At 37.7% G+C, this 403,090-nt stretch carries 392 protein-coding genes, 1 tRNA gene, 1 other RNA gene and 1 riboswitch (1 of these 395 only partly in view); of the genes, 167 read left to right on the top strand and 227 right to left on the bottom strand.

Annotated features, from left to right (window positions below):
- Window positions 1-460, bottom strand: a 460-nt coding sequence (locus ACZZZK_RS23450; RefSeq protein WP_463486267.1) for an alanine--tRNA ligase-related protein, incomplete at its 3' end; no start/stop codon positions are given.
- Between the two features lie 115 nt (window positions 461-575).
- Here ACZZZK_RS23450 and ACZZZK_RS23445 point away from each other — a divergent pair.
- The 3 genes from ACZZZK_RS23445 (at window position 576) to ACZZZK_RS23435 (ending at window position 5,442) form a co-directional block, all read left to right on the top strand.
- Window positions 576-911 carry a MerR family transcriptional regulator gene (locus ACZZZK_RS23445; protein ID WP_056848823.1) on the top strand — a complete coding sequence of 112 codons (336 nt, stop codon included), beginning with the start codon at window positions 576-578 and terminating at the stop codon, window positions 909-911.
- Between the two features lie 210 nt (window positions 912-1,121).
- Window positions 1,122-3,986 (top strand): S9 family peptidase, encoded by a 2,865-nt coding sequence (locus ACZZZK_RS23440; protein ID WP_463486266.1) that lies wholly within the window; start codon window positions 1,122-1,124, stop codon window positions 3,984-3,986.
- 184 nt (window positions 3,987-4,170) lie between these two features.
- Window positions 4,171-5,442, top strand: a complete 1,272-nt coding sequence (locus tag ACZZZK_RS23435) for a nucleoside recognition domain-containing protein (protein WP_463486265.1) — start codon at window positions 4,171-4,173, stop codon at window positions 5,440-5,442.
- A gap of 77 nt (window positions 5,443-5,519) precedes the next feature.
- On the opposite strand, the gene ACZZZK_RS23430 is transcribed toward ACZZZK_RS23435, so the two are convergent.
- The 3 genes from ACZZZK_RS23430 to ACZZZK_RS23420 all read right to left on the bottom strand — a co-directional run bounded on the left by ACZZZK_RS23430 (window position 5,520) and on the right by ACZZZK_RS23420 (window position 8,933).
- Entirely contained in the window at window positions 5,520-5,762 is a 243-nt protein-coding gene (locus ACZZZK_RS23430; RefSeq protein ID WP_010602041.1) for a hypothetical protein, read from the bottom strand.
- Between the two features lie 100 nt (window positions 5,763-5,862).
- Window positions 5,863-6,303: a PaaI family thioesterase gene (locus tag ACZZZK_RS23425; RefSeq protein WP_463486264.1), complete on the bottom strand. Its 441-nt coding sequence runs from the start codon at window positions 6,301-6,303 to the stop codon at window positions 5,863-5,865.
- Between the two features lie 176 nt (window positions 6,304-6,479).
- Window positions 6,480-8,933, bottom strand: coding sequence for a TonB-dependent receptor (locus ACZZZK_RS23420; protein ID WP_463486263.1), 2,454 nt, complete (start codon window positions 8,931-8,933; stop codon window positions 6,480-6,482).
- Between the two features lie 169 nt (window positions 8,934-9,102).
- Here ACZZZK_RS23420 and ACZZZK_RS23415 point away from each other — a divergent pair, with 169 nt between their 5' ends.
- From ACZZZK_RS23415 to ACZZZK_RS23350, 14 genes are all read left to right on the top strand, one after another.
- Window positions 9,103-9,498: a MerC domain-containing protein gene (locus ACZZZK_RS23415; protein ID WP_463486262.1), complete on the top strand. Its 396-nt coding sequence runs from the start codon at window positions 9,103-9,105 to the stop codon at window positions 9,496-9,498.
- Between the two features lie 71 nt (window positions 9,499-9,569).
- Window positions 9,570-9,719, top strand: a complete 150-nt coding sequence (locus ACZZZK_RS23410; protein ID WP_463486261.1) for a hypothetical protein — start codon at window positions 9,570-9,572, stop codon at window positions 9,717-9,719.
- Between the two features lie 2 nt (window positions 9,720-9,721).
- The gene (locus ACZZZK_RS23405) at window positions 9,722-10,348 is read left to right on the top strand and encodes an ABC transporter ATP-binding protein (protein ID WP_463486260.1); all 627 of its coding nucleotides are present in this window, start codon (window positions 9,722-9,724) and stop codon (window positions 10,346-10,348) included.
- A complete protein-coding gene (locus tag ACZZZK_RS23400) occupies window positions 10,348-11,550 on the top strand; it encodes an ABC transporter permease (protein ID WP_463486259.1) in 1,203 nt (400 codons plus the stop codon). Before ACZZZK_RS23405 ends, ACZZZK_RS23400 begins: the two co-directional genes overlap by 1 nt.
- Window positions 11,550-11,990, top strand: a complete 441-nt coding sequence (locus ACZZZK_RS23395) for a hypothetical protein (RefSeq protein ID WP_463486258.1) — start codon at window positions 11,550-11,552, stop codon at window positions 11,988-11,990. Before ACZZZK_RS23400 ends, ACZZZK_RS23395 begins: the two co-directional genes overlap by 1 nt.
- Window positions 11,987-12,436, top strand: coding sequence for a hypothetical protein (locus ACZZZK_RS23390; protein WP_463486257.1), 450 nt, complete (start codon window positions 11,987-11,989; stop codon window positions 12,434-12,436). Before ACZZZK_RS23395 ends, ACZZZK_RS23390 begins: the two co-directional genes overlap by 4 nt.
- Before the next feature lie 10 nt (window positions 12,437-12,446).
- On the top strand, window positions 12,447-12,884 hold the full coding sequence (locus ACZZZK_RS23385; protein ID WP_463486256.1) for a Fur family transcriptional regulator: 438 nt from the start codon (window positions 12,447-12,449) through the stop codon (window positions 12,882-12,884).
- Between the two features lie 108 nt (window positions 12,885-12,992).
- Window positions 12,993-13,066, top strand: a tRNA-Arg gene (locus ACZZZK_RS23380).
- Between the two features lie 309 nt (window positions 13,067-13,375).
- On the top strand, window positions 13,376-13,837 hold the full coding sequence (locus tag ACZZZK_RS23375) for a hypothetical protein (protein ID WP_463486255.1): 462 nt from the start codon (window positions 13,376-13,378) through the stop codon (window positions 13,835-13,837).
- Window positions 13,830-15,110, top strand: a complete 1,281-nt coding sequence (locus ACZZZK_RS23370) for a tyrosine-type recombinase/integrase (protein ID WP_463486254.1) — start codon at window positions 13,830-13,832, stop codon at window positions 15,108-15,110. The genes ACZZZK_RS23375 and ACZZZK_RS23370 overlap by 8 nt, the downstream gene beginning before the upstream one ends.
- Before the next feature lie 2 nt (window positions 15,111-15,112).
- Entirely contained in the window at window positions 15,113-15,481 is a 369-nt protein-coding gene (locus ACZZZK_RS23365; protein WP_463486253.1) for a hypothetical protein, read from the top strand.
- Between the two features lie 153 nt (window positions 15,482-15,634).
- A complete protein-coding gene (locus ACZZZK_RS23360; RefSeq protein WP_463486252.1) occupies window positions 15,635-16,048 on the top strand; it encodes a hypothetical protein in 414 nt (137 codons plus the stop codon).
- A complete protein-coding gene (locus ACZZZK_RS23355) occupies window positions 16,045-16,245 on the top strand; it encodes a hypothetical protein (RefSeq protein ID WP_463486251.1) in 201 nt (66 codons plus the stop codon). Before ACZZZK_RS23360 ends, ACZZZK_RS23355 begins: the two co-directional genes overlap by 4 nt.
- 16 nt (window positions 16,246-16,261) lie before the next feature.
- A complete protein-coding gene (locus ACZZZK_RS23350; protein ID WP_463486250.1) occupies window positions 16,262-16,546 on the top strand; it encodes a hypothetical protein in 285 nt (94 codons plus the stop codon).
- 69 nt (window positions 16,547-16,615) lie between these two features.
- On the opposite strand, the gene ACZZZK_RS23345 is transcribed toward ACZZZK_RS23350, so the two are convergent.
- The 25 genes from ACZZZK_RS23345 to ACZZZK_RS23225 all read right to left on the bottom strand — a co-directional run bounded on the left by ACZZZK_RS23345 (window position 16,616) and on the right by ACZZZK_RS23225 (window position 47,868).
- Complete coding sequence (locus ACZZZK_RS23345; RefSeq protein ID WP_463486249.1) at window positions 16,616-17,245, bottom strand: hypothetical protein; 630 nt, start codon at window positions 17,243-17,245, stop codon at window positions 16,616-16,618.
- Between the two features lie 47 nt (window positions 17,246-17,292).
- Window positions 17,293-19,740 carry a glycosyl hydrolase family 28-related protein gene (locus ACZZZK_RS23340; RefSeq protein ID WP_463486248.1) on the bottom strand — a complete coding sequence of 816 codons (2,448 nt, stop codon included), beginning with the start codon at window positions 19,738-19,740 and terminating at the stop codon, window positions 17,293-17,295.
- Between the two features lie 13 nt (window positions 19,741-19,753).
- A complete protein-coding gene (locus tag ACZZZK_RS23335) occupies window positions 19,754-20,224 on the bottom strand; it encodes a hypothetical protein (protein WP_463486247.1) in 471 nt (156 codons plus the stop codon).
- A gap of 2 nt (window positions 20,225-20,226) precedes the next feature.
- Window positions 20,227-20,499 (bottom strand): hypothetical protein, encoded by a 273-nt coding sequence (locus ACZZZK_RS23330; protein WP_463486246.1) that lies wholly within the window; start codon window positions 20,497-20,499, stop codon window positions 20,227-20,229.
- 6 nt (window positions 20,500-20,505) lie between these two features.
- Window positions 20,506-20,976 carry a M15 family metallopeptidase gene (locus ACZZZK_RS23325; RefSeq protein ID WP_463486245.1) on the bottom strand — a complete coding sequence of 157 codons (471 nt, stop codon included), beginning with the start codon at window positions 20,974-20,976 and terminating at the stop codon, window positions 20,506-20,508.
- A gap of 6 nt (window positions 20,977-20,982) precedes the next feature.
- On the bottom strand, window positions 20,983-21,810 hold the full coding sequence (locus ACZZZK_RS23320; RefSeq protein ID WP_463486244.1) for a hypothetical protein: 828 nt from the start codon (window positions 21,808-21,810) through the stop codon (window positions 20,983-20,985).
- Window positions 21,800-22,144: a hypothetical protein gene (locus ACZZZK_RS23315; RefSeq protein WP_463486243.1), complete on the bottom strand. Its 345-nt coding sequence runs from the start codon at window positions 22,142-22,144 to the stop codon at window positions 21,800-21,802. The genes ACZZZK_RS23320 and ACZZZK_RS23315 overlap by 11 nt, the downstream gene beginning before the upstream one ends.
- 83 nt (window positions 22,145-22,227) lie before the next feature.
- The gene (locus ACZZZK_RS23310; RefSeq protein WP_463486242.1) at window positions 22,228-22,746 is read right to left on the bottom strand and encodes a hypothetical protein; all 519 of its coding nucleotides are present in this window, start codon (window positions 22,744-22,746) and stop codon (window positions 22,228-22,230) included.
- Between the two features lie 28 nt (window positions 22,747-22,774).
- Entirely contained in the window at window positions 22,775-22,915 is a 141-nt protein-coding gene (locus tag ACZZZK_RS23305; RefSeq protein ID WP_463486241.1) for a hypothetical protein, read from the bottom strand.
- 30 nt (window positions 22,916-22,945) lie between these two features.
- The gene (locus ACZZZK_RS23300) at window positions 22,946-24,892 is read right to left on the bottom strand and encodes a hypothetical protein (RefSeq protein ID WP_463486240.1); all 1,947 of its coding nucleotides are present in this window, start codon (window positions 24,890-24,892) and stop codon (window positions 22,946-22,948) included.
- 11 nt (window positions 24,893-24,903) lie between these two features.
- Complete coding sequence (locus ACZZZK_RS23295) at window positions 24,904-25,743, bottom strand: hypothetical protein (RefSeq protein ID WP_463486239.1); 840 nt, start codon at window positions 25,741-25,743, stop codon at window positions 24,904-24,906.
- Between the two features lie 11 nt (window positions 25,744-25,754).
- Complete coding sequence (locus ACZZZK_RS23290; RefSeq protein WP_463486238.1) at window positions 25,755-26,237, bottom strand: hypothetical protein; 483 nt, start codon at window positions 26,235-26,237, stop codon at window positions 25,755-25,757.
- A gap of 234 nt (window positions 26,238-26,471) precedes the next feature.
- Window positions 26,472-33,620, bottom strand: a complete 7,149-nt coding sequence (locus tag ACZZZK_RS23285) for a hypothetical protein (RefSeq protein WP_463486237.1) — start codon at window positions 33,618-33,620, stop codon at window positions 26,472-26,474.
- Complete coding sequence (locus tag ACZZZK_RS23280; protein ID WP_463486236.1) at window positions 33,620-35,326, bottom strand: hypothetical protein; 1,707 nt, start codon at window positions 35,324-35,326, stop codon at window positions 33,620-33,622. Before ACZZZK_RS23280 ends, ACZZZK_RS23285 begins: the two co-directional genes overlap by 1 nt.
- A 57-nt stretch (window positions 35,327-35,383) precedes the next feature.
- Window positions 35,384-36,130 (bottom strand): hypothetical protein, encoded by a 747-nt coding sequence (locus ACZZZK_RS23275; protein ID WP_463486235.1) that lies wholly within the window; start codon window positions 36,128-36,130, stop codon window positions 35,384-35,386.
- A gap of 11 nt (window positions 36,131-36,141) precedes the next feature.
- A complete protein-coding gene (locus tag ACZZZK_RS23270) occupies window positions 36,142-37,038 on the bottom strand; it encodes a hypothetical protein (protein WP_463486234.1) in 897 nt (298 codons plus the stop codon).
- Window positions 37,038-37,916 (bottom strand): hypothetical protein, encoded by an 879-nt coding sequence (locus ACZZZK_RS23265; RefSeq protein WP_463486233.1) that lies wholly within the window; start codon window positions 37,914-37,916, stop codon window positions 37,038-37,040. The genes ACZZZK_RS23270 and ACZZZK_RS23265 overlap by 1 nt, the downstream gene beginning before the upstream one ends.
- 6 nt (window positions 37,917-37,922) lie before the next feature.
- Window positions 37,923-41,507, bottom strand: coding sequence for an Ig-like domain-containing protein (locus tag ACZZZK_RS23260; protein ID WP_463486232.1), 3,585 nt, complete (start codon window positions 41,505-41,507; stop codon window positions 37,923-37,925).
- A complete protein-coding gene (locus ACZZZK_RS23255; protein WP_463486231.1) occupies window positions 41,508-42,218 on the bottom strand; it encodes a hypothetical protein in 711 nt (236 codons plus the stop codon).
- Entirely contained in the window at window positions 42,218-42,853 is a 636-nt protein-coding gene (locus tag ACZZZK_RS23250) for a hypothetical protein (protein WP_463486230.1), read from the bottom strand. The genes ACZZZK_RS23255 and ACZZZK_RS23250 overlap by 1 nt, the downstream gene beginning before the upstream one ends.
- Before the next feature lie 6 nt (window positions 42,854-42,859).
- Entirely contained in the window at window positions 42,860-43,228 is a 369-nt protein-coding gene (locus ACZZZK_RS23245) for a hypothetical protein (protein WP_463486229.1), read from the bottom strand.
- A gap of 5 nt (window positions 43,229-43,233) precedes the next feature.
- The gene (locus ACZZZK_RS23240; protein ID WP_463486228.1) at window positions 43,234-43,902 is read right to left on the bottom strand and encodes a hypothetical protein; all 669 of its coding nucleotides are present in this window, start codon (window positions 43,900-43,902) and stop codon (window positions 43,234-43,236) included.
- A gap of 57 nt (window positions 43,903-43,959) precedes the next feature.
- Complete coding sequence (locus tag ACZZZK_RS23235; RefSeq protein ID WP_463486227.1) at window positions 43,960-45,147, bottom strand: hypothetical protein; 1,188 nt, start codon at window positions 45,145-45,147, stop codon at window positions 43,960-43,962.
- Window positions 45,148-45,236: 89 nt separating this feature from the next.
- Window positions 45,237-46,679 carry a hypothetical protein gene (locus ACZZZK_RS23230; RefSeq protein WP_463486226.1) on the bottom strand — a complete coding sequence of 481 codons (1,443 nt, stop codon included), beginning with the start codon at window positions 46,677-46,679 and terminating at the stop codon, window positions 45,237-45,239.
- A gap of 28 nt (window positions 46,680-46,707) precedes the next feature.
- On the bottom strand, window positions 46,708-47,868 hold the full coding sequence (locus ACZZZK_RS23225) for a hypothetical protein (protein WP_463486225.1): 1,161 nt from the start codon (window positions 47,866-47,868) through the stop codon (window positions 46,708-46,710).
- Window positions 47,869-48,001: 133 nt separating this feature from the next.
- Here ACZZZK_RS23225 and ACZZZK_RS23220 point away from each other — a divergent pair, with 133 nt between their 5' ends.
- The 5 genes from ACZZZK_RS23220 (at window position 48,002) to ACZZZK_RS23200 (ending at window position 50,101) form a co-directional block, all read left to right on the top strand.
- Window positions 48,002-48,250 (top strand): helix-turn-helix domain-containing protein, encoded by a 249-nt coding sequence (locus tag ACZZZK_RS23220; RefSeq protein WP_463486224.1) that lies wholly within the window; start codon window positions 48,002-48,004, stop codon window positions 48,248-48,250.
- Between the two features lie 3 nt (window positions 48,251-48,253).
- Entirely contained in the window at window positions 48,254-48,661 is a 408-nt protein-coding gene (locus ACZZZK_RS23215; protein ID WP_463486223.1) for a hypothetical protein, read from the top strand.
- Window positions 48,661-48,954, top strand: coding sequence for a hypothetical protein (locus ACZZZK_RS23210; protein ID WP_463486222.1), 294 nt, complete (start codon window positions 48,661-48,663; stop codon window positions 48,952-48,954). The genes ACZZZK_RS23215 and ACZZZK_RS23210 overlap by 1 nt, the downstream gene beginning before the upstream one ends.
- A gap of 177 nt (window positions 48,955-49,131) precedes the next feature.
- Complete coding sequence (locus ACZZZK_RS23205; RefSeq protein WP_463486221.1) at window positions 49,132-49,533, top strand: hypothetical protein; 402 nt, start codon at window positions 49,132-49,134, stop codon at window positions 49,531-49,533.
- 10 nt (window positions 49,534-49,543) lie between these two features.
- A complete protein-coding gene (locus tag ACZZZK_RS23200; RefSeq protein ID WP_463486220.1) occupies window positions 49,544-50,101 on the top strand; it encodes a hypothetical protein in 558 nt (185 codons plus the stop codon).
- Between the two features lie 39 nt (window positions 50,102-50,140).
- Here the strand turns inward: ACZZZK_RS23200 and ACZZZK_RS23195 are convergent, their stop codons facing one another.
- The 4 genes from ACZZZK_RS23195 to ACZZZK_RS23180 all read right to left on the bottom strand — a co-directional run bounded on the left by ACZZZK_RS23195 (window position 50,141) and on the right by ACZZZK_RS23180 (window position 56,079).
- Complete coding sequence (locus ACZZZK_RS23195) at window positions 50,141-52,537, bottom strand: hypothetical protein (protein WP_463486219.1); 2,397 nt, start codon at window positions 52,535-52,537, stop codon at window positions 50,141-50,143.
- Between the two features lie 6 nt (window positions 52,538-52,543).
- Window positions 52,544-54,643, bottom strand: coding sequence for a type II toxin-antitoxin system RelE/ParE family toxin (locus tag ACZZZK_RS23190; protein WP_463486218.1), 2,100 nt, complete (start codon window positions 54,641-54,643; stop codon window positions 52,544-52,546).
- Window positions 54,636-55,265, bottom strand: a complete 630-nt coding sequence (locus ACZZZK_RS23185) for a hypothetical protein (protein ID WP_463486217.1) — start codon at window positions 55,263-55,265, stop codon at window positions 54,636-54,638. The genes ACZZZK_RS23190 and ACZZZK_RS23185 overlap by 8 nt, the downstream gene beginning before the upstream one ends.
- A gap of 61 nt (window positions 55,266-55,326) precedes the next feature.
- Window positions 55,327-56,079, bottom strand: coding sequence for a hypothetical protein (locus tag ACZZZK_RS23180; protein WP_463486216.1), 753 nt, complete (start codon window positions 56,077-56,079; stop codon window positions 55,327-55,329).
- Window positions 56,080-56,203: 124 nt separating this feature from the next.
- Here ACZZZK_RS23180 and ACZZZK_RS23175 point away from each other — a divergent pair, with 124 nt between their 5' ends.
- The 34 genes from ACZZZK_RS23175 to ACZZZK_RS23010 all read left to right on the top strand — a co-directional run bounded on the left by ACZZZK_RS23175 (window position 56,204) and on the right by ACZZZK_RS23010 (window position 71,855).
- Window positions 56,204-56,464, top strand: coding sequence for a hypothetical protein (locus ACZZZK_RS23175; protein WP_463486215.1), 261 nt, complete (start codon window positions 56,204-56,206; stop codon window positions 56,462-56,464).
- 598 nt (window positions 56,465-57,062) lie between these two features.
- Window positions 57,063-57,497: a dUTP diphosphatase gene (dut, locus tag ACZZZK_RS23170; RefSeq protein ID WP_463486214.1), complete on the top strand. Its 435-nt coding sequence runs from the start codon at window positions 57,063-57,065 to the stop codon at window positions 57,495-57,497.
- Window positions 57,472-58,188 (top strand): NUMOD4 domain-containing protein, encoded by a 717-nt coding sequence (locus ACZZZK_RS23165; protein ID WP_463486213.1) that lies wholly within the window; start codon window positions 57,472-57,474, stop codon window positions 58,186-58,188. Before dut ends, ACZZZK_RS23165 begins: the two co-directional genes overlap by 26 nt.
- Complete coding sequence (locus ACZZZK_RS23160; protein WP_463486212.1) at window positions 58,185-58,361, top strand: hypothetical protein; 177 nt, start codon at window positions 58,185-58,187, stop codon at window positions 58,359-58,361. Before ACZZZK_RS23165 ends, ACZZZK_RS23160 begins: the two co-directional genes overlap by 4 nt.
- Window positions 58,362-58,365: 4 nt before the next feature.
- Entirely contained in the window at window positions 58,366-58,719 is a 354-nt protein-coding gene (locus ACZZZK_RS23155) for a hypothetical protein (protein ID WP_463486211.1), read from the top strand.
- Window positions 58,720-58,971, top strand: a complete 252-nt coding sequence (locus ACZZZK_RS23150) for a hypothetical protein (RefSeq protein ID WP_463486210.1) — start codon at window positions 58,720-58,722, stop codon at window positions 58,969-58,971. It begins immediately after the preceding gene.
- 44 nt (window positions 58,972-59,015) lie between these two features.
- On the top strand, window positions 59,016-59,198 hold the full coding sequence (locus ACZZZK_RS23145) for a histone H1 (protein WP_463486209.1): 183 nt from the start codon (window positions 59,016-59,018) through the stop codon (window positions 59,196-59,198).
- A gap of 139 nt (window positions 59,199-59,337) precedes the next feature.
- Window positions 59,338-59,565, top strand: coding sequence for a hypothetical protein (locus ACZZZK_RS23140; RefSeq protein WP_463486208.1), 228 nt, complete (start codon window positions 59,338-59,340; stop codon window positions 59,563-59,565).
- A gap of 197 nt (window positions 59,566-59,762) precedes the next feature.
- The gene (locus ACZZZK_RS23135) at window positions 59,763-59,954 is read left to right on the top strand and encodes a hypothetical protein (RefSeq protein ID WP_463486207.1); all 192 of its coding nucleotides are present in this window, start codon (window positions 59,763-59,765) and stop codon (window positions 59,952-59,954) included.
- A gap of 2 nt (window positions 59,955-59,956) precedes the next feature.
- Window positions 59,957-60,286, top strand: a complete 330-nt coding sequence (locus ACZZZK_RS23130) for a hypothetical protein (RefSeq protein ID WP_463486206.1) — start codon at window positions 59,957-59,959, stop codon at window positions 60,284-60,286.
- Between the two features lie 61 nt (window positions 60,287-60,347).
- On the top strand, window positions 60,348-60,716 hold the full coding sequence (locus tag ACZZZK_RS23125) for a hypothetical protein (RefSeq protein ID WP_463486205.1): 369 nt from the start codon (window positions 60,348-60,350) through the stop codon (window positions 60,714-60,716).
- Entirely contained in the window at window positions 60,709-61,104 is a 396-nt protein-coding gene (locus ACZZZK_RS23120) for a hypothetical protein (protein WP_463486204.1), read from the top strand. Before ACZZZK_RS23125 ends, ACZZZK_RS23120 begins: the two co-directional genes overlap by 8 nt.
- Before the next feature lie 550 nt (window positions 61,105-61,654).
- Window positions 61,655-62,065 (top strand): hypothetical protein, encoded by a 411-nt coding sequence (locus ACZZZK_RS23115; RefSeq protein WP_463486203.1) that lies wholly within the window; start codon window positions 61,655-61,657, stop codon window positions 62,063-62,065.
- Window positions 62,066-62,941: 876 nt separating this feature from the next.
- The gene (locus ACZZZK_RS23110; RefSeq protein ID WP_463486202.1) at window positions 62,942-63,127 is read left to right on the top strand and encodes a hypothetical protein; all 186 of its coding nucleotides are present in this window, start codon (window positions 62,942-62,944) and stop codon (window positions 63,125-63,127) included.
- Between the two features lie 30 nt (window positions 63,128-63,157).
- Complete coding sequence (locus tag ACZZZK_RS23105; RefSeq protein ID WP_463486201.1) at window positions 63,158-63,388, top strand: hypothetical protein; 231 nt, start codon at window positions 63,158-63,160, stop codon at window positions 63,386-63,388.
- Window positions 63,389-63,538: 150 nt separating this feature from the next.
- Window positions 63,539-64,105, top strand: coding sequence for an antirestriction protein ArdA (locus ACZZZK_RS23100; protein ID WP_463486200.1), 567 nt, complete (start codon window positions 63,539-63,541; stop codon window positions 64,103-64,105).
- A gap of 164 nt (window positions 64,106-64,269) precedes the next feature.
- Window positions 64,270-64,623, top strand: a complete 354-nt coding sequence (locus ACZZZK_RS23095; RefSeq protein WP_463486199.1) for a hypothetical protein — start codon at window positions 64,270-64,272, stop codon at window positions 64,621-64,623.
- A gap of 2 nt (window positions 64,624-64,625) precedes the next feature.
- Window positions 64,626-64,868, top strand: coding sequence for a hypothetical protein (locus ACZZZK_RS23090; RefSeq protein WP_463486198.1), 243 nt, complete (start codon window positions 64,626-64,628; stop codon window positions 64,866-64,868).
- Window positions 64,869-64,870: 2 nt separating this feature from the next.
- Window positions 64,871-65,062, top strand: coding sequence for a hypothetical protein (locus ACZZZK_RS23085; RefSeq protein ID WP_463486197.1), 192 nt, complete (start codon window positions 64,871-64,873; stop codon window positions 65,060-65,062).
- A gap of 166 nt (window positions 65,063-65,228) precedes the next feature.
- Entirely contained in the window at window positions 65,229-65,399 is a 171-nt protein-coding gene (locus ACZZZK_RS23080) for a hypothetical protein (RefSeq protein WP_463486196.1), read from the top strand.
- Window positions 65,400-66,114: 715 nt separating this feature from the next.
- Entirely contained in the window at window positions 66,115-66,351 is a 237-nt protein-coding gene (locus ACZZZK_RS23075) for a hypothetical protein (RefSeq protein ID WP_463486195.1), read from the top strand.
- A 76-nt stretch (window positions 66,352-66,427) separates the two neighbouring features.
- Complete coding sequence (locus ACZZZK_RS23070) at window positions 66,428-66,619, top strand: hypothetical protein (RefSeq protein WP_463486194.1); 192 nt, start codon at window positions 66,428-66,430, stop codon at window positions 66,617-66,619.
- Between the two features lie 327 nt (window positions 66,620-66,946).
- Window positions 66,947-67,144: a hypothetical protein gene (locus tag ACZZZK_RS23065; protein ID WP_463486193.1), complete on the top strand. Its 198-nt coding sequence runs from the start codon at window positions 66,947-66,949 to the stop codon at window positions 67,142-67,144.
- 19 nt (window positions 67,145-67,163) lie between these two features.
- Window positions 67,164-67,487 carry a hypothetical protein gene (locus ACZZZK_RS23060; RefSeq protein WP_463486192.1) on the top strand — a complete coding sequence of 108 codons (324 nt, stop codon included), beginning with the start codon at window positions 67,164-67,166 and terminating at the stop codon, window positions 67,485-67,487.
- On the top strand, window positions 67,487-67,732 hold the full coding sequence (locus ACZZZK_RS23055; protein ID WP_463486191.1) for a hypothetical protein: 246 nt from the start codon (window positions 67,487-67,489) through the stop codon (window positions 67,730-67,732). Before ACZZZK_RS23060 ends, ACZZZK_RS23055 begins: the two co-directional genes overlap by 1 nt.
- Window positions 67,720-68,010, top strand: coding sequence for a hypothetical protein (locus tag ACZZZK_RS23050; protein WP_463486190.1), 291 nt, complete (start codon window positions 67,720-67,722; stop codon window positions 68,008-68,010). Before ACZZZK_RS23055 ends, ACZZZK_RS23050 begins: the two co-directional genes overlap by 13 nt.
- 2 nt (window positions 68,011-68,012) lie before the next feature.
- Window positions 68,013-68,297, top strand: a complete 285-nt coding sequence (locus tag ACZZZK_RS23045; protein WP_463486189.1) for a hypothetical protein — start codon at window positions 68,013-68,015, stop codon at window positions 68,295-68,297.
- A gap of 2 nt (window positions 68,298-68,299) precedes the next feature.
- Window positions 68,300-69,172, top strand: coding sequence for a hypothetical protein (locus tag ACZZZK_RS23040; protein WP_463486188.1), 873 nt, complete (start codon window positions 68,300-68,302; stop codon window positions 69,170-69,172).
- On the top strand, window positions 69,169-69,405 hold the full coding sequence (locus ACZZZK_RS23035) for a hypothetical protein (protein ID WP_463486187.1): 237 nt from the start codon (window positions 69,169-69,171) through the stop codon (window positions 69,403-69,405). The genes ACZZZK_RS23040 and ACZZZK_RS23035 overlap by 4 nt, the downstream gene beginning before the upstream one ends.
- A complete protein-coding gene (locus ACZZZK_RS23030) occupies window positions 69,405-69,740 on the top strand; it encodes a hypothetical protein (protein ID WP_463486186.1) in 336 nt (111 codons plus the stop codon). The genes ACZZZK_RS23035 and ACZZZK_RS23030 overlap by 1 nt, the downstream gene beginning before the upstream one ends.
- A 49-nt stretch (window positions 69,741-69,789) precedes the next feature.
- A complete protein-coding gene (locus tag ACZZZK_RS23025; RefSeq protein ID WP_463486185.1) occupies window positions 69,790-70,245 on the top strand; it encodes a hypothetical protein in 456 nt (151 codons plus the stop codon).
- Window positions 70,246-70,534: 289 nt separating this feature from the next.
- Complete coding sequence (locus ACZZZK_RS23020; RefSeq protein WP_463486184.1) at window positions 70,535-71,155, top strand: hypothetical protein; 621 nt, start codon at window positions 70,535-70,537, stop codon at window positions 71,153-71,155.
- A 2-nt stretch (window positions 71,156-71,157) separates the two neighbouring features.
- The gene (locus tag ACZZZK_RS23015; protein ID WP_463486183.1) at window positions 71,158-71,424 is read left to right on the top strand and encodes a hypothetical protein; all 267 of its coding nucleotides are present in this window, start codon (window positions 71,158-71,160) and stop codon (window positions 71,422-71,424) included.
- A 23-nt stretch (window positions 71,425-71,447) separates the two neighbouring features.
- Window positions 71,448-71,855: a hypothetical protein gene (locus tag ACZZZK_RS23010; RefSeq protein WP_463486182.1), complete on the top strand. Its 408-nt coding sequence runs from the start codon at window positions 71,448-71,450 to the stop codon at window positions 71,853-71,855.
- Window positions 71,856-71,861: 6 nt separating this feature from the next.
- Here ACZZZK_RS23010 and ACZZZK_RS23005 read toward each other — a convergent pair whose 3' ends face one another.
- From ACZZZK_RS23005 to ACZZZK_RS22885, 25 genes are all read right to left on the bottom strand, one after another.
- Window positions 71,862-72,077: a hypothetical protein gene (locus tag ACZZZK_RS23005; RefSeq protein WP_463486181.1), complete on the bottom strand. Its 216-nt coding sequence runs from the start codon at window positions 72,075-72,077 to the stop codon at window positions 71,862-71,864.
- Window positions 72,077-72,466, bottom strand: coding sequence for a hypothetical protein (locus tag ACZZZK_RS23000; protein ID WP_463486180.1), 390 nt, complete (start codon window positions 72,464-72,466; stop codon window positions 72,077-72,079). The genes ACZZZK_RS23005 and ACZZZK_RS23000 overlap by 1 nt, the downstream gene beginning before the upstream one ends.
- Window positions 72,467-72,608: 142 nt before the next feature.
- Complete coding sequence (locus ACZZZK_RS22995; RefSeq protein WP_463486179.1) at window positions 72,609-73,142, bottom strand: hypothetical protein; 534 nt, start codon at window positions 73,140-73,142, stop codon at window positions 72,609-72,611.
- A gap of 216 nt (window positions 73,143-73,358) precedes the next feature.
- Complete coding sequence (locus tag ACZZZK_RS22990) at window positions 73,359-73,763, bottom strand: hypothetical protein (protein WP_463486178.1); 405 nt, start codon at window positions 73,761-73,763, stop codon at window positions 73,359-73,361.
- A gap of 7 nt (window positions 73,764-73,770) precedes the next feature.
- A complete protein-coding gene (locus ACZZZK_RS22985; RefSeq protein ID WP_463486177.1) occupies window positions 73,771-74,073 on the bottom strand; it encodes a hypothetical protein in 303 nt (100 codons plus the stop codon).
- On the bottom strand, window positions 74,073-74,327 hold the full coding sequence (locus ACZZZK_RS22980; RefSeq protein ID WP_463486176.1) for a hypothetical protein: 255 nt from the start codon (window positions 74,325-74,327) through the stop codon (window positions 74,073-74,075). The genes ACZZZK_RS22985 and ACZZZK_RS22980 overlap by 1 nt, the downstream gene beginning before the upstream one ends.
- Window positions 74,317-74,571 (bottom strand): hypothetical protein, encoded by a 255-nt coding sequence (locus ACZZZK_RS22975; protein WP_463486175.1) that lies wholly within the window; start codon window positions 74,569-74,571, stop codon window positions 74,317-74,319. The genes ACZZZK_RS22980 and ACZZZK_RS22975 overlap by 11 nt, the downstream gene beginning before the upstream one ends.
- A gap of 8 nt (window positions 74,572-74,579) precedes the next feature.
- Window positions 74,580-75,008, bottom strand: coding sequence for a hypothetical protein (locus ACZZZK_RS22970; protein ID WP_463486174.1), 429 nt, complete (start codon window positions 75,006-75,008; stop codon window positions 74,580-74,582).
- A gap of 6 nt (window positions 75,009-75,014) precedes the next feature.
- Window positions 75,015-75,329, bottom strand: coding sequence for a helix-turn-helix domain-containing protein (locus tag ACZZZK_RS22965; protein ID WP_463486173.1), 315 nt, complete (start codon window positions 75,327-75,329; stop codon window positions 75,015-75,017).
- Window positions 75,329-76,147, bottom strand: a complete 819-nt coding sequence (locus ACZZZK_RS22960) for a hypothetical protein (RefSeq protein WP_463486172.1) — start codon at window positions 76,145-76,147, stop codon at window positions 75,329-75,331. Before ACZZZK_RS22960 ends, ACZZZK_RS22965 begins: the two co-directional genes overlap by 1 nt.
- A complete protein-coding gene (locus ACZZZK_RS22955) occupies window positions 76,144-76,908 on the bottom strand; it encodes a hypothetical protein (protein ID WP_463486171.1) in 765 nt (254 codons plus the stop codon). Before ACZZZK_RS22955 ends, ACZZZK_RS22960 begins: the two co-directional genes overlap by 4 nt.
- Window positions 76,898-77,386, bottom strand: a complete 489-nt coding sequence (locus tag ACZZZK_RS22950) for a GIY-YIG nuclease family protein (protein ID WP_463486170.1) — start codon at window positions 77,384-77,386, stop codon at window positions 76,898-76,900. Before ACZZZK_RS22950 ends, ACZZZK_RS22955 begins: the two co-directional genes overlap by 11 nt.
- A 149-nt stretch (window positions 77,387-77,535) precedes the next feature.
- A complete protein-coding gene (locus ACZZZK_RS22945) occupies window positions 77,536-77,775 on the bottom strand; it encodes a hypothetical protein (protein WP_463486169.1) in 240 nt (79 codons plus the stop codon).
- A gap of 2 nt (window positions 77,776-77,777) precedes the next feature.
- Window positions 77,778-78,059, bottom strand: a complete 282-nt coding sequence (locus ACZZZK_RS22940) for a KTSC domain-containing protein (RefSeq protein WP_463486168.1) — start codon at window positions 78,057-78,059, stop codon at window positions 77,778-77,780.
- A 2-nt stretch (window positions 78,060-78,061) separates the two neighbouring features.
- Window positions 78,062-78,301, bottom strand: a complete 240-nt coding sequence (locus tag ACZZZK_RS22935; protein ID WP_463486167.1) for a hypothetical protein — start codon at window positions 78,299-78,301, stop codon at window positions 78,062-78,064.
- Between the two features lie 2 nt (window positions 78,302-78,303).
- Window positions 78,304-79,092, bottom strand: a complete 789-nt coding sequence (locus ACZZZK_RS22930) for a hypothetical protein (RefSeq protein ID WP_463486166.1) — start codon at window positions 79,090-79,092, stop codon at window positions 78,304-78,306.
- A gap of 14 nt (window positions 79,093-79,106) precedes the next feature.
- On the bottom strand, window positions 79,107-79,844 hold the full coding sequence (locus tag ACZZZK_RS22925; protein ID WP_463486165.1) for an MBL fold metallo-hydrolase: 738 nt from the start codon (window positions 79,842-79,844) through the stop codon (window positions 79,107-79,109).
- Window position 79,845: 1 nt separating this feature from the next.
- Window positions 79,846-80,181: a hypothetical protein gene (locus ACZZZK_RS22920; protein ID WP_463486164.1), complete on the bottom strand. Its 336-nt coding sequence runs from the start codon at window positions 80,179-80,181 to the stop codon at window positions 79,846-79,848.
- A gap of 42 nt (window positions 80,182-80,223) precedes the next feature.
- Window positions 80,224-81,255 carry a recombinase RecT gene (locus ACZZZK_RS22915; RefSeq protein ID WP_463486163.1) on the bottom strand — a complete coding sequence of 344 codons (1,032 nt, stop codon included), beginning with the start codon at window positions 81,253-81,255 and terminating at the stop codon, window positions 80,224-80,226.
- Window positions 81,256-81,305: 50 nt separating this feature from the next.
- A complete protein-coding gene (locus ACZZZK_RS22910; protein ID WP_463486162.1) occupies window positions 81,306-83,255 on the bottom strand; it encodes a hypothetical protein in 1,950 nt (649 codons plus the stop codon).
- 13 nt (window positions 83,256-83,268) lie between these two features.
- A complete protein-coding gene (locus tag ACZZZK_RS22905; RefSeq protein WP_463486161.1) occupies window positions 83,269-83,625 on the bottom strand; it encodes a YopX family protein in 357 nt (118 codons plus the stop codon).
- Entirely contained in the window at window positions 83,622-83,744 is a 123-nt protein-coding gene (locus ACZZZK_RS22900; protein ID WP_463486160.1) for a hypothetical protein, read from the bottom strand. Before ACZZZK_RS22900 ends, ACZZZK_RS22905 begins: the two co-directional genes overlap by 4 nt.
- Window positions 83,744-84,019 (bottom strand): hypothetical protein, encoded by a 276-nt coding sequence (locus tag ACZZZK_RS22895; RefSeq protein WP_463486159.1) that lies wholly within the window; start codon window positions 84,017-84,019, stop codon window positions 83,744-83,746. Before ACZZZK_RS22895 ends, ACZZZK_RS22900 begins: the two co-directional genes overlap by 1 nt.
- A gap of 2 nt (window positions 84,020-84,021) precedes the next feature.
- Window positions 84,022-84,309: a hypothetical protein gene (locus tag ACZZZK_RS22890; RefSeq protein WP_463486158.1), complete on the bottom strand. Its 288-nt coding sequence runs from the start codon at window positions 84,307-84,309 to the stop codon at window positions 84,022-84,024.
- Window positions 84,310-84,340: 31 nt separating this feature from the next.
- On the bottom strand, window positions 84,341-84,538 hold the full coding sequence (locus ACZZZK_RS22885; RefSeq protein WP_463486157.1) for a hypothetical protein: 198 nt from the start codon (window positions 84,536-84,538) through the stop codon (window positions 84,341-84,343).
- A 138-nt stretch (window positions 84,539-84,676) separates the two neighbouring features.
- On the opposite strand from ACZZZK_RS22885, the gene ACZZZK_RS22880 reads away from it, so the two are divergent.
- The 3 genes from ACZZZK_RS22880 (at window position 84,677) to ACZZZK_RS22870 (ending at window position 87,294) form a co-directional block, all read left to right on the top strand.
- A complete protein-coding gene (locus ACZZZK_RS22880; RefSeq protein ID WP_463486156.1) occupies window positions 84,677-85,477 on the top strand; it encodes a helix-turn-helix domain-containing protein in 801 nt (266 codons plus the stop codon).
- Between the two features lie 93 nt (window positions 85,478-85,570).
- On the top strand, window positions 85,571-85,897 hold the full coding sequence (locus tag ACZZZK_RS22875) for a helix-turn-helix domain-containing protein (protein ID WP_463486155.1): 327 nt from the start codon (window positions 85,571-85,573) through the stop codon (window positions 85,895-85,897).
- A 194-nt stretch (window positions 85,898-86,091) separates the two neighbouring features.
- The gene (locus ACZZZK_RS22870) at window positions 86,092-87,294 is read left to right on the top strand and encodes a DUF763 domain-containing protein (RefSeq protein ID WP_463486154.1); all 1,203 of its coding nucleotides are present in this window, start codon (window positions 86,092-86,094) and stop codon (window positions 87,292-87,294) included.
- Between the two features lie 480 nt (window positions 87,295-87,774).
- Here ACZZZK_RS22870 and ACZZZK_RS22865 read toward each other — a convergent pair whose 3' ends face one another.
- Together ACZZZK_RS22865 and gltB are read right to left on the bottom strand one after the other, a co-directional pair.
- A complete protein-coding gene (locus ACZZZK_RS22865; protein ID WP_463486153.1) occupies window positions 87,775-89,241 on the bottom strand; it encodes a glutamate synthase subunit beta in 1,467 nt (488 codons plus the stop codon).
- A 3-nt stretch (window positions 89,242-89,244) separates the two neighbouring features.
- On the bottom strand, window positions 89,245-93,744 hold the full coding sequence (gltB, locus tag ACZZZK_RS22860; RefSeq protein WP_463486152.1) for a glutamate synthase large subunit: 4,500 nt from the start codon (window positions 93,742-93,744) through the stop codon (window positions 89,245-89,247).
- Window positions 93,745-94,203: 459 nt separating this feature from the next.
- Between gltB and ffs the strand changes: the two genes are divergently transcribed.
- Window positions 94,204-94,303: signal recognition particle sRNA small type (gene ffs, locus ACZZZK_RS22855), an RNA gene on the top strand.
- Between the two features lie 86 nt (window positions 94,304-94,389).
- Window positions 94,390-95,049 (top strand): fructose-6-phosphate aldolase, encoded by a 660-nt coding sequence (gene fsa / locus ACZZZK_RS22850; RefSeq protein ID WP_265801112.1) that lies wholly within the window; start codon window positions 94,390-94,392, stop codon window positions 95,047-95,049.
- Between the two features lie 157 nt (window positions 95,050-95,206).
- Here fsa and ACZZZK_RS22845 read toward each other — a convergent pair whose 3' ends face one another.
- Window positions 95,207-95,722, bottom strand: a complete 516-nt coding sequence (locus tag ACZZZK_RS22845; protein WP_463486151.1) for a D-glycero-alpha-D-manno-heptose-1,7-bisphosphate 7-phosphatase — start codon at window positions 95,720-95,722, stop codon at window positions 95,207-95,209.
- Window positions 95,723-96,053: 331 nt separating this feature from the next.
- Between ACZZZK_RS22845 and ACZZZK_RS22840 the strand changes: the two genes are divergently transcribed.
- Window positions 96,054-97,076 carry a S66 peptidase family protein gene (locus ACZZZK_RS22840; protein ID WP_463486150.1) on the top strand — a complete coding sequence of 341 codons (1,023 nt, stop codon included), beginning with the start codon at window positions 96,054-96,056 and terminating at the stop codon, window positions 97,074-97,076.
- Window positions 97,077-97,125: 49 nt separating this feature from the next.
- Here ACZZZK_RS22840 and ACZZZK_RS22835 read toward each other — a convergent pair whose 3' ends face one another.
- Complete coding sequence (locus tag ACZZZK_RS22835) at window positions 97,126-98,442, bottom strand: hypothetical protein (RefSeq protein ID WP_056848809.1); 1,317 nt, start codon at window positions 98,440-98,442, stop codon at window positions 97,126-97,128.
- Between the two features lie 156 nt (window positions 98,443-98,598).
- Complete coding sequence (locus ACZZZK_RS22830) at window positions 98,599-99,033, bottom strand: Hsp20/alpha crystallin family protein (RefSeq protein WP_463486149.1); 435 nt, start codon at window positions 99,031-99,033, stop codon at window positions 98,599-98,601.
- 67 nt (window positions 99,034-99,100) lie between these two features.
- Between ACZZZK_RS22830 and ACZZZK_RS22825 the strand changes: the two genes are divergently transcribed.
- The 5 genes from ACZZZK_RS22825 to ACZZZK_RS22805 all read left to right on the top strand — a co-directional run bounded on the left by ACZZZK_RS22825 (window position 99,101) and on the right by ACZZZK_RS22805 (window position 103,425).
- A complete protein-coding gene (locus ACZZZK_RS22825) occupies window positions 99,101-99,586 on the top strand; it encodes an acyl-CoA thioesterase (RefSeq protein WP_463486148.1) in 486 nt (161 codons plus the stop codon).
- A 258-nt stretch (window positions 99,587-99,844) separates the two neighbouring features.
- Window positions 99,845-101,632 (top strand): translation elongation factor 4, encoded by a 1,788-nt coding sequence (gene lepA, locus ACZZZK_RS22820; RefSeq protein WP_056848806.1) that lies wholly within the window; start codon window positions 99,845-99,847, stop codon window positions 101,630-101,632.
- Window positions 101,633-101,719: 87 nt separating this feature from the next.
- On the top strand, window positions 101,720-102,601 hold the full coding sequence (locus ACZZZK_RS22815) for a bifunctional 5,10-methylenetetrahydrofolate dehydrogenase/5,10-methenyltetrahydrofolate cyclohydrolase (protein WP_463486147.1): 882 nt from the start codon (window positions 101,720-101,722) through the stop codon (window positions 102,599-102,601).
- 140 nt (window positions 102,602-102,741) lie between these two features.
- On the top strand, window positions 102,742-103,002 hold the full coding sequence (locus ACZZZK_RS22810) for a DUF6364 family protein (RefSeq protein WP_463486146.1): 261 nt from the start codon (window positions 102,742-102,744) through the stop codon (window positions 103,000-103,002).
- A 3-nt stretch (window positions 103,003-103,005) separates the two neighbouring features.
- Window positions 103,006-103,425: a PIN domain-containing protein gene (locus ACZZZK_RS22805; RefSeq protein WP_463486145.1), complete on the top strand. Its 420-nt coding sequence runs from the start codon at window positions 103,006-103,008 to the stop codon at window positions 103,423-103,425.
- A 146-nt stretch (window positions 103,426-103,571) separates the two neighbouring features.
- Here the strand turns inward: ACZZZK_RS22805 and ACZZZK_RS22800 are convergent, their stop codons facing one another.
- Window positions 103,572-103,907 (bottom strand): Rieske (2Fe-2S) protein, encoded by a 336-nt coding sequence (locus tag ACZZZK_RS22800; protein WP_463486144.1) that lies wholly within the window; start codon window positions 103,905-103,907, stop codon window positions 103,572-103,574.
- 106 nt (window positions 103,908-104,013) lie between these two features.
- Between ACZZZK_RS22800 and ACZZZK_RS22795 the strand changes: the two genes are divergently transcribed.
- Together ACZZZK_RS22795 and ACZZZK_RS22790 are read left to right on the top strand one after the other, a co-directional pair.
- Window positions 104,014-104,637 (top strand): 7-carboxy-7-deazaguanine synthase QueE, encoded by a 624-nt coding sequence (locus tag ACZZZK_RS22795; RefSeq protein ID WP_056848802.1) that lies wholly within the window; start codon window positions 104,014-104,016, stop codon window positions 104,635-104,637.
- Between the two features lie 38 nt (window positions 104,638-104,675).
- Window positions 104,676-106,562 carry an OmpA family protein gene (locus ACZZZK_RS22790; RefSeq protein ID WP_463486143.1) on the top strand — a complete coding sequence of 629 codons (1,887 nt, stop codon included), beginning with the start codon at window positions 104,676-104,678 and terminating at the stop codon, window positions 106,560-106,562.
- 289 nt (window positions 106,563-106,851) lie between these two features.
- Here the strand turns inward: ACZZZK_RS22790 and ACZZZK_RS22785 are convergent, their stop codons facing one another.
- From ACZZZK_RS22785 to recQ, 3 genes are all read right to left on the bottom strand, one after another.
- Entirely contained in the window at window positions 106,852-107,568 is a 717-nt protein-coding gene (locus tag ACZZZK_RS22785; RefSeq protein WP_463486142.1) for a YqjF family protein, read from the bottom strand.
- Window positions 107,569-107,570: 2 nt separating this feature from the next.
- Complete coding sequence (gene kdsA / locus ACZZZK_RS22780) at window positions 107,571-108,383, bottom strand: 3-deoxy-8-phosphooctulonate synthase (protein WP_463486141.1); 813 nt, start codon at window positions 108,381-108,383, stop codon at window positions 107,571-107,573.
- A gap of 86 nt (window positions 108,384-108,469) precedes the next feature.
- Window positions 108,470-110,659, bottom strand: a complete 2,190-nt coding sequence (recQ, locus tag ACZZZK_RS22775; protein WP_463486314.1) for a DNA helicase RecQ — start codon at window positions 110,657-110,659, stop codon at window positions 108,470-108,472.
- 91 nt (window positions 110,660-110,750) lie between these two features.
- Here recQ and ACZZZK_RS22770 point away from each other — a divergent pair, with 91 nt between their 5' ends.
- Both ACZZZK_RS22770 and ACZZZK_RS22765 read left to right on the top strand, forming a co-directional pair.
- The gene (locus tag ACZZZK_RS22770) at window positions 110,751-111,719 is read left to right on the top strand and encodes a KpsF/GutQ family sugar-phosphate isomerase (protein WP_265801093.1); all 969 of its coding nucleotides are present in this window, start codon (window positions 110,751-110,753) and stop codon (window positions 111,717-111,719) included.
- A gap of 14 nt (window positions 111,720-111,733) precedes the next feature.
- Complete coding sequence (locus ACZZZK_RS22765) at window positions 111,734-112,825, top strand: mannose-1-phosphate guanylyltransferase (RefSeq protein WP_265801092.1); 1,092 nt, start codon at window positions 111,734-111,736, stop codon at window positions 112,823-112,825.
- Here ACZZZK_RS22765 and ACZZZK_RS22760 read toward each other — a convergent pair.
- Together ACZZZK_RS22760 and rlmB are read right to left on the bottom strand one after the other, a co-directional pair.
- Entirely contained in the window at window positions 112,822-113,571 is a 750-nt protein-coding gene (locus ACZZZK_RS22760; protein WP_463486140.1) for a DUF5995 family protein, read from the bottom strand. The two genes, ACZZZK_RS22765 and ACZZZK_RS22760, sit on opposite strands and share 4 nt — an antisense overlap.
- Window positions 113,572-113,637: 66 nt before the next feature.
- Window positions 113,638-114,405 (bottom strand): 23S rRNA (guanosine(2251)-2'-O)-methyltransferase RlmB, encoded by a 768-nt coding sequence (rlmB, locus tag ACZZZK_RS22755; protein WP_463486139.1) that lies wholly within the window; start codon window positions 114,403-114,405, stop codon window positions 113,638-113,640.
- A 401-nt stretch (window positions 114,406-114,806) separates the two neighbouring features.
- Between rlmB and dnaB the strand changes: the two genes are divergently transcribed.
- Window positions 114,807-116,372 (top strand): replicative DNA helicase, encoded by a 1,566-nt coding sequence (gene dnaB / locus ACZZZK_RS22750; protein WP_265801087.1) that lies wholly within the window; start codon window positions 114,807-114,809, stop codon window positions 116,370-116,372.
- Between the two features lie 46 nt (window positions 116,373-116,418).
- Here the strand turns inward: dnaB and chrA are convergent, their stop codons facing one another.
- Both chrA and ACZZZK_RS22740 read right to left on the bottom strand, forming a co-directional pair.
- On the bottom strand, window positions 116,419-117,636 hold the full coding sequence (gene chrA / locus ACZZZK_RS22745) for a chromate efflux transporter (protein ID WP_463486138.1): 1,218 nt from the start codon (window positions 117,634-117,636) through the stop codon (window positions 116,419-116,421).
- A 50-nt stretch (window positions 117,637-117,686) separates the two neighbouring features.
- Window positions 117,687-118,022: a tetratricopeptide repeat protein gene (locus ACZZZK_RS22740; RefSeq protein ID WP_265801085.1), complete on the bottom strand. Its 336-nt coding sequence runs from the start codon at window positions 118,020-118,022 to the stop codon at window positions 117,687-117,689.
- 128 nt (window positions 118,023-118,150) lie between these two features.
- Between ACZZZK_RS22740 and ACZZZK_RS22735 the strand changes: the two genes are divergently transcribed.
- From ACZZZK_RS22735 to ACZZZK_RS22715, 5 genes are all read left to right on the top strand, one after another.
- On the top strand, window positions 118,151-118,888 hold the full coding sequence (locus ACZZZK_RS22735) for an electron transfer flavoprotein subunit beta/FixA family protein (protein WP_463486137.1): 738 nt from the start codon (window positions 118,151-118,153) through the stop codon (window positions 118,886-118,888).
- A gap of 86 nt (window positions 118,889-118,974) precedes the next feature.
- Entirely contained in the window at window positions 118,975-119,943 is a 969-nt protein-coding gene (locus ACZZZK_RS22730; protein ID WP_463486136.1) for an electron transfer flavoprotein subunit alpha/FixB family protein, read from the top strand.
- Window positions 119,944-119,997: 54 nt separating this feature from the next.
- Window positions 119,998-120,612: a bifunctional nuclease family protein gene (locus ACZZZK_RS22725; RefSeq protein ID WP_463486135.1), complete on the top strand. Its 615-nt coding sequence runs from the start codon at window positions 119,998-120,000 to the stop codon at window positions 120,610-120,612.
- A gap of 157 nt (window positions 120,613-120,769) precedes the next feature.
- Complete coding sequence (locus ACZZZK_RS22720) at window positions 120,770-122,155, top strand: nucleoside permease (RefSeq protein ID WP_463486313.1); 1,386 nt, start codon at window positions 120,770-120,772, stop codon at window positions 122,153-122,155.
- A 17-nt stretch (window positions 122,156-122,172) separates the two neighbouring features.
- On the top strand, window positions 122,173-123,300 hold the full coding sequence (locus ACZZZK_RS22715) for a DUF3667 domain-containing protein (RefSeq protein ID WP_463486134.1): 1,128 nt from the start codon (window positions 122,173-122,175) through the stop codon (window positions 123,298-123,300).
- Window positions 123,301-123,364: 64 nt separating this feature from the next.
- Here ACZZZK_RS22715 and ACZZZK_RS22710 read toward each other — a convergent pair whose 3' ends face one another.
- The 9 genes from ACZZZK_RS22710 to ACZZZK_RS22670 form a co-directional block, all read right to left on the bottom strand.
- On the bottom strand, window positions 123,365-124,654 hold the full coding sequence (locus ACZZZK_RS22710) for a citrate synthase (RefSeq protein ID WP_265801080.1): 1,290 nt from the start codon (window positions 124,652-124,654) through the stop codon (window positions 123,365-123,367).
- Between the two features lie 132 nt (window positions 124,655-124,786).
- The gene (locus ACZZZK_RS22705) at window positions 124,787-125,317 is read right to left on the bottom strand and encodes a DUF3347 domain-containing protein (protein ID WP_463486133.1); all 531 of its coding nucleotides are present in this window, start codon (window positions 125,315-125,317) and stop codon (window positions 124,787-124,789) included.
- Between the two features lie 96 nt (window positions 125,318-125,413).
- Window positions 125,414-125,965, bottom strand: coding sequence for a hypothetical protein (locus ACZZZK_RS22700; RefSeq protein WP_463486132.1), 552 nt, complete (start codon window positions 125,963-125,965; stop codon window positions 125,414-125,416).
- A gap of 156 nt (window positions 125,966-126,121) precedes the next feature.
- Entirely contained in the window at window positions 126,122-126,637 is a 516-nt protein-coding gene (locus ACZZZK_RS22695; RefSeq protein ID WP_463486131.1) for an outer membrane beta-barrel protein, read from the bottom strand.
- A gap of 127 nt (window positions 126,638-126,764) precedes the next feature.
- A complete protein-coding gene (gene miaA, locus ACZZZK_RS22690) occupies window positions 126,765-127,679 on the bottom strand; it encodes a tRNA (adenosine(37)-N6)-dimethylallyltransferase MiaA (RefSeq protein ID WP_463486130.1) in 915 nt (304 codons plus the stop codon).
- Window position 127,680: 1 nt separating this feature from the next.
- On the bottom strand, window positions 127,681-128,472 hold the full coding sequence (locus ACZZZK_RS22685; RefSeq protein ID WP_463486129.1) for a hypothetical protein: 792 nt from the start codon (window positions 128,470-128,472) through the stop codon (window positions 127,681-127,683).
- 45 nt (window positions 128,473-128,517) lie between these two features.
- On the bottom strand, window positions 128,518-128,880 hold the full coding sequence (locus tag ACZZZK_RS22680) for a hypothetical protein (protein WP_463486128.1): 363 nt from the start codon (window positions 128,878-128,880) through the stop codon (window positions 128,518-128,520).
- Between the two features lie 51 nt (window positions 128,881-128,931).
- On the bottom strand, window positions 128,932-130,026 hold the full coding sequence (locus ACZZZK_RS22675) for an MBL fold metallo-hydrolase (protein ID WP_463486127.1): 1,095 nt from the start codon (window positions 130,024-130,026) through the stop codon (window positions 128,932-128,934).
- Window positions 130,027-130,318: 292 nt separating this feature from the next.
- Window positions 130,319-131,671: a Gfo/Idh/MocA family protein gene (locus ACZZZK_RS22670; RefSeq protein ID WP_463486126.1), complete on the bottom strand. Its 1,353-nt coding sequence runs from the start codon at window positions 131,669-131,671 to the stop codon at window positions 130,319-130,321.
- Window positions 131,672-131,824: 153 nt separating this feature from the next.
- On the opposite strand from ACZZZK_RS22670, the gene ACZZZK_RS22665 reads away from it, so the two are divergent.
- Complete coding sequence (locus tag ACZZZK_RS22665) at window positions 131,825-132,841, top strand: LacI family DNA-binding transcriptional regulator (RefSeq protein ID WP_463486125.1); 1,017 nt, start codon at window positions 131,825-131,827, stop codon at window positions 132,839-132,841.
- 25 nt (window positions 132,842-132,866) lie between these two features.
- On the opposite strand, the gene ACZZZK_RS22660 is transcribed toward ACZZZK_RS22665, so the two are convergent.
- On the bottom strand, window positions 132,867-133,799 hold the full coding sequence (locus ACZZZK_RS22660; RefSeq protein WP_463486124.1) for a helix-turn-helix domain-containing protein: 933 nt from the start codon (window positions 133,797-133,799) through the stop codon (window positions 132,867-132,869).
- A 102-nt stretch (window positions 133,800-133,901) separates the two neighbouring features.
- Here ACZZZK_RS22660 and ACZZZK_RS22655 point away from each other — a divergent pair, with 102 nt between their 5' ends.
- Both ACZZZK_RS22655 and ACZZZK_RS22650 read left to right on the top strand, forming a co-directional pair.
- The gene (locus ACZZZK_RS22655) at window positions 133,902-135,980 is read left to right on the top strand and encodes a TonB-dependent receptor plug domain-containing protein (RefSeq protein ID WP_463486123.1); all 2,079 of its coding nucleotides are present in this window, start codon (window positions 133,902-133,904) and stop codon (window positions 135,978-135,980) included.
- A gap of 24 nt (window positions 135,981-136,004) precedes the next feature.
- Window positions 136,005-137,039 carry an HmuY family protein gene (locus tag ACZZZK_RS22650; RefSeq protein WP_463486122.1) on the top strand — a complete coding sequence of 345 codons (1,035 nt, stop codon included), beginning with the start codon at window positions 136,005-136,007 and terminating at the stop codon, window positions 137,037-137,039.
- Window positions 137,040-137,376: 337 nt separating this feature from the next.
- Here ACZZZK_RS22650 and ACZZZK_RS22645 read toward each other — a convergent pair whose 3' ends face one another.
- The 4 genes from ACZZZK_RS22645 to ACZZZK_RS22630 form a co-directional block, all read right to left on the bottom strand.
- Window positions 137,377-137,556, bottom strand: coding sequence for a hypothetical protein (locus ACZZZK_RS22645; RefSeq protein ID WP_010602585.1), 180 nt, complete (start codon window positions 137,554-137,556; stop codon window positions 137,377-137,379).
- 183 nt (window positions 137,557-137,739) lie between these two features.
- Window positions 137,740-138,324, bottom strand: coding sequence for a biliverdin-producing heme oxygenase (locus ACZZZK_RS22640; protein WP_463486121.1), 585 nt, complete (start codon window positions 138,322-138,324; stop codon window positions 137,740-137,742).
- A gap of 83 nt (window positions 138,325-138,407) precedes the next feature.
- On the bottom strand, window positions 138,408-138,824 hold the full coding sequence (locus tag ACZZZK_RS22635; RefSeq protein WP_056849278.1) for a response regulator: 417 nt from the start codon (window positions 138,822-138,824) through the stop codon (window positions 138,408-138,410).
- A gap of 1 nt (window position 138,825) precedes the next feature.
- Window positions 138,826-141,036: an ATP-binding protein gene (locus ACZZZK_RS22630; RefSeq protein ID WP_463486120.1), complete on the bottom strand. Its 2,211-nt coding sequence runs from the start codon at window positions 141,034-141,036 to the stop codon at window positions 138,826-138,828.
- A 146-nt stretch (window positions 141,037-141,182) separates the two neighbouring features.
- Here ACZZZK_RS22630 and ACZZZK_RS22625 point away from each other — a divergent pair, with 146 nt between their 5' ends.
- Window positions 141,183-141,551, top strand: coding sequence for a response regulator transcription factor (locus ACZZZK_RS22625; RefSeq protein ID WP_463486119.1), 369 nt, complete (start codon window positions 141,183-141,185; stop codon window positions 141,549-141,551).
- A 1-nt stretch (window position 141,552) separates the two neighbouring features.
- On the opposite strand, the gene ACZZZK_RS22620 is transcribed toward ACZZZK_RS22625, so the two are convergent.
- The 3 genes from ACZZZK_RS22620 to ACZZZK_RS22610 all read right to left on the bottom strand — a co-directional run bounded on the left by ACZZZK_RS22620 (window position 141,553) and on the right by ACZZZK_RS22610 (window position 143,001).
- Window positions 141,553-142,359 carry a mechanosensitive ion channel family protein gene (locus ACZZZK_RS22620; RefSeq protein WP_463486118.1) on the bottom strand — a complete coding sequence of 269 codons (807 nt, stop codon included), beginning with the start codon at window positions 142,357-142,359 and terminating at the stop codon, window positions 141,553-141,555.
- Between the two features lie 9 nt (window positions 142,360-142,368).
- Window positions 142,369-142,521 (bottom strand): hypothetical protein, encoded by a 153-nt coding sequence (locus ACZZZK_RS22615; RefSeq protein WP_265801052.1) that lies wholly within the window; start codon window positions 142,519-142,521, stop codon window positions 142,369-142,371.
- Between the two features lie 111 nt (window positions 142,522-142,632).
- Window positions 142,633-143,001, bottom strand: a complete 369-nt coding sequence (locus ACZZZK_RS22610) for a SpoIIAA family protein (protein WP_463486117.1) — start codon at window positions 142,999-143,001, stop codon at window positions 142,633-142,635.
- 138 nt (window positions 143,002-143,139) lie between these two features.
- Between ACZZZK_RS22610 and ACZZZK_RS22605 the strand changes: the two genes are divergently transcribed.
- The gene (locus ACZZZK_RS22605) at window positions 143,140-144,258 is read left to right on the top strand and encodes an alpha/beta hydrolase (protein WP_463486116.1); all 1,119 of its coding nucleotides are present in this window, start codon (window positions 143,140-143,142) and stop codon (window positions 144,256-144,258) included.
- 53 nt (window positions 144,259-144,311) lie between these two features.
- On the opposite strand, the gene ku is transcribed toward ACZZZK_RS22605, so the two are convergent.
- Window positions 144,312-145,082, bottom strand: a complete 771-nt coding sequence (gene ku / locus ACZZZK_RS22600) for a non-homologous end joining protein Ku (RefSeq protein ID WP_463486115.1) — start codon at window positions 145,080-145,082, stop codon at window positions 144,312-144,314.
- A gap of 135 nt (window positions 145,083-145,217) precedes the next feature.
- On the opposite strand from ku, the gene ACZZZK_RS22595 reads away from it, so the two are divergent.
- Window positions 145,218-147,491, top strand: a complete 2,274-nt coding sequence (locus ACZZZK_RS22595; protein WP_463486114.1) for a glycosyltransferase family 4 protein — start codon at window positions 145,218-145,220, stop codon at window positions 147,489-147,491.
- Window positions 147,492-147,561: 70 nt separating this feature from the next.
- On the opposite strand, the gene ACZZZK_RS22590 is transcribed toward ACZZZK_RS22595, so the two are convergent.
- A complete protein-coding gene (locus tag ACZZZK_RS22590; protein ID WP_463486113.1) occupies window positions 147,562-149,034 on the bottom strand; it encodes a glycoside hydrolase family 130 protein in 1,473 nt (490 codons plus the stop codon).
- Between the two features lie 168 nt (window positions 149,035-149,202).
- Here ACZZZK_RS22590 and ACZZZK_RS22585 point away from each other — a divergent pair, with 168 nt between their 5' ends.
- Window positions 149,203-150,345, top strand: coding sequence for a sensor histidine kinase (locus tag ACZZZK_RS22585; RefSeq protein ID WP_463486112.1), 1,143 nt, complete (start codon window positions 149,203-149,205; stop codon window positions 150,343-150,345).
- Here ACZZZK_RS22585 and ACZZZK_RS22580 read toward each other — a convergent pair whose 3' ends face one another.
- Window positions 150,346-151,335, bottom strand: coding sequence for a metallophosphoesterase (locus ACZZZK_RS22580; RefSeq protein WP_463486111.1), 990 nt, complete (start codon window positions 151,333-151,335; stop codon window positions 150,346-150,348).
- A gap of 257 nt (window positions 151,336-151,592) precedes the next feature.
- On the opposite strand from ACZZZK_RS22580, the gene ACZZZK_RS22575 reads away from it, so the two are divergent.
- The gene (locus tag ACZZZK_RS22575; RefSeq protein WP_463486110.1) at window positions 151,593-152,765 is read left to right on the top strand and encodes a DUF4185 domain-containing protein; all 1,173 of its coding nucleotides are present in this window, start codon (window positions 151,593-151,595) and stop codon (window positions 152,763-152,765) included.
- Here the strand turns inward: ACZZZK_RS22575 and ACZZZK_RS22570 are convergent, their stop codons facing one another.
- The 5 genes from ACZZZK_RS22570 to ACZZZK_RS22550 all read right to left on the bottom strand — a co-directional run bounded on the left by ACZZZK_RS22570 (window position 152,766) and on the right by ACZZZK_RS22550 (window position 159,328).
- Window positions 152,766-153,002, bottom strand: a complete 237-nt coding sequence (locus ACZZZK_RS22570; RefSeq protein ID WP_463486109.1) for a hypothetical protein — start codon at window positions 153,000-153,002, stop codon at window positions 152,766-152,768. It abuts the gene before it with no gap.
- Window positions 153,003-153,086: 84 nt separating this feature from the next.
- Window positions 153,087-154,256, bottom strand: a complete 1,170-nt coding sequence (gene uxuA / locus ACZZZK_RS22565; RefSeq protein WP_463486108.1) for a mannonate dehydratase — start codon at window positions 154,254-154,256, stop codon at window positions 153,087-153,089.
- A 170-nt stretch (window positions 154,257-154,426) separates the two neighbouring features.
- Window positions 154,427-155,893, bottom strand: coding sequence for a glycoside hydrolase family 30 protein (locus tag ACZZZK_RS22560; RefSeq protein ID WP_463486107.1), 1,467 nt, complete (start codon window positions 155,891-155,893; stop codon window positions 154,427-154,429).
- 170 nt (window positions 155,894-156,063) lie between these two features.
- Entirely contained in the window at window positions 156,064-157,893 is a 1,830-nt protein-coding gene (locus tag ACZZZK_RS22555) for a glycoside hydrolase family 2 protein (protein WP_463486106.1), read from the bottom strand.
- A gap of 205 nt (window positions 157,894-158,098) precedes the next feature.
- A complete protein-coding gene (locus tag ACZZZK_RS22550) occupies window positions 158,099-159,328 on the bottom strand; it encodes an MFS transporter (protein ID WP_463486105.1) in 1,230 nt (409 codons plus the stop codon).
- A 168-nt stretch (window positions 159,329-159,496) separates the two neighbouring features.
- Here ACZZZK_RS22550 and ACZZZK_RS22545 point away from each other — a divergent pair, with 168 nt between their 5' ends.
- The 3 genes from ACZZZK_RS22545 (at window position 159,497) to aqpZ (ending at window position 161,806) form a co-directional block, all read left to right on the top strand.
- Window positions 159,497-159,940: a MarR family winged helix-turn-helix transcriptional regulator gene (locus tag ACZZZK_RS22545; protein WP_463486104.1), complete on the top strand. Its 444-nt coding sequence runs from the start codon at window positions 159,497-159,499 to the stop codon at window positions 159,938-159,940.
- Between the two features lie 45 nt (window positions 159,941-159,985).
- Window positions 159,986-160,825 carry an MBL fold metallo-hydrolase gene (locus ACZZZK_RS22540; RefSeq protein WP_463486103.1) on the top strand — a complete coding sequence of 280 codons (840 nt, stop codon included), beginning with the start codon at window positions 159,986-159,988 and terminating at the stop codon, window positions 160,823-160,825.
- Window positions 160,826-161,098: 273 nt separating this feature from the next.
- On the top strand, window positions 161,099-161,806 hold the full coding sequence (gene aqpZ, locus ACZZZK_RS22535; protein WP_265801031.1) for an aquaporin Z: 708 nt from the start codon (window positions 161,099-161,101) through the stop codon (window positions 161,804-161,806).
- Between the two features lie 79 nt (window positions 161,807-161,885).
- On the opposite strand, the gene ACZZZK_RS22530 is transcribed toward aqpZ, so the two are convergent.
- On the bottom strand, window positions 161,886-162,401 hold the full coding sequence (locus ACZZZK_RS22530; RefSeq protein WP_056850054.1) for a glutathione peroxidase: 516 nt from the start codon (window positions 162,399-162,401) through the stop codon (window positions 161,886-161,888).
- A gap of 137 nt (window positions 162,402-162,538) precedes the next feature.
- Between ACZZZK_RS22530 and ACZZZK_RS22525 the strand changes: the two genes are divergently transcribed.
- The 3 genes from ACZZZK_RS22525 to ACZZZK_RS22515 all read left to right on the top strand — a co-directional run bounded on the left by ACZZZK_RS22525 (window position 162,539) and on the right by ACZZZK_RS22515 (window position 166,883).
- On the top strand, window positions 162,539-163,609 hold the full coding sequence (locus ACZZZK_RS22525) for a serine hydrolase domain-containing protein (RefSeq protein WP_463486102.1): 1,071 nt from the start codon (window positions 162,539-162,541) through the stop codon (window positions 163,607-163,609).
- 133 nt (window positions 163,610-163,742) lie between these two features.
- The gene (topA, locus tag ACZZZK_RS22520; RefSeq protein WP_463486101.1) at window positions 163,743-166,304 is read left to right on the top strand and encodes a type I DNA topoisomerase; all 2,562 of its coding nucleotides are present in this window, start codon (window positions 163,743-163,745) and stop codon (window positions 166,302-166,304) included.
- 174 nt (window positions 166,305-166,478) lie between these two features.
- Window positions 166,479-166,883 carry a hypothetical protein gene (locus ACZZZK_RS22515; protein WP_463486100.1) on the top strand — a complete coding sequence of 135 codons (405 nt, stop codon included), beginning with the start codon at window positions 166,479-166,481 and terminating at the stop codon, window positions 166,881-166,883.
- Window positions 166,884-166,986: 103 nt separating this feature from the next.
- Here ACZZZK_RS22515 and ACZZZK_RS22510 read toward each other — a convergent pair whose 3' ends face one another.
- Window positions 166,987-167,409: a nuclear transport factor 2 family protein gene (locus ACZZZK_RS22510; protein ID WP_463486099.1), complete on the bottom strand. Its 423-nt coding sequence runs from the start codon at window positions 167,407-167,409 to the stop codon at window positions 166,987-166,989.
- A gap of 309 nt (window positions 167,410-167,718) precedes the next feature.
- On the opposite strand from ACZZZK_RS22510, the gene ACZZZK_RS22505 reads away from it, so the two are divergent.
- Both ACZZZK_RS22505 and pbpC read left to right on the top strand, forming a co-directional pair.
- A complete protein-coding gene (locus ACZZZK_RS22505; protein ID WP_463486098.1) occupies window positions 167,719-173,310 on the top strand; it encodes an alpha-2-macroglobulin family protein in 5,592 nt (1,863 codons plus the stop codon).
- A 239-nt stretch (window positions 173,311-173,549) separates the two neighbouring features.
- Window positions 173,550-175,922: a penicillin-binding protein 1C gene (pbpC, locus tag ACZZZK_RS22500; protein WP_463486097.1), complete on the top strand. Its 2,373-nt coding sequence runs from the start codon at window positions 173,550-173,552 to the stop codon at window positions 175,920-175,922.
- A gap of 239 nt (window positions 175,923-176,161) precedes the next feature.
- Here pbpC and ACZZZK_RS22495 read toward each other — a convergent pair whose 3' ends face one another.
- The 9 genes from ACZZZK_RS22495 to ACZZZK_RS22455 form a co-directional block, all read right to left on the bottom strand.
- The gene (locus ACZZZK_RS22495; protein WP_463486096.1) at window positions 176,162-176,854 is read right to left on the bottom strand and encodes a lysoplasmalogenase; all 693 of its coding nucleotides are present in this window, start codon (window positions 176,852-176,854) and stop codon (window positions 176,162-176,164) included.
- Window positions 176,844-178,061 carry a sterol desaturase family protein gene (locus tag ACZZZK_RS22490; protein WP_463486095.1) on the bottom strand — a complete coding sequence of 406 codons (1,218 nt, stop codon included), beginning with the start codon at window positions 178,059-178,061 and terminating at the stop codon, window positions 176,844-176,846. The genes ACZZZK_RS22495 and ACZZZK_RS22490 overlap by 11 nt, the downstream gene beginning before the upstream one ends.
- Window positions 178,062-178,373: 312 nt before the next feature.
- Window positions 178,374-178,565, bottom strand: a complete 192-nt coding sequence (locus tag ACZZZK_RS22485; RefSeq protein WP_463486094.1) for a hypothetical protein — start codon at window positions 178,563-178,565, stop codon at window positions 178,374-178,376.
- A complete protein-coding gene (locus tag ACZZZK_RS22480) occupies window positions 178,562-179,749 on the bottom strand; it encodes a GAF domain-containing sensor histidine kinase (protein WP_463486093.1) in 1,188 nt (395 codons plus the stop codon). The genes ACZZZK_RS22485 and ACZZZK_RS22480 overlap by 4 nt, the downstream gene beginning before the upstream one ends.
- 157 nt (window positions 179,750-179,906) lie before the next feature.
- Window positions 179,907-181,331 (bottom strand): glycoside hydrolase family 125 protein, encoded by a 1,425-nt coding sequence (locus tag ACZZZK_RS22475; RefSeq protein ID WP_463486092.1) that lies wholly within the window; start codon window positions 181,329-181,331, stop codon window positions 179,907-179,909.
- A gap of 12 nt (window positions 181,332-181,343) precedes the next feature.
- Complete coding sequence (locus ACZZZK_RS22470; RefSeq protein ID WP_463486091.1) at window positions 181,344-182,420, bottom strand: glycoside hydrolase family 76 protein; 1,077 nt, start codon at window positions 182,418-182,420, stop codon at window positions 181,344-181,346.
- 419 nt (window positions 182,421-182,839) lie between these two features.
- Window positions 182,840-184,624, bottom strand: coding sequence for a phage tail sheath family protein (locus ACZZZK_RS22465; protein ID WP_463486090.1), 1,785 nt, complete (start codon window positions 184,622-184,624; stop codon window positions 182,840-182,842).
- A gap of 125 nt (window positions 184,625-184,749) precedes the next feature.
- On the bottom strand, window positions 184,750-185,289 hold the full coding sequence (locus ACZZZK_RS22460) for a Pvc16 family protein (RefSeq protein ID WP_463486089.1): 540 nt from the start codon (window positions 185,287-185,289) through the stop codon (window positions 184,750-184,752).
- A 338-nt stretch (window positions 185,290-185,627) separates the two neighbouring features.
- Window positions 185,628-187,913 (bottom strand): GH92 family glycosyl hydrolase, encoded by a 2,286-nt coding sequence (locus tag ACZZZK_RS22455; RefSeq protein ID WP_463486088.1) that lies wholly within the window; start codon window positions 187,911-187,913, stop codon window positions 185,628-185,630.
- A 448-nt stretch (window positions 187,914-188,361) separates the two neighbouring features.
- Here ACZZZK_RS22455 and mnmA point away from each other — a divergent pair, with 448 nt between their 5' ends.
- Entirely contained in the window at window positions 188,362-189,453 is a 1,092-nt protein-coding gene (gene mnmA, locus ACZZZK_RS22450; protein WP_056850069.1) for a tRNA 2-thiouridine(34) synthase MnmA, read from the top strand.
- A gap of 155 nt (window positions 189,454-189,608) precedes the next feature.
- A complete protein-coding gene (locus tag ACZZZK_RS22445; RefSeq protein ID WP_463486087.1) occupies window positions 189,609-191,426 on the top strand; it encodes a glycoside hydrolase family 15 protein in 1,818 nt (605 codons plus the stop codon).
- Window position 191,427: 1 nt separating this feature from the next.
- Here ACZZZK_RS22445 and ACZZZK_RS22440 read toward each other — a convergent pair whose 3' ends face one another.
- Window positions 191,428-192,201, bottom strand: a complete 774-nt coding sequence (locus ACZZZK_RS22440) for an SDR family NAD(P)-dependent oxidoreductase (RefSeq protein ID WP_463486086.1) — start codon at window positions 192,199-192,201, stop codon at window positions 191,428-191,430.
- Between the two features lie 296 nt (window positions 192,202-192,497).
- Between ACZZZK_RS22440 and ACZZZK_RS22435 the strand changes: the two genes are divergently transcribed.
- Together ACZZZK_RS22435 and ACZZZK_RS22430 are read left to right on the top strand one after the other, a co-directional pair.
- The gene (locus tag ACZZZK_RS22435) at window positions 192,498-194,027 is read left to right on the top strand and encodes a GAF domain-containing protein (RefSeq protein WP_463486085.1); all 1,530 of its coding nucleotides are present in this window, start codon (window positions 192,498-192,500) and stop codon (window positions 194,025-194,027) included.
- A 5-nt stretch (window positions 194,028-194,032) separates the two neighbouring features.
- Window positions 194,033-198,859, top strand: coding sequence for a chemotaxis protein CheB (locus ACZZZK_RS22430; protein WP_463486084.1), 4,827 nt, complete (start codon window positions 194,033-194,035; stop codon window positions 198,857-198,859).
- 11 nt (window positions 198,860-198,870) lie between these two features.
- Here ACZZZK_RS22430 and ACZZZK_RS22425 read toward each other — a convergent pair whose 3' ends face one another.
- The 3 genes from ACZZZK_RS22425 to katG all read right to left on the bottom strand — a co-directional run bounded on the left by ACZZZK_RS22425 (window position 198,871) and on the right by katG (window position 202,032).
- Complete coding sequence (locus ACZZZK_RS22425) at window positions 198,871-199,389, bottom strand: DUF421 domain-containing protein (RefSeq protein WP_463486083.1); 519 nt, start codon at window positions 199,387-199,389, stop codon at window positions 198,871-198,873.
- 9 nt (window positions 199,390-199,398) lie between these two features.
- Window positions 199,399-199,614 (bottom strand): hypothetical protein, encoded by a 216-nt coding sequence (locus tag ACZZZK_RS22420; RefSeq protein WP_056850074.1) that lies wholly within the window; start codon window positions 199,612-199,614, stop codon window positions 199,399-199,401.
- Window positions 199,615-199,758: 144 nt separating this feature from the next.
- The gene (gene katG / locus ACZZZK_RS22415; protein WP_463486082.1) at window positions 199,759-202,032 is read right to left on the bottom strand and encodes a catalase/peroxidase HPI; all 2,274 of its coding nucleotides are present in this window, start codon (window positions 202,030-202,032) and stop codon (window positions 199,759-199,761) included.
- Between the two features lie 176 nt (window positions 202,033-202,208).
- On the opposite strand from katG, the gene ACZZZK_RS22410 reads away from it, so the two are divergent.
- Both ACZZZK_RS22410 and ACZZZK_RS22405 read left to right on the top strand, forming a co-directional pair.
- Window positions 202,209-202,460, top strand: a complete 252-nt coding sequence (locus ACZZZK_RS22410; RefSeq protein ID WP_463486081.1) for a hypothetical protein — start codon at window positions 202,209-202,211, stop codon at window positions 202,458-202,460.
- A gap of 157 nt (window positions 202,461-202,617) precedes the next feature.
- Window positions 202,618-204,702, top strand: a complete 2,085-nt coding sequence (locus ACZZZK_RS22405; protein ID WP_463486080.1) for a CehA/McbA family metallohydrolase domain-containing protein — start codon at window positions 202,618-202,620, stop codon at window positions 204,700-204,702.
- Between the two features lie 145 nt (window positions 204,703-204,847).
- On the opposite strand, the gene ACZZZK_RS22400 is transcribed toward ACZZZK_RS22405, so the two are convergent.
- Window positions 204,848-205,036, bottom strand: coding sequence for a hypothetical protein (locus tag ACZZZK_RS22400; RefSeq protein ID WP_463486079.1), 189 nt, complete (start codon window positions 205,034-205,036; stop codon window positions 204,848-204,850).
- 73 nt (window positions 205,037-205,109) lie between these two features.
- Window positions 205,110-205,646 (bottom strand): DUF4142 domain-containing protein, encoded by a 537-nt coding sequence (locus tag ACZZZK_RS22395; protein ID WP_463486078.1) that lies wholly within the window; start codon window positions 205,644-205,646, stop codon window positions 205,110-205,112.
- 111 nt (window positions 205,647-205,757) lie between these two features.
- Between ACZZZK_RS22395 and ACZZZK_RS22390 the strand changes: the two genes are divergently transcribed.
- Window positions 205,758-205,934: a hypothetical protein gene (locus ACZZZK_RS22390; protein WP_463486077.1), complete on the top strand. Its 177-nt coding sequence runs from the start codon at window positions 205,758-205,760 to the stop codon at window positions 205,932-205,934.
- 78 nt (window positions 205,935-206,012) lie between these two features.
- On the opposite strand, the gene ACZZZK_RS22385 is transcribed toward ACZZZK_RS22390, so the two are convergent.
- From ACZZZK_RS22385 to ACZZZK_RS22355, 7 genes are all read right to left on the bottom strand, one after another.
- Window positions 206,013-206,678: a DUF6766 family protein gene (locus ACZZZK_RS22385; RefSeq protein WP_463486076.1), complete on the bottom strand. Its 666-nt coding sequence runs from the start codon at window positions 206,676-206,678 to the stop codon at window positions 206,013-206,015.
- 239 nt (window positions 206,679-206,917) lie between these two features.
- On the bottom strand, window positions 206,918-207,760 hold the full coding sequence (locus ACZZZK_RS22380; RefSeq protein WP_463486075.1) for a cyanophycinase: 843 nt from the start codon (window positions 207,758-207,760) through the stop codon (window positions 206,918-206,920).
- 66 nt (window positions 207,761-207,826) lie between these two features.
- Window positions 207,827-208,069 (bottom strand): hypothetical protein, encoded by a 243-nt coding sequence (locus tag ACZZZK_RS22375; protein WP_463486074.1) that lies wholly within the window; start codon window positions 208,067-208,069, stop codon window positions 207,827-207,829.
- Between the two features lie 437 nt (window positions 208,070-208,506).
- On the bottom strand, window positions 208,507-208,767 hold the full coding sequence (locus ACZZZK_RS22370) for a hypothetical protein (RefSeq protein WP_265800997.1): 261 nt from the start codon (window positions 208,765-208,767) through the stop codon (window positions 208,507-208,509).
- Window positions 208,768-209,134: 367 nt separating this feature from the next.
- Window positions 209,135-210,493, bottom strand: coding sequence for a BNR repeat-containing protein (locus ACZZZK_RS22365; protein WP_463486073.1), 1,359 nt, complete (start codon window positions 210,491-210,493; stop codon window positions 209,135-209,137).
- Between the two features lie 15 nt (window positions 210,494-210,508).
- Window positions 210,509-211,756: a DUF2264 domain-containing protein gene (locus ACZZZK_RS22360; RefSeq protein WP_463486072.1), complete on the bottom strand. Its 1,248-nt coding sequence runs from the start codon at window positions 211,754-211,756 to the stop codon at window positions 210,509-210,511.
- Between the two features lie 7 nt (window positions 211,757-211,763).
- The gene (locus tag ACZZZK_RS22355) at window positions 211,764-212,891 is read right to left on the bottom strand and encodes a glycoside hydrolase family 88/105 protein (protein WP_463486071.1); all 1,128 of its coding nucleotides are present in this window, start codon (window positions 212,889-212,891) and stop codon (window positions 211,764-211,766) included.
- Between the two features lie 448 nt (window positions 212,892-213,339).
- Between ACZZZK_RS22355 and ACZZZK_RS22350 the strand changes: the two genes are divergently transcribed.
- Window positions 213,340-215,292 carry a glycoside hydrolase family 97 protein gene (locus tag ACZZZK_RS22350; RefSeq protein WP_463486070.1) on the top strand — a complete coding sequence of 651 codons (1,953 nt, stop codon included), beginning with the start codon at window positions 213,340-213,342 and terminating at the stop codon, window positions 215,290-215,292.
- 177 nt (window positions 215,293-215,469) lie between these two features.
- On the opposite strand, the gene ACZZZK_RS22345 is transcribed toward ACZZZK_RS22350, so the two are convergent.
- Complete coding sequence (locus ACZZZK_RS22345; protein ID WP_265801408.1) at window positions 215,470-215,745, bottom strand: hypothetical protein; 276 nt, start codon at window positions 215,743-215,745, stop codon at window positions 215,470-215,472.
- A gap of 172 nt (window positions 215,746-215,917) precedes the next feature.
- On the opposite strand from ACZZZK_RS22345, the gene ACZZZK_RS22340 reads away from it, so the two are divergent.
- Window positions 215,918-216,067 carry a hypothetical protein gene (locus ACZZZK_RS22340; RefSeq protein ID WP_463486069.1) on the top strand — a complete coding sequence of 50 codons (150 nt, stop codon included), beginning with the start codon at window positions 215,918-215,920 and terminating at the stop codon, window positions 216,065-216,067.
- A 6-nt stretch (window positions 216,068-216,073) separates the two neighbouring features.
- Window positions 216,074-216,871, top strand: coding sequence for a type 1 glutamine amidotransferase domain-containing protein (locus ACZZZK_RS22335; RefSeq protein ID WP_463486068.1), 798 nt, complete (start codon window positions 216,074-216,076; stop codon window positions 216,869-216,871).
- Between the two features lie 206 nt (window positions 216,872-217,077).
- On the opposite strand, the gene ACZZZK_RS22330 is transcribed toward ACZZZK_RS22335, so the two are convergent.
- The 9 genes from ACZZZK_RS22330 to ACZZZK_RS22290 all read right to left on the bottom strand — a co-directional run bounded on the left by ACZZZK_RS22330 (window position 217,078) and on the right by ACZZZK_RS22290 (window position 230,705).
- Window positions 217,078-217,308, bottom strand: a complete 231-nt coding sequence (locus ACZZZK_RS22330; protein ID WP_056850087.1) for a helix-turn-helix transcriptional regulator — start codon at window positions 217,306-217,308, stop codon at window positions 217,078-217,080.
- Window positions 217,309-217,564: 256 nt separating this feature from the next.
- Window positions 217,565-218,497, bottom strand: a complete 933-nt coding sequence (locus ACZZZK_RS22325; protein WP_463486067.1) for a hypothetical protein — start codon at window positions 218,495-218,497, stop codon at window positions 217,565-217,567.
- Window positions 218,498-218,618: 121 nt separating this feature from the next.
- Window positions 218,619-219,827 carry a DUF4998 domain-containing protein gene (locus ACZZZK_RS22320; protein ID WP_463486066.1) on the bottom strand — a complete coding sequence of 403 codons (1,209 nt, stop codon included), beginning with the start codon at window positions 219,825-219,827 and terminating at the stop codon, window positions 218,619-218,621.
- A gap of 9 nt (window positions 219,828-219,836) precedes the next feature.
- Window positions 219,837-221,105, bottom strand: coding sequence for a DUF5000 domain-containing lipoprotein (locus tag ACZZZK_RS22315; protein WP_463486065.1), 1,269 nt, complete (start codon window positions 221,103-221,105; stop codon window positions 219,837-219,839).
- Between the two features lie 13 nt (window positions 221,106-221,118).
- On the bottom strand, window positions 221,119-223,044 hold the full coding sequence (locus tag ACZZZK_RS22310) for a RagB/SusD family nutrient uptake outer membrane protein (RefSeq protein ID WP_463486064.1): 1,926 nt from the start codon (window positions 223,042-223,044) through the stop codon (window positions 221,119-221,121).
- A gap of 9 nt (window positions 223,045-223,053) precedes the next feature.
- Window positions 223,054-226,296 (bottom strand): SusC/RagA family TonB-linked outer membrane protein, encoded by a 3,243-nt coding sequence (locus ACZZZK_RS22305; RefSeq protein ID WP_463486063.1) that lies wholly within the window; start codon window positions 226,294-226,296, stop codon window positions 223,054-223,056.
- 84 nt (window positions 226,297-226,380) lie between these two features.
- A complete protein-coding gene (locus tag ACZZZK_RS22300) occupies window positions 226,381-228,087 on the bottom strand; it encodes a trypsin-like peptidase domain-containing protein (protein WP_463486062.1) in 1,707 nt (568 codons plus the stop codon).
- 20 nt (window positions 228,088-228,107) lie between these two features.
- The gene (locus ACZZZK_RS22295; protein WP_463486061.1) at window positions 228,108-229,241 is read right to left on the bottom strand and encodes a redoxin domain-containing protein; all 1,134 of its coding nucleotides are present in this window, start codon (window positions 229,239-229,241) and stop codon (window positions 228,108-228,110) included.
- A 54-nt stretch (window positions 229,242-229,295) separates the two neighbouring features.
- The gene (locus tag ACZZZK_RS22290; protein ID WP_463486060.1) at window positions 229,296-230,705 is read right to left on the bottom strand and encodes an alpha-L-fucosidase; all 1,410 of its coding nucleotides are present in this window, start codon (window positions 230,703-230,705) and stop codon (window positions 229,296-229,298) included.
- A 223-nt stretch (window positions 230,706-230,928) separates the two neighbouring features.
- Between ACZZZK_RS22290 and ACZZZK_RS22285 the strand changes: the two genes are divergently transcribed.
- Both ACZZZK_RS22285 and ACZZZK_RS22280 read left to right on the top strand, forming a co-directional pair.
- Window positions 230,929-232,365 carry a sensor histidine kinase gene (locus ACZZZK_RS22285; protein ID WP_463486059.1) on the top strand — a complete coding sequence of 479 codons (1,437 nt, stop codon included), beginning with the start codon at window positions 230,929-230,931 and terminating at the stop codon, window positions 232,363-232,365.
- Window positions 232,366-232,373: 8 nt separating this feature from the next.
- Entirely contained in the window at window positions 232,374-233,078 is a 705-nt protein-coding gene (locus ACZZZK_RS22280; RefSeq protein ID WP_265801422.1) for a response regulator transcription factor, read from the top strand.
- Window positions 233,079-233,116: 38 nt separating this feature from the next.
- Here ACZZZK_RS22280 and ACZZZK_RS22275 read toward each other — a convergent pair whose 3' ends face one another.
- Window positions 233,117-233,650, bottom strand: a complete 534-nt coding sequence (locus ACZZZK_RS22275; RefSeq protein WP_463486058.1) for a hypothetical protein — start codon at window positions 233,648-233,650, stop codon at window positions 233,117-233,119.
- 267 nt (window positions 233,651-233,917) lie between these two features.
- Window positions 233,918-234,020: riboswitch (TPP riboswitch) on the top strand.
- Between the two features lie 87 nt (window positions 234,021-234,107).
- Between ACZZZK_RS22275 and ACZZZK_RS22270 the strand changes: the two genes are divergently transcribed.
- From ACZZZK_RS22270 to ACZZZK_RS22255, 4 genes are read left to right on the top strand one after another with little or no spacing between them, the layout of a single operon-like run.
- Window positions 234,108-234,824 carry a class I SAM-dependent methyltransferase gene (locus ACZZZK_RS22270; protein ID WP_463486057.1) on the top strand — a complete coding sequence of 239 codons (717 nt, stop codon included), beginning with the start codon at window positions 234,108-234,110 and terminating at the stop codon, window positions 234,822-234,824.
- A 6-nt stretch (window positions 234,825-234,830) separates the two neighbouring features.
- Window positions 234,831-235,874: an AIR synthase family protein gene (locus ACZZZK_RS22265; protein ID WP_463486056.1), complete on the top strand. Its 1,044-nt coding sequence runs from the start codon at window positions 234,831-234,833 to the stop codon at window positions 235,872-235,874.
- On the top strand, window positions 235,865-236,521 hold the full coding sequence (locus ACZZZK_RS22260) for a thiamine phosphate synthase (RefSeq protein WP_463486055.1): 657 nt from the start codon (window positions 235,865-235,867) through the stop codon (window positions 236,519-236,521). The genes ACZZZK_RS22265 and ACZZZK_RS22260 overlap by 10 nt, the downstream gene beginning before the upstream one ends.
- Window positions 236,518-236,793, top strand: coding sequence for a Trm112 family protein (locus ACZZZK_RS22255; RefSeq protein WP_463486054.1), 276 nt, complete (start codon window positions 236,518-236,520; stop codon window positions 236,791-236,793). Before ACZZZK_RS22260 ends, ACZZZK_RS22255 begins: the two co-directional genes overlap by 4 nt.
- 139 nt (window positions 236,794-236,932) lie before the next feature.
- On the opposite strand, the gene ACZZZK_RS22250 is transcribed toward ACZZZK_RS22255, so the two are convergent.
- The 7 genes from ACZZZK_RS22250 to ACZZZK_RS22220 all read right to left on the bottom strand — a co-directional run bounded on the left by ACZZZK_RS22250 (window position 236,933) and on the right by ACZZZK_RS22220 (window position 249,400).
- A complete protein-coding gene (locus ACZZZK_RS22250) occupies window positions 236,933-239,233 on the bottom strand; it encodes a GH92 family glycosyl hydrolase (RefSeq protein ID WP_463486053.1) in 2,301 nt (766 codons plus the stop codon).
- Window positions 239,230-241,449, bottom strand: a complete 2,220-nt coding sequence (locus tag ACZZZK_RS22245) for an alpha-N-acetylglucosaminidase (RefSeq protein ID WP_463486052.1) — start codon at window positions 241,447-241,449, stop codon at window positions 239,230-239,232. Before ACZZZK_RS22245 ends, ACZZZK_RS22250 begins: the two co-directional genes overlap by 4 nt.
- 1 nt (window position 241,450) lies before the next feature.
- Window positions 241,451-242,665, bottom strand: a complete 1,215-nt coding sequence (locus tag ACZZZK_RS22240) for an acyltransferase family protein (RefSeq protein ID WP_463486051.1) — start codon at window positions 242,663-242,665, stop codon at window positions 241,451-241,453.
- A 49-nt stretch (window positions 242,666-242,714) separates the two neighbouring features.
- Window positions 242,715-243,695, bottom strand: a complete 981-nt coding sequence (locus tag ACZZZK_RS22235; protein WP_463486050.1) for a purple acid phosphatase family protein — start codon at window positions 243,693-243,695, stop codon at window positions 242,715-242,717.
- 97 nt (window positions 243,696-243,792) lie between these two features.
- The gene (locus tag ACZZZK_RS22230; protein ID WP_463486049.1) at window positions 243,793-245,391 is read right to left on the bottom strand and encodes a RagB/SusD family nutrient uptake outer membrane protein; all 1,599 of its coding nucleotides are present in this window, start codon (window positions 245,389-245,391) and stop codon (window positions 243,793-243,795) included.
- Between the two features lie 11 nt (window positions 245,392-245,402).
- Window positions 245,403-248,444 (bottom strand): SusC/RagA family TonB-linked outer membrane protein, encoded by a 3,042-nt coding sequence (locus tag ACZZZK_RS22225; protein WP_265801436.1) that lies wholly within the window; start codon window positions 248,442-248,444, stop codon window positions 245,403-245,405.
- A 68-nt stretch (window positions 248,445-248,512) separates the two neighbouring features.
- The gene (locus ACZZZK_RS22220) at window positions 248,513-249,400 is read right to left on the bottom strand and encodes an inositol oxygenase family protein (protein ID WP_463486048.1); all 888 of its coding nucleotides are present in this window, start codon (window positions 249,398-249,400) and stop codon (window positions 248,513-248,515) included.
- 482 nt (window positions 249,401-249,882) lie between these two features.
- Here ACZZZK_RS22220 and ACZZZK_RS22215 point away from each other — a divergent pair, with 482 nt between their 5' ends.
- From ACZZZK_RS22215 to ACZZZK_RS22195, 5 genes are all read left to right on the top strand, one after another.
- Window positions 249,883-250,890 (top strand): LacI family DNA-binding transcriptional regulator, encoded by a 1,008-nt coding sequence (locus ACZZZK_RS22215; RefSeq protein ID WP_463486047.1) that lies wholly within the window; start codon window positions 249,883-249,885, stop codon window positions 250,888-250,890.
- 120 nt (window positions 250,891-251,010) lie between these two features.
- A complete protein-coding gene (locus ACZZZK_RS22210) occupies window positions 251,011-252,639 on the top strand; it encodes a sodium/sugar symporter (protein WP_265801441.1) in 1,629 nt (542 codons plus the stop codon).
- Between the two features lie 30 nt (window positions 252,640-252,669).
- Window positions 252,670-254,085 carry a glycoside hydrolase family 28 protein gene (locus ACZZZK_RS22205; RefSeq protein ID WP_463486046.1) on the top strand — a complete coding sequence of 472 codons (1,416 nt, stop codon included), beginning with the start codon at window positions 252,670-252,672 and terminating at the stop codon, window positions 254,083-254,085.
- On the top strand, window positions 254,072-255,049 hold the full coding sequence (locus tag ACZZZK_RS22200; protein ID WP_463486045.1) for a family 43 glycosylhydrolase: 978 nt from the start codon (window positions 254,072-254,074) through the stop codon (window positions 255,047-255,049). The genes ACZZZK_RS22205 and ACZZZK_RS22200 overlap by 14 nt, the downstream gene beginning before the upstream one ends.
- Window positions 255,050-255,234: 185 nt before the next feature.
- Entirely contained in the window at window positions 255,235-255,600 is a 366-nt protein-coding gene (locus ACZZZK_RS22195; RefSeq protein ID WP_265801444.1) for a hypothetical protein, read from the top strand.
- Window positions 255,601-255,738: 138 nt separating this feature from the next.
- Here the strand turns inward: ACZZZK_RS22195 and ACZZZK_RS22190 are convergent, their stop codons facing one another.
- The 17 genes from ACZZZK_RS22190 to ACZZZK_RS22110 all read right to left on the bottom strand — a co-directional run bounded on the left by ACZZZK_RS22190 (window position 255,739) and on the right by ACZZZK_RS22110 (window position 288,475).
- Entirely contained in the window at window positions 255,739-258,075 is a 2,337-nt protein-coding gene (locus ACZZZK_RS22190; protein WP_463486044.1) for a glycoside hydrolase family 31 protein, read from the bottom strand.
- An 89-nt stretch (window positions 258,076-258,164) separates the two neighbouring features.
- On the bottom strand, window positions 258,165-260,738 hold the full coding sequence (locus ACZZZK_RS22185) for a helix-turn-helix domain-containing protein (protein WP_463486043.1): 2,574 nt from the start codon (window positions 260,736-260,738) through the stop codon (window positions 258,165-258,167).
- Window positions 260,739-260,859: 121 nt separating this feature from the next.
- Window positions 260,860-261,201: an L-rhamnose mutarotase gene (locus tag ACZZZK_RS22180; protein ID WP_463486042.1), complete on the bottom strand. Its 342-nt coding sequence runs from the start codon at window positions 261,199-261,201 to the stop codon at window positions 260,860-260,862.
- A 55-nt stretch (window positions 261,202-261,256) separates the two neighbouring features.
- A complete protein-coding gene (locus tag ACZZZK_RS22175; protein WP_463486041.1) occupies window positions 261,257-262,912 on the bottom strand; it encodes an alpha-L-fucosidase in 1,656 nt (551 codons plus the stop codon).
- A gap of 56 nt (window positions 262,913-262,968) precedes the next feature.
- Window positions 262,969-267,039: a hybrid sensor histidine kinase/response regulator transcription factor gene (locus ACZZZK_RS22170; RefSeq protein WP_463486040.1), complete on the bottom strand. Its 4,071-nt coding sequence runs from the start codon at window positions 267,037-267,039 to the stop codon at window positions 262,969-262,971.
- 220 nt (window positions 267,040-267,259) lie between these two features.
- Complete coding sequence (locus tag ACZZZK_RS22165) at window positions 267,260-269,245, bottom strand: glycoside hydrolase family 97 protein (protein WP_463486039.1); 1,986 nt, start codon at window positions 269,243-269,245, stop codon at window positions 267,260-267,262.
- A gap of 59 nt (window positions 269,246-269,304) precedes the next feature.
- Entirely contained in the window at window positions 269,305-271,791 is a 2,487-nt protein-coding gene (locus tag ACZZZK_RS22160; protein ID WP_463486038.1) for a sugar-binding domain-containing protein, read from the bottom strand.
- Between the two features lie 15 nt (window positions 271,792-271,806).
- On the bottom strand, window positions 271,807-273,729 hold the full coding sequence (locus tag ACZZZK_RS22155) for a family 43 glycosylhydrolase (protein ID WP_463486037.1): 1,923 nt from the start codon (window positions 273,727-273,729) through the stop codon (window positions 271,807-271,809).
- Between the two features lie 61 nt (window positions 273,730-273,790).
- Complete coding sequence (locus ACZZZK_RS22150; RefSeq protein WP_463486036.1) at window positions 273,791-274,471, bottom strand: DUF3823 domain-containing protein; 681 nt, start codon at window positions 274,469-274,471, stop codon at window positions 273,791-273,793.
- Between the two features lie 8 nt (window positions 274,472-274,479).
- Window positions 274,480-276,309 carry a RagB/SusD family nutrient uptake outer membrane protein gene (locus tag ACZZZK_RS22145; RefSeq protein ID WP_463486035.1) on the bottom strand — a complete coding sequence of 610 codons (1,830 nt, stop codon included), beginning with the start codon at window positions 276,307-276,309 and terminating at the stop codon, window positions 274,480-274,482.
- A 12-nt stretch (window positions 276,310-276,321) separates the two neighbouring features.
- A complete protein-coding gene (locus ACZZZK_RS22140; protein WP_463486034.1) occupies window positions 276,322-279,456 on the bottom strand; it encodes a SusC/RagA family TonB-linked outer membrane protein in 3,135 nt (1,044 codons plus the stop codon).
- Between the two features lie 672 nt (window positions 279,457-280,128).
- Window positions 280,129-281,205 carry a phytase gene (locus ACZZZK_RS22135; protein ID WP_463486033.1) on the bottom strand — a complete coding sequence of 359 codons (1,077 nt, stop codon included), beginning with the start codon at window positions 281,203-281,205 and terminating at the stop codon, window positions 280,129-280,131.
- A 1-nt stretch (window position 281,206) separates the two neighbouring features.
- Window positions 281,207-282,469, bottom strand: coding sequence for a right-handed parallel beta-helix repeat-containing protein (locus tag ACZZZK_RS22130; protein ID WP_463486032.1), 1,263 nt, complete (start codon window positions 282,467-282,469; stop codon window positions 281,207-281,209).
- A 23-nt stretch (window positions 282,470-282,492) separates the two neighbouring features.
- Window positions 282,493-285,270, bottom strand: coding sequence for a TonB-dependent receptor (locus tag ACZZZK_RS22125; protein ID WP_463486031.1), 2,778 nt, complete (start codon window positions 285,268-285,270; stop codon window positions 282,493-282,495).
- 261 nt (window positions 285,271-285,531) lie between these two features.
- Complete coding sequence (locus ACZZZK_RS22120; protein WP_463486030.1) at window positions 285,532-287,136, bottom strand: tetratricopeptide repeat protein; 1,605 nt, start codon at window positions 287,134-287,136, stop codon at window positions 285,532-285,534.
- Between the two features lie 251 nt (window positions 287,137-287,387).
- Window positions 287,388-287,819, bottom strand: a complete 432-nt coding sequence (locus tag ACZZZK_RS22115; protein WP_463486029.1) for a hypothetical protein — start codon at window positions 287,817-287,819, stop codon at window positions 287,388-287,390.
- A 74-nt stretch (window positions 287,820-287,893) separates the two neighbouring features.
- Entirely contained in the window at window positions 287,894-288,475 is a 582-nt protein-coding gene (locus tag ACZZZK_RS22110) for a hypothetical protein (RefSeq protein WP_463486028.1), read from the bottom strand.
- A gap of 228 nt (window positions 288,476-288,703) precedes the next feature.
- Here ACZZZK_RS22110 and ACZZZK_RS22105 point away from each other — a divergent pair, with 228 nt between their 5' ends.
- Entirely contained in the window at window positions 288,704-289,678 is a 975-nt protein-coding gene (locus tag ACZZZK_RS22105) for a Gfo/Idh/MocA family protein (protein WP_463486027.1), read from the top strand.
- A gap of 133 nt (window positions 289,679-289,811) precedes the next feature.
- A complete protein-coding gene (locus tag ACZZZK_RS22100; protein WP_463486026.1) occupies window positions 289,812-290,162 on the top strand; it encodes a hypothetical protein in 351 nt (116 codons plus the stop codon).
- Here ACZZZK_RS22100 and ACZZZK_RS22095 read toward each other — a convergent pair whose 3' ends face one another.
- Entirely contained in the window at window positions 290,163-290,681 is a 519-nt protein-coding gene (locus ACZZZK_RS22095) for a very short patch repair endonuclease (protein ID WP_463486025.1), read from the bottom strand. It abuts the gene before it with no gap.
- Window positions 290,682-290,757: 76 nt separating this feature from the next.
- Between ACZZZK_RS22095 and ACZZZK_RS22090 the strand changes: the two genes are divergently transcribed.
- Complete coding sequence (locus ACZZZK_RS22090) at window positions 290,758-291,267, top strand: PPC domain-containing DNA-binding protein (protein ID WP_463486024.1); 510 nt, start codon at window positions 290,758-290,760, stop codon at window positions 291,265-291,267.
- Window positions 291,268-291,335: 68 nt separating this feature from the next.
- Complete coding sequence (locus ACZZZK_RS22085) at window positions 291,336-291,983, top strand: phosphatase PAP2 family protein (RefSeq protein ID WP_463486023.1); 648 nt, start codon at window positions 291,336-291,338, stop codon at window positions 291,981-291,983.
- Here the strand turns inward: ACZZZK_RS22085 and ACZZZK_RS22080 are convergent.
- Window positions 291,980-292,588: a Crp/Fnr family transcriptional regulator gene (locus tag ACZZZK_RS22080; protein WP_463486022.1), complete on the bottom strand. Its 609-nt coding sequence runs from the start codon at window positions 292,586-292,588 to the stop codon at window positions 291,980-291,982. The genes ACZZZK_RS22085 and ACZZZK_RS22080 overlap by 4 nt on opposite strands.
- Window positions 292,589-292,794: 206 nt before the next feature.
- On the opposite strand from ACZZZK_RS22080, the gene ACZZZK_RS22075 reads away from it, so the two are divergent.
- Window positions 292,795-293,457 (top strand): HAD family hydrolase, encoded by a 663-nt coding sequence (locus ACZZZK_RS22075; RefSeq protein WP_463486312.1) that lies wholly within the window; start codon window positions 292,795-292,797, stop codon window positions 293,455-293,457.
- 48 nt (window positions 293,458-293,505) lie between these two features.
- Here ACZZZK_RS22075 and ACZZZK_RS22070 read toward each other — a convergent pair whose 3' ends face one another.
- Complete coding sequence (locus ACZZZK_RS22070; RefSeq protein ID WP_463486021.1) at window positions 293,506-294,681, bottom strand: aldose epimerase family protein; 1,176 nt, start codon at window positions 294,679-294,681, stop codon at window positions 293,506-293,508.
- A gap of 223 nt (window positions 294,682-294,904) precedes the next feature.
- On the opposite strand from ACZZZK_RS22070, the gene ACZZZK_RS22065 reads away from it, so the two are divergent.
- Window positions 294,905-295,894: an aldo/keto reductase gene (locus ACZZZK_RS22065; protein ID WP_463486311.1), complete on the top strand. Its 990-nt coding sequence runs from the start codon at window positions 294,905-294,907 to the stop codon at window positions 295,892-295,894.
- A gap of 67 nt (window positions 295,895-295,961) precedes the next feature.
- Here the strand turns inward: ACZZZK_RS22065 and ACZZZK_RS22060 are convergent, their stop codons facing one another.
- From ACZZZK_RS22060 to ACZZZK_RS22035, 6 genes are all read right to left on the bottom strand, one after another.
- Window positions 295,962-296,891 (bottom strand): NADP-dependent oxidoreductase, encoded by a 930-nt coding sequence (locus ACZZZK_RS22060; protein ID WP_463486020.1) that lies wholly within the window; start codon window positions 296,889-296,891, stop codon window positions 295,962-295,964.
- A 178-nt stretch (window positions 296,892-297,069) separates the two neighbouring features.
- Window positions 297,070-298,230 carry a DUF3095 family protein gene (locus ACZZZK_RS22055; protein ID WP_463486019.1) on the bottom strand — a complete coding sequence of 387 codons (1,161 nt, stop codon included), beginning with the start codon at window positions 298,228-298,230 and terminating at the stop codon, window positions 297,070-297,072.
- Window positions 298,231-298,292: 62 nt separating this feature from the next.
- Window positions 298,293-298,487: a hypothetical protein gene (locus ACZZZK_RS22050; RefSeq protein ID WP_056850135.1), complete on the bottom strand. Its 195-nt coding sequence runs from the start codon at window positions 298,485-298,487 to the stop codon at window positions 298,293-298,295.
- A 385-nt stretch (window positions 298,488-298,872) separates the two neighbouring features.
- Entirely contained in the window at window positions 298,873-299,169 is a 297-nt protein-coding gene (locus tag ACZZZK_RS22045) for a Dabb family protein (RefSeq protein ID WP_463486018.1), read from the bottom strand.
- Window positions 299,170-299,220: 51 nt separating this feature from the next.
- Window positions 299,221-301,920, bottom strand: a complete 2,700-nt coding sequence (ligD, locus tag ACZZZK_RS22040; RefSeq protein ID WP_463486017.1) for a DNA ligase D — start codon at window positions 301,918-301,920, stop codon at window positions 299,221-299,223.
- A gap of 10 nt (window positions 301,921-301,930) precedes the next feature.
- Window positions 301,931-302,104 carry a DUF3606 domain-containing protein gene (locus tag ACZZZK_RS22035; protein WP_157255716.1) on the bottom strand — a complete coding sequence of 58 codons (174 nt, stop codon included), beginning with the start codon at window positions 302,102-302,104 and terminating at the stop codon, window positions 301,931-301,933.
- 203 nt (window positions 302,105-302,307) lie between these two features.
- Between ACZZZK_RS22035 and ACZZZK_RS22030 the strand changes: the two genes are divergently transcribed.
- Window positions 302,308-302,529 carry a DUF3606 domain-containing protein gene (locus tag ACZZZK_RS22030; RefSeq protein ID WP_463486016.1) on the top strand — a complete coding sequence of 74 codons (222 nt, stop codon included), beginning with the start codon at window positions 302,308-302,310 and terminating at the stop codon, window positions 302,527-302,529.
- A 9-nt stretch (window positions 302,530-302,538) separates the two neighbouring features.
- Window positions 302,539-302,739, top strand: a complete 201-nt coding sequence (locus ACZZZK_RS22025) for a hypothetical protein (RefSeq protein WP_463486015.1) — start codon at window positions 302,539-302,541, stop codon at window positions 302,737-302,739.
- 34 nt (window positions 302,740-302,773) lie between these two features.
- Here the strand turns inward: ACZZZK_RS22025 and glgX are convergent, their stop codons facing one another.
- From glgX to ACZZZK_RS22000, 5 genes are all read right to left on the bottom strand, one after another.
- Window positions 302,774-304,900, bottom strand: a complete 2,127-nt coding sequence (gene glgX, locus ACZZZK_RS22020) for a glycogen debranching protein GlgX (RefSeq protein WP_463486014.1) — start codon at window positions 304,898-304,900, stop codon at window positions 302,774-302,776.
- Between the two features lie 116 nt (window positions 304,901-305,016).
- Window positions 305,017-306,153 (bottom strand): serine hydrolase domain-containing protein, encoded by a 1,137-nt coding sequence (locus ACZZZK_RS22015; RefSeq protein ID WP_463486013.1) that lies wholly within the window; start codon window positions 306,151-306,153, stop codon window positions 305,017-305,019.
- 30 nt (window positions 306,154-306,183) lie between these two features.
- The gene (locus ACZZZK_RS22010) at window positions 306,184-306,573 is read right to left on the bottom strand and encodes a VOC family protein (RefSeq protein WP_265802072.1); all 390 of its coding nucleotides are present in this window, start codon (window positions 306,571-306,573) and stop codon (window positions 306,184-306,186) included.
- A gap of 104 nt (window positions 306,574-306,677) precedes the next feature.
- Window positions 306,678-307,484, bottom strand: a complete 807-nt coding sequence (locus tag ACZZZK_RS22005) for a competence protein CoiA (RefSeq protein ID WP_463486012.1) — start codon at window positions 307,482-307,484, stop codon at window positions 306,678-306,680.
- Window positions 307,485-307,495: 11 nt separating this feature from the next.
- Window positions 307,496-307,810: a hypothetical protein gene (locus tag ACZZZK_RS22000; RefSeq protein ID WP_265802069.1), complete on the bottom strand. Its 315-nt coding sequence runs from the start codon at window positions 307,808-307,810 to the stop codon at window positions 307,496-307,498.
- A 414-nt stretch (window positions 307,811-308,224) separates the two neighbouring features.
- Here ACZZZK_RS22000 and ACZZZK_RS21995 point away from each other — a divergent pair, with 414 nt between their 5' ends.
- A complete protein-coding gene (locus tag ACZZZK_RS21995; protein ID WP_463486011.1) occupies window positions 308,225-310,342 on the top strand; it encodes an HRDC domain-containing protein in 2,118 nt (705 codons plus the stop codon).
- 9 nt (window positions 310,343-310,351) lie between these two features.
- Here ACZZZK_RS21995 and ACZZZK_RS21990 read toward each other — a convergent pair whose 3' ends face one another.
- Entirely contained in the window at window positions 310,352-310,852 is a 501-nt protein-coding gene (locus tag ACZZZK_RS21990; RefSeq protein ID WP_463486010.1) for a hypothetical protein, read from the bottom strand.
- Between the two features lie 179 nt (window positions 310,853-311,031).
- Here ACZZZK_RS21990 and ACZZZK_RS21985 point away from each other — a divergent pair, with 179 nt between their 5' ends.
- From ACZZZK_RS21985 to ACZZZK_RS21960, 6 genes are all read left to right on the top strand, one after another.
- The gene (locus ACZZZK_RS21985) at window positions 311,032-311,367 is read left to right on the top strand and encodes a hypothetical protein (RefSeq protein WP_463486009.1); all 336 of its coding nucleotides are present in this window, start codon (window positions 311,032-311,034) and stop codon (window positions 311,365-311,367) included.
- Between the two features lie 272 nt (window positions 311,368-311,639).
- Window positions 311,640-311,984 carry a hypothetical protein gene (locus ACZZZK_RS21980; RefSeq protein ID WP_463486008.1) on the top strand — a complete coding sequence of 115 codons (345 nt, stop codon included), beginning with the start codon at window positions 311,640-311,642 and terminating at the stop codon, window positions 311,982-311,984.
- A 114-nt stretch (window positions 311,985-312,098) separates the two neighbouring features.
- A complete protein-coding gene (locus tag ACZZZK_RS21975; RefSeq protein ID WP_463486007.1) occupies window positions 312,099-314,492 on the top strand; it encodes a TonB-dependent receptor in 2,394 nt (797 codons plus the stop codon).
- 33 nt (window positions 314,493-314,525) lie between these two features.
- Window positions 314,526-315,236: a DUF4625 domain-containing protein gene (locus ACZZZK_RS21970; RefSeq protein ID WP_463486006.1), complete on the top strand. Its 711-nt coding sequence runs from the start codon at window positions 314,526-314,528 to the stop codon at window positions 315,234-315,236.
- A gap of 6 nt (window positions 315,237-315,242) precedes the next feature.
- Window positions 315,243-315,731 (top strand): DUF4625 domain-containing protein, encoded by a 489-nt coding sequence (locus ACZZZK_RS21965; RefSeq protein WP_463486005.1) that lies wholly within the window; start codon window positions 315,243-315,245, stop codon window positions 315,729-315,731.
- A 19-nt stretch (window positions 315,732-315,750) separates the two neighbouring features.
- Entirely contained in the window at window positions 315,751-316,986 is a 1,236-nt protein-coding gene (locus ACZZZK_RS21960; protein WP_463486004.1) for a hypothetical protein, read from the top strand.
- Between the two features lie 41 nt (window positions 316,987-317,027).
- Here the strand turns inward: ACZZZK_RS21960 and ACZZZK_RS21955 are convergent, their stop codons facing one another.
- A complete protein-coding gene (locus tag ACZZZK_RS21955) occupies window positions 317,028-317,711 on the bottom strand; it encodes a DUF4142 domain-containing protein (protein ID WP_463486003.1) in 684 nt (227 codons plus the stop codon).
- Window positions 317,712-317,885: 174 nt separating this feature from the next.
- Here ACZZZK_RS21955 and ACZZZK_RS21950 point away from each other — a divergent pair, with 174 nt between their 5' ends.
- On the top strand, window positions 317,886-318,248 hold the full coding sequence (locus ACZZZK_RS21950; RefSeq protein ID WP_463486002.1) for a response regulator transcription factor: 363 nt from the start codon (window positions 317,886-317,888) through the stop codon (window positions 318,246-318,248).
- Here the strand turns inward: ACZZZK_RS21950 and ACZZZK_RS21945 are convergent, their stop codons facing one another.
- Entirely contained in the window at window positions 318,249-319,073 is an 825-nt protein-coding gene (locus ACZZZK_RS21945; protein WP_463486001.1) for an ion transporter, read from the bottom strand.
- 152 nt (window positions 319,074-319,225) lie between these two features.
- Between ACZZZK_RS21945 and ACZZZK_RS21940 the strand changes: the two genes are divergently transcribed.
- The 5 genes from ACZZZK_RS21940 to ACZZZK_RS21920 all read left to right on the top strand — a co-directional run bounded on the left by ACZZZK_RS21940 (window position 319,226) and on the right by ACZZZK_RS21920 (window position 322,021).
- Window positions 319,226-319,945: a DUF481 domain-containing protein gene (locus ACZZZK_RS21940; protein ID WP_463486000.1), complete on the top strand. Its 720-nt coding sequence runs from the start codon at window positions 319,226-319,228 to the stop codon at window positions 319,943-319,945.
- A 177-nt stretch (window positions 319,946-320,122) separates the two neighbouring features.
- The gene (locus tag ACZZZK_RS21935) at window positions 320,123-320,323 is read left to right on the top strand and encodes a hypothetical protein (RefSeq protein ID WP_265800528.1); all 201 of its coding nucleotides are present in this window, start codon (window positions 320,123-320,125) and stop codon (window positions 320,321-320,323) included.
- 73 nt (window positions 320,324-320,396) lie between these two features.
- A complete protein-coding gene (locus ACZZZK_RS21930) occupies window positions 320,397-320,660 on the top strand; it encodes a hypothetical protein (RefSeq protein ID WP_463485999.1) in 264 nt (87 codons plus the stop codon).
- 145 nt (window positions 320,661-320,805) lie between these two features.
- Window positions 320,806-321,210 carry a GlcG/HbpS family heme-binding protein gene (locus ACZZZK_RS21925; RefSeq protein WP_463485998.1) on the top strand — a complete coding sequence of 135 codons (405 nt, stop codon included), beginning with the start codon at window positions 320,806-320,808 and terminating at the stop codon, window positions 321,208-321,210.
- A 115-nt stretch (window positions 321,211-321,325) separates the two neighbouring features.
- A complete protein-coding gene (locus ACZZZK_RS21920; protein ID WP_463485997.1) occupies window positions 321,326-322,021 on the top strand; it encodes a DUF421 domain-containing protein in 696 nt (231 codons plus the stop codon).
- Between the two features lie 8 nt (window positions 322,022-322,029).
- Here the strand turns inward: ACZZZK_RS21920 and ACZZZK_RS21915 are convergent, their stop codons facing one another.
- Window positions 322,030-323,034 (bottom strand): LLM class flavin-dependent oxidoreductase, encoded by a 1,005-nt coding sequence (locus ACZZZK_RS21915; RefSeq protein ID WP_463485996.1) that lies wholly within the window; start codon window positions 323,032-323,034, stop codon window positions 322,030-322,032.
- 415 nt (window positions 323,035-323,449) lie between these two features.
- Here ACZZZK_RS21915 and ACZZZK_RS21910 point away from each other — a divergent pair, with 415 nt between their 5' ends.
- Window positions 323,450-323,974 (top strand): RNA polymerase sigma factor, encoded by a 525-nt coding sequence (locus tag ACZZZK_RS21910; protein ID WP_056850159.1) that lies wholly within the window; start codon window positions 323,450-323,452, stop codon window positions 323,972-323,974.
- Between the two features lie 34 nt (window positions 323,975-324,008).
- On the opposite strand, the gene ACZZZK_RS21905 is transcribed toward ACZZZK_RS21910, so the two are convergent.
- Entirely contained in the window at window positions 324,009-324,209 is a 201-nt protein-coding gene (locus ACZZZK_RS21905; protein ID WP_463485995.1) for a hypothetical protein, read from the bottom strand.
- Window positions 324,210-324,513: 304 nt separating this feature from the next.
- On the opposite strand from ACZZZK_RS21905, the gene ACZZZK_RS21900 reads away from it, so the two are divergent.
- Both ACZZZK_RS21900 and ACZZZK_RS21895 read left to right on the top strand, forming a co-directional pair.
- Window positions 324,514-325,134: a DUF4142 domain-containing protein gene (locus tag ACZZZK_RS21900; protein WP_463485994.1), complete on the top strand. Its 621-nt coding sequence runs from the start codon at window positions 324,514-324,516 to the stop codon at window positions 325,132-325,134.
- Between the two features lie 275 nt (window positions 325,135-325,409).
- Window positions 325,410-325,769, top strand: a complete 360-nt coding sequence (locus ACZZZK_RS21895; protein ID WP_463485993.1) for a hypothetical protein — start codon at window positions 325,410-325,412, stop codon at window positions 325,767-325,769.
- A gap of 177 nt (window positions 325,770-325,946) precedes the next feature.
- Here ACZZZK_RS21895 and ACZZZK_RS21890 read toward each other — a convergent pair whose 3' ends face one another.
- On the bottom strand, window positions 325,947-326,228 hold the full coding sequence (locus tag ACZZZK_RS21890) for a hypothetical protein (protein WP_463485992.1): 282 nt from the start codon (window positions 326,226-326,228) through the stop codon (window positions 325,947-325,949).
- Between the two features lie 198 nt (window positions 326,229-326,426).
- Between ACZZZK_RS21890 and ACZZZK_RS21885 the strand changes: the two genes are divergently transcribed.
- Entirely contained in the window at window positions 326,427-326,792 is a 366-nt protein-coding gene (locus tag ACZZZK_RS21885; protein ID WP_463485991.1) for a response regulator transcription factor, read from the top strand.
- Between the two features lie 108 nt (window positions 326,793-326,900).
- On the opposite strand, the gene ACZZZK_RS21880 is transcribed toward ACZZZK_RS21885, so the two are convergent.
- Together ACZZZK_RS21880 and ACZZZK_RS21875 are read right to left on the bottom strand one after the other, a co-directional pair.
- Window positions 326,901-327,551, bottom strand: coding sequence for a response regulator (locus ACZZZK_RS21880; protein ID WP_056850165.1), 651 nt, complete (start codon window positions 327,549-327,551; stop codon window positions 326,901-326,903).
- A gap of 89 nt (window positions 327,552-327,640) precedes the next feature.
- Entirely contained in the window at window positions 327,641-328,717 is a 1,077-nt protein-coding gene (locus tag ACZZZK_RS21875) for a PAS domain-containing sensor histidine kinase (RefSeq protein ID WP_463485990.1), read from the bottom strand.
- 208 nt (window positions 328,718-328,925) lie between these two features.
- Between ACZZZK_RS21875 and ACZZZK_RS21870 the strand changes: the two genes are divergently transcribed.
- Window positions 328,926-329,144 carry a DUF6965 family protein gene (locus tag ACZZZK_RS21870; protein ID WP_463485989.1) on the top strand — a complete coding sequence of 73 codons (219 nt, stop codon included), beginning with the start codon at window positions 328,926-328,928 and terminating at the stop codon, window positions 329,142-329,144.
- Between the two features lie 56 nt (window positions 329,145-329,200).
- On the opposite strand, the gene ACZZZK_RS21865 is transcribed toward ACZZZK_RS21870, so the two are convergent.
- On the bottom strand, window positions 329,201-329,425 hold the full coding sequence (locus ACZZZK_RS21865; protein ID WP_463485988.1) for an Rdx family protein: 225 nt from the start codon (window positions 329,423-329,425) through the stop codon (window positions 329,201-329,203).
- A gap of 149 nt (window positions 329,426-329,574) precedes the next feature.
- On the opposite strand from ACZZZK_RS21865, the gene pta reads away from it, so the two are divergent.
- Both pta and ACZZZK_RS21855 read left to right on the top strand, forming a co-directional pair.
- The gene (gene pta, locus ACZZZK_RS21860; protein WP_463485987.1) at window positions 329,575-331,662 is read left to right on the top strand and encodes a phosphate acetyltransferase; all 2,088 of its coding nucleotides are present in this window, start codon (window positions 329,575-329,577) and stop codon (window positions 331,660-331,662) included.
- 9 nt (window positions 331,663-331,671) lie between these two features.
- Window positions 331,672-332,868 (top strand): acetate/propionate family kinase, encoded by a 1,197-nt coding sequence (locus ACZZZK_RS21855; protein WP_463485986.1) that lies wholly within the window; start codon window positions 331,672-331,674, stop codon window positions 332,866-332,868.
- 48 nt (window positions 332,869-332,916) lie between these two features.
- Here the strand turns inward: ACZZZK_RS21855 and ACZZZK_RS21850 are convergent, their stop codons facing one another.
- Together ACZZZK_RS21850 and ACZZZK_RS21845 are read right to left on the bottom strand one after the other, a co-directional pair.
- The gene (locus ACZZZK_RS21850; protein ID WP_463485985.1) at window positions 332,917-333,294 is read right to left on the bottom strand and encodes a VOC family protein; all 378 of its coding nucleotides are present in this window, start codon (window positions 333,292-333,294) and stop codon (window positions 332,917-332,919) included.
- 45 nt (window positions 333,295-333,339) lie between these two features.
- A complete protein-coding gene (locus ACZZZK_RS21845; RefSeq protein ID WP_463485984.1) occupies window positions 333,340-333,816 on the bottom strand; it encodes a DinB family protein in 477 nt (158 codons plus the stop codon).
- 77 nt (window positions 333,817-333,893) lie between these two features.
- On the opposite strand from ACZZZK_RS21845, the gene ACZZZK_RS21840 reads away from it, so the two are divergent.
- Window positions 333,894-334,967 (top strand): aminotransferase class V-fold PLP-dependent enzyme, encoded by a 1,074-nt coding sequence (locus tag ACZZZK_RS21840; RefSeq protein WP_463485983.1) that lies wholly within the window; start codon window positions 333,894-333,896, stop codon window positions 334,965-334,967.
- Here ACZZZK_RS21840 and egtD read toward each other — a convergent pair.
- The 7 genes from egtD to ACZZZK_RS21805 are packed head-to-tail and all read right to left on the bottom strand — an operon-like array spanning window position 334,964 to window position 342,007.
- Window positions 334,964-335,938 (bottom strand): L-histidine N(alpha)-methyltransferase, encoded by a 975-nt coding sequence (egtD, locus tag ACZZZK_RS21835; protein ID WP_463485982.1) that lies wholly within the window; start codon window positions 335,936-335,938, stop codon window positions 334,964-334,966. The genes ACZZZK_RS21840 and egtD overlap by 4 nt on opposite strands.
- A 3-nt stretch (window positions 335,939-335,941) precedes the next feature.
- Complete coding sequence (gene egtB, locus ACZZZK_RS21830) at window positions 335,942-337,090, bottom strand: ergothioneine biosynthesis protein EgtB (RefSeq protein WP_463485981.1); 1,149 nt, start codon at window positions 337,088-337,090, stop codon at window positions 335,942-335,944.
- Complete coding sequence (locus ACZZZK_RS21825) at window positions 337,087-338,661, bottom strand: ABC transporter permease/substrate-binding protein (RefSeq protein ID WP_463485980.1); 1,575 nt, start codon at window positions 338,659-338,661, stop codon at window positions 337,087-337,089. Before ACZZZK_RS21825 ends, egtB begins: the two co-directional genes overlap by 4 nt.
- Window positions 338,654-339,607: an ABC transporter ATP-binding protein gene (locus ACZZZK_RS21820; RefSeq protein WP_463485979.1), complete on the bottom strand. Its 954-nt coding sequence runs from the start codon at window positions 339,605-339,607 to the stop codon at window positions 338,654-338,656. The genes ACZZZK_RS21825 and ACZZZK_RS21820 overlap by 8 nt, the downstream gene beginning before the upstream one ends.
- Window positions 339,600-340,982, bottom strand: coding sequence for a mercuric reductase (locus ACZZZK_RS21815; protein WP_463485978.1), 1,383 nt, complete (start codon window positions 340,980-340,982; stop codon window positions 339,600-339,602). The genes ACZZZK_RS21820 and ACZZZK_RS21815 overlap by 8 nt, the downstream gene beginning before the upstream one ends.
- 59 nt (window positions 340,983-341,041) lie before the next feature.
- The gene (locus tag ACZZZK_RS21810) at window positions 341,042-341,458 is read right to left on the bottom strand and encodes a DUF805 domain-containing protein (protein ID WP_463485977.1); all 417 of its coding nucleotides are present in this window, start codon (window positions 341,456-341,458) and stop codon (window positions 341,042-341,044) included.
- Between the two features lie 54 nt (window positions 341,459-341,512).
- Window positions 341,513-342,007, bottom strand: a complete 495-nt coding sequence (locus ACZZZK_RS21805; protein ID WP_463485976.1) for a DoxX family protein — start codon at window positions 342,005-342,007, stop codon at window positions 341,513-341,515.
- Between the two features lie 66 nt (window positions 342,008-342,073).
- Between ACZZZK_RS21805 and ACZZZK_RS21800 the strand changes: the two genes are divergently transcribed.
- Together ACZZZK_RS21800 and ACZZZK_RS21795 are read left to right on the top strand one after the other, a co-directional pair.
- Complete coding sequence (locus ACZZZK_RS21800; protein WP_265800564.1) at window positions 342,074-342,274, top strand: hypothetical protein; 201 nt, start codon at window positions 342,074-342,076, stop codon at window positions 342,272-342,274.
- 243 nt (window positions 342,275-342,517) lie between these two features.
- Complete coding sequence (locus ACZZZK_RS21795) at window positions 342,518-343,036, top strand: RNA polymerase sigma factor (RefSeq protein WP_056850180.1); 519 nt, start codon at window positions 342,518-342,520, stop codon at window positions 343,034-343,036.
- A gap of 34 nt (window positions 343,037-343,070) precedes the next feature.
- On the opposite strand, the gene ACZZZK_RS21790 is transcribed toward ACZZZK_RS21795, so the two are convergent.
- Together ACZZZK_RS21790 and ACZZZK_RS21785 are read right to left on the bottom strand one after the other, a co-directional pair.
- Window positions 343,071-343,439 (bottom strand): response regulator transcription factor, encoded by a 369-nt coding sequence (locus tag ACZZZK_RS21790; protein ID WP_463485975.1) that lies wholly within the window; start codon window positions 343,437-343,439, stop codon window positions 343,071-343,073.
- A gap of 193 nt (window positions 343,440-343,632) precedes the next feature.
- Window positions 343,633-344,355, bottom strand: coding sequence for a LytR/AlgR family response regulator transcription factor (locus tag ACZZZK_RS21785; protein WP_463485974.1), 723 nt, complete (start codon window positions 344,353-344,355; stop codon window positions 343,633-343,635).
- 629 nt (window positions 344,356-344,984) lie between these two features.
- Here ACZZZK_RS21785 and ACZZZK_RS21780 point away from each other — a divergent pair.
- The 3 genes from ACZZZK_RS21780 to ACZZZK_RS21770 all read left to right on the top strand — a co-directional run bounded on the left by ACZZZK_RS21780 (window position 344,985) and on the right by ACZZZK_RS21770 (window position 348,853).
- Window positions 344,985-345,281 carry a hypothetical protein gene (locus ACZZZK_RS21780; RefSeq protein ID WP_463485973.1) on the top strand — a complete coding sequence of 99 codons (297 nt, stop codon included), beginning with the start codon at window positions 344,985-344,987 and terminating at the stop codon, window positions 345,279-345,281.
- A 57-nt stretch (window positions 345,282-345,338) separates the two neighbouring features.
- On the top strand, window positions 345,339-347,117 hold the full coding sequence (locus tag ACZZZK_RS21775) for a tetratricopeptide repeat-containing sensor histidine kinase (protein WP_463485972.1): 1,779 nt from the start codon (window positions 345,339-345,341) through the stop codon (window positions 347,115-347,117).
- 77 nt (window positions 347,118-347,194) lie between these two features.
- Entirely contained in the window at window positions 347,195-348,853 is a 1,659-nt protein-coding gene (locus tag ACZZZK_RS21770) for a carboxylesterase/lipase family protein (RefSeq protein WP_463485971.1), read from the top strand.
- A gap of 76 nt (window positions 348,854-348,929) precedes the next feature.
- Here the strand turns inward: ACZZZK_RS21770 and ACZZZK_RS21765 are convergent, their stop codons facing one another.
- A complete protein-coding gene (locus tag ACZZZK_RS21765) occupies window positions 348,930-349,391 on the bottom strand; it encodes a PA2169 family four-helix-bundle protein (protein ID WP_463485970.1) in 462 nt (153 codons plus the stop codon).
- 215 nt (window positions 349,392-349,606) lie between these two features.
- On the opposite strand from ACZZZK_RS21765, the gene ACZZZK_RS21760 reads away from it, so the two are divergent.
- The 3 genes from ACZZZK_RS21760 (at window position 349,607) to ACZZZK_RS21750 (ending at window position 352,161) form a co-directional block, all read left to right on the top strand.
- Entirely contained in the window at window positions 349,607-350,359 is a 753-nt protein-coding gene (locus ACZZZK_RS21760) for an SDR family NAD(P)-dependent oxidoreductase (protein WP_463485969.1), read from the top strand.
- 157 nt (window positions 350,360-350,516) lie between these two features.
- Window positions 350,517-351,749 (top strand): PQQ-dependent sugar dehydrogenase, encoded by a 1,233-nt coding sequence (locus ACZZZK_RS21755; RefSeq protein ID WP_463485968.1) that lies wholly within the window; start codon window positions 350,517-350,519, stop codon window positions 351,747-351,749.
- Window positions 351,750-351,987: 238 nt separating this feature from the next.
- Window positions 351,988-352,161: a hypothetical protein gene (locus ACZZZK_RS21750; protein ID WP_463485967.1), complete on the top strand. Its 174-nt coding sequence runs from the start codon at window positions 351,988-351,990 to the stop codon at window positions 352,159-352,161.
- 44 nt (window positions 352,162-352,205) lie between these two features.
- Here the strand turns inward: ACZZZK_RS21750 and ACZZZK_RS21745 are convergent, their stop codons facing one another.
- The gene (locus ACZZZK_RS21745) at window positions 352,206-352,391 is read right to left on the bottom strand and encodes a hypothetical protein (protein WP_463485966.1); all 186 of its coding nucleotides are present in this window, start codon (window positions 352,389-352,391) and stop codon (window positions 352,206-352,208) included.
- A gap of 197 nt (window positions 352,392-352,588) precedes the next feature.
- Between ACZZZK_RS21745 and ACZZZK_RS21740 the strand changes: the two genes are divergently transcribed.
- A complete protein-coding gene (locus tag ACZZZK_RS21740) occupies window positions 352,589-352,819 on the top strand; it encodes a hypothetical protein (RefSeq protein WP_463485965.1) in 231 nt (76 codons plus the stop codon).
- Window positions 352,820-352,921: 102 nt separating this feature from the next.
- On the opposite strand, the gene ACZZZK_RS21735 is transcribed toward ACZZZK_RS21740, so the two are convergent.
- The 27 genes from ACZZZK_RS21735 to ACZZZK_RS21605 all read right to left on the bottom strand — a co-directional run bounded on the left by ACZZZK_RS21735 (window position 352,922) and on the right by ACZZZK_RS21605 (window position 376,385).
- Window positions 352,922-353,632 (bottom strand): hypothetical protein, encoded by a 711-nt coding sequence (locus tag ACZZZK_RS21735; protein WP_463485964.1) that lies wholly within the window; start codon window positions 353,630-353,632, stop codon window positions 352,922-352,924.
- 41 nt (window positions 353,633-353,673) lie between these two features.
- A complete protein-coding gene (locus ACZZZK_RS21730) occupies window positions 353,674-354,795 on the bottom strand; it encodes an outer membrane protein assembly factor BamB family protein (RefSeq protein ID WP_463485963.1) in 1,122 nt (373 codons plus the stop codon).
- Window positions 354,789-355,502, bottom strand: coding sequence for a hypothetical protein (locus tag ACZZZK_RS21725; RefSeq protein ID WP_463485962.1), 714 nt, complete (start codon window positions 355,500-355,502; stop codon window positions 354,789-354,791). The genes ACZZZK_RS21730 and ACZZZK_RS21725 overlap by 7 nt, the downstream gene beginning before the upstream one ends.
- Before the next feature lie 160 nt (window positions 355,503-355,662).
- Window positions 355,663-356,415: a hypothetical protein gene (locus ACZZZK_RS21720; RefSeq protein ID WP_463485961.1), complete on the bottom strand. Its 753-nt coding sequence runs from the start codon at window positions 356,413-356,415 to the stop codon at window positions 355,663-355,665.
- A 10-nt stretch (window positions 356,416-356,425) separates the two neighbouring features.
- On the bottom strand, window positions 356,426-356,752 hold the full coding sequence (locus ACZZZK_RS21715; protein ID WP_463485960.1) for a hypothetical protein: 327 nt from the start codon (window positions 356,750-356,752) through the stop codon (window positions 356,426-356,428).
- On the bottom strand, window positions 356,745-357,278 hold the full coding sequence (locus tag ACZZZK_RS21710) for a hypothetical protein (protein WP_463485959.1): 534 nt from the start codon (window positions 357,276-357,278) through the stop codon (window positions 356,745-356,747). The genes ACZZZK_RS21715 and ACZZZK_RS21710 overlap by 8 nt, the downstream gene beginning before the upstream one ends.
- Entirely contained in the window at window positions 357,275-357,757 is a 483-nt protein-coding gene (locus ACZZZK_RS21705) for a hypothetical protein (RefSeq protein ID WP_463485958.1), read from the bottom strand. Before ACZZZK_RS21705 ends, ACZZZK_RS21710 begins: the two co-directional genes overlap by 4 nt.
- 312 nt (window positions 357,758-358,069) lie before the next feature.
- Window positions 358,070-359,725, bottom strand: a complete 1,656-nt coding sequence (locus ACZZZK_RS21700) for a hypothetical protein (RefSeq protein ID WP_463485957.1) — start codon at window positions 359,723-359,725, stop codon at window positions 358,070-358,072.
- 10 nt (window positions 359,726-359,735) lie between these two features.
- Window positions 359,736-360,719: a hypothetical protein gene (locus ACZZZK_RS21695; RefSeq protein WP_463485956.1), complete on the bottom strand. Its 984-nt coding sequence runs from the start codon at window positions 360,717-360,719 to the stop codon at window positions 359,736-359,738.
- Between the two features lie 217 nt (window positions 360,720-360,936).
- Window positions 360,937-361,785 carry a hypothetical protein gene (locus tag ACZZZK_RS21690; protein WP_463485955.1) on the bottom strand — a complete coding sequence of 283 codons (849 nt, stop codon included), beginning with the start codon at window positions 361,783-361,785 and terminating at the stop codon, window positions 360,937-360,939.
- Between the two features lie 63 nt (window positions 361,786-361,848).
- Window positions 361,849-362,991, bottom strand: coding sequence for a VanW family protein (locus ACZZZK_RS21685; RefSeq protein WP_463485954.1), 1,143 nt, complete (start codon window positions 362,989-362,991; stop codon window positions 361,849-361,851).
- An 8-nt stretch (window positions 362,992-362,999) separates the two neighbouring features.
- Window positions 363,000-363,464 (bottom strand): hypothetical protein, encoded by a 465-nt coding sequence (locus tag ACZZZK_RS21680; RefSeq protein ID WP_463485953.1) that lies wholly within the window; start codon window positions 363,462-363,464, stop codon window positions 363,000-363,002.
- A 21-nt stretch (window positions 363,465-363,485) separates the two neighbouring features.
- Window positions 363,486-365,270, bottom strand: a complete 1,785-nt coding sequence (locus tag ACZZZK_RS21675) for a hypothetical protein (protein ID WP_463485952.1) — start codon at window positions 365,268-365,270, stop codon at window positions 363,486-363,488.
- Between the two features lie 382 nt (window positions 365,271-365,652).
- Window positions 365,653-366,261 carry a hypothetical protein gene (locus ACZZZK_RS21670; protein WP_463485951.1) on the bottom strand — a complete coding sequence of 203 codons (609 nt, stop codon included), beginning with the start codon at window positions 366,259-366,261 and terminating at the stop codon, window positions 365,653-365,655.
- A 5-nt stretch (window positions 366,262-366,266) separates the two neighbouring features.
- A complete protein-coding gene (locus tag ACZZZK_RS21665) occupies window positions 366,267-366,857 on the bottom strand; it encodes a hypothetical protein (RefSeq protein ID WP_463485950.1) in 591 nt (196 codons plus the stop codon).
- A gap of 73 nt (window positions 366,858-366,930) precedes the next feature.
- Complete coding sequence (locus ACZZZK_RS21660) at window positions 366,931-367,260, bottom strand: hypothetical protein (protein ID WP_463485949.1); 330 nt, start codon at window positions 367,258-367,260, stop codon at window positions 366,931-366,933.
- Window positions 367,261-367,372: 112 nt separating this feature from the next.
- The gene (locus tag ACZZZK_RS21655; RefSeq protein WP_463485948.1) at window positions 367,373-368,248 is read right to left on the bottom strand and encodes a hypothetical protein; all 876 of its coding nucleotides are present in this window, start codon (window positions 368,246-368,248) and stop codon (window positions 367,373-367,375) included.
- A gap of 376 nt (window positions 368,249-368,624) precedes the next feature.
- The gene (locus ACZZZK_RS21650; protein WP_463485947.1) at window positions 368,625-369,647 is read right to left on the bottom strand and encodes a hypothetical protein; all 1,023 of its coding nucleotides are present in this window, start codon (window positions 369,645-369,647) and stop codon (window positions 368,625-368,627) included.
- Window positions 369,648-369,933: 286 nt separating this feature from the next.
- Window positions 369,934-371,001: a hypothetical protein gene (locus tag ACZZZK_RS21645; RefSeq protein ID WP_463485946.1), complete on the bottom strand. Its 1,068-nt coding sequence runs from the start codon at window positions 370,999-371,001 to the stop codon at window positions 369,934-369,936.
- 234 nt (window positions 371,002-371,235) lie between these two features.
- A complete protein-coding gene (locus tag ACZZZK_RS21640; RefSeq protein WP_463485945.1) occupies window positions 371,236-371,868 on the bottom strand; it encodes a hypothetical protein in 633 nt (210 codons plus the stop codon).
- A gap of 99 nt (window positions 371,869-371,967) precedes the next feature.
- Window positions 371,968-372,720 carry a hypothetical protein gene (locus ACZZZK_RS21635; RefSeq protein ID WP_463485944.1) on the bottom strand — a complete coding sequence of 251 codons (753 nt, stop codon included), beginning with the start codon at window positions 372,718-372,720 and terminating at the stop codon, window positions 371,968-371,970.
- Complete coding sequence (locus ACZZZK_RS21630; protein ID WP_463485943.1) at window positions 372,717-373,046, bottom strand: hypothetical protein; 330 nt, start codon at window positions 373,044-373,046, stop codon at window positions 372,717-372,719. Before ACZZZK_RS21630 ends, ACZZZK_RS21635 begins: the two co-directional genes overlap by 4 nt.
- A 27-nt stretch (window positions 373,047-373,073) precedes the next feature.
- A complete protein-coding gene (locus ACZZZK_RS21625; protein WP_463485942.1) occupies window positions 373,074-373,622 on the bottom strand; it encodes a hypothetical protein in 549 nt (182 codons plus the stop codon).
- A gap of 18 nt (window positions 373,623-373,640) precedes the next feature.
- Window positions 373,641-374,405 carry an energy transducer TonB gene (locus ACZZZK_RS21620; protein WP_463485941.1) on the bottom strand — a complete coding sequence of 255 codons (765 nt, stop codon included), beginning with the start codon at window positions 374,403-374,405 and terminating at the stop codon, window positions 373,641-373,643.
- Between the two features lie 157 nt (window positions 374,406-374,562).
- On the bottom strand, window positions 374,563-375,201 hold the full coding sequence (locus ACZZZK_RS21615) for a hypothetical protein (RefSeq protein ID WP_463485940.1): 639 nt from the start codon (window positions 375,199-375,201) through the stop codon (window positions 374,563-374,565).
- 15 nt (window positions 375,202-375,216) lie between these two features.
- Window positions 375,217-375,738, bottom strand: coding sequence for a hypothetical protein (locus ACZZZK_RS21610; RefSeq protein ID WP_463485939.1), 522 nt, complete (start codon window positions 375,736-375,738; stop codon window positions 375,217-375,219).
- A gap of 35 nt (window positions 375,739-375,773) precedes the next feature.
- Window positions 375,774-376,385: a zinc-ribbon domain-containing protein gene (locus ACZZZK_RS21605; protein WP_463485938.1), complete on the bottom strand. Its 612-nt coding sequence runs from the start codon at window positions 376,383-376,385 to the stop codon at window positions 375,774-375,776.
- A 252-nt stretch (window positions 376,386-376,637) separates the two neighbouring features.
- On the opposite strand from ACZZZK_RS21605, the gene ACZZZK_RS21600 reads away from it, so the two are divergent.
- Window positions 376,638-377,414: a hypothetical protein gene (locus tag ACZZZK_RS21600; protein ID WP_463485937.1), complete on the top strand. Its 777-nt coding sequence runs from the start codon at window positions 376,638-376,640 to the stop codon at window positions 377,412-377,414.
- Between the two features lie 96 nt (window positions 377,415-377,510).
- On the opposite strand, the gene ACZZZK_RS21595 is transcribed toward ACZZZK_RS21600, so the two are convergent.
- The 3 genes from ACZZZK_RS21595 to ACZZZK_RS21585 all read right to left on the bottom strand — a co-directional run bounded on the left by ACZZZK_RS21595 (window position 377,511) and on the right by ACZZZK_RS21585 (window position 381,285).
- Entirely contained in the window at window positions 377,511-379,145 is a 1,635-nt protein-coding gene (locus ACZZZK_RS21595; protein ID WP_463485936.1) for an ABC-F family ATP-binding cassette domain-containing protein, read from the bottom strand.
- Between the two features lie 158 nt (window positions 379,146-379,303).
- Window positions 379,304-381,019 carry an alpha-amylase family protein gene (locus ACZZZK_RS21590; RefSeq protein ID WP_463485935.1) on the bottom strand — a complete coding sequence of 572 codons (1,716 nt, stop codon included), beginning with the start codon at window positions 381,017-381,019 and terminating at the stop codon, window positions 379,304-379,306.
- Window positions 381,020-381,024: 5 nt separating this feature from the next.
- Window positions 381,025-381,285 (bottom strand): hypothetical protein, encoded by a 261-nt coding sequence (locus ACZZZK_RS21585; protein ID WP_463485934.1) that lies wholly within the window; start codon window positions 381,283-381,285, stop codon window positions 381,025-381,027.
- Window positions 381,286-381,502: 217 nt separating this feature from the next.
- Between ACZZZK_RS21585 and ACZZZK_RS21580 the strand changes: the two genes are divergently transcribed.
- On the top strand, window positions 381,503-381,679 hold the full coding sequence (locus tag ACZZZK_RS21580) for a hypothetical protein (protein WP_463485933.1): 177 nt from the start codon (window positions 381,503-381,505) through the stop codon (window positions 381,677-381,679).
- 34 nt (window positions 381,680-381,713) lie between these two features.
- Window positions 381,714-382,208: a CinA family protein gene (locus ACZZZK_RS21575; protein WP_463485932.1), complete on the top strand. Its 495-nt coding sequence runs from the start codon at window positions 381,714-381,716 to the stop codon at window positions 382,206-382,208.
- Here the strand turns inward: ACZZZK_RS21575 and ACZZZK_RS21570 are convergent.
- Both ACZZZK_RS21570 and ACZZZK_RS21565 read right to left on the bottom strand, forming a co-directional pair.
- Entirely contained in the window at window positions 382,198-383,910 is a 1,713-nt protein-coding gene (locus ACZZZK_RS21570) for an ArnT family glycosyltransferase (protein WP_463485931.1), read from the bottom strand. The genes ACZZZK_RS21575 and ACZZZK_RS21570 overlap by 11 nt on opposite strands.
- A gap of 9 nt (window positions 383,911-383,919) precedes the next feature.
- Window positions 383,920-384,255, bottom strand: coding sequence for a hypothetical protein (locus tag ACZZZK_RS21565; RefSeq protein ID WP_463485930.1), 336 nt, complete (start codon window positions 384,253-384,255; stop codon window positions 383,920-383,922).
- Window positions 384,256-384,438: 183 nt separating this feature from the next.
- On the opposite strand from ACZZZK_RS21565, the gene ACZZZK_RS21560 reads away from it, so the two are divergent.
- The 4 genes from ACZZZK_RS21560 to ACZZZK_RS21545 are packed head-to-tail and all read left to right on the top strand — an operon-like array spanning window position 384,439 to window position 389,045.
- On the top strand, window positions 384,439-385,530 hold the full coding sequence (locus ACZZZK_RS21560) for a glycosyltransferase family 4 protein (protein ID WP_463485929.1): 1,092 nt from the start codon (window positions 384,439-384,441) through the stop codon (window positions 385,528-385,530).
- Window positions 385,527-386,672 carry an acyl-CoA dehydrogenase family protein gene (locus tag ACZZZK_RS21555; RefSeq protein ID WP_463485928.1) on the top strand — a complete coding sequence of 382 codons (1,146 nt, stop codon included), beginning with the start codon at window positions 385,527-385,529 and terminating at the stop codon, window positions 386,670-386,672. Before ACZZZK_RS21560 ends, ACZZZK_RS21555 begins: the two co-directional genes overlap by 4 nt.
- A complete protein-coding gene (locus ACZZZK_RS21550) occupies window positions 386,665-387,996 on the top strand; it encodes a PIG-L family deacetylase (protein WP_463485927.1) in 1,332 nt (443 codons plus the stop codon). The genes ACZZZK_RS21555 and ACZZZK_RS21550 overlap by 8 nt, the downstream gene beginning before the upstream one ends.
- Window positions 387,996-389,045, top strand: coding sequence for a glycosyltransferase (locus ACZZZK_RS21545; RefSeq protein WP_463485926.1), 1,050 nt, complete (start codon window positions 387,996-387,998; stop codon window positions 389,043-389,045). The genes ACZZZK_RS21550 and ACZZZK_RS21545 overlap by 1 nt, the downstream gene beginning before the upstream one ends.
- Here the strand turns inward: ACZZZK_RS21545 and ACZZZK_RS21540 are convergent.
- The 3 genes from ACZZZK_RS21540 to ACZZZK_RS21530 form a co-directional block, all read right to left on the bottom strand.
- A complete protein-coding gene (locus tag ACZZZK_RS21540) occupies window positions 389,042-389,857 on the bottom strand; it encodes a glycosyltransferase family 2 protein (RefSeq protein WP_463485925.1) in 816 nt (271 codons plus the stop codon). The two genes, ACZZZK_RS21545 and ACZZZK_RS21540, sit on opposite strands and share 4 nt — an antisense overlap.
- 1 nt (window position 389,858) lies before the next feature.
- A complete protein-coding gene (locus tag ACZZZK_RS21535; RefSeq protein WP_463485924.1) occupies window positions 389,859-391,046 on the bottom strand; it encodes a glycosyltransferase family 2 protein in 1,188 nt (395 codons plus the stop codon).
- A gap of 123 nt (window positions 391,047-391,169) precedes the next feature.
- The gene (locus ACZZZK_RS21530) at window positions 391,170-392,246 is read right to left on the bottom strand and encodes a calcium:cation antiporter (RefSeq protein WP_463485923.1); all 1,077 of its coding nucleotides are present in this window, start codon (window positions 392,244-392,246) and stop codon (window positions 391,170-391,172) included.
- Between the two features lie 283 nt (window positions 392,247-392,529).
- On the opposite strand from ACZZZK_RS21530, the gene ACZZZK_RS21525 reads away from it, so the two are divergent.
- From ACZZZK_RS21525 to ACZZZK_RS21495, 7 genes are all read left to right on the top strand, one after another.
- Window positions 392,530-393,531 (top strand): SDR family oxidoreductase, encoded by a 1,002-nt coding sequence (locus ACZZZK_RS21525; RefSeq protein WP_463485922.1) that lies wholly within the window; start codon window positions 392,530-392,532, stop codon window positions 393,529-393,531.
- 342 nt (window positions 393,532-393,873) lie between these two features.
- Window positions 393,874-394,656, top strand: a complete 783-nt coding sequence (locus tag ACZZZK_RS21520) for a (2Fe-2S)-binding protein (RefSeq protein WP_463485921.1) — start codon at window positions 393,874-393,876, stop codon at window positions 394,654-394,656.
- 12 nt (window positions 394,657-394,668) lie between these two features.
- A complete protein-coding gene (locus tag ACZZZK_RS21515; protein WP_463485920.1) occupies window positions 394,669-395,655 on the top strand; it encodes an FAD binding domain-containing protein in 987 nt (328 codons plus the stop codon).
- 9 nt (window positions 395,656-395,664) lie between these two features.
- Window positions 395,665-397,791 carry a xanthine dehydrogenase family protein molybdopterin-binding subunit gene (locus tag ACZZZK_RS21510; protein WP_463485919.1) on the top strand — a complete coding sequence of 709 codons (2,127 nt, stop codon included), beginning with the start codon at window positions 395,665-395,667 and terminating at the stop codon, window positions 397,789-397,791.
- 151 nt (window positions 397,792-397,942) lie between these two features.
- Complete coding sequence (locus tag ACZZZK_RS21505; protein ID WP_463485918.1) at window positions 397,943-398,458, top strand: (2Fe-2S)-binding protein; 516 nt, start codon at window positions 397,943-397,945, stop codon at window positions 398,456-398,458.
- A complete protein-coding gene (locus ACZZZK_RS21500; protein ID WP_463485917.1) occupies window positions 398,451-399,470 on the top strand; it encodes an FAD binding domain-containing protein in 1,020 nt (339 codons plus the stop codon). Before ACZZZK_RS21505 ends, ACZZZK_RS21500 begins: the two co-directional genes overlap by 8 nt.
- A 16-nt stretch (window positions 399,471-399,486) precedes the next feature.
- Complete coding sequence (locus ACZZZK_RS21495; protein ID WP_463485916.1) at window positions 399,487-401,724, top strand: xanthine dehydrogenase family protein molybdopterin-binding subunit; 2,238 nt, start codon at window positions 399,487-399,489, stop codon at window positions 401,722-401,724.
- 67 nt (window positions 401,725-401,791) lie between these two features.
- Here the strand turns inward: ACZZZK_RS21495 and ACZZZK_RS21490 are convergent, their stop codons facing one another.
- A complete protein-coding gene (locus ACZZZK_RS21490) occupies window positions 401,792-402,211 on the bottom strand; it encodes a DUF3253 domain-containing protein (RefSeq protein ID WP_463485915.1) in 420 nt (139 codons plus the stop codon).
- Window positions 402,212-402,238: 27 nt separating this feature from the next.
- On the opposite strand from ACZZZK_RS21490, the gene ACZZZK_RS21485 reads away from it, so the two are divergent.
- Window positions 402,239-403,090 carry the 5' portion of an SDR family oxidoreductase gene (locus ACZZZK_RS21485; protein WP_463485914.1) on the top strand. It continues 117 nt past the right edge of the window, so 852 of the gene's 969 nt are visible here — the first part of the coding sequence; it begins with the start codon at window positions 402,239-402,241; its stop codon lies off the right edge, out of view.

Raw genomic sequence — 403,090 nt, 5'->3', positions numbered from 1 at the left:
TTTCATCCACATATTGTTTCCAAAGGTCATAAGCTTCTTGATCTTTCTCTAACCCCTCCTTTTCATCACCCTCAAAATAAGTAACGTATAATTTCTCTTTCGGAATTTTGTAAACTTCAGTCAATAATTCCCAGCTCCAGGCAATTGCATCTTTCTTAAAATAGTCGCCGAAACTCCAGTTGCCCAACATTTCGAACATGGTATGGTGATAAGTATCAATACCCACCTCTTCCAAATCGTTGTGTTTTCCAGATACACGCAAACAGCGTTGAGTATCAGCAACTCTCGAATATTTTATAGCAGCCTCACCCAAAAACAAATCTTTAAATTGATTCATTCCGGCATTGGTGAACATCAGAGTTGGGTCGTTTTTCACAACAATTGGTGCCGATGGAACGATATGATGTTGTTTCTGTTCGAAAAAATTTAGGAAGGCTTGTCTAATTTCTTTAGCTGTCATTACTTTATGATTGGAGGAACAAAATTAAAATTTTATTGCGTTAATAAGGAAAAATCGCACTACATTTGAATACTTTAATTAATCGTTGTAATACCCTAATAATCAAGCACAATTTATGCCCTATAAAGAAAGAGAGATTAATAAAATGTATTATACCATGGGTGAAGTGACTGAAATGTTTAATGTGAACGCTTCACAAATCCGTTTTTACGAAAAGGAATTCGACATTCTTCAACCCAAGAAAAACAAAAAAGGCAACCGATTATTTACTCCTGAAGATATTGAAAACCTAAAGATTATTTTCAACCTTGTTGATGAAAAAGGTTTCACTTTAAAGGGAGCAAAAGAGCATTTAAAAAATAATAAGGGCGATGTTAAAGAGAATCAAAGGATTATTGATTCATTAGAAAAACTAAAGGGATTTCTAGTCAACCTAGCACAGGAGTTGTAAAAACAGATCTTGTTCGAAATTCTAGCAAATACGCATCTTCACCATTACCGTTGAAAATTCGCTAAAACCATTTCTCATTGAAGTATTGGCCAAATAGATGCCAAAAACATTTTTACAATGTAATATTTGGCGTACAAGTTTTCAAATGACCTAAAAATTTCCAATTTTAGGAGATTAAATCACCACCAACAAATTAATTCATTTCAAAAAATGCAAAAAAGACTAACTATTATTCTGTTTTTCGTTGTCGGCATTGCCTATGCTCAGAAAAAACCATTAGATCATAGTGTTTATGATAAATGGGAGTCAATAGGTACAAAGCAATTATCAAACAACGGTACTTGGGCAATGTATAGTGTGTTGCAGCAAGAGGGCGATGCGCAACTTTATATTACCAATATCAAAACAAACGCTAAAATAAATGTCCCTCGGGGAATGAATTCACAATTTAGCAATGACTCTAAATTTGCTGTTTTCAATATCCGTCCATTAAATAAAGATTTACGCCAGGCGAAAATAAAGAAAAGAAAACCTGATGAAATGCCCAAGGACTCTTTAGGTATTGTAAACCTGACCACAAATGCAATTACCAAAGTGCCTCGTGTAAAATCGTTTAAATTCCCTGAAGATGGCAATGGCTTTATGGCTTACTTAACTGAAAAACCAGACACAGCTAAAAAAACACCAGCTAAGCCTGTTGAAAAGAAAGATTCGGAAATAGATTTTGCTGATGATGAACCAGCTGGTAAAGGAAAAACAGAAGAAGGAACTGATCTTATTGTTAAAAATTTACTAACCGGAACCGATAAAACCTATAAATATGTGACCGATTATTCTTTTAGTAAAGATGGAAAACAATTGGTTTTTGCTTGCAGCGGATCTAAAAAGGATAAAACAGCTCCTCAAGGAGTGTTTTTATTAAACACCGAAAAAGGAACCCTTAAAACCTTGATCAAGGGAAAAGGCAGTTTTAAAAATTTTGCCTTCGATGATGAAAGTGAGCACTTAGCGTTTGTTGGCGAGCAGGATCCAGAGAAAAAGGAAATTAAAAATTACAATGTTTATTACAACTCTTTAACACTAGATACGGCACAAACCATTGTAGACTATGACATGCCAGGTTTACCTGCAAAATGGTCGGTTAACGGCGATGGCCGGGTGACTTTTAGTAAAGATGGTAAGAAACTATTTTTTGGCATCTCTCCTATTAAAAAGCCAAAAGATACGACTATTGTAGATTTTGAAGTGGCTAAAGTTGACGTATGGAATTACAAGGACGATTACTTGCAGCCAATGCAATTGAAAAATGCAGATCGCGATAGCAAAAAAAGTTATTTATCAGTTATCGACGTTTATAGCAGCGATCCAAAAGCAATCCCGTTAACAGATTTAAGTTTACCTGACGCTAACATGGTTGCAGAAGGCGATGCAAATTTCGTTTTGGCATCTACAGATTTCGGACGTAGAATCGAATCGCAATGGAGTGGCGCAACATCGAAAGATTATTATTTATTGGATACTAAAAATGGCCAACGCAAAAAGATCATCAGCGAATTAAATGGCTATGCCATGGCTTCTCCGGGTGGTAATTACATTTTGTATTTCGATAGAAAAAACGGTAATTGGTACACTTACACTGTAGCAACCGGCAAAATTGTAGCCTTAACAGAAAGCTTAAACGTAAAATTTGTTGATGAGGACAACGATGTTCCAGATCTTCCATCAGCCTACGGAGTTGCCACCTGGACAGAAGGCGACAAAGCAGTTTTACTAAATGATCGATATGATATTTGGTCGTTTTCTCCAGATGGAAAATCGCCTGCTAAAAACATTACTGCTGGTTTCGGTAGAGCAAATAAAATCACCTTCCGTTATGAACGCGTTGAACAAGATAATAATCCCTTCAATCGCATGGTGGATAATAAATTTGTTAAAGCGAACGAATTGGTTTGGTTAGATGGATTTAATAACCTGACTAAAGAAAATGGTTTCTACAGAACGAATGTAGGTTCGGTAAAAGCACCAGAATTGGTGGTTATGGCAAAATATAAATACTCAAATTTAGTCAAAGCCAAAGATGCGGATGTTTATATTTATGACAAAGCAAACTACACAGAATCGCCAAATGTTTATGTTACGAATGATTTTAAAACAGAAACAAAACTAAGCAATACCAATCCTCAACAGCAAAATTACAATTGGGGCACTGCAGAGTTGGTTAAATGGACCACACCAAAAGGATATAAAGCCGAGGGAATTTTGTACAAACCAGAAAACTTTGATCCGAATAAAAAATATCCAATGATTGCTTATTTCTACGAAAAGCTTTCTGATGGATTGTACACTTATCAGGCTCCAGCGCCTACCCCTTCAAGATTAAACATTTCTTTCTTTGTGAGTAATGGGTATTTGGTTTTCGCTCCAGATATTAGTTACGAAACTGGTCATCCAGGTCAATCGGCAGTCGAATTTATCAACTCGGGCGTAGAGAGTTTAAAGAAAAACAGTTGGGTTGATGGAACAAAAATTGGTATTCAAGGACAAAGCTGGGGTGGCTATCAGGTAGCCTATTTAATTACTCAAAATGACATGTATGCTGCAGCTTGGGCAGGAGCGCCAGTTGTAAACATGACCTCGGCTTACGGCGGTATTCGTTGGGAAAGCGGAATGAACCGTCAGTTTCAATATGAAAAAACACAAAGTAGAATTGGTGCAACCCTTTGGGAAAAGCCAGAATTATATACCGAAAACTCCCCTCTATTTATGTTTCCAAAGGTAAATACACCAGTGGTGGTAATGGCCAATGATGCGGATGGAGCGGTGCCTTGGTACCAGGGAATAGAAATGTTTACCGGCTTACGCCGATTGGGCAAACCAGTTTGGATGTTAAACTATAATGGGGAAGCACACAATTTAGTGCAACGCCAAAATCGTAAAGATATTCAAATTCGTGAACAACAGTTTTTCGATTATTATTTAAAAGGTGCAAAAGCGCCTGCCTGGATGACCAGTGGAATCCCGGCAACTGAAAAAGGAAAAACATGGGGTTTCGAGTTAACTGATGACAAACCTTAGCTAGTACAGAGTTTAAAGTCTGAAGTCCATAGTCTTTAGTTTTATACTAGGAACTATGGACTTTTTTGATTTCATAATTTGTAAACTTAAGACTGAATACGTATGACTGCAGACTTTGGACTTGGCCATGGATTTACAAACTAAAACCCCTATTTTACACCAGTTAAAAAACTAAACAACCCTAATGGCATTAAGTAGAATTTGGTCTGGATTTATTGTTATCGCAATTTTAGTAGCGGCGGTAAAGTGCTTCTTTTTCGGACAAACTGAAATTTTTAGTTGGATGGTGATTGGTAAGGCAGATGATCCAACCAACCTCACGAAAGTTAATGGCATCATCGAAACCTGCTGGACATCAGTTGAGTTGTGCCTTAAATTAATTGGAATTCTAGCCTTATTTATGGGCTTTATGAGCATTGCTGAACGTGCTGGCGGAATTCGCTTATTATCAAGAATTGTGGGTCCTTTTTTCTCAAAACTTTTCCCGGAGATCCCAAAAGGTCACCCTTCAATGGGGCACATGATTATGAATTTTTCTGCAAACTTATTGGGATTAGACAATGCTGCAACCCCATTTGGTTTAAAAGCGATGGAAAGTCTGCAAGAATTAAACCCAAGTAAGGACACTGCGTCAAATGCTCAAATTATGTTTTTGTGTTTACACGCTGCAGGTTTGAGTTTAATTCCCGTGAGTGTAATAGCCATACGTGCTTCGCAAAATGCTTCTGATCCTACTGACGTTTTTATCCCATGCTTAATTGTAACTTTTGTTGGAACGATGGCAGCCATGTTAATCGTTTCTTTTAAGCAAAAGATCAACTTGCTCCAGCCTGTAATTGTTGGTTGGGTTTTGAGCATATCTTTAGTAATTGCATTGCTTGTTTTGTATGTAACCTCATTAAATGCTGATGGTATTAAATCATTTTCAGGCTTATTAAGCAACGGATTAATTCTATTTGTTTTCTTAGTAATTGTGCTGGGTGGATTATATAAAAAAATCGATGTTTTTGATGCGTTCATCGATGGCGCAAAAAATGGATTCGAAACTGCAGTAAAAATTATCCCTTATCTCGTTGGCATGTTGGTCGCCATCAGTATGTTGCGTACCAGTGGAACATTTGATGTGGTAATTATGGGTATTAAAAATTTATTTGTAATGCTTGGTGCCGATACCCGTTTTGTAGAGGCGCTGCCAACTGCTTTGATTCGGCCGCTAAGTGGAGGTGCCGCCAGAGGAATGATGGTGGATACGATGACGGCTTATGGTGCCGATTCATTTCCAAGTAAGTTATCTGGTATATTTCAAGGTGCTTCGGACACCACTTTTTATGTCATTGCGGTTTACTTTGGTTCAGTAAGTATCAAAAATACACGCTATGCCGTTGGCGCAATGTTATTGGCCGATTTAGTGGGTGTTTGTACCGCAATTGGCCTGGCTTATTTATTCTTTGGATAGAAAATATCAGACATAAAAATCCCTGCTTTAGAAACTACTTAAGCAGGGATTTTTTTGAGCATTATTCTGATGGATTGTTAAGAGACTTGCGGACGAGGCGATATCCTGTTGATGATTTCATCGATCGCATCTGGATCAATAGCCACATTTTTAGATGCACACCACTTCTCATTTTTATTATCTAACCAGATACAAAAAGAATGGTAGCCATCTAAAACAACGGCATAAGTTTCATGAAAATCATCTTGAATACGCATGCAAAATCCTTTAAAAATCTTGCCTCTAACAATAAATTGCAGGGTGGAATAATTTTCTAACATGGCTCATTATATTTTTGGTTAAGTTACAACAATGTATTAATGAGAATGTTTCGCTAATTTAAAGGAATTAACAAATTATTTTAAAGCTTCAAAGAATGTGTTAACCTATGTTTAACATGTTCGAATATCCTTTGGCTATTAAACGTTTTTTTGCTGGTAAATATATCTCACACTGAAGATTTAGAATTGTTTTCCCTCGCTTCACAATTGATGTTTCGGCAACAACCTCGTCTCCTTCTTTCGCAGGGGCAAAGTAATCGATATAATTATTTACGGTAGTGTAACGATCGTTTAAACCCATAGTGTAAACTGTTGCACCAATTAAATCATCAATAATTCCAGCGGTAACGCCGCCATGCAAAATTTGGTAAGGATTGGTCATCTCATTACGAATAGTATATTGACACACCAAAATACCATTTTCAGCTTTGATTAAAACCGGGGCCAACCAATTCATGAAATTCGATGGTGAATTAGAGATCACCTTGCCAATAGATTGTCTGAGAAAATTTAATCGTTGCTCACTTATTGATGGTTCCATGTTTATGTAGGTTATATTAAACTAAGATGGATGAAGTAAATATAGCGATGGAAACGTGATGTTTGAGATGGAAAGCTTATTTTTTTCTCTATTCACAAATATTTAAAAACCGTCCTTCTTACATGATCAATATTACATTTTCCATTCCCTATTTCCTATTCCTCATTTTCCGCAACTCAAAAAGGCACAATCACTTTAAAGCTCATATTCCTGCCCATATTGTAAATTCCAGAGCGGCCATTGGGCGATGATTCATAATACTCGAAATATTTTAACCGATTTAAATGCGATTGATAGGCGATATTGAAAACATTATCCGCCTGAATAAAAATATCCAATACAGTTTTACCAGACTTAGCTTTGATAGAGGAACCAATGCCAGCATTAATTAAAGTATATCCTCTAGTAAAAGTCTCGGTATCATCAAGCGCATAAAACTTATTTTGATCTGCAAATATTGCGGCATCAATTTTAAAATATGGTTTATCCAAAAAGCCGATACTCTTTTGCGCTGTCAATTTTATTTCAGATCTGATTTGCAATGGTGGAATAAATGGTAAATATTTTGCTGCTTTTCCATGTAAATTCAATAAAGTTTCATTTTTATTTAAGCCCACTACATAAGCAACACTATTGTTAAAGGTAAACCACTTTAATGTTGATGGGTGTAAGTTTATGGCCAATTCAGCGCCATACAAGCGGGCTTTTGATTGCTGATATTGATAAGTTAAATTCCCTGGAACAATAACCACCGGATTTCCATTCTCATCAGTTAAACGCGATTGATAGATGTAGTTTTGAATGTTATTGTTGAATATTTCCATGCTAATATCTACATCTTTTAAATAGGCGATAATGCCAATATCCTGTTGAAGATTAAACTCTGGCTTAAAAGTTCTGTTTCCCAAATAAACGATGTGCGCACCTGGATCTAAACCATTTGAACCGATTTCGGTAATGTTGGGCGCTCTATATCCTCTAGCTAAATTTGCCTTGATTAAAAATTTATCTGATAGATTATAGGTTAATCCTAAACTCCCAGAAAAGCCATAATAGTTCTTATTAAATGATGGGAACTGCAAATCAGCATTAGCATCATTCACATCAGATTTTTGCCCAAAACCAGTTAAAACATTCGTTCCTACATAGAAATCATTCCAATTAATATTTCTCCTATCCATCCTCACGCCTCCTGAAATATCCAATTTCCCAAAAGACTTTTTAGCGAAATAAAATGCTCCGATATCAAACAAGTCATAATCTGGAATAGGGAAATCTGTAGCATCTTTACTGCGATTTGTTTGGTACATCCCATTGATGCCTAAAGTACTTTCAATTCCAGCAAAATCTGAAAGATTGTATTTGACATCATAGTTCAACGTATTCAAAACCACATAAAGTCCAGCCTGATTTGGGATAGTTGGATGGTTATATTCTCTTCTTACACTTTGCTGTCCGCCAACTAATATGTTTAAATCGCTATTTGCAAACTTAACTTGACTGGCATTATAAAAACGGAAATGCTGAATATGCTGATGTAAAGGATTTATAGTGTAGGTCTTTAAATCATTTGAAGGCACTATCGGTCTGTTTTTAATATCGTCTCCATCATCAAAAATTTGTCTCGTAAATCTACGAGTGGTAGAATCTCTGCTCCCATCCGGAATCTCCATGAGGTTGTCGTAGTAAGTGATAGCCGTTTTCGAAAAACCCCAGTCTTTATCTACCCTCGCACTTGCTGAAAGATTATATTCTCTAAATGCAGTTCCATAAACATACCCATCAACTTTGTTATAATAATTATGGGCCGCCTTACCTGTAGCACGCAAAGTATATTTCCAATCATTTTTAATGTAAGCTAAACCCAGTGACGAACCAAACATTCCATTATTGCTTTGAAAGTTAGTGGTAAAATCACCTTTCAATTTGCCATCTTCGAAATTTGGCGTGGAGGGAATCATGTTAATTACCCCTGCCAAAGCATCAGATCCGTAGGTTAAACTCGCCGGTCCTTTCACCACTTCAGCCCTCACTATTCCATACTCATCTACCTCAATTCCATGTTCATCGCCCCATTGCTGTCCTTCCTGACGCAGGCCATCATACAAAGTCAACACCCGGTTATACCCAAGTCCGCGTATAAATGGTTTAGATACATTTGGCCCTGTTGTAACCGCCGTAACTCCAGGAACGCCCTTTACAATCGCTTCGATTAGGTTTGTGTTTACGTTTTGATCCATTGTTTTTTTAGATAAGACCGCAATTGGCACTGGACTTTTTCTTAGCGATGTTGCTCTGTTTACGCCTGTTATCACCACATCGTTAAGGTTGGATTCAGTCTCCGATATTTCTACATTTAAACGCAGTGTATCGTTTTGCACTTGGGCTTTTATCCGCTTGGATTGATAATTGATCCCCGAGAACTGCAGTTCAACTGGACCACTCTGAACATTGCCAATCTGATACAAACCCGCTTGATCGGTTTTTGTGGATTTATTGGTTCCAACAATTTTAACATTAATATTCTCCTGTACTTTTCCTTTTGACGAAACCTTACCTGTAATTACATTTTGGGAGTAGCTATTGGAAAACGTGCAAGCAATTAAAATAAGTAGTATGGCTATTTTCATGGAATGATATTATCTAAATATATTTTTAGACAAATCTAAATTTATTTTTAAATATATCAAATAATAAATTTTGACAAACGAACGTCGAAGCAATTATCATGAAAATGCAATTTAGTTGCAAAGAACAACAAATGCAACTTAATTGCTTTTATATTTGACTGGTAAACTTATGATGATGAAAAATTTTAAAACGATAAATCTTGATAAACTGGGTATAACAGCTTCTACTGCCTGCGCTATTCATTGTGCACTTCTGCCATTTGTATTTACGCTTCTACCCTTGTGGGGATTAGAGTTTTTAGCCACTCCAGCATTAGAAATTTCGATGATTCTTCTTTCCCTATTTATTGGCGTATGGGCTTTAAGCACATCCTATCGAAAAGTTCATCATAACCTCTATCCGATGGTAATTTTAGCACTCGGTTTTGGCGCCATACTTTTGGGGCATTTTTTAGGTATCGAAATATTAGAACCCATTTTAATTCCGCTTGGCGGATTTACAATTGCTGGAGCACATTTCTTCAACCTAAAACTGGCAAAAAGCTGTAAGCACATCCATCAATAAAACAATCAATTATATTTTAACTATCCTATTTAAACAATTTACCTACTAGAAAAGGATTATATATTTGTACCATGCAAAGAAAAATTAAACTACTTTTTGTTGCTGCACTTTCTTTCATTTGCACCCTAAACCCTGCTTGCAAGCACGGCACCGATAATGCACAAGAACTTTATCGCCGCTACGCAATCAAAAACATTCAGGTAATAAAAAAATCAAAATAAATATGATTAGTATTCAATCGCTAACCCATAACTACCATAACGGTCCGACTCTAAAATTTCCAGATTGGGAAATACTTAATGAAGAACAGTGGTTGTTATTAGGTGCATCGGGAAGTGGGAAAAGCACTTTGTTAAATATCATTTCAGGTTTATTGAAACCAGAAAATGGCAAAGTAAAATTAAACGAGACTGATATTTACAGCTTATCTCAAAAAGAAATGGATCGTTTCAGAGGACAAAATATCGGCATTGTATTTCAAAAACCTCACTTAATTAAAAGCTTAAATATATTCGACAATGTGGCCCTGGCTTCCTCTTTGGCGGGAGTAAAAGTTAATAAATCAAGAGTAATGGATCTGCTTTCATCTTTGGGTTTAGCAGATAAAACAAAAAATTATCCTGAAGAATTAAGTCAAGGCCAACTACAAAGAGTTTCCATCGCACGGGCATTGGTAAACAAACCCGCTTTGTTGATTGCTGATGAACCAACATCTAGTTTAGATGATGAAAATGCTGATAATGTACTTAAAATTTTGACTCAACAGGCAGCAGAAAATCACGCTTCGCTGGTTATTGCCACACACGATAAAAGAGTAAAAGATAAACTTAACAAGGAATATTTATTGTAATGAACATATTAAGGCTAAGTACAAAAAACCTATTAAGGAATAAGCTCACCACGTTTCTAAATATTATATTGGTGGCATTTGGTGTAGCCATTTTATCTATCCTTTTTTTGGCATCTACACAAATTGGAAATAAGCTGGAGCAAAATGCCAAAGACATCGATTTAGTCGTCGGCGCTAAAGGAAGTCCGCTTCAGTTAATTTTAAGTAGCATTTACCATATCGATTTCCCAACCGGCAATATTCCGTTAAAAGATGCAACCGAACTGATGCAAAACCCAATGGTTAAACGAGCGGTTCCTTTGGCTTTGGGAGATAACTTTCAAGGACATAGAATTGTGGGTACTGATTCGGGATTTGTTAGTTTATATGGTTTAAAATTGGCTGCAGGGAAGTTTTGGTCGAGAGATTTAGAAGCGACAATCGGTAGCGGTGTGGCGGCAGAAGCGCATTTAAAAGTGGGTGATAAATTCTTCGGCGCACATGGTTTAAGTGATGCAAGCGACGAACACAAACACCATGCATATACTGTGACAGGAATTCTGCAAGCGCAGGGAAATGTTACGGATAACTTAATATTAACCAATATTGGAAGCGTTTATAAAATGCATGAGCCCAATCATGATGAACACGAAGCGCCTGAAAAAGCTGAAATTAACAATAAGGAAATTACCTCCATCCTTATTCAATACAGGTCGCCAATGTCGGTTGTCATTTTTCCCAGAATGGTAAATCAAAGCACCAATATGCAAGCTGCATCTCCTGCGATGGAAAGCGCAAGGTTGTTTTCGTTAATTGGTGTGGGTATAGAAACTTTAAAATGGTTCGCTGTATTGATCATGGCAATATCAGCCTTGAGCGTTTTTATCAGTTTATACAACGCAATGAAAGAGAAAAAATACGACCTCGCTGTTATGCGTTCTTTGGGTGCCTCCAAATCAAAATTATTTTTCTTGGTGATGCTAGAAGGTCTGCTAATTACGGTAAGTGGTGCCCTTTTAGGATTGTTTATCGGACACTTGGCATTACACATGATTGGCCATTATCAAGAATCATCGCAAGCCAGATTAACAGGATTATACTTTGTAACTGACGAACTTTACCTTATTATTGCCGGTTTAATTATTGGCGTCGTTGCTTCTATATTGCCAGCCATCCAAACATATCGAGTTGATATTGCCCGTACACTTTCAAAAGAGAAATAATGAAAAAAATAGTAATCATCACCTTCTTATTAATCTCGATGCTTGAATTAAAAGCACAAGTAAAAGTGCATAAAGATATGCGTACCAAAAATTGGAACTTGATTGGGATGAGGTATGAAAAGCAGGTTGAGCCCTTAAAGTGGGCAAGTATTTTCCCTCCAGAACTGATGGCACTCAACAACAAAATCATAGAATTGCCCGGTTATATCTATCCAACCAAAGTGGGATCTAAGTTTTCAGAATTTCTTTTATCAATTGTTCCGATAGAGTCATGCCCATTTTGTGGAACGGGCGATATTCCATCAATGATAGAAGTTAAAATGGCCACCCCGCTCCCATTTACGGAGAAGCCCATTAAAATACAAGGTAAATTTGTAATCAATAATTCTGGAGATAACCGATCAGAATTCTTTTTGTTGGGTGCAAAACTGCTAAAATGAGAAATGGATTAATCATTCTGATGTTTCTGATAGTTCAAATAGCATCAGCCCAAACTAAAAAACACAACAACAACGATCAGTTAAGATCATTGAATTGGGATGTAATTGGAACGGTGAAATTCGAACTAACGGAGAAAAACGAGTTACTGCCTATTTATGGTGAAAACATCACCAGATTTAAAAACAATACGTTTGATTTGCAAGGATATTTAATTCCCATAAAAAATAGCCAGAAGCATCAAAAATTTTTACTGGCAACTTTACCCATAAATCAATGTTATTTTTGTGGACAGAACGGTGTTCCTATAATGGTGATGATACAAATGGAAAATGCTATTGCATTTACAGACAAACCCATTCGGGTTAAAGGCATTTTAAAATTAACTAATGATAATGCCACTTACCAACCACCGGTTTCTGTTGTAAATGCGAAGTTGATTATTTAAAAATAAGGTTATGAATACTATTGAAGCGCAAGCCTACGAGGATTTATTGTTGAAAAATGGTTTGAAAAGAACTGGCGCTCGATTACAAGTGCTGGATGTGCTTACTCATCGAAATTCGGCCACATCTCAACCCTACCTGGAGAATGTAATTGGAAAGGATATCGATCGGGTTACCTTATACCGGATTTTGAAAACTTTTGAAGAAAAGGGGATTATACATCGGGTATTAGATAAACAGGGAACGGCTAATTATGCCATTTGTTCCAGTTCATGTACAGAAAATCACCATCATGATGAACACGTTCATTTCAATTGCAATAACTGTTTAAGGGTTTATTGCCTTGATGATGTTAAAATCCCATCATTGAAAATAGAGAAAGGGTTCAAAATTGAGGATATGAACCTGATTGTTTCGGGCATTTGTAAAGATTGTAATCAAGCTAATTAATTAGTTTTTAAAGCTTTAAAAGCGACCTAAAAAAATCAACAGAAATAATTAAAATATATTTTTGCTTATTAGATAGAACTTCTATATTTGCAACTCGTTACAAAACGGGCCTCGGTAGCTCAGCTGGATAGAGCGTCGGTTTTCTAAACCGAGGGTCAGGGGTTCGAGTCCCTTCCGGGGTACAAAAAAGAGTTTCTCTTTTATCAATTTAAATCAAAAAGCCTTAAATACAACAATTTAAGGCTTTTTTGTTTCCCGAAAATTCCATTTAGCCTTAACACAATTCAACACACATAAAACACATTGGTGCTTTATGTAGTGCCTACCTTGTTATTTCGCTTAAAAAAGCACCTATTATTTGATATTCTAATATTTATATAAAATATCATATATTTGTTCTGCAAGACAATTATTAATTTTTAACAGATTAGGCTACATAAGCATTCATTTTTCTATTAGCCAATATCTGATTTTCTTATAAATGAAACTCTATGGAAAACACATTAGAAAACAAAACAAAGTTCTTTGCTCAAAACATAGGAGCTGATGTTCACATAACGGACGGAAGTACACAAAAATTGACAGGTGTTTTTAAGGGTAAATATATTGAAGAAAAAGAACCTACTTGGTGGTTTTCTATGAACAATGAGAAAGATTTAAGCCTGTTAATAAAATACGGCTCTTTAAAACTCAAACCCCTTTCATCAATAACAGATGAAGATAAAATAAAAATAAGCCTACTTCATTTAGAGATGGTATCAGCACCATTCGAAAATGTTCTATACTGTTTTAAAAACACCGTTAAGCCTTTATTAGAAAAACCCGACATAATGCAGGCAAGGATTATAGATTACCTCCGATCAAAAGGCTACGCACTTCCTTACATGGGATTGAGTGTTGAAAAGCTAATCGAATATGGTTGGGTTAAATTAAATGTATCAAACGATGAGTAAGCTAAACATTCTATTCTGGGTTCGTGCCTCCGCGGCTAACAAAGAAGGTAAAGCTGCATTAAAAATCAGATTGACTTTACCGAATAAAGATATTGCCGACTTCTCATCTGGCCATACCGTTGATGTAAAACAATGGAATTCCATGCGGAAACAGGTAATGGGTAAATCTGCAGAAGCTACAAGGGTAAACCTTTACATTTCAAGAAGCGAGGCAAAGCTTAATGATATTTTCGATGATCTTCTCAAAGAAGATAAAGATATTTCATCTGAGCTCATTAAAAACATCTTTCTTGGCAAAACACAACAGAAGATAACCATACTCGCGGCGATAAAAAGCCATAATGAAATGTTTCAGCAGCAGATTGATATTGAAAAGAACCTTTCTCAAAGAACTTTGGGCAAGTACGAGCAGATGCAAGAGAAATTGGTTTCGTTCATGGGAGATAAATTCAGCAGGAAAGATATGTTCATTACTGAACTGGATTATTCTTTCATACAGGATTTTAGAACCTGGCTATTGCAGAAAGGGAATTACTTCACTGGCGGACCAATGCATCCCGATAGTGCCACAGGTGTATTAAAGAAACTCCACAAAGTAACCAACTATCTTTTTAAACGAGGGATGATTAAATCAGATCCATTCGTGGATATAAAATTGAATTGGGTTGATCCAACATCTGAAGGTTTAACTGAGGAACAGGTTGAAGCCATGAGAAATCTGAAATTAAATTCACCTCGGTGGCAGATGGTTCTTGATCGGTTTATCGTAGGATGCTTTTCTGGTATGGCCCACAGCGATATCACCGCAGCTACCCGGGATAATATTGGCACCACCCTCTCGGATGGACAGAAGTGGTTAACCATTGAAAGGATTAAAACGGGCACTAAATGTAAAATACCAATCCTACCACCGGTACAGGAAATTATCGATAAGTATTGGGATTATCCACCATGTGTTAAGAATAACACGCTTTTCCCAAATGTTCACCTGAATACTGTTAATGAATATCTGAAAGATTTAGCTGGATTAGCAGGAATAAAAAACATTAAGGTGAGCTCTCATGTCGCCCGCCATTCATTCGCAATGTTAGCCATGGAGAACGGAGTAAGCATTGATGCAATTGCGCAGATTCTCGGTCATACCGATTCCAAAACTACGCGAACAACTTACGCCAAGGCATCGCATCGTTTTGTCGCTAACGAGATTCAAAATTTAACTAACAAGAAATTCCCAGAAATGAAGGTAGTTCGGGAAGATAAACAAGCTGGGTAATAATGGAAGCGAACGAATTAAGAATCGGTAATTTGATCTATTTACAGGATAAGATTGTTAGTGTTGGACTCACTACTCTTGAAAGGTTATTGTTTCCTGAAATGATTAAACACCAAAAATTTAAAGATCAGTATTCAGGCATTCCCCTTTCAGAAGAAATACTTTTGAAGTGTAGGTTCATGAAGGATAACAATTACAGCGGATTCAATAGCAAAATTGGAGCATTGGAAATAAAAATTAGATTTAATTCGAAAATACCTTATTGCGAAATTGGAGGTATTTACTTTGGAGATCGATTTAAGTATTTACACGAATTACAAAATGTTTGGCACTCTATGTCGGGGCAAGAACTTAACACATCGGGATTATGAAAACGTTTACTATAAGTTATTATCCACTTTGGTCACAATTTACAGTTGAAAGTAAAACAGTAAAGGCTAATAATGTTGAACAAGCAGAAGCTAGATTTTGGGGTTCATCATTAAGCGATAATTGTCAATATATAATTAGAATTGATTGGTAATATGAAAGCAAGCGAATTAAGAATAGGTAATTTAATATGGTGGTGCCATGAAGAATCAGAATCTATCAAGGTTACTGATTTAGAGATACTAGATGATTTGATTTATAACGAAAATGAGCCAAGTGATCCAGAAGATAGATTTGCCAGGTTTGGTTGTAATTATGTCCCCATCCCCCTTTCAGAAGAAATACTTTTGAAGTTAGGTTGGATTTGGAATAAAGAATGTAATAGCTATGAAAAATATCCTAACGGAGACAGTAGGTTATTTATTACTAAAAAAAGCGAATTGTCCGGTAAAAGAATAGTATTCAATTATGTTTTATCAGCTAAAATAGCGGAAGTTACTTACCTCCACCAACTCCAAAATCTTTACTTCGCGCTTTGCAGTCAAGAACTTAACACATCGGGATTATGAAAAGCGATATGCCTGACCCATCAACAGAAGATTTGGAAGAAATAAGATTTGTATGTATGGATTGTCAGAAAGAGTGCGATACTTATGAAACTGTTTATACAGGTGACGAAGAGGCATTAAGAGGATGGGAGGTTTGGTGTTACTGTAAAAAATGTGACATAGAAACATTTCATCCAATCAAGCTTAAAACCAAATGATAAAGACATCGGGATTATGAAAATAACATGGGTAAATCGTTATTCTGAAACTTTAGATGATGATAAATTAGGCAGGTGGGGCATAACTGCAAACGTAGGTGATTATTCCAGTATATCTACAATTTTTATTGATGGAAAATTAAGTGTTTTTGAGTTGGGATGGATTAAGAAGTTAGGTGATAAATTTTATTTCCAATCAAATTTTCCATTTCATATAAAGTTAATATTTGAATCTGTTGATGAATGCAAGTTAGCTATAGAAGAGGAATTTAATAGATTTATAAAAATTGTAACCAAATGATAAAGATAGAGTTTAAGCAGTATCGGCTAAAAGCCCGATATTCTCAATTATCGGCTAATATGCCGATATTTACCTTTTAATGTTAGCAGAATACAGTTCTTTGTATCTCTGAGGCGATATTTCGTTACCAGAACGCTTCACTCCAGGAAACCGAAACCCTGTTGTTTTGCTTCCGGCCCATCCATCAACAACGGAAAGTCCGGGCATATAGTTGTTATCGTAATCGAATGAATTTACATCGCCATTGAATAAACTTCCATCTGGCGCTGTCATTTTCATTTGACCGGCTTTAACCTTATTGATGAGTACGTTTCTATAATCAGATATTTCTTTTTGAATTGCAGGAACGTACTCATCGTAATTGTATTTGGCACCGTTGGCGGATTTAAATTCATCAAACAGTTTCCTGCTTAAATTCTGATCACGTTTATCAAGTTCAGGTGATCCGGATAATCCTTTTGAAGCTATATAATCAGTAAACTCATTCCAATAAGCCCTATCATCTGGGTTAAGGGTGATCGACTTTACTGGCGCCGCTGTTGGCATAGATGGTCCTTGCTGAAATGGCGTATTAACCATGGCAGCATTTTGAACATTGATAGAAGGTCCGGAGGATGCTTTGGTCTTTGCAAATTTAACGTTGCTTACAGCCGCATCCTTTGGATTTACTTTTTTAGGCTTTTTAGGATCATCTTGCATATTCATCAATTTATAAAAGGCCCCTCATTTTTTGAGAGGCTTTATTTTTATAGCTTATCCCATGCTGATCCATTGTATCGATACAACCCAGGAGTACTATCGCTTTGTTCAATTACCACACCTGCACTTAACCCGGTTAATGTGTTTCTTTCCGCTAACGTCATTGAGGCGCTTAGCCTATCTACATAAGAAAGTCCACTCGTTGTTTGGAAAGTATTCTTGAAAGCTTTTAACTTATCCTGATTAAGGACTTTCCAAGTATCATTGATAATGGTATTATTATGGAATAGAGAGAAAGTGTTATCTGACTGGGCTACATTAACTGATACAACTCCTGCTGAACCAGCTGTACTACCCGTTAAATCAAATATACAATCTTGTATAATCCAATTATAACCCCAAATAGGGATAACATTATCTCGACAATTCCTACTTCTAAATGTACAGGCATTAGTATTAACCTTTCTCCATTTTTCAACGGTTGCATCAATTGCTCTATCTGTAAACCCCGTTATTGTAACCGCAGTAAGATCAACATAAGCGGCAAAGTCACTTATGCCATCATAAGATAAGGGTTGATATGTAGGGTCAGTAGTCCTTGAACACAGTTTAACCCCCCTAAAGTCATCTGGAGTTGTGGCATGAAAACCTGTTCTTCCAAAGGGGTAGGTATAAGTACCTCCATCTATTTTTAATTGGAATCCATACATTTCTACGAAAGCGATATTACCCACTTTTGCACTTGGGGCAATTCCACCGCTTGTCGTTGAGTAGGGTACAATCTCACATGATCCTCCACTAATTTGGCCACTACTTGTTCCTGTGACCTCTAACGCACTTCGATCGATGGATTTTAGGGTTAGGTTATCTAAAGTAAATTGTGCTGAATCAATAGATACCAAAAAGCCACCATTTCGTTTAGCATACTTAAATGTACAACCCTGGATTTTTAATTGGGCTCCTAACTTATTACCGTTTAATTCAACAGCCATAAAGTTATTTTGGGAATGGCAACCAGTAACGATGTAATTCATGAAATTATAAGGAACGTTACCATCACCACTATAACCTCTACCCCAAAGAAATCGTCCACTGGTATTATCACAATAACAACTTTCAATAATTACCCTAAGAGAACCCTCTAAACTGATCGCATTGCTTTTGGTTGCATCATTATCAGTGAACTGATTCATGTTATTTGGGTCTCCAATATTATTGAAAACACAATGTTTAATTGTTAATCTATCACTAGAGTGACTTTCACCTGCACCCTGAAAGCTAATACAATCAGCCCAAACATCTTGGAAGATAACATTGGTAAAAGTAAAATCCGAAACCTTATTTGGGAATGAGTTGATTTTGAAAATACCGTCAATCTTTTTGGCATTCCCTGTAATCATCATATTAGAGAACCCTATTTTACCCTCTCCGTTTGGGTCGAACAAAGCATTTATACCCACATAGGTTTCATCAAACTTAAGAATTGTTAAACCATTATCTGAACCCCTAAAGTGCATATTTTTAGGTATCCCGACGTTTGACTTTAATAAGAAAGTGCCGGGCGGTAATATGATATCCCTTTTATTGTCTCTCGCATAATAAACCGCATCTTGTATTGTAGGCTGATCATTTGCTACACCATCACCCAGGGCACCGGGAATATCAGTAATAAAGGGCCTTCTCAAATTGGCGTCATATATAGTTTTCTTACCTGTAATGTTCTGAATTCCTGTGGTATTAACATCACCACCGCCAGGTAAGTTTACGCTTCCCATAAAGTTGGCAGCAACCCCATTGATTGTGAATAATTGGTCGGCACTTGTTAATACGTTCTGCTTCAAAACCTGTAAAGCCTGTACAAATGTTTTACTGACTGCTTGATTGGGATTACTTGCATCATTAACAGCTAAAGGAACTGTTGGGATACCTGTGAAAGCAGGAGAATTTGTATTTGCTTTGGTAGCTGTATTCCCATTAAGTTTATTAATTGCTTGTAGAACCGTATCTGTAGCGGATACAGAACCTGCGCCACTTACATAGCCTGTTATTATGTTATTAGCTTTAGCGTTTAAAGCTGTTTGTTGGGCTGTAGATACGGGCTTACTTGTATCAGAAGTATTATCTACATTTGATAAGCCTACTAATGTTTTATTAACTTCGGCTTTCAATGCTACATTATCGGATAGTACAGCATCTGGCAAAGTACCTGTTAATTTTGAGGCATCGGTCGTACCGCCACTACTTACCCTAATAAAAAAATTATCACTTAGCTCGTTGAATAATTGATTAAAGTTTCCACTCCAAGCAGTCTCTACCCCCTCTTTAATTAATGCTGTAACACCAGATATTAGAACTCGATTAGTACCATTGGTAGCATACATTCTAGTACCTGTACCAGAATCTGTTTCTAGACTATACCCAACCAAGTTGTATTTTGGCTTGCCGTTTTTATCGGTAATCTTAACCGTATTTTTGGCTGTAATTTCTATCTTCATGAGTTATGTTTATTTATTTTTTAAACCTTAGGTAAACTAAATATGCTACGACTAAAGCAAAAGCTATCCAGCCATAATTATTTGTTGATATTGATTTGACTTTTATTTTGACAACTTTGGTGATTTCGCGGGTATAACGGATTTTGTAGGTGTAGATAAACGAGGTTTTAATCTCTAAGGTGCGATTTGTCGTTTTGGTAGACTTATCTGTTGACTTCTTATTTGAAGTTGTTGTGGTGCGTTCTTTTACGCTGCCATCGGGATTTAAAACTTCCTTAACTTTGGTTGTGGTTTCAACCTTCTCTTTATCCTTTTGATCAACAATCGATTCAGATGATTTGGTTTCAGATTTTGATTCTACCTTTCCAGATTGGGTTTGTTCAACTTTATCTTTTTCGGTTGTTTTGCTGATATCAGTTTTTGTTTTCCTGGAAGCGCATGCCGAAAGAAAAATTAATAGAAATATTACGATTGCTTGCTTCACGATTACACCTCCTTTACATCCAATCCAAACATTTTGGATAAACCATGAACCAACGCTACCGCTTTGATCGAGTACATAGCAATGATACCTTTAGTTTCAAATGGTATTTCCGGGAATACATCAATGATTAAATTTCCAACTGCAACCGCATATAGGACTACCCGAAAGATTTGAGTAGCAATCTTGGGCGTTGTTTTTGTGATTTGGCCTAAACCAAATTTGACCACAGTATCCTCAACGGGAACTGCCTTATTTTCAATTATAACTTTTTCCATAATGTATTATTTAGCTATTTCGAAGTGCATGAAATCATAGTTTTTTTCTCTACCAAGACTTATGAACCCATGCTTGTAAAAAATATCAATCATAGGCTTGTATTCAGGACGTGCAAACCTTGCTGTTTTTGCTGTTTCATGAAGTAGATTACGATCTGGATCTAAATCCAACGCCGTTGCCCATGAATGGCGAGATAAAGTAGTGGTACTACCACGCATTAATCGGTAGTTGAAACACCCTCCATAAAGATCAATACCTAATTCAACTATTTTCTCATATCCGTAATGAGCCAATAAATCATTGAAAACATTTAAAAATGCCTGAGCTACCAATTTATGGCACTGCATTTTCGTTATGTAAGTTTTTCTATTCCATGCTACACGCATTTTATATGGCAAAGTGATAGTCGTTAAATATCCTTTACCAGTTGCATTTGGGATGCCATACTTTTTATTTAATTCGGATGTAGTTATCATGACTTATTAGTTAAATGGAAATTTGAATAAATCGTATCTTACACCAAAGGCCGGGGTAAATCTGTGTTGCTTCTCCCCGGATATGTTTTGATTGCCCTGAGTAGAGTTAAAATTGAGAACCGCGTTTATTGAAACGTTATTGATTTTAAGCTCTGCGCCTACTCCAACTGATGACCGATTGCTTGTTGGGTTATATGCTCCACGCAACTGAATCATAAGCTGATAAATATTATCGTTCCTTAATTCGTAATCGTAGTATGGTAGATTATTTACTTTGAAAGTGTCTATGCTATTCGTAATGCGTAAATAGTTTCGCTCCGGACTGAAAAGACTTTTAGGGTTACGTTTGGTAGCAAATTCATAGAAGTTGATGAAGGCATCTTTATTTGTTCCCTGCTGTCCAGGTTTAATGTTTTGGACAATGATATTCCTTCTTGCTTCTGTTGCTAATGCTAATTGTGTCGTTGCGTTTAAAAATTTTGAACGAAACATATCAATACTGTCACGCATTGATTTACGCTCAAATTTGAACTGATCTCTCAATTGTTTTTCAAGGGCCAGCTGAACGGTATCCATCTTTTTATCAAGGGCTGAACCGTCAATCGCCGGAACCGGTATCTGCTCCTGCTCTATGTGTTCGGTATCAACCGCTTCCTTTATCTCCTTAATGCCCTGAGCCACTTTAGGAAGTTCCTTTTCAAATATTTTATTGCTTTTGACCACAATGGTATTTAGCTCTTTAAGCCTATCATCCAGTTTATAATTGCAGTACGCAAAATATCCTGCCGTTAGCCATCCGGCTATGCCAAATAATAAAATTGCTTTATTTTTCATCTTTTAGGATTTTTTGTGCCGGCGGAATAAGTCCGGAATTAAGTTTTACTTTTACCATGCTTATCGTATCTCTCGCTGATCTCAAATCACGTTTTAAATCTTCATTCAGTTTATAATCGGCTATCCTGCTTTCCTGAACTCTAAAGGTTCGTTCATTCGCCTCAGCCACTTGCTTTGATAATTCTGATCGTTCTTCTTCTTTAAGTCCACCCTTATTATTTAAGATGAATACGAGAAGGAGAATAATCACCCCAAATTGAACCTTGCTCACTGCCGCCCAGGGAAATTTTTGTATCTGGTCTACTGTTGGGATTTCTGGTAATTGCTCTGACATCGACAAGCATATTCGGTTATGATATAATATTATATTAATCGTTTATATTTTAAGGCGTAAGTTTCCCTACGCCTTAAAGCTTTCTATCCTAGACGATAAATTTTTGCTACTGTAGCAGATGTAAAGTATAAACGGAAGATACCTACAGCGCCGGCAGCAGTTACCAATGAATCTCCACCAGTAATAACCGCAGTTGCAGCGGTAATACCAGTTGCTAAACCTAAAGTTACAGCGTTCGCTCCTGCCGAATTATCTACAGCGAATTCATACCATGTTCCTCGGGCAGCTTTTAATGCCGTAGCTAAAGTTGTTGCAGTTGGTAACGTTGCCGTAACAGCGGCCGAAGATGTACTTGTAATTACACCGGCCTTCAGCTGAGCAACTGTTAAACTACCTGTTGCATTCTGCGTTACCAAACGATGCGTTTTAACTGAAGTCTGGAAAGGCATCAATGCAGATGGTACATCAACTTCATTACCTAAATAAAAGTTGTGTGGTTCTTCCTTCACAAATAATTGCGAGATTGAACTGAATTTTCTTGTACTTGCCAAGAATTTTGCTAACGTGCCATTAAAGGGATTTAGCGTTGGGATAAGCTTCATAGCTGTTTATTTAAGTTAAGAATTATATTTAAATTGTTCTACCAGGAATAATCACGCGATGTCCTGTTCCACCTTCCGCCTGCATACCAAACCAATAGTTGGAGTCCATTGCTACCTGACCGTTCGCTCCTACACCTGTTGAAGCTGTTGGTATACATCCCTCAAACAAAACTTTTTTACCATCTCGTAACCAAAAAACCTAACTAACCTTAAAATTATCATACTCATACCCCCCTCCATTTGGCCCGCCATCCTCGATCACAAAGCCAACGAAAGTATTTAAGCCTTTGTTAATCGAATTGACTTCCAAAACAATATTTCCATCAATGAATACATAGATATAATTTATATCGACCTTGACCTTGATAGACAAATTAGTATTTATAGGAGTTACCCTTGCTGTTGCTCCTAAAACTTGATATTCATCATCAAAGGCATAAACTTGAATAAATTGTGGGTTAAGATATATACCCACAAAATCTCCGTTAAGATCACCTCTTACTATTAACCCTCCGTTGCTGTTCAAGGCTTTTAGGACAACATCACATTCAATCGTGTACCTGACATTTTTAGTGTCAAATAGTAATTTGTTTGTTCTAAGCGATCCATTTAAAACGGAACAGTATAGTTTATTATCCAAAATACCCCATGTACCGCTCAATGGTATCCAAGGTTCATTCGGCAGCACAAGGTTTCCAGCACTTATTGAATTATTTGCTCTATTAAAATCGTCATATATGACGGTGGAGATTGAGGGTTTATAATCGCTATCCCCAATTCTGGAATACCTTATTCCAGGAGAAATAAATGGGGATGCTTTTAAATAATTTAGTTCTGAATTTAAGTAATTTTCAGGACCAACTATATGGTATTTGATGTTTGCGAAACTACCTGTATTGTTATCTAAAATATCGTATTCGTTTTTCATCCACCCAAGAGAGGTATTTTCTGTATCCAATTCACCAATTACTATAAAGGCTTTTCCTTCAAAAACGATGTTATTTACGCACCATTGCGCTAGAATCCTTGACGAAAAGCTAGAGTGAATATTTGATTTAACAACATAACCATTTACACATGTACCAACATAAAGGTTATGATTGTCTGAATGTTCAGAAAGCGATATACCATTAAAGTAATTTGCAACATAAATATTTCTTAAACTTTGATAACCCCAATTACATGTGCTTTTAGTTCTTATTCCCCATCCCTCTGTAGGTTTAATAGATTTAGATGGTGCTGACTCATTGTCACAAACGACATTAGACATATCGATCATCCCAGCATACTCCATATCTATTGCATTCATGTTATTTTTAACATCCAGAACTCCATTTGTAGAGTTTACCCTACACCTAATGTTAACTATACTTATAAATGTGTTATTAATCAAAACTGCTAAACCGTCACAAATACCGCCCAAATCCGTATATGATAACCCTAATAGACATGCGTTTGACTGATTAATAGTAGATTGCAATATTATGCCTTTCTTTGGGTTCGACTGCGATCTAGGTAAGTAATCAGAGTATGGGTTTGGCGGTAACTCCCCTACAAGAGATATACTTCCTAAGTTGTCGATTGCTGAAAAACCACCACTATAAGGGAAATATATTTGTGCATTATTTACTGGATTCCCATAAGGGTCAACGTTTCTTGGTGAAGAAGTAAATAGATAAGGCTTTGTGGAATAAGGCACATAAACAATACCATTATACGTGCCGTCAATTAAACATTCCTCCATTGAGTCCTGAAATGCCTTAGTATTATCAGTTCCGTATAAACCTATCTTATCAGAAACCGTATTGGATGCGTTAATAGATAGAACCACAGACGTTGCAGATACAAAGGATAATATAGTTCCTATCAACCTGCCCCCAGACACACCAGCTTCTCCTACTTCTATATATTTACTCACATCGCCAGATACAAATATTGGAGATGCTACAGTAAGCACTGGAGAGCCTGATGTCATTGAAGCCCCATTGAAGTAAGTTCCGTCACCTATAGCTCCATAAGTCACTACACTAATCTTTCTTCCCCCTAAAATATCGTATAATTGATTAACAGATGGTTTGATTTGATTGAACTCTTCTGCGGTTAGCTGTTCTCCTGTTGCTTTTAGTGGTATTGTTATTTTTGACATAATATTTTATCTTAAGAAAGTGTAAAAGGAAATGTATAAGTAAATTGTTCTGTTGGTGGTGTAATAGGATTGGTAACGGTTATTTCCTGATCTCCACTAGATACGGTCTGATATTTATCAGGTGGCGTATAGGTTGTTACACCAATCTTAAATGGTTCATCTGAGCCTATCTCTATAATGTCTCCATCATCCGTTACTATAGTTATTGAATCACCCGATGGTATGACTTGATTATCTCCATTTGGCAAATAAACGGTAATGTCGTTATCCGTAGTGTTGTGGATTATAATAAATACATCTACGGGTGTTGGCGTATAAAGCTGATAGTTGCCCATTCTAAAGTACTGGCCATCAAAAAATCCTTTTCCTGAATTGAAAGTAATTGTACCTAATCCATCATTCTCATAGTCAATACCAACTTGATACATCACAACACCCTCTTTTTGAATCATTGGATTTAATCCAATTAGGATAGGGTTGTAATAAATCAATCTTTCATCTTCTCCATTATCCTCCATATCAGCCCAAAAAACATCTAGCCAATCTGGTCGATCATCTCCATCAATAATTATCGTAACATCACGACCTGGAATGTTTACATTTGGATCTAATTGGTATGAACCGCCAAAGCCATGAATACCCATCATCAATAACTTATATATCGCCTGAGTGCCATCATCGTTAGAATTTTGGACTATATCATAGGTTAAGGCATTAATCCATCTACGAATACAAATAAGATCGCCGAAAGAACAATGGCGTTCGCCCTTTTTTATTCGGCCACGAAGCTTTTTTAATTCGGAAAGATTATAAAGTTTTGCTCTATTTACACCATCCTGTATGATATCCAAACCAACCATAATTAAACAGCGGTTTTTAGGAAGGTATTTGCAGCATCAATATTTTCTTGAAATTCGATTGAATCACCAATTGGAATAGCATCTTCTGCAGCATCTTTGAATAACTGAGATTTACCGAACGCATCACAATGTTTCATGTGGCAACATCCACCTTGAAGATAAGGCTTAGCTGCTTGCATGTAAATCCTGTAGAATCCCGAGCGAACTAATTTGGTGTAACTTGCCACGCCCGCCAAAATCAAAGTGGCATCAATCCATTGATCTTTCTCTATTGGAAAACGAATAATGTTTTTATCGGATCCAGATGTTGGAAATTGAATAGTGGCAATTACATCTCCGTATGCATCTTTAACAATCAATTGATTTGTGGTGAATTGACTTTCCTGATAACCCTGATCGTTCGTTCCAAAATTGGAAGTGTTTGTGTATATAATGGTTCTACCATCATCACTTTGTTGTACAGAAAGATCGGGAGTAAATACCATTTGAAATACTATAATTATGTATAACACAAAATTATCTTATTTGAGTTGTTATATAGTTTATATGGCATAGCATTATAGTTCGCAGAATACAGCGTAAAAAAACGCCTAGCAATTTAATGTTAGGCGTTCCGTTGGTGCAAGCAATCTAATTTTCAACTGCCTCGAATGAGGCTAGGAAGAACACAAATATAGTTTCAATTAATTTGCGAATAAATAGCATTATACTTCGCTTTTTTATTTAAGAAACTTAGCCCATTTCTTCTGAAAGTCACTTTGCTTTTTCTTTAATTCTTCAAGATTCTTATAACCACCTTCGATGCTTTTCTGATATTCGGATTGTAAACGGTCAAGACTGTTCTGGTAATCAGATGAAGTTAACTTTCCTTCATTATAATTTTCTTGAAGGCGTTGCATCTTTCTTGCGTTTGTGGCTGCAGTATTCTTAATGGTTTCAGCTTGTGAACGCAAGTCATTCGTGATGGAAAACAATTGCTTTTCAGCTGTCTTTTTATAATCACCATCCTTAAAGTCCTGAATCTTAACAGCGAAATTAATCAGCGACTGCGCCATGGTTCGGGTTCTGCCATAAAAATCTTCTCCATACTTAGCGTTCAAGTAAGTATCCTGAATAAGCCCACCATTTGGAATCCATGTCCTCAAAGCGTTTGATGCTTTGTTTTCCATCTTTTTTTGATCAGTAACGCCGCTAGCCCGGTACCTTGTAGCGTCCGGATCCTGAATAGACTTACCTCTAAAATCAGTATCAATCATTATATTGTAGAGCGTACCTAAAATCGGGTCCTGACCAAATGGAACATCGAACTCATTTCCCTTTCCATATCCTTGCATGGTAACTGTTTTAAACGGAGCAAATTTGCTGGCCATCGAACTTAATGCGCCATCTTCTGCATTATCGAAGTAGAAATAAGGCGTAAGATACCTGGCGAGATTAACCTCTCCTATTTTAGTTTTATAAACCAAAGGAATATTCACAAAACCTAAATCCATTTTTGGGATGAAAGGCCTACTCTCACGAAGTTCTTTTTCGTCTTCCGATTCTGAAGCGCCGATTTTAAGCAATTGAGGAAGCATGTAAAGTCCGGCCAAATACAAAGCTGTACTCAATGGTTTTTTTGACACAGCATTACCAGTAATCCTCATTAAATCTGCAGGGAATTTAATGAAAGGATTCCCAAAAATTGGAGTTTTACTTGCAACATCCCATGCCTTACCTACCGTAGCATAATTTTGAAATCCTTCGTAAACTTTTTTCTGAGCTTGCTCATTTGTCAGACCTTCTGCCTTAAATATTTTGTATGCATTAATTTTTGCCCAATCATCGGAACCACCATACAAATCCATTGCGCCTTTATCCAGCTTTTTCCACCATTTGTATGGATTCCAGTTTTTATTTCCAATGGAGTTTTCTTCTTCCGCTTTAGCTTGTTGCAATATAGAATTGGCGTTCTCAGTATTAGGCATCAAATCTGATCGTAAAATATCAGTTCCAATTAAGCCTGTCGCCAATAATTCTTCATAATCACCATCTTTTGCCTTAATACTTTTATAAGCTGCTTTGGCGCCACTAAACCAACGAACAAAATCTATTCCCGCCATCTGAGCGAAAACAATATTAGATGTAAAGTTACCTAACTGTACAAATGGATTAAGTACGGTTAACCCCTTCTTTATGCTTTTTCGAGCCCATGTTCTATCGTACATTTTCAACCCATCATAAAGTAGATTGAGTTGTTTATTAACAAACATGTATCCCTTTAAATCTTCGGCGACAAATGATGCAACATACTTACCATCCAAAGCTCCGTAAGCTTTACTTTCCATCTTAACAAAATTTGCTGGAATATTACCAGTGCCCGTATGAACAAGTTCTTTTGCGTTACGATTGATGTGATTGATATAAGTCATGATGGCACTGTTCGTGTCCAATTCCATCATCCTTTTTGCCACCAGATAAACAGGGTCGCGTAGTATGGCATTTTTACTTTCATCAGAAAGTGCATCAAGCCCTTTTCTGCGCTTGAAGGGATTGAGGTTTAACTTGTCGCCAACTTGTTCCTGATAGCTGTCAAGAGCTTCTTGAACCTCTGAAGGTAATTCAAATGTTTCGTACATACGCGGAACGTAGGTTCCTTTATACTTATCGAAAACATCTTGTGAAATAAAGCCTAAAGCAAAGTTTTTGAAGTGAACATCATCCAGATTTTTCCTTACCTCATCAAATAATTGTTTTTCTTCTGCAGTTAAATCATTGTATGTCAAATTCGGTGGAACGTTTGGCTTATTCATATTGGTCTGTCCTCCTAATCCTTGCTGATAAAATTCAGGATCCAATACAACATGAACTCGTTCTAAGCTTTCGGTATTACCGTCAACGATAGAATAAAGACTTCTCATGATTTTACTCATGTTATGAACAGCCATATTCTTGCCGCCGATTAAACCAAGCTTCATATTGATATCATTCGCATTCCTGGCAATACCGCCTAAAACAGAAGATGCCAATGATGATGCCCATTGTTTAGCAGTGCTTTTGGAGGTTCTCCACGCTTTTAGATTATCTGCGACTGCATTTGTTATCCGAGAAGTAAGCTTCTCGAATATTGCAGTTTCAAGTTTGTTGACACCTTTTTGGATGGCAGAAACTATCTTAAACGGATTTAAAACAGATTGCGCAATAATTTTGGCGTCAGCATCCTCATTAGTATTTGCCAAATCAACTTCTTTGCCATCTATTTCAACTTTTGACGGATTAATAATGGTATTCACTTCCGAAGGAACAACTTTACTTTCTTTAATAACCCGTTCACTTAACGTCATCAAATAATCTGCAAGGTCTTTATCTTGTATGTCGTTTTTCTGCCGGGAAATATCTTTTTCCCCATAAAATTTAGCTTTAAAAAATGACACAATGGTATCATAAAGTCTTTGAAGCAGGTTTTTTTCTTTAAATTTTATGGTTCTTAGTTTATCTGCAAAACGTTTATTAGTAAACACTTCTGATAATAACTCAAATTCATTTAATGTCCCATAATACTCATATGGATTAATCTGTCTACTTTCGATCAACTTTAAAATATCTTTCTCATTATTGGGTAATCCTAAAGTTTCTCTTATAATCTTCAAAACATCTGAAATCTCTTTTTTGAATGAGTTATTATTGGTTAGTTCATACTCAGTTGCAGCATGAGTTAATTCATGTAATAAGGTGTAAAATAATTCGTCAGCATCTTCCAAATTGGAAGAGTTTATTAAAACCTGACCCGTATCAGTAACATACAACCCTGCGAAGTTCTTTGAAATTGAGGCATTAGCATCTATTCTAATGTTTTTGTTGGTAGATAACACTCTTTCTAAAAAATCTAAAGTTCTATTTGCATATTGATCATCTAGGAAGAACTCGCGAGCGCTTTTTATTGCAGATGAAAGGTTTTTTATAGAGCTGATGATATCTTGTGTAATAGGTACACCGCTATATCCAAAAGAGGACGTGAGTGGTCTGACGTTTTTTGTGTTAGTATGTTTTTCTATCTCTTTGTCATATTTTGAATTGATATCATTAAACTGCTTGGTAAAAAAAGACCACATGCTTCTTCCGTTTTGATTTCTATTTAATCCACTTCGCCTAATGAACTCTTCATAGTCATTTTTTTTAATTAAGTCTATTAATGGACCTTTTTTGTTTAAATCATACCAAGGCTTAACAAAAACATTATATAATTCTATTGTTCTTAGTTTTTCTATTTTTTTAACTTCCGCTGTTGAATCAGGTAATTCCATATCAAATTGACCTTCGGCTTCTTGTGCGGCTGAAAGTTCTTCACGAGATTTAGCTAATTCCTTTTGAGCTTCACGTAACTCGTTTGCTTTATCAGTAACGATTTTTTGCTGATCAGCTTTATCATTGAATAATGATTGAGTTTTATTATCACCTAATAAGTTGGATTGGTTTTCCTTTAAATTTTTATTCAATGATTCTTGAAGCTTGCTGGCTTCACGCTGTAATTCAACTACTCGGTTGGTGGCATCGGCAACTGATCGCTCTGCGCTGGCAATTCGTTTTGTTCCTTCGGTATCTCCGGCTGCTGGCTCAGTTGTTGTTCCTCCGACTTCCTCTGGTCCGATCTCTGCAAGATTTCCTGTACTTTCGGGTTCAACGATTTCTTGATCCAGTTGCGTTTCTCCTGGGTTGTCATTTCTTGTTCCTGTTTCATTATTTTCGAAAATTAGTTGTGCTTTTATGTCATTAAATACTTCTTCTCCATAGAGAAATTCCATTTGTTCCTGTAGAAAATCAATATTATTTAAAGTTATGCCTTCTGAATCAATTACACGAGTTAATTCAGTTTCAATATCATCAATTTGTTCATCTGGAGTATTATTGATTGTTTCCAATGATGCATCAACAATTTCCTGAGCTGAACGCTGATTAAGTTTCTTTCCTGTTTGTTCAAAGTAGGCTTCGTTAATTTGGCGTAAACGAGCATTACCACTTGGTTGCCTAACGGTTTGTGGCCCATTTGGATATTTATCTATAAAATCAATGATATCCTGTGGCGTAACAACTTCGTTTCCATCGAACTTAGTATCGTTTATTTCCTGGGCAATCTGATCTGCACTTAATGCATCTTTCTTAAAATAGCTTCTTGCTTTACTTGCAGTAATATTGTTTTTATCACCAATATCGCCATAGCTTTCGCGGTTTATAGAGAAAGGCATATCAGCAATCGCTGATTCAATATTTGTTAAAGAAGGAGCATTTACTTCTTCATTATACATTGTAGCTAATTCATCGGGCGTTTTTCCTGTAAATTCAGTAGCCTCGACTTCTGTATCATTACTGAAATTCTTTGTTGTATAATGAATGTATTTTTCAAGGTAATCCTGGCTACGATAATCATTGTTGCCAATAAGCTTTTCTTTAGTTCTTAATACCTGATCAACTTTATTATCTGGAATGGATTTGTTATTTATTGTACTAAGTATATCGTTTATTCCTTGATTAACGGAAGTTTCATCGTTAAAATCGATGTTTGCTAAAGTTGCCAATGCTGATTCGCCCTGCTCTCTGCTGTTTTCGTTATAATCAAGTTGCCTTAACTGATCGACACTTCCCTTTTCGGATGATTGATTAGTATTGTTAATGTTTTTAAATTCCACACTTTTTTGGCGAAGGAATTCGTACTTCTTTTCACCCTCTAATCCCAATCGTTCTGCTTCCCATACCGCTTGTTGGTAAGCATTTTGTTCAGCCTCAGTATCAAATTGAAGGTTATTAATATTTTGATTTTCCTGATCAGCGATGGTATTAGGCAGAATCGGTTCCACAGGTGGCTTTGGTAAGGTTACAATTTGTTCATCGTAAATACCGTCCTCTACTGTTGCGATGATTGATTGGCCATCTGCCAATTGTTCTTTATAAAACCCTGTTCTTTTTTTACCATCAGCATCAACAAATTCAATGGTGGAACCAACCTCAAAGTTTTGTCCTTCTGGAATTGTAGAGATAACTGATTTGCTTTCTGATTTATCATCTTGTACTAGATCATTTTCAGCAATGCTGGTTAATTCCTGTGAAGATTCAATACCTGTTTTAGAGGCCTTCTCTGCTCTAGCTTTTATTTCTGCTACTTCTGCTGGAGTGGTTGCGTTGGCAAGTTCTTCTGATAAGGATTCAAGTTCTGCTGCAGATGTTTCAATGTTTGAATTTAGCTCAGCCTTATTTTCGGCTGTCGGATTTTCTGCTTCGGAATTGGCTGCTAACAATTCTTGAATTTTAATTTTTTGTTGAACAAGGTATTCTCTGGCCTTTTCACTTAATCCCGGATCTTCTAATTCTTGATTGATGCGCTCATAAGATTCCAGGTTCAACTTTGTTTTTCTGCCAGCCACACCATTAATAATTGATGCGCCAACACCCATTATTCCACCACCAACTCCTTCTTGTGCTCCGGCATAGGCAACACGTTTGAGATTATCAATTATACCATCCCACGATTTAACATCAGATGTATCGAATATAGGCTTGCCAGTTTGCTTATTTAGCAACAATTCAGAACCAATCGTAACTACTTCCTGAGAGGAACCAGTTGCAAATTCAATCAGAAAACCTTCAACTGCTCGTTTACCTACTTTTCCAAACTTTCCTGTTAAATCAACTAAATTGGAATTTATAAATTTTGTAAGTGCATCAGCAGTAACTTTTCCACCTCCAGCCTCAGCCGCTTCGCTAATAGCTCTATTAGTTATTGCTTGGGAAATTTGGGTTGTTCTTGGCCCAAATATTCTATCAAAACCAGCTTTTTCTAAAAGTCCGTTTACGGTACCAACTCCGAGAGCGTAGATACTTTTTGTTAAATCATCAATTTCCCCATTGGTATCATTTGCTTCTACAGATTGAAGTCCAGCATCGTAACCTTGACCGATCATTGCCGCCATTCTAATTGGTGCCGGCGCAAGCATAGCGGGAATCGATTGCGCTACCCCACCAATAGAACTTGTAAGAAACTCATTATCATATCTTGCGGTTAAGCCATCATCAATATCACCACCTATTTTTTCAGAAAGATAATTTCTAACTAATGGTGCAATTTCTTTACGGTAATCTGTAAGTATCTGCTTCTGCGAAGCAATTTCCTCGGCGGTTCTCGGCTTAGGTTGGAAATCTGCATTGTAACTATAACCTTGATCTGGCGAATTAGCCATTACTGTAGCACCTAAATCACCAACAAAATTGACCAATGAACCAATTCCATTCAGTAATTTATTGTAAACGTATGTCGCCCGGTTTCCATCACGATTTTCATCTGCAACACCGGTAGTAATAGAACCGCTATCTGAGGATAAGGCATTTAATCCCTTATCTAATTCCTTTTTATCCCCTTGGTAAGCTGATTGAATTTGTTTAAGTTTCTCAGTTTGTGTTTTTAATGCAGGGCTAATCCTCTCATTGTTCATCAAAAGGTTTGCTTGCTCAGTCATATTATTTGACTGAGGCATTCCTGCATTAAGTGGATTGTTTGTTAACGGCTTACCTATTGTTACAGGAAAAGGATTCTTTTCTCTGTTAATTACTTCTTCCTTAACATCAGAAGGAACAACATCATTTAAAGAAAAACTTGTAAACGGATTTACGGAACCAGGAACTGGTTTATTAATCGGAGCTTGGAAAGTGGGTGATGGCGTACCAGATGTTGCCAATCCATTCGGCGAAGCGACTGGAGAAACTACGGGCGTTTTTTTTTTAGTATCCGTTACATCATCGAAATCTTCCGGAGTGAAAACCCTTTTTGGTTGGGTAGCTACGGCTGCTGGTTTTTTATTAATTACAAACGGATTATCCTCTTGACTTTGGCTGTTTTCCATTACTGAATACTATTTAGGTAGTTTGCTGCTTGCGCTTTTAATTCTGCTTCACTAAAGTTTTGACCTTTATTATATTGACGAATTACTTGTAGTGCTGCTCTTTTCTTGTCAGATTCATCCGGCATTGATTTAATTGCCGTATCCCACATCTTAACTCGATCATAAGCTTTATCGAATTTCTTATCTAAGGCTTGGCCAGTTACAGGAACTATGAGTTTTCTTGAAGTTGCTTTTGATAAAATATAGTTTGGATCTGCCGGCACCTTTTCTTCGCCATACAATAGTTCGTCATATTGGATGTTGCCATTTTTGGGCACCTTTTTACCTTTTATGATAAGCTTTCCTTCTTTCATTAAACGAAGCATCTTATCATCTAGGATGGTTTCGTTACCATTGAATCGTAAAACGGGTTTAATATGAACCTGTCCTCCTGAAATATTAAGAGGAGAAGCATTTTTAGTTTGTTCACCCGTTTCAGGATTAAAAGTTGACAAAGGAAGAAATGGTGTTTTTGAATTACCAACGTTTGAAGCAGCAAAAGAAGTAGATGGCCTCATTTCCTTACCTTGTACTCCTAATTTCGGAACAGAAACATTTGTAATAACATTGGATACTATCGCATCAGGGTTAGCGGCTAACGCTTCATCAGCCCATTTAGATTTATTATGGTTATGACTTTCTATAGCTCTACCTTCGGCGCTTCTAGCACGTTGGTTTTGTTCTGCGGCGAATACCCTCGTGATATCGGTAGTGGCTTTGTTTTCAAGGTTATCTGCATAATCTTTCACGTATCTGCCAGCTGCCTGGTTTTGTTTCTTTGCAAAATCAAAAGCCGATTTGCGGATTGCATCTGTATTACTTACATCATAGCCTTTCTGTTGAAGATAGGCTGGTAAATTTGGATCTGTAGCCAGGGTATTGATAACGGCATCTTCGAAATTTTTTCCTTCAGTGTTAAAATACGTTTTACCATCTTGCGTTCGCGTAGGGAAACCACCAATGTATGCGCCGGTGTCACCTCCAGATTTTTCAATAAGATATTTTGCCGCCGGCGTATTCAAAGAAGAAATAGCTTGGCCAACATTACCGCTGCGATTTACTTTTGTGGTATCGTAGGTTCCATCATTACGTTTGACGTAGGATATTTGACCGTTAGAATCTTTGATTGCATCAGACGTAGAATAAATCCGCTTCAATTCTTGTGGCTTGAACTTACCACTCATGAAATCATCAATAGAAGCATTCTGGTAAGATTGTAAAACTGGAATGCCGTTTTCAAAACGATCAGGTTCCTTCCCTACCATTGCGGCATCACGTTCGTATGCTGTTTGCAAATCTTTGGTGGCAGATGCTTTAGCTAATAATTGGTTTCTTTTTTGGAGAAATTCTCTATCTGTATTTATTGATTTACCGTTCTGGCTTGCTGTTAATGCATAAGTATTTAGAGCATCAAAATCTTTTTGAAGCTCATTTGCCCTTGCGCCCCAATGTGAACCTATTTTTAAATCACCAATTTCTTTTGCGTTGGCATCTGAAATTTCCTGCTGACGTTTTAATAATGCAGCCTGACGTAATCTTTCACGTTCATTCGCATCAGCAATACCAGCTTGATACACACCAATGGCTTGGTTTCTTGGTAAAACATATGCTTGACCAGATCCCTCTTGTCCTCTGTAAACGGAATTTAAGCCTTCAATTAATGCCATTGGAAATGTAAATTATTGTAAATCTAAATAAAATAATAATATTGTTTATATTTTATGTTATTGTACACGCATTTTTTTAGTGTACGGATCCCAAACCATCGCCTTACTCAAGCCTGGATTAACGCCTAAAGAACCGTATTGATCAGTTCTTCCATACCCTAATTCTTGTTTCAATGGTTTGAACCTTGAAATTCCATTTGGATTAGCTGCTGAAACCAACCCACTACTTTCGCCGGATTTAAAACCTCCATTTAAACCTACTGTAGTAGCTAGAGAAGATAAATCATTTACCGCTTGTCCTGTGTTTTGATTACCCGCTCCGATAAGCGCACTTGCTGCAGCTGCTTTCTCTTGATATGGAGCATCTTGGTTATAAGCAAATTCTTTATCGGCATATCTAGCACTATCATCAAGTTCACCTTGAAGTTGTCTTAATTGATTTTGTTTAAAGGATGCTTGTTGAGTAGCAAGATCATTTGTTTGTAAGCCTTCGTTAAATTGAACCTTTGAAATTCCATCGAGAACATCGCCGCCAGAAGATGCTGCTTGAACAATGTTGTCCATAGCATTAGCACTTGATGCTGAAATGTTATTTCTGGCAACCGTTGTGCCTGGCATATTTCCATTGAAGTAATTTTGCTCAGCCAACGCAAGCCCTTGACCTACTTCCGTTGGACGAAAATAAGTTGGCCTTACATTTTTCTGCGCCATCTTCTTTCCTTTATTGGATTGAATAATACCTGATATCCCTTGAAATAATGAAGGGATTGCTGCTGCTCCTGCGGACCATGGATCAAATGCCATAACTATATGATTTAAAAGTTTCTATCCTGCGGAGAACTGTATAAGAATACACCTCTCAGTTTAATTTCCTTTGTTTCTTTCGTTTCCAATTTTGTGATTAAAATCGGACCTTCAATAGTTCTTCCTTCGAATAGAGCTTGCAACTCATCAGTAAAATTTGGATCCAACATATCACGTTTTATGTCAGCCCAATATTGGCCACCATCCAGATCAAAATTATTCTCGTGTAAACGAGTTTTCATTCCTTGAGGATGGGTTTCATTCGGCTCAGTTATCATTTCAGGAGCACTCCATCTACCATTACTATCAATTTTGATTTGAAACCAAAGTTTATTCAGTTCTTTATTTGCATTTGCAACAAACTGAATTTGACTGGTATATTGTACTCCGAAAAAATTATTGAAAATAGGATTAACACCTTGTTCCCAAATTGTTCCGCCACTAAAGGTAAACAAACTATCAATATACTTGGCGTAGAATTCTGGAACATAAGAATGGTAACCACCAAAAAAGTTAACATCTTCATTAAAGACAAGAGTTTTCCCATTTCTCGTTTGGTCAACAGGGAATACGCGTAGTGCTTTTACATTATTTTTTCCGGTGGAATAGAACTTTACGAAAGTGCTCAGATCAACAACATTTAAGTTCACTGAGTATTTACCCTCTGTAGAGATTTCTGGACCTTCGTTTTCCCCTGCTATTACCTTTATAATCCCAGAAGTAACAGGGCCGACCTCAAACTCAAAAGTGTAGATACCAATTTCATCGAAAACAAATAATCTTTTAATTGTTCCTGGGTTACAGCCATCATGATAAGCAATACCATCCGACACAACCCATCCCTGCTCAGAATATGCTTCTCTAAGATCGATATCTATTGACGAGTTTTTGTTTATCGTATAATTCATTAGTTCACAGTTAACCTAAAACCCTGTTTATCAACTCCTGTAAAATTATGAGTGTCTCCTGCAGCGATATTTTGTGTATCAGTAAATGTTCCCCCATTTGGTGTTGTAGTTACAGTTACAACAATGTTTACTCCAGAAGTATTCTGAACTGGTATTGTTTGAGTATTTGAATCATTCTTTACATTGTATGCGCCTTGGCGTGCGCTTCCCGTTGCTGGAACATTTACCTGAGAAGGTGATGCCCCTAACATCGTTAATGAAGTTGTAGTGTCGATGGCGCTTACCTTTATTAATCCATCAGCAATAGCAGTGTTATTGATCAACTCGTAGCCCATAACAGGAACTTTCAAGCTAGCATCATTACTTGAAGTCGTTATCTCAATAGTATATTCGGCCTCAGTAAGTTCAATGGGGTGAACGTTTACATCAGCGGCACTTACACTACCTCCGGTATTTGTGTAGATTATATCCCCGGAAATACCTCCTTCTCTCACATTCATAGTTAAAGAAGCATCATCCGGCCATCTTGTCGATAAATGATAATGAAAGCTATGAACGGTCATCACATCGCCTACAAGAAATTCTAAACCTGAATCTGTAGTTCCAGCAAAAGTAAATAATTCTTCGGCTCCAGAATTTTTCCTTAAACCTAAATTGCCTTCAACATATGGTGAATTATCTCTCGAGATATTAACGTGAACAATTACGGGTGTTGGTGGTAAGGGTAATGGACAAGCGGTAGTATTATCAATTGGCTGAACGTAATCTGAATCGTCAACTGTGTTTGGTTTTTCTTGGCCAGTCAATGTACCATCGCCCACATAATATTCTTCTAATGTGGTCCAACCTTGTTTTCCTGTGTTTATTGTTATAGCCATTTCTTATTAATCAGTTGATTCCTCTTGAATACAGTATGATGACGATTGTTTAACTCTCCATGCAGTAGGTTTTGGTTCTTGTACACAAAAAGCGGTACTCGCTTTTGGTCGCCAGGCCTTCGCTCTATCGGGTACGTCAACAACGGTAAAGCACATTTTTTTTGGCTGGCTCCACTCTCCATTAATATTTACACGATAGGTTAAACTATCTGTTCCCACATAATTGGAGTTACCAGCATATGAAATTAAACCATCTTCCGAAATTGAAGCGGTTCCATTTGTAGGTTGTGTAACAATTTGAAAGTCGGAATCTTCAGCAACCTTTTCATCCAAAATTTGCCAACCTGTTAACCCATCGAAGTATATGTATTTGTTATATCCCTCAACAGTAATCAGTAATAATCCCAACTTCTTATCGAAACCTAAAAATATCTTTGCTTTGTTGTTAACAGCCTCATTGATAATTGATCTTACCTCTTTGTTTAAATTGTAGGTTTCTGATAATGGTTCCTCGCCATTTCCCCCAATTCTAACTACTACACCAGAATTTGGGTATAAAGCATATAGATGTGTTCCATTCACACAAAATGCTTCCGGGTTATTACCAACTCCACCATTTTCCCAGGCTAAGTATTGTATGTTGTTTAGGAATTTTGTAGATGCAGCTCGTAACGAACTTCCACTTTCATCAAGTGTGATGGTTGCGTTAACAGGTACATACGTTGTTCTCAGTTGCTTAAATCCAAAAATATTATTATTTACAAAAAAAGTACGCATGAAAATTCCATACTTGTCATTGTAATCTTCACGATCAAGGTTGTCAAAATCATTTAATCCATTGATTTTGGTATCCTCAATTGAATTATTGCTATACCGGTGGCGATTACCAAAGGTTACTTCTCCAACGCCTGTATCCTCGCTGTTTGGCCTTCCATTATCATTAATCAATGACGGATAGAAATCTGAATAACTCCCATCTTCAATATCTGAAACAATAACCTGGGCACCCGGAACTGTATTGGTGATTGGTAGTTCGCGGTTTCTCACATACGCGGTTCCCTCACTTATTTCAATAATAGCTGGCTGAGTTGCAGACTGACTTTGTTTATCACCTTCATGATAAGCATTATCGGTTCCTGCATTTAGTATATTGAATTTCTTTTGAAACTCAAAGAACTGAGCATTCTCTCCGGATACTTTGGAGGATGGTTTAAAAATCTCAACCAATGGAAGATCAGCAGTGAGCAAATCAATCGGTGCAGCTGGTTTTCTAATCCGTATTGTACCTCTATTATCAACTAAGTCATAATAATTAAACGTCTTCGCATCACTTGTTCCAATAGGCGCATTCAAAGTATAAGTTGTTGCGTTATCAACACCAACAATTTCTCTTTCCGAACCTTCAATTACTATAAACCTCCCTATATTATCTGATTTTGCACTTGCTACAGTTACGTTGGTTGAACCATTGGTTGTAATGCTTGACTTGATTTTTTCAGTTACAACTTCTTGATAGCTTAAAATTTCCGTTTCGAAAAAAGGATAATAAGTTGCATCGTTCAACTTCTTGATCAAACGTAAACGATCACCAGGCTCAAATGAATAAGATAAATTACTATTCGGGTGAACTTTATTATATGTAATCAAGCTGCCGATAATTAAATCTTGATACTCACTTGTGGTTGTAGTTTGAACATCAATCACATTTTGTATAAGCATCTGAATATAATCACTGTAAATCAAGTCACTTGATCTAACGATTTGATAAAACTTAGCCCATTTTGGTGCCGGATGATTTATCTGTAAAGTGATCACAGTCTTTTTTATTCCACCAAGATCATTAATAGATTTGATTGCAATTATTAATGCATCAACGGTATAGGTTAATGATTTTCTGCCATCGAAATCCTCATAAATTATTCCCAGTTTTTTAGAGCTGCCAAGCTTTATAATTTTGATGCTTTCGCCAGTATCTTTCAGGGAATTGTATTGAACAGGAGTTACGCCTCCAGTTGAAAGATAATATCCCGATGACGGGTAATCAATAATTGAAAATTCAAAAGAGATATTGCCGGATCCATCATCCGTATTTGTGTAAATGTTTCTTTCTGGCTGAATTTCTGAATTACTGTTTCCCCTAATTTGACGGATGATATTTCCACCATTACCTCCGGTTTGTGATAGGAGTTGTTGTTTTATCTTGTTTGCAACTGTAATAGCTGTATCTGTTACAACGGCTGTATAGTTTACATAGAATGTTTGTGAGCCATTGGAAATACTTCCTGAAAAAATGTTTCCTGCCTTCACATCGTTACCAATAGTAACCTTATGGGAATTGGCTCTTTTGTTGGCAGTCACGTAATGCGAAGTGCCATCCAAATCCATGTATTCGCCATGGTTTAGATTTCGGTTATATAGGTAAGCGCCAGTATTAGCAATATCCGAAAAAGTGAACAATGGTTCATTAAATTTATTTTCAGTTCCGCTCTCAATGAATAAATCTTCATAACGAACAGTTGCCGAAACATCTATATCAACCACCGGAGCACCTTCCTTACCCCCTGTATAAACCAAAGCATTTTTGGCGATGATTTGGCAACGAGGAACTTTCGGAAGAAAGTTATAAGGCCTAATTACCTTTTCATATGCAGTAACGGGATAAACAACATCATTATAGAATTTGTAAGTGTATGTTGTGTTGTCATTTATCTTTAAACGCTTCTTGTTCAGCGTACCTATAAGCTGCCATTGAAGTATTGATTCATCATTTTTCTCGCCACTTGTACTTTGCATTCCAATCTCAACCTTAACAACGGTTCTATCTCCTGTTTCCACAGTGATATTTAATCCGTTGTTATTGGTTGGTATGAATTTGACACCAGTAAAAGGTTCTTTGTCTGGAGTAGCAACTGCGCTAAAATCGCTCCAATTACTTTTCTCACCATCATCATAAATGAACCTGGTTGCAAATCTTCTTAATGCTCCGTAAATCCTGTTAAACTTTTTTGTGGCATCTGAGAAATAAGAAACTACCGGAGGAAAGTCTGCGGTTCTTTTGTAAGCATTTATAAAGCTTTCGTATATAACCGGTCCATAACCATCAGACGTTTTATCAAACAGTTTGGATATGTTGGTTTTACGGGCGTTATTTAAAGCATCGACCCAATACAATAGAACGCCTCTGGCAATATCAGCGTGGAGTATCAAAAAGTCTTTATTAAACTTTAAAATATCAATACCATTTGTATCGGTAAGATTAATTAAAGCCGGTAACACAGATTTGTTCTGTCCATTAAATTGGTAAATTCCATGGTATCCGTTTTCATTCCAGATAAAAAGAATGAATTTCTGATTTTCAGAATCATCTGCGGTGCCAATACATTTATTTTCTCCCGCTGGCAATAAGAAAGGTATCTGTAAATTACCTTTAACGTTCTTAACAATTCCTTTACCACCAACACCAGATGAATTATTTACAATATTTAATGCATAGATAAAATCTCCTTTAGGTAAATTCTCTAAAGAAACATCTGAGTTTTGTCCTCCAAAAAAGGTGATTTCCTCAATATTGCGTTCGTTTTCCTCAGCCATTTATCTATTTACTACTGCTCTAATCCAATCTTCAATTGTTGTATCCTGGTAGAACTTTCTTAATCTATACTGTTCTTGCTTATAATTTTCTCTTGAACGATCACTTAACCCTTTATCCGTTCTCCTGTAATATTTCCAAAAAACGTACTCATCAATACATGCCTCCGCTTCAATTGGAATATGAGAAACGCCTTTTGAAATGCCTCCATCAATGAAAGTAAATTGAAAGGTATCGCCTGGTAAGGTTTTGAATTTCAAATTGGTTATCCTTCTTTCTTTATCATGAGTAACCGCATTTACTTTATCGTAACCTAATCCGTATCCCGAAAGTGATAATCCATCGTATGAGAACTGAGGTATTGATGTTGAGCTTCCAGAAATGGTATTTTGGATATCCGCTTCAACATCTGTCATATCTCCGCACCCACAATCAGAAGCAGATGAAATTCCACTATCCACAGAAACGTTGCAGATTTTACCGCCTCGTTTCAATCCAATCAATAAAGGCTTAACACAATCACAAGGCCATGGCAAGTTTTTCAAATGATTTGCTTTGATTTCAACAGTAGTTACGCATGGCATAACATAAAGCTGTAAATCAATCAATGCACCTCTAACATGACTTAAAATGGTATCGTAGTTTTTAAAATCCGGTTCGCCTGTTTCTCTACATAACTGGCGTATCTTCTGATCGATTGGAGTTGTTGCCATTATGCAGTAGGTTGAATGTCTTTATTAGTGTTGTAATAATCTTTAGGAAGTTGGCGTTGGCCAAGGAAGAATTGAACCATCAAATCTATAACCTGTATTTCTGCCCCATCTGGTAATGGAACTTCTTCTTCGTTGCCTAAATCAGCAGCGTTTACAATCATTTTTACCATTGCTACGCCGCCATCAGCAAACAATGGATCCAAATTATGATAAGTAATATTCTTGCCTTCCAATTCATAACTGGTTTGACAAGCTTTAAAACCACCGTAATAATCTTGCATGGCTGATCCACCTTGCTCAACAGGAACAAAGTGCTGTCCTAATACAGTACCAACAAAAGAAACCGCCCTGTTCTTTGGTAGAGCCAATGGCCGGTGGGGTAATACGCTTGTGTATTTCTCAATATCAGTTTGATAATTGATGGCAATGTTCTTGTAAGTCTGAATGAATAAAGGCTGAATTATTTTTTCCTCGCCTTCGTCACGCTTCTGAAGAAAGTAATCAGCATTCATAACAAAGTTGATCGCCGGAGCCAATAAAATATCAACATCCTCCCACCATGTAGAGTTATCCGTTGTAGGATATCCACCGGTAAGTTTTAAATAAGCGGCACCTGTTAATTCTGCTTTTGTCATTTCAGATTATTTACTTTCTTCAGTTTTATCAGAATCCTTTTTACCTTTCTTAGCAGCCTTTTTAGCTTCTGCTTTAGCTGTTAAATCAGTTACCATTTCAGAAACATATTCCTGCTGAGCAATAGCATCCATTCCTTTTCCAATACGGTAAATTGAACCGTCTTCGAATACAAGAGTTGCTACATCAAGTCCACTAACCTTGATTACCTTTGAAGTAATCTCTTGGCCCATAGCTAAAGAAAATAACTTCGATGTACCAGATTCAAAATCCTGTTCATGAAATTTCTCTTTGGTAATCTGCTTTCCTGTATATAATTGGAAGTTTTGCGCTTCTCCCTCAGTAAATAATACTGCTTTTGTTTTTGGGGTTGCCATATCGTTTATGTTATAGGTTTAACTTCTTCTTTTGCAATGCCTAACCGAGCATACTCATTTAACAATGTATCGCGTACGGATAAACCCATCTTGTCCATTGTCATGTACAACAAGAGATTGAAAACATTCATTCCCCAGATCATATTTGTTTGTCCGGAAATGATTCTTTTCGATTCACCGTTTACGTCAGTATAGGTGTATGTTACCGAAGCATCGGTTGGGTACTTGGCATAAACCACTTTGAAATTCAATTCCTGAGCTGGCATCACGTTAATTCCTGCACTATCAAAAGTGTATAAAACTCTATTTTTAGCCAGGTCGGCCCGGCGTTGTGGTATCAACTGAATGATGTCAACCTGATTGGTGCCAACGTATTGAGTTTTATATGTCTGCGTGCTGGTCTTTTTATAAGTCAGACGTAGAACATGATTAAAGCTGGTAGGAAAAGGAATAATGCCAGATGAATTTGATGATACCGAGTTGGCTGTTAGTATCAGTGGCGTAATGTAATCTACAACCTTCTGGTTAAATTCATAAATACCAAAAAGATATTCGGCCAACTCTCTTTGAGCCATGTTGATGTAATTGGAAATATCCTTTCCAGTACTGAATCCGCTTTGATTTTTCTTAGCCAGATTCTCTAAGGTTTCAATGAAAATTGCAGTATCTATCATCTTTTACCTATAAAAGCCGACTACTTTCATAGTCGGCTGTTTATTTTTTGGGTTATGTTATGCTACTTCAACGAGTTTTAAAACCGGTGGAGTGGCATCTTCTGGTAGTAAGCCAGCTTCTTTATCTTTATTCCACTGCTCAATGATCTGATCGCCTTTTTCTAACATCGCTTTCTTCGATGCGTAGTGCAAATCAGGGTTGTTTACGTCCTGATCAAAATACTTTCTAAGCTTATCAGCAGCTTCTTTTTCAGCGGCAGTTTCAGACACAACTTTTTTATCGTCCTTATCTAAGGTCGTATGAACATGAGGTTCATCGCTTTTCCTTTTGAATTGGTCGAAATACTTATTGTTCTCTGGTTTCTTCAATACATTAGCACTAACCTTTGCCTGGATGCCGTTTTGAATTAGAGGGAAATAGTGATCTAAATCAGATTCGATTTCCGCACGTAAATAAGGCATGTGAGGATTGCCAACCGGAAGTTGAGCCAATTGTTTATCGCCAAGAATAAATGTTCTTACGTTACCTTGAAGTGATTGAGTGATAATACCTTTATCAATTGCATCCTGAATAATACCTTCAATAGCAATTTCATTTGATTCTAAATCCAAAGTGAACTGAGCTGGATTTTCTTTCAGTTTTGCACGTACCATTTTACGTACTTCAACTTCCTGCAAATCATCAACGCCAAACATCTTGTATCCTTTTGCAACCTGGCGTAATTGCTGTTCGCCTAACCCTTTTAATAAGGTCAATGCTTCAAACAATAATTCCTCTTTATCATCTTCTTCTTTGGCCAGCTTTGCTGTGTCATTGAATTGATAGATGCAGTTAGGGTTTTGCTTACCAAAGTTTAAAGGACTTTGTTTGTTGTAGGTGTGAATGAAAAGAAAGAAAAATTTAGTTTTCTGATCATCCGTTAGCGCCAAGCTTAAACCTTCCATCATTAGATTCAATGGAGTATGTTTCAACCTGGTTAAACCGTTTCGGGTTTCTTGACGAGAATTATCAGCATAGGTAATCTTTACTGATTCACCATTTTTGAGCACCACATTAATTGAGCATGGAATTCCATGACCGCGAGGTACAATTGGTTTTTGATTTTGTGGATCTCTTTTATTGTCGAATCCAAGTCTTTTAAAACTACGGTTCTTCGTTTGAAACGGAACCTCAGTTTTTTTGATATCTAATAGGACGCAAATTTCATCAATGTTAGATGGTTTGTCATCAATATATAACCTCATAATGGTCTTGAAAATTAGTTACACTTGTAGAAACTGAAATAAAGCATCCAGATTAAACCGGATGCTTTAAGTTTTTTATTCGGGAACGATTAACCTACGCTTGTAGATGGACGAACTGCAATCCATTGAGATACTAATCCCCAATCTCCACCCATTTCTGAACGGAAATCCCATGATTTAGCATCCAAATCGGTTGTTGGATTGATCATATCGGCACCGCCTAATTTGATCGATTCCATTTTACGGCTATAACCACCCAACGAACGGTATTCAGCACCGATAGTCGGAGTATCTGCTTTCTTACCTTTGTTGTTCATGGTAGAATAAGGAATGATTAAACCAGATTTGGTATAGTCATAACCAATTGTACCTAACGACTTAGGATCATTGAAATCAGAAAGTTTTTTGAACAAGAACTTACGACCGCGGAAAGCGATACCACTGAAACCAATCCAGGTAAAGAAATCATTTGCATCTTGACCTTCAAGAACCTCTGGTTTAAAACGTGACTTAGCGTATTCAAAAACGCCATGCTGAGTAGCGCCAAACTCCATTAAAGCAGATTCAACCGAGCCTTGCAATTCATATCCCATCAAGAATAAGAACATATCAGCTGCAGTTCTTTCGCTTTCCTGGTAAGCTGCTGCTTCACCAAAATTATCTAAACCGAAATCACCATCAGTGTATGGTAAAACACGACCTTTGTTTTTAGCAGCGGTCCACGCACCTTCAGTACGATACACTTTAGTATCATGACCTAATTCTTCTGAAAATGCTAACTCAGTATCTGATTTGATACCAGTTAAAAGCATGTTCGATAAATCGATGATGTGACGTTTCTCGGTGTCCTGAGTATTACGAGTGATAAAGATGTTTTTACCATCGCTTGAATCAGCTAACGCATACGGCGCTTGCAAAGTCAAACCTGTACCAGTTGAAGAATAACGAGATTTAACAATTTGATACCAGTTATCAAAGTAGTTATCCAAACTTGTAACTGGCTTTGCAGCGCGGCTACCTTCTGGATAAGCATTACCAGTTAATGCATAAGTACCGTTGGCAACAATTTTACCAGCAAGGTTAACTGTTGGATCAATTGGTTTAATACGTAAACGGTGTAATGTTAAACCAGTTGTTAATTTTTCAAGAATAACAACCTTCTCGCCAGTGATTGGAATTTCAATTTCCTGTCTCGATTGAGGATAAGAAATGTTAACTCCATTTTGAGAGAAGTGAGAATTTGCCGCCAACTCAATGATTACCTCAGTGTTTGGACCGGTTGAAGCCTGGATGATTGCGTTAACAGTGAAGTTATCAGTCAACCAATCATCTTCTAAGTGCCAGATTTTAGCTTGGCCTTCTGAACCACGAATTAGACCTAAATTGTCTAACATCATGTAAAAATTATCAGGATAAGAATGACGTGTCATTAATTTCCTTTTATCTGCATTGGTACCGTACTTTTGTACGTACTCTAATGCGGTATAGAGTTCGTTACTCCAACCAACCTGTGCTGCTGATACTTCTGGCATTGTATTTAAGTTTTTTTTGGGTTTTTAATTAAAATGTTTCAGCTATTTTCGAAGCAGTTGCCTGTCTCGAATTTGCTGCTGGTACTGCCGGATTATCTTGACCTCTGTTGATTGTTGATGGATTATGGAATTCTGCACGAATTGATTCATCACGAATGTTGTTCACATGAATGACGTGAGCATCGTACATTGCTATTTTAGCGAGATTTGTTGCGTAGGTTTTTAAGCCTTCTACATTCTCTGGCTTAGTAGTATCTATTTGGTTTTCTAAAGCGAACTGTTTTACTTGGGTTCCGATATGAGTTTGAATCTCTGCTGGAACTGGCAAAGCAATATTTACGGCTTTATCACCTTGTAATCCATTTACATTTACATTGGAAAAGAAACTCGGTAATTCGGTTTCGATCTGCTTGGCAACTGGAGCAACTTGTGCTTCGAACGCTTGTTGTCTTGCCTGGATCTGCTCCGGTGTTTCTGTTACTTCTGGTGCTGGTGCTTGGGTTTCGAATGATGCTTGCAAACCTTTTAGGTATTGCTTTGCTTCATCGCCTTTGATTTTCAATTGGATGTTGGCAGCTTGAACATCTTCTTCGGTATGAATGGTGTCATCCGTTTTGTAAGTTGTTTTAAGCATTACCTCAGCATCGCTTTCTGATAGATTGTGTTGTTCCATCAATTGCCATTTTACGGCATCACGACTTGGCAATGCGTTTACATCACCTAACTGATTGATTCGATTGAAAAGGTTAACCTTATTTGCATCTGCCCCGGAAGCATAAAGCTCATTAAGCTTTTTTATGTAATCGTTGGCGTATGGATTCACACTTTTTAAAGCCTCAACCTCTTGGTTCCTCTGCTGTAATTGACTTTCTAAGTCAGTAGCTTTAGTCGCTTGGGTGAAAATGTTTAAAAAATCTTCTTCACTTTTAACCGAACCATTACTGATCTCAGTAATTTTTTCTGTCCATGGTGTTGAAGGTGTTTCCGGTACGGCCGGTGTTTCTGGGGTTGATGCTGCTGGCGGATTAGCTGCAACTGGAGGAACTACAGGTGGAGTTTCCGGCGTAACCACTGGTGGCACCGCTGGTGGATTGTCATTATTTACAATTGGTGCGATAGGCTTCTCGCCTAATAGATCATCAATTGCCGCTCTGTGATTCTGTTCCGATGTTGTTGCTTGCTCAGACATGCTTTTTATTGTTGGTTCTAACTAGAAATAAATATTCACTTATCTAATATTTTTATTAGATTATATTATATTTCAAATTTAGTTTTATATATTTGATGTAGTTATAGCATTATAGTTCTACCTCAAAGCAAGCATGGTAAACAGGAACACAATAGATATTTATACAGATGATTGCGCTACATCATTTGGGAAGCAAGTCAAAGCGAGAAGGGATGAATTGAACATGTCAGGCAATGAACTTGCTAAACAATGTTTGATATCAAGACGGTGGTTGCAGAAAATTGAGAAAGGGAAAAAGGTTCCTTCTCATTATATAATTTCATCCATCAGTAAAGCACTTGATCATTTCGAATGGGAGTTTTTCACCTTAAAAAGATTTTAAGAAATGGAGAGCTTAATCCACCCTGAAATAAATAACCTTATTGGATTTATCGATACGATAGATGGTGAACTCGAAACATTTGTAAGTTCTGAGGACGGTAACAATATTTCCAATAAAATAGGAAGGCTAGTTGCTTTGGTTTCTACTAGCGCGAATGCGGTAGCATTAGCAGGAATGATCTATAATGAAAGACTTGGAGAGGAACTTGAATTGCTTCCATCAAAAATGTCTGCTACTGATAAGAAATTGGTTCTAACCGGAAAACTTTCCAAAGAAACATTCTATAAAACACAAGTTGAAAGACAAAACGCTGCATTGGTTCATGCTATTGATGGATACAGAAGTATGCTTAGTTTTCTTAAAGAAGATATGAAATTGAATAATCAATACACTCCTAACCCACAACATTAATGGAAAGCAGATCGGTATTCATTAAACCAGATGCTCCAGTGGAAAAAACTGCATCAGGAATATTCTTGCCAGAAAGCATGCAAGAAGCAAACACAGAAAATATTGGTACCGTAATTACTGCGGCGCCAGGTACAGAAGAAGAACCAGTGTGTTACCGAAAAGGTGATCGTGTTAAATACGATAAAAACGCTGGTCGTGATTTTGATTTCGAAGGTGAACATTTAAAAATGCTGGCCGATACCGATATCTACTGTACCATCATAGATATACCTCCCTCGTCAGGTGGTTCATAGGGCGTGACAATTGAACAGTTGTTTGATTGCAACTGTGTAGCTGATTAATACTGATTGCCTTTCAACCCTTTTGATTTAAACGTTAGGCATTTGCACAAATCCGGTCACTTAAAAACATTGGGACATTAATCTTCAAATCGGTCCGGCACTAACCATAAAGTGCCCTTTTAATTTTATATGGGAAGTATCAAAATGAAAATGGGTTATTGCCCTATTTGCGGCAATCATGAGCCTAAGCCTGTCGTTGCTGGTTTGTGTCAGTACCATTATTGGGCGAGTAAGAAAAAACCATTGGAGAGAAAGCCTGTAAAAATCCCAAAAGTAAGCGCAAAGCAATTGGATAACCTAAAGGTTTATCGTAGAGCGAGAGATAAGTATTTTAAAGACCATCCAATATGCGAGCACCCGGAATGTAATTCAACTCAGGTTACTCTCCATCACATGCGTGGTAGAACAGGTTCATTCCTTACTGATAAAAGATATTTTAAATCATTATGCTGGCCACACCATCAATGGTGCGAAGAAAATCCAATTCAAGCAAAAAGGTTGGGATTATCTGCAGATAGAGTTTCACAATAAAATAAATTATATGAAGTACACAAAAAAGCCTGTAGAAATTGAGGCATTTACATTTGAAGAATTTGTTGAGTATGCTAAGGCAAATACTCCAGAACCACATTGGTCAATTGATTTTCGAGGGCATGCTATTACTCATGAAAACGATAGCCTTTACTTAATTCCAACTCTTGAGGGAGTTCACAATTTCACACCAGAGGACATGCTTATTGTAGGAGTAAAAGGAGAAATATATCCTTGCAAAAAGGACATCTTCGCCATGACGTACAATACTTTAAAAAGCGATGGTGGAGAAATAGGTTTAGCGAAGAGACTTTATGATGCTTATTGTGATGCAGTTGGAGGTCTTGCGTTTAATGGTGATCCGCTCCCTAAATCGGATGAGTTCTTTGCTGATGAATCTAAAAAGAAACAATCAAACGCTTGGTTAGCATGCTCAAAAGAAACCTATGATATTATGCTAGAATCTATAAGAAACTTAGGTCACCCAGCATACAACCAAAGTTCTTCGGTTACCGATGCGATTGACAAATTAAGAGAAAAGGGATTTCTATTCCTGGGTATTCAATAATTTTAACAGACCGACATAAATGTCGGTCTGTTGTTTACTTTATTGTTTTACAGTCTTTTTGTACTGATCTGAGGACCAGCCATAAATATTTGAAATTGCTAGTTCCTTTCTCTTATTCTCACCTTTCAATTTTTCCAATTCCATTTCGGCTTGGATTTCCATCATCTTTTGACTTCCGGCAGCCTGAGCTTCAGTTTGAATTTCAGCCTGTTTGTTCTGCGAAGCTTGCTGATTTGATTGCTGCTGAAGCTGAGCATTTTCTTGGTACCGCTTTTCAGCGATCTTCTCATCCTCCGAACTTCTGTATTCCTCGATGTTAGCCAATGTTAATCTCGCCAATTTAATATTGCCAGATTTGATGATTTCAAATACCATTAACTCATCAGATGGTTTAATTCCACCTGTTCCGGTTTGCCTACGTAAGTCTGCTAACTGGAAGACACGTTGTGTCAACATCAATTTTTCATCTTCAGTTACGGATGCCTCCAACTTGATGTTATAGTTATGCCATGCAATTTCTTTTCCGATACGGATGTATTGCATAGAACGATCAGTAGCAAAGTTATCTCTTTTATTATCATCCATGAAACTCGCTTTAACCTTCCATTTGTTAGCAGAAATTTCAAGTCCGCGTTCATAGTGCCTTTCGCGGGCTTTAATGATTGTAAAGATTGAATTCTCAGTTGCGTTGATGGCAATTTTTGAAACGCCTAAACCAGTTTCCGAATTTGGAGTTGAAGCAGAGAACACAGAGTTTAATCCGGTAATTTCCTCGATCATTCTGATATTCCATTCCAGATCATTCCTGCACTCCAATAAACGCTGCGCTACATCGGATGGGATGATATCAATTGGTCTGCTACTTCCATTGTTTTGACCCCATGGATTTTTATCATCAACGATTAAGAAACCTTCATCGCGGAATAAAGCCATCAAATCTTGTGGCTGCTGTAGCTTGTTGTTAATTTTTACGTTTTCGAAAGCAGATGCATTGATTCGGATGTTGTGACCAGTAGTTAAATTTTTAATGATCATTCTTTTCTTGAATAATGCAATGTTTGCATCATCGACAAAACCCATACATCTTTCGGTTAATGAAGGACCGGTAAGTTTGTAGAAGTTGAAAGAAAGAACCGGGCACATCTGGCCTTTATCATTTTTCTTGTAAGGGATATCGTTCTGAATACCGTAATCAAATATTTCATCGGTACCTAAAATCATTTTACATTTGAATACGGTTTGATGAGTGTATTTATTCAACTCCTTACCGCGTTTTCTATCAGCATCCTTTAATTCATAATCATCAGATACTTTATTTAAGGCGATGTTTCCTTCTTTTTGGCGAGTGACTTTTGTTTGGGCAAATGATTTGCACCCTAACCATTCCACATCAGCCACATCGACCTGAATACTATCAAGAACAGCTAAACCTAATCCAGAATCTTTAGATTCCTGAACCGAGTACATGAAATTTGAAAGCTTATGTTGCGAATTGAAATCGGCATCATTATACTTCTTCGCAATTTCGATTATTTTACTTTCTGGAAGATTTGTTTCCCTTCTTAAACGGCCAATTGTATATCGAGTAACGGTACCGGCATAAGTTGCATCATGAAAATCAGCATACTTTGACCATGGTACCATAGCATGTTCCATATCAACGTGATCATAAAGCACATTATCAGAACCAGGTTCAGTGTAGTGACGTTTACCGCATTTTCCAATATGGAGTAAGTCTTCAATTATTAAATCATCGATAATTTCTTGACCACTATCTAAATCGGTTTTATCCAATAGAATTTTAATGGCAATTTCCTGTAGTAATTGAAAACCGCCTGTTGCTGCAAATCCATCGACCTGTTGTTCATTCTGAAACGGAACTGCAGTAGCAGCTTGACCAACTAATTGTCCTTCCGGAGAAACTGCCATACCTCCAGCTGCCTCATTAATTTCAGCATGAAGATTTTTCATCAAATCATTCGTCATTAATTTAGTAGCGGCCTTTACCATATCCTTTTGGAAAACCGCTTGGGGATCAATTGCCGAAGTAATAATATCGTACTTCAACTTTTGCATGTAACCTTTAACATCACCCAATTTCTTAGGAAGGATATCAAGCGTTTGCCAGTTGATGTTGATCGTACTTTTTCGGCGGCAACCGGTAACTGGATCTTTCAATCCAATCAAATAATTTTTGTATCGGTCGGCCCCTTGTTTCCCGTAAGCATATGCTCTTAATTCAGAAATGCTATGTTGACTTTCAAATTTGGTGTACGGTAACTCACAAAGGTTGTTCAAATACCTGGTAACAATAGCTTGGGTAGCTTGCCTAAAATATTTTTCATCATCCTTTACTGATTGAGGTAGATTATCAGATGGGAATGGATAATTCTTTTTCTTATCCCCTTGGTAATCTGAAGCGAATTGTAGTTTCATGGCGTGTTAGTTTGGTACGTATTCAAAATGTGTTAACTCAACCTGAGTTTCGGAGTATCGATCTGAGTAGCTTGGAAGATTTGCGTTAACTGCAAGTAGGCACCATCCAAAGGCTACACCTAAGTCCATTTTCCCGATATTATTTCTATTCATGCTCATTAATTGAAGCACGAGTGTTTTGAATTTCATTGCATTGTGGTAATTGTAGATGTAGGTAGATAAGGCTGAGAAGTATTGGTTAATTGTTACATCGGATGCAGCGATACCCTCCTGTTCCTTATTATTTCCTTTATCAGTTCTGGTCATTGTTTCAACCGGCCTATTCATAATGAATTTGCCGTAATGCCATCTATCGAAGTACCTCATCAATCCCGGTTTCTGAGATTCACAAAGAAGTGGTGCTCCATAGTATATGCTTTGCATAAGCATATCTTCATAGAATAATTCAGGATCGTCTTGGCGGTATAGGTAGATACAAACTGGTTGATTTGTGAGGAAATTTAAACCACCATCAATAGCGATTTTAGTACCACCATTCATTTCGAATTTGATACCATCCTTTAATTCATCGTATCTTTCGAATGTTACGGATGCACCTTTTGATCTCCGTCCATCAGAAGTATCTTTGTGGTCAAATGGATCGACACCGGTACGAAATAAATCAACATTTCCAGGTACATTTTCACCGTACATGTTAATAACGAAGTTATCCTGTAAGCCATCAAGCTTCGAAACTTCCCAACGTCCACCATCTTCATCAATCTGGAATACTACGCGAGAAAAACGAACTCCATTTTCCCATTCAAAATTACCCCGGATAACATCATTCTCTTTACCCTTTTCCGGGAAGGTTAATCTATCAAGGGTTTCCTGTAATCTTTCTTTATGGAATGCGGACTGATCACCAGAAGGCGCCAAAGCATCTTCAATAGTTAAAGGCATTTTACGGCGCTCATCAGCTGCTTCCTTAATTTTCCCTTTTTTCTTTAAATCCTCAATGGTGTTTTGAATATAAATTCTGGTAGCAACTTCATCCACCAAGCCATATTCATCGGGTTCTCCACTTTCTGCTGCGGAAACGAATATTACATATAATCCAGATGTTGTTCTTCCGTTTTTATTTCGTTCAGCAGGATTGCTATCTTTATAAAGTTCAATTACTTCTTTTAGCTGGGCATCACTCAATTCCTCAACTGTACTTTCGAGGTGAAGCATTCCAACTTTTGTTTTCAAACTATTTAAGGAAACACACTGGCGAAGGATGGAAACAACTTTGGTTAAACTCATTCCCTCCAGCTTTCCAAACTCATTAAGAATAACATACATTCCCTTTCCACCATCAAAGTGAGTAGCAACGCATGGCCCGTAAATAATTTTACTTCCTATCTGATCATCCTCGTAAATAGTTTCTTTATCAACTCCGCTTTCGGCGATATCCCTTAATGATTTGCTAGTAATAACTTCGGATGGATATTCGAAAACCAAACCGTCTTTGTTTTTCGTTGAACCAGAATTTACCGGTTTAACGAACCAAATCATTTTGTTGTGGGCATTCAGAATACGGTTATAGTTATTCTTTACAGTATCCTCAGTTTTAGACTGCATGAACATCTGCTTATCAGAATACCTGAACATCTGGAAATAACCCCTATGTATGGTCATTTCGGTCGCTCTCATCCGGCGACCTTTGTACAAAGCTGTTCCTAAGCATTTTGGATCTTTATCCAACATGCCATATAGGTTGTAAAGCTTTTGCTGCGGTTCATAAAAGAACGGCGAACTGCCATCCTCAACTGTCCAATAATTTAAGAAATGATAATAATCGCCAGGAAGGTAGTACGGTTTACCTTTGATGAGCATCCAAATACCATTGTCGAATTTATGGTATTCACCTAAAATGAATTTATCTTCATCTGGCGTTGTTGGTTTACGCTTCGATAAGCCCGGAGGAATTATTGTTTTACGAAACTTTTGTTGCTCAATTGGCAATTCAAAGTTTTCCATTTCCGAGAAATGTGGCATTTTCGGAAGCGGAACAATATATCCACTTATCCTAATATCGCCGCCATAGTCCGACCAATCAACCGTATATAACTCCTTATTCATTCGTTATGTATTCGGTTTTCTTAACTAATTTCTCTGGCCAGTAAATTGCTTTGGCAACTGTGTTTACAACAATCTGCTTAATTTTTGAATCACCATAAACCTGCTTTTCGTAATTAGCAAGCTTGCCCTGCATTTCCAGAAGTTTGTCGGTAATCTTTTGCTTCCGCTCGAATTTTGCTTCAAATTGGTAATCTTCTGGATCGATTTCCATTTGGGCCATGGCGTTGGTTTGCTGAAAACTTGACCATAGCGAATACCAAACGGTATAGGTGTTTTTATCTAGGATGATAAAGTACTTGTAGATTTTTGCATTAATGTTGATTCGGAATTTTTCTTGAATTTCCTTTTCACGATCTAAATCGCCATCAATGTATTTTTTTAATGATGAGTTATTAAGATTTAGATGTTTGAATACCGCTTTGCCGCGTTCTTTAAAATCCCTGTAAGTTTTAAAGAAAGGACTTCCATCATCTACCAAAAGAATAATCCAACGAATTAATTCATCTTCCTCTTTTTTGGCGAACTCCACATAATCAGAAAGCTCAGGATAAAAGTCAATAACTTTACTTCCTGCAGGAACTTTACTTATATCGTATTTAAGATTGCTGTAATCTAATTCCATTAATCTACATCATATATTTTCTCCTTCCTTTGCTGAAAATGTTGCTTGCGGGCATTGTGAATTAATAAAGGACACCTTCGATGGCCTTAATATCTTTACGTTTAATCTTGTATAGCTTTTCCATACCATCCGTTTCATGAAGCGAGTATTCCAATGGTGTTAAAATCCCTTCATTGAAAATTATACGATCACCAGGTTTAATGCCATCGAAATGTTTATCGCTTAACCTGGCAGCCATGTATTCCTGTATTGGTTTCCCAACCTTCACTACCTCAGCATGATACTTAACTGTTAAATCAGCATTATCAGCCATCACCAATCCATTGCCCAAATCTTTCGAACTTTCATAGCGTTTAATCCAAATCCAACCGTTAATCGGAATTGCTTCCCCATTGCGTTCGCGGATGAACAACCTTGAATACTCAATCAGAATACATTCGCCATGATCTTCAAGGGTTAATGTTTTCATTTCGGTATTTGCATTGATGTGGGCCAAATAATCAAACCAAACTTTATCGCCAACAGCAACTTCCAGTTCGGTTTTATATTCCATGCTGCCATTTACCATTGTAGCCAGCTGCTTTGCCTCATCATCATTGAACTTCCCTTGCGTTCTGTTCCGTAATCGCTTAACCTTCTCCCCACGATAAACCAATTTATCAGGAATCGTTATAACCGTACCAGTTATAGCATAGTGTCTTGCCTCAGTAGTTGATGTAGTTCCGATATAAAGGCCATTCTTTAGTTTTTTGTGGTCTGAATCAGGTTTAACCAACACATAGTTGTTTTTTATTTTAATATTTCTTGCATCCATACAGACACAAATATATGTTAAATTGAAACAAATATATTATTTCATTATATTTTTATTTGTTTTTCTAATAATAAGTTTTACCTTAGCTGATGCAAACAATAATTTTCATTTACAGTAAAATCTTATGAACGAGAAATTTCCAGAGACTATGCCTGAGCATATTCCTACTGATACTACAGGAATTGTAATCCGTACTTCTGGATTATGGAAAGGAAGGTTTGCTAAAAAAGGTCACTCTTTTATAATCGTGACACATAAGGACAAAAAAACCGGAGCAAAAGCAACGATGGCACAAGAATATCCTTCTGCTGATATCGATCCAATTAATGAATTGGCTATAAAAGGAGAAGTGGTTAAAGCATTTAGAAAACATTTTAAAATATAAAAGTCATGCGAGCGGGCGATCCGCGTAGTGCATGCAAAACCTTAAAAAAGCGCTTCATTAATACCTGTTTCATTGGTAGAATATGTTTGGTTAGATTCTAGGCTGGATGGCCGCAAAGGTTAGCTTTCCTTTGTTATTCCAAGAGGTGGGAATGTTTCGGATTCGGGTTGCATTAGTGAGCGTTAATAGTGCGACAAACTTAAATCATAAGTGCTCAGTGATTTATTTCAAACGTTTACGCTTGAAACACCACCATGAACTATAGTTGAGCGACAAGACAGCCTCCATGCAGAAACGCATGGGGGCTTTGTAGGTGAGAGCGTTAATTTAGATTGTGGGCGATGCCTGAAAGATTGCATCCCCACTGCTAAAAATTTAAACTTCTGGGTGGCGGAATGTGGTAGACGTTAGATCAGTTAAATAAAGAGCGAAGGCGTGCTCGGCAGAAAAGCGATCAAGCAGTTAACGCCTAAAGCATGAGGGTTCGAATCCCTTTCCAGAAGCACAACTTAAAACCCGGTGTGCCAGCTACAAGAAAAGCGGAAACGAGCTGCATAGAGATATGCGGCTTTTTTAGGTACAAACATTTAAGCAAGCAATGAAAATTAAAATTAAAAAACTAATTCCACAGGCTGTAATACCAAAATACGCACATGTGGGTGATGCAGGAATGGATCTTACTGCCGTTTCTAAATCAATCGATGCTCATGGTAACATCGTTTACGGTACAGGTTTGGCATTTGAAATTCCGCAAGGATTTTTTATGATGCTTTTACCTCGATCAAGCAACTATAAAACCAACTTAATGCTTACTAATCATTGTGGTATTGTAGACAGCGGATACCGCGGCGAAATTTTCTTCAAGTTTGCGCCAATAATGCGTAAGGAATTCAAATTGAATATCGACTACGAGATTGGTGATCGTTTAGGTCAGCTGATTATTCTTCCTCATCCAACAATTGAGTTTGAAGAAGTGGATTCGCTTGGTGATTCAGAAAGAGGTACAGATGGATATGGAAGTACAGGTAAATAAAATACCATACGGACCATTCCTTGAAGAATGGAAAGATATTATTGGATTCGATTACCAATATATGATTAGCAACTACGGAAGATTTTTAGTAGTAAACCCTTACTTGAATAGAGGTAAAAATAATCCAAAAATAGGTAGAAAAAGCAAGGGATACTTAAGAGCTTCTTTAACACTAAATGGGAAACAGAAAACCATTAAAATACATCGTTTAGTAGCAGAATATTTCTTATCTAATTACAACCCAATTCTAACCGTAAATCATATAGATTTTGATAAACACAACAATTTTTATCTAAACCTTGAAATGCTAACGTCATCAGAAAACTCATTGCATTACATCAATTATAAATTGAAGAAAACTACCTCAAGCAAAACAAAGGGAATTGGATATCATATTGGCATAAATAAGTGGACTACTCGGGTCACAATTGGTGGTAAAAGGTTTAGCCTAGGAACATTTGACACAGAACAACAAGCAATAAGAGCCATCAATGATTTTAATAATAATGTTTCTAAAGACATAAAGAAGGGAAAGGGCTCTGGTAATATTGGTAAAACTAAGTATAGTGAACATGATTTAGAAGAAGCTCTAAAACTTTCTGACAAAGTAGGAGCAATTAAAGCTGGGAAAATCACTGGTATGGGAAGTACAAAAATATTTATACTAAGAAAAAAAAGAAAGATTTCATGAAAAACCTCACTCCCACACAAGAAAAATGGTTCCTTACATTGGTTTACGTTATCTGTATTCCGATTATTCTGATCGGAGCATTCATTTTAGGCTGCGGAAAGTTGTTTTCGGCTTTAGGCTGGCTAATGATGTTTGAAAGAAAGCAAGCTGTTAAACAATTTAAACTTCCTTAATCCTATGGCAGATAAAAATCAAGAAGATTGGGGAATAAGCGAAGACCAACAAGCGCTTTTCCATAAAATGACAGGATGCATGATGGCAAACGATATCGCCATGGACTATAATCAATACCTATCGGTGCTATTCAAAGATAATGGCTTCAATTACCTGTCAAATAAATGCCTTGAAATGCAGAAAGCTGGATTGAAATTTATGAAAGCAGTTAAGTATTCATTCGAAAAACAAAATCCGGATTATAAAGAAGTGGTTTTATTCAATAAAAATTTGATTGATGATATCACCACGCTTTCGATAGAAAAACAAAAGCGAGTTATGGCTCTGGTTAATAAACTTAAAAAGGAGGAAAATTAAATGCATGTATTTGTAGTTCAAGATCAACACGCAACATTCAGCATGGCCCTTGCTCACATGAAATTGGGCGGAGTTATTAAAGTTCCTGAGTGGAAAGGCTACTGGTTCATCAAAGGAGGTGAAATTAAGGTGAAACTAGAGAATGGTTCAGAGGTTAACACGCCATGGTACCATCAAAATATACTTCGAGAAGATTGGCAGTTGGGTTCTTTGGAACTTGATAACTCAATTATCGATGCATTAACTAAATAAATCATAAAAACCTTTCGGCGTAAAGGCTAACCGACAACCAAAACATGGAAAATTTCAATAAAATCAAGCAATTACTTTCTGATGCTGAAGGCGATGCTAAAAAATTCTACGACCAAAACAATGCTGCGGCTGGTACAAGATTACGTAAAGCACTTCAAAGCATTAAAACTGCAGCTCAGGATGCTCGTAACGAAATTACAGAACTGAAAGCTGAAAGAACTAAGTAATTTTTGTCCGGTTCTAAGGCCGTAAAAATTTTGAAGACATTGGTTGCTCCCTTAATACATAAGAGGTCGAGTACAAAAGTGAGTAACGTTCCACGAGTAGGAAAGGGAAACGAGCACCAATGTAAAAACCACAGAAATTATGAAGATAATAAGTCTATTAAAAGGTTTTGTTAAAACCATGCATTCCGAAAAAGTAGAATTCGATACAATCGGTATTAAGCTACCAAGCTCCGAATTTAAAAAAGTTCAGCATGAATTAGCAGATTACCAGGATGTATCAGTAGCCTTTAAATCTGATGATAAGTTTGAAGGATTTTACATAAGAGCTTATGGTTTTAGGTTCATAATCGAGGAATTGAAGCCATGAGATATTTTTTCGAAGAATTAAGTGAAGCATTGAGGCAATTTTTTAAAATACTTGCTTTTGAAGCTTATGACTGTTCTGGAAAACGTGATGTTGCATTGAGCCACTTAACATGGGCACAAATTCTTACCATTTTGAGCAACCTAATATTGATAATCACACTGTTATAGGCTGTTCATAATCATAACTACTTAAATTAAATGATTAATTCAAATAGATACACTCACAAAGCCAAATACTACGGAATTCCGGTATGGTATGATCAATATGAAGAAGGTGATGATTGGATTCGTGGAACAAATGAATTTTATCACTTTTTCGTTGTATGGCTTTTGGTAATTGATTTTTTAATGAATAAACCATATGAAGTTTATGATGCCAAAGAATTATGAAAATGACTGACTGGAACGCCGAAGCTGAGCTTTTAAAGGAATACCTCGCATACTGTATTGAATGGAGGTTTAATCAAATGGTTTTTTCAAATATATCACTTGATTTTAAATCCATTCCATACAAAACTCCTGAACAGATGATCGAATTATTCAACCAGCAGGGTTTTATGATTATAGATGATCTTCCTACAGAAAATACCATTCTAACTTTTGAAACATGGAAGTCATGCAGTAAAGGAAATTTTGTCTGGGAAGATGGACCAGATAGTAAAGTGGTTTTCCAACCAGATGAAAACGGCACATGGACCATCGCCACGCCGCCGCAACCTTAACACCAGTATAAAACCGCAAGGTTTTCGAAAAATTTTTTTGAGCAGACAAACCCACATCCCAATGGAAGGAATAGAATTTGAACCAATAGAATCACCAGAATACATTCAGTTCTGTGAGGAAGGTAATCGCGGATATCGTCATGGGATAAGTACCTGTGGTAAATGGATGCGCCAAAAGTGCTTTAATTCAAACGACACCAAAGATAAAAGCTTTCGGTATGTGATAATGAGCACATTCGATCCCTTTTCTTCTCAGCAAATAGCATTAAAACCATATCGAATAAGCTCAGTTGATGGAACTTATAAAAGCGCAAGTGATCAAGTAAAAGATTTTCTCAATAGCATGAAGCATGGTTTAATGATGCCGAATGGAAGTTTTGAAGAAATTAAAGCCCCAATGTTTGGAGTTGAACATAAAAAAGATGAGTAAAGGCCTACACGTAATACAAGGGATAGATTTTGGCATCTTCACCGGTAAAATAGCTTTCGCTTGCGGATATTCAATCAAAGAAATGATTGAGTTCTACAAAAGCCAAGGATGCAACGATTGGGCAGGAGGATTAAGAGGTCAATACATGCCAGAAGGATGCAGAGGGATGGCTATTCAACGTAGATACAAAGGTATTTGGCTATGGTACCTAATAATGAAAGATCCATTCAACTTCACCGATGAAGAATACGTAACACTCGCCCATGAATGCATACACCTCGTTCAGTTTCGTTTGAAAGATGTTTTGGACCGAGATAGAGAATATGAATGTGAAGCTTATCTGCATAGCCATTTAATGAGCCAATGCCTGAAAGCGTTAAGAGGATAATTTTTTTTAAATTTTTTTTCGAACCATGAATCGATTATTTTATCAGCTTAAACAAAGTCAATTCTTTTTAAACGGGGTGGGTATGAGATATTTTTTATTTGTGGGGTTGTTTCAACACACTTACTATAGGCTACTGGGGCCGTACATTTTCGTTCCCCAAACCGATTTGACCGGACCGGGTGGGTGTTATATGGGCAAAATGTGTGCTTGCTCCTGGGCGCGAGATCACCCAACTAATTAGACTAATCGCCAGCAACTAATTTGCTTTATTTGGTCATGGTATTCTCTTAAGGATTCACACCTATTTTTAAAATATACATTACAAGCGTTTACTAAGTCATTAGGGTAACGATTTAAAAACACAGGCACCATAACAGGCACCACTTGCCGGTAAAGCACAGATATATATACATTATAATTATCGTAATCTTATAGCCTTATCATTATCATATATGCAACACGCTCGCCGATGGAATTTAAATACTGATAATTTAATGTACTTTTGATTATGATATCGACAAACAACCAACTCGATAGCTACAGTAAGCGGATGAACGAGACAACAATAATTTCAAATACATGTTTATATACGCTTAATAAGGTTGCACCCTTTTATTCTATCACATTAAAGGACTTCAATATAATGTTGGGGTTTAAAGTTGCTACTATAAATAAGGCTCGTGCAATAGCTATTATACTTTATCACCTAAATCAATACCCTAGATCATATCAAACTAAAATCTTAAATCTATATCAATTAAACTATAGGATTGTTAAGCCTGTGATAAATGATCTATTAGCTAACGGATATTTAAAAGATGGTGTAAAATCTACTAGAGCAAATTTGGCTGCATATGTTCCTGTTAAGGTTTATTCACTTACACTGAAAGGCAAAGAGTTGTTAAATAGAATTGATAGTACATTAGCTTTAAAAATTGCTGGGATAAAAAAGGTTAAGTAATACAGATGTGCTGCTAATCTAGCCAAAACTTCTGTTATCCTGGTTTCTAATGGCAAATGCTTGCGATATTCAAAATTGATCGGGCAATTGTCAAGGCTGTTTAATTGTCAATATAGTTTAAATGGGGTTTTTCCCTTAAAGTTGTTGCGTGGTGCTGGTTGAATTCCAGATGTGGAAACCTATATAATAAAGGTTGACTTATAGTTTAATGTTAGAATGCGCATGTTATTTAAAACCCTGATCTTTATTGGTCGGGGTTTTGTTGTTTTGGGTTTGCCTGGGCTTCGCCCCTGCCGGCCGTTGGCCTGGCTTGGTTCTTCTCTCCTTTCTCTTTGTCTTCTTATATGGGTTTAATAGTTCCTTTAGGTTTTGGAAAGGTTCTTCTTTGCTCTGTGGGTTTGGTCCTGTCCTGCTTTCCGCTTTACTCGCTGCGCTTCGTGCCCGCTTCAATCAGTTTTATATACAAAGGACTGTACAACAACCAAAAAATAAAACTAATACTTTACATTTATTTTGTGCCTTTAATCAGGTTTAAATGTATTATTTAACGTTAATGACAATTTACTGACAAAATAAAAGAAACTAATACTTGACACGTAAATAAATTATGTGTTACTTTGTTGTAAGCAAAAAGGAAATAACCACACTAATACTTTACATCATGAAAAATTTAAACACTTTATTAACTGGCTTTTTTAGCATCACGTCACTATTAACATTAATAGCCTTTACATCTGTTGTACTTGACAACATTAAAAACAGCATCGTTACTACTCAACCTATGATTGTTTGTCAGTTGGTTGTTATGGCGGTGATTGGTTTAGTTTTTTGTTTAATGGTTAGTTTGTTCTTGAATAACGTTAAATCAAAATAATCATGCAAGCATCAACAAAAATTCAAATCCTGGCTAATCATGGTATTAGCACCAAAGAGGTAGATGGTAAACTAATGGCTTTAGCCGGTTCAAATGGTGATGGCTCGGAATGGTGGGAAGATGTGACCAATTTAAACACTAAAAATTCAGTTTACATGTGGTTAGGTTACGATATAGAAACTAATTAATCAATTTATAAATCTTTAAAATCTCAAACAATGAAAAGATCAATTTTAAAAGCTCTGTTATTTATTGCAGCGTTCGCCCTTTTGTTTATTGCATTCGTTCCGATTAATGCACAAACAGCACCAAAAAAAGCCGATAAGGTTTTAAGAGACACTTTAGTTAAAGGTGTTAAAACTCAAATATTTGTCGGCAGTCGTGGAGGTAAATACATTTTAGTTACTCCGGCATCTGGCAAGACTTACAAAAAATACTTAAAAAAATAGTATGGGTTTTTGTTTGATCGATAATATAAACGATCTTATAATTATATCCTGAATCAATATAAATAAAAAAATCCCGGTGTAACTAGCACCGGGATCAAGTTCAAAAAACAAGTAAAAACTCATTCTCAAACATTTAAGCAAAACAAAGTTATGAAAACTTTAACAGATTTAACACAGGCATCTATTTACGTTGGTACGTACGCAAAATATAATAATGGTTCTATAGCTGGCGAATGGCTAAACCTTTCTAATTATTCATCTACTGATGAATTTTGGGAAGCTTGCAAGGAATTACACAAGGACGAAACAGATCCAGAATATATGTTTCAAGATTGGGAAAACATCCCGGATTCATTAATCAGTGAAAGTACATTGTCTGATGACATTTACGAATACATTGAGATTGCAGAAAAGCTTCAGAATTATGATGATTCGGATTGGGTTAGCTTACACAATGAATTTTGCAGCAATACTTCACGTGATAACGATGAAATATATGAGTTTGATGAAGACTTTTTCAATACTTTTTTTGAAGGAAAACCAATGGAGGCAGCCAGAGCAGCGATTTTCGGCGATGTTAGTTGGAATCATGAATATATCACCTTTGACGGCTACGCCAATTTAAAAAGCATTTCTAAATATGCAGTATTGGCCGAAATCGATCAGGATGAAATTATAGCGGACATAATCGAAAACCCTTCTAACTATTCAATCTAATGGTAATTATCATAATACTAATTGTGGCTTTGGGTTTCTTCCTTGGGCTAATCGGTTTCGGGTTGCTGTGCAACTTCGTACAAAAAACATTTGAAGACTTAGATAATTAAAAAGCCATGAGTAACAACGAAATAATTGAAAATAACAAGCTTATAGCTGAATTTATGGACTTCACAAAGTGTATTGTTAGAAGCGAAAAAGGTGTTCCATACGACTACAATATACTTAATGGTTTCGAGCTGATTAAAGAAGTTCAAACAACAATAGAAAGTGAATGGTGTGAAATTTTAGAATATCAAGACTATTGTATGGCAGCAGATTTGAAATTTCAAACCTCATGGGATTGGTTAATTCCTGTTTTAGATAAAATTACCTCTCATGATAAATACTACGATTATACAATATATAACTCCAGTATGATCAGCGATGGCAGAATAGAAATTAACACAAAATTTATATCAAATACTTACGCGGAAGTAGTTGATTTTATCAAATGGTTTAACACTCAATCTAAATAGTTATGAAAATATGCACTTGTAATAACTGCGGTAATATTTACGAAGATATGAACCCAGGAGATGAATCTATAGAATATAAAGATGTTTCTATCCCTCAATTGCCTTTGTTTGAATTCAATGGGCCAGAAGATACTTTTTATGGCTGCAACTTCTGCGAGACAGACGAATATTTAGTTGACAACATCAATATCAACGCCATGAGTGAAGAACAAAAACAATTTGGGTTCACTATAAAAGAAATTTAGCCATGAAAAATACAAAATTAAATAATTGGCATCTATTAAGCTTTAACATTCAAGGCTTAAAAAAATCTTCTGATGTTCCCCACGTAATAACGTCAGTTCCTTTTGATACTATTTCGGAAGCAAAAGAATATTTAACCAGTTATTACAGCAACCTACTTGCAGGGGCTGAAATTATAGACTTAAAATTTAAATAACCATGTCGCACCAGACTGTTATTATAATGGCATCCAACAAGAAGGAAGCTATTAAGCTGTCAAAAGAAGATAGAAGTTTTGAAAGTATGACTTATATAAAACCTTACCGATATGCGAGTAAAGGAAATAATTTCTATGAGTTTTCAGCATTAAAAACAATCTAACCATGCAAAAATACAAATCAACTGCAACCGGCAATATTTACGAGGTGGAGCAATTACCACAAGGGCTTGTAGATGTAACGTTAAGATGTGAGGATCCGGATTTAAACGGCCGTACTATGGTAATGGACAAACACGCTTTAACGTGCTTAAAATTGGAGGAAATTACACCATGATACAAAGATTTTTAAATAGGAAGCTAACAACCTGGATGCTTTTAAAGCTTGGGTTTTATTACACATTGTTTTTGTTAGGCTTGATCTGGCTTTGTTGCCTTGCTTCGTGTAAGGCAGTAGAACCGCAGCGAACAGTCACCAGGCATTTAGTAGCTGATCAAACCGAGTTGATAAAGTTCGGCAATCAAATAACGATTGAAACCGTAAACGATCAAATATTTAACGAATTAAAACAGGCTTTTAAGGTTCGTTATTCGATCACCGGCAAAACTTACCGTATCAGCTTTAAAACAGCAGACACAACCAAATTGAACCAATTTTTTAACCAGTTAGAATATAAGAAAATATGAACATTAATAATATTAAGGAAGTCGCAAAAAATCTTATTGATACGGATAACATAAATACAGAATATAACCGAGGAATATGCGAATTGATAGCAGATTTAGATGGTAAAGAAGATATTAACCACGAAACCAGGACGGACCAAATCGCTATTGAATTAGGCATAATAATATAAAGACACTTTTTGTTTGAGAGCAGAGAACGCCGAACACCTCGACACCTTAAAACGGTTCGGGGTTGTGGCGGTGGGTAGAGATTGAGAACCTTTAACCCCTCATAAAGTGAGAGCGTTTAATTTAAAATAGCTCGGCCCGACATCTGGATAGATTCGGGCTTTGGGCATTAAAAAGCATTTATAAATATTCATCATATGGGAAACAAAAAAACATTTAGCGCACCCGCCAACGCATTTGGATCTGGTTCTGAATTAATCGGTAAAACTTTTAAAGGTCATGCAATCGTAGATGCAAGCCGAAAATATATGCACTTGGATAATGGCGAATCAGTTGAAAGAAAAGGAAATCGAGTAAACTATGAAGGTGAGGCAGCCGAACACAAAACATGTAAACCTCAAAAATATGATTTTAATGGCTATCCAATAGATTAAAGCCATTAAGAACAAACTTAGAAGCGCAACGCCATTTATAAGGCTTGCGCCTTTTTAGGTAAAAGATAAATGTATTATGAAAATCCCTAGAAAATTAAAGAAAGGTTTAAAATCACAATTGATGAAAGACCACCCATCCGCCACCTGGAAGACTAAGGACTATTTTATTAAAGATGTTGCTTCTCCTGTTCGGGTTTTAACTAAAGGCAACAATAGATGCTTTAAAAACAAATGTGTAAAATCTTTTTCATTGGGTTATAACAAATAATTTTCAATGAAAAATTTACTCATCCTTTTAATCGTTGTTGCTTTATTTTCAAGTTGTGCCGGTAGCTATTGCGCTGCATATAGTAACGGTTCAGGCTACAAGGCTAAAGATAGACGATAACCAAAAAACCTTTATTTCTCATTCAAAAACAAAACATTTAAGCAAAATGAAAAAATCAATTCAAACGACTTCAATCCGAACGCAACAACAAATTGTGGATTGGTCCACTGCAAAGCAGAAAAAACACGATGTATCGATGGTAGAAAGTCCTGCCGTTTGGTCATTCGTAAAAGTTAACGGAGTGTTCACCCCTTACGCTGTACTATAATGGAAAACTACACTAACGAACAACTAACTGAAATTGTGCTTCAGCAAGAGCGCAATTTCGAAAGGACTGCAAAGTCTGGCGGGTATGCTGCAAAAGTTGCTAAAGATCATTTAGCAATTATACAGGCTAAACCAATGGCGATACGCCTAGAGGAAGCCCGGGAACAAATGGAGAATTTTTCAATTTCAACTTTCTAAATACAATCCGAACGGAAATATGAAAGATCATTCTGGATGCTCGAAAGGCTTCCATAGAAGCAGTAAAGCAATTTATAAAGACGTTATTGATGGATTACGGATCAGTATCGGTATGTATCATGAAGACGGTTCAACTAGCGGGGAATTTTGTATCCACTGGGTTGACTTTGGGGATAGAATGGTTCCTCGGTTGGATGTTTACGATGATGCATGGAGCGCACTTAATGAGTTTAAGGACTTATTAGAAGTTTTGGCTAAACATGATGGGGAAGACATATCCGAACAAAAGTTATACGATTTACTCATCGAACTAGGGATTAAGGATTTAACAAAATACAAGTAATGCCAAAAGCAATAACAAACATAAACAAAACGACTTTCTCCAGTACGGAGGAAGCGTTTGAAGCGCTAATCTCCCGCCGGGAATGGTATAAGGGGATTTTAATTGACAGCAAGGAGATATCAAATTCAAATGCTGGTCAGATTAAATACAGATTTGGCAAAGGCCGGGTAACAGTTGACCTTATGGAGCAACTTCTATTGGCTGCAGGGTATAAAGTTATTAACGAAAAATCTTGGGGGAAGTAATTATGGATAGCAAAACTTTAAATGAAGGAGTTAGGCTCCAGAAAGAAATAGGTAATTGTTCGATACTCAAAATACAACTTAACGTGTCGGAACCGGCTTTTGTCATGGGAAATATTGAAAAGGACTTTACCTCTGGAAAAATTGTCTATTCGAAAGAAAAGGAGTACTCAATCGATTCTCCTTTAATAAGGCAGTGGATTAAGGAAAAGCAAAAGGAGTTGTACGATATAATAGATGATCACGAGAAACAATTGAAACTAAAATTTAGCGAACTATAATCATGGCAGTAACTAAATACGATAACAAAGCCGGAGGCACCTACGAGTTGCCACGATGCGAATTCTTGCTTCATAGAGTTAAACAGATTGAGGTGAACCTTATACAGTGGTTTAAGGAAAACAAGTACAACCAGGGCGATGATTATTCATGCTGGATTGATGAGTATGGAAATTGGGTTGTGAGCTATTCAAACGATTATCCACTTCAACATGGTAAAGGATCCAAACACACATTTACCGATCAACAATTCAAAGAAGCTCAGAAGTTAAACGCTAAAGTATTTTAATTATGGCAGAAATACGATTACACAGAAATACCATTTTTGCCGACTTCGATGTCCGCGGTGAAAATTTCACATTAAAGGTTCCACATCACTCTAAGTGGATTAAACTAATTAAGTTTTTGACTAAAAGAGGTTTTACCGTAACAGAAAATCCATCCTACAAAGAACACTACAATCGTTTAAGCAAGTACCACAAAATTGCCTATAAAGGAAATGTAGCTTCATTGATGGAGATTCATTGTCAAAGCATAGAGATAAGCTTCGGTAACATTAAGAACCTTTGGACCGGTATAGCGCAAAGTTTTTGGGATGATCCTTCGGATAACAGATTTACTCCGCTTACATACCTTGAAGGTATTGCTGTAAAGCTTGAAATTCATAAGACTATTGAATTATTTAAGTCTTTTGGAATGACTGTTAAGGTGAATAGAGAGGATTTATCGCCTGTTGAAAAAATCATTGAGGAAAACAGGGTTAATAAACACTTCCATAATGGGCCAATTGAGAAATTAGAGGACATTAAATCCTATATGGAAAGACCAGGAAGTGGTTCCTATGCATACCACAACAAAGATAAGAATGGCAAGTACGTTAAGTGCGGAGAAAGGAAATTCTTTTATGACTGGCGCACAAAGAGATTAACTTCTGGCATTGTTTGGCATTCAGCTAATTCCAGTTGGTGGGTAATTGTTCATGATAAAAGATTGGAATGCATTCAGAGCTCAGATTTATTTGATCGATTTGACAATATGCCCAGAAGAAAACCGGCAGATGTACGATCACTAAATTCTTTACTAAGGAATTTCATCGAAAATAAGGAATTCTTCAAATGCCAAATGATTCAATCAAGGTTAAACGAATTAGAAAAAGCATCATGAAAACAATTGAGGACGTTGAAAAATACGTAAACGAAACTTACCCAGAATTATCAATTAAGGGAACTAGAAACCTTTGTATGCAGATTTGGGGTAAAATTTATGCCAACGCTAAACTTGATGAGGCCGCAGACAAGGCAAAGGTTAAAAAATTAAAGCTAACACATAATAACATTGTAAAATACGTGTATGTGGTAGAAAGCGAATCAATCCTTTCACTTAAAGATAGAGTATAATGGAAAATACATTCGAAATATTACCAGCAATTAAACCAAAAAACGTTGGGTGCTTATGTTGTGGAAACAAAGATAAAAGCCATTTATCATTAGATACCGTACTGTATAATGGTTTCGGTGGCTATCATGTTACCAAAGACGGAGAGGTGTTTTATGAAGCCGATTCAAATGCTGATTGGAATGAGTTTCTAACAGCAAGGAATATAGAGGTCTATGCACACCACGATCCAGATCATGACTGGAGAATAATTTGCTTCACCCCTTTACATGGAGAAACATGGCAAAGGCAAGAAGGTAATTGGGTTTTAGTTGAAGAAAATTTAGGATTCGCATAATATGATACAACCATTCGAAACAAGCAAGGGGAAATTCTTAGCTGTCAAAATGCCTGAGCTATTTGTATCCGCAATTTCCAACATGGGATACTTGCTTATTAAAACCTGGAATGAGGCAAACGGTGTAACCGATGAGCAGCTTTCGGATCCTGTTAAACTGGATAAATACCTAGCCAATCACAACCCCGCGAAGGAATATAAGGAACAAGCAATGAAGATACCATTCGAAGAATGTATTGTAATCGGTGTTTCTGATAAGATTACAGAGGAACAGGCGATTGAAATAGTTGATTCAGAGGAACTATTCATCAACGGTAAAAGTCAGGGAGTTCTTTATGAGGACTATTTCGATGATGATGTATGCGAGTGGTATTCTAAAGGTAAAGATTCATTCCATACGCTTATGGCTTTCCATAAAATCTATCAAGACAATCCAATCATTGAAAGATCGGATGAGGATAAAAAACGTGTTGGCACCTGGTTAATCTTAAAGGAGGTAAAGTAATGGCAACAACAACTAAAACATTTGACTGCCCAGAATGCGAACTGAAAAATAATGTAGAGTTCGATTATTTCAATCCTGATGATGGTGATGAATTGGATGAGCTTGTAATCTGTAAATGAGGTTGTGAGTTTACAGCAATTATTGAAGTTAGCGTTGAGCGGTACTACACCTTTTCAAAGATGGATCCAGAGATCGTCACCAGCGGAATAAATAAACCAGAGTTTGATATCAACGATACCACAACCTGGCCACAAGAAAATAATCCTAACCAATTAGAAATATTCAAATAATGGTAGACTACAATAAAATATTATCGCTTTGTGTTTCTAAATACAAAGATTCATGGCTTTCCAGACCATTTATGGTGGGTGGAAAAGTAATGGCAACCAACAGCTATATGGTTGTAATTATTGATGAGCATTTGGCGCCTGATGTAATTGATGAGCCGGAATCAGATGTGATGAAAGTTATTCCATATTCAAGAAATTTGTCTCTCAAACTATCATTAGAAAAAATCAATAAGGCGCTTGATAAAGTTCCCGATGAACCATTAACGAAAACCTGTAAGTATTGTGAGGGTAACGGAACGGTTCAATGGCATGTTGAATTAAAGAACCAAGACTTTTACGATGATTTTGATTGTCCTGTTTGTGATGGTCATGGAGATAAACCTAATGGATTATTCCATAAAGAGGAAGATTATTATTTTAAAATTGGTTTATCACTTTTCTCTGCTAGGTACATTGAAATATTATCAAAAATTGCCAAAGAGGTAAACACATCTGAGGTAACGCTTGTTTCCCAAGATAAAGAATTAGGCGCTTCGCTATTTAAAATTGATGATGTGGAATTACTCATTATGCCTGTAACACCAACCAAAGATCAAAATATTGTATTTTATTCAAACTAACCATGGAACTAACACCAGAACAACAAGAACGCCATGATAAATGGGGATGGGAATATTATTTTGAGCCACACACTAATTCTATGGAATTTAGTCAGGTAAGAACCAACATGATGAAAGATAAGCACTATGTTCCTTACTGCATGACATCTGGATGCCAAAGATATATTAAAACCAATGTGATAGGCACGTTAAAGTGCCATACATGCGGCGATGTAATCACTTATCCAAAAGAATTCATTGATAGGTTCAAAGCAAAGCATAATCTTTAAATGCAAATCGCTATTTTTAAATCATGGATGAAAAAACAATTAACGAACTCGATTATTTATTGAAGTGGAGAGTTACAATGCCAATGTATATTTCTTTCTCTGAAATAACGGCTTACTTAGGCCATCAAAAAGAACTTAACCTTCGATACCTTGTAAACCAACTTTGTGAAGATGGTTTGTTTGAGTTATCTGGAGGGAAGATTTACCTTACTCCATTAGGAGAAATAACTTCCCATTCGCATTATAGAGAATTTCGACAAAAGAAAGATGCTGAGAAAGCTGAAGCAGGAAGAATAAAACAACTCGAAATAAGAAACCTGGAACAATCTGTTAAAAAGGGCTCAGTTGAATACTGGTTTATGATCGCCGGTGGTATAGGTGGTTTTATTTCTTTCGCCATCACAATATGGCAGCTGTTTGAAAAAAAATAAAAGGGATTAATTTCCCTTTTTTATTGCTTTAAATATTGTAACCGAGCACCAGTACACAATCCAAAATACTCCCGCAGCAATGGTGAATAGTATAACCATTCTTAAATCAGCAGATTTTACTTCAACATAATTTTGAATCAACATCAAAGCATAGCTGCCGGCAAAGCCAGATACTACTATTAAGGCGATAAACAGAATAAAGATCAATGCTTTAATCAGCATTAAGGAATTTTAACATTTAAGGTTGTTCCGGTTGGCCCGCCGATATTACCTCCTGACACATTTACAATCGAACCATTGAATTTATATGTGATATCCGCAGCGCCATCACCCTGGGCGTTATTAGCTTTTGTAGAACTATAATGAACTTTTAACGTATTTCCAGAAGTTACTGGATTGGTTTCGTAGGTTTTATTTCCTAATTGCTTAACCACTGTTAAAATTCTATTACCTGATTGATCGTCAACTTCGATAGATAAATCTGTTGTGGAGGTTAATCCAGTAACTACAATTTGTAATGGAGCAGTTATTGATTGCTTTTCAACTTCTTTTTTCTTGCAGCCAGCAAAGATTGAAATTGAAAGTAGTGAGAGTAATAGTAAACGTTTCATCGGGATTAGATTTGTTGCAATCCAAATGTATGAAACTTTGACTTTATTTTAGCTTGTCTGCTGAAAATTTTGTCGTTTTGGGGTAACTATACCAAAAAGATATTTAAAATCGATTTATACTATATTAAAATAATAAAATAAACTATTTTATATTCATACTCATAAAGTGTTTTATAGTTTCGATAGTTTTGGAAGTAATAAGCTGATCTGGAGTAACGGTTATAAGCCTCCATCCTAAACCCTGCATCATGGTTGACTTATCAAAATCCCTTAACAAACCTTTGGCAGATGTATGACCAGAATTACCTTTAGCGTAAATTCCTCCATGAACTTCTATTGCTATCTTAACAACCGTTCCGTCTTCTAATACAGGGATGCAGTAATCGGTACGGTATAACCTTTCGGTATCAAAGTAAAACTCTGGCCATACCAAATCAAAACCGAACTCTTTTTTGATGAGCATCCGGAAAGTATCGTGAATTGTTTCTCGGTTTTTGAGGTTACGACTATCATCAATCCAACCAGTGCGAACAACCTTCGATCTGGATTTCTTCTTTGGCTTATTATTTAGTCCCAAAGCAGCGGCCTCAGCTGGTGTTCGGTAAACGTTGCCATCCAATACCCATCCCCTTTCGGTTATGCTTTTAATGAGCTCCTTTTTTTGTTCTGGTTTCATGTACTTTATTATTTGGTGAATATTAAAGTAAAAAGCACATTGAATAGAACGTACAGGCCGACAAATACTATCAGCATTTTTAATAACACGCTCATATATTATCTATGTATTTTTTTATTGATGTCAACGATTTGAAAAATTCATTAAAAGATTCAGAATACCAATAACCATCGAAGGATAAAACAATTCTGTGTTCTTTGTAATAAACAATATCTTTCATATCAAATTCGATGTGTTAAGTTCTGTTCTCTTGCAGGCGAAATATAAATTCTGTAGATCATGTAAGTAGTCAACATAAAGAATCGTCATTCCTAAACCCCTGAATACAAATCTTCCATTAAGTTGATCTATGTGGAATTGGCCGTTATCTACACCTTCAAAATCAAATCGCTCTGGTCTGAAGTGATTCTTGGTCATACCTAGCTTTAAAAGTATTTCTTCCGAAAGGGTAATTGGAACATAATTACACCCAAACCTGGCAAATCTATCTTCCGGGTCACTAGGTTCATTTTCATTATAAACTAAATCATCTAGTATTTTTAGATCAACAATGTTAACAGATTCCGATTCTTCGTGGCACCACCATATTAAATTACCTATCCTTAATTCGCTTGCTTTCATAATTATCTTAAATATCAAATACAAAATTATTGGGTATTTCACATGAAGCAATCTGCTTCCATGCTCTATCTTTAATATAAATTAATGCAGATGCTGACCATTTTTGCATAATTTTTTTATTGAATTCTATAATAGTATCGCTTTCACCTACTGGATAGTTTTCTATTAGCATAACATAGAAAGGAACAACATCATCCCGGGTAAGATTATCGAGGATAATGTCGTGGCCATTAGCGCACTTCATTGTTTTCCCAATAAATACAAAGCATTTACATACTTCGCACAGTTGAATTTTTGATTTATTTTCCATTATCTTGTTTTTAATTTTCTCATTATAAACTTCATTTCGTATACAGCTAAGTCTTCCTGATTATCAATTATGAAGAAAAAAGGTTTACCATCCATTCTGCCGGTTACTTGATAAGTGTAGCCATCGAAAATCCAAAAGCCATTTTCATTCTTAATCATTTTTTCCAACTTTATTACTCTACATGGCACCCATTCACGAATGGAATCCATGTAAACTTTTATTTTCTGTTGGTTTTCTATGTGTTTAAATAGCATTTAATTGGTTCATTAGTAAATAATTATCTTTTTTAAGCTGCTCAATACCTTCACGAAGGGAAATGATCTCTTTATTCAATTCAGCAACCTTATCATTGAATAGCTTCTTTTCAAAAGCGTTTAAGGTTAAATCCGTTTCCTTACACGTACAATCTGAAATATCATTCGAGTGAACAACCGGCCAGCATCCAGGTATCAATACCTTCGTGTTTGTTTTCTGATCGTATGTGAAGTAGCAGTTCATCAATCTGGTTATTCCTCTCTAAATCCCATTGATGAGATATTGATATCGCCATCTGGATAAGCGTTGTTCCCTAGAATGTGAAGCCTATTAATTAGTTTTTCAACCAATCTCATACCGCTGGTGGTGTACATAAAATCTGCACCCACAACATCATCTGGATTATTAGTGTCGCATTCTCGAACGTAGGGTTCCCTAAGGCTAAGGCAGAATTCCTCTAATATTTCAGATGCATATTCACTATATGTGTCAGCATCATAGATACCTTTTTTTGGCTTGAATACCGTCTCTATTTGTTCTATTTCATAAATGGATGTAATCCCGTAAAAAGCATGTTCTCCTAATTCCAAATCCCGTTTTTGATATTTTGCTAAAGCATCTTCCTTAGACGTTGCAACCATTTTAAATGGCGAATCGATTATTTTAAATAGGTATTCCATAATTTATCAATTCAAAAGAGTAAGCACTTTATTCAATTTATCACTAAGCCTTTTATCAATCCTGGGCAGCTCCCTAACATCACGAAGCTTATCTCTATGATAAATAACCGTTGCATGATTGGTGACACCAAAGATTTCTGCCACCTTTTTAAGATTTAATTTGTGCTCATCCAGGATAAGCCCTATTGCTATACTCCTTGCTTCTGAAACACCATCTTTACGATAAGTGCTTTTAATCCTACTTGCAGGAATATCAAGCGCTTTGCATACGACTGCAATGATCAGCGATATGCTGTGCTTTGGTTTTAATTGGTTTTCCATTATTGAATGTCTTTTGGTTTATGTTGATTAATTAATTCTTGTAGATCAGATTCCTCCATCATTAAAGTCTGGAAGTAAGAATAAAGACCTAATCTTTGCGCCTGGATAACAACTTTTTCATTAAGCGTTTTATTTTCTTCCAGGTTTAGGTTTTCCAATACCCTTCCGATATCCATTCTTTTGAACTTATCTACGGTTGTTGCCTTTTTGTTGTTTAAATGAGAAATTGTCTGCTGCTTCGCTTCTTCCATGAATTCTGTCTGTTCCTCATCCGTATATTGGAAAAGTTTAATTCCGCGAAGAAAGCGGTAAACTGCAGGAGCAACTAAATTGATATCGGTTTTAGCCTGATATGCTAGGTAAGCATCCATGGCATTTTTAGAGGCAACCGTAAATCGTTCTTGAAGTGTTGGCTCTTTAGTTTCCGAAATAGGCGTTGTAAGTTTGATTCGGCTTTCTTCCTTCAGGTAAGCCCTGAACCAATCAACAAAAGTTGGAAAGCTTAAACCTTTGTAATCTCCATACTCTTTTGCAACTCCACGAGTGAATATGATTGGCAATTCTCTTTCACGAATCGCTCCAAAGCTTGATTTAACTTTCTTTAAAGTTTCATCAGCAATTATTGTAAGTTCATCACCAACTGGAGAAGTGTATCTTGAAACGATATAGGATTTAATAATTACAGCTTTCAAAATTTCGAATAACTCAACATTTGGAACATCCTTAACCATTCTACTTTCAAGAGCAACCTGTATTTCATTATCCCTTACCGGGATTACCAGGTTTGTATTTTGCTTGTATATTTCAATGTTGCTCATTCGGCGTAAGGATTATGTGAATTATTATATGATTCTTGGGCTGTTGCTAATTTGTTTTGTGGTGAAGATGCTTTGTGAATTATTTCATCATCCCACGATTTGTTATTGAGATAAGTTGCTGGATCCTTTCGATACTGCTTTTCCGGTTGCGAAACTTTGTATTTAGGAATATGTTCAAGAATTTTATTTTGAATATCAAATGAAAGCGAATACCATTTCTTTTTGATTTTATCTTTATCTCCAACTTTTTTATCGTAAGAATGCCAGAAAAAATCAAAATCAACGCTTTCTTTTTTTATTAAATTATATTCATTTTCATCTTCATATTCACTTTCAGTGTTTGCTTTACTGTTTGCTTTCTTTTTAGCTTTAGCAAATTTTTGTGTTGTTTTTCCACCCTTCTTTCCTACCTGAGAGCGTATTTCGCTAAGATTTGCATCCTTAATCATTCTCTTTTGTACAAGAGAATCTCCATCAATTGATAGAACTTTCGTGTCTAAAAGTTCATTTAATGCACTCGAAATTTCTACCAAATCATAAGGCAAAAACTTAGCAAGTTTCTTAGCAAAATTTAAACTTTGGTTGTCAGTTTGCTTGTCATTTTGCCTAAGCAAAATAGTTCCGTAAACTTCTTGCTTATGGAGAATGCACATGATTTTTATGTACACTCCAGTGGCCGAAGCTGAGCATTCCATTAATTTTTCATCCGTTAAAAAGTCCTGAACATAAAGCGGAAGATATGGTTGATCTCTAAGAGCCATAATTAAACTCCTTTACATATTTAACATCTTCTGCACTCAAATCAAACCACTCTCCCCGCTGTCTTTTATCTTTAAAGTATTTGTGTAAAACAGCTTCATTTGTTTTTTCAGTTATAGGGCTGATAAATACTTTTGAAACATTAGGTGTTTCTGATTGAATAGTCTTCTCTCTGAATGTGGGGTTTATGCTTCTTCCTATTTTATGAAGACCGGTATTATTGCATTTAAACAAATAGATGTGGGTAAACATTCCTGCTGCTTTCTTTGATTTATTATAATCATAGATTACTTTTAATTCTTCCCTATAAACAGATAACTGTTTAACTAAAAAATCAATCTCATATACTGCATCAGTCCACCCAGCATGATGAATGGCTACAATTCTATTTTTCTCGAATGTTATATCTAGTCTTAAACCATAGGTTTTAGTAATATCTTCCCAGATATTTAATGGTGGATAAATTAAATTCTCTGCCATTGTATTTAAATAAAAAACCGTACTTGGCTTCGGGTGTCCACTCCCTAGGCCAAATACGGTTTAAATGTTTTTAATGCTATCATAACTGGACATGGATAACACACCGTAAATATAAGAATATATTATATCAATATAAACTGGTTTATATTTTATTTTGATAAAATTGGATCTTCTGGTTTTACATACCAGTATTCCTTGAAACGCTTTCCTTTGCGTTTAACCCATTCAGATAGGATTGTCATGCCATCTTTTCGGAGTTGGGCAACATAGTGGCGAGTTTCGCTTGTCCTTGCTGCCATCCAAACTGATTTTACAGAGATACGCTCACCAGATTCGAGTAAGGTCTTAACCTTTTGTTTATCGGATTCATGTTCTTGAAATTCTTCCATGATTATTCAGATTTTGAGGTAATTAATAATTTCCTTTGCCTATCCGTTGGGAAACCTTTCAGCCTGGTGTTTACAAAAGCAGAAATATCTTTTGCTTCGTACATATCTGAAATGGTTTGGGCATCCACTCCGAAATAGATGTAGGTGAAACCAGAATTGAATTGGACCATTACCTGCATTGCTTTACTGCTTCCAAAAAAGGAAACGTTTGTGCTGGCAGCTGCTTCGATCTTAAAGCCTTTTAGCTTTTTATCTACGTTGTATTCGATGTTGTTTATTTTCATTGCTACAATATTTTAACTTCATAAAACTTAGACTTCTCACTGGTGCTGGATATATTTTCGAGGATGTAGTTGGCAACGTTATCTTTTCTGCAGATGCTTCCAATGATAAATTCCTCTCCTTGAATTAATACCCTGTCAAACATTGCTATATCCACATTGGAAATGACGTTCAACTTTTTTTCTGTTTCCCATACATGGCTGCGTGGGTATAACTCTTTGTTGGTTAGATCGTGTTTATTCATTGTTAAAATATTTGAAGTGAATCCCAGGCTTTGATGATTTCATTTATTTCATCTTTATGGATGACAATGTTTCCGTCTGGTTTAGGTTTTTTACTTAAATCTATTGTGATAGAATCTGGAGTGACTACTACCGGATAAGTAGATTCTTCGCCGATAACAATTTTAGTTGGCAATTGAGATATCAACCATTTATTGGCTGCTTCTTTAGTCGAGAAATAATGATGTGTGTCCTTGTTAAAAGTGTCATCTTTTGTTATGATAAACTTATCATTTCCGATGTACATACCTTCAATATTGACGGTAACGACCAAATCTCCATCGAATTTTTCAATCCCATCAAACGTAATCACTCTCGCTTTTTTGATCGAATGCTCTTTAGCGAAGTTTTCGAACGATATTATATTGTATTTACTCTCATTAAGGTTCCACTTAAAGTTGTCATTATACTGAACACAAAATGGATAGTTTTCTTGATTTACATTACCTATTGCATAATCTGATTCGTTCCCTCCCGACCATTTCCAGCCTTTTATTTTGTAATACCTCATCAAAGCGGCAAACTCAATATCATTAAATACCTGGATAGCTATTTCTTCACCGACTATTTCAGCCCATTTGCCAGAACCGAATATAAAATAATGAGTTTCAGAATCTTTAACTCCATGTTTATCGGCATAAAATTGACCTGACGTTTCACATATATTCAGTTCTGTTGAACCTAAGTTTTTGAATCTTGTGCCTTTTGGATAGTTATCGTAGGCAAATTTCAGTAGTTCGTGTTTCTTTTTCATTTTTTGCTTAAATGTTAGAATGGTGTTGTGTTAAAATCGATGATTAAGTTTTTCTTAGCCACCGTTACTTTTTTTTGGGTTTGGTCATAGACCTTTTGCTGGAATTCCTCGGCGTTCGAGTTACTTTCAGATAAATGGATAAGAATCACTTGGTAAACCTGGCTTAGATCATTTGCTTTGAGTAATCCCAAAGTAGTATCAATGCTCATGTGGGATTTGTAAAGCCTGTTTGCTCGCCAATCCTGTATTAATCCTAATTGCTGCTTTTCATCCAGTATCTTCGGACAGTAGTTGGCTTCGATGATGATGTTGTTCAATCCTGAGAAGCGCTGCTCCACCATATACGAATCGGTAACAAAAACACACTTTCCACACTCCGGATGATGGATTAAGAATCCAAAGCACTTTACATCATGTTTAACCGCGAAAGGCAGCACTTTAAATGGACCAAAGGTGTAAGCTTTGTTTTCCTCTATTACGTTTAGTCGATGTGATGAAAACGTTAATGCTTCAATAGTTTCTTTAGAGCAATAGGCATCCAATCCAGCTGCACATAAATCCTTCAATCCTTTGATGTGATCGCCATGCTGGTGAGAAATTATTGTACCCACTACATTTTTAAGGTTGAAGTTCAAGGCTTTCTTGATATCCTTGAATAATACACCGGCATCTAAAATCAATGTTTCTCCGTTATCAGCGATAAGGAGGTAACTATTGCCTAATGAGCCACTAGAAATTACGTGCAACGTCATTTTACTCTCCTAATGCTTTTTTAAGAACTTCCTCGATCTTATCTTCTACTTCTTGTGCTGTAGAAGTGTAATCATCGAATTCGCTTCCTTCCGTACAGTCAGGATGAACATTCATTGATAGCTTTAAACTGCAAATAGTATCTTTGGCAACTTGAAGCGCTTCTAATAAATCCGGAGCAGATGAAATAAGTCTTGCGTTAGCATGAGCCACATCCACCCCAACTTTATCGCAGTCTTGTAAATTAAGACCATTGTAATTTGGAGTATCTTGTACGTTTAAATATCCTGCGTAGTCAACTACGTGCCAGGGTCCAGGTGTTCCTTTAAATTCTTGCATAAATTTTTGATTAAGGTGGGCTATCAACCCACCTGTTAATGATTAGAAATTCATTTTTGGTTGTGATGGATCTTCAGCGGGTTTTACATCTGATTTTTCCATAACTACTGTTGCTGATGGAATTTTAGCTTCCGAAGCTTTCGTTTCAGGAGTTTTAGCATCAAAAGTTTCTGAGGGTTTAATTGCAGATTTTCCCTCCGTTACATCTTCCTTTGGTTCATCCTTCACTTCTGTAAAATCAACTGTTTCGGTATTGCCTTTTTCAGCAATTTCCTGGGCCACCTCATCCGCTACATCATCATTATCGATATAGCTTACATCCATTGTTTCAGCATCGTTAACGATAGCTTGATCGGCTAATTGGCCTGTTTGCATTTCGATTGAAAGTGGGGCAAACTTTGAAAGCAATAGCTTCAATACGGTTTTGTTGGCCATACCATCAAAATCAGTTTTCCAAAGTCCGAATGCCTGGCTGAATGTTTTTGAATACTTAGCGCCATGCTTATTCATATCAGCAATTGTCATGTAAAGAGTTTTGCTGAAGCCGTTAAGCAATTCGAAGTGGGCGGCATATCCAATAACGGTATCGCTTTTTTTCTTTTTGAAATCGAATACAAAGCCAGTTAATGGATTTTCATCTACCAGCTGTCCTTCATAAATTGGAGCACTTGAAATGGTTTTGAATTGGCCGCTACGTTGTGCAAGCTGAATGAAACCTTTATAGCCTAACTGGAATTGTGCTACTGTAGTCCAGGTATCTGGCTCATCCTTGTTTTTTTTCTTATTCTTTACGTTGTAAGGAATAATGTAAGCAAAACCAAGATTAGCATTCAATGGCAAATCCAGTGTTGCAGCGATCATTGCACTCTGGATAACGCTGTTAGAATCTGCTTTAGCTAACAAATCGTTTTGGGTAGAGATATGCAAGACAGATGCAATGAATCCCTGTGCTTTTTTACCTAATACCTCAATGAATTTCTGCTTAACGATGTCGTTATTCAACTTTTCTTTTAAAACCTGTTGTTGGGTTTTCTGTGCAACTTGCTGTTGCTGTTGTTGAGCTACTGCTGTCATATCTAATTGTTTATGCTATTTTATGATATAAATATAAGATTGTTTATATTTTAGGATATAGTTAAAGACTTCAATCCCTCTACAACTTTCAAATAGATCATTTGTGATTCCATTTTTATTTCTGAGGTAATGCTTTCTGAGTTGTCCAAAAATATAGGGGTGTAAATGTCATGCTCTTTGCTAAGCGTTTTAATCACATCCAAACCAGCAATGATTTTGTTTGCATAGTTGGTGTCAGAATAAGGAACGCCGCCGATATAAGCTTCACAAACCGGAACCTCTGCCCCATTTACCTGGAAATCGAATAGCTTGAATTTCACCAATGAGAACTTAGCGTTTACCGTTTCTTCAACCGCATTGATTTTCGCTTTATCAAAATCAGTGATATCGTTTTCGGTATGTTCAAGGTCCGCAAGTTCCTGGGCGTATTTTGTTTCTTTATCTTTAAGTTCCTCAATACGTATCGAACTTAGTTCAATGATTTGCTTATTGTTCAACCTCGTTTTTAAAGCATCAATTTTGGTGGAAAATTCCGATTTTTCAGTTTTTAGTTCTGATTGATCAACTGGTTCAACCTTTTCAATATCTCCTTCCGCTGATTGAATCTGTGCTACAATAGCAATGTGATCTGGATGAGAAGAAATAATTTCCTCAATAGTTTGAGTAACCTCTGGAGTTTGCTTGTTTAATTCAAGGAATTCTGCTTTGAAAGTTTCAAGTTGTGCCTCGGCATTTTCCAGGTCATTGTTAAAATCAACCAACTTCTGGTTCATTTCATTAATCTCAGATGTTAAAGAACCACCGACAACATTTATATCAGATAGACGTTTAGCTTTAGTTTCTGAGAAGTTTTTTACCAGCTCAGCACGTTTGCTTTCCGCTTCTTCTTCCTTGATAGGAGTTTTACATGTTGGACAAACGAATTCATCATCATTAATTACTAACTCAGATGCGTTGATTTCTTTAAACTTAACACGCATCTTTTCGATCTCAGCATTCTTCCCTTCAAGGTTTTGAACCGTCAGGCTTGCATTCTTTTTGATAGACAGAATTTCGCGTTCCGTATTATCAATGTTGTTACGGCATTCCTGTTTCTTCACAGCTAGGTCGTTACCTTTTGAGCTTTCGGCTAACTTGATTCTGTTTTCGATGGATTGCTTTTCAAGCTTCAAATCCGAAACCTTTTGTTGCTTAACCCGTATTGCTTCATTAGCGGTATTCTGAGCGGACAGTTGATCATTTATAGTGATATCAATATTTAATAAACGATCACGTAATCGTTCCAACTCAGTTTCTAACTCATCAAAATCTTCGGCATCTGGACGTGCCTTCATTTCCTGATCGATACGAATTGGAATAGCTTTCAACTCATCTTTAAGCTTAGTTTTTTGACCGGCAATCTGAGCTTTGTATTCCTTTAAGGTTTTGTTATTGGTCAATGAGGCAAGTAATGCAGTAAACTTTTCGTTACCAGCAGCTACTTCCGCATCTGATACCTCTGGCGCCAGCTTTAAAATAATTTCACGCTGTTTTGCCCATGGCATTTTATTAAAGAAAGAAACGTTGGTTAATAGCTTGAATAAATCCTCCTGTACCAAAGCATCAATCTTTTTGTTGTATTCGCCTTTTTGAACCGGAACGCCATCATAGTAGTACAAAGTTTCGTGCCCATTGAATTCAGTGGTTTTGCTGCCATGCTTTTTAACGTGCTTCTCTTTGAATATCTTTTTTAATTCGATATCAGATCCATTCACCTCGATAATCGCGGAAACAATATGCTCCTGTTTGTTTTTTTCGATATCGAAAGTACTCTTAATGTTGAAGTCTTTACGGTCCTCAGCATTTTTATCGAAAAGAAGGTATATCCATGCGTTTTGCAATCTGGTTTTACCAACACCATTATCTGCAGATACAGTACTTTCGATACTGTTGAAGGTGTGGGTTTCTAAATTTGAGCCGGCAAAGTTATCCAGCGTTAGTGATTTGAGTATTATTTTCATGCTTGCCTAATTTTTATGAGTTAATTAATTCTGGATTTTGGTGGATGTTGCCGATAATTCTGCAATCTGAAAGTTCGATATCACGTACTTGATCGATGGCGTGGTAATTATTTATCTCACCACTACCGATACCTAAGCAATCGCCCATCCAAACAAGTACACCAATTGAATCATCTGGAAATTTAACAATGTCATCAAAGAAATACATTGATCCTTGATTGTCTTTGATGCCAACTGATTGAACAACCTTATATACATCACCCCCGTCAAATCCATATACTTCAACCAAAGTAGTGTCTTGCCAATCTATGTAAACTGTTTTATCCGCATTGCTTTCTGTGGGATATGCATTGAACTTAAGCTGCATCATGATTTTAAGTGTTTAATGATCAGAAGGATGATTACGATACCGGTAACTATTACCGCTTTCTTTGCCAGGCTATCCTTTGGGCTTTCTGGTTCGAAGTTTATGTGATCGAATACTTCCATTACGTTACTATTTTAGTTTGAATCCAATTTTCAACATCAGCCCTAGTGTATTGAATCTCCCGGCCGGTGGGAATGAATTTTAATTTACCGCTTGCTCTTGCTATCCTTTGATGGTAGGAAGATTGTTTAAATTCCTTTTCTACATCCAATACCGTCATGATTAATGACCTTTCATTAGTACTGGACTTACTTAGGTTGAAATTTTTAATTAAGGAACTTAAATCATCAATCTTACCCTCCAGTCTAAGGAAGTCTGTCATTGATGGTATTTCCATAATTACGTGGTTAATTGATCAACTAAAGAAGGATTTTCGTGCTTGTTACCAAGAACAGTTACATTTTCAACACCCAATAAATACAAAGGGGTATCGATGTTCGGGTTTTTACTTAATCCGATGTACTGGCCATCTTTAAGATCAACTTCAAATGTTTGTTTCTGACCTGGTTCAAAACTTACCTCAATAACATCGCCCATGAATAAAGGCTTGCCTTGATTAAGATTAAATGGTGTAGACGGGATTTTTTCGCCGTTGATAACGGCAATTTCTGGAATGAAATAGCTCATAATTTTTGTGAGTTAGAGTGCTTGCGTTTTTTTACTTTGTTCGGATAACTACAGTTACCCCCTTTTTTGTGCGGACCCGAAAGACCTTGTCTTTTCCAATGTCCTTGTAGAAGTTATTAATGCCCTGTCGCCAACTTTCTTCCAACTCCGATTCTATCGGGAAGAACTGGTTAAGTTCCAATCGCATTAAATTTTCTTTTTTTGTCAAAAAGTCGTTTAATTCTATCATGGTTAAGTTTTTATGTTATATTTGCATTACATTTGAGATATGTAATAGCAACTAATACTTTACAAATATATAACATTTTCAAATAAAAGAAACTAATACTTTACATTTTTTATTAACATCTACCAATTTTTATATAAAATGAGTTCTTATAACAGAAAAATACTTGGACAAATAATTAAATTTCGGCGGGAGGAAATAGGCTTAACGCAGCATCAACTGGCTACAATGGTTGAAATAAGTCGGCAAGGATTTATAAATATTGAATTAGGAAATTCTTCCGCACCACTTGACAGAGTAATTTCTTTAAATAGAGTTCTTGGTGTAAACCTAATCGACAATGATCTATTATTTAAGGAAGGTGATTCGATTACTTATGATGAATACAAGTCATTTTACCAAAGCGCTAAAGCAAGTTCTTTAGGAGAACAGTTAGAGAGCATTGCAAACAGCCAGAACAAAAAAGATCGTTTCATTCAATTGCCAAACGGAAAGATTATGATGGCGGTTGATCTGGTGGAGCCATATGCGGAAGCTGGGTTCTTAAGTCAATACAGAAGTGGTGAGCTCACTATAAGCCCAGAGAAACACTGGATGATTGTAGATAAAGAGCATCAAGGCGAATATCTTGCCTGGAGGGTTAAAGGCCATAGCATGGATGATGGCACCTCTGAAAGCATTCCAGATAAATCATTGGTTGTAGGCAGGAATATCAAACGTGATCTTTGGAAAGATGGCTTACATCTGCATAAATGGAGATACTACATAATTCTTCACAGAGATGGGATAGTAACAAAGGAAATAACCAGCCACGATAGAAATACTGGAATTCTTAATATTCATTCTTTGAATATGGATAAACATGACTATCCGGATTATGAAATAAATATCGAGGATTGCTACGCCATATACAATATAGTTGACAAAACTCTACCAGTATAAGTACATTAAACCTATAATTTATATTATATTTTTATAATATATTTGTATATATTATATAATAAACTGATATTTGTATCATATTCAAGAGATACAATGTTAAATCATAATAAATTTAGAGAAGGAATGGGTTATAGACTGGCCCATTTTAGAAAGTCACAAAACTGGAATCAGTCTACTTTGGCCGAGGTACTTGAAACGTCACAGGCGAGGATTTCACAGACTGAAAACGGTTTTGTAGATGTTGAGCCTCAATGGATGGTTTCGCTGGCTACAAAGTACAAGTTAAACCCAATGTTCATTTTGGGATTAAGCAGGAACCTTTACATCCGCGAGTTAAAGCAAGGCTATGATTCGGGTGCTAAAATTCCATTTATGTCTTCCCCGGTGATGGAGCAGCCGAACATTGGCGATGAAGACTAAATAATTGAAATGGTGCCTAAAATGGTGCGGGCACTTTTGAAATACATAGCATAGGTAAATTTAAGGCCTATATTTTTTAAATTGACGAATCCCTTCCGGGGTACAATTCAAACCTTCAACTTTAAAGAGTTGAAGGTTTTTTTATTTACCAGCCATCTAACTTCAATTCATTTTTTTTACTAATTTTGTTAGCATTGAAAAGATCAGGAAGTGCAGATTTACCTTTACATTACGGCCAGGTACCACCTTGGTTGGCGCAACGCATGGCTAAACTTGGCTTGGCAATAACGGAATCTATTTTGATGGAGTATGGAAAAGCTGAAGTAATTCGAAGACTGAGCAATCCATTTTGGTTTCAAAGTCTGGGTGCGGTGATGGGAATGGATTGGCATTCGTCAGGCATCACCACATCTGTAATGGGCGCTTTAAAGAAAGCAATTAACCCACTCTCCAAAGAATTAGGCATTTACATCTGTGGTGGAAAAGGCAAGTTCAGTCGAGAAACGCCAAATGAACTGCTAAGAATTGCAGATCAAACAGGTCTTAATGGAACGGAGTTGGTTAGAGCCAGTAAATTGAGTGCCAAAGTAGATAATACGGCGATTCAAGATGGCTTTCAATTGTACCTACACAGCTTTATTTTAAGCAACGATGGCGATTGGGCAGTCGTGCAGCAAGGCATGAGTGATGAAAGCTCAACTGCTCGGCGTTATCATTGGCATTCTGAAAACCTCACATCATTTGTTGACGAACCGCACACCGGAATTTGCGGTATCAATCAAGGGCAGATTCTCAACTTAACTTCGAGCCAGGCAAATATTACCAGGCAAACGATGATGGAGATTACTGAAGAATCTCCAGTGAAAATGATTTCAGAGATTCAAAAGTTAGTCATGCCGAAACATCACGATGTAAAAGCAAAAGACATTGATTTAAAAAGATTAGGCAGTATTTTATGGCTGGCACAAGAAAAGCAACCAGCAGATTTTGAAGAATTACTTTTATTGGAAGGAATGGGGCCACGAACCTTGCGATCATTAGCTTTGGTAGGCGAGGTAATTTATGGTACCCCGTCACGTTTTTCCGATCCTGCAAGGTATTCATTTGCTCACGGAGGAAAAGATGGTCATCCCTTCCCTGTTCCCGTAAATGTATATGATGAAACCATCAGCGTACTTCAAAATGCAGTTGAAAAAGCTAAAATCGGAAATGCAGATAAACAACAAGCTATAAAATCTTTACATCAAATCGCTCGAAACGCAGAAGGGGATTTCGTCCCGAATATGGATTTCGATAAAGTAATTGCAAAAGAAAGAGCTGAAAGCTGGAAATATGGAGGAAGAACAATTTTTGGAAAAGAGAAACCACCCAAGAATGACCAGCTAAGGTTGTTTTGACAGATGCTGAAAGAATGCCGGAGTCAATAAACATAATGAGATAGATGCTGAAATGAATTACCATTGACGTTTTTAACTTTCCGTCATTGCCTGCGGCAGGCAGGCGATCCCGATTTTATCGGGAGAAGCAATCTCATTTGTTGTATTATTTTATTAAGGAGATTGCTTCGTGCCTCGCAATGACGACCGTTTTTAACGTCATTTATATTGATTTTTATGAAATAAATCACCTCTCAGCATTACGAAAGTTCGATGTCAATTCCGTGACTTCAGTGTTTCCGTGGCAAAAAACTAGCTTCTGTTAATATTCGATAATCCATAAAAGAAGGTCGCTGCTTTCAACACCACCTAAACTTGATGACAACTTAAGAGATTGCCACAGCCAAAAGAGAAATTGACCTCTCAAAGACGACCCTGTCAACAAAAAAGGTCGTGGCTTGCACCACGACCCTAAAAATATAAAAATTAAAAACCTGTTAACTAAGCATAAGCTACAGCATCTCTCGATGCCAGTTTTGTAGTTCCCATCAAGTATTCGTCTACTTTACGAGCGGCTTCTCTCCCTTCGGAGATTGCCCAAACTACTAAGGATTGTCCCCTGCGAACATCACCAGCTGCGAAGATCTTCGCAATGTTAGTTTGATAAGTATGTTCTGAAGCTTTTACATTCCCTCTATTATCCAATTCGATACCAAGCTTTTCGAGTAAACCTTCTTTTTGTGGATGCAAGAAACCCATGGCCAAGAAAACCAATTCACATGGTAAATCTCTTTCTGTACCAGCCAATTCTTTAAATGAAACGGGACGTCCAACAGCATCAATTTCCCACTCTACATCTACTACCTTTAATGCTTTCAAATTTCCGTTTTCGTCAGCAATAAAATTTTTAGTATTAACCGACCAAGCTCTTTGAGCACCTTCTTCATGAGAAGAAGTGTTTTTCAAAAGCATTGGGTAATTTGGCCAAGGCATATTTTCTGTGCGTGTTTGCGGCGGCATTGGCATAATTTCAAATTGGGTCACCGATTTAGCGCCATGGCGATTCGAGGTTCCGATACAGTCGGAGCCTGTGTCTCCACCACCAATCACAATTACATTTTTACCATTAGCCAAAATATCTTCAGCAATAATTTCTCTGTTTGCAACACGTTTGTTTTGCTGCTTTAAGAAATCCATGGCAAAGTGAACCCCTTTTGCCTCACGACCAGGAATTGTCAGATCACGAGGAATGGTTGAACCTCCAGCCAGCACTACAGCATTGAAATCTCTTAAGAGTGTACTGATTTCTACGTTCACACCTACATTGGCATTTGTTCTAAAGATTATTCCTTCTTCTTTCATCAAATCAATGCGGCGATCCACCACATTTTTCTGTAGTTTAAAATCCGGAATACCATATCTTAATAAACCACCAGGTGCATCATCACGTTCGAAAACCGTAACTTCATGCCCAACCTTATTCAGCTGAGCAGCAGCGGCTAATCCTGCTGGACCTGAACCGATAACGGCAACTTTTTTACCTGTTCTGATTAATGGCGCTTTTGCTTTGATAAAACCTTTGTCAAAAGCAATCTCTATAATATGCTTTTCAATTTCTTCAATAGAAACTGGCGGACGATTGATACCTAACACACATGCAGATTCGCATGGTGCCGGACAAATTCGACCAGTGAATTCAGGGAAATTGTTAGTGCTTAATAAAATTTCCGCTGCCTGCTCCCATTTACCTTGATAAACGGCATCGTTAAATTCTGGAATCACATTACCCAATGGGCAACCTGATTGACAAAACGGAACGCCACAATCCATACAACGGGCAGCTTGATTGTTTAATTCTTGTGCGGGTAATTCATTTAAAAATTCCCCATAATGTTTTACACGAGTTTTAGCCTCTTCTCTTGTGGGCGCAACTCTATCGTATTCTTGAAATCCTGTTACTTTTCCCATGGCTTAGTGTGTTTTTACTTGTTGATTACGTTTTGCTAAAACTGCTTTGTATTCCTTAGGAAATACCTTTACAAAATGATTGGATTGTGTTTTCCAATCGCTTAAGATAAATTCTGCTACTTTACTATCAGTCAAACGGATATGCGTTTTAAGTAAAGCGAGAATTCTTTGTTCATCTTCAGTTTGTAATGGATCGAGATCAACCATTTCTTTATTGCATTTACGAGCAAAAGTTCCTTTGGCATCATACACCCAAGCCACGCCTCCGCTCATTCCTGCTGCAAAATTACTTCCGGTATCACCAAGAATCAGCACTTCACCACCGGTCATGTATTCACAACCGTGATCTCCAACGCCTTCTACTACTGCGGTTGCACCCGAGTTACGAACTGCGAAACGCTCACCAGCTTTACCACGGGCGAATAACTCACCAGAAGTTGCTCCATAAAGCGCTACGTTACCAATGATAATATTTTGCTCTGGAATGAAAGTTGAATTTGAAAAAGGATAAATGGCTAAACGAGCACCAGATAAACCTTTACCCACATAGTCATTTGCTTCACCTTCTAAAGATAACGTAACTCCACGGGTATTAAATGCACCGAAACTTTGTCCTGCCGAACCTACAAACTTGAAGTTGATGGTATCGGGCGGCAGACCTGCACCCAAATGCACTTTAGAAATCTCGTTAGATAACATAGTTCCTAATGAACGATCTGTATTTTTCACGTTAAAGCTCGCAAAAACAGGCTCATTATTGGTAATTGCAGGTTGTGCAGCTGCGATTAATTGATGATCTAAAACGTGTGTCAAGCCATGATCCTGCTCTTCCGTATTAAATAAAGGCAATCCGTTATCTTCCGCTTTAAAAAGAATTGCAGAAAGATCCAGATACTTTAATTTCCAATCTTCTTCTGGTAATTCCCTAACCTTTAAAATATCGGCTTGTCCAATCATTTCATGAATGGTTCTGAAACCAAGTTCAGCCATAATCTCACGTAATTCTTCAGCGAGAAAATGGAAAAGATTCACTACGTGAGCTGCATCACCACTAAATAATTTTCTTAGTTCAGGGTCTTGTGTCGCCACACCAACCGGGCAAGTATTTAAATGGCATTTACGCATCATGATACAACCAGCAGTAACCAAGGCAGCGGTAGCTACTCCCCATTCTTCAGCACCTAACAAAGCTGCAATAGCAATATCTCTACCCGTCTTTAGTTGTCCATCCGTTTGCAGAACGATGCGGTTACGTAATCTGTTTTTAACCAAAGTCTGGTGCGCTTCTGCTAAACCAAGTTCCCAAGGTAAGCCAGCATGTTGAATAGAAGTTAATGGCGATGCACCTGTACCCCCATCAAAACCTGAAACCAGAATAACATCAGCATGTGCTTTAGCTACTCCTGCAGCAATGGTTCCAACTCCAGCCTTAGATACCAATTTTACATTGATTCTGGCAGCACGATTGGCATTTTTCAAATCATAAATCAGCTGTGCTAAATCTTCGATTGAATAAATATCGTGATGCGGAGGCGGAGAAATCAAGCCTACGCCTGGTGTAGAGTGGCGCACTTTTGCAATCCAATCATCCACTTTATGACCAGGTAACTGACCACCTTCACCAGGTTTTGCACCTTGAGCCATCTTAATCTGTAACTCATCAGCATTGGTTAAGTAGTAACTGGTTACGCCAAAACGAGCGGATGCAACCTGCTTAATCGCCGAACGCATGCTATCACCATTTTCCATTTTGGTGTAGCGCATTTCATCCTCACCACCCTCACCAGTATTGCTTTTACCACCAATGCGGTTCATCGCAATAGCTAAAGTAGAGTGTGCCTCGTGGGAAATTGAACCAAATGACATTGCTCCAGTTGCAAATCTTTTTAAGATTGCCTCGGTAGACTCTACTTCATTTAATGGAACCGATGGTCGGGTATAATTAAAATCAAACAACCCACGTATGGTATAAGCTTGTTGAGTTTGCTCATTTACCAACTTTGAATATTGCTTGAAAATGTTGTAATCATTCTTACGTGTCGCGTTTTGCAACAAGTGTATAGTTTGCGGGTTAAACAAATGTGCCTCACCCCTGCGACGGAATTTGTAAGTTCCTCCTGCCGGCAATAAATTCTCCGTTTGTGTTGCTGGTCCGAAACTGCGGTGATGTTTAATCAAAGTTTCCTTTGCTATTTCGTCCAATCCTAAACCACCAATACGAGAAACTGCTCCAGTGAAATAAGTGTTTACTACTTGTTTATTCAGACCTAGAATTTCGAAAATTTGCGCACCTTGGTAAGACTGCAAGGTAGAGATCCCCATTTTAGAGAAAATCTTAAGCAAGCCACTGTTTACCGCGTAGATGTAATTTTTTGTTAATTGCTCTGCTGATAAACCAGATTCTTCTTGAAATCCATTGATTGTTTCCAAGGCCAGATATGGATTTATAGCTGTAACGCCGAAACCTAATAAGGTAGCAAAATGATGAACTTCCCAAATATCTCCACCCTCAATTACAATACCTACAGCGCCACGATAGCCTTTACGAATTAAGTGGTGATGTACAGCCGAAACAGCCAATAATGATGGCATTGCAGCATGTTCCGAATCGATCGCCCTATCCGTTAACACAATCACCTGGAAACCATCTTCTACGGCATCAACAGCATAACGGCATAAGCGATCTAAAGCTTTCGCCATTGCACCTGGTTTCCCGTCGGCCCTAAAATAGGTTTGCAATGTTTTTGCTTGAAAAACCCCGGTATCAATACTTCTTAATTTCTCTAACTCTTGATTAGTTAAAATTGGATGCTTGATGGCCACACAATGTGATTGCAAAGGATTTTCTTCTAACAAGTTACCATTGCTGCCCATGAAGCTAGCTAAACTCATAACCACTTTTTCCCGGATCGGATCGATTGGAGGATTAGTTACTTGTGCAAAAAGTTGCTTAAAGTAGTTTGATAAATGTTGCGGACGTTTTGATAAAATGGCAAGTGGCGTATCTGTTCCCATTGAACCGATTGGCTCCTTAGCCTCAACAGCCATTGGTTTCAACAACAAATCAATGTCTTCTCTGCTGTAACCAAAAACCTGCTGATATTTAAAGATAGATTCTTCAGATAGTCCCGTAAACATTACACGTGGTTCAGGCAACTCTTCTAAACGAATTTGATATTGGTTAATCCAGTCAGCATATGGACTTTTACTACAAACCTGAGTTTTAATTTCTTCATCACTGATAATTCGTCCCTGTTCCATATCAACAACAAACATTTTACCAGGTGTTAAACGACCTTTTTCAATAATTGTGCTCTGGTCGATTGCTAAAGCACCCGCTTCAGAACCCATTATTACACGATCATCAGAAGTGATGGCATAACGCGATGGACGTAAACCATTGCGATCCAACGTAGCGCCAATTAACTTGCCATCGGTAAATGCAATTGCAGCCGGTCCATCCCAAGGCTCCATTAAAGTAGCATGGAATTCGTAAAATGCTCGTTTTACGGGATCCATATCTTCATTGCCATCCCAAGCTTCAGGAACTAACATCATTAATACATGAGGCAAAGTTCTTCCAGCATGAAGCAATAACTCAATAACGTTATCTAAACAACCTGAATCTGAGTTCGTTTCATCGATAACCGGCAACAACATATCTAGTTCTTCTGGTGTAAAATAGGCAGACGCAAAAGATTTTACCCCAGCCCTAAACCAGTTTAAGTTTCCTTGTAACGTATTGATCTCTCCATTGTGCGCTATAAAGCGAAATGGCTGAGCTAATCTCCATGATGGAAACGTATTGGTCGCAAAACGTGAGTGAACTAAGCCTAAGGCAGAAACCACACGTTTGTCGCTTAAATCATTAAAATAGGTACGAACCTGCAAAGAAGTAAGCTGACCTTTATAAATGATCGTTTGCGCAGAAAGGGAAACGATATAAAAATCTTTACCACCATGAACCGTGTTTACGATTAGCTTAATGAGGTAGTTTTTAAAAATGTAAAGCTTGCGCTCAAAATCAGCACCGGGATTAACTGTGTACGGACGACCGATAAAGACCTGTTCAATTTCAGGTTCCACAGAAAGCGCCATGTTACCGATATCAGTAGTATCTACATCAACCTTTCTAAATCCTAAAATCTCCAGACCAAGCTTTTCTGCAGCACGGTAAATAAGTTCACGGCACTCTTCTCTTGATCTGATATCCTTTGGCATAAATAACTGACCCACACCGTAATTATTGGTTTCTGGTAAGCTAAAGCCAGCTTTTAAACATTCATCATAAAAAAATTCGTGGGGAATTTGAATCATTATACCGGCACCATCGCCTGTATTTGGTTCTGCTCCACATGCCCCTCTATGATCTAGATTTTCTAAAATAGTAAGTGCATCGGAGATGATTTGATGCGATTTTCGCCCTTTCACATGTGCAACGAACCCAATACCGCAGGCATCGTGTTCAAATTGCGCATCGTACAATCCACTGTTTGGTTCCATTCTTTGCTCGTTAGTTGTTAGTGTATAGGAAACACTAAGATACAAAAAACGAATTTTAAATTACAGAGTTGTTATGCTTTTTAGGATTATTTTAGTTTAAAAGCAAATATCGACATATTATTTGCAAAATAATTAATTTTAAAAGTAATTATTTACGGATTTCATAATTCGATTTTTTCTCGAAATAATAGCTTTTGTCAGGCCTTATCAAACAAAAACGATTTAGCAAATAAAATCATATATGAAAATAACGTTTATTAATAAATTTCGAGTGTCACTGACCCTTACTAATTAATTATCGTGTTTAAGTGACTTCATCAGCTGCATTTATATAGATGCATTGCGCAACAGTGGTCATCACTTAATTTTATTTTGGTATGAATCAGTTAGATAGCCTAAATGACTAAAAATTTAAAAAAATGCATTTTGCAAAACAACATCTTTTTCTACCTTTGTGGCGGGCAAGTCTTTTACGACCAGCTCCCTTTGAACTCCCCCAGGATGGGAACATAGCAAGGGTAGAAGGTTGTAGCGGTGCGATAGAAGGTGCTTGCCCTTTTTTTTCTTTTCCCTTAATCCCCTGAAGGGGGAATTAAATTCTTCAGGGTTCAATTTTGAAACTCAAATACTTAAGAATTTATAACCATGAAATTTTTTATTGACACAGCAAATCTTGATCAAATCAAGGAAGCACATGATTTAGGCATTTTAGATGGCGTGACCACTAACCCAAGCTTAATGGCGAAGGAAGGTATCACTGGCGAAGAAAATGTAATTAACCACTACAAAGCCATTTGCGATATCGTTGAAGATAATGTAAGTGCAGAAGTGATCTCGACCACCTTTGATGAAATCGTTAAAGAAGGTGAAGCACTTGCTGCTTTAAACCCAAAAATAGTTGTTAAAGTTCCGATGATTAAAGATGGTGTTAAAGCCATCAAATATTTCTCATCAAAAGGGATTAAAACAAATTGTACTTTAATATTCTCTGCCGGACAGGCTTTATTAGCTGCTAAAGCTGGCGCAACTTATGTTTCTCCATTTTTAGGTCGTTTGGATGATATTTCTAGCGATGGATTAGTATTGATTGAAGACATCAGAACAATTTTTGATAACTACGGTTACGAAACTCAAATCTTGGCAGCATCAATCCGCGGACCGTTGCATATTGTTAACTGTGCTAAATTAGGCGCAGACGTAATTACAGCTCCATTGGCTGCGATTGTTGGTTTGCTAAAACACCCATTAACTGATAGCGGTTTAGCTACTTTCTTAGCAGATCACGCTAAGGCAGCAGGTAAATAAGCTTTGAGTCTTCAGTCGAGAGTCTGGAGTCTAAAAAAAGTCCTAAGCATTGAGTTTAACTCTTACTTAGGACTTTTTTATTTTTAAAGATATTAAATGAATAAGGGAAGTATGAGTCTTTTTCGGCTTCAGCGCTTAGCATACGCCGATCTCAAAACTAAAAACTTCCAACTTTAAACTCAAAACTCAAAACTTCCTTCACTTTCTCGTAACTAATCTGCTCGTCGGGCTCAATCAGAATACCTTTCACTCCTGCCCCATTTGCAGCCTCAACATCTCTTGGCTTATCCCCAATCATTACCGATTGAGCAGGATCGATATCATACATCTCAATAGCATCGAGAATCATTCCAGAGGCAGGTTTGCGACATTTACACTCCCCGCCAACAGTTGGATGGTGTGGACAATAGTAAAAACCAGCAATATCAGCGCCTTTTGCTACAAAAGCATTTCTCAACATTTGATGCATAATTGCCAGCTCTTGCTCGCTATACCTTTTTAACGCAATGCCGCCTTGATTTGTAATTACAATAAGCAGAAAACCTTCATCATATAATTTCTTCAGTACGGGAATTTGATACTCCAGGATCTTAAAATCTTCAACTCGACAGATGTAATCATAAATTTCGTGATTTAAAACGCCATCACGGTCTAGAAAAATAGCTTTATTCATTTAAATTCGGGATTGGAGACTCCAGCTTAACTGAATTATCTCTAGTAAAAATTGATTTGCTAAAATATATAAAATATAATAATCAAGTGTATTAGTTATATCGATTGAACTTTAAACCTAATGCCCAAATCGGGTAGCAAAAAATAATTTCATCAAACATCAAACTTTTTATTTTATCAGGGGTTATCTATATAATTCACATTATACTAATCTTTTACAGATTAATTTGTTTGGTTTAAAAAAGGGATTTATGGATATAGATCCCTTTTCTTTTGAGCAAAAATTATTTACTTTATATTAGCTTTTTATATCAATCACTTCCTTAAACCAGATGAACAGAAAAAAATTCCTTTCCTCTTTTATTGCAGGTGCTACCGTAATGCCCATTTTTAAAAGCTTCGGCAATAGTATTGAAAGTGAAACTTCATCATTTAAGATACCACCATATTTAAATCGCGGCGATTGGATTGGAATAACAAGTCCGGCTGGTTTTATCACTACGGAACAAGTGCAGCCTTCAATTTTGCAGATGCAAAGCTGGGGTTTCCAAATAAAAATAGGTGAAACAATTGGAAAACGTGATTTCACTTACGGCGGCACAGATGAGGAAAGATTGAAGGATTTCCAAACGATGTTGGACGACCCTAATATAAAAGCCATCATGTGTGCCCGGGGCGGATATGGCTTCGTCAGAATCATTGATCAACTAGATTTTTCATCATTTAAAAAAAATCCAAAATGGATTATCGGATTTAGTGATATCACTGTTTTACATTGCCACCTAGCCAAAAACTATGGCATTGCTTCTATTCACTCCAAAATGTGTAACAGTTTTCCAGATGATTGGACGAAAGCAGAACCCATTCAGATCGAAACCATCTTATCAATAAAAAATGCCTTAATTGGAGCACCAATGGGATATTCAGCCCCCACAAACATGAATAATAAACCAGGAAGCGTAGAAGGAGTTTTAGTTGGTGGAAATCTTAGTATTATTGAAACACTGTCTGGCAGTGATTCCGATTTGGACACCAAAGATAAAATTCTCTTTATTGAAGATACAGGTGAATACCTTTACAGCATCGATAGGATGTTATGGAACTTGAAACGTAGCGGTAAACTAAAAAACCTGAAAGGTTTGATAATCGGAGGTTTCAAAGTTAAACCAGATGATACTGGCGAAGAGTTTGGCAAAACTATTTATGAGATAGTGTTGGAAAAAGTTAAAAACTACAACTACCCGATCGCATTTGACTTCCCTGTAGGGCATCAACGAAATAATTTTGCACTAAAATGTGGCGCAAACCATAGTTTGAGAGTTACTGAAACAGGAACTACCCTTCAAAGCCTTTAATAATCATTTACGATATCAAAGTAGAGATCCCGGAGATGATAGCGTAAGACTAAACGGTTTTTACTTCATCTTCACTGTAATCTTTAATATCGGTGATGTAACCGTTAACTAAAAGGAAATCAAAAAGTGGCTTTGCCTCAGGCGTAACAGGCATATTCGAAGTTGTAATTACTTCATTTGTTTTTTTATCTAAAAACGGATAGGCAAACAAACGAACATTTGTATTGAACATGTCGTTAACATAACTCAATAACTGACCAGAATAATTTTCACCTTTAAAATTTGTAGAGTTAAAAACGAACTTCAAGTTGTTAATGTTGGTAGCAAGGCCAACACTTTTTGGCTTACAACGAGCCAAATACTTAGCTAACCGATTATGACGAGTGAAATTTGAAACGATCACAATATTTCCAGTATCGCACATTTCTTGCGTACGTTTAGCAACCGATTCTAAATCAATATGGTCTGGAGTTTCTTGTTCATCCGTTAAAACATTGGTCAATAAAACCTCAATCATAACAGCAATATTTCCCTCTTCTACTTTATTGGTTCGTTTAAATTGCTCTGTAGCCTTGTTAAATAGATTGAAATTTGGTAATGATTTCTGACCATATTTGGTTCGCAAAATCATGATGTCCTTTTTGTACAATAAATCTTTAGCTTGGCGTGGGTGAGTATCTGCGTCAAAAATAGCTGCCGCAGAAAAATCTTTCATAATCATGTATAAATTAAGTAAGATATTATCTACCCCAGGAAATGCCGGTCCCTTAACCGAGATTAAATCTATTTCAACCGAACCGATCGTTAAATTATCAGCTAGAGATTCAACCATTAATTTTGGATCTTCATTAAGATAGAAGGCTGCATAAACCAAATTAACGCCAATAATACCAAGCACACGCTGTTGCATATTTACATCGGTATCAAGCAAGCGAACATGGAAAAATATTTCATTTGGAGCACCACCTGGCTCGTTTTGGAATCGAAGTCCTACCCAGCCGTGAGGTTCATTTGTACGTTTATAATTTAGTGTGGTAACTGTATCGGCAAAAGCAAAAAATGTTCTACTCTCATATTTTTCGCCCGATAATCTTTCGTTAAGTAGGCCAAATTCATGATCGAGCATTTGCAAAAGTCTATTCTGGCTCACATAACGACCATTAGTTTCAGCACCATAAATCGCATCGCTAAAAGTCATATCATAGGCCGACATCGTTTTTGCAACGGTTCCGGAAGCTGCACCAGCGTTAAAAAAATTCCTTGAAACTTCTTGCCCTGCACCAATTTCGGCAAAAGTACCGTATATCCTTGGGTCAAGATTAATTTTAAGTGCTTTACGTTTAGTATCCAGAATTTCTCTTTCCATGGCGCAAAAGTACAAAAAAATGACGTTAGGCTAACTTGATGTTTCAACTTAAAATCAATCTAAATATAAAAAATAAGATTAACGTCATCCAACGTTAACCTTATAAAACCTAAACTTAAACTATTATGAAAAACCCTCTTTCGAGAATATTTTGTTCTACGATACTACAATTTCTTTGTGTTGTAATTTAGTATCGTCTTTTTTGCCGATGTTAATTACCAAAATACCATCTTTATATTCTGCGGTAATTTTTTCACCATCTGCAGTTTCTGGTAAATTAAATGATCTGGCAAACGAGCTAAAATCAAATTCTTTACGGGTATAATCTTTGGCAATTTGTGTTTCGTCTTTTTTAACTTCTGCCCAAACAGAAAGCGTATCTTTTTTTAAGTTGATTTGAAAATCTTCTTTCTTCAAACCTGGTGCCGCCAACTCAATTACATATGCAGTCACATTTTCATGAATGTTAACGTTTGGCGATTTATCAACCATTTTGTTTTTACTTACTGCTTCACTAAACAATGAATCAAAAACATTGTTAAAGTAAGGTGCTGTGTTGCGGGTTCTGTTGTTAAAATTTACAAGTGTCATATCTTTAATTTTATTTTTTTAATCTGATATCAGTCGTTATTCAACTTACATACCAAACCAAATTTTTATGATTTTTAAGACATTTTGGCAAAATAAATCGAAATCAAAAGACAAATTGTCAGAAATACGTGATTTTTCCGACAAATTCAACTATAAAACGAACATTCATCTTCGTTTTGTTGATTTTGATTTAATGGGCCATGTGAATAATTCAGTATACTTTACCTACTTGGAAATTGCGAGAACTAAGTATTGGGAAGAAATTGTAAAGTGGGATTGGAATAAAACTGGAATCGTCATTGCTCATGCTGAACTGGATTATATCCTGCCGATTGTGATGAATGATAAAATAGCTGTTCATGTGAAAACATCACGAATTGGCAATACAAGCTTTGACTTGGAGTACCAAATTGTAAAACTAAAGGGAACCGAGGAAGTAATTTGCAGTAAAGGAAAAACAGTCTGCATAGCGGTTGACACTAACACAAAAAGACCAACTATAATACCTGAGGCTGAAAAGCAAAAAATGTTGACTTTTGAGCAGCTAATTTAATATATCGTATGCTTTAGCAATTAAATTCAATGGTAACTAGGCATTTTATATGCTATTAATTGAGATTGCTCCTTCGAAATAACCGAATTTTTTTCGGGAAATAAGATAACGAAACGACTAAACATTTTTGCTCCTGATCGGAAGAAATCATTAATTTTCTAATCAGCAAATACTACCTTGTTTTATAAAAAAATTGGCCGATTTGCATTCCATTTTCGACGGTAAATTTTCCATTTAAAAACATATCTTTGCGCAAAGATGAAGCATATACGTAATTTTTGCATTATTGCACATATCGACCATGGCAAGAGCACTTTGGCTGATAGGTTATTAGAATATACAGCGACAATTTCGCAGCGTGAAGCGCAGGCGCAATTGCTCGATAATATGGATTTGGAGCGTGAGCGAGGCATAACGATTAAAAGTCATGCCATACAAATGAACTATAAGGTTGGAGATATTGAATATAACTTTAACTTGATTGATACCCCTGGACACGTCGATTTCTCTTATGAAGTTTCGCGTTCTATCGCTGCTTGCGAAGGCGCTTTATTAATTGTAGATGCTTCGCAAGGGATTCAGGCACAAACCATTTCGAATTTGTATCTAGCTTTAGAACACGACCTCGAAATTATTCCAATCTTAAACAAAATGGATTTGCCTGGGGCGATGCCTGAGGAAGTCAAAGATCAGATTATTGATTTAATTGGCTGCAAACGCGAAGATATTATTCCTGCATCGGGGAAAACTGGCTTAGGAATTCCCGATATTATTCAAGCCATTGTAGATCGTGTTCCAGCACCTGTTGGCGATCCTGAAGCACCGTTACAAGCCTTAATTTTCGACTCGGTTTTTAACTCTTTTAGAGGAATTATCGCTTATTACAAAGTGGTAAACGGCGAGATTAAAAAAGGCGATAAGGTTAAGTTTATCAATACAGGAAAGGAATATCTTGCTGATGAGGTAGGAATTTTGAAACTAGATATGGCACCACGGAGCGTGGTTAAAACCGGAGATGTGGGTTATATCATTTCAGGGATAAAAGAAGCCAGAGAAGTGAAAGTTGGTGATACTATTACAACGACTGCCAGACCTTCTTTAGATGCAATTCAAGGTTTTGAAGAAGTTAAACCAATGGTTTTCGCCGGGATTTATCCTGTTGATACCGATGAATTCGAAGAACTTCGTGAAGCAATGCACAAGCTGCAGCTGAATGATGCATCTATCGTATTTGAACCTGAAAGTTCGGCAGCCTTAGGCTTCGGTTTCCGTTGTGGATTTTTGGGAATGTTGCACATGGAGATCATTCAAGAGCGTTTAGAGCGTGAATTTGACATGACGGTAATTACAACCGTTCCTAACGTATCCTACATCGCTCATACTACAAAAGGAGATGAGATTTTTGTAAACAATCCATCAGACCTCCCTGATCCGAGCAAACTGGATTCTGTTGAGGAACCATTTATCAAAGCCAATATTATTACTAAAGCCGATTTTGTCGGACCTGTAATGTCACTCTGTATTCAGAAAAGAGGAACGATTGTAAATCAATCCTACTTGACTTCCGATCGGGTTGAACTGGTTTTCGAAATGCCAATGGGCGAGATTGTTTTCGACTTTTATGATAAGTTAAAAACCATTTCAAAGGGCTACGCATCTTTCGATTATCACCAGGTGGGTTACCGCAAATCAGATCTGGTTCGTTTAGATATGTTAATTAATGATGAACCGGTTGATGCCCTTTCTTCACTCATTCACAGAAGTAACGCTTACGATTTCGGAAAGAAAATTTGTGAAAAGCTAAGAGAATTAATTCCTCGTCAACAGTTCGAAATTAAAATTCAAGCCTCTATTGGCGCAAAAGTGATCGCTCGTGAAACACTCAGTGCTTTACGTAAAGATGTTACAGCTAAATGTTACGGTGGTGATATTTCCCGGAAGCGTAAATTATTAGAGAAACAGAAAAAAGGTAAAAAACGCATGCGCCAGGTTGGAAACGTAGAAATTCCACAAAGTGCATTTATGGCGGTTTTGAAATTGGATTAAAAATTAGATATGAGATAATAGGCATGAGACATTAGACCATTTGTTCGATCTCAGATCTTAAATCTCACTTTTCACATCTCTTCAACAATGAAATTATTAGACGGTAAATACGTATCAGAAAAAGTTAAAGTTCAGATTGCTGAAGAAGCTGCAGAATTTTTAAATAGCAATGGACGCAAGCCTCATTTGGTTGCCATTTTAGTGGGCAACGATGGCGGAAGCGAAACCTATGTGGCCAGTAAAATGAAAAACTGCGAGAAGGTGGGTTTCAAATCTTCACTTCACCGTTATGATAATTCGGTTACTGAAGCTGAATTATTGACTAAAATCGAAGAAATTAATCAAGATGCTGATGTTGATGGATTAATTGTCCAGCTCCCTTTACCAAAACATATAGACCCTGAGAAAGTTACGGAAGCTATTGATTACCGTAAAGATGTCGATGGTTTTCATCCTGTAAACTTGGGCAGAATGATGCGTAATCTACCCTGCTTCATCCCTGCTACACCTTATGGAATTTTGTTGATGTTACAGGAATATAACATTAATACCTCTGGGATGCACTGTGTAGTAGTAGGAAGAAGTAATATCGTTGGCAGTCCGATGAGTATTTTAATGGCCCGGAATGCAAACCCAGGCAACTGCACAGTTACGCTTACGCATTCCCGCACAAAGGATTTAAAAGAACAGGTTTTACAAGCCGATATTATTATTGCGGCAATTGGTAAAAAGAATTTCATCACCGCCGACATGGTAAAACCGGGCGCTATAATTATTGATGTGGGCATCAACCGTGAAACATCTACTGAAACAAAATCTGGTTTCAAATTATATGGAGATGTAGATTTCGAAAACGTAGCGCCAATTTCATCTTACATTACACCTGTTCCCGGTGGAGTCGGTTTAATGACGATTGTAGGTTTGTTGAAGAATACATTAGCATCAGCCAGGAAAGAAATTTATTCTTAAAGCTGAAAGCTTAAACGCCAAAGCGAAAAATCCACGGTTCAAAAATAATTAAAAGCAATTCAAATAATGGATTGCTTTTTTACGTGTAAATATTTTTTATTATACGTAAAATAATTATATTTGATTATAAATATAATGTTATGGATTCGAAACTAACTCTAAGCTTTAACCAAGACGTAGTAACAAAGGCTAAGAAATACGCTGCTGATAACAATATTAGCCTATCGCGTTTAATTGAGCATTTGTTAACTCAAGTTACTTCCAGTGATTATAAATCACTAGAAGATTACCCCATTTCTGATTGGGTAAGTATGGTTGCAGAGGGCGAAGTAGAATATAAAAAAACCGTTAAGGCTGGCCGCAAAGCATCAAAAGATGAGTTCTTTTCTTCTAAAAAATAATCGATGAAGATATTTTTAGATGCAAACGTTTTAGTTTCAGTTTTGAATAAAGAATATCCCCTTTTTACTTATTCTTCAAGGATTTTAAGTTTGGCATCTCATCCAAAATTTGAAGTTTATACTTCGCCACTTTGCCTAGCAATTGCTTTTTACTTTGCAGAAAAAAAACATAAATCACTGTTAGCGAAACAGAAAATCGATTTGCTCTGTCAACATATTAAAATTGCTGAAAACTTATCAAAAGGTGTTTCAGATACACTTGCAAACAAGTCTATTCATGATTTTGAAGATGGATTAGAATATTATGCTGCTGAATCTGTTAACTGTAAATGCATCATTACCGAAGATGTTGATGATTTCTATTTTGCTGAGATAGAAGTTTTAAATTGTCAAGAGTTTTTTAAAAGGTATTTACTAAACTGATTTAACCACAGATGGACACAGATAAACACAGATTTGTTAGCAACGAAAACACAGAAGTTAAGCTCGTTTCTATTCATTAAGGTTTCGGTGGCTAATATTTTTGCTTAACTCTATCTGTGTCCATCCTTTTTTATCTGTGGTTAAACTTATTCCCAAAGTTTACTCCACCAACCTTCTTCAAAACCAATATACAAGCCATCTTCTCTCAACTCACTTGGATAAATGTCAATATAATCGCCCTGACCCTCCGCACCTCTTCCGGTTTCCAAACTGTATTCATAGCGATGTATCGGACAGATCAGATGACCATTCTTGCACCAACCACCAGAAAAGTGGCCGCCAGCATGTGGGCAAGAAGATTGGGTTACCACAATTTTTTCTTCATTATTGATTACGCAGAGTTGTTTGCCATTAACCTCAAGGGTCTTTATTGAATTGGCATTCGGGATTTGATTAGTATTTAGCGCTTTGAACCACTTCATCCAGCTAAAATAACTATTTAAATATCAGTCTTATTTCATCTTTACATTAATTTTTAAAAGAGGAACCGCTACACCGTATTTTTTTAAGATATTTGCATCCTCAAAAATGAAACAAGATATACCAGAAGACGGCACATTACTTCCTTTAATGGAAGAGTTCTATACTATACAGGGCGAAGGATTCAACACCGGAAAAGCAGCTTATTTTATCCGCTTAGGTGGTTGTGATGTGGGATGCCACTGGTGCGATGTGAAAGAAAGCTGGGACGCTGAAATGCATCCCTTAACTCCTGCTGATGTAATTGTAGAAAATGCAGATAAGTTCCCAGGCAAAGCTGTGGTAATTACTGGCGGTGAACCACTTATTTACAATCTTGACTACCTCACTCAAAAACTTAGAGATAGAGGTATCTTAACATTTATTGAAACTTCGGGTGCTTATCCTCTTTCAGGCCATTGGGATTGGATCTGTTTATCACCAAAGAAATTTAAAGCACCCAGACCCGATATTACCCCTTTCGCCCACGAGTTGAAAGTTATTGTTTTTAATAAAAGTGATTTTAAATGGGCAGAGGAATATGCGGCAATGGTATCGCCAACCTGTAAGCTTTATCTTCAGCCAGAGTGGTCAAAATCCAAGGAAATTACCCCAATGATTATTGAGTACGTAATGGCTAACCCGAAATGGGAGATCTCTTTGCAAACGCATAAATTTTTAAATATTCCTTAAATAGTCTACATTAGCTTTGATCACCAAATGTTGATGTAATGAAATACTGGTTTCTCTTATTCTTTAGTATATCAGTTGTTTTCTGTTATGCTCAAAGTTCACCTAACAGAAAAGCACAAACTTTTTTCGAAAAGGCAGGACCATACATTGAGAAATTAGATTATGCATCTGCTGAGCAAGTTTTGAAAAGTGCTGTTGAGGCAGATCCCCTATTTCAAAATGCATTCGCCTTACTCGGCGGCGTTTACAAAGCGCAAAAGAAATATCCAGATGCTAAAGTCGCTTACCAAAAAGCATTACTGATCAATAAAAATGTAGCTCCTGAAGTGATGTATGGCTTAGCCGAGATGGAATTTGCCACACAAGAATACGATCAGGCAAAAAAACATTTTAATGAATTCTTATTATTAGATAATTCTTCTGACCGGGGAAAACGAGCAAGGAAATACTTAATGGACTGTGATTTTGCATCCCTTGAAATTAAAAAGCCCGTGAAGTACGCACCAGCTAATCTAGGAGATGGCGTTAATACAAACGACTCAGAGTATTTCCCTGCTTTAACAGCCGATGGAGAAACATTGGTATTTACACGCCTAACGAACGGGAACGAAGACTTTTGGACTTCTCAATTCAAGAATAATTCATGGAATTTAGCTACGCCTTTATCAGCCAACATTAATACGACTAGATATAATGAAGGCGCTCAAACGATATCTCCAGATGGAAAATATTTATTTTTTACGGGATGTAATCGCCCAGATGGGCTGGGTCGATGTGATATTTATGTTTCTCACCGTGAAGGCAAAGATTGGGGCGAACCTTATAATATTGGCAAACCTGTAAATTCTGAATATTGGGAGTCGCAACCTGCAATTAGTCCAGATGGTAGAACTTTATATTTCATCAGCAACCGTCCCGGCGGTTCGGGAGGCTACGATATCTGGAAAAGCACTATTACTGATGATGCCAAATGGGGACCTGCTATAAATCTTGGTCCTGAAATAAATACAATTTACGATGAAAACACCCCCTTCCTACACGCTGATGGAAAGACACTTTACTTTTCCTCAGATGGATGGCCAGGTTTTGGAAACAAAGATATTTACTACAGCAGAATGGATGTTGGAGGAAAGTTTCAAAAACCTGTTAATATTGGCTATCCAATAAATTCATTTGATGATGAGAGCGGTTTAATTGTTAGTGCTGATGGAAACATGGGAATGTTTTCCTCTAACCTAAAAGACGGCTTCGGTGGTCAGGATATTTATAGTTTCGGTTTGCCGGAAATTGCGAAACCAATGAAAGTTTCTTATGTTAAAGGAATTGTGAGAGATAAGGACACCAAGAAAACGATAGAAAGCAATGTTCAGGTTATCGATTTAAAATCAAACAATACACTTTTTGATGACTATACCGACCCCGAAACTGGCCAGTTTCTAGCTGTTATGCCTATCGGAAGTAATTATCTTTTCAATGTTAATGCAGAAGGTTATTTGTTTTATTCTGAAAACTTTGAATTAAAGGCTGGCGATATTAACAAGCCCTACCAAATAGAAGTTTACATCGAAAAAATTAAACAAGGTGGAAATGTAACTTTGAGAAATATTTTCTTCGACACTAATAAGTACAATCTTTTGCCGGCATCAATTAGAGAACTGGATTTATTGATTGAGTTCTTAAATCAAAATCCAACGGTCGATATCGAAATTCAAGGTCATACAGATAATATAGGGGATGCTAAATTGAACGAAAAGTTATCACTTAATCGGGCAAATGCCGTTTATGAGTATTTATTAAAAAACAATATTGAAGCCAAAAGACTCACGTTTAAAGGATTTGGGGCAAATAAACCAATTGCAGATAATAAAACCGAGCTCGGGCGAAAAAGCAATAGAAGAACATCATTTTTGATAACTAAAATTTAATTTTTAATAGAAAACAAAATCTGTCTTGGATTATTAGAAAGGCATGAGCTGTTTGTCAACAGATTTTTCGTTCCACTACCATTGACGTTTTTAACTTTCCGTCATTGCCTGCCTGCGGCAGGCTGGCGAAATCGACTTTTCACCGATTGAACCTACAGCGAAGTGCGTTTGCCACAATCCCATTTGTGGCATTATTTTATCAAGTGAGATTGCCTCGAAACTATTAAAAATAGTTTCTCGCAATGACGACCGGTTTATAGCGAACTAGCCTATGAAAATACTATTACTGCTAAAACTTCTTCCCTTTCAAAACCCTAATTTCTGAGCCTTCTGCGAGCATTACTGAATCTGGTTCAGCATGGTTAAGAAAAGCGAAATCACTTCCGTAATTAATCCCAAAATCAACTTCAATTTTGTATTGTTTAACTGGGTAAGCTTCCCAGCGTGGATGTTCTACGCCATATTCAGAAGTTCTATTCAATCCAATCTTGGTATAACCCCAATAATGTTCGGTAATGAATTCTTCTTCGCTGCCCACAACAATTTCCTCAGCTTTTGATGAAGCGGTAACAGAAAACTTATTCCAGGTTTTGTTCTTCCAAAGATAATCCACTTCAAGCTGATGTTCCTGCTCAATCCAAACATGTTTCATCGGCAAGGTCTGGTAGTTCTCTTTGTAAACTGTATTTGCCACAAAGGTGATGGCTGGCAACGGCACAATTTCTTTTATAAAAACAACGCCCCTCTTCCACTCATCACCGTCTTGGTACTTAACGTAAAAACGAAGATTAACTTCTTCAAAATTGGTATGAAACGGGATATTAAAGCCTCTCAATTTTACATCTACGAACATAAAACCAACTAAGCTCACATAATATTTACCTTGCCAATCATCCAATTCTGTATTGGGCGGTATGTATTTCGAAAGCACAGCCTTATCCACAGCATATTGTGCCAAAGCAAGTTTTCGCCATTCGGCAGTAAGAAATACCTTTGAGTTTATCATTTTTAAAGAATAGCCTGCCTAATCCGGATTAACCTGGTTAAAGTTTCTTCCAATAAATCTAAGTGCAACATATTAGCCCCATCTGATTTTGCATTTGCTGGATCTGGGTGAGTTTCGATAAACAAGCCATCTGCACCAACTGCAATGGCAGCTTTAGCAATGGTTAAAATTAACTCGGGTTTACCTCCAGTTACACCACTCGCCTGATTTGGTTGCTGTAACGAATGCGTACAATCCATCACAACGGGAACACCGAAGCTTTGCATTTCGGGTAAACCCCGATAATCAACAATTAAATCCTGGTAGCCAAAAGTATTTCCCCTATCCGTTAAAATTACTTTTTCGTTCCCAGCTTCCCGCACTTTTTCAACTGCAAATTTCATTGAACCAGCAGAAAGAAATTGACCTTTTTTTACATTAACTACTTTATCAGTTTCGGCAGCAGCAATCAACAAGTCAGTCTGGCGACACAAAAAAGCAGGGATCTGCAAAACGTCTACATATGCAGCAGCCATTGCAGCCTCACCACTTTCGTGAATATCTGTAACGGTAGGCACGCCAAATTCGCGACCAATACGCTCCAAAATCCTTAGGGCTTTTTCATCGCCAATCCCAGTAAAAGAGCTGCCTTTGCTCCTATTTGCTTTGCGATAAGAACCCTTGAAGATGTAAGGGATTTTAAGTTTATCTGTAATCGTTATAATCTTTTCAGCAATGCGCATGGCGATATCTTCACCTTCTATTGCACATGGACCAGCCATCAAAAAGAAATTTCCGGATTCTGTATTTTTTATTTTATCTAAATAGTTTAGCATAATTGAGATTTGAGACTTGAGATTTGAGATTTGAGATTTCAAACGTCAACCGTCTAAAATCTAGTCTCTTTATCTCAAATCTAATTTTAGTTCCCTAGTTCTGACATGAATTTTATTCGCATCAATTGGATTTCTTCGCGTGTATAGTCAGTTTCGCCAAGTTCGTTAAGTGCTTCATCGATCGAATCGCTTTCGGCAGCACGGAAGTAATCAAAAACCTCATCTTGTCTATCATCATCAATGACTTCATCAATAAAATAGTTTAGATTAAGCTTAGTGCCCGAGTTTACAATTGATTCTACCTCCTTTAAAATCTCTTCGTAAGTAATTCCTTTTGAATCCGCAATATCTTCTAAACCAATCTGTCTATCAATATTTTGAATAATAGAAACTTTCATTTGCGATTTATTGGCTTGAGTTTTAATAATCAAATCAATTGGTCGCTCAATGTCGTTATCTTCTACATATTTCTTGATTAATTCAATAAAAGGGCTACCAAATTTCATTGCTTTACCAGAGCCAACACCATGTATTTGTCGAAGTTCTTCCATTGTAATTGGATAATGCGTACACATTTCCTCCAAAGATGGATCTTGAAAAACAACAAAGGGTGGAACACTTTTTTGCTTGGCAATTTTTTTACGTAAATCTTTTAGCAGCTGTAACAAGTGGGTATCTAAGGCTCCAGGACCTTGTTTTACATCATCATCATCATCATCTGCGCCCGTTTCAATCGGCTCATTTAAGATGAATTTCAAGCTGTAAGGATTGATAATAAAGTCTCTTCCTTGTTTAGTTAGCTTTAATAAACCATAATTATCAATATCCTTAAAAAGGTAATTATTTAGAACGGCCTGGCGGATAACTGATTTCCAAAACAGAATTCCTTCTTCTTTACCGATTCCAAATTCCGGAACTTTGCTATGCTCATAAGCAATGGTTTGTGCAGTTTCCAAGCCCAAAAAAACGTTTAGCAAATGCGCATCGTCAAACTTCTCGCCTGTTTTTTCGATGAATTTTAACAAGGTTGATAGCTGGTCTTCCGCATCAAATTGTTTTTTAGGTTTCTTGCAGTTATCGCACATGCAATTGCAACCTGTTTCATTAAAATTTTCTCCAAAATAATGAAGTATCTGCTTACGTCGGCAAACGCCTGATTCAGCATAATCAATAACTTCTTTTAAAATTTGTGTACCGATTTCGCGTTCAGAAACCGGCTTATCTTTCATAAATTTAGCAAGCTTATCTACGTCTTTTTGAGCGTAGAAAGCAATACAAACTCCTTCGCCCCCATCACGGCCGGCTCTACCAGTTTCCTGGTAATAACCCTCCATACTTTTAGGCACATCGTGATGGATAACGAAACGAACGTCAGGTTTATCTATCCCCATACCAAAAGCAATTGTCGCTACAATCACCTCTGCATCTTCCATCAAAAAGCGATCTTGAGTTTCAGCTCTAATTTTCGGTTCTAAACCAGCATGATATGGCAAAGCACTAATTCCATTAAGGTTTAGCGCTTCTGCAACTTCTTCTACTTTTTTCCGACTGAGACAATAAATGATTCCCGACTTCCCTGGATTAGATTTAATATACTTTATGATTTCTTTTGTGATATCCCTTTTTGGGCGGATTTCATAAAATAAGTTGGGCCTATTAAATGACGATTTAAATAGTGTAGCCTCGGTCATGCCAAGGTTTTTCATAATATCTTGCTGAACCTTCGGTGTGGCAGTAGCTGTTAAAGCTATAATAGGAATATTATTGCCCAAGCCTGCAATCACCTGCTTTATTTTACGGTATTCAGGTCTGAAATCATGACCCCATTCCGATATACAATGCGCTTCATCAACCGCGACAAAAGAGATCTTTATTAAATTAAGGAACTCAATATTATCTTGCTTAGCCAGCGATTCTGGCGCAACATATAACAACTTCGTCTGGCCACTTAAAAGATCAGACTTAACTTGTGTAATTTCAGACTTATTTAAAGATGAGTTAAGAAAGTGTGCGATACTATCATTTCCGCCAAATGCTCTTAATTGATCCACCTGGTTTTTCATTAATGCAATTAGAGGAGAAATTACAATCGCCGTTCCTTCGCTCATTAATGCTGGCAATTGATAGCAAATAGACTTTCCTCCGCCGGTTGGCATAATAACGAAAGTATTATTGCCTTCTAATATATTTGTTATGATCGACTCCTGATCACCTTTGAAATTATCAAACCCAAAGAAATTTTGTAGGTTATCAAATAACGACTTTTTCACGTCCATTTTGTGTAATAAAATATGCGATGCTATTTTTCTATCCAAAATAACATAATTTTACAAGAATTTCAAGTATTCACCAACAATTATTTTCTCTTTGAAAAGTAAAAAATACATAATCCAATCAGCCATAAGCACTTTAGAGCTTGAAGCAGCAGCGATACTAAATGTTGCGAAAAACATTAACGATGATTTCGAGCAAGTGGTATCTACCATTTTAAATTGTGATGGAAGAGTTATTGTAACGGGCATAGGCAAAAGCGCTATTATCGCTCAAAAAATTGTTGCTACTTTTAATTCTACTGGCACGCCTGCTATTTTTATGCATGCCGCAGATGCAATTCATGGCGATTTGGGTATGATTCAAAGAAATGATGTCATTATTTGTTTATCAAAAAGCGGAAATACTCCAGAAATAAAAGTGTTGGTTCCATTGCTTAAATCTGCAGGAAATAAACTGATTGGAATGGTTGGGGAATTAGCATCGTTTTTAGCCGAACAGGCAGATCTTGTATTAAATACCTCATTTGAAAAAGAGGCTTGCCCACATAATTTAGCACCAACTACCAGCACAACGGCTCAACTCGCCTTGGGCGATGCATTGGCTATTTGTCTCTTAGAATGTAGAGAATTTAATGAGTCTGATTTTGCGAAATATCACCCCGGAGGATCATTAGGAAAGAAACTTTATTTAAAGGCCAAAGATCTGGCCCTTTCCAATGAAAAACCTTCAATAAATCCCTCGGCCTCCGTTAAGGATGTATTAATAGAAATTAGCAAAAACCGTTTGGGTGCTGTTGCTGTTGTTGATGAGGAAAATAGTGTTATTGGTGTAATTACCGATGGCGATATCAGACGCATGCTTGAGAACAATGATTCGGTTACTGGACTGAAGGCCGAAGATATTATGGGAAAGCAGCCAAAAAGTATACAATACGACGCTCTTGCAGTGGAAGCACTACACATAATTAAGGAAAATAACATTACGCAGTTGTTAGTACTGAAACAAAACACTTACTTTGGAATTATCCATTTGCACGATCTTTTGAATGAAGGAATAGTGTAATTTTAAATCATAAAATGAATAAAGATTATTACGCCCTAATAATGGCTGGCGGAGTCGGAAGTCGCTTCTGGCCGGTGAGCAGAACAGAATACCCTAAGCAGTTTATCGATTTTTTTGGAGTTGGTAAAACACTGATTCAAAGCACTTACGAAAGGTTTCTAAAAATCTGTTTACCAGAAAATATATTTATCGTTACCAATGAGATTTATGCTGATCTTGTAAAAGAACAGTTACCACAACTCTCAGATAATCAAATCTTGGCGGAACCTTTATTAAGAAACACGGCCCCTTGTGTAGCTTATGGAAGTTTAAAAATTCATGAGCTTAATCCCAATGCGACTATCGTTGTAGCACCTTCAGATCATACTATTGCTAACATAGATGGTTTTATCGATTCCATTGAGCAATCGCTTGATGCCGCTTCGAAAAATGATTGTTTGATTACGTTAGGTATCAAGCCTAACAGACCTGATACGGGTTACGGCTACATTCAGCACACCGACCATGTATTAAATACTGATACTGATTTACATCGGGTTAAAACATTTACCGAAAAGCCAAATTTAGAACTAGCCAAATCATTTATCCAAAGTGGTGATTTTTTATGGAACGCCGGAATTTTTATTTGGTCAGCAAAATCAATTTTGAAGGCATTTGAAAGGCATTTACCAGACATGTACGAAATTTTCAATCAGGGCCGTTCAGAAATGAATACCGAAAGAGAAAATGATTTTATAAATAATGCTTATCTGCAATGCACAAATATCTCAATCGATTTTGGTATTATGGAGAAGGCTGATAATGTTTACGTTTTACCTGCTGATTTCGGCTGGTCTGACCTAGGTACCTGGGCATCAATTTATGAAATGGCTGAAAAGGATTACGTTGGTAATGCGGTAATTCCTTCCGAACAGGTGATTATGTTCGATTCGTCTAATTGTATGGTGAATGTACCGAAAGATAAACTGGTCATCCTACAAGGACTACATGATTACATTGTAGTGGAAAACAATAATATGTTAATGATTTGCCCACGTAATGAGGAGCAAAAAGTAAAAGAATTTGTAGCCGAAGTTAAATCCAGATTCGGAAATAGATTCATTTAATCTTTCAAAAATCTTAAAATCTCGCCAACATCTTTTGGTTCGAAAATCCTAACTGTTCTTAAAACTAAGCTTTGAGAAAAGTTAGGATTTATAATATTTTTGGCTACTACATTAATTTTATCATCCAGATTTTTGATGTAGCCCTGATACGTATTCGTTTGCAGAACGGAGAGGCCAACAGCATTTGCCCAAGCGGTGTTTCTTGCCGCTGTAATGCTAAAATTGATTACAGATTCTTTGCTTTTATTATCAACATATTTTAATAATTTCATCGGGGCACAAATCTCTTCCAAATCCTTTTGGATTATATTTATCAAGCTACCAATAATATTGTTGATAAGATTGAAATCTTTTTTAATCAACTGGATGTCAGAACCCTTTGCAGTTTCAGCAGCAGCGATGCCTAGATCCAAATTAATATGTGCATTCATGCCCATTAATAAATGTTGAATGACAGTGTAAGGCTGTAAACTGGCATCGAAAGCAGATTTCCATGAAGAAGTTAGTGGAGTCTGGTTCAAGTTACAGAAATAAGCGTCGATATATCGATTTGCAAAAATCACATCAAGCTTTTCCATTCTCTGTCCGTCCTCAAACAAACCGTCATTTATCCCATTTTGAACAGCGATGGTCATTTTTCGATACAAGCAAGCAAAATATCCAGCTCTGGATTTTTTGGCTATGCTTTGATTGATAATGTCATCTAGATGAGTGATAACTTCGGTAATGTTTTTTGCAGGAAGCATAAATGGAATTTCTAATTAAAAATACATAATTATATTCTTAACTACGAAATTAAAAGGACACCATCCTTAGGTAGTTCTTTGCCTTACAGCCTCATACAAAATAACACCCGCAGAAACCGACACATTTAATGATTCTATTTTGCCAGCCATTGGAATTTTTGCTAAATGATCTGCTACTCTTAAAAGATCGTTGGAAATCCCCTCATCTTCCGACCCCATAACGATTGCTGTTGGCATGGTATAATCTGGCGAGTAAATTAAATCTGTAGTTTTCTCGGTACAGGCTACAATTTGCAAACCGCTTTCTTGCAAAAACAAACAGGTTTTATGAAGGTTAGCATGTCTGCAAATAGGGATATTAAATAGGGCTCCGGCAGAAGTTTTAATAGCATCTGCATTTATTTGTGCAGCATTTTTTAATGGTACCACAATAGCATGCACGCCTACGCAAGCAGCTGTACGAGCAATTGCACCCATGTTACGTACATCAGTAACACTATCTAACACCAATATCAACGGCACTTCGCCTTTTTCAAAAACAGCAGGAACAATATCCTCAATATTTTGATAAGTGATCGGAGAAATAACAGCAATAACACCTTGATGATTTTTTTGAGACATTCTATTCAATTTCTCAATTGGAACAGCGTTCAATGGGATCAAGGTATCTTTAAGTAGTGCTTTTAATTCCAGAAATAATTCTCCTCCCAGACCACGTTGTTGATAAATCGTTTCAATATCTCTACCAGCTTTCACCGCTTCAATTACAGCTCTAATGCCAAATATAAACTCATTATTTTCCTTTGCTCTTTGTGGTCTTCTAAAATTATCCATGATGTAAAATTGTTTGCAAAAGTAGTTGTTTTTCCGGCAAGGCGAGCAAAATTATTTGCTATTGGAAAATATGGACGTAAAACAGAGGATTGATTTTTATTGGCAATCGAATTATAGAGGTAATAGATAATCGGAAATACGAAGTTCATCAGTCGAATTTAAAAAAAGTACTGTTACATTTTCTACTATTGCCAACTACCTCTTCCCTATTTTCAATTCCCTCAGTTATCCATTCCCTATAAACCCATGTTTATCACCCTTCCATTATCAACATTTTGTTGTTCAGAATTTTGAGATCTTTTTAAAATAACGAAAACTTAATCTTATTCTTCTTCAATTTGTTAACAAACAGCTAAGAACTTGTTAAAACATTCGGATCAAAAATTAACTACTTTTGTAAAATGAGTATCGATAACGAACAAGGCGGAAAGAATAGTATATCATCCCGAAAAGCAAGATTAAATACAACAGTGAGTTCAATGGGTAAATTGCCTCCCCAAGCATTAGATTTGGAAGAGGCAGTTTTAGGTGCATTGATGTTGGAAAAAGATGCGCTTTCGGCTGTTATCGACATTTTAAAGCCTGAGGTTTTTTATCATGAAGCCCACCAAAAAATATTTGCAGCCATCCACATGCTGTTTGAAAAATCGAAACCAGTAGATATTTTAACAGTAACATCAGAACTGCGCCAGATGGGTACTTTAGAAATGGTTGGCGGAGCTTATTATATCACTAACCTGACTAACCGGGTAGCTTCTGCCGCAAATATTGAATATCATGCCCGGATTATCTCCCAAAAATATATTCAGCGTGAATTGATTAGAATTTCTACTGATATTATTACGAATGCGTATGAAGATACCACTGATATTTTCGATTTATTAGATCATGCGGAAAAAGGATTGTTTGATATTGCCCAAAATAACTTGCGGAGAGATACGCAGAAAATGGACGATATTATCAAACAATCACTGGCAACCCTAGAAGAACTTCGAACAAAAACAGATGGCTTAACGGGCGTTCCGACCGGATTTACTGGATTAGATCGCATCACCGGAGGTTGGCAAAAACAAGATTTGGTTATTATTGCTGCTCGTCCGGCGATGGGAAAGACGGCCTTCGTACTTACTTGCGCAAGGAATGCGACAGTTGATTTTCAAAAACCAACAGTAGTTTTCTCTTTAGAAATGTCTTCTGTTCAGTTAGTTAACCGTTTAATATCGGGAGAAGCTGAAATAGAGCAAGAAAAAATCAGAAAAGGAAATTTACAAGAGTGGGAATGGCAGCAGCTTCACAGTAAAATCGGTCGCTTAACTGAAGCTCCCCTACTTATCGATGATACGCCAGCGCTAAATATCTTTGAATTTAGAGCAAAATGTAGAAGGCTTAAATCACAATACGATATTCAATTGGTTATTGTGGATTACTTGCAGTTGATGCATGGTAAAGGTGAAGGCGGTAAAGGTGGTGGTAACCGTGAGCAAGAAATCGGTAGTATTTCAAGAGCTTTGAAATCAGTTGCAAAGGAGTTAGATGTTCCTGTTTTAGCCTTATCACAGTTAAGTCGTGCGGTAGAAAGCCGACCTGGTTTGCAGGGAAAGAGGCCAATGTTATCCGATTTGCGTGAATCGGGTTCAATTGAGCAGGATGCTGATATGGTTTTATTCCTTTATCGTCCTGAATATTATGGCATTACCGAAGATGAGCAAGGAAGATCGCAAGCGGGAATTGGCGAAGTAATTATTGCTAAACACCGTAATGGTGAAACCGGAATTGTACCACTTCGATTTATTGGTAAGTTTGTTAAGTTTACAGATTTGGAAGAGGATTTCACAGCACCAACATCATTTGCTTCCGCAGATCCATCTGCAGGAATGTACCCATCACAAGATTTTGAAAAACAAAGCAATGTGATTATTCGACCATCAAAAATGGACGATTATAATGATGATGATCCACCATTTTAATGGGGGTAAATAAAAAAAGGGAAATCGAAAAATTTCCCTTTTTTATTTAGAAAAGATATCCGAATAATATTCCTGCTAAAACAATTAAAGGCGGGCTCACTTTGGTGAAGTTTAAAAGTAGAAATGTGGCTACCATTATCCCTAAAAACAACAAGTTAAAACCCATCGGGATAAGCAACAGAATAAAGGCGGCAATAATGAAACCTACGCTTACCGCATTAATACCAGAAAGACTATAGCGAATCCTTGAGATTTTTTTCAAATCATCCCAAAAAGGAACGATAAATAAAACCAAAATTAATCCTGGTAAATTAATTCCGATTACACCAATTAAGCCGCCCAGCACCTGTCCCCATACGCCGTAGCCAAAGTTCTTCATGCTTAATGCCCCGAGATAACTGGTGAATGAAAATGTTGGGCCGGGAAGCGCTTGCTGTAAAGCAAAACCTGATAAAAAACCTGATGAAGGCAGATAATGCTTCATTTCTACAAACTCCGTAAACATTAACGGAACGAGCACCTGACCACCACCGAAAACCAATATTCCGTTCCGGTAAAAATTTTCTAACAAACGAATTGGCAAGCTGAAAGGCGATGTTCTGTTAATAATGGCACCAACAAGTGCGAATAAAAGTAGTGCACCTAAAAAGTAAATCATCTTCTTAGGATTAATATTCGAAAAAAGTTTAACTCGTAATTCCGTTTCCTCTTTAGGCGTTTCAATTGCGGAAGAAATTATCCCACCAACTAAAATTGCTAGTGGAAATACATAGGCATTACGCAGAACAAAGGTTGCCACAACGGAAGATATGGCTAAGAAAATGGAGACTTGGGAAGACAAAACTTTTTTACCCAACTGCCAGGCTCCGTAAGCCACAATACCCAACGCTATGGGCTGAATATACTCCAGAATATCGCTAAACTTTTGCTTCTGATCAAGCAAGGCATAGCTAATCGCAGCAAATGTCATAATTGCTGCTGTTGGCAAGATCCAAATCAAAAAAGTAAGGATTGCCAGCTTCAGTTTTCCCACTTTCCAGGCTATCCCCACCAGTGTTTGTGTAGATGCTGGCCCCGGTAAAACCTGTGCTAAAGCGTTCAGCTCCAGTAACTCTTCTTCCGAAATAAACTTGGAATTTTTAACGAAATACTTTAACAGCAATGCTAAATGTGCTTGTGCGCCACCGAAAGAAGTGAAAGTGAACAATACGACATTCCTGATAAATAGCCACTGCTTTTTAGCAGCGATGGGTTTAGCTTGCATTTATTCTAGCTGATTAGCAATAAACAAATAATTGAAAACGACTGAGTAAATTATTCATCTTCATAATCTAAACCTGCAGCAGTGTTGTACGCACCTTGTAACTCAGAAAATGCATGCATATCTCGCTTATTACGGGCTACAGCCATTCCTTTTTGATATACCTCAATCGCTTTATCTTTTTGATCATCTTTTTCCAATAACTTACCCAAATGATAATAAGTTCCTACATAATCTGGATGTTTATCCGTTAACTGAAGGTAAAAAGAATAGGCCTTTTCTTTATCATTTTGAGTGTTATACTCTGTGGCTAAGGCATATAGTATAAACGGATCGTTCGGATCACTTTCTAAAAACTCCAATAACTTTGCTAAACGGCTTGATGACATTTTATTTCCTTGCTTTTTTAATTAAATTTGCAGAAAGACCATATATAAATAAGACCAATAGTATGATTAATCAGGAGCCTTACTTTAAGCTTTGATAATTTCATATTCACTAAAACCCAAATTAACATATGAAAATATTAGTTTGTATCAGTAACGTGCCCGACACGACGACAAAAATAACTTTTACCAATGATAATACCGAATTCAATACAGCCGGAGTACAATATATTGTTAATCCTTATGATGAAATTGCATTATCAAGAGCAATCGAGTTAACTGAAGGTGGTAAAGGAACAGTAACTGTAATCAATGTTGGCGAAGCTGCAAACGATCCAACCATCAGGAAAGCGCTTGCAATTGGCGCAGATGACGCCGTAAGAGTAAATGCTGCTCCACGTGATGCCTATTTCGTAGCTAAACAAATTGCAGAATATGCAAAGGATAAAGATTTCAATATCATTTTAACCGGACGGGAGTCTATTGATTATAATGGAAATCAGGTAGCCGCAATGGTCGGAGAATTTTTAGACATACCTTCGATTTCTATCATCAAAAAACTTGACATTGATGGAGATAATGCAACTGTAGAAAGAGAAATTGAAGGCGGAAAAGAAGTAGTTACCGTTACCGGTAAGTTTGTAGCAAGCTGTGCTGAAGGGGTTGCTGAACCAAAAATCCCTAACATGCGTGGTATTATGAGCGCAAGAACAAAACCTTTAGCTGTTGTTGATCCAGTTTCGATTGAGGAAGTTACTAAGGTGACTAAATATGAAACTCCAGCTCCACGCGGTACAGTGAAATTAATTCCTGCAGATCAAACGGAATCGTTGATTGGCTTGCTACATAGTGAAGCGAAAGTGATTTAACGGATCCAGTTAAGTTTGAACTTGAAATAAACAGAGATAATTAATTGAGTAGATAAACATCTCCATCGGAGATTTAAGATAAAAATATGTCAGTATTAGTATATGTAGAACAAGCTGAAGGGAAGTTTAAGAAATCTGTTTTCGAGGCAGTTTCATACGCCAAAGCCATTGCCGATCAACAATCGACAAATTTAATTGCCATTTCTATCGGCGATGTTGCAGAAAGTGAATTAAAAGAGTTGGGTAAATACGGTGCATCGAAGGTTTTAAATGTAAGTGTAGATCAGTTAAAAACGTTTGTAAACCAGGCTTACGCAAGCGTAATTGCTGCAGCTGCTGGACAAGAAAATGCAGACATCGTCGTATTATCAAATTCATTCTCTGGCAAAGGTTTAGCACCTCGTATTGCAGTGAAACTTAAAGCTGGTTTGGCAGATGGAGCTGTCGAGTTGCCTAGTACAGATGGGAAATTTTCGGTTAAAAAAACTGCATTTTCTGGTAAAGCCTTTGCCATTACCGAATTAACGTCGGCAAATAAGGTAATAGCCTTAAACCCGAATGCCTTTGGTGTGAAAGAAAATAACACCGAAGCTGCTATTGAAACCTTCTCTGCTGATGTTAAACAATCAGACTTAGGAACTGTTATCAAAGATATTGTAAGAGCAACTGATAAAATTTCACTTCCGGATGCAGAGTTAGTGGTCTCTGCCGGACGTGGTCTAAAAGGTCCTGAAAACTGGGGAATGATTGAAGAATTAGCAGGTTTATTAGGTGCTGCAACCGCTTGTTCAAAACCAGTTTCTGATGCAGATTGGAGACCGCATTCTGAACACGTAGGTCAAACAGGTATTTCCATCAGCCCGAACTTGTATATTGCAATCGGCATATCTGGTGCAATTCAACATTTGGCTGGTGTAAGTTCATCAAAAGTAATCGTGGTGATCAACAAAGATCCTGAAGCTCCTTTTTTCAAAGTAGCAGATTACGGTATTGTTGGTGATGCTTTTGAAGTTGTACCAAAATTAATAGAAGCTTTAAAAGCACATAAAGGATAATAAATTACTTTAAACCTCGCGTATCTGAAAATATGTGAGGTTTGAAAACGATATATGAAAAAAGTTAAATTAGATATTGTAGGTTTATCTTATAGCCAGACGCAATCTGGTGCTTATGCCCTGGTTTTAGGAGAAGTAAATGGCCGCCGAAGATTGCCCATTATTATAGGCGCATTTGAAGCTCAGGCAATTGCTATTGAAATTGAAAAGATGACTCCGAGCAGGCCATTAACCCACGATTTATTTAAATCAATGGCTGACACCTTTCATATCAACATACAAGAAATCATAATTTACAATTTGGTCGATGGTGTTTTTTATGCAAAACTAATCTGTAGCGATGGAAAAACCACCCACGAAATTGATGCGAGAACCTCAGATGCAATTGCACTTGCGGTTCGGTTTAACGCTTTAATTTATACTTATGAATTTATATTGGCCTCTGCAGGGATTGTAATTGAAGGAAATGATTTTCTATTTTTAGAAAACATGGATTCGATTGCCAAAGAACCTGATGCTGATGTAACGCCAAGTTCATCGCAACAGCAAGGATTTGGTGATTTAACAATTGAAGAACTTCAACAGAAACTCCAGGAAGCAATTGCTGACGAAGCCTATGAAAAAGCTGCCCGATTGAGAGATGAGTTAAACAAAAGAGGAACTTCCTAATAAATTGTTATTGATTCTTACCTAAAATCCTCCTAAAAAATGGAAATTTAAAATGAACCCAAATTGTTTAAAATAATTTGGGTTCATTTTTGAATAATGTTTTAAAATAGTTCTATATTCAGCCTTTACTTTCAAAAAAATCAAACAAACGAATATGATGAATGTTAAGTTCCGCTTAACCGTGATGAGCTTTATGCAATTTTTTGTGTGGGCAGCATGGCTTATTACAATTGCAAACTATTGGTTCGGAACCAAACAATGGGATGGTGCAGATTTTGGAATCATATTTTCTACAATGGGAATTGCCTCTCTATTTATGCCTACCTTAACTGGTATTATGGCAGACAAATGGATTAATGCAGAAAAACTGTATGCAGTTTTACATATTTTGTACGCCTGTGTAATGTTTTACTTACCACAAGTTACAAGTCCTAACAGCTTCTTTTGGGTGATATTATTGGCAATGTGTTTTTATATGCCAACCATCGCATTAAGCAATTCTATTAGCTATACAACGCTTAAAAATAGCGAATTTGATGTTATTAAAAGTTTTCCTCCAATAAGGGTTTGGGGAACCGTAGGATTTATTGTAGCCATGTGGATTACCAATTTAACAGGTAATAAAGCAAGTGCAAATCAATTCTACATAGCTGGAGTAAGTGCTTTTGCATTAGGCATTTATTCATTTACTCTTCCTGCATGTAAACCATTAAAGTTAATCAGCGATAAAAAATCATGGGTGCAAAAATTAGGACTAGAATCGTTCAAATTATTCGCAGATTATAAAATGGCATTATTTTTTATTTTCTCAATGTTTTTAGGCGGAGCATTGCAATTAACAAATGCATATGGAGATGTGTTTCTTGATGAATTTAAAATGTTTCCTCAATATGCTGAACTCTATGTAGTAAAAAGATCCACCTTAATTTTATCAATTTCTCAAATTTCCGAAACATTGTTCATTCTAGCCATCCCCTTTTTCTTAAAAAGGTATGGAATTAAGAATGTAATGGTTATTTCTATGCTGGCTTGGGTATTCAGATTTGGTTTATTTGCCTTTGGAAACCCGGCGGATGGATTGTGGATGATCATTTTAAGTTGCATTGTTTATGGAATGGCGTTTGACTTTTTTAACATTTCAGGATCATTATTCGTTGAAACTTCAACTACTCCAAAAATGCGTTCCTCAGCCCAAGGTATGTTTATGATGATGACAAATGGATTTGGAGCAATATTAGGAAGTTTAACATCTGGCTGGATCATTCAAAAATATTTCACAAGCGCATACACTACTATTCAAGAATTAGCAACATTAGTTTCAGCACAACCTAATAATAAGCTATTAATTAGTTTCCTAGGTTCAAAAGGAATTTCTGTTTTAGATAATGGTCAATTGAGTAGAGCAATACCGGTTATTAACTGGCACAGCGTGTGGCTAACATTCGCCATTTATGCGTTAATCATTACGGTCTTATTTGCATTATTATTTAAGCACAAACACACCAAAGCAGAAGAGAAAGCTATTGATGCCATTACCCACTAAATATTTCGAAATCATTTATGTCAGCTGGTAAGTATAGAAAAGAACACAATTGTTTAAATTGTGGCTCGCATGTAGAAAAACATTATTGTAGCAATTGTGGGCAACCCAATCTAGAATTAAAAGAAAGTTTTTGGGGCTTCATTAGCCATAGCATTGCACATTACTTCCATTTCGATAATAAATTTTTTCAAACACTTGTTCCCCTTTTAACTAAACCTGGTCAGGTTACGTTAGATTATTTAGCAGGAAAAAGAGCCAGGTATATCAATCCGGTAAGCATGTACATTTTTGTGTCTATTGTTTATTTTTTGGTTGCCTACTCGCCTACTCATGTCGAAATAGAAAATGAACACAAGCCTGTAACTGCTGCCGAAACTCAAAAAAGAAAAGCTACACTCGATAGTGTAAACAAAGTATTGAAAAACGCTGGACTGGTAAAAGCAGTACCAGGTATCATGAATGAAACTACGAAGCATATCGCTGAAGATTTAGATCGAGAAGATTTCAAAGCCTTAAGTTTCAAAGATCAAAAAATAGCCTTAGAAAATCTGAAAAAGCTGAATAAAGCCAATCGATCGGATTCGTTAACTAAGGTAATTGGAAAGTTTAGTGAAATTCACGATGATCGAAATGACAGTACTTATGCTGCATATTTAGCGAGACAGAAAACTTTAAATCCGATAGAGCAGGACAATTGGTTAGATAGAATGATTAAGAAACGAGCTATATCGATTGGGGAAAAAGCAGAAGTTATTCAGGAAACCCTTGAACACAACAGACCGAAGCAGTATTTTCTGATGATGCCTTTGCTTGCACTTTTCATCATGTGGAATTTTAGAAGAAATCACATTTATTATCTGGATCACCTGATCTTCACAATACATGGAATGACTGCATTTTTTATAGTCTCCATATTTACCAAACCATTAATAAAATATATTTTCGGAGAAGATTCTACCATGTCAAACCTCATCGGAATAGCTATTTTCGTGTGGATCTGCTGGTATATGTTTAATGCGTTGAAAATATTTTACCAACGGAAAAAAGTAGTTGGGAAGATGATCATGATCATTATACTATACTTCCTATCACTTAAATTAACTGAAATGGTGATGCTCAACTTAATCTATTACGTAGTAACCTGATCAAAATAAAGGGTATAAAAAAAGCTTCAGAATTCTGAAGCTTTTTTTATAGACTAAATAATTATTATTTTCTGCTCTTAATATCAACGAACGCCCTATCAGTTTCACCAACGTAAATTTGACGTGGACGACCAATCGGCTCTTTATTTTCATGCATTTCTTTCCATTGAGCAATCCATCCCGGTAAGCGACCCAGGGCAAATAACACGGTAAACATTTCAGATGGGAACCCTAATGCTCTGTAAATGATGCCTGAATAGAAATCTACGTTAGGATATAACTTTCTATCAATGAAATACTGATCAGTTAATGCTGCCTCTTCTAATTTTTTAGCTATTTCTAAAATCGGATCATCAATACCCAAGTTTTCCAAAATATCATCACAAGCTTTTTTAATGATTTTTGCCCTTGGATCAAAGTTTTTATAAACTCTGTGTCCGAAGCCCATCATACGGAAAGGATCGTTTTTATCTTTCGCTTTGGCAATCCATTTCTCTGTATCTCCGCCATCGTTCTTAATTAGCTCAAGCATATCGATAACAGCTTGGTTTGCACCACCATGTAGTGGCCCCCAAAGTGCCGCGATACCTGCCGCAACTGAAGCATACAAATTACAATCTGATGAGCCCACTATTCGAACAGTAGATGTTGAGCAATTTTGCTCATGATCTGCATGTAAAATCAGTAACTTGTTCATGGCATTCACCACAACCGGGTTCACATCGTAATCCTCAGTACGTTGTCCAAATGTCATCCAAAGGAAATTGGTTACGTAATCATACTTATTTTTTGGATAGATAAGCGGATGACCCAATGCTTTTTTATAGATAAAAGAAACGATTGTAGGTAGCTTAGCCAATAACTTAATAATAGTTAGATTTTGCTCCTCAGCAGTTTGATTAGGCTTTAAGCACTCTGGATAGAATGTTGATAGTGAGAAAATTAAAGAACCCAATTGACCCATTGGATGAGATCTCGATGGATAACCATCGAAAAATTTCTTCATATCCTCATGAATCAAGGTATGCTTACTTATTTCACCCTGGAATGCATCTAATTGCTCTTGAGTTGGCAAATCACCATATACGATCAAATATGATACTTCTAAAAAGCTGGATTTTTCGGCAAGTTCTTCTATAGAATATCCTCTATATTTTAAGATTCCTTTTTCACCATCTAAAAAAGTGATTTTACTTTTTGTAGAACCAGTATTTTTAAAACCAGTATCTAAGGTTACAAAGCCTGTAAGATCTCTTAACTTAGAGATATCAATGGCCTTTTCATCTTCTGTTCCTGTAATTACTGGCAATTCTACTGTCTTACCATCAACTTTAATCTCTGCAATATCTGACATATTATTGTATTGTGTTTATAGCTTTCTAAATTATATAAAATTAATATACATGCATAACAAATCTGTTAAATTAATATGAATAATCAGTCAAAAAGACGTAACAATCATGCTTAATTTTTCCCGACATTCATGCTATTTTGATTTGATCTCTTCTGCAACTCTTCCACACTCAAGCATCTCATTACCATAATAAGGGTTTTTGATTTCCTTTTCTTTCGATAGCCAGTCTCCTCCATCTCCCTTGTTAGCCATTGGGCAATGTTGAACATAAAGTGTTCCTGATTCTATCTCTGTTGATTTGAATAAGGCAATGATATCTGCACTTAAAACAGTAAAATTTTTGCGCTGTATGGCAAGGTCATTAGTGCCTGCAATTTTCGCTGCTATTTCTGCCGTGGGTTCACAACCTGCGTAATTTGCTAAACTTTTCTCTAACGCCTTCGCAGATTTTTGTCCAACTGCAGAATCTGAAGCTACCAACGCATTTTTAAGATCTACATATTGATTTAAAATCTCTGATTTTTTAACATCGTTGATTTTTACCTCATTTGATACCTTCGCTGCGTTGTTCTGGGAAGTGTCTTTATCACCTGTAGCTTTTTTCTCCGCTTGGTTGCAGGCCAGTAATGTAGCTAATATGGCAATGCCGAATATTTTTTTCATTGTATTTGGTTTTCTGCTCAAAATAGCAATTATAATATTAATTAAACAAAAAAAGCCCCGCAAATTGCGAGGCTTCTGAAATATATGATGCTATAATTATAATTTAAAATTATAAGCGATTCTTAAAGCAAACTGACCTGTTTGTCTGAAATAAGTTGTAGAAGCTACATCATTTACATAACCTTCATATCTTGCACCAATATCAAGACCATTATCCCACTCATAACCAAGACCACCTGTATAAATAAAGTTAGTTTTAGCGCCATCTTCAATACCAAAACCTGCACCAGCTTCTGCAGCTAAATACATTCTTTCAATAGCAAAAACTTTAACACCACCTTTGGCAGGAATAAAACCAAAATCTAATGAGTTATTTCTACCTTTTAATTTTGTATAACCTCCAGATGCCGTAATAGCAACATCTTTAGTTAAATCCCATTGAAGTTTTAAATCGGCGCCATAAGCATACTCCATTGGAGAACTTTTCTTGAACAAACCACCATTTAATCCCACCCCTACCTTAAAGGCCATTCCATTGTTGGTAGATCCGGCATCCATAGTCGTCATGGTTTGTGCATTTAGGTTTGATCCTGTAAAAACAGCACCTGCGACAAGTGCAGCTGCAAAAAATTTAGTAATTGTTTTCATGTTAGATAAATTTAAATTATTAATTAAGGGTTTTGGATTATATACGATAAATTGATTCTAACAGATTTTATAATTTTCATTTTATTCAGAAATTTTTAAAATAAAAAAAAGCCCTGACTTCCGTCAAGGCTTTTTTTGAATTATTTTATTGATGGATTACAAGCTAAATCCGTAAGCTAAACGTAAACCGAAATAACCAGTGTTAACACTATTTTGCGATAATCCTTCATATTTTACACCTAAATCCAATCCATTATCCCAAGAATAACCAACTGCTGGTGAATAAACAAATGATGTTCCGCTACCTTCATTAGTACCAAAACCAGCACCTAATTCTGCTAAGCCATACAAGCCAGATCCAGACTGATCAAAGAAATATTTAGCACCAACTTTAACTGGGATATATCCGAAGCTAGGATAATTAAATCCTGTATCGCCAATTTCTTTGCCGCTGAAGTGCGTATAACCCGCTGTAACAGGGATTGATAATTGTTTGTCTACATTAAATTGGTAACGAAGATCTCCGCCAATTGCGAAACTATAAGCATCGCTAGTCGGTACGCCAACATTTAGTCCAATACCGAAGTTACGAGATTGTGCGTTAACATTTGTTGTAAAGAATAGAGCCACTACAGCTGCTGAGGTAGCAATAATTTTAGTAATTGTTTTCATTATAAGTTATTTTTTTGAGTTAAACTATATGCGAAACAAATACAAAATATGTGCCAAAAGAGCTTTTTTGTTTAATGAAGCGGTTAACGTAATAAGAACGTGCTTATTATGATTTTCCGAAAATAAACTAAAATGAAATTTTTGTCAAAATCTGTTTAGTTATTTGGTTAGTAGGCAATGATGCATCAAGCCAATTTATTAGAACACCATCTTTTTCCATTTTTCTAAAAAATGTATTTTGACGTTTCGCATATTGGCAAATAGCAATTCCTAACCTCAATTTAAATTCATCATAATCCATTAGGCCATTTAAGTATTTTACAATAAATTTATACTCCAACCCATAAAAAACTAGCATATCTTTTGAAACTCCGCATGAAATTAAATTCTCAACTTCATCGATCATGCCTGATGATAAACGATCGTCCAATCGTTTTAAAATCTTTGCTCTGGTTACTTCAACCTCGTTTTTAAGTCCGAATACAATAGGATTTATTTTTGGAGCTGTATTTATGGTGATATCGTTGTGCGCTAAAAAAGTAGCAACTTCAATTCCCCTTATCAATCTTTTCTTCGAATTTAAATCAACATAATCTACATCGTTATATTCTTTGAGCTTGGATATTAACTCTTCCTTCGTTTCAAGTTGCAATTTTTCTCTCAAACTTTCATTCACAGGAACAGCTGTATATTCCTGGCTTTGAAGTAGGCTATGGATATACATGCCAGTACCACCACATAAAACAGGAACTCGACCCCTTGCAGTAACATCACCAAATACCCGATAAAAATCCTTTTTAAAGGCATCTACGTGATATCTTTCCCCAGGCTCCAAGATATTTATCAAATGATATGGTATTTTACTATTTTGAATCGTGTATTCATCAAGATCTTTCCCAGTTCCAATGTCCATTCTTTTAAAAACCTGGCGACTATCGGCACTGATTATTTCCCCGTTAATGGCATGTGCAACATGAGCTGCTAATTTTGTTTTACCTGAAGCAGTTGCTCCCAAAATAATAATAAGATTAAAATCTTTCATGTTAAAATTTCAGGATATACTTTAAACTTCCAGTATTAAATACGGCGGCAGATGACAACGAATTCTCTTTAATTATGATCCGATTTAAATTTATATCTAACGAAAAAAACTGCGGATTTAATAGATCGGTTCGGATAAAGTTTAACTTTTGGTAAACCTCTCCCGCCGACCAATCCCGATCAGCATAAGTCATGATATCATCAGGATTATACAACGCTGAAAAGTGCGTGATTAACTTACTTAGCCCCCCAATAACAGAATATCCAGACTTCACCGCAAACCTGATCAATTCTGCTGATTTATAATTTTCTTTATAATTCATTTTGCGAAGTGCAGAAAAAGTACCAACTGCTACCAATTCATCTTTTTCAAACAACCCAAATTTGTGCCTACTACTTACAAAACCCTGTAAATGATTTTTGTTTAGAAACGGTTGTGCAATAGATTTATCGATTTTTTGAACAATGGTTTTTCTTCCGTGTATCCTTTTATTTAAACCTAAGATAGACTCAATTCTTCCCAAAACCTGGTTAGATTTATTAAACCAAACATCTTCCCATAAATGAATAAGCTTGGTTCCCTTAATTAAATATGATTGCTGTAGATCGATGAGTTGGTTTGGTGTAAACGTATTGTCGATATTTACTAAATGGACAATAACGGATTGACTATGAATAGAAAGCAAATTAAACTCACCTTCTAAAAAAAAATGGCACTCCAAATTCAAATCAGCTAATGCCGATTTAAGTTGTGTGTGCCATGAAAATATTATGGGTGGTTGGAGAATGTTCAATTATTCGATTAATTTGCTGATTGGCGCAAAATTAATCAAACAACTTTAAATCCATTCATTTTCTTTGAAGTGAGTGTGAAGAATTTCAACTAACGTTTCTATCTCTTTCAATTTAGCTTCATCTAATTCTGAAATTTTCAATCCCAGTTTATCATCCCCAAAGCTAACAAGGGCTTGGTTTTTAAATGTGAAATCTTTGCTATTCAGCTTAAGTTCTACCTCGCTTCCATTGATGTACAAGCCCACGAAAAACCTTTCAGTAACTTTAATGTCGTCATATTGAATATTTTTTTCGCTGTATAGATCGTAACCTGTTTCAGAATTTTCGTGTACCGTATAACCTCGAGTGGCATATGGTTGTACACTGGCTCTTATGGTTTGAAAAATTTCTACAAGATCGGTTTTCATATCAGTTGATTTTTAGTTTTTAAACAGCAGAACTATATTTTTGTTTAAATTTTATTGATCAAGCCACCATTTGAAAGTTGGCATTTCAGTGTTTAAAATCACGGTTTGGCCTAATTGAGGAGTAACAATTGGCATTTGTTTTTCATGGGCTGCATCGACCACTCTTTTTATTGAATCATTCCAAGGATGCATGGCTAAGCTGAATTTACCCCAGTGCACAGGCATTAGCACTTTTGCATTTAAATCAATCGCCGCCTGTACAGTTTCTTCGGGAAACATATGTATATGAGGCCAATAGGCATTGTATTGCCCACACTCGAGTAAAGCAATATCAAATGAACCGAACCTGGTTCCAATTTCTTTAAAATGATTATCGTATCCAGAATCTCCGCCTAGAAAAAGTTTCCAATTTTTATACTCCAGCACAAACGCCGACCAAAGTGTTTGATTACGTTTGAATTTTCGCCCTGTAAAATGCCTTGCCGGTACCGCTGTAAAGGTAATTCCATTCAACAAACTAGTAGTTTCATTCCAACACAACTCTTTAATCTTGTTTGGAGAAATCCCCCATCTTTCCAAATGTGAGCCCACCCCTATTGATGTAATAATGTTGGCGGTCTGGGGAACCAATTTTATGATGCTTTGATAGTCCAAATGATCATAATGATCATGAGTGATTAAAATCACATCAAGATCTTTAAAATCTTCAGCTTTCACAAAGTCAGTCCCCGCGAAAGCTTTACTCCCAATAAAAGAAAATGGAGACGGTACCTGACTAAAAACTGGATCAACTAAAATCCTTAAACCATCCATTTTAACTAAATAAGAAGAGTGGCCAAACCAAATAATTTCTGGAGCAGCCGTTGCTGGTTTACTATTTAAATCCGGTTGGATATGTTTTAAAGATTTTTGAGGGGTCTTATTTGGATGGTTATCGAACAAGAAAGCTTTCAGTACCTTGAAGAAACTTACGCCTTCGGGCTGCATTGGGGTGATCGATTGATTTTGTAAAGCACCATCACGATAATTGCTCAATTGATGGATTCTCTCAAGTCTGAATCCTCTTGGTAATCTTCCAAAAACAGGAAGGTTGGTGATCACTAAAAATAAGACGACAAATAAGAGTAAAAAATATAGCGCAATCATTAAGAAAAATTTTGGCCAATGTACGGATTAGATTGACCATCACTTCAATACTTAAGTCAGCGGAAAGCAAAATAAAAAGCCCCAGAAATGTGCTGGGGCCTTTGGTAATTTCAATAAAAATTAATTTTGAACGTTTTAAAGTGATAACTTTGATATCGGCTCAACATATAGCTTAGATAACTTATGTAATTCAAGTGAATTCATTTATTTGAAGTGCCATTAAACGGGGAGTGGTTATAACACTTCTCGTTTTACTTCATCACTTGCTTAGTGATTGCAAAATCGCTTCCTATCAATAATCATCATTTTGAGCAAATATTGGCTTTCTGCTCATCCATTTACCTCCTGTAAAATCTGGAAACTCCACTGTTTCGTTTCCTAACTCTATTGATTGTTCACTTAAAGGGGTAATGGCGCTCCAAGTTGCAGCGTCATAAACATCGAGCGGTGTAGGTAGCTTCCTTTTGGCTGATTCGATGAACGCGTTTATCACAAAGAAATCCATACCTCCATGTCCTGCACCCTGGGCATCATTTCCGTATTTTTTCCATAGCGGATGATCATACTTTTCGAGCCACTCTTTAGCATTATCCCAAGCATGTGGCTTGCTTATGCCTTCTACATAAATACTCTTGTTCACATCCATCCATAAACCCTTTGTACCCTGAAAACGGAAACCTAAAGAGTAAGGGCGTGGTAAATTAGTATCATGCTGCAAAATAATCGTTTCGCCATTTGCACAATCAATTGTGGTCGTTACAATATCTCCTAATCTGAAATTCACTTTAGCATTCGGATGGTTTGCACCTCCTTTTTCAACAATATAGTTATGCAAGCCACGAGATTTGGTTGCAAAGGAATTTAACTTCAAAAACCGGTTTCCCCTATTAATATCTATACATTGAGCAATCGGGCCGACACCATGTGTAGGATATAAATCACCATTGCGATGAACAGAATGGTTTGTTCTCCATTTGGCTTCTGAAAATCCTTTGTCACCAAATTCCACTCCGTGTCCATATGGATTAACGCCATCGTTGAATTTAACTTCCCTTAAGTCATGCTGATAACCGCCTTGAAAATGAATCATCTCCCCGAAAACACCCTGTCGAACCATGTTCAAAGCCGCGAGAACATCTCTCCGATAACAAACATTTTCAAGCATCATCACATGTGCATTACCTTTTTCTGCAGCGTGGACCACATCCCAATGATCTTGCAGGTTAATTCCCAACGATACCTCGGATCCTACGTATTTTATGCCGGCATCTATTGCACCGATTATCATTGGTTTATGCAGTTCCCATGGAGTAGAAATCACTACAGCTTTAATACCCTTTATTTCCAGCATTTTTCTCCAGGCATTTTCATCACCTGTAAAAATCTTTGGCATTGGCTTACCACTTTTCGCAACAATGGCTTTACTCATTGTTAACATTCTGTCATCTATATCGCAGATAGCCACCAATTCTACATCATTTCTTTTCAAAAGCAATTCCAAATGATTTTGGCCCCTTAAACCTACTCCGATCATCACCACTTTAATTTTATCATTAACGGGTGATGCAAAAATAGATTGATCTGGAAGGGCTGCGAAAGCAGCGGTGGTTAGTCCTGCGTTTTTAACAAATTGTCTTCTATCCATAAAGCTCAAATATTTTATATTGGTTACCCATTAAAAGATATTCGAATGTATCGATATTTAAATCTTGATTATAGGAAATGGAGTAAAAAAACAACGCAAACGTTTGATTATTTTCGTAATATTACATCACGAAGAAGTAGTTTAGCAGTCAAAATGCAATCCAAACCAACCACTATAAAAGAAATCGCCAGACTTTTGAACATTTCTCCTTCTAGCGTATCTAGAGGCTTACATGATCATCCCAGTATTGGAGCAGTAACAAGAGAAAAAATTAAGCAGTTGGCAAAATCACTTAATTATGAGCCTAATAATGCTGCAATTTTATTTCAAAAGGGCAAAACCTATACTATCGGTGTGATTTTACCTGAACTATCAGAGCTTTTTTTCTCCACAGCTATATCTGCAATTGAAGATGAGGCATTAAAAAAGAATTATACTGTAATTTTTGCCCAATCACATGATGATTATGATCAGGAAGTGAAGTTGGTAGAAAAGATGAAAAATCAACGTGTTGATGGCTTGTTGGTTTCTATCAGTAAAGACACTTCTAAATTTGATCACTTTGAAAAATTAAATTCTTTTAATATTCCTGTCGTATTTTTCGACCGCATTCCTCCCTTTAAAAATGTTCACTATGTAGCTTGCAGCTTAGAAAGCGCAACCGTTAAGGCTATAAATTACCTGCTTAAAAAAGGCCACAGAAGTATTGGGATGATAAACGGGCCGACCACCTTGTTCGCGAGCGAGGAAAGAAAAGATGGTTATATGCAAGCCATTACCTTTAACCGGCTGAAGTTCGATCCGTCTTTAATTGTTAACTGCGATTTAACTGAAAAAGGCACTATAGAAGCTGCCAATCAATTTTTAAATCATAAAAGGAAACCAACTGCAATTGTAGCCTTTAATGATTATGTTGCCTTATTTTTGATCAAATATTTTAAGAAACTCAATGTAATTAATGATTTTGACATTGTTAGTTATGCTAACTTACCCATTATAAGCTATATAGATCATTCACCAGTTGCATCAGTAGAACAGTATCCCTATTTGCAGGGACAGAAAGCCGCAAACATTCTTCTCGATTTAATGAATAGTCCCAATTCAGAAAACCAGGCATTTTATAACACCATAGTAGAATCAGACTTGATTGTAAACGAAGGCAAAGATTAATCAACACAAACGTTTGCGTGGAGTTTTAGATTTTGTTCAAACTTCCTGGTAAAATTTTATAAAGCTTTTTAAAAGCGTATATAAAGTGCTGTGGATTTTTATAACCTACTAAATACGATACCTCACTTACACTTTTTTTATCCTGAGTTAGGAAATGATAAGCCTGTTCCATTCTAATTTTATACAAATAACCAAATACGGTATATCCCGTAATTTCTTTAAAACCACGTTTAAGCTTGTAATCGTTTATACCAACCTTTCTTGCTAACTCGACAAGCGAATGCGGTTTTTGGAGATCAGACTCCACCAGCTTCTTTGCTAATAGAATTTTATCCACATCATCTTTCTTAATAAGAAAGCTCTCTGGCTTATGTTGCTGATCGATATAGTAAATAATCAGTTCAAAAATTTTAGATTCGATAAACAACCGATTTGCTCTACCAGCATATTTTGAATTGATAATGGATTGAAAGAGTAGCTCCATTTCTGGTGTTACCGTTTTTTCTTTTGGAAATGATTCTGCTTCGAATGTTTTATTGGCGATTCTTTGATAGTAGGATGAGGTAAGTTGAATATATAAATATTTAACCCTCCCATTAATATGGAGTACGGTATTGTTTAATTGTCCAAAAGCAATAGACTGTTGATTAGCGTTTATAATGACCGGGTCACTTGCTTCATCGGCCTTATTAATGAAAAGTACTCCTTCAATGCAATACAGAAAGCCAATATTTTCTTGAGCTGAGCTGTATCTAAAATCTTTAGGCTGATTGCTTTCAATGTCTGCAACAGTAACATGGATGCCTTCAAACCATTTCTCGCTGATTTTTATTTGATAATCAGCATTCGCTATTTCGCTACTGTGTTCATCAATATCCTTTGCAACTTCGAAATTATATGGATAGGTATTTGAATAAATAGGTTCTTCTGTAGCATAGTCTGATATTTTAATTCCCATGTTTTTTTAATCCGTATCACGGCATTAATTATCCGTTTGGCGTTATCTGATGTTTCTGATTATCGACAAATTTGCATAATTATTTATAATTAGTCTAAATAAATGAAAATATATTTATCCATCTTTTTAGTGTGTTGTGGATTTTTAACTGTGGCCCAGGAAATTAAAAAAGATACCACCAAGGCAACTGAATTGAAAGATGTTGTGGTTACTGGTCAGTTTGGTCCTCAATCGTTAAAAAATTCAGTTTACAATGTGCGAACGATTAGTGCAGAAAAAATTCGTTTACGTGGAGCTGTTAACTTACAGCAAGTTTTAAATACCGAATTAGGTTTCAGGTTTAGTAATGATTTAACATTAGGAACAACCGATGTAACCATAATGGGCATGACTGGTAGAAATGTAAAGGTCTTACTGGATGGCGTACCGATGATAGATCGATCTGATACAAGGGAAAGTTTAAACCAAATTGATATAAATACCATAGAACGTATTGAAATTGTTGAAGGGCCAATGTCGGTTGTTTACGGGGCTGATGCCTTAGCTGGTGTGATTAATATTATTACCAAACGTGCTGGAAAATCCTTGTTAAATATCACAGCAAGATTGCAGGAGGAAACTGTTGGAAACGAGTATAGAGTATTTTCGGACAAAGGAAATCATGTTCAAAATTTTGGGTTAAGTTGGCAAAACAACGGCTGGAGTGCCTTGTTTGGCGTAACGCACAACGATTTTGCTGGCTGGAACATTAAACCAAGCACTACTTCCAGAGACATTGTTGATCAGGATTTGGCGAGTGGCAACCGTTGGAAACCAAAAGAGCAGTGGCTTGCCAATACAAAGATTGGGTATAGAAACAAAGATTTTAATATTTGGTACAGATTGGATGGGCTGCAGGAAGAAATTATTAGCCGTCTCGGTATGAATACGCTGAATTACATCGCTGAATGGCAGACTTATAAAACCAAGCGTTACACCAATCAATTACAATCTGAATGGAGATTAAGTAATTCATTACAATTAACTGCCATAGCTGGTTATTCTGATTTGAAACGTTTAACCAGAACCATGAATCACAATTTCAGTACAGGTGCAGATGTGCTCAGTACCGAACAAGGAAAGCAGGATACTGCCAAATTTAACTCCACTATTTTCAGGGCCACAGCACAGTATATTTTAAATTCCAAAATTTCCTTTCAACCAGGTTTTGAATTTAACAGAGATGCAGCAAGTGGACAACGAATTAATGGTTCGCCAGTAATAAATGATTATGCGCTTTTTATTTCATCAGAGATTAAACCTATTGAAGGGATAAATATCAGGCCGGGGTTAAGATTTGTCAAAAATTCGGTGTACCCCGCTCCTCCTGTTATTCCATCACTAAACACCAAGTTTGTTTTAAGCAAAAATTTCGATTTGAGATTGGCTTACGCCCGTGGCTTTAGATCGCCAGCACTTAGAGAGTTATACTATGATTTTGTTGATGCCAGTCATAACATTATTGGTAATCCAAATTTAAAAGCTGAAGAGTCAAATAGTTTTAATGGCTCATTAACCTGGGCGGGACTAAAACTTGACAATTTACAAGTCAGATCAACCTTGGCAGGATTCTATAATCTTTTTAAAAACCGAATCTCATTTGCCCAATCGGCACAAGATGCAACGATGACTACGCTATTTAATGTAACAAAATTTAAAACTGCAGGATTTACCTTAGACAATACCATCATCTATAAAAATTTAAACGCAACCATTGGTGCATCCTACATCGGAAGATATAATGAACAATTACAAAATAATCCCGAGTTGACAATACCTGAATTTTCATGGTCGCCAGAAATTACCGCAACGATCTTATACAGCTTTTCAAAAATTAGAGGAAACATCAGTCTATTCTATAAATATTCGGGCGCTGTTCCGAGTTATCAAAGTGTAAATACCAATATTACAGATTACCAATTGGTTGAGATTGGTGGGTTCAGCTTAGCAGATTTGATGTTTAACAAAAGCATTTACAAATACATCACCATCAATGCAGGTGTTAAAAACCTGTTTAATGTAACCCGTTTGAGCAATACTTCAACCGCATCTGGAGGCGCACATAGTACGGGTGGTGGTGCAGTACCCTATAGCTATGGCCGCTCTTATGTACTTGGCTTAACATTTAACTGGAACAAATAATTTTTAAACACAATAAATAAGAACATGAATAAACTTAACTCAATGATTGCGATTGCTGCTTTGGCGATAACTTTTACGGCTTGCAAAAAAGATAGCGAAGAACCTATAATTGTAGTGCCACCTTCTGATGGAAGTACATTAACCCTTAGCGGTAAAACTGCTGAATCAAATTACGCAAATATTGTTTATGCTGATTTGAGCACTGATAAAGCGATAGCTGTTGAAAGGAAAAGTTTCAATTTTGGATTAACTTCAGATAGCAGATTTAGAGTTGTACTAAATGCAGCATACCAAACAACAGCTGTAACTACCTCAAAAAGTGATATCTCTGCTGTGACACTCGCAGATCCGGGTACCTCTGTAAACTTGAATCATGACATCACCGACCCCACAACTGTCTCACTTGTTGATTATTGGGATGGTGACGTTACTAAAACGGCAATCCCTGAAATAAGCGCTGTTGATGCGGAGAATAAAGTGTTCCTAGTCAGTTTTGAAGGAAGCAAAGAAAAAGAAAAGTGGTTTAAAGTTAGGATTACCCGGAATGGAGCTGGCTACAAAATTCAATATGCAAGATTAGGTGAAGCAGCCATTAAAATTTTGGATGTTGCAAAGAATGCTGATTATAACCTGGTCTTCGTTTCACTAGAGAATAATAAAGCTGTAAGTGCTGAACCTAGAAAAACAGAATGGGATTTTGCCTGGAGTTATGGAACATACAATTCTGGCTTAGGTTCACCTTATTGGTTTCAAGATTATATCGCGATTAACAATCTAGCAGGTATTTCAGCAGCGGAAGTTCTAAATACAAGCACATTAACATATGCATCCTTCGCCGAATCAAATCTATCAACTTTAACTTTTTTGACAACTAGAGATGCCATAGGAAGTAAGTGGAGATCAACTACAGGGACAGGTATTAAATCTGACCGTTTCTATGTTATTAAAGATGGTGCTGGTAATAATTATAAACTAAGATTTGTAAGTATGGGTGTTGGAAGCGATGGTGGTGAGCGTGGAAAACCTGTATTTGAATATAAGTTGGTTAAAAAAGGTTAGCCTGAATTATTTGCTCTCAATTAAAAATATGTTTTGTTAGTTGGATAGATGCTCCCCGCGATGGGGAGCTTTATCTTTTATAGGGCTTCGGGTTAATTGTTGGATGCTCAATTGTTGCATTGTCACATGCTAATTCCCAAACTGTCTTTTAAAGTTACAATCTCTAATAAGCAAATTGCCTGTTAGAGCTAGCAACGTTACAAGCTGCAAACTAATAATTAGGATGCCCACTCTTTTGCAGATAGTAAGTTTGGGATAACGATAGCTACTCAAAATGCACTAAACGCAAAAAGGGCTCCGGCATACCGAAACCCTTTTTGTTCTTACTCGCGAAATATTATTTTCCAGAGTTTTTCTTGTCAGTTACTTCTGCACGGATTTCTTGTGCTAAAACTTTAAGATCTTGCATTGCTTTACGCACACGAGTACCAGCAGCTGCATTGCCAGCATTATAAAATTTTTCTACATCTGCTTCAATCGCAGCAACAGCAGCTTTAACTTTTGAGAATTTTTCCATCGCTAATTGATGTTTTTAAGGTTTAAAAAATTTATTTTTTTCAATAATACATATTTACCTTGAATTAACAACAGAAAGCAAATTTTAATTTGAAAGAAGTTTTGCACATTCTAACAATCAAAAAAATGCCTTAGCAGTATTATAGATGTATTTTTTTGATTTTATCAGGCCGAATTTGGAAACCTAATTAAGCTGTTTTGATAACTTGATCAAATTATTAAAGGTTTCATTAGCGCTTCTAACGCATCGCTCGTAATCAGCACTTATAACACTTTCATTCAGTATAGTTACAAAATTTTTCCATTTTGAGCCTAGCTCTTCCCCATAAACACCATAATAGTTTAAACCGCCTTCGTGATTAGAAAAATTAGGGTTAGCCAAAATATGCTTCTTAATTACGTTTCCACCCAGTGTAGCGCCTTCCAGCACATATAATGCGCCTAATACTTCTGCATTGTTTTTTTCAGGCACAAATAATTCGAAGTTAAGCGCTGGCAAAGTCAAACTATCAATTTGCCAATACGCCAGGTCCTTTTCCAGCGCAGCTAATTTTAGTCTGTTCTTCATATCCAATCGATCAGCCAAATCATTATCTAACATATTGGCTAACTTATTTTCTAATTTTTGATGTATAATGTAATTAATGGTTAATAGTTTTTTATAGTTTTCAATGCTTAATGTATTGTTCATAATTTCATTTACAAACATTAAAGATTCTAATGCCGCATGATTTTCAGCGGTTTCCGTTCTCAATAAATTGGCAATCATATTTAGGTGATATCTAAAAGTAAATTGTAAAAAAGAAAAGATTCGGATTGAAGCCCGAATCTTTATTGTTATATCTAAAAAAATTAATTTAAACGTAAATGCTGGTTAAACCAAAAGTCGTGTACGGAGTGTACACATTTCAGTAAGTTATCGTAGCCATCGGGTTTTGTTAAATAAGCATTGGCACCAAACTCTATTGATGCTTTTACATCATCCGGATGATCTGAGGTGGAGAATAAAATCACCGGAACAGATTTTAAGTAAGGAATATCTCTAATAAATTTCAATAAATCTAACCCAGACAAACCTGGTAAGTTTAAATCCAATAAAATTAATTTCGGTTTGGTTTTAGTATCAGCGAAAGCCTGCAATTTTTCCAAAGCCTCTTTTCCGTCTTCTACAATACTCAGATTTAGCGTTTCTTTAACTTCTTGTACGGCGTTCTGCATAAAAAATGCATAATCCGTATCATCTTCTACATAAAATATGTCTGGCGTCATTCTATTTATTTTTAAAAGCCACATAGAAAGTTGAACCTGCATGGAGTTTGCTTTCAAACCAAACCCTACCGTTATGTCTTTCAACTATTCTTTTTACAATGGCTAAACCCACACCTGTTCCCTCAATATCCTTAACATTTTCCATGCGCTTAAAAAGCTCAAAGACTCTGTCGTAATAACGGTTATCAATTCCCATACCATTATCTTTAATCGTATAAATAGTTTCTCCACCATCTATAACAGCACTCACTTCAATTTTAGGGCTTTTAACCATTGACGAGTATTTTACAGCATTGCTGATAAGATTTGTAAAAACTTGAGCGATCATTGTTTTATCACCTTTCAGATCAACCAATTGCCCTAAAATCAATTCGGCATTGTCTGCTTTAAAAGCCGACCAGACTTCAGCGCTAACCTCAGCTAACAACGATTGCATATTTACCGTCTCAAAAACGATTTCAGAACGGCCTACACGAGCTAAATTTAAAATCTCCTTGATTAGAAAATTCATTTTGTTAGCACTGTTAACAATCCTATCCAGCATGCTCTTTCCCTTATCATCCAGCGTTTTGTTTTTCAACATCAGCTCTGCATAGGTTTTTATAGAGGTAAGCGGTGTTCTCAAATCGTGAGAAATGGTATAACTAAAAGTATCCAGTTCCTCATAAGCTGATTGTAGTTTCTCATTTAACAATCTAATCTCGTTGGCTTTCTTATTAATGTGAGCAACGATAATTTCCCGGATGCGCAAAACGGAAGTAATCTCTTCCGGCATCCATTTCTCGGATGTATTATTAACCACTTCAGACCAAGTTTCGAAAGACTTTCTTGGAGATAGACTCGCTAATCCATCCACAAAAGCGGTTACGGGTTTATCAGGATTTCCTGCCCAATTAACGGTAGATATTTGTTCTGGCTTAAACCAGATCATGATTTCAACGGGATCTTTACTTAGCGAACATGCCAAGATTCCAGATGCTATATCTTTATACTTTTTCGCTGGATGAAAAATTTCGGAAAGCCGATGCGTATAGTAAATCGATTCGTCGCTATTATCTTTAAGCCAGGCGACTAACTCCCATATCGACTCATCATCCGGAACTTCACCAATTGTTTTTAGCTCGTTTTCGAAAACAATCGCCACACCGGTTCCATGAGTAACATTCAGTAACGTTTCATCGTAATTGGTTAGTGCTTCAACTAGATACTTATCTCGATTGAGGTGTTCAGATAGTACATTCGCAGTGTTGTTGAATAATTCTACTGTTTCCGAATTTTCTTCTTCCTGTCTGTATTCCAATGCAGAAGACAAAATTTCGCCAATGAGCTTAGCGCCTTCGCGAGCTTTATAATCTATAAATTTAGGACTATAATTATGACAAGCAATCAAACCCCATAACTCGCCATTTGCGATTAACGAAATACTAAAGCTCGAATACACCCCCATATTTTTTAAATATTGGATATGGATAGGCGAAACAGCTCGCAAACTTCCGTTAGTTAAATCTAATGCGGTGGCTTCGTTGAAAGTTATTATAGGAGAATCATCGGTATTAACATCTGCAATTAGGCGTGTTAAATTTAGCTTATACAATTCTCTTGCTTGTTTCGGAATATCTGTCGCTGGATAATGTAAACCAAAAAATGGCTCTAAATGATCTTCCCTTTCTTCGGCTACTACTTCTCCGTGTCCATCATCTAAAAACTTATAAATCATGATACGATCATAACCAATAAGCTTTTTAACTTCGGAAGCGGCTCCTTTTAATAAGGCTGATACCGATTTACCTTGCAGCATTGCAGAGGCCGATCTGCCAACTAAACTTTGAATATCATATTGTAAACTTACTGGCTCAAATTCTAAAAGCCAATCGTTAACTGAAGTATTTATAATAAGATAAAATGGCTTTTCGTTTATTGCAATGGGATATGGACTAATGGCATCGAAACTTTTCCTAATCACCCCTAACTTTAATAAGTTTTCGATATTAAAATCAGGTTCATGAGCGAAATGATTTGACAATACCGAAATAGGCTGATCCAATAAATTTTTAGCTGGCGTAGAAAGATAATCGCTTGTGTTCTCACTTATATAGGTGATAGTGAAATCAATTTTATTGATAGCGATTAAAAAACCATGCGACTGAATTTTGCCGGGAATGTGAATAGGCTCTTTATCACAATTGGTTAAATCAACAGAAAATTTATTCATAGGATGTATTAGCACTTACAAAAGTATTAGAATTTTCTAAATGGCAAATATTACTGTTCTTTTAGAATGACTCTAATTTGCTATATTCAGTTTAGAGATTTATTTTTTATTTTATCTTTGTTCAAAATTTAAAAATCATCCCAACCTTGTCAAAAAAGAACATTCTGGTTATAGAAGATAACCATGCAATTTTAGATGTTATTACTCTTATCTTAGAAAGCGAAGCTTTTAATGTAGCGGGGTTAAACAAAGGCGCAGATTTTATTGAGCATGTATCCGAGTTTAATCCAGATGTTATCATCATGGATATCATGCTGCCGGATATTGACGGAAGAGTTCTTTTGAAAGAATTGAAAGAGAAAGACTCAACCAGCCATATTCCTGTGTTAATGATTTCCGCCCGTTATAATGCCACCAATTACACACTTGATGGGGTTTCTGCCGATGACTTTATGGCGAAGCCGTTTAATATTGATGAGCTGATGGATAAGATTTATGCACTTCTGAAAGCATAAATTAGTCTGGCATTCCAGGTAATTTTACCCCGCCATTTTTTAAATTTTTCATTAACTCTTGCTGAAAAGATAACTTTGTATCCATAAACCCATGAGCTTTCACCCAAATGTTCATGGCCACTTTGTAACCACTATCTTCTAAAGTCGATACCCCTATTCTACGTTCTGGAGTGTTGAGGCATTTTTTAAATTCGTCAACCGTTTGGTTAAAAACTTTGACTATTTGCTCAAATTCAATCCCATAACTAAACTTAATTTCAATATCTAGCCTTCTTACGCCTTCTTTGCTGATGTTGATGATTACTTCATTCGATAATTTACTGTTCGGTATTACTACTGATCTATTGTCGAAAGTTTTCACAATGGTATAGAAAATCTGTATTGATTTTACTGTACCTTCCTGCCCCTGAGCGATAATATTATCGCCTACTACAAACGGTTTTAGCAATAGTATCAGCACCCCACTTGCAAAATTTTGTAAAGTACCTGATAGCGCTAAACCGGCGGCTACTCCTATACCACCCACTAATACAGTTAAAAATGTCAGTTGGATTCCGATAATTTGCATTACAGTTAAAACCAAAAGCACTCTTAACGTAATGATGATTAGACTAGTAAGAAATGGTGTTAATGAAGGGTTTACTGCCCTCCGCGTCATTGCTGCTTTTGACCATTTACTAAAAATTTTAATAAGCCATAAACCAACAATTAATACAGCAATACCTAAAAGAACAGCCGGACCTTTCGCTATTACCCAATCAAAAATTTTATCGTAAAACCGATTAATATTATCCGAATCTATCTTCATAAATTAAACTCACTTACTTTTGTCTTTGTTAGGCGACTCCTTACTCACATCTACTTTTTTAGCGTCTTTTGCCGAAGTAACCTTTTCATCGGCTCCTTTTGCTTTTTCATCTTTTGGTGCAGTAGCTTTGCTTTTTTCTGCCGAAGTTTTTGAATTTTTCATCTGTTTTTAATTATTTAAGTTAACAAAACCCTACTCACTGCATGCGCCAACTAAATTACTCATCCCGATTGTGGCGTGAAATAGAGCGGATTTCATAGTTGAATATTTAATTTAGTTATCAGTAATTAACCACGCTTTGGCTTCTTCTAGTTCATCTGGTTTAAAACCTTTTGATGAACCTGGAGTTGCTATTGAGAATGCATCTGAAAACCATTCTACACTTTTCTCGTGGCTTAAAACAGCTATTTTTTTCCATTTAGTGAAATTTTGTAACCCCGCCTTAGCATCTTGAACCCAGGCACCAGCGGTAAAATTCTTTACATCAGTTTCCAACACCAATAAATACCTTATTTCGTCAAATCGATCTGCCGTTCGTTTTAAGCCGGGTAACAATACGTTCTTCAAATCATCACTGGTAACTTCGCCGGTAGCCCTCACACCAAATACATTATCGGGTAACCCTGTAATTTCTGTTAACATATTATTTAGTTTTTTATAGAACAAGTTAATTGGTGTAGATGTTTGGAAAGCGATTAAATTCTAAAAGGTTGTGTGTAAAACCAAACTCTAACTTCCTGATAACGTTATAGAAGAAGCATTTATAAAAAAAAGTATCCTATGAAAACCAATTTATTAAAGTTGTCATCTGCCCTTTGTGCGCTGGCGATGTCACTATCTGCCTGCACCAGTGGAGATAAAACAACAAACACTACAGATTCTGTAATGGCCGATTCGTCAACTGTCGTAGCGTTGAAACCAGCCGGTCCTCCGCCAGAGTGGGGTAAAACAATTAAACCGGAAATGCAAACTGTAATTGAAAAACTAGCGAGTTATGGAGATCAGCCTTTGGAAACCTTAGATCCAGCTGCTGCTCGTAAAAACCATACGCCAACCGATGCCGTTATGGATTTAGTAAAGCAAAATGAGATCAAAGTTCCAGCACCTAAAGTTGATACCAGCGGTAAGGACATCAATGTTGCTGGTGGAAAAATTCATGTTCGCATTTACACTCCTAAAGCCGGAAATGGTCCATATCCAGTGATTGTTTATTATCATGGTGGCGGTTTTGTTATTGCCAACTTAGATGTTTACAATGCCTCTGCACAGGGATTAGCAGAACAGGTTAATGCTGTAGTGGTATCCGTTGCTTACAGGCTTGCTCCAGAGAATAAATTCCCGACGGCGCACAACGATGCGTTTGCAGCCTATGAATGGGTAGTCAAAAATGCAGTTAGCTTAAAAGGTGACCCAGCGAAAATTGCTGTTGTTGGCGAGAGTGCCGGTGGTAATTTAGCAGCGAATGTATCTATTACGGCAAGAGATAAAAATATAATGATCCCTTTACACGAGGTTTTGATTTATCCTATTGCACAATCAAATATGGATACAGAATCTTATAAGCTTTATGCCAATGCTAAACCATTAAATAAAGCAATGATGGGTTGGTTTACAGAAAAATACTTAACCACAATGATTGAAGCACAAAATCCAAAAATTTCGCTGGTAAATGCAAATCTAAAAGGCTTACCTCCTACCACTATCATCACTGCAGAAATTGATCCTTTGCATGATGATGGAACAATATTAGCCAATAAACTAGCTGAAGCTGGCGTGAAGGTGAATAGCAGAAATTATGAAGGCGTAACACATGAATTTTTCGGAATGGCCCTTGTTGTTCCAGAAGCTAAAGCGGCTCAAGCTTATGCAGCAGAACAGTTAAAGGCTGCCTTCAAATAAGATAACGAAAAAAGGAGGCGATAAGGCCTCCTTTTTTTTTCATTCCAACACACTTAAGCTCCTTTTTTTGATCCCAAACTTTGCATCAATTGATCATATAAATCATCGCTCGTCGCTTTTTGTGGTTTCATTTTCTTTACTGTGGCTCGTTTGCCTTTGGCTTTTGCCTTAATTATTTTTAACAATTCTTCGCTGTAGTCATCTTTAAAAGCACTTAAATCAAATTCCGAACTATATTGTTTAATCAGCGCTAAACCGACGTCCATCTCCTTTTTAGTAATTGTGATGTCCGTTACTTTATTAATGTCTGATAAACTTCTAATCTCTTGTTCAAACCGAATTTTGGTAATTACAATTACACCTTCCATAGGATGAATAACGCAAAGGTTTTCGGTATTTCTTAAAACAAACCGAGCTACACCGGCTTTGCCAGATTTTTCTAATGCTTTTAATAGCAGTGCATAAGCCTTTCGACCCTGCTTCTCTGGTTCTGTATAATATGAGGTTTCGTAATAAATAGGATTTATCTCTTTGATATCGACAAAATTTTCGAGTTCAATAATTTTAGTTTTTTCCGGTGAAGCTTCTTCGAAATCGTGTTTATCTAAAATAATGTATTTGTCTTTAAGAAAATGTCCTTTAACAATTTTATCAAAAGGTACTTCCTTATGCGTTTTATCATTTACACGCATGTACCTAATTTTTTCATGATCGCGTTCATCAAGCATATCAAAATCCAGGTGCGTAGTTTGCACTCCTGAAAACAATTTTACAGGAATATTAACTAAACCGAATCCAATTGAACCTTTCCAAATCGATCTCATAGCAATAATGTTTAAATTTTATAGGTAACAAGACGATAATTCATATTGTTTTGTCATAATCAACAGAAATCTATCGAAAACAAAACCATTTACCATTGGCTATGTTAAATAAGGTATATCAACCTATTAGTACTTATGAAGATTGCATACATATCCACTTATCCTCCACGCGAATGCGGGTTAGCAACATTCAATCAGAATTTAGTTAACGCTTTAAGCTTAAACTCTTCTTATGATGCTCAAAATAGTTTCGTTGTTGCATTAAATGAATCAGATAATCTTGATGAGCATGCCTATCCGAAGGAAGTTAAGTTTGTAATAAGACAGCAGAATCAGCAAGATTATTTAGAAGCTGCAGATTTCATAAATAACAGTGATATCGAAACCTGCATCATCGAACACGAATTTGGAATTTATGGTGGTAATAGCGGGGTATTTTTACTCTCATTTATCAACAGATTAAAAAAGCCTTTTATTACCATCCTGCATACGGTATTAAAAGAACCCAATTTCATGCAGCAAACCATTATTAAAGAGATTGCATTAAAATCTTCGAAAATAGTGGTGATGAGTAAAAAAGCAGTTTTATTTTTAACCAGCATTTACCAAATTCCACAATCATCAATAAAATTAATTGAACATGGCGTTCCAGATCTGGAGCCTATTTTAAATAATGAAGTTGCTCAAAGTGAATTATTTAGAAACAGGAAAGTGCTATTCACCTTTGGCTTAATTAGTCGTAATAAGGGATTAGAAACGATGATAAAGGCGCTTCCGAGCATCGTTGCCCAACATCCTGATGTTTTATATGTGATTTTAGGAAACACACATCCGGGTGTTGTTAAACATAATGGAGAGGAATATCGCGATAGCCTTAAAGCTTTAGCTAAAGAGCTGGGTGTGGAAAATAACATTGCATTTGTAAATAAATTTGTTTCTGAAGAAGAATTACATCAATATTTAACTGCCTGCTACATTTATGTTACCCCGTATTTAAATGAAGCGCAAATCACCAGTGGAACACTATCATATGCTATTGGAGCAGGTGCAGCTGTAGTTTCTACTCCGTATTGGCATGCGCAAGAATTACTTGCAGATAACAGAGGTAAGTTGTTCGATTTTAAAAACGATGAGCAGCTAGCAAATGTAGTAAATGAATTATTAAATGATCAAAATAAGCATCAACAACTTAAATCAAATGCATACCAATATGGGTTAAATTTAAGGTGGCCAGCTATTGGAGATGTTTACATGAACGTTTTAGAGGAGGCATTATTCGCAGGCCAGAAACCATCTAGAGTTGTGCCGCCGATTATTGATGTTGAAGGAATGCCGGCTCTAAATTTAAGTCATATTTCTTTGTTGACTGATGATACAGGAATTATACAGCATGCCCGTTTTGGAATTCCGAATTTGAAGGAAGGATACTGTATAGATGATAATGCCAGAGCATTAATTATGGCTTTAATGGCTTTTGAGCAAGATAAAAATCAAAAAGCCCTGAAGCTAATTCCAGTCTATTTAAGTTTCATTCAATACATGCAGCGGGAAGATGGAAATTTTAGGAATTTTTTAAGCTTTAACAGAAATTATCTGGATGAAGTTGGATCTGAAGATTCGTTTGGTCGTACCATTTGGTCATTAGGTTATTTAATAAATGTCGCCCCAAATAACTCTTACCGAGAATTCGGAAGAGAATTATTCTCACATTCCGTTTCTCATTTTAAAAGTTTGAAATATTTGAGAGGCCAGGCTAACACCATCATTGGAGTAGCTTATTATTTAAAAACCCACCATGGTGATGAATTACTAATCAATGAAATTAACACCTTGGCAAATACACTTAAACAAGCGTATAACATTAATAAAGATGGCGAATGGCATTGGTTTGAAGATATTTTGACTTACGATAACGCCATTTTACCGTTGGCACTTCTTCATCACTATGAGGCTACCGGTAATATAGAATCGTATAAAATCGCTATGGAAAGTATTGAATTTTTAAATAAGTTTTCTTTCGAAAATGGTTATCTAAATCCTGTTGGGAATGATGGTTGGATGAAAAAGCATGGTAAAAATCCAATATATGATCAACAAGCTATTGAAACAATGGCGATGGTTTTGCTTTATGCCAAAACCTACGAGATTACCAAAGAAGAGAAATACCTTGACTTAATGCAGGTAAGTTACGAGTGGTTTTTAGGCAAAAACAGCCTCCACATTCCTCTGTACGATTTCGAAACCCATGGCTGTGCCGATGGCTTACAGTTTAACAGTGTGAATAGAAATCAAGGCGCTGAAAGTACGTTAGCTTATTTTATCTCCCACCTAGCCGTATTAAAGGCTGCCGAAGCTGAATATGCAACATTATCTTCTCCATTAGTAGAAAATGAAAAAGTAGAAAAATAGACTGTTCGAGCAAATAAAAAAAGGCTGATTCATCATCTGAATCAGCCTTTTTTTGTCCATTAGAGTTTAACTATTTATCGTTGTTTTCTAATAAACGATTTAGAAGTAACTCTAAATTTACGGTTGCGAATGAAGAACTGTAATCGGATAAACCGTAAGGTATAATCAACTCTCCATTGCTGATAATTGACCCACAAGAATAGACCACGTTTGGAACATAACCTTCACGCTCATCATTATTGGGTATAATTAGTGGTTCCATTAAATGCCCTATTTCTTTGGTTGGGTCGTCTAAATCTAACAACACTGCCCCAATACAATATCTCCTCATTGGGCCAACACCATGGGTTATAACCAGCCAACCCTTGTCAGTTTCAATCGGCGAACCACAGTTTCCTATTTGTACAAGCTCCCAACAGTAACGTGGTTGTTTTAGCAAAATTGGATTTTCCCAAACATTCACTTTGTCAGAGAACATGATGTAATTATTCCACCCATCTATCCTACTCATCATTACATATTTCCCGTTTATTTTACGGGGGAATAATGCTAAATTTTTATTTTGTGCACCATCTCCATATAGCGGAATCACTTTAAATTCATAGAAATCCTCCGTTTGTACCAATTTCGGAATGATAAGTGATCCATCAAATGCGGTATAAGTCGCGTAATACACTACTCTTCCATCATCTTTTATAAATTTTACAAACCTGGCATCTTCAATTCCTTTTCTTTCAAACTCTGAGATCGGGAAAATAACACGATCTGAAATATCGGTATCTTTTGAAAAACTTATCGTGTGGTAGGTATCAGAAAGCCAAAGCACTTTATCGAATTCAACCGATTTAACTGGGTTATCTTTATGTAAGCTTTTAGAATCTTTAATGATATTACTTAATGCAGTATACTCAAACTTATCATCCAATTTAGCTTCAATCTCCTCTAAAACCGAAGGATCAATTTGTGCATAGGCAGCCTTTTTAAGAAAAAGCTTTTTAACATAAATTGCATTTTTCACCACCTCAGCTTCATCAACATAATCGCCCACTGGCAGCACCTGAATATTATTATTTTTATCAATTAATGCCCTTCGGAAAACAATTGATGAAATGTGGCCTTCTCCAACAGCCCTGAAGCTTATAATTACTCTTTTCTCACCTTCCACTAAATCCGTTTGATCAGGATCATCTACAATACTGGGATTAAAAAAAGCAGCAGATTCAATTGAATATTCGTGTGTAAAATAAGCGCCGATCAATAACCGCTTATATTGATCAAGGTCTTCCATATCGGTATTTAATGTGGTGAACTGCTTTTTAAGCTTTTTACAATGCCGATTTAAAATCTTTGTGATATTCCTATGTCTTTTTGAGTATTCCTGCAGAATTGGCGAAATTAAGGAAAAAACTTTTTCGTCAGAAAACTCTAAAACTTTTCTGATCACCTCAAGTGCTCTTTCCTCTCCGTTAAAAAAAAAACGGGCAATAACACGTTTGGTATCGGGGTTTACCTTAACGGGTTTTCGTTCAATATATAATCTCATTTTTATGTTGATTTGATCGTTAATTCGAATTCTTTATCCGAATATTTTCAATATGTATATTAACTAAATTTACTATATAATTGTTTCTTTTTTTATCCTTTTGAGGATAATCTTTACCTTTAACATTATTGCTGTTCTCACCGGGATCAGCATTCTAAAAATACCATCATGCCTGAAAACATTATCCCAATTAATAGCGACAGCCGATTAGAAAAACTTTTATATTATGAAATTTTAAATTCACCAGCAGAGCACACATACGACAATATCAGCTGGTTGGCGGCTGCCATTTTTGAAGTGGAAAATGCTGGAATTTGCTTTATAACCAACGATGATATTTTTATAAAATCGCAAGTTGGAAAGAAGATTGAATTGTCAAAGAATGATAGTTTTCTATCTCCAGAATACTTAAAAGACTGGGGGGCAACAACAAATAATAGCGCAAGAAGTGATGAGCAAACTAAATATATAGCTGTACCCATCAAATCTCCTGATCATTTTGTAATTGGAGCACTTTATGTGTTTGGCGCTATCACGGCAGAACCAACGGAAAAACAAAAAGAAATGTTATCAACATTAGCAGAACTAGTTATTGATAAATTAGAAACCAGGATTGCCATCAGACAAACACTTACTGCGCAGGATGATCGCTTGCATGTACTCATTCACGATTTAAAAAATCCGATGACTACTATTTCTCTGCAATCGGAATTGGTGAGTAGAATGCCAAACATCGATGAAAAAGCGGGCTTGATTGCTTCAAAAATTAATTTGCAATCAAAAAAAATGGTCGGTAGTTTAAACGAAATTTTAAGCTCGGCTAAAAAAGTAAGTGGTTCGTTTAAACCACAAAAAAATAAAATCGATCTCAGAGAAATTTTAAATTCGGTTACCCAAAAACTAGCGCCACTAGCTAATAAAAAAAGTCAAAACTTTGATATTAAAATAAATTCGGCTTTAGAAATTTTTGGCGACGATGAAAAGATAACGGCACTGTTTTATCACATCTTACATAATTCAATTAAATTTTCTCCTGAAAATAGAATCATCACATTGTCGCATCAGCAAGAAGAAAATTTAATTACGATAGCTGTTAAAGATGAAGGCGTAGGTTTAAATGATATTGATTTGGAAAGACTTTTTATAAAATTTGCAGATCTAAGCGCCATACCAACTCATGGCGAAAATTCTAATGGTTTGGGCCTTACAGCTGTGAAAATGTTTGTAGATATGCATAAAGGTAAAATTTGGGCAGAGAGTGAAGGCAAAAATAAGGGCACTACTTTTTTTGTTCAGCTACCGATTAAATAATTAATCGAGCAATTCTGCCAAGCTCATTTCCTCAAGCGCAATTCTTTCTGGAGTTCCATTTTTCAGAAATGACCACTTGATTAAACGTATTACTCCATTTTCAATTTCAATGCCCGTAATATCGCCATCACTAAAACAACAACAACCACTATTAAAATAGCCCGGTTTGTACTGTTTAAATTCTGGCGCCTCATCCCCTTCCCGAATTCTTTTCTTCAATTCGGCATTTAATAAGTCAATTTCTTGTTGATTATTACTTAAAGTCGCTCTTTTTAACTTTAAATAGATCCGCTCCAAATGAGTGAGTGAAGCAAAAACAGGCTGATGCGTATGCCCGGTAATCAGCGAGGTATTTAGTTGTTTTATTTGCCAGCTATACATCATGCTGTTATGTTCGGTTTTAAGCTGATTATCGTAAGCCGGAGTATTAGGGTTAATTCGCAAAAAGGATTGTAAAGGTGCCCAAATTGTACTAACAAACCACTTACTAAACCAATTTCCGTCACTTTGTAAATCACCTTGATGACCATGAGTAAGGAAAATATTTAATTTTCTATCTGCTATAGTCGTTCTTAAAATCGCACCCTCATAAATAGGTATCTTTTTTCCGTAAATTCTATTTAGGTTGAAGCCAGCAAGTGGATCGTTATCCCAGTACAAATCGTGATTACCGAATATCTTTGTGAACGATTCAGAGAGTATAAATGCCTTCTCTGCCTCGAAAGTAGCTTTATTGTGTTTAATTACAGATTCCATTAAATTTTCCCATAGTTCTTCACTATCTCCCAGGTTGATGTAATGAAAATTTTCTCGATGATAATGAGCAAGCGCCGCTAAATAGTTTTTCTCTGCCAGAGCGAAATCATCAGCATAGTCTCTTGCGCCTTTATGCTGATCGGAAAAAATGATAAATTTATCATCCGGTTGTATATCGAAAACCAGTCCTCGTTTGCCGGGCTCGCCCAAAATAGTCTCATAAAGTTTCGTCAATGCTTCGTGAATACGTATCTGATTAGGTCGAGAACCAAACTTGTTAGAGAGGCTAATTACCCATTTTCCTAATAATCTTTGTAAAAAATTTCGCCTTGAAACTATTAATATGTAGATGAAAATAACAAAAAAGAGCTACAAACGTTTCGAAATCCCCATATTTAAAACTCGGTAACTTTTGCAGGAAATGTTCGGTAACAAATCATTTATTTTGGTTTCTTTTTTAGCTAATATACTTACATTAGTCTGCTAACCAAATGAAAACCAATATGACACCATATCAATTTAATAAACTACTAAAACCTTTTAGCTTAGCCATTGCCTTCCTTACTTTCAATAGCCTTTGCGCTTTGGCACAAAACAATAAAACTCCTGAATTACAATTGAGTAATGTCAAAAAAATCGCTCGATTAACAGGAACACCACTCAAAGGTGAACAACTTCCCAGTCCGAATAATACTGCAAAGGACTATGATGTTGGTGGAACTGATCTGGGAATTTTTTGGCAAATGGAAGGTTCAAAAGTCGGGATCTTTTTCGGTGATACCCATGGAAGAGAATTTATTGCTGAAAAAGATGGTAAAGGCGGTGGCAATGGTGCTAATTGGCGATCAAATGTTCTGGCATTTTCCAGCGACAATAATCTGGAGGATGGAATTACAATTGATTCTATGGTATTGGATGAAAACGGAAGTGCCAGAGAAATTTGTGCTGGTGGAAAGACGAATCCTAAAAAATACAATACCTCTATTCCAACAGCAGTTATTCGAGTAGGTAAAACAGATTATGTGCATTACATGAACATTTTTGATTGGGCAGGTAAAAATGGCCGATGGCTTACTAACTTTTCTTCGTTGTATGCCTCAGCAGATGACGGAAAAACCTGGACAAGAAAAGGAGAAGTAACCTTTAATGGCAATAGTAAGTTTTCTCAGATCTGTTATGCCAAGAGGGATGGTTTTGTTTATATGATAGGAAGCTTAGCCGGTCGTGGTGGGCCGGGATATTTGGCTAGGATTAAGGAAAAAGAAATGCTGAATTTAAATCAATACGAATATTGGAATGGTGATTCGAAAAAGTGGTTCAAAGCTGATGAAGGTAAAGCGACCATTATTATACCCGGACCCATTGGTGAGGCCTCCCTCCTATATCATAAGAAATTTCAACGATGGATCATTGCTTACAGCTACGATTCAGCTTATGATCCAATCGCGAAAAGTAAATTCCATGCCATGGTTTATCGCGATGCCAAAAGTATTAATGGAACCTGGAGCAATCTAAAAATATTAGCCGATGTTAACCAATTTAAAGGATTATACTGTCCTTATATTTATCCATTAAAAAATAACGACGATCATTTATACTTTACTATGTCGCAGTGGGAACCCTATAATGTTTACCTCATGAAAGCTGATATCAGCACGAAATAGCTAGGCATCTTCCCCATTCCAAACATCATCATCCGCATGTTTTATCTCATCATGGCTAGATGTTGATGACTTGAAAAGCTCATCATGGTGGTAATTTCTTTCTGGATTTTCAGGTAACATATCATCATGTTGCAATGCTATTTTACGCAGGTGCTCTGGTTTTTTAACTTCTGGTAAATCATCATGAATTACTGAAGGAGTTAAAATTTTTTTACCGGGATTAGATTTGTTTTCCATAATGCGAGTTGCTCAAATTTCAAGCCATAACTTGATTGTAAAAAACAATACCCGCCTATTATTTGGCAGGTATTGTTATAAAAATTAATAGTTTCCAGTTACTCCTACTTCCAAACCTCTCAGTTCTGCAAGTCCGCGTAAACGCCCAATGGCCGAATAACCTGGGTTGGTCTGCTTTGCAAGATCATCCAGCATCTGGTGCCCATGATCCGGACGGAAAGGAATCGGCTGTTCTCTTTTGGCATTTTCTTCCGTCAGTGCCTTCATTATCTCGAACATGTTTACATCACCGCCCAAATGGTCGGCCTCATAAAAACTGCCGTCATCATCTTTTTTAACGTTGCGCAGATGCGCAAAATAAACCCGCTCTTTAACTGCATTAAAAATGGCCAGGGTGTCGTTTTTCATTCCCGCACCCAAAGATCCGGTACAAAAACAAACGCCGTTAAAGGCCTGATTTACCTCGTTGATGATATATTCAAAATCTTCCAGCGTACTCGCTATCCGTGGCAGACCCAGAATTGGATAAGGCGGGTCATCAGGATGGATCGTCATCTTTATCCCTTCTTCGGTACAAACTCCGGCAATGGCGTTAAGGAAAAATTTCAGGTTTTCTTTCAGTCCCTTCGTACCTATTGCCGCGTATTCGTTTATGCTGGCCCTAAGGGTTTCCAGCTCAATTTCCTTTTCGTTGGGAATGCCCATCAGCACATTGGTGCGCAGATCCTGCAGTTCCGCTTCGTTCAGCGTGGCGAATTTTTCGTTTGCTCTTTTGAGGATGGATGAATTGTAATCAGCCTCCGCATTTTCTCTCTTCAGGATATGCAGATCAAAGATGGCTAGATCGATCCAGTCGAAATAAAGTGCCTTTGACCCGTCGGCCATCTCCAGATCGAGCTGGGTACGTGTCCAGTCCAGAACAGGCATAAAATTATAGCATACCGTTTTGATGCCGCACTGCGAAAGGTTGCGAAGTGAAATCCGGTAATTTTCCAGGTAGTGTTCCGCATCATGTCTGCGGGTTTTTATCGCCTCGTGAACAGGTACGCTTTCCACTACCGACCAGGTTAAACCTGCAGCTTCAATAATCGCTTTGCGCTCCCTGATATCTTTCAACGGCCAAACCTCGCCATGTGGAATGTGGTGCAAAGCAGTTACAATTCCGGTTGCACCGGCCTGTTTAACATCCTGCAGACTTACCGGGTCGTTCGGACCATACCAGCGCCAGGTTTGTTCCAGTTTTTTATATTTCATTTCCATAATTTAAACTCCCGAAAAAGCACCAAAACCGCCGTCAAACTTAATTTTTTACACAGCGAAAAGTCCGTTTCTAAATGCTCTATCTAAAAGTCCGGCTAGCATAACAACCTGATTTTTGATAGAAAACCGTTGCTGGATATTTCTGCTATTAGTTTTCTATCTTATTATTCTACGACTAACGTGGCAATGGAATGCGGCAAGCTAGTTGTTGTTGCTGCCATACCTTTTATCCATAAGCTGTACTTTAGCTTTTCATCCGATTGATTCATCACCACAACAACTAATTTTCCATCGGAATTTAAAAACGACGTAGATTGTAATAGGTCACGGCTGGATGCAGAACCAATTCTTTTCGCTCCAGGACGAATAAATTTAGAAAAGTGCCCCATATAATAATAGGCATTGGTATAAATCAACTTATCATTCTTGGTATCTGCATGCACCGGAGCGAAACAGAAGTTGCCTACATGGTTTGGACCTCCATTTTCATCTAACAAAATATTCCAATCTGTCCAGGCAGCTGTGCCCGCATTAAAATCGTTAATCATTGAATAACCGTAGCGCTCGCCCAAAGTCCAGTCGTCCAATTTATTCACATCGTACTTCTCTTTACATCCTTCAGTAAAAATTAACGCTTTATCAGGATAGGCTTCATGCACCTGGCGAACGTTTCCGAACTGCATTCCACTGCCTGTCCATGTTTCATACCAGTGAAACCCAATTCCCCAAACATATTTTGCAGCTTCCTTATCGTTTAAAATTGTACTTGCTCTTTGGAAAATCTGATCACGATTGTGATCCCAAGCGATTAATTTTTTACTACTCAATCCTGATTTTTGCAAAGTTGGACCTAAAAAGTTTTTAATAAAATCACGTTCTTCCTCTGCAGTGTACACGCAAGATTCCCAGATTTGTTTCGCCATTGGCTCATTTTGAACAGATAAACCCCAAATTGGCATGCCCATGGCTTCATAGGCTTTAATGAATTTTACATAGTGGTTGGCCCAACTCTGGCGATACTGAGGCAATAAATGTCCACCTTTAATTAAACTATTATTATCTTTCATCCAAGCTGGGGGCGACCACGGACTTACATAAAGCGCTAGCATTCCTCCGGCAGCAGCAGTTGCCTGCTTTATTAAAGGAATTTTATATTGCTCATCATGCGCAACGCTGAATGTTTTTAAATCTTTGTCGTTATCCTGAACATAGGCATAACTTCCGCTCGAAAAATCGCAACTAGCTATATTGGTACGTGCTAAAGTGTAACCAATACCTTTATCTTTATTGTAATATGCTGCTAGTAATTCTTGCTGGTTTTTCTTAGAAAGCTTGGCAAATGTTTCTGCAGAAGCATCTGTAAGTGCTCCACCAATGCCTACCAGCGTTTGATACTTAATTGTAGGATCTACAAAAATAGTCGGCTCCGTTTCAAAAGGCTGCTTATTCTCTACAAAATTTAAAGTTTCAGTTTTGCTTATGCGATAATCGGTTTTTTCAGCGGTAGTATAAACCGTTACTTTTTTATTTCCGATGTTATACTTTTCAACTGTTTGACTAGGTTTTTTTTGTTGTGCAACTGCTGTAAATACAGTTGCTAAAACCAATAGGATACTTAGCTTTTGTTTCATTTTATATTTTTTAAATCAACAGCCTTTTGTTTGGCCATCATTCATTTCAAACTTCGAATTTCCGAATAAAAGATTCATTAAAGTCACAAAATGATAATTATTAGCAATTATTTTTAAACTTTTTAGATAACCATTTATCTATCAACGACTATAGCCATTGTGCTGGATTGTTACTTATACTTCTCCTGCATTTCACCATAAAAATTTTTCAATACGAAGTAAGCTTTTTTCTTCTCGCCAGTTTCAGAGATAAGGCCTTTTCTATTCCAAAAATTTTGGTACACTGGATGCTGCCTACGCGGCGATCTGAAATCCGTTAAAATCCAAGGGGTAATCCCTCTTAATGATTTTATTTTGCTCAACATCGTAATTTGATTTTTGTATAAAGCTTCCTGATATTCCTCGCTCCAACGTGTATTTTCATCAGCATGGAAACCCGCTAATGCATCGCCACCAAATTCGCTTATTACCACTGGCTTATTATATTTAATATTGAAATCGTATTTTGTAATTTCACTTGGCACACCGCCGAAATACCAGCCAGCATACTCATTAAAGCTTACCAAATCAATTTTTTCGCCGAGCGGATCATTCAAAATCATCGTGTTTCCTTCGCGATGCACCTCGAGTGCAGCTGCTATTAAACGGGTATCATCTAAAGTGCGGGCAGTTTCCACCAAATTACTCATGAAACTTAAACGGGCATCGCTTAACGGCGTTTCATTACCAACCGACCAAATAATTACACTTGCCCGGTTTTTATCACGAACAATTAAATCTGTAAGCTGCTGTTTGGCATTGGCGTAGGTGGCTGGGTTTGTCCAGCTGATGGTCCAATAAACCGGTACTTCAGCCCAAACCATTAGGCCCATTTCATCGGCCAAACGGAGCATTTTTTCATTGTGAGGATAGTGTGCCAGCCTAACATAATTGCAGTTCATATCTTTTGCCCATTGCAGCATCATTCGCATATCTCCATCAGAACGCAGGCGTCCTGCCAGTATAGGATTTTCATCATGAAGCGAAATACCCCTTAAAAAAACAGATTTCCCGTTTAACAAAATACTATCGCCTTTTGCCTCTATCGTTCTGAAACCAATCTTATCATCGATATTTTCTTTATCAGATTTAATGTTTGCAGCATATAATTTTGGGCTTTCAGGCGACCATAAACTTAAATTGTTCCAGGTAAATTCATCATTAACTTTTCCTTCACTATCTGTTTTATATTTCTTCTCAAGCTTTAATTCCGGAATTGATAGTGTGATATCTTGTCCAGCAGTGGCATCTGATAATTTTAAAGAAAAACTAACTAAATTATTGTTTCCTTTTACCAGCTGCAATTTATAATCGCTGATAAAATGATCAGGGAATTCAGCTATATACACCTCTCGTGTGATGCCACCGTAATTCCACCAATCGGTATTTACAGTTGGAATTTCATCCGGCCTTCTGGTATTATCAACCTTCACAACGAGTGAATTTTCGCCAGTTTTTAATTTATTGGTTACATCGAATTGAAAAGGCGTAAAACCACCTTTATGCACACCGAGTTTTTTACCGTTTAAATAAACATGGGCTTCATAATTAACAGCTCCAAAATAGACAAAGTATTTCTTACCCTTCTCTGGTTTGGCGTCAAATCTTTTACGCAGCCAGATTGTGCCTTCATAAAGTTCGAGTTTTTCCGACTGCGAATTCCAATCGCCGGGCACATTCATTTGAGGAGAACCAGTAAAATTGTATTCTATCAATTCGGATTTATCTTTCTGCTCCCGATCGTCAAAAAAACCGCCTGTTCCTGTTTTGGATTGATCATACGGCTGATGACGATAATCGTAGTATCCATTTTCATAGGGATCGATAATATAATTCCATTTGCCGTTTAGACTTTGAATATTTCTACCTTGAATGTTTTGTATTGAACTAACTTGTGAGAAGCAAATAGATGAAAGAAGCGTAAATAGAAGTAAAAAAACTCTAAATTTTAAATTGGGCATAATGATTTAATTTTTAGGGTAGCAGCACATACTTATCATGCTTTCGGAATGTATAAAAGCAATTTTTAAACGATTAAGCTACCCCCATAAAGTAATTTAACGCAAATAACAATGCCAAATATATTGAATTATTTGAAAGGCTTTGGATTGGATTTGATTTTAAAAGAACAAGGTAACAAGTTTTCTACGAGGAAGTTTCCTTTGTTTACGTAAGCGAAACAGCATTATTTTTAATCTCATTTCGATGTTTCTCATTGTAAATAAAAGCACCAACAATAAGCAACCCGGCTAGGCCCTCGAAAGCTACAACTGTTTGTGTACCAAATTGATGTGCGAGATACCCCATAAGCAAACTTCCTATTGGTAAAACGCCCTGATAAGCCATAATATAATAGCTCAAGGTCCTTCCCCTCATTAAATCATCAGCATGCGTTTGCAAGTAAGTATTTATGGATGAAGTTTGCGCCATTAAACCCAGCGCAGCCAAACCTGTACAGATTAATGCTAAAATTAACGAAGGACTAATGGCTAAAGCCACTACAGAAACAGCCAGCAGGATGCCTGAAACCATCACTATTTTTTGTAAGTTTTGATTCACCTTTAGTGTGGCCATATAAATTGCACCGAAAAAGGCACCGAAACCTGCAGCACTTTCAAACCAGCCGAAAGTGGTTGCTGTTCCGTTGAAAATATCTTTTGCAAAAACAGGTAATAAGGTTGTAAATGGGATGACTAACAGACTTGACGCTGCCATCATTATAATCATTGATGCCAAATCTGGCGATGATTTTAAATAATCGTAACCTTTTCGAAGATCAACCCATATATTTTCTCTTGATTTTGAGTGCTCTTGCAGTTTCAGTTTCATCATCACTAAACAAACAATTACTGCAATAAAACTGAGGAAATTAATCAAAAAGCACATATCCTCTCCCAACGTACTTAAAATTACTCCTGCCAAGGCTGGGCCAACCAATCTGGCTGCATTAAAAACCGAAGAGTTAAGTGCAATAGCATTTGGTAGATCTTCTTTGTCCTCTACCAGATTAACCATAAGCGACTGTCGGGCAGTCACATCAAACGAATTTACCAGGCCTTGAACAAGCGATAAAGCAGCAATCCAGAATATATCATAAACTTTAAACCAAATCATTACCGCAAGCGCTCCAGCTTGAAGCATCAGGATGACCTGAGTAATCATTAAGATTTTGTACTTGTTATGTCTATCCACATAACTCCCGGCATATGGCGCCAAAACTAAAGATGGGATCAAACTTAAAAAAGTAATTAAACCCAGTAAAAATGCAGATTCGGTGATTTGGTACACCAACCAACTTACCGCAACACGCTGCATCCAGGTGCCTACAAGCGAAATGGCTTGGCCTGTAAAGAATAATCTATAATTGTAATGTTTTAATGAACGAAAAATACCCATATCTAAAATAGTAAAGTAACTTTACAAAAGTAAGATTTTAAACGGGATACAAGAAATTGTAAACAGGATATTTAATCATTTTAAAATCATAAACGAGACATTATTTTGGATCAGGAGAGAATAATAAATTAATATTTACCGTATATTTGTAAAGCTTATTTACTAAAAATGCAAACAGAAACTCAAGAAATTGCCGCTAAATTAAGAAGCACAGTTACCCGTTTAACCAGACAGTTGCGGAAACAGAATGTGAGTTCTTCATTTAGTAATGCTGAACTACTGACGATGTCGTTACTGGAACAGCATGGTAAAATGTTATCTACAGAGCTGGCAGATTTGGAACGGGTTTCTAAGCAGGCAATCTCTCAAATCATCAATCGGTTGGTAGAGGCGAAATGTGTCGAACGCCAACCAAGTGCAGACGACAAACGAAAAACTTTTATCAGCTTAACTAAACTGGGCGAAAAACATATCATCGCCACAAGAAAAATTAAAGAAGAGTGGCTTGTACAAACGATGGAAAAGATTTTCTCAACAGAAGAGATTATGCTTATACAAGCTTTTCTCCCTTTACTATCTCGTTTGGTAGAACATAATGGTGCAAGGGTATAATTTACTTTATGATTATGCAAATAAGCCGTACCTTGCAAATTCAAAATGGCATTATATTTTACCTCTATAAATTCGGGCAGCAACGGCAATTGTTATTACATTGGTAACGATGACGAAGCCGTTTTGGTAGATGTCGGATTGACTTGTAAAGAGGTAGAAACCCGAATCAATCGGCTAGGTTTATCTTTAAAAAAAATCAAAGCCATTTTCATCTCACACGAACATAGCGATCACATCAAAGGTTTAAGCGTTTTCGCAAAAAAACATCAGCTACCTGTTTATATTAGTACGCCTACTTATAAGAGCAGCAAGCTGACTTTAATTGAAGATAATGTTTTTACTATTTCTCATTTACAAGAAATTAAAATAGGCAAATTGAACATTCTTGCTTTTTCTAAATTTCATGATGCTGCAGATCCGTATAGCTTTACCATAGAATGCAATGATGTGCGGGTTGGAGTTTTTACTGATATTGGCGCCATTTGCGATAGATTGATTACGCAGTTCAAAACCTGCCATGCAGCATTTTTAGAGGCAAATTATTGTCCCAACATGCTCGCTAGCGGAAGCTACCCTTATTTTTTAAAGCGAAGAATTACAAGTGGCCACGGGCACTTAAGCAACACACAGGCCCTTGAGCTTTTTCAAAATCATAAGCCTGCTTTTATGACCCACCTATTGCTTAGTCACCTTTCAAAAGATAATAATAACCCTGTTTTAGTTGAGGAAATTTTCAAAAACGTAGCCGGAGAAACGTTTGTTCAGGTAGCATCGCGTGATCAGGAAACTCCGTTATTTTATGTAAATAATAACAACGTTCAAAAATCTACATACCATTTTAATCCAACGGAATACGTTCCTGATCAGTTAAACTTATTTAGTTAAAAAAATGGGTTTAGATAAGCTTAGAAAAAAATCTCTCAAAGCAAAATAGTAAATTTATTTTTTTTCAAACTTTTTTTTGAGCTATTGGTTATCTATATACTTCATAAATAGTTTGTTTGGTTTATTCGGGGCTTAAGGATTTAAGCCCCTTTCTCTTTCCAAACCACTTCAATTCAGAATATATAAAGCCCTAATTTTAAAATCATAATTTTTAATTTACATTTGAGCAAAATCTCCCCCTATTGTTTTTTTTAATCTTTTAATAAAAATAAAATGGAGACAAGTAAATTCTCAAAATTTAGCGCCGAATTTCTAGGCACTTTAGTATTAGTTTTAATGGGTTGCGGTAGCGCAGTAATAGCCGGTGCAGACGGCACTACGGGCGTTGGCCTACTCGGTATTTCTTTTGCATTTGGCTTATCTGTTGTTGCGATGGCTTACGCGATCGGGCACATTTCCGGCTGTCACATTAACCCGGCAATTTCCATTGGTATGGTAGTAGCTGGCCGTATGAAAGCCGGAGAAGCAGCATATTATATTGTTGCCCAAATTTTGGGTGCTATTGCAGGTGCTGGTTTGCTCTATCTAATTGTAAGTAACCAGGAAAATTTTGAAATGAAAGAATGGGCTTTAGGCTCGAACGGCTGGGGAAAAGGTTATTTTGCAGAGTATAACTCTACTGCTGCATTCATTGCTGAAGCTGTATTCACCTTTATTTTCTTGTTGGTGATATTTGGAGCAACCTCTACTAAAAATATCAATGGTGGTTTCGCAGGCTTAGCCATTGGTCTTTCATTGGTACTCATTCATATTGTAGGCATCAAAATCACAGGAGTTTCAGTAAATCCTGCCCGTAGCATTGGCCCGGCGATATTGGCTGGAGGAGAAGCTTTAAAACAAGTATGGCTATTTGTTGCGGCGCCAATTGTAGGTGCAGTATTGAGCGCACTAGTTTGGAAAAGCGTTTTAGAGAAGAGCTAAATGCAAATGGTGGAAGGTTGAAGGTAATAAGCTCGAGGGTCTAACCATCGAGCTTTTTATCCATCAACCTTCCAGCCTTTTATAAATTCTTCACAATCGCCTGATCCATTGGTTTTGTTTTTGAGCGGAAACGGTGAACCAACTCCCCTTTTTCATTTATCAAAAACTTTTCAAAGTTCCATTTAATATCACCTTGTTCTTCGGTGTTGGTTTGCGAAGTTAAATATTTAAACAGCGGACTAATATCATCGCCTTTTACACTGCTTTTTTCGGCAAGCATGAAAGATACATTGTATTTGCCAGTGCAAAACTCTTTAATTTCAGCATTGGTAGAAAACTCTTGTCCACCGAAATTGCCTGCTGGAAAGCCAATTAGCACCACTTTTTTACCGTATTGCTTTTGGAGTTTTTCTAAATCTTCATATTGCGGCGTAAATCCACATTTGGAGGCCGTGTTGACAATTAAAATTTTCTTGCCTTTAAATTTAGATAATTTGACCTCTTTGCCATCAATAGTTTTGAAGCTGAAATCGTAAACATTCTTTGGCGGATTTGGCACCAAAAAGTTTAATAGGATAAGGATAGTATTGATCATTGTTTTTTGTTTTTATATACGAATATAGACACAAATAGTTTTCACTCATGTGATTTGCATGTAAATTAAATGATAATCCTCAAAATTAAACCAAAAGTATAAATCTATGTCGTACCAATGAACCAAACTTTGTTGCTATGAAAATTAAAATCATACTTATAATTATATCTGTATCACTTCTTGCATGCAAAAAGAAAGTTGATGAACCAGCTCCGACAAATTCTGAGCACATGTACTTTCCTCCTACGACTTCAAGTGATTGGGAAACAAAATCGATTTCGAGTCTCGGCTGGAAACAAAATGCTGTAGAGGACTTAAAAAAATATCTTGCAGAGAAAAATTCTAAATCATTTATGATTTTAGTTAACGGAAGGATTGTATTGGAAGAATATTTTAATGGTCATACAAAAGACGCCACCTGGGAATGGAATAGTGCCGGTAAAACACTCGTTTCTGCCACAACCGGTATTGCCCAACAAGAAAACCTATTAAACTTAAACAATGCAGTATCTCAGTATCTAGGCATGGGTTGGACCAGCGAACCTATCGTCAAAGAAAATCTAATTAACGTAAAACATCTCTTAACTATGACATCAGGATTGGATGAAAGCAGCGAATTAGTGATCAAATCGAAATTGACTTATGTAGCTGATGCTGGGAATCGGTGGGCCTATGCTAATGTTTTTCAAAAACTGATGGATGTGGTTTCTGCAGCAAGCAAGCAAAGTTTTGAAGCCTATTTCAATACCAAAATAAAAAATAAAATAGGTATGGATGGTTTTTGGAATGACGGATTTATTTTTAAAATATATAACAGCAATACCAGAAGCATGGCCAGATTTGGTTTGCTAGCCTTAAACAAGGGAAAATGGAACAACGAGCAAATTTTAAATGAAACCTTCTTCTCTGAAAGCACAAATACATCACAAAATATAAATCCTTCTTATGGTTATTTATGGTGGTTAAATGGTAAAGGGAGTCATATGATACCGGGAAGTCAAAGTATTTTTCAAGGCAGTTTAGTTACGAATGCGCCAGGTGATATGTATGCTGCTATGGGCGCATCAGACCAACGTATTTATGTAATACCGAGCAAAAGTATGGTTATCGTGCGTATGGGTAATGCCTCTGACCCAGCCAATCCTTCGTTCGCCGTTTCGGGATTTGATAATGCGCTTTGGCAAAAAATAAATGCAGTGATAAATTAAGTGATGATTCGGGTCAATGAAGCTTTTCTGACGTTAAATTTCAAGAAAAATTCAAAAAAAAATTGTATTAAATAATGCGCAAGTTTGGATTTATACTTTAATTATAGCTTTATTTGCACAAAATCGTTATTTCATGGCTAAAAACTTATTAATCGTCGAGTCTCCCGCAAAAGCTAAAACTATAGAAGGCTACCTAGGCAAAGATTTCCTTGTGAAATCGAGCTATGGCCATATTCGGGATTTAGCTAAAGGCGATATGGCGATTGATATTGCAAACGATTTTGCCCAGACCTATGAAGTGCCTGCCGATAAAAAGGCATTAGTAGCCGAATTAAAGAAACTTGCTAAAGATGCCGAAATGGTATGGCTAGCATCCGATGAGGACCGTGAAGGGGAAGCCATTTCCTGGCACTTGTTTGAAACTTTAGGACTGAAAGTAGAAAAAACAAAACGTATTGTTTTCCATGAAATAACAAAACCTGCAATCTTAAAAGCAATAGATAGCCCACGAAGTATTGACTATAATTTAGTGAATGCACAGCAGGCTCGTCGTGTTTTAGATCGATTAGTAGGTTTCGAACTTTCCCCTGTATTGTGGAAGAAGGTTAAACCCTCTCTTTCAGCAGGTCGTGTGCAATCTGTAGCAGTTCGTTTAATTGTTGATAGAGAAAGAGAAGTTCAAAACTTCAAGGCTGCTGCTGCATATAAAATCACTGCTCAATTTTCTACAGGTAAAGGAAAAGAGGTTGTTAAGGCCGAATTGCCACAACGATTCGAAAGTGAAGCCGATGCAGAAAAATTTCTTCAAGACTGTGCTTCAGCTAAGTTTGACATCACTAGCTTAGAAACCAAGCCGGCAAAACGTAATCCTGCTGCGCCATTTACGACTTCTACCCTACAGCAGGAAGCATCGCGTAAATTAGGATTCCCGGTAGCAAGGACAATGCAGGTTGCGCAACGCTTATACGAGGCCGGAAAGATTACTTACATGAGAACAGATTCTGTAAACCTATCAGAAACTGCTTTAAACGCTGCTGCCGCTGAAATTAAATCGGCATATGGCGACAAATACCACCAACAAAGAGTTTACAGAACAAAATCGGCAGGTGCACAGGAAGCTCACGAAGCCATCCGCCCCACCTATTTCGATCGACATACTGTTGATGGCGATATTTCTGAAAAACGTTTGTACGATTTAATCTGGAAACGCTCCATCGCATCGCAAATGAGCGAAGCGTTATTCGAAAAAACAACTGCTCAAATTACGGCATCTACCAGAAAAGAGCATTTAGTTGCAGAGGGAGAAGTTTTGAAGTTTGATGGTTTCTTAAAAGTTTATTTAGAATCTACGGATGATGATGAAGGCGAAGAAAAAGAAGGCGGTTCAATTTTACCTCCCTTAGCCAAAGGGCAAGAATTATTTTTAAAAGAAATGCAGGCAACGGAACGTTATTCTCGTCCGCCAGCAAGATATACGGAGGCCAGTTTAGTTAAGAAGCTGGAAGAACTGGGCATCGGCCGTCCTTCTACTTATGCACCAACCATTTCGACGGTTCAAAATCGTGGTTATGTGGTTAAAGAAGATAGAGATGGTAAACAGCGTAAATTTACAGCCATTATTTTGGCTGATGGAAAAGTAACCAAGGATACGAAATCAGAAATTACGGGTGCTGAAAAACAGAAGCTCTTCCCTACTGATATTGGCGAAGTGGTAAACGATTTTTTAGTTGAACATTTCAAAGGAATTGTAGATTTCAACTTCACAGCTAAAGTGGAGAAAGAATTTGACGAGATTGCCCAAGGTTTGCAGGAATGGACCAAAATGCTACACTCATTCTACAATCCTTTCCATTCGGAAGTTGAAACGACTTTAGAGACAGCAGAACGTGCCACAGGTGAACGCTTATTAGGGCTGGATCCGGCGACAGGTAAAAATGTTTACACAAAGGTTGGTAAGTTTGGTCCGCTGGTTCAGATTGGCGAGCTTGATGAAGAAGAGAAACCACGTTATGCGAGTTTAATGCGTAGCCAATCAGTGGCTACTATAACATTAGATGAAGCACTGGAATTGTTTAAATTACCAATGCAATTACCCGATTTTGAAGGCAAAGAGGTAATGATTGGTGTAGGCCGTTTCGGACCTTACGTTAAATGGGGCGAGGCTTTTATTTCGCTACCTAAAAATGAAGAGCCTCTTTCTGTTACTTATGATAGAGCTGTTCAAATTATACAAGAGAAAATGGATGCCGATGCACCTATCGCCTATTATGAGGGTTTAGGTGTAACTAAAGGCAAGGGTCGTTTTGGTCCTTTCATCAAATGGAACGACTTATTTATCAATATTCCCGCTAAAGGTTACGATTTTGATAATTTAACGCAAGCTGATATCGAGACACTAATTGGCAAAAAAGTAGAAAAAGAGGCTAACCGCTATATCAAAACTTGGGATGCTGAAAAAATTTCAGTCGAAAATGGCCGTTGGGGACCCTTCATTCGTTTTGGCAAATTGATGCTGAAATTAAGAAACAACGAAGCTACTAAACAAAAATATACAGCTGAAGAATTGGCTGATGTAGATTTGGAGGTAATTAAAAAAATGATTGTTGAACAGGTACCTAAAGCTTTTGAAGTGAAGAAAAAAGCTCCTGCTAAGAAGAAAGCTCCGGCAAAAAAGACTGTAGCAAGTAAGAAGTAAACCTCGAATAAAGAGTAAGGAACAAGGATTAAGGATAAATACCTTAAAAATATAGTCCTTGTTCTTTTATCCAAAAAATAATTTAGAACAAAAAAAATAACAAGGACTAAAGATTAGAAGTAAATTCCTAAAAATTCTTGGTCTTTGTTCCTTGTTCTTTTATCCTTAATCTCAATGAAAGCCGATTTACCAGAAAATTCAGTTGAAGATATTGCAATGGCTGTTGTATTAATGAGTGAAACTCCAGAAGTAAAAAACTGGACTGTTTATCTTGTTAACTTAAAAAACGAGCCAATTACAAATGTTTTAATCAGCTCAAAAGGTTATGGTGAAAAAGATGGCAAGCAAGTTAAAACCTCTGTATTAAGGCATTTCATTGGCGATATGAAAGCTCAGGATTTCAAGGGCGTTGAAGCCATTGATCCAGAAGTTTTCGGGTTAACGAATGAATATTGGTTAAGCTATTATGTCGGTTCAACCATTTACGATAAGAAATTTATTTTCCTTCCTGAAAGTATTATCGATTCTAATTTGATTAAAATTCCGCTGGTTAACAGACCAGGTGTGATGATCAAATGAGTCGTGAGTGCTGAGTCAGAAGTCAAACCTTAGCTGCAGAAAAGCCGATTGATTACTATCTAAATCCAAAACGCAAGACTCCGGACTAGAGACTTTGGACTAACTAAGGCACCTTAACCGCTTGTCTACCAAGCAACTTCCACCCTGCTCTTTCCTTACTCCAAACCAGCAGGATATTTAATTTCACATTTCCGGGAACATTTTTATCGTTGGTTTTCGCATTTAGCGTGTGGCGCACCAAAGCTGTTTTATTCTGAATGGTAACCGTTTGATCGGTTAAGTTAATATCAACAAAGTCAGATGATCCAGACAATAGCGATTGCATAAACTGTTGTTTGGTTTCTATTTTTCCACTGGAGTGGCCATAACTTAAATTATTCAAAATCAACTTATCTAAGGCTAAACTATCAGGAGTAACCATCAGTTTCGTTAGCTTGTTTACTGCATTCTCCACTTCATTTTTTTGCGCAAAAGAAAAATTTACTATCATAATGAGAACGGAAAAAATAACGAGTTTCTTAAACATATCTGGTTTTTTTAGGTGATTTGTAAACTTATCTAAATCCAACGAAAAGTACAAATAGAAAACGCTAAAGGAAGTTCAAATGTGTAAAAGTATCAAGCAAATCAATACAAATAATAGTTCGAAGCGGGCAGAAAATAAAGAAGTTTCTACAAATATACATCTGGAAAAAATCGATAATTAAAAAAGAATAGCTTTATGGATATACAAATTTTAAGTAGCTAAATCCCAACAAGACCCTAATTTTCAACAAAATTCAGTTTAACGAGAATTTTAGTTTATTTTGAATCACATCTAATCAGCATTTAGAAAATGGAACAGCCCTCTACCTATCAATCATCCTCAAAAAAGAAATTTATTTTTATTGGATTACTGGCGATTTCAATTGCAGCAATTCTCTTTATTTATTTTGGTCGCAAGAAAAAAACAAATGAAGAGAACCAGGCTTATGCAAAATACATTGAGGCTTATACCTCAGGTACCATCTCAAAAAAGAGTTTTATTCGGGTACATTTAGCCAATGCTGCTAGTGGAATGCAAGATTTAGGCAAGGCTGATTCAAGAGACTTATTCGATTTTTCGCCATCCATCTCTGGAAAAACCTATTGGATAGATCCGCAAACTGTGGAATTCCGTCCAGATGAACCTATGAAACCAGGCAAAGAATATGAAGCTACTTTTAAACTCTCTGAAGTTTCTGCCACCGAAAAAGGTTTGGAAGATTTCGATTTTGAGTTTAAGGTGATTACGCCTGGCGTGATGCTTTCCCAAAATGGTTTGGTTTCTCAAAATAATACTTCTATGGATTACATGAAGTTAACCGGAGAAGTAGCAACGGCAGATGCTGAAGAAATTTCTAAGATTGAAAAGATCATTGAGCTGGATTTTGATCAAAAATTAAAAGTAAAATGGCAACACGACCCTGCGAAAAACATTTCGAAATTCACTATCGATAGCATTAAGAAAAAGGCATCCGATCAAACTTTGAAAATTGAATGGGATGGAGATGCCATTGATGCTGACCAAAAAGGTGAAGAAGAAATTAGAATTCCTTCTTTAAGCAAGTTCGAAATTTTGGATATGAAAGCCATCCAAGGTGAAGAAGATTACGCTTTGGTGCAATTTTCGGAGCCGATTGGTGTAGGGCAAGATTTAACCGGATTGATTTCACTTGGTAACCTGAGTGATTTGCGTTACACCATAGATGCCAGCCAGGTTAAAGTTTACGCCGCTGAAGAGCTGAAAGGCGATTATATTTTCAACGTGAACAACGGCGTAGAAAATATTAATGGCAAAACGTTAACAGGTGGAAAAACAGCAAATCTGGTTTTCGAAGACAAGATTCCTTCGGTAACTATAGCTGGTGGAGGAACAATCCTGCCAAATTCAGGTAAGTTGGTTTTGCCTTTTGAGGCCATCAATTTAAAAGCTGTAGATGTAACGGTAATCAAAATATACGAAAATAACATCCCTCAATTTTTCCAAACCAATAGTTACAAAGATGGTAATGAACTCCGACGGGTAGCTAAGCCAATCCTTCAAAAAACAGTTCGTTTAGATGAGGATAAATCTTTAAACCTTCATAAGAAAAATCGTTTCACTTTAGATTTGGATAAGATGATTCGTACTGAACCGGGTGCTATGTATCGGGTTACCATTGCTTTTCGCCGAGAATATAATGCCTATAACTGTAAAGCCGGTGAAGAAACGGCAGGCGATGGAGACGGCGAAGAAGAATATGGAGATGGCGATAGTTACGGGGAGAAAATTGACGAAGATGACGATTTTTGGATGCGTTATAACAATTATTACCCACAAAACTATCGTTGGGCTGATAAAGATAATCCATGTACCTCATCATTTTATACCACCCAACGTTGGGCCAGCAGAAATTTAATTGCATCGAACATTGGTTTGGTTGCGAAACGTGGAAATGATAATAGCATGCTCATTGTAGCCACTGATTTATTAACGGCAAAACCTTTAAGCGGTATCGATCTTGAATTAATGGATTATCAAAAGCAAATTATTTTTACCACTAAAACAGATGGAGATGGTTTTGCCAGATTCGATTTGAAACGACAACCATTTCTTTTAATTGCAAAAAATGGCTCGGAGCGTGGCTATTTAAAATTAGATGATGGAAGTTCATTGCCATTGAGTCGCTTTGATGTGGGTGGTGACGTTGTTCAAAGTGGTTTGAAAGGATTTATTTATGGAGAACGCGGCGTTTGGCGTCCGGGCGATAGTTTATTTGTGTCATTTATATTAGAAGACAAGCAGAAAAAATTACCTGCCAACTATCCAGTGACCATGGAGTTCTATAACCCGAAAGGGCAGTTATATAAACGGTTGATTAACGGCAAACCGTTAAATGGATTTTACAGTTTCAAAACTTCAACCGAAAATACCGCCCCTACTGGAAACTGGATGGCAAAAGTAAAAGCTGGTGGCGCTACATTTACTAAAACGCTTAAGATTGAAACGGTAATGCCCAACCGTTTAAAAATTGATTTTAATGTAGGCAACAGAACTTATTTGAGTTCTGGTACATCTGCGGCAACCTTAACGGCTAAATGGCTTTTCGGTTCTCCGGCGCAAAATTTAAAAGCTAAGGTTGATGTTAACTTAAATACTACCGAGACCAAGTTTAAAGGTTTTGAAGGTTTTAGTTTTGATAATCCTACCATTAATTTCGAATCTCAGGTAAAAACTATTTTCGAGGGTTCTTTAAATGGAGCTGGAAGTGCCCAAATCAATACCAATTTAAATGAGAACAATACTGCTCCGGGGGTTTTAAGAGCCAACTTTACTACAAAAGTTTTCGAGCCAGGTGGTAATTTCAGTATTGATAACTTCAGCATTCCTTACCATGTTTATAAGAGCTATCTTGGTGTCCGTCCGGAAAAAGGCGATAAGCTAAGCGGTATGCTGGTAACTGGAAAAGATCATAAAATTGACATCGTAAATGTAAATACTGATGGAAAATTATTGGCTGGAAGTAAAACTGTTCAAATAGAATTGTATAAAACGCAATGGCGTTGGTGGTGGGAACAAGATAACCAATATACCTATTCAAATTTTACTCAAAACCAATACAATAAGTTGGTCGAAACGCACCAGGTGAATTTATCAAACGGAAAAGGCAGTTGGAATTTACGGATCGATGAACCAGAATGGGGTCGTTATTTGATTCTAGTTCGGGATGAAAATGGTGGTCACGTAACCGGAAAATCAGTTTATGTAGATTGGCCGGGATGGGCACAGCGTGAACAAAGTGCAAATCCGACAGAGGCATCGATGTTATCGTTTACAGCTAACAAAGGAAAATTTACCGTTGGCGAAGACATTACTTTAACTATTCCAACCGCAAAAGATGGCAGGGCACTAATTTCTATCGAAAATGGAAGTCGCGTTTTAAAAACGTTTTGGATTGATACCAAAGCCGGCCAAACGCAATATAAATTTAAGGCAGAAAAAGAAATGGCGCCAAACGTTTTTGCGAACATTACCTTGTTACAGCCTCATGCGCAAACGGTAAACGATCTACCAATCAGGATGTACGGTGCAATACCTATTTCTGTTGAAGACCCGCAAACAATTTTGAAACCAACAATTAAAATGTTGGATAAAATTAAGCCTGAAACCGAAAATACGATCACCGTTGGTGAACAAAACGGCAAAGCCATGACTTATACCATTGCTTTGGTTGATGAAGGCCTATTGGATTTAACACGTTTTAAAACCCCAGATCCACATGGTGCATTTTATGCACGAGAAGGTTTAGGTGTTAAAACATGGGATTTATTTGATTATGTGTTGGGTGCTTGGGGTGGAAATCTGGAACGCATATTAAGTATTGGTGGCGATGGAAGCATTAATAAAAATCTAAACCCTGCAAAGGCAAATCGATTTAAAGCGGTGGTGAAATTTATGGGGCCATATACGATTGGTAAAGGCGAAAGCAAAACGCATAAATTCAAATTACCACAATACATTGGTGCAGTAAGAGCGATGGTAGTTGCCGGACAAGATGCCGCCTATGGTTTTGCAGAAAAATCGGTTCAGGTTAAAAAGCCTTTAATGGTTTTAGCTACCCTACCGCGGGTTATTGGTCCGGGTGAAACGTTTACGTTACCGGTTACTGTTTTTGCCACAGAAAACAACTTGAAAAACGTTTCTGTTCAACTTCAAGCGAGTAATTTAATTGTACAGGGAACAAATAAACAACAACTCTACTATCAAAAAACTGGTGAACAAATGGCTTATTTTGAAGTTAAAGCACCAGATAAAGTGGGCATCGCAAAAGTGAAAGTGACTGCTCAAAGTGGCAACGAAAAAACGGACTACGATGTAGAGATGGACATCAGAAATCCTAATCCTTATATCACCAATGTGGTGTCGGCTACCGTTCAACCGCATACCAAATGGGCGGTAAACTATCAACCTATCGGGATGGCAGGTACCAATTCGGGTTCACTGGAGGTTTCTTCAATTCCAGCTATTAATTTAGGCAAGCGATTGGGTTACTTAATTCAATATCCTCACGGATGTATTGAGCAAACTACTTCGGGTATTTTCCCTCAATTGTATCTGGATAGATTAAGTCCTTTAAATGAACAGCAAAAAGCCAAAACAGAGAAAAACATCAAGGCTGGAATTACCCGATTGAAAGGTTTCCAAACCACTGATGGAGGCTTATCTTACTGGCCTGGCGAAGGCAGTTCTGATGAATGGGGAACTAACTATGCTGGTCATTTCTTAGTGGAAGCTCAAAATGCTGGCTATACATTACCAGTTGGTTTGCTGGATGAGCTGTTACGTTATCAAAAAACAAAAGCTGCAAATTGGGCTCCTAATAGCAATAATTTTTACGGCGGAGATTTATCTCAGGCATATCGTTTATACATGCTTGCGCTGGCAAAAAAACCAGAAATGGCTGCAATGAACCGTTTGAAAGCATTCGAATATCTATCAGTGGCCGCAAAATGGCGATTAGCAGCGGCGTACAAATTGGCCGGACAAAGCAATGTTGCCTCCAATATGATTAGTGGATTAGACACTTCAATTCAGCCTTATAAACAGCTCGGAGGCACCTATGGTTCTGACGTTCGCGATCAGGCAATGATTTTGGAGACACTTACATTGCTTGGCCAAAAAGCAAAAGCGGCGAGTTTACTTCAACCATTGGCTGCCAAACTGGGTGAAAATACCTGGTACAGTACGCAAACAACGGCCTATAGTTTATTGGCTATTGGTAAGTTCTGCGGTTCTAATCAGTCATCAAATAAACTACAATATCAATACGTGTTAGATGGAAAATCAGTTCCTGTCAATTCAGATCAATATCTGAATAGCACTCCAGTTAGCTTCAAAGGCAGTACGGCTTCGATCACCAACAATGGCAATAACGTGTTGTTTGTTCGTTTGGTTTTAGAAGGACAACCTGTTGCAGGTCAGAATAACTTTTTACCAAACAGACCTGAAGTTTTGGATATGAACGTAAGCTACAAACGTTTAAACGGAACAACTTTAGATCCGACAACATTAAAACAGGGAACCGATTTTTATGCTGAAGTAGCTGTAAAAAATCCAGGAAGAATGGGCTATTACGAACAAATGGCGTTAACCCAAATTTTCCCTTCGGGTTGGGAGATTATCAACACTCGTGTTAATGATAACCAAAGTATCCTGGCTTCATCTCCATTTACTTATCAAGATATTCGTGATGATCGGGTTTTTACCTACTTCAATATCAGAGAAAACGAAAGCCTGGTGTACAAAGTATTGCTCAACGCGTCGTATGTTGGAAAGTATTATCTATCGGCAGTTCAATGTGAGGCGATGTATAACAACGATATTTCAGCAACACAAGCTGGAAAATGGGTGCAGGTGGTAAAATAGTGGTTTCTTTAAGAAAATTCACGCCATAATGGCGATGAAAAACCACCCCCTAACCCCTCCTTAAAAATAAGGAGGGGAATTAGACACTGCGGGTTGAAAATTTTACAATAATTTTTAAGCTGGTGGGTTTAATCCCAAAACCAATAATAAATACAGAAAATTACCCTTATTTCTTACAATTCCCCTCCTATTTTAGGAGGGGTTAGGGGTGATAAAGCAAATCGATTCTTACAAAACCAATGAGCAAAATCCCAAAAGCATTTTTAATCGCCGATATCGCTTGTTTGGTCATGCTTTTGGTTTTTCTTTTTTCCTTACCTTCAAAACTCTTTAAATCTCCCACCTCTTTTGTTATTGAAGCCAACAATGGAAATTTGCTTAGTGCTGCTATTGCAAGCGATGGTCAGTGGCGTTTCCCCGTGGCTGATTCAGTTGCGGTAAAATTTAAAACCTGCATTATTGCTTTTGAAGATAAACGGTTTTACGATCATTTTGGCCTTGATTTTTTAGCGATGGGCCGAGCCATGCGACAAAACTTTAAAGCCAAAAGTGTTGTGAGTGGAGGCAGTACGCTAACCATGCAGGTAATTCGATTGTCGCGACAGCAAGACCGAACCATTTGGCAGAAGTTGTTAGAAGTGATTTTGGCTTTACGCTTAGAATTAAAGTATTCAAAGGAAGAAATTATAAATCTTTATGCGGCCAATGCACCCTTTGGCAGTAATGTTGTCGGGTTGGAAGCCGCAAGCTGGCGCTATTATGGCCGTGATGCTAAGACACTTTCCTGGGGTGAAATGGCCACTTTGGCTGTTCTTCCAAATAGTCCTTCACTGGTTCATCCAGGCAAAAATTCTGCCCGTTTAATAAAAAAACGAAACGATTTGCTGGATAAATTAGCTAGGTTGAAATATATAGACCAAGCTACCGCGAATCTATCTAAACTCGAACCTGTTCCTGGCAAACCGCTTCCCTTACCTCAAAACGCACCCCATTTACTTAACCGGTTTAAAGCAGAAAGAGCAAGTCTTGAGATAAGTTCTACCAAGATTAGATCGACACTGAACGAAGATATTCAACTTAAAATCAATTCAATTTTAAAGCGATACAATAACCGATATAGAGCAAACGACATTAACAATATTTCTGCGTTGGTGCTGGATGCAAAAACCGGGCATGTGGTTAGTTATGTTGGAAATATTTACCAACCTGAAAATGCCGATCTGGAGAGTCATGTAGACATGATTAAAGCACCACGCAGTCCGGGCAGTACATTGAAGCCACTCCTTTATGCAAGCATGCTCAATGACGGATTCATCTTGCCCCACACTTTGGTTCCTGACATCCCGACTCAAATAGCCGGATATTCTCCGCAAAACTATGATTTAGGATACGATGGTGCAATCTCAGCTGATAAAGCATTGAGCCGCTCCCTCAACATTCCAGCGGTAAAAATGTTGCAGCAATATAAGTATGAACGTTTTTATGATAAGCTAAAAAAGCTTGGAATAGGTACCTTGAATCAACCTGCCGACCATTACGGTTTATCGCTAATTTTAGGTGGTAGTGAAGTGACCATGTGGGATTTAGCCAATACGTACATGGGCATGGTTCGTACTTTGAACCACTTCAACACTTATAAAGGTTTGTATAATCCAAACGATTATAATCAAGCTACTTATTTTGCTTCCGATAAAAAGGATGAAAAAGATTATCAACGCAATTCATTTTTTGACCATGGTGCTATTTGGGCAACTTTTAATGCTATGGAAGAAGTAATGCGCCCTGGTGATGAAGGTTTGTGGGAGCAATTTTCATCCTCTCAAAGAGTGGCGTGGAAAACGGGAACGAGTTTTGGCTTTCGTGATGCCTGGGGGGTTGGCCTGACACCGAATTATGTGGTCTGCGTATGGGTGGGCAATGCCGATGGTGAGGGCCGCCCAGGGTTGGTTGGTATTGAGGCCGCTGCACCAGTTTTATTTGATATTTTTAGGTTGCTGCCTAACGGAAAATGGTTTGAAACACCAACTACAAAACTTCGAAAAACTAGAGTCTGCAAACAGAGTGGTTACAAGGCAGGAGAAAATTGCCCTGATGTTGTGAATGAATGGATCCCCGCTTCTGGCGAGAAAACAGCAGCCTGCCCTTTTCACAAGCTGGTTCATCTGGATAGAACTGGAACTTACCGGGTAACCGACCAGTGCGAAAGCGTAACCAATATGCAACACAAAAGCTGGTTTATTTTACCGCCAGCGATGGAATATTATTATAAAATTAAAAATAGCGATTACAAAAGCTTACCTGCATTTATGATCGGCTGTGAGAACAACGGCGGTAATAATGTGATGGAATTGATTTATCCTAAAAACGGTGCAATTGTTTATATCCCTTTAGAACTCGATGGAACAAGAGGTAAAATCGTATTAAATGCTGCACATCGGAATCAGAATTCCAAGATTTACTGGCATATCGATAATGAATACATAGCAACCACCAGCAATTACCATCAATTGGCTATTAGTCCGGCACCAGGGAAACATACCTTAACTTTAGTTGATGAAAATGGAGAAAGATTAGTACAGGTTTTTACTGTCTTAGATAAGGAGAAAAAGTAGAAGGATTAAAGATCAAAATTCAGAAATTAAACCACAGATTTTTTTAGCCGATTTCCTATTTATTGCCGTCGACTTCAGTCAACGGTTGCTTGTTGGCTATGAAGAGGTATTTTTTTGCAATTTCTTGAGTTTAATAAACCCGATAGAATGAATCCCGATTTTTCATCGGGAGAAAGGATAGCGGGACTGCTGTAACCGATAATTGCAGAACACTGCTTTCCGAAAACTAAAAGCATTTCTTAAATCTCCGTCTTCGTAACTACTAACTTCCTTTCTACTGTTCCGTAGACAATTAAATATTGAGCAATCATATAAGTTGCCATAATCAAAACGCCTGCCTGTGGAATGGGTAGTGCGAATTTATTCACGGCCAGCGCACTATCTGAAAGCAGGAAAAACAAGGCTCCGTAAACAATCAATTTGTAACTAAAGATATTTACTTTACCGTATCGATTTACTGCCATTATCGCCATGAAAGTGATAATAATGGCGTAAAATAAAACGGCAAATTGCATGGCGCCAAGGAAAGGTTGTAGGTAGAAAAACAAGCCCACACAAAAAATGATCAAAGCACCTACAACCCATAAAAAAAATCCATTTTTTAGGCTAGGGTTTGATTTATGATCTAGAATGAATGCCCTGATATAAAAAATGTGGCAAAGTAAAAAAGCGATTAATCCGTATATAAAAAAACCGGATCGACCTGTTTGCAGCATTAAAAATATATCTCCTGCTAGGGCAAAAATCAAACCTGTAAAAATACGTTTATGGAACCTGCCTTTAAGATTTGTGCTTAAGTAAAGCCATGCCAGAAGAGTAATAACAATTAGCGGTTTGGAGAAGTTACGCAATTGGATATTGCCGACTGTTTCTGCATAAAGCTGAATAATAAATACGATTGCAAAAATAAAAGAGAATAGCTTAGTTTTCATCAGTATTAGGGTTTGCCTGTTGCAAATTGAAGAACCAAATTACGGATATTAACTGTATGCCTGCAAATATTACTTGATAGCCTATTGGAAATTTTAAAACTACCACCAAGAGAAAACCGAGTGCTAATCTAAAATATTCAAATTTTGCTAACCATTGTTTCTGCTCTAACAAAGCGCCACATGTTGTTAATGTACAAAGTGTGAAAACAGCGCCTGAAACGAGTGATATCGTATCTAATTTAGTATAAGAAAATAATATTACTGAACCAGCAGTCAAGGCTATTAGGAATTGTACTAAAACATATCCCGTGAGCTTTGACTGAAATTCTGGATTATACTTTTTGTAGCTTGTTGCATCTATTTCAGGTGCATTCTGAAAACCGCCCAAATAATCAGGAAACCATCCTGGAGGCTTAATAAAAACCTTGATCTTGTCGCTTATTTTTGGTGATTGCCGAGCTGTTTTAACTAAATCATCCCAATAATGGATGTTTGCCCAAAAGGGATTCCAGCTGGCCAAAGGCTTAGTTATCCCATAATAAACTTCTTCTTCTTCCTTTTGAAACGTACCAAAAAGCCTATCCCAAATAATGAGCGTACCTGCATGATTTTTATCAATGTATTTTGGGTTGGAGCCATGATGAACACGATGATGCGACGGCGTGTTTAGGATATATTCTAGAAAACCCATTGATTTGATGGCTCTTGTGTGAATCCAGAATTGGTACAAAGTGTTGAAAGAACTTAACGTTAAAAACATTATTGGGTCGAAACCTGCAAAGGCTAAAGGCAAATAAAAAACCCAGCTAAACCAACCTTGAAACCAGCTTTGTCTAAGCGCTACCGTCAAGTTATATTCTTCTGATTGATGGTGAACAATGTGTGCCGCCCAAAGTGCATTTACCTGATGGCTCATCCGATGAAACCAGTAATAGAAAAAATCAACACCTATGAAAAGTATGATCCAAATCCAAATGGTTTTTGGCAGATCAAACAAGCGCCAATGTTCGAAAATATATTTATAACCAAAGAACAAGGCTGTTTTCATGAAAATACCTGTAAGCTGCTGCCCTATCCCCTGACTTAAGTTCGAGATGCTATCGTTTAGCCTATAATAATTCAACTTTTTATAAAAGTTATAAGCAAGCTCTATCCCAATCAGAATAAAAAATACAGGAACAGATAAAGCGATGTAATCTACTTTCATAAATAAAATATTTGGTTAGAATATTTTTACAATTTAAAAAATATTTGCGATTAGTTAAATTATATCGATCAGAATATGAGATGCTTTTGTGCTGGAACTTCATCAAAAAATCAAATACGATGAAGTTTAAAAATACTATCGCCACCAATTTGTATTAGAATTACAATGCTTGAAGAGGAAGCTTTTTGAAGTAGCTGGATGGAACTCGCAAATAAGATGAATTATCGGCATAATTACCTGTTGGACTTGCAGTTTGCGATTGTTACCTATCAAATTGTAATAAGTAATTTAATCTTCGGCTACGGGATTTAATCAACAAACTTGTTTTAGCTTTCGCACTACAATTTCCCTTTGGCTATCCAATCCGAATAAAAATTGTAAAAACTCATCAGTTTCCTGAATTTCTATTTTCGTAATTTTACCAGAAGCGTTCGCATTTTCAATGTATTGCCCCAATTTGAGTTCTAACAGTGTCGATGTAGGAAGATCATCATTTACAATCATTTTAAAGTCGGTAGAATAAGCGTAAAACAAGTATTATCTTCGTTAGAGGTAACCTCAAGTGATCCACCGTGTGCTTTTGCAATTTCAGAAGAAATGTACAAACCTAAACCAAGTCCTTTTTGGTTTGGCTCTACCTCTCCCCTCGAAAAGGGTTGAAATAACCTTTCCATTGCAGCCTCAGGTATTTTTTTACCAGGATTAGCTACGCAAAGTGTAAACTGACTTTCATTGGTTACCGCCGAGATATCGATAGTAGAATCTGCTGAACTATAAGCCAAGGCGTTGCCCAACAAATTAGAAAACAGTTGCGCAATCCGCTTTCCATCGGCATGAATGGGATGTGCAATATCAAAGTTCAGTTTCATTTTCTTATCAGGAGAGATGGCGTGAATCTCTTCGATAACCTGGTACAAAATCTTTTCTAAATCTTCATCAGGAGTTGGAGAAATGTTAATCCCGCCTCCCAATCTGCCGCTTGCAAAATCGAGCATATTTTCAATTAAGCCGTTCATCCGGAATGAAGAATCTTTAATGATGTTAACCAACTTTTGCGTTCGATCTTCGTGATTGATACGGGCCAACAATTGCGCACTATTAGAAATTGCATTTAATGGATTGCGTAGATCGTGACCTAAAATGGCAATAAACTGTTCTCTAACTTCAGCGGTTTCCTTCTCAATTTTTAAAAGCTCTTCTGATGCCGCCAATTGATCCATCGTATCTAAATGAAAGGCAATCAAATCAGCAAACATCTTAAACATCCCTATTATGGTGGGGTTGTTAAGTTTAGCTGGTTTAGGATCGATGGCGCAAAGTGTACCGAAGAAATCACCATCTTTTCTTACGATTGGAACAGAGATATAACTTTGAAAGCCGTACATTTTTGGCGTATGATGATTAGCAAACTGCTCATCTTCGGAAACATGATCGATAATCACCGGATCATGATGTTGCCTTATTTCATTACAAATTGTGGTTTCTAAATCTAATTCCCCACCAGGAATCAAACCAAAATTTATTTTGTCATTAACGGCACAAACCACCCATTTGTCTGAGGTTACTCTGGCAACTGCAGAAAAACCCATGCCTGTAGCATTGCAAACTATTTCTAAAATGTTTGCAACTGCAGGAATTTTGCCAATTGATTCTATATCAGCAAGAATGTTATTGTTATTTGTTTGCAAGTGTTAATAGGGATAATGTTGCACAATTTACAAAAATAAATTCGGGAAGAAAAGCCGCTTACTTTTATAACATTCGTTTTACACAAGATACCCGATCAGCTCTCAAAACCTAAATAAAATTTGGCTGCCGAATTAAAACAATCGGGCAGCCAAATATTTATGCTTTTAACAAGTTCGGTCGTTCGTGGTAAGTTCTCCATAATAACTCGCCGAATAGCGTGTTTGACCAAGCAAACCAGGCACGGGTAAAGTTTGCCGGATTATCTTTGTTAAACGATTCATGCATAAAACCTTTTCCCGCATGAGTTTTACGAAGCGTATCGATACAATATTTGATTTCTGTATCGTCTTTTGAGGTTAAAGCCCTCATGGTGATACTCATTGGCCAAATCATATCTTGACCAGCGTGAGGACCGCCGATACCTTCCGCAGCGGTGCCTTTAAAAAAGTATGGATTATCTTTTGAGAGTGCAAATTTTCGGGTGTTCTTGTAAATAGGATCATCAACACTCATGGCTCCTAGATAAGGTAAACTAAGTAAGCTTGGCACGTTAGAATCATCCATTAGATAGGCACTCCCGAAACCATCAACCTCGAAGGCATAAATTTTGCCATATTTTGGATGATTGATAATGGCATGTTTTTGGAGCGCAGCACTCACTTCACTTGAAAGATTTAACAGGCTGCTTTCTAATGTTTTATCAGGCTGTAATGCCTTGATCATTTCTGCAGCTTGTTTTAAACTTGATACCGCAAAAAAGTTGGATGGAACCAAAAATGGGAAAATAGTTGCATCATCACTCGGACGGAAAGCCGAACAAATTAAGCCAACAGGATTTACCGGAAAACCATAACCTGCCATTGGCAATGAATCTGTCGGTTGAGTGGTTTCACGTTGAAAGTGATATGGTCCTTTATCCGCTTTGCGTTGCTGCTCTTTGAAAGTTTTTAAGGTGGCTTCAATGCCTTTTTTCCAATCGGCATCGAATGGAGTTTTATCACCAGTTTTTTTCCAATAATGATAAGCTAAACGAATCGGATAACATAAAGAATCGATCTCCCATTTACGCTCATGCACACCAGCCTGCATGGCAGTTTTATCAGTTTTCCACTCACCTACCTTATTTGGATCGCCATAAAAAGCATTGGCATATGGATCTTTTAATACACATTGAGTTTGGTGAATAATTACCCCAGCTATAAGTTTTTTTAGTGGCTCATCTTCATTAATAAATTGAAGATAGGGCCAAACTTGCGCAGAGCTATCGCGAAGCCACATCGCATCGATATCACCAGTGATTACATAAGTATCGGGTCTGCCTTTTTTTTCCTCGTAATAAACAGTGGTGTCCAAAGTATTTGGAAAACAATTCTCGAAGAGCCAGGCTAACTCTGGATTTTTAACATTCGATTGGAATGTTTTGATAGCAGCATCTACTGCTTTGCTTTGAAAATGTCTCTTCCCCGCTGTAACCCTTACTACTGGAAACTCAGGTACAAGATCTGCTGCCAGAGAAAATTTTGATGCCAAAACCCCAGCGCCTAATAAACCGGTGTTTTGTATAAATGTTCGTCTTTTCATTATGGATGTTTATTATAATTTGGTTAATTTAAGTTGCGCCAACCGGGCATAATATTCCAGCATTGCCGCTTGCATAATTAGCAATTTGTTTTTTTGTTTTCCTAAGAGGTCGTTGTCATCTCGTTCTTCCGCCCAAATTCGCTCGCCTTCATCAATTAGAAATGATAGTCGACGAGGATCTTTTTCAACTTCGAACAACTCGAGATAACCACGCATTAAAACAACATTGAACCAATAATGGTCGCCAAGTTTATTATTGCTGTAAAAATGTTTTTGGGCATTACCGGCAATAAACTTCGCCTCATCTAAATACTTTTTATCTTTTGTAATTTGATAAAGGATTACATTGGCTTGCAACATTGTACCAGTGTTGTATGTGTATGTTGCCGAGTCTATTTTTGAATTTTTTATGCTGATGGCATCATAAAATATGCCTTCTGGAGATCGAAGCATTTTATTCGTCCAATTATAAACAAGCATCGCGGTATCCAGGTACTTCTTTTGTTTAGTGGCTTTGTATAATTGTAGTGAAACCAAAACATTCGGTCCGTTTGAACAGGTATTTTTAGATGTTTTTTCATCCTCTTTCCAGTATAATCCTCCACCAAGTTTTTCATCGTAGCCGGTTAATAGCCATTGGTAAATTTCTTTGGCTTTTGTTAAATAAATCGAATCTTTCGTCCGATTGTATGCGTCCAGATATGCGATTGCAATCCATTGGTTGTCATCGTAAAATCGTGAACTTTTATTGATATACGATTGATAGGATGGCGAGGGAGATGCTGTGGTATAATATTGGTCTATCGCAGAAATTACAGGCTTCATTGCTTGCTTCCTTCCAAGGACCTCAGTTTCATTTGCCGCCTGGATCAAAGCACATAAAGGCCACAGATAGGAATACGGTTTCTCGTGCTTCCCGATGTTTTCCAAATACAAGCCTTTGTCTTTTACTAAAAAATATCTGTTGATATTTTTTTCGATAATATCTACCCTTTTCAAATACTTTTCTGTTTTATGTTGCGCATAACTTGAGGCAACATAAAAAAGAGCAGTGAATGTTAAAAAGAATAGTCTAAAGATGTATCTCATTAATGGCGGTTTTTAAGCAGGCTAATTTTTCAGTGTTAATTAATCTTCACTTAATAATTAATTCCATCGTTTAATAATAAGCTATAAAAATATTCGGTTAGCACTAAAAACAAATATTAGTATAATTTCATTAACATCAAAATAAAAAAGCCAGTTAAGCTATTCCTAAATCGATTTTCTTGAAGAGGATAAATTTGACTTTGTATGAAATTATTTTTTTGCTTTGATGGGATAATTCTATTAAGCCGAGTGAAATTTGGATTGGTACAAAAGAAAAATGGTCAGATCTCGAGAATTTCTAAAGTTGACTCTAAACACATGCTGAAAATTACGGATTAATCTAATTTGAGAAAGGTAATGTCAGGTGTTTCACTGGTTCTCGATGTTCATCACAGCGTTTTGTATTTGGGTTCAATGTTTTAGGATTTTACTAATAAAAGAGAGAATTTCAATATAATAAACTCGGTCGGCCGAACCGCAGCCAAACCGATTTCAATAATTAATCTTCCTTCTAAAATATCTAGGGATGTCATGGTTACGCCCAAGCCTACATTTACAAAATAGGCATGTTCTGGTTTCGCCCCTGCAAGTGCACCTTGGCGCCATAATTGATTTAAAAAGTTCTCGCACATGGCTTTTACCCTAATCCAGGTATTGGCATCATTTGGTTCGAATACAACAAACTCGGTTGCTTTTTTGATAGATTCCTCCACCATGATAAATAATCTCCGAATAGGAACGTATCGCCATTCATTATCATTTCCCGCCAACGTTCTGGCGCCCCAAACCAAAGTGCCTTTACTATCAAAATTCCTAATGGCATTTATACTTTTTCCTCCGATAGGATCGACATTGAGGTAATCTTGTTCCTCATTACTAATTGTAACTAGTGGTTTATCAACTGTTCTAATGCTCTCATTTGCCGGAGCTTCCCAAACGCCTCTATTGTTATCTACCCTGGCCATTACTCCAGCCACCATTCCTGATGGATAGAGTGGAACGGTATATGCATTTAATGCAGCCTTAATTTCGTGAAATAACGTAAAATCTATGCTATCAAAACCGCCAGTTAAAGCTGGCCCACTCAAAGCAGCAGCTGGTGTTTTTCCTTTAGGGTCATAAACCATGGAGATATTATTGCCGTCATTTCCGGCGGTAACCGCAGTTAAGGTAGCAATAGTGCCATCTACAGTTGCAACTACCAGAGCAGAAAGATTGGGGTTAGCCGCAATAGCTGCCCTAAGTGATTCGGCAGATACCTCCCCGCTTCCTAAAGGGATACCATCACTTCCTCCAAACTTAAAACTGATACCTGCTATGCAGATAGAATGATTTTCAAGATCATTAGATTCGAAAGTTATAGTTCCAGAGGCCTTTAATGCAGTAACGGGATTAGATGTATCAATAATTTTGGTAATTGACTGTTTAGTATCACCAACCTTCTTGTAAATATCATTGTTTGTTCCTATACCCCTATTATCAGCTGCAATCTTAATAAAATCATCAGCGGTACGATTATAGGTAGCTTTTGTTTGAATTTTCGGATAATAAGCTGCTCCATACTTTAAATGATCAGCGCTAACAAAATCGCTACGAAATGTATCGGCATCGCGAATAGGCGTAGCCGAGCCAGATTGTGGCACATCAAGTATGGAAAATCGATCTTTCAACTTTGCGCACTGAGCAAGCATGGCATCGTTCAGTTCTAATATTTCCGACGCCGACGATAGCGCTGTAATTTCTGGAATAGCGAGTAAAGTAATCGCATCCTCTTTTTCACACGCGTCTAATCCATTTTTTAAATCGCTTTTAATTATGACTGGTGTTTCGGCAAAATCACCTACAGAAACAACGAAACATGGACCGCCACCATTATCATAAAACATTTTTACATGATAATAAAGTAGATAGCCCGAAACTGTAGTTGTTGGATTTACTGCAATCTTCGGCATAGTAGAACCCTTATCCGGATTTTCTATGGTTACTTCCAAAAGCTCAGGATACGCTAGCCCAAAATATTGTTCAAATTCTAACAACGAAGTAATGCGCTGTGGTACATTTACATCGAAAGCAATTCCGTTTTTTTCTCGCTTAGCGGTATAACCAATAAAACCCGGTATAGCAGTTTCTAGCTGGGCAATGGAGGGTGGAAAAATTGAAATCTCTTCAACATAAACTCCCGGATTTTTGTATTTTAAAGCCATTTTTTTTAAGTGATTGATTTTCAAGCTTATGTTGCATTTCTTTTAAAAGTGTTGATTTCCAGGTATTCAAATTTTTTAATGGAAATAAATTCAACTCTTCCATGCGTAACCTGCTGTACGTGCTCTCAAACGCTTGACATACGGAGTTTGTAGATCACCGACGGAAGATAACTGTGTCCGATAGCGCTCCATAAATGGTTCATTTGTTCGAAATTAAGATTCACAAGCGCTATACTTAATTGTTCAATGTTAGAATCTATGATAGATAATTGAGGCGAATTGGACGGTGTAAAAACATTTTTATTCTGGAAGAAAGAAATTACTTGCGATAACCTTTCCAAACCTTCCAGATAATCCGTTCGGGGCGTTATAGTTGCTTCGTAATGAAAGTTTGCGGAGATTAGGATGTATAAGCTAAGGCACATACCATTATCTCTGGATTTAACCTCACCCGGCATGTTTCTTACAGTTACAAACTGATTTTTGGCAACAAGATCTTCTTCAATGTTAATTAAGGTTAAGCCCAGGCTTTTATCAGGAATAGCTAATTTGCCGTGGTAAACGAGATTCGAAACAACAATATAATCTTCGTTTGTTGTTCCGATAAGATTGTTGAAATAGCCATTAATTTCTTTCGAAATGAAATCTAGAGCAGTATTAATCATAAGCAAACTCCATGTAAGATTATACTTGTAATTAAATGATTACCATAAACTTATCTGTGAAAATAGTGAAATTTACTTACAATTTTTTAAAAAATCATGAATCAAATCTTCGTTTACTTAAAGAATTCCATCAATTATAAAAAGTAGCCTCATTGGGCATTTCATTCTTGATCGAATCTTATTAGTTATCTTAATTAGAAGAGTTTCTCTAAATCTGTAATTAATAGATTATCGCAAAATATTCTTACTCAGCCAATTGATCGTTCGGGCGCTTGCCCCACAAAAAAACCGCTGGCCTTAGCCAGCGGTTTAAACAACAATAAAGATAATTTTGAATCTTATTTCTTTGGTTTAGCGCTCATATAAAAAGTGAGCTTTCCACCATTGGTAATGTCAGTATGCTTTATTTGATGGTTTGTAATTTCCTTACCATTCAACATTACTTTTTGAACGTACACATTTTTATCGCTTTGCTTAATTGCTTCAACAGCAAAGGTTTTTCCGTTTTCTAAATTAATCACAGCATTATTAACCAGCGGACTTCCTAATGAGTAAAGATCTGAACCTGGTGCAACCGGATAAAAGCCCATTGCTGAGAACATATACCAGGCGCTCATTTGTCCGCAATCGTCATTTCCACCTAAGCCATCAGCAGTAGGTTTATATTGCATATTTAGAATGTGGCGAATTTGTGCCTGCCCTTTGTAAACCTCGTCCGTCCAGTTGTACAGGTAAGCGACATGATGTGCGGGCTCATTTCCATGAACGTAACCGCCAATAATACCTTCACGTGTAATATCTTCTGTATGAGCGAAAAACTCATCAGGCAGGTGCATGCTAAATAACGAATCTAAACGAGCTGCAAATTTCTTTTTTCCGCCCATTACTTCCACTAAAGAACTTGGATCATGTGGCACAAAGAAACTGTAATTCCAACTGTTTCCTTCAATAAAACCTTGCCCTTCTGTGTCTTTAGGGTCAAATGACTTTTTAAAAGTTCCATCAGCTAAACGTGGACGCATAAAACCCGAGGCAGCATCGTAGTTATTCCTCCAGTTATTAGAGCGTTTAATAAATTCGTTATAAACGTCCATTCGGTTTAATTTTTTTGCCAATTGTGCAATCGCCCAATCATCATAAGCATATTCTAATGTGTTTGAAACTGATACGCCACTTTTTTCTGCAGGAATATAACCCTTATCCATGTAGTAACCAATCCCTTCATAATCTCGGTGTTTAGCAGTTGTTACACAAGCATCTAAAGCTTTGTTCGCATCGCCGTTATAGGTACCTTTAATAATGGCATCCGCCAAAACAGAAACACTATGGTAACCACTCATACACCAGTTATCGTTTGCATAGTGTGACCAAATCGGCAGCATTTTTAAACTGCTCTGATCATAATGGGCCATCATCGATTTTACCATGTCATTGCTTCTACTAGGCTGCATAATATTAAAGAATGGATGCAAAGCCCGGTAGGTATCCCATAGCGAAAAAGTAGTATAATTGGTAAAACCTTCTGCTTTGTGAATGCCCTGATCCAAACCTTTATATTCTCCATTTACATCAGTGTAAGTTGTTGGATTAATAAATGAGTGATATAGTGCAGTATAAAAATTTATCTTATTATCGTTTGAAGTAGTGACCTGAATTTTATTTAACTCTTTATTCCAGGTAGTTTGTGCCTGCGTTTTAACTTTATCAAAATCCCATCCTGAGATTTCAGCACGCATATTTTGTAAGGCGTTTTCCTGACTAACCGGAGATAGCGCAAACTTGATTTTTACCTTCTCTCCCTCCTGCGTATCAAAATCAAAATACATTTTTAGCTTTTTACCAGCAATTTCAGGAAAGTTTTGGTCTTGGTTAAACTTGCCCCAGAAACCGCGATATGCCTGTTTGGCATCGTAACTCTTACGGCCATAGCTTTTAAAAGGTTTAGAAAAACTCATAGCAAAATAAACGGTACGTGTTCTTGCCCAACCATTGGTTTGGCGGTAACCGGTTACTAAGGTATCGTTAACTACGCGAACATAAGTCCATACGGTTTTATCCTCATAATTGTAAATTCCAGCCATCAAATCGAGAATGATGTGCGATTGATCTGATTTCGGAAAGGTGTACTGATGCATACCGACTCTATTTGTCGCCGTTAATTCAGCAGTGATATTGTCGTCATCCAACTTTACTTTATAATAACCCGCTTCAGCTTTTTCGTTTGCATGAGAATATGCAGAGCGATATCCACCTTTTGGATTGTCGGCCGTACCCGGATTTAACTGGAGCTTTCCTTGGGTAGGCATAATTAAAAAATCACCCAGATCTGAGTGGCCTGTACCGCTAAAGTGCGTATGACTGAAGCCTGTTATCGTTTTATCTTCGTATTTATAACCTGCACAATATTTATAAACATCGCCATTATATTTACCATTTACCTCGTAAGATAGCGTATCCGTTTCCGGACTTAACTGTACCGCACCAAACGGAACCGTAGCTCCGGGATACGTATGTCCCATTTTTGAGGTACCAATAATAGGTTTAACATATTGAACTAAATTCTGCTGTGCCGAGGCCATAAATGACGACAATAACAAACAAGGCAGGATAACTTTTTTAATCATATTTGTTTAAAATTGAAACTTTATATTTTGAAGATTCTAAGGTATTAATTAAAAAACTAATCTGCATAAAATCTTAAACTAAATCGTTTAATCAATAGAAAAAATACAATTGACATGGAAGCCTATTTTTGATTTGGAAAGCAAGTTTCTGTGCTTTTAGTTTATTTCAGTCCTGCTCTTTGCTTATCCCGATGAAAAATCGGGAACCGCTGACGATCAGGTTTAGACACAAAGGGGCCTGCTAAACATTAGGTTTGATAACGATCGTCCGAAACCCTTGTTTAGGGAAAGTAGAATGAGAAATAGCGAGTCATAAAGAGATAGGCATTCAGAAAGGCTTTCTAAGTCAAGATTTGAACAGATGTACGATCTGCTTTTTACAAGTAACTGACTTGCTTTAAAAAAATTGAGGTAAATAAACCTTATTTTTGCATCCAATTATTTTGAAATGAGTAAACACGGTAGAATTCTTGTAGCCATGAGTGGCGGGGTTGATAGTTCGGTAGCGGCAGTAATGTTGCATGAGCAAGGCTATGAAGTAATTGGCTTAACCATGAAAACCTGGGATTATGCCAGCGCAGGCGGAAGTAGCAAAGAAACCGGCTGTTGCTCGTTAGATAGTATTAACGATGCCCGTACACTTGCGGTAAACTATGGTTTCCCACACTACATTTTAGATATCCGCGATGAATTTGGCGACTATGTAATCGATAACTTCGTTGATGAATACTTAGCTGGAAGAACTCCAAATCCATGCGTTTTGTGCAATACGCATATTAAATGGGAAGCTTTGTTAAAACGTGCTAATAAACTAGATTGCGAATTTATTGCCACTGGTCATTATGCAAACATCCGCCAGCAAGATAGCGGGCGTTATGTTATTTCAAAAGGAAAAGACGAAAATAAAGATCAGTCATACGTGCTTTGGGGTGTTTCACAAGAAAATCTTTCGCGAACTAAATTCCCCTTAGGAAGTTTTGCGAAGTCCGAAATCAGACAAATGGCATTGGATATGGGCCAGGAAGAGTTGGCTAAAAAATCAGAAAGCTACGAGATTTGCTTCGTACCTGATAATGATTACAGGGCCTTCTTGAAACATAAAGTTGAAGATTTGGAAGACAGAGTTGCCGGTGGAAATTTTATTCTAAGCAATGGAATGGTTGTTGGCCAGCATAAAGGTTATCCGTTCTATACCATTGGGCAACGTAAAGGTTTAGGTGTGGCATTTGGCGAACCTATGTTTGTTACCCAGATATTGCCAGAGAGTAATACTGTTGTTTTAGGAAAAGCTGAAGAATTGGAACGTAGAGAAGCAATGGTGCGTAACATTAACCTGATTAAATATGCAAGCATTGAAGAACCAATGAACGATGTAATTACCAAAATCCGTTATAAAGATGCTGGCATGTTAAGTACCATTGTGCAAGAAAAAGACAGAATGCGTGTAGTTTTTGATCATAATGTATCGGCAATTGCACCAGGACAATCTGCGGTTTTTTATGAAGGAAACGATTTACTGGGTGGCGGTTTCTTAGTGTAAACACCTCCAGAAGATATAATGATCCCGACTAACGAAAATTTAGTCGGGATTTTTTTTGCCCAAACATTCTTGCAGGTGCTAGCCAAATGCTGAGGTAAGCAAACAAAAAACATTTAAACTTATTTATTAAAGGAATTGACCCATTACTAACAGATATGAATCACACAAAACGACCTTTTCAGCCAATTGAAAATTACGGCATCATCGGCAACCTCAAAACCGTTGCTTTAGTATCCTTACAGGGGTCGATTGATTTTATGTGTGCACCAAATTTTGATTCTCCTACCGTATTTGCTACCATGCTCGATTCGAGAAAAGGTGGTTTTTTCGCTGTTGAACCCGATTTAGAAAATTTCACCAGCAAACAACTCTATTTGCCTGGCACTGCAATTTTACTGACCCGCTATTTTTCTGATGCAGGAATAGCGGAGCTAACCGACTTCATGCCTATTGAAAAAGGGAATGTTGCGCTTAATAGTGCTATTGTAAGACAAATTAAAACCGTACGTGGAAGTATAAATTTCAAGGTGAGCTGCGTTCCTCGCTTTGGTTATTCGGAAAGCGACTACGAAACCGAATGTTTGGAAACAGAAATTAAGTTTACCTGCAAGAAAGAAAATCTGCAAATCAATATGATTTCGGATAAAGCCCTAAGGGTCACCAAGAAAAACGGCTATAGTGAATTTACCTTAAAGGAGGGCGAAGTGGCCACAATCGTTATCGAATTTCTGGAAATTGGTGAAGCAGGAAAAGACTTTGAGTTTTATAAAGATCAATCCTATCACCAAACGAAAGACTTTTGGATTAACTGGATTAACAAAACGAGTTACACCGGAAGATACAGTGAACTGATACGACGATCGGCTATTACACTAAAGCTACTTACTTCTGTAAAACATGGCTCAGTGGTAGCCGCTCCTACTTTTGGCTTTCCAGAGGCCATTGGAGGAAACCGAAATTGGGATTATCGTTATACCTGGATTCGCGATGCGGCCTTTACCATGTATGCCTTTTTAAAATTAGGGTTTAATGATGAGGCAACCGCATTCATCGACTGGATTTTTAGCCTCTGCCAACAAATTGATTTGCAGCTGGTCTATCAAATTGATGGAGAAACAAGCATCGAAGAAAAAGAGCTGAAACATTTTGAAGGCTACCGTTCTTCTAAGCCCGTTAGGATCGGTAATGCTGCAGCAAAACAATTGCAAATTGATATTTATGGTGAGCTGATTGATACGATCTACATCTATAATAAATCTTATAAACCAATTACGTATGAATTTTGGACGCTTATCGAAAAACAAATTGCCCAAGTGATCAAAAACTGGAAAAAGGCTGATCACGGAATATGGGAAATTAGAAGTGAGAAAAAAGAGTTTCTCCATACGCGTTTGATGTGTTGGGTTGCACTCGATAGGGCAATTAAAATAGCTGAACATCGCTCGTTTCCCTATCCTGAAAATGAATGGCATCAAATCAGGAGTGATATCTACAACGATATTTATCACAACTTTTGGAGTGAAAAACTGGGTGCGTGGGTACAATATAAGGGTGCGACACATGTAGATGCAAGCGTTCTGCTGATGCCTTTGACTCATTTTATTTCTCCTATAGAACCGCGTTGGCTTTCTACTATGAAGGTTATTGATGAAGAATTATTGGTTGATGTTCTGGTTTATCGCTACAATAACGGCTTAAGAAATATCGATGGCCTTGAAGGGGAAGAAGGCACCTTCAATATGTGTTCTTTTTGGTTCATTGAAGCTTTGGCTAAAAGTGGAGAAATAGAACGTGCGGTAGAAAACTTCGAAAAGATGATAGGTTATGCCAATCACCTGCATTTGTTCAGTGAGGAATTAGGAAAAAAAGGCGAACACCTAGGCAATTTTCCTCAAGCGTTTACCCATTTGGCTTTAATTAGCGCAGCAGTAGAATTAAATAAACAAATAGAAAGAAGAACCAGTAAGCTTTAGCTTACTGTTCTTCGTAGTGATAGGTTAAGCCACCATCAACAAAGTAAGTAGAGCCTGTTACATAGCCAGCTTCATCAGAAGCCAAAAAGGCTACTACTGCAGCAACATCTTCCACTTTACCCATGCGCCGCATCGGAATATTCTCTAACAAACTCTCCAGCTGTGCTTTATTATTTAACAAATCTTGATTAATTGTGGTGGTTACTGCACCTGGTGCAACATTATTAATTCGAATATTTAGAGGTGCAAGTTCAGTCGCTAAATTCCTGCATAACATTTTTAATGCTCCCTTACTGGCGCAGTAGGCTGCGAAGTGCGGAAATACGATCTCTTCGTGAACAGAACTCATATTAATGATGGTACCCGCCCGATTTTCTCTTTTACAATATTTGACAAAGGCTTGAATACCAAAAAAAACACCTTTGAAATTCGTATCCATTACAAGGTCGTAATCTTCTTCTGTTACCTCCCAGAAATCTGCCTTTTTTTCTAAGCCTGCATTATTGATTAAAATGTCCAGCGATCCAAAAACTTTTGTTGCATCATCAATCAGCTTTAAAACTTCGGTAGTTTTACTCACATCAGCAGCTAAAAATTTGGCTTTTCTGCCCATGGCTTCGATTTCGGCGATCAATTTTTCTCCGCGTTCGTCAAATTTGCGTCCATTTAAAATAATGTCAGCACCTTCTTTGGCCAATCTCAATGCACAAGCCTCTCCTATTCCCTGGCTGCTTCCTGTAATCAGCGCTATTTTATTTTCGTAACGATTCATCATCAAATTTTAAATACTAAAGTTCTGTTTGGCCTATAATGTTTTAAAAGATTTAAAAAACGACTAGCACTTGTTGTAGATAACGGAAGCACTTTTTTGTAAAATTAAAAGGAGTACCATTTTAGATATAAAGAATGGTTTTTAGATAGCTTTTGTATATTTTTATGCGTTCAGAGCTGCTCATAATTCAAATGCTATTAATTAAAAACTTAATTCATTGCTATTTAATAACATGTAGTTTCATCACATTAAATCTATCTCCTAAACCCTGTTGAAAACGGGGCGTGAAAAATAAAAAAATGAGTCAACAAAATAATTACGATGCAGAATTTTGTGGAAATCTTGCCATCCATCAAACCAACTCCATACAAGATTTCGGATATCTCTTAGTCCTAGATACCGAAAATCTTAATATCATTCAAGCCAGTGAAAATGTTAACGAAATAATTGGTTGTATCGCCAAAGAATGCATATCTAATGCTTTTCAGCAGTATTTATCTGATGAAGATTTTGAACATTTTAAAGCTGGAGTGAGTAAAGGCCTAAGAAATCGTTTGCCCTTCCAGTATTCACTAAAAAATGGATCGCTTGCCGAACCAGTAAATATTCTGGCTCATGTTAAGAAAGAATTTATCATCCTTGAAATAGAAAAGATAGATGACGAACCTGAGCGAAGTTTTACCAAAGTATTTCAAGAAGTAAGATCGTTTATTTCCACATTAGAAAGTACCGAAAGCCTGCAAAATGTTTGTGAGGCGAGTATTAAAGAGATTCGAAGAATTTCTGGTTTTGATGGGATTAGAATGTATCGTTTCGATAAAAACTGGAACGGAACCGTAATAGCCGAAGAGATAACTGGTGATTTAGAAAGTTATTTAGGACAAACGTTTCCTGCTTCTGACGTTCCGAAGCAAGCCAGAGCACTGTATTTGAAAAATCCATTTCGTTTGATTCCGAATAGAAATTATCAAACCATTAAACTTTTCCCGGTTATTAATCCTATTACCAATGGTTTCTTAGATCTTTCGGATTGTAATTTACGCAGTGTAGCCAACGTACATTTGGAATATATGGCCAATATGAATGTAACCGCATCTATGTCTATACGCATTATGGTCGATGGTACCTTGTGGGGTTTAATCTCCTGCCACCACATTACCAGCAAATATCTCAGCGTAGAAAGCAGATCAGTTTTTGATTGGTTAAGCATGGAAATTTCCTATCGGATTTCGTCCATTATAAAACATGAGCAGTTAATAGATCACGCTAAATTGTTGCATCAACGAAGTGTAATTACGGACTTAGTTTACTCCGAAAACGACATCGTTAAAGGAATTTTAACAGACGAAAACCAAAACCTGCTTTCGTTGTTTAATGCTACTGGTGCGGCCTTGAGCTTAAACGGAAAAATTAAAACTTTAGGAATTGTACCAGATATGGATGATTTGGAAAATCTTGTACTTTGGCTTGAAGGAAAAGGGATTAATAAAGTTTTTGCGAGTGAAAATTTAGGAGAAATTTACGAGGAGGCGAAAAACTATGCTGCTGTAGCGAGTGGTTTACTGGTTATTCCAATTGAAGCAAGCAAAGGAGAGTTTTTGATTTGCTTTAGGCCTGAGGTAATAGAAGATATTAAGTGGGGCGGAGATCCTAATCAGGCTATAAAATTCGAAAAAGACGGTGTTAACTATCATCCAAGAAATTCATTTAAACAATGGTTACAAACTATTTACGGGCAATCTAGCGATTGGCAAGATACTGAGTTGGAAATGGCGGAATCTTTAAGAAACTTCCTTTTTGAATTTAGGGCTAAACAAATTTATAAATAAACGGAATGACTGAGCAAGTAGTTAAAGAAACTTCAAAAAGATACGATAAATATATTGTTGCAATTGGAGCGTCGGCAGGTGGTTTAGAAGCTATACATGAGTTTTTTGATCACATGCCTAGCAACACCAGCTTCTCTTTTGTAGTTATTCAACATCTCTCATCAGATTATAAAAGTTTGCTGGTAGAACTTGTCGCCAAGCATACCCACATGAAGGTTTTTGAAGCAGCCAATAACATGGCTATTCAACAAGATTGTGTTTATATCATCCCCAACAATAAATTAATGACCGTAAGCCAGGGGCGATTAAAACTGGCAGACAAGTCCGTTATCAAAGCACCTAATACCGCTATAGATCATTTTTTATACACGCTAGCCACAGATAAAAGAGAAAAAGCAATCGCCGTAATACTTTCAGGCACAGGTACTGATGGCACCAAAGGGATTCAGGCCATTAAAGAAAATGGCGGTATGGTTATCGTTCAAGAACCCTCAACCGCAAAGTTTGATGGAATGCCCAATAGTGCAATCTCATCTGGCAATGTAGATCATATACTTGCTGCGCCAGATATGCACAAGGAACTTTTCAACTATGTGAATGAGGAGCCTGTGAAAGTGCTTGAGAATGGTAAAATAAATGAAAAGCTCTTGGATGAGATTTTTAAACTCGTTCATTTACAGAGTGGCAACGATTTTAATTTATATAAAACGCCAACAATCATCAGGAGAATTGGGCGAAGGATGAACGAGAATGGTATCAAAACGCTCGATCAATACGTCGCATTTCTGAGAAAAAACGAAAAGGAAGTTGCCATTTTAGGGCAGGATTTTTTAATTGGAGTAACTAAATTTTTTAGAGATAAAGGTGCTTTTGAAGCATTTGCCGACCAGGTTAATCAAGTTTTAAAAGAAAAATCTGCTGGTGACACGCTGAAAATATGGGTTTGTGCCTGTAGCACCGGACAAGAAGCATATACTGTTGCCATTATAGCCAATGAATGTGTAGAGAAATCGAAAAAGAAAATTGATATCAAAATTTTTGCTACTGATATTGACGACAAAAGCATTGAAATTGCTTCCAGAAACCAATATCCTGCGAGTATCAGTAAAGAAGTGCCACCGAAATATTTCAAAAAATATTTTCATCAGGATGGCAAGTTCTATGGAGTAATTCCTAGCATTAGGAAACAAGTTGTTTTTGCCAAGCACGATGTAATTAAGTCGCCTCCTTTTATTAAGAATGACTTGATTACGTGCCGAAATATGCTGATCTACGTCAATAGCGTTTTACAAGAAAAAATACTGTCCATATTCCACTTTTCGTTGGTATCGAACGGTTACTTAATGCTGGGCTCAAGTGAAACTGCATCGTCTTTGCGAGCTGGATTAACCGAGGTTTCGAGCAAATGGAAAATTTACCAGAAAACCGGAGTGATCAACTATTCCAGCTATAATACCTACAACACCGGATCGAGACAGACTTCAGATCAAGGCAAAAAGAAAAGCAGCTCCAGCGATTTTGCCATTAGTCCAATTGAAAAAAGTTTCAATAACTTTTTAACCAGAGATTTAGGCTACGTAGGCATTTACATAGATAAATCGTACGTGATGCAAGATGCTATCGGTGATTATCGCAAATTTCTTTTTCTCCCTGAAGACAAACTGGAGCTGAATATATTGAAAATGGTACCGAAAGAAATTTCTATCATTTTAAATACGGCTTTGAGAAGCGCTTGGAAAGACAACAAAATTACCCATTTAAAAAGAGTTAGATTTTCTTCAAACGACAAAGAAACCTATTTAAACATCTCTGTTCAACCCCCACAATCTACAGATACCAGTACCTTCACCCTGGTAGTTTTTGGAGAAAGCACTTTAGAAACTATTCCTGATAAAGATGATTTAGGATCGGTAAATTACCATACCGGCGATCAAAATGAGTATATTTTTGAGCTGGAGGCAGAGCTTAACGAAACCCGTAACAATCTGCAATTGGCGGTTGAAGAAATGGAAACCACCAATGAGGAGCTTCAATCTACCAACGAGGAACTGCTTTCTGCAAATGAGGAATTGCAATCGAGTAATGAAGAACTACAATCATTAAACGAAGAATTGCATACCCTAAATACCGAGCATCAGGTTAAAATAAAGGAGTTAATTGAACTCAATGATGACTTGGATAACTATTTCAGAAGTACCGATATCGGGCAGATTTTCGTTGATTCAGGGATGTACATCCGCAAGTTTAACGCAGCTGCAATTAGTATGGTAAATTTAATTGAAGCTGATATCGGTCGCTCAATTGAACATATTTCGAATAACATTAAAACGGATAACTTAAACAAGGATATAGATTCGGTTATCAAAACAGGCAAGATTGTAGAAAAAGAAATCCACATCAAAAATGGCAACAGCAGTTTGATGCGGATTATGCCATACATCAGAAAAGACAAGAAAATTGATGGTGTGGTGATTACATTTGTTGATATCTCGAAACTAACCGAGCTAAGTAACATCATTACTGCAGTTTTTAATGCCAGTTTAAATGGTGTAATTGCTTTTAAAGCAGTTCGAAATAAGCAACATTTCATCACCGACTTTGAATGTTTATCTTTTAATGAGGCTTCCTTAAAAATTCTTGGCAAGAATGAAAAAGAACTTGCTGGCGGAAAACTTCTCGAACATTTGCCTGAAATTGCTGAAGGAAATATTTTTAATAAATACATCAATGTAGTAGAGAAAGGCACATCTCTACAGTTTGAGTTAAAATTTAACGATAAGGTTTGGTTAGAAATTGTTGCCGTGAAAATGGCTGATGGTTTTGCTGCCACCATAACTGATATCACAAAACAAAAATTATCAGAAGAAAAGTTAAAACGCAACTATAACGAGTTACTAGGCACCAGAGAAAACTTAAAAGAATTAAATACAGAACTGGAACAAAAAATTCTGGAGCGTACAGTTAGGCTTTCCGAAAGCGAAGAGCGTTTCAATCTCGTATCTCAGGCCACCAATGATACCATTTGGGATTGGGATTTGGCCAATAACACGATGTGGCGGAACGATAACTTTGCCACAATGTTTGGTTATGAAAATAATCCAGGTAGTCAGAACATTTCATTTTTCTTCGAAAACATTCATCCTGATGATAGGAAACGGGTAAAAGACAGTGTTTACGAAGCCATTAATAATTCTGAAACGCAGTGGACCTCGCAATATCGACTTAAAAAAGCCGATGGAAGCTATGCTACCATTCTCGACCGGGGCAGCATTTTGTTAGATGATAATGGCATTCCATATCGAATGGTAGGCTCTATATTGGATATTACCGTTTTAATTGATACAGAAACAAAACTGAACTCAACCGAAAAGAAATTCCGCAAAATTTTCGATTCGAATGTAATCGGGATGATCTTCTCTGATGTTAAAACAGGAAGAATTGAGACAGCTAACAAAGTTTTCATTGATATGCTCGGTTATACTTCGAAGGATTTAGAAAAAGGTATAATCAAATGGAATGACATTACCCCTCCTGATTTTATTCCGATTAGCAAAATATCGGCCGATATGGTTAAAAACGAAGGTTTTTGTCCGCCGTTTGAAAAGCAGTATATTACTAAAAGCGGTAAAACGATCGATGTATTGGTAGGCTCTGCTATTTTAGATGATGAAGATGGAAAAGATGCTGTTTCTTATATTATCGATATTAGCAAGCAGAAACATAATGAAAAACGCCGCAACGAACTTCAAAAGTTAATCAAAAAGCAGCAGGATGAGTTTTACAGTATTTTCAAAAAAGCTCCTGCTTTAATCTCCATCAGAAGAGGTAAAGATTTAGTTTATGAGTTTGTAAACGAAGCTTTTATTCAATTTGACGGGGGCAGTAACTACATTGGAAAAATACAACTCCAGGAAGGATCGCAATTTGAAACTGAAGAGCTTAAAAATATTGAAAAGAAGGTATTAGCTACCGGAGAAACATTTATTGCGAACTCCTACAAACTTCAGCAAAAGGACGAAAACACCGGAGCAATAAAAGACAGTTGGTTCGATATTATCCTTAACCCTGTTTTCTCTGATAATGGTGCAATTGATGGTGTAGCGTTTTTTGCCTTTGAGGTGACCGATTTAATGATTGCGCAGGAGGCGACTAAAGATCTGATGAACAAAAAAGATGAGTTCATGAGTATTGCCAGCCACGAATTAAAAACCCCTATCACCAGCATTAAAGGTTATTTACAATTTGCGCTTAAAATGGCTCAACAAGAAAAGTTCGAACATATTTCGGGTTTTATTGATAAGGCCACTAAACAAATAGGCAAATTGACTTCGCTGGTTGATGATTTACTGGATGTTACCCGGATTCAAGCTGGGAAAATGGTATTTACATTTTCAGACTTTAATATCAATGAGGTAATTGAAGAATCAGTTGATGGCATGCAAGGAAGTTTGGGAAAACATTCGGTAACCATGGAAATGGAAAAAGATGTTATTGTACATGCTGATAAGAACCGAATTGAGCAAGTGGTTTCTAACTTCCTTTCTAATGCATTGAAATATTCGCCACATTCAGACGAAATTATTATTAAAACAGAGCTAAAAGAAGCCAGTTTACGGGTCGCTGTAAAAGATTTTGGTATTGGAATTCCGAAAGACAAAGCCGATTATATTTTCGACAGGTTCTTTAGAGTCGAAGAATCTTCACACTTATTCTCTGGACTGGGCTTGGGATTATATATCTCGGCAGAAATTATTGAAAGACATGGAGGCGAGATTGGCGTAATTAGCGAAGAAAATAAAGGGTCAGAATTTTGGTTTGAAATCCCTCTTTAATGAAGGTTACTTTAGTGCTCAAGTTCAATATCATCAAGCGAACTTGGGCCAACTTTATTTGATTTTTTAACTACCGTAAAAGTTCCATTTAACTCCATTACCACCGCTTGAACATCTTCCAGACTTTCAAGCCGATATTTTCTGATTTCAGAGTAAATCTCCTCTTCGGTAATCACTTCCTTCTTCATGGCGGGTAGAATAAACTTTCCATTATAATACAAGAGTGTAGGAGTAGAATTGATCATATCCTCCATTTTTGAAGAGTTTTTAGCCAGGAATGCCAGGAGATATTGTAAGGCAATAATGGTGATTAGGGCAACAAAACCCTCGACAAGCGGTACCTTTTTTAAAATCATCGACGATAATGTGGAACCAAGTGTAACGGTTACCACAAAATCAAATGCATTAAGCTTGGCAAGTGTTCTTTTCCCTGAAATCCGGATAAAGATGAAAAGAACAATATATGATATTACTGCACAGATGATGATGTGAAATACAGCTGGCCAATCTTTAAAAAACAAATGTTCCATGCATAAAATTTAGCGCCACATTCTCCAGAGCGGCAAATCATTTGATGCGATTTCGTTGTTAATCTCATCCCAAAATGCTCTACTGATGTCGTTAATACCTGCAACCGTTCGGTTTTGTTCCTTATTGTGTGAATTAGAAACTGATTCATTTTCCTGACTATTGTTGTAGTGATTCTCGTGATTGATATCCATAGTTAAAAATGTTTTGATTAATATTTCTAACATAATGAACGAAAAAATGTTTATTATAATCTGAATTTCAAGTGTAATAATCTCGAAAGGTTAGTGATATTCCACCGATAATAAGATCTCTATAAAACAAAAAAGGGCACCTGAATGGTGCCCTTAATTATAAGTATAAGCATTATTTTAAACCAAATCAAAACGATCTAGATTCATTACTTTAGTCCAGGCTGCCACAAAATCAGCAACGAACCGTTCTTTAGCATCCGAACCAGCGTAAACTTCGGCAATTGCCCTTAACTCTGAGTTTGAACCAAAAACAAGATCGGCACGTGTAGCCGTCCATTTTGGCTGGCCAGTTTTTCTATCGCTACCCAAATAAACTTCCTTATCATCAGAAACTGCTTTCCATGCGGTATTCATATCCAACAAATTCACAAAGAAATCGTTACTTAGCTGACCAGGTTTTAACGTTAAAACACCGTTTTTAGATCCATCGAAATTAATATCCAGTGATCTTAAACCGCCTAACAACACGGTTAACTCTGGCGCTGTTAACGTAAGTAATTGCGCCTTATCAATTAATAACTCTTCTGTAGAAACGGTGAAACGCGTTTTGCTATAATTACGGAAACCATCTGCTTGTGGCTCCAGGTATCCAAACGATTCTATATCAGTTTGTTCCTGAGAAGCATCCATCCGCCCTGCAGTAAAAGGTACTTTATTGGTAAAGCCAGCATCGCTGATCGCTTTTTCAACAGCAGCCGAACCAGCTAAAACAATTAAATCGGCGATAGAGATTATTTTACCGTCAACCTGTGAAGCATTGAAATCTCTTTGAATATTCTCTAAAACAGACAATACTTTTTGCAGTTGCGCCGGGTTATTCACTTTCCAATCTTTCTGTGGCGCCAAACGAATACGTGCACCATTGGCGCCGCCCCGTTTGTCAGATCCTCTAAAAGTTGAGGCTGAAGCCCAGGCTGTAGAAACCAATTCGGAAACGCTTAAGCCAGATTGCAATACTTTCGATTTCAATAATTCTACATCGGATTCAGTTACCAGGGCATGGTTAACTGCTGGAATTGGGTCTTGCCAAAGTAATTCCTCAGTTGGAACATCAGGACCAAGATATCTTGCAACCGGACCCATATCGCGATGCGTTAATTTAAACCAGGCTCTTGCAAAAGCATCCGCAAACTGATCAGGATTTTCCAGAAAGTTTCTGGAGATCTTTTCATAAGCAGGATCGAAACGCAAAGAAAGGTCTGTAGTTAACATGGTAGGTTTGTGCTTTTTCGTCGCATCAAAGGCATCAGGAATAATATCATCTGCATTTTTTGCGATCCATTGGTGTGCACCTGCAGGACTTTTAGTCAATTCCCATTCAAACCCAAATAGATTTTCGAAAAAATTGTTACTCCATTGCGTTGGAGTGGTGGTCCAGGTTACTTCTAAACCGCTTGTTATGGTATCTTTACCAGCGCCTGAACCATAACTATTATGCCAGCCAAATCCCTGGCTCTCGATATCAGAAGCTTCTGGCTCTTTACCTACATGATCTGATGATGCAGCCCCATGGGTTTTGCCGAACGTGTGTCCGCCTGCAATTAGAGCAACCGTTTCTTCATCATTCATAGCCATTCTTCCAAATGTATCGCGAATATCTTTCGCCGCTAAAATTGGATCAGGGTTGCCATCGGGTCCTTCAGGGTTAACATAAATTAAGCCCATTTGAACTGCAGCAAGAGGTTTTTCCAGGTTTCTGGTATGCACATCTCCATCCGCATTATCATCACTAACCAAAACGCCTTCATCCTTAACGCCCTCAGATCCATGCGCATAACGAACATCGCCTCCAAGCCAGGTTTTTTCCGAACCCCAATAAACAGATTCGTCGGCTTCCCAAACATCTTCTCGTCCACCAGCAAAGCCAAAAGTTTTAAAACCCATTGATTCTAGCGCCATGTTACCAGCAAGAATCATTAAATCGGCCCAAGAGATTTTTTGACCATATTTTTGCTTAATAGGCCATAGCAATCTTCTGGCTTTATCCAAACTTACATTATCTGGCCAGCTGTTTAGTGGCGCAAAACGTTGTAGCCCTGCACCTGCGCCTCCCCTGCCATCGCCAACGCGATAAGTACCTGCACTATGCCAAGCCATCCGGATGAATAAACCACCATAATGACCGAAATCTGCTGGCCACCATTCTTGCGAATCGGTCATCAGCTCATGAAGATCACGTTTAACCGCTTCTAAATCGAGGCTGTTAAATTCTTCAGCATAATTAAAATTTTTACCTAGTGGGTCAGACAAAGAAGAATTCTGACGTAGAATATTAATTTTCAGTTGATTTGGCCACCAGTCGCGATTTCTGGTTCCGCCGCCACCTACATTTTGCTTCATGCTGCCATTATGAAAAGGGCACTTACTGATGTCGTTTGAGTCATTCTCCATTATAATAATACATTAAGGTTTTACAGTCTAACTACCTTTGTTTTGATAGTATTATAAAAGTAACGGATTAACACTGATAATCCCAATCATTTAATTCTATAATTTGATAGCCAAAATCTATTATAATGATTGAAGGTTTTCTGAAACTTTAACTTTTCCCAACTGTTCTTATCAATATGGAAAACGATAATAAAAACAATGTCGATCTTAAAAATGAAAGATCAGATCAAGAGCAATTGAGCCAAAAAGCATTAGGTAATACAGATGTTAATGATCAACTAGATCAGAGCGACAATGACATCCTGAGCACTCCAAAAACTTCAGGAACTGGCTCAAATAATGCGGCCGCAGCTCCAGATTCTCTTATTGTACATGAAGATAAAAAAGGAGATGAGCGTTATGAGCAAGGAAACGAAAAAGAAGAGTAAGCTGATTTCGCAGACTTAAATATCGTCCCTGAATGGACAAATTTATCTCGGCCAAAAATCACTCATAAAAACGATTTAGGAAGTATTAAAACTGTATAATAAGATTATTACACGAGGTAATCTTATCTGTTTTATATTTTATCTATTTTAGTTTATTATGAGAAAACCTTTCCTTATTTGTGCACTAATTTTTTCTCTTAAAGTTTGTGCACAAACCAAATCCGTAGATCTTTCTGCATTTAAAAAAAATGGCTCTGAAGTTACTGTTAACCAAAAAGTAATTACTTTAACATGGCCTGCCGGAAACAATTTCACTGGCAAAATGCTTATCGACTTAGAGAAAGACCGCCCGATGCTAAAGAGCGTTCAGTTGGGAAATAATAAATCTTTTAAGGAAATCGGAGCTGATCTGGATCCTGCATTTGTACTTACCATCGGAAAACGTTCTTTAAGTCCATCAAGCGGAGGATGGGATGTTTTTTTTGATCGGGTACCAAAGAAACCATTTCAATCTTACCCGGTTACGATAGACAAGCAGCACGCTAAGGTAAGCACGAAAGGGCAAAGGACTATCATTACCATAGATGGCGCAAGTGCTGATCGTTTTAAAGGTACTGTTGAAATTACGCTGTATAATGGAAGTCCGCTTTTTAATGTTGCCGCGGTAATGGCGACCGACATAGATTCTACAGCAATTTTATACGATGCCGGATTGGTGAATAAAAAGGCGATTTGGAAAAAGATGGCTTGGGCAAACGTTCAGGATGAGCTGCAACAAGCTACGCCACAAGCGGCAGATAGTAGTCGGAATCTGGAAGTAAAGTACCGCACAATTATCGGGGAGAATACTACAGGTAGCCTGGCGTTATTCCCAGCGCCACATCAGTATTTTTATCCATTGGATGAAGCCTTTAATTTGAAGTTTACCTGGTACGGAAATAACTTTCATAATTTGATTCCAGGTTTTGGGATGGGTATCCGCCAGGATCCTTACGGTGATAACAGATATGTACCATGGTTTAATGCGCCACCGAAAACCCAGCAGCGATTAAATTTCTTTTGCTTACTTGATTTAGGAAATGCAGCATCTGCGTTGGCAGAGGTGAAAAAATTTACCCACGATGATGCTTACAAACCAGTTTCCGGATATAAAACAATGGCTACACATTTCCATAATGAATTTATATCTGATGTGGTACTTGCGGGAAAACCTATTCCGGAAAAACCCGAATTTGTTGATGTACTTAAAAAACATGGGTTAGATATTGTGAAATTGGCAGAATTTCATGGACCGGGGCATCCAAAAGGACCAGATAATGATCGATTGAAAGAGTTAACAGCATTATTTGAGCAAACCAAAAGATTATCAGATAATAAGTTTTTACTGCTTCCGGGTGAAGAGGCAAATAACTTTTACGGAGGCCATTGGCTTGCTTTTTTTCCTAAGCCAGTGTATTGGGTGATGTCGCGAAAGGGAAATGAGCAATTTGTGATGAATGATCCTAAACTAGGAAAAGTGTATCACATCGGGGATAAAGCAGAAATGTTGAAACTCTTGGAATTGGAAAAAGGTTTAGCCTGGACCGCTCACGCCAGAACTAAAGCCTCTACCGGATATCCCGACGCCTACAAAGACGAAGACTTCTTCAAATCAGAAACGTTTCTTGGAGCTGCCTGGAAAGCTATTCCAGCAGACCTTTCGATTCCAACGCTCAGTCAACGGGTACTTAAATTAATGGATGACATGGCCAATTGGGGATTGAAAAAGCATGTAATTTCCGAGGCGGATATATTTACCATCACGCATCAAAATGAAATGTATGCCCACCTAAATGTGAATTATTTGGAAATGGATAAACTGCCAAATTACGAGCAAGGATGGCAAAGCGTATTGGATGCTATTCGTAAGGGGAAATTCTTCGTGTCAACTGGTGAAGTATTGATTCCAGCTTTCAATGTAAATGGAAAAAAATCTGGAGAAACGTTAAGCCTAAACAAGGGTGGAAATGTAAAAGTGAATATGAATCTTGATTGGACTTTTCCTTTAAATCACGTGGATATTGTCTCTGGCGACGGAAAGGAAATTTATCGGGAAAGAATTGATTTATCTTATACACGAGCATTTGGAAAACAACAATTTAGCTGGCCAATAAACTTATCGGGCAGAAAATGGATAAGGGTTGAAGCCTGGGATATTGCTGCCAATGGCGCCTATACCCAAATGGTTTGGTTAGAAAACTAATAAGATAAAGTCTTTTGAATGAACTCTCGCTTTCGTTGATTGAAACGAGAGTTCATTATGGTTTAACACGGCTAAAGTGATCGTCGATTTACTGGAACCTATTGCATACCTTAACTAAAATGCCGAGCTAATTTTTGTCTTAATGCTAAATTCCACGGGTTAGCGGGTTCTCTTGATCTTGGTTAGGCTCATGTTCAATATCATCCAAATGGACTTTCTTTTTTGTTGAATTTAAACTACCTGATCCGGCTATACCACGATAATCAGGTTCCTCTGCCAGCTCCTTCTCTTGCTCCGGAGTCTGTTCGTTTTCATCATTCATCTGCTTTTTCATTTAATTTTTTATTGATAGAGACCTTAATTGTGAAGTAGCTAATGGCACCGGGCAAAGACTGAGCAAAATCCCCCTATAGCTTACCCAAAAGCATCTGCCCTCTTTCGGTATGTTCCTGAATAGTTGCCAAAGCAAGCGCCGTTACATTTTTGATGTGTTTATTGCTGCTGGCATTCATCAGTGCACTTACGGCATCCTTCAGTTTTTTATGGGTGTCTACCTGTCCTTGCATAAATGCTTTATCAAAAGCAGCCCCGCTTAATGTTTGTAGTTTGGAGAGCATCGCCTTTCCCTCTTCACTTGGTGCAGGTGTTGGCGTTCCCAAGTCCTTCAAAATCTTGCCCATCACCTCTTGTTCGGCAGCCTCGAATTTAGCGAAGAGCTTCACATCGGGATTAGATGCTTTGGTTAACGCAAGCTGACTGGTTTGAAGCGATGCTGTACCCAATACCGCAATCTTCGCTTGTAAGGTCAAATCGGCACTTTGAGCCAAGGCTGCAATTGGATTTAAAGCATTGCCTAGAATAGATGCACCGGCACCCAGCACCATTGCTGTTTTGATCGATGTTGCCAGGAAATCCCGGCGGGTGTTGGTCTTTGTTGTTTTCATAGTGATTGTATTATCTTGTTTCAAATCATTTAGCCTTTTCTTTACAGTCCCATAACTGCATTCTGCATCGCAAACTGTTTCCACTGAACTGCTTTATTGTCTGGCAGCTAAATGAAATGGACATCTCCCTGCAAATGGATCATTGGAACTGCCTGTACTAAAAACAAGCATGAGAATGACTTGGTTTACCGCATAAATACCTTTTTTGATACGGGATTTAAGGCATTGCATGAGGATCAATGGATGAATGGAAATACCTTAAACTTAATGCTAAACCAGATTCTATAACCACACAGATGTGCTGGCTTGAAGACAAATCAACGCTACTCTCGCTTATATGAGGCCATCACCACATTTAGAAAAAACTTATTTTCCAGTTTCTATGTGAGGTGCATCTACAGGCTTAGATTCGGGCGAACCCTTTTGCCGCAGATAAATGGTAAGAAATACGATTGAAAAAACAGATAAAAACTCACTCTGCCAATTTTGAAAAGTTTCGAACCAAAACTCAGGTTCTGTGAGGTACTGGAAAACACTTTGTTGAGGAAGGTTCTTCGCAAGCTGTTCAATGTTGTTGTTTTCCCAACTTCCATAAAGATGCATTGCCCAACTGAACAGAAACAAAATCCCAAAGGCGATGGAAAGAGAATTTCTATACAACATTAGCACCCATCCGCCCTTTTTTACAGGCCATGGAGCATCTGGCCTGTTAACTGGCTCGCGGTCAACTTCCTCCTTGTCTTCCAGGCTTTTGGATTCGGCTGACCCTTTTTGCCGAAGAAAAATCGTAAGTAGCACATATAATGCCATCTGCAAAAACTCGCTTTCGAAATTTTCAAAAGTGGCCGAAATAAAGTGTCCGCTTTGTAAATAAACTGAAAACGCAAGCTGATCTTGCTTCAACTCCATCAGTTCCTGGTTATGCTGTTTCCAGCCGGTTAATGCTTGTGCAACCAGTGTAATTAAAAATAGCGATATAAAAACGATACTAAGCCCGTTCTTGTACAAAAAAGACCTGCGTTTATTGGCCATCGTAATTCGAGTTTTGGCTTAAGGTGAGTAATTGTTTAAGATCAAAAACGGGAAAAGACACGCTTGAACTTCTCGCTGTCAAAACCGCCACTGTATCACTCTTTTTATTTCCGGATTTTTTATGATTTGTTTTTTTTCTGAACATCTCTATTAAAATTTTTGATGTGTAAATGTTGAGTTTAGATTTTATTAAAAAGCGAATGAACCTTAGTCACCGAGTTTGAACATGCTCAGACTATTTACAAATGCGGAGGATTTCTTACCGGTAGCTCAAATATTTCGCCATCGGAAAGGATGGAAACCCTCAGATCGCGAATGGTTATTTTTCTGTTTTCGTCAAACCTGGTAATATTACTACCCCTGCTCCTTTCGCCATCGATAGTAATGACCACCCCACAGCCCATTACCTGTGCTTTCAATCCTTCGTTGATGATGATTGCGGTGTTTTCTTCTATCCCTATCCCAATGCAGGCCGGGTTAGTTGCAATAACCTGAGCCATTCTAACAAAACGACCTCGATGTACAAAATGAGTATCAATGCAAACATCTTTCAAAAATTCGAAACCAGTTGTAATTTTCACCTCCCCCGCTACCATTTCAGTCTCGCCACTTCCTGCAAAAATCATTGGCGTCGACATGGCCATGGCGCCTGCACTAGTTCCCCCAATAATGATTTTATCGTCGATATAGCGTTGCTTAAGCTGACTCATCATTTTAGTTCCTCCGTAAATAGAGGTCAATTTTAACTGATCTCCACCGGTAAAAAAGAACCCGTTTGCAAGGTTTATTCGCCCCAAAAGGTCATCACTAACCTGCTCTCTCAAATCGTGATGAATGTGGCCGGTTGATTTTGCACCTAGTTTCCGAAAACAGTCATCGTATTGCTTATATGTTTCATCTATTTCTTCTGTACCAGCCGTAGTAATAATTTCAATGTGTTTGGATTTTCCACACAACTCTAAAAAGTGGAGTAAAAGATCCTTGTGTGATTCCGGTCGATTATTACTTTCTTTTTGCTCTGCACCGCCGATGACCATCAGCTTGCCATTAGGAACCGGGGCCGAGGTAGTATTATTCTTCATACGCATTTGGTTAGAAAATCAATTTGCAGTTAATAAAAAACATGGGCAGTCTCGCCGCCCACGCCTTTAAAGTAGCCCTCGAAGACCATTTACTGTTGCCAAAGTGATCAATGGTTTAAACTTACCGCTGATCATCTTGCTGCTGGTCTCTTTGTTTAGACACTTTGTCTGGGTTAGGGCGTTTTCCCTGGCCAAAGACGGATTTTTCTTCGTAACAGGAGTTAATTTTAAAATCTTATTAACCTCCGTATGAAGCAACTCTTGACGTTGTGTGGAATCCGCAAACCATCCTTCTGCGCTGTTCATCATGCTCCTTTTTTTTGGTCATGATAACAACATTAGAAAAGGTCGCCCGGTTTTGTCAGAAAAAAAATTGTTGGCTAATGGTAAATGAAGGTCTGAGATGAAATAACTACCAAAAGCATATTTTTACAAGAAAAAATAGATTGGAATACATATAAAGTCAGTCGACAGCTTGCTTGATTGTAAATCAAAATGCTGAAAAAGAGCATCAAACCTCGACTTCTAAAAATTTTTTATCGGGAAATGAGAAATTCTCAAACAAAAAGATAAATTAATGGTTACTAACACGTCATTACCTATGACAAACATATACTTTGGTTAGTTTACGTTAGAAAGCCTTCAATAATATTGAAGGCTTTTGTGTTAACTGAAAAACGCCCTTCAAAGGGCGCCTGGATATTGAAATTTCGAAATGAGCGATTGTGCCTAATTGGTTCTAGCTATTATAGCTTATTAAAAAACGTCGCAATTGTATCCTGCAAATGATTTATTTCATCTATTGGCAAATCAATATGCTTCAACTTCGATAATTGCTTTAGTAAATCTTTTACAGGATTTAGGTATTGCAAAGTATGGATGTTCATTGCTGATATTAACCCATTAATCGCATCGCTGTTCAATTCTAAGTTTATGTTTGGAAAACTAGTTGATAAAAGGTGTAATTGATTAAACAAAACCTTTTCAGCATTTAAGATTCTTTCCATAATTAATTTGTTTATATACTTAAACCCAAAACCGTGCCAAACACCTAATAATTGTGGTTTTTCCTACCCTATAAACTGCTCTAAAACAGCATTAAAAGCACAATTGCCTATTTACAAATCATCGCGGCAAATCTCTAGATAAAATTACTTTATCGATTAGTTAGGCTAGGTATTTAGCGCAGCGTAGCAATAGTATTTTCAGTATTTAGCGCATAATTAATTATGCTATTTTAACCAACCTTAATTTGGACGGATGACACTTTCTGGTTGAGATTGACCTGATGCTACCTGCATCAGGTTTTTAATTATTCGAAAAGCTATAATCAATAATGATATGAGAAATAAGACGCAGGCTAATTATAGTTAGTTATCTATCAGGTTTCCACTGCAAAACTTGTATAGCAGTTGGCGCCGCTTTTGTTTTACCTTCTCCATCAACCTGTACCACGTTTTGCAAAAACAGGTTGAGCACTTTTTTACTTTTCCAGAGCTCAGTATCGTAACTGGGCTCCCAATCTCCAACCGACTCGGTGCTTAAGTCATTAATTTTCCAGTTTCGGCTCATGATATCATTATTTACCGCCATCGAAACTTTATTACCTCTTTCCAGGTCTCGAAAAAGGAGGCCAGCAGCGTGATGTTTGCCATTTTTCCAGGTGATAATTTGCGGACGTGAAATCGGAATCTTTTTTGTTCCACCTCCACTCAAACTGAAAGCTGTTTTTCTGAAGTCTAGGTCGTTCACTGCCCAGCGTTTTCCATCGTTAAATACGATGTGATATTGAGGAACTTTATCTGCTGCATTGCGCCAGTAACTGGCAATAAAAACTCTGCCGGCATCATCAGCAAACATTGACGTTTGATTAATTAATTCACTCTTCTGAGGAATTTTAACCGCATATTCGGCATTAGTTGCCTTTATCGGTAAGGTATACAACTCACCTGTCGATTTCTCCCAGGTTACTCCTCCATCTTTCGATTTTGCATAACAAAGGTCGTGGTTACTGGCCACGTCCGGGCTTTCACGCCATACCCAGGATAAATGTATGGTTCCAGCCTGATCGATGGCTACTTGCCAATATGCATTTCGCTTGCTCTCGCCATCTATCATTCCATCCTGAATACGCTTCCAGGTTTTATCCGTAACACTATATCGGTTAATCATCAAATTCCCATTCCCAGAACCGCCATCTCTGTAAAAAAAGAGAAGATCGCCATTACGCAAATTGTAAAACTCAGGATAACTCACCTTTCCTTCTTTTTTTTTCGAAACCATGCTTTGCTTCTCTCCAAGCTTGATCGAACCTGACGAAATACCCTTTGCATAATTTAAGGCATTGTTATGCTGATCCCAGGCTACATGTAAAAAACCCGCACCATCAACCATTATACTAATGGATTTATGAGCATCTGTAGCATCGCCCTTGTATTGAGTTTTTTCGATAGTCCAGTTTTGACCTCCGGATTTTCTTTTAGCTAGAACCAAAAATTGTTCGTCATCGTAATAAGCGGCATATTGATTTCCGTTAAAGGTTACCAGCGAATTTTTCCTAAAAATCACTGCATTGATAGAGTTATTTGCCCAACCATTGGAAGCAATCGTGCTGATTTCTTGTGCGTGTGCACCAGCAAAACTCGCCAATAGAGACAGCATTAAAACACATATAAACAATTGTTTGTTCATTAAGGTCTTCAAGCAAGCAGGAAAAGTGAAATTTAAATCCATGTTACTGTATATATATTACTTCAAACTCGCACTATGATCATTCTGAAAGTCTTCTCCACCCCAAATCTTTTGTGCCGACCATTTTTCTGCAGGACTTGCCCAAAAGGGATCGTTTTCTGATAATCCTAATGGAAGAAATATGTTAGTAGCGATGTAAGGGCTACCTTGATTGTTATAGAAATCGCCCAACGAAGGCTGTGCTCCATACAATCCGATAGTTAACCAGCCTGCTTTGTAGGTCGTTGGGCTTTCTAGAGTTTTCTTGATAACCGCAGTTAATGCACCTCTAACTTGCGCAGGACTAAGCTGTTTCGGCAAAGCCTTTCTTAGCGCAACATCGGCCAGATGATGAAAAGCTGCACCACGATAAATAATAGATCGACCCGTAGCAGGATAACTTCCATCTGCATTAATTAAACGCTCCTGTATAATGGCATAACGCTCATTTCGCTTGCGAATTTTCTCGAACATCGCATTGTAAGCGTTGGTCTTTTTACCAATGATATCGGCAATCTCTGCCAGATAAGGATGAATGACATAACTGTTGTAATAATCAAAAGCGAAACTTGTTCCGTCCGTGTACATGCCGTCGCCAGTGTACCATTGTTCCATCTGCTGTAGTGCATAATCAACACGCATCGGATCCCAATCAAAGCCGAACCTGGCCATAAAAGCTTCATTCATCGCAGAAAAAAGGAGCCAGTTAGAAAAAACTGGTTTAAACCTTCGCGTCGTCGCGATTGATTTAACCAATAATGTCTGATTCTTTTTATCTAAATTTTCCCAAAGCCATGGCGCCCTGGTAAATGCAATGGCCAAATATGAAGCATCTACAAGTTGTTGTCCGCTAATATCAAAGGTCATAAAATCTTTTGCACTAGAGTCCAAAGCATTTTTCACACCTTGCAAGGCCCATTCCCGATAGTGATTTCTGAGTTCAACTTCTTGCTTGCTCCCCCCTTCTAGCTGTAACCAGGGTGCAATTCCACTTAATACGCGACCTAAAACTTCAACATATTGAACTTTAATCCGATTTGCCTTGTTATCGACATGGATGGAGGTTACCTGCGGCATGGCTATGCGTAAACTGTCTTTGGCCAGATTATAAATTACAGGCCGAACCATCTTATCCATCTGGGCCAACCAAAACTGACGGTCGGTAAGCATTGAGGTTTGTTTAATTTTGGTTTTCTTTTGCGCAAAAGTGATGGAAGTCATCATGCTCAGAACGAGCAAAATCAGGTATTTACTTTTTATAGTCATGGAAAATTTATTTGTGTTTGGTTAGAAAACGATAATATTCACAGCCAGCAAGTAAAAATGCGCCAACTCCAAAATTTGCTGTAGAGTTTGCATCAACAATTTGCCCCGGGATGGCTTTTTCTCCTATTGGCTGTACAAAACCAACCCTTCCATCCTTTTGAAGCGCAGTTTGAGAGAGATAATTCCATCCTAATTTAGCGGATGGTAGAAATTGTTTTTCTTTTAATATGCCGTTATTAATGCCCCACAATAGGCCGTAAGTAAAAAATGCGGTTCCACTGGTTTCTGGTCCTGGTGCATGTTGTGGATCAAGCATGCTTCTAGTCCAATAGCCCTCCTTTTGTTGCGAATTAAGAATAGCGGTGGCCATACCTTTATAAATGTTAAGATATTCTTTCCGGTGAGAATCATTTTTAGGTAAGTCTTTAAGCACCTTCGCTAATCCAGCGAAAACCCATCCATCCCCTCGGGCCCAGAAATCCTTTCCGCCATTGCTCGATTTATGTTTTGGATATACATATTTGGCATCACGATAGTAAAGCTTCGCCTGCTTATCGTACATGATACCGTTTGAATAAGTGAGATATTCATGGAGTTTTTCCAGGTATTTTTTATCTCCCGTAAGCTTATAAAGTTTGGTCATTACCGGCATCACCATATACAATCCATCGGCCCACCACCAATAATCATTTTTATCAGTGTTTATTTGATAGCCCATTACCTCTTTCGTCCGGGCTATTTTGTGTTCATCAGGTTGAATATTGTATAAATCGATATAGGTTTGAAAACAGATTTGCCAGTCACCAAAAAGCACATACTCATCCTTTTCACCGTATGTATATTTCCATTGAGACTTATCAGTTGACTTGGCACCCATCCAATTGTTATGGTTAGCCCAATCTTCCGAATACTTCCTGTAAGTTTCATTTTTGGTGAGTTGATAAATTTCCATGTTGCCCGTGTGGTAGGCCGCGTGGTCCCAAAATGCTCTTACCTGCGGTTTGTTATTGGTTTGCCAATACTGATTAGCCAAATTTATTTGAGCAAGAACCGTTTCACTTTCCTGGGCATGGGTAAACGCCAACGCAAAAAGCACCAGGAACAAAATCAGCTTGATGGTTTTATTTTTTCTCATTGTTTTGGTTGATCATTTTATTTGGCTATCAAGCTTTTCTACTACTCAATTTGAGATCTATGTCTTATCTATATTAATTTGTTGAAGATCGATCAAATCCATGAGTTTTTAGTTATGTTATGGAAGTTTTTTTTATCGATTTTTCTTTAAAGCTAAGCCTTAAAAGACAGCTAAAATACTTGTTATCAATACATTAATCAGCAAATAGGATTAAATCACAACAAAGTTATCAGCTGCTCTGCATTAAAAATCAGGTAATTATAAACGTGTTAGTGACATTTAAAAAATTATCCGTACTTTTTCTGCCATAAAACCAAATATTAAAACCAGCCAGACAAGCGCTAAAAACCGATTTTGTTCAAATCAATTTTCGCGTAAGGGTAAGCAATTGCTATAAAGCTGACCATTTAGTGTTTGGTTTAACCAATTTTATCTAATCGAATATTTTATGACTTCGTTCAAAAAAATTTCTTGTGCATGCTTACTTCTATTTAGTTTTTTAGCATCATCAGCTCAAGAACTAATGGTTTCTAGTCCTGATAAAAAACTTAACGTTAAACTTACTTTAACAGATGGAAAAATTTTTTACGAAGTGAACTTTGCAGGCACACAAATGCTTGAAAAATCTCCTTTGGGTTTAAAGGGTACGAAAGTAGATTTGTCTGCCGGCTTAAATTTTGTAAGCCAGCAGTCGCGTTCTATTGACGAGACTTATTCGGAAGCCAAAATCAAAAAAAGCACTGTTAGGTACCAGGCCAATGAGCTTACTTGCAAATTTGCAACCGCGAATAAAAACGAACTACAGGTAATTTTTCAGGTGAGCAATAACAATATAGCTTTCCGTTACTACATTCCGCAGGTTGGCGAACCCGCTAATTTTACAGTAGAAAAAGAATTGAGCGGTTTCAACTTCCATGCAGCTACCACAACATTTTTAACACCACAAGCCAGCCCAATGATTGGCTGGATGAAAACCAAACCCAGCTACGAGGAAGAATATATTGCCGATCAACCGATGGGGACAGCTTCCAAATATGGCGTTGGATATACCTTTCCTGGTCTTTTTCACTTGGGCAATAAAGGCTGGGTGCTGATATCGGAAACTGGCGTAAACAGTTTGTACTGCGGATCAAAACTTAGCGAGGGTACCAAAGATGGGTTGTATCAAATTGCTTTTCCGGAAATGGGAGAAAACAATGGATTAGGAAATGCTAAACCAGCAATGTCGCTTCCAGGTTATACGCCATGGCGAACCATTACCGTTGGCAACGATTTGAAACCGATTGTAGAAACGACCATCCCATTTGATGTTGTAGAACCTCAATATCAGGCTTCAAAAAACTACAGCTTCGGCCGTTCTACCTGGAGCTGGTTACTATGGCAAGATAACAGCATCAATTTCGATGACCAGAAAAAGTTTGTTGATTTATCATCGGCCATGGGTTATGAATTTGTATTGGTAGACAATTGGTGGGATGCCAAAATCGGCAAAGAAAAAATTGAAGCGCTGGCAAAATATGCCAAAGGTAAAAACGTGGGTGTTTGTTTATGGTACAACTCAAATGGTTTTTGGAACGATGCGCCACAGACGCCAAAAAACAAAATGAACAGTGCTTCTGCCAGAAAAAAGGAAATGGCATGGATGCAAAGCATCGGGATAAAAGGAATTAAGGTGGATTTCTTTGGTGGCGACAAGCAGGAAACAATGAAGCTTTATGAAGATATTTTGTCGGATGCCAATACTTATGGGCTTAGCGTAATTTTTCATGGCTGTACCTTGCCGCGTGGCTGGGAAAGGATGTATCCGAATTTTGTAGGTAGTGAGGCAGTATTGGCCTCAGAAAACCTAATTTTTACGCAAGCAGCAAATGATAATGAGGCATATAACGCCAGTTTACACCCATTTATTAGAAATGCTGTAGGCGCCATGGATTTTGGTCCTGTGTTGCTGAATAAACTTCATAACAAAGAGAATAACGGAGGGAAAATACGCAAAACTACTGAAAGCTTTCAGCTGGCAACCGCTATCTTGTTTCAAACACCTGTGCAAAATTTTGGCATCACTCCAAATAACTTGACGGATATGCCTGCCCATGTGATTGATTTTATGAAGAACGTACCCACCACCTGGGATGAAACGATTTTCCTGGCTGGTTATCCTGGTAAATTTGTAGTACTCGCCCGTCGCCATCAAGATACCTGGTACATTGCTGCTATTAATGCCGAAAAAACTGAAAAAGAAATTGATATTGCCTTACCAATGCTAACGAATAAAAGTCTGCAAGTTTATAGTGATGGCACAAACCGTGAACCTCAACTCAATAAACTTTTGTTAAACAGCACCAACCAAATGAAAATTAAGCTACTGCCAGATGGAGGAACGGTATTGGTCGGAAAATAGACTTTTGAAAGCAAAAATCTCGTGTTCAAGCGAATCTATCATTCAGCTTATCGTCGCATATAACAACTGAAGAGACTCGACCTATGCAGCAGCTTTTTTGCTCTGCACCTGATCGTCTTGTCTTTTTGTCATCGAGATTATAAATAAACTCACATACAATTCAACGATGATTACTGATTATTCGATTTCGCCATCAGCTAAGCCTTCCAAAAACCAGCCAGATTTATATTCAAATTTGGCAAATGCTGTTCTACTTTCGTTTGTAACCGTGCCGGCAAAGTCATGCGCAATTTCTTTTTGCGACTCCAAAACCTCCTTAATCACTATCGCATATTCTTCAATGTTAAGGCCATCTTTAATTACATAGCTAAGTTCTCCATTTTCACTCCATATTGATTCTACAACACCTTGATCAAATTTTGCCTGCGTTTCTTTGCTTATTTCGCTCATCATGATTTAATATTTACCTCTTTAAACTCTCCAATCCACTAAAAAGTTTGCAGGTTGTATCTTTCCAATTAAACTGATGTTGATATATATTGACTCAATTAGAATTGTCATGTTTTAAACTTTTGCGAACCTTTAAAGCTTATGCACTGTTATCCATGTACTAAAACTAAGAATTATGATAGACCCAAAAGACAAAAACAACGAGGCGGAGAACGAACAAACGCAACCTAGTGATTCGCAAGCTAAACAAGAAGAAACGAATTGGGATGAGCATCAGCGTATAGATGAGGAAGGAAACGAACTGGATGCAGAAGATATTAAATAAAGAGAAATGAAAAATATATTGATGATATTAACCTCGCACAGCGAGATGGAAAATACCGATGGCAAGACAGGCGTATGGCTGGGTGAATTTACTGATCCCTATTACGAATTTATTGATGCTGGATTTGACGTTACGCTTGCGAGTGTAAAAGGCGGAAGACCACCGGTTGACCCTATGAGTGAACTCACCGAAAATATTACTGGTGCAAACAGAAGGTTTCAAGAGGATGAGGTTGCAAAAGCTGCATTTTCGCATACGCAGCCGCTAAATCAGATGAATGCTTCGGATTTTGATGCCGTGTTTTATCCTGGAGGCCATGGCCCGATTTGGGATTTAGCTAAAGATAACAACAGCGGAATTTTGATTCTTGATTTTATTGATGCAGGTAAACCTGTTGCTGCTGTTTGCCATGGCCCAGCTGCTTTAATTAGCGCAGAAAACCAACGCCCAGGCTTTTTGAAAGGGAAAACTATTTCTGCTTTTAGCAACACCGAAGAAACGATGGTGGGTCGAAGTGGAAATGTTCCTTTTTTATTGCAAACAAAACTCGAGGAACTAGGTGCGGAAGTTAAAACGGCATTGGTTCCATTTTTATCGCATGTGGAAACGGATGGTTTGCTCATTACAGGTCAAAATCCGTTATCCGCTGGCCCGACCGCAAAAGCACTTATTGAGTTCCTTAACCAAAATAACACAACGGCAAATCAGCAGATTAAAGATGATGAAACTCCGTTAGCTGAGCAAAAGCAATGGCAAGAAAATGCTGAACAATATATCGCGGCGAAACCTGATGATTTGAATTAAACAAGGAATATTTTGTAAATAAATAAAGGGATTATTGATGAAATAAATCCCTTTATTTATTGATGGAAAGAAAATGATTTCGATTGAGATTAGGTATCGTATTATATTCAAGTATCTATTGTTGAAGTGGTTGATCTCCAGATAGAAAAGTAACGTTTTGAAGTAAGGTTTTGTTGGTAACAAACTAAACCACACTTTTTCAACTGTTATACCTTTAGTAACCCATATCTATATGCAAACGATACCAGGGAAGCGGTATTTCTCGTTCTTGTTTTGCTGATCAGAAGCTTTCTTAGGGTTTCAACTTTGCTTGGCTTTACTTTAAGTTCCTCGCTTATTTCACTATAAGTTCGTCCTTCAGCAATTAATTCGATCATTTTAATATCCTGGGTATCAATACCCATAATACTTGGTACAACGTCTTTTTCTCGGTTCATGTCTCAAACTTAAAAAAAATTAAACGTTTAGTAGCTAAAATGACTGTTTACAACTACAAAACAGGCTTTTTTTTGACATTTATCATCATTATTCGTATGGATTTGTAATATTTAACATTCAAAGTAAGATCGAAAAAGTAGACAACTGATCATTTTTTGAGACCGTTTCAACCGCGAATACCGTACTGGTCGACCAAATGTGATAGACCTTTTTCTAATTCACTGACTGACAGGAATATTTAAGATCTGAAAACGATCAATAAATCACCCCTGAAAACTCTTTTTTAGCTTGTTGCAATTGGAGTTCATATTCCATTGGCCAGCCAAAAGCTTTTTCAGCGGTTTTCTTTAAATCCACGCCCGCAGCCCCACTCCAAAAATGAACAAATTCCCCATAGTTTAAATCACGTTGAAAGCGGTTACCCCTACCTTTTGGAAAATGCTGTGCCAGCAAAGCGAAATATTTGTTTAAAACTTTGCCCTTTCCATAACCGCTATAGATCGGATAAAACCAATTTTTAAACCATTGCGTTCCGGCTCTTGGAAAATCATCATACTGTGATTGCATTTGTGTAAACACTTTTTCCGCTTCTGCTCTCATTCCAATATTTAACAGTACATCGTAATTGAAGATTTCCATAAATTTACTGTCGCCCCAAAGCGCATCAGATGGCGAACCTTTTGCACCATGACTGGCACTGGTAACGATATGGCCCATTTCGTGAATAGGCATACCAATCTGCTCACCTACGGGATTAGTCCAGTTTCCAAGCCCACAATCGATTACGTTTTTATAATCATGGCTTCGATCAAAAAATGGCGAAGGATGCCCACCACCATAATCTTTGCCATTTACCTGATGGAGGATAATGTATAATTTTGGATCAGCGCCAAAAGCACCATAATTTTGTTTTACATACGCCCAGCACTTACCCATCACCCCTATTGGCCAGCGTACGGAGTTTGGCATCTGCTCGTCATAGTAAACCGCAACATCATCATTACTTCCTACCAACTCAAGTTGCTTTTTATGCTCAAACCAATGTTCCTGCCATAGGCTATCGAGGGGCTTTTGACTGGTAGAAGAGACATCAGCAGCTAACTGTTGGGCATGTATTTCTTTTGAAGAAAAAAATAAAGTAAGGAGCAGCACGAAATAGAAATGATTTCCGCTAGAAAAAATGTTCATGTATAAAATAGGTGTTTAAAGAATGACAGAGATGAGGATTAATTGGTGAAAAGACCAACAATAATCCAATGAGAAATAAAGGTGGGCAAGATCATTCAGATCAATGTGCCCACCCTTTCTTTTATTTGTTCCAGAAAGAAACTTCGCTAATGTTGCTGTAGTAAGCATCGCCACTGGCAACAGAGATTACCCTGATTCGAATATATCTTACCGTTGGTAATCCATCAGGAAAGGCCACTTTGAAAGGCGCAGATCCGTCATCGCTTCGTTCAACCGTTTTAAGTAATTTCCAGCCGCGACCATTAGATTCGGCGGTCCATCCCGGTGAATCTGCCGGCGATTGCGTTTGGGCGCCTGTTAAATCGGCAATCCCCCAGATTTCAAATTTAGTTGGGTTGTTACAGCAATCACGACCAATGATTTCAAACTGGGCAAGGTTTGCCACCTGTTTTCCCATATCAAAAGTGAAGTGGTGAGGCAATGGTGTGCTATCATCACTATGAAAAATATCAGGGTAACCTGTTGGCGCCTTATTTCCATTCCATAATTGCGATAATGAAGTTTCACTGCTATACGTACCTACATCATTAGTCAGTTTTAAGGGTTTAAACAACGATTTATCTACCGGGACCATGATATTAGCCAAAGAGTCGAAACCTGCGGTATAAAAGGTATCAATAGCAGATTGAACAGGAACATATGATGACCTGAAATACACTTTGGTGCCAACCTTGTAATCTGCTAAACGTATCGAATTTGCATCAGGCCCAAGTTTTGCCTGGCGAACGGTTCCATCTTTGTAAGTATATCGGATTTCGGTGCTGATGTTGATCGTATCGGGGCGTTCAAACTGCAAAGTGATGCCATTGTCATCAAGCTGGTAAGGCGCACTAGCCACCAGGAAACGATTGGTTAAACTGGTTTTATAGCTATCTCCATACACTTTAACATTGTTAATCTGAACCGGAACGGATTTATTTCCAGCTTTATCAAATGAGTAAATGGTAAATGAATAATTGTATTCTACCAGATTTGAAATGATTACTGAAACGTTAGTCACCGACCGGTCTGGCGCCTGCAATGCCAGTGAATCTTGTGCATTGTTCCAATAAATCATATAGCGGCTTACACTTGGATCAGGACTGGCCTTCCAGGTAAGCTTAATACGATAGTTTCCTGGTGATGCGGTTACCTTTTCAGGGAAACCGGGATAAATTTTTTCCTTACCGTCTAAATAATCTTTATAATCAAGCGCATCTTTACTACATCCGTAAAAAAATGCGATAGCCACAAAGGCTAATAAAATCCGCGTTATATTTTTAGTTGCCATGTTTTCCTTTTAATTGGTATTTCCCCAAAATGATAGTTCCATTACGTGAGCAAAATCTGCATTGCCCCAGGTACTGTTTACAGCTAGCCTGATAAATCTAACTTTCGGCGCATCAATGCTGATATTAAACTCGAAACCAGCTTTTACGGCTGCTAAATCTGCAGGGGTGGTTTGCCCTGGTGCATTGCCCGAAGGCGGCGGCGGACAGGTGAAGTTGCCGAGATTTACCCAGTCACCCACTACGGTACCTTTTGCAGAGGTAGTTGGTAAATTTGTATCTACAGGAGCCGTTTTAGATGAACCCCAGAGTGTCCACGTTTTTGGGTTACCATGATTATAAGAATAATCATTTCCATAAGCTTCGCCCCGCTCCCATAACTTATATCGGCTCAACTTAGCTAAAACGCCCATATCGAAAGTACAAAGCTGTAAAGGCTTACCAAATCCAGCCTCGGTATGCCAGCCAGGGTCGCTGGTATTGTTATCCCATAACCTGGTGGTATTCCATCCCAAACTGGTAGCACCTAAAGGAGAATCTGAAGCCAGGCGATACTCGCTAAACCTTGTTTTTGGAACAAGCGTTTCGAAAATAGGATTGATAGACTTGTACAGCGTATCAGAAATATTTCCCCATCTATCTGTAACGTACACGCCGAAATCTCTCTTTAACGTATCAAAACCGCGTACACTGAAATTTATGGTTTCAGCTTCTGTGTAAAACTGTTCTACAGGCAATAATTTTCCAGTAGTTTTATCATTAGAAATAACAATAACCCCAATTGCTTTTTTTGATGGATTAGTGGCCGAGATATTTACACCACCAAAATCGGCCTGAAGTTGGATAGTGGGATAAGCCATCAGGTAAGCCGGGGTGGTTGGCCTTACATTAACTTTAACAGGATCGCTTTTAACATTCGCACGCGATACTGCGTAAAGCGTTACTTCATAATCAGCGGCTTTTTCAAAACCTTCTACCCTCAAGGTATCGCTGTAATAAGAAGCTTTAGACTGGCGTACTGTACGCGAATTGATCCGGTATTCTGCCTGTACATAAAGTAGGTTTCCAGAATTGGGCAGCTGATAAGAAAGCACTGCCGCTCCAGCCTGGTTATCTACCCGCACACCGGTAATGATGCCCGGTTTCGCCATATCCTGAGATACCACATCGTTAAAACCTTCTGTTTCTTTACACGCATTAAGCGAGCATAGAAGAAGCAGGGCAGCCATAAGCTGCACCATGCTCCAACCAATATATCTTATTGAATTCGTTTTCATCATCTTAGTTTTTAAATTACCAGTAAGGGTTTTGAACAAGATTTGGATTGACAATTAAGTCGTTATATTTTATTGGCCATAAATAATCTTTAAGGCCGAAGGATGGAATCACGAGATTTCGCTGTCTGTAATAACCTTCAGGCGTAGCATCCTGAATGTTCCAGCCTTGCAATGGTTTGCTTAAAACATCCTGAATAATTTTCCAGCGGCGAAGATCCCAGCCGATACGTCCTTCGAAGCAGAGCTCAATTCTTCTCTCCTGTTGGATGATAGCTCTTAAACCATCTTTAGAAGCCGCCTTACCCGGATTTGATGAATATAACGACCACGATTCCTGAACACCTTTTAAACCAGCACGGGCACGAACTTTATCAATGTAACTATAGGCTTCTGCCGATGGTCCGTTTACTTCATTAAGCGTTTCTGCGTAAAGTAAATACAGGCCAGCTAAGCGCATCAGCGGCAGTTTAAAACCTGCCTGAGTAACTTCAGTTCCGAAAACGGATTGATAGTTTACCAGTTTACTTGGCCAGTAACCCGATACATTTACTCGAATGTTATCCTTAGGGCCAGCGATAGAGGTTGCGCCACGGGCTTGAACAAATAACATATTTTCAGGATCGGTTTGACCGTTTCCAAAGAAACAGCTTCCATCAAAAGATAAATCTGCATAGAATCTCGGCTCTCTATCCATGTGCATTTTAATGGTTTGATAACCGCTTTTCATATAATATTTATGATCTGCAGCAACTGTTGCAACGGAATACCTTCCGCGATAATCGTAACCTGGATCTTCGTTAATTGGAACGCCATTTTTTGAATAGAAAAGTTCAGCCATCCCAATAGGCACGGCAAAGTTTCCAGGCGCTCCGCCCATATTCTGTACCATCGCAGCTGTTAATCTTGGCATTGCCATAGATTGCAGGTTGAAAGTTGAATTTAACGCCCAGATCACCTCCGAATTTTTTTCCCAGTTTTCGGTTATACTCTGCCTGATATCCATAACCGTTTTTAGCGGCGCAGGAATAGTTGGAAGATTACCCGGAGAAACAAAGTGATAAAGGGACATATTGCTTTGTTCACATGCCTTTACCGCTTCCTGACACGCCAACATCGCTTTCGACCATTTTTCTGCCTGAAAAGCTGCAGGAAAAAGATTTACGCCGTCTTTATCTTTGAAACTGGCATAATCACGGTTTCCATTAAAAAGCGGACTTGCCTGAGTGGTCAGAATCTCCGCTTTTAAAGTAAGAGAAATTAGTTGCGTAATTCTGCCTAAACTTTGTGCCGGATCCTGTATTGTTCTTGGTAAATCTGGCGTGGCCTCATCCAATAGCGAGGTGATGTATTGAAAACAGGCATCGACTGGTTCACGCTTTACCCGCACCTCTTCTGTTCCAGCATCAATTGCCAAATTATCTTTTATCAAAGGAATAGGACCATACATTCTGAGCAGATAGAAATGATAGTAGGCTTTTAAAAATTTCACTTCAGCAATCCACCTGTTTCGCTCAAACTGCGGTAAATCTTTTGGTTTGCTAATATTTTCTAAAAATATATTGCACCTTCTAATCGCTTTAAAAATAGGTTGGCCAAGTTGCTCCCCATCCCAGTAATTGAGCGATGGATTGTCGGTATTCTGTACCCCTCTAATTAAATGGAAACCTTGTTCTGCTTCCCTGTTCCCTAAGGTAGCTTCGGTAAGCGTATTTGGAAAATAAATTTCACCAGAAGTGGTAAAGGCTGCATCATTGTTAGATGGCACCATATTTTGCAAGGTAGAATAGCAGGTGAAAAGATAATTCTCCGCCTCATTTCTATTTCTGAAAGCGTAATCGATGGTGGCCACATTATCTGGCGTAACATCGAGGTATTTTTTGCAGGATTGCACCATACCCGCAACAATTGCGATCAGTATGATTATTTTATAATTGAGTTTCATGTGATCTGCTTAAAGATTTACGTTGATTCCAATGTTATATACTTTCTGGATAGGATAGCTAAAGCCGTTCGAAGCCAACTCCGGATCCCAATCTTTAAACCTGCTCCATGTAAATGGATTCAAGGCATTAAAGTAAATTCTACAGTTTGAAAGGAAAGCCTTTTTCGCCAGTTTATCAGGGAAGGTATAACCAATTTCAACCGATTTTAAACGGATAAAAGCACCGTCTCTCATCCACCACGAGCTCGTTTGCAAATTGTTGCTAATCTCTGGTGCGGTAGTACCCAAACGTGGATATTTAGCATATAAATCCTGGTTTTCTTCTGTCCAATGGCTATCGGCAAAAACCTGTAGCACCTGGCGGTTCTGTAAAAATGGACTCACATCAGATGGATTAATGAAAAAGCTGGTTCTGCCTACGCCCTGGAAAAACATCGACAAATCGATCTTCTTGAAACCCATAGATAAACCTGCTCCATACACAATTTCTGGTGTAGATGGCAAACCAAGGAAAACCTGATCGGCCTCGGTAATTTTGCCATCATTGTTCAGGTCGGTGTATTTAATGTCTCCACCTTTTGGTGCAGAAGCGCCTGAACCGAAAAGCTGTGCCGGCGATGCCGCAGCCTCCTGATCATCCACAAATAAACGTTCGGCGATGTAACCCCAGCGTACGCCGATTTTTTGACCGGAAAGTATTCTCCAAGGTTCGCGGTAAGCCGGTTGTTCGTATTGACCATATTTATTTTGCGAGAACGTGAAGTTCATTCTGCCTGACATCCAGAAGCCACCGCGGAAAGTTTTGCTGTAATCGGCAGAGAAATCTATCCCTCTCGAATCAGCTGTACCCAAATTTGCACTCACTGCTGATTCTAAACCCATACTGGTGGGAATCGAAGCTCTTTCCATTAAAATATTATAACGATGTTGTTTGTAAACCTCCGCGATAATGTTCAGGCTGTTAAAAAAGCTCATCTCTAAACCAATGTTCGTTTGGCGAGATGTTTCCCAGGTTACTGCATCGTTTGCATAATTTGTAATGCTTACACCCGGACGGGTAACGCCATTATTTTGACCAAAGAAAGCTGGATTGCCGCCATTTAAATTCACATTCGAGAGATAGAAAAAGCGTTGCGCACCAATCGCATCATTACCCACCAAGCCATAACTGGCCCTAAACTTTAACTTATTCATCACCTTTTTAACATCTGCATTCCAAAATGCTTCGTTTGATACTACCCATGAGCCGCCAATGGTCGGAAAGAAACCAAACCTGTTCTTCTCGGCAAAACGCTCTGAACCATTGTATCCAAAATTGAATTCGGCGAAATAACGGCTATCATAAGAGTAGCCTAAACGACCAGATATGCCCACATTTCGGTAAGGAAGTGAATATTGTAAACTTGGTAAATTAGTTTGCGGATCAGTTGCGTTTGCATATAGCCGTTGTTGCCTGGTGGCAATAATGGTACTGCTGATATTGTGTTTGTTACCCAATTGTCTCGAATAATCTATCACCCCCTGCATGTAAACAAAAGTGTTCACATCCTTAAAGCCTGGCTCAAAACTCAAATATTCTGAGGCCTGCCCTGGCTGATTATTGATCCAGTTTAACGAATATTGATTGCTGATTCTATCGTAAGAGGCAACATTGTAAAAGAACGGAGAATATTGTCTTGTTAAATCGAAATACGAATATCTGTTGGTATTAAACATACCCTTAAACGAAAGGCCTTTTGTTAAAAATCCTAAATCCTGATTAAGTTCAAGCTGAGCCGACATTCTGGATCTTGAAAACGACTTATAGCCTTTCATCATGTCTGCATAAGGATTTGAATAACCCACGGTGTTACCAGTGCCTTCTGTTGAGCTGTTCCCAAACAAGATGTGCGTGTCGATACCTGTCGAAGGATCAGCAGGGTAAAATGCTGGAAAAAGTACCGGACTGGTATGCAACGCTTTTTTGTACAGATCGGCAGAGAATGAGCCATCATCTGTAATTGGACCGTTATACTCATCAAAAGTACCCGAAAGCCTCAGCACAATTTCGGTAGTTTTTGTTACGTTGATATTCACGTTAGAGCGCAGCTGATAATTTTCCAGCTTCACATTGTTATTGAAATTGTTGACTGGACTCACCTTTAAAATTCCATTATCACGGTTATAAGATGTTCCTATATAATATCTGGCTACCTTGCCGCCACCACTCACACTTCCGTTTAAACGCTGGTTATTTGTACTTTCTTTAAATAATTCATCAATCCAGTTTACTGCCGGATAAACATATTTATTGCTTCCCGGAGCATTGTTAATGGTTTGCTCACGGTTAAAGATATCATTTTGGGTAAAACGAGGAACGCCCAGCGGATTACGGGTGGTAATTGCTTCGTTATACATCTTCATAAATGTAATCGGATCAGCAATATCCAGGTTTTGGGTGGATTGTGAAATAGAATTCTCGAACCTCACATTTACCTTTGCATTGCCCTCCACACCTTCTTTGGTGGTGACCAATATTACTCCGTTCGCACCCCTGGCGCCATATAGTGCGGTTGCACTGGCATCTTTCAGAATAGAGAAACTAGCGATATCATCAACCTGTAAACGGGCAAGATCATTGGCAGTAAGTTCTACGTTATCTACCAAAATCAAGGGATCTTGTTTATATCCAAAAGTAGTTACCCCTCTAATGAAAAATGACGAATTATCAAGGCCGGGCTGTCCGCTGCGCTGATAAGCCACTACACCCGCAATTTGTCCGGCCATTGCATTGGTTAAATTACTTGATGGAATTTTTAGTTTAGATGGCGTGATACTGGTTACCGATCCGACCATTGCTTCCCTGCGTTCTTTCTTTCCGAAAGCAGTGACCACAACATCGCTCAGGTTATTATCATCGCTGCTTAAAATCAGGTCTACCCTAGTTTTATCCACACTGGCGATAAATGTTTTGGTTTTAAAACCTACTGAAGACACCACGACTGTTGCATTGGCAATGGCGTTCAAGGTAAATTTTCCATCGCCATCGGTAACGCTACCCATATTGCTTTGTCCTTTTACCTGCAAGCTTACGCCTGGTATACCCAATCCAAGAGAATCTTTAACGGTTCCCGTGATTTTAAATGAGGTGCCCTGTTGCGCCATCGCAGGGTTTATAAGTTGTAGAATTCCGATGCCGAGAATGGCAAATAGTATCCACAGGTTTCCTGAATAAGGCCTGCGCCTTACCCGAATAGTAAAATTTTGGTTCATAAGTTTGGTTGGTTATAGTTTATTTTTACTGAATCATCAGCACAGTTAATTGGTTACTTGTAATGGTTACATCATAGGCTGCAATTAGGAGTGGGTTTTAAATTTATATTGATGAATGAAAGCTGCAATTTTATAGGAAGGCATGATCAATGTGGAAGCCCGGCTAAACCTTGCGATGTTAATTCCCACAAAATTCCCTTCTAAATCGTAAACAGAAGTTCCTATTTGTTGGGGCAACAACGCTAAGTCATGAGTATAAACGGAATCAAAACCATCTCTCCTTTTTGATTTCCCGCCGGCAAACCGATCTACCAGATGCTTCGAAACATTTTGTGCCTGCCATGCAAAAGTGACCGTTCCATTGTAAAGCTTTTCTTTTCTTTTCCAGCTTATTGGCACTTGATCAGCAGGCCAGTAGTGAGAAACCGCAGCTGCAAATTCCTTGCTACTTTTTAGTTCCTGCCCACCGAAGCTCACCAGCTCGTCACCTACCTCAAGTCCCAGTGCTGCCGCAGGGCTTTTTTGTTTAATCAGTGAAAAAACCGCCGGACTAGATTCATACACCACCATTGCACCCAAAAGTGGCTGACTCATTATTTTGGGCAAAGTGATCTCCTCGCTTCCGATGATGCTGGCCACCATTTTACCATCTGCCTGCTTTGTAAAAACAAATTTGCCCTTCAACTTCGGGTTATTAACGTTGTAGTTACTGTCCAACTTTACTCCATGCTTAAAGTGTTTGGTAGTCGCTAGCATGACGAGATCATTGGTTTGATCACGGGCTAAAATGTTCAGGTCGTAAAATTTGCCCTCGTAAACAAGATGGGCAGAATCGCCAATCATACTGCTCTTGCTCACCAAAATCTGCACCGGTTTACCAAGATTGTTTCTTAGGTTAAATACACTCGCTGACACCTCCAGCTGCTCCCCGTCTATAAAACTATTAACCACCAGAAATGCTTGCTTAGCATTTTGATCTGTACCTAATTCGTTAAAAGCGTACTTTTTGTTTGGGCTGAGGTGAGGAGAATTTTCGGTGCTGTTATCAGCAGTAGCTGGCAATGCACTGTAATTTTTTTCTAACTTCAGGGCCGACCAATATTTCCGGTAAATATCTACCGGTATCTCAAAATTCATATCTTCCGAAACGTCAATGGCACTATGAATCGCAACTACTTTTCCATCAAGGTCAAATAATGGTCCGCCAGAGTCGCCAGGTTCCATTTTGCAAGACGACTGTACAAATCCATACTGGTTTTTTACATCTAAAATCTTCCCGAAACGAATAGTGGGCAATTCCTGATTAAGACTCTCGGGATAAGAAATGCTGAGGCAAGCTTCACCATTCTTCAACGAGGACGAAAATCCCATTGCAGCGTATGGCCAATTTCCATTACCTGTAATCTTCATCATGCCAACATCTGGTATGCCTGGAGTTTCTTTCACATCTATTCTTCCGAGTGCCACAGCGATAACATCTTTTCCATCAGGGAAGAAAACTTTGTAACTTTTACCTGGCTGAATAACATGTGCGGCGGTTAGAATATAGCCTTCGCCACTTACCACAACCCCGCTAAACTGTGCGGAAGTACGTTCATTTCTTACCGTATCGAAACCCCAAATTCGCACACTTGCCGAGTAAGCTTTATCCACCGCTGATGCAACATGCTGTTCCAATACTTTTGCGCCATTTTTTTGTGCATAGCTTGTTAGGGTACTCAGGATGCAGCATAAAGCGACACGACCAAAGATCGAAAACCAACGAAGAAGCACAATACTCTTGAATCGCATAATAAACTCGTTATCAGGAATTAATTAAATAGTGAAGCTAATTTCTTATTCAAATCTTCGCCCCTCAAATTGCTGGCGATCACTTTTCCATACTTATCTAAAAGGAAGTTGGCTGGTACTGCCCGTATTCCGTATAATCGGCCAACTTCATTGTTCCAGCCTTTTAAATCGGAAACATGAAGCCATGGTAACCCATCCTGTTCAATGGCTTTTAACCAGTTTTCTTTTGATTGATCTAACGATACCGCAAGAATTTCGAAACCTTTTTCTTTATATCTACTATAGTCTTTCACCAGGTTGGGATTTTCTGCTCTGCATGGACCACACCAGCTTGCCCAAAACTCTAGCAGGACAACTTTTCCTCTTAGCTGCTCAAGCGATACGGGTTTGCCAATCACATTATTTTGAGAAAATAAGGGTGCAGATGAACCAATTGCGGTGGCGCTATTTGCAGCAATTCGCTGGGCCAACTCTTTTCCCATATCCGTATCTCGCAGGTTTTGCGCAAGTGCCTGATAAACCGGCGAAACTTTGGCAACATCTACACTGGTTCCAGCTGATTCGGACAAAGCGACTAAACCGAAATATGAATTTGGATGTGTTTTGGCAAATAAGAACTGCTTTGCCTCTCTAGCTTTGATGTTGTTCCTGAAACGGGCATCTACCGCTTTAATGTAAGCAGAGTCTCGCTGTTGTTCTGGCGTACCGCTATTAAAATCTGCATTTACAGCTTTTGTTAGCGCCATGATGGTTCCGCCGATTTGTTTGTTGTACGCTACAAATTCATCGTAAACTTTCGAACCACTCACAACAGCATTTTGTAAAGAGTCTTTTGAAGTGAAAACAACCTTTTCCTTACCGAAGTAGATATAAACCACGTCGCCGGTATAGATTGCTTTTTGCTTTCCTCCACCATCATGATCCAACGCCAGTCTGGCATTTGCCACTCCTGAAAGCGGCCCTGTAAACTGGAAGGCTCCATCCACCACTTCGGTCGAATCTTCGTGGCTCACGCCGTTATCCATATAATCTAGGTAAGCTTTTGCAGGCTTACTAAGGTTTCCAATTTTGCCGGATAGCGTGAAGTCGTTTGCTTGCCCAAGTGCAAACAAGGGCAAGAATCCTGACAGTAATAAAAGCGTTTTAAATTTCATGAGTATAGCGTATTAAGCGTAATTTAATATTGAGGTAAATTGGAGGGTTGGCACTTAATTGCGTTCATTAAATACGGCGAACTCTGCTATTGCCGGCGCATGTTTAAAACCAGAAAGGTTCACCCTGATTTTCTCACACCAGATTCTCTCAAATCTGAAAATGCTCACCTTTTTCTCTCCAGCTGCTTGTGCTTTTAGTGGTAGCCATTTGCCATCTGCAAAGTATTCCAGATCATATCTGGCACCAGAAGAATTACCCGCAGTAATCACAATCATGTTGCAAGGCATTGATTTTTCAAACTTTACCTCGTACCATGGTGCTTTAACAGTAGGATTAGAAGACCAGCTCGACCTGAAATTATCGTCGTTTGCAAAATCCATGATATTCATATCATCACTCCAGGTACTGTTACTAATTACGCCTTTTGCAATGTTGCTTGAAATAATTGGCGCCGGATGTTGTGGCAATTTTGGTGGATTAGCAGAAGGCTTATAAAGTTTTCCCATTTCTTTTAATGCGGCAAGGGCATTATCATCGATCAAACCATTTTTATTCGGAGCAACATTTAAAATAAAGTTGCAATAAGCACCATTGTATGGGATAATGAATTTGTTAACCAACTCATTTACATCTTTAACAGGCGTAGTTGGAAATGATGTTTTCCAGAACCAATTTTGTTGTAAAGGAAGGCAAGCTAAAGCAGGTAATTTGTTGCTTTCTTTAGAGATAAACTGTCCGGCTCCTTGCTCATAAGATTTGATATCTGTATAAAAGAGTGCTTCCGTTGGGTACTTAGCTGCATTTAAATCCATTACCAAACAGTTTGGCTGTAAAGATTTAATCAGATAGTAGATATCTTCGAAAGGAACATCATCATAAGATATTCTCGACCATGGGGCATCCCATCCATCAATAACCAGTGCAGTAATCTCTCCATAATTGGTTAACAACTCCGTAATCTGCTCTTTAATTAATTTGATATGGGCAGGCGTAATTTGGTTTGGACGTATACCGTTATGGGTATCCAAAATAGAATAGTACAACATCACTTTTAAGCCATTCTTCCGAAACGCATCAGCATATTCCTTAACCACATCGCGTTTAAGTGGCGTATTCATCACATTGTAACTGGTTGTTTTGGTATTCCAGATTGGGAAACCGCTATGATGTTTGGTAGTTAAGCAACCGTAAGTCATATTTGCAGACTTTGCCGCTTTCGCCCATTGATCGGCATCAAGCTTTGGCGATTGAAACAAATTAAGCGCTGCATCTGGATCAGACCAATCCTGATCCATAAAAGTTGGCATACCGTAGTGGATGAACATGCCTAAACCCAGATCAACAAAATCTTGTTGTAAATCGGTTAAGTTTTTCTTTTTTGCATTTTGTTGGGCAGAAACCTGCTCAACAGAAGTCAGTGCTGAAACGAAAAGGAGAAGCGCTATGATTTTTTTAATAGTCATCTTTACTGGAAATTTAGGTTTGTAGGGTTTTTAAAGGTTCATTTAAGAAACAACTGATCGGTTACAATTCACTGTAAATCAACGCACAGGAGCAATCGATGTTTCTATAATCCAAAGCTAGTGTGGCTAAGGCAATAATTTATCTAACGGAAACCTAACAAAAGCCTAACAAAAACTTAACAGCATAATATTTCGGAATAATAGACCTATTTTTAGGCATAAAATGAAAGATCGCATCTATAAATCCGTCGTATTGGTTAGTTTTCTCATCCTGCTTTTGGTTCAGCTGAGATTAACCTACAATACTTACATGCTTCGCGATAGAGAATACAGCATCAAGGATAAAACTTTGATTAATGATGAATATGGGCGGAGTATTTCTGATGATAAGTTGTATCCTGGCGGCGGAAAGATCATCGATACCATTTTATCCAGGAATATGTCGCGGCTTAAATCTGCCTACTATGCCAATAAAAATGAATTTAAAGCCTTATCACAAAAAGTGAGTGATACGTTATTGCTGAACCTGAGAGCAAATAGCTCGATGGATAGCATCTTTAAATCAATTGTTAAGCGTAACGGCTTAGATGCTAACCTTCAGTATCTGCTTACTTTCGAATCCATTGAACTTACTTTTACCAAGAAAATGGGAAACGTGTTCATCTTTAAACAGAAAAGCGACAATGAAACTTTACTCCCAGCTGTAAATCCTTTTGGGGTAATTATCGACGGCACGCTCGCTAGCCCGAATAGCCAAAATCGCGTAACTAATCTCTCTGTGAGCGGAACATTGGTTTACGATTATCGCATTACCTTTAATTTGTTTGTTGATGCTCCAGGTAGACCATTAAAAGTGGCGATGGAAATGCTTCCAACGTTCTTGCTGGTGGCCTTATGCATTGTAATAATTGTGGGGATAAATTATTACACCTACATCAATTGGATGCGCCAGAAGAAAGAGGCTGAGGTAAAATCAGACTTTTTAAACAGCATCAAACATGAGTTTAATACCCCAATTACGACCATTTTAGTAGCCAGCAAAAGCCTGGATGAAGAGGAAGTGCTAAACGACAGGAGCCGGGTAAAAGCTTTGGTTCATATTGTGGAACGACAAGCAATGCGGTTGCATTCTCACATCAATCAGATGCTCGAAATTTCTGAAATAAACAACAACATCAACCTGGAAGAAACCGATCTGAATTATATGGTGCTCACTATTGTTAACGATTTTAGTATCAAAGTTGAAGAACCACATTCCCTTACTTTTGATCCCTATCACCATGAAATTTTGCTAGTAATCGACCCATTTGTTTTTACAACGATGCTGCAAAACATGCTCGATAACTCTTTTAAACACAATCAAAGTACCGCTAAAAAAACTTCCATTTTTATTACTGAAAATGATAATGACTATACCCTCCACATCGCGGATAATGGCAAAGGCATAGAAGAAAGTAGCAAGCCAAAGCTATTTGATAAATTTTTTAGAGCAGACCGTGAAAAAACTGTTTCTGGCTTGGGCTTGGGACTATATTATGTTAAACAGTGCCTTGATTTGCATGGTTGGAATATTGAAGTAAATTCACATCTCGGTTCAGGCACCGAATTTATGGTACACATCCCCAAAAATCCTGTTAACACAAATGAGCACGTAAACTAAAGTTGAACATGAAATATGATATCATAATTATTGAAGATGAGGTTGACTTGGGAAATGTGATTTCGGAGTATTTAAAACTTCGGGGTTTTAGTGTACTCTGGTTTAAAACCGCTACCGAAGCACTTGAACATTACCGCCAGCATCAACTCGACAATAAACTCATGATTGTAGACATTCAACTTCCTGATATGAACGGCTTTGATTTGAGTACAGAAATTATGAAGCTTAACCCCAACCAGGCATTTTTCTTTTTAACGGCACATAATGAAAAACAGGATCGCCTACGCGGATTAAAAATTGGCGCCATTGATTACATTTCCAAACCATTTGAAATTGAGGAACTGGTGCTTAGGATTGGAAATATCGTAAATAAGTTCTCAGATACCACGATTATCTCCAAAACGCAGGTGGCCGGCATCATTAAAATTGGCGACATCAGCTATCAAAAAGATCAGCTTTTTGTGCTTTTACCTGATGAGAAAGAAATCTCTTTGACAGTGAGGGAAGCCGAAGTTCTGGATCATCTATCGGCAAATATCAATCAGGTGGTAAAGAAAAAAGACTTGCTTTTGGCTTTATGGGGCAATGATGATTACTTTAATGGCAAAAGTCTGGAGGTTTTTATTTCCCGGCTAAGGAGGCTTTTTAAAGCTTCTGCCCAGGTGAGTATAGAAAATGTTTATGGACTCGGTTATATCTTAAAGGTGAAATAAAATTGAAACTAAATCCCTTTTCAACAATATTCAAGTGGTTATAATTTTATCTTTTGAACCTCATTGAGATTGTCTCGTAACGAAGAAATCTTTTCTCTTGCCCAAACCCGCAGTCGTTCATCCTGCACACCCTGGTTAGATGAAGCTTTTACATGGAGTCCGATCAGGGTTTGATCAGAATCAATAAGCATTGTCAAGAGCGTACGCAAATGCTCCTCTCCCATTTTTTTATCGGCATTCTCCAGGTTAAAGACATGCTTCTCTGAGAGATTGAAAGTATCCGTATCCTTTAAAAAATCAAAGCTAGCCAGATCGTTATTATAAGCGGTGGAAGATAATCTCCTTTTGTTCACAAGGTCAGCAAGTGCAGGATTTCCCTGGCTTTTTTCCAACCTAGCCAATATATCGTTTTGATAAAGATGCTCCTGTTTTACAGAGATGGCAAATTGTTTGCCATCCATCACATAGCCTTTTTCATCTTCTTTATGGCAGGCACTGATGAACATTCCAATCAACAAAAGAAGTCCAAAAACACCTGTTCTTTTTTTTAGAGAAATTTGTTTACTAATCAATCTGCCCATTAAATATGTTTTGTGATGGTTTAATATTTCTTAAAATCTTCAAGGATAATTGTTTTCGTCATCACCCAAAATGACGATCAAATCTGTTAAGAGTAAACATGCCCAGGCTTTTTAAAGTTTAAAATTTTTATTTTTTTCCTGCAGGAATCAAGCATGTTGTTTTGAAATCCTGAAATTGAAAACAAGAACGCAAATACAGTAATCCACTAAATGATTACAGAAAATTATTTCAACTTTAACCAGAATTTATATATTTGCTGCTGTTGCACGGGGTGCTTTTAACAAAATGTTAAAGGCTGAGATGAATACCCGCGAACCTGACACGGATAATACCGGCGTAGGGATGCACCTGCTCAAATAGATTGCGGCCAACCCGGCTGTTTGAATTTAAGCGCTGTTCACTATCCGAAATCCGGTAAACAGTAAGGCGTTTAAAATTTTCAAGCATATGCAATTAGAACAAAAAAGTTTCAATGTACTTTCCGAAAAGCTTAGCAACTGGCAGGGCCGAAAGGAATGGTTTTTTAACCGTGAACATACCGACACCTACGAACAGTGGTATGAAGGCCGGTACAAACGTGCCGAAGTTTGGCAAAAAAAGGTGATGGCTGAACTTGTGGGGAAGGATAAAAACATTAGCGAGTTATTGGAATTTGGCTGTGGCACAACCCGCTTTACTAGATGGTGGAAAGAAATAGGGATCGAAGCTACTGGCGGCGATCTTTCGCCATTTATGCTGGGGCAGGCAGTTCATCTTTTTGATGGCGATCTGGTCAATGCCGATTCACACTTTATGCCCTTCAAAGACAACAGCTTTGATGCCGTGGCCTTCATTACCACATTCGAATACTATCGCGATCCCGTTCAGGTGATCAGGGAGGCTGCTCGGGTAGGCAAAAAAGGAATTGCATTCGGAATGATGAATAGAAATTCACCAAAAGTGTTGAGAAGAAGAATTCAGGAAATCTTTGGCCAAAACCCCTTTTATCTTACCGCAACATTTTATACCCCAAAGTTGCTCAGCCAAAAGATTCATGAAGCGTTAAAAGGACGTGAATATACCATAGAATGGACCTGTACAGGACTTCCGAAGTGGTTTCCTATGCAACAGTGGAGCTTGCCGATTGGTGATTTTTTCGGTTTATATGTTCGATTTAATGACTGATAGAATATGAGCTCAGGAAAAATCAACAATACGGAATTTGAGGATATCATTTTGAAAAAAACCGGAAAAGACCGTAGCGAAATACACTGTGGACCAGCTTTCGGAGTAGATGTATCTGTTGTGAATTTGCCCAATGGTTTGGCTTTGGCCATGACCAGTGACCCACTTACGCTCATCCCCTCCCTCGGTTTGCAAGAGTCGGCCTGGTTATCGGTACATCTTATGGCTAACGACATGGCTACCACCGGCTTTGCACCCATGTACGCACAGATGGTTTTAAATCTGCCCACTTCACTCAGCGAACAGGATTTCAATACCTATTGGACCTTTGTGCATCAATATTGTAGCTCGATTGGCGTAGCCATTACGGGCGGGCATACCGGAAGGATTGAAGGACAGAACTCCACGATTTCCGGAGGTGGTACAATGATGCTTTATGCCCCTCGCGAGAGCATTTTGTTAAGCCGATATGCACAACAAAACGACCTGATCCTGGTAACCAAAGCCTGTGCGTTATCTTCGTCAGCAATTTTGGCGATGAGTTTCCCCGAAACGGTGAAGAATGCTATCGGAAAGGAACATTATGATCTGGCTTGTAACTTGTTTTATCAAACATCCAGTTTGGCTGAGGCTTTAATAGCGAAAGAATTTGGGAACAATGCTGTTAGCGCCATGCATGATGTAACTGAAGGTGGAGTTTTAGGAGCGGTTTATGAAATGGCCATTGCTTCCGGTAACGGGGTCGAAATCGAAAACAGTGCAATTCCCGTAAGCCAAACGGTACAGGAAATTTCTGACTTGTTTGGCCTTGATCCAAGATTCACTGTAGGTACCGGCAGCATGGTTATGGCAGTAAATAAGTTTCAGGCAAATGCACTTATAAAAAAGTTAGCAGACCAGCATATTCAGGCCACTATCATTGGAAAGTTTACATCAAGAGAGCGTGGGTACAAGCTCATTACCAATGGCGACGTTACCGACTTACCCTACTTTTCTACTGACCCTTATTGGAATGCATTTTTTACTTCAAAACAAAAAGGATGGAAATAGTAAAAAAAACAATCGAGGGCGGCATTTATTTGGTAGTGGATCCTGCTTTGGAAAGGGAAACATTACTCAAAAGCATTGAATTGGCATTAGTTGGAGGAATAAACATCGTACAAATATGGGACAACTGGCCTGCGCAAGTTGATAAGTTGTCGCTCATTAGCGACATCGCCAGGCTTTGCGCCCCCTACTCTGTTCCGGTACTGATTAATGAGGATTGGAAATTGCTACTTGAAACCGATCACCTCGACGGCGTACATTTTGATCAACTACCAGGTGACCTGCTGAACATTAGACAGGCTGTAGGAAGAAAAATCATTATCGGAGTAACCTGCTCGGGCCATCTGGATACCGTCCACAGCGCAAACCAGTACAACATTGACTATATCTCCTTTTGCGCCATGTTTCCATCAAGCTCAGCTGGGAGCTGTGATATCGTTTCGCCAGAAACGGTACAACAAGCCAGAGCGATTACCAATATTCCATTTTTCGTTTCAGGTGGAATGACTCCAGAGAACACCGCCATGTTAAAACTAAAAATACCATTTGATGGTGTTGCTGTAATTTCAGGAATACTTGGAGCGAGCAATCCCGAAAAGGAAGCAAAGGCCTTTCAACTTGCACTAAATAACCAAAAGAATAAGATATGAGAATGAAAACCATAAATAAGTTATGCTGTCCTTTTGATAAGGCGGATCTTCAATTGAAAATTTTTGTAAAAGACACCAACTTGAATGTACTGGAAGGCATTTTATCCTGCTCAGCATGCCAAAGAAACTATCCCATTGTACATGGTGTGCCCATTATGTCGCCTGATGAATATCGGCAGATTGAGCTCGAACAGCCCATTATAGAAAACTGGAAGATTGAACACGGACTGGAAGAAATCCGCCTTATTCCCGGCCAAATCGATCAAAGTTAAAACATTTTCATTTTGCCTACATCTTGTTCAACTATACAAAAATGAGCTTGATGTAGGCAATGTCACCTGTAGCAAGCTTTCTTATCATGATGAAATTGACTTGCATTCGAGGAAAATCGGGACTGACCGCAGAACGAAATTAGAACGTGTAGTAAATCAATTCACCACCCCTAATCAAATCTGCGTGATTTAATCGATAGCCTTTTATAGCTTTCCCATTGAGTACTATTTTTTTAATGTAGCCTTTACTTTTCTGCCCTGATATCTTTTTTATTTTTAGGGTTTTACCATTTGGGAAGCGCACCAATACTTCATTAAATGAGGGTGTAGTTGCTTCATAAAATACTGAAACCGGATCTACCGGATAAAATCCGAGTGAGGCAAAAACGTACCAGGCCGACATTTGGCCAGCATCATCGTTTCCGCTTAAGCCACCTGCTCCCTCATCGTATTCTTCATTCAGGATTTTGTTAACCTGCAGCTGGGTTTTCCATGGCGAAGCGGTAAAATTGTACAGAAAAGGTATTTGATGACCAGGCTCATTTCCATGCCAATATTCCTGTTTGTTAAACAAAGAATCTAATTCATTCTCTAGTTTCTTAGGTCCACCCATTAACTTAACCAAACCTGGTACATCTTGAGGCACATAAAAACTATACTGTCTCGGCGTCCCTTCTGTGATATAAGGTTCACGGTGATCGGCAAGAAACGGTTCGAACCAAGTTCCATTCTTGTAACGCCCTCTCACCATCCCGACACTTGTATCGAAAACATTTTTATAGTTTAATGCCCTTTTATCTAGCGCATTAAAATCTTCTGTTTTACCCAAATCTTTTGCGATTGTACTCAATGCATAGTCATCAAATGCATATTCTAGCGTTCGGCTAACCTGCTCCTTTTTATGAAACGCATTCGGAATGCTATCTTCCATCGGGATATAGCCATATTTTAGATAGCTGTTTATTCCCCGTCTGCCTTTTCCATTTAGATAATCTGCAGAATCTGGCATCTCGAAAGCATTTTTCCTCATGAGTTGATAAGCTTTCTGGATATCATAATCACGAATCCCTTTGTTGTAAGCAGAAGCAATGAAAGCAGTTGAATGATCGCCAATCATCGCAGCAGTATAACTATTCCAGCATGGAAAAATAGGTAACCATCCACCCTGCTCGCCTTTTGATATTAACGATTGAACAAAGGCATTGGCCAGCTTTGGCTGCAACAATTCCACCAAAGGAAGCTGAGCCCGGTAAATATCCCACATGGAGAAATCATCGTAATAATTTCCCTTAGCTATTTCGCGTTGATAGTTTCCAGCAAAACGAGGGTAACCGCCATCAACATCATTAAAAAGCCTTGGATGTTGCTGGGCATGATAAAGTGCCGTGTAAAATATTTTTTTCTTTTTCTCATCCCCACCTACAATTTTAATTTGTGAAAGCGATTCAGACCAGCTTTTTCTGGTCTTGCTTCTCACCTCCTCGAAACTTAATGAGCCAATTTCTTCTTCCAGATTGGCTTTTGCAGCTGCTATACTGGTAAAAGAAGTTCCGGAAGATATGACAATTTGCTCGCCGTTTTCCAGTTTGAACCCAGCATAAACGCCAATGTTTTTCTTATTGATTATGGATGTTGCAGTATCCGTTCTGCCTTCGCTAAAAGTACCGCTTCTAGTAAATTTTCTATTAATTTTGATGAAGAAGTAGCCGCTAAAACCAGCAGGCTCTCCCCATCCCTGATAAATACGATGAACAGGATTGTAGCCAGAGATTTCACCCTTTGATTGATCAATTTTAATGAAACCCTTTTCCTGATCGCTATTTGGGCTAATTAACAGATAAATACTGTCTGCTTTTAATGCCTTTACCCGAAGCATACCACTGCGGAGCGTAGCCGTGATTTCTGTTTCCAACCGATATTTCTGAAACACTGCCTTATAATAATCCGGCTGCGAGATCTCGCCTTGATGACTATAATTTTCGGCATAATCATGGGCGGCAGTTTTCAATTTTCCGGAAATTGGCATGATGGTAAAACTGCCATAATCCTGCGTACAAGAACCACTAATCCAGTGACTGGCTCTAAAACCAAAAATCTTATCGTTATTGTAATAATATGGTGCCAGACATTTTTTCTCGCTAAGCTGTGTTTGCGGTGTCCATTGCGTCATTGCAAAAGGCGGTGCAACTGCCGGAATGGTATTCGCCAAGCGCTCCGTTTTATCCTCAACATGTTGGCTTGCTTTCGTGGTACTGCCAGAAGTTCCAGAAAATGGCTGGACATATCGAATCAAATCCTTTTGTTGCGCAAAAGAAGAACTAAAAAACAGGCAAATGATCAACGTAATCTTCACGAAGAATGCAAACTCATGTTTAAAAAAACCAGTAACTGCTTTTTCGGCCAAATCTGTCGAGTAATTAGTGTTAATCGATTGAATCATTGTTTTTTCTGATGGGCTTCTCCAATTTCTTTTCTGTATTTCTTATACATCTCAATGGAAAGTGTTACCGGATTTCCAACTGTTTTAGTAGGATAATCCTGGCGTTTGTTCACCCACTTCCATTCCCAATCTGCTAATTCAGCTTCAATGGCTGCAACATCCAGTTTCTTATTTTGGATGATCGCATTACTCGCTTTAGCAATAAACATTTGCCAGCGTGGTTTATAAAAATCACTTAATAATCCGCTCCATTGGCGGCAAGCATATTCATTTAGCGGACTTTTAGCATCGCCCCAAAGGGTGATTAAATCTTTCGCATTCATTTCGTAAAGCGCCTTTTCTTTTTCGGTTTTGCCCCATCTTCTCGCATCGCTTACCCATGGACCAAGTAAAAAGTCTTGTCTTGAGGCTAATAGTTTGTCCATGTCATCAATCAAATTTAAAAATCTTTTGCTCTCGATCTGGAATGCCTGAAGATCCTTTCTTTCATATGCAGCAACAAATTTTCTTTGAATCGGCAAGGCATAATTGGCGAGTACCTGGCGGGTTAAATCAACAATATCGTATTGATAACCATCACTGGCTTTACAATTTTTACTGGCTTTTATCAACGCATCCCATGCTGGAAGTAAATCCTTCTCATGATAGTTCAGCGTAGTTTTCGCCCATCGTGAAAGGGAATCTAAAGTTGGTCTGGCCTGAATTATAGATTCTGCACCATCTCTGATATATTTGTCAGCAGGTACATTGTAAACCGTTTTCCGTAAAATTTTCCAAGCATCTTGTGCATGCTGATCCTTGGTTCCATAACGGTTGTTAACAAATTTAGGGAGCCATTTATTTAAATCGATTGGTGTTTTTTGCCAGGTATTGGCCATCATCAATTCATATAAAACCGGATTTTGTTCTATCCCTTCCATGCTCAAACCGATACCTTTCATTTTACCACTTTTTGGATTGGCCAGCGCTTCGGCGGGTGCGGTTGCCACCACATCCATGCGACCAAATAAATTGGTGTTGCCGCCAAAATTGTGAAGCATATTCCAAATCCAGGGCTTACCATAAAAGCCTTCCGTTCGTTTCCAAACGGGTTCAATTTCTGTAGCCAGATCCAATAAAATCATTTTATCGTCCGGAACTGCTTTTAACAAAGCTTCGGTTTGCGGCTCTTTCCAAAATTTTCTGTCACTATAAAAAAGCCATCCTTGCATCACCCAAACGGCTTTTGGATCGGCCTGAGACATTCCATCATAAATTCTTGCGCTCAGTTTACCTAAATAATCAGGTGCTGATGATGGTGGCTCATTTTCATTAAAGGTATCTGCAGAATAAAGATGATCCGTTCCTAACAGTTCCGTTTGCTTCTCCAGAAACTTTTTACCTATTTGGGCAAACATCGGATCTTCAGAATCCAGAATATAAGTATCTGCAAAACCATTGGTCCAGTTGGTTGCTTTTAATTTTGCATTCGGGTATTTTGCCTTAAAGGCGGCAGGAACGTGACCAGTAAATGCCGGAAGCACAGGTTTCATACCAAGTGCCCGCTCCCTTTGTAAAATTTTCTTTTGCAAATCAAAGTGTTCTTTCATCCATGAAACAGGTAAAGGACCACCCCATCCATCGATGTTGCCCATCCAAAACCATGAGAAATATGCCGGACCAGTAAAAAAGCCACTTAATTCTTCATCAGAAAAACCCATTTCTTTATATAAAAGATACCAGGTATATTCTTCGCCGGTAATTGCCAGTGGCATATTGATTCCGTGTAAAGCCATCCAATCAATCTCTTTTTCCCATCTGGCCCAGTCCCACCAACTCATACTGTAGTTAAATGTACAGTAGTTCAAATAGTAACGATATTCGTAAGGCGTTTCTTTTCGCACTTTGGCTGGTACCTTTGGAAGCGTAGCAGGCAGTTTTAAATTAGTGCCGTTCCAGGTGATTTGACAATGTGCGTACTCAGTTAAATAGTGATAAAATGCTGAAGCGATGGCCACGCCGCTTGAACCTCTTAATAGGATTTTGTTGCCCTTGCTTTCAATTTCGAAGATATCTTTTCCATCTTTGGCGTTCAGTTTTTCCGTGAGAAAATACGATTGATGCTTTGGAACCACCCTTGCAATAAGTTCGTTTGATGTTTTTAAATAATCTTGCGACCACGATTTGCCGTAGCCCAATAAACAGATTGCAAGAACAAAAAGGAATTTCAATTTCATATCAAATTTTTAAGAACCACTTCTTATCGTAAAGAAATTTAAGGATAAATAATTGGATGCCGAGGATTGCAGTCCACAAAAGTGCCGATTGCCAGATTGCCGGAATCTTTTGAACTAAGCCACCGAAAATAAAAACCGCCGTAGATTCAAAATTAATCAGGCCATGGGCACAAACGTATATGAGGATGGAGTTGCTGCCAATCCACAGAAATGGAACACACCATTTTTTAATCGACTGCACATCAATAACATAATAAAATAGGGTAAATAACAAAATGCTACATCCGCCAGCAAATAATACGAAAGTACTGGTCCACATGGTTTTGTTAATGGGAAAAATGATCGACCAAAGTAAACCTAAAGCGATACATGCAATACCTGCAAGAAATAATTTGAATACTTTTTGCTTGGATGAGCTTGATTCGGATTTAATAAAAGTACCAGTAAATATACCAATCATCGCAGAACAAAATGCAGGAATATTGCTTAAAATTCCTTCCGGATCGTAAACAATTCGATGGAGTTTCCCTGGCAAAAGTAACCGATCTATATAGGCTGATAAATTTCCTTCAGGTGTTAGCACGCCAGCACCAAAATGAGGAACCGGAACATACATCATGATAAAATAATAACCAAAAAGGATGGCTAAAAACCAGATGACTTGTTTAGGTAGCGAGAAGTTCAGATAAATCAGAGCAGCGAAAAAAGTAGAAAAAGCAATTCGTCCGAGTACACTGGCAAATCGAGTATTTTCAAAACCATTCCACTGCAATAATCCATTCACAATAAAACCCAGTACAATTAAAATCAAGGTTCGTTTGATCAACGAATAATAAACCTGATTAGAAAGGCTTTTGTCTTTCGCCCTATTTTCAAGATATTTTTGGTACGAATAAGGCATTGATACACCTGAAATAAAAATAAACAAGGGAAAGATCAAATCGTAGAAAGTAAAGCCGTTCCATGGAGAATGGTGCAGCTGATTGCTGATACCGACCATCATTCGCTCTAAAAGTGACAAATTTTCTGTAGCTATAATCTGCCAGTCTTGATGGTTTTGAGCAAGGCCATGCTTTTGCTTTACGGCGTTGGCTAAACCATGGAAAATCCCTTCGCCGCTAATAATCCAAAACATGTCGAAACCACGCAAGGCATCCAAAGAAATTAATCTTTTTGGTTTACTTACTGGCAAATCGATCCTGGCGGTTAATTTCATTTAAATGTTGGTGGTGAAGATTATTGATTAATTTTTGCTTCCGCAGGAACTATTTTTTTATTGCAGTTTGATAAATCACGTAGCCTTCGTCGTTAATCACCTGAACATTTAGGCTGTTATTGCTTACAGAAAACAGCATAAAGCCATACTCTGATGCGACCATCTGGGCATCAGGAATCAGTTTAACCGGCGTTTTCTCTGAAGCTGCACCAGAAATGAAATGATGCGTTTTGCCTTCAGGTTTAATATACTGCAAACTATGCTCGTGCCCGGTTAAATATACATCAACCCCATTGCGATCTAGCAGTGGTTTCAATGAATTTCTAATGGCTTTGGTATCATAACCTTCCGTTCGGCTACCACCGGTAAACATTGGATGATGGCCTACCACAATTTTCCACTTAATGGAGGAATCTTTTTCGGCAAGTGTTTTTTCGAGCCATTTTTTTTGAGCCGTCGTATCCTGACCTTTCACATTTGGTCCGTATTCGGCGTTTTTGTAAAACTCAGGAATCAATGGATTGGTATCTATAAAAGCAATTAAAACCTGATTATTCAGATCTCCATTGATGGGGAATTTCTTTGAAAAGTATCTTGCAGGCATTTTCCAGCGTCTGCTGATTTTTGAGTATTCAACCTGAGCATCGGGATTTGACTTATAATCGTGGTTACCGAGAATAACATACCAGTCCCATTGCAATGAAAAATCAGTGTAGATATCTTCAAAAGAATATTTAAACAGCGGATCTTTTTCGCTGATGACACCGCTAGGGTAAAAATTATCACCTGTGGAGATTATAAATTGAGCCTTGACATCTGCAGCAGTAATTCCCATTTGTTTCGCTACCTGTTTCTGGTGATCGGCACCATTTCTGCCCCAATCGCCCATGGCAATAAAATTTAAAGTACCAATTTCTTTTTTGAGGGTTTTTGTTGCAGTAACCGTTTCTGAAGGATTTTTTGTGATTATTTGCGCAAATAAAGATCCTGCAGAAATAAGTGGAAGAAGAAATAGTAGTCGTTTATTCATGAAAATGAATTGGGTCTTTTAATGAAATGGATAAAATTTTAAAAAAGAAATTTCTCTAAAGATAAGCCTAGAGAAATTTCTTTTCATGTTATCCCAATTAATTGTAACCAGGATTCTGTTTTAATTTCGGGTTTAAGATCATTGCCGAATTAGGAATTGGCATCAGGCGGTGGAAAGTTTGTGCATCGGTTTTGAAACCCCAAGATCCTTCATACTTACCAAAACGAATCATATCGTTGCGGTGCCAGCATTCCCACGAAAGCTCTCTGCAACGCTCTTTGTATATATCTTCCAATGTTACAGAAGTCCACGCTGGTGAAGTGGTTCGCACTGCTCTTAACTGATTTACCAATGATAATGCAGTTTGACCTTGTGTTGGAGTAGCGCCTCTTAATATCGCTTCTGCTTTCATCAACAAAATATCTGACAACCTGAAAATGGGCACATCATTATTTTGATTTCTGTTTGAGGAAGTACTATCGCAATAGAATTTATTGTTGCGGTAACCCATGTTCCAGGCCACTTCATCATTTCCAACGTCGAATGGTCTCGATGCATCTCTCAAGGTTAAATTAGGTGTAATATCGACCTGATAAGTAATTGGAGCGGAAGCATCTGCACCAGTGTAAAACTGGTCGTAACCTTTTTTGGTTGTAGCTACAGTAACCGGGCGGCCATCATAAAAAGTTTGTAAACCTCTGATCCATTGCGCATTTCTTTTATCATTAGGATCGTTGAAGTTTGCATAAAATTCTGGCAAAGTACTCATTGGTGCACTTGGCGTATGTTTAAGACTATATTTCGCCTGCAATGATCTTGGTAAAGAATACCTCGAATAAATCATAAAACCGTTACTATATCCCGGATCGTAAGGGATTGCAAAAATAAATTCTTTTGTTTGAGGTCCGTTATCAATAAAGAACATCTTTCTGAAATCAGATTCTAAACTATAAGGTGATCCTGTTGCCGTTGTAATCAAATCGCACATGGCTACGGCTTCATTATAACGGGCAGTTCCGGTATACACTTCAGAGTTAAGATACATCTTCGCCAAAATCGCATAAGCGGTGTATTTGTTCGGTCTGCCATAATTTGCTGCACCTGTAGCTATGCTTAGGCTTGGTAATATATCTTTTAGTTCTGCCTCTATGAAAGTAAATACTTCTGCTCTCGGTTTGGTTTCTGGAGAAGTTGTTTCGCCGAATGAAGTTACAATAGGGATATTGCCCCACAAGTCCATCATCATAAAAAGGGCTAAAGCTCTTGTTGCACGAAGCTCGGCTATTGAGGTAACTTTCGCAGGTGATTCTGGTGCATCTTTTAGTAAAAACAAGCTCTGGTTTGCTTTACTAATCACACCCGAAAGCCATCCCCAACCACTACTAACATGTCCGTTATCTTTAGTCCAGGTATGTTTATGGTGCATTTCATAAGTTCCGCCATCATACCAGTTACCACCTCTTGCAGGCATAATCGCCTCATCGGTACTTAGCGTTTGCATGAAGAAATAATCGGTACTCCAACCCTGACGAAGCTGTACGTACACCTGGCCAGTAAGCTGAACAAAATGTTGCGCCGTTTGCGGAAATGTTTCTGGGGTTAACTGAGTTTCAACTTTTAAATCCAGTTTATGGCAAGAGCTTAACACACCTAGTGTTAAAGCTGCACCTGCGATATATTTAATAAGACTTTTCATCTTTTTTGATTTTAATTAAATGATACGTTTAAGCCGAACAAGAATGTTCTGGTTTTAGGATAAAAGTTATTGGTATCTACACCCGGAGCAATACCGCCCTGGTTAATCTCCGGATCGATGCCTTTGTAACCAGTGATCACAAAAAGATTGTTAGCAGTAGTATACAACCTCAACGAGTTTACACCTGGGATCAGTCCTTTTTTGAATGTGTAACCCAGCGTGGCATTATCTAGCCTTAAGTAACTACCGTTTTCTAAAAAGCGGCTTGAATATTTGTAGGAGTTAAAATCTGATGCTGATTCGTTTTCTACCTCAACCGGGATATTGGTGAACTGTGCTGTGCTTGGGCGGAACAAATCGGCACGGGTCACGTTCATGATTTTGTTACCCAAAACGGCTCTCATAAAAATACTTAAATCGAAGTTTTTGTAACGAACATTGTTGCTCCAACCGATTAATGCTTTTGGCTGTGCATTTCCTAAAATATAATAGTCAGTTCTATTTAGTAAACCCTGCGTTTTAATATTGCCTGCCGCATCGTAGTATTGCGAAACACCGTTGGCATCTTTCCCTGCATATTTAAAAGTATAGAATGTTCCAATCGCCTGGCCTGGTGCTAAAATCTGTAATGATGCTCCACTTTGACCTGCACCATCAGGAGTTACCGTCAACCTGTTATCGATATTGAAACGAGTATCAGATAAGGTAATAATTTTATTTACGTTTCTGGCAAGATTGATGGCTGTTGTCCAACTGAAATTATCGCTAATTACAGGCGTACCATTTAAAACCACCTCTATACCTTTATTACTCAGTTTGCCCACATTTGCGGTAAGCTGACCAGAAGGATAAAGGTTTTGATCAACATCGAAGGTTAAAATTAAATCAGTAGTTTTTTTGTTATACCAATCTACCGAACCACCTACTCTACCACCGAATAAACCAAAATCTACACCTAAATTTGTGGTTGCTGTTCTTTCCCAGCGTAAATCTTTGTTTTCATTTTGGATGGCGCCATAGGCACCCTCTCTAGGTGAACCATTGTAATAAAACTGACCTACCTGACCATAAATCAATTTGGTTGTTAGTGGCGCAAAACCCAATGAATTCCCGGCAATACCATAACTTCCACGTAATTTCAATGACCTAACTACGTTTTGATTTTTCATGAAATTTTCCTGGTCAAGGTTCCATGCTGCACCAACTGATGGATAGTAACCCCAGGTTTCATTGATACCAAATACGTTAGATCCATCTCTTCTAATCGATCCCTGAAGTAGATATTTATTTTTATAATTATAGTTTACTCTTGCAAAATCAGAGATCAACAGAATTTCCTGATAGGTAACACCAGGGTTAAAATCTACCCTGAAATCGGTTACCGCGTAAGGATTACCTAAACTTAAGTTGTTATAACCCACCTCATTTACAGGAAAATTAGTAGAAGTTGATTGGAAACCATCATTATTTAAAGATTGTTGATAAGAATAACCAACCACCGCATTAATATCATGATCGCCAAACTTTTTGTTCCAGGTAAGATAAGTTTCTATAATCTTATTGGTGTTTTGATAAGCGTTTCTTACTGCCACACCATTCTGACCCACTAAAGAGACGAAAGTTGGGTTTGCTGGCGGATCTGGTGTATTTCTTACGTTGTTATAACGAGAAGTATAAATGCTATTGTAAAACGCACCATACACATTTTGGGTATTTTGATAAGATACGTTTACATCATATGTAAAACCAAAAGGAAGTTTTAAGTTAGCACTCAAGTTCCCTAAAATATTTTTAGTTTTTAGATTTTCTTTTGCATTCTCCAACATCGAAACCGGGTTATAATAACTGGTTTGAACCAAGTTATCAAAATAACTACCGTCGGCATTTCTTACCGGTGCAGTTGGCAAATAAGTAAGCATTTGCGATAATATCGTGTTTCTGTAAGGAACCAGATCTGCATTACTTACAGAGTTGCTTAAGTTGAAAGAGATTTTCAATTTATCATTGAAAGCTTTTTGCTCAACGCCAATACGACCAATAAACCGATCTAATCCGCTGGTTTTAATTATCCCCTGCTGATTGAAATAGTTAACACTTGCATTATAGGTTGTTTTTTCGGTACCACCACTTAATGAAACGTTATGGTTTTGAGACATGGCATCGCTTCTTTGCACTTCATCCTGCCAGTTTGTATTTGCACCTTTATCATTTGCTGGTGTTAAAGCAGAGTTTGTTTTCGCTAAAAAAGCCCGCAACTGGTCTGCATTCATCATATCATAGCGATTGGAAACATTTTCAATTCCAAAATAGCCGTTATATGAAATTTGTGTTTGCCCACTCACGCCTTTTTTAGTGGTCACCATAATTACACCGTTTGCCGCCCGGTTACCATAAATAGCCGCTGCTGCCGCATCTTTTAATACATCAATAGAAGCCACATCATCTGGTGCAATAATTGAAATATCTGCGCCAACTACACCGTCGATAACGAATAAAGGAGATTGAGCGCCTTCACGAAGTGTAGATGCACCTCTCATGATAATCGCGGCGTTACGGTTTGGATCTCCGCTACGGCTAATATTTAGTCCCGGAACTTTACCCTGTAACATCTGGCCAACATCACTAATGGCGCCTTTATTTAAATCTTCGCCTTTTACGGTTGATATTGAACTTGTTAATGCTTTACGGGTGCTTTTACCGTAACCCACAACTACAACATCAGTTAGTGATGCCGTTGCTTCTGAAATGGTTACCTGATAAGTTGAAGCGGCCTCTACCGTTAGTTCCTTGGTTTGATAACCTAAAAAGCTAAAAAGGATTTTGTCGCCAGTTTTTGCAGAAATCGTAAAAGATCCTTCTGCACCTGTTGAGGTAACTTTGCTGGTTCCCTTTACAGAAACCGAAGCCCCTATGATAGGCTGTTTGGTATTATCTATTAAGTTACCGGAGATTTTTCTTTCTGTTTGGGCAAATGCCATATTGAAAGACTGGCCGATAAGTAAGAACAGCAAAAGAAAGCCGCCATACTTTATGCTCGTAAAATTAAATCTCATGATTTTTGTAGATTTAGGTTCATAAATGGTTAGTTAAATTTTTTTAATGTATATGTTTTGTTTTTGTGTTAAAATTTGATGGTTGCCGGTAGGTATTTATTAACAAGCGCCTCGTAATAAGGCTTTAATTCTTCCCAGCTTTTTTGATTAGGGTTCTTAGAATATAAATCATAAGGGTTGAATAATCTTACCCATTTAAACATTTCGTGGTCTTTCTCACTCATTAAATGATCGTAAGCATTTTCTTTATGTTGCGAGTAAAACGAGTGGTAACGCAGCATGTATAATCCTGGTTCAGGGATATATGGTTTCATCATGTGGTAAACATACTCATCGTGCCCCCAAGACATGTGAACGTTATCGAGGCCGCAGTTTTGACTGTAAACACCCAATTTAGTTTGGTACTCTGGATTCTTGAAATCAGGATTCAGTTCAAAAAACTCCGGGTAAACAATTTTATCTGAATAAGCACAACCAACCGGAAATGTATCGCCCACAACTGCCCATTGAGGCTCACCGTAAAGGCAAAGCACTTTTCCCATATCATGGATTAAACCAACAAGCACCATCCAGTCCGGATGGCCATCATTTCTAATGGCTTCTGATGTTTGAAGCAGGTGTTGCATTTGATCTAAATCTGTATCCGGATCAGAATCATCAACTAATTTGTTCAGAAAATCAAAAGCACTCCATACAGGCATTTCTTCCTTATCAAACTTCAAATAATCAGCTTTTTTCTGCTGAACAAAATCATAAGTTTGGTAAGTGTGGTTCAGTTTATAAAACTCTTTTACACCATCTTTTTCGGTTTCGTCGTAGTTTCTAAACTGTTCTTCTTTTTTGTCTGAATTGATATTGGACGGGTCTGGATAACGGATTAATAAATCCTCTTCCCATTGATCAATATTCTTCAATGGATTCTGATCTTCCTTCGAAAATATTTCTTCGTTTCTCATAAGGCTAGAAATAATTTGGTTAAAATATGCTTTGTTTGATGATCTAAAGTTGAGTTTTTGAAACCTTAGATTTTTATGATTTGGGATTTTTATTTACGTAAACGATTAAGTAAATCGTGATATTTTAATATAAATCACTGATTAATAATATCTTGCAATTTTACTCTGTACAGATTGATGCAGCGTTGGGTTTTATTAAGCAACCAAGAATGCTGGCACCTAAATAACTAAAGCAGGTAGGCAAATTGTTATTATAATTCCTTAGTTTAGTAGCAACGAATTTGTTACGTTGCATGCAACTTTCAAATTCGTTTTTGATAACCAGACAATCATCCCTGTAAGTGAGTCGTGGAGAAACAAGGCATATTATCATTGGATACATATCTTCCAATTTTGGTTTGTAAATCCAGCTGAAATGATCATCATTACGAGATGAAAAATGTTTTTGGTTATCCAGATTAACTAACAAAACGAGTAACCAAATGTCGGGAGAGGTAAATATCAAAAGACTTGCGCAGGAGTTAAACCTGTCGATAGCAACTGTCTCAAAAGCACTTAATGATAGCTACGAAATTAGCTTAAAAACAAAAACAAGGGTATTAACACTAGCAAAAGAACTTAACTACACTCCAAACCCTGCGGCCAGTAATCTACGTAGCAACAAAACTAAAACCATTGCGGTAATTATACCGAACATAGCCAACAACTTCTTTTCCCTGGCCATCAAAGGAATAGAAGAAATTGCCAGGCAATATGGTTATCATGTGCTCATCTATCAAACACATGAAGATATTGAGATGGAAATGTTATTTACCAATAGTTTACTTAACGGCCGGGTAGATGGCATTTTGACTTCTGTATCGAGCAACGAATACAATAATGATTATTACCGCGATCTGGTTAAAAAAATTCCGCTGGTTTTTTTCGATCGGGTTTATGAATCTTTAGATGCCTTTAAAATTACCACTGATGATTACCAGATTTCCTTTAATGCCACCGAACATTTAATTGAGTGTGGCTGTACTCAAATTGCCTATTTATACGGTTTGGAAAAACTACCTGCCGGCCGAACGCGATTTGCCGGATATAAAGATGCACTGGCGGCACATGGTATCAGCATTGATGAAAACCTTATTTTACATTATCAGCCGGAAGAAAATGAGAACGTGGCCAACATTATCAACTTGTTCCAATCGCATAAGCCAGATGCAATTTTCTCTTCGATAGAAGAATTTGCAATTCCGGCATACCTTGCTTGTAAGGAATTAAAACTGCAAATTCCAGGGGACGTAAAAATTATCAGCTTTTCTAACCTGAGTTCTGCAAAGTTGCTCAATCCCTCTTTAACAACTATTACCCAACCTGCATTTGAAATAGGTATTGAGGCTGCTAAATGCCTGTTTAAAATCTTAACTAAACGTGGTATTGGAGATGATCAAAATATTGTGCTCAAATCGGTGCTCATCAAAAGAGAATCAACTGGTTGCTAAGAAAAACCTGCTTAAAATCGGTTAAAACCCGAAAACGTTTACGTAATTAAATACCTTCTTTCATCCGCTTTGATTCGGATTTTTTCTGACTTTTAAAAAAACCAAATATATTACAACGCTATGAATCACCTTTCAGCGCTTGACTGTGCCGTTTTCTTTTTGTATTTCGTTATCGTTTCGGCCTACGGTTATTATGTTTATCGATCTAAAAAACAAAAGAAAACAGATACTAAAGACTATTTTCTTGCTGAAGGATCTTTGACATGGTGGGCTATTGGCGCATCCATAATTGCTTCCAATATTTCTGCAGAACATTTTATCGGTATGTCTGGCTCAGGCTTTGCCATGGGACTGGCCATCGCCAGTTACGAATGGATGGCTGCAGCAACGCTCATTATTGTAGCGGTTTTCTTCCTGCCAATTTACCTTAAAAATAAAATTTATACCATGCCACAGTTTTTATCTACCCGGTATAACAATACCGTGAGTACGTTAATGGCTGTCTTTTGGTTGCTGGTTTATGTGTTTGTTAACCTTACCTCTATCTTTTTTTTAGGTGCTATCGCCATAGAAACCATTACAGGAATTCCTTTTAGTACCTGTATCATTTTTCTGGCCATATTCTCTGCATTAATTACCCTTGGGGGGATGAAAGTGATTGGCTATACAGATGTCATCCAAGTTTTTGTTTTGGTTATCGGCGGATTAATCACTTGCTACATGGCACTCAAACTGGTGTCGGAAAAACTGAATGTAGATACCGTTTTAGGTGCGCTGCCGATGTTACGCACCGAGGCAGCTGATCATTTTCACATGATATTTTCAAAGGGCGATAAGTTTTACAACGAACTTCCAGGTGTGGCTGTATTGGTTGGCGGTTTGTGGATTAACAACCTCAATTATTGGGGTTGCAATCAATACATCGTTCAAAGGGCTTTGGGGGCAGATTTAAAAACCGGAAGAAGCGGATTGATTTTCGCGGCCTTTTTAAAGTTGCTGATTCCAGTTATTGTAGTGATTCCGGGTATTGCTGCTTTTGTGCTTTACCAGCGTGGCTATTTTCAGGCAGAAATGTTAGACAGTTCAGGCGTACTCAAACCAGATCATGCCTATCCGGTATTAATGAACTTATTACCTATTGGCGTAAAAGGAATGGCTTTTGCAGCATTAACGGCAGCTATTGTGGCTTCGCTAGCAGGAAAATCAAACAGTATTGCCACCATTTTCACCTTAGATATTTATAAAAAATATATTAATCCTACTGCAAGCGAAACACGGATGGTCGCCGTTGGGCGATGGTCAGTGGTCATCGCATCGGTAATTGCCATTATTGTTGCTCCGGCGTTAAGAAGCTTTGATCAGGTATATCAGTTTATCCAGGAATATGTCGGTTTTATTTCGCCGGGTGTATTTGCCATTTTTTTACTTGGCTTTTTCTGGAAACGAACAACATCAAGGGCAGCACTTTGTGCCGCACTGCTAACCATTCCTCTTTCCATCTTCTTCAAATTCCTGCCCTCAATAAGTCAGGGTTTAATTGATGATATTCCTTTTCTAAATAGAATGTCGTGGGTTTTTGTGACTATTATCGTGGTGATGGTGGTAATCACACTTACCGATCCTAAAAGTAAGAACAATCCGCAGGGCTTAGAGATTGACAAAACGATGTTTAAAGTTACGCCTGCATTTATGGTTGCATCTGTAATTATTGTAGGCATTATGGCCGCCCTTTATACAGTTTTTTGGTAAAAATTAAATAGTACGCTAAATATAATATAGATGAAGTTAAAATTAATTCTAGCAATCTTCCTTCTTTCGGGCTTTTTTGCCAATGCGCAATCAAAATTTAATATTAAAACCTATGGTGCGGTTGGCAACGGCAAAACCAATGATGCAGTGGCGATTCAGAAAGCTATCAATGCGTGTTCAAAAGCTGGCGGTGGCCAGGTAGTTGTTCCCGCCGGGCATGTTTATCTTTCGGGGCCCTTCAACTTAAAATCATTTGTAGAGTTAAGAGTAGAAGGTGGAGCCAAAATTTTAGCAAGTCCGGATGAAAAACTTTATACGGAAAGTGCCTTTGGCGATAACAGAGGTGAAGGAACCGTATGGATTGGTGGAAAAGATTTGCAGCAGGTAAGCATTACGGGTAGCGGTGAAATTGACGGAAATGGCATTTCATTTATGGGAGAAGAACTAGACGATTCTTATGTGCTTAAACCTTTTAATGTTGTAGATCCGCGGCCACATTTACTCACTTTAATTGGTTGTAAAAAATTAAATATCGACGGCGTTACTTTTAAAAACTCTGCTTATTGGACCGTTCATTTAATAGGTTGTGATGATGTTGCGATTTCAAATATCACGTTGCTCAATAGTATCAAAATTAGAAATAGTGATGGTATCGATATCGATCATAGTAAAAACGTAAGGATTAACAATTGTTATATCGAATCGGGAGATGATTGTATATGCTTAAAAAACAGACGTGAATTTGAAAAATATGGTCCATGCGAAAATATTGTTATTAGCAATTGTACCATGACTTCCAGCTCTTGCGCCATTAAAATCGGCTCCGAAAATATGGACCGCATTAGCAAAGTGCTGATCAACAACTGTAATATTGTTAATAGTAATCGAGGCATAGGCATTCAAAACAGAGATGAAGGAACGGTAAGTGATGTAATCTTTTCAAATCTGGTTATCGAATCCAAATTATTCTCAGATGTATGGTGGGGCAAAGCCGAGCCTATTTACATTACCGCATACCCACGAGCAACAAGCAATAACAAAGATGCGGGCTGGCGGTTACCGAAAGGTGAAACAAAAGGCCGTGTGGGTGCTGTAACAAATATTTATTTCTCCAATATTAGATGCACTGGAGAAGGTGGGGTTTACATTAGCGGCGAAAATCCTGAGAAGATTTCGAACATTTATTTTGATCAGGTAACTGTTGCAATGGAGAAAACAACTAAGCAGCCTGGCGGAGTTTATGACCGCAGGCCGAGCAATGTAGAGGGGATGGTAAAAAGTGATATTGCTGGTTTTTATTTCGAAAATACAGGCTACATCAGTTTACAAAACAGCGAAGTAATTTGGGGTAAAGCCAAACCTTCTTATGCAGGTAAAGCATTGGAAACAAAGAATGTAACTAAAATTAAATCAGTTAATTTTACAGAAAGAGATGCGGATAAATAGAAACAACAAAAATATTGGCAGTTTTTCAGCATTGCTGATGCTGATGCTTATTTCGCTATCATCGATGGCGCAGCAGGTAAGTAATCCTATTATCCCCGGGTATTTTGCCGATCCAACAGTTATAAAGCAAAATGGCACCTACTATATTTATGCCACTATTGATCCATGGGGCGGAGATGAACTGGCTGTTTTTGAAACGAAAGACTTTGTTAACTTCACACGCCACCATTTAAATTGGCCAACCAAAAAAGCCTGTAACAGCCCAACCTCCAATAATTCGATGGTTTGGGCGCCTTCTGTTGTAAGAGGTAAAGATAAGAAGTTTTACATGTACGTATCTGTCGGGAGCGAGGTTTGGGCTGGAGTAAGTGATCAGCCTTTGGGGCCGTGGAAAAACCTTAAAAAAGATAACACGCCGCTAATTGCTGCGAAGGATTTTCCTGCCGTTCATAACATTGATGCTGATTGTTTTATTGACGATAACGGCGATGCTTTTCTCTACTGGGGTTCAGGATTTAACTGGATTAATGGAAAATGCATGGCTGTAAAGTTAAAGCCAGATATGTTCAGTTTTGCAAATAAGCCAGTGGAGGTAACACCACCCGGTTATTTCGAAGCACCACACCTGATTAAAAGAAATAACGAATACTTGCTGATGTTTTCTGAAGGAAAAGCAATTGATGAAACCTATCGAATAGGATATGCAGTAGGCAAAACGCCCTTTGGTCCTTTCCAAAAGGGAAAAAATAGTCCAATTCTTTCAACTATACCTGGTACAGCAACAATAGGCCCCGGTCATCATACGGTAGTCACTTTAGGAAAACAGGATTACGTTTTATACCATCGCATTGTTCCGCAAAAGGAAAAGTATGTGCTTAGGGAACTTTGTTTGGATAGCCTTAAATACGACAATAAAAACCAACTCATGAAGGTTGTTCCGGTGAAAACGAAGCATATTAATTGAGCTAAGCAAATGCGGTTTTTTACGTAAACGTTTACGCAAATAAAGTAGCTCAGATTTAGTAAACCGACGTCTTTTTTTTACAATTTACAATAGACATCAAGCCAGCCATAATTTAAATTTAATTGTGCTTAATATGCTTTAAGGGTACTTTTTAAATATGGAAACATGCTTACTGTAAACGTTAAATGGGAAAGAAGGTTAATATACTTTTTGATTCGACCAATGATGGAATACTAGATTTCCAGCTGACTTACCATGTAACAGCGTCTCGCCGGAAATGGAAAGTTGACTGTTCGATAGTCTTATTATCTGATCAGAATTTTGAATGGTTGGAAAATGATTCTTTTGCTTTCAATGTTCAATCATTATTGATTGAAAACACCCTTGTAATCAGCTTTGGGAAATTGCAACCGCAAATTAATGCAGAGTATTACAAGCTGATGAATATTATTGCAAACTACGTTCAACTTATTGACTGTGACATTAATTGGGTCCCAGACCAGGAACTGATCATCGGCCCGCAACCGGAACAACTGGTAGACAATTATTAGCGCAGTGTTACTTCTTATTATCAAGAAAATTCACAAGAGTCAGAGCAAATAGATCAAAAATTAAGGGTTAGCAACATTCTGAATTGCTAACCCTTCAAATTACTTTTATTTGTGCAGTCGAGATTGGCTAGCCTCGAATTAAAGCTTCATATTAATCAACTTTCCATTGTAGGTAATCGACTTCGAACGCCCAGCCGATTTACCATCAGCAATTAATACCACATTAAATTTCCTGGCACCTAACATCCCTTTGAAACTACCGGTTCTATCGCCTACACTTAATGTTTTTTCTTGATTATTCCATTTAAATGTGATGGTAGAGAACTTTCCTTTTTCATAATTATAGTTATCATTTTCATCTTCGTACAATACAAATTCACCGTCGGCCCCACCATAAACACGAACAGTTAAATTATCCCATTTTTTTTCTGTTGAATATTGAACATCCGGTCCGATTGGAATAATTGATCCAGCCTTAACATAAAGTGGAACGATGTTTATTGGCGCATCAGTGTTTACCTCTCTCCCACCGTTGTAATATTGGTTGGTCCAGAAATTATACCAACCGCTTCCCTCTGGCAAATATACAGGCCATTTTTTAGCCTGATATTTCGTTACCGGAGCAACCAAAATCGATCGGCCAAACAAATATTGATGACCGATTTCATGTGTTTTTTTATCGGCAGCAAAATCCATCACCAGCGGACGCATAAAGGTTCCATCATTTTTACTAACATCCCACGAGGTGCTATAAATATAAGGTAACAAGCTGTAACGGAGCTTGATAAACTTTTCCTGTGCATCAAAACACCAGGTACCGCGGTCGCCAAAATTCCAGATTTCTCTTGGCAAGTCTGTTCCATGAGAACGCATCATGGGACTAAAAGTTCCAAACTGCATCCAACGAACGTAAAGTTCCTGAAATTCGGGATTTTTATTTCCACCTCCATTACGCCAGCGACCAGCAAAAAAGCCACCTATATCGCTGTTCCAGTTCGGAATGCCCATAAGCGTATAATTCAAAGCCGCAGGAATTTGTTTTTCGAGCATATCCCAGGTAGAACTTACGTCGCCACTCCAGGTATTAGAACCATACAACTGCTGACCAATAAAGCCAGATCTGGTGAGAATGACGCCTCTTTTCTGGCTGTTCGTTTCCCGCTGGTGGGTTGCGATGCCTTTATTATGCATCAGGCTGAAACCATTTTTTACACTTCGGTAACTGCCAAGGTAAGTGGGCAAATCGAAATCAGATTCTTTTTTATTGATGTGATCCGGCTCTGTAGAATCCAGCCACCAACCATCGTTTCCGATATAGCTAAAAATACCTTTATCCAGATATTTCCAATAAATATCTAATGCCTTAGGATTGAAAACATCATAAGGCCTCGCCCCACTGTTTGGTGGCCAGGTATCAAAATTAATGATCATCTTTTTACTATCGAACTCTTTGCGCTGATCCGTTTTTGGACCAAAGCCAGGCCACGTAACAATAAGCAGTTTAGCATTTAACTGATGAATCTGATCCACCCACTTTTTTGGATCTGGAAAGCGTTCTTTATCAAAACTTTGAGAGTTCCATGCACTATCACTTTTATTATATTCGGGCCAGTAACGCCAGTCTTGGATTACCACATCAAGCGGAACTTTTAAATCGCGATACTTTTTTAACACATTTAAACTTTCATCCTGACTGTTATATCGCTCCTTACTCTGAAAAAAACCATATGCCCACAATGGAAGCATGGGAGCTTTCCCCGTTAAAGTTCGCACTTTTGAAATTACGCCATCGGCATTTTTACCGTACATAAAATAGTAATCTGAGCAATGACCTAAACCTTCAAAAGAAAGTTCCTGAGGATTATCATTAAATTCTGAAATGGAATAGTTATCCCAAAAAACGCCATAACCCTTTACCGAATGAAAAAACGGCGAATAGGTTGACATATTTTCATTTTGCATGTGATGAGCAGAATTGCGGCGGTTAAATTTGTTATCCAAAACTTGTCCTACGCCATAAATAGCCTCATCTTTATCCAGCAAAAAACCGTTTCGAACTTTAAACGATGGTGTACCAGCATCATCTACGGGAGAAAATTGTGTTCCATAATCTTTATCATTCAACAATTTATTTCCCGAACGATCTGAAAAATAAATACCACCTGTTTCTACGTTTACTTCAACCTGAATTGAATCGCTTTTCAGCAGTGTATTTTTTCCGATCTGAGAAAATTCAATCGGCGTTTTCACCACTTTACCAACCACAGAGAGGCTCTTTTTGTCGTATGGTTTTCCGCCAGGCGTTTTAAACACATGCACAATGCTCGGCGAATAAAATTCAATTTTAATATCCATCCCCTGAGTGGAAAAGGAAATTCCCTGCGGAAGTTTTTGAACTGACTGTGCGTTTATATCTCCCGAAAAAGTCAGCATTAGCGCTGCCGTTATAAAATAAAGCCTTTGATAAATTCTCATATTATAGGTTTATATTTGGTATTTGATGACAGCAAAAATAGATTCAACAACCTCAATAGAGACAACACCAATGTTGAATTTTTTGGTATTTAGGTTGATTTTTTCGCGTTTTGAGCATATTCAGAAGGTTTACAGCCATAACGTTCCTGAAAGCATTTGCTCAAATAGCTCGAACTGCTAAAGCCTACACGATCGGCAATTTCAGAAATATTAAGGGTTCCTTCAAGAAGTAATTCTGCAGCTTTTTCCAACCTGATGTTGCGGATAAATAACGAGGGAGATTTATCAAGTAAAGTAATCAATTTGCGATACAACCCGGTACGGTCCATATTCAAATCGCTGCTAAGCTGCTCAACAGAATAGTCGCTTACATTTAAATTATTCTCGACCAGCAACATTGCTTTCTTTAAAAACGTAGCTTCCATCGGGTTCATGTTTTCCGTAGACTGAGGAATTTCTGTTCTTGGCGGGGAAGAAGGATTTGCAAATTCGAGTTTCCCACTTAATAAATTTTGCTGATCAATTAAGCTCCTGATTCTGAGCAGGAGAAGATCTTCCCTCCGATTTCGTTCTGCATTTTTTCTGGCGTTACGCAAATAAAACCTAATGCTAAGCCAAATGGCTACAACCATTAAACCAAAATAGCAAAAATATGCCACCGTAGTTCGCCACCATGGAGGATTAATGGTTAGGTTGATTGTAGTGATTTCTCCTGGCCATTCCAAATTGGTAGTAGAAGCCATTACCTGAAGTTCATATTTTCCTGGCGGAAGATTGGTGTAAGCTATTGTGAGCACTCCATCCCTGCCAGAAAAATCGTTTCCCTGTGCACTTCGGTTTTCTCTCCACTCCTGGTCTATACCAATCAGTTTGTAACGATAGTAAGTTTGGGCAGGATTTTGATAGTTAAGTGCCGAAAAACGGAAGGTGATAAAATTTTGGTCGTATAGTAAAACTAAGCCGCTAGTATAAGGCACCGTTTTGTCCAAGATATTATTATCCCCTTCAACATCTATCTTCTTTCCATGCACCAAAAAATCAGTAAAAACCGGTTTAAATGGTAATTTATCATTTTGTGAAATATTTTGGTTTAAAACCGAAAAGCCATTTACGCCACCAAAGTAAAGTGTTCCATTTTTGCTTTCAAATACAGCATTTCGCAAGTATTCGCCTTCCAAGGCACCTGTCGAAGCATCGTAGTTGATAAATGTGATATCCTTTGCAGCTTTACTAAGTTGCACCCGGTTAATTCCATAACTAGTGGCAATCCAAATATTTTTACGGCTATCTTCAAAAATCGATTGTATGAAGTTGTTGGAGAGCCCGTTTTGAGTATAGAAAAATTGTTCCTTACCAGTAACAGGATTTAATACACTCAAACCATCTGTGGTGCCCGTCCAAATCCAACCCTTACTATCTTTAACTTTGGCTGTTTGGTTGCCAGGCAAGTTTAATACCTCCGTTTTCAAACCTTTAAGTACTCCAGAAGGAATTAACTTTGGGGGCAGAGGTCGTAGCGAATCTTCGTTTCCAACTCCGGGCTTGTACAAATATACTCCAGCCTGCGTTTTAACATAGATGTTACTGAGATCATCTTCGGCAAATGACTGAACCATCACCTCTTTAAAAGTACTACCCGGAAACGAAGATTTTTTTACGGTGTTAAATAAATACCGATGCGGATGATGGTATAATAATCCTTGATTAGCAGTTCCGAGCCATAAACCACCTTGTTTATCGTATAATAGCGTACTTATTTCTGTATTGAGTTTAGTTCCATCTGCCTGCTCAATAACTGGAATATACCAGCTTTTATTATGCTTTACATCCACAATCCAAATTCCATTCGCACAGCTGATGGTTGCTTTTCCATCCCCATCTACCACCAGAGTATTGAGGTGATATGGCGTTTCCAATACTTTTTTCCAATCGCGTTTACAGGTATCAAAAAAGAAGCAGCCACCATTACTCCCATTCCGAAGTTGATAAAATCCATTTTTCGCCTTCACCACAAGTGATGTACTTTGAAATTTTGACTGTTGAGCAGCAGGATATGCAGCCAGTTTAAATTGCTGGCGCCTTGCTTTCAAATTGTAGCAAATTACTTCGCCGGTGCTGTAAAAAAGAAATAAATCGTCTCTTTCATTACTCACATCTTGCAGTAGCCCAACATTATGATCTAGATCTATTGAATATTGATGATTTTTCGACTGTAACTTTTGGTTGTTAAGAAGCCACATTCTACTATCTGAATCTAGAAAAAAATCATCAATTGCGCCATTAAAGCCAGCAGTTTCGAAATAGCGGTTAAGGTTTGATTGGTATTTTCCTTCATACAAATCAACCCGCATTAATTTATGATGATCTTTTATCCAGAGAATGGAATCCCCACTCTGGTAAATCCGATAGAAACCATCGTAACTTTTTAACGCATAGCCTTGCTTACTTTTATCATGAATATAGGTAAAACGCGAACCATCAAAAATATTGAGGTTCCCACTGGTTTTAAAAACCATTCGGCCGTCTGGAAGCTGGATGATGTACCGTATTTGGTTATCACTTAGTCCCTGCGAAACGGTTAAAGGTGAAAAAACGAAATCCTGAGCAAATAGCTTTGGCATTAAATTCAGCAGCAATATAATGGTCAGTAAAATCGGCTTCATTTATAGGATTTAAGTTTTGTTGCCTTTAAAGATTTCGTTTTAAATGCTGAAATTAAGTCGCAGCTATCAGTGAATAGGTTTAGCAATTATGCAAACATCAATGCGGTTTTCGTTTGCAGTATTATTTATTTGGATTTAACTCAAAAACCTGTTTCATTAATTGCCATTTTTCTCCTGGCGCCGACCCGGGCAAAGGCTGTTGAAATTTCCACATCAAAGCTTCCCATTCCAATACTTTCTCATTTGCTTCGTCCATCATCTTCTTATTTTCAAACGTAAAGTCATCTGTTGTTTCCATCACCATAAATAAACGGTTCGAAATGCGATAGATTTCCATTGAGGTAATGCCAGAATCTACTATACTTTTGGTGATTTCCGGCCAGCCATTTTTGTGGTATTCCTCATATTCACTGATCAGTTTTTCATCGTTTACCAGATCAAGCGCAAGTGCATATTTTTTCATAGCTATAAATCGTGATGTTGTCAATAACCCAATGGTTATCTGCCTCTTGGCTTAATTAAACAATTTTCAAAGCAAAGGTGTAAGCAAGTTTAGGTTTATAATCATTGATGTCGATCTCCAGATAATTTTCATTCTGTTTAAAAGAAAGCTTTTGCACCGTACCTAATAAGCCAATGCTGCTAATCGCTTTTTCCAAATAACTGCTTCCTTGTCTCATCGATTTTATCTGTACGATACCATTTTCTGGCCAGGCCATCACCACGGCATAAATTGCATCTCCCTTGGTGGTGAAGCGAATATCTTCCGATGTAAAAGGCTTACTTTTACCTTCATTAAAACCCTGATCTTTTAAAGCCTGATTATTTTCAGTTGAAGGTCCCTCACCAAAAACTTTCCATGGCCGGGTATCATAAATCGCATCACTATTGGCCTGCATCCATTCTCCAACCTCTTCTACAATGGCACGTTCCAATTCATCAATACTGCCGTTGCCACGCACAGGGATGCTCAGCAGAAAATTACCGTTTTTACTTACCACATCGGCCATAATCTGCACTACGGTTTTTGCACTTTTATAGCTTTTTTTATTGTAAATGGTTCTGTCGTAATGCCAGGAACCGATGCAAGTATCGGCCTGCCATGGCAAAGGTTCAATTTCATTGCTATGGCCGCGTTCAATATCCCAAACCATACATTTACGCTGCTGTTTATCCAGTATCTTCCCGAAAATGACCGCTTCAAGTTTGTTATTTTTCTGAATACTTTTATTATACATGTAAGACGCTAAACGCAATCCGACGTCGCTCACTGGCCAGAGTGGTAAGGCAGTATCATCGAAATAAATAAGATCAGGACCATAGTTATCAATCAGTTCTACGGTACGATTGTAAAACTTTTCGCAGTAGGCTTTGGAAGGGATAGCGGCTCCGTTACCCCAATCCCACTGTTTGCCAGAAGCATCGTTATCCTGACTATCTTCGCTAAGCGGATGATTTTGAGCATACAAATCCTGTGGATTGAGACCATCCCACCATTTCCCTTTTCCATCGGCAGCTGTTAGCTTTCCATCATAAGGAACGCCCGCTAAATCACCTTTCAAATCAGCACGCTGGGCAGTTTCTAGCCAGGTCCAGGCATGTGCTGCATGAACGCTCACGCCGAAATACATTCCATTTGCCCGGGCTGCTTTTTCCCAACCTTTTATAATATCCTTCTTTGGGCCAATTTGGGTGGCGTTCCATTTTTTCTGATAAGTACTTTTATACAGATCAAAATTATCGTGGTGATTGGCGAGCGCCATAAAATATTTTGCTCCTGCTTTTTTATACAAGCTTAGCAGCTCCTCCGGATTCCATTGGTCGGCTTTCCATTCATTGATTACGTCTTTAAAACCAAATTTAGAAGGATGTCCATATTTTTCAAGGTGGTATTTATACTTCTTGCTCCCCTCCATATACATTTCCCGGGCATACCAATCTCCATACTCAGGTTCGCATTGCGGACCCCAATGTGCCCAGATTCCAAACTTTGCATTGCGGAACCAATCTGGTGTTTTGTAGGCAGAAAGTGATTCCCAGGTCGGCTTGAACGGACCCGGCAGGTATCCTATTCCTGGTGCATTGAAAATGTTTTGGGCTGCATTCAGATTTTTTCCCAATGCTAAAGCCGGCACTCCAATGGCAAGCTGCTTAATTAAATCTCGTCTATTCATTGTGATTTATAGGTTTAGGATAATATTTGATTAGCGTCTTCGATATTATTCCTTGTTTACACTTTATTTTTTTGATACTCTGAAGGAAGCTGACCGAACTCCTCTTTGAAACACTGCCTGAAATAAATGGAACTGTTTATTCCCACCATGAACGATACTTCGTTGATGTTGTATTTCCCCGAATCAAGCAATTGAGCTGCCTTTTGCATTCTCACTTTTCTTACCAGCTGATTAATGTTTTTCCCCGTTAGCGCTTTCAATTTCCGGTATAAAGTAGATTGGCTCATATTCATATTTTCGGCCAATGTAGCAGCGTCCAAAACTTCCTGGTGCATTAATTTTTCTACTAAATTTGCAAACTCCTTAACAAAATCGTTTTCACGCCAGGGGTCGGCTTCCACTTCAGCAGCTATAACTTCTGTACTTTTTATTTGATTAGATAACTGAGACAGCACTTCGTCATATAAACTTTTCCTTTTGGAAAGCAAATTATCTATCCTTCCATAAAGCAATTGTGTGCTAATCGGTTTGGTGAGATAGGAATCCAAACCCAGCTCGTAGCCACGGTGTTTATCCGTTTCAGAACTTTTCGCAGTGAGTAAAATTGTTGGAATATGGCTGGTTTCGCGTTCCAGTTTCAAAGCCTTTAGCATGGCAAACCCGTCCATTTCAGGCATCATTAAATCGCTTACAATGATATCCGGAACATTGCTTTTTGCTAGTTGAAAGCCTTGCTCACCATTCTCTGCAGTAATCACATTGTATTTTGATGCTAACAAAGTGGATAAATAAGCCCGCAAATCAACATCGTCTTCTACCAGCAAAACCATTGGCAACGATTCTACCTGTGGTGTCTTTTGTTTATCAAGCACTGCATCGTGTTCGGATAGATAAGGAATTTGGGGCGATAACGGATTAGCCAATAATCTGACACAGAATTCGCTTCCCCAATCCAATTCACTTTTTACACTCACCTGCCCGTGATGGATAGCGGCCAATTGTTTCACCAGTGATAAACCGACACCAGCGCCATCGCCTGTATTTTGAGGAACCTGATAAAACTTTTCAAATATTTTTTCCAGATGTGCTGACGCTATTCCACAACCTGTATCTTTCACTTTTATAACTGCCCAGTTTCCCTGGCTATTTTGTTCATAAGCTAAAGAAACCATTACGCTGCCAGCCTTTGTGTGTTTGCAAGCGTTTGATAAGAGATTGTCGACAATGAGTTGTACAATTTCTCGATCGAACATGGTTTCAAAATCTTCAGTGTTGGCCGTTAAACTGATGTTGATATTTTTGCTTTGACTAGCCTCAACATATTTTTGAACAATGTCTTCTAAAAGTTGCCTTAAAAATCCAGGCTGCAAAGCAAGTGGTTTATGCTGAGATTCAACTTTTCTAAATTCCAACAGTTGATTAACCATCGAAAAAAGCCTGGTGGCACTTTTTTGAACAATTGAAAGCCGTTCCCGGTGTTTAGTCGACAGTTGGTTTTCATGCAAAAGATCTTCCAGCGGACCCAAAATCAATGTTAGCGGTGTACGTAGTTCATGCGTAATATTGGTGTAGAAATTCATCCTTTCGGTATGCAAATTTCCTTCTTGTTCCAGTTGCTGCTTCTTTAAACTGAGTTGCGCTTCTGCATTTATTCGTTTAATGTAAAAGAAAAAGAATGCAATTACGGTGGCCAAAACCACAACGATATAAAATGCAATGGCCAATATGCTTAGGTAAAAAGGCGGCTTAATCGTGATATGGAGACTTTCATAATCTTCAGACCACTGCTCATTTTTTTGTCTGGTTCTAATTTTAAGTTCGTAGCTGCCGTAGGGAATACTGCGGAAATCTATATTTTTTTCATCACCGAGAGAAATCCATTTGTTATCAAAGCCCTGCAACTTATAACTGAATTCCAGAAGATCATTCATGGCATAATCCATCACAGCCAGTTCTATGCGGAAGCTGTTTTCGCCGTGCTTGAGATGAATTCTCTTTTCAGCGTCTGGAAATTTTTCAGTTTGTGCCCTGCGTTCATCCGTGTTGAAAACCATCAGTCGGCTGATGTTAATTGGTGATGAAGGAAGTTTTAACGGGATGTTTACCGGATCAAAATAACAAGCGCCACTGGGCATTCCGAAAAAGAGTCGTCCGTTTTTATCTTTGGATACGCTGTTGTTTATGAAGCCGCCGAGTGGCAATCCAAAGGCCTGATCGTAGCTTAAAAGCCTTTTTTGAGCCGGAAGGTAACGGATTAACCCCAATTTAGTTGCACACCAAATATTTCCTTTCGGGCTTTCCGTGATGGAATTGATCGTTAGCCAGGCATCTCCGAGATGAAGTGGAAGAGTTTCAATTTTCCCCAGCTGATTGCCCGATGATTGATAAGACAAACCTTCATTTGTCGCAATCCAAATCGTATTTTCCGAATCGCGATACACATGGTTAATGGTATTACTGACCAATCCTTCCGCTTTGCTGACGCGTTTGATTAATTTCCAGTTTCGATCGTAAATATAAATTCCCTGCCCGTAAGTGCCCACCCACATATTACCAAGATGGTCTTCTACCAAAGTTCGTGGAGAAAAATCGCCCATCATCGGCGTGGTGATGGTGATTTTCCGCAGCGTGTCTATCCCCTGATCAAGAATAAATAGGCCTTCCTGAGCGGCAAAACAAATATTTTTTCGGCTATCTTGCATAATTGCCCTAACTTCCGACATGCGTTTTCCGCCATCAATTTTCTTCCAGCTATTGCTAGCTGGTTGATAACAGGAAACGCCTCCCTTTTGTAAGCCAAACCATTTATTGCCGCTTTCATCTTCAAAACCCGACAAAAGGAAATCATCTCCCAGCAAGCTATTATTGGCATTAATGTGATCAACACGGCCACTATTGTCTATCTCTAGGATACCTTCACCGGTGGTAGCCAGCAGGGTTTTGTTTTGCTGATCGTTAATGACGGCTGTAACGGTAGCCGTTTTATTTCTTTCGCTAGAAAATTCTTGCTGTGGAAGAATAGAAAAAAACGGTTTTAAGTGAGAGGAAAATGCCAAACCACCACTATAAATGGCTAACCAAACATTCCCAAACTGATCCTGATCGATGTTTTGGACGGAGGTATTGCTTCCATGAGTAAGCGCCAACGGCAGCGACACGCTGTAAGAAACTTCGTCATTATTGATATTGAAATTGGGCGTTAAAGCAAATAACTGAGAAGACTCTGCCCCCACCCAAATTTGATGGTGCACCTCTTTGATGGAAAAGATAAACGGTTCATTACGTTTAATCGACTTACTACTGAGTTTAACTTGATTCAGTTTTTTTGAAACCGGGTTATAAATAGCGAGCCCTTTTCTCGTGCCAATCCAGATGTTATTTTTGCTATCACAAAAGAGCGATTTCACTTCATTATCTGGTAGAATTCCACCCGTAGTTTTTACATCCAGCAGTTGAAGTTCTTTGGTTACCGGATTTAATATCGAAACCCCTTTATTTACATGGCCAATATACAAGAGACCGTTTTTATCTTCAGCAAGCGACCATACACTATTCTCTGGCATTGCAGGAACACTCTTTTGATTAAAGTGAAGGAACTTTTTTGAAGCCGTATTAAATTGTTGAACCCCCTGGTGAAATGTAGCTAACCAAAGTTTTCCATTTTTACTTTTGATGATATCAGTAATGTCGTTCGTCGAAATTGAACTTTCATCCTTGGGGTGATGTACAAAATAGGAAAAGGTGTTCGTTTTTAAATCCAGTACGTTTAAACCATCAGATCGGGTGCCGATATAAAGCTTTTGGTTATCGTACAAAAGCGTATTTATTTCACTGCTATTTACCGATTTACCATCCGGCTTTTCCGCTTTGTAAAAGTGTTTAAAAGAATTGCTCGAAAAACGATTCAGCCCTAGTTCAGTTGCTACCCAAATAAATCCATCGTGATCATGAACGACATCTAAAACCTGCTGATTTGATAATCCATCTTGTAAAGAAAGGTATTTCGTTTTTCCTTCCTGAGCAAACGAGGGAGCGGACACGTAAAATAGCAACACCAAAATAAGACCACTCAAAAAGCCACAATCTTTCAGTCTGTTAATAAAACTTTTGTGGATTTTCTTATTCATAGCTTTTGTGTTGAGACTATTCTGTTTCCACGCGAAAAACTGGAAAAATAGTATCAGCGATATATTTGGTCTTTTCAAATATAGCAATAACCGTTAAAATAACATTTATAAATGGACTGATTTTAGTCTTTTAATTTAAGCAATTATTTTCGGCCTATTCCCTAATTTTATTTTAGCAAATGCCTAACTATCATTTCAAATTCATGCAGCCAGAAATTACTTATTTCATGTAAATTACTGTTCCACCATTTGGCGCCAAATCGAATTCAAACACCGTATTCTGATCAAACTTTTTAGTATCTAATTTAGCGTCCTTTCCAATACCGTCGCTGATAATTATTGCATTTTGACCAGCTAGCATTGATAATGTCACTTTCACTTTTTTTGCAGTATTTTCTCCGTTAACAGCGGCGATAAACCATTTCACACCTTTCCGTCTGGCCAGAATGCAAAACTTGCCCGGGTAACCGTCAATCAGTTTTGTTTCATCCCAAACGGTTGGAACAACTTTTAAAAAATCGAACAGGAAAGATGGCTTTTCTTTTAGATTTTCTGGTGTAATTCCCCAATGCTGTATTGCAGAAAAGAACAAGACGCCAGTCGCAATTTCAAAGGCATCGGTTGTTTTGCGTATGGTACCCTTTTTAGGGTCGCGGTTTAACCGATCATTTAAAAAAACAGGACCGAAATCCATAGAAGCTACCGCATTCCGGGTAAACGGGTAGATGGTTGCCGTTTGTGCATAACGGTCGGCAAAACTTTGTTCAAAAACTAAATTTTCTGATGCCATTACCGATTCACTTGTGGCAAATGCAGGATACATGCGTTCCCATCCCCTCGGTAAGGTTGTGCCATGGAAGTTAACGCTTAACCCAAATTTCGCGGCATCCATTAAAATATCGTGGTAAAGCTTCATCGTCACCTGCTTATCGCCACCAAAGAAATCCACTTTCATGCCTTTAACACCTATCTTTTGCAACCAGGCCATTTCATTTTGTCTGGGTTCAGCAGTGTTCATTAAATTTTTTGGTGTTTGTGGTGCATTATTCCAACTGCCGTTAGAGTTATACCAAAGCAGTACGCCTACATTTTTCTTACTGGCATACTTTACCAGTTCAGCCATTTTCTCCCTTCCAATTTGGGTATCCCATAAAGCATCTATTAGAATGTATTCGCAATTTAAAGTAGCCGCAAGGTCGATAAATGTCACCTGATCATCGTAGTTGCAGCTGGCATCTTGCCAAACAATCCAGCTCCAGGTTGCTCTGCCAGGGTTAAAGATTTTTGTTTGTGCCGACAATGGTTTAACCACATCCGTAGCTGCTGTAGATTCGACAATCGCACTCAAATTTGTACCAAGGGTAATTGTTTTCCAGGAGGTTTGAAAAGGCAATTTGGCCGTAACTTTGTTTGCACCAACACCTCTATTTTCTCCTGACTGGGGGAATGAAACTTTGTAAAGTCCACCCTTAGAATCGCTTAAACGCGTTCCGACATAATTTTGATCCACTCCCGTTTCAGAAATCAGCATCCAACCCATGTTGCCAAGATGGAAAAGTGCCGGATAAGTGTAACCTAATCCGTATTTAGATTTGGTGTCAATCGGCTCTTCAATGGTGTAAGCTTCTTCGTAAGAGGGTTTGGTATTTTCCCAACCGCTTTCAGCTGGTGCCTGCGGACTGATAAAAGTTGTACTTCCATTTGGTAACTGAAAACCTGTGGCTTCTGATTCAATTGTTGCATTTGTTACGCCATTTTTGCTTTTCGGCAGGTAATAGCTGAAAGCCACGTCTCGGTTAGTGATTCTAAAAATAATCTGAATAGCATCGTTTTTCGAATTTACCAGCCAACAACTTAATTCATTTGCGTTATAATTTACATTGCTTACTTTGGAATGTGATAAATTGTAGCGCTCTTTAATTTGCTTCACCTGATGACTTTTGAGTTTTAGCCCCTGGGTAAAATCTCCTACAGAAGTGATTAATCCGAGCGGAGATTTACCCATAAAAACTTTATTGTTGTAGGTAATTTGATAGGTAGGTTTTCCTTCTTTTATCTCCAACTCGAGGCTGAGTTTCTGATCGGGGCTTCGCTGAACAATTTTATTCTGCGCATGAATAAATGTTAGTCCCAATAAAAAATTTAACATCAATAACGCAAAAAACCTAAGATTGAAGATGTACACTTTACTTTTATATAAATTCATTTAAAATTTTGATTTTTAGAGTTTTATACCTGATCACCTACAATTAAATAATAGTTATTCTAAAATACTTTAACTTTAACGTCGGCTTTGTTAAGCCATGGAGAACTAAACCTTACCAATACCTCATCATTAGCTTTTCCAGTCGCTTGTACATAAACAACCATTTTACCATGAAAAACCCGTTGGCGGTTGTCGGTATAGTCTCCCATATCGCTATTGTTTCCAGATTCCATCCCTAATAATCTTGCATTACCAACAATTTGACAGGTAATTTCATTATCAGACAGTTCTACGCCGACGCCGTTTTCATCAACAATTTGAATTTCTATTTGCGCAACGCCTTTATTTCCTTTAACCTTCATTTCTGAACCTTGCAGAATTTTGATGGCGTTTGGGTTTTTGCTTGTTTGTAATTCGTGACGGGTGATTTCTTTATCATTCTCATCAAGCCCTACCGCTTCTAAACGACCAGCTGCATAAGGTATATCCCAATAAATGATCCCATATTTATCATCGTATGGCTTGGTTTCTCCAATCTGTTTGCCGTTGAGTTCTAATTTTGCTTTTTTAGCATTGGTATAACAAACCACCCGAATTTGCTGCCCTTCCTGGTAGTTCCAGATTGGCCAGGCATCCATTGATGGTGTAATATCTTTTTTCGCTCCCTGGCCAGACTCCAAAAGCGACCAGGCATCTTGAGCATTTCCACCATCTTTAAGCGGATAAGTACCCAGGTAAGCCATTGGCTTGTTAGACCAAAGCGCCTGGCGGAAATATCCGCGTGGCTTAACGAAACCGGCAAAATCAACCAAACCTGAATAAAAACCACGGGCAGGCCAGCGGCCAGATTCACCAAGGTAATCGATACCCGTCCATAAAAACTGACCGAAAATATGTTCGTTATCACGAACGGCTTTCCAGGCTTCAAAATCATGACGGTTTTCGCTACCAAAAAGAACACGTTTCGGATAGCGTTGGTGATCGGTTTGGTAACGGCTTTCGGTATAATTGTAACCAGCAATATCAAGCGCTCCAGGATATTCGGTTTCGTTAGACATTGCTACACCAGCCAAACCTGCTGTAACCGGACGATATGGATCGTATTTTTTAACCACCGCAACAAGCTTTTTAGCGATATCACCCAGATGCATCGCATTCGGCGCATCTTTTTTGTAGCCTCCAAAAATGGGCTGTGTAAATCCACCTTCTTTTGCACCAGCCAAAATTGGATGAGAATATGGATCGTTAGGATAATCAACCTCATTACCGATACTCCATGCGAAGATAGAGAGGTGATTACGATCGCGTTTTACCATATCTGCTAAATCTCTTTCGCCCCATTCTTTAAAATAATCAAAAGAACCCAGGAAACCCGGAGTGCCGACATTCCAGCCCTGCAACCATTTCCTCTTGGCGAATTCCCACTCATCAAAAGCTTCATTTAAAACCAAAATACCAAGCTCATCACATAACGCATATAGCGATGAAGCCTGCGGATTGTGACTGGTACGAATGGCGTTTACGCCGAGACCTTTTAAAGTTTGCAACCTGCGTCGCCAAACTTCGGGGTAAACTTCTGAACCTAAAACACCTGAATCGTGATGCAGACAAACACCTTTTACCTTAAGTGCCTTACCATTTAGCGTCATGCCATGATCAGGATTAAAACGAATATCTCTAAACCCAGTGATAGTACTGGTTTGGTCTATTGTTTTACCATCCTGAACTACAGTAGTTCGAAGGGTGTACAGGTTTGGTTCATCGATACTCCATAATTTTGGCTGATTAACTTTCAAATCAACCGACAGTTCAAGGTTAGATTGTCCCGATAAATTTGCCTTTGCTTCTTTTTTAGCCACCACTGCACCGTTCTGGTTAAGCAATTCATTAATGACTGTCACTTTTGCTGCTGTTGGTAATTCGTTATTCAAAGTAGTTTGCACTTTCAAATTTCCGTTAGCGCCTTGCACCGTGGCGAAGGCATAAACACCCCATTGTGCTAAATGAACCGGACTAGCCTCTACTAACCATACATCGCGATAAATGCCAGAGCCGGTGTACCAGCGAGAGTCGGCATCTTGTGTATGATCTACTTTAACCTGAATTTTATTTTCCTGGCCGAATTTTAAAAGCGGCGTTATTTCGTATGCGAATGAAATATAGCCGTTAGGACGTTTACCAACTGATTGTCCGTTGATAAAAACTTCGCTTCGATTGTAAACGCCCTCAAAATAGATGAAAAACTTTTTTCCCTGATCTTCTTTGGCAATGGTAACCTGTTTCTGATACCATCCCAAGCCCCCCGGGAGATAACCGGTAGCACTGGCCAACGTTGGGCTTAATGGTTGTTTAATGCTCCAATCGTGAGGCAGCTGTACGTTTTTCCACGATTTTCCATTGTCTTCCAAGGCTGCTTTGTCATCAATGTTTCCAAGATGAAACCGCCAGTTATCATTAATTTTTTCGGCTTTTCCGAAACCTGGCTGGGCAAAAGTATTCAGGCTCAACAGGATTGCAGCCAGAAAAAAAATGGTATATTTTCTCATTCGTATCATTCTTAATTATAGTGTAGGCTTCACTGGTATAATATTTCCTTGAGCATCAAAATACATCTGATCGATGCAAACTTCACGGTTAAAACCTGCTGCATCGCCCATTGTTATGCCATTTGGATAATTAAATCGATGGTAAACGATATACCATTCATCTTTCCCATGCACCTGGAGCACCGAGTTATGGCCAGTACCGTAAATGCCTTTTGATGGATCTTTTTGTAGAATCAGATTGTTTTCTTTGATCTCGATAGGTCCAAGTGGAGACTTAGATGTTCCGTAACGAACACGGTAATTTTCACTTCGCGTATCATCTTCCGACCACATAAAATAGTATGTTCCTTTTCTAAAAAACACATAACAACCTTCCCTAAAAGTCTTATCAGTGTTTAAGGTTTTAATGCTGTTGGGCTTCAACGAAATCATGTCATCGTTAAGTTCTGCTACAGCCAGGTAGCCATTTCCCCAGTACAAATAACTTCGTTTTGTTTTTGGATCAGTAAATACCGCCGGATCGATCTCCTGACCACGTTTGATGCCATCTGGTTTGAAGTTTACCAATGGTTTTCCAGAATCTTTAAACGGCCCAGCAGGATGATCGGCAACGGCAACACCAATTTTTTGCGCAGCGGTAAAGTAGTAGTAGTATTTATATTTTCCTTTCACTTTTTTCTCGGCTATTGTTGGCGCCCAGGCATTTCGGTCTGCCCAACTCACATCTTTCTTCAAATCTAAAATAACGCCTTCATCTGTCCAGGTTTTTAAATCAGGAGAAGAAAAAGTTTTGAAATAAGAACCGCCCCATCCATCAAAGCCATCACTGGTTGGATAGATGTAATATTTTTTTGTCTGGTTAGAATAAATTACATCTGGATCAGCATAAAAACCATCTAATACCGGATTTTTACGAAAAGCCAATTCCTTTCCTTTAGGTGTTCCCCAACGGGCAGTAACATTAAGCATTTCCTGGCGTGAAAGTGGAATGATGGTACCATGTCGTGGATGGAAATCCATCGTTACTTCATGATCGATTACTTTAAACTTATCCAAATCTAAACTTTCGCAGAACTGATATTTCCCTTTTCCGTAAACATCATACATCAAAATATATTTATCAGAATTGTTTAGTTTAAAAACGCCCGAACCTTCAACAGCATCTCTGGTTTGCTGTTTGTATCCATCCTGCTCAATCCATTTCCCGCTCGTTAACGAATCGGTGATAGCCAATTTTATCCCGTTTCCATTCCCTTCAGTTTTGTAAAAGAGATAAAATAAGCCATTTTTATTGGTGATGTCTCCATCGATACAAGACTTACCATTTTTCGGCGTGAAGAGCACTTTTGGTTCTGAAGTGAAGCCAGTAAAATCATCATTTGCATAGGCATAGTAAATGATATCAGGTCCTTGATCGTGTTTCATAGACCAGTAAACCATATATTTTTCTTTTGCTGTATCGTAAATGGTTTGTGGGGCCCAAACCCGTTTTAAATTTTCCTGTCCTTTATAAAGTTGCTGAATATTAACAATGGAATGTTTCCAGTTCACCAAATCAGTTGATTTAAGCATCACCATTGCCCGGTTAGAATCCCAACCTTTTGAAGAAGTCATATCGGTAAGCACCATATAAAAGGTTTTACCATCTACGCCGCGAAGAATATGAGGATCTCGGATTCCACCAGTAGAACTGATTTTATCAGACGCTAGTACCGGTTGATTATTGTTTAAAGCTTTATAGTTATATCCATCGGTACTGATGGCATAACAAAGTGCTTCATCGTTTACGGCGTTGCCTTTAAAATACACAAACAAATAACCTGCATAATCTTTATCGGCAGGCCCTGCCTTGTACTGTTGACTAAAAAGATTGAATGGTGAAAAAAGCTGCAGCAGCGCAATAAGGAAGATTCGGAATTGTAGTTTGTGGGATATCATCAATTTTTCAATAGAAAGTGCTGAAAATACAAGGAGGCGTATTTCCAGCACTTAATTTAATTTATTTTAAGCTAATTTTTTGTACCGGCGAATAAATATATTCTCCAGCCGAGGTAGATTTAACTCCTACTCTGGCATAAACAAAGTCGAGATTTTTTAAATTATCAGGCAAAGCGCCTGAAGAAATTTGCAGTTGCTGCCCTAGAACTACATTGCCTAAACTGGCATCTACCCTTACTTCGCGTTGTACCTGATCGGTTAAAATCGACTTGCCCAGATATAGGCGTACAAAATCTAGATTTGCAGTAGGCACCACCTTACTCACAACTAATTTTGCAATAATACTGGTTCCTGATTTTTCAAAAGATTCTCCTGTTATGGTAAAATATGGCGTTACCGGAACATCAAGATTCATATTTGCAGTCAGGTTAACGCGAACAGTATCTGTTGCCTGTTGCAACCATGGCGCATCTGCCCGGCGTACCAATTTGTATTGGCCTGCAAACAGTTTAGCAGAAAAGCTTCCATCCTGTTGCATGTAAACCGTAATGGGAGAACGCAACGGAAAGCCATCTTGCCAAAGTTCGAGCTGTGGTCCATTATTTCTCACACTAAGTGCACTACCTTGATAAACTACACGACCCGATAAAGTAAGCTCTGGCGCATCGAAATTATCGTATCCGCAGCTCGCCAGAAACAGGCTGGCAGCTGCAGTAAATATGATTAAAAATTTTAGTTTCATAATTTGTGTTATTGGAAAGGATTTCTAACAATTTTTGGATTGTTGTTTAAAACATCTTGTGCAATTGATGAATAGTAATTCGTCATACGGAAAAACCTTGCCCGTCTGAAACGTGTTGGTCTTACTCTTGCGTAGATGTATTTGCCATTATCTGGATGCCCTGGACGTATAACCCGGTAAGAATACAAGCCCATAACTACTGCATTTGGATCAGTTTCTGAGCCATCCCAAACCAGGTGGGCAATACGCCATCTTTTCAAGTCAAAATAACGGTGATCTTCAAAAGCAAGCTCTACACGGCGTTCGTTACGAATGATGTTATTGGTTAATGCGCTAAGGCTATTTGCTGGAAAACCAGCTCTTGCCCTGATGGAGTTTACATACCCCAGTGCTTCGGGTCTGCCTAATTCAAAAGCAGCTTCTGCAGCGTTCAGGTAAATTTCGCCCAGGCGAAACCATGGCCACCAATTTGCTGCAGATGTACCTCTTGTACTTGCAGCTGGCGCATCGCTAACCATTTTGCGAATATAAAATCCTGTATTACTTACATCAACAGCATCATCTTTCGGCCCGTCAAACCCTGTCCAGGTTTGGCCATCGGTATAGTTTTTACCCAGCTCGGCCGAAGTAGATAGTTGATAGGAAGTGTTATTCCAAACAGCAACACCTGCCTGTAACCTTACCGGACTGCTTTTAAATGTAGTACCCGGGTAAATTACTGTTCCAAATAAACGGGCGTCTTTTCCAGCAAAAATATCCATAGGGTTACTGTAAGCGATGTAATTACCATTTGCATCCTTATCACGTAAAGTTCCTCTGGTTCCGTCTAGATAATCAAAACTTTCTACCAAACTTAATGAAGGCGATATTGCTGAAGAAGCCTCATTATCTTCAGTCATGCTTTTCACAATATTATCGTAAGTAAAACGATGCACTTTCAAACCAACCGCAAAGTCTTTAGCAAAAATTACCTCACTACCGGTTTTTTTATTCAGCATGTCATAAAAATTGCCGCCCTTATCTGCGTTTTCATTAAACAAAGCAAAAGGACCGCTCATAATTTCTTTTGAGGCGGTTAAAGATTTGTTGTAATAATCTGTAGCCATAGCAGCCGGAATGCCAACTTCGCCGCCTGGGGTACTAATTGGCGCAGCCATTAAACTGTTGTATTTTGCAATCGACGCCGCGTATAACATCGCTCTGCTTTCTAGCGCCAGCGCAGTATATTTGTTCGCCCTGGTTTTGATCCCATTATTGGTGGCCAGATCATTTTTAATCGCTTCCATTTCGCTGTAAATGAAATCGTAAACTTCATGTTCTTTAGCTCTTGGAGTTTGTAAAGGCGTCGGGTCACCACTAAAATCGTAAATCAGCTGTCTGGTAACCAAAGGCACTCCACCCATCCGCTTCACCATCTCGAAATAAACAAAAGCCCGCATGAAGCGCATTTCTGCTTTGAAAAGGTTTTTCTGTTCAGGAGTAAGTTTGATACTGAACTGCTCTATGCTTTCAAGCGAAAGGTTCAAATCACGAATTAGCCCATAATCCCAGTAGCGGCCATAATCACTTCCGTACTGAAAATCATTTTTCCCATTCTGATCTCGTGTGCCAGACCACATGGCATCGTCAATCTCGGTCATACCGCCCGTGTTAAACACTCCATGTAAGGATGGTAGACGATCGTAATAATTGGCCAATTGCGACGTAACGAGTTTAGGGTCGTTCCACAATTGTTCATCGGTGATGGTTGTTTTAGATTCGCGTTGAAACCATTCATCGTGCTTGCAGCTGCTAAGCCATAAGCAGGAAACCACAATACCTATATATAATTTTTTCATCTTTTTGCTTTGTTAAAAGGTTACATTAAAACCAGCCATAAATACTCTTTGCTGAGGATAAACTACCGCTGCTGCTGCTTCAATTTCCGGATCAATCTGGTAATCTTTCACATTATCGAAAGAGATCAGGTTTGAGCCATTTACATAAACGCGGATTTTTTGCGCTTTAATTTTCTGCGAAATGGTTTGAGGCAGTGTGTAAGCCAATTCTAAATTCCGCACCCGTAAATACCGTACATTCGTTAACCAGAAATCGCTGTTCCTTCCATTCGGACCACTATTTCCGTTGCGTATTGCAGGATAATATCCCGGAATCCATTTACTGTTTCTGTCGTAAGGATCTTCACGGTGCCATCTATCTTCTAATAAATAGGCAGGTGAGTTACCTCCACCATGGAAAGCGTTTCTCAATTCATAATCCTGATTCCACGACTGCATGCCGCCCCCAGCAAAATCAACATTCAAATCAATTCCTTTGTAGTTTAAGCCGATTCTTCCACCAAAGGTGATCATTGGTGCCCATCCTGTTGGATAACCAATCGGACGTTCATCCATATCGTTGATTATTCCATCACCGTTAACATCTTTGTAAATAAGATCGCCCGGTAATTGGTTTCTATTGTTATTACCATCATTATTAACTGGATAGTTACGAATTTCTTCTTCTGATTGGAAACGACCAATTACCTGGTAGCCCCACCATACACCACCCCAACGATCTTCGGCAGAGTTTCTGTATTCATTCAAAGAGTTGCTGAAACGTGGTTTGTACGATTCAAGGTTTTTGAACCTCGAGAAAGTAACGTTACCGCTCACTACATAATTTAAATCTCCAACTTTGCTGCTATAAGTAATAATACCCTCTGCACCGTAGTAACCATTTTTACCTAAATTTTCGTTTGGCAACTCATAACCTACTTCACTTGGCAATAAAACATCATATTTTTTTCCAGGAAAGCCGGTACGGATAATTTTAAAGGCATCAGCAGTAATGGTTAGTTTGTTATCGAACATCCCTACATCGATACCGATATTGTAGTTGGTGTTTTTAACCCATGATAGATTCCTTATTGGAAGTGATTTCGGACGGATACCTGGATAAAAAGTACCATTCAAAATAGCGCTTCCCGAACCGAAGTTATAACCAGATAAATAATCAAGCATTCCTACACCCTCTTCTAAACCTGTCTGACCAACAGATGCTCTCAGTTTTAAATCGTTAACTACATTTTTTATTGATTTGAAGAATGGCTCATCAGAAATTCTCCATCCTAAACTGGCGCCTGGGAAAAGGCCCCATTCTTTACCTTCATAGTATAAATAAGATCCATCATAACGACCTAAAACCTCAACAAGGTACTTTCCCTTGTAGTTGTAATTGAAACGACCAATGAAACCTGCTCTCGCCTCGTACGACCATCCATCGGCAATGCTGTTTAATTCTGCAACCTGATTAACCAAAGGAATGTAGTTGTTGGTTGGATTCGAACCAATCGCATTGTAGGTTCTGTCCCAGTCAGAACGTTCGTAACCAGCCATTACAGAGAAATTATGATCTCCGATTTGTTTGGTATAATCTAACTGAAATTGGGCAAAACGTGATACTGCAACACGGTCAGTCTTGTATCTCCAACCAGAGTTGGTTCCATTGCTTCGAACATAGTTGTTGTTTTCGTAGCGATATACATCATAAGTATATTGAAAGCCATCAAACTTATTATTAGTGTAATTATACGAAACCGTTCCTTTAGCAGATAAACCAAACTTAGTTTTGTAAGATGTAGTTAAATTTACGTTTCCACTTAAGTACTTATTGTCTTTATAACCTGCAATATCTCTACTAAAAATAGCAGGGTTATAGGCAAATTCATTTGTTTGATTAGGATAAAGTGGGTTATCATTTGCATACGGACCAACAGTTGGTCGGTTTTTGAAAATGGACAATATTGATGAAAAGTAACCGTCGCCACCAGGCAAACCAACATCTTGCGTATTTTCTTGTCTGCCAGAAATTTGTGCCCCAACAGTAAGACCTTCTAAAATGGTCGCCTCCATGTTGGCTTGCAGATTGGTACGTTTGTAGTTAAAATCTTTAATTACGGCATCCTGCGTTAAGTGACCAAAAGAAAGGAAATAGTTTGATTTTTTGGCACCACCAGATACGTTTGCATTGATGTAACGTTGAGGGATATTTTTACGAAGTACAATGTCTTCATAATTATAACCCTGATAACCTGGTAAGGTTCCGGCTTGCCATTTCGCCAATTCTTCACGTGTATATACTTGCGTAGGGTTGCCGTTCGGATCATTTTGAGCCGCCTCTACCAATCCCCGGGTATATTGCGCTGCGTTAGCCATGGTAGGAAAACGCGTTAGGTTTTGCCAGCCTTGGTAGCCGTTAATGTTAATTTTGGCTACTTCATCTCTCGAGCCCTTTTTTGTAGTAATTAAAACTACACCTTTTGCTGCACGAAAGCCATAAACAGCTGCTGCAGCATCTTTTAAAATAGAAATACTTTCAATATCTTCCAGGTTTAAAGCGTTAAAAATATCGGCACCAGATGCATTCTGCGTACCAACCCAATCCGTACCACCTTCACCACCATAAGCTACACCATCAATTACATACAATGGGTTACCCATATTCCGGATTTCGATACTTGCGCCTCTGCCCGGACGAGCATCTTTCGCCCGAACCGATACACCTTGTACTTTTCCGGCAAGCGCACCAGCAGCAGTGGTAGAAGAAGTACGTACAATATCTTCAGCTTTAATATTACTTACCGCACCTGTAATGTTCCGTTTAGATTGTTTACCGTAACCCACTACAACAACCTCATCCAAACCCTGATCATCACTTTGCAACACAATATTTAATTGCATTTTGTCGGTTAGCGTAATGCGTTGATTTTTGTACCCGATGTACGTTACCAGTAAGGTACCTTTGGTTGCCGTAAGCTGGAACCGGCCATCGGCATCTGTAGTTGTGATTTCTCTCGGAACAGAACCTTCTACCAAAATAGTTACTCCCGGAAGAGGCTCATTTTGTTCGGTTAGTACTTGTCCGGAAATCTTACGTTGTGCAAATGAATATGTGGGAATACCCCATAACATTACGCAGAAAAAGAAAATTTTCAGGATTCTCATATTATATTTGGTTTAAAGTATAAGCGTTTTGAATAGCGATTATTCGTCCGGTTACAGTTGATGACATTCGAATTCGTTTCGAGAAACGGATCAAATTAATTTCTTTCGTTTTGATAATCCCTTGGGAAATATCAAATTAAAAAAGGTGAGTTAGCCTCGTAAGTTGTGGAGGGTAGCTGCTCATCAATGAAAGGATTTATAATTGGTTTTCGAAATCAAACTTAATTGATTTAATCAGGCACGGACATACACATATCCGTCAATTAACATTTAATTTTTCGTCAAAAGGAGTCAAAATGCGCCGTATAGGCTGTTTTAGCAATATTTATAAATAAAGATTGCTTTCGATTCTCAGATTAGTTTTGAGAGAGAAGCAAATGTGATAAAAGGGTTTTATCACATTTGATGACAGATCGATTTTTGAGGTTACTTACGTTTTGACTGTCGTTAATACATTTTTGGTTAGAAGATCAGTTAATTGTATAGCTGCGTAATATTCCTTTGCGAACCATACTTTCAAAACCAAAGCTCGTATACAAAAAAAAGGCAGGTTATTTTTGTAGATAACCTGCCTTGTTCTTAATAGAAACGGTACTTTAAAAATTCTATCGCCTTATCTTTTTCACTTTCTGAAATTCGATGATCCCAATATAAGATAGTGAATAAGAGTATTTATGGATTCACATCCAATTTTTTCCCCGCGAGGTCTTCCCATCGGTAAAAATGGAAGGTTTTATCATCGCTCATCGCCACCAAAAGCCCATGTTTAAAATCGGCATTTAATGGTACTGAAACTACATCAATTCCATCAGTTTGATTTGCAGCATATTTAATGGTGGCTAATAGTGGATGTTTATTCACAGCGCCAGCCTGACCAGTTCTGTTGTAAACTTTTAACTGTCTGGCACCTTGATCTGAAACTAAAAGGTAGCCATTGTTCCCTTTGGTTTTATAAATCGCAATCCCTTCATTGTCCACGGCAAAATCGCCTTGCCCAAATAAGGAAAGTTCCAGATTTCCCTTTGTTGGATCCGCATAATACTTACGCACACCAAACTGCTCATCGCAATAATAAATATATCCAAGTTCGTTATCTACCGCAATGGCCTCAATTTCTTTCTTACCACTGTACTTTCCAAACTTTCTTACCAAGCTTGCTTTTACTATTCCTTTACCATTATCTGATAACAAATACTGCCACAAATAACCGCCCTCTTTTGGTCCTGATTTGCGGCCAACAACAGCATAAATTTTCCCGTCAGCGTCGGTATACATTGCAATACCCATTAAATCCCTGAATTCAGCCTGGGTTTCTCCTTCGAAAACTGGTATTCCTCCACCATCTAAAGGTTTCATATCTGGAAGACTGTAAATTCTTAGCTTATGTGTATAACGCTCTGTAGTTACCGCGATATCAGTTTTTTTCCCACCGAGATCAAGTCCGTAAGCAATATCTACATTATCAGGTCTTTTTAACCCTTTAACAGTTTTTGCAGGGATAATTTTTCCCTTGAGGTCAAAAACGTATAAGCCTCCTTTGGTATCTTTATCTGTTCCAATAACTAACGATTGGGCCGGGTCTTTCGCATTCACCCAGATCGCAGGATCGTCGGTATCAAAATCAACAGGATCGGATATATAGAGCGGCTTTACCGCATCCTGATCTACCTGTTGGGCGGTTCCATTACAGGAAAGGATCAGGCATAAAAGGCCTGCTGTAGCAACATTTATGATATGCGTTTTCTTCATATTAATTTTTAGTTCCATATGCGCCAACAAAGGTAGATGGTGCTGGTGAAATGTAAGTGATACCGTTTTTCATTACGATACCTGCCCCATGATGACGGGTAAAATTGGTAACGCCTTTTGCCAATGCCGGCGAATTACCTTGCAGGTGGAAATCCCATGAGGTGTTGAAATCAGCATTGTTCACCGCTGTATTTAGCGGATAATTCACAAATTTGGGATCATTTTCTCCCGCCACCTTACTAATTACATCATTTTTTCCGCCTATTACATCATTGCTCCCTGGCTGAAACTGATTAACCGTTACCTGATCAAAACCATAGTACCAGTTATTGCTATAAGCTGAACGGGCATCCTCAGGTTTTTTAGGATCTCTTTTTATCCCAAAACGTGTGTTGGCAAAAAGGTTATTGTACAAATCAGCACGAACGGTGCTTTCCACCCAAACAGATCCGCCTTTGGCTGTCGGTCTTCTCCAGCCTGTATTTACCAAAGTATTATTGTAAATGATTATATAGGTTTGTGGCGTCTTATCTCCGGTATTCGAAAGTTTCAGGGCATTGGTATTTGTACTATAAACCAGATTATAAGCGATATCGGCTAAACAACCAGATTTGAAATTCATCGCTTCGCCACCGGTAACCCCTGTGGTGTAGAATACGTTATTCGCGAAAATGATTTTGCCGCCCTCAATGTAAGTGCAATCTTCCTGAAGATTCCTGAACACCGTATTTTGCACCACTAGCTTTCCTTTTGCATTGGAGAACCATAATGCTGGTAAATTTTCTCCGGCAACTGCCTTGTATAATCCCATTTTTACTGATGTTGATGCATCAGAAGTGGTTGAACCTGCATATTCAATAACGGCGTGATCCAACACCAGCTCCTCGCAGGTGGGGCCTGCCAAAATACCTCCCCATAGTTTACCAAATTTCTTCTGTGCAGTTTTGTAAAATTCATTCACAGTAAACTTAATTGGATTTTCGGCAGTTCCTAATGCGTACAAATTACCTTTTACTATTATTTCCGGCTTAGCCAGGGTATCCATCAATACCGTTACCCCCTCTTCAATGGTGAGCGATTTGCCTTCCGGGATAACGATATCACCCTTAATTACCTGGGTACTTCCTTTTGCCCATACGCCCGAAACTTCACCAATTGCCGAACCATCGACAACTGTAGTATCCACATCGATATTTGCTTTTTCGCAGCCGGCAAGTGCCAGCAGGGCAAGCATTAGCAATTTAAAAATCTGATTTGATTTCATGTTTTTATTTTTAAAAATTTAGCTTAATTAAACTTGTATCTAAAGCCGATCAGATAATTCTGTCCGTAATAATCACTTCTCACCAAAGTGTTTCCATTCTTTACCAAATCTTCATTGATCTTGTTATTCTCAGGATTGGTTCCTTTGATAAATAGCTTCGTTGGTGTATTTAAGATATTGTTTGCCTTTACGAAAACACTAATGCCGCTTTTAAATCTTTTCTCTGCCGAAGCATCCATCTGGATGAAACCTTTTTGCCAGAGATCATTGTTTAAAAACTGAGAAACCGTGTTGATCCGCGGACCTGTGTAAGCTCCGGCAATCTGCGCATCCCAGCCTTTCTTGGTATCCTTAAATAATAAAGAAGCATTGGCAATATGTTCAGATTGACCGTATAGTGGACGTTTCTGGTCAACCGAAAGTGCCTGTATATCGCCAGTGGTTGGATTGATGGTTCTGGTTGTTTTTGGTGTGGTAATGCTTGAATGGGTATAAGTGTAATTTGCCTTTACCCCTATCTTACTGAAGTATTTGATATAATCTACCTCTGCACCATAGTTTTTAGCATCTCCAAAATTGCCAGGGGTGTAATAAATGTCCTGTCCACGAACAGCATCTGCCCGGAAAGTATATTCAATCGGATTTTTTATGCGTTTATAGAATGCGCCTACAAGCAATTGTTCAGATGCACCCGGAAAAAGTTCGTACCGCAGGTCAAAGTTATCGGCAAGCGCACGTTGTAAATCAGGGTTTCCACGTTCCTGAAATTCCTCATTTACTACTTTGCCTGGCACAATTTCGTAAAATCCAGGACGATTAAGCGCTTTGTAATAGGAAGCATGCAACTGTGCCTTATCTGTTAAGAAATATTTAGCCGTTAAGCTAGGCAACACATCTGTATAAACCTGTTTTCCTTTTGGAAAAGTCTCGCCGGCAGGAAAAAGCAGATTATAGCCTTGATTGGTGTGTTCTACCCTTGCACCTCCAGTAACTTCTAACTTAGCGGCTGTATACTTAAACATGCCATAACCTGCTGAGATTTTTTCGGCTGCATCATAAGTAAGTGGATTGGCCACCGCACCTGTTGGGTTGCTGACCACTAAATTAAGCTCGGTGTAGTTTTGATAATCAACACCGTAAACCTTACTTGCGTCGGCAGCATTTGGGGCCAAAGTGTAATTATTGAAAAAGCTACTTCTCTGTTTATCCCGGTATAAACCGCCAGCCATAACTTCTAATTTATCCGTCCCGATATCAAAACGGTAGCCCAAGTCCAGGTATCCTGCTAAATCCTCGTCGGTATTGCGTTCCCATCTGCGATTTACAGGCGAGGTATTCACCAAACTCAAACGGCGGCTCTGGAAATTTTGCTGTATGCCATTTAAACTGATACTGGTATTTTCCGGTACATCATTTTTTGCAGATGAATAAACCGCTGACCATTGCACTTTAAATTTCTCATCAAAAAATTTATGGTCGCCGTGAAGTGTACTGTTATAAATTTGTTGCTCGGTTAAACGGCTACGGGTATTGTAAACCAGTTCGGCATTTCCTGCAGTTGGATTGTAAACACCATTATAGGTTGTGGTCACTGCATCTCTAAGCTGCTGGTTTTTCAAATTAACGTACACGTTGTAAAGACTTAACTGGTGATTTCTGTTGAAAACATAATCGACTTTTCCATGTAAACCAGTGCGTTGTTGTTGTTCTGAGAATTCCCTGTAGCTTTTATTGGTGATCACTGCAAAGGCGTCCGTCCCGTTTACGGCTGTATTGTAAAAAGTGCTGTTGCTTCCGCGGTAGGTATTTTGATAACTTCCAGCCAGTACCACACCCAGTTTATTATCTAAAAATCTCTGGCTTAACGATAGGCTACCAATTAAATTAGGTGCCGGGTTTTTATATTTATAATCCAGTGTAGCCTTTGTAAAATCGTTTTGGGTAGCGTTATAATTTTTTCCGTTCAACTCATAAGGGGATTTATAGTTGATATCTGAGGAATTAAAACTGGCAAATTTTCTGTCGATAAATAGTTGGCTATAGCCAGATGAAATGTTGGCATTCAACCGAAATTTACCAGGAGCATTTTTCATCACCATATTGATACCGCCACCAATTGCATCTCCTTCTAGATTTGGGGTTAAGGTTTTGTAAATCTCCAAACGATCAAGCAAATCCGAAGGAAACAAATCAAGAGGCACATAACGGTATTTGTTATCCGGACTTGGAATCTTCACGCCATTTACCAAAGTGTAGTTATACCGCTTGTCCATCCCGCGAAGGATGGCATACTGCCCATCTCCATTACTGTTCCGTTCAATGGAAACGCCAGAAACCCGTTGCATCACATTCGCCACTGTTAAATCAGGCGAGATCTCAATTGCTCTTCCAGAAACAATATTCATAATTTGCGTTGCATTTTTCTCCAATCTGCGGGCACCCTGATCGGTAGAACTAACTACATTGGATTTGATGGTCACATCGTCAAGGGCTTTTGAATCGCTTTCCATATAGAACTTCAAATGCTCATTATCTTCTTTCTCCACCATAATTGTTTTCGTGATGGTTTGATAGGTGATGTAACTGACGCTAATTTTAGCCGAACCCGTTACCATTCCTTTAAACTCAAATGTTCCATCCAAACCGGTGTTGGTTACGCGTCTTGGGTTTTCAAGCACTACTGTGGCACCAACTATTGCTTCTCCGGTTTGCTTATCATAAACGTGCCCTTTTATTTTAGTTGCCTGAGCGGTGCCGGCACAAATAAGGAGTAAAAACAGAATTCGTAAAAGTTTATTCATTTGTTTGGTCAAGTGTTTTTTATTCTTGACGGAGCAAAGGTGTGTACACACTTCGATACCGAAAAACTTTCGGGGTTACATAAAGGCAACACCGTTAACAAGAGCGTATATAAAAAAGCAACAACATAATATAAACAACTGTTAATCAAATAGATAAAACTAACATAAAACTCCGTTATGCTTTTATTACCGTTACATTAACAAATTGTTAAGCAGAGAAAATCACCTCAAAACGAAATTTTCAGACCAATGATGTAACGATTAAAGTGCCTGTATAAATGCGGATAAATTATCGCCCTGCGCCAGATTTAGTTTTTTTCTCAACCGATATCTCGAAACTCGTAAGCTATCGGTGGAAATACCCAGTAAGCTGGCTACATCAGTCGAATCCAGATTCATTCTCAGCAAGGCAATTAAACGCATATCGGCTGAAGTAAGTTCATGGCTAAACTTCTTTAGGTTTTCCAGAAACTGATGATGAACCTGCTCAAAAGCGACCGTAAATTCCTTCCAATTTCTTTCATGATTGAAGCTTTGGTTAATTTCAGTCAAGATCTGGTTCATCTGTTTTTTCTGATCTCGCTTATCGTCTTTTACCATCGCCTGCAAGGTATTGCGAAGGTTATCGAGGAACTGATTATTTTTAATCAGGTTTAGGGTATGCGTAGATAGCTCCCTGCTTTTTACTTCCAGTTGCTGTTTTAAATTTTGCTCTTCCAGCTGAAGATTTTTAAGTTCAAGGCTGGTCAAATCGTGCTCAATTTGATTTTGCCTGGCTAGCATTTTCTGATCTTTTAATTTAAAGCGTTGCCTGCTAAAAATAACAAATCCAAGTACAACAAGTAACAGTATGACTACAGTTGCAGAAAAAGCAAGGATACGGTTGATCTTTTTATCAGCCTGCAATTGATTAATCTCATCCGATTTTTTATTGATATCATAAAGCACCTGTAAAAAAGCAACTTGTTTGGCACCATCTTCTGAATATAGGTCCAAAGTGTACTTATAGCCTAACTGAATATAGTGGTAAGCGCTGTCCATTTGGTTTAACAGCTCATATGCTTTGCCCATATCCCTGCAGCAAGAAGCCAGCTGATAAGCATTCCGCAACTTGCCGGCCAGTTGCATCGCCAACCTGGTTTCCACAATACTTTCCTTATATCGGCCTGTTTTGCGCAGGATATCTCCTAAGTTGTTAATCACTTCAATACTGCCCAATTCATTTCGATCCTGCTGATACAAACTGAGCGACTTTTTAAAGTGGCTACCAGCCAGATCATATTTTTCCAGGTCTTCATAAATGCTACCCAGATTTTCGTAAATCTTCGCAGCTCCGCTGATGTCATTTGTCTTTTCAATGATTTTCAGTGCCAGTTTCTGGTAAATAAATGCGCTATCAAAGTTCTTGCGCTTTTCATAAAGCTGGCCAATATGGCCATATACGGTTGCCTGACCTTTAGCATAACGCTGCTTTCTATAAATATTCAGCGCCAAGGTGTAATTCTTCATGGCTTTTTCTGGCTGCTTAAGATAATAATACAAAATACCCATATCACTCAGGTTATCTGCAAGTGATAAAGGTTTATTATTGGTATTGAAGATTTTCTCTGCTTTTAAAAAGAAGTCCAGTGCTTGCCGAAAATGCCCTTGTCGATAACATATGCTGCCCATTTGTTGTAAGCACTCTCCTTCCAAGATTACATCATGCTGCTCGATGGATTCAGCATATCTCTTTTTGAGTTCTGTAAGCGATTCAATTGGTTTTTGAGGAATGGTATCTCGGATGCTGTCGAATGCTACATCTTGCCCAAAAGCACTCAGCGTAAAACAGAGTAACAGGAGGCAGGTAGCAAAATAAATTTTCATGCTGATTGATTTTTCGACAAAGAACGATCAGCTGTGTTAAATTAAGATTAATAAGGAAAAGAAAATATGGTTGAATGGAGCGATATTCGCAGTGAATATTGGAATCTGGTATCCAATCTACGAAATATTGTTTTTGCCTGAGATAGATAGTTTACAATTGATGGAATCGCCGTAGAATTAGTTTTTTTAATGATTTACTGGCGCACTGCAGTTTAGTATTGCAGCAGCCAATAAATCATCATGTGCTTTTACTAATTTCGTCGTGCCTGCGCAACGATGTCTTGTGCTATTTTAGTTCCATATTGCTCAAACTTCACTTTATCTTCAGCATTCATTTTGATTTTTAAAGCCGCTATTTTCTCTTTCCATGGTGCAAATTTCTCAGCCATTTCTTTCCCTATCTGTTTCATTTTAGCTTGATCTCCATTAGCCAGCTTTGCTTTCTGCTGTGCTTCTTTCATGCCCTCTTTGAAATAAGTAAACCATTCTTGTGCTTCCTTCTGAATTTCAGGTGAAGAAAATGTTGGCATGCCTTTCATCGCTTCATCTACATCTACTTTATTCGCCTCCAGTTCGGTGTTCGGGTTTTTCGGAGCGTTCTCTGGAGCTTTTTTATCATTATTACAAGCGCTTAATGCAACTACAGTGGCGAGCGAAAGAAAAATTTTGTTTACTGTTTTCATAATAAATAATCGATTAAAAGTTAGTATTTATGTTGACGAGTTGTGTGTGCTCAAGCTAAATCTGAGGCTAAAATCTACTTCTTTGAATTAAACTTCTCGTATTTCGCAATGCATTGTTCCTGATAGTCGAAATTAATGGCGTCGCCGAACGTCTCTAAATAAGTTTTCGGATAGGTAATTTCAGAATTTATCAATGTTGTTAATGTTTTACCTTTTACCTCTCTTCTAATTACTCCAACATATTTGTTGGTTAACAAATTGATGCTAGACTCAAAAAGCCCTTCGTTGGGATGATCTCTACCGAGCACATCATCCGTTCTACGCATTTGCACCAGTTGCATTTTTTTAGCCGTTTTGCTGTATGAAAAAACGCTGATGAAACCTGAACGGTCATAGTTGTTCCAAAATTCAAATCCATTTCTGGTAGCCACCAAGGTATTACCAAAATTTAGGTAGTCAATAGGTTTGCTGATTACTATTTTATATTTCTGAGTGGATAACCGCAAAACCAATGCTTTCCGGTCACCATCAATACGGATAGTGTCCTTCTTTAAGTCACCATCAAAATCCTTCACAATTTTCCGGGTGCTTTGCGCAAAAACGGTCAATGTTAAAAACGTCAACAAAAACAAAAGAGCGTATTTGAGTTTTTTCATTAGCTACATAGATCTTGACTAAAGATGGAGATTATTATTTTCCATTTACTGAATGATTGGTATTTGACGTGTTTGGTTTATCATTCGCTGGATATGGTATAATATTCGCGTCCAACTTTCTTCTTCGAGTGAACGAACCATACTCATGATTGATTTCCCTTTTAAAATGATCTACATACATCAATTGACCTTAAATCCTTATCTTCATCCCAAATCATTCTTTACAATATGAAACACGTTAAATGGGGCATTATTGGTTGTGGCGATGTGACAGAAGTAAAAAGCGGACCTGCTTTTAATAAAGTTCCGAACTCATTGCTGGTTGCGGTAATGCGAAGAGATGCCTTAAAGGCTGCAGATTATGCCAGGCGTCATGGTGTAGCCAAATGGTACGACAATGCAGCGGATTTAATTAACGACCCCGAAGTAGATGCGGTATATATTGCTACTCCCCCACTTCAACATGAGGAATACACCATTCAGGCGCTTGCAGCTGGAAAACCTGTTTATGTAGAAAAACCAATGGCTATAAATGCGGAGGCCGCTAAAAGAATGGCTGCCGCTGCTGATCAATATGGCGTAAAATTAACCGTAGCACATTACCGTAGAGAACAGCCGCTCTTCTTAAAAATTAGATCTTTGTTAGCAGAGCATTCCATCGGTGATATCCGCTTTGTTAATTTGAAAATGCTACAACCTAAAAATAACGATTTAATTGCAAAGGCAGAAGACAATTGGCGCCTGAATCCTGCTGTTGCAGGAGGTGGATTATTCCACGATTTAGCGCCGCACCAACTCGACTTAATGCTTTACTATTTTGGCAACACCAAAAGTTTTCATGGCGTTTCAGTTAACCAGTCTGGAGAAGAAAACGTAGATGATTTGGTTACCGGGCATATTTTATTTGAAAACGACATTGTATTTACTGGCGTTTGGTGTTTTACGGTTGCCAACGGAGCGAACGAAGATATCTGCGAAATTTATGGATCAAAAGGAAAGATAAGCTTCCCAATGTTTGGGCATGAGATAAATTTGACCATCAACGAAAAAACAGAAACACTGAAATTCGAAGCGCTTCAACATGTAGAGCAACCCATGATCGAAAAAGTCGTGTCCTATTTTCTCGATCAAGCAGAAAACCCATGCAGTGCCCAAGAAGCCATCAAAACCATGGAACTATTAGACGGATTTACATCGAAATAAAGATGAACCATCGTCGTATCGATAGTATATCGCGGTATTTACACAAACACATTGTTTTATAAGCTGCCGATATTTAACTTTGTGCTACCAAACAGCTGCTAAAAGCTTGTTGCCACCCAATCATCCATCTATTATGAAAAAGTTATCTCTTATTTTGTTCATCTGCATAACTGCTTACAAAGCAAAAAGCCAAACCTTAATTTTAGCTAAAGATGCAGCACAATATGTGGGTAAAAGTGTAAGCGTGTGTGATTCTGTGTACGGAACAAAAGCATTGGAAAAGTTAAGCTTGATAAATCTTGGCGGTGCTTACCCTAAAGAGCTGTTAACTGTTGTTGTTAATAAAGAAGACCAAGCCAAATTTACTTCTGAACCGGCTTCGATGTTTATGGGCAACAATATCTGTGTAACGGGTGTGGTTACCGAATTTAAGGGCAAGTATCAAATCGTTGTTACTGAACCCAAGCAAATTGTTGTGAAGTAATTAATCACTGATAATTGGGATGACACCCATTTTTGCAGCTTCAATAAATAAGGCGATTTGATTAACGCAAAGCGATAACTTTTCTTTAACCTCATGCTCCCAAAAGCGCATCACCGTATAACCTTTTGCGGTTAGCAGTTCGTTTACTTCTTGATCCCGTTGTATATTTCGTTCGATTTTTGGAATCCAAAACCCTTTATTGGTTTTAATTACAGCTTTTCTATTCTCCCAATCGAAGCCATGCCAAAAATCACCATCAACAAAAATGGCCAATCGATATTTATTAATCACTATATCAGGCTTACCAGGAAAACTTTTGGGATGAATGCGAAAGCGAATGTGTTTTGCCCAAAGCGCTTTACGTAAAAACAATTCGGGCAGGCTGTTTTTCGCACCAATTTTCGCCATGTTTTTGCTTCTGCCCGGCGTGGTGTAAAAACCTGCACTTTCTTCAAAGCGAGGAACTTTTATCGCTCCTTTATTGTTGTATGGCTTCCTATCCATAACTAATAAACTCATTTTTATAGGGTATTGTTTACTACAGCCGCTGCAAACAATCTCTTTACAGCATGTGTTTCTAATAAAATTCAGTTCCATGAAAAAGTTTATCTATTCATTCTTATCACTTATACTTGCAATAAGTACAAGCACTTTCGCTCAAGAACCGCAACAGGATAGTACAAAACGATATGTCAAAACGCCTGCAGGATTTTTTATGGTGTTGCGCCAGGGTGATGATGTATTGGCGCAATTGGAAAATTTTGCCCTCAGAGAAAACATCCCAAGTGCAAGTTATTCGGGAATGGGTTTCGTAAATGCGAAATTTGGTTTCTTCAACTTCAAAACGAAGGAATATGAGCCTAAAGAATTTGAGAGTGTAGAATTGGCAAGCATGAGTGGCTCCATAGCCTGGCAAAATGGTAAACCTTCACTACATACTCATGGAACGGTAACTGGAAAAGATTTTAAAGCCTATGGCGGGCATTTGCTTTCTGCCACAGTAGGAACCGGATCGGTAGAAATAACTATCACTGTACACCAACAGAAATTAGAAAGAGTAAAAGAAGAACCCCTGGGTGCTAATGTTTTAAACCTGGGTAATTAACTTTTTGCATAAAAAGTGTTTGGCAATCATTGGAAAATGATAGTTTTGAAACATTCAACCAATCTTAAATGCAATTAAAACGTAATACAGGCCTTGTCATCTTATTTCTATTGATTCTGGCTTTCACCATTTTAAGTATTTTTATTGATCATAACCCCATATTGCCATTTGATACCCGGGCTTCTTTATTTATCCAGCAATACCAAGCAGATTGGCTGGATAAAGTAATGCTCGCTATCAGTTTTTTTGGCGAATTGCCGTGGTCGTTGATATCTGTTCTGGTGGTTGCGGCTATTTTTTATTGGCAAAAATATAAACGTGAAGGCTTGTATATTGCCTCTATTTTAGTATCGGGATTGATTATCCTGGCGATCAAAAACCTGATCAACCGCCCACGGCCTACTGCATTCTATGTTCGTTTAGTGGAGGTAAATAGGTTTCAAAGTTACCCGAGTGGGCATGTGCTATCTTACGTACTGTTTTTTGGCTTTCTGATTTTTTTGATGGACCGTATGACTACTATTCCAAAAGCTACCCGGAACGTTGTCACTTATCTTTCTGCATTTCTGATGATCTTTATTGCACCCTCAAGGATATATTTAGGTGCACACTGGTTTACAGATACATTAGGTGGATTTTTACTAGGATTAATATGCCTGTTCCCATTGTGCTACTTCTATCTTAAAAAGGAAAACACAAGTATAAACTCAAATTAGGCAGCTGATTCCAATTTTTCCTTTTTCCTTATCCTACTTAATGTTTCTATTCGCATTCCTAAATAGGTAGCTAAAAATTTAACTGGTACGCGGTTTTTCAGTTTCGGATTACCGAGCCTAAACTTATTGTATCTTACTTCTGCAGACGGTATTCTGCACAAAATAGAGCGCTCTTGCGACATGTTAAAATGAAGCGCAAGAAGTTTTCTTGCCAAAATATTCATTTCGGGATATTTCTTGTAAAGTGCATCGATAAAAGAATATTCTAGAACTAATAATTCAGAATTTTCTAGTGCTTGAAACTGTTCCTCATAAACAGAATGAGCCACTCCAGGATTACGAACGTGGCCTACTATGTTATTTTCATCAGTTATTACAGTAGTAATATCTTTTCCATTATCTAAAATAAATCCTCTAACAATACCTTTTAGGACAATAAAAATGCATTCCTCACCAGTATTATTTATACTCGGAATCAGCTCATTTTTTTTGACAATAATTTGAAAGGTTTTTTTTCGAGCCAATGCAATTACCTTCTTACTAAGGGGATGAAGGCTATTTAAAAATGCAATCAAGCGCTCGCCGTCATCTTTAATGTGGCTCATAAAAACAAAATTTAAGGTTAGGGTTAATTCTACTGCAATGTATTATTTGTAAGTAGATTTTCCAAACAAAATATGATGGCTTAAACTATTTTTAAGTAGATATTCTTGAAGATGAACATTTTGGAAAATTTTAATTCTTCCGTCAAAATCCAATGATTAAATTAATTTAACGCATTCCTTAAAATTTCTGATAATTTTGCGGCATGATGAATCAAAAACCAAAGGCTTTTCTTTTCGACTTAAATGGCACTATGATAAATGACATGGAATTTCATAACCATGCATGGCATTCCATCCTAACAAAAGATTTGGGAGCGAGTATTACTTTCGAGGCTGTTAAGAAAGAGATGTATGGCAAAAATCAAGATCTTTTGGAGCGGGTTTTTGGGGTTGGTCACTTTTCGCAAGAACAAATCGACCAAATATCAATCGAAAAAGAACACCGTTATCAAGCCGCATACAAAAAACATTTAACATTGATTTCTGGCTTAGATCAGTTTTTAGAAAAGGCAAAAGAATCAGGAATATTGATGGCCATTGGCTCGGCAGCAATACCCTTTAACATTAATTTTGTGTTGGATAATTTGAATGTTCGATCGTATTTCTCAGCCATTGTGAGTGCAGAAGATGTTGAAAATAGCAAACCAGATCCAGAAACGTTTAGCAAATGCGCTGCGCTTTTAGGCATCGCTGCTGAAGAATGTGTAGTTTTTGAAGATGCACCAAAAGGTGTAGAAGCTGCACAAAATGCAGGAATGAGTTGTGTGGTTTTGACCACAATGCATACCGCCGATGAATTTTCGGCATACAACAACATCATCGCGTATATGGAAGATTATAACGATCCTGCTTTGCAGGATTTATTTTAAACAAAAAGAACTGCTTAATCGCAGTTCTTTTTGTTTGGTCTAATCAGATTAATTTGAAAATTTATAAATAGAACTCGTTTTGTAAACTTGCCCAGGTTTTAATACCGTTGAGGGAAAGCCCGGCTGATTTGGAGAATCAGGAAAATGTTGCGTTTCCATACAAAAGGCGGTTCTGAAATCGTCTTTACTTCCTCCTTTAAATTTATTTTTGCTTTGCATAAAATTGCCACTGTAAAATTGTAACCCAGGTTCTTGCGTGTAAACATCCATTACAATTCCAGATTTATCTCCTTTTACACTTGCAGCCTGGAACATATTCATAGCCTTTGTTTTGTTGAGTACATAATTGTGGTCATATCCTTTGCCAAAAGTTAACTGCTCATTATTATCCTTAATTCTTGCACCAATGTTAGTGGCCGTAGTAAAATCAAATGGAGTGTTTTTAACTTTTTCAATCTTCCCGGTCGGAATTAGTGTAGAATCAACAGGTGTATATTCATCGGCAAATATCTTAACCTCATGATTTAAAATATCACCACTCCCCTCACCATTTAAATTAAAAAATGCATGATTCGTTAAATTTAATACGGTAGTTTTATCAGTACTAGCCTGATAGTCCATCTTCAGTTCATTATCATCCGTTAAGGTATAAGTTACCGTTACTTTTAGGTTTCCAGGGAAATTTTCCTCACCATCTTTTGATAAATAATCGAACTGAATGGTGTGTTCGTTAATTTGCTTAGCGTCCCAAACTACATCCTGATAACCCTTTTTACCGCCATGCAAAGTGTTTTGCCCGTTGTTCGTAAATAATTGATATTGTTTCCCATCCAAAGTAAATTTCCCTTTGGCTATTCTATTGCCAAATCGACCGATAGTGGCACCAAAATAGGGTTCGGTGGAGTTTTGATAGTCCGAAACACTCTTAAATCCTACTACTACGTCGACCGTCTTTTTATCCTTATCAGGCATCAATAAACTCACTAGCCGCCCGCCATAATTGGTAAAAATGGCTTCCGCTTGGTTTTTATTTTTTAAGGTATAAAGGCCAGTCTTTTTGCCGTCAATTTCTTTTTGAAAAGAATCTGCAACTAATTTTACAATCGTTATTGAATCAGTAGTTTGTGTATTTTCTTTGCTGGATTTTCCGCTTTCAGACTGGCAGGAAGCTAATGCTAGTATAGCAAGAAAACACAGACCTGTAAAAGATTTTAGTTTCATCATTTATTAATATTGGGTTAGATAATGGGCTAATAGAAGCTTATTAATATTTCTTTTATTACAAATAAAACGATTTACATCTATATATTGTGATCGTTTTTTGTATCTATTGTGATATAGAAAGAAGAAACATAATTCCCCTTTTAATGAAACCTTGTTTGTTTGCGAAACTTAATTATAAATTAAACTTAGATTCTGTTTATTATTGCCAATAACTTCAAAAATGATGAACAATATTGTATCAGATAATCGCTACGACAAAATGTTATATAATCGTTGCGGTAATAGCGGATTGAAACTGCCGGCAATTTCCTTAGGGTTATGGCACAATTTCGGGCATGTTAATGTTTTCGAAAACAGCAAAGAACTTATTTACACCGCTTTCAACAATGGCATTACACATTTTGACCTTGCGAACAATTACGGACCGCCGCCGGGATCAGCTGAAGAGGTTTTTGGTAAAATTCTTCATCAACACCTTAAAGGTTATCGCGATGAAATGGTAATCTCGAGTAAAGCCGGTTATCATATGTGGAATGGCCCTTATGGTGAATGGGGATCGAAAAAATACCTGGTTTCCAGCCTGGATCAAAGTTTAAAAAGAATGAAACTTGATTATGTTGATATTTTTTATCACCATCGCCCAGATCCTGAAACACCATTGCAGGAAACTATGGACGCTTTAACTCTGATGGTAAAACAAGGGAAGGCCTTATATGTGGGCATCTCCAACTATAGTGCAGAAGAAGCTGCTGCTGCAATTAAAATCTTAAAAGAAAACGGAACGCCTTGTCTCATTCATCAGCCGAAATATTCCATGTTTGAGCGCCGGGTAGAAAATGGTCTATTGGATGTATTGGAGGAAAATGGTGTAGGCTGTATTCCTTTTTCACCGCTAGCACAAGGTTTATTAACCGATAAATATTTGCACGGTATTCCAGCCGATTCAAGGGTGGCCACAAGTGGGATTTTCTTAAAAGAAACCAATATTACTCCAGAAAAACTAGCAGTAGTTACTCAATTGAATGAGTTGGCAAAATCTCGTGGTCAGAAACTTTCGCACATGGCGCTTTCATGGATCTTAAAAGATAAGCGGATTACCAGTGTTTTGATTGGCGCCAGCAAACCAGAACAAATAACAGATTCAATTAGAGCTTTGGATAACACTACATTCAGCGATGAAGAGATTAAATTAATTGATGAGATTTTGAAATAACTTCAACGAAAAAGCACCAAATGAATTGAATCAATTTGGTGCTTTTTTATGTTTTAGGTTTTTTATTTTAAATCACCTGCAAAACTATTTTACCTCTAGTATGCCCATTTTCGCTTTCGATATGTGCTTTTCTAGCATCTGTTAGCGTATAAATGGTTTCTACAATTGGCTTCACTTTTCCATTATCTATCATGTCACCAATCTCCTTCAATTGATTGGCCTTAGATTGCGCAGTAAAACCAATGAGGTGAACTTTCTTTGCCTTGGCTTCAGCTACATATTCGGGCGCCAAAACAGTAATTAATCTGCCACCTTCTTTCAAAACATCGAGAGATTTCAGTTGCGTTTCTCCGCCAATCGTATCGAAAACAAGATCGATATCGCTTAACACTTTTTCAAATTCGTCCATGTTATAATCGATCACCTCATCGGCGCCCAAACGTTTTAAAAAATCGATATTATAATCAGAGGATGTCCCAATTATGTACGCCCCTATCGCTTTAGCAAATTGAACCCCATAGGTTCCAACACCGCCAGCAGCTGCATGGATTAAAACTTTTTGCCCTTCTTTTAATAAACCGTGATCAAACAGACCTTGCCAGGCAGTTAAACCAGCCAGTGGAACTGCTGCTGCCTCGGTGTGGCCAATACTTAAGGGCTTTACGCAAATGGTATTGGCTTTGACAACAGCATATTCTGCGTAGGTTCCATTTTTTGTTAAATCCGGCCGACCATAAACCTCATCTCCTTTTCTAAATGTTCCCACTTTTTCGCCTAATTCTTCTACTACTCCAGAAAAATCCCAGCCAATGGTTAGTGGAAAGGTTGAAGGAAATTTTTCTTTCCTTAAACCGGCCCTGATTTTCCAGTCAACTGGATTAACACTTGTAGCATGAATTTTAACTAGTACTTCGTCTTTACCTGGCTTTGGTATTTCAACATCATCAATAGATAAAACTTCCGGACCACCAAATTCATGGATTCTAATCGCTTTCATAGGTTGCTATTTAATATGAATTATTTGATTGCAATTCTGCAGGTTTTAAACTGCTGTAACATCAGGCAAAAAAACTAATACGATTTCAGCCCTTATAATTCTAACAACCAATTACAAAAAATTGTGTTCGATAATTTTTCTTTATCGTTTGGAAAGATCCTTTTTATCAAGGCAAAGATTATTGCATATCTTTAATTTTCGCCTTCAAAACTGCTGCAGCCTTGGTGTAACCACCTTCCGCACCATCAACAAAATGGATATGGTCATCTTCTAAATCGCGTACGTAGCATGACATTACCGATTCGCCGCTAACATAGATTCCGTATAAAATTTCGCCATTTTTTTCCAGGGGGTCTAATGCCTTTTCAAGCTTGGTCCGTTGCAGCTTAGTACCTGTAATTACTGTATTTAACCTTCCATCGATCACTAACGTATCCGACATTTCGACCATTTGATTTAAATACTTTTTGCCGCTTTCTGTTCGAAAATAAATGTATCCATATGCGTTGATGAACCAGGTTTTAATAAGTTCGAAAAACTTTATTTTACCCAGCCGATGCCGCATTTCTCTACCCAGATTGTTGAAACTTGTTCTAAAAATCAGTTTAGGAATAGAAATGGGTTGGCGCTTTTCCGGAGTACCATAAATGATATCCAGCTGTCTTATCACATGGCTTAATACTTCCGCTTGCCGATTAAGGTTTTGTGCAACGGCGATCAAAGTAACTACCTCCTCACTATTTTCGGGTGGTTGAATTTTGTCCCAGCGACATTGCATCCCACTCAAATCCAATTCTTCATCGAAAGCATCATCTTTGGCAAATAAGTAGTTTTCTCCTTTGATAATTTTTTCTGCATAATCCAATCCGTTTCCCAGAATGATGGGAATGGAGAAAACTTTAGAGATACTGTATCGGCTAATATTTAATAGATGGCCTAATTCGTATATTTCTTTAACCGGAACGATCCCCGCACGAAGATCTAAATTGAAATTTTGCAAGGTATTTCTTCTGTAAACCTGCAAGGCGCTCATCGCTTTATCTACAATAAGTGCAGGAACAATAAAAGTTGCGCCATCTCCACCAAAGAAAAATGGTATGGCAATATTTGCCTTAAAAGCGATATTGAGCACAGTAACAATGCTTCCGGTTGCAATAAGGTTTACATTTTCGTGCAAGCCCGCATTAACTGCTTGTGTAGAACTTTTAATATCAGTAATGATAATGTGCCAGTCAATTGGAACTTCTTTAAATAAATCTTTTCTCAACAGAAGTTGATGCAGAGGCGTTTTGTGAATTTGAAGATTGGAATAAAAATGATCCTGATCGGTTGTTATCATAAAAACCAATATAGTGAGATAATTTACGAAACTGATGCAAAAGCATTTGAATATTTTACAGTTTACACAATCATCAAAATAGTATGTTGTTTGTGAAGATAAAAATAGTAGTGAAACTGCTTATTACAACTAATCTTTTCTATCTCTATAACCTTTCCGCTATGACCAAATTCATCAGCAATAAGATCACCTATCTTAATATTTTCAAGCTGCAAAATGTTTATTGAAGCTCGTTTTAGGAGTTTTAATTTATCCATGATTGCCCTTTTCAATATTTACGTTGAGCGAAGTAATATGGATTTGTGGAATTAAAGTTTACCTATTATTGAGTAGGGTTAATTTTACAAAGATTGATATTTATGTAAAAAAACTTGTCGTGATTATAACTTCGGGGGATAAGCAGCTGAAAATGAAGTTGGCTTAAAATTGCTGTAAGTAAAATTCAATTTTTGAGTTCAAAAAGATAAAATGATATCGGAAAAAACGTCCTTCCCGCGAAAGCGGGAATCTTAATGCATCATGAAAAATGAAAAATTCTTTTTAATGCATTAGTATGCCCAGTCAAGCTGGGCATGACGGAATTGCGAATTAAATGTCAAAGTAAATACTGAATTGGAAATTGCAATCCAACTTTCTTAAATCTTAATGTGCGTCGTAAATGATCACTTTATCGAAGAAGATTTTGAACTCATCTAGAAACGCTTTATGCAACGGGTGAACCTGGTAAACATCATGTGCGGCTAAATCTTCGAAAAACAAAATCAAACTGAATGTATAAGTAGTATCTACAACAGCCCTTTCGATAGGTGCAGGCGTACCTACGTGGAAGTTTTTAACCACTTCAATATTCTCTAATGTTTGTAGGCTTTTACGGAATGCAGTTTTCTGTTCTTCGGTGGTATCGGCTTTAAGCCAAAATAAAACGTGGTGGGATATCATTATTTTCTATTTTTTTCCCAAATATAATAAATTGCAGAATGATCATTAAACTTAGCCAAAAACACTTTTAGCCTTGCTAATGGCTTTCTTTAAATCAATTCCTTTTCCTAACACGCCTTTAAAAAGATCGCCTTCTACTTTTAACCGATCTATTGCATTAAAAATATTAAAATCCTGCATCTTTAATCCTGGCTTAACCTCATCCCAATGCAAAGGCATAGAAACGGTTGCCCCAACTTTTGGTCGGAGGGAATATGGCCCCGCAATGGTAGCTCCTGGCCTGTTTTGTAAAAAATCTAAGTACATTTTACCTTTTCTTGCCGAGATCATGCGCTCTAAAGAAGTATATTCCGGTATTTGATCATGCACCAGGTTAACAATAATTTTAGCAAACATCTGACTCTGATCGTAACTGTACTTAGCGTTTAGCGGAATGTAAATATGCATACCCGTTGAGCCTGAGGTTTTGCAAAAACTCGGCACTTCTATCGCATCCAATACCTTTTTAGTTTCTAATGCAGCTTCAACCACCTGATCAAAAGAATGCTTATCCGGGTCAAGATCAATTACGCAATAATCTGGATTGTCCGGGCTTTGAACGCGGCTAAACCATGGATTCATTTCAATGCAGCCTAAACTGGCCATCCAAAGCAAGGAAGCATCATCAGTGCCCACCAGATATTCTTTCTTCTCTCCTTCGCCGTTTTCATAAGGAAAAGTTTTTGCCCAATCGGGTGCTTTTCCCTTAACATCTTTTTGGTAGAAACTTTTGCCATGAATACCCCCTGGGAAACGATTTAGCGACTGTGGCCGATCTTTCAAGTATGGAAGAATATATTCGGCGACCTGGTAATAATAATTAAACATGTCCCTTTTCGTCACCTTATCTTCGGGCCAGTAAATTTTACTTAAGTTGGTAAATTTAAGCTCGTGCCCTTTAATCTTCCGCACTTGTGTTTCATCTTTCGGATTAAGCAGCGTTTTTTTATCTTTTCCTTTTGGTGGATTGATGGCTTCCGAATGTGTTTCTTTTTGATCTGATGCTTGATCTATGATCGCTTCAGTAGGAACTTCTGTTTCCCTAACCACATCCGCCGCTTTTTTATCTTCACGCATGCCTTGAAAAGAAGGGTGACGAAAAACACCATCATCCGTAATTTCGGTAAATGCCACTTCGCAAACAAGTTCTGGTTTTAGCCAGGTAGCTTTTGCTTTTGGAGGATTTGGACGAAACCTTGATGGTTTGTTTACATCAGGCAATTCATCAAAAGGGCTTTTATCAATAATTAGTTTGTCGAACTGCTTCACCAACTCCTTTTGCAGTTTATCCGAAAAACCTGTCCCAACTTTACCTACATATTGAAGCTTTTTATTTTCATAAACGCCAAGGAGCAAAGAACTAAAAGACTTAGAGGTGTCTTCATTTTTGGTGTAGCCTGCAATAATTACTTCCTGGCGCTTATGCACTTTAATTTTCAACCAATCTTTTGATCGGCGATCGGCCACATAAGTACTTTCAATTTTCTTTGCAATGATACCTTCCAAACCCATTTTCTCGGCTGCAGCGAAAAAATCTATTCCGCTGGCCTTAAAAACCTTACCAAGGCGAACCCGATCATCGTCTGTTGGAAAAACTTCGTTCAAAATAGCCTGCCTTTGATAAAGTGGTAACTCCATTAAGTTTTTACCCTCATACCAAAGCAAGTCGAATACGTAAAATACAAGCTCCCCGTCAGCCTCGCTTCTCCAATTTTGTAATGATCCGAAGTTCGAAATTCCTTTTTCGTTCAATACTAAAATCTCACCATCCAAAACGGCATTGATGCTCCATTCCTGAAGCAAATCGTATATTGGGTAAAATTTTTCGTTGAACGATTTGTTATTTCGGGAAAGAAGATTCACCTGCTTTTTATTGATAAAAGCCAAAGCACGATAACCATCCCATTTTACTTCGTATTGCCAGTCCTCATCATCAAAAGGTTCATCAACCAGTGTAGCCAGCATGGGCTTTATATCTTTGGGGATTGCTGTTTTTGGTGCCTTTTTTAAGATTTCCTTCGGATCTAGCGTTACAGTTTCACCGACTTCTTTAGTCTCCTTTTTTTTAGATTTTACAGGTTTTTTTTTCTCAGGCTTTAGTGTCTGTTCCTTCCCATCTTTCCAAACCTTTTCAGAAGATTTTTCCATTCCTTCAATGGTTTTACCAGACAAAACCGATTTGTCTTGTTTTGTAATGTCTTTGGTTGAAGCAAAATCGTCTTTATGTTTAATCAATAACCAACCGTTTTCTCCCATTCCGTGGGTTTTAACCAAGGCAAATTCACCCTTCAACTTTTCGCCGTTCAATTTTATTTTAACCGAACCAGACTCCAATTGCTTGAGTAAATGTTTCTCTTGTGCTTTTTTGCCTTTGATATCTTCGATTGGCTCGTAGGTTCCTTCATCCCAAACAATTACTGTTCCGCCCCCATATTCTCCCTGTGGAATAATACCCTCGAAATTTCTATAATCAAAGGGATGATCTTCAACCATCATCGCCAATCGTTTATTTTTTGGATCTGTTGAAGGACCTTTTGGAACTGCCCAACTCTTTAATACACCATCCATTTCTAACCTAAAATCATAGTGTAAACGAGATGCATCGTGTTTTTGAATCACAAACATCAATTTGGTTTTACTCTTACTCCTACCCGATTTCGGTTCGGTTGTTTTTGAGAAATCTCGTTTAGCTACATACTTTTCCAGGCTCATAATTATTATTTTACTTTTTCAAAAAATTTTCAACGGCAGTAACTGATGTGCCAACCGTTTCCACTGCGGCTTTGAGTTTATCTTTGCTCACTGCAAATTTGTTAGACCAATAATCTAGCTCATAACCTTCGTTGATGTTGATTCTACTGCGATCAGCACCACCTGTTTTAGTTTTATCATCCATAATAATTTTGATTAGATAACAATTAAACAGTGCTTTAAACCAAAAAGTTTTAAACGCATATAGCCGGCTTTCTATCTCAATTAGACATTTATATCATCTAAAAAACATAAATAATCACTTCTCAAATAAAAAATTCATTTCTCAAAACTAAAGCGACAGAGATAGTGTTTTCAATGTATTATCACTAACCAATTTATAAACCTATGATATACCAAAACATTTCGACAACAGCGAGGAAAGAAGTGGTTGAAATTGCCGATGAGCAAGATCGTAACTACTGGGCAACAAGACTAGGCGTAAGCAGCGAGAAATTAAAGTCTGCCGTTAAAGCGGTACAAAGCATGGAATTTTCTAAAATAAAGGATTATTTAAGCTTAGAAAAAATTAAATCTGCTAGCACTTATCAACGTTTCGTTAACCATTAAAATTTTGAAATGGATAACAAATTTGAAGCTAGAAAACATCAGGTTGATCCTAATGCCCTAATAACAGATTGTGCTCATTTGATTGATTTACCCCCTCAAGCCAGCGTTTTCTCTAAGAAAATTACTGATAATGCTGTTCGAAACCCAAAAGCAACAATTAAAATATTAACTGTTTTTAATCCTAAAAACGGTTTATCAAATTTACTTTAAATGCTAAGCAGGTTCCTTAAAACCTGCTTTCTTTTTATGCTGATTTGAGAACGGTTACGGATCTTCCGGCAACTGCTAACCCTTCAGATGCAGTGAATAAACCTAAGCCATCTTTAGCAATTTCACCAGTCGCAGTATCTAACACTTTCTTCCAGCTTTTCCCATATTCTTCCTTTGGAAGTTTATAATCTAAAGCTTCGTAATGTGCATTGAAAATGATAAAAAAGTGGTTATCAAGAATATCTTCACCCATCGGGCCTTTGCTTTGTATTCCTTCACCGTGAAAGTAAATTCCAATAGAACGGGCAAAATCTTTTTCCCAGTTATGTCCTTTCATCGGATTTCCATCAGGTGTAAACCAGGCAATATCTTTTATGCCATCCTCTCCTACTTCTTTACCAATAAACCACTTTCTCCTTCTTAAGCTTGGATGGTTTTGCCTCAACTGAATCAACTCTTGAGTAAAATTTAATAATGATTGATCTGCATTTGCCCAATCCAGCCATGAAAGCTCATTATCCTGACAGTAGGTATTGTTATTTCCTTGTTGGGTTTTTCCCATTTCATCGCCAGAAACTAGCATAGGAATTCCCTGTGATAAAAATAGTGTCGCTAAAAAATTACGCTTTTGCTGCAATCGCAGGTTGATAATTTCCTCGTTATCAGTTTCTCCTTCTACCCCACAATTCCACGATTTGTTATGGTCTTCGCCATCATTGTTATCGTCTAAGTTGGCCTCATTGTGTTTATGATTATAGGAAACCAAATCATGAAGCGTAAAACCATCATGCGCCGTAATAAAATTAATACTCGCAGTTGGGCGGCGATAATCTTCTTTGTATAAATCCGGGCTTCCGAGAAATCGCTGTGCAAATTCGCCAAGCATATTCGGATTGCCCCGCCAATAATCACGCATTACATCCCGATACATGCCATTCCATTCTGCCCATCCAGGAGGAAACTTTCCAACCTGGTAACCTCCCTCTCCCACATCCCAGGGTTCGGCAATCAACTTGGCCTGCGAAATTACCGGGTCTTGGTGGATAATATCAAAAAACGCACTTAACCGGTTAACTTCATGTAGTTCCCTGGCTAAAGTGGAGGCCAGATCAAATCGAAAACCATCAATATGCATCTCCAAAATCCAATACCTTAAGCTATCCATAATAAATCGGAGCACGTTCGGTAACATCGAATTTAGGGTATTTCCAGTGCCGGTATAATCTGTATAATACCTTTTATCGTTTTCCAATCTATAATAGCAGTGGTTATCGATCCCTTTAAATGATAAGGTTGGGCCAAGGTGATTTCCTTCTCCTGTATGATTATAAACTACATCTAAAATCACTTCGATTCCAGCTTTATGTAAAGCCTTTACCATATCCTTAAACTCGCGAACCTGATCGCCCCGAATATCTGAAGAAGCATATCGAGAATCGGGGGCAAAAAAACCGATGCTATTGTAGCCCCAATAATTTGTTAATCCCTTTTCTTCGAGGTGATGATCAGAAATAAATTGATGTACAGGCATAAGTTCGACGGCCGTTACACCCAATTTTTTTAGGTAGTTGATTGATACCGGATGAGCAAGCCCTGCGTAAGTTCCCCTCAAATTTTCGGGGATATCAGGGTGGGTTTTTGTAAAACCCTTAACATGCATTTCATAGATAATTGTTTGATTATAATTAATTTTTGGGTGCCTATCATCTTCCCAATCATACTTTGAATCAATTACAACCGATTTTGGCATGTATGCTGCACTGTCCGCTTCATTGAAGCTCAGATCCATTTCTTCTGATCCTAACTGATATCCAAAAAGGGCTTCGTTCCATTTTATATTGCCGGCAATGGCCTTAGCATAAGGATCTAGAAGCACTTTGTTGCCGTTAAAACGATGGCCTTGCGATGGACGGTAAGGTCCGAATACCCTATAACCATATAACTGCCCTGGCTTTACATCAGGGATATAGCAATGCCAGATTTGATGCGATCGTTCTTGAATATTAATTCTCACCGTTTCTTCTTCAGCATGTTCATGATCGAAGAAACACAACTCTACAGCGGTTGCACTTTCAGCATAGAGTGCAAAATTAACTCCGTTTCCATCCCATGTTGCGCCCAAAGGATAAGCTTCCCCCGGAAATTGTAAATATTCAGCCATACTATAAATCTGATCGTTCGTAAATCAAAACTCGTGTTTGATTTAACAATCCGTTTGACTTATAAAATGTTTTGAAAATTTATCATCGACAAAAAGCTAACTAAATTGCGAATACCTTATTTAACAAAGTTTTGATAAAGGCTATTGATGGCATCGCGACTAAAATCAGGAAAACCATCTGTGTAGGTAGGATTTATCCCATTGGTAATAATAACGAAACCAAATTTTTCTCTTGGATTGAAAAACATCGTACTATAAAGCCCGTAAGCCGATCCGGTATGACCCTTTAACTTAACATTTGGAATAAAATTATCGGCACTTCTAATTGCTAATCCGTAACCTTCATCAGCCGTAATAGCAGTTTGCATTAATTTGGAATGCTTTTTTGAAATAAGCCTTACTCCATTTGATTGACCATAATTCATATGCATCATCATGTATTTTGCCAAATCTGTTGCCGATATTTTCATTCCTCCTGTTGGAGAAAATATGGGTGTAGAATAGCCCATAACGTAATTTTGAATTTCAGTTCTGCGTGGTGCATACGCTGCTGTTGCGTTGGCAAATTCGCTCGTCTTCGAGTTGTATTCGTAAAGCTTAACAAATCGGGTGCTATCTAATGAATCTACACAGTAACCACCATAAAGCCCCAAGGGCTTTAAAACATGATTTTTAACGTAATTATCGAATCGCTCACCAGATTTCTTCTCTATAATCGCTCCGATGATATTGAAATTTAAATTACAGTAATCGAACTTACTTCCTGGAGCATAATCATTGTAACACTTGGCCCAATTTGGATTTTTGTCCGGATTAATCAAATCGAGGTTTAAGTATCCCTGAGAATCATTCAAACTCGAAGTGTGCGAAAGTGCCATTTTCAAGGTTATTTTTTGATCTGGATATTTCGGGTTTCTGATCTTAAACCCTACTAAATCTCCAAAATCGTCATCTAGCGACAGTCTACCCGCCTCTACCAATTGCATAATGGACGTTGCCGAAAAGGATTTTGAAATAGAAGCAATACGAAAAATATCGCGATCGGTCAGCTCCGTTTTTTTATCTAAATCTTTTAGTCCAAAAGAGTGTGTATAAATTATTTTCCCGTTTTTTACTACCGCCACTGAAGCACCTACCGCATTAAACTTTTGCATTACAGCCCTAAAATCTGCTTCTGCTTTTTCATTTTGAGCATAAATAGTCGTGCTGATCAATAAAAACACGAACATCATCTTTAAAAAAATCTTAATCATAAGTTGGAAATTATAATAGCGTAGAAATATTTATTTAGCGTCGTTTACCTCCAGCCAATGACCATCTGGATCTTTGAAATAAATCTGTTTTACTCCATCAAGCCTTAAGTTGATGGCGCCAACTTTACCCGCCCAATCTTCAAATGGAATCTTTTTATTATTCAAAGCGGCAATAAATTCATCGATTGATGAAACGCTGAAACACAAATGATCATTTCTATCAAAGATTTGATTGGCCTTTTGACCTTCAATTAAATGAAGTGCACCAGCATTTCCCAGTGAGAACCAAGTATGCTTGCCATCTTTAAATGGTTCAGGAATTACTTTTAGACTAAAAACAGTTTGATAGAAGCTTGTCGATTTCGTTAAATCGTTCACGTAAACAGCGATGTGATTAATTACAGCTGGTTTCTGAGCCATGGTTTTTGATACAATAATTGCTAAAAATAAGAATGTGATTGAAGCTATTCTTTTCATACCTAAAGATCAAAATATTAGTTTAACAAGTGCAAAGATTTAACTTTTTATTGTGCAACAATATCATTGAAAGACTTGCCGGATGCTGTTTCTAATTTAACATCCTTTCCCAATTCACTGTATTTAGCGATAAATGCTGTTTTACTAATCAGCTGTAAATAATTATAATCGATAGAGATTTGATGGCGCTTTCTTAATCGGTATAAAAAATGGCCACCAAAATCGATGAAAATTGGACACGAAGCATTTAGCCATGCTTTGTGCGCATTGCGCCAACTAAAAGAATAAAAATCAGCTGAGACTGGGATTGATTTTAATTCCTTATGGTAAAAATTAAGCACTTCCGGTTGAGGATTCTTAGCTAAAGCATCGATTTTACGGATGACCGATAAGTGCTCAGAAGCACAAAATTCAAATGGATCTAATAATGGGCTGAGCGGATTTGGAATGGATTTTAAGATTTTGAAACCTTTAAACTTCAAACCATTTACCACCCAGATTAACTTGGGATAAAACCGTTCTCTTGATTGAAGCTCTTCGGTGGTTATAGGCGAATTTTGAAGTTCGATGGTTAGACCCGATGCCGTATGGATATCTGCCCGATGAAATTCGTTCAAAGACTCGTCATAAAAGCTTACTTCACGAAATTCGGGTGCAAAAACTTCTTTCCATTGGCGATGCCATAAAGTTTCGCTTTCCCACCAGGAATCGCAATGGCTAAGAAAAACATGTGCCCAATGATGGATTTTTATGGAACCACATTTTGCAATTACTTTTTGCCCACAACCTAAACAAACGGCACTTTTGCCTTTTAAAGCTTCAACCCGATTTCCGTTTAACAACGCAAACTGCATGATTGACGTTACTATTCGTTGCCTTTAAAAATATTCATTACGGCAGTTTTCCATTGAATGTATCCTAAATCGCCACAAACTTTTGCTACAAATCCTTCCACTTCATCTGGTACATCATTTACTATGCGCCAACGGATTTTATATTTTGGGTTATAGCTAATATAAACGACCACATCATCAGTACGTTGTCCCACAGATTGTAAAGCCTGCAAATGAATATCTCTTAAGTCATCGGCTGCGTTTTTCAATCGCTCATTCATGATTTTCCCTAAAGAAAGATCTGGTTTAAAATCTGTTTCTAATATTGCTAAAACTGTAACAGTCATATCACTCCTCTTCGTTTGAAAGCCTTATAAACAGCTTTCTTCCTTAATTGTTTAATGAATCGCCAGCAGCGAATTAAACAAATTTATACTAAAATAATTAGCAAACAAAAATATAAACAGTTATTTTTAACGCTTAAACATCAATCAATTTAAACCAATTGATTTACAGAAGAATAAAAATTAATAAGGGAAGAAAATTTAAGCAGACAAAAGAGATTAACTTTTAAATTGATCTCCTTGGAGGTCAGGCTAATCATCATATTGGTTTAAATTGTATTTGAAATCATGAAAATAGCAAGCCATGATTAAACTACAAATGTGAATAAATCGGCTTGAAATCAGGCAAAGCATTAGTGACATTCTGTGCATCTTTGCATAAATATTTTGATAAATTAAGAAGGATCCCTGCATAAGATGAACGAAACTGATACTAATCAATCTACTCCCGATAACCAACTTATTCTCGATTTTATAAAGTTCACAAATCAACCTATTTTTTTAACTGGAAAGGCAGGAACCGGAAAAACTACGCTGCTAAAAAAAATTAAAGAAACTACACAGAAAAATTTCGCTGTAGTAGCGCCAACTGCTGTTGCCGCAATAAATGCAGGTGGAGTTACCATCCATTCGTTCTTTCAAATGCCATTTGGACCAATTATTTCTGTGGCTAACGACCAGCAATTTAAAGAAGTAAAATACAATGAAGAAAAGATAAAGCTCTTGAAATGCCTGGAACTTTTAGTTATTGATGAGATTAGTATGGTTCGGGCAGACATGCTCGATTTTATTGATCAATCTTTAAAAAAAGTAAAAGGTTCTAACATGCCATTTGGCGGTGTACAAGTTTTAATGATTGGTGATTTATATCAACTATCGCCGATTGCACATGATGCATGGCATATTTTGAAAGAATATTACCTAAGTCCTTACTTTTTTGATAGCCATATTCTTAAATCAATTTCATTAACCACCTTTGAGTTAAAAAAAGTTTATCGTCAATCCGATCCGTTATTCATTGATATTTTGAATAGAATTAGAGAGAATGATTTAACGCCAGCACTTTTAGATAAACTCAATTCACATTACGATCCAAGTTTAGAAGATAATTGGAAAGATGAGTACATCACCTTAACCACACACAATAATTTAGTTACCCAAATTAACAAAGATTGTCTTGAGAAATTAGATGGTGAGCTTCACACCTTTAGTGCAAAAATAACAGGCGATTTCCCTAAAGATGCTTATCCTGTTGATGAACTACTGCAGCTTAAAGTAGGTGCCCAGGTGATGTTTATCAAAAACGATTCGTCGGGTAAAAAGCAGTATTACAATGGGAAGGCGGCAAAAGTTGTGTCTATCTCCAATGATACGATTAAAGTGCAATTCTTAGATGATTCGGCTCATTTTGAAGCGGAGCGAGAGGAATGGAAGAATTTGAAATACAACCTGGATCAGGAAGAAAATAAAATTGAAGAAGTAAATACGGGCTCATTTTCTCAATATCCATTTAAACTGGCCTGGGCAATTACCATTCATAAAAGCCAGGGCTTAACGTTCGAAAAGGCAATTGTTGACATTAGCGCATCATTTACCCATGGACAGGCTTATGTGGCGTTAAGCAGGTGCAAAAGTTTGGCTGGCCTAATTTTGAAAACCCCGGTGAAGATGGAAAATATTATTACCGATAAAAGAATTATCGGTTTTACATCAAAGGCGGTGACCCAGGTACCAACTGATCAAAATTTAGCGCTCTATGTTAAAAAATACACCTGGGATTTGATTGAAGACTTGTTCGACTTCAGTTCTTTAAGCGAAAGCTGGGCCAAGATAAAAGATGTTAGTTTTAATGCTTTCGATGAGAATGCGGCCTTTAAAAATATGTTAAATAATACTTCCGACGTTTTGGATGCTCAACTGATTAGAGTGGGCACAAAATTTAGAAGTCAGGAAGTTGCCAAAATTTCTAAGGAAACCGATGTTGCTGACGAGAAACTATTTCTAGATCGATTAAGTAAAGCTTCAACCTATTTTACACCAAAGATAAATCAGGTAATTGCAGAGATATCCAAGTTTACATCTCTAAAATTTTTGGCTGATGAAAAGTCGGAAAGAACGGTGATTACGCTGATATCAATTTTAAATACCTTAAATGTGAAACTGGCCTTATTTGGTTTCCCGTGGGCAAAATTTTCGATTGCAGATTACACCAAAACTTTTTTAGACGCCAGTAATAAATACGAGATTACTCCCAGGAAAACATTTGTAGCTAAAATTGATATTCCTAAAGAAATCACCAATCAAAAACTTTATCAGCGCTTACTTGATTGGCGCAGTGATTTGAGTAGGAAAAGAAACGTTCCTGAACACACTATCCTTTCTGATGTTGCTTTGGTGAACATTGCATCGAAACCACCGAAAACTACCGATCAACTCGCAGCCATTAGAGGTGTAGGAATTGGTAACGCCGTTGATTTGGGAGGAGAGATTATGAAGATTGTGAACAGCTTTATGGGCGCCAGCACATTATTTTAACCTTTGTAATTACTTGAAAAACAGAAAATAGCAAACGGTTAACGCAATTCCGATAAACATAAAACCAACACGGGCAAGCCATTTGTTTAAGATACTTTGGCCTTGTTGGGTGATATTTTTTTCGAGGTTTTTGAGCAAAATTTCTTGCTTTTCTACCTTTTCTTTAAGGTCTAAATTTTCAGTTTTAAGATCGAAAATGCTTTTTCCGGTATCTTCTTCTAATTTGTTTAAAGCGTAGCGCCGTTTAAAACCACCCTCACTAATAAACATATCTACACCTGCTTGTTTACCCACCATTGCAGGTAATGGAACGCCATCTACCTGTCCCACTAAAATAACGAGATTCATTTGAACTAAGACATCCAGATAATCAGAAGCCAGCGTACCATTTCCTCTAAATATTTTAAGTACCCTATCGGATTTGATGTAAACTTCCTCCTCAAATTCGTTAAGGATATTGTCCAAAAGCTCACATTTAGCTGGAGTTAAACTTATGGAGAGATTTTTCATTTAGGTGAACGTGAATTATTCGGCAAGAAAGCAAAAAATAATTTAAACAGAAAGTTTTATTGCAAAATAAGCCAGAATAGCACATTTGGAGCGGGAAAAATGATATTCCTCCATGTTGTTATCATCTTTCATCAAAACTTATGCTAAAAAATCAATGTTGTTTATATAAAAATCATACTATGAAAAATCCAGATCAAGAACCAATTAAAGACGATGAAATTCCAAACATAGCGCAATTTCAAGTCGATCGCTCAAACGGCAATGCGGCAGAAGGCCATGCCCCAGAGGAAGAAAATGATGATGAAAGTTACACCGAAGATGAGATTCCTTTTGCTGATGGAGAAGGAACTCAGCTTGATGAAGTTATCGATGAGCAAGAAGGAGATGAGGCGTTAGCAGATGATGAGCTAGAGGATGACGAATTACAAGATGACGAACTAGAAGGTGACGAACTAGAAGATGACGAACTAGAAGATGACGAGTTAGAAGATGATGATGAACCAAGTCAGATTTAATTAAATTGAAGCTGTCTCAAAATCAATTTGATAAATGAAAAGACAAAAAAAATCTTGAATATCGCCGTTCCCAGGCATCAAGATTTCTCAAAATAGTAATCTTGGAAAATATTAAATTCGCAATTTTGAGATGGCTTCTACAACATCTATTTAAGCGTTTAGTTTAATTATCAAACGATTACAACTAATTAATCTTCTCAATAAGCCCAAAATATTTATTTTTTGAAAAATCAATTGTTATTTTCAAAAATAAATGCAACTTTGTGGCGTAAATGATTAACAGAAAATTGAAGAGAAGAATTGATTTAGTGAAAGCAGTGAGCGCACTGCTCATCTTTACTTTCTCTTTTATTTCTGTAATTCAAATCATCCACAACCACAACACTGACGATGTTGAGCAGGTGGGTAATCAAAAAGGTAATATTTCTTTTACCGAAAAATGTTCGGTGTGCGATTATTTGGCACATAAACATGGGAAAGAGATTTTGTTGCCTCTACCCTTTTCTATTTCATACCCTTTACCAAAAGCAAATCTGCTTAATACAGGCACATTTTTAGCCAACTACAAATTTACACTTCAAGGCTTTACCAATAAAGGTCCGCCTATTTCTGCCTAGAATGCCGTAATCGGCATTTCCAATCTCCAATATTTTCTCAATTTTTTAAACATGATTAGTATGCCAATGCTTTGCATATGCTAATCCTTTAACTATTGGCTTAGGCCATCTGCAATGCGTAAATTTTTAATTTTAATATTTTCCTTTTTTGGAACTGTGCAGGTGTATGCGCAACAATTTCAACTCAGTGGAACCGTTTCTTACGAGCTAAAACCGATCTCCAACGCTACGGTCCAGCTAGTTCAGTCGCCAATTTCAACCCGTACAGATGATCGGGGTAACTTCACATTTCCAGCTTTGGAAAAAGGAATTTATCAACTGATCGTTAGTGCAGTAGGCTTTTCCAAAACAATAATCACAATAGAAGGAAGCGATCAGGCTGTTATCAAAAATGTGGTTCTTCAAAAAGAAGTTAAGCAGTTAGCTGACGTCACCATAAAAGATAAACATGTAGAAAATCGCCGTAAAGCGGAATCGTTGAATATAGAAATTGTTAACCAGGATTTTATCCAACGAAATTTGGGCGGAAGCCTGATGAAAAGCCTGGAGCGCTTGCCAGGAATTAAGACCATCGGCATTGGCTCAGGACAATCGAAACCGTTAATTAGAGGCTTGGGCTTTAATAGAGTGGTTGTTGTTGAGAAGGGTGTTAAACATGAAGGGCAGCAATGGGGAGCCGATCATGGTTTGGAAATTGATCAATTTGCCACTGGAGAAATTGAATTAATTAAAGGTTCTGCCTCATTTATTTACGGGTCTGATGCCATTGGAGGCGTAATTGACATTTTACCCGTTGCCATTCCGGCGCCAAATAGTCTTGGGGGTTCGGTAGATTTAATTGGAAAAAGTAACAACAATCTATACGGAACATCAACAAATTTTTATGGCAGAAACAAAAAATGGTTTTTCGACTCGCGATTTACTTACCAAAATTACGCCGATTACCGGGTACCTGCAACCAAGGTTTATGTGTATGATTACGAAGTAAATTTAAATAACAATCGCTTAAGAAATACCGCAGGAAAAGAAACTGGAATTCATTTCAACACTGGTTTTGTTGGTGATGAGTTTAGATCGATATTTTATCTAAGTAATACCTACACCAAAAGTGGTTTTTTTGCCAATGCTCACGGACTAGAGCCGAGACGTGTTGATGAGCAGCTCCACGATAATTCAGATCGGGATATTTTACATCCGTATCAATCGGTTAACCATTTTAAAATCATTAACAGATCTAGCTTTCAATTAGAAAACCACAACATTGAAGCTGAATTAGGTTATCAAAAAAACTTTAGGCAAGAATTTAGTCAATACGTCAATCATGGCTTTATGCCCCCTATTTATCCTTCATCGCTATTGATTCAAAGCGATTTAGAAAGGGAGTTCGATAAATCAGTTTACTCGGCAAATCTAAAAGATAGAGTCAAAATTGATGCTCACGAATTAACCGTTGGAATAAATGCAGAATGGCAGCGTAACAACATCAACGGATGGAGCTTTCTGGTTCCGGCATTTAACCAAAGTACAATTGGCGCTTTTGCGTACGATAAGTTCAAAATCAGCGAAAATTTATTGCTACATGGTGCGATAAGGTACGATAGAGCACAAATTAACATGTTTGAATACAAGGACTGGTTTCCATCGCAAGTTAATAGAAACGGCAATTTCGAACAGCAAAATCTGCAACGGGCTGCCAATTTGAATCGAACTTTCAACAGCTTGGTATGGTCTGCTGGATTAAATTACAATCTATCGAATTTCAGTTTAAAGGCTAATATTGGCAAAAGTTTCAGGATGCCAATTGCAAAAGAACTTGGTGCAAATGGCGTAAACTATCATTACTTCAGCTACGAAAAAGGGAACCCAAATCTTTCCGCTGAAAAATCATATCAAGTAGATCTAACCCTGGGCTGGAGTGATGCAAAATGGTCGGTTCAACTTAGTCCCTTTTACAATTATTTCCCAAACTATATTTACCTGAATCCGACTTCCGGCCATGATTATTCATATGGTGCAGGTAACCAAATATTCGAGTATGAAGAGAGTCGGGTACAGCGCTTTGGTGGAGAGATTCAATTGGAATATGAGATTTTCAAAAATCTAAGCACTCATTTTTTAGGAGAAATATTGCAGGCGAAGCAATTATCTGGAGATAAAAAGGGATTTACGCTGCCATTTTCTCCACCAGCTTCTGCCTTGTTTAACCTCACCTATTCTCCTAAACTTAATACCAAGTTGAGCAATACCTATTTCTCGGTGGACTACCGCATTACCAGTAAACAGGAAAATATTGTTCCTCCAGAGAAAAAAACACCTGGCTACCAACTGGTGAATATCCAGATTGGAACTAAAATATCACTTTTCGAAAATCCAATTCAAGTCAGTATTCAGGCACAGAATTTATTCGACACAAAATATCTCAATCATACCAGTTTTTATCGCCTTATCGAGCTTCCTGAAGCAGGACGAAACCTCATTCTCTCGGTAAAAATCCCCTTTTCAAAATAAAATAATCAGTTATAACCCTTAAAAACACCCATTATGAACAAATTTAGAAAGCCCTTTTTAGGACTGTTGATGATTGCAGCAACTTTTACAGCCTGTAAAAAAGAAGAAGTAATTCCAGATGCGCCTTCTATCACAAACTTAGAAATTGGCACCAATAACAACAAAACCGCTTACCCAGGAACGGACATCCACCTAGAGGCCGATCTTTTTTCGGCTAGCAATTTAGCCGGCGTTCAGTTAACCATCAAGCCCAAATCTGGCTCGGGCTGGAACTTTAGTCAAAACTATACCGACGGTTTTGTCAATATCAAAAATGCAAGTTTCCATAAACACATTGATGTACCAACTACGGCTGCTTTGGGTAGCTACCTGGTAACCATTACCGTCACCGACGTATTAGGTAAATCGACAGTAGTTGTGAGTGATTTGGAAATTAAATACGACCCAACACTGCCCAATGCGACAGGTTTTGAAGTGGGCTTAAATACTGCTGGCAATGATTTGCATGTAGAAGCATCAGTTTCTGCCATTAATAAAATTGCCAAAATTGAAGTAGAAGTACATGGATCGGCCTGGGAAGAGGACTTTTGGTTCACCGATGTTTCGATGGTTGGTTTAACCAACTACAATTTCCATAAACATCTTGATGTTACCGCAGCACCAAAAGGCCATTACCACGTACACCTTAAGATCGTCGATCAGCTGGGGAAAGAAAATGAACTTGAAGAACATTTTGATAAATAAAACCTAATGAAAAATAAATTTAATCCAAAAAGAACGGGCTATCTAATTTTAGGCTTCGCAATGGTGTTTCTGCTGAGCAATTGCAAAAAAGAAACCGAAGAAATTGATACCAGCTATCCCGAAATTGTTGCGAGTGCAAGCGCTTTTCCACAACAGTGTAGCATTATTAAACGTGGCGAATCTTTCATTTTTAAGGCTCAGGTAAGTGATAACGTAGCACTTGGATCCATGAGCATTGATATCCACCACAACTTCGACCATCATTCTCACAGTACTGAGGTAAACAGCTGCAATATGGAAGCGACTAAAACTCCAGTAAAACCGTATCTACTCATCAGAGAAATCAATATTCCGGCAGGGCAAAAAAATTATGAAGCCACAGCAACCATCAATGTCCCGGCAGATATAGATCCAGGTGATTACCATTTTTTGATCAGAATCACCGATAAAGCCGGATGGCAAACGATCAAAGGAATCAGCATAAAAATTAATTAATCAATTAAAATCAAACCCAATGTTATCCAAAAACAATTTTAAGAAAGCAGCCCTGTTTGTTGCCGTTGCTGCAGCATTTACCGCTTGTAAAAAAGACAATCAACAACCTGAAGAGGAACCAACAAACGTTGCAAAGGAGTTTAAATATGTACGTTTGTTAACCTCAGATGAAACTTCGAACAAGTTGACTTTAATTGACCCATTTTCGGCAGCTGTTTCATCTTTCGATGCCAAATATCCACTGGCAAATCTTTATGCTACTTCTTCTGGTAGGTATGCAGCAGTGCTTTATGGTACGCAAAATTTAGCAGAGGTTTTTGACAGCGGTCTGTCATCACATGTAGATCATATTGATGTATTGCACAATCCAAAATGGGCCAGTATTATTGCAAATGGCATAAAGCCAACCCACTTTAAATCGAAAGCCGATGAAAGTTTAATTTTTAATGATGGCGATGGAACTTTGAGCCGGGCTATGGAAAGTGATTTTAATACTACAGGAGCAAGATTTTCCACTGTGAATGCCGGCTTATTACCTCATCATGGTGCAATGGCACAATTTACAAACGGAACCTATGCGGTCACTTCTACAACAACAGCTGGAGCATCACCCAACAGGGTTTTAATCATTGATAAAAGCGGCAAAACCGTATTTGCTTCAACCTTAGCCATTGGGGCGATCCATGGTAACGCAACTGATGGCACTCATGCTGTTTTCGGTGGTTTTACCAATGCCGCTGCAACTGCAGGTGGCGTTTTGGTGGTGAAATCTAACGGCGAGCAAAGATTGATTCCAAACCCCGATGGGTTTGGCGCATTTAGGTTGGGCAGCATTTATTATGCAGAATCTGCGAAGAAATTTATTGGTTACGTGGCTACCAAAGGGGCTTATTTAATTGATTTGGCTGGGGATAAGATCACCCCTATTTACAACGGTGCTGATGCATTTCAATGCAAAGTTGATTATGCCGGAAAAAATTTGTTAGTGTTAACTTTGGATGGAAAACTTCGTGTTTATGATTTAGCGACTGGAGCTTTGAAAAAAGAAGGTGCTGTAATTTCAGCAACCTCAAGCACTGACACCTATAAGCCAGTTTTAGAAGCGACGGCAAAATTCGCCTACATCGCTTTACCAGGATCTGGTGAAGTGCATCAGATTGACCTCGACACTTTCACCGTTTCCACAAAATACAAAGTATCTTCAAAACCAGTTCGATTAACGATTTTCGGTTTTGAAAGTAACGCTTCGCATTAATTTTACAGGAGGTAGCTAATTTCATCGCTACCTCCTTATTTTTATTTCATCATCGCATTCAACTGAGCTAAATGTGCTTTAAGTTTCGGTAAATATTTAAGGGCATATTTTTTCACATCTTTATCCGATGATTTAGACCCTGCCTCGAAAAGTGCAACCACATTTTGATGATCCTTCAAGCTAGCTGCAAGATAAGCGTTGTCAAAATTTTCGCCTTTCAATTGGTTAAGTTTAGTGATTGATTGTTGCATATCAGCATCACTAAGCATCGCAAAGCCTTCAACCATAACACCTTTTGGCTGACCCGTATTCCCTGCTTCACCTTGATTTTGATTTCGCGAGGTATCCAACAAATTTGTAGGAGACGAATCCACTCTGCCATCGGGCCTTTGTCCTTCCGGCAATTTACTCGTTGGTAAACTTATGTTTTTTGTTTTTGCCAGGCTTAAAAGCTCCTGGTTTGCTTTAGTATGCAAGTCGAGAACGCTTGTTGAAAAACTCCTAATTTTTTGATCTTTAGAAATTTCAGCGGCTAAGCCGCTCATCTGTAAACTTTTTATTCCATACCGCATTGCTTGAGCCATGAAAACTTCAGGCGGAAGAACATTTTGTTTTCGTTCGTGACTGATCACATTTACTGAAGGCGTAATACGTTCTGATGCATTAGCGCTTGCGGCAATTGATAAGCCGATAACGAATGCAAAGCTTGATTTAAGATTTCTCATAATTTTAATAGCTGATGTAGTTAATCAACTTAAAAAAACATAAAAAAGTTTGCGAAAAATTTGATTTGAAATAGACGGTGAATAAAAGAAGTTAATAACTCAGGCAATGTGAAGAAATAACTTAAACATCTGAAAATGAAAGACGTTAAGCATACATTGCTCAACATAAAGCTTATGAAAAAGTGCATATATGTAGTAGAAGATAATCCCAATATCAGAGAGATTATCGAGTTCTTACTCACGGAGGAATTGTATGAAGTAAAAGCTTGTAGTAATACCAGCGATTTTTGGAAACAAATGCGGCTAACTATTCCAGACATGGTGATTTTGGATATCATGTTGCCTGATGGAAATGGCATTGAGATTTGTACACAATTGAAAGCCAATGTTAAAACTCATCACATTCCGGTAATGATGATGTCGGCAAATAATCACTTAAACGCGGTAAAAGCGAAATGTACGGCAGAAGATTTTATTAACAAACCATTCGACTTGAATGATTTCGCAGGTCGTGTAGAACGTTATTTACCGAATTAGTTATCTAAAAAGTGACGAGCCGCAATGCTTACAAAAAAGCGCATCAGAATCGTGCCCTTCCAGGCTGCAACTTGGGCAAGATTCGGGCATTTCCTTTTTAGATTTTGCAGCAACAGCAATATCATGAGTAATAATTCCTGTTGGTACAGCGATAATGGCGTAACCAATAAGCATAACCACTGAAGCAACAAATTTTCCCATTGGGGTGATTGGAGAAATATCGCCGTAGCCTACCGTCGTTATGGTTACTATTGCCCAATAAATACTTTCCGGAATATTCGAAAAACCATTTTCCCGCTGCTCTACCAGATACATGATCGAACCTAAAATTACGGTGATCGTTAATACCGTAAGCAGGAAGATGCTAATTTTTCTAAAACTGTTTTTCAGCGCCTGCGTAAGGAAATTAATTTCGCTTAGAAATTCTCCGAGTTTAAAAATCCTGAAAACCCTTAATAATCTTAATGCTCTGAAAGCCAAAAGCGATTGTGCACCAATAAAAAACATACTTAAATACGACGGCAATAATGAGATAAGATCTATAATCCCCAGCAAACTAAATACATACCTCACTGGCTTTTTAATACTGATTAACCGTAAGATGTATTCTATGGTAAATAAGCCGGTAAACACCCACTCCACATGATAAAATAAGTTACCGTATTTATTGTGGATGCTAACAACACTATCAAGCATTACTACTATGATACTGGTAAATATGGCAATGAGTAAACCCACATCAAAAGCTTTGCCTGCAGGCGTATTCGATTCGTAGATCACCTCGTGCAAACGGAAACGCCAATGCTTAGATGTTGTTGGTTTCATGCAGTAAAAATAATCATTTGGTCTAATAATAGAGACATTTTCCGAGATAGCAATTGAGCGAAGCAAGTTATCGGATCAGGCTCTGGAGCGGAAAAAAACTGTTCGTTAATTGCTTACTAAACATTAATCATTGTAAATCTGTTAACCTGAGTATGGAGAAACTTTTACTTATTTTCAATTTCATCTTCGTATTTCTTAATGCATCGGCACAATATAGCGACAGTACGAATTACCATATTGTGCTTTCCTCTACAGGTTCAATTAACAGAACAGACGATCAGCGTGCTTATTTATTAAACAATGGTTTAAACTTTGGAATGAAGAAGGAAACCTTCGTTTTAAACTCTAACACCAGTTGGCTTTATGGAAAACAAAACAACAACTTAAGCAATAATGATTTCTCGAGTACGCTTAACTTCAACCTGTTTAAAGGGCCAGAACATTTTTATTATTGGGGTTTGATCAATTACAACACCAGCTATTCGTTAAAGCTAAAAAATCAATTACTTGCCGGCGGTGGTATTGCCTACAGTTTTCTTGATGAACCGAATTCCTACATCAATTTGAGTAACGGCATTCTATTCGATCAAAGTAGTTTGGTGGTTGGCGAGCGTTATAATACCTTACGTAATTCGCTCAGGTTACAGTTCCATTTCGCAGTTAAAGAAATTATAACCCTAGATGGAAGCCATTTTTTACAAAATTCTTTTTCAAGAGGTGGCGACTATATTATCAGATCATCTACAACAATAGGCTTAAAGCTAAGAAAGTGGATTAGCCTCACGACTACGCTGAACTATAATAGATTGAATATCACAGAAAGAGAAAATTTAAATTTCACCTATGGTTTAAGTTTAGACAAATATTTTTGACCTCAAATCAACTGACCCATCTCATTTATAAGGAAAAGCAAAATTTAATTGAATGATAGAAGATGTTGAAAATTTTTAACCGGTTTAAATAATTGATAAACAGATGAAAAGCTCGTGATTTTATCTTTATCGAAATTTGGATACTTCAATTTCACATTCAAATTATAATTTTGTGTTATGGCAAACACGAACGTTAGAAAATCTATACAAAGTAAAATAGAATCTTTAGGCAAAGAAATCGAAAGCCTTCAACAAGAGTTAGCGAAATGGGAAAAGATAGCTGCTGATTACGAAACAAATTCGGAAAGTATTGATCTCATCCTTTCTATACAAATACCAGAAAAAAACGAGACAAAAGCAAAAAAGATTAGACTTTAGATAGGCGTTTCATTATTCCAATTCGATACTCTTAAAACTTAATCTGGAGGCTATACATTCTTAACTGTCTTTTTTGAAAAAAAGACAAAACCTTTGGAATAATGGTGCTGTTTTACAAGTAGTTAAAACAAAAATTATTCCTATGAAAAAGTTAATGATTGTAATGCTACTTGCTAGTTTTAGCTTGGGCACTATTGCGCAAACCCGGCCAGATACCGTTAGAAAGAAAACTGAATGGCCTAAAAAGAAACCAGATAGAAAAGATCCCTCAAAGAGAGATACCATGAAAAGGGATACAATGAAAAGAGATACGACAAGGAAATTACCACCGAGGTAAATAAACTGAAAGCCCAGATGATTCGTCTGGGCTTTTTTTTATAATATCGTTCCGAAAATCAATAAATTTCTGAAACATATTTTCCAATCAGAACAATAACAAGTTCTGAATGTTAACTTTATCATAAAAACCAATTTAAAAAATTATGAGTTTAACATTAGAAGTAGTAGAAAAAATATCAGCCGCCGCTAAAGCAAAGGCAACTGAAATTAGTGTTCCCATGAACATTGCTGTTGTAGATGAAGGTGCAAACTTAAAAGCATTTCATAGAATGGATAATGCTTGGCTTGGATCTATTGATATTTCCATAAAAAAAGCAAAAACGTCAAGATTTTTCGACATGGATTCTGGCGAAATCGGCAAGTTATCACAGCCTGGTCAACCACTTTACAATATCGAACACTCAAACGGAGGATTAATTAGCTTTCCAGGTGGAGTAGTTTTGAAAGATGAATCAGGTAAGGTAATTGGCGCCATCGGTGTTTCTGGAGGAAGCGTTGAGCAAGACCATGAAGTAGCAAGTGCAGGAGCTGCAGCGCTTAAAAATTAAAAATCCATAAATGTTAGATGCACTCATGCATCTAACATTTTTTCATCCAATACATCTTTAAAAATCCCAAAATCATTTCTTCCCTAACTGCTGTAATCTATTGCCACGTATTACTATGATCTTAAACATCGACTGGAAAAATTTCTTCATCGGAGAAGAAAACTGGGAGTTTATGTTAGAAATAGCACTCCGAACTTTTATTATGTATTTTATAATTTTAGTTGGGTTAAGGCTTTTAGGAAAACGTGGTGTAAGGCAGCTTTCTGTTTTTGAACTCGTAGTGATTATTAGTTTGGGTTCTGCTGCCGGAGATCCGATGTTTTATAAGGAAGTTGGGCTTTTGATCCCAGTAATCATATTTTTTATTATTGTTGGCGCTTATCGGCTCACCACATTTTTAACTGCAAAAAGCGAAAAACTAGATGATCTGATAGAAGGCAAACCTGTTTATCTAATCAAAAACGGACAGTTCAATATTGAAGAGTTTAAGAAAGAAACACTTGCACAAGATGAGTTTTTCTCTGAACTGAGGCAGCAAAGCATTTCTCATTTAGGGCAAATAGATACCGCTATCCTTGAAACATCTGGTACACTGAGCGTATTCTTTTACACAGATGATCAAGTAAAACCTGGCTTGCCCATCTTGCCAGAGTTATTTGCTAAAAAAACCAAAATACTTCAACCAAAAACACATTACGCCTGTACATTTTGCGGACACGTAGCAGCAGTAAATGAAGAATCAACTTTTCTTTGCCCAAACTGTAAACATGAGGAATGGGCAGTTGCGCTGCATAATTGCAGGATTAAATAACAGCAAGTTTATTCAAATATACTGGCGAACAATTTGTTTGAATAAAGCTTCGCTTGATGATCATAAATATGCGAAGTGCTCATAATTTCATTCACTCCAAATTTGGAAACAAATGCGGCTAAGTTTAATTTAATGGTCTCTTTACTACCAATAAAAGAATAATATAACATTTGCTCAACAGCTTCTTTTTCCAGCTGATCCCAATGGGCATTGATATTTTCTACAGGTGGCTTAAGTCGCTCTCTCCTACCAGTTATCACGCCTAAAAACATTTTCTTAACCGAACTCGATAAGAATTCAGCCTGCTCATCTGTATCGGCCGCAACCACATTAACGCAAGCGATAACATAAGGTTCGGCAAGAAAAGCAGAAGGTTTAAAATTATTTTTATAAATAGCCACTGCCTGTTCAAATAATGCTGGTGCAAAATGACTGGCAAAAGCGTAAGGTAATCCTTTCTCTGCTGCTAATCTTGCACTATCGGTACTAGAGCCTAATACCCAAATTGGAATATCGAGTCCTTCGCCTGGAATGGCACGAACTTTTGAATGAAGATTATCGGCAGAGAACAGTTGCTGTAATCGCTCAATATCTTTTGGAAAGTTATGTGCAGCATGCATATTTTCTCCTCTAATCGCCATTGCAGTAATTTGATCCGTTCCTGGTGCTCTGCCTAAACCTAAATCTATTCGATTTGGATAAAGTGAAGCCAGCGTTCCAAATTGCTCGGCTACAATTAACGGAGAATGATTTGGCAACATAATCCCGCCCGAACCTACACGAATAGTTTTGGTACCTCCGGCAATAAAACCTATCAATATCGCTGTTGCCGAACTTGCTACGCCTGCCATATTGTGGTGTTCGGCAAACCAATAACGGGTATAGCCAAGAGCTTCTGATTGTTGGGCAATTTCTAAACTTGTTTTAAACGTATCGGCTGCAGTATAACCATCTAATACGGTTGCTAAATCGAGAACGGAATAAGGAATATGTTTTAATGAAGTGATATTCATGTGCGCTTTTTGTAATTAAAGCACAAAAATATCTTTAAAAAACATGGCTTGCATCTTCTCAATTGTTATATGACCTTCAATATACAAATGCGTCATTTAACAGAAAAAGTAGGTGAGTAGTATACATTGACGGCAACAACTTGTGTATTTTTTCATCAGTTTTTGTAGTGTGCTACAGTCACCATGAAAGTTATCATCTTGTATATCAAATCCTTTACAATCATTGATTTTCCAGTATTTATCCAATTAAAAGTACTTTTAATGGAACTAGTGGTAACGTAATGCAAATAAGCTATTATTAATAAAAATGCATTTAGCGAAAACACCATGAGTAGTTATACGCGAATAAATAACAGTTAATGTTAGCGGTATGAAGTTTGTCCGTTAATAGACAATCACCTTAAAACATTATCCCATGAATAAAACAGAATTTAGCAGCATTGTTAATAGCAATGCAAGCTCGCTCCGCTCTCATGCGTTACAATTTACCAAAGACCTGGACGACGCCAATGATCTTGTTCAAGATACATTGATGAAAGCTATCCGGTTTTTTCACAAATTTGAGGAAGGATCGAATTTAAAAGGCTGGCTCTTCGTAATCATGCGTAATACTTTTATCAATGATTATCGTAAAACAGCTAAGAAAAATGCGCTGATTACCACAGAGGAAGAAATCACGTATGCAAATTTAAGTCATAGCGCAACCAGAAATGTAGCTGAGAACAAGTTTATGATGAACGATATTCAAGGTGCATTGGATAGATTGCCAAAAGCTTACCGCGATCCATTTGTGCGCTACTTCGAAGGTTACAAATACCATGAAATTGCAGAAGAATTAGGTTTACCCATTGGTACTGTAAAAACACATATCCATCAGGCCAGAATTGAATTAAAGAAAAACCTCAAAAATTACAAAACAGACGCCTACTACAGGCCATAATAAAAAACCCCGACTCAAAATCGGGGTTTTTTATTTAGGTTGATTTTTCATCTGCATCAGCATCAGAACCACTTTGATCCGTGCTAACAGCTCCTAACTGGTTAAAATCGCCATTCTCATCATAAGCTTTATCAGCATCACTGCCATCTAACTCCTCATTAGGTATCACTCCTAACTTATCTTTTTTGTCTTCATCCTTTTCTTGATGATTCTTTTTTTGATTGTCCGTGTTCATAAGCTTGATATTTCTTATTAAACAATCAATCTAATAGCTAAAAGTTTGAAGTTTTTAATTTTTGTTAGCTGTAATCTTATCTTCCTGCTCGTTTTAAAACATTATCGCAGAGCAACAAGCAGCTTAATCAGTGTTAATTTTCGTTGTCTAACGGCAGTTCCTTAGCTTTCAGTAGGAACTAGTATCAATGCTTCATCTTTGGTTAACACTGCCGATACCAATCTATTTCTACTTACGGAAGCCACCATTTTCAAATTCTCAAAACATTAAAATGTTAATGGTGTTGATTTTTTAAAGGATTAACATGAGAGATACCCATTATATACTAGCGGCATTGTGTTTTACGGTTGTAGCAAGCTGTACAAGTTCAGAAAAGAAATCCGAGAGCGGTCAAAAACTAGCTTCTGATACTATAGTTGCCGATACCGGAATCAGCCAGATTAGCAAATCAATCACGTTAGACAGTACCGACACAAAGTTTTTAAAGAATGTTGCACTAAGTAATTTAACTACTATCGAATTCGCGAATAAGATGATTCAACTGGGAGCGAAACCTGATCTAATTTCATTGGCGAAAGAACTAGTTTCCGATCATAAAGCCTATCAGGTTTCATTGGAAAATTTAGCGAAGAAGAAAGGCTATCAATTGCCACAAACGCTGCCTCAAACCCCAATTCAAAATGTAAAAAAACTAGATACTTATGAAAAGGAAGATAGAAATGAATATTTTCTTCAGTCGGTTATTGAAGAATATCAAAAGACAATAGATCGTTTTGGACAGGCAACAACTTCCAAAGATGCAGACATAGCAGCCTTCGCAACACTCACTAAACCTAAATGGGAAGTTACATATGGACAAAGTAAGAAACTTGAGAAAGAGTTAAGAGCGCAGAAAACAGGGCAAGGAAATGACCCAAGGCAATAAAATACTCCTTAACGATTTTTAAAAATCATGCTCATTTCTGGAAAGCCTTTTTTCAAAGCAGGCTGAATAAAGGAGAAAATTACTGCCAATACAAATGCTGCTAAAATACAATAGAAACTAGCTTTGGAGCTAAATTCCATTTGATCAGGTCTTCTGCCTTGTTCCATGTTAAATCAAGAATAAATTATAGGGATAGTAGATCAAAGACAATTAAAACCAAAGAATGTTTTACAAACAGAAAAATATTCTAATATTATTTTAATACTAAGTTAATAATGATGACAAAACGCAATACACACAAACCCTACAATCTCCTCATTGATGGCCTTAGTGCAATAGGCATGGGATTAGGAATTTATTTGCCGCGACCAACAATAGAAAAAAGAATAGCGAAAAGTGTAAATTTAGCTGATTCAAGCATTAATAAAACACTATCACATTCGCCTGAAAAAACATTTTCCAGTCCGCTAACTTTTGAATTGGCTGGTTTAGGTGGAATAGCGGTTTATCGCTTCTACCAAGGCTTAAAAAAAAGCAAAAAAGCAAATATTGTGGAAGGATTTTTTCTAACCTCTATATTGGCGGCAGCCATAATTTACCAGGCTAGCTTGCCGAAAAATCGATCAGTAAAATAGACTAGATAATGAGGAATCTTATCAATTCGATATTTTCTATGATACAAGAAATAGTTGCTAAGTAATGCCCGGCTTAACTGGGCATCGCGATAGTGACAAGGAAATTTTAGGAGCATTGTAACTCCCGTTTCACTTTGAACCATTCGTTTTTATGAAAAAATTAATTGATGGGATTCTCTATGCGCTTTCGATCGTGGAATACCAATTAATAGGATGAGATCGAAGACTCATTCCGTCGCGTTCTACGTGGTATAAAATGATTGGAATAGAAAAATCGATCATTCGTTCTACCTTCTTTGATAGTCGCCCCAAAAAGTCGATACTTGAGATGCCTTCTTTCAGGTGAACGTAAATCACTGTTGGTGTTTTAAACTCGAAACGATCAATCATTCCTGGCCATTCGTTCCTAATACGATTGAGGAAATTAGGAATTTTAATGTACTCTAAATTTCTTTCCATAATTAAGAATTTGATTGCCTTAAAATAGCAAATCTATCCCGCTTTACCTAGAAAACACTACATCTCCACAACTTTTTTACAAAGGCTTTTGTTCATTAGAACACCATTAAAGACCTATTAAACGTAATTTTTAACGTATTTATTCGGGTTCGTTTGAACTGTGAATGGTTAACTTTATCGTTTTAACCAGTTAAGTTTATGCACAATCGAATTTTGGTATTGGATGATGACCCCTCTAATGGAGATGTGCTCTGCATGATTTTAGAACAAGAAGGTTACCAAACTAAGTGTATTTATTCCGCATTGAACGTTTTCGAAATCATAAATACCTTCAATCCTCATATTCTCTTTTTAGATATTCATTTAGGTGCCGATGACGGGAGATTATTATGCAATAAAATTAAGGATCAGTTATGCGCTAAAAAGTTACCCATCATATTAATTTCTGCAATGTCGCCCAATCAAATCGATACGATCCAATCGAAAGCAGATGGTATAATTTATAAGCCATTTGAAATTGATGAAGTAATTGCTAAAGCTAAAAAATTCACTCAGAATCAATAAACGTTCGATTTGATAGCGGCTAACCGACTATCCCTAAAAGTATTAGTACGCGATAATATACTCATTTTAAAAAAGGCCAAATTTTCGAGCGAAAATTTGGCCTTTTGATTAGATTGCGTAACCGTTCAGAATAGAAAAACGTACTAAAGCTGCTGTATTTTTGCAACCTGTTCTATCAATTAACGCCTGCCTTAAACCTTCAACTGTTCTTCTACTTAGAAAGAGTTTATCAGCCATTTCCTGATTGGTCATTCCCTCACCTATCAACTTTAAAACACTTAATTCTCTTTCTGAAAACTGAAGACGATGATTTTGCTCAGGAGACAACATAACTAGCTGACTATTATATCTTTCCAATATAGAAATACATAAACTCGACGAGATATATTTATGCCCTTTCATTACATGTTGAAGGCAAAACATCAATTCATCGGCACCTACACTTTTTAATAAATAGCCGTTCGCTCCAGCTAAAAAAGCGTTAGAAGGATATTTTTCATCCTCCAGAACACTAAGCAATACAATTTTTAGGTTTTTAGATTTCTTTTTTACCAGCGGAATCATTTCGATACCGTCCATTTCGGGCATCATTACGTCCGATAAAATGATATCAGCCTGAATGCCAGTATCAATTAAATTAAGTAGTTCTCTTCCATTGGCAACATCGGCTACAACTTCAACCGATTCGTATTTATCCATAAGTGCGGTAAGCGACTCACGCATCAAGTGATGGTCATCTACCAGGATTATTTTGATCATAAACCAAATATAATTGAAGGAAATTGATTCAGAAAATGGGGCATTTCGCTTAGTCGCGAATATGGCTCGAAAAGCAGCGATTCAAGTATTTATTTGGGTAATTCTACAAAAAAAGTGGTCCCTTTTCCTGTTTCGGTTTCGAACCAAATTCGTCCGTTGTGTAACTTTACAATGTTGTAAATAATGCCCACTCCTAAGCCACCAGAATCCCGGCCAACCAGGCCAGCTCGAAATCCTTGCTCTGCCCTTTCAAACAAATCTGCCCTCATGTCTTCAGGTATTCCTCTGCCATTATCATAAACTGAAATCACTACTGCATTCCCTACATCATTTACGGTTACGCCAATAGTGCCATTTTCATCAGTAAACTTTATCGAATTTGAAATTAAATTGTTAATTACCTGTAGAAATTTCATTCCATCAATCGATAGGTAAATTTTATCCTGATTGCTGCTGAACTTAAAATTACGAACATTGCTCAACCTTGATCGTCTATAATAACGTAAGGCATCTTTTAGCTCCCACACCAATTCCAGCCTGTCTTTATTAATTTCTATGATGTTGCTCTTTATAAATTCGTGATTGATGACGCTCCGCACTAATCGCGTATTTCGATCACACATATCAACGATAAAGCTTAACGACTTTTGCAGATTTTTATCACCAATTTTAGCTACCTCTTTCTCCATCGATGATGCGGTTAACTTCATCATGCCAAGAGGTTCCTTTAAATCATGTGATAAAACTTCGAGTGTAATATTTTTTCTGTAATTGATTTGATCGACAAGCAACTTATTATGGCGTTCTACAGTGATATCCTCGGCTATGCCACAAATGATTACTTCCTCATTTTTAATCGGATACAAACTCACTTTTACATATTTCTCTCTGGAATTTTCAAAACCTAGTCGAAATTCATATTTCTTAGGTTCCATGTCTTCCAAACATTCTTCGTAACAGGAAATAACATGTTCTACATCATCGCTGTAAACTTTGCTCAAAAATAATTTTGGTTTCTGCAGAAGAGATTCTTTGTCGACTTCCCAAATATCGGCCAATGCAGTATTAATGTAAATAAAATCTTCAGTTTGCAAATTGTAGATGAAGTATCCATCGTTAGCACTTTCCCCAATTTTATAAAATAATTCAGTACTTATCTCCTTCATTTGGTGGTGTATTAATTAGGCATCAAAAGCAATTCATGAACACAAAATAATGCTATATGGTTTTATTTATTTTATTAATGGCGTTTTAAGGCTATATGATAGCTTTTGAAAACTTGGCCGTAAAATAAAAGGTATTGAGTGATAGCTAAATGATAAAATGAACCAGTGATATTGAAATCTATTAAATTTTCATTTGTAACTTAGTGGCATGACAATGCAGGAGCTCCAAGAACTAGAAGATTTTTTTACAAAAGCAGGAAAACAACCTGTGCCTATTTTTTTGAACCAAGCAACAGAGATTACAGATTACGATCATTTTTTGCAAAGTCATTTCCAGCCGTTAAAGGCCAACCTCACATCTAAAGTAAATCAGCCGCTTATTTATAGGCTTAAAACCCTTAAGTTGATTATCGAATCGAACGCTTAGCAATTATTTACGATCGGTATGCCCTAAATCCTTATCCGGACTTACATGATCTCGAACTAATTTTTCAGTTCCTTGATTTCAGGGAAACGTTCCATTACACTGCGGTCAAAAATAACCTGGTTATCAATAGTGATGGTAAATTTACCACCGGTTTCGCTTGGAATTAGCATTACGCCCCTAATTTCATCTGTAAAAGTGTTCAAAATTTCTTGCGCCATATAGGCCGATCGCAACATCCATCCGCATTTCGGGCAATATTCAATGGTGATTGTAGGTTTCATTTTACCAATATATCAATATCTTTTTATTAGCCTTTTTAATTTCAAATTTTCAGCTGCAATTAGGTCGGCTACTTTTTTAATATAGATTTAAAAAATTTCCAACTATATTGGCAAAAGTTAGTTATTCTAATCAGCCTTATCCTTTTTTTATGACGAAGAACATCTTTATAGCATCTGCAGAGCCTTATACCGGAAAATCAGTGATTGCATTTGGCATGATAAACATGCTACTGGCTAAAACCCAAAAAGTTGGTTATTTTAAGCCAATCATTGCTCAAGAAGATCCAAATCAAAAAGACGAACACGTAGAAGCAATGCTTGATTACTTCGCATTACCGATTCGTTACGAAGATGCTTTTGCCTTTACCCGACAAGATATGCTTCACCAGGCTGAAGATAGCGGCACAATTATCAATACCATCATAAGTAAATATAAAAAATTAGAAGATAATTATGATTTCACTGTAATTGAAGGAAGCGATTTTTTAGGCGAAGGCAGCGCCTTTGAATTTGAATCGAATGCTTTAATGGCCAAAAACCTGGGTGCCCCGGTTTTGATTGTGGTATCAGGAAAGGGAAAAACGGCAAGTCAGTTATTTAAAAGCGCCATCAATATTTACCGCAACTTTTTGTTAAGAGATGTGCAGGTCTTGGGTGTAGTGGCCAATATGGTTAATCCTGAAGAAGCAGAACGTATTAAACAGGCCTTAACCAATCAATTACCGCCAGAATTATTAATAGCCGTAATTCCCATCGAAAGTGGTTTGCAAAGCCCAACTATGAAAGAAATTGCGGCTGCGCTTGATGCTGATATTTTATTCGGCGCCGATTTGCTCGATAATCAGGTTGATAATTTTGTAACTGGTGCGATGATGCTGCCAAACTTTTTAAGGCACATTAAAGATAATCTGCTCATTGTAACCCCTGGTGACCGGGGTGATATTATCATCGGATCGTTGCAAGCCAACTTATCTGCCAACTACCCTAAAATTGCCGGAATTGTACTTACAGCAGGAAGTTTGCCAGATGAACCAATGATTAAACTTATCGAAGGTTTGCAAACCATTATCCCAATTATTGCGGTTCAAAAAGGAACGTTCGAAACCACTACAACTATTGGTTCTATTCATTCTAAAATCACGATAGATAACAAGAAAAAAATTGAGTTAGCCATAGATATTTTTGAAAAACATGTCGATTTAAAAGCGCTTGATGATAAAATTATCACATTCAGTTATCAGGGCATCACCCCGCACATGTTTCAATATCAACTGGTAAAATGGGCCAAAAGAGAGAAGAAACACATTGTTCTTCCCGAAGGAAATGATGAGCGAATTTTGAAAGCCGTTGAGAAATTGATTGCGCAAGATATTGTTGACATTACTTTGTTGGGCGATCCATTGGAGATTAGTAATTCTATTAAACGGCTTGGCTTAAACCTGGACCTGAACACCGTTCATATCCACAATCCTGCGCTTTCCGAGCAATACGATTCTTATGTGGAAACCTTGCACGAGTTAAGAAAGGCAAAAAATGTAAATCTGGAAATGGCTCGGGATATGATGACAGATGTTTCTTATTTCGGAACGATGATGGTTTATAAGGGCGATGCCGATGGAATGGTTTCTGGCGCAGTGCACACCACTCAACATACCATCCGCCCGGCCTTGCAGTTTGTTAAAACGAGACCAGGAGTTTCTGTTGTTTCATCGATATTTTTTATGTGTTTACCCGAGCGGGTAGCCATTTTTGGCGATTGTGCTGTAAACCCCAATCCAACTGCACAACAACTTGCAGAAATTGCTATTTCATCAGCAGAAAGTAGTGCCAAATTTGGCATTGAACCAAGAATTGCCATGCTATCTTATTCATCCGGTACCTCAGGAGAAGGGGAAGATGTAGAACGCGTGAGAGAAGCTACTGCAATTGTTAGGGAAAGATATCCTGAGCTTAAAATCGAAGGACCGATCCAATATGATGCCGCTGTAGATCCTATAGTTGGTAAGCAAAAAATGCCGAACTCGGAAGTTGCAGGCCGGGCAAGTGTTTTGATTTTCCCGGATTTAAATACAGGGAACAACACATACAAAGCTGTACAACGCGAAACTGGCGCATTAGCCATTGGCCCAATGTTGCAGGGATTAAATAAACCTATTAACGACCTTAGTCGGGGTTGTACTGTTGATGATATTTTTAATACGGTAGTGATTACCGCGATACAATGTCAAGACCTATAAAAAAATAACATGAATATTTTAGTTATAAATTCTGGGAGCAGTTCCCTTAAGTATCAGCTTTTTAAAATGCCTGAAAAAGCGCCAATTTGTAGCGGATTGGTTGAACGCATTGGCATTGAAGGCTCTTATATTAAACATACGGTTTACGCAGGCGGAGAGAAATTTATAACCGAAAAAAATGGTTTCATAACAGATCACGGCGAAGGTTTGAATCAAGTTTTAGCTTTGCTAAGCGAGGGCGAACGGGCGGTTATTGCTAGTCCAGATGATATTGCTGCCGTTGGCCACCGTGTGGTGCATGGAGGTGAACACTTTTCGGGACCTACGTTAATAACAGAAGAAGTGAAGGCGCAGATTAGAAAACTTTTTTCTCTGGCCCCACTCCATAATCCTGTTAACTTGAAATGCATAGAAGTTGCCGAACAAACCTTTACAAAAGCTAAACAGATTGCGGTTTTTGATACCGCTTTTCACCAAACTATTCCTCAGGAAGCTTTTAGGTATGCCATTCCGAATCGGTACTATAAGGAACATGGAATTCGTGTATATGGATTTCACGGAACCAGCCACAAGTATGTGAGTGAGCAAGCGATTAAATGGCTGGATAAAAAAGATTCAAAAATTATCACTATCCATCTGGGAAATGGTTGCAGCATGACTGCCGTTGAAAATGGAAAATCGATAGATACAAGTATGGGTTTTGGCCCCTTAAGTGGATTAATGATGGGTACGCGTTCCGGCGATATCGACCCATCGGTGATTTTTCATTTAATCGAGCATGCGGGTTATAGCCTCGATCAGTTGAGTACTTTGTTTAATAAACAGTCGGGATTGTTAGGCGTAGGCGGTTCGAGCGATATGCGTGACATTGGAAAGCTGGCTGCTGAAGGTAGTAATGGTGCAATTTTAGCACTCCAGCTTTATGCTTACCGAATTAAAAAATTTATCGGTGCTTATGCAGCAATTTTGAATGGCCTTGATGCTATAGTATTTACAGCCGGTGTTGGAGAAAACGACAAATTAATGCGTGCTTCCGTTTGCGATGAGCTGAATTATCTCGGTATTGAAATGGATGCCGAAAGTAACTTAAACTATTCGGGCGGAATTGCAGATGTAAGTACAGATAAATCCCGAGTAAAAATTCTGGTGATCCCAACCAATGAAGAATACGAAATTGCCTACCAATGTTTTGGACTATTGGCTTAATTAAAAATTCATCAATCAGCTGAAAGGAGCTGATTGATGAATTCAATTTTACCCTTCCAAAACCGATAGAATATTTCCGGATGAATCTTTAAACCAGGCAATCTTCGGCCCTTGCTCGCCTCTCGAGATGCCTTTCTCATCGGTTTTAATATATTCTGAATCGTATTGTTCGAATTTTATTCCTTTAGCAATCAATTCATCAACAGCTTCATCAATATTGTTCACAGGAAAGTTTAATACCGTAAAAGTTGCCGGTTCATGATTATCTTTTGGGTAGAGCATGATGTTTTCATTCCCTTCTAATGCTAACTCCAAGATGCCCATCTCTCCTACTTTGGTTTTCAAACCAATTAACTCATAAAAGGCTTTTGCCTCTTCAATGTTCTTTACAGAGAATGAACTAAATGCTTTGCTTGTTTGTAACATGATCATATAAAAATTAGTGAAACAATATTTGTGACGCTTGATTAGTTAACTCTTCCAGGCACCGATTAATCTTCTTATTACTATTATTTCTGCAGTGTGATAAGCATTGTGATCGGCAATTTGCAGCGTTTCGCGAAGTAGTGCTTGTCCCTGCCCATGTGAAATTTGGCTGTAAAGATCTGCCGATTCCATTAATTCAATAAACTCTTTCAGGTCAGTTTCTATACTGGTGATGGTTTTATTCCAGGCTTCTTCGCTTTCTGGAGCAACCTCTTTCGGCCAATACTGCTCCGGCCATTTCGGAGACTGATGATTACCATCTTTACTAAATTCAAGCATATCCCATTGGGCTATACGGATATGTTCTGCCAATTGCCAGATGCTGTAAGGTAGGAGATCAGGCTTTTTTGAAACCTGCTCAATCGTTAAATCTGCAAGTGCTTCTTTCAAACCTACATGCGCTCCTCCGCCACCCAATAATTTTTTAAGTTCGTTAAGTAAAATTGAAGTATGATTTTCCATTTGGTTAAGGGTATAGTAAAGAATTAACAAAATAGAAAGCTTATGGTTTGGGTAGTTATTTTCTATTACTTTTGATCATGAACTTTCAAGATTTATTTCCAGTTTTAAATCACAACACCTACCTAAATACCGCTTATTCAGGCATTCTAGGTAAACCGCTATTAGAATGGCGCAACAAACACGATGTTGATTACCTTAATGAAGGGAGCAATTTTAGGGTTAACCAGGCTACGATAATCGAAGATTTGAGAAAGAAAGTTGCTGAAGTTTACCAGGCAGAACATATCTTTCTAACCCCAAACTTTTCGTTTGGATTTAATACCTTACTGAATGGACTCGATGAAAACCATCGATTTTTGCTTTTAAAAGAAGATTATCCTTCCCTTGCCTATCCGGTAAAAACTCTAGGCTTTGAATTTACAGAAGTTGATATTGATGTAAACCTGGAGGAGAATATTATTAAAGCAATTGAAGATTTTAAACCTACCGCATTTGCATTCAGTATGGTGCAATATATTAGTGGTTATAAATTATCAGAAGATTTCATCAAGAAAATCAAGCAAACCTATCCGCAGATTTTGTTGCTAGCAGATGGAACACAGTTTTGTGGCACAACGCCATTTAACTTCAAACAATCAGGTTTAGATGCATTAATTTCGAGTGGCTATAAATGGTTACTTTCTGGATTTGGAAATGGATTCACTTTGTTATCAGAACAATTAATTGGCGAACTCTATCAAGATCGAGTGAATAAAAAACTTCCAACAGCGCCATTTTTAAATGGAAAAAGTCATTTGGAGATGTGTTTTGAACCTGGCCATTTAGATACCTTAAATTTCGGCTCGCTTTATCATAGCCTTAACTTCTTACAATCTACCGGGTTTGAGCACATCGAAAAAAGCAACCAGTTCCTTTGCCAAAAGGCGAGATCAGAATTTCACAATAGAGGTTTACTCCCAGTTTGGATGACAGAGAGAGAAAGCCAATCAACCATTATCAGCTTACCTTTGGAAGAAAAATTAGTGCAAAAACTGGCTGAAGCTAACATTCTATGTTCAGCAAGGGGCGCCGGAACGAGATTTTCGTTCCATTTTTATAATACTGAGGCTGATTTACAGAAACTGCTTGATGTGCTTGATGGCAAAAGTTAATCTACTTTCCAAACGGCATCTGTAAAATATTTCTGATGATCGAAAAATCGATGTATCGGGTTGAAGCCAGATTTTTTAGCCAACGCATCTACATCTTCAAGAGAATATTTTTGTGAGATCTCCATGTAGATAAATTCATTTGCAGTGAAGTGAATGGTTTCATCGCCTACGTTTACCCACTGCTCTTCCAAACTGATTAAATAACTTTTGCAAGCTCCGGTTTCAGGATCGTATGATGCGTAATGATCGAACTTCGAAACATCAAAATCACCACCTAATTCATTGTTTATCCGATCCAGAAGATTCAAATTGAATGAGCGGGTAATCCCCGCAGGATCATTATAGGCTGCCAAAATCTGTTTCGGATTTTTCTTTAAATCAAATCCGATAATCAGTAAATCATTTGGGGAAAGCTCATTCCGTAAATCACAGCAAAACTGCTCGGCGTCGCTTAAGTTCATATTACCGATATTGGCTCCCATAAATAAAACCACTTTCCGGCGACTGGAAATCTCTTTTGCTTTTTTAAGCATCTTAAAGTAATCGCCATTAAGTCCCTCCATTTTCAACTGAGGAAGTTTTTTAGGTAGATTTTCTTCCAGATCGTTGATTACATGCGTTGAAATATCAATAGGAAAATAGGTAAAGGTAAGCTGTTGTTTTAACAAGGCATTTAAGAGATGAATAGATTTTGTCGCATCGCCAGCGCCAAGCTCAATCAAATCAAAGGGTTGATCATCAACCGCAATAAATTTCGCTAATTCTGAAGATTGTTGCTCCATAATCTCCATCTCTGCATCAGTAAGGTAGTATTCATCCATATCCATGATTTGCTGAAATATGCGATCGCCTTTTTCATCATAGAAATATTTGGAGCTTAAAAACTTAGGTTTACTTTGCAATCCTTGTAAAACATCAGTTAAAAATGATGTACTAAGTGGTGCAATCTGATTGGTAATAATAGAATCCATAGGTTACTTTGCTAATCTTATGCCTGTAAATTGCCACCTTAAATGTGGATGAAAAAAATTGCGGTAGGTGCTGCGTTCATGTCCTTGAGGGGTGGCAACCGATGCACCACGAAGCACTTTTTGGTTTACCATAAATTTGCCATTATACTCTCCAAGCGCACCTGGCGCTTTACTAAAACCTGGATACGGCAAATAAGCACTTTCAGTCCACTCCCATCTTGCCCCCCAATTCAATTGCTGTGCTGCTATTTCCCACTCAAATTCAGTAGGCAAACGCAAACCCTTCCAACTGGCAAAGGCATAAGCTTCGTAATAACTTACATGCGTTACAGGCGCTTTGAGGTCGATCGATCGCAAGCCATTAAGCGTGTAGTTAAACCAGGCGTCATCTATCTTGCTCCAGTACATGGGTGCTTCAATTTGATTATTATTTACCCAATCCCAACCTTCCGCGTGCCAAAGGCTAAAATTTTTATAACCACCGGCGTCAGTAAAATCCAAATATTCTCCGTTCGTTACCAAAGCGGTACTTATGGCGAAATTCTGAAGATATACTTTGTGTCTCGATAGTTCATTATCAAAGCAAAAACCGTCACCGCTGTATCCAACTTCGTAAACGCCTTCCGCAATATCTATCATTTGTGGTTCAGATGCCGGTATATTTTTATCTTTCCAATTTATATCGTAAACTGGAAACAATGGATTATTACCTAAAATATATTTGATATCGGTTAGCAGGAGTTCCTGATGTTGTTGCTCATGATTGAAACCCAAATGCAGCAATTCTGTTAACTTCTCATCTACAGGGCAAGAAAGTAATTTAGCCATGGCTTCATCTACATAAGCACGATATTGATAAACTTCGTTCACGCTTGGCCGGCTTAAATTACCACGATCGGTACGGATTACCCTTGCGCCAACGGTTTCATAATAGCTGTTAAAAACGTAATTATAATCTGGATTAAACTCCTTATATTCTGGCGAGAAGGGTTTCAAAATAAAGGTTTCGAAAAACCAGGTGGTATGGCCCAAATGCCACTTTGGAGGGCTAACGTCAACTATCGGTTGAACTACATAATCCTCCGTTTGCAGAGGCTCACATATTTCTTCAGAATGCTTTCTAATTAGCAAGTATTCTTCGCTTAAATTCATTTGTTGTTGTCTAGATATTGCTTCAGATCTGTGATAGAATAAACACCAAGTTCTTTTGATTGTTTTCGGCGCATCATTAAAGCATAAGAATTATTAAAACCAATTGGAGTTAACCATTTAATTCCGAATTTCTTAATGAATTCATCTTTAACGTAGTTATAGGTTTTATCTTTATCATGAGCAATTTTCTTTGCAAAATCTGCATTGGGTTGTAGCAGAACCAACAATCCGGTTCCTGTATATTCAGGATAAAAATCTATTTGATCGTTAACCAAGGCATCGAAGCAAATTTTTGTGCCGCCCAAACCCGTTTTAGTAGCCACCTGATAGTTTGTATTTCCCTGAATAAGCATTTTATACATCTCTGCAAGAATGTACTGTTCGCCGAAAATTTTAGAACCTATGCGTACCGTTTCTCCCTTACCATTTAGCGGCGACTTATACAAATCTTGACTTACCAGAAACTCCTTCGCAACCCGCTCCGGACTTTGGTGTAACTGATCCGTTTTGTAATTAAGATCAGTCATAATAGAATCGTTAATTTTGCCTTCTAGAAGATTTAGTGTTTTTTCTAATTCAGGAAACTTTTTTAGGGAAGATGTTCTAACAATTGGCGCTGCATAGTAAGGAGGAAAAATACCTTTGTCATCCTTTAAGATGATCAGGTCGAATGCCTTCAATCTTCCATCGGTAGAATATCCGCTAATTACATCCAATTCCTTCTCAAAAGCTGCTTTGTACATTACCGCATCACTAATTACAATCGTATGGATTTTTAAACCGTAAACGGACTTTAATCCTAAATCGCCATCTTGCCTGCCCATAAACTCTGGCGTAAAACCCGCAGTGAGCGAACTTCCGTAAGCTTTAGGCAGCAAATAAAAGCAACCCAAAATTAAAATTACAATAGGAAGAAAGATCAATACCCGCTTTAGTTTCTTGATATTTAGGTTTTGAAGTAGCGCCAATAAAGCATCTAATAAAATGGCCAAAACTGCTGCAGGAATTGCACCAGCAAGAATCATATTGGTGTTGTTCAATGATATTCCCCCGAAAATAAATTCACCCAAACCACCCGCAGCGATGTAAGATGCCAGCGTTGCGACGCCCACATTGATGACGGTAGCGGTTCGTATTCCAGCTAAAATTACAGGCATGGCTAGCGGAAGCTCTACTTTGAAAAGAATTTGTTTTGCACTCATTCCCATCGCCTTCGCCGCCTCTCGTACATTAGCATCTATGCCAACAATTCCCGTATAAGTGTTTCGAATAATGGGCAAAAGCGCATAAATGAGCAACGCAACAATAGCGGGTTTTGCACCAATTCCTAATAATGGAATCATAAATCCCAATAAGGCAATGCTCGGAATAGTTTGCAAAACACCCGCAAAAGCTAAAACCGATCCTGATAACTTGCGCTTTCTGGCTATCAAAATTCCTAAAGGCACACCAACCAAAACCGCAAAAAACAGCGAAATAAATGTTAAACCTAAATGTTGGAGGGTTTGATTGAACAGCTTATCTGACTGTTCTGCCATGAATTGCCACAAGCTTTGCTGGTTCTCATTCATGGCGATTCCTTTTTTGATATAAACTAAATGCCGCGGTTAATTTATCGAAATCGATATTTTTACAACTACCAGATTGATTTTTAACCTCAATACTATTTTGCATTTGCAGCTTTTCCATTGTATCCCATACGCTTTCAGTAGATGGAATAGCGTTGGGTGTTCGTATATCTGATGTTGGTAAAAAATACCATAAATCATCTAATGAAACAGCTTTAAAGGCTAACGATAACTTTTCGCCTGCCAAAAAATCCTTTGCAAACTTATTTACGGGCTTAAAAAGTAATTCTTTTGGTGTTCCAATCTGAATAATTTTTCCTTTATCCATTAAACAAATGCGGTCTGCAAGTTCAAAAGCTTCGTGAATATCATGCGTCACCATCACCATTGTTTTCCGTTTAAGTTCTTCTAGAGCCTTAAATTCTTTTCTGATGCTGGTTCGGGTTACATTATCCAGAGCGCCAAAGGGTTCATCCATCAATAATATAGATGGATCGGTTACCAATGCCCTGGCTAAGCCAACGCGTTGTTGTTGTCCACCGCTTAATGCATTTGGAAACATAGATAAATATTGTTCTGATAAATGGAGCTTTTCTAAAATTTCCTGAGTTCGTAATATCGTTTTTTTACTATCCCAGCCCAGAAGTTTGGGTACAATGGCAATGTTTTCTGCCACCGTGTAGTGTGGAAACAAGCCATTATTCTGCAGCACGTAACCAATGCTTCGACGCAAAATCTCTGGTTTTTCGCCCGCAATATTTTTGCCGTTAATGTTTATCTGTCCCGAATCTGGTGCAATCAGTCGATTTATCATTTTAAGGGTAGTTGTCTTGCCACAACCACTTGTGCCCAGAAGAATCAAGCTTTCTCCTGGCAATACGTCAAAAGAAATCTTTTTAACAGCCTCATTGCCGCCAAAACTTTTACTTATTCCATTAACGCTAATCATCCAATTTCATAAAAAGATTATTCAATGATTCTGTATAAGTTGGGTGGGCAAAAATGCCATATCGAATTTTATCATAGGTGATACCGCCTTGCATAGCCATTTGCAAAACCGACATAATTTCGCCCCCATCCGCAGCAATTACTGTAGCTCCTAAAATTTTCTTGGTTTTAGCATCGACCACCGCTTTCATCAAACCAAATGTTTCTCCGGTTTCAATACCTCGGGCAACATTAGCCATTGGCAACACGGCAACTTTGTAATTTAAACCTCGCTCCTTTGCTTCGTTTTCCGAAATTCCTATCCTTGCGAGTTGCGGATCAGTAAACATGCAGTACGGAACCGGACGCCCCTTTGTAGAAAGGTTTTCCTTTTTCACCAGGTTTTGGTAAATGATTACATGGTCGTTATAAGCAATATGTGTAAATGCCGGACCGCCGTTAACATCGCCCAAAGCATAAATACCTTTAACATTAGTCTCTAACTTCGTATTCACAATCACATGACCTTTCTCATTGGTTTTTACCCCACAATAGTTTAGCCCCAGATTCTGGGTTTGCGGTTTTCTACCAGCCGCAACCAGTAAATGAGTACAATTGATGGTTTTATTTTCTGATTTTTGCTTCAGATCAATTGTTAACCCACTTTTCACTTTCTTAATTTCAGACACTTCTACTGAGGTCAAAAACTTAATATCTTCATTCCCTAAAACTTTGCAAAGTTCATCAGAAACATCATGATCTTCTCTTGCTAAAACATGGGATGATTTTTCGAGAATAGTTACTTTGCTGCCAAAGCGGCTAAACATTTGGCCAAACTCCAAACCAATATAATTGCCACCAATGATAACAAGATGCTCTGGAATTTCAGTTAAATCTAGTATAGAAGTTGAAGTGAGATATTCCACTTCATTCAAACCTTTAATATCTGGAATTACCGTACTCGCACCGGTATTGATGAAAATTAAATCTGCTGATAAGTTTTCGCTTCCTCCATCATTCATTTCCACTTTGAGTTCCTTTTTCCCTGTGAAAGTAGCGGCTCCCATATATAGCTTCAAACCCTTCGTTGATTCAATTCCTTTTTGAGCCGACTCTTGAAATAATTTTACAATTCCATCTTTCCGCTTTTTGATTTCTTTAAGATCAACTTTAATATCTCCAATTACAACACCAAGTTTTTCGGCATTTTTGGCTTGGAATGCTGCCCGGGCTGAGGCAATCATTGTTTTTGTTGGAGTACAACCGTCGTTAATACAGGTACCACCCACAATTCTTTTCTCAACAAGCGCTGTTTTCATCCCTGCATTTGCTAATTTTTTAGCAAGCGGAATCCCCGCCTGTCCGGCTCCAATGATAATGACGTCGTAGTGTTTCATGTTAAGTTATTACAGCAGTAAAACGAGGAAAACGGTTCATTGTTTGAACGGCTTCTCCTTTAGCTGGTAAATGAATCTTCACTTTTCGAAAGAAATGGATCTGGAGTGGTTTGCTGTTCGGCAAAGGTTCCTGTTTTAACATCATAACCAAAAGGATCTACATTGGGTTCATTGCCTTCACCTTTGGGGTTGTCGCCGTATTCGTTAGCGCCGTAATCACCAGCACTAAACAGCATTACGAAAATATAAAATGGGATAAGCAAATACCAACCAGAATTGCCTAAATCATGACATCTTTTCGCTCCCTGCGAGATTAAAATAAAAACGGGCAAAAGAACAAATATACCTGCCCATTCCATTCCTGGGCTTTCAGCCAGAGCGCTAATGATAAAAAGACACAGCCAATAGGCAAGAAAAGTAATGCAGTATTCGGTACGGCGAATTCGACCGTAAAAAGAGAAAATGTCTTTAAACATGGAGCGTGAGTTTTATTTTCAAAGTAAGATTGAAAATAAAAATATTCATCGACATTACAAAGCCGCTAATCGCTTTTGTTTTGTACTTTTTATTGCCCAAAAAATAAGTACAGGTTGAAAAAATAATCGCATCAACCGTTTTTGATCAGTATCCAAACCAAAACCATCACGTTTGTTTAAGTATTGAGAAACATTACCAGGAAAAACGGCAACAAACAATGATGCTGCTAAAATGCCGACTGTGCTTCTGTATTTTACAGGAGCAAAAACCAGTGCTGTTCCCATTGCAATTTCAACTAAGCCTGAATAGATAACAGTGTCATCCTTTTTCAGCGGAACCCAATCTGGTACTTGTGCCTGAAATTCTTTCCTGGCAAAAGTTAAATGACCAACGCCGGCAATAATCAGTCCGGTGCCTAACATGATCCTGGCGATATTTTTAGCAGTATTGTTTTTCATCTTTCCATAACAAACTCCTGTCGCAATGGTTTCTAAGTTAAACTTATTAATAAAAAAGTTTGATGCTATAAGCCTGTTGTTTATTAACATTTATCTAAAACTTTTTGTCCTGATGTCTTGTTATCATCCGGAAATTAGCCACTCAATACACACCAAATGATCAAAATAAATAACGACCAAGACTACAAGAAAGTTATAGCAAGACTTAAACAACTCTCTGAAAACACTAATATCCAGTCGATATTTCTATCATCAGAGATAAATGATCTTCGAAAAACGGCTATAGCTTACGAATATAAAAGATACGATTTAACAGCCATTGAAAATAATCATCAACAGCTTTCAGCTACAGGTTAATTTTAGGTATTTACCATTCCTTGCTTCTACTTTTACTTGCGTCAATTCAGCTTTTAAACCAATAAATAGAGAATCAGTTGTATTAACCACAAAATTTAACCGTATTTATTACGTAATTAATATCAATACGGCTATTTCTGGTACCAAGTTGCAAACCATGTTCTAGCATTCATGTTATAATATTTGATAAAGAAAATTATCAATCATGTGATTGATAAAGATATTTAACCAAATCCCTATAATATGGATCAAATAGAATTTAGCCACAATGCCGATCGGCATGCTACATCCCTATATTCGCATGCGATACGTTTTACCAAAGATGAAGATGAAGCCAAAGATCTGGTGCAAGACACGCTGATGAAGGGCATTAGATTCTGCCATAATTTTGACGAAGGCACCAATATTAAAGGTTGGCTATACGTAATCATGCGGAATACTTTTATCAATAATTACAGAAAAGACCAGAAAAGGAACGAGCTAATTACGACAGAAGAAGATATTTCGAGTGCGCATCTATTAAAAAGTGCTTCTAAAAACGCATCTGAAGGGAAGTTTATCATGGGTGATATTCAAAAAGCACTCGCCAGTATTCCACAAAATTACAGCATTCCTTTCCAACGTTACTTTGAGGGCTATAAATACCACGAAATCGCAGAAGAGTTAGGGATACCTATCGGAACGGTGAAGACTCACATCCATCAGGCACGTATAGAACTAAAAAAGTACTTGAAAAATTATAAAGGAAGTTATGGCATCTGATAGCCTTTAACTTAGCAATTTTATTGTCGGTTGACTAATTATGTTGACCGACAAACCCTCCCACTCTTTGCAAAAGATCGAATATATCAAATGGTTTTGCAATAAAATCTTCCGCCCCACATTGTTTCTTCATTTCGCTAAGCGCAGCATGTGCACTCATCATCATAATGGGAATATTCTTAGTTTCCGGATCTTTTTTAAGCATTTCGCACACCTCAATTCCATTGCCATCGGGAAGTTTTACATCTAACAAATATAAATCTTGAGAGCCCTTATCATCAAAGGCCATGAACTCTTTTACATTCGAAAATCCAAAAACTTCATAATTCTCTTCAGTTAAAATCAATTCAATAATCTCCTTAATACCCTGATCATCCTCGAGCAGGCATATTTTCTTACCCATATAATTCTAAGTCAAAAATAGTTTGCAATTGCGTATTCACTGTGTGAAACCACCAATATGCAAAATTGTTTTAGTTATAGAACAGAAAATTGACATATGTAAACAAAAATCGAAAGATACAGGGTGGTAAATCTTATTTTGCTTAGAAGTTTTTTATTGGTTTTAAACTGTCTAGCATTGGTGAAGATTAATATTAAAACAGTTTTTGCATCAACATTTCCTTTTTTTGAACCGAGACCTCTATCTCTGCACCATCTGATAATTCTAATGTCCCTCCATCTCCTTTTCTATATTTTACCACGTAATCTAAATTAACAATCACCGAACGGTTTACCCTCATAAATTGGGCATCATCCAAAACAGGTTCATATTCTTTCAATGTTTTCGAGACCACAATTTTTTTGGCATCTGCAAGTATAAAAACACTATAATTACTCATAGCCTCAACCCGCACTATATTTACTTTATCAATTAAATAAATCCCCTCGGCAGTGGGCAAGGCCAGTTTATTCTTAGGTTTTTTTTCTGGTATAATAACTTTGCTATAAGCTTTTTCGAATACTCTTTTCTTAAGCCGGTTAATGGCCGTTTTCAACTCGTCCTCATCAACAGGCTTCATCAAATAATCAACAGCGCTTAAACGGAGTGCCTCCAAAGTGTAACTGTCATAAGCAGTGGTAAAAATCACTTCAAAGTTGAATGTGCCCAGGCGTTCTAAAACCTGGAAGCCGTTCATTCCTGGCATTTCAACATCTAAAAAGAGCACATCTAAATCTAGTTTAGCTATAGCATCAACAGCTAATGTAGCATCATTAAATATGCCAACCACCTGTAATTCACTTTCAAAAACATCAAGCTTGTGCGCAAGCAATTTGCTTCCTCTTATTTCATCGTCTAAAATTGCTGCTCTTAACATCGATTTATGATTTTTACTAAATTTCGGCTATTTATTTTTTGGAAGCAACTCGAAACAAAATTTAATAGAAAGGCAGTTAAACATAGTCGGATAAATCTGACCGAGATTGATCCGCTAGATGGCTTTCATCTGTAAACTTATAACCCTTATTCTACACATTTTATGTTAATGATTGCAGGCGCAGTGTGGATGAGTGAATACAGGCTTACAATGAGTAAAAAAATTGAATAGAGTTACGTATGCGAGCAGGAAGCATGAAATGCAAAAAGTATGAGATTTGAGATTAGATGAAAACCTATGTAGAAAATCGTTTAATCGTAATTGATAAAGTAGTTAAGCCAGTGGCAAACTAAATTCCACTTTTCACTTGGGCTATATTTCCTAATCACAAAACATAGAAATAATATCTTACCACCGCATAATTAGCTTCTTTATCGGAGCATCAATACTAACCTACTGATAGAAGGGTATTTAAAATGATTGGAATACTAGAATTAATGATTGAACATTCATTCCTTTTTACATTTATTATTCTAATTTAGGTATAAATAAATCTGCACAGTTTTATACGTATAAACTTGCAGAGATATGTAACAATAATTTACTCCAAAAATTTAACCCAAATTCAGATGAACGCACCTAAAAAAAACGCCAACATTGGCAAATCTTCAGTGGCTGGCAAAACTGCGAAACCAAAACTATTCGAGAAATTAAATCCGGCAAAAAAAGTCCAGTTTGTAGTAGGAAAAGATGTAGATTTTAATGATTGTGAAATTAGAATCACCTTCAAGGGGAATAATATTGTCACTAAGTTTCTTTTAAAAGGTGTGCCTATAAGCGAGCAGGTAATTCTAGTGAAACCAAAACCAACTCCACCTCCTATCCCTACAATTGAATTTAAACAGGCTAGTCAGATAAAACTTTAGCTATCGATGCTTTCCTCGAGATATTGTTTAGTTGCCAGTTTATTATTAATTCATTTCTTGGGGTTTTCTCAAAGTAAGTACAAGCTATTGGTAGATTCTGCAAGGCTCTATACCCAAAGTGGCAAATATCAAGATGCAATTAACTTCTTATTTAAAGCCAAAGCACTTAAAGGAATAGATAAAAACTACTCTGAAAGAATTAACATGCATTTGGGAAACAATTATGAATCGCTAAGCAAAATAGATTCGAGCATATTTTATTATGGTGAAGCGATCAAATTTTGTGAAAGCAAAAAAGATTATCCCGCCTTATCATTTTTATTCAGTCGGCTAGGGAACATCGAATTAAGCTTTGCAAAGCGTTATCTTACTGCAATTAGCTACTTTAAGAAACAGCTCTATTATGACAAAATCCTAAAAGATAGCACCTACTTATTTGATAACTTAAATAATATCGGGCTGTCATTCAAAAGCTTAAATAAACTCGATAGTGCACTTTTTTACTTTAACAAAGTGACGCAAGATCCGTCGAAATTTAATAATTCTAAAAATACGGCATTACTATTTACTGCTGATATTTATTCTTTAAAGAAGAACTATAATAGTGCTTTAGCCAATTACAAACAAGCCATTAAAGGCTTAGCATTGGCTAAAGATAGTATTGGCCTATATGCTGGCTACGCAAATATTGGCGATTGCCTAATGCAACAGAATAAATTTGATGAGAGTATTGAAAATTTAAGAAAGGCAGAGAAATATCTATCACCTTACATTACCGACGCAAACAAAGCTGTTTTATACCACAATTTTGCTTACGTCTATGGCAAACAACAACAATTCGATAAGGCATATTATTTCAAAAATTTAGAAAATATTACGAAGGATAAAATCAATACCGAAAGTATTGGTAACGCCATTGCCGAGATGGGTGCAAAATACGAGCTACGCCAGAAGCAAGACAGTTTATTTATCAATAAGCAAAAATTGGTACTTGCGAACGTAAAAACCAGCCAAAAAGAACGAAATTTTATCATTCTATTAATTGCATCAATTGCTATTATAATTTTTATTTTTAGCATCTACCGCATTAGGCAGTTGAGGTATAAAAACACCTTACAACAAAAACAAGCCGAACAAAATGCGCTTAATTTAATGCATCAATACCAACTTTCAGAGAGCGAACTAAAATCAATTCGCTCGCAAATGAACCCGCATTTTATTTTCAACGTATTAAATTCCATTGAGTCTTATATCATGGAAAATGATAAAAGAACAGCCTCCCGCCTAATTCAAAAATTTGCTGCATTAAGCAGATTGATATTGGAAAATTCAACCAAAAGCTTAGTCACGGCAGATAAGGAATGGAAAGCCTTGATGTTATATACCGAATTGGAAGCCATGAGATATGCTGGTGCGTTTACTTATGCTTTTGAAGTAGATGAGAATATTCAGTTAAAAACAACTTACCTCCCACCTATGCTTATTCAGCCTTTAATAGAGAATGCTATTTTACATGGATTAATACAAAGTGATAAAAAAGATGGCCACCTATCGGTAAAGATTAAAAAGATTGAAAACGGGATTTGTATTACGGTAGCAGATAATGGAGTAGGATTGAATTACAAAGAAAAACCTTCGAGATTTACTGATATAAAAGAACAATCATTAGGACTGGCATCTATAAAAGAAAGAATCAAAATGATTAATAAACAGTATAATGACTGTGCAAGCTTTACGCTGCAATCTGGAGCAGATTTAAAAGGTGCAATTGCCGTTTTATGCCTACCGGTTTTCGAAGAGCAAGAGTTGCGAGGCAGATTAAGTTTAGATGGATAATGATTACAAATTGATAATAAGATTGTTGCGTTTCTACGCTATTGCTGATGGTGAGTTTGTCTATCTTTGTGATACAAATGAATAACCCCATCAAGCCTAATTACATACTTAAAGTAAGTATCGTCCTGCTCATTTTCTTCACTACGTTAAATAAATCTTTTGCGCAATCTTCACCTTCATCTGTTGCCTATGTAACTGTTAATGAAGGAAAATTACAAGGCAGAATTGAAAAGGATGTATTTGTTTTTAAAGGTGTGCCTTATGCTGCGCCACCGCTTGGGCCATTACGTTGGAAAGCACCTCAACGGCTAGCACATTGGTCTGGCATACGCAAAGCGACAGATTTCAGTGCCCGTCCGGTTCAAAAATCTGGTATTTTATACGAGTTTCGATCAGAAACCATGAGTGAGGATTGCCTTTATCTTAATATCTGGTCGACTGCAAAACGCGACGATAAGCCTCATCCGGTTTATGTGTTTATTCATGGCGGCTCATTTATTCATGGAGATGGATCTCAACCCGCTTATGATGGCGAAAGCATGGCGAAAAAGGGTATTATTTATATTTCCATCAATTACCGATTAGGTGTTTTTGGCTTTTTAGCGCATCCTGATTTGGGTAAAGAGAATCAATTTGGCGCATCGGGTAATTATGGTTTGTTAGATCAGGTTGCTGCATTGAAGTGGATAAAGGAAAATATTAGTGCTTTTGGTGGAGATCCGAAACGCATCACTATTGGTGGCGAATCTGTCGGCGCTCAATCTATAAGCGCTCATATGGCCTCGCCGTTATCTAAAGGATTATTTTCTGCGGCCATCGCACAAAGCAGTTCTTTACTCGATTCAAGAAGACTAATCAGATCAAAACAAGCATCAGAAAAACTGGGAACTGACTTTGCCCTTTTCACCAAAAGCACTTCCATTGAAGAAATGAGATCCATTGATGAAAAAACTTTGCTGAAGCTTGCATCTAAAGGAGATCCACGGCGCTTTAAGCCAACGGTTGATGGCTACTTTTTACCAAAATTCCCAACGGAGGTTTTCGAAGCTGGTGAACAAGCTAAAGTTCCATTGCTCGTGGGCTGGAATGCTGATGAAGTACCTTCCCTGGCTTTTTACAGGTTAAAAAGGGCGACACCAGAAAACTTTTATAAAAGAGTGCGAAAAATTTACGGAGAGGATGCAGCTGAGGTACTAAAATATTATCCAGTAAAAACAAAGAAGGAGGCAAAAATAGCAGGTGCAAAAGTAGGTAGCGATTGGCTTATTAATTTTGGCACCTGGCGATTGGCAGAACTTCATGCAAAGAGCAAAGCACCTGTTTATCGTTATTTATTTGATCAACCCCACCCTGGTTTAACACCAAAAACCATTAAAGATGGAAATGTTTTTCAGGTGCTGCTTAAGAAAATGATTAATAGAGCTATTACAGGTTCTGCTTTTCACGCAGCTGAAATTGAGTATGCTTTAGGGAATTTAGAAGTACAAAAAAATTATGCATGGAAGTCGGCAGACTATCAGGTCTCGGAACAAATGCAGGCTTATTTTTCAAATTTTATCCACAACAGTAATCCAAATATAGGAAGCAAAGAGGTAACGCTTGTGAATTGGCCGCAACAAACAGCGGGGGCAAAACAACAATATCTTCGAATTGGTTTGCCAAGTAAAGTAGAAATAGAACGCGACACCACGAGAGATAGATTTTTGTTATTACAGCGAATCAAGTTCGCTGAGTAAACTTAGAAAACCTCATCCAAAAAGATGACAAAAAAAAGCCCGCTGAAGATCTTTCAGCGGGCTTCCAAGTTAAATTTTATAATGCTTTATGTGCATCTCTTAAAGCTTTAATTGCATCATGGCTAACATTAATTCCATCTTGTTGTTTTAACAAAACAGTTCTTACATTTTCGCCCAATTCGTTTTCTTGAAGTGCATCTCTGTAAGCTTTTTTGATCGCATCTTCACCTCTTTCGCATTCTGCTAAAATGCTATGGCGATCATCACCACCAAAACTTGCTTTGATATCGATCCAAGCTCTGTGCAATGTACCTAAGATCGTGTTTCCAGTATCTGGATCTTCGTTATTCCTACCTACAAGACCTGCAAGTTCGGTCACGTTGTCTCTACTGTCTGAAGAAAGTTTCTCAAAAGTCGCTTTTAAATCGATGTTCTCATCGCTTAAATCTTTCGATGCTTTATCAAAACCATCTGCTCTGTCGTTGTTAATTTGAATAAGGTCATTTAATACCTCAACTGTTTTTTCTTGATTTTCCATAGTAAATTATGATTCTATAATTGGTAGATGGATTTACAACAACATCGTTCATTTAATGTTTTATTAATTGAAAAATACTTCCATAATTTTAAACCGTGAGATGTAAAATCTTAAATCCTTCGATCATTTATCTATTAGATTTTATAAAACACTTTCTGCTGACAAACATAAAGGTTAGACAACCGTTACTTGTGTATATATTAATAACAAATAATATGGCAAGTTTAAAAAACAAGGTGGCTTTGGTATCAGGCGCCGGCTCAGGAATTGGCAGAGCAATTGCCATTACCTATGCACAAGAGGGTGCGAAAGTAGTAGTGGCTGATATCAACGAGGAACATGCAGCTGAAACCGTTAAATTAATTACAGACACTGGCGGCGAAGCAATTGCAGTAAAAGCAGATTCTTCCAAAGCTGAAGAAAACAAAAGGCTAATAGATGAGGTCGTTCAAAGATACGGTCGTTTGGATATTGCGTGTAACAATGCAGGTATGGGCGGACCCGCTAAACCAACAGCTGAATACGAGCCAGAGGAATGGGATCGGGTAATTGATCTTAATTTAAATGGTGTATTTTATGCCTGTAAATATCAACTGGCTCAAATGGAAAAGAATGGAGGTGGTTCCATTGTTAATATCGCTTCCATTCACGGACAAGTGGCTGCACCAAATAGTCCAGCTTACACCGCTTCCAAACATGCTGTGGTAGGTTTAACTAAAAATATTGCAGTAGAATATGCCCAGAAGAACATTCGGTGTAACGCCGTAGGACCAGGCTATATAGAAACCCCATTACTTACTGCAAATTTGAATGAAGAAGGCTTAAAAGCAATAGCTGCAAAAAGTGCCATTAATAGATTGGGAACCGTTCAGGAAGTTGCTGATTTAGTTGCATTTTTAAGTTCTGATAAATCATCATTTACAACAGGTGCATACATTATTACTGATGGTGGATACACCGCGGTATAATTGATATCAACCTACAGCAAAAGATCAGGACACCCCCAAGCCTTATCTTTTTTGTGAAAATAGCTTTCTACATATACCAGCTAATGAAGTTTTTAAATATTTGCAAACCAATTAGTTATTGCTCTGTTAATCATAATAGGAAACTAAATACATACTTATGAGATTCACAATCAACTCCATTTTTATAGGATTTTTCCTATTGATCTTATCTAGTTGCTCAAAAAATGAAGATTTCGACGAGGTTGATCCTGATGTTATCGATGGGCCGGGTGTTGAAACTGCTGCTCCAAATACCAGCTACTCTCCTGCTTTTGCAGGCCAAACCAGAGTAAAAGCTGTGCGGACAACAGTTGCATTTCAAGGTACGGCCATTAGTACAGGACTAAATGCACCTTGGGGAGTGGCAGCACTTCCTGACGGTAGATTGTTAATCACTCAAAAGGCTGGAACAATGCGCATTGCAACAACAACTGGTACGCTCAGCGGCCCCATCACTGGTATACCAGCAGTTAATCCAGCTGGGCAAGGTGGATTGCTTGGGTTATGTATCGATCCTCAATTTGCCAGCAACAGAATGGTATACTGGGTATTTTCAGAAAATGTTGCCGGCGGCACACAAACATCGGTTGCAAAAGGAAGATTGGCACAGAATGAACAGTCAATCGAAAACGCAACAGTAATTTATCGGGCTGGGCCAGCATACAATGGTACTCTTCATTATGGCGGCAGAATCCTTTTCGATAGAACAGGGAATTTGATTGTAAGCACGGGTGAACGGTCAGACCTGGCAACAAGACCACTGGCACAATCTGTAACTGCAGGACTTGGTAAAATTATCCGTATTAATACTAGCGGGCAACCTGCATCTGGAAACCCGACATTTTCCAATAGTGCAGCATTGCCAGAGCTGTACAGCATTGGACACAGAAATCCTCAAGGGTTGGCCCTTCATCCGACTACCGGAGAAATTTGGCAAAGCGAACATGGCCCGCGTGGTGGTGATGAAATTAATAGGTTGCAAGCGGGACGAAATTACGGCTGGCCAACGATTACTTATGGAATAGAATATAGTGGAGCCGCTATTGGCGGTGCCATACAACAGCAAAATGGCTTGGAACAACCCACCTATTACTGGGATCCAGTTATTTCTCCAAGCGGCATGGTTTTTTATAGCGGCAATCGGATTGCTGAATGGCAGAATAATTTATTTATTGCTGCCCTAAGCGGTACGCATATCGTCCGTCTGGTCATCGAAAATAATAGGGTAATTGGCGAAGAGCGATTGCTGGCGAGCGAGAATCAAAGGTTTAGGGATATTACGCAAGGAAGCGATAATAGCTTATATGCAATAACTGACGGTGGAAAATTGTATCGCATAGATAAATCTTAATATCAAAAAATACGAAAACTTATTTAGTCGGTGCAGCAGAAAATATTCTGGTGCACCTTTTTTTTGCAACAAAGCCTTGGATCTTAGATGAAATTCAGATACAACAGTGAAAATTCTCAAAAACAGCAAAAATATAGCTAAATAATTGGCTATTAATAAAATATATTATTAAATATTTTGTAAAGAAAAGTCAATTTGCTATATTCACGGTAATTAACAGCAACTAAATCAGATCATTATGAAAAATTTCCTATTTTTCCTATTTTCATCTCTGATATCTGCTGCTGCAGTATTCGTTTCACAAAAGATTTCAGATTTTGAGTTGGGAATTAGTACAGTAATTTGTATTTGGACGCTATTTGCCTGGAGCCTGATTAATAAAGCTAGCCAGGGCACCGATAGCCATAGCTAACTTTATTATCTCACTACTAAAGTTGTAAAAGTGGAAGATTAAATTTAGTCTTCAGGGTTTCCTGCTGCATTACCAGCTAAATCTCCAGCTACATCTTCATCCTCATCCGTCTCTCCTGTTAGCCCCTCCTGAACATCGTTGTCTTCGTTTGTCTCTTGCTTATAGCCTGTTTCTTTATGCTGATCATCCTGATCATCATTCTGAATTTTGTCTTTTGGATCCGTATTCATAACAAATAGATTTTTAACAAACAACAGTGTCCAGAAGAATAAGGTTTTCAAAAATTAAAATCGAAAAAATATAATTGAATAAATCACAGGCAATCAAGCACATTCTTATAAAAATGTTAAAAACCCGATGATGTTGAAAAAATCGATCAAACAAATCTTAAGGTAAGTCCTTTAACTGTTATCTAAAAACGAATAATATGCAAAAGACAACTACTCCACCAAACGATCTTCAACAGTTTATTGAAAAATTTCAGCCAAGTAAGTTTAAGTTATTGAGCAGAGGGATAGAAATACGAGGCAATAACGATGTTTACAGAAGTATTACCGCAGCTAAAGAATTGATAGAAAAAATGAAATTAAGATTAACCGTTAAGCATTCTGCAGAAATGGCCATGTACGGTGGCTTCGAAGTAGTACATGCTGCATAGATTTTATATCCCCAAATTCGAATATGTTTTTGGGGATATATTATATTACAGGTAAAAAGGTAATTTTAAAATTGATTCATCCCAACCTGCCCTAATATTCTCTTAGTAATATGATATTTTCCGGATTTTAGTTTCAATAACTACATTGCTTTTATCGTAGGTAACACATTTAATCATGTCGCCATTTTCGTCATATTGATAAACTAGTCTGCCATTGGGCACCTTTTCTTCAGGATAGTAATAAACCAAAGTTTCTACGTTGTTCTTTTTCGCATCGTAGTTGTATTTTTTTCTCGAGTACCACTCACCGTTCTGCTGATACTCTACTTCCTCGGCTATTTTATGGAAACTATTATACTGAAATTTCTTTTTGACATTACTGACTTTATCAAATTCTTCAACTTTATTTCCTAAGGCATCATATTTAACGTCAATTTCAGAAACAATCTTTCCAGAATTGTATTTAATCGTTTTTATTACGCGTTTCTTATCATCAAATTTCTCAATGAATTCCCACCCTTTGTCGTCGTTTTTTTCGCTCGCCCTCCAAGGTTCAGTGCTCTTCAATTTACCATGTTCGTACATCTTGGTTTCCTTTGGCGCTCCGTTTTTGTAAAACGTTGTAGTTGTAGTAAACTGTCTTTTACCCAGGGTTGTTAAGGCTTCTATGCTAGTACTTACTTCCTTCACATTTTCTTTTACGCCAAAAAAGTCCTGAAGTTCCTTTTTTTCGGTTGGAGTAAGTTTAGGCCCTTCCTGGGCATTGCAAGAGGTAAGTAGATGTAAGGCAATTATCAAAATATAGTTTTTCATCTGTTGTAATTGGATTAGGCTCTTATAATTTCTGCAGCATCCTATTCTGCAAACATATAGGTATTATCCACCCTGTGTTCGGGATCTATATTAATGCCTTTGTAAAAAACAGTTTCATGCTGCAAGCCTGCATCAATGCTATACATTACGCCGTTTTGGCAAACATAGTAATAGTTGTTATTGGCAGGATAAAGCATGCCATAAGCTTCGCTAGCCAGTTTTTTACGAGCTATAATTTTACCATCGTCATCTAACTTTAATAACTCTTTTCGGGTGCTCACCATCACGCCGTCATCACATTTGGCCACACTAAGTAATGCATTGTCATCTTTATACAATTCGGTCTTCCAAAGCAACTCCCCTTTTTCTTTATCTACGGCAAATAAGGTGGAGCCGCCAAAATACACGGCTTTGTCTGTTATAAACATGTTGTGAGTAGAACTTTGCGAGGTATTATCCGCTTTAAAATCCCAAATAGAATTATATTCAGGTGTAAAGGATGATAACAAATTGTTCTGACTAAGTGTAAAAATATTGCCACCATCAATCACCATTTCATTGGTAACAGGTTCGTTTTCATCATAATTAACGGAGGAAACTTTTTTGCCGGTTTTGATATCAATCGCAATCATACTTCCGTTTAAGCTGACCAATACTAAGTTTTTTACCACTTTAGGGCTCGAATAAATAATATTGGGATTGTAATAAATCCAGTTCACTTTTTTAGTCGCTATGTTTATCGATTTTATTTCACCATGGCTGTTGGCAAAAATAATATTGCCGTTTACCACTAATGGGTATTGGTAAAACAATCGAAATGCTACCTCATTGAAATCAAAATTATAGAGCTTTGCGTCTGGTCCATCAGTATCTTTTATTTCCCACACTTTATTACCAGTTTTTTTATCGTATTGCATAATTGAGCCGTCAATATAAGCTTTGGTTAAATGTTTTTCATCAACGGTAAAAAAGTTAACCTCGTCATTTTCTTCCTTATTGAAGGCTTCAACATGCCACAATAACTTTTTCTCTGCCAGGTTAAATGCATATACATCATTTGCGCTGGTGGTTAAATACAGGGTTTTCTTGGGTTGATCCTGCTCTTTTTTAGTGCAAGAAAGCAGTGACAGAATCAGCAAAGAAAGGATTGAAAATCTTACCATGGGTCGTTATTTAATACATAATCATATGGAATGCTCTGGCTAAAATCGGCCAGGTGCCAGGTTGCAGGGTCTGATTGATACTTTACAAAATCATAAATTACATTTAAAGGCACCTGAATATTACCCAGGTTTCCCTGCTCTTTATTGAATGCCGAAACCATTGCGGTTACCCTGGCTATTTCTGTATCTCCATCCAGTTTTTGTAAAGGGGCAGCATAACAGACACCAATTTTTATATGGGCTTTATATTTTGAGAGCAAGCTTGTCACCTCATTCTGATAATTTCTAACAATTGCCTGTTGTGCGTCGTCGTCGCTTGGTTTATCCTCGGCAATTTTGAGCTTAGAGAAATCTCGCTTTTTATATCTATTGATATCCTCTAATACACTCTCCGGAATGAAATCCTTATTTTTGATGGCATTCGTCCACATCGTTGTATCTACAGGACTTTGTGGTGCCTCTATCAACACATCTACCATATCCGGCCTTGTATTTGCTTCGGCCTGCATACGCTTCATATTTTCGTAATTAGCCCAATCTTCTTTGTTATAGGTTAAATATTGCTGTACCTTATACATCGGACTTTCTAAACTGTCTTTGTACATATATTCTATACCAATAATGATAATAACTAGACCTATGATAGATAGGCCAACAATTTTCAATATCTTTTTTGATTTCGATTTTCTTTCAGGAACTGATTGCATTCTTTTATTCGCTAATTTCAATTTAACTTTAAAAATAAAGTTTCAGCATTAAAGTATTTTAGCTGATGTGAATTCGCTGGAGTTAAATGATAATTCGCTGGCCTTTGACTGTTTTTCGGAAAGAAACTAATGCATGGATACCTTAAATGAAAAGGATTGATTAAGGTTTGCTTTTCAATATTTCACAACCTTTGTAAACCTTTTTAGCAATTATTTTTCCATCATGATCCCAAGTACTTTCTGTGCCACAGGGAGAGGTTTCGCAATCATCGCATGCCGCATTGCACGAATACTCTTTAACCAATGCCCCTTTGTCAAATTCTAAAGCATGCATAAAATACGGCGTAAAATCGCAAGTGCTATTTGGTGATTGAAAATAACGCTTTGTCCAGCTGGAAATCTTATTACCACTATCATCAAATGCTTCATAACTTAATGGTTTCCAGCAAGAACTGATGGGTTTAAGAATGGTGATAGACTGTAATTTATCAAATGAGCTATATTCCTTTATTGTTTTTATCGTGTCCGACTCTTCAGTTTTGGTGTAAGGCATTTTTATGGGACGTGGCAAAAGCCAGGGATTTGATATGGTTGGAGCGTCTTCGCCAATAAAATAGGCTTTATTTTCCTCCCATTGGATATCGGTAATCGTCCACATAATAGCTACAGGTGCACTGTTAATCACCTGTTGTTTTATCTCATCGTATAAGTAAACCTTGCCCGAAGCATCACCAGACCCGCCAGGCATTTTAAATAAAAAACGTTCGTAAAAGTATTTGGAGGCATAAACAGAATACTGCCTATCCGGACTAAAAGTTTGGTAATATTTACCGCTGGTGGAAAACATCAGAACAACGGCTAAAACAAAACAGAGCAGGGAAACGGCTAATGTTGCAATGATCTTTTTATGCATTGGATCTCGATTAATCGTATTTATCTGCCAGCATTACAATATAACAAATAGTAAGCAGCAAAACCACAATAAAAGCTAGCGTTGCTGGCATTAACCATATTGCCGATTTTTGCTTCGACTTATTGGCATAAATCAAAGCCATAATTAATATAGGTAGATTAACCAACGCCAAAATATTGAGCTCGATAAATGCTACCGGAAATTGACTGCTGCCGTACTTATAACTGTAATATAAATGCGCCCAACTTAGCAGCTGTAATATTGCGATTGATACAGGCAAGACTTTAGTACTCCGCATTTCATTTGAAATTTTATCTTGTTGGTCTTTCCTACTCATAATTATTAAAATAGAAGAAAATAAATGTTTTACCCAGCTTTTTCACTTTTTGCGGGCGATGTATTTGTCTTAAATCTTCAAAATCATTGTTTTCAATATCGAAATCAATTCTATCGATATAACTTTTTACTTCTGGGGCATCATCCCAATGGGGTTCTAACAAAGTGTAAGCAAGTAAAATTTCGCCCTTTTCATTAGTGCGTACATTCTCCATATAAAACAGGTTGATGCTGAAATCTTCTTGATATTCTTTCGCATCATCATAAAGCGTTTTGTATCGCTCAAAACTGTGCAATTCGCCATCTTTGCCAATGCCAACCAGTTGTGGCCTTGCCCTATAATTTCTATATAACCCTGTTAACGAAAACCTTAACGACATTAAATAAAATTGAGCGGCTTCCTTTTGTACTTTATTTAGTTTGTAATAATTAGCCACCAATTTTATTTTTGTGCTATCTGTTTTTTGAGCAAAAACCTTTGATGTACAAATAATTAAAAAGAAAGCTATGTAAATTAGTTTTTTCATCGCCCTGCTTTGTTTTTAAAATATTCTGAAATCTCGAAAATCCAGTCGCCACCTTTTGCAAATAGTACGGAAATGATAATTAGAAGAACCGAATAGGTTGAAAGTCGTTTAATAAAGCGTTTATATTTATTATCATCAGCTAAAAAATTAGCATCTGTAATTAGAAAAAGTAACCCAGCAACTATGCCTGATGGAATGCCCCCATAAATAGCAGGTATTATCCCCCAAAAATCATTGTAAAAAACTATATACCAACTCATAAAACTGATGATTACGCTCATTAGAAGAATTAATAATCCACCGAGGATTTTTTTTCGCATTAAGCCGTACATGCCTAGAAGCATTGCAAGACCTAATGTTATAAAGGTGTAAACCAGATCTGAAATAAACTCACTCTTTTTTTCTATTGGAAAAATAACGCAAAGGCTAACTAACAAGGTTATCCCAGAAGCAATTAAAAACCATTTTCTGTTTTTCATTTTGGTTAAAAATTAAGGAACATTAATGATGAAATTGCGAATAACACCAAGATGCAGAAATTGCAAACTGCCAATGTTTTCTTTTTTTTCTCGAAAAGCAAAACCATCTCTACTGCCAAATAAAGACCATAAAAAAATGCCAATAAATTGAGTATTAGACTTGGATTGGCAGGCACAAGTTCATGTTTATGTCTGGGGCTTACATCGAACAGAGTTGGATTTAAAATCAAAATAAAAACAAGCAAAATTCCGAAAGTTATGATCGGAATAAGAATGCGTTTTAGCAGGTGAAATATGCTGTTTCTATCCATTCTAATGAGTATCTCTTCTTTTAAAGATATAAACTCCAATTCCTAACACTAACATCACGCAGGTAGCAATTAAATAATAGTTCAAAGGTTCGCTAACTTTTTTTTTAACCGAACCTTTCACATCCTTAATTTTATAAAGTGACTGGAGGGTTTCGTAGTCATCTATTTTTGTATTTTCTACATCGGCAGTCTGTATAATTTGCAAGTGATGTTTCTCATTGTCGAAATAATAAACATGATTGGCATCTTTAAAAAAATTATGATAGTTAACCTTAACCGATGGTGAATTGGGCATACTGTCAGCGCACTCATTTATAACTTCGACAAACGAACCTAAATAACTCAAGGTTTCCTCATCAGTGGTAACTGGATACAATTTTTCTCCATCATATAGCGAATGGTTAAACAAATAAAACATTCCCAATTGCTTTACCATTTTACTGGTTAACGCCTTTTTATTTTCCATGTGGATATTAAACCTGTCGCCAATAAAATAGATGTATTTATCATTAACTAAAGCTTTTGGCAAATAATTAAGGTAGCTTCCAATGCTTGGAAAAAATTTTGCATCGGCTGAGATATTGGTACTGATGATTTTGAAATCGTCATCCCCTTCGATATAATAAAAGTCATCCCCTCTAAATAGTTTCCCTTCAATTAGTTTTAAGCTCTTTGCATTAGTTTTCACATCATAAGGCTGACTAAAATGATCATCCCAAATAGGATAAATTTTACCACGAAAGAGCGTGTAATTACTGTTAGCATAAAGTGGCTGCAAAATTTTGCCTGAAGAAAAACTGTAGTCGATATCGATTTCCTCACCTGATACTGGATCTCTACCCGTGGTTGATGTACCTTCTCGTTTTTTTAGCAGTTGACCATTTAAATACCACGATGGCAAATTAGTATCTATAATTGCAAGTTTATTCATATCGGTTTTCAGTCCCAAGGCCAGCATTTGAGGCGTCAGGTTCTCCGCAGATCCCTCTCTCCTGATCGAATAAAGATGGCTCGCATCAGCAAGAAAATCTTCGTTATTTAATGGGTTAAAAGCATAATAGACTGTTGTTGCAGGGTTTAAATCAGGAACAATAGCCACCTTGTATTTTGGCGACGAGGCTTGATCAACACTGACTACAAAAACATTTTTATCGCTTTTAAGATAAAAACCATAGGCATAACTTTTAATGTTATTGATATTTTGCGGTAATTCGTTTAGCACAATTTTAGTGATGCTCTTTTCCCATGCATCCAGGTAAGTCCATTTTCCGTTTAATAAAAATAGCCTGCCATTTATATGTTTCTGATTAGGATTTGCACCAAGAATTTTAAAATAAACCGATGTGTTTTTATCGTATTGTTCTCTCTTCGGAAGAATATAAAAACCATTTTTATCGCCAAACATCAGCGTTTGTTCATCTTCGCCCGTAGCCTTGTATGTTAAGGCATCAATCCCTTTTAGCAGAACATTTTGCTGTTTCACATAGCTGAATCCATTTTGATCTTTTTGCGTAAACTGATAGTAAATACCATCACTTTTTTTCAAAATTTTAAAGGTGGGGCTGGTACCATTGTTATAACATTCACTAGCCAAAGCCATTGTTGAAAGCGACAGTAGCAACATTAATCCGCTGAAATATTTTGAGACTAAGTTCATCACCAATTTGTTAGTTTTTAGGAGTGGGAACAGCATATACTGGCGTGTTATTATCCACTTCTCTAGTCAGGTTAAAGCTGCTCCCTGTCCCCCATTTAACTTCATAATCAAAGGAACTAAGCCAATATCTAAAATAATTTGTTGTATTTTTTGGAGCGATTTCGACCATACCTACCAACTCAGGCACTTTATAACCAGGTTTGGTTGGTTTTTGAACTGCAGGTGCCATTTCAAACTGAACTTTGTTTTCGTAAATACCATGACCAATCGAGTTTCTATAAAAATGATAAGTACCTAAAAGATACTGTCTTTTCTGAGGAGGTCCATAGGTTAGTTTCATATTAAAATCATCCAGAAACTCGAGTTTAATATCGGTGGTTTTATTTTTTGTAAGTGAGATTACGTACTTGCTTATATCTTCATTTTTATTCTTAACCTCAGTTTTTTTGGTGTCTAAATACCATACGGTGTTCTGGAACGGATAACTCTCAACATATTCAAACCTTTTTCTAGGCTCTTGATTTTTATCTAGTTTTGCAGAATCTAACTCATTACGCTGTGTAAAACTGATTAAATTGTACGTTTTATTTTCGAAAGAAACTGCTCTTTTAATCTCAATTTTATAATAAATTCCTTTATAGGTTTTTTCGAATTTATCTACACCAGTTTTATCTAGACCACTGTTTGCGGCACGTTTTACAAAGCGGTCCAAATTGTTGTTTGTGAGGTAATAATTTACCTGAACTTCCAAAGATTTATCGCTGTTTTTCGATGTCACTTGTATCACTCCAGACAAATCTTTTTTAGCATATGTGCTATCATTTTGCAATAAAAAGCCTTTGTGGTTAATGTAGTTATCATTGATCTTAATTACATTTTTGTCATCGGTATAAATGATAGCCGTCAGATTTGTTGGATAAAAATCTTGTGCACTAAGTTTGCTGATCAAACCCGAAAATAATAAAACTGCCCACAGAAATGTTTTTGTCTTCATAAAATGCGATGTTTTATATAAACATACCATTTAGCCGAAAAATAATCTTCGCCAATTATAATTCGCTGGGTTTGGATTATAATTCGTTGAGAAATAGGTTGAATTAGCGTCGCCAGCTATTGGCAACGAAGCAATCTGTGCGCAAACTTTGATAGGTTGAAGTTGAATTTTTGGAGCATGCCCCAATTGAGAAGAAAAATCGGGATTGGGTAGCTGTTTATTCAAGCACCTTCGCATATTCAGCTATTTTAAACTGATTTACAGCTCTGCCTAAGCTATTTGAGTAGGCAATTTGTGATTCGTAAATAGAGGTATCACAAAATTTTTTATAATCATTGGTGATGATTGGTTGCCCACATGGTAAAGTAAAATCAATTTTTCCAATCATACTGAAACAGTCGAAAAATTTTTCCAACTCTTTTCTTTCAGCTTGGTTTACCCAAACAGATAGTTTGGTGGTGATTGCACCTAAATCATCTACTGTTGGTGTTCCTGATGCATAAAATGTACTCTGCAAAAAATCTTGCAGGTTTGGCTTATGTACTGTTGTATCACAGGTTCGGCAAATGGAGTAAAGACTGAAGCCAGACATTTTATAAATATCTACTATAAAAGCTGTTCCATAATTTCTGTCAGGGTACTGAAACGATAACACGTCGCCAATATTGAACAGATTGGGTTTAGGTTGCTTTTTTACTCTTTTAATTGGATTAAGATTGGGCTTACTTATTTTTTCAAGAAGCTCATCTAGTTCTTTTTGTCTTGCTTCCGCAGTTTCTTTTCCAACTTCTTTTGCCCAATAATTAATCGTATTTTTTTGGTTGATGACCGTTTCCACTTCTTGGAGCATAATTTCTGTTAAAGCGCCAATTTCCCAAAAAGCCAATCCATAAACGGTAACACAAATCTCATACTCTTTTGTGTTCTCAGAAAACTGAGCTTTGCTATCCAAAAATTGCTTGTTCAATTGGCTAACATTCCTGCCTTCTTGAAAACTATCCATAAAGTGAGCATATAGGTCTTCGGCCAAATCGCTATTAATAATTTTTACTCCATCTGTTGCCATTTGTTTCTGTTTTTTGAGGTAATTAGATATTTTTAACAAGCCCTTTCTTTTTTTAGCGCCAGTTCAATGCAGAATTCTATGATCATTCTCAGTCTCCTCATAGCTTTCTGGTTCATAAGTAACACGGGCAAAATTTCTCATTATCAATTCTGTTTCAACAATTTTACCGCCCTCAAACTTCATCAGTTTATCTCTCCAAATTTCATTTTTTCGGTAAAATTGACCATCGATTTTCAAAAATTGATGGTCTTTTTCCACGACATGATAAGCATAGTTTAATTCGGAGTTAACGCGTAATTCGCCCTCCAAACACTTATCGCTAAACCATAAGTTAATTTGAAAAATATGTTCTGTATTGTTGATAAACTGGTAATCTATATAATTGTAGAAAACTGTGGCTCCGCTGCCAAAAGGTAGAACTCTCCCATCATCTGGAAATGGGTCGAAAGAATGGTGGCGGCGCTCTGTAACCGTAAGCGGACTATGGATAACCAACCAGTGGATAAGGTTGGAAATCTGGCAAATTCCACCGCCAATGCCTGCTTTAGCTTCTCCGAATGAAAGTTCCATTCCTGGTAAATACCCTTTACTTTTTGTAGGTAAACCCACCAGCTTGCAAAAAGAAAATGTTTCGCCAGGTTTAATAACAATACCGTTGATTTGCGAAGCAGCAATTTTGAGGTTGGTAATTTTGTTCAGTTGCAACTGCTCATTATTTTCACCTAGCTTTTTGAGCAATACCGATTGATGCTTTTTGATCCTGAATTGCAATTTATCTTCAGTTTTCGTCTTCGCATATTTTTTGCCATCGAAAATCCATTCCAAACGACGTTTTAATCGCCTCGCCCAAACTGCCAAAAAATACAAATATGGGTGCCTTTGACTTAGTAATTTTCTTTGTTTTGTATGAGAAGATTTGCTAATCAGCATTTTCTTTTTCCCCTTTGAATAGAAGTACCAACCAACAATTAGAAGTAAAAACCCAATAATTAAAACGAGCAACGATGCCTGAAAAATTGCTTCACCAACGTCTTGATTTTCACCTGAGCAGTTAACCTGATCTCCAAAAATGGTTAACCCTTGCTCACCTTCAAACATCGTTTTCTCGCATGCGAAATATTCTGGTGCAATTAGCCAACAAAATAATCCCAGCAAAAGAAATAGGAAAGTTGCATAAGATATGAGCAGAATTTTAAACGCTTTCATTACCAGTTTTATTTAATTAGTTCTGCCGCAAACTCTTTGAAAGTTTGTTGTGCACCACCAATTAGGTTATCCAAAACATTTTCATTTTCACCCTCACGAGTAATTTTTTCTATGTTATGTTCACTGTTATAGACGAAAATGTAGGTCTCTACTAAATTTTCCATCTGCTCCTCATCAATATAGGTATCAACGTCAAATACCACCTTAATTGATGTTGCATTAAGTTGATTGATATCTTTTACATTATAAGTCATTGCACAACCAGAACCACAACTAATCGCAAAAGATTGTTTTTTGATGCGACTAAAATCTTTCTTCGAATTTGCAGCTTCTTTCTCCTTTGCTCTCGGCCTATTTTCTATAGTATCTATAACAGGCTTTTGCTCTGATTTCTTTCTTTCTTTACACGAAATAATTACGACTGTCGCAACAATCAATAGATATAATTTCCAATTTAACATCCTTAATTTCATTTTATTTGCATCAAAACAATCTCAATTGACCTTTACATAATTCAAACTACTCTCCTGCCGAAACAGTAACCACCAATCATTATTTAACTTTGCTGCGTATTGCAAATGGATCATGTTGGTATATTCAGGCTCTTCTAGCGGAAGAAATTGATAAATACACTGCTTATTTGTAATCTCCAAATCACTGCTGAAGGTTAGCAATTGGATACCAGAATGTTGTTCGAGCTGAAATGGCGCAAACAATTTATAGTTCGAGCCATCATAAACCACTAAGCCATCTTCATCATAATACCAATTTTCTATCAACTTATGTTGCTCGCTTAATTGCTTTGTTAAACCTTTATCAAAGGATATCTTCAACAGATTATTGTTATCTGATTTCAATACATCAATGGTTTTATCATGAACAAACAAAGTAGAATGGCGCAAGGCTTTGGTCGTTTTAATGCACTTTACATTTTCCAGTTTTTCATCGGTTTTTACCAGATAATATTCATCGCCCTGCTTAATACCGAAAACAAAGTCATTACTGCTTTTTAACCCATATTTCAGATCAACCAGCTCAAAATTTTTCCGGTAGTCAATGGCAGTATTGTCTAATATATCTTTCAAAGACTTCGTTATCAAGTTCTCTCCGGTTTGTGTTTTTAAAACGAGGGCATAAAATTCCTTTGTTTTGTCATTTTTTGTGATGGCATAAGTTAACTTCTCACAAGTTTGTAGCTGTTCGACATAACTATCGGCTCTTCTGCCTGCACTTTCTGGAATGGAGATTTCTTTTTTCGCTTTAAAAACATATTGATTTTCAACAGTATCGAACTCAAAAAGGCTCCAATTCCCGTAATAGTCAAAAAAGTATAAGTTTTTATCTACGCTTTCAAATGCTCTGATGTTAAAAACCTGCTTCTGTTGCTCTGTGTAATAGTCATATTTAGCATACTTTGAACTATCAATCACAACCATTTGTCTACCTTGATATTGATCTACGTTATAGGGTAACATTTGTGCCCCAATAATTTTACCACTACTATGATCTGTACCAAATATCATGGTATTGCCATCATCATATTTATAAATTTGGCTGATACTATGTTGGTTCGGGTTGCAGTCTTTAAGCGCTGGTTCCTGATAGTTAATGGTTTTCTGAAACCAGACTTGCCATTGTTTTTTAGTCCATTCTCTTCTATCTCCATTAAATAAATTATTAACACGATGTAAGCGTTCTTTGGCTAATTCTTTCATCATTATTTTCGAGAATTGTACCGATGAACCGCTGCCTTTATCCGTATCGTAAAGGATATAACTTTTTAGCGTTACCTGCTTCTCATTATCTAAATTATCAATCCATTGTTTGGTATATAGCAAATCAGATCGGGTAATCTCATTCCAATCCACAGTATCTTTTAGCGAAGGATTTTCAAATATTTTTTTCCCGTAAGTTGCTTCACTATCAGCCTTACTTTGTTTGGTATAAAAAACCGAGGGTTCATTTTCACTTAACTGCACCAAATCTAGCTTCACCAAATTTTTATCACTTTGATAAATTTCTGATCTTAAAGGAATGACCAAAATATCATCGAAACCAACTCTAGCCGCATCTTCTTTGGTGAGATTAAGAAAATAACCGTTACCATATTCTGGAAGTTTTAAATGGCCTTTGGTTTTGATAAAGAGTAACCTATTTACTTCATTACTAAGCCTAACTGCCCGATAATTTTCTTTAAAAAAGCCACTAACTGTGATGGTATTTTGAGCGAAAACCAATTTACTTAAAATCATGAATACGGTAAAAATTAGAACCTTCATCCCTAAATATGAGTAAAAAGTAACATATAAATCGTTCCGATTGATATTCGCTGGATATGAATTATAATTCGTTTAAAAACACCTGATCAAATTAAAAAACACGCATTTTCACCAACTAAATAAGCCCATTGTAATTACAACTAATATGATTAGTAGATAGATAATGATTAGCGACGAAATCACTATTCCAATAATAGATAACCGTTTGGCCGTTTTTAGATTTTGAAATTCTTGCGGCGTAAACTGCTCTACTGGCATTTTTAACTCTTTGTTAGTTAGCACCAAAATAAGAATGGATAAGGTTAAACTAAAAGCTGAAAGCTCCATAAAGTAAGAAAGGCATGATAAAATTATCGCGGCTATCGATAGTATGAGGTAAAGTTTAGGATTTCCCATTGTTTCTAAGCTGCTTTGTTTTTTTCCTGGCAAACTCAAATAATTCGCTACACTTATCTGCATAACTATAATATGTGGCATCACTAAAATCTTCCAGAAAAATTTTATTGTAACTCATTTTCGTTTTAATGGCTGGTAATTTAATTAATGCACCACGTTCATTATTAGCTAAAGGGTCAAAATAGTTCCATTCACCAATGTAATCTCCAGTAAGCAGGTTTACACTGCTTTCGCCGCTCCCATCATTAGCAGCATTACCCAAAGCGTATCGGCTCATGCCAATCAACTGTACCCTTTTTAGGCTTTTATTGTATCTAAATTGATTGGCATAACCGGCACGAATCCAATCGACCCGGTACTCAAAACCATTTTTTGTAGGTTCAATAATAGAATTTTCTGTGGATGTCTCGCTGCCTTTACTTGTAATTTTCTTGAATTTCAAAGTGGATAATCGACAAACGATTTTTGAAGTTTTCACATCCACATAAACCGTATCCCTAATGCCATCAAAATCGATGTCTTTAACCAATTTCTGCTGTGAAAAAGCTGAATTGTAAGAAATCAGAATCGAGAAGATGATGAGGTATTTTTTCATAATAACTAATTTTGTTTACTGATCGCAATTTCCTTATGCTTAACAAAGAGGGCTGAAGATTTACTCAAAAAACTATCATAAATTCGCTCGCTGAAATCGGATAAATATATTTTCTTAAAAGGCATTTTTGTCTTAATTGTTGGAACCTCGATCAGATAGTTCCCTTTTTTTACATCATTATATGCCCAGTTGCCAATGTAATTCCCAAGAAGCAAATTTACACTCGCCTCTCCGTTGGCATCGTATTCTGTTAAACCGTTTTCTCGATGCTGCATACCGATAAGTCTAATTATGTTGGTCTTCTTTTCGAATTTAAACTGACTTACACTACCGTAGCGGCTATAATTGATAAAAAACTCGAAGCCATTTCTATTGTTGCGAATGCCGTATTCTGATGAATATTCAATATTTATCGGCTTGCTTGAGATAACTTTAAATTTTGTGGACGAAAGTTTCGCTATAATTACCTTTTTCTCCGTGTCAAAATAAACGTTATCCTGAATGCCATCAAAATCTAGATCCTTGACTAATTTTTCTTGTGCATATGAAGCTGATGATGCAAGAAATAAAAAACACGTTACAATTAGTCTGTTCATTTTTCGATTTTAATCTTTAAAACTGTATTTTTTTTTGAGCCTTTTACTAAAAATCCGCTAAACTGAACATTTATCAACCTACTACACCGCCAAGAATCATGTTCAATCCAATGAGTGATATCCCGGTAAAGACTAATAAACTCATGTACAAATAGTTGAACAAATCGGTTCGTTCTCTTTTAAAGATAATGGTAAGGAAGACTGATAAAATCAGCTGGAAAGTTAAAATGTAAAGCCCAAAATAGTGCATCCAAATTGGATTTAAAATTTTATAAACGGCATTTAACCAGTTAGTATCTAAACCTCCCAACTGTAAACCAGTGCAAACCAAACTTAAAAATATATAAAAACTGATGGCATAGTTAATACGCCAAAACCATTTCCATTTATTTGCTTGCTTCATCCTTTATCAATAAACATCACGACATCTATTATCAATTTCCGAACTGAGGCTATCTCATTTCAATAATCAATACGGTACTTTTTTGAATTAAAAACTTGATGGGTTTTGAATTTTATCTTTGAGCTTTAGTCTTTACAATTCCCTCATTAACAATCGCCTTGTAGCCTTCTAGTTCCTTTTTGTTTAAATTAAAAATCAAATAATCAGGTGCCACTTCAGCCCAAGGCATTCTTTCTTCAACTTTTAATTTGTTCCCAGCTTTATCATAATCGGTCACAATTATTTTATCTAAATCATTACTATTTGGCTTATTAATAAAATCAAAAGTTCGGCTCAATTTACCAGGCCGATATTCTTCTGTTCTATTTTTAAGAAGTATTTTCTTGAAATAAAACTCGCCATTGCTTAGGTATTTTTCTTCAACATTGCCGAAATGTTTTTCTTCCAGGTTGCCATATTTATCATAAATGTTTACCGTTTCTTGTTTACGATCATTCCTTAAAATCAATGTTCCATCACTAAACTTTTCTTTAAGCAAAGGTTTTTCATTTAGGTATACCATAATGGTACTATCGTTTCGTTTCTCTCGTCTAAAAGTTTGGGTTATGGTAATCAGGTAATCATTTTTCTCCTTTTTTACATCAACCTTTTTGCTTTCTGTACGAAAAGAATTAATTCCGATAGATGAAGTTAATATGCCATTTTTATAAGTTTCTTTATAAGAGTTTCCATTTTTATAAACCCTCGAAGAAGGCCCATCAACATAAAAGTTTTTATTCAGCGTGAAGCTAAAATCACCATCCATAGTGCTCGCTTTGTAGTTACCTGCTTTTTTAAGTTGTACATTGTTTTGACTGTACACAATTGCGGTACCAAAAGCAGTGGTAGACATTTTATAGAAATCCTTTTCGGCAAGTTTTACGGTATCTTGTGCGCTAACTTTGCCCACCATTGCCAATAGCAGTAAAATGCTGATGTATATTTTCATTTAGTTATATTTTGATTGATAATAAGCGCTCCGAAAAACCCTTGAATTTTTTCTTAGATGAAATTTTCTGTTTGATTGTTTGATCTGCAATTATAGCGCTAGCGAACAACATTAAAGTGAACCAATTATAATTCGCTGGGGATGAATTATAATTCGTAGATGAAGAACCACTTTTTGCGATTTTGGAAGGAAGAATATAATTGGTTTCGGCAGTTTTTGAGAAAGGTTTTCTTGAGATGCTTGTCTAGCCGGGCTAGATGAGGGACTCGTAATTGTAGAGTCTATCTTGATCAATTACGCAGGTAACGCAGATTGAAATGATTTCGAATACAAAAGCTAAGTCAAACTAACAAAAAATGAAAGGCAACTAGATTGATTAATCTTTATCGAAAGCACCTTCTAACTTTCTGTAATTTAGTACCATTGCTAAGGTAGTACAGATAAAAATACTTGCCCAAACTCGCATAATGGTAGATTGGTTAGTTTCGACCATGTATAAAAGGCAAAGCAAGGGGAAGCTTAATAATGCAACAAAGAAGCAAATTCCACCAAGGCAAGAGAAAAAATCTTTACCAAAACCTGAAAGTCTGGCTCCCATCACACCAAATAAAACGCCTAAAATGGGTACCCCAAAAAAGCTCAAAAGTGCAAATGCTGTATTTTGTTCTTCATGTGGTCTCGCGGGTGCTAAAAACAAAAAATAATTTACAGACAGGTACATCAGAACCAAATAAGGCATCAAATATTTAAAAACCCTGAAGGATTTGATGGTTTTATCTTCAAAATCGGGCGTGGCTATCACTAAGGGTTGATTGGCTTGCGCTGTAAGTTCGTAAGCATAGTTACTGTTCTTTACAGCATAACCTAAAACACTAATTAAATCGCCGTTTTTTAGGGTTCTCTCCGTATAACGAATATCATCAACACCATACTTGATGCTATGTTTTGTATCCGATTTGGCTTCTAAAAGCGTTAAATTTAAGTCTTTTATTATGATTTTGATTTTACCAGTCCCGTTGCTTAAATGGAAATCCTGAAATTCTTTTCTTGACGAAGTTTTTGTAACATGCTCCGAGCCACTTTCACTGTCGTAAGTTATATTTCCTTCTTCGTAAGTATAGGCAATGCACTCTTGTTTAAAATATGGAGTTACGAAAGTTTTGGGTGCGCTCACGTTGCCTTGTATTTTAACCCAACCTTCGGCAATCTGATAAATGGGTGTTGTTTCCGTTCGTACTAATTTGCGCTGCGTTTTGGTAACATACCATATAAAAATACCAATAAGTGGGGGCACTAACGGAATGAGAATTTGACTGAAAGCTAAACCTAAAAATAACACCAAACCAATGCCTAAGATAAACAGACAGCCAATTTTTAATCCTACTTCTTTAATTTGCATCCTGTTTTATGTTTGTTAATTTGTGTATAAAAGGGTTCCTCCTCAGCAAACATCTATTTGTAATTCCCATTATTCCACATCCATTTTTTATAAGTTTGATGAGTGTGAAGTTATTTAGCTCCTATTCAGTTATTTTTCAAATTAATTATTAACCTTTCCCTAATGAAATTGATCAGCCATAAATCACCAAGCTATTCATAACAAGTCAAAATGCCAATTCGCCATTCTATTTTATGATTTGGATGAGGTTGAAATAGTATCATTCTCAAGTTTCATGGCTTCTTGTCTATTTATTCGATGGCTTTTTCTTTTTCAACTTTGGCTTTTCAACTTTTGCAGGCGCTACTATTGTGGGTTGCTGTCCTTGAACTTCGGTAGTTTGCATCAGTTTAGGCGCTGAAAAGTTTTCTTCCAATCCATTTTCATCTGTTTGTTTGTTCTGATCAGCAATTTTAAAAAGTGCTTGCGTACCTACTTTTACTTCACCAAAATCGGTTAATATTTGTTCATCTACATCGATATTATCATATTTCAAGATGTAACTTTCGTCATGATAATCGCTAACCAAAGCATTGCTGTAATCTATTCCTTTTTTATAAATATCCTTACCTATAAATTTATTCGAAGCCTCATCTAAAACATAATTATTAATATCGAAGGTGGAAAATTCTTCTGAGAGGTGATTGAAACCTTTAGCTGTTTTTAGCTGATCGTTAAAGTAAAACACTTTAACATCTTTATCTTTAAGGGCTTGCTTTTTATAATTATTTAAAAACGTTTCGAACTCTGTATCCTTACCCGATTCATATTTTCTAAATTCACCCCAATGAGATTCAAGTACAGTTTTACCCTTTTCGGTTTTAATGGTTGCCGAAAAAGGCCTTTGCTCGCTAATCGTTCGGTGGTAAAAAAGCAGAAAATCGTTGTAGGCGCTATCCAGCTTGAAGCTATTGGTGTTGTATCTGTACAAGTGGTTTACCGTGTTTTGTGCTAAGCTTATCGTCTTCGGATGGTAAGGTAAGTTGCTTACATAATCTGAAGCTCCACCATCATAATTTTCCTCAAAAGTATTCATCAAACTATCATTATCGAGTTTGAGGTAAGTTGGGCCATCATCTAGAAACGCTCGGGTAAAAGTAAACTTTACACCCTTTTTGATATTTGGATTTTTTCTACCCAAAACGGTGAATGCTTGTTTTGGAATATCGGGAATGAAGTTGATATGGTTATCAGTTAGCGTATATTTTCCCATTACGAGCGTGGCATAACCGAATAGCGCAAAAGTACCATCATCGTAAACGTAAATGCCGCCTTGACTCCCTTGTCCGTACATGCCGGAAGTGTTATTTTTCATATTATTTTCGATTTGTGCGAATGCTGGTGTTGCAGTCAAAAAGATTAAAATCAATAGATAATTTTTCATTGTGTATGGTTCTTTCTCTGTGATATTTGAATTTGCAACGACTAATTTTACAATATTTTTTAGTGATACTGAAAGTACTTTTGTTAAATTAGACGCTATAAATGAATTTGCAAGTCGCTGGGTTTGAATGATCGTTTATTTATACCAATAAGCACGGTTACGCCGCTAAAAATTCCAACTGTTGTAGGAATTGGTGGCTATTCTTGGATTTGCCAAACAAGCCTCATCAATCAAACTTCTGGTTAACATTAAATCGCCAAACCTGTAATTGAGCGTTCCAGATACGGTTTCAATTGCAATTACATAACTAATTCCTTTATAACTTACTCGGGTGATATTTATGCGGTTGATATCAAAAAAAGAAACTGTGTGTGCTTTAAAGAGCGTGAAAAAAGTAACTGTATTTTTTTTGAAAATACAAGAGGGATTATATTTTTCCATCATACCAACCTTAGCCGTAAGTGCTTTAAGCCTATCTACATCTTTAGCCTCAAGTGAGTTTAAAATGATCAGATATCGATTAAAAAACTGATGTAGCAAAACTGCAAATGGAAAAATCACAACCAAAAGAGCAATGAACATTACTGCAGCATATAAGTAGCTATCTTTCATGCGGTCGTTATATCTTTCAGCACCCAACAAATCTTTTCCGAAGCCATTGGTTTCGTTAACGCTATAAATAAAAAAAACCAATGGAATAATTATGCAAATTGCCAAGCAGCAAATTAATATGAGCTTTTTAACAAATTGGTTCTTCCTCATATAATGTGCTAAAAAAGCATGTTGTTCTGTATTCATTTGCTTCCTCTTTTTAAAACTGATCGAATCATTGATGGATCATAAATTCTAAATTTTTCAAGAATAATCTGACCAATTATTAAGCTATGCATTAAAAAACTACTTGCCATTATCCTGAAAAGCTTTTATTATAATTTCCCTTGGATCGCTGTCCGCAAACAAAACTTTACCAAGCTTATACTTTTTTGTTGTGGTTTTGCTGGGCATATCCTCTTTCATGGTATTGATATCCGTTTGTTCAAAAATACCCTTAAGCAAATCTAATTTGAGTGCTGTTTGCCCACCAGCACCCATGGCAAAACTACTAACCTCGGTTAAAACCAGCTCGTTATTGACATATTTAAACGTGCTATTTAAAGTTCCGTTAGGTCCAGTGGCTTGTTGGGAGAAAAGAAGATTTCCGTTTTTATCAATGGTTACGTCTTCAAAATCGTAATTCTGATAACCATCTTCCCGATACTTTGGCTCGATCACCGCAAAAGATATAGCATCAACACTGTAAGCGTCACCTACTTTTAACACCACCAAAGTTGGCCGACGTGCGGTAGTATCCCTCGTATTAATTAAGACAAGGACCATATCTTCCAACCCATCATGATTTAAATCGCCACTTGCTTCCATATCGATATCGAAATATTGCGGAATTAACTCTTCGATTTTATTCCCACTTGTAGGAAAATCGGGTTCCGGATATTTTAGCTTAGTATCAGGTTTAGTATTTACGCTTACCGTGTCAGTCTTAACGACCGAAACGGAATCGATAGTTTGCTGTTTTTTTTCGTTTCGGCAAGCGCAAATTGAACACAAAGCCAAAGCCAAAACTCCGGTTATCGTTATTGCTTTATTTATCATGTCCTAAATTGTTTAATCAGTCCTGAGGTTAAAAAATGTAATGAGCCTAATATTAAGATCCCACACGTACTTATCTCTAGAAATTTATTGTCGCTAGAATGTTTTTGATTTATAAATTCATCGTAGATGGCTTCTTTTACTGCTAATTCTTTAGGGTAGTTTTCAGGCATATCTTGCATGCCCAAAGGCGATTCGAAATAATATTGAAAAGTTGGCCGATACTTTAAAAACAAGCTGTATTCATAAAACTCATCATCACATTTTATGCCCGTAAATAACCAGGTAGCTATTAAAAAACAAATGCCTACTTTCAATTTATTGTTCATCCACACCTATTTCAACCTTTTCTTTTATTATTTTGTTAGAAGCGGATCATTCAGGAAACCTTGTTCCTTTGTCAGCATAGCAGAATTATCCTTTTTACCATTGATGATTTCGAAATTCCCCATCTCACAATCGCAGCTGCCAACCGGACCAAACATTCCGTAATTGAAGGATGCATAGTGCCTAATGCCAGATAAGACAAAATATCTATCACTTACTTTTACAATCACCCGATCGTTTTTGTTAAAATATTTAAAAGGAAGCAGTACATCTTGTGCAGCATATTTCGGGTTAAAATCTACTTTCATTATGGTATCTTTTTTCAATAACTTCCCCTGCTGTAAATAAAAATGAACCTTTTTTAATTCCTTTTCTTTAAAGCCAAATATCTTCAACTGCACCGTTTCATTTATAATCGTAATGGTATCGCAAACCTCTTTTTGATAACGAATTTTTTCCTTTGCTTTGGCATATCTATTCCATTCCATCGAAGCCCAGATAATCCCGAACAATAACAGACAGATTGCTATCACAATCGCGATGAGAATAAGCACAACCTTGAGAATCTTTTTAAGCATAGTGATTATGATCTGATTTTACTGCAAAGCAAATGTTACCGGTATCCTAAAGCGGTAATTTACCGCTTTGCCATCTAACTTTGCAGGTATCCATTTTGGCATTCTCTTCAATACCCTAATCACTTCTTCATCACAACCATGACCTAATTTCCTATCGATTTGAATATTGGTAACTACCCCGTCTTTAGCCACAACAAATGAGGCAAATACCTTTCCCTCAATTTCCTCTTCTCTCGCATCGTCAGGATACTGCAAATTGTTAGCAATATAAGCCCGCAAGGCATTTATCCCCCCAGGAAATTCTGCAGGAAAATCAACATTGCCCGACTCATTAGAAGCAACACGAATACGGCCGGAATCAGATGCGGGTAAGGCGGCAGGCAAGAATCGCTCTTCACTAATGGTTTTTATAAAATTATTTTTAAAGGTTAGTGACCCACTTTTTTGCTGGGTATAAATTCTATGATAAATTGCATTTGATGCCGATTGAAAAAAAACAATAGAATTTTGATTGATTTTATAACTTGCTGATGCGATGGTATCACCACTGCCTTTATCATAAACCGTCTTGATTTCTTTAGCTATTGGCTTTAATTTACCCACCCTAAAAAGCTGGTAAAATGTAGTGTCTTTTTGATGCTTCGCCGCCACTTTCTGTTCAAACAACTGATAACTTACCGTACCAAGCTTAAAACCTTTAACCAGCTTTTTCGTTTGTCCAAACGAAAAATTAAAAACGAGAACGAAACTTAGGATGAGGGCTATTTTTAATTTGATGTGCATGTTTATGATTTTTAATTTGAAAATGAAAGTTCAGTTTTTTATAGCTTTGTGTAGTCCTGGCATCCGCTTTACTCACCCTAAAAAGCGGGTTTCGTGCTCGCTCCTGTCAGGTTTATAAACTACAGCTTTGCGCTTTTAGCCAAACCATACAATTTGCTTATTGCTCCTTTAAAAACTCTTTAGCGTCGATGGTTTTAAATTCCTTTTCTTCTTCATCCCATAAATACGATTTATAATAAACAGCCTCGTCATCCATTTTCTCCTTACAAATACCAGCAACAAATAGCCGGCTGGTAGATTTGCAAACTACACGATCTTCGGCAAAAAGGCATGAATTTTCTTCGCCCAAAGGCAAATCGTAAATTTTCCCATCCCGAACATCCATCATAAAACCCATAATACAACTGGCACCACAACCAAAAGTTGCTAAAATATAATGTCCTGCGAAATCAACTTCATCTCGCTCGTACGCTTCGGTAATTCTGGTTTTAAAATCTTTTGCTTCTGGGTAATCTGCCCAATTTAAGGGTGCTTTTGTAAAGTTTTTCTCTTCCTCTACAGCATATTTTTCAAAATTTATAGCATCCCAATAGTTTGGCTCAACTTCAACTGTTTCGTTATCCGTTACTGGCGTAGCCGTAGTAGTTGTATCTACCATTTGCTTGGGTTCATCAACCGGTGCCGCAATTGATGTTAGCGTATCCGCTCTTAACTGTTCGGCATCTTGTGTTTTAGGCTTATTATTGCAACCAACAGCAATAAAAATTATTACCAAAAAAGCTATCAATCGTGTCATATTGCTGGCCTACAATTAGTTGGTTTTATATTTATTTACCGTTGCCTTATTATAGAAAGTAATACCGAATTTTGTTTCTCCTTTTATAGGGTCGTCCTCTAAAACTTTTTCTTTGGTAATCACAAAATTTTGACCGTTTTTTTCCAGTTCTACCCGTTCTGGAGTATCATCAATAACTTTTGCACCTTGCTTATAAAAGGAATAAACTTTACTAATATCATCAGATGTAAAGGAGTAGATATCTCCTTCCAATTCATTGTTCTTATCGGTTGATACATTAATATAAGTAGCCTGGCTACCTGGATACATTTGTAATAGTTTGGCCACCGGTTCGGGATATTTATCGGCCCCCGAACCTTCGCGGTAATAATAATTCATACCACCTTTATCATTGGCCTCCCCTTTCTCTGCTTCGTTATCCTCAAAAGAATTTATCGCCCAGGCCGATAAGAGTAGAATTGGCATACCGATTAAGATGCATTTCAGCAAGAATTTTAATCGCTCCTTATTGGTTAAAAAGAATGTTACGTTTGACATCGTTCTTGATTTTTATTTATAAAAGATTTCAACAATTATTTTTCAGCTTTTTCAACATTGATCAGTTTTCGATCACTAATCATCTGCTCTAATTCACTCTTTGTAAATTTGGTTTCATTCTTCGAATAATTATCAGCTTCATTCTTCATTAATTGATCAAGCTGACTTGCCTTACGTGCAACTTCATTGTGCTTTACAACAGTAACCGTATCGCCGTTTACGGCAATTACTTTATACAAAGCATAGTTTCTATTTCCGTCTTTTACTTGATAAACATCATTAACAATGGGTGTTTTAATATCAGCTTTGCTAGCCCCACCAAAAACAACAACGCCAATAACGAATGCCATAAACAAACCAATTAAAATTAAGCCGGTGCGGTATACCCACGGTGTTTTTGCTTGGGACTTTTCTTGCTCGTAAACCGTTTTCAATCCATCAGGCATTTCGTTATTATATAAAACCTGTTTGCAATGGCTGCACTGGCTCGCCCCAACTTTGCTATATGGAAACATGGGAATCCAAAAGATGTGAAAATATTTAACCGCAAAAACTAAGCTCACAGTTTGCGTAGATCCACAATTGTGGCAATTCGCCTTGGCACCAGTGCCTGTCAAAATTTTTGATCTTGTTCCGAAGATTATCATATCCTATTGTGTAAAATGATTGAATAGTTTATGGATTAAACATATTCACAATCTGCTGTTTTAACTAGCGCCAATTATAATTCGCTGGGTTTTGATTACAATTCGTAGTCATTTGATTGTTTTTTAAAATCCATTGTTGAACATTAACGCTTTCAAGTGATCTATTTTCCGAATAATTAATCTTTATGCATCAAATTTGATTTTCTGATTTGCTTTGCATAAATTGAAAACAGTCTTAAAGTAATATAACCTATGAAAAGATTTCTGCTAATCATATTTTTAGCCAGCACATTATCCTTGCAGGCACAAACCCTCATGAACAATTATAAATATATCATTGTGCCTGAAAGGTTTAGCTTCTTAAAAAAGGTTAATCAATACAATTTAAATGCACTTACGAAAAGCTTGTTCGAAGAACGCGGTTTCACCGTTTATTACGATAATTTAGAATTACCAACTGAAATTGCCAGCGATAAATGCAAGGCGTTAACTGTTGATATTGAAGAGAATAACAGCATGTTCTCTACCAACCTCACCCTTTTACTAAAAGATTGTAAAGGCGCTTTAGTATTAAAAAGTAAGCAAGGGAAAAGCAGAGAAAAAGATTACCAGGTTTCTTATAATGAAGCGCTAAACGCAGCTTTTGCATCGCTCCCTGATTTAAGCAAAACGCCAATAACTGAGGCACAAGCCATTTCCGCTGCACCTCAAGCCGAACCTGTAAAAGCAGTGGTGATAACGGAACCTGTAAAGGCAGTAAAAGAGGAAGCCTCGCCAGCTACAGCCAAAGAAAACAAACCGTCGGCAGCCATGCTGAATCCTCAAGCGAATGCGCTTGGCTTTGATTTGTTAGATGCCACATCAAAAAAGATATTTACCCTATTAAAAACTTCTTTAACAGATGTTTTTATTGCCAATACAATTAATACAACTGGCGTTGTTTTCAAGAAAAAAGGAAATTGGTTTTACGAATATTATAAAGATGGGGCCGTAACTACCGAACAGCTTTATATCAACTTCGATAAATAAGGCGGAAAGATCTGAGCAGCGAAAATACGATAGCTCGGTATTGAAGAGAGGATCCAATGGGTTTGAAAAATTTAACCCATTGGATCCAACTTATGTTTAGCGTTGCTCAATTTCTTTTAAGCTGCTCATCTTTTTGTTGGCTAGAAATCCTTTGATATCTTCGAAATGCTCTCTTACCCGTTTATTCCCGAATTCGAAAACTTTTGTTGCCAATCCATCTAAGAAATCACGATCATGGGAAACTAAGATTAAAGTGCCATCAAAATCTTTCAAAGCATCTTTAATAATGTCTTTTGTTTTCATATCCAAATGATTGGTAGGCTCATCCAGAATTAACACATTTACAGGCTCGAGCAATAACTTAATCATGGCTAAACGTGTTTTCTCCCCACCACTAAGCACTTTTACTTTTTTAGTGGTATCATCGCCACTGAACATAAATGCGCCCAATAAATCTTTAATTTTAATGGTTCCATCCGTTAGCGGAATCTGGTCGATAGTTTCAAAAACAGTTAAGCTTTCATCAAGTAAAGCAGCCTGGTTTTGAGCGAAGTAACCGATTTTGGCATTGTGCCCAACTTTTAAAGAACCGTCAAAATCAATTTCGCCCATAATTACTTTAATCATGGTTGATTTACCTTCGCCGTTCTTTCCTACAAAAGCTATCTTTTCACCTCTTTCAATCACCATCGATGCTTTTTCAAACACGACGTGATCGCCATATTTTTTGGTGAGCTCTTCTACCATTACAGGGTATTGGCCCGAACGCGGTGAAGGTGGAAACTTTAATCGCAAAGCTGATGTATCTACTTCATCAATTTCAATAACATCCAATTTCTCGAGCATTTTAACCCTTGATTGTACTTGGAGCGTTTTCGAATAGGTGCCTCTAAACCGATCGATAAATTCCTGATTATCTGCAATAAAACGCTGCTGTTCTTCATAAGCTTTCAACTGATGAATCCTTCGATCAGCCCTTAATTGGAGATAGTGACTATATTTGGCTTTGTAATCATAAATCCTTCCCATGGTTACTTCAATGGTGCGATTGGCAATGTTATCTACAAAGGCCCTATCGTGCGAAATAACCATTACCGCTTTGGCCGAATTGATTAAAAAATCTTCCAACCATTGAATACTTTCTATATCCATGTGGTTGGTAGGCTCATCAAGCAAAATCAAATCCGGTTTCTTCAAAAGTATTTTCGCCAGTTCGATCCGCATGCGCCAGCCTCCAGAAAATTCCGAAGTTTGTCGCGTAAAATCCTTACGCTCAAAGCCCAATCCTTTTAAAACTTTCTCTACTTCCGCATCATAATTAACCTCTTCAATGGAATAAAATTTTTCGCTCAACTCTGATACCCTTTCAATCAGCTTCATGTAATCATCGCTTTCATAATCGGTGCGAATAGTGAGTTGCTCGTTTAGCTCGTCTAATTCCTTTTGCATCTGATTTACCTCTTGAAAGGCTTTCATTGTTTCTTCAAAAACAGTTACCTTATCTTGTGTAAGCAAATGTTGTGGTAAATAGGCGATTACCGCTTCTTTCGGACCAGTCACATTGCCAGTGGTAGGTTTAGAAACATCGGCAATGATTTTTAAAATGGTCGATTTACCTGCACCATTTTTACCCATTAGGGCAATTTTATCGTTTTCGTTGATGGAAAAAGTAACGTCGCTAAAAAGAGTTGTTCCGCCAAAGGAAACGGAAATATTATTTACATTAATCACAATTATAATTTTAAATGATTTTGCAAAGATAAACGAAAGCAGATAAATGCAACCTTTTTATTGAAAGATCACGTTTTACATTTTCAATCCTATGCAATCGACCGACAGCCCGAAATGAGCTTTGGCTATGAATAGAAATTGACCCAGATATCAATTCCCTATCGTTCTATCTTCAACCACAGCTGAGCATAGGGAGCGAGTTGAATTTTGTCTTTGTTGACCACCTTAAAATTACCAATCAATGCCTTTTCATTGCCTTGCAGTGGGAATGAAACGGTTGTTCCAGTGTTGCTGAAATTATGCAAAACAATGATTTCTTTTTTCGGAGTAACATATTTTATGCCGAGTACCGAATTGTTTTTTACTTCCATCAGTTCCCAATCGGCAGTGCCAATTTCGGGTAGCGAACGCCTTAACGTGATTAGTTTTCTAATGAAGTTTAAAAGCGAGTTTGGGTCTTTAGATTGATCTTCGACATTTACCTTTTGATAAGCAAAATCTCCATAGGAAATTACCGGTCTTATTGTTTTCGAAGCGGTGCTAAATCCTGAATTTTTCGCTCTGTTCCATTGCATAGGTGTTCTAACCGAAAGGCGCTCGGCAAGGGTAAGATCATCGCCCATGCCTATCTCCTCTCCCGAGCGGATAACTGGCGCCCCCGGAAGCGAGTACAATACACTATATGCCATTTTTATTTGTTCTGGCTTACCTAGCATCGGCGCCAGTCGTCGCCGAATGCCTCTATTATAAAGCTGCATGCTGGGTTCGGGCCCGAATTTTTCATATACTTTGTTCCGTTCCGCTTTACTTAATCTGCCCAAGTCAATTTCATCATGATTACGAAGAAAGTAAGCCCATTGTGAAGGCTCGGGCTTTATTCGGGTTTCATGTAGGGCATCTTTAAACGTCGAAACATTTTCATCGGCCATTGCATAAAACAAATGTTGGTTGGCATAAAAATGAAACATCATTTGTAAACGGTCGCCTTTCTCACCGAAATATTCAATGTTTTCTTTAGGTGAAACATTTGCCTCACCTAACAATACGGTTTCCTTGTCTATAGATTTTGCTGCTGTTACAATCGAATCCAATACACCAAACATTTTTGCAGGCTTTGCTGCACCAGATTCAGGTACATCAATGATAAAGGGGACGGCATCTAACCTGAAACCCTTTATGCCTTTTGCCGACCAATAACGAAGAATTTTAATTGCCTCCTGTTGAACCTGCTTATTTTGATAGTTTAAATCTGGTTGAAAATCATAAAAACGATGGAAGTAGTACTTTTTTGCAATGTCATCATAAGTCCAGGTTTGAGATTGAAAACCTTCGAACACCATACCCTTGTCAAAGTCTTTGGGCTTGGTTGCAGACCATACATATCTGGATTGAAAATTGCCTGTGCTATCGGTGCGGGCTTTTATATACCAGGGATGTTCAATTGAAGTATGATTCAAGACCATATCCATCACGATTTTGATATTGCGTTGCCTGGCGGCGACCATGAAAGCTTCGAAATCGGCCATGGTTCCGAGTCTCGGGTCAATTCCGTAATAATCTGTAACATCGTAGCCATCATCATGATCCGGAGTAGGCTGAAATGGCGAAAGCCAGATGACTTCTACGCCTAAAGAATCGAGGTAAGGCAACTTTTGTGTGAGGCCTTTGAAATCTCCAATACCATCCCCATCACTATCTTTAAAAATATCTATATCCAGATTGTAAATGATAATGTTTCTGTACCATGCTGGTGCTACTTTGGCTGAGATTTTTTTGGGATCTTGTTTACAGGCGCCCAAGAGCAAAATAATAGCCCAGACGAACGACGTGAATTTTAGTAAGATAAGGTGCTTAAGATGTCTTCCTCCGCTCATCAGCATTAATTTTTAATAGGACGTTTTTTCGTTAAATCTTTTCTGGCCACTTTACGTTTCAAAGAATCCTGCCGTTTATCTATTGCTTTTAAGCTGTCGCGTTTTGGCCACTTCGCCGCTTTCGGATTATACTTACCTGCTTTAGGCACAGGTTTCTTTATCAAAGTATCATTCGTGCTTCGTTGCCTGGTTCCGGTAGGTACTTGAGCCAGTAAAGTGAAATGTACCGATGTGATTAATGTAAAAATGAGTATGACTTGTTTCATAAAATGATCTCTTTAGCTGAGGTGTTTCATCAATTCTAATTAAAAACAACCCTCCTATTTTAGAGAATGTTTTAGCTAATTCATTTTTGTGATAGCAGATATGATGTCATCCCATGTAAAAAACGGCTAAAGGTTGAGTGCCAAAAAATTCAATAATTTTAAAAAAACAAAACAAAATTTTAACCAATAGGATTTTATAAAGACAACTTATACGACTATGAAAACGAAAATAAAATCGACAGTAGCTTTGTGTTTAGTAGCAATATTAACAGCCTGCACGAACTACAAGCCTGAGAAAGGAAATCACTATAAAGATACAGAGGATACGGTTAAGAAAGATTCGGTTCAAAAACCTACCAATTTAGATAATCGTGATTCTGTTAAGAAATACTAATTTTTAATTTGGAAGAATAGTTTCAGACTTAAAAATGGACAATAAAAATTTATACGAGAAGATTGGCGAACTGTTAATAGCACATGATTTTACCATTGCATTTGCTGAAAGCGCCACTGCCGGAAGATTATCAGCTGATTTTTCGCTAATTGAAGATGCTGGAAAATTTTTAAAAGGTGGTGTAGTTTGTTACGATGCCTGCATCAAAGAAGACATGCTTCACGTTGACCATGAACTTATTGAAAAGTATACACCAGAAAGTATGGAGGTTACGGAAGCGATAACCTATGGCTTAATGAAAATTATCAAAGCCGACATTCATATTGGAGTAACAGGCCTAACTTGTCCTGGTGGGAGCGAAAGTGAAAGTAAACCGGTAGGCACCATGTTTATATATGGCAGCTTTCAGGGTGCGCCTATTTTTGCAGAGCGAATAAAATTCGACGGTAATAAATCAGAAATCATCTCTGCAACAGTGAGCCACTGTGCCACGCTTCTATATCGGTACTTACAATCTATTAGTCGGTAAACCAATTGTTAACCGTAAACCAAAAACCAAGGTTGGGCTTATAGAGGCTTGTACTTTTTCCAGCTGCATAAGGATAAAATTGATTTCTTTTCAGCTGGTAAACTTCATTAAAATTTTCGTTTACACGAGTTAAAACATAAATATTAACCCCTTTCAAATGTGAATTCTCCACATCCAACGCTTCTATAAAACTAACCTCTTGAGCCATTTTCTCCACTTTTGAAATGGGTTCCTTAGAAAGGTAAATCAACGAAGTGCCAACCAACTCGGGTGGAGATTCTAAAATGAAACTATTGCTGGCCGAGATAATCTGCAAGTTATTGATCTTTACATATCGTTTCAGGGCGCCTGCAATAGCGTAATCATCAGTCAAAATATATCTTGCAGGTTGATTTTCGATTTCATTTACGGCTAAACCAACTTTATTTGCAGCGATTTCCCAGCCAGACATATCAGCAAAAAATTGTGGTATCGAGCCCTGAGAACCGTCTTCCCAAGTCATAGGCCGAGAAAAACTGGTTAATGCTACCATTTGCCTGATGTATGTTCTGCAATTCCCCATCGATAATATCGGAATGACCAAAGGCAAACTTAATATTCCAAATAATGAGATCATCAAAAGAAAGATGGTCTTCTTCACTCGGCTCAACCTGGTTAGCATGATTTCCCAGCAATATCCACCCGCAGCAAATAGAAAAGGAAACATGCCTAAGCCATAATACAGTTTGCCTTTCAACAAGGCCAAAGCCACTACCAAAAGCAATGTTGATATAGGCCAGATTAACAAATACCGTCCACCTTTTTTGGATAGCAACAGGTATAGAAAACCCGCCATCCACACAGAAACGCCGGCACCATGAAAAAATACGAGCTGAAATAAATAGTCGGGGATGTTTAAAACAAAAGCTTGTTGACCAACTAAGCCTAAAAAATTAAAAACAGGAAAACCATGTTGTGCCTGCCATAAAATGTTGGGCATCATCATAATAAGGAAAAGAATGGAAGCACCAGTCAGTGCAGGCAATCCCACCTTTAAACGTCCTTTAAAAACGATAAGCGAGGCCAAGCCAAGCGTCACTAAATACATGAAGATGGTGTACTTATTTAACATCCCAATGCCAAGTACCGCACCAGAGAGCAATAAGTAAGTCGGTTTTTGGGTTTGAAAATAACGTAATAGCACAAACGCAAAAAGCGTCCACAAAAATTCATCGAAAACTACGGGTTGCAACAGATAAGAGGTGGCTAAAAAAGACGGCGACCAGATTATTGCCAAACAAGCGATAATGATCCCTAACCTTTTAGCACCTAAATAATGTGCTATTAAACCGGTGAGCACTACCGTGAAACTAGAAAACAACGTGGGAATAATGCGCCATGCCGCAACACTATCGCCAAATAATTTTGCCGATAGGCCCGCTACCCACGTAACCAATGGCGAAATATCTGGGAATCCCCATTGAAAATCTTTCCCTAAATGAATGTAGTACAACTCATCGGCATGCAATCCGTACCGCGGAAGAAAGAATACATGAAGCGTAAATTTTAGTAAGCCAAAAAAAACCAATAATCCAACCGTGGCTTTGGTGAGTTTAAGATTATTGGTGTTTGAATTTCCTGCAGTAGTGACGGATGTTTCCCAATTTGGGTTCGAATCTGCTTTCTCCAACTGATAAATAGGCGAATCAATTAACATGCGCATTCTTCTCCCCTAAAAATAAGTGGTTTTGGGAAGATAAGTATCGAAATCATAAACCGAATCACCAAAATTATTAATTGAAAACTGAAAACGAAAAACCTCCGCCTGGTAAATAGCGAAAGTAAAGTTATTTGTTGCCTTCAACTGGATGTCGAAGACAATTTTTTTTATGTGCTTATCAACTCCGTGTGCTATCAGGAAACTGAAATGGAGCGAAATAAGGTTAGGCAATTGAAACCCGATGGAACTGATTTCACCTCCATAATGATAAAAAAGCGCTTCCAGTATAGCTAAGCCTGGTTGAAATTGCAAATTGCGGTCATTTTGCGAAATCATCGGGTTCATCATAGCGATATAACATCGTTTATGGCCAAATTGATTTGCAATTAGCAAAATACACGATGTTTATTTCAAACAAACAGTTTCAATATATTCCTCAAATGTTTGTATCTAAGATATTGTGCCAAATGGAAAACTTTCTTTCTTTATTCATGTAGTCTTTATACAAAACATTAACTGTGTCCTGTATTTATGAAAATTGGAATCATAGCGCATCTCAAGCATCCTATTGTTGCGCCCTTTGCTGGCGGCCTTGAAGTTTTTACTCATCAGGTTACTAAAAGCTTGCAAGCCCTGGGGCACGAAGTTATACTTTTTGCCAGCGATGCATCAGATAATACCTTGCCTTTAGAACCCATTTATTCTGATGAACATTACGATAATAAAACAAAAGTTAGAAAAAAGCAAAGGGATCTTCCCTCAGAATATATCGCAGAGCACCATGCTTATTTTAACCTGATGATGCATATCGATGATTATGAACTCGACGTTATTTTTAACAATAGCCTCCATTACATTCCCATCACCATGGCTGCTACGCTGGAAACGCCGATGATAACGGTTTTGCACACGCCTCCTTTTTACGAACTTAAAATGGCAATCGAAGCAGAGCGCCGCCAACCAGTAATTGATTACATCACCGTATCGCAGCAAAATGCCCGAAATTGGAGTGAGGTAGTATCAGACTGTGCCGTCATATTAAATGGAATTAAGTTAGCTGAGTGGCCTTTTAATCCGAGCACAACCATAGCAAAACATGCACTTTGGTTCGGAAGAATTCATCCTGATAAAGGATTGCACCTGGCTATTGCAGCGGCGAGAACTGCCGGAATACCACTACATGTTGCAGGCGGCATCGCCGATCAAAAATATTTCGACAAAGAAATTAAGCCAATTCTTGGTGAGGATATTAAATTACTTGGGCTATTGAATCATGAGCAATTAAGTAAAGAAATTTGTCAGGCCAGCGCTTGCCTGATTACGCCGTGTTGGGAAGAACCCTTTGGTTTTGTAGTTGCAGAAGCGATGGCTTGTGGTACTCCTATTGCCGGTTTTAAAATAGGTGCATTGCCTGAGTTGATTGCTCCAGAAACAGGCATTTTAGTCGATTTTGGCGATACTGATGCATTAGCTGAAGCCCTAAAAAACGTGACGAAGCTAGATAGAAAATACATTCATGAGTATGCCAATGAAAAATTTAGTTTCGATAAAATGATAGCAAATTATGTTTGCTTTATGGAAGAAGTAGCCGATAAAAAGAAAAACCTAAAATACGCCGGATGAGATTTGAGAATGATACCCTAGCAGCACCAAAAACCTTTGATTGGTTACGGTTTAGAGAAGTTCTCATCGAAATTGAAGCCATGGCGGCTGAAACTGAAAATGACCCCAACGGACCGGTAAAAGAATTTGAATTGTTACATCACTGCGGTGCACTGGAGCTGGTTTTACCAGATCATGCCCTGGATTTCAATCGTCCAAATACGCCAGCCTTATTGCAACTGCTAAAGGATATTGGCAAAGCAAACCTTTCCGTAGGACGAATTTTTGAGGGTCATATCAATACCCTGTACCTTATTCATTTATATGCAACTCCTGAGCAGCGCCATAAATGGTATAATGGGGTAATAGAAAACGGCGATATTTTTGGCATTTGGAATACGCAAAATCAGAATGGAATCCAATACAATGAAACAAATAGCCAGCTGGAAATAGCCGGGAGTAAGACATTTTGTTCGGGTGCAATGCTGGTTAATAAAGCACTTATTACCGGCAACATTAACACTGTTGAAAGAGATGGTTGGCAGATGGCTATTATTGATATGGATCGAATTTCCAAGGATCAGATAGATAAAGAGAGTTGGAAACCCCTTGGAATGAAAGCTTCTGGAAGTTATACCGTTAACTTTAGTGGTTACCAGTTAGATGATTCGGAACTATTGGGCGAACCCGGTATTTATTTAAAACAGCCTTATTTTAATGGAGGAGCTATTCGTTTTGCTGCCGTACAACTTGGCGGAGCAGAAGCCGTTGCCGAACACACCACTAAGTACCTTAAAGAGTTAAATCGAACCGACGATCCTTTCCAGCAATTGCGGCTTTCGTGTATCATGTCGGCGGTGATGTCGGGTCGTTTGTGGCTGGAGCAAGCTGGTAAATATTTCGATAGCTGGGTAAACGAAGGTAATCATGATGAAGACCTGATTGCCTTTGCGAATATGACGAGGGTAAATATTGAGGAAATTTGCCTCACCGTGATGGATAACAGCAACAGATGTGTTGGGGCAAGGGGTTTGATGGAAACCGGAAATCTGGGTCGAATTTTCCGCGACCTGACCTTTTATTTAAGGCAGCCAGCACCAGATGCAACCCGACTTAATGTTGCAAAATTTTTCATCAATAATCCATCAGCTTTTCATGAATAATCCTTTCGATAAACAAAAATTTTGGAAAACTGCCATTTCCATAGCCCCACAAGATTTAAAAAACTATAGCACTTGCCTGGTCATGGTTCCCCATCCGGATGATGAATCTTTGGCTTGCGCCGGACTTATTGCTACCTTGATTAGCCTGAATGTTGAAGTTTTTGTTATACTCACCACAGATGGAAGCAAGTCGCATCCAAATTCACAAAAATATCCAGCAGAAAAACTGGCTGAGCTTAGGCTATCAGAGCTTAAAAATGCCTTAACTTTATTAGGTACGAAAGAAGAAAACTGGCGGTTCTATGGTGCTGAAGATGCAGCAATGCCTGGAAAAGGAATGCCAGGATTTGTAGAATTAGTTGATAGGCTAGGTACAGATTTAACACAAATTAAACCCGACCTGATCCTGGTTCCCTATGAGTTGGATCCACACTGTGACCATAGAGCAACGCATCAACTGCTTATTTCTGCGCTTGAACAATCGAAAATTGGTCGCCCCAGGATTTGGGAATATCCCATTTGGCTTTATGAACATGCCATTGCGGAAGACATACCGAAGCTCGATAAAGGGGAATTATTAGCCCTTGAAGTGAGCAATTATTTACCGCTTAAAGTGAAGTGTATCAATGCGCACCAATCTCAGGTAAGCCACTTAATCGATGATGATCCACATGGTTTTATCCTGTTACCAGAAGTGATTGACAATTTTTTAACGGAGCAAGAGTATTTCATGGAGCGAAAAAAAATCAATCCGGAGGCCACTTTATCCGAAAATTATTTTGAAGAGCTATATTCGAAAAATCGGGATCCTTGGAATTTTGAAACAAGTAAATATGAAGAAGAAAAATATAATGCTACCATTGCTGCTATCCCAGCCGGCAATCATAATCAAGCATTAGAAATTGGCTGCTCCATTGGTGTTTTGACCGAGAAGATTGCCACACTTTGCAACCACCTTGTGGCAATTGATATAAGTAAAATGGCTTTAAATCAAGCAAAAGAACGCCTTAAATCTGCTTCGAATGTCGAATTTCGATTGGGCGGCATTCCTACAGCTTTTCCAGAAGGGAATTTCGATCTGATCTTAATGAGTGAGGTAGGTTATTATCTCTCTATGGAAGATCTTCTCCTTACCCGAGCAAAAATATCAAATGCCCTAAATCCCAACGGCATCCTGATTTTGGTGCACTGGACTCATTTTGTGGCCGACTATCCCTTAACTGGAGACGAAGTACACAATTGCTTTATAGATCAGGGGTTTTCTCGCTTATACCACAGCGCCACAAAAGATTATCGATTAGATGTGCTACAAAAATTAAACTAATGCCTTTCACCATCGCATTTTATGTTCACCATCATGGCTCAGGCCATTTGATGCGCACCATGCAAATAGTAAAAGCACTTCCTGAATATAAAATCATTTTGTTTGGAAGCGCTCTACAAACGGTAGATCTTGCTAATTTACCAAATGTAACGCTTATTCATTTACCGCTAGATTTCAATGATGTAAATATTGACGAAGAGCCTGAAGAGACGCTCCCCGAAACCTTTCACTATGCGCCACTGAATGTACCTGGCATAAAAAAAAGAATGGCCATAATGGCCAACGTTTTTGAAAAAGAGTCACCGATGATTTTAGTGGTGGATGTCTCAATAGAAATTACTTTATTCGCCCGTTTGTGCGGCATCCCTACCATCGTAATGGCGCAGCATGGAAACCGAAATGATTTGCCACACTTAATGGCATTTCAAAGTGCAGCGTTGATCCTCGCACCTTTTCCTGAATCACTTTATGTTGGCGAGCGCAATTGGGTATACGATAAAACATTTTTCACTGGCGGATTTTCCAGGTTCATTCCTGATGGAAGACATGAAGTGAAGGAAAATGAAATCGCCATTCTCATCGGTGCTGGCGGCACTTCTATAAATGCCAGTTTAATCAAACACATTGCTCAACAATCTCCGACTCTTATTTTCCATGTTATTGGGGAGGAGATAAAAGATGATGAAAACGCCAACATTTTCTGGCATGGAAGAGTTGATCATCCAAAAGAGTTATTGGAATCTGTCAGTATTATTATTGGCAATACCGGTCACAATACGGTGATGGAAGTGGCTACCTTAAATAAACGGTTTATCGGCATTCCTGAATCGAGGCCTTTTGCCGAACAGGAACAAAAAGCAGAAGCAGTAGCTGGGCGGCAAGGAATTTATATTATTAGTAGAGATGACTTGTGGCACACAAAATGGCAAGATATTTTTGAGCAAATTATTCGAGAGGAACCAGATTGGAGCGATGTAATTTTACCAAACGCCATAGACAATATGGCCAAAGCCATTGTGAACACCGGCAAAAAATTCTTTAAATCTTAAACTTTTTTAGCGTTTAATATTTCTCGTTGATTAGGCTTTCTGAGGATGTGAAGTTGATCGTTATCCCTATTGATGAAACCCAAATCTACAAAGCTTCGCAGCCATCCTTCCATGGGCCATTTTTTCCATTTTTTAAAAAATACTTTCGCATTACGAACGATATCATCAAAATGATTAAGTGGTGGTTTGTACTGCTCATGATATTGGTGATAGGCTACTGCAGCTATTAATTTCATACCGACTGCCTGTTCCCGGGCGGTAAAGGCGAAGTCAGTATCTTCTGCTCCATAACCTGCGAACCTTGCATCAAAACCCCCAATTTTCCAGTAATCTGCTGCAAAACATCCAAAATTAAGCGACCAAAATAGTTCGTGTGGTAATGTTGTCATTCCAAACCTTATGGGATCTGGCTCACTGCTTGCCCCCAGCTCCGAAAACCAATCTGCACCCTCATCAAAGCCATTTTTTAAATAACGAACTTCACCATTGACTAAAAAGCCCACTTGAAAATTATTGAGATACGTTTCTACGAGGAGCGATGAGGGAATGCAATCCACATCCAAAAAAATCAACCTATCTCCTGCTGCATTTTTAGCCGCAAAATTTCTGGCCGCGGCCAAAGGCAAATCTTCACGATGTGAAAAAGAAAACTGTTTAATAATAAATGGCGCATCTGGAAGGTTACGCTCAGGCTCATTCATAAATACAACAACAAGCTCGTCAGGCAAAATGGTATTCGCAGCCAAGCCTTTAATCAAATTGTTCAAAGCACCGGCTCGGCCCTTTACTATGGTTAAAACAGATATGCTCATTTTAAACTGCCATGGCTATATCATTCAGTTCAGTTTCCTCGCTATCAACAGTCGTTTGTGCTGCAAAATAATTTCTGAAATCCGCTATTGCTTCTGATATCGGGATCAACACTAATAAATCGGGAAAATTTTCGATTAAATGCTGTTCCATTAGCTCCCAGAGTGATTCGAAATATTGATGTTCATTAATCAATGCCAGTAATGCCTCATCGAAATGGAGTTTAAAAGCCATTAAATTAATATCACGAATAACCTGCCTGTCTGCTTTGGCATTTTCCCACAATTGCCTTAATTCCTTTTTGAAGGAGAACTTAGTCATAACCGTTTCCAACGATTCTACCATTTGTTCTTCTCTCTTTAAACTCATATTTTTCCATTGCTGAAGCTGAACAGAAAACCCAAAATCTACTCTGCCTTGCAAGCGTGAAGAAGTATAAACGCGAACTTTCGGCGAATGGCGCATAATGGCATCTACCCTTTTAAGTGCCTTTCTAAACTCTTCATCTTCCAAAAAAGGAATAGCCGGAATTCTGCCAGCCTTTTCATAAATATCGCAGGTAACGGCAAGGCTCGGACCATAACATTGGAAGTGCCTTGGCCAGGGATTTTTCAAACAAGGATCAATTTCTGCCTCCATCCTCGTTTTCAAAAACCGATAGGTTACATCTCTTAAATGATGAATTTTTGATAAGCTAGGTGTATCGCTTGGAATAATTCGTCCTCCTACAACATCTACTCCTTGGTCCATTTCGGTCAGGATATGATGTATCCAGCAGCCGTCAACTTCGCTATCGGCATCTGTAGACACGATGATGCCTTTTTTCCCTGCGACCTGATTCAAACGAGAAAATGCAGCATCCATCAGGAGCCGCCTGGCCGTACCAATATGAGCTACATCCTTATTCAATTCTAAACATTGAACATATAAGTTAAACTCTGGAAATTTCTGCTGATACCTTTTGCAGATCTCGAATGTTTCGTCACTGCAATTATTAGCCAACACTAAAACCTCATAGAGCTGATGCGAAACAGGATTTCCAAAATCGTCGAATTGTTTTCGAAGCGCATGAAGCGTCGAGACAATAAACTGTGCTTCGTTTTTTGCCGGAACGATTACGGATAATCGCAAAAGCGGATTTGGAGATTCGGGAAAGCAGAGTTCGGACTTTAGATGAAGTATGGAATCCATAAATGGTGTAAATTCTTAGTGTCAGATTTACAACATGATGGAAACGATAAAGTTCTGCGTATTTCTATCCTGATTAATACGGTTCCCTACTCTAAATGATGGTGATGCATCTATCAGCAATAACTAAGGAACAATGGTATAAAATAAATAGGAAGCAAAGATTACTAAAAGCACTACACCCTGCTGGGCATTGGTTTTACCAGTAGCCAACGAAAACATAATGGTAATCATGGCCAGCAAAAGCAGAACCGTCGAACTCATGTCGATACCGAGGGTAATGGGCATGCCGAATACAATAGAAACGGTAGCTACTGCAGGGATGGTCAAGCCAATACTTGCCAACGCAGATCCCAAAGCCAGGTTTAAACTGGTTTGCAAACGATCAGATTTTACTGCCCGATAAGCAGCCATTCCTTCTGGCAAAAGCACAATTGCCGCAATAATTACACCGACAACAGATTGAGGAGCGCCTAAACTAATCACCATCACTTCTATATCTTTCGATAGATATTTAGCCAGCAACACAACGGCGACCAGACTTATCACCAGTAAAACCATACTGCTACCTGCGGTGATCCCATTGGGCGCTTCCACATGCTCGTCTTCCGAGCTGGTATTTTTGGGTAAAAAATAATCCCGATGTCTCACGGTTTGCATAAAAATAAAACCACCGTATAAAACCAGTGAAACAATGGAAACAAACACCAGCTGACTTACCGTATACTCTCCTACTGCACCACTAATGGTATAATTTGGAAGAATTAAGGTGAGCACTAAAATAGCCGCCAGCGTAATTAAAGCGGCATTTACACCCTGTAATTTGTAAAGTTGCTCTTTGAATTTGATTCCTCCTCGCAGTAAGCAGATGCCCACGATAGCGGTAAGGATAATCATTACGGCGGCAAAAACGGTATCTCTCGCTAAAGAGCGGGTTTGTTCGCCACCGGCAAGCATTAAAGAAACAATTAAGCCAACCTCAATGGTAGTAATGGCCAGGGCAAGTATGATGGTACCAAAGGGCTCGCCAACTTTATGAGCGATTACTTCTGCATGATGAACTGATGCTAGAACACTACCTATTAACAATGCGGCCAAAGCGACTTTTAGATAGATACTTGAATCGTTACCGCTAAATAAATATACGATGACACTAATTATTGGGAGCGCAATTGTCCATTTGGGTAGGTCGATTTTCTTCATAAGTAATTTTGGTATCAACAAATAAGACCTTCTATGGTTTGAGTAAAAATTATCATTAACCTTAAATCAGGCTGCCCCAACTCTTCAATGAACAACGCTAATCTGAATCTGCAAATGGCTAAAAGCTTCCTATACTCCAACCAAGAATGAATTACAGCCTCATTTATAAAACCTTTTTCAATTAGTCGGTGTCATTAATATAAAATCCATTGCAGTGAAATTTAAGAAATTCAGTGTACCAAAATTTATTTAAAAACATAAACATCTACCTAAAATATATCACATGAAAAACGAATTAATAACAAGGCGCCAGGCGGTAACCGGCCTTGGCGTTGGCTTAGCCGGACTGGCCGTTTCGCCAGTTTTCGGTGCCGACGGAGTTCCTTTAAGTGGCGCTGCAGCAGCTGCACTTCAAGATCCGACAACAAAGTATCCACGTCCGCCTTTTAAACCGCAACAGCAACCTTTTCCAGGTTTAGCCAGCAAAATGGATCCTAGGCCAGATCATGGCGAGGAATCATACAAAGGTTCAGGACGTTTAGCAGGAAGAAAAGCACTCATTACCGGTGGCGATTCGGGGATGGGTAGAGCCGCAGCCATTGCTTTTGCCCGTGAAGGTGCAGATGTAGTAATTAATTATTTGCCCGCAGAGGAAGAAGATGCCAAAGAAGTAATCGATCTAATTACTAAAGCTGGAAGGAAAGGATTTGCTATTCCTGGCGATTTAAGAGAAGAATCTTTCTGTAAAAAGTTAGTGGATGACAGTGTAAAACGCTTAGGCGGATTAGACATCGTAGTAAGCAACGCCGCCCGACAGCAAACAAAACCATCGATTCTGGATATTAGTACCGAAGATTTTGATGCCACGATGAAGACAAATATTTATGGTCCTTTCTGGTTGCTTAAAGCTTCAATTCCACATCTTAAACCCGGATCAAGCATTATAGTGACTACTTCCGAACAGGCAAATGATCCTTCACCAGAATTATTTGACTATGCTCAAACCAAAGCAGCTAACACCAGTACGGTACGTTCATTAGCAAAATTTTTAACTCCAAAAGGCGTGCGGGTAAATGGTGTAGCACCCGGACCAATATGGACACCATTACAGGTTGGAGGCGGCGCCACCAATGAAAAATTAATGGAATTTGGAAAAGCAACCCCAATGGGCAGACCAGGGCAACCAGCGGAGCTTGCTTCAATTTATGTTCAGCTAGCTGATAATAGCGCAAGTTACTCAACTGGCCAAATTTACGGCGCTATGGGTGGCGGCGGGCAACCTTAAAGCCAGTTAAACTTTTCAAGTTTCGAACCTCTTCTTGCAACCGTTATATTTCAGGTTGTAAGAAGAGGTTTTTTTGAGCTGTTATAAACCTAAACCCGAAAGAATAAAACCTGACTTCATTCCGTTATGGCGTGATGTTATTCCATTATATTGCTTGCTGATTATCAGCATTTCGCACCACCGCTAATTTCTTCACAGAGTGAGGCATCAACATTACTTAAGCCTTAGGAGTAATGAACATTTTTTACCGGAAGTAAAACCATAATCCAACACTGCTGTTTAAACTTCATTGGTGTTGTCTAATCAACGCTATATCAACTGTTTCAACCTGAAAACAGCAACATGAAAAACAACAAAACAAAGCTAACCCCCGAAGAGCACCGACTTTTTGGCGACCTCATGCCAGAAGAGTTAGAAGATGTACTTCACTCCGGATTTAACCGCCGTCATTTTGTAAAACTAATGGGCCTGGCCACAGCTGGTTTGTTAGCGAGCTATGCGCTAGGAGCCGAACAACTTTTTGCCAGGGCTGTAGAAATGGAAGATATTCCTGACTTGATACCCGAAGCAATTGAAAATGGCGTTACGGTAAATTTCAAAGTTAATTCAACTGCCCGCAATGTGCTTGTCGATTCGCGAATGACCTTGCTGGATACACTTCGGGAAAGAATAGGTTTAACCGGCTCAAAAAAAGGCTGCGATCATGGGCAGTGTGGTGCATGTACGGTAATTGTAGATGGCCAACGCGTTCTTTCATGCCTCACTTTAGCTGCAACCTGCCAGGGAAAATCCGTAATCACCATTGAAGGCCTTGCAAAAGATAACGAACTCAACCCGATGCAAGCAGCCTTTCTTAAACACGATGGTTTTCAATGTGGCTTTTGTACACCGGGACAAATTTGCTCTGCCGTAGCATTGATGAAAGAAGCTAAAGAAGGACAGGCAAGCTTTGCAACAAAAAAAATAAGTACTGATCCAAAATCTATTATACTCTCCGACGAAGAAATTGCAGAGCGAATGTCGGGGAATATTTGCCGATGTGGTGCTTATCCAAACATTGTTGCCGCAATAAAGGAAGCACAAACAGGCAAGAATGTTCCGCAAAACTGGCTATTTACCGATTAACCCGACGCAGTTATGAAACCATTTAAATTTAGTGCAGTAAATAACCCAGCTGAAGCAATTACCTTAATCAACAAAAATACAGACGCTGCCTTTTTGGGTGGAGGAACCAATCTGCTCGATCTAATGAAAGAGCATGTTGCCCTCCCAAATGAAATTATTGATATTGGAAACCTCTCGCTAAAAGAGATTAAAGCAACCGCTTCAGGCATTTCTTTGGGTGCTTTAGCCAAAAATACCGAAACAGCAAACCATCCGCTTATCCGTAAAAATTTTCCCATGCTTAGTAAGGCGATACTTGCTGGTGCTTCTGCGCAAATTAGAAATATGGCTACAAATGCTGGGAATTTATTGCAAAGAACCCGCTGCAGCTATTTTTACGATATCGCTATGCCTTGTAACAAAAGGAATCCAGGAAGCGGCTGTTCTGCAATTGAAGGATTTAACAGGATGCATGCCATTTTTGGCTGGACACGAGATTGTGTAGCAGTCTATCCCTCAGATATGGCCATTGCCCTTTCCGCTTTAAACGCTAATGTTAAAGTGATAAGCAGTGAAAGGGAACGCACTATTCCTTTTCAAGATTTTCATATCCTTCCAGGGGCTCACCCCGAGAAAGATAATAGCCTCCAACATGGTGAACTGATTACAGCTATTGAAGTGCCCAAAAATGATTTCGCAGAACACTCCGCCTACGTTAAAATACGTGATCGAAATTCATATGCTTTTGCTTTGGTTTCCGTTGCTGCAGGTTTAACGTTAAACGGAAATACCATTCAAACCGCAAATATTGCAATGGGTGGTGTAGCACATAAACCCTGGAGAGCACTAAATGCGGAAGCATATTTAAAAGACAAAGCTGCAACTGCCGCCAACTTTGCAAAAGCTGCCGAAGCAGAAATGGCATTGGCACAGCCTTTATCACACAACAAGTTTAAAATAGAAATGGGTAAAAAAGCTTTGATCAATGCGCTGGAAACAGCTTTCAAAGGAAATATTTAATTGTAGAATATGGAAAACAGCAACAAATCCATTGGCAAAGGGATAAACCGCATCGACGGGATTTTGAAAATTACAGGTAAAGCCACTTATGCCACAGATTATCCAGCAAAGAATATGGCCTACGCGGTATTGTTTAAAAGCACCATTGCTGCAGGTAAAATAAAAAGTATCGGGAGTACAGAAGCGCAGAAATATCCTGGTGTGATCAAAATAATTACCCATGAGAATATTCTGCCCTTAAATACCAAAGGAGGTTTGCGGGGTGGTGCGCTGTTGCAAGGCCCAGAAATTACTTTTCATGGCCAGCACATTGGAATAGTGGTAGCCGAAACTTTTGAACAGGCAACTGCAGCTGCTCATTTAATTACAGTAGAATACAATCAGAAAGAAGAAAAAATCGACTTTGACAAACTCGCCAAAACACCTGAAATGCCAAAAGGTAAGGAATTGGCTGATTTAGTACGGGGGGCAGGAAAATCAGCACTTGCAGATGCCGAAGTTAAAATAGAGGCGAGCTACGAAACGCCGATTGAACACCACCATCCAATGGAGCCACACGCTACAGTAGCGGTATGGGAAGGCGACCAGGTAACGCTATACAATGGATCGCAAATTATAAACGGTGCCCAAACCGCTGCGGCAGCCACATTAAACATCAAACCAGAACAGGTAAGAATCATTTCTCCATTTATTGGTGGCGGCTTTGGTTCGAAAGGCGGACAGTGGGCAAACTTAGTACTGACAGCTGTAGCCGCAAAAATGGTTGGCCGACCAGTAAAATTGGCGCTTACCAGGCAACAAATGTTCAATTCTGTAGGTTTACGCCAAAGAAACATACAACAACTAAGCATAGGCGCAACCAAAGAAGGCAAGCTGCTCACACTCGCACACGAAACAATTTCGCACACTGCGGTAGATAGTGAATATATCGAGCCCTGCGGAGATTGTACAAAAGTGATGTATGAAGTTCCGAACAGCTTAATCAGTTACCGCGTGGTTCCCATGAACCTCATCTTGCCCACTTATACCCGTGGCCCGGGAAAATCGACAGGAAGTTTTGCGCTCGAATCCGCAATGGACGAGTTGGCGTACACGTTAAAGATGGATCCCATTGAATTGAGAATAAAAAATGAACCCGCAAAAGATCCTTCCAACGGAAAACCCTGGTCATCCAGAACAACCGTAAAATGTTTGCAGGAAGGCGCAAAAGCCTTTGGATGGGCGAAAAGAAAACCTGAACCAGGTACAAATAAAATTGGCGATGATTTGATCGGTTATGGCGTAGCCTGCGGCACCTACCCTGCCAGGCAAAGGGATAGCTCAGCCGTAATCAAACTCAGTTTAAAAAACAAATTAGTGCATGCAACTATAGAAATTGCCGCCTCAGATTTAGGAACCGGTACCAATACCATATTGGCACAAACAGCCGCCGATGGATTGGGTTTGCCGGTAAAGCAAATCACTGTGAAACTTGGTGATTCTGATTTGCCGCCTGCAGCAGGCTCAGTAGGTTCTGTAGGCGCATCGAGTTTTGCAAACGCTGTTAACGATGCATGCATTAAAATTACCGATGAATTATTGGCGAAATCTGGCAAACAGTTTTTTGTAAGACCGACAGCAGCAGCGCTGATGATTTCAGAAAATATAGCCGATTTTCAAACCCGGTCAGATTCTAAAGCTCCTGCCGAAGCAGAAAAATATTCTGCCCATAGCTTTAATGCCAACTTCGCCGAGGTAAGGGTGAACAGCGTGACTGGGATGGTGAAGGTTACCCGTTTCTTAGCTGTTACAGGTGCCGGAAAAATTCTGAACCCGAAAACTGCCCGATCGCAGATTATTGGCGGTATTGTTTGGGGCATTGGTATGGCATTAACCGAAGAATCCATCATCGATCCACGTTATGGAAATTTTGCAACCCGTTCTTTTGCAGATTACCACGTTCCTACCAACCTCGATATTGGTGATCTCGACGCTATGTTTATCAATGAGAAGGATTTCGTTCCAAATAAAATGGGCGTAAAAGGAATTGGCGAAGTGGGGATTGTGGGAGTAGCCGCCGCAGTAGCAAATGCTGTTTTCAATGCAACTGGCAAACGGGTTCGTTCACTTCCGATTACTCCAGATAAATTGCTTTAAAAAATCTTTTCTTCTGCAGAATTTACCTGGTACTGTTCAAAGCATCGAAACAATATCTGCAATGATATAATTGTTAAAGAAACTTAAAAAGCTCAAACTTATCCGCGTTTTTGAATGTTAGCAAATGAGTACCTACCACTAACAATTCAGCATGATGCGAAGCGAAACGCAAAACCTCAACTATTTAAAGCAAGGCGACTGTACGGTAAACCTGACCGTTAACGGTGAACAAAAAATTCTTCAGGTGCAACCTTGGGTAAGCCTTTTGGATGGTTTGAGAGACCATTTAAATTTAACAGGGACTAAAAAAGGTTGTGATCACGGCCAATGTGGGGCATGTACAATTATATGCGATGATAAGCGAATCTTAAGCTGCCTCACTCTCGCTGTAATGAAAAACGGCTCCGAGATTACTACTGTGGAAGGCATCGCTAATGGCAACGAATTGCATCCGATACAACAGGCATTTATCGATCATGATGCTTTTCAATGTGGTTACTGTACTCCCGGCCAACTTTGCAGTGCTATTGGTCTGATTAAAGAAGGAAAAGCGCAAACCAGAGAGGAAGTAAAAGAGCTGATGAGTGGAAATCTCTGTCGCTGTGGCGCTAACATCGGCATCATCGATGCCATTATGGAGGTTAAAGCAGGAGGCGGCCATGAATAACTTCGAATACAAGCAAGCAGATGATATCGCTGAAGCCATTAACCTCATTAATGACCAGGACAACACAAAGTACTTAGCTGGCGGAACCAACTTACTCGACCTCTGGAAATATAACCTCACCAACCCAAGCCGTCTGATAGACATCAACCGCATTAATGGTCTCGCAGAGATTGAAGAACTGCCGAATGGAGGAGTTAGACTCGGCGCCAATTTCAAAAATGCCGATACCGCCTATCATCCCATTATTGAGAACAAATATCCCCTACTCTCTAAAGCCATTCTTGCCGGCGCATCTGCTCAAATCAGAAACATGGCAAGTAATGGTGGCAACTTATTGCAACGCACCCGTTGTTACTATTTTTACGATCCTGATGTGCCTTGTAACAAAAGAAATCCTGGTTCTGGCTGCCCGGCCAAAGAGGGATACAACAGAATCCATGCAATATTAGGAACGAGTGATGATTGTATTGCGGTTTTCCCATCGGATATGTGCGTAGCGCTCGCCGCCTTAAATGCGCTGGTTAATGTAGAAGGACCCGAAGGAAAAAGAACCATTGCTTTCGCAGATTTCCATCGCCTGCCAGGTGATCGGCCCGATTTGGACAATAATCTTAAACTTGGCGAACTTATTACATCAATAGATCTCCCAGATAAAGGTTTCGCTGAGAACTATTCTTACCTCAAACTTCGCGACAGACATTCTTATGCCTTTGCCCTCGTTTCCGTTGCTACTGCATTAGAATTGGATGGAGAAATGATAAAAGACGCAAGGATTGCCCTTGGTGGTGTAGCGCATAAACCCTGGCGTTCAACAGAAGGAGAAAATTTCCTGATGGGTAAAAGTGCAAATGAATCAAATTTTGCCGCCGCGGCTGATATTATTTTACGAGATGCAAAAGGTTACGGCCATAACGACTTTAAAATCGCCCTCGCTAAAAAAGCAATTATTCGCAATGGCCTCATGGCGTTAAACCCTCAATCGCAACTTCCAGGAGCAAAACCATCTGCTTAACTACAAATGAACAAAAATGGATTTTAACAAAAATGTTGGTCAGCCCGTTAGCCGTTTAGAAGGAAAGCTAAAAGTTACGGGCCAGGCAAAGTATGCCGCAGAATATGAAGCAGATAACTTGCTTCATGGTTATGTAGTGAGCAGCCCGATAACCAAAGGGAAAATTATCAATATCGATATTGCGCAAGCAATGGCTATCCCCGGTGTGGTGGATGTGCTTTCACATAAAAACCGTACAAAACTGGCCTGGTTCGATTTACAATATACCGATATGGATGCGCCGCCGGGAACGGTTTTTAAACCACTAGCCGATGAAAATATTCTTTACAACGGGCAACCTATTGCCTTGGTAGTGGCCGAGAGCTACGAAACGGCTAGATACGCCTCCACGCAAGTTATTTTTGAGTATGAGCAGGAAACTTTCCAAACCGATCTGGAAAGCAATATTCCAAATGGCCGTTCTGCAAAAAAAGGATTTGCCACAGCTTTGAAACCGCCTCCACCTCCACCAACAGGCGATTTCCAGACTGCTTTTGAACAGGCACCTATAAAAGTTGCTGCAACATTTCAGCATGGTACAGAGCACCACAACCCCATCGAACTGTTTGCCACAACAACGATATACGAAGGAAAAGGGAAATTAACAATCTACGATAAAACACAAGGCACCATTAATAACCAGCTCTATGTGGCCAACATTTTCGGTTTACACTATAAAGACGTAAGGGTGTTGGCGCCGTTCGTTGGTGGCGGTTTTGGTTCAGGCCTTCGTCCACAATATCAGCTCTTCCTCTGTGTGATGGCTGCTCTTCACCTAAAAAGAAATGTCCGTGTGGTATTAGAGCGTAAACAAATGTTCTTTTTTAGCCATCGCCCCCCGGTTAAACAAAACCTGCGCTTCGCCAGTGATGTAGATGGTAACGTTACCGCCCTGGGCCATAGCGTTTTTTCTGAAACTTCCAATTTTGAAGACTATACAGAAGCGATTGCCAACTGGAGCCATAAACTTTACCCTGCTCCAAATACGCTTTTCGATCATAAAGTGGTTCCCCTTGATGTGTATACGCCGCTTGACATGCGGGCACCGGGTGGAAGCACAGGGATGCATGCCATTGAATGCACTATGGACGAACTGGCACACAAGCTTAAAATCGATCCTTTAGAACTTCGCCTGATTAATTATTCGGAGATCGATCCATCGAGCAACAAACCATATACCAGCAAAGCCCTTCACGATTGCTATCTTCAGGCCGCAGATAAATTTGGATGGAGCAACCGAAATCCTGAACCTCGGTCTACCAAGCGTGGAAATAAATGGGTAGGTTACGGGATGGCTACAGGAATCTGGGATGCCTTTCAGTTTCCTGCACGGGTGGAAGCCATGATTACCAAAGAGGGAAAAATGGTACTAAACAACGCCACAACCGATATTGGTACAGGTACACTAACTGTGATGACTCAAATTGCAGCAGATGAGCTTGGTCTTTCGCTGGCAGAAGTAGATTTCAAATATGGCGATAGCAAAAAGCCATTCTCGATGTTTCAGGGTGGCTCGTCCATTACCTCATCTACCGGAGTAGCCATTGTGGTAGCGGCAAAAGCACTGCGTAAAAAACTATTGAAAAAAGCGACAAAAATGCCAGCTTCTCCCTTTAAAAATTCGGAAGATTGGGAGGTATTTTTCAGCGCAGGAAACATGCATTTAAAAGATCAGCCCAATGTGTTCGTGTCCCTAAAAGACATTATTGCCTTTAACAATGGCAAACCCATTAAAACCACCAATATGGGCAAACCGCACATGTTAAAACTTCGGAAATACAGTTTGGCTACCCACAGCGCTTCTTTTGTCGAGGTAGAGGTAGATCAGGATCTTGGCACCGTGATGGTAACCAGAGCTGTAACCGCGGTAGCCGCCGGAAAGATAATTAACCCAAAAACTGCTGCTAGTCAAATATCTGGATCAATGGTTTGGGGCATTAGTAAAGCACTGCACGAAGAGACCTTTATGGATCATAATCTCGGCAAGTATATGAACACTAATCTCGGCGAATACCATATTCCTGTACATGCCGATATCGGCCAGTTAGAGGTTATTTTCGTAGAGGAGAAAGATGAATTAATTAACGAAATTGGTACCAAGGGTGTGGGTGAGATTGGTCTGGTAGGAATGCCAGCAGCCATTTCAAATGCAATTTTTAATGCGACTGGCAAAAGAATCTATAAGTTACCCATTCACTTTGATGAATTAATGTAATGGATCTCAAGCTTCTCCGACAAGGACGAAGCTTTTGTTTTTTACAGCGAATAATCGCGAACAATCATTAGTCGCTTATATTTTCGTTCTGGCTAATTTTAATGCGAACAGGCCCTTTGATATGATCCAAATCAATAGGTACTCCTTTCTGTGTGATTACCACCTTACCATCCCGATGCAAACCAATGGCCACGTCCCGCACCTTTCCCATCTCCTTTCGCCAATCATCACCAAAAAGCATCCGGGCAATCTCCGAAGGACAGGTACTTTTATCTGGTCCACGTTTATCCGCCTCAGCTAAAATGGTTTTCGATATTTCTGATAGCATCACCATAAATGGATAACAAATGTATGAGGCTATTGCTTTAAAATGCCCAGAATATTTTTCGAACTGTAAATGGTTTAAGCTAATCTTCCCCTTATTAGAAGCTTTCAATTGAACAAAGTATTCGTGCTTTTTGATGCCTAGCAGCCATTTCCTAAACAATTTATATAAGCCACTGGTTGTAATGATATGACCGATAAAAAAAGAACTGTTGTCATTACCGGCGCATCAAGTGGTGCGGGAAGAGCTATTGCCCTTACTTTCGCGGCGAATGGCGATCAACTCATCCTAGCTTCGAGAAATATGGCTGCCTTGCAAGAGCTTGCCGAAGAATGTCAAACTATTGGGGCGGAAGTTAAATGTATCCAAACCGATACCGCTCAATATCATGATGTGATTAATCTGGCAGCTGCAGCGGCCGATTTTGGAAATACGATTGACGTCTGGATTAACAACGCAGGCGTGCTTGCTGTGGGTGAATTCGACAAAACACCCATGGAAGTAACCGAGCAAGTAATAAAAACAAACTTGTTAGGCTACATGAATGGTGCACATGCAATCCTCCCTTACTTCAAAAAACAAGGCTACGGCATCTTGATCAATAATATATCAATAGGTGGATTTTTACCTGTTCCTTATGGGGTAGGTTACTCTGCCAGTAAATTCGGCCTGCGTGGATTTAGCGCCGCACTGAAAGCGGAACTTTCTGCTTTCAAAAACATTCATATATGTGATGCATTCCCTGCCTTTCTTGATACTCCAGGCATCCAGCACGCTGCAAACTATACAGGCAAACAGCTAAAACCTGCACCACCAATATACGATCCCAACCGGATTGCTGCAGACATTTTAAAAATTTCACGCCACCCGAAACCTTCAACAATGATGGGCAGTACAGCCGTTCTTTTGCGTTATGCCTACGCACTCGCCCCAGGCTTAACAAGGGGAATAGCTGGTTATGTAATATCAAGATATTTGAAAAATGCAGCTGAGCTTCCAGCTACTAATGGAAATATTTTCAATACGGTAAAATATGGCAAT

It is taken from the genome of Pedobacter sp. AC163, assembly GCF_979258665.1.
Note: the sequence above shows the minus strand (reverse complement) of the source record. Positions and strands in the feature narration are given on the sequence as shown.

Excerpts from the sequence above, each read along its gene's own strand:
- ACZZZK_RS21970 (WP_463486006.1), top strand. The coding sequence starts at position 314,526 with ATGAACAAATTTAGAAAGCCCTTTTTAGGACTGTTGATGATTGCAGCA.
- ACZZZK_RS21885 (WP_463485991.1), top strand. The coding sequence starts at position 326,427 with ATGCACAATCGAATTTTGGTATTGGATGATGACCCCTCTAATGGAGAT.
- ACZZZK_RS22165 (WP_463486039.1), bottom strand. The coding sequence starts at position 269,245 with ATGAATTTATATAAAAGTAAAGTGTACATCTTCAATCTTAGGTTTTTT.
- ACZZZK_RS22490 (WP_463486095.1), bottom strand. The coding sequence starts at position 178,061 with ATGAAAGTAGATTACATCGCTTTATCTGTTCCTGTATTTTTTATTCTG.
- ACZZZK_RS23375 (WP_463486255.1), top strand. The coding sequence starts at position 13,376 with ATGGAAAACACATTAGAAAACAAAACAAAGTTCTTTGCTCAAAACATA.
- ACZZZK_RS22030 (WP_463486016.1), top strand. The coding sequence starts at position 302,308 with ATGATATACCAAAACATTTCGACAACAGCGAGGAAAGAAGTGGTTGAA.
- ACZZZK_RS22670 (WP_463486126.1), bottom strand. The coding sequence starts at position 131,671 with ATGGATAGAAGACAATTTGTTAAAAACGCAGGACTAACCACCGCTGCT.
- ACZZZK_RS23300 (WP_463486240.1), bottom strand. The coding sequence starts at position 24,892 with ATGTCAAAAATAACAATACCACTAAAAGCAACAGGAGAACAGCTAACC.
- rlmB (WP_463486139.1), bottom strand. The coding sequence starts at position 114,405 with ATGGATAATTTTAGAAGACCACAAAGAGCAAAGGAAAATAATGAGTTT.
- ACZZZK_RS21665 (WP_463485950.1), bottom strand. The coding sequence starts at position 366,857 with ATGAACAGACTAATTGTAACGTGTTTTTTATTTCTTGCATCATCAGCT.
- ACZZZK_RS22620 (WP_463486118.1), bottom strand. The coding sequence starts at position 142,359 with ATGAAGATAGATTCGGATAATATTAATCGGTTTTACGATAAAATTTTT.
- ACZZZK_RS22360 (WP_463486072.1), bottom strand. The coding sequence starts at position 211,756 with ATGACTATAAAAAGTAAATACCTGATTTTGCTCGTTCTGAGCATGATG.
- ACZZZK_RS21640 (WP_463485945.1), bottom strand. The coding sequence starts at position 371,868 with ATGAATACAGAACAACATGCTTTTTTAGCACATTATATGAGGAAGAAC.
- ACZZZK_RS22930 (WP_463486166.1), bottom strand. The coding sequence starts at position 79,092 with ATGAAAAAGAAACACGAACTACTGAAATTTGCCTACGATAACTATCCA.
- ACZZZK_RS23270 (WP_463486234.1), bottom strand. The coding sequence starts at position 37,038 with ATGAATTATACGATAAACAAAAACTCGTCAATAGATATCGATCTTAGA.
- ACZZZK_RS21685 (WP_463485954.1), bottom strand. The coding sequence starts at position 362,991 with ATGAAAGCGTTTAAAATTCTGCTCATATCTTATGCAACTTTCCTATTT.
- ACZZZK_RS22810 (WP_463486146.1), top strand. The coding sequence starts at position 102,742 with ATGGATTCGAAACTAACTCTAAGCTTTAACCAAGACGTAGTAACAAAG.
- ACZZZK_RS21760 (WP_463485969.1), top strand. The coding sequence starts at position 349,607 with ATGGCAAGTTTAAAAAACAAGGTGGCTTTGGTATCAGGCGCCGGCTCA.
- ACZZZK_RS22635 (WP_056849278.1), bottom strand. The coding sequence starts at position 138,824 with ATGACGCCAGACATATTTTATGTAGAAGATGATACGGATTATGCATTT.
- kdsA (WP_463486141.1), bottom strand. The coding sequence starts at position 108,383 with ATGCTAAACTATTTAGATAAAATAAAAAATACAGAATCCGGAAATTTC.
- ACZZZK_RS22830 (WP_463486149.1), bottom strand. The coding sequence starts at position 99,033 with ATGACACTTGTAAATTTTAACAACAGAACCCGCAACACAGCACCTTAC.
- ACZZZK_RS22105 (WP_463486027.1), top strand. The coding sequence starts at position 288,704 with ATGAAACACGTTAAATGGGGCATTATTGGTTGTGGCGATGTGACAGAA.
- ACZZZK_RS22055 (WP_463486019.1), bottom strand. The coding sequence starts at position 298,230 with ATGATAACAACCGATCAGGATCATTTTTATTCCAATCTTCAAATTCAC.
- ACZZZK_RS23005 (WP_463486181.1), bottom strand. The coding sequence starts at position 72,077 with ATGCTGATTAAAGCATTGATCTTTATTCTGTTTATCGCCTTAATAGTA.
- ACZZZK_RS21975 (WP_463486007.1), top strand. The coding sequence starts at position 312,099 with ATGCGTAAATTTTTAATTTTAATATTTTCCTTTTTTGGAACTGTGCAG.
- ACZZZK_RS23245 (WP_463486229.1), bottom strand. The coding sequence starts at position 43,228 with ATGGCAACCCCAAAAACAAAAGCAGTATTATTTACTGAGGGAGAAGCG.
- ACZZZK_RS22445 (WP_463486087.1), top strand. The coding sequence starts at position 189,609 with ATGAATCACACAAAACGACCTTTTCAGCCAATTGAAAATTACGGCATC.
- ACZZZK_RS22555 (WP_463486106.1), bottom strand. The coding sequence starts at position 157,893 with ATGCCCAATTTAAAATTTAGAGTTTTTTTACTTCTATTTACGCTTCTT.
- ACZZZK_RS21955 (WP_463486003.1), bottom strand. The coding sequence starts at position 317,711 with ATGAGAAATCTTAAATCAAGCTTTGCATTCGTTATCGGCTTATCAATT.
- ACZZZK_RS21520 (WP_463485921.1), top strand. The coding sequence starts at position 393,874 with ATGAAAAACAACAAAACAAAGCTAACCCCCGAAGAGCACCGACTTTTT.
- ACZZZK_RS22135 (WP_463486033.1), bottom strand. The coding sequence starts at position 281,205 with ATGAAGAAAACGCATATCATAAATGTTGCTACAGCAGGCCTTTTATGC.
- ACZZZK_RS21625 (WP_463485942.1), bottom strand. The coding sequence starts at position 373,622 with ATGCTTAAAAAGATTCTCAAGGTTGTGCTTATTCTCATCGCGATTGTG.
- ACZZZK_RS22060 (WP_463486020.1), bottom strand. The coding sequence starts at position 296,891 with ATGAAAGCGATTAGAATCCATGAATTTGGTGGTCCGGAAGTTTTATCT.
- ACZZZK_RS22205 (WP_463486046.1), top strand. The coding sequence starts at position 252,670 with ATGAAGTTAAAATTAATTCTAGCAATCTTCCTTCTTTCGGGCTTTTTT.
- ACZZZK_RS22695 (WP_463486131.1), bottom strand. The coding sequence starts at position 126,637 with ATGAAAACAATTACTAAAATTATTGCTACCTCAGCAGCTGTAGTGGCT.
- ACZZZK_RS21960 (WP_463486004.1), top strand. The coding sequence starts at position 315,751 with ATGTTATCCAAAAACAATTTTAAGAAAGCAGCCCTGTTTGTTGCCGTT.
- ACZZZK_RS21635 (WP_463485944.1), bottom strand. The coding sequence starts at position 372,720 with ATGATAAATAAAGCAATAACGATAACCGGAGTTTTGGCTTTGGCTTTG.
- ACZZZK_RS23445 (WP_056848823.1), top strand. The coding sequence starts at position 576 with ATGCCCTATAAAGAAAGAGAGATTAATAAAATGTATTATACCATGGGT.
- ACZZZK_RS22185 (WP_463486043.1), bottom strand. The coding sequence starts at position 260,738 with ATGAAGCCGATTTTACTGACCATTATATTGCTGCTGAATTTAATGCCA.
- ACZZZK_RS23385 (WP_463486256.1), top strand. The coding sequence starts at position 12,447 with ATGAATACTATTGAAGCGCAAGCCTACGAGGATTTATTGTTGAAAAAT.
- ACZZZK_RS23220 (WP_463486224.1), top strand. The coding sequence starts at position 48,002 with ATGGTAAACAGGAACACAATAGATATTTATACAGATGATTGCGCTACA.
- ACZZZK_RS21875 (WP_463485990.1), bottom strand. The coding sequence starts at position 328,717 with ATGAAGGAGATAAGTACTGAATTATTTTATAAAATTGGGGAAAGTGCT.
- ACZZZK_RS22475 (WP_463486092.1), bottom strand. The coding sequence starts at position 181,331 with ATGAAAAGACGAACATTTATACAAAACACCGGTTTATTAGGCGCTGGG.
- ACZZZK_RS22515 (WP_463486100.1), top strand. The coding sequence starts at position 166,479 with ATGAAAGCCGATTTACCAGAAAATTCAGTTGAAGATATTGCAATGGCT.
- ACZZZK_RS21865 (WP_463485988.1), bottom strand. The coding sequence starts at position 329,425 with ATGAAACCTACAATCACCATTGAATATTGCCCGAAATGCGGATGGATG.
- ACZZZK_RS21910 (WP_056850159.1), top strand. The coding sequence starts at position 323,450 with ATGAATAAAACAGAATTTAGCAGCATTGTTAATAGCAATGCAAGCTCG.
- ACZZZK_RS22250 (WP_463486053.1), bottom strand. The coding sequence starts at position 239,233 with ATGATTCAATCGATTAACACTAATTACTCGACAGATTTGGCCGAAAAA.
- ACZZZK_RS23120 (WP_463486204.1), top strand. The coding sequence starts at position 60,709 with ATGAGTAAAGGCCTACACGTAATACAAGGGATAGATTTTGGCATCTTC.
- ACZZZK_RS21715 (WP_463485960.1), bottom strand. The coding sequence starts at position 356,752 with ATGAGTAGGAAAGACCAACAAGATAAAATTTCAAATGAAATGCGGAGT.
- ACZZZK_RS22370 (WP_265800997.1), bottom strand. The coding sequence starts at position 208,767 with ATGGAAAGAATCTTAAATGCTGAAAAGGTTTTGTTTAATCAATTACAC.
- ACZZZK_RS23075 (WP_463486195.1), top strand. The coding sequence starts at position 66,115 with ATGGGAAACAAAAAAACATTTAGCGCACCCGCCAACGCATTTGGATCT.
- ACZZZK_RS21900 (WP_463485994.1), top strand. The coding sequence starts at position 324,514 with ATGAGAGATACCCATTATATACTAGCGGCATTGTGTTTTACGGTTGTA.
- ACZZZK_RS22365 (WP_463486073.1), bottom strand. The coding sequence starts at position 210,493 with ATGGATTTAAATTTCACTTTTCCTGCTTGCTTGAAGACCTTAATGAAC.
- chrA (WP_463486138.1), bottom strand. The coding sequence starts at position 117,636 with ATGCAAGCTAAACCCATCGCTGCTAAAAAGCAGTGGCTATTTATCAGG.
- ACZZZK_RS22100 (WP_463486026.1), top strand. The coding sequence starts at position 289,812 with ATGAAAAAGTTATCTCTTATTTTGTTCATCTGCATAACTGCTTACAAA.
- ACZZZK_RS22960 (WP_463486172.1), bottom strand. The coding sequence starts at position 76,147 with ATGAGCAACATTGAAATATACAAGCAAAATACAAACCTGGTAATCCCG.
- ACZZZK_RS22740 (WP_265801085.1), bottom strand. The coding sequence starts at position 118,022 with ATGTCATCAAGCCGTTTAGCAAAGTTATTGGAGTTTTTAGAAAGTGAT.
- ACZZZK_RS21565 (WP_463485930.1), bottom strand. The coding sequence starts at position 384,255 with ATGATGAACCCGATGATTTCGCAAAATGACCGCAATTTGCAATTTCAA.
- ACZZZK_RS22540 (WP_463486103.1), top strand. The coding sequence starts at position 159,986 with ATGGCATTATATTTTACCTCTATAAATTCGGGCAGCAACGGCAATTGT.
- ACZZZK_RS21825 (WP_463485980.1), bottom strand. The coding sequence starts at position 338,661 with ATGAATGAGAACCAGCAAAGCTTGTGGCAATTCATGGCAGAACAGTCA.
- ACZZZK_RS21545 (WP_463485926.1), top strand. The coding sequence starts at position 387,996 with ATGCCTTTCACCATCGCATTTTATGTTCACCATCATGGCTCAGGCCAT.
- ACZZZK_RS23340 (WP_463486248.1), bottom strand. The coding sequence starts at position 19,740 with ATGAAGATAGAAATTACAGCCAAAAATACGGTTAAGATTACCGATAAA.
- ACZZZK_RS22560 (WP_463486107.1), bottom strand. The coding sequence starts at position 155,893 with ATGAAACAAAAGCTAAGTATCCTATTGGTTTTAGCAACTGTATTTACA.
- ACZZZK_RS21590 (WP_463485935.1), bottom strand. The coding sequence starts at position 381,019 with ATGAGCGGAGGAAGACATCTTAAGCACCTTATCTTACTAAAATTCACG.
- ACZZZK_RS23150 (WP_463486210.1), top strand. The coding sequence starts at position 58,720 with ATGCATGTATTTGTAGTTCAAGATCAACACGCAACATTCAGCATGGCC.
- ACZZZK_RS23080 (WP_463486196.1), top strand. The coding sequence starts at position 65,229 with ATGCAAAAATACAAATCAACTGCAACCGGCAATATTTACGAGGTGGAG.
- ACZZZK_RS23165 (WP_463486213.1), top strand. The coding sequence starts at position 57,472 with ATGGATATGGAAGTACAGGTAAATAAAATACCATACGGACCATTCCTT.
- ACZZZK_RS23240 (WP_463486228.1), bottom strand. The coding sequence starts at position 43,902 with ATGATAGATACTGCAATTTTCATTGAAACCTTAGAGAATCTGGCTAAG.
- ACZZZK_RS21770 (WP_463485971.1), top strand. The coding sequence starts at position 347,195 with ATGAATAACCCCATCAAGCCTAATTACATACTTAAAGTAAGTATCGTC.
- ACZZZK_RS21495 (WP_463485916.1), top strand. The coding sequence starts at position 399,487 with ATGGATTTTAACAAAAATGTTGGTCAGCCCGTTAGCCGTTTAGAAGGA.
- ACZZZK_RS22225 (WP_265801436.1), bottom strand. The coding sequence starts at position 248,444 with ATGAGATTTAATTTTACGAGCATAAAGTATGGCGGCTTTCTTTTGCTG.
- ACZZZK_RS22865 (WP_463486153.1), bottom strand. The coding sequence starts at position 89,241 with ATGGGAAAAGTAACAGGATTTCAAGAATACGATAGAGTTGCGCCCACA.
- ACZZZK_RS23425 (WP_463486264.1), bottom strand. The coding sequence starts at position 6,303 with ATGGAACCATCAATAAGTGAGCAACGATTAAATTTTCTCAGACAATCT.
- ACZZZK_RS22650 (WP_463486122.1), top strand. The coding sequence starts at position 136,005 with ATGAATAAACTTAACTCAATGATTGCGATTGCTGCTTTGGCGATAACT.
- ACZZZK_RS22705 (WP_463486133.1), bottom strand. The coding sequence starts at position 125,317 with ATGAAAAAAATATTCGGCATTGCCATATTAGCTACATTACTGGCCTGC.
- ACZZZK_RS22545 (WP_463486104.1), top strand. The coding sequence starts at position 159,497 with ATGCAAACAGAAACTCAAGAAATTGCCGCTAAATTAAGAAGCACAGTT.
- ACZZZK_RS22315 (WP_463486065.1), bottom strand. The coding sequence starts at position 221,105 with ATGATGAAAACGAATTCAATAAGATATATTGGTTGGAGCATGGTGCAG.
- ACZZZK_RS22895 (WP_463486159.1), bottom strand. The coding sequence starts at position 84,019 with ATGGAAATACCATCAATGACAGACTTCCTTAGACTGGAGGGTAAGATT.
- ACZZZK_RS23205 (WP_463486221.1), top strand. The coding sequence starts at position 49,132 with ATGGGAAGTATCAAAATGAAAATGGGTTATTGCCCTATTTGCGGCAAT.
- dut (WP_463486214.1), top strand. The coding sequence starts at position 57,063 with ATGAAAATTAAAATTAAAAAACTAATTCCACAGGCTGTAATACCAAAA.
- ACZZZK_RS22605 (WP_463486116.1), top strand. The coding sequence starts at position 143,140 with ATGAAAACCAATTTATTAAAGTTGTCATCTGCCCTTTGTGCGCTGGCG.
- ACZZZK_RS22890 (WP_463486158.1), bottom strand. The coding sequence starts at position 84,309 with ATGAGCTATTTCATTCCAGAAATTGCCGTTATCAACGGCGAAAAAATC.
- ACZZZK_RS22305 (WP_463486063.1), bottom strand. The coding sequence starts at position 226,296 with ATGAACCAAAATTTTACTATTCGGGTAAGGCGCAGGCCTTATTCAGGA.
- ACZZZK_RS21690 (WP_463485955.1), bottom strand. The coding sequence starts at position 361,785 with ATGGCAACAGATGGAGTAAAAATTATTAATAGCGATTTGGCCGAAGAC.
- ACZZZK_RS22430 (WP_463486084.1), top strand. The coding sequence starts at position 194,033 with ATGACTGAGCAAGTAGTTAAAGAAACTTCAAAAAGATACGATAAATAT.
- ACZZZK_RS22935 (WP_463486167.1), bottom strand. The coding sequence starts at position 78,301 with ATGAATAAACACGATCTAACCAACAAAGAGTTATACCCACGCAGCCAT.
- ACZZZK_RS21550 (WP_463485927.1), top strand. The coding sequence starts at position 386,665 with ATGAATAATCCTTTCGATAAACAAAAATTTTGGAAAACTGCCATTTCC.
- ACZZZK_RS22280 (WP_265801422.1), top strand. The coding sequence starts at position 232,374 with ATGAAATATGATATCATAATTATTGAAGATGAGGTTGACTTGGGAAAT.
- ACZZZK_RS21670 (WP_463485951.1), bottom strand. The coding sequence starts at position 366,261 with ATGAAAAAATACCTCATCATCTTCTCGATTCTGATTTCTTACAATTCA.
- ACZZZK_RS23140 (WP_463486208.1), top strand. The coding sequence starts at position 59,338 with ATGAAGATAATAAGTCTATTAAAAGGTTTTGTTAAAACCATGCATTCC.
- ACZZZK_RS22310 (WP_463486064.1), bottom strand. The coding sequence starts at position 223,044 with ATGAAACTCAATTATAAAATAATCATACTGATCGCAATTGTTGCGGGT.
- ACZZZK_RS22470 (WP_463486091.1), bottom strand. The coding sequence starts at position 182,420 with ATGAGATACATCTTTAGACTATTCTTTTTAACATTCACTGCTCTTTTT.
- ACZZZK_RS23315 (WP_463486243.1), bottom strand. The coding sequence starts at position 22,144 with ATGTCAGAGCAATTACCAGAAATCCCAACAGTAGACCAGATACAAAAA.
- ACZZZK_RS22485 (WP_463486094.1), bottom strand. The coding sequence starts at position 178,565 with ATGATTGTAAATGATGATCTTCCTACATCGACACTGTTAGAACTCAAA.
- ACZZZK_RS23110 (WP_463486202.1), top strand. The coding sequence starts at position 62,942 with ATGCAAGCATCAACAAAAATTCAAATCCTGGCTAATCATGGTATTAGC.
- ACZZZK_RS23070 (WP_463486194.1), top strand. The coding sequence starts at position 66,428 with ATGAAAATCCCTAGAAAATTAAAGAAAGGTTTAAAATCACAATTGATG.
- ACZZZK_RS23255 (WP_463486231.1), bottom strand. The coding sequence starts at position 42,218 with ATGGCAACAACTCCAATCGATCAGAAGATACGCCAGTTATGTAGAGAA.
- ACZZZK_RS23060 (WP_463486192.1), top strand. The coding sequence starts at position 67,164 with ATGAAAGATCATTCTGGATGCTCGAAAGGCTTCCATAGAAGCAGTAAA.
- mnmA (WP_056850069.1), top strand. The coding sequence starts at position 188,362 with ATGAGTAAACACGGTAGAATTCTTGTAGCCATGAGTGGCGGGGTTGAT.
- katG (WP_463486082.1), bottom strand. The coding sequence starts at position 202,032 with ATGGAGAATGACTCAAACGACATCAGTAAGTGCCCTTTTCATAATGGC.
- ACZZZK_RS22115 (WP_463486029.1), bottom strand. The coding sequence starts at position 287,819 with ATGAAAACAGTAAACAAAATTTTTCTTTCGCTCGCCACTGTAGTTGCA.
- ACZZZK_RS22990 (WP_463486178.1), bottom strand. The coding sequence starts at position 73,763 with ATGAAAGCAAGCGAATTAAGGATAGGTAATTTAATATGGTGGTGCCAC.
- ACZZZK_RS22220 (WP_463486048.1), bottom strand. The coding sequence starts at position 249,400 with ATGAGAAACGAAGAAATATTTTCGAAGGAAGATCAGAATCCATTGAAG.
- ACZZZK_RS23370 (WP_463486254.1), top strand. The coding sequence starts at position 13,830 with ATGAGTAAGCTAAACATTCTATTCTGGGTTCGTGCCTCCGCGGCTAAC.
- ACZZZK_RS23365 (WP_463486253.1), top strand. The coding sequence starts at position 15,113 with ATGGAAGCGAACGAATTAAGAATCGGTAATTTGATCTATTTACAGGAT.
- ACZZZK_RS22640 (WP_463486121.1), bottom strand. The coding sequence starts at position 138,324 with ATGATTGCCAATTTATTGAGAACGGAAACCGCTGAAAATCATGCGGCA.
- ACZZZK_RS22085 (WP_463486023.1), top strand. The coding sequence starts at position 291,336 with ATGCAATTAAAACGTAATACAGGCCTTGTCATCTTATTTCTATTGATT.
- ACZZZK_RS22905 (WP_463486161.1), bottom strand. The coding sequence starts at position 83,625 with ATGATGCAGCTTAAGTTCAATGCATATCCCACAGAAAGCAATGCGGAT.
- ACZZZK_RS22410 (WP_463486081.1), top strand. The coding sequence starts at position 202,209 with ATGGAAAACGATAATAAAAACAATGTCGATCTTAAAAATGAAAGATCA.
- ACZZZK_RS21880 (WP_056850165.1), bottom strand. The coding sequence starts at position 327,551 with ATGATCAAAATAATCCTGGTAGATGACCATCACTTGATGCGTGAGTCG.
- ACZZZK_RS22655 (WP_463486123.1), top strand. The coding sequence starts at position 133,902 with ATGAAAATATATTTATCCATCTTTTTAGTGTGTTGTGGATTTTTAACT.
- ACZZZK_RS22465 (WP_463486090.1), bottom strand. The coding sequence starts at position 184,624 with ATGGCTTTAAAATACAAAAATCCGGGAGTTTATGTTGAAGAGATTTCA.
- ACZZZK_RS22595 (WP_463486114.1), top strand. The coding sequence starts at position 145,218 with ATGAAGATTGCATACATATCCACTTATCCTCCACGCGAATGCGGGTTA.
- ACZZZK_RS22235 (WP_463486050.1), bottom strand. The coding sequence starts at position 243,695 with ATGAATAAACGACTACTATTTCTTCTTCCACTTATTTCTGCAGGATCT.
- ACZZZK_RS23345 (WP_463486249.1), bottom strand. The coding sequence starts at position 17,245 with ATGCAAGATGATCCTAAAAAGCCTAAAAAAGTAAATCCAAAGGATGCG.
- ACZZZK_RS22295 (WP_463486061.1), bottom strand. The coding sequence starts at position 229,241 with ATGAAATTTAAAACGCTTTTATTACTGTCAGGATTCTTGCCCTTGTTT.
- ACZZZK_RS21915 (WP_463485996.1), bottom strand. The coding sequence starts at position 323,034 with ATGAATATCACTTCATTAAAACATATTCCTTATTCCGTTCTCGATTTA.
- ACZZZK_RS23210 (WP_463486222.1), top strand. The coding sequence starts at position 48,661 with ATGGAAAGCAGATCGGTATTCATTAAACCAGATGCTCCAGTGGAAAAA.
- ACZZZK_RS21980 (WP_463486008.1), top strand. The coding sequence starts at position 311,640 with ATGATTAACAGAAAATTGAAGAGAAGAATTGATTTAGTGAAAGCAGTG.
- ACZZZK_RS21765 (WP_463485970.1), bottom strand. The coding sequence starts at position 349,391 with ATGGAAAATCAAGAAAAAACAGTTGAGGTATTAAATGACCTTATTCAA.
- ACZZZK_RS22920 (WP_463486164.1), bottom strand. The coding sequence starts at position 80,181 with ATGCAAGAATTTAAAGGAACACCTGGACCCTGGCACGTAGTTGACTAC.
- ACZZZK_RS22995 (WP_463486179.1), bottom strand. The coding sequence starts at position 73,142 with ATGAAACCAGAACAAAAAAAGGAGCTCATTAAAAGCATAACCGAAAGG.
- ACZZZK_RS22290 (WP_463486060.1), bottom strand. The coding sequence starts at position 230,705 with ATGACTATTAAAAAAATCATAGCGCTTCTCCTTTTCGTTTCAGCACTG.
- ACZZZK_RS22550 (WP_463486105.1), bottom strand. The coding sequence starts at position 159,328 with ATGGGTATTTTTCGTTCATTAAAACATTACAATTATAGATTATTCTTT.
- ACZZZK_RS23310 (WP_463486242.1), bottom strand. The coding sequence starts at position 22,746 with ATGAAGCTTATCCCAACGCTAAATCCCTTTAATGGCACGTTAGCAAAA.
- ACZZZK_RS22660 (WP_463486124.1), bottom strand. The coding sequence starts at position 133,799 with ATGGGAATTAAAATATCAGACTATGCTACAGAAGAACCTATTTATTCA.
- ACZZZK_RS23160 (WP_463486212.1), top strand. The coding sequence starts at position 58,185 with ATGAAAAACCTCACTCCCACACAAGAAAAATGGTTCCTTACATTGGTT.
- ACZZZK_RS22390 (WP_463486077.1), top strand. The coding sequence starts at position 205,758 with ATGAAATGGACATCTCCCTGCAAATGGATCATTGGAACTGCCTGTACT.
- ACZZZK_RS22965 (WP_463486173.1), bottom strand. The coding sequence starts at position 75,329 with ATGGAAAACCAATTAAAACCAAAGCACAGCATATCGCTGATCATTGCA.
- ACZZZK_RS22435 (WP_463486085.1), top strand. The coding sequence starts at position 192,498 with ATGAGTCAACAAAATAATTACGATGCAGAATTTTGTGGAAATCTTGCC.
- ACZZZK_RS21645 (WP_463485946.1), bottom strand. The coding sequence starts at position 371,001 with ATGAAAAATAACACTTCCGGCATGTACGGACAAGGGAGTCAAGGCGGC.
- ACZZZK_RS22215 (WP_463486047.1), top strand. The coding sequence starts at position 249,883 with ATGTCGGGAGAGGTAAATATCAAAAGACTTGCGCAGGAGTTAAACCTG.
- ACZZZK_RS22795 (WP_056848802.1), top strand. The coding sequence starts at position 104,014 with ATGAAACAAGATATACCAGAAGACGGCACATTACTTCCTTTAATGGAA.
- ACZZZK_RS22230 (WP_463486049.1), bottom strand. The coding sequence starts at position 245,391 with ATGAAAAGTCTTATTAAATATATCGCAGGTGCAGCTTTAACACTAGGT.
- ACZZZK_RS22760 (WP_463486140.1), bottom strand. The coding sequence starts at position 113,571 with ATGCTTCCTGCAAAAAACATTACCGAAGTTATCACTCATCTAGATGAC.
- ACZZZK_RS22805 (WP_463486145.1), top strand. The coding sequence starts at position 103,006 with ATGAAGATATTTTTAGATGCAAACGTTTTAGTTTCAGTTTTGAATAAA.
- ACZZZK_RS22130 (WP_463486032.1), bottom strand. The coding sequence starts at position 282,469 with ATGAAATCAAATCAGATTTTTAAATTGCTAATGCTTGCCCTGCTGGCA.
- ACZZZK_RS21840 (WP_463485983.1), top strand. The coding sequence starts at position 333,894 with ATGAACTTTCAAGATTTATTTCCAGTTTTAAATCACAACACCTACCTA.
- ACZZZK_RS21795 (WP_056850180.1), top strand. The coding sequence starts at position 342,518 with ATGGATCAAATAGAATTTAGCCACAATGCCGATCGGCATGCTACATCC.
- ACZZZK_RS23415 (WP_463486262.1), top strand. The coding sequence starts at position 9,103 with ATGATGATGAAAAATTTTAAAACGATAAATCTTGATAAACTGGGTATA.
- ACZZZK_RS23035 (WP_463486187.1), top strand. The coding sequence starts at position 69,169 with ATGAAAACAATTGAGGACGTTGAAAAATACGTAAACGAAACTTACCCA.
- ACZZZK_RS21935 (WP_265800528.1), top strand. The coding sequence starts at position 320,123 with ATGGCAAACACGAACGTTAGAAAATCTATACAAAGTAAAATAGAATCT.
- ACZZZK_RS21920 (WP_463485997.1), top strand. The coding sequence starts at position 321,326 with ATGATCTTAAACATCGACTGGAAAAATTTCTTCATCGGAGAAGAAAAC.
- ACZZZK_RS21630 (WP_463485943.1), bottom strand. The coding sequence starts at position 373,046 with ATGAACAATAAATTGAAAGTAGGCATTTGTTTTTTAATAGCTACCTGG.
- ACZZZK_RS21510 (WP_463485919.1), top strand. The coding sequence starts at position 395,665 with ATGGAAAACAGCAACAAATCCATTGGCAAAGGGATAAACCGCATCGAC.
- ACZZZK_RS23235 (WP_463486227.1), bottom strand. The coding sequence starts at position 45,147 with ATGAGGTTATATATTGATGACAAACCATCTAACATTGATGAAATTTGC.
- ACZZZK_RS22675 (WP_463486127.1), bottom strand. The coding sequence starts at position 130,026 with ATGATTGCGCTATATTTTTTACTCTTATTTGTCGTCTTATTTTTAGTG.
- ACZZZK_RS23215 (WP_463486223.1), top strand. The coding sequence starts at position 48,254 with ATGGAGAGCTTAATCCACCCTGAAATAAATAACCTTATTGGATTTATC.
- ACZZZK_RS23125 (WP_463486205.1), top strand. The coding sequence starts at position 60,348 with ATGGAAGGAATAGAATTTGAACCAATAGAATCACCAGAATACATTCAG.
- ACZZZK_RS23015 (WP_463486183.1), top strand. The coding sequence starts at position 71,158 with ATGGAACTAACACCAGAACAACAAGAACGCCATGATAAATGGGGATGG.
- ACZZZK_RS21540 (WP_463485925.1), bottom strand. The coding sequence starts at position 389,857 with ATGAGCATATCTGTTTTAACCATAGTAAAGGGCCGAGCCGGTGCTTTG.
- ACZZZK_RS21655 (WP_463485948.1), bottom strand. The coding sequence starts at position 368,248 with ATGAAAATATACATCAGCATTTTACTGCTATTGGCAATGGTGGGCAAA.
- ACZZZK_RS21515 (WP_463485920.1), top strand. The coding sequence starts at position 394,669 with ATGAAACCATTTAAATTTAGTGCAGTAAATAACCCAGCTGAAGCAATT.
- ACZZZK_RS21895 (WP_463485993.1), top strand. The coding sequence starts at position 325,410 with ATGATGACAAAACGCAATACACACAAACCCTACAATCTCCTCATTGAT.
- ACZZZK_RS23055 (WP_463486191.1), top strand. The coding sequence starts at position 67,487 with ATGCCAAAAGCAATAACAAACATAAACAAAACGACTTTCTCCAGTACG.
- ACZZZK_RS22035 (WP_157255716.1), bottom strand. The coding sequence starts at position 302,104 with ATGGATGATAAAACTAAAACAGGTGGTGCTGATCGCAGTAGAATCAAC.
- ACZZZK_RS21680 (WP_463485953.1), bottom strand. The coding sequence starts at position 363,464 with ATGAAATTAAGGATGTTAAATTGGAAATTATATCTATTGATTGTTGCG.
- ACZZZK_RS21995 (WP_463486011.1), top strand. The coding sequence starts at position 308,225 with ATGAACGAAACTGATACTAATCAATCTACTCCCGATAACCAACTTATT.
- ACZZZK_RS22980 (WP_463486176.1), bottom strand. The coding sequence starts at position 74,327 with ATGCTATTTAAACACATAGAAAACCAACAGAAAATAAAAGTTTACATG.
- ACZZZK_RS22270 (WP_463486057.1), top strand. The coding sequence starts at position 234,108 with ATGCAATTAGAACAAAAAAGTTTCAATGTACTTTCCGAAAAGCTTAGC.
- ACZZZK_RS22045 (WP_463486018.1), bottom strand. The coding sequence starts at position 299,169 with ATGATATCCCACCACGTTTTATTTTGGCTTAAAGCCGATACCACCGAA.
- ACZZZK_RS22765 (WP_265801092.1), top strand. The coding sequence starts at position 111,734 with ATGAATAAAGATTATTACGCCCTAATAATGGCTGGCGGAGTCGGAAGT.
- ACZZZK_RS22190 (WP_463486044.1), bottom strand. The coding sequence starts at position 258,075 with ATGAGAATTTATCAAAGGCTTTATTTTATAACGGCAGCGCTAATGCTG.
- ACZZZK_RS23200 (WP_463486220.1), top strand. The coding sequence starts at position 49,544 with ATGAAGTACACAAAAAAGCCTGTAGAAATTGAGGCATTTACATTTGAA.
- ACZZZK_RS22710 (WP_265801080.1), bottom strand. The coding sequence starts at position 124,654 with ATGTCAGATATTGCAGAGATTAAAGTTGATGGTAAGACAGTAGAATTG.
- ACZZZK_RS22615 (WP_265801052.1), bottom strand. The coding sequence starts at position 142,521 with ATGAAAAATTCAAAAACTTCGGCAGAAAAAAGCAAAGCTACTGCACCA.
- gltB (WP_463486152.1), bottom strand. The coding sequence starts at position 93,744 with ATGGAACCAAACAGTGGATTGTACGATGCGCAATTTGAACACGATGCC.
- ACZZZK_RS21805 (WP_463485976.1), bottom strand. The coding sequence starts at position 342,007 with ATGTTAATAAACAACAGGCTTATAGCATCAAACTTTTTTATTAATAAG.
- pbpC (WP_463486097.1), top strand. The coding sequence starts at position 173,550 with ATGAGCAAAATCCCAAAAGCATTTTTAATCGCCGATATCGCTTGTTTG.
- ACZZZK_RS23135 (WP_463486207.1), top strand. The coding sequence starts at position 59,763 with ATGATTAATTCAAATAGATACACTCACAAAGCCAAATACTACGGAATT.
- ACZZZK_RS22825 (WP_463486148.1), top strand. The coding sequence starts at position 99,101 with ATGATTTTTAAGACATTTTGGCAAAATAAATCGAAATCAAAAGACAAA.
- ACZZZK_RS21855 (WP_463485986.1), top strand. The coding sequence starts at position 331,672 with ATGAATATTTTAGTTATAAATTCTGGGAGCAGTTCCCTTAAGTATCAG.
- ACZZZK_RS21790 (WP_463485975.1), bottom strand. The coding sequence starts at position 343,439 with ATGGGTAAGAAAATATGCCTGCTCGAGGATGATCAGGGTATTAAGGAG.
- ACZZZK_RS23440 (WP_463486266.1), top strand. The coding sequence starts at position 1,122 with ATGCAAAAAAGACTAACTATTATTCTGTTTTTCGTTGTCGGCATTGCC.
- ACZZZK_RS22075 (WP_463486312.1), top strand. The coding sequence starts at position 292,795 with ATGAATCAAAAACCAAAGGCTTTTCTTTTCGACTTAAATGGCACTATG.
- ACZZZK_RS23155 (WP_463486211.1), top strand. The coding sequence starts at position 58,366 with ATGGCAGATAAAAATCAAGAAGATTGGGGAATAAGCGAAGACCAACAA.
- ACZZZK_RS22680 (WP_463486128.1), bottom strand. The coding sequence starts at position 128,880 with ATGAAAACCGATCTTGTAGAAATTTTTCAAACCATAAGAGCCAGTGTA.
- ACZZZK_RS22570 (WP_463486109.1), bottom strand. The coding sequence starts at position 153,002 with ATGGAAAACAAATCTAATCCCGGTAAAAAAATTTTAACTCCTTCAGTA.
- ACZZZK_RS23180 (WP_463486216.1), bottom strand. The coding sequence starts at position 56,079 with ATGGATGCAAGAAATATTAAAATAAAAAACAACTATGTGTTGGTTAAA.
- ACZZZK_RS22420 (WP_056850074.1), bottom strand. The coding sequence starts at position 199,614 with ATGTTAGAAATATTAATCAAAACATTTTTAACTATGGATATCAATCAC.
- ACZZZK_RS22355 (WP_463486071.1), bottom strand. The coding sequence starts at position 212,891 with ATGAGAAAAAATAAAACCATCAAGCTGATTTTGTTCCTGGTGCTTTTT.
- miaA (WP_463486130.1), bottom strand. The coding sequence starts at position 127,679 with ATGAAAGATTTTAATCTTATTATTATTTTGGGAGCAACTGCTTCAGGT.
- ACZZZK_RS22925 (WP_463486165.1), bottom strand. The coding sequence starts at position 79,844 with ATGACGTTGCACGTAATTTCTAGTGGCTCATTAGGCAATAGTTACCTC.
- ACZZZK_RS23260 (WP_463486232.1), bottom strand. The coding sequence starts at position 41,507 with ATGGCTGAGGAAAACGAACGCAATATTGAGGAAATCACCTTTTTTGGA.
- fsa (WP_265801112.1), top strand. The coding sequence starts at position 94,390 with ATGAAATTTTTTATTGACACAGCAAATCTTGATCAAATCAAGGAAGCA.
- ACZZZK_RS21525 (WP_463485922.1), top strand. The coding sequence starts at position 392,530 with ATGAAAAACGAATTAATAACAAGGCGCCAGGCGGTAACCGGCCTTGGC.
- ACZZZK_RS22815 (WP_463486147.1), top strand. The coding sequence starts at position 101,720 with ATGAAATTATTAGACGGTAAATACGTATCAGAAAAAGTTAAAGTTCAG.
- ACZZZK_RS22255 (WP_463486054.1), top strand. The coding sequence starts at position 236,518 with ATGAGAATGAAAACCATAAATAAGTTATGCTGTCCTTTTGATAAGGCG.
- ACZZZK_RS21925 (WP_463485998.1), top strand. The coding sequence starts at position 320,806 with ATGAGTTTAACATTAGAAGTAGTAGAAAAAATATCAGCCGCCGCTAAA.
- ACZZZK_RS22330 (WP_056850087.1), bottom strand. The coding sequence starts at position 217,308 with ATGAACCGAGAAAAAGACGTTGTACCAAGTATTATGGGTATTGATACC.
- lepA (WP_056848806.1), top strand. The coding sequence starts at position 99,845 with ATGAAGCATATACGTAATTTTTGCATTATTGCACATATCGACCATGGC.
- ACZZZK_RS22940 (WP_463486168.1), bottom strand. The coding sequence starts at position 78,059 with ATGAAAATAAACAACATCGAATACAACGTAGATAAAAAGCTAAAAGGC.
- ACZZZK_RS22150 (WP_463486036.1), bottom strand. The coding sequence starts at position 274,471 with ATGAAACTAAAATTTTTAATCATATTTACTGCAGCTGCCAGCCTGTTT.
- ACZZZK_RS21810 (WP_463485977.1), bottom strand. The coding sequence starts at position 341,458 with ATGTTTAAAGACATTTTCTCTTTTTACGGTCGAATTCGCCGTACCGAA.
- ACZZZK_RS22110 (WP_463486028.1), bottom strand. The coding sequence starts at position 288,475 with ATGAAAAAACTCAAATACGCTCTTTTGTTTTTGTTGACGTTTTTAACA.
- ACZZZK_RS22005 (WP_463486012.1), bottom strand. The coding sequence starts at position 307,484 with ATGCAGTTTGCGTTGTTAAACGGAAATCGGGTTGAAGCTTTAAAAGGC.
- ACZZZK_RS23420 (WP_463486263.1), bottom strand. The coding sequence starts at position 8,933 with ATGAAAATAGCCATACTACTTATTTTAATTGCTTGCACGTTTTCCAAT.
- ACZZZK_RS21585 (WP_463485934.1), bottom strand. The coding sequence starts at position 381,285 with ATGAAACAAGTCATACTCATTTTTACATTAATCACATCGGTACATTTC.
- ACZZZK_RS23280 (WP_463486236.1), bottom strand. The coding sequence starts at position 35,326 with ATGGCATTAATTGAAGGCTTAAATTCCGTTTACAGAGGACAAGAGGGA.
- ACZZZK_RS22195 (WP_265801444.1), top strand. The coding sequence starts at position 255,235 with ATGGGAAAGAAGGTTAATATACTTTTTGATTCGACCAATGATGGAATA.
- ACZZZK_RS22955 (WP_463486171.1), bottom strand. The coding sequence starts at position 76,908 with ATGGCTCTTAGAGATCAACCATATCTTCCGCTTTATGTTCAGGACTTT.
- ACZZZK_RS23185 (WP_463486217.1), bottom strand. The coding sequence starts at position 55,265 with ATGGAATTAGATTACAGCAATCTTAAATACGATATAAGTAAAGTTCCT.
- ACZZZK_RS23330 (WP_463486246.1), bottom strand. The coding sequence starts at position 20,499 with ATGGAAAAAGTTATAATTGAAAATAAGGCAGTTCCCGTTGAGGATACT.
- ACZZZK_RS22375 (WP_463486074.1), bottom strand. The coding sequence starts at position 208,069 with ATGATGAACAGCGCAGAAGGATGGTTTGCGGATTCCACACAACGTCAA.
- ACZZZK_RS22070 (WP_463486021.1), bottom strand. The coding sequence starts at position 294,681 with ATGATGAAACTAAAATCTTTTACAGGTCTGTGTTTTCTTGCTATACTA.
- ACZZZK_RS22845 (WP_463486151.1), bottom strand. The coding sequence starts at position 95,722 with ATGAATAAAGCTATTTTTCTAGACCGTGATGGCGTTTTAAATCACGAA.
- ACZZZK_RS23320 (WP_463486244.1), bottom strand. The coding sequence starts at position 21,810 with ATGAAAAATAAAGCAATTTTATTATTTGGCATAGCCGGATGGCTAACG.
- ACZZZK_RS22505 (WP_463486098.1), top strand. The coding sequence starts at position 167,719 with ATGGAACAGCCCTCTACCTATCAATCATCCTCAAAAAAGAAATTTATT.
- ACZZZK_RS22400 (WP_463486079.1), bottom strand. The coding sequence starts at position 205,036 with ATGAAAAAGCAGATGAATGATGAAAACGAACAGACTCCGGAGCAAGAG.
- ACZZZK_RS22200 (WP_463486045.1), top strand. The coding sequence starts at position 254,072 with ATGCGGATAAATAGAAACAACAAAAATATTGGCAGTTTTTCAGCATTG.
- ACZZZK_RS22985 (WP_463486177.1), bottom strand. The coding sequence starts at position 74,073 with ATGGAAAATAAATCAAAAATTCAACTGTGCGAAGTATGTAAATGCTTT.
- ACZZZK_RS21505 (WP_463485918.1), top strand. The coding sequence starts at position 397,943 with ATGATGCGAAGCGAAACGCAAAACCTCAACTATTTAAAGCAAGGCGAC.
- ACZZZK_RS23095 (WP_463486199.1), top strand. The coding sequence starts at position 64,270 with ATGGACTTCACAAAGTGTATTGTTAGAAGCGAAAAAGGTGTTCCATAC.
- ACZZZK_RS22160 (WP_463486038.1), bottom strand. The coding sequence starts at position 271,791 with ATGAGAAAATATACCATTTTTTTTCTGGCTGCAATCCTGTTGAGCCTG.
- ACZZZK_RS22145 (WP_463486035.1), bottom strand. The coding sequence starts at position 276,309 with ATGAAAAAATTATATATAGGTATTGTGGTTTCCTGCTTATGGCTTAGC.
- ACZZZK_RS22340 (WP_463486069.1), top strand. The coding sequence starts at position 215,918 with ATGATAGACCCAAAAGACAAAAACAACGAGGCGGAGAACGAACAAACG.
- ACZZZK_RS22440 (WP_463486086.1), bottom strand. The coding sequence starts at position 192,201 with ATGATGAATCGTTACGAAAATAAAATAGCGCTGATTACAGGAAGCAGC.
- ACZZZK_RS21990 (WP_463486010.1), bottom strand. The coding sequence starts at position 310,852 with ATGAAAAATCTCTCCATAAGTTTAACTCCAGCTAAATGTGAGCTTTTG.
- ACZZZK_RS21965 (WP_463486005.1), top strand. The coding sequence starts at position 315,243 with ATGAAAAATAAATTTAATCCAAAAAGAACGGGCTATCTAATTTTAGGC.
- ACZZZK_RS22240 (WP_463486051.1), bottom strand. The coding sequence starts at position 242,665 with ATGAAATTAACCGCCAGGATCGATTTGCCAGTAAGTAAACCAAAAAGA.
- ligD (WP_463486017.1), bottom strand. The coding sequence starts at position 301,920 with ATGAGCCTGGAAAAGTATGTAGCTAAACGAGATTTCTCAAAAACAACC.
- ACZZZK_RS22725 (WP_463486135.1), top strand. The coding sequence starts at position 119,998 with ATGAAAAAAGTTAAATTAGATATTGTAGGTTTATCTTATAGCCAGACG.
- ACZZZK_RS21870 (WP_463485989.1), top strand. The coding sequence starts at position 328,926 with ATGACAATGCAGGAGCTCCAAGAACTAGAAGATTTTTTTACAAAAGCA.
- ACZZZK_RS23265 (WP_463486233.1), bottom strand. The coding sequence starts at position 37,916 with ATGGCTATAACAATAAACACAGGAAAACAAGGTTGGACCACATTAGAA.
- ACZZZK_RS22645 (WP_010602585.1), bottom strand. The coding sequence starts at position 137,556 with ATGGAAAAATTCTCAAAAGTTAAAGCTGCTGTTGCTGCGATTGAAGCA.
- ACZZZK_RS22530 (WP_056850054.1), bottom strand. The coding sequence starts at position 162,401 with ATGATCAATACTATCCTTATCCTATTAAACTTTTTGGTGCCAAATCCG.
- aqpZ (WP_265801031.1), top strand. The coding sequence starts at position 161,099 with ATGGAGACAAGTAAATTCTCAAAATTTAGCGCCGAATTTCTAGGCACT.
- ACZZZK_RS22970 (WP_463486174.1), bottom strand. The coding sequence starts at position 75,008 with ATGGAATACCTATTTAAAATAATCGATTCGCCATTTAAAATGGTTGCA.
- ACZZZK_RS23400 (WP_463486259.1), top strand. The coding sequence starts at position 10,348 with ATGAACATATTAAGGCTAAGTACAAAAAACCTATTAAGGAATAAGCTC.
- ACZZZK_RS22585 (WP_463486112.1), top strand. The coding sequence starts at position 149,203 with ATGCCTGAAAACATTATCCCAATTAATAGCGACAGCCGATTAGAAAAA.
- ACZZZK_RS22575 (WP_463486110.1), top strand. The coding sequence starts at position 151,593 with ATGAAAACCAATATGACACCATATCAATTTAATAAACTACTAAAACCT.
- ACZZZK_RS21530 (WP_463485923.1), bottom strand. The coding sequence starts at position 392,246 with ATGAAGAAAATCGACCTACCCAAATGGACAATTGCGCTCCCAATAATT.
- ACZZZK_RS23195 (WP_463486219.1), bottom strand. The coding sequence starts at position 52,537 with ATGAAACTACAATTCGCTTCAGATTACCAAGGGGATAAGAAAAAGAAT.
- ACZZZK_RS22210 (WP_265801441.1), top strand. The coding sequence starts at position 251,011 with ATGAATCACCTTTCAGCGCTTGACTGTGCCGTTTTCTTTTTGTATTTC.
- ACZZZK_RS23250 (WP_463486230.1), bottom strand. The coding sequence starts at position 42,853 with ATGACAAAAGCAGAATTAACAGGTGCCGCTTATTTAAAACTTACCGGT.
- ACZZZK_RS23395 (WP_463486258.1), top strand. The coding sequence starts at position 11,550 with ATGAAAAAAATAGTAATCATCACCTTCTTATTAATCTCGATGCTTGAA.
- ACZZZK_RS21575 (WP_463485932.1), top strand. The coding sequence starts at position 381,714 with ATGGACAATAAAAATTTATACGAGAAGATTGGCGAACTGTTAATAGCA.
- ACZZZK_RS22405 (WP_463486080.1), top strand. The coding sequence starts at position 202,618 with ATGAGAAAACCTTTCCTTATTTGTGCACTAATTTTTTCTCTTAAAGTT.
- ACZZZK_RS23010 (WP_463486182.1), top strand. The coding sequence starts at position 71,448 with ATGGATGAAAAAACAATTAACGAACTCGATTATTTATTGAAGTGGAGA.
- ACZZZK_RS22140 (WP_463486034.1), bottom strand. The coding sequence starts at position 279,456 with ATGAGAATCCTGAAAATTTTCTTTTTCTGCGTAATGTTATGGGGTATT.
- ACZZZK_RS22175 (WP_463486041.1), bottom strand. The coding sequence starts at position 262,912 with ATGAATAGACGAGATTTAATTAAGCAGCTTGCCATTGGAGTGCCGGCT.
- ACZZZK_RS21580 (WP_463485933.1), top strand. The coding sequence starts at position 381,503 with ATGAAAACGAAAATAAAATCGACAGTAGCTTTGTGTTTAGTAGCAATA.
- ACZZZK_RS22525 (WP_463486102.1), top strand. The coding sequence starts at position 162,539 with ATGAAAATTAAAATCATACTTATAATTATATCTGTATCACTTCTTGCA.
- ACZZZK_RS23040 (WP_463486188.1), top strand. The coding sequence starts at position 68,300 with ATGGCAGAAATACGATTACACAGAAATACCATTTTTGCCGACTTCGAT.
- ACZZZK_RS23030 (WP_463486186.1), top strand. The coding sequence starts at position 69,405 with ATGGAAAATACATTCGAAATATTACCAGCAATTAAACCAAAAAACGTT.
- ACZZZK_RS23175 (WP_463486215.1), top strand. The coding sequence starts at position 56,204 with ATGAACGAGAAATTTCCAGAGACTATGCCTGAGCATATTCCTACTGAT.
- ACZZZK_RS22285 (WP_463486059.1), top strand. The coding sequence starts at position 230,929 with ATGAAAGATCGCATCTATAAATCCGTCGTATTGGTTAGTTTTCTCATC.
- ACZZZK_RS22840 (WP_463486150.1), top strand. The coding sequence starts at position 96,054 with ATGAACAGAAAAAAATTCCTTTCCTCTTTTATTGCAGGTGCTACCGTA.
- ku (WP_463486115.1), bottom strand. The coding sequence starts at position 145,082 with ATGAGATCGATTTGGAAAGGTTCAATTGGATTCGGTTTAGTTAATATT.
- ACZZZK_RS23085 (WP_463486197.1), top strand. The coding sequence starts at position 64,871 with ATGAAAAATACAAAATTAAATAATTGGCATCTATTAAGCTTTAACATT.
- ACZZZK_RS22345 (WP_265801408.1), bottom strand. The coding sequence starts at position 215,745 with ATGATGAGCGAAATAAGCAAAGAAACGCAGGCAAAATTTGATCAAGGT.
- ACZZZK_RS23435 (WP_463486265.1), top strand. The coding sequence starts at position 4,171 with ATGGCATTAAGTAGAATTTGGTCTGGATTTATTGTTATCGCAATTTTA.
- topA (WP_463486101.1), top strand. The coding sequence starts at position 163,743 with ATGGCTAAAAACTTATTAATCGTCGAGTCTCCCGCAAAAGCTAAAACT.
- ACZZZK_RS23410 (WP_463486261.1), top strand. The coding sequence starts at position 9,570 with ATGCAAAGAAAAATTAAACTACTTTTTGTTGCTGCACTTTCTTTCATT.
- ACZZZK_RS22320 (WP_463486066.1), bottom strand. The coding sequence starts at position 219,827 with ATGGCAACTAAAAATATAACGCGGATTTTATTAGCCTTTGTGGCTATC.
- ACZZZK_RS22720 (WP_463486313.1), top strand. The coding sequence starts at position 120,770 with ATGAATGTTAAGTTCCGCTTAACCGTGATGAGCTTTATGCAATTTTTT.
- ACZZZK_RS22460 (WP_463486089.1), bottom strand. The coding sequence starts at position 185,289 with ATGATTAATACTGCTCTAGATTTCATTTCGAAAGAAATTAATGGCTAT.
- ACZZZK_RS22700 (WP_463486132.1), bottom strand. The coding sequence starts at position 125,965 with ATGAAAACAATTACTAAATTTTTTGCAGCTGCACTTGTCGCAGGTGCT.
- ACZZZK_RS23350 (WP_463486250.1), top strand. The coding sequence starts at position 16,262 with ATGAAAATAACATGGGTAAATCGTTATTCTGAAACTTTAGATGATGAT.
- ACZZZK_RS21800 (WP_265800564.1), top strand. The coding sequence starts at position 342,074 with ATGATCAAAATAAATAACGACCAAGACTACAAGAAAGTTATAGCAAGA.
- ACZZZK_RS22395 (WP_463486078.1), bottom strand. The coding sequence starts at position 205,646 with ATGAAAACAACAAAGACCAACACCCGCCGGGATTTCCTGGCAACATCG.
- ACZZZK_RS22945 (WP_463486169.1), bottom strand. The coding sequence starts at position 77,775 with ATGGAAGAATTTCAAGAACATGAATCCGATAAACAAAAGGTTAAGACC.
- ACZZZK_RS23100 (WP_463486200.1), top strand. The coding sequence starts at position 63,539 with ATGAAAACTTTAACAGATTTAACACAGGCATCTATTTACGTTGGTACG.
- ACZZZK_RS22910 (WP_463486162.1), bottom strand. The coding sequence starts at position 83,255 with ATGAAAATAATACTCAAATCACTAACGCTGGATAACTTTGCCGGCTCA.
- ACZZZK_RS23020 (WP_463486184.1), top strand. The coding sequence starts at position 70,535 with ATGGTAGACTACAATAAAATATTATCGCTTTGTGTTTCTAAATACAAA.
- egtD (WP_463485982.1), bottom strand. The coding sequence starts at position 335,938 with ATGGATTCTATTATTACCAATCAGATTGCACCACTTAGTACATCATTT.
- ACZZZK_RS21750 (WP_463485967.1), top strand. The coding sequence starts at position 351,988 with ATGAAAAATTTCCTATTTTTCCTATTTTCATCTCTGATATCTGCTGCT.
- ACZZZK_RS22170 (WP_463486040.1), bottom strand. The coding sequence starts at position 267,039 with ATGAATAAGAAAATCCACAAAAGTTTTATTAACAGACTGAAAGATTGT.
- ACZZZK_RS21555 (WP_463485928.1), top strand. The coding sequence starts at position 385,527 with ATGAGATTTGAGAATGATACCCTAGCAGCACCAAAAACCTTTGATTGG.
- ACZZZK_RS21660 (WP_463485949.1), bottom strand. The coding sequence starts at position 367,260 with ATGAAGCAAGCAAATAAATGGAAATGGTTTTGGCGTATTAACTATGCC.
- ACZZZK_RS22015 (WP_463486013.1), bottom strand. The coding sequence starts at position 306,153 with ATGATTAAGATTTTTTTAAAGATGATGTTCGTGTTTTTATTGATCAGC.
- ACZZZK_RS22880 (WP_463486156.1), top strand. The coding sequence starts at position 84,677 with ATGAGTTCTTATAACAGAAAAATACTTGGACAAATAATTAAATTTCGG.
- ACZZZK_RS21740 (WP_463485965.1), top strand. The coding sequence starts at position 352,589 with ATGCAAAAGACAACTACTCCACCAAACGATCTTCAACAGTTTATTGAA.
- ACZZZK_RS21820 (WP_463485979.1), bottom strand. The coding sequence starts at position 339,607 with ATGATTAGCGTTAATGGAATAAGTAAAAGTTTTGGCGGCAATGAGGCT.
- ACZZZK_RS21700 (WP_463485957.1), bottom strand. The coding sequence starts at position 359,725 with ATGAACTTAGTCTCAAAATATTTCAGCGGATTAATGTTGCTACTGTCG.
- ACZZZK_RS22050 (WP_056850135.1), bottom strand. The coding sequence starts at position 298,487 with ATGGATAAATTAAAACTCCTAAAACGAGCTTCAATAAACATTTTGCAG.
- ACZZZK_RS23045 (WP_463486189.1), top strand. The coding sequence starts at position 68,013 with ATGGCAGTAACTAAATACGATAACAAAGCCGGAGGCACCTACGAGTTG.
- ACZZZK_RS21905 (WP_463485995.1), bottom strand. The coding sequence starts at position 324,209 with ATGAACACGGACAATCAAAAAAAGAATCATCAAGAAAAGGATGAAGAC.
- ACZZZK_RS22610 (WP_463486117.1), bottom strand. The coding sequence starts at position 143,001 with ATGTTAACAGAAATTACAGGGTTACCCGATAATGTATTTGGTGTGAGG.
- ACZZZK_RS22325 (WP_463486067.1), bottom strand. The coding sequence starts at position 218,497 with ATGAACATTTTTTCTAGCGGAAATCATTTCTATTTCGTGCTGCTCCTT.
- ACZZZK_RS23290 (WP_463486238.1), bottom strand. The coding sequence starts at position 26,237 with ATGGTATTTACTCCCGATCTTTCTGTACAACAAAGTGATGATGGTAGA.
- ACZZZK_RS21570 (WP_463485931.1), bottom strand. The coding sequence starts at position 383,910 with ATGCGCATGTTAATTGATTCGCCTATTTATCAGTTGGAGAAAGCAGAT.
- egtB (WP_463485981.1), bottom strand. The coding sequence starts at position 337,090 with ATGAATTTAAGCGAAGAATACTTGCTAATTAGAAAGCATTCTGAAGAA.
- ACZZZK_RS22785 (WP_463486142.1), bottom strand. The coding sequence starts at position 107,568 with ATGATAAACTCAAAGGTATTTCTTACTGCCGAATGGCGAAAACTTGCT.
- ACZZZK_RS21535 (WP_463485924.1), bottom strand. The coding sequence starts at position 391,046 with ATGGATTCCATACTTCATCTAAAGTCCGAACTCTGCTTTCCCGAATCT.
- ACZZZK_RS21785 (WP_463485974.1), bottom strand. The coding sequence starts at position 344,355 with ATGTTAAGAGCAGCAATTTTAGACGATGAAATAAGAGGAAGCAAATTG.
- ACZZZK_RS22425 (WP_463486083.1), bottom strand. The coding sequence starts at position 199,389 with ATGGAACATTTGTTTTTTAAAGATTGGCCAGCTGTATTTCACATCATC.
- ACZZZK_RS23000 (WP_463486180.1), bottom strand. The coding sequence starts at position 72,466 with ATGAAACGTTTACTATTACTCTCACTACTTTCAATTTCAATCTTTGCT.
- ACZZZK_RS21890 (WP_463485992.1), bottom strand. The coding sequence starts at position 326,228 with ATGGAAAGAAATTTAGAGTACATTAAAATTCCTAATTTCCTCAATCGT.
- uxuA (WP_463486108.1), bottom strand. The coding sequence starts at position 154,256 with ATGAAATATAAAAAACTGGAACAAACCTGGCGCTGGTATGGTCCGAAC.
- ACZZZK_RS22900 (WP_463486160.1), bottom strand. The coding sequence starts at position 83,744 with ATGGAAGTATTCGATCACATAAACTTCGAACCAGAAAGCCCAAAGGAT.
- ACZZZK_RS21560 (WP_463485929.1), top strand. The coding sequence starts at position 384,439 with ATGAAAATTGGAATCATAGCGCATCTCAAGCATCCTATTGTTGCGCCC.
- ACZZZK_RS22835 (WP_056848809.1), bottom strand. The coding sequence starts at position 98,442 with ATGGAAAGAGAAATTCTGGATACTAAACGTAAAGCACTTAAAATTAAT.
- ACZZZK_RS21710 (WP_463485959.1), bottom strand. The coding sequence starts at position 357,278 with ATGAAAAAACTAATTTACATAGCTTTCTTTTTAATTATTTGTACATCA.
- ACZZZK_RS21600 (WP_463485937.1), top strand. The coding sequence starts at position 376,638 with ATGAAAAGATTTCTGCTAATCATATTTTTAGCCAGCACATTATCCTTG.
- dnaB (WP_265801087.1), top strand. The coding sequence starts at position 114,807 with ATGAGTATCGATAACGAACAAGGCGGAAAGAATAGTATATCATCCCGA.
- ACZZZK_RS23130 (WP_463486206.1), top strand. The coding sequence starts at position 59,957 with ATGACTGACTGGAACGCCGAAGCTGAGCTTTTAAAGGAATACCTCGCA.
- ACZZZK_RS21500 (WP_463485917.1), top strand. The coding sequence starts at position 398,451 with ATGAATAACTTCGAATACAAGCAAGCAGATGATATCGCTGAAGCCATT.
- ACZZZK_RS21780 (WP_463485973.1), top strand. The coding sequence starts at position 344,985 with ATGAACGCACCTAAAAAAAACGCCAACATTGGCAAATCTTCAGTGGCT.
- ACZZZK_RS22335 (WP_463486068.1), top strand. The coding sequence starts at position 216,074 with ATGAAAAATATATTGATGATATTAACCTCGCACAGCGAGATGGAAAAT.
- ACZZZK_RS22950 (WP_463486170.1), bottom strand. The coding sequence starts at position 77,386 with ATGGCAGAGAATTTAATTTATCCACCATTAAATATCTGGGAAGATATT.
- ACZZZK_RS21605 (WP_463485938.1), bottom strand. The coding sequence starts at position 376,385 with ATGATAATCTTCGGAACAAGATCAAAAATTTTGACAGGCACTGGTGCC.
- ACZZZK_RS21940 (WP_463486000.1), top strand. The coding sequence starts at position 319,226 with ATGGAGAAACTTTTACTTATTTTCAATTTCATCTTCGTATTTCTTAAT.
- ACZZZK_RS22665 (WP_463486125.1), top strand. The coding sequence starts at position 131,825 with ATGCAATCCAAACCAACCACTATAAAAGAAATCGCCAGACTTTTGAAC.
- ACZZZK_RS21815 (WP_463485978.1), bottom strand. The coding sequence starts at position 340,982 with ATGAAACACTACGACGTCATTATCATTGGAGCCGGACAGGCGGGGATT.
- ACZZZK_RS22245 (WP_463486052.1), bottom strand. The coding sequence starts at position 241,449 with ATGAAATTGAAATTCCTTTTTGTTCTTGCAATCTGTTTATTGGGCTAC.
- ACZZZK_RS22080 (WP_463486022.1), bottom strand. The coding sequence starts at position 292,588 with ATGAGCCACATTAAAGATGACGGCGAGCGCTTGATTGCATTTTTAAAT.
- ACZZZK_RS21695 (WP_463485956.1), bottom strand. The coding sequence starts at position 360,719 with ATGAAGACAAAAACATTTCTGTGGGCAGTTTTATTATTTTCGGGTTTG.
- ACZZZK_RS22385 (WP_463486076.1), bottom strand. The coding sequence starts at position 206,678 with ATGGCCAATAAACGCAGGTCTTTTTTGTACAAGAACGGGCTTAGTATC.
- ACZZZK_RS23065 (WP_463486193.1), top strand. The coding sequence starts at position 66,947 with ATGGAAAACTACACTAACGAACAACTAACTGAAATTGTGCTTCAGCAA.
- ACZZZK_RS22010 (WP_265802072.1), bottom strand. The coding sequence starts at position 306,573 with ATGGCTCAGAAACCAGCTGTAATTAATCACATCGCTGTTTACGTGAAC.
- ACZZZK_RS22350 (WP_463486070.1), top strand. The coding sequence starts at position 213,340 with ATGACTTCGTTCAAAAAAATTTCTTGTGCATGCTTACTTCTATTTAGT.
- ACZZZK_RS22875 (WP_463486155.1), top strand. The coding sequence starts at position 85,571 with ATGTTAAATCATAATAAATTTAGAGAAGGAATGGGTTATAGACTGGCC.
- ACZZZK_RS23360 (WP_463486252.1), top strand. The coding sequence starts at position 15,635 with ATGAAAGCAAGCGAATTAAGAATAGGTAATTTAATATGGTGGTGCCAT.
- ACZZZK_RS22260 (WP_463486055.1), top strand. The coding sequence starts at position 235,865 with ATGGAAATAGTAAAAAAAACAATCGAGGGCGGCATTTATTTGGTAGTG.
- ACZZZK_RS21755 (WP_463485968.1), top strand. The coding sequence starts at position 350,517 with ATGAGATTCACAATCAACTCCATTTTTATAGGATTTTTCCTATTGATC.
- ACZZZK_RS21620 (WP_463485941.1), bottom strand. The coding sequence starts at position 374,405 with ATGCACATCAAATTAAAAATAGCCCTCATCCTAAGTTTCGTTCTCGTT.
- ACZZZK_RS21615 (WP_463485940.1), bottom strand. The coding sequence starts at position 375,201 with ATGACACGATTGATAGCTTTTTTGGTAATAATTTTTATTGCTGTTGGT.
- ACZZZK_RS21720 (WP_463485961.1), bottom strand. The coding sequence starts at position 356,415 with ATGCATAAAAAGATCATTGCAACATTAGCCGTTTCCCTGCTCTGTTTT.
- ACZZZK_RS21725 (WP_463485962.1), bottom strand. The coding sequence starts at position 355,502 with ATGCAATCAGTTCCTGAAAGAAAATCGAAATCAAAAAAGATATTGAAA.
- ACZZZK_RS22735 (WP_463486137.1), top strand. The coding sequence starts at position 118,151 with ATGAAAATATTAGTTTGTATCAGTAACGTGCCCGACACGACGACAAAA.
- ACZZZK_RS22510 (WP_463486099.1), bottom strand. The coding sequence starts at position 167,409 with ATGTTTAAGAAACTCGTTATTTTTTCCGTTCTCATTATGATAGTAAAT.
- glgX (WP_463486014.1), bottom strand. The coding sequence starts at position 304,900 with ATGGCTGAATATTTACAATTTCCGGGGGAAGCTTATCCTTTGGGCGCA.
- ACZZZK_RS22180 (WP_463486042.1), bottom strand. The coding sequence starts at position 261,201 with ATGAAAAAATATGCACTTGCGCTTGATCTGGTAAACGATGAAAAACTG.
- ACZZZK_RS21850 (WP_463485985.1), bottom strand. The coding sequence starts at position 333,294 with ATGTTACAAACAAGCAAAGCATTTAGTTCATTCTCTGTAAAGAACATT.
- ACZZZK_RS22095 (WP_463486025.1), bottom strand. The coding sequence starts at position 290,681 with ATGAGTTTATTAGTTATGGATAGGAAGCCATACAACAATAAAGGAGCG.
- ACZZZK_RS21745 (WP_463485966.1), bottom strand. The coding sequence starts at position 352,391 with ATGAATACGGATCCAAAAGACAAAATTCAGAATGATGATCAGGATGAT.
- ACZZZK_RS22915 (WP_463486163.1), bottom strand. The coding sequence starts at position 81,255 with ATGACAGCAGTAGCTCAACAACAGCAACAGCAAGTTGCACAGAAAACC.
- ACZZZK_RS21735 (WP_463485964.1), bottom strand. The coding sequence starts at position 353,632 with ATGAAAAACTATATTTTGATAATTGCCTTACATCTACTTACCTCTTGC.
- ACZZZK_RS21985 (WP_463486009.1), top strand. The coding sequence starts at position 311,032 with ATGAAAAATCCAGATCAAGAACCAATTAAAGACGATGAAATTCCAAAC.
- ACZZZK_RS21610 (WP_463485939.1), bottom strand. The coding sequence starts at position 375,738 with ATGTCAAACGTAACATTCTTTTTAACCAATAAGGAGCGATTAAAATTC.
- ACZZZK_RS23285 (WP_463486237.1), bottom strand. The coding sequence starts at position 33,620 with ATGGAAAACAGCCAAAGTCAAGAGGATAATCCGTTTGTAATTAATAAA.
- ACZZZK_RS22025 (WP_463486015.1), top strand. The coding sequence starts at position 302,539 with ATGGATAACAAATTTGAAGCTAGAAAACATCAGGTTGATCCTAATGCC.
- ACZZZK_RS22455 (WP_463486088.1), bottom strand. The coding sequence starts at position 187,913 with ATGATTAAAAAAGTTATCCTGCCTTGTTTGTTATTGTCGTCATTTATG.
- ACZZZK_RS23325 (WP_463486245.1), bottom strand. The coding sequence starts at position 20,976 with ATGATAACTACATCCGAATTAAATAAAAAGTATGGCATCCCAAATGCA.
- ACZZZK_RS23430 (WP_010602041.1), bottom strand. The coding sequence starts at position 5,762 with ATGTTAGAAAATTATTCCACCCTGCAATTTATTGTTAGAGGCAAGATT.
- ACZZZK_RS23230 (WP_463486226.1), bottom strand. The coding sequence starts at position 46,679 with ATGCCAGAAGTATCAGCAGCACAGGTTGGTTGGAGTAACGAACTCTAT.
- ACZZZK_RS22265 (WP_463486056.1), top strand. The coding sequence starts at position 234,831 with ATGAGCTCAGGAAAAATCAACAATACGGAATTTGAGGATATCATTTTG.
- ACZZZK_RS23225 (WP_463486225.1), bottom strand. The coding sequence starts at position 47,868 with ATGTCTGAGCAAGCAACAACATCGGAACAGAATCACAGAGCGGCAATT.
- ACZZZK_RS22590 (WP_463486113.1), bottom strand. The coding sequence starts at position 149,034 with ATGAGATTATATATTGAACGAAAACCCGTTAAGGTAAACCCCGATACC.
- ACZZZK_RS21705 (WP_463485958.1), bottom strand. The coding sequence starts at position 357,757 with ATGAAAAACAGAAAATGGTTTTTAATTGCTTCTGGGATAACCTTGTTA.
- ACZZZK_RS23105 (WP_463486201.1), top strand. The coding sequence starts at position 63,158 with ATGAAAAGATCAATTTTAAAAGCTCTGTTATTTATTGCAGCGTTCGCC.
- ACZZZK_RS22000 (WP_265802069.1), bottom strand. The coding sequence starts at position 307,810 with ATGACTGTTACAGTTTTAGCAATATTAGAAACAGATTTTAAACCAGAT.
- ACZZZK_RS21950 (WP_463486002.1), top strand. The coding sequence starts at position 317,886 with ATGAAAAAGTGCATATATGTAGTAGAAGATAATCCCAATATCAGAGAG.
- ACZZZK_RS22125 (WP_463486031.1), bottom strand. The coding sequence starts at position 285,270 with ATGAATAAACTTTTACGAATTCTGTTTTTACTCCTTATTTGTGCCGGC.
- recQ (WP_463486314.1), bottom strand. The coding sequence starts at position 110,659 with ATGGACGTGAAAAAGTCGTTATTTGATAACCTACAAAATTTCTTTGGG.
- ACZZZK_RS23145 (WP_463486209.1), top strand. The coding sequence starts at position 59,016 with ATGGAAAATTTCAATAAAATCAAGCAATTACTTTCTGATGCTGAAGGC.
- ACZZZK_RS23405 (WP_463486260.1), top strand. The coding sequence starts at position 9,722 with ATGATTAGTATTCAATCGCTAACCCATAACTACCATAACGGTCCGACT.
- ACZZZK_RS22975 (WP_463486175.1), bottom strand. The coding sequence starts at position 74,571 with ATGAACTGCTACTTCACATACGATCAGAAAACAAACACGAAGGTATTG.
- ACZZZK_RS22090 (WP_463486024.1), top strand. The coding sequence starts at position 290,758 with ATGAAAAAGTTTATCTATTCATTCTTATCACTTATACTTGCAATAAGT.
- ACZZZK_RS21650 (WP_463485947.1), bottom strand. The coding sequence starts at position 369,647 with ATGCAAATTAAAGAAGTAGGATTAAAAATTGGCTGTCTGTTTATCTTA.
- ACZZZK_RS23275 (WP_463486235.1), bottom strand. The coding sequence starts at position 36,130 with ATGGCATTTGATCCATGGTCCGCAGGAGCAGCAGCAATCCCTTCATTA.
- ACZZZK_RS21845 (WP_463485984.1), bottom strand. The coding sequence starts at position 333,816 with ATGGAAAATCATACTTCAATTTTACTTAACGAACTTAAAAAATTATTG.
- ACZZZK_RS23115 (WP_463486203.1), top strand. The coding sequence starts at position 61,655 with ATGAACGAGACAACAATAATTTCAAATACATGTTTATATACGCTTAAT.
- ACZZZK_RS22885 (WP_463486157.1), bottom strand. The coding sequence starts at position 84,538 with ATGATAGAATTAAACGACTTTTTGACAAAAAAAGAAAATTTAATGCGA.
- ACZZZK_RS22630 (WP_463486120.1), bottom strand. The coding sequence starts at position 141,036 with ATGAATAAATTTTCTGTTGATTTAACCAATTGTGATAAAGAGCCTATT.
- ACZZZK_RS22300 (WP_463486062.1), bottom strand. The coding sequence starts at position 228,087 with ATGCGATTCAAGAGTATTGTGCTTCTTCGTTGGTTTTCGATCTTTGGT.
- ACZZZK_RS21730 (WP_463485963.1), bottom strand. The coding sequence starts at position 354,795 with ATGGTAAGATTTTCAATCCTTTCTTTGCTGATTCTGTCACTGCTTTCT.
- ACZZZK_RS23025 (WP_463486185.1), top strand. The coding sequence starts at position 69,790 with ATGCCTGAGCTATTTGTATCCGCAATTTCCAACATGGGATACTTGCTT.
- ACZZZK_RS23355 (WP_463486251.1), top strand. The coding sequence starts at position 16,045 with ATGAAAAGCGATATGCCTGACCCATCAACAGAAGATTTGGAAGAAATA.
- ACZZZK_RS22730 (WP_463486136.1), top strand. The coding sequence starts at position 118,975 with ATGTCAGTATTAGTATATGTAGAACAAGCTGAAGGGAAGTTTAAGAAA.
- ACZZZK_RS22800 (WP_463486144.1), bottom strand. The coding sequence starts at position 103,907 with ATGAAGTGGTTCAAAGCGCTAAATACTAATCAAATCCCGAATGCCAAT.
- ACZZZK_RS22715 (WP_463486134.1), top strand. The coding sequence starts at position 122,173 with ATGTCAGCTGGTAAGTATAGAAAAGAACACAATTGTTTAAATTGTGGC.
- ACZZZK_RS21945 (WP_463486001.1), bottom strand. The coding sequence starts at position 319,073 with ATGAAACCAACAACATCTAAGCATTGGCGTTTCCGTTTGCACGAGGTG.
- ACZZZK_RS22120 (WP_463486030.1), bottom strand. The coding sequence starts at position 287,136 with ATGAAAATTTATTTTGCTACCTGCCTCCTGTTACTCTGTTTTACGCTG.
- ACZZZK_RS22065 (WP_463486311.1), top strand. The coding sequence starts at position 294,905 with ATGAACAATATTGTATCAGATAATCGCTACGACAAAATGTTATATAAT.
- ACZZZK_RS23090 (WP_463486198.1), top strand. The coding sequence starts at position 64,626 with ATGAAAATATGCACTTGTAATAACTGCGGTAATATTTACGAAGATATG.
- ACZZZK_RS22155 (WP_463486037.1), bottom strand. The coding sequence starts at position 273,729 with ATGATATCCCACAAACTACAATTCCGAATCTTCCTTATTGCGCTGCTG.
- ACZZZK_RS22380 (WP_463486075.1), bottom strand. The coding sequence starts at position 207,760 with ATGAAGAATAATACTACCTCGGCCCCGGTTCCTAATGGCAAGCTGATG.
- ACZZZK_RS23390 (WP_463486257.1), top strand. The coding sequence starts at position 11,987 with ATGAGAAATGGATTAATCATTCTGATGTTTCTGATAGTTCAAATAGCA.
- pta (WP_463485987.1), top strand. The coding sequence starts at position 329,575 with ATGACGAAGAACATCTTTATAGCATCTGCAGAGCCTTATACCGGAAAA.
- ACZZZK_RS21675 (WP_463485952.1), bottom strand. The coding sequence starts at position 365,270 with ATGAAGGTTCTAATTTTTACCGTATTCATGATTTTAAGTAAATTGGTT.
- ACZZZK_RS22495 (WP_463486096.1), bottom strand. The coding sequence starts at position 176,854 with ATGAAAACTAAGCTATTCTCTTTTATTTTTGCAATCGTATTTATTATT.
- ACZZZK_RS23190 (WP_463486218.1), bottom strand. The coding sequence starts at position 54,643 with ATGAATAAGGAGTTATATACGGTTGATTGGTCGGACTATGGCGGCGAT.
- ACZZZK_RS22790 (WP_463486143.1), top strand. The coding sequence starts at position 104,676 with ATGAAATACTGGTTTCTCTTATTCTTTAGTATATCAGTTGTTTTCTGT.